The sequence below is a fragment of the Mammaliicoccus sp. Q-M61 genome (assembly GCF_022386055.1).
GTDB lineage: Bacteria > Bacillota > Bacilli > Staphylococcales > Staphylococcaceae > Mammaliicoccus > Mammaliicoccus sciuri_A.
In genome coordinates this window covers 1-461,373 of sequence record NZ_JAJNJL010000001.1, presented here as the reverse complement: position 1 = coordinate 461,373, position 461,373 = coordinate 1, and the positions used below count along the sequence as shown (strand labels likewise).

437 protein-coding genes, 1 tRNA gene, 3 pseudogenes and 3 riboswitches (1 of these 444 only partly in view) are annotated in these 461,373 nt (G+C 32.4%); of the genes and pseudogenes, 326 read left to right on the top strand and 115 right to left on the bottom strand.

Annotated features, from left to right (window positions below; genetic code table 11):
* The 8 genes from LQ677_RS02205 to LQ677_RS02170 form a co-directional block, all read left to right on the top strand.
* Positions 1-437 carry the end of a hypothetical protein gene (locus tag LQ677_RS02205; RefSeq protein WP_191836188.1) on the top strand. It extends 1,390 nt beyond the left edge of the window, so the window shows 437 of its 1,827 coding nt (coding positions 1,391-1,827); its start codon lies beyond the left edge, outside the window; it ends in the stop codon at positions 435-437.
* Between the two features lie 21 nt (positions 438-458).
* Positions 459-1,271, top strand: coding sequence for an ABC transporter permease (locus LQ677_RS02200; protein ID WP_191836189.1), 813 nt, complete (start codon positions 459-461; stop codon positions 1,269-1,271).
* A 12-nt stretch (positions 1,272-1,283) separates the two neighbouring features.
* On the top strand, positions 1,284-2,495 hold the full coding sequence (locus LQ677_RS02195; RefSeq protein ID WP_037588950.1) for a glycosyltransferase family 4 protein: 1,212 nt from the start codon (positions 1,284-1,286) through the stop codon (positions 2,493-2,495).
* Positions 2,496-2,553: 58 nt separating this feature from the next.
* Entirely contained in the window at positions 2,554-3,396 is an 843-nt protein-coding gene (locus LQ677_RS02190) for an ABC transporter ATP-binding protein (RefSeq protein ID WP_410250519.1), read from the top strand.
* 23 nt (positions 3,397-3,419) lie between these two features.
* Entirely contained in the window at positions 3,420-4,745 is a 1,326-nt protein-coding gene (locus LQ677_RS02185; RefSeq protein ID WP_191836190.1) for a glycosyltransferase, read from the top strand.
* A gap of 145 nt (positions 4,746-4,890) precedes the next feature.
* Positions 4,891-5,172 (top strand): hypothetical protein, encoded by a 282-nt coding sequence (locus tag LQ677_RS02180; protein ID WP_103361564.1) that lies wholly within the window; start codon positions 4,891-4,893, stop codon positions 5,170-5,172.
* Positions 5,173-5,228: 56 nt separating this feature from the next.
* Positions 5,229-5,999 (top strand): alpha/beta fold hydrolase, encoded by a 771-nt coding sequence (locus tag LQ677_RS02175; protein WP_239748060.1) that lies wholly within the window; start codon positions 5,229-5,231, stop codon positions 5,997-5,999.
* A gap of 4 nt (positions 6,000-6,003) precedes the next feature.
* Entirely contained in the window at positions 6,004-6,759 is a 756-nt protein-coding gene (locus LQ677_RS02170; RefSeq protein ID WP_126477812.1) for a nucleoside phosphorylase, read from the top strand.
* A gap of 788 nt (positions 6,760-7,547) precedes the next feature.
* Here LQ677_RS02170 and qoxD read toward each other — a convergent pair.
* From qoxD to LQ677_RS02135, 7 genes and pseudogenes are all read right to left on the bottom strand, one after another.
* Positions 7,548-7,841 carry a cytochrome aa3 quinol oxidase subunit IV gene (gene qoxD, locus LQ677_RS02165; RefSeq protein ID WP_025905215.1) on the bottom strand — a complete coding sequence of 98 codons (294 nt, stop codon included), beginning with the start codon at positions 7,839-7,841 and terminating at the stop codon, positions 7,548-7,550.
* Positions 7,838-8,446, bottom strand: coding sequence for a cytochrome aa3 quinol oxidase subunit III (qoxC, locus tag LQ677_RS02160; RefSeq protein WP_037587363.1), 609 nt, complete (start codon positions 8,444-8,446; stop codon positions 7,838-7,840). Before qoxC ends, qoxD begins: the two co-directional genes overlap by 4 nt.
* Positions 8,439-10,433 (bottom strand): cytochrome aa3 quinol oxidase subunit I, encoded by a 1,995-nt coding sequence (qoxB, locus tag LQ677_RS02155; protein WP_037587365.1) that lies wholly within the window; start codon positions 10,431-10,433, stop codon positions 8,439-8,441. The genes qoxC and qoxB overlap by 8 nt, the downstream gene beginning before the upstream one ends.
* Positions 10,433-11,536 (bottom strand): cytochrome aa3 quinol oxidase subunit II, encoded by a 1,104-nt coding sequence (gene qoxA / locus LQ677_RS02150; protein ID WP_159315184.1) that lies wholly within the window; start codon positions 11,534-11,536, stop codon positions 10,433-10,435. The genes qoxB and qoxA overlap by 1 nt, the downstream gene beginning before the upstream one ends.
* Positions 11,537-11,911: 375 nt before the next feature.
* Positions 11,912-12,337: pseudogene (locus LQ677_RS02145) on the bottom strand (immunoglobulin-like domain-containing protein); the annotation flags it as partial.
* Positions 12,338-12,502: 165 nt separating this feature from the next.
* Positions 12,503-12,814: pseudogene (locus LQ677_RS02140) on the bottom strand (immunoglobulin-like domain-containing protein); the annotation flags it as partial.
* Positions 12,815-12,945: 131 nt separating this feature from the next.
* Entirely contained in the window at positions 12,946-13,374 is a 429-nt protein-coding gene (locus LQ677_RS02135) for an RrF2 family transcriptional regulator (protein WP_037587372.1), read from the bottom strand.
* A 187-nt stretch (positions 13,375-13,561) separates the two neighbouring features.
* Between LQ677_RS02135 and LQ677_RS02130 the strand changes: the two genes are divergently transcribed.
* The gene (locus LQ677_RS02130; protein WP_204252838.1) at positions 13,562-14,719 is read left to right on the top strand and encodes a globin domain-containing protein; all 1,158 of its coding nucleotides are present in this window, start codon (positions 13,562-13,564) and stop codon (positions 14,717-14,719) included.
* Between the two features lie 681 nt (positions 14,720-15,400).
* On the opposite strand, the gene folD is transcribed toward LQ677_RS02130, so the two are convergent.
* Positions 15,401-16,258 carry a bifunctional methylenetetrahydrofolate dehydrogenase/methenyltetrahydrofolate cyclohydrolase FolD gene (folD, locus tag LQ677_RS02125; protein WP_239748059.1) on the bottom strand — a complete coding sequence of 286 codons (858 nt, stop codon included), beginning with the start codon at positions 16,256-16,258 and terminating at the stop codon, positions 15,401-15,403.
* Between the two features lie 207 nt (positions 16,259-16,465).
* On the opposite strand from folD, the gene purE reads away from it, so the two are divergent.
* Genes purE through purD form a run of 11 tightly spaced genes read left to right on the top strand, consistent with a single transcriptional unit; the run spans position 16,466 to position 27,693 of the window.
* The gene (gene purE / locus LQ677_RS02120) at positions 16,466-16,948 is read left to right on the top strand and encodes a 5-(carboxyamino)imidazole ribonucleotide mutase (RefSeq protein ID WP_025905207.1); all 483 of its coding nucleotides are present in this window, start codon (positions 16,466-16,468) and stop codon (positions 16,946-16,948) included.
* Complete coding sequence (gene purK / locus LQ677_RS02115) at positions 16,935-18,062, top strand: 5-(carboxyamino)imidazole ribonucleotide synthase (RefSeq protein ID WP_239748058.1); 1,128 nt, start codon at positions 16,935-16,937, stop codon at positions 18,060-18,062. The genes purE and purK overlap by 14 nt, the downstream gene beginning before the upstream one ends.
* 1 nt (position 18,063) lies before the next feature.
* Entirely contained in the window at positions 18,064-18,765 is a 702-nt protein-coding gene (gene purC / locus LQ677_RS02110; RefSeq protein ID WP_126476986.1) for a phosphoribosylaminoimidazolesuccinocarboxamide synthase, read from the top strand.
* 1 nt (position 18,766) lies between these two features.
* The gene (purS, locus tag LQ677_RS02105) at positions 18,767-19,027 is read left to right on the top strand and encodes a phosphoribosylformylglycinamidine synthase subunit PurS (protein ID WP_025905204.1); all 261 of its coding nucleotides are present in this window, start codon (positions 18,767-18,769) and stop codon (positions 19,025-19,027) included.
* The gene (gene purQ / locus LQ677_RS02100; protein ID WP_025905203.1) at positions 19,027-19,698 is read left to right on the top strand and encodes a phosphoribosylformylglycinamidine synthase subunit PurQ; all 672 of its coding nucleotides are present in this window, start codon (positions 19,027-19,029) and stop codon (positions 19,696-19,698) included. The genes purS and purQ overlap by 1 nt, the downstream gene beginning before the upstream one ends.
* Entirely contained in the window at positions 19,691-21,880 is a 2,190-nt protein-coding gene (gene purL, locus LQ677_RS02095) for a phosphoribosylformylglycinamidine synthase subunit PurL (protein WP_126476984.1), read from the top strand. The genes purQ and purL overlap by 8 nt, the downstream gene beginning before the upstream one ends.
* Entirely contained in the window at positions 21,859-23,355 is a 1,497-nt protein-coding gene (gene purF, locus LQ677_RS02090) for an amidophosphoribosyltransferase (RefSeq protein ID WP_126476982.1), read from the top strand. The genes purL and purF overlap by 22 nt, the downstream gene beginning before the upstream one ends.
* Positions 23,339-24,373, top strand: coding sequence for a phosphoribosylformylglycinamidine cyclo-ligase (gene purM / locus LQ677_RS02085; RefSeq protein ID WP_126476981.1), 1,035 nt, complete (start codon positions 23,339-23,341; stop codon positions 24,371-24,373). Before purF ends, purM begins: the two co-directional genes overlap by 17 nt.
* Positions 24,370-24,936, top strand: a complete 567-nt coding sequence (gene purN / locus LQ677_RS02080) for a phosphoribosylglycinamide formyltransferase (protein WP_126476979.1) — start codon at positions 24,370-24,372, stop codon at positions 24,934-24,936. Before purM ends, purN begins: the two co-directional genes overlap by 4 nt.
* Before the next feature lie 15 nt (positions 24,937-24,951).
* Entirely contained in the window at positions 24,952-26,430 is a 1,479-nt protein-coding gene (gene purH, locus LQ677_RS02075; protein ID WP_126476977.1) for a bifunctional phosphoribosylaminoimidazolecarboxamide formyltransferase/IMP cyclohydrolase, read from the top strand.
* Between the two features lie 9 nt (positions 26,431-26,439).
* On the top strand, positions 26,440-27,693 hold the full coding sequence (gene purD, locus LQ677_RS02070) for a phosphoribosylamine--glycine ligase (RefSeq protein WP_126476976.1): 1,254 nt from the start codon (positions 26,440-26,442) through the stop codon (positions 27,691-27,693).
* A gap of 93 nt (positions 27,694-27,786) precedes the next feature.
* Here purD and LQ677_RS02065 read toward each other — a convergent pair whose 3' ends face one another.
* From LQ677_RS02065 to LQ677_RS14670, 4 genes are all read right to left on the bottom strand, one after another.
* Complete coding sequence (locus LQ677_RS02065; protein WP_126476974.1) at positions 27,787-28,578, bottom strand: energy-coupling factor transporter transmembrane component T family protein; 792 nt, start codon at positions 28,576-28,578, stop codon at positions 27,787-27,789.
* On the bottom strand, positions 28,568-29,971 hold the full coding sequence (locus LQ677_RS02060) for an ABC transporter ATP-binding protein (RefSeq protein WP_126476972.1): 1,404 nt from the start codon (positions 29,969-29,971) through the stop codon (positions 28,568-28,570). Before LQ677_RS02060 ends, LQ677_RS02065 begins: the two co-directional genes overlap by 11 nt.
* A gap of 11 nt (positions 29,972-29,982) precedes the next feature.
* Positions 29,983-30,558 (bottom strand): ECF transporter S component, encoded by a 576-nt coding sequence (locus tag LQ677_RS02055; RefSeq protein ID WP_196307808.1) that lies wholly within the window; start codon positions 30,556-30,558, stop codon positions 29,983-29,985.
* 91 nt (positions 30,559-30,649) lie between these two features.
* Positions 30,650-30,754, bottom strand: a riboswitch (TPP riboswitch).
* Positions 30,755-30,938: 184 nt separating this feature from the next.
* Positions 30,939-31,064, bottom strand: coding sequence for a hypothetical protein (locus LQ677_RS14670; protein ID WP_257213171.1), 126 nt, complete (start codon positions 31,062-31,064; stop codon positions 30,939-30,941).
* 147 nt (positions 31,065-31,211) lie between these two features.
* Between LQ677_RS14670 and auxA the strand changes: the two genes are divergently transcribed.
* From auxA to ptsP, 7 genes are all read left to right on the top strand, one after another.
* Positions 31,212-32,510, top strand: coding sequence for a lipoteichoic acid stability factor AuxA (auxA, locus tag LQ677_RS02050; RefSeq protein ID WP_037587396.1), 1,299 nt, complete (start codon positions 31,212-31,214; stop codon positions 32,508-32,510).
* A gap of 347 nt (positions 32,511-32,857) precedes the next feature.
* The gene (locus LQ677_RS02045) at positions 32,858-34,030 is read left to right on the top strand and encodes a class I SAM-dependent rRNA methyltransferase (protein ID WP_126476970.1); all 1,173 of its coding nucleotides are present in this window, start codon (positions 32,858-32,860) and stop codon (positions 34,028-34,030) included.
* A 72-nt stretch (positions 34,031-34,102) separates the two neighbouring features.
* Positions 34,103-34,639 (top strand): hypothetical protein, encoded by a 537-nt coding sequence (locus tag LQ677_RS02040; protein WP_025905191.1) that lies wholly within the window; start codon positions 34,103-34,105, stop codon positions 34,637-34,639.
* 150 nt (positions 34,640-34,789) lie between these two features.
* Complete coding sequence (locus tag LQ677_RS02035) at positions 34,790-35,881, top strand: carbohydrate kinase (protein ID WP_151359407.1); 1,092 nt, start codon at positions 34,790-34,792, stop codon at positions 35,879-35,881.
* Positions 35,881-36,798 (top strand): pseudouridine-5'-phosphate glycosidase, encoded by a 918-nt coding sequence (locus LQ677_RS02030; protein ID WP_126476967.1) that lies wholly within the window; start codon positions 35,881-35,883, stop codon positions 36,796-36,798. Before LQ677_RS02035 ends, LQ677_RS02030 begins: the two co-directional genes overlap by 1 nt.
* 136 nt (positions 36,799-36,934) lie before the next feature.
* Complete coding sequence (locus LQ677_RS02025) at positions 36,935-37,201, top strand: phosphocarrier protein HPr (protein WP_016912884.1); 267 nt, start codon at positions 36,935-36,937, stop codon at positions 37,199-37,201.
* Positions 37,201-38,913: a phosphoenolpyruvate--protein phosphotransferase gene (gene ptsP / locus LQ677_RS02020; RefSeq protein ID WP_037587406.1), complete on the top strand. Its 1,713-nt coding sequence runs from the start codon at positions 37,201-37,203 to the stop codon at positions 38,911-38,913. The genes LQ677_RS02025 and ptsP overlap by 1 nt, the downstream gene beginning before the upstream one ends.
* An 80-nt stretch (positions 38,914-38,993) precedes the next feature.
* On the opposite strand, the gene LQ677_RS02015 is transcribed toward ptsP, so the two are convergent.
* Both LQ677_RS02015 and LQ677_RS02010 read right to left on the bottom strand, forming a co-directional pair.
* The gene (locus LQ677_RS02015) at positions 38,994-39,755 is read right to left on the bottom strand and encodes a metallophosphoesterase (protein WP_126476965.1); all 762 of its coding nucleotides are present in this window, start codon (positions 39,753-39,755) and stop codon (positions 38,994-38,996) included.
* Positions 39,755-39,985 (bottom strand): glutaredoxin family protein, encoded by a 231-nt coding sequence (locus LQ677_RS02010; RefSeq protein ID WP_204188701.1) that lies wholly within the window; start codon positions 39,983-39,985, stop codon positions 39,755-39,757. The genes LQ677_RS02015 and LQ677_RS02010 overlap by 1 nt, the downstream gene beginning before the upstream one ends.
* A 185-nt stretch (positions 39,986-40,170) precedes the next feature.
* Between LQ677_RS02010 and LQ677_RS02005 the strand changes: the two genes are divergently transcribed.
* From LQ677_RS02005 to LQ677_RS01995, 3 genes are read left to right on the top strand one after another with little or no spacing between them, the layout of a single operon-like run.
* Positions 40,171-41,517, top strand: coding sequence for a cytochrome ubiquinol oxidase subunit I (locus LQ677_RS02005; protein ID WP_196307811.1), 1,347 nt, complete (start codon positions 40,171-40,173; stop codon positions 41,515-41,517).
* Positions 41,517-42,533 (top strand): cytochrome d ubiquinol oxidase subunit II, encoded by a 1,017-nt coding sequence (locus LQ677_RS02000; protein WP_037587410.1) that lies wholly within the window; start codon positions 41,517-41,519, stop codon positions 42,531-42,533. Before LQ677_RS02005 ends, LQ677_RS02000 begins: the two co-directional genes overlap by 1 nt.
* A gap of 27 nt (positions 42,534-42,560) precedes the next feature.
* A complete protein-coding gene (locus LQ677_RS01995) occupies positions 42,561-43,223 on the top strand; it encodes a potassium channel family protein (RefSeq protein ID WP_025905183.1) in 663 nt (220 codons plus the stop codon).
* 43 nt (positions 43,224-43,266) lie between these two features.
* On the opposite strand, the gene rnjA is transcribed toward LQ677_RS01995, so the two are convergent.
* A complete protein-coding gene (gene rnjA, locus LQ677_RS01990; RefSeq protein WP_025905182.1) occupies positions 43,267-44,940 on the bottom strand; it encodes a ribonuclease J1 in 1,674 nt (557 codons plus the stop codon).
* Positions 44,941-45,153, bottom strand: coding sequence for a DNA-dependent RNA polymerase subunit epsilon (locus LQ677_RS01985; protein WP_025905181.1), 213 nt, complete (start codon positions 45,151-45,153; stop codon positions 44,941-44,943).
* A 236-nt stretch (positions 45,154-45,389) separates the two neighbouring features.
* Between LQ677_RS01985 and LQ677_RS01980 the strand changes: the two genes are divergently transcribed.
* Complete coding sequence (locus LQ677_RS01980) at positions 45,390-46,169, top strand: Cof-type HAD-IIB family hydrolase (RefSeq protein WP_191836196.1); 780 nt, start codon at positions 45,390-45,392, stop codon at positions 46,167-46,169.
* 12 nt (positions 46,170-46,181) lie between these two features.
* Positions 46,182-46,454, top strand: coding sequence for a hypothetical protein (locus LQ677_RS01975; RefSeq protein WP_025905179.1), 273 nt, complete (start codon positions 46,182-46,184; stop codon positions 46,452-46,454).
* Positions 46,455-46,946: 492 nt separating this feature from the next.
* Here the strand turns inward: LQ677_RS01975 and def (LQ677_RS01970) are convergent, their stop codons facing one another.
* A complete protein-coding gene (gene def / locus LQ677_RS01970) occupies positions 46,947-47,501 on the bottom strand; it encodes a peptide deformylase (protein WP_025905178.1) in 555 nt (184 codons plus the stop codon).
* Positions 47,502-47,622: 121 nt separating this feature from the next.
* On the opposite strand from def (LQ677_RS01970), the gene LQ677_RS01965 reads away from it, so the two are divergent.
* The 13 genes from LQ677_RS01965 to LQ677_RS01905 all read left to right on the top strand — a co-directional run bounded on the left by LQ677_RS01965 (position 47,623) and on the right by LQ677_RS01905 (position 59,669).
* Positions 47,623-48,255 (top strand): YkyA family protein, encoded by a 633-nt coding sequence (locus tag LQ677_RS01965; RefSeq protein WP_196308165.1) that lies wholly within the window; start codon positions 47,623-47,625, stop codon positions 48,253-48,255.
* A gap of 164 nt (positions 48,256-48,419) precedes the next feature.
* Positions 48,420-49,532, top strand: coding sequence for a pyruvate dehydrogenase (acetyl-transferring) E1 component subunit alpha (gene pdhA, locus LQ677_RS01960; RefSeq protein ID WP_025905176.1), 1,113 nt, complete (start codon positions 48,420-48,422; stop codon positions 49,530-49,532).
* Positions 49,533-49,535: 3 nt separating this feature from the next.
* Positions 49,536-50,513, top strand: coding sequence for an alpha-ketoacid dehydrogenase subunit beta (locus LQ677_RS01955; protein WP_025905175.1), 978 nt, complete (start codon positions 49,536-49,538; stop codon positions 50,511-50,513).
* Between the two features lie 42 nt (positions 50,514-50,555).
* Positions 50,556-51,842: a dihydrolipoamide acetyltransferase family protein gene (locus LQ677_RS01950; protein ID WP_037587422.1), complete on the top strand. Its 1,287-nt coding sequence runs from the start codon at positions 50,556-50,558 to the stop codon at positions 51,840-51,842.
* Between the two features lie 2 nt (positions 51,843-51,844).
* Positions 51,845-53,251 carry a dihydrolipoyl dehydrogenase gene (lpdA, locus tag LQ677_RS01945; RefSeq protein ID WP_126476961.1) on the top strand — a complete coding sequence of 469 codons (1,407 nt, stop codon included), beginning with the start codon at positions 51,845-51,847 and terminating at the stop codon, positions 53,249-53,251.
* Between the two features lie 64 nt (positions 53,252-53,315).
* Complete coding sequence (locus LQ677_RS01940; RefSeq protein ID WP_239748057.1) at positions 53,316-53,588, top strand: UPF0223 family protein; 273 nt, start codon at positions 53,316-53,318, stop codon at positions 53,586-53,588.
* Between the two features lie 113 nt (positions 53,589-53,701).
* Positions 53,702-54,244 carry a helix-turn-helix domain-containing protein gene (locus LQ677_RS01935; protein ID WP_239748056.1) on the top strand — a complete coding sequence of 181 codons (543 nt, stop codon included), beginning with the start codon at positions 53,702-53,704 and terminating at the stop codon, positions 54,242-54,244.
* Positions 54,245-54,254: 10 nt separating this feature from the next.
* Complete coding sequence (locus tag LQ677_RS01930) at positions 54,255-55,352, top strand: ABC transporter ATP-binding protein (protein ID WP_126476958.1); 1,098 nt, start codon at positions 54,255-54,257, stop codon at positions 55,350-55,352.
* The gene (locus tag LQ677_RS01925) at positions 55,345-56,148 is read left to right on the top strand and encodes an ABC transporter permease (RefSeq protein ID WP_126476956.1); all 804 of its coding nucleotides are present in this window, start codon (positions 55,345-55,347) and stop codon (positions 56,146-56,148) included. The genes LQ677_RS01930 and LQ677_RS01925 overlap by 8 nt, the downstream gene beginning before the upstream one ends.
* Before the next feature lies 1 nt (position 56,149).
* Positions 56,150-56,962, top strand: a complete 813-nt coding sequence (locus tag LQ677_RS01920) for an ABC transporter permease (protein WP_037587432.1) — start codon at positions 56,150-56,152, stop codon at positions 56,960-56,962.
* On the top strand, positions 56,959-58,032 hold the full coding sequence (locus LQ677_RS01915; RefSeq protein ID WP_103360512.1) for an ABC transporter substrate-binding protein: 1,074 nt from the start codon (positions 56,959-56,961) through the stop codon (positions 58,030-58,032). The genes LQ677_RS01920 and LQ677_RS01915 overlap by 4 nt, the downstream gene beginning before the upstream one ends.
* A gap of 78 nt (positions 58,033-58,110) precedes the next feature.
* Entirely contained in the window at positions 58,111-59,103 is a 993-nt protein-coding gene (locus tag LQ677_RS01910) for a DUF4064 domain-containing protein (RefSeq protein ID WP_204188699.1), read from the top strand.
* Positions 59,104-59,150: 47 nt separating this feature from the next.
* Positions 59,151-59,669 (top strand): DUF4064 domain-containing protein, encoded by a 519-nt coding sequence (locus tag LQ677_RS01905; RefSeq protein ID WP_051575370.1) that lies wholly within the window; start codon positions 59,151-59,153, stop codon positions 59,667-59,669.
* A gap of 60 nt (positions 59,670-59,729) precedes the next feature.
* Here the strand turns inward: LQ677_RS01905 and LQ677_RS01900 are convergent, their stop codons facing one another.
* Entirely contained in the window at positions 59,730-60,341 is a 612-nt protein-coding gene (locus LQ677_RS01900) for a YktB family protein (protein ID WP_204258374.1), read from the bottom strand.
* Positions 60,342-60,445: 104 nt separating this feature from the next.
* On the opposite strand from LQ677_RS01900, the gene LQ677_RS01895 reads away from it, so the two are divergent.
* Positions 60,446-61,267, top strand: a complete 822-nt coding sequence (locus LQ677_RS01895) for an inositol monophosphatase family protein (protein WP_239748055.1) — start codon at positions 60,446-60,448, stop codon at positions 61,265-61,267.
* A 686-nt stretch (positions 61,268-61,953) separates the two neighbouring features.
* Here the strand turns inward: LQ677_RS01895 and LQ677_RS01890 are convergent.
* Positions 61,954-62,139 (bottom strand): DUF5325 family protein, encoded by a 186-nt coding sequence (locus tag LQ677_RS01890; protein WP_037587440.1) that lies wholly within the window; start codon positions 62,137-62,139, stop codon positions 61,954-61,956.
* 220 nt (positions 62,140-62,359) lie between these two features.
* On the opposite strand from LQ677_RS01890, the gene typA reads away from it, so the two are divergent.
* Complete coding sequence (gene typA, locus LQ677_RS01885; RefSeq protein WP_037587443.1) at positions 62,360-64,207, top strand: translational GTPase TypA; 1,848 nt, start codon at positions 62,360-62,362, stop codon at positions 64,205-64,207.
* A 5-nt stretch (positions 64,208-64,212) separates the two neighbouring features.
* Positions 64,213-64,551 (top strand): YlaH-like family protein, encoded by a 339-nt coding sequence (locus LQ677_RS01880; RefSeq protein ID WP_037587446.1) that lies wholly within the window; start codon positions 64,213-64,215, stop codon positions 64,549-64,551.
* Between the two features lie 35 nt (positions 64,552-64,586).
* Here LQ677_RS01880 and LQ677_RS01875 read toward each other — a convergent pair whose 3' ends face one another.
* A complete protein-coding gene (locus LQ677_RS01875; protein WP_191836216.1) occupies positions 64,587-64,733 on the bottom strand; it encodes a DUF2197 domain-containing protein in 147 nt (48 codons plus the stop codon).
* 5 nt (positions 64,734-64,738) lie between these two features.
* Positions 64,739-65,221 (bottom strand): hypothetical protein, encoded by a 483-nt coding sequence (locus tag LQ677_RS01870; protein WP_025904661.1) that lies wholly within the window; start codon positions 65,219-65,221, stop codon positions 64,739-64,741.
* Between the two features lie 141 nt (positions 65,222-65,362).
* On the opposite strand from LQ677_RS01870, the gene LQ677_RS01865 reads away from it, so the two are divergent.
* From LQ677_RS01865 to LQ677_RS01855, 3 genes are all read left to right on the top strand, one after another.
* Positions 65,363-65,638, top strand: a complete 276-nt coding sequence (locus LQ677_RS01865; protein ID WP_025904660.1) for an Fpa/YlaN family protein — start codon at positions 65,363-65,365, stop codon at positions 65,636-65,638.
* 66 nt (positions 65,639-65,704) lie between these two features.
* A complete protein-coding gene (locus LQ677_RS01860) occupies positions 65,705-66,904 on the top strand; it encodes an FtsW/RodA/SpoVE family cell cycle protein (protein ID WP_191836199.1) in 1,200 nt (399 codons plus the stop codon).
* A 136-nt stretch (positions 66,905-67,040) separates the two neighbouring features.
* Positions 67,041-70,487 carry a pyruvate carboxylase gene (locus LQ677_RS01855; RefSeq protein WP_025904658.1) on the top strand — a complete coding sequence of 1,149 codons (3,447 nt, stop codon included), beginning with the start codon at positions 67,041-67,043 and terminating at the stop codon, positions 70,485-70,487.
* A 52-nt stretch (positions 70,488-70,539) separates the two neighbouring features.
* Here LQ677_RS01855 and LQ677_RS01850 read toward each other — a convergent pair whose 3' ends face one another.
* Positions 70,540-71,451, bottom strand: coding sequence for a COX15/CtaA family protein (locus LQ677_RS01850; protein WP_037587456.1), 912 nt, complete (start codon positions 71,449-71,451; stop codon positions 70,540-70,542).
* Positions 71,452-71,808: 357 nt separating this feature from the next.
* Here LQ677_RS01850 and cyoE point away from each other — a divergent pair, with 357 nt between their 5' ends.
* From cyoE to LQ677_RS01815, 7 genes are all read left to right on the top strand, one after another.
* Positions 71,809-72,714, top strand: a complete 906-nt coding sequence (gene cyoE / locus LQ677_RS01845) for a heme o synthase (protein ID WP_037588060.1) — start codon at positions 71,809-71,811, stop codon at positions 72,712-72,714.
* 38 nt (positions 72,715-72,752) lie between these two features.
* A complete protein-coding gene (coxB, locus tag LQ677_RS01840) occupies positions 72,753-73,820 on the top strand; it encodes a cytochrome c oxidase subunit II (protein WP_037587457.1) in 1,068 nt (355 codons plus the stop codon).
* A gap of 23 nt (positions 73,821-73,843) precedes the next feature.
* A complete protein-coding gene (gene ctaD / locus LQ677_RS01835) occupies positions 73,844-75,745 on the top strand; it encodes a cytochrome c oxidase subunit I (RefSeq protein ID WP_025904654.1) in 1,902 nt (633 codons plus the stop codon).
* Entirely contained in the window at positions 75,745-76,374 is a 630-nt protein-coding gene (locus LQ677_RS01830; RefSeq protein ID WP_191836200.1) for a cytochrome c oxidase subunit 3, read from the top strand. The genes ctaD and LQ677_RS01830 overlap by 1 nt, the downstream gene beginning before the upstream one ends.
* A gap of 1 nt (position 76,375) precedes the next feature.
* A complete protein-coding gene (locus tag LQ677_RS01825) occupies positions 76,376-76,729 on the top strand; it encodes a cytochrome C oxidase subunit IV family protein (RefSeq protein WP_025904652.1) in 354 nt (117 codons plus the stop codon).
* A gap of 150 nt (positions 76,730-76,879) precedes the next feature.
* Positions 76,880-77,833: a cytochrome c oxidase assembly factor CtaG gene (gene ctaG / locus LQ677_RS01820; protein ID WP_037587461.1), complete on the top strand. Its 954-nt coding sequence runs from the start codon at positions 76,880-76,882 to the stop codon at positions 77,831-77,833.
* Positions 77,834-77,844: 11 nt separating this feature from the next.
* Positions 77,845-78,306 carry a DUF420 domain-containing protein gene (locus tag LQ677_RS01815; RefSeq protein WP_037587463.1) on the top strand — a complete coding sequence of 154 codons (462 nt, stop codon included), beginning with the start codon at positions 77,845-77,847 and terminating at the stop codon, positions 78,304-78,306.
* 50 nt (positions 78,307-78,356) lie between these two features.
* On the opposite strand, the gene ytvI is transcribed toward LQ677_RS01815, so the two are convergent.
* A complete protein-coding gene (gene ytvI, locus LQ677_RS01810; protein WP_191836201.1) occupies positions 78,357-79,403 on the bottom strand; it encodes a sporulation integral membrane protein YtvI in 1,047 nt (348 codons plus the stop codon).
* An 80-nt stretch (positions 79,404-79,483) separates the two neighbouring features.
* Positions 79,484-79,855 (bottom strand): YugN family protein, encoded by a 372-nt coding sequence (locus LQ677_RS01805; protein ID WP_025904648.1) that lies wholly within the window; start codon positions 79,853-79,855, stop codon positions 79,484-79,486.
* A gap of 168 nt (positions 79,856-80,023) precedes the next feature.
* Here LQ677_RS01805 and LQ677_RS01800 point away from each other — a divergent pair, with 168 nt between their 5' ends.
* Positions 80,024-81,091, top strand: a complete 1,068-nt coding sequence (locus LQ677_RS01800) for a CAP-associated domain-containing protein (protein WP_191836202.1) — start codon at positions 80,024-80,026, stop codon at positions 81,089-81,091.
* Between the two features lie 14 nt (positions 81,092-81,105).
* Positions 81,106-81,546: a YlbF/YmcA family competence regulator gene (locus LQ677_RS01795; protein ID WP_037587470.1), complete on the top strand. Its 441-nt coding sequence runs from the start codon at positions 81,106-81,108 to the stop codon at positions 81,544-81,546.
* 51 nt (positions 81,547-81,597) lie between these two features.
* On the opposite strand, the gene LQ677_RS01790 is transcribed toward LQ677_RS01795, so the two are convergent.
* Positions 81,598-82,512, bottom strand: a complete 915-nt coding sequence (locus LQ677_RS01790; protein ID WP_037587473.1) for a glycerophosphodiester phosphodiesterase family protein — start codon at positions 82,510-82,512, stop codon at positions 81,598-81,600.
* Between the two features lie 158 nt (positions 82,513-82,670).
* Here LQ677_RS01790 and LQ677_RS01785 point away from each other — a divergent pair, with 158 nt between their 5' ends.
* Complete coding sequence (locus tag LQ677_RS01785; RefSeq protein ID WP_037587474.1) at positions 82,671-82,937, top strand: DUF2129 domain-containing protein; 267 nt, start codon at positions 82,671-82,673, stop codon at positions 82,935-82,937.
* Here LQ677_RS01785 and LQ677_RS01780 read toward each other — a convergent pair whose 3' ends face one another.
* A complete protein-coding gene (locus tag LQ677_RS01780) occupies positions 82,938-83,327 on the bottom strand; it encodes a DUF7147 family protein (RefSeq protein ID WP_025904643.1) in 390 nt (129 codons plus the stop codon).
* 81 nt (positions 83,328-83,408) lie between these two features.
* Between LQ677_RS01780 and rsmD the strand changes: the two genes are divergently transcribed.
* Positions 83,409-83,963, top strand: a complete 555-nt coding sequence (gene rsmD / locus LQ677_RS01775; RefSeq protein ID WP_239748054.1) for a 16S rRNA (guanine(966)-N(2))-methyltransferase RsmD — start codon at positions 83,409-83,411, stop codon at positions 83,961-83,963.
* Positions 83,956-84,450, top strand: coding sequence for a pantetheine-phosphate adenylyltransferase (gene coaD, locus LQ677_RS01770; protein ID WP_037587476.1), 495 nt, complete (start codon positions 83,956-83,958; stop codon positions 84,448-84,450). Before rsmD ends, coaD begins: the two co-directional genes overlap by 8 nt.
* A 19-nt stretch (positions 84,451-84,469) precedes the next feature.
* On the opposite strand, the gene LQ677_RS01765 is transcribed toward coaD, so the two are convergent.
* A complete protein-coding gene (locus tag LQ677_RS01765) occupies positions 84,470-85,615 on the bottom strand; it encodes a nucleotidyltransferase (RefSeq protein WP_204168375.1) in 1,146 nt (381 codons plus the stop codon).
* 125 nt (positions 85,616-85,740) lie between these two features.
* Here LQ677_RS01765 and LQ677_RS01760 point away from each other — a divergent pair, with 125 nt between their 5' ends.
* From LQ677_RS01760 to pheT, 5 genes are all read left to right on the top strand, one after another.
* Entirely contained in the window at positions 85,741-86,283 is a 543-nt protein-coding gene (locus LQ677_RS01760; protein ID WP_025904639.1) for a YceD family protein, read from the top strand.
* A gap of 38 nt (positions 86,284-86,321) precedes the next feature.
* Complete coding sequence (gene rpmF / locus LQ677_RS01755) at positions 86,322-86,495, top strand: 50S ribosomal protein L32 (protein WP_025904638.1); 174 nt, start codon at positions 86,322-86,324, stop codon at positions 86,493-86,495.
* A gap of 122 nt (positions 86,496-86,617) precedes the next feature.
* Positions 86,618-87,358, top strand: a complete 741-nt coding sequence (locus LQ677_RS01750) for a TrmH family RNA methyltransferase (protein ID WP_037587481.1) — start codon at positions 86,618-86,620, stop codon at positions 87,356-87,358.
* Positions 87,359-87,655: 297 nt separating this feature from the next.
* Positions 87,656-88,714 (top strand): phenylalanine--tRNA ligase subunit alpha, encoded by a 1,059-nt coding sequence (gene pheS, locus LQ677_RS01745; RefSeq protein WP_025904636.1) that lies wholly within the window; start codon positions 87,656-87,658, stop codon positions 88,712-88,714.
* Positions 88,714-91,119, top strand: coding sequence for a phenylalanine--tRNA ligase subunit beta (gene pheT / locus LQ677_RS01740; RefSeq protein ID WP_191836207.1), 2,406 nt, complete (start codon positions 88,714-88,716; stop codon positions 91,117-91,119). The genes pheS and pheT overlap by 1 nt, the downstream gene beginning before the upstream one ends.
* 175 nt (positions 91,120-91,294) lie before the next feature.
* On the opposite strand, the gene rnhC is transcribed toward pheT, so the two are convergent.
* Positions 91,295-92,221 (bottom strand): ribonuclease HIII, encoded by a 927-nt coding sequence (gene rnhC / locus LQ677_RS01735; protein WP_191836208.1) that lies wholly within the window; start codon positions 92,219-92,221, stop codon positions 91,295-91,297.
* Positions 92,222-92,398: 177 nt separating this feature from the next.
* Here rnhC and zapA point away from each other — a divergent pair, with 177 nt between their 5' ends.
* From zapA to LQ677_RS01655, 16 genes are all read left to right on the top strand, one after another.
* Positions 92,399-92,671 carry a cell division protein ZapA gene (gene zapA, locus LQ677_RS01730; protein WP_191836209.1) on the top strand — a complete coding sequence of 91 codons (273 nt, stop codon included), beginning with the start codon at positions 92,399-92,401 and terminating at the stop codon, positions 92,669-92,671.
* Positions 92,668-93,195 (top strand): CvpA family protein, encoded by a 528-nt coding sequence (locus LQ677_RS01725; protein ID WP_037587489.1) that lies wholly within the window; start codon positions 92,668-92,670, stop codon positions 93,193-93,195. The genes zapA and LQ677_RS01725 overlap by 4 nt, the downstream gene beginning before the upstream one ends.
* A gap of 61 nt (positions 93,196-93,256) precedes the next feature.
* Positions 93,257-94,960, top strand: coding sequence for a DNA polymerase/3'-5' exonuclease PolX (polX, locus tag LQ677_RS01720; RefSeq protein WP_204171178.1), 1,704 nt, complete (start codon positions 93,257-93,259; stop codon positions 94,958-94,960).
* A gap of 26 nt (positions 94,961-94,986) precedes the next feature.
* Complete coding sequence (locus LQ677_RS01715; protein ID WP_119475373.1) at positions 94,987-97,335, top strand: endonuclease MutS2; 2,349 nt, start codon at positions 94,987-94,989, stop codon at positions 97,333-97,335.
* Between the two features lie 120 nt (positions 97,336-97,455).
* The gene (locus LQ677_RS01710; protein WP_037587496.1) at positions 97,456-98,202 is read left to right on the top strand and encodes an enoyl-CoA hydratase-related protein; all 747 of its coding nucleotides are present in this window, start codon (positions 97,456-97,458) and stop codon (positions 98,200-98,202) included.
* Between the two features lie 111 nt (positions 98,203-98,313).
* The gene (gene trxA, locus LQ677_RS01705) at positions 98,314-98,628 is read left to right on the top strand and encodes a thioredoxin (protein WP_025904628.1); all 315 of its coding nucleotides are present in this window, start codon (positions 98,314-98,316) and stop codon (positions 98,626-98,628) included.
* 150 nt (positions 98,629-98,778) lie between these two features.
* Entirely contained in the window at positions 98,779-100,560 is a 1,782-nt protein-coding gene (gene uvrC / locus LQ677_RS01700; RefSeq protein ID WP_239748053.1) for an excinuclease ABC subunit UvrC, read from the top strand.
* 195 nt (positions 100,561-100,755) lie between these two features.
* Positions 100,756-101,367: a succinate dehydrogenase cytochrome b558 subunit gene (locus LQ677_RS01695; protein ID WP_025904626.1), complete on the top strand. Its 612-nt coding sequence runs from the start codon at positions 100,756-100,758 to the stop codon at positions 101,365-101,367.
* A gap of 32 nt (positions 101,368-101,399) precedes the next feature.
* Positions 101,400-103,163, top strand: coding sequence for a succinate dehydrogenase flavoprotein subunit (sdhA, locus tag LQ677_RS01690; RefSeq protein ID WP_037587500.1), 1,764 nt, complete (start codon positions 101,400-101,402; stop codon positions 103,161-103,163).
* Between the two features lie 2 nt (positions 103,164-103,165).
* A complete protein-coding gene (sdhB, locus tag LQ677_RS01685; RefSeq protein WP_037587502.1) occupies positions 103,166-103,975 on the top strand; it encodes a succinate dehydrogenase iron-sulfur subunit in 810 nt (269 codons plus the stop codon).
* 149 nt (positions 103,976-104,124) lie between these two features.
* Positions 104,125-104,559: a MarR family winged helix-turn-helix transcriptional regulator gene (locus tag LQ677_RS01680; RefSeq protein ID WP_025904623.1), complete on the top strand. Its 435-nt coding sequence runs from the start codon at positions 104,125-104,127 to the stop codon at positions 104,557-104,559.
* On the top strand, positions 104,556-105,353 hold the full coding sequence (racE, locus tag LQ677_RS01675) for a glutamate racemase (protein WP_025904622.1): 798 nt from the start codon (positions 104,556-104,558) through the stop codon (positions 105,351-105,353). Before LQ677_RS01680 ends, racE begins: the two co-directional genes overlap by 4 nt.
* Before the next feature lie 12 nt (positions 105,354-105,365).
* Positions 105,366-105,950: an XTP/dITP diphosphatase gene (locus LQ677_RS01670; RefSeq protein WP_239748052.1), complete on the top strand. Its 585-nt coding sequence runs from the start codon at positions 105,366-105,368 to the stop codon at positions 105,948-105,950.
* Positions 105,947-106,453 carry a metallophosphoesterase family protein gene (locus tag LQ677_RS01665; RefSeq protein WP_037587506.1) on the top strand — a complete coding sequence of 169 codons (507 nt, stop codon included), beginning with the start codon at positions 105,947-105,949 and terminating at the stop codon, positions 106,451-106,453. The genes LQ677_RS01670 and LQ677_RS01665 overlap by 4 nt, the downstream gene beginning before the upstream one ends.
* Positions 106,454-106,635: 182 nt before the next feature.
* On the top strand, positions 106,636-106,851 hold the full coding sequence (locus LQ677_RS01660; protein ID WP_037587508.1) for a hypothetical protein: 216 nt from the start codon (positions 106,636-106,638) through the stop codon (positions 106,849-106,851).
* 122 nt (positions 106,852-106,973) lie between these two features.
* Positions 106,974-107,047, top strand: a tRNA-Arg gene (locus LQ677_RS01655).
* Positions 107,048-107,309: 262 nt separating this feature from the next.
* Here the strand turns inward: LQ677_RS01655 and LQ677_RS01650 are convergent.
* Both LQ677_RS01650 and LQ677_RS01645 read right to left on the bottom strand, forming a co-directional pair.
* Positions 107,310-107,747, bottom strand: a complete 438-nt coding sequence (locus LQ677_RS01650) for a GNAT family N-acetyltransferase (protein ID WP_239748051.1) — start codon at positions 107,745-107,747, stop codon at positions 107,310-107,312.
* A gap of 91 nt (positions 107,748-107,838) precedes the next feature.
* The gene (locus LQ677_RS01645) at positions 107,839-108,318 is read right to left on the bottom strand and encodes a GrpB family protein (RefSeq protein ID WP_239748050.1); all 480 of its coding nucleotides are present in this window, start codon (positions 108,316-108,318) and stop codon (positions 107,839-107,841) included.
* A 193-nt stretch (positions 108,319-108,511) separates the two neighbouring features.
* Here LQ677_RS01645 and LQ677_RS01640 point away from each other — a divergent pair, with 193 nt between their 5' ends.
* A complete protein-coding gene (locus LQ677_RS01640) occupies positions 108,512-108,748 on the top strand; it encodes a hypothetical protein (RefSeq protein ID WP_037559882.1) in 237 nt (78 codons plus the stop codon).
* A gap of 168 nt (positions 108,749-108,916) precedes the next feature.
* Complete coding sequence (locus LQ677_RS01635) at positions 108,917-112,264, top strand: endo-alpha-N-acetylgalactosaminidase family protein (RefSeq protein ID WP_275583241.1); 3,348 nt, start codon at positions 108,917-108,919, stop codon at positions 112,262-112,264.
* A 624-nt stretch (positions 112,265-112,888) separates the two neighbouring features.
* Here LQ677_RS01635 and LQ677_RS01630 read toward each other — a convergent pair.
* Complete coding sequence (locus LQ677_RS01630) at positions 112,889-113,947, bottom strand: aminotransferase class IV (RefSeq protein WP_239748049.1); 1,059 nt, start codon at positions 113,945-113,947, stop codon at positions 112,889-112,891.
* A gap of 162 nt (positions 113,948-114,109) precedes the next feature.
* Here LQ677_RS01630 and LQ677_RS01625 point away from each other — a divergent pair, with 162 nt between their 5' ends.
* Positions 114,110-115,105: a YdcF family protein gene (locus LQ677_RS01625; protein ID WP_239748048.1), complete on the top strand. Its 996-nt coding sequence runs from the start codon at positions 114,110-114,112 to the stop codon at positions 115,103-115,105.
* A gap of 49 nt (positions 115,106-115,154) precedes the next feature.
* Here LQ677_RS01625 and LQ677_RS01620 read toward each other — a convergent pair whose 3' ends face one another.
* A complete protein-coding gene (locus LQ677_RS01620; protein ID WP_037587520.1) occupies positions 115,155-115,601 on the bottom strand; it encodes an N-acetyltransferase in 447 nt (148 codons plus the stop codon).
* Positions 115,602-115,735: 134 nt separating this feature from the next.
* On the opposite strand from LQ677_RS01620, the gene bshC reads away from it, so the two are divergent.
* The 34 genes from bshC (at position 115,736) to LQ677_RS01450 (ending at position 151,483) form a co-directional block, all read left to right on the top strand.
* Positions 115,736-117,352, top strand: coding sequence for a bacillithiol biosynthesis cysteine-adding enzyme BshC (bshC, locus tag LQ677_RS01615; protein ID WP_126476921.1), 1,617 nt, complete (start codon positions 115,736-115,738; stop codon positions 117,350-117,352).
* A gap of 145 nt (positions 117,353-117,497) precedes the next feature.
* Positions 117,498-117,929 carry a division/cell wall cluster transcriptional repressor MraZ gene (mraZ, locus tag LQ677_RS01610; protein WP_025904608.1) on the top strand — a complete coding sequence of 144 codons (432 nt, stop codon included), beginning with the start codon at positions 117,498-117,500 and terminating at the stop codon, positions 117,927-117,929.
* A gap of 11 nt (positions 117,930-117,940) precedes the next feature.
* Positions 117,941-118,876: a 16S rRNA (cytosine(1402)-N(4))-methyltransferase RsmH gene (gene rsmH / locus LQ677_RS01605; RefSeq protein WP_037587526.1), complete on the top strand. Its 936-nt coding sequence runs from the start codon at positions 117,941-117,943 to the stop codon at positions 118,874-118,876.
* A gap of 19 nt (positions 118,877-118,895) precedes the next feature.
* Positions 118,896-119,276: a cell division protein FtsL gene (ftsL, locus tag LQ677_RS01600; protein ID WP_037587528.1), complete on the top strand. Its 381-nt coding sequence runs from the start codon at positions 118,896-118,898 to the stop codon at positions 119,274-119,276.
* The gene (locus LQ677_RS01595) at positions 119,263-121,518 is read left to right on the top strand and encodes a penicillin-binding protein (protein ID WP_239748047.1); all 2,256 of its coding nucleotides are present in this window, start codon (positions 119,263-119,265) and stop codon (positions 121,516-121,518) included. Before ftsL ends, LQ677_RS01595 begins: the two co-directional genes overlap by 14 nt.
* A gap of 44 nt (positions 121,519-121,562) precedes the next feature.
* Positions 121,563-122,528: a phospho-N-acetylmuramoyl-pentapeptide-transferase gene (mraY, locus tag LQ677_RS01590; RefSeq protein WP_037587533.1), complete on the top strand. Its 966-nt coding sequence runs from the start codon at positions 121,563-121,565 to the stop codon at positions 122,526-122,528.
* A 1-nt stretch (position 122,529) separates the two neighbouring features.
* The gene (gene murD, locus LQ677_RS01585) at positions 122,530-123,879 is read left to right on the top strand and encodes a UDP-N-acetylmuramoyl-L-alanine--D-glutamate ligase (protein WP_239748046.1); all 1,350 of its coding nucleotides are present in this window, start codon (positions 122,530-122,532) and stop codon (positions 123,877-123,879) included.
* A 26-nt stretch (positions 123,880-123,905) separates the two neighbouring features.
* A complete protein-coding gene (locus LQ677_RS01580; RefSeq protein ID WP_239748045.1) occupies positions 123,906-124,850 on the top strand; it encodes a cell division protein FtsQ/DivIB in 945 nt (314 codons plus the stop codon).
* Between the two features lie 109 nt (positions 124,851-124,959).
* Positions 124,960-126,333 carry a cell division protein FtsA gene (gene ftsA, locus LQ677_RS01575; protein WP_126476918.1) on the top strand — a complete coding sequence of 458 codons (1,374 nt, stop codon included), beginning with the start codon at positions 124,960-124,962 and terminating at the stop codon, positions 126,331-126,333.
* Between the two features lie 28 nt (positions 126,334-126,361).
* On the top strand, positions 126,362-127,519 hold the full coding sequence (gene ftsZ / locus LQ677_RS01570; RefSeq protein WP_037587538.1) for a cell division protein FtsZ: 1,158 nt from the start codon (positions 126,362-126,364) through the stop codon (positions 127,517-127,519).
* 59 nt (positions 127,520-127,578) lie between these two features.
* Positions 127,579-128,370, top strand: a complete 792-nt coding sequence (gene pgeF, locus LQ677_RS01565; protein ID WP_126476916.1) for a peptidoglycan editing factor PgeF — start codon at positions 127,579-127,581, stop codon at positions 128,368-128,370.
* A gap of 8 nt (positions 128,371-128,378) precedes the next feature.
* Complete coding sequence (locus LQ677_RS01560; RefSeq protein ID WP_126476914.1) at positions 128,379-129,050, top strand: YggS family pyridoxal phosphate-dependent enzyme; 672 nt, start codon at positions 128,379-128,381, stop codon at positions 129,048-129,050.
* An 11-nt stretch (positions 129,051-129,061) separates the two neighbouring features.
* Complete coding sequence (locus LQ677_RS01555; RefSeq protein ID WP_107596659.1) at positions 129,062-129,637, top strand: cell division protein SepF; 576 nt, start codon at positions 129,062-129,064, stop codon at positions 129,635-129,637.
* 13 nt (positions 129,638-129,650) lie between these two features.
* A complete protein-coding gene (locus LQ677_RS01550; protein WP_037587547.1) occupies positions 129,651-129,947 on the top strand; it encodes a YggT family protein in 297 nt (98 codons plus the stop codon).
* A 71-nt stretch (positions 129,948-130,018) separates the two neighbouring features.
* Entirely contained in the window at positions 130,019-130,792 is a 774-nt protein-coding gene (locus LQ677_RS01545) for a YlmH family RNA-binding protein (RefSeq protein ID WP_239748044.1), read from the top strand.
* A gap of 18 nt (positions 130,793-130,810) precedes the next feature.
* Positions 130,811-131,395 (top strand): DivIVA domain-containing protein, encoded by a 585-nt coding sequence (locus LQ677_RS01540; RefSeq protein ID WP_025904594.1) that lies wholly within the window; start codon positions 130,811-130,813, stop codon positions 131,393-131,395.
* A gap of 201 nt (positions 131,396-131,596) precedes the next feature.
* Complete coding sequence (ileS, locus tag LQ677_RS01535; protein WP_126476913.1) at positions 131,597-134,347, top strand: isoleucine--tRNA ligase; 2,751 nt, start codon at positions 131,597-131,599, stop codon at positions 134,345-134,347.
* A gap of 288 nt (positions 134,348-134,635) precedes the next feature.
* Entirely contained in the window at positions 134,636-135,250 is a 615-nt protein-coding gene (locus LQ677_RS01530; protein ID WP_239748043.1) for a hypothetical protein, read from the top strand.
* Between the two features lie 120 nt (positions 135,251-135,370).
* The gene (locus LQ677_RS01525) at positions 135,371-135,562 is read left to right on the top strand and encodes an LPXTG cell wall anchor domain-containing protein (protein WP_239748042.1); all 192 of its coding nucleotides are present in this window, start codon (positions 135,371-135,373) and stop codon (positions 135,560-135,562) included.
* 187 nt (positions 135,563-135,749) lie between these two features.
* Positions 135,750-136,229, top strand: a complete 480-nt coding sequence (gene lspA, locus LQ677_RS01520) for a signal peptidase II (RefSeq protein WP_037587555.1) — start codon at positions 135,750-135,752, stop codon at positions 136,227-136,229.
* The gene (locus LQ677_RS01515) at positions 136,226-137,149 is read left to right on the top strand and encodes an RluA family pseudouridine synthase (protein WP_239748041.1); all 924 of its coding nucleotides are present in this window, start codon (positions 136,226-136,228) and stop codon (positions 137,147-137,149) included. Before lspA ends, LQ677_RS01515 begins: the two co-directional genes overlap by 4 nt.
* A gap of 215 nt (positions 137,150-137,364) precedes the next feature.
* The gene (pyrR, locus tag LQ677_RS01510; protein WP_025904587.1) at positions 137,365-137,892 is read left to right on the top strand and encodes a bifunctional pyr operon transcriptional regulator/uracil phosphoribosyltransferase PyrR; all 528 of its coding nucleotides are present in this window, start codon (positions 137,365-137,367) and stop codon (positions 137,890-137,892) included.
* 145 nt (positions 137,893-138,037) lie between these two features.
* Entirely contained in the window at positions 138,038-139,339 is a 1,302-nt protein-coding gene (locus LQ677_RS01505; protein WP_037587560.1) for a solute carrier family 23 protein, read from the top strand.
* A gap of 19 nt (positions 139,340-139,358) precedes the next feature.
* Entirely contained in the window at positions 139,359-140,261 is a 903-nt protein-coding gene (locus tag LQ677_RS01500; protein WP_037587561.1) for an aspartate carbamoyltransferase catalytic subunit, read from the top strand.
* Positions 140,249-141,523, top strand: coding sequence for a dihydroorotase (locus LQ677_RS01495; RefSeq protein ID WP_037587563.1), 1,275 nt, complete (start codon positions 140,249-140,251; stop codon positions 141,521-141,523). Before LQ677_RS01500 ends, LQ677_RS01495 begins: the two co-directional genes overlap by 13 nt.
* A 1-nt stretch (position 141,524) precedes the next feature.
* Positions 141,525-142,625, top strand: a complete 1,101-nt coding sequence (locus LQ677_RS01490; RefSeq protein WP_196307976.1) for a carbamoyl phosphate synthase small subunit — start codon at positions 141,525-141,527, stop codon at positions 142,623-142,625.
* Positions 142,618-145,791 (top strand): carbamoyl-phosphate synthase large subunit, encoded by a 3,174-nt coding sequence (carB, locus tag LQ677_RS01485; RefSeq protein ID WP_239748040.1) that lies wholly within the window; start codon positions 142,618-142,620, stop codon positions 145,789-145,791. Before LQ677_RS01490 ends, carB begins: the two co-directional genes overlap by 8 nt.
* A gap of 13 nt (positions 145,792-145,804) precedes the next feature.
* Positions 145,805-146,563 carry a dihydroorotate dehydrogenase electron transfer subunit gene (locus tag LQ677_RS01480; protein ID WP_107565511.1) on the top strand — a complete coding sequence of 253 codons (759 nt, stop codon included), beginning with the start codon at positions 145,805-145,807 and terminating at the stop codon, positions 146,561-146,563.
* Positions 146,560-147,486, top strand: a complete 927-nt coding sequence (locus tag LQ677_RS01475) for a dihydroorotate dehydrogenase (RefSeq protein WP_159315135.1) — start codon at positions 146,560-146,562, stop codon at positions 147,484-147,486. Before LQ677_RS01480 ends, LQ677_RS01475 begins: the two co-directional genes overlap by 4 nt.
* Before the next feature lies 1 nt (position 147,487).
* Positions 147,488-148,180, top strand: a complete 693-nt coding sequence (gene pyrF / locus LQ677_RS01470; protein ID WP_126476906.1) for an orotidine-5'-phosphate decarboxylase — start codon at positions 147,488-147,490, stop codon at positions 148,178-148,180.
* A 5-nt stretch (positions 148,181-148,185) separates the two neighbouring features.
* On the top strand, positions 148,186-148,794 hold the full coding sequence (gene pyrE, locus LQ677_RS01465) for an orotate phosphoribosyltransferase (protein WP_037587574.1): 609 nt from the start codon (positions 148,186-148,188) through the stop codon (positions 148,792-148,794).
* Positions 148,795-148,819: 25 nt separating this feature from the next.
* Positions 148,820-149,083, top strand: coding sequence for a hypothetical protein (locus LQ677_RS01460; RefSeq protein ID WP_025904577.1), 264 nt, complete (start codon positions 148,820-148,822; stop codon positions 149,081-149,083).
* A gap of 212 nt (positions 149,084-149,295) precedes the next feature.
* The gene (locus LQ677_RS01455; RefSeq protein WP_239748104.1) at positions 149,296-150,828 is read left to right on the top strand and encodes an SLC13 family permease; all 1,533 of its coding nucleotides are present in this window, start codon (positions 149,296-149,298) and stop codon (positions 150,826-150,828) included.
* A 244-nt stretch (positions 150,829-151,072) separates the two neighbouring features.
* Entirely contained in the window at positions 151,073-151,483 is a 411-nt protein-coding gene (locus LQ677_RS01450; RefSeq protein WP_048542477.1) for a VOC family protein, read from the top strand.
* Positions 151,484-151,565: 82 nt separating this feature from the next.
* Here LQ677_RS01450 and LQ677_RS01445 read toward each other — a convergent pair whose 3' ends face one another.
* On the bottom strand, positions 151,566-153,257 hold the full coding sequence (locus LQ677_RS01445; RefSeq protein WP_204188678.1) for an Rqc2 family fibronectin-binding protein: 1,692 nt from the start codon (positions 153,255-153,257) through the stop codon (positions 151,566-151,568).
* A 173-nt stretch (positions 153,258-153,430) separates the two neighbouring features.
* Between LQ677_RS01445 and gmk the strand changes: the two genes are divergently transcribed.
* From gmk to priA, 4 genes are all read left to right on the top strand, one after another.
* Complete coding sequence (gmk, locus tag LQ677_RS01440; RefSeq protein WP_025904573.1) at positions 153,431-154,054, top strand: guanylate kinase; 624 nt, start codon at positions 153,431-153,433, stop codon at positions 154,052-154,054.
* Positions 154,054-154,254 (top strand): DNA-directed RNA polymerase subunit omega, encoded by a 201-nt coding sequence (rpoZ, locus tag LQ677_RS01435; protein ID WP_016911048.1) that lies wholly within the window; start codon positions 154,054-154,056, stop codon positions 154,252-154,254. Before gmk ends, rpoZ begins: the two co-directional genes overlap by 1 nt.
* A gap of 165 nt (positions 154,255-154,419) precedes the next feature.
* Entirely contained in the window at positions 154,420-155,622 is a 1,203-nt protein-coding gene (gene coaBC, locus LQ677_RS01430; protein WP_239748039.1) for a bifunctional phosphopantothenoylcysteine decarboxylase/phosphopantothenate--cysteine ligase CoaBC, read from the top strand.
* Positions 155,619-158,027, top strand: coding sequence for a primosomal protein N' (gene priA / locus LQ677_RS01425; protein ID WP_239748038.1), 2,409 nt, complete (start codon positions 155,619-155,621; stop codon positions 158,025-158,027). The genes coaBC and priA overlap by 4 nt, the downstream gene beginning before the upstream one ends.
* A gap of 61 nt (positions 158,028-158,088) precedes the next feature.
* Here priA and LQ677_RS01420 read toward each other — a convergent pair whose 3' ends face one another.
* Both LQ677_RS01420 and LQ677_RS01415 read right to left on the bottom strand, forming a co-directional pair.
* Positions 158,089-158,352, bottom strand: a complete 264-nt coding sequence (locus LQ677_RS01420; protein ID WP_037587587.1) for a YrhK family protein — start codon at positions 158,350-158,352, stop codon at positions 158,089-158,091.
* A gap of 411 nt (positions 158,353-158,763) precedes the next feature.
* Complete coding sequence (locus tag LQ677_RS01415) at positions 158,764-159,651, bottom strand: nuclease-related domain-containing protein (protein ID WP_191836234.1); 888 nt, start codon at positions 159,649-159,651, stop codon at positions 158,764-158,766.
* Positions 159,652-159,814: 163 nt separating this feature from the next.
* On the opposite strand from LQ677_RS01415, the gene def (LQ677_RS01410) reads away from it, so the two are divergent.
* The 13 genes from def (LQ677_RS01410) (at position 159,815) to LQ677_RS01350 (ending at position 173,466) form a co-directional block, all read left to right on the top strand.
* Entirely contained in the window at positions 159,815-160,303 is a 489-nt protein-coding gene (gene def, locus LQ677_RS01410; RefSeq protein ID WP_107565732.1) for a peptide deformylase, read from the top strand.
* Positions 160,296-161,228, top strand: a complete 933-nt coding sequence (fmt, locus tag LQ677_RS01405; protein ID WP_037587594.1) for a methionyl-tRNA formyltransferase — start codon at positions 160,296-160,298, stop codon at positions 161,226-161,228. The genes def (LQ677_RS01410) and fmt overlap by 8 nt, the downstream gene beginning before the upstream one ends.
* A complete protein-coding gene (rsmB, locus tag LQ677_RS01400) occupies positions 161,225-162,535 on the top strand; it encodes a 16S rRNA (cytosine(967)-C(5))-methyltransferase RsmB (RefSeq protein ID WP_185805783.1) in 1,311 nt (436 codons plus the stop codon). Before fmt ends, rsmB begins: the two co-directional genes overlap by 4 nt.
* Position 162,536: 1 nt before the next feature.
* Positions 162,537-163,628 carry a dual-specificity RNA methyltransferase RlmN gene (gene rlmN / locus LQ677_RS01395; protein WP_025904564.1) on the top strand — a complete coding sequence of 364 codons (1,092 nt, stop codon included), beginning with the start codon at positions 162,537-162,539 and terminating at the stop codon, positions 163,626-163,628.
* Positions 163,629-163,631: 3 nt separating this feature from the next.
* On the top strand, positions 163,632-164,378 hold the full coding sequence (locus tag LQ677_RS01390) for a Stp1/IreP family PP2C-type Ser/Thr phosphatase (RefSeq protein ID WP_025904563.1): 747 nt from the start codon (positions 163,632-163,634) through the stop codon (positions 164,376-164,378).
* Complete coding sequence (pknB, locus tag LQ677_RS01385; protein ID WP_126476896.1) at positions 164,375-166,366, top strand: Stk1 family PASTA domain-containing Ser/Thr kinase; 1,992 nt, start codon at positions 164,375-164,377, stop codon at positions 166,364-166,366. The genes LQ677_RS01390 and pknB overlap by 4 nt, the downstream gene beginning before the upstream one ends.
* Positions 166,367-166,496: 130 nt before the next feature.
* A complete protein-coding gene (locus tag LQ677_RS01380) occupies positions 166,497-167,693 on the top strand; it encodes a hypothetical protein (protein WP_239748037.1) in 1,197 nt (398 codons plus the stop codon).
* A 75-nt stretch (positions 167,694-167,768) separates the two neighbouring features.
* Entirely contained in the window at positions 167,769-169,058 is a 1,290-nt protein-coding gene (locus LQ677_RS01375) for a cytochrome P450 (protein WP_025904560.1), read from the top strand.
* 124 nt (positions 169,059-169,182) lie between these two features.
* On the top strand, positions 169,183-169,863 hold the full coding sequence (locus tag LQ677_RS01370) for a response regulator transcription factor (protein WP_126476892.1): 681 nt from the start codon (positions 169,183-169,185) through the stop codon (positions 169,861-169,863).
* Complete coding sequence (locus LQ677_RS01365; RefSeq protein ID WP_126476891.1) at positions 169,853-171,238, top strand: sensor histidine kinase; 1,386 nt, start codon at positions 169,853-169,855, stop codon at positions 171,236-171,238. The genes LQ677_RS01370 and LQ677_RS01365 overlap by 11 nt, the downstream gene beginning before the upstream one ends.
* A 58-nt stretch (positions 171,239-171,296) precedes the next feature.
* Positions 171,297-172,172: a ribosome small subunit-dependent GTPase A gene (gene rsgA, locus LQ677_RS01360; protein WP_126476889.1), complete on the top strand. Its 876-nt coding sequence runs from the start codon at positions 171,297-171,299 to the stop codon at positions 172,170-172,172.
* Complete coding sequence (gene rpe, locus LQ677_RS01355) at positions 172,172-172,819, top strand: ribulose-phosphate 3-epimerase (protein ID WP_126476887.1); 648 nt, start codon at positions 172,172-172,174, stop codon at positions 172,817-172,819. Before rsgA ends, rpe begins: the two co-directional genes overlap by 1 nt.
* Before the next feature lie 2 nt (positions 172,820-172,821).
* Positions 172,822-173,466 (top strand): thiamine diphosphokinase, encoded by a 645-nt coding sequence (locus LQ677_RS01350; protein ID WP_126476885.1) that lies wholly within the window; start codon positions 172,822-172,824, stop codon positions 173,464-173,466.
* 55 nt (positions 173,467-173,521) lie between these two features.
* On the opposite strand, the gene rpmB is transcribed toward LQ677_RS01350, so the two are convergent.
* Positions 173,522-173,710, bottom strand: coding sequence for a 50S ribosomal protein L28 (rpmB, locus tag LQ677_RS01345; RefSeq protein ID WP_017000124.1), 189 nt, complete (start codon positions 173,708-173,710; stop codon positions 173,522-173,524).
* A gap of 312 nt (positions 173,711-174,022) precedes the next feature.
* On the opposite strand from rpmB, the gene LQ677_RS01340 reads away from it, so the two are divergent.
* From LQ677_RS01340 to rplS, 26 genes are all read left to right on the top strand, one after another.
* Complete coding sequence (locus tag LQ677_RS01340) at positions 174,023-174,397, top strand: Asp23/Gls24 family envelope stress response protein (protein WP_016911554.1); 375 nt, start codon at positions 174,023-174,025, stop codon at positions 174,395-174,397.
* Positions 174,398-174,412: 15 nt separating this feature from the next.
* On the top strand, positions 174,413-176,071 hold the full coding sequence (gene fakA / locus LQ677_RS01335; RefSeq protein ID WP_037587615.1) for a fatty acid kinase catalytic subunit FakA: 1,659 nt from the start codon (positions 174,413-174,415) through the stop codon (positions 176,069-176,071).
* Between the two features lie 127 nt (positions 176,072-176,198).
* Complete coding sequence (sdaAB, locus tag LQ677_RS01330) at positions 176,199-176,864, top strand: L-serine ammonia-lyase, iron-sulfur-dependent subunit beta (RefSeq protein ID WP_037587617.1); 666 nt, start codon at positions 176,199-176,201, stop codon at positions 176,862-176,864.
* A 13-nt stretch (positions 176,865-176,877) separates the two neighbouring features.
* Positions 176,878-177,747: an L-serine ammonia-lyase, iron-sulfur-dependent, subunit alpha gene (gene sdaAA / locus LQ677_RS01325; protein ID WP_239748036.1), complete on the top strand. Its 870-nt coding sequence runs from the start codon at positions 176,878-176,880 to the stop codon at positions 177,745-177,747.
* A gap of 144 nt (positions 177,748-177,891) precedes the next feature.
* The gene (gene recG / locus LQ677_RS01320) at positions 177,892-179,931 is read left to right on the top strand and encodes an ATP-dependent DNA helicase RecG (protein WP_204252923.1); all 2,040 of its coding nucleotides are present in this window, start codon (positions 177,892-177,894) and stop codon (positions 179,929-179,931) included.
* A 58-nt stretch (positions 179,932-179,989) separates the two neighbouring features.
* A complete protein-coding gene (locus LQ677_RS01315) occupies positions 179,990-180,610 on the top strand; it encodes a class A sortase (RefSeq protein WP_239748035.1) in 621 nt (206 codons plus the stop codon).
* Positions 180,611-181,571: 961 nt separating this feature from the next.
* Positions 181,572-182,141 (top strand): transcription factor FapR, encoded by a 570-nt coding sequence (fapR, locus tag LQ677_RS01310; RefSeq protein ID WP_025905295.1) that lies wholly within the window; start codon positions 181,572-181,574, stop codon positions 182,139-182,141.
* A complete protein-coding gene (gene plsX, locus LQ677_RS01305) occupies positions 182,134-183,120 on the top strand; it encodes a phosphate acyltransferase PlsX (protein ID WP_196307669.1) in 987 nt (328 codons plus the stop codon). Before fapR ends, plsX begins: the two co-directional genes overlap by 8 nt.
* A complete protein-coding gene (gene fabD / locus LQ677_RS01300; protein WP_239748034.1) occupies positions 183,113-184,033 on the top strand; it encodes an ACP S-malonyltransferase in 921 nt (306 codons plus the stop codon). The genes plsX and fabD overlap by 8 nt, the downstream gene beginning before the upstream one ends.
* Positions 184,033-184,770 (top strand): 3-oxoacyl-[acyl-carrier-protein] reductase, encoded by a 738-nt coding sequence (gene fabG, locus LQ677_RS01295; protein ID WP_239748033.1) that lies wholly within the window; start codon positions 184,033-184,035, stop codon positions 184,768-184,770. Before fabD ends, fabG begins: the two co-directional genes overlap by 1 nt.
* 87 nt (positions 184,771-184,857) lie before the next feature.
* On the top strand, positions 184,858-185,091 hold the full coding sequence (locus tag LQ677_RS01290) for an acyl carrier protein (RefSeq protein WP_017000113.1): 234 nt from the start codon (positions 184,858-184,860) through the stop codon (positions 185,089-185,091).
* Between the two features lie 323 nt (positions 185,092-185,414).
* The gene (locus LQ677_RS01285; protein ID WP_239748032.1) at positions 185,415-186,164 is read left to right on the top strand and encodes an SAR2788 family putative toxin; all 750 of its coding nucleotides are present in this window, start codon (positions 185,415-185,417) and stop codon (positions 186,162-186,164) included.
* Positions 186,165-186,177: 13 nt separating this feature from the next.
* A complete protein-coding gene (locus tag LQ677_RS01280; RefSeq protein ID WP_239748031.1) occupies positions 186,178-186,789 on the top strand; it encodes a DUF3885 domain-containing protein in 612 nt (203 codons plus the stop codon).
* A complete protein-coding gene (locus LQ677_RS01275) occupies positions 186,776-187,471 on the top strand; it encodes a S8 family serine peptidase (RefSeq protein ID WP_239748030.1) in 696 nt (231 codons plus the stop codon). Before LQ677_RS01280 ends, LQ677_RS01275 begins: the two co-directional genes overlap by 14 nt.
* A 684-nt stretch (positions 187,472-188,155) precedes the next feature.
* A complete protein-coding gene (locus LQ677_RS01270; RefSeq protein WP_239748029.1) occupies positions 188,156-190,315 on the top strand; it encodes a bifunctional glycosyltransferase/CDP-glycerol:glycerophosphate glycerophosphotransferase in 2,160 nt (719 codons plus the stop codon).
* Between the two features lie 203 nt (positions 190,316-190,518).
* On the top strand, positions 190,519-191,142 hold the full coding sequence (locus LQ677_RS01265) for a CHAP domain-containing protein (RefSeq protein ID WP_025905299.1): 624 nt from the start codon (positions 190,519-190,521) through the stop codon (positions 191,140-191,142).
* A 167-nt stretch (positions 191,143-191,309) separates the two neighbouring features.
* A complete protein-coding gene (rnc, locus tag LQ677_RS01260) occupies positions 191,310-192,029 on the top strand; it encodes a ribonuclease III (protein WP_037587752.1) in 720 nt (239 codons plus the stop codon).
* 10 nt (positions 192,030-192,039) lie between these two features.
* Complete coding sequence (gene smc, locus LQ677_RS01255; protein WP_239748028.1) at positions 192,040-195,606, top strand: chromosome segregation protein SMC; 3,567 nt, start codon at positions 192,040-192,042, stop codon at positions 195,604-195,606.
* Positions 195,603-196,775 (top strand): signal recognition particle-docking protein FtsY, encoded by a 1,173-nt coding sequence (gene ftsY / locus LQ677_RS01250; protein WP_204188665.1) that lies wholly within the window; start codon positions 195,603-195,605, stop codon positions 196,773-196,775. The genes smc and ftsY overlap by 4 nt, the downstream gene beginning before the upstream one ends.
* Positions 196,762-197,097 carry a putative DNA-binding protein gene (locus LQ677_RS01245; protein WP_025905303.1) on the top strand — a complete coding sequence of 112 codons (336 nt, stop codon included), beginning with the start codon at positions 196,762-196,764 and terminating at the stop codon, positions 197,095-197,097. Before ftsY ends, LQ677_RS01245 begins: the two co-directional genes overlap by 14 nt.
* A 12-nt stretch (positions 197,098-197,109) precedes the next feature.
* Positions 197,110-198,474, top strand: a complete 1,365-nt coding sequence (gene ffh, locus LQ677_RS01240; RefSeq protein ID WP_037587757.1) for a signal recognition particle protein — start codon at positions 197,110-197,112, stop codon at positions 198,472-198,474.
* A 192-nt stretch (positions 198,475-198,666) separates the two neighbouring features.
* Positions 198,667-198,942 (top strand): 30S ribosomal protein S16, encoded by a 276-nt coding sequence (gene rpsP / locus LQ677_RS01235; protein ID WP_016910739.1) that lies wholly within the window; start codon positions 198,667-198,669, stop codon positions 198,940-198,942.
* Between the two features lie 13 nt (positions 198,943-198,955).
* Entirely contained in the window at positions 198,956-199,183 is a 228-nt protein-coding gene (locus tag LQ677_RS01230; RefSeq protein WP_025905305.1) for a KH domain-containing protein, read from the top strand.
* Between the two features lie 65 nt (positions 199,184-199,248).
* Positions 199,249-199,749: a ribosome maturation factor RimM gene (gene rimM, locus LQ677_RS01225; RefSeq protein ID WP_204167744.1), complete on the top strand. Its 501-nt coding sequence runs from the start codon at positions 199,249-199,251 to the stop codon at positions 199,747-199,749.
* Entirely contained in the window at positions 199,749-200,471 is a 723-nt protein-coding gene (gene trmD, locus LQ677_RS01220; RefSeq protein WP_103361332.1) for a tRNA (guanosine(37)-N1)-methyltransferase TrmD, read from the top strand. The genes rimM and trmD overlap by 1 nt, the downstream gene beginning before the upstream one ends.
* Positions 200,472-200,599: 128 nt before the next feature.
* Positions 200,600-200,950: a 50S ribosomal protein L19 gene (gene rplS, locus LQ677_RS01215; RefSeq protein ID WP_025905308.1), complete on the top strand. Its 351-nt coding sequence runs from the start codon at positions 200,600-200,602 to the stop codon at positions 200,948-200,950.
* Positions 200,951-201,093: 143 nt separating this feature from the next.
* On the opposite strand, the gene LQ677_RS01210 is transcribed toward rplS, so the two are convergent.
* On the bottom strand, positions 201,094-203,694 hold the full coding sequence (locus tag LQ677_RS01210) for a YfhO family protein (RefSeq protein WP_239748027.1): 2,601 nt from the start codon (positions 203,692-203,694) through the stop codon (positions 201,094-201,096).
* An 18-nt stretch (positions 203,695-203,712) separates the two neighbouring features.
* The gene (locus LQ677_RS01205; RefSeq protein ID WP_239748026.1) at positions 203,713-204,642 is read right to left on the bottom strand and encodes a glycosyltransferase family 2 protein; all 930 of its coding nucleotides are present in this window, start codon (positions 204,640-204,642) and stop codon (positions 203,713-203,715) included.
* Positions 204,643-204,714: 72 nt separating this feature from the next.
* Here LQ677_RS01205 and ylqF point away from each other — a divergent pair, with 72 nt between their 5' ends.
* The 28 genes from ylqF to arsB all read left to right on the top strand — a co-directional run bounded on the left by ylqF (position 204,715) and on the right by arsB (position 237,692).
* The gene (gene ylqF / locus LQ677_RS01200) at positions 204,715-205,599 is read left to right on the top strand and encodes a ribosome biogenesis GTPase YlqF (RefSeq protein ID WP_239748025.1); all 885 of its coding nucleotides are present in this window, start codon (positions 204,715-204,717) and stop codon (positions 205,597-205,599) included.
* A complete protein-coding gene (locus LQ677_RS01195) occupies positions 205,580-206,356 on the top strand; it encodes a ribonuclease HII (RefSeq protein ID WP_159315114.1) in 777 nt (258 codons plus the stop codon). The genes ylqF and LQ677_RS01195 overlap by 20 nt, the downstream gene beginning before the upstream one ends.
* A gap of 104 nt (positions 206,357-206,460) precedes the next feature.
* Entirely contained in the window at positions 206,461-207,627 is a 1,167-nt protein-coding gene (gene sucC / locus LQ677_RS01190; RefSeq protein ID WP_025905313.1) for an ADP-forming succinate--CoA ligase subunit beta, read from the top strand.
* Between the two features lie 17 nt (positions 207,628-207,644).
* Positions 207,645-208,553: a succinate--CoA ligase subunit alpha gene (gene sucD / locus LQ677_RS01185; RefSeq protein ID WP_025905314.1), complete on the top strand. Its 909-nt coding sequence runs from the start codon at positions 207,645-207,647 to the stop codon at positions 208,551-208,553.
* Positions 208,554-208,729: 176 nt separating this feature from the next.
* Positions 208,730-209,629 (top strand): nuclease-related domain-containing protein, encoded by a 900-nt coding sequence (locus LQ677_RS01180; protein WP_239748024.1) that lies wholly within the window; start codon positions 208,730-208,732, stop codon positions 209,627-209,629.
* Between the two features lie 452 nt (positions 209,630-210,081).
* Entirely contained in the window at positions 210,082-210,972 is an 891-nt protein-coding gene (gene dprA, locus LQ677_RS01175) for a DNA-processing protein DprA (protein ID WP_204252935.1), read from the top strand.
* Positions 210,973-211,060: 88 nt separating this feature from the next.
* Positions 211,061-213,133, top strand: coding sequence for a type I DNA topoisomerase (gene topA, locus LQ677_RS01170; protein ID WP_126476481.1), 2,073 nt, complete (start codon positions 211,061-211,063; stop codon positions 213,131-213,133).
* Between the two features lie 185 nt (positions 213,134-213,318).
* Complete coding sequence (trmFO, locus tag LQ677_RS01165; protein ID WP_025905318.1) at positions 213,319-214,623, top strand: FADH(2)-oxidizing methylenetetrahydrofolate--tRNA-(uracil(54)-C(5))-methyltransferase TrmFO; 1,305 nt, start codon at positions 213,319-213,321, stop codon at positions 214,621-214,623.
* A gap of 62 nt (positions 214,624-214,685) precedes the next feature.
* On the top strand, positions 214,686-215,567 hold the full coding sequence (xerC, locus tag LQ677_RS01160; protein ID WP_204167735.1) for a tyrosine recombinase XerC: 882 nt from the start codon (positions 214,686-214,688) through the stop codon (positions 215,565-215,567).
* 13 nt (positions 215,568-215,580) lie between these two features.
* Positions 215,581-216,123 (top strand): ATP-dependent protease subunit HslV, encoded by a 543-nt coding sequence (hslV, locus tag LQ677_RS01155; RefSeq protein WP_037560086.1) that lies wholly within the window; start codon positions 215,581-215,583, stop codon positions 216,121-216,123.
* A 37-nt stretch (positions 216,124-216,160) separates the two neighbouring features.
* Positions 216,161-217,543, top strand: coding sequence for an ATP-dependent protease ATPase subunit HslU (hslU, locus tag LQ677_RS01150; RefSeq protein WP_048542780.1), 1,383 nt, complete (start codon positions 216,161-216,163; stop codon positions 217,541-217,543).
* A gap of 18 nt (positions 217,544-217,561) precedes the next feature.
* Positions 217,562-218,335 carry a GTP-sensing pleiotropic transcriptional regulator CodY gene (gene codY / locus LQ677_RS01145; protein WP_025905322.1) on the top strand — a complete coding sequence of 258 codons (774 nt, stop codon included), beginning with the start codon at positions 217,562-217,564 and terminating at the stop codon, positions 218,333-218,335.
* A gap of 157 nt (positions 218,336-218,492) precedes the next feature.
* Positions 218,493-219,269 (top strand): 30S ribosomal protein S2, encoded by a 777-nt coding sequence (rpsB, locus tag LQ677_RS01140; RefSeq protein WP_025905323.1) that lies wholly within the window; start codon positions 218,493-218,495, stop codon positions 219,267-219,269.
* Between the two features lie 93 nt (positions 219,270-219,362).
* Positions 219,363-220,250: a translation elongation factor Ts gene (tsf, locus tag LQ677_RS01135; RefSeq protein WP_239748103.1), complete on the top strand. Its 888-nt coding sequence runs from the start codon at positions 219,363-219,365 to the stop codon at positions 220,248-220,250.
* Positions 220,251-220,334: 84 nt separating this feature from the next.
* Complete coding sequence (gene pyrH / locus LQ677_RS01130; RefSeq protein WP_025905325.1) at positions 220,335-221,057, top strand: UMP kinase; 723 nt, start codon at positions 220,335-220,337, stop codon at positions 221,055-221,057.
* A gap of 17 nt (positions 221,058-221,074) precedes the next feature.
* Entirely contained in the window at positions 221,075-221,629 is a 555-nt protein-coding gene (frr, locus tag LQ677_RS01125) for a ribosome recycling factor (protein ID WP_037587780.1), read from the top strand.
* A gap of 140 nt (positions 221,630-221,769) precedes the next feature.
* Positions 221,770-222,522, top strand: coding sequence for an undecaprenyl pyrophosphate synthase (locus LQ677_RS01120; protein WP_025905327.1), 753 nt, complete (start codon positions 221,770-221,772; stop codon positions 222,520-222,522).
* 11 nt (positions 222,523-222,533) lie between these two features.
* Complete coding sequence (locus LQ677_RS01115) at positions 222,534-223,316, top strand: phosphatidate cytidylyltransferase (protein ID WP_037587782.1); 783 nt, start codon at positions 222,534-222,536, stop codon at positions 223,314-223,316.
* A 15-nt stretch (positions 223,317-223,331) separates the two neighbouring features.
* Complete coding sequence (locus tag LQ677_RS01110; protein ID WP_204255126.1) at positions 223,332-224,462, top strand: 1-deoxy-D-xylulose-5-phosphate reductoisomerase; 1,131 nt, start codon at positions 223,332-223,334, stop codon at positions 224,460-224,462.
* 2 nt (positions 224,463-224,464) lie between these two features.
* Positions 224,465-225,751: an RIP metalloprotease RseP gene (gene rseP / locus LQ677_RS01105; protein WP_037587784.1), complete on the top strand. Its 1,287-nt coding sequence runs from the start codon at positions 224,465-224,467 to the stop codon at positions 225,749-225,751.
* Between the two features lie 17 nt (positions 225,752-225,768).
* Positions 225,769-227,472: a proline--tRNA ligase gene (locus LQ677_RS01100; protein WP_037587786.1), complete on the top strand. Its 1,704-nt coding sequence runs from the start codon at positions 225,769-225,771 to the stop codon at positions 227,470-227,472.
* A gap of 97 nt (positions 227,473-227,569) precedes the next feature.
* Positions 227,570-231,889, top strand: coding sequence for a PolC-type DNA polymerase III (locus LQ677_RS01095; RefSeq protein ID WP_374199833.1), 4,320 nt, complete (start codon positions 227,570-227,572; stop codon positions 231,887-231,889).
* Between the two features lie 121 nt (positions 231,890-232,010).
* Positions 232,011-232,478 carry a ribosome maturation factor RimP gene (gene rimP / locus LQ677_RS01090; protein WP_037587791.1) on the top strand — a complete coding sequence of 156 codons (468 nt, stop codon included), beginning with the start codon at positions 232,011-232,013 and terminating at the stop codon, positions 232,476-232,478.
* Between the two features lie 18 nt (positions 232,479-232,496).
* Positions 232,497-233,564, top strand: a complete 1,068-nt coding sequence (gene nusA / locus LQ677_RS01085) for a transcription termination factor NusA (RefSeq protein ID WP_239748023.1) — start codon at positions 232,497-232,499, stop codon at positions 233,562-233,564.
* Positions 233,565-233,581: 17 nt separating this feature from the next.
* Entirely contained in the window at positions 233,582-233,866 is a 285-nt protein-coding gene (gene rnpM, locus LQ677_RS01080) for an RNase P modulator RnpM (protein WP_025905335.1), read from the top strand.
* Positions 233,863-234,189 (top strand): ribosomal L7Ae/L30e/S12e/Gadd45 family protein, encoded by a 327-nt coding sequence (locus LQ677_RS01075; RefSeq protein WP_025905336.1) that lies wholly within the window; start codon positions 233,863-233,865, stop codon positions 234,187-234,189. The genes rnpM and LQ677_RS01075 overlap by 4 nt, the downstream gene beginning before the upstream one ends.
* A 4-nt stretch (positions 234,190-234,193) precedes the next feature.
* Positions 234,194-236,293 (top strand): translation initiation factor IF-2, encoded by a 2,100-nt coding sequence (gene infB / locus LQ677_RS01070; protein ID WP_126476487.1) that lies wholly within the window; start codon positions 234,194-234,196, stop codon positions 236,291-236,293.
* A 109-nt stretch (positions 236,294-236,402) separates the two neighbouring features.
* Positions 236,403-237,692 carry an arsenite efflux transporter membrane subunit ArsB gene (gene arsB / locus LQ677_RS01065; protein ID WP_239748102.1) on the top strand — a complete coding sequence of 430 codons (1,290 nt, stop codon included), beginning with the start codon at positions 236,403-236,405 and terminating at the stop codon, positions 237,690-237,692.
* Between the two features lie 25 nt (positions 237,693-237,717).
* On the opposite strand, the gene LQ677_RS01060 is transcribed toward arsB, so the two are convergent.
* Complete coding sequence (locus LQ677_RS01060; protein ID WP_191835958.1) at positions 237,718-238,272, bottom strand: Ada metal-binding domain-containing protein; 555 nt, start codon at positions 238,270-238,272, stop codon at positions 237,718-237,720.
* Between the two features lie 126 nt (positions 238,273-238,398).
* Between LQ677_RS01060 and LQ677_RS01055 the strand changes: the two genes are divergently transcribed.
* From LQ677_RS01055 to LQ677_RS00940, 24 genes are all read left to right on the top strand, one after another.
* Positions 238,399-238,896, top strand: coding sequence for a methylated-DNA--[protein]-cysteine S-methyltransferase (locus LQ677_RS01055; protein ID WP_239748022.1), 498 nt, complete (start codon positions 238,399-238,401; stop codon positions 238,894-238,896).
* A 72-nt stretch (positions 238,897-238,968) separates the two neighbouring features.
* Positions 238,969-239,532: a dihydrofolate reductase family protein gene (locus LQ677_RS01050; protein ID WP_048542593.1), complete on the top strand. Its 564-nt coding sequence runs from the start codon at positions 238,969-238,971 to the stop codon at positions 239,530-239,532.
* Positions 239,533-239,544: 12 nt separating this feature from the next.
* Positions 239,545-239,961: a GNAT family N-acetyltransferase gene (locus LQ677_RS01045; RefSeq protein ID WP_191835960.1), complete on the top strand. Its 417-nt coding sequence runs from the start codon at positions 239,545-239,547 to the stop codon at positions 239,959-239,961.
* 11 nt (positions 239,962-239,972) lie between these two features.
* A complete protein-coding gene (locus LQ677_RS01040) occupies positions 239,973-240,824 on the top strand; it encodes an aminoglycoside 6-adenylyltransferase (protein WP_239748021.1) in 852 nt (283 codons plus the stop codon).
* A gap of 314 nt (positions 240,825-241,138) precedes the next feature.
* On the top strand, positions 241,139-241,582 hold the full coding sequence (locus LQ677_RS01035; protein ID WP_159315103.1) for a hypothetical protein: 444 nt from the start codon (positions 241,139-241,141) through the stop codon (positions 241,580-241,582).
* Positions 241,583-241,770: 188 nt separating this feature from the next.
* The gene (gene rbfA / locus LQ677_RS01030; protein ID WP_037587805.1) at positions 241,771-242,115 is read left to right on the top strand and encodes a 30S ribosome-binding factor RbfA; all 345 of its coding nucleotides are present in this window, start codon (positions 241,771-241,773) and stop codon (positions 242,113-242,115) included.
* 651 nt (positions 242,116-242,766) lie between these two features.
* Complete coding sequence (gene truB, locus LQ677_RS01025) at positions 242,767-243,678, top strand: tRNA pseudouridine(55) synthase TruB (protein ID WP_275583239.1); 912 nt, start codon at positions 242,767-242,769, stop codon at positions 243,676-243,678.
* A gap of 12 nt (positions 243,679-243,690) precedes the next feature.
* A complete protein-coding gene (gene ribF / locus LQ677_RS01020) occupies positions 243,691-244,647 on the top strand; it encodes a riboflavin biosynthesis protein RibF (RefSeq protein ID WP_025905353.1) in 957 nt (318 codons plus the stop codon).
* A 102-nt stretch (positions 244,648-244,749) separates the two neighbouring features.
* Complete coding sequence (gene rpsO, locus LQ677_RS01015) at positions 244,750-245,019, top strand: 30S ribosomal protein S15 (protein WP_025905354.1); 270 nt, start codon at positions 244,750-244,752, stop codon at positions 245,017-245,019.
* Positions 245,020-245,139: 120 nt separating this feature from the next.
* Complete coding sequence (pnp, locus tag LQ677_RS01010; RefSeq protein ID WP_025905355.1) at positions 245,140-247,254, top strand: polyribonucleotide nucleotidyltransferase; 2,115 nt, start codon at positions 245,140-245,142, stop codon at positions 247,252-247,254.
* Positions 247,255-247,706: 452 nt separating this feature from the next.
* A complete protein-coding gene (locus LQ677_RS01005; protein ID WP_191835964.1) occupies positions 247,707-248,927 on the top strand; it encodes a M16 family metallopeptidase in 1,221 nt (406 codons plus the stop codon).
* Between the two features lie 143 nt (positions 248,928-249,070).
* Positions 249,071-250,744: a ribonuclease J2 gene (rnjB, locus tag LQ677_RS01000; RefSeq protein WP_025905357.1), complete on the top strand. Its 1,674-nt coding sequence runs from the start codon at positions 249,071-249,073 to the stop codon at positions 250,742-250,744.
* Between the two features lie 209 nt (positions 250,745-250,953).
* The gene (locus LQ677_RS00995; protein WP_037587811.1) at positions 250,954-253,245 is read left to right on the top strand and encodes a DNA translocase FtsK; all 2,292 of its coding nucleotides are present in this window, start codon (positions 250,954-250,956) and stop codon (positions 253,243-253,245) included.
* Between the two features lie 9 nt (positions 253,246-253,254).
* The gene (locus tag LQ677_RS00990) at positions 253,255-253,968 is read left to right on the top strand and encodes a GntR family transcriptional regulator (RefSeq protein ID WP_037587813.1); all 714 of its coding nucleotides are present in this window, start codon (positions 253,255-253,257) and stop codon (positions 253,966-253,968) included.
* A 77-nt stretch (positions 253,969-254,045) separates the two neighbouring features.
* Positions 254,046-255,320 (top strand): EF-P 5-aminopentanol modification-associated protein YfmF, encoded by a 1,275-nt coding sequence (gene yfmF, locus LQ677_RS00985; protein ID WP_126476496.1) that lies wholly within the window; start codon positions 254,046-254,048, stop codon positions 255,318-255,320.
* Positions 255,313-256,602, top strand: a complete 1,290-nt coding sequence (gene yfmH, locus LQ677_RS00980) for an EF-P 5-aminopentanol modification-associated protein YfmH (RefSeq protein WP_037587815.1) — start codon at positions 255,313-255,315, stop codon at positions 256,600-256,602. The genes yfmF and yfmH overlap by 8 nt, the downstream gene beginning before the upstream one ends.
* Positions 256,595-257,299 carry an elongation factor P 5-aminopentanone reductase gene (gene ymfI, locus LQ677_RS00975; protein WP_239748020.1) on the top strand — a complete coding sequence of 235 codons (705 nt, stop codon included), beginning with the start codon at positions 256,595-256,597 and terminating at the stop codon, positions 257,297-257,299. The genes yfmH and ymfI overlap by 8 nt, the downstream gene beginning before the upstream one ends.
* 16 nt (positions 257,300-257,315) lie before the next feature.
* Complete coding sequence (locus tag LQ677_RS00970) at positions 257,316-258,131, top strand: YmfK family protein (protein ID WP_025905363.1); 816 nt, start codon at positions 257,316-257,318, stop codon at positions 258,129-258,131.
* A 20-nt stretch (positions 258,132-258,151) separates the two neighbouring features.
* Complete coding sequence (locus tag LQ677_RS00965; RefSeq protein ID WP_037587819.1) at positions 258,152-258,547, top strand: helix-turn-helix domain-containing protein; 396 nt, start codon at positions 258,152-258,154, stop codon at positions 258,545-258,547.
* Between the two features lie 64 nt (positions 258,548-258,611).
* On the top strand, positions 258,612-259,193 hold the full coding sequence (gene pgsA, locus LQ677_RS00960) for a CDP-diacylglycerol--glycerol-3-phosphate 3-phosphatidyltransferase (RefSeq protein WP_204167719.1): 582 nt from the start codon (positions 258,612-258,614) through the stop codon (positions 259,191-259,193).
* A gap of 57 nt (positions 259,194-259,250) precedes the next feature.
* Positions 259,251-260,399, top strand: a complete 1,149-nt coding sequence (locus LQ677_RS00955) for a CinA family nicotinamide mononucleotide deamidase-related protein (RefSeq protein WP_239748019.1) — start codon at positions 259,251-259,253, stop codon at positions 260,397-260,399.
* Between the two features lie 211 nt (positions 260,400-260,610).
* On the top strand, positions 260,611-261,624 hold the full coding sequence (recA, locus tag LQ677_RS00950) for a recombinase RecA (protein ID WP_049319417.1): 1,014 nt from the start codon (positions 260,611-260,613) through the stop codon (positions 261,622-261,624).
* A 217-nt stretch (positions 261,625-261,841) separates the two neighbouring features.
* Positions 261,842-263,401 (top strand): ribonuclease Y, encoded by a 1,560-nt coding sequence (rny, locus tag LQ677_RS00945; protein WP_037587823.1) that lies wholly within the window; start codon positions 261,842-261,844, stop codon positions 263,399-263,401.
* Between the two features lie 197 nt (positions 263,402-263,598).
* On the top strand, positions 263,599-263,898 hold the full coding sequence (locus tag LQ677_RS00940; protein WP_239748018.1) for a hypothetical protein: 300 nt from the start codon (positions 263,599-263,601) through the stop codon (positions 263,896-263,898).
* Between the two features lie 61 nt (positions 263,899-263,959).
* Here LQ677_RS00940 and LQ677_RS00935 read toward each other — a convergent pair whose 3' ends face one another.
* Positions 263,960-265,456, bottom strand: coding sequence for a glycosyltransferase family 2 protein (locus LQ677_RS00935; protein ID WP_239748017.1), 1,497 nt, complete (start codon positions 265,454-265,456; stop codon positions 263,960-263,962).
* 356 nt (positions 265,457-265,812) lie between these two features.
* Here LQ677_RS00935 and LQ677_RS00930 point away from each other — a divergent pair, with 356 nt between their 5' ends.
* Positions 265,813-268,122: a CDP-glycerol glycerophosphotransferase family protein gene (locus LQ677_RS00930; protein ID WP_239748016.1), complete on the top strand. Its 2,310-nt coding sequence runs from the start codon at positions 265,813-265,815 to the stop codon at positions 268,120-268,122.
* 288 nt (positions 268,123-268,410) lie between these two features.
* Here the strand turns inward: LQ677_RS00930 and LQ677_RS00925 are convergent, their stop codons facing one another.
* From LQ677_RS00925 to LQ677_RS00910, 4 genes are read right to left on the bottom strand one after another with little or no spacing between them, the layout of a single operon-like run.
* The gene (locus LQ677_RS00925; protein ID WP_239748015.1) at positions 268,411-269,244 is read right to left on the bottom strand and encodes an alpha/beta fold hydrolase; all 834 of its coding nucleotides are present in this window, start codon (positions 269,242-269,244) and stop codon (positions 268,411-268,413) included.
* Positions 269,245-269,260: 16 nt separating this feature from the next.
* Positions 269,261-270,262 (bottom strand): amidohydrolase family protein, encoded by a 1,002-nt coding sequence (locus LQ677_RS00920; RefSeq protein WP_239748014.1) that lies wholly within the window; start codon positions 270,260-270,262, stop codon positions 269,261-269,263.
* A gap of 49 nt (positions 270,263-270,311) precedes the next feature.
* Positions 270,312-271,013 carry an SDR family NAD(P)-dependent oxidoreductase gene (locus LQ677_RS00915; protein WP_126476506.1) on the bottom strand — a complete coding sequence of 234 codons (702 nt, stop codon included), beginning with the start codon at positions 271,011-271,013 and terminating at the stop codon, positions 270,312-270,314.
* Positions 271,010-271,576 (bottom strand): TetR/AcrR family transcriptional regulator, encoded by a 567-nt coding sequence (locus LQ677_RS00910; protein WP_204188648.1) that lies wholly within the window; start codon positions 271,574-271,576, stop codon positions 271,010-271,012. Before LQ677_RS00910 ends, LQ677_RS00915 begins: the two co-directional genes overlap by 4 nt.
* A 104-nt stretch (positions 271,577-271,680) precedes the next feature.
* On the opposite strand from LQ677_RS00910, the gene LQ677_RS00905 reads away from it, so the two are divergent.
* The 3 genes from LQ677_RS00905 to LQ677_RS00895 all read left to right on the top strand — a co-directional run bounded on the left by LQ677_RS00905 (position 271,681) and on the right by LQ677_RS00895 (position 273,417).
* The gene (locus tag LQ677_RS00905) at positions 271,681-271,995 is read left to right on the top strand and encodes a DUF2316 family protein (protein WP_239748013.1); all 315 of its coding nucleotides are present in this window, start codon (positions 271,681-271,683) and stop codon (positions 271,993-271,995) included.
* Positions 271,992-272,810, top strand: coding sequence for an NmrA/HSCARG family protein (locus LQ677_RS00900; protein WP_239748012.1), 819 nt, complete (start codon positions 271,992-271,994; stop codon positions 272,808-272,810). Before LQ677_RS00905 ends, LQ677_RS00900 begins: the two co-directional genes overlap by 4 nt.
* A 121-nt stretch (positions 272,811-272,931) precedes the next feature.
* The gene (locus tag LQ677_RS00895; RefSeq protein WP_037587840.1) at positions 272,932-273,417 is read left to right on the top strand and encodes a GNAT family N-acetyltransferase; all 486 of its coding nucleotides are present in this window, start codon (positions 272,932-272,934) and stop codon (positions 273,415-273,417) included.
* Positions 273,418-273,475: 58 nt separating this feature from the next.
* Here the strand turns inward: LQ677_RS00895 and LQ677_RS00890 are convergent, their stop codons facing one another.
* Positions 273,476-274,390 carry a DMT family transporter gene (locus tag LQ677_RS00890; RefSeq protein ID WP_204977507.1) on the bottom strand — a complete coding sequence of 305 codons (915 nt, stop codon included), beginning with the start codon at positions 274,388-274,390 and terminating at the stop codon, positions 273,476-273,478.
* Positions 274,391-274,496: 106 nt separating this feature from the next.
* Between LQ677_RS00890 and LQ677_RS00885 the strand changes: the two genes are divergently transcribed.
* A complete protein-coding gene (locus LQ677_RS00885; protein WP_037587843.1) occupies positions 274,497-275,375 on the top strand; it encodes an AraC family transcriptional regulator in 879 nt (292 codons plus the stop codon).
* Between the two features lie 75 nt (positions 275,376-275,450).
* The gene (locus tag LQ677_RS00880; RefSeq protein ID WP_239748011.1) at positions 275,451-276,248 is read left to right on the top strand and encodes a Cof-type HAD-IIB family hydrolase; all 798 of its coding nucleotides are present in this window, start codon (positions 275,451-275,453) and stop codon (positions 276,246-276,248) included.
* 104 nt (positions 276,249-276,352) lie between these two features.
* Here the strand turns inward: LQ677_RS00880 and LQ677_RS00875 are convergent, their stop codons facing one another.
* The 3 genes from LQ677_RS00875 to LQ677_RS00865 are packed head-to-tail and all read right to left on the bottom strand — an operon-like array spanning position 276,353 to position 277,660.
* Positions 276,353-276,880 (bottom strand): GNAT family N-acetyltransferase, encoded by a 528-nt coding sequence (locus LQ677_RS00875; protein ID WP_206167108.1) that lies wholly within the window; start codon positions 276,878-276,880, stop codon positions 276,353-276,355.
* Positions 276,881-276,936: 56 nt separating this feature from the next.
* Complete coding sequence (locus LQ677_RS00870; protein WP_103360546.1) at positions 276,937-277,347, bottom strand: YolD-like family protein; 411 nt, start codon at positions 277,345-277,347, stop codon at positions 276,937-276,939.
* Positions 277,334-277,660, bottom strand: coding sequence for a hypothetical protein (locus tag LQ677_RS00865; protein ID WP_025907213.1), 327 nt, complete (start codon positions 277,658-277,660; stop codon positions 277,334-277,336). The genes LQ677_RS00870 and LQ677_RS00865 overlap by 14 nt, the downstream gene beginning before the upstream one ends.
* 169 nt (positions 277,661-277,829) lie before the next feature.
* Between LQ677_RS00865 and LQ677_RS00860 the strand changes: the two genes are divergently transcribed.
* A complete protein-coding gene (locus LQ677_RS00860) occupies positions 277,830-278,333 on the top strand; it encodes a Rossmann-fold NAD(P)-binding domain-containing protein (RefSeq protein ID WP_239748010.1) in 504 nt (167 codons plus the stop codon).
* 207 nt (positions 278,334-278,540) lie between these two features.
* A complete protein-coding gene (locus LQ677_RS00855; protein WP_239748009.1) occupies positions 278,541-280,847 on the top strand; it encodes a CDP-glycerol glycerophosphotransferase family protein in 2,307 nt (768 codons plus the stop codon).
* A 484-nt stretch (positions 280,848-281,331) separates the two neighbouring features.
* Here the strand turns inward: LQ677_RS00855 and LQ677_RS00850 are convergent, their stop codons facing one another.
* Positions 281,332-281,550 (bottom strand): hypothetical protein, encoded by a 219-nt coding sequence (locus LQ677_RS00850; protein ID WP_025905597.1) that lies wholly within the window; start codon positions 281,548-281,550, stop codon positions 281,332-281,334.
* A 159-nt stretch (positions 281,551-281,709) separates the two neighbouring features.
* Here LQ677_RS00850 and LQ677_RS00845 point away from each other — a divergent pair, with 159 nt between their 5' ends.
* The 19 genes from LQ677_RS00845 to hfq all read left to right on the top strand — a co-directional run bounded on the left by LQ677_RS00845 (position 281,710) and on the right by hfq (position 304,263).
* A complete protein-coding gene (locus LQ677_RS00845) occupies positions 281,710-282,501 on the top strand; it encodes a TIGR00282 family metallophosphoesterase (RefSeq protein ID WP_037587854.1) in 792 nt (263 codons plus the stop codon).
* A gap of 105 nt (positions 282,502-282,606) precedes the next feature.
* Positions 282,607-284,364 carry a 2-oxoacid:acceptor oxidoreductase subunit alpha gene (locus LQ677_RS00840; RefSeq protein ID WP_159315075.1) on the top strand — a complete coding sequence of 586 codons (1,758 nt, stop codon included), beginning with the start codon at positions 282,607-282,609 and terminating at the stop codon, positions 284,362-284,364.
* Complete coding sequence (locus tag LQ677_RS00835; protein ID WP_025905600.1) at positions 284,365-285,231, top strand: 2-oxoacid:ferredoxin oxidoreductase subunit beta; 867 nt, start codon at positions 284,365-284,367, stop codon at positions 285,229-285,231. It begins immediately after the preceding gene.
* Between the two features lie 72 nt (positions 285,232-285,303).
* Entirely contained in the window at positions 285,304-285,594 is a 291-nt protein-coding gene (locus LQ677_RS00830) for a thiamine-binding protein (protein WP_025905601.1), read from the top strand.
* 67 nt (positions 285,595-285,661) lie between these two features.
* A complete protein-coding gene (locus LQ677_RS00825; protein WP_159315074.1) occupies positions 285,662-287,386 on the top strand; it encodes an ABC transporter ATP-binding protein in 1,725 nt (574 codons plus the stop codon).
* Entirely contained in the window at positions 287,383-289,227 is a 1,845-nt protein-coding gene (locus tag LQ677_RS00820) for an ABC transporter ATP-binding protein (RefSeq protein WP_037587859.1), read from the top strand. Before LQ677_RS00825 ends, LQ677_RS00820 begins: the two co-directional genes overlap by 4 nt.
* 14 nt (positions 289,228-289,241) lie before the next feature.
* A complete protein-coding gene (locus LQ677_RS00815; protein WP_239748008.1) occupies positions 289,242-289,751 on the top strand; it encodes a GNAT family N-acetyltransferase in 510 nt (169 codons plus the stop codon).
* Positions 289,752-289,868: 117 nt separating this feature from the next.
* Positions 289,869-291,404, top strand: coding sequence for a tRNA (N6-isopentenyl adenosine(37)-C2)-methylthiotransferase MiaB (gene miaB, locus LQ677_RS00810; protein WP_239748007.1), 1,536 nt, complete (start codon positions 289,869-289,871; stop codon positions 291,402-291,404).
* Positions 291,405-291,836, top strand: coding sequence for a YlbF/YmcA family competence regulator (locus LQ677_RS00805; RefSeq protein WP_025905606.1), 432 nt, complete (start codon positions 291,405-291,407; stop codon positions 291,834-291,836).
* A gap of 8 nt (positions 291,837-291,844) precedes the next feature.
* Positions 291,845-291,936: riboswitch (TPP riboswitch) on the top strand.
* A gap of 64 nt (positions 291,937-292,000) precedes the next feature.
* Entirely contained in the window at positions 292,001-292,501 is a 501-nt protein-coding gene (gene thiW, locus LQ677_RS00800; protein ID WP_239748006.1) for an energy coupling factor transporter S component ThiW, read from the top strand.
* A gap of 140 nt (positions 292,502-292,641) precedes the next feature.
* Complete coding sequence (gene mutS, locus LQ677_RS00795; RefSeq protein WP_239748005.1) at positions 292,642-295,167, top strand: DNA mismatch repair protein MutS; 2,526 nt, start codon at positions 292,642-292,644, stop codon at positions 295,165-295,167.
* 5 nt (positions 295,168-295,172) lie between these two features.
* Complete coding sequence (gene mutL, locus LQ677_RS00790; protein ID WP_374199832.1) at positions 295,173-297,152, top strand: DNA mismatch repair endonuclease MutL; 1,980 nt, start codon at positions 295,173-295,175, stop codon at positions 297,150-297,152.
* 9 nt (positions 297,153-297,161) lie between these two features.
* On the top strand, positions 297,162-297,695 hold the full coding sequence (locus tag LQ677_RS00785) for a glycerol-3-phosphate responsive antiterminator (protein WP_049319001.1): 534 nt from the start codon (positions 297,162-297,164) through the stop codon (positions 297,693-297,695).
* Positions 297,696-297,885: 190 nt separating this feature from the next.
* A complete protein-coding gene (locus LQ677_RS00780; RefSeq protein WP_191835518.1) occupies positions 297,886-298,704 on the top strand; it encodes an MIP/aquaporin family protein in 819 nt (272 codons plus the stop codon).
* A gap of 26 nt (positions 298,705-298,730) precedes the next feature.
* Positions 298,731-300,224, top strand: coding sequence for a glycerol kinase GlpK (gene glpK / locus LQ677_RS00775; protein WP_037587871.1), 1,494 nt, complete (start codon positions 298,731-298,733; stop codon positions 300,222-300,224).
* A gap of 114 nt (positions 300,225-300,338) precedes the next feature.
* Positions 300,339-302,015, top strand: a complete 1,677-nt coding sequence (locus tag LQ677_RS00770) for a glycerol-3-phosphate dehydrogenase/oxidase (RefSeq protein ID WP_206167097.1) — start codon at positions 300,339-300,341, stop codon at positions 302,013-302,015.
* A 134-nt stretch (positions 302,016-302,149) separates the two neighbouring features.
* The gene (locus LQ677_RS00765) at positions 302,150-303,097 is read left to right on the top strand and encodes an alpha/beta fold hydrolase (RefSeq protein ID WP_239748004.1); all 948 of its coding nucleotides are present in this window, start codon (positions 302,150-302,152) and stop codon (positions 303,095-303,097) included.
* Entirely contained in the window at positions 303,090-304,019 is a 930-nt protein-coding gene (gene miaA / locus LQ677_RS00760) for a tRNA (adenosine(37)-N6)-dimethylallyltransferase MiaA (RefSeq protein ID WP_126477433.1), read from the top strand. Before LQ677_RS00765 ends, miaA begins: the two co-directional genes overlap by 8 nt.
* Positions 304,020-304,032: 13 nt before the next feature.
* The gene (hfq, locus tag LQ677_RS00755; RefSeq protein WP_037587879.1) at positions 304,033-304,263 is read left to right on the top strand and encodes an RNA chaperone Hfq; all 231 of its coding nucleotides are present in this window, start codon (positions 304,033-304,035) and stop codon (positions 304,261-304,263) included.
* Between the two features lie 66 nt (positions 304,264-304,329).
* Here hfq and LQ677_RS00750 read toward each other — a convergent pair whose 3' ends face one another.
* The gene (locus LQ677_RS00750) at positions 304,330-304,803 is read right to left on the bottom strand and encodes a glutathione peroxidase (RefSeq protein ID WP_037587881.1); all 474 of its coding nucleotides are present in this window, start codon (positions 304,801-304,803) and stop codon (positions 304,330-304,332) included.
* Between the two features lie 109 nt (positions 304,804-304,912).
* On the opposite strand from LQ677_RS00750, the gene hflX reads away from it, so the two are divergent.
* The 5 genes and pseudogenes from hflX (at position 304,913) to LQ677_RS00725 (ending at position 310,336) form a co-directional block, all read left to right on the top strand.
* On the top strand, positions 304,913-306,151 hold the full coding sequence (gene hflX, locus LQ677_RS00745) for a GTPase HflX (RefSeq protein WP_239748003.1): 1,239 nt from the start codon (positions 304,913-304,915) through the stop codon (positions 306,149-306,151).
* A gap of 11 nt (positions 306,152-306,162) precedes the next feature.
* The gene (locus LQ677_RS00740) at positions 306,163-307,410 is read left to right on the top strand and encodes a methionine gamma-lyase family protein (protein WP_037587883.1); all 1,248 of its coding nucleotides are present in this window, start codon (positions 306,163-306,165) and stop codon (positions 307,408-307,410) included.
* 85 nt (positions 307,411-307,495) lie between these two features.
* Positions 307,496-307,733, top strand: a pseudogene (locus tag LQ677_RS00735) (MerR family transcriptional regulator); the annotation flags it as partial.
* A 137-nt stretch (positions 307,734-307,870) separates the two neighbouring features.
* Complete coding sequence (gene glnA, locus LQ677_RS00730) at positions 307,871-309,211, top strand: type I glutamate--ammonia ligase (protein ID WP_025905621.1); 1,341 nt, start codon at positions 307,871-307,873, stop codon at positions 309,209-309,211.
* 546 nt (positions 309,212-309,757) lie between these two features.
* Complete coding sequence (locus LQ677_RS00725) at positions 309,758-310,336, top strand: CCDC90 family protein (protein ID WP_239748002.1); 579 nt, start codon at positions 309,758-309,760, stop codon at positions 310,334-310,336.
* Between the two features lie 45 nt (positions 310,337-310,381).
* Here the strand turns inward: LQ677_RS00725 and LQ677_RS00720 are convergent, their stop codons facing one another.
* The 3 genes from LQ677_RS00720 to LQ677_RS00710 all read right to left on the bottom strand — a co-directional run bounded on the left by LQ677_RS00720 (position 310,382) and on the right by LQ677_RS00710 (position 312,530).
* Entirely contained in the window at positions 310,382-310,999 is a 618-nt protein-coding gene (locus tag LQ677_RS00720) for a DUF4352 domain-containing protein (protein ID WP_239748001.1), read from the bottom strand.
* 368 nt (positions 311,000-311,367) lie between these two features.
* The gene (locus LQ677_RS00715; RefSeq protein WP_239748000.1) at positions 311,368-312,006 is read right to left on the bottom strand and encodes a sugar O-acetyltransferase; all 639 of its coding nucleotides are present in this window, start codon (positions 312,004-312,006) and stop codon (positions 311,368-311,370) included.
* Between the two features lie 62 nt (positions 312,007-312,068).
* The gene (locus tag LQ677_RS00710) at positions 312,069-312,530 is read right to left on the bottom strand and encodes a MepB family protein (protein WP_204255085.1); all 462 of its coding nucleotides are present in this window, start codon (positions 312,528-312,530) and stop codon (positions 312,069-312,071) included.
* A 219-nt stretch (positions 312,531-312,749) separates the two neighbouring features.
* Between LQ677_RS00710 and LQ677_RS00705 the strand changes: the two genes are divergently transcribed.
* The 6 genes from LQ677_RS00705 (at position 312,750) to LQ677_RS00680 (ending at position 315,329) form a co-directional block, all read left to right on the top strand.
* A complete protein-coding gene (locus LQ677_RS00705) occupies positions 312,750-313,490 on the top strand; it encodes a sulfite exporter TauE/SafE family protein (protein ID WP_159315061.1) in 741 nt (246 codons plus the stop codon).
* A gap of 18 nt (positions 313,491-313,508) precedes the next feature.
* The gene (locus LQ677_RS00700; protein WP_159315060.1) at positions 313,509-313,982 is read left to right on the top strand and encodes a pyrimidine dimer DNA glycosylase/endonuclease V; all 474 of its coding nucleotides are present in this window, start codon (positions 313,509-313,511) and stop codon (positions 313,980-313,982) included.
* Between the two features lie 4 nt (positions 313,983-313,986).
* A complete protein-coding gene (locus tag LQ677_RS00695) occupies positions 313,987-314,355 on the top strand; it encodes a YbgA family protein (RefSeq protein WP_159315059.1) in 369 nt (122 codons plus the stop codon).
* An 88-nt stretch (positions 314,356-314,443) separates the two neighbouring features.
* On the top strand, positions 314,444-314,608 hold the full coding sequence (locus tag LQ677_RS00690) for a hypothetical protein (protein WP_162841924.1): 165 nt from the start codon (positions 314,444-314,446) through the stop codon (positions 314,606-314,608).
* A 154-nt stretch (positions 314,609-314,762) separates the two neighbouring features.
* Positions 314,763-314,972 carry a hypothetical protein gene (locus LQ677_RS00685; protein WP_037587900.1) on the top strand — a complete coding sequence of 70 codons (210 nt, stop codon included), beginning with the start codon at positions 314,763-314,765 and terminating at the stop codon, positions 314,970-314,972.
* Positions 314,973-315,125: 153 nt separating this feature from the next.
* The gene (locus LQ677_RS00680; protein ID WP_025905865.1) at positions 315,126-315,329 is read left to right on the top strand and encodes a TM2 domain-containing protein; all 204 of its coding nucleotides are present in this window, start codon (positions 315,126-315,128) and stop codon (positions 315,327-315,329) included.
* Positions 315,330-315,891: 562 nt separating this feature from the next.
* Here the strand turns inward: LQ677_RS00680 and LQ677_RS00675 are convergent.
* The gene (locus LQ677_RS00675) at positions 315,892-316,815 is read right to left on the bottom strand and encodes a diacylglycerol/lipid kinase family protein (RefSeq protein WP_159316249.1); all 924 of its coding nucleotides are present in this window, start codon (positions 316,813-316,815) and stop codon (positions 315,892-315,894) included.
* A gap of 158 nt (positions 316,816-316,973) precedes the next feature.
* Between LQ677_RS00675 and LQ677_RS00670 the strand changes: the two genes are divergently transcribed.
* Complete coding sequence (locus LQ677_RS00670; protein WP_224658719.1) at positions 316,974-317,480, top strand: N-acetylmuramoyl-L-alanine amidase; 507 nt, start codon at positions 316,974-316,976, stop codon at positions 317,478-317,480.
* 50 nt (positions 317,481-317,530) lie between these two features.
* On the opposite strand, the gene LQ677_RS00665 is transcribed toward LQ677_RS00670, so the two are convergent.
* A complete protein-coding gene (locus tag LQ677_RS00665; protein ID WP_204258454.1) occupies positions 317,531-318,331 on the bottom strand; it encodes a hypothetical protein in 801 nt (266 codons plus the stop codon).
* 255 nt (positions 318,332-318,586) lie between these two features.
* Here LQ677_RS00665 and LQ677_RS00660 point away from each other — a divergent pair, with 255 nt between their 5' ends.
* From LQ677_RS00660 to LQ677_RS00650, 3 genes are all read left to right on the top strand, one after another.
* Positions 318,587-319,471: an NAD(P)-dependent oxidoreductase gene (locus LQ677_RS00660; protein ID WP_159316251.1), complete on the top strand. Its 885-nt coding sequence runs from the start codon at positions 318,587-318,589 to the stop codon at positions 319,469-319,471.
* 4 nt (positions 319,472-319,475) lie between these two features.
* Complete coding sequence (locus tag LQ677_RS00655; protein WP_037587904.1) at positions 319,476-319,805, top strand: nucleoside triphosphate pyrophosphohydrolase family protein; 330 nt, start codon at positions 319,476-319,478, stop codon at positions 319,803-319,805.
* Positions 319,806-319,886: 81 nt separating this feature from the next.
* Positions 319,887-320,480 (top strand): hypothetical protein, encoded by a 594-nt coding sequence (locus LQ677_RS00650; protein WP_051575391.1) that lies wholly within the window; start codon positions 319,887-319,889, stop codon positions 320,478-320,480.
* A 48-nt stretch (positions 320,481-320,528) separates the two neighbouring features.
* Here LQ677_RS00650 and LQ677_RS00645 read toward each other — a convergent pair whose 3' ends face one another.
* Positions 320,529-321,902: an aspartate kinase gene (locus LQ677_RS00645; RefSeq protein ID WP_159316253.1), complete on the bottom strand. Its 1,374-nt coding sequence runs from the start codon at positions 321,900-321,902 to the stop codon at positions 320,529-320,531.
* Between the two features lie 197 nt (positions 321,903-322,099).
* Here LQ677_RS00645 and LQ677_RS00640 point away from each other — a divergent pair, with 197 nt between their 5' ends.
* From LQ677_RS00640 to LQ677_RS00625, 4 genes are all read left to right on the top strand, one after another.
* Positions 322,100-323,377, top strand: coding sequence for a homoserine dehydrogenase (locus tag LQ677_RS00640; RefSeq protein ID WP_159316254.1), 1,278 nt, complete (start codon positions 322,100-322,102; stop codon positions 323,375-323,377).
* Between the two features lies 1 nt (position 323,378).
* Positions 323,379-324,443 (top strand): threonine synthase, encoded by a 1,065-nt coding sequence (thrC, locus tag LQ677_RS00635; protein WP_025905878.1) that lies wholly within the window; start codon positions 323,379-323,381, stop codon positions 324,441-324,443.
* Entirely contained in the window at positions 324,440-325,351 is a 912-nt protein-coding gene (gene thrB, locus LQ677_RS00630) for a homoserine kinase (protein ID WP_126477417.1), read from the top strand. Before thrC ends, thrB begins: the two co-directional genes overlap by 4 nt.
* 68 nt (positions 325,352-325,419) lie before the next feature.
* Entirely contained in the window at positions 325,420-326,226 is an 807-nt protein-coding gene (locus LQ677_RS00625; RefSeq protein ID WP_159316255.1) for a Cof-type HAD-IIB family hydrolase, read from the top strand.
* A 48-nt stretch (positions 326,227-326,274) separates the two neighbouring features.
* Here LQ677_RS00625 and LQ677_RS00620 read toward each other — a convergent pair whose 3' ends face one another.
* The 4 genes from LQ677_RS00620 to rpmG form a co-directional block, all read right to left on the bottom strand.
* Positions 326,275-327,675, bottom strand: a complete 1,401-nt coding sequence (locus LQ677_RS00620; RefSeq protein WP_159316256.1) for a phosphoribosyltransferase domain-containing protein — start codon at positions 327,673-327,675, stop codon at positions 326,275-326,277.
* Positions 327,676-327,687: 12 nt separating this feature from the next.
* Positions 327,688-328,002: a hypothetical protein gene (locus LQ677_RS00615; protein WP_025905885.1), complete on the bottom strand. Its 315-nt coding sequence runs from the start codon at positions 328,000-328,002 to the stop codon at positions 327,688-327,690.
* 452 nt (positions 328,003-328,454) lie between these two features.
* Positions 328,455-329,897: an amino acid permease gene (locus tag LQ677_RS00610; RefSeq protein WP_239747998.1), complete on the bottom strand. Its 1,443-nt coding sequence runs from the start codon at positions 329,895-329,897 to the stop codon at positions 328,455-328,457.
* Between the two features lie 203 nt (positions 329,898-330,100).
* Entirely contained in the window at positions 330,101-330,250 is a 150-nt protein-coding gene (gene rpmG, locus LQ677_RS00605; RefSeq protein ID WP_049318964.1) for a 50S ribosomal protein L33, read from the bottom strand.
* Positions 330,251-330,410: 160 nt separating this feature from the next.
* Between rpmG and LQ677_RS00600 the strand changes: the two genes are divergently transcribed.
* The 3 genes from LQ677_RS00600 (at position 330,411) to LQ677_RS00590 (ending at position 333,465) form a co-directional block, all read left to right on the top strand.
* Positions 330,411-331,355: a metal ABC transporter solute-binding protein, Zn/Mn family gene (locus tag LQ677_RS00600; protein WP_239747997.1), complete on the top strand. Its 945-nt coding sequence runs from the start codon at positions 330,411-330,413 to the stop codon at positions 331,353-331,355.
* Between the two features lie 91 nt (positions 331,356-331,446).
* On the top strand, positions 331,447-332,430 hold the full coding sequence (gene guaC, locus LQ677_RS00595) for a GMP reductase (RefSeq protein WP_025905892.1): 984 nt from the start codon (positions 331,447-331,449) through the stop codon (positions 332,428-332,430).
* Between the two features lie 18 nt (positions 332,431-332,448).
* Positions 332,449-333,465 carry a CAP domain-containing protein gene (locus tag LQ677_RS00590; RefSeq protein ID WP_239747996.1) on the top strand — a complete coding sequence of 339 codons (1,017 nt, stop codon included), beginning with the start codon at positions 332,449-332,451 and terminating at the stop codon, positions 333,463-333,465.
* 305 nt (positions 333,466-333,770) lie between these two features.
* Here the strand turns inward: LQ677_RS00590 and lexA are convergent, their stop codons facing one another.
* Positions 333,771-334,391 (bottom strand): transcriptional repressor LexA, encoded by a 621-nt coding sequence (lexA, locus tag LQ677_RS00585; protein WP_025905896.1) that lies wholly within the window; start codon positions 334,389-334,391, stop codon positions 333,771-333,773.
* Positions 334,392-334,535: 144 nt separating this feature from the next.
* Between lexA and sosA the strand changes: the two genes are divergently transcribed.
* The 6 genes from sosA to LQ677_RS00555 all read left to right on the top strand — a co-directional run bounded on the left by sosA (position 334,536) and on the right by LQ677_RS00555 (position 338,875).
* On the top strand, positions 334,536-334,745 hold the full coding sequence (gene sosA, locus LQ677_RS00580; protein WP_025905898.1) for a DNA damage-induced cell division inhibitor SosA: 210 nt from the start codon (positions 334,536-334,538) through the stop codon (positions 334,743-334,745).
* 80 nt (positions 334,746-334,825) lie between these two features.
* The gene (locus LQ677_RS00575; protein ID WP_126477042.1) at positions 334,826-335,062 is read left to right on the top strand and encodes a DUF896 domain-containing protein; all 237 of its coding nucleotides are present in this window, start codon (positions 334,826-334,828) and stop codon (positions 335,060-335,062) included.
* 85 nt (positions 335,063-335,147) lie between these two features.
* Positions 335,148-337,136: a transketolase gene (tkt, locus tag LQ677_RS00570; protein WP_206167080.1), complete on the top strand. Its 1,989-nt coding sequence runs from the start codon at positions 335,148-335,150 to the stop codon at positions 337,134-337,136.
* A gap of 127 nt (positions 337,137-337,263) precedes the next feature.
* A complete protein-coding gene (locus LQ677_RS00565) occupies positions 337,264-337,494 on the top strand; it encodes a YneF family protein (RefSeq protein WP_025905903.1) in 231 nt (76 codons plus the stop codon).
* A 185-nt stretch (positions 337,495-337,679) separates the two neighbouring features.
* Positions 337,680-338,366 (top strand): cytochrome c biogenesis CcdA family protein, encoded by a 687-nt coding sequence (locus tag LQ677_RS00560; RefSeq protein ID WP_078104443.1) that lies wholly within the window; start codon positions 337,680-337,682, stop codon positions 338,364-338,366.
* Between the two features lie 38 nt (positions 338,367-338,404).
* The gene (locus LQ677_RS00555) at positions 338,405-338,875 is read left to right on the top strand and encodes a CcdC family protein (RefSeq protein WP_037587925.1); all 471 of its coding nucleotides are present in this window, start codon (positions 338,405-338,407) and stop codon (positions 338,873-338,875) included.
* 19 nt (positions 338,876-338,894) lie between these two features.
* On the opposite strand, the gene LQ677_RS00550 is transcribed toward LQ677_RS00555, so the two are convergent.
* Positions 338,895-339,401: a DUF2621 family protein gene (locus tag LQ677_RS00550; RefSeq protein WP_025905909.1), complete on the bottom strand. Its 507-nt coding sequence runs from the start codon at positions 339,399-339,401 to the stop codon at positions 338,895-338,897.
* A gap of 75 nt (positions 339,402-339,476) precedes the next feature.
* On the opposite strand from LQ677_RS00550, the gene sbcD reads away from it, so the two are divergent.
* The 3 genes from sbcD (at position 339,477) to LQ677_RS00535 (ending at position 344,345) form a co-directional block, all read left to right on the top strand.
* Positions 339,477-340,604: an exonuclease subunit SbcD gene (sbcD, locus tag LQ677_RS00545; protein ID WP_239747995.1), complete on the top strand. Its 1,128-nt coding sequence runs from the start codon at positions 339,477-339,479 to the stop codon at positions 340,602-340,604.
* 1 nt (position 340,605) lies between these two features.
* Entirely contained in the window at positions 340,606-343,629 is a 3,024-nt protein-coding gene (gene sbcC / locus LQ677_RS00540; RefSeq protein WP_239747994.1) for an exonuclease subunit SbcC, read from the top strand.
* 95 nt (positions 343,630-343,724) lie between these two features.
* On the top strand, positions 343,725-344,345 hold the full coding sequence (locus tag LQ677_RS00535; protein WP_191835537.1) for an SCO family protein: 621 nt from the start codon (positions 343,725-343,727) through the stop codon (positions 344,343-344,345).
* 67 nt (positions 344,346-344,412) lie between these two features.
* Here LQ677_RS00535 and mscL read toward each other — a convergent pair whose 3' ends face one another.
* The gene (gene mscL, locus LQ677_RS00530) at positions 344,413-344,772 is read right to left on the bottom strand and encodes a large conductance mechanosensitive channel protein MscL (protein WP_025905918.1); all 360 of its coding nucleotides are present in this window, start codon (positions 344,770-344,772) and stop codon (positions 344,413-344,415) included.
* A 200-nt stretch (positions 344,773-344,972) separates the two neighbouring features.
* Here mscL and LQ677_RS00525 point away from each other — a divergent pair, with 200 nt between their 5' ends.
* The 3 genes from LQ677_RS00525 (at position 344,973) to menI (ending at position 350,164) form a co-directional block, all read left to right on the top strand.
* Positions 344,973-346,598, top strand: a complete 1,626-nt coding sequence (locus LQ677_RS00525) for a glycine betaine uptake BCCT transporter (protein ID WP_037587932.1) — start codon at positions 344,973-344,975, stop codon at positions 346,596-346,598.
* A 247-nt stretch (positions 346,599-346,845) separates the two neighbouring features.
* Complete coding sequence (gene acnA / locus LQ677_RS00520; protein ID WP_239747993.1) at positions 346,846-349,554, top strand: aconitate hydratase AcnA; 2,709 nt, start codon at positions 346,846-346,848, stop codon at positions 349,552-349,554.
* A gap of 163 nt (positions 349,555-349,717) precedes the next feature.
* Positions 349,718-350,164 (top strand): 1,4-dihydroxy-2-naphthoyl-CoA hydrolase MenI, encoded by a 447-nt coding sequence (gene menI, locus LQ677_RS00515; protein ID WP_025905924.1) that lies wholly within the window; start codon positions 349,718-349,720, stop codon positions 350,162-350,164.
* 53 nt (positions 350,165-350,217) lie between these two features.
* Here the strand turns inward: menI and LQ677_RS00510 are convergent, their stop codons facing one another.
* Positions 350,218-350,517, bottom strand: coding sequence for a HesB/YadR/YfhF family protein (locus LQ677_RS00510; RefSeq protein ID WP_025905926.1), 300 nt, complete (start codon positions 350,515-350,517; stop codon positions 350,218-350,220).
* A gap of 13 nt (positions 350,518-350,530) precedes the next feature.
* Positions 350,531-351,112, bottom strand: a complete 582-nt coding sequence (plsY, locus tag LQ677_RS00505; protein WP_051575392.1) for a glycerol-3-phosphate 1-O-acyltransferase PlsY — start codon at positions 351,110-351,112, stop codon at positions 350,531-350,533.
* A gap of 201 nt (positions 351,113-351,313) precedes the next feature.
* On the opposite strand from plsY, the gene parE reads away from it, so the two are divergent.
* The 3 genes from parE to alsT all read left to right on the top strand — a co-directional run bounded on the left by parE (position 351,314) and on the right by alsT (position 357,378).
* Entirely contained in the window at positions 351,314-353,317 is a 2,004-nt protein-coding gene (gene parE / locus LQ677_RS00500) for a DNA topoisomerase IV subunit B (protein WP_037587937.1), read from the top strand.
* The gene (parC, locus tag LQ677_RS00495; protein WP_126477031.1) at positions 353,317-355,731 is read left to right on the top strand and encodes a DNA topoisomerase IV subunit A; all 2,415 of its coding nucleotides are present in this window, start codon (positions 353,317-353,319) and stop codon (positions 355,729-355,731) included. The genes parE and parC overlap by 1 nt, the downstream gene beginning before the upstream one ends.
* Positions 355,732-355,815: 84 nt before the next feature.
* Positions 355,816-357,378 carry a glutamine transporter AlsT gene (alsT, locus tag LQ677_RS00490; protein ID WP_126477029.1) on the top strand — a complete coding sequence of 521 codons (1,563 nt, stop codon included), beginning with the start codon at positions 355,816-355,818 and terminating at the stop codon, positions 357,376-357,378.
* A gap of 43 nt (positions 357,379-357,421) precedes the next feature.
* Here alsT and LQ677_RS00485 read toward each other — a convergent pair whose 3' ends face one another.
* A complete protein-coding gene (locus tag LQ677_RS00485) occupies positions 357,422-358,405 on the bottom strand; it encodes a DUF1002 domain-containing protein (RefSeq protein WP_191835541.1) in 984 nt (327 codons plus the stop codon).
* Positions 358,406-358,506: 101 nt separating this feature from the next.
* Between LQ677_RS00485 and glcT the strand changes: the two genes are divergently transcribed.
* The 4 genes from glcT to mprF all read left to right on the top strand — a co-directional run bounded on the left by glcT (position 358,507) and on the right by mprF (position 365,548).
* On the top strand, positions 358,507-359,343 hold the full coding sequence (gene glcT / locus LQ677_RS00480; protein ID WP_037587943.1) for a glucose PTS transporter transcription antiterminator GlcT: 837 nt from the start codon (positions 358,507-358,509) through the stop codon (positions 359,341-359,343).
* Positions 359,344-359,466: 123 nt separating this feature from the next.
* Positions 359,467-361,533 (top strand): glucose-specific PTS transporter subunit IIBC, encoded by a 2,067-nt coding sequence (gene ptsG, locus LQ677_RS00475; RefSeq protein WP_239747992.1) that lies wholly within the window; start codon positions 359,467-359,469, stop codon positions 361,531-361,533.
* Between the two features lie 213 nt (positions 361,534-361,746).
* A complete protein-coding gene (locus LQ677_RS00470; protein ID WP_078099920.1) occupies positions 361,747-362,901 on the top strand; it encodes an AI-2E family transporter in 1,155 nt (384 codons plus the stop codon).
* 121 nt (positions 362,902-363,022) lie between these two features.
* Complete coding sequence (mprF, locus tag LQ677_RS00465) at positions 363,023-365,548, top strand: bifunctional lysylphosphatidylglycerol flippase/synthetase MprF (RefSeq protein WP_239747991.1); 2,526 nt, start codon at positions 363,023-363,025, stop codon at positions 365,546-365,548.
* A 388-nt stretch (positions 365,549-365,936) separates the two neighbouring features.
* On the opposite strand, the gene LQ677_RS00460 is transcribed toward mprF, so the two are convergent.
* Positions 365,937-366,500, bottom strand: coding sequence for a LysE family translocator (locus LQ677_RS00460; RefSeq protein WP_204258466.1), 564 nt, complete (start codon positions 366,498-366,500; stop codon positions 365,937-365,939).
* A gap of 93 nt (positions 366,501-366,593) precedes the next feature.
* Between LQ677_RS00460 and LQ677_RS00455 the strand changes: the two genes are divergently transcribed.
* Positions 366,594-367,490, top strand: a complete 897-nt coding sequence (locus tag LQ677_RS00455) for a LysR family transcriptional regulator (protein ID WP_239747990.1) — start codon at positions 366,594-366,596, stop codon at positions 367,488-367,490.
* On the top strand, positions 367,490-367,873 hold the full coding sequence (locus LQ677_RS00450) for a VOC family protein (RefSeq protein WP_126476731.1): 384 nt from the start codon (positions 367,490-367,492) through the stop codon (positions 367,871-367,873). Before LQ677_RS00455 ends, LQ677_RS00450 begins: the two co-directional genes overlap by 1 nt.
* A gap of 78 nt (positions 367,874-367,951) precedes the next feature.
* On the opposite strand, the gene LQ677_RS00445 is transcribed toward LQ677_RS00450, so the two are convergent.
* Both LQ677_RS00445 and msrA (LQ677_RS00440) read right to left on the bottom strand, forming a co-directional pair.
* Positions 367,952-368,569 (bottom strand): DedA family protein, encoded by a 618-nt coding sequence (locus tag LQ677_RS00445; RefSeq protein WP_239747989.1) that lies wholly within the window; start codon positions 368,567-368,569, stop codon positions 367,952-367,954.
* 93 nt (positions 368,570-368,662) lie between these two features.
* Positions 368,663-369,163 carry a peptide-methionine (S)-S-oxide reductase MsrA gene (msrA, locus tag LQ677_RS00440; protein ID WP_037587960.1) on the bottom strand — a complete coding sequence of 167 codons (501 nt, stop codon included), beginning with the start codon at positions 369,161-369,163 and terminating at the stop codon, positions 368,663-368,665.
* A gap of 154 nt (positions 369,164-369,317) precedes the next feature.
* Between msrA (LQ677_RS00440) and LQ677_RS00435 the strand changes: the two genes are divergently transcribed.
* Positions 369,318-370,295 carry an LCP family protein gene (locus LQ677_RS00435; RefSeq protein ID WP_037587964.1) on the top strand — a complete coding sequence of 326 codons (978 nt, stop codon included), beginning with the start codon at positions 369,318-369,320 and terminating at the stop codon, positions 370,293-370,295.
* A 71-nt stretch (positions 370,296-370,366) separates the two neighbouring features.
* Here the strand turns inward: LQ677_RS00435 and LQ677_RS00430 are convergent, their stop codons facing one another.
* Together LQ677_RS00430 and LQ677_RS00425 are read right to left on the bottom strand one after the other, a co-directional pair.
* Complete coding sequence (locus LQ677_RS00430) at positions 370,367-370,552, bottom strand: 2-hydroxymuconate tautomerase (protein WP_037560206.1); 186 nt, start codon at positions 370,550-370,552, stop codon at positions 370,367-370,369.
* Positions 370,552-371,565 carry a cation diffusion facilitator family transporter gene (locus LQ677_RS00425; RefSeq protein WP_196307476.1) on the bottom strand — a complete coding sequence of 338 codons (1,014 nt, stop codon included), beginning with the start codon at positions 371,563-371,565 and terminating at the stop codon, positions 370,552-370,554. Before LQ677_RS00425 ends, LQ677_RS00430 begins: the two co-directional genes overlap by 1 nt.
* 394 nt (positions 371,566-371,959) lie before the next feature.
* Here LQ677_RS00425 and mqo point away from each other — a divergent pair, with 394 nt between their 5' ends.
* From mqo to LQ677_RS00405, 4 genes are all read left to right on the top strand, one after another.
* Entirely contained in the window at positions 371,960-373,444 is a 1,485-nt protein-coding gene (gene mqo / locus LQ677_RS00420) for a malate dehydrogenase (quinone) (RefSeq protein WP_037587966.1), read from the top strand.
* 128 nt (positions 373,445-373,572) lie between these two features.
* On the top strand, positions 373,573-373,977 hold the full coding sequence (locus tag LQ677_RS00415) for a sporulation protein (protein WP_025905962.1): 405 nt from the start codon (positions 373,573-373,575) through the stop codon (positions 373,975-373,977).
* Between the two features lie 141 nt (positions 373,978-374,118).
* A complete protein-coding gene (locus tag LQ677_RS00410) occupies positions 374,119-375,339 on the top strand; it encodes a Y-family DNA polymerase (protein WP_239747988.1) in 1,221 nt (406 codons plus the stop codon).
* A 113-nt stretch (positions 375,340-375,452) separates the two neighbouring features.
* A complete protein-coding gene (locus tag LQ677_RS00405) occupies positions 375,453-375,866 on the top strand; it encodes a VOC family protein (protein WP_239747987.1) in 414 nt (137 codons plus the stop codon).
* Between the two features lie 59 nt (positions 375,867-375,925).
* On the opposite strand, the gene LQ677_RS00400 is transcribed toward LQ677_RS00405, so the two are convergent.
* Together LQ677_RS00400 and LQ677_RS00395 are read right to left on the bottom strand one after the other, a co-directional pair.
* Positions 375,926-376,633, bottom strand: a complete 708-nt coding sequence (locus LQ677_RS00400) for a GntR family transcriptional regulator (RefSeq protein ID WP_239747986.1) — start codon at positions 376,631-376,633, stop codon at positions 375,926-375,928.
* A gap of 108 nt (positions 376,634-376,741) precedes the next feature.
* Positions 376,742-377,836, bottom strand: coding sequence for a tartrate dehydrogenase (locus LQ677_RS00395; protein ID WP_037587972.1), 1,095 nt, complete (start codon positions 377,834-377,836; stop codon positions 376,742-376,744).
* 176 nt (positions 377,837-378,012) lie between these two features.
* Between LQ677_RS00395 and LQ677_RS00390 the strand changes: the two genes are divergently transcribed.
* Together LQ677_RS00390 and LQ677_RS00385 are read left to right on the top strand one after the other, a co-directional pair.
* A complete protein-coding gene (locus LQ677_RS00390; protein WP_239747985.1) occupies positions 378,013-379,284 on the top strand; it encodes an SLC13 family permease in 1,272 nt (423 codons plus the stop codon).
* A 72-nt stretch (positions 379,285-379,356) separates the two neighbouring features.
* Positions 379,357-380,493, top strand: a complete 1,137-nt coding sequence (locus tag LQ677_RS00385) for a glycerate kinase (RefSeq protein ID WP_239747984.1) — start codon at positions 379,357-379,359, stop codon at positions 380,491-380,493.
* Positions 380,494-380,525: 32 nt separating this feature from the next.
* Here LQ677_RS00385 and LQ677_RS00380 read toward each other — a convergent pair whose 3' ends face one another.
* Entirely contained in the window at positions 380,526-382,040 is a 1,515-nt protein-coding gene (locus LQ677_RS00380) for a Na+/H+ antiporter NhaC family protein (RefSeq protein WP_206179479.1), read from the bottom strand.
* 206 nt (positions 382,041-382,246) lie between these two features.
* Between LQ677_RS00380 and LQ677_RS00375 the strand changes: the two genes are divergently transcribed.
* Positions 382,247-382,450, top strand: a complete 204-nt coding sequence (locus LQ677_RS00375) for a helix-turn-helix transcriptional regulator (RefSeq protein WP_025905978.1) — start codon at positions 382,247-382,249, stop codon at positions 382,448-382,450.
* Positions 382,447-383,172 carry a DUF3169 family protein gene (locus LQ677_RS00370; protein ID WP_126477882.1) on the top strand — a complete coding sequence of 242 codons (726 nt, stop codon included), beginning with the start codon at positions 382,447-382,449 and terminating at the stop codon, positions 383,170-383,172. The genes LQ677_RS00375 and LQ677_RS00370 overlap by 4 nt, the downstream gene beginning before the upstream one ends.
* Before the next feature lie 471 nt (positions 383,173-383,643).
* Here LQ677_RS00370 and LQ677_RS00365 read toward each other — a convergent pair whose 3' ends face one another.
* Entirely contained in the window at positions 383,644-384,735 is a 1,092-nt protein-coding gene (locus tag LQ677_RS00365) for a prephenate dehydrogenase (RefSeq protein ID WP_204170220.1), read from the bottom strand.
* A 113-nt stretch (positions 384,736-384,848) separates the two neighbouring features.
* Between LQ677_RS00365 and LQ677_RS00360 the strand changes: the two genes are divergently transcribed.
* From LQ677_RS00360 to LQ677_RS00310, 11 genes are all read left to right on the top strand, one after another.
* Positions 384,849-385,895: a M42 family metallopeptidase gene (locus LQ677_RS00360; RefSeq protein WP_239747983.1), complete on the top strand. Its 1,047-nt coding sequence runs from the start codon at positions 384,849-384,851 to the stop codon at positions 385,893-385,895.
* 506 nt (positions 385,896-386,401) lie between these two features.
* The gene (locus tag LQ677_RS00355; RefSeq protein WP_239747982.1) at positions 386,402-387,805 is read left to right on the top strand and encodes an anthranilate synthase component I; all 1,404 of its coding nucleotides are present in this window, start codon (positions 386,402-386,404) and stop codon (positions 387,803-387,805) included.
* Positions 387,802-388,398 (top strand): anthranilate synthase component II, encoded by a 597-nt coding sequence (locus tag LQ677_RS00350; RefSeq protein WP_025906078.1) that lies wholly within the window; start codon positions 387,802-387,804, stop codon positions 388,396-388,398. The genes LQ677_RS00355 and LQ677_RS00350 overlap by 4 nt, the downstream gene beginning before the upstream one ends.
* On the top strand, positions 388,364-389,380 hold the full coding sequence (gene trpD / locus LQ677_RS00345; RefSeq protein ID WP_037587985.1) for an anthranilate phosphoribosyltransferase: 1,017 nt from the start codon (positions 388,364-388,366) through the stop codon (positions 389,378-389,380). Before LQ677_RS00350 ends, trpD begins: the two co-directional genes overlap by 35 nt.
* Positions 389,364-390,158, top strand: coding sequence for an indole-3-glycerol phosphate synthase TrpC (gene trpC, locus LQ677_RS00340; RefSeq protein ID WP_037587988.1), 795 nt, complete (start codon positions 389,364-389,366; stop codon positions 390,156-390,158). The genes trpD and trpC overlap by 17 nt, the downstream gene beginning before the upstream one ends.
* Positions 390,148-390,765: a phosphoribosylanthranilate isomerase gene (locus LQ677_RS00335; protein WP_191836576.1), complete on the top strand. Its 618-nt coding sequence runs from the start codon at positions 390,148-390,150 to the stop codon at positions 390,763-390,765. Before trpC ends, LQ677_RS00335 begins: the two co-directional genes overlap by 11 nt.
* 5 nt (positions 390,766-390,770) lie before the next feature.
* Positions 390,771-391,988, top strand: coding sequence for a tryptophan synthase subunit beta (gene trpB / locus LQ677_RS00330; RefSeq protein ID WP_103361024.1), 1,218 nt, complete (start codon positions 390,771-390,773; stop codon positions 391,986-391,988).
* Positions 391,981-392,712 (top strand): tryptophan synthase subunit alpha, encoded by a 732-nt coding sequence (trpA, locus tag LQ677_RS00325; RefSeq protein ID WP_126477877.1) that lies wholly within the window; start codon positions 391,981-391,983, stop codon positions 392,710-392,712. The genes trpB and trpA overlap by 8 nt, the downstream gene beginning before the upstream one ends.
* Positions 392,713-392,792: 80 nt before the next feature.
* Positions 392,793-393,452: a type 1 glutamine amidotransferase domain-containing protein gene (locus LQ677_RS00320; RefSeq protein ID WP_037587994.1), complete on the top strand. Its 660-nt coding sequence runs from the start codon at positions 392,793-392,795 to the stop codon at positions 393,450-393,452.
* A gap of 145 nt (positions 393,453-393,597) precedes the next feature.
* Positions 393,598-394,851, top strand: coding sequence for an aminoacyltransferase (locus tag LQ677_RS00315; protein ID WP_037587997.1), 1,254 nt, complete (start codon positions 393,598-393,600; stop codon positions 394,849-394,851).
* Between the two features lie 32 nt (positions 394,852-394,883).
* Entirely contained in the window at positions 394,884-396,143 is a 1,260-nt protein-coding gene (locus tag LQ677_RS00310; protein WP_049318918.1) for an aminoacyltransferase, read from the top strand.
* A gap of 162 nt (positions 396,144-396,305) precedes the next feature.
* On the opposite strand, the gene LQ677_RS00305 is transcribed toward LQ677_RS00310, so the two are convergent.
* On the bottom strand, positions 396,306-396,824 hold the full coding sequence (locus LQ677_RS00305) for a histidine phosphatase family protein (protein ID WP_204252996.1): 519 nt from the start codon (positions 396,822-396,824) through the stop codon (positions 396,306-396,308).
* Between the two features lie 97 nt (positions 396,825-396,921).
* Complete coding sequence (locus tag LQ677_RS00300; protein ID WP_204252997.1) at positions 396,922-397,671, bottom strand: MerR family transcriptional regulator; 750 nt, start codon at positions 397,669-397,671, stop codon at positions 396,922-396,924.
* Positions 397,672-397,808: 137 nt separating this feature from the next.
* Between LQ677_RS00300 and LQ677_RS00295 the strand changes: the two genes are divergently transcribed.
* Positions 397,809-398,384 carry a GNAT family N-acetyltransferase gene (locus tag LQ677_RS00295; protein ID WP_239747981.1) on the top strand — a complete coding sequence of 192 codons (576 nt, stop codon included), beginning with the start codon at positions 397,809-397,811 and terminating at the stop codon, positions 398,382-398,384.
* A 420-nt stretch (positions 398,385-398,804) separates the two neighbouring features.
* On the opposite strand, the gene LQ677_RS00290 is transcribed toward LQ677_RS00295, so the two are convergent.
* Complete coding sequence (locus tag LQ677_RS00290) at positions 398,805-399,146, bottom strand: hypothetical protein (RefSeq protein WP_126477873.1); 342 nt, start codon at positions 399,144-399,146, stop codon at positions 398,805-398,807.
* 273 nt (positions 399,147-399,419) lie between these two features.
* On the opposite strand from LQ677_RS00290, the gene pepF reads away from it, so the two are divergent.
* The 6 genes from pepF (at position 399,420) to lacD (ending at position 405,146) form a co-directional block, all read left to right on the top strand.
* Entirely contained in the window at positions 399,420-401,216 is a 1,797-nt protein-coding gene (gene pepF / locus LQ677_RS00285; protein WP_239747980.1) for an oligoendopeptidase F, read from the top strand.
* A 184-nt stretch (positions 401,217-401,400) separates the two neighbouring features.
* Positions 401,401-402,147 (top strand): DeoR/GlpR family DNA-binding transcription regulator, encoded by a 747-nt coding sequence (locus tag LQ677_RS00280; protein ID WP_172965063.1) that lies wholly within the window; start codon positions 401,401-401,403, stop codon positions 402,145-402,147.
* A 141-nt stretch (positions 402,148-402,288) separates the two neighbouring features.
* Entirely contained in the window at positions 402,289-402,720 is a 432-nt protein-coding gene (locus tag LQ677_RS00275; protein ID WP_232174242.1) for an RpiB/LacA/LacB family sugar-phosphate isomerase, read from the top strand.
* A gap of 12 nt (positions 402,721-402,732) precedes the next feature.
* The gene (gene lacB, locus LQ677_RS00270; RefSeq protein ID WP_191836584.1) at positions 402,733-403,260 is read left to right on the top strand and encodes a galactose-6-phosphate isomerase subunit LacB; all 528 of its coding nucleotides are present in this window, start codon (positions 402,733-402,735) and stop codon (positions 403,258-403,260) included.
* Positions 403,257-404,207 carry a 1-phosphofructokinase family hexose kinase gene (locus tag LQ677_RS00265; protein WP_191836585.1) on the top strand — a complete coding sequence of 317 codons (951 nt, stop codon included), beginning with the start codon at positions 403,257-403,259 and terminating at the stop codon, positions 404,205-404,207. The genes lacB and LQ677_RS00265 overlap by 4 nt, the downstream gene beginning before the upstream one ends.
* Complete coding sequence (gene lacD, locus LQ677_RS00260; RefSeq protein WP_239704617.1) at positions 404,208-405,146, top strand: tagatose-bisphosphate aldolase; 939 nt, start codon at positions 404,208-404,210, stop codon at positions 405,144-405,146. It begins immediately after the preceding gene.
* 50 nt (positions 405,147-405,196) lie between these two features.
* Here lacD and lacG read toward each other — a convergent pair whose 3' ends face one another.
* The 5 genes from lacG to LQ677_RS00235 all read right to left on the bottom strand — a co-directional run bounded on the left by lacG (position 405,197) and on the right by LQ677_RS00235 (position 410,682).
* The gene (gene lacG / locus LQ677_RS00255; RefSeq protein ID WP_239747979.1) at positions 405,197-406,612 is read right to left on the bottom strand and encodes a 6-phospho-beta-galactosidase; all 1,416 of its coding nucleotides are present in this window, start codon (positions 406,610-406,612) and stop codon (positions 405,197-405,199) included.
* A 17-nt stretch (positions 406,613-406,629) separates the two neighbouring features.
* A complete protein-coding gene (locus tag LQ677_RS00250; protein ID WP_239747978.1) occupies positions 406,630-408,321 on the bottom strand; it encodes a lactose/cellobiose PTS transporter subunit IIB in 1,692 nt (563 codons plus the stop codon).
* A gap of 5 nt (positions 408,322-408,326) precedes the next feature.
* On the bottom strand, positions 408,327-408,659 hold the full coding sequence (locus tag LQ677_RS00245) for a PTS lactose/cellobiose transporter subunit IIA (RefSeq protein WP_037588016.1): 333 nt from the start codon (positions 408,657-408,659) through the stop codon (positions 408,327-408,329).
* Positions 408,652-409,521, bottom strand: coding sequence for a CAT RNA binding domain-containing protein (locus LQ677_RS00240; protein WP_191836588.1), 870 nt, complete (start codon positions 409,519-409,521; stop codon positions 408,652-408,654). Before LQ677_RS00240 ends, LQ677_RS00245 begins: the two co-directional genes overlap by 8 nt.
* Positions 409,522-409,779: 258 nt before the next feature.
* On the bottom strand, positions 409,780-410,682 hold the full coding sequence (locus tag LQ677_RS00235; RefSeq protein WP_037588020.1) for a CvfB family protein: 903 nt from the start codon (positions 410,680-410,682) through the stop codon (positions 409,780-409,782).
* 143 nt (positions 410,683-410,825) lie between these two features.
* Between LQ677_RS00235 and LQ677_RS00230 the strand changes: the two genes are divergently transcribed.
* From LQ677_RS00230 to lysA, 9 genes are all read left to right on the top strand, one after another.
* Entirely contained in the window at positions 410,826-412,427 is a 1,602-nt protein-coding gene (locus LQ677_RS00230; protein WP_049318900.1) for an ABC-F family ATP-binding cassette domain-containing protein, read from the top strand.
* A 935-nt stretch (positions 412,428-413,362) separates the two neighbouring features.
* A riboswitch (Lysine riboswitch) is annotated at positions 413,363-413,539 on the top strand.
* Positions 413,540-413,625: 86 nt separating this feature from the next.
* Complete coding sequence (locus LQ677_RS00225) at positions 413,626-414,828, top strand: aspartate kinase (RefSeq protein ID WP_126477862.1); 1,203 nt, start codon at positions 413,626-413,628, stop codon at positions 414,826-414,828.
* A 20-nt stretch (positions 414,829-414,848) separates the two neighbouring features.
* Positions 414,849-415,835, top strand: coding sequence for an aspartate-semialdehyde dehydrogenase (locus LQ677_RS00220; protein ID WP_239747977.1), 987 nt, complete (start codon positions 414,849-414,851; stop codon positions 415,833-415,835).
* 15 nt (positions 415,836-415,850) lie between these two features.
* A complete protein-coding gene (gene dapA / locus LQ677_RS00215; protein WP_239747976.1) occupies positions 415,851-416,741 on the top strand; it encodes a 4-hydroxy-tetrahydrodipicolinate synthase in 891 nt (296 codons plus the stop codon).
* On the top strand, positions 416,738-417,475 hold the full coding sequence (dapB, locus tag LQ677_RS00210) for a 4-hydroxy-tetrahydrodipicolinate reductase (RefSeq protein ID WP_037588027.1): 738 nt from the start codon (positions 416,738-416,740) through the stop codon (positions 417,473-417,475). Before dapA ends, dapB begins: the two co-directional genes overlap by 4 nt.
* A 1-nt stretch (position 417,476) precedes the next feature.
* Positions 417,477-418,196 (top strand): 2,3,4,5-tetrahydropyridine-2,6-dicarboxylate N-acetyltransferase, encoded by a 720-nt coding sequence (gene dapD, locus LQ677_RS00205; RefSeq protein ID WP_037588029.1) that lies wholly within the window; start codon positions 417,477-417,479, stop codon positions 418,194-418,196.
* Positions 418,197-418,294: 98 nt separating this feature from the next.
* Complete coding sequence (locus tag LQ677_RS00200; RefSeq protein ID WP_239747975.1) at positions 418,295-419,443, top strand: M20 metallopeptidase family protein; 1,149 nt, start codon at positions 418,295-418,297, stop codon at positions 419,441-419,443.
* Positions 419,443-420,513 carry an alanine racemase gene (gene alr, locus LQ677_RS00195; protein ID WP_239747974.1) on the top strand — a complete coding sequence of 357 codons (1,071 nt, stop codon included), beginning with the start codon at positions 419,443-419,445 and terminating at the stop codon, positions 420,511-420,513. The genes LQ677_RS00200 and alr overlap by 1 nt, the downstream gene beginning before the upstream one ends.
* Positions 420,513-421,778 (top strand): diaminopimelate decarboxylase, encoded by a 1,266-nt coding sequence (gene lysA / locus LQ677_RS00190; protein ID WP_239747973.1) that lies wholly within the window; start codon positions 420,513-420,515, stop codon positions 421,776-421,778. Before alr ends, lysA begins: the two co-directional genes overlap by 1 nt.
* 106 nt (positions 421,779-421,884) lie before the next feature.
* On the opposite strand, the gene cspA is transcribed toward lysA, so the two are convergent.
* Together cspA and LQ677_RS00180 are read right to left on the bottom strand one after the other, a co-directional pair.
* Complete coding sequence (cspA, locus tag LQ677_RS00185; RefSeq protein WP_016912585.1) at positions 421,885-422,085, bottom strand: cold shock protein CspA; 201 nt, start codon at positions 422,083-422,085, stop codon at positions 421,885-421,887.
* 168 nt (positions 422,086-422,253) lie between these two features.
* The gene (locus LQ677_RS00180; protein WP_126477663.1) at positions 422,254-422,556 is read right to left on the bottom strand and encodes a DUF1033 family protein; all 303 of its coding nucleotides are present in this window, start codon (positions 422,554-422,556) and stop codon (positions 422,254-422,256) included.
* Positions 422,557-422,703: 147 nt separating this feature from the next.
* Between LQ677_RS00180 and LQ677_RS00175 the strand changes: the two genes are divergently transcribed.
* Genes LQ677_RS00175 through LQ677_RS00165 form a run of 3 tightly spaced genes read left to right on the top strand, consistent with a single transcriptional unit; the run spans position 422,704 to position 424,897 of the window.
* A complete protein-coding gene (locus tag LQ677_RS00175; protein WP_037588038.1) occupies positions 422,704-422,973 on the top strand; it encodes an acylphosphatase in 270 nt (89 codons plus the stop codon).
* 15 nt (positions 422,974-422,988) lie between these two features.
* A complete protein-coding gene (locus LQ677_RS00170) occupies positions 422,989-423,702 on the top strand; it encodes a 5-bromo-4-chloroindolyl phosphate hydrolysis family protein (RefSeq protein ID WP_239747972.1) in 714 nt (237 codons plus the stop codon).
* Positions 423,695-424,897, top strand: a complete 1,203-nt coding sequence (locus LQ677_RS00165; RefSeq protein ID WP_037588041.1) for a toxic anion resistance protein — start codon at positions 423,695-423,697, stop codon at positions 424,895-424,897. Before LQ677_RS00170 ends, LQ677_RS00165 begins: the two co-directional genes overlap by 8 nt.
* 577 nt (positions 424,898-425,474) lie before the next feature.
* Here LQ677_RS00165 and LQ677_RS00160 read toward each other — a convergent pair.
* The 28 genes from LQ677_RS00160 to LQ677_RS00025 form a co-directional block, all read right to left on the bottom strand.
* On the bottom strand, positions 425,475-426,677 hold the full coding sequence (locus LQ677_RS00160; protein ID WP_239747971.1) for a DUF819 family protein: 1,203 nt from the start codon (positions 426,675-426,677) through the stop codon (positions 425,475-425,477).
* An 87-nt stretch (positions 426,678-426,764) separates the two neighbouring features.
* The gene (gene brnQ, locus LQ677_RS00155) at positions 426,765-428,102 is read right to left on the bottom strand and encodes a branched-chain amino acid transport system II carrier protein (protein WP_206167044.1); all 1,338 of its coding nucleotides are present in this window, start codon (positions 428,100-428,102) and stop codon (positions 426,765-426,767) included.
* Between the two features lie 115 nt (positions 428,103-428,217).
* Positions 428,218-430,104, bottom strand: a complete 1,887-nt coding sequence (locus LQ677_RS00150; RefSeq protein ID WP_239747970.1) for a vWA domain-containing protein — start codon at positions 430,102-430,104, stop codon at positions 428,218-428,220.
* Positions 430,105-430,114: 10 nt separating this feature from the next.
* Entirely contained in the window at positions 430,115-430,912 is a 798-nt protein-coding gene (locus tag LQ677_RS00145) for an ATP-binding protein (protein WP_191835557.1), read from the bottom strand.
* 78 nt (positions 430,913-430,990) lie between these two features.
* Positions 430,991-431,194, bottom strand: coding sequence for a DUF6501 family protein (locus LQ677_RS00140; protein WP_025905040.1), 204 nt, complete (start codon positions 431,192-431,194; stop codon positions 430,991-430,993).
* A 15-nt stretch (positions 431,195-431,209) separates the two neighbouring features.
* Positions 431,210-432,025, bottom strand: a complete 816-nt coding sequence (locus LQ677_RS00135; RefSeq protein ID WP_191835558.1) for a VOC family protein — start codon at positions 432,023-432,025, stop codon at positions 431,210-431,212.
* Positions 432,026-432,678: 653 nt separating this feature from the next.
* Entirely contained in the window at positions 432,679-432,861 is a 183-nt protein-coding gene (locus LQ677_RS00130; protein ID WP_191835559.1) for a hypothetical protein, read from the bottom strand.
* A 157-nt stretch (positions 432,862-433,018) separates the two neighbouring features.
* Positions 433,019-434,263: a 2-oxoglutarate dehydrogenase complex dihydrolipoyllysine-residue succinyltransferase gene (gene odhB, locus LQ677_RS00125; protein ID WP_037590502.1), complete on the bottom strand. Its 1,245-nt coding sequence runs from the start codon at positions 434,261-434,263 to the stop codon at positions 433,019-433,021.
* A gap of 13 nt (positions 434,264-434,276) precedes the next feature.
* Positions 434,277-437,063 (bottom strand): 2-oxoglutarate dehydrogenase E1 component, encoded by a 2,787-nt coding sequence (locus LQ677_RS00120; protein ID WP_191835561.1) that lies wholly within the window; start codon positions 437,061-437,063, stop codon positions 434,277-434,279.
* 91 nt (positions 437,064-437,154) lie between these two features.
* Complete coding sequence (locus LQ677_RS00115; RefSeq protein WP_191835562.1) at positions 437,155-438,531, bottom strand: HAMP domain-containing sensor histidine kinase; 1,377 nt, start codon at positions 438,529-438,531, stop codon at positions 437,155-437,157.
* Complete coding sequence (locus LQ677_RS00110) at positions 438,528-439,202, bottom strand: response regulator transcription factor (RefSeq protein WP_037590505.1); 675 nt, start codon at positions 439,200-439,202, stop codon at positions 438,528-438,530. Before LQ677_RS00110 ends, LQ677_RS00115 begins: the two co-directional genes overlap by 4 nt.
* 765 nt (positions 439,203-439,967) lie before the next feature.
* A complete protein-coding gene (locus tag LQ677_RS00105) occupies positions 439,968-440,576 on the bottom strand; it encodes a phosphatase PAP2 family protein (RefSeq protein WP_037590506.1) in 609 nt (202 codons plus the stop codon).
* Positions 440,577-440,589: 13 nt separating this feature from the next.
* Entirely contained in the window at positions 440,590-441,657 is a 1,068-nt protein-coding gene (locus LQ677_RS00100; protein ID WP_191835563.1) for an undecaprenyldiphospho-muramoylpentapeptide beta-N-acetylglucosaminyltransferase, read from the bottom strand.
* A 2-nt stretch (positions 441,658-441,659) separates the two neighbouring features.
* Entirely contained in the window at positions 441,660-442,190 is a 531-nt protein-coding gene (locus LQ677_RS00095) for a GNAT family N-acetyltransferase (RefSeq protein ID WP_191835564.1), read from the bottom strand.
* Positions 442,191-443,618: a S41 family peptidase gene (locus LQ677_RS00090; RefSeq protein WP_191835565.1), complete on the bottom strand. Its 1,428-nt coding sequence runs from the start codon at positions 443,616-443,618 to the stop codon at positions 442,191-442,193.
* A 441-nt stretch (positions 443,619-444,059) separates the two neighbouring features.
* Complete coding sequence (locus LQ677_RS00085; protein ID WP_025906287.1) at positions 444,060-444,281, bottom strand: YozE family protein; 222 nt, start codon at positions 444,279-444,281, stop codon at positions 444,060-444,062.
* Positions 444,278-444,784: a PTS sugar transporter subunit IIA gene (locus LQ677_RS00080; protein WP_239747969.1), complete on the bottom strand. Its 507-nt coding sequence runs from the start codon at positions 444,782-444,784 to the stop codon at positions 444,278-444,280. The genes LQ677_RS00085 and LQ677_RS00080 overlap by 4 nt, the downstream gene beginning before the upstream one ends.
* Before the next feature lie 14 nt (positions 444,785-444,798).
* Positions 444,799-445,227: a peptide-methionine (R)-S-oxide reductase MsrB gene (gene msrB / locus LQ677_RS00075; protein ID WP_025906285.1), complete on the bottom strand. Its 429-nt coding sequence runs from the start codon at positions 445,225-445,227 to the stop codon at positions 444,799-444,801.
* 1 nt (position 445,228) lies between these two features.
* The gene (gene msrA, locus LQ677_RS00070; RefSeq protein WP_037560246.1) at positions 445,229-445,747 is read right to left on the bottom strand and encodes a peptide-methionine (S)-S-oxide reductase MsrA; all 519 of its coding nucleotides are present in this window, start codon (positions 445,745-445,747) and stop codon (positions 445,229-445,231) included.
* A gap of 27 nt (positions 445,748-445,774) precedes the next feature.
* Positions 445,775-446,341: a DUF2140 family protein gene (locus LQ677_RS00065; RefSeq protein WP_239739351.1), complete on the bottom strand. Its 567-nt coding sequence runs from the start codon at positions 446,339-446,341 to the stop codon at positions 445,775-445,777.
* Positions 446,331-447,173, bottom strand: coding sequence for a DegV family protein (locus LQ677_RS00060; RefSeq protein ID WP_196308263.1), 843 nt, complete (start codon positions 447,171-447,173; stop codon positions 446,331-446,333). The genes LQ677_RS00065 and LQ677_RS00060 overlap by 11 nt, the downstream gene beginning before the upstream one ends.
* On the bottom strand, positions 447,160-447,909 hold the full coding sequence (locus LQ677_RS00055; RefSeq protein WP_196308262.1) for a lysophospholipid acyltransferase family protein: 750 nt from the start codon (positions 447,907-447,909) through the stop codon (positions 447,160-447,162). The genes LQ677_RS00060 and LQ677_RS00055 overlap by 14 nt, the downstream gene beginning before the upstream one ends.
* Position 447,910: 1 nt before the next feature.
* Positions 447,911-448,387: a dihydrofolate reductase gene (locus tag LQ677_RS00050; protein ID WP_196308261.1), complete on the bottom strand. Its 477-nt coding sequence runs from the start codon at positions 448,385-448,387 to the stop codon at positions 447,911-447,913.
* Positions 448,388-448,402: 15 nt separating this feature from the next.
* Positions 448,403-449,356, bottom strand: a complete 954-nt coding sequence (locus tag LQ677_RS00045; protein WP_196308260.1) for a thymidylate synthase — start codon at positions 449,354-449,356, stop codon at positions 448,403-448,405.
* A 299-nt stretch (positions 449,357-449,655) separates the two neighbouring features.
* Positions 449,656-450,456, bottom strand: a complete 801-nt coding sequence (locus LQ677_RS00040) for a class I SAM-dependent methyltransferase (protein ID WP_196308259.1) — start codon at positions 450,454-450,456, stop codon at positions 449,656-449,658.
* A complete protein-coding gene (locus tag LQ677_RS00035; RefSeq protein WP_025906276.1) occupies positions 450,440-450,877 on the bottom strand; it encodes a BrxA/BrxB family bacilliredoxin in 438 nt (145 codons plus the stop codon). The genes LQ677_RS00040 and LQ677_RS00035 overlap by 17 nt, the downstream gene beginning before the upstream one ends.
* 3 nt (positions 450,878-450,880) lie before the next feature.
* A complete protein-coding gene (locus LQ677_RS00030) occupies positions 450,881-452,005 on the bottom strand; it encodes a virulence factor (RefSeq protein WP_126477646.1) in 1,125 nt (374 codons plus the stop codon).
* 10 nt (positions 452,006-452,015) lie between these two features.
* Positions 452,016-452,210, bottom strand: coding sequence for a zinc-finger domain-containing protein (locus LQ677_RS00025; RefSeq protein WP_049318859.1), 195 nt, complete (start codon positions 452,208-452,210; stop codon positions 452,016-452,018).
* A gap of 151 nt (positions 452,211-452,361) precedes the next feature.
* Between LQ677_RS00025 and LQ677_RS00020 the strand changes: the two genes are divergently transcribed.
* Positions 452,362-453,051: a queuosine precursor transporter gene (locus tag LQ677_RS00020; RefSeq protein ID WP_239747968.1), complete on the top strand. Its 690-nt coding sequence runs from the start codon at positions 452,362-452,364 to the stop codon at positions 453,049-453,051.
* A gap of 61 nt (positions 453,052-453,112) precedes the next feature.
* On the opposite strand, the gene LQ677_RS00015 is transcribed toward LQ677_RS00020, so the two are convergent.
* Entirely contained in the window at positions 453,113-454,711 is a 1,599-nt protein-coding gene (locus LQ677_RS00015) for a poly(glycerol-phosphate) alpha-glucosyltransferase (RefSeq protein WP_239747967.1), read from the bottom strand.
* A 162-nt stretch (positions 454,712-454,873) separates the two neighbouring features.
* A partial coding sequence (locus LQ677_RS00005; RefSeq protein WP_275583238.1) for a Rib/alpha-like domain-containing protein occupies positions 454,874-461,373 on the bottom strand: 6,500 nt, incomplete at its 5' end.

Genomic DNA, 461,373 nt, shown 5'->3' with positions numbered 1-461,373 from the left:
TTCAAATCAATGACGTGAACACATTAGAGGATAGAATAATTCAATTAGAAGAAGACACAAATGAGCAAGTAGAAAGTTTGGCGAATATTATGATTCAAACTGAAGATTTCTATCAAGTGATACAAAATGAAAAAAAGTTATTTCGTGCATTAACACCTGAATTTAGTTATGACAATCAAAAGAAAATGATGTTAACGAATACGCAGGATAACACGATTACACTTGAATTAAGAACATTTTATCAAAATAAAAAAGGCAGAGATACGGTGTACTTTGATATAGAAAGTGAGTCAATCGACTTAGTAGATTTGAGTAAAAACAATTTAGAATTGACAATAAAACCACAATCATCTATTACAATATCTGTCTACGCAAGTAAGAGTTTTGAAAAAGAATCTTGGGTTAGCGCTTCACAATTTGAACTTATTGAAAAATAAAAATCAAGTAGGTCGTTATATATGAAGATAGTTATTGATATCTTAAATGAACAATTTAATAATTTACCTAAAATTTTTAAACTTGCAATTTATAATATGAAAAGTCAATATGCCAATCATTATCTTGGTGTATTTTGGAATATACTACAACCCATCTTACAAGTTGCTGTATATTATCTTGTGTTTGGTTTAGGGTTAAGAGGAGATGCGAGTGCTCAAGTAGTAGGCGTACCATTTTTAGTACATCTTATTTCAGGTTTGTTTCCTTGGTTATTTATATCACAAGGGATCAATACAGGTGCATCTGCTATTCAAGGCAATATTGGACTCTTATCAAAAATGAAATTCCCATCTTCAATATTTATTTCTATAGCTTTAACGAATAATATGATTAATTTAATGATCACATCAGCCATTTTATTTGTCGTATCTGTCATTAATGGATATGTACCTTGGTGGCATTACTTTTGGTTTATATACTTTTTAGTTGCATCTTATGCAATTATTTTTGGTATTTCATTAATTATGAGTACATTAATTATTGTTATTCGCGATACTAAAAATTTACTACAAAATGTTATAAGAATGCTATTCTTTATGACACCTATCTTTTGGGCGATGGAAGAAGCACATGGTATTTTACAAAGATTAGCAAGCTTAAATCCATTTGCATATTTAGTAGGTGTTTATCGTACGGCGTTTGTGCATGATAACGTTTCTGTGTACGGACAATGGCATGATCATTTATATTTTTGGCTTTTAACAATTATATTATTATTAATAGGTTCATTGGTTCATTCAAGGTTTAAACGGAAATTACTAGACTACTTATAGGGTGTTCATAATATGACAAAGAAATTATTAATGATTTCACAAAATTTTTATCCAGAACTTGGGTCTGCTGCAAATCGAATGAAAATGATGTTCAAAGCTTTTCGTTCAAGTGGTTCAGATCCGACAATGTTAACAACTGAGCCAACATATCCTAACCAAAGTTTATTTGAAGACCAATCTTATTTTACAGATGCATCTTTAAATAAATTAGAAAAGAAGAAAATTATTCGAATGAAAATGCATGGTAATAAGCAAAATAGTAATTTTATCATGAGGTTAGTCTATTATATAGAACAATACGTTAGATTAAGAGTCTTCTTGAAAATGCACAATGACGATTACGATATTGTGTATGTTTCTAGTCCAAATATATTTCTAGCATGGGCGACGTTATTTTTTAAAAGTGCGAAACATCCGACATATGTATTAGAAATTAGAGATTTATGGCCAGACAGTGTAAATGGATTAAAGCATATTAACATAAGTTTATTTATGCCACTATTAAAATATTTAGAGAAAAAAATGTATAATTCTGCTGATAAAATTGTCATTAATAATGAAGCATTTAGGTCACATATTCAGAAACGGTTACAGCGAAAAGTGCCTATATTTTATTTACCAAATGGCATTTCAAGAAATGAACTGATAACTGAAGAAAAATATAATGATTTTAGTGTTATTTATACAGGAAATATTGGATATGCCCAAGATGTAGATAAACTTATTTCAATATGCTTAGCTTTAAATGATAAACAAATCAATGTTACAGCGATTGTTTATGGTGTTCAAGCTGACAAGTTTAGAAAAGCTGTGAGAGATTGTAAATATATTCAAGTGAAAAAGCCAATGGATCGTACAGCTTGTTTAACTGAAATATCTAAACATCATATTTCACTTTCCATTTTAGAATCTTCAGATGTGTTTATGAATGTGATGCCTGGAAAAATTGTAGACGCTATTGGTGTCGGAACACCTCCTATATCTAATATTAGTGGTCCAACTGAAGCCATTATTCAAAAATATAATCTAGGATTTGCAAGAAGACAAGCTTCAATAGATACAATCGTTAACGAAATTGAATCATTAAAATATGATGAACAAGCTTTATCTATTAAAGCTAAGAATGCACGTGAATATCGTGATGAACACCTCATTTGGGAAGATAATATTGAAAAGCTTATGACATTTTTAAGAAAAGGTGATAGAGATGACAAATACTTATAAAATAAAATGTGAAAATGTCTCGAAAGTTTACGACTTAAATGTAAACAGAAAAGATAAGCTGCTATCTTTATTTACTTTTGGATTAAGTTATAAATCTAAACCTTATTATGCTTTACATGATATTTCATTTGAAGTAGAAGAAGGGACATCTGTAGGTATAATTGGATTAAATGGTTCAGGTAAATCAACTTTATCTAATATTCTAGGTGGTGTTGTTGAACCTTCGTCTGGTACAGTTTATACAAATGGTAAGCCGTCGCTAATTGCGATTGGCGCAGGGTTAAATCCTGAATTTACAGGTGAAGAAAATATTCATTATAAATGTTTAATGCACGGTATGTCGCAACGAGAAATAAATGAAAAATTTGATGATATTGTACAGTTTAGTGAACTTGATGAATTTATTTATCAACCTTTAAAATCATATTCTAGTGGTATGAAATCAAGATTAGGCTTTGCAATTGCGATTCATACAGATCCAGATATACTTATTGTTGATGAAGCATTGTCAGTAGGCGATGAAACTTTTTCGAATAAATGTATAGATAAAATGCATGATTTACAAGAACAAGGAAAAACAATATTTTTTGTATCACATTCAGCAGGACAAATCAAAAAAATGTGTAAAAAAGCGATTTGGATACATTACGGTGAGATGGTTGCATATGGTGAAGTCAATGATATCGTAACGAGGTACGTTAATCTCATTCAGAAAGTAAAAAAGAAATCGAAACAAGAACAATTAGAATATAAACGTATAAAAATCCAACAACAACGTAATAAAGAAGTTGATGATTCAGTCATACAAAAAGAAAAAAGACCAACAAGTTTAATAGCGATGATTGGGATCATGAGTGTGGCATGGATATATATACTACTATTCCAAGTAGGGATACTATAAATTGCATGGAATGAGGTTATCAAATGAAAAAGGTCACAATGTTTGTATGGAATCATTTTACGAATGATGCAAGAGTCAATAGAGAGTGTACAACTTTAGCGGATAATGGATATGACATAAATTTAATTGCGATAAATGATCCGAAAAATCCTGCTATTTCAGCTTATGAAGAAATATCTAATACATTTAAAGTTCATAGAGTGAAGAGATATCCATGGTTATTGCAAGCTTATCAAGATCATGGCAAGAAATTCTTATTAGTTGTAGCTGGTGTCCAAGTTGTTATTATACCAAGTCTTTTCTATATCAGTTTCACATTAATGGCAGCTTATTTGTTATCACTCGTGGTTGCTGCAGGTATGATAAAGTTTAAAAAAATAAGAAAATGGTTTATAAATGGTGCAATTATTACGAGAATGATTGTAAAAGGTTATATACAAAATGCTGATATTTATCATGCAAATGATTTAAACACATTGCCTCAAGCTATCGTATGTTCTAAATTACGCTTAAAACCGAAGCCATTAATTTATGATAGCCATGAAGTCCAATCTGACAGAACAGGTTATAATCCAAAAACAATTAAGTCTATTGAGTCGTTTATGTTAAAATTTGTAGATCAAATGATTGTAGAAAATCATACAAGAGCAAAATACAATGAAGATATTTATGGATTCTATCCTAAAACATTGTATAACTACTCAGAGAAATACAATATTGAAGAAAAGCCACAAATCAATTTACATAAGAAAATAGGCATCAATGAAGATGAGAACATTTTACTTTATCAAGGCGGACTCCAACAAGGAAGAGGGCTTGAATTGCTTATAGAGGCTATGGATGAAATTAAAGAAGGTCATTTACTATTTATCGGTGGTGGGAAGTTAACGCAACCTTTAAAAGAACAAGCCGAAGCTTCCAAACAAGCTGATAGAATTCATTTCTTAGATAAAGTGCCATTTCAAGAATTACCATCATATACGCGTGAAGCATATCTTGGATTCCAAGTGTTGCAGAACATTTGCTTCAATCACTATTCAGCAAGTTCAAATAAATTGTTTGAATATATGATGGCTCACGTACCAGTTATCAGTTGTGACTTCCCAGAAATTAAGAAAGTAGTCGAAGAAACTAATACCGGTTTAGTTGTGGATTCACATAATGCTTCAGAAATAGCTAATGCAGTGAATCAACTTGTAAAAGATACAAGCTTAAGAAATCAATTAAGTGAAAACACTAAACAAGCCAAAGAAATCTATAATTGGAATAATGAAAAATCAAAATTACTCGAAGTCTATAATCAATTTGTACCAATAGATCATCCAATAACTCAAGTTCATACAAAATGACAAAAGGTCTACCATGCCTCGGCATCGTAGACCTTTTTATGTTGTTTGAAGTCGTTACCGTTAATATTAACTAACTTGTGTTTTGTAAATATTGGGATTACAATTATATAATTAAGATAGTAACGGTAGAAGGAGTAATTGTAAGATGTATATTAAAAAGAGTATAGAACGCGTTAGCAATTTTATTGAAGTAGGTAATGAACGAGAAGCAATGATGTTACTAAGAGATCTAGAAGCAAATGTTGTAAGATATGATTTTGAAATAATGGGAGACGGGTTTAACAAATTTGCTGAAATATACGTATCACAAAAAAACAGAAAAAAAGCAATCGAAATGTATCAAAAAGCAATCCTATATTATAGAGAAGTCGGAAACCAAGAAAAAGTATCCCAAGTCAGTCGTAACTTTGAAAATCTGATTTTGTAGATTTGGTAGAGGTAAGTAAGTAAAAAACTACATTTATCTTTAATGAAGGAGCTTATATGGAAGAACAAATATTATTTCTTTCTGGTTTAGGCAGTCATAGATTATTTTTGGAAGATTTAAATAACCAATTGGATAATCTGAATTTAGTTCAAATTGATCTGCCAGGTCATGGTTTGAATTTAGATGTTATTGTTAATGATTTAAATGAATTAGTGGAGTGGTTTAAAACAGAGATAAAAATTTATGGTAATGAAGAACTGTCTATAATGGGACATTCTTTAGGAGCAGATTTATTATCTTATATAAGTATCAAGGTTCCACAAATTAAAAATATTATATTATTAGATGGTGGATTATTTAATCTTGAAGACCTAGAATACAGCAGTGAAGTTGAAATAAAAGATACTAAAAATCATTTAGAAAATTTTCAATTCAAGAACTTGGACGAATTTATAGAGACAGAAAAAGACGCATATAAAACATGGAATCAAAATTTATTAGAAGCATCAACTGCAAGGATGACTTTCAATTTAAATAAACATGTTTATGAACTTAATATTAATGAACTTTCTATTCTAAAATTATTGAAAATAAGAAGACAAATCAACTTACCTACCTTCAATCAATTAATAGACAGAAATATAATGGTCTTATTACCACAAGAACAGGACCAATTCATCTTAGACATGAAAATTAAAAATATACCTTCACATATTTCCTGTAAAACAATCCCTAACAGTGGCCACGATATTTATATAGATAACCCTGTAACAGTAGGGAAAGAAATAAAGAGTTGGTTAAGTACTATAAATGAACAAGGGAGGTAATTAAATGATAACCGATTCATTTGATATACAAGGAAAACCAATTGTAAATTTGAGTGACTTCTATGGTGAACAACAATTCAAAGTTGAAGTTTGTTTAATTACATATTCTAAAGAAATATACGATGGTATTCTAAGAGAAAATAAATGCGAAAAAATCGGTGAAATCAAAGCCTCTAACGGAGCATTTCCTATATATAAATTCATTTATAACGGTAAAGCTGTAGCATTTTATCTATCTGCAATTGGTTCAACGCTTGCTTCTCAATATTGCATGATATGTAATTGGATAACAGGTGCTACAAAATTTGTAATGTTTGGTTCAGCAGGAAGTCTTGATAGCGAAAGGACTTTTAATAAATTTATAATACCTACTCACAGCTATAGAGATGAAGGAATGTCATATCATTACGCCCCTCCATCAGACTATATTAAAGTAAAGAATGCTAATAAATTAGCTGAAGTATTTAATAAATTAGCGTTACCATTTATAGAAGGTAAAGTTTGGACAACTGATGCAGTACTAAGGGAAACAAACACGCAGTATAATAAAAGAAAAAAAGAAGGATGTATAGCAGTAGATATGGAGCTTGCTGGAGTACAAGCAGTTTGTGATTTTCACGGATTTGAAATATTTAACTTTCTTGTAACTGGTGATGTACTTTCTGAAGAAACATATAATGTAGATGGATTAAAAGAAGCGAATCATAATATAGACAAATTTCATGTAGCTTTGAATATTATAGAAGAACTTGACTTATAAATCATGGAAAAATACTAGTACAATTTAATCAGATACCCCTAACTTAAGTAAGTTAGGGGTATTCCATTTATCAAGACTGACCAAACAAGATAAAAAGGAGGTCTGAATTTATCAAGACAGGCCAAACAAGATAAATAGGAGGCATGTATTTATCAAGAATGGCGAAACAAGATAAATAAGTGCCTCGTATTTATCAAGACAGGTGAAACAAGATAAATAGAAGGTCTGTATTTATCAAGACTGATCAAACAAGATAAATAAGAGGTCTGAATATTGCAAGTGGGGCATGACTAGCAACATAGAAGCCTCGAATATTGCAAGACGACCCAAACAAGCAACATAGCGCCTCTCTATATTGCAAGACTGACCAAACAAGCAACATAGAGCCCCTGAATATTGCAAGACGACCACAACTAGCAACATAGCGCCTCTCTATATTGCAAGACGAGTCAAACAAGCAACATAGCACCCCCGTATGTTGCAAGACGACCCAAACAAGCAACATAGCACCTCTCTATGTTGCAAGACGACCCAAACAGGCAACATAGAGCCCCCGAATATTGCAAGACTGACCAAACAAGCAACATAGAGCCCCCGAATGTTGCAAGACGAGTCAAACTAGCAACATAGCAACCTCAATACAATCCAAAATCCCAAACCAACCACCCAATCCCAACACCCAATCCCAACACCCAACTCACTCTCCATACCATTAATTAATTCTATACAAAATAAAAAAGCTGTTAATAAAGTCTCTGACTTTATTAACAGCTTTAAATATATAGGTTTTACATATGGGCGCTGTGTCCGCCAACCATAACCCAATAAGTACCGATTATTACTAATAAAGTAATAATTACTGCGAAGAGTACTTTGAATGCAGTTGCGCGTCCATCTGGTCCTTCTGTTAAATGCATGAACATTAGTAATTGAACTAATGCTTGTAAGAAAGCAAATCCAATAATGATTGATGTTCTTACTTGTAGTGACATGCCAGTGTATAACATGACATAAACAGCTACTAATGTTAATACAATTGAGAATATTAAACCGACTGTATGTGTAACGACTGTTTTATTCATGATCCACTCACCATCCCTACAAGATAAACTAATGTAAAGATAAAGATCCATACAACATCAAGGAAATGCCAGTATAAACTTCCGATAAATACTTTTGGTGCATTGTGTTCATTTAATCCACGTGTAAGGATTTGGATTAGTACACCTGAAATCCAGAATATACCTAAAGTAACATGGAGACCATGTGTACCTAAAAGTATAAAGAATGCAGACCAGAATGATCCTAATTGAGGTGTAACACCTTCATGAACATAGTGAGTAAATTCGTAAATTTCAAATCCTACGAATCCTGCACCTAAGATAAGTGTGATAACCATCCATACCATCATCATTTTGACATTTTCTTTACGCATGTAGTAAACACCGATACCACAAGTGTAACTACTTACAAGTAATAGGAATGTCATGATCATAACTAATGGTAATTCAAATAATTCTGGTGTAGTGAAACCACCGTATGAACCACTTTTCTGTAGTACTAAGAATGTTGCAAATAATGTACCGAATAACGCAACCTCAGCAGTAAGAAAGACCCAAAATCCGAGTTTATTTAATTGTCCTGTTTCATTAACAGTATCAATTGTATTGTGGTGTTCATTACTCATCTTTATTGTCCTCCTTTTCCTGTAATTCTTGTTCACGTAATTCGCGTAATTTTGCTTCATTTTCTTCTAATTCTTCAGCATGAATATGGTAGCCGTAGTCTTTTTCGAAACTTCTCCAAACCATACATGCTAATACGCCAACACCAAAGATAATTGCTGGTATATATGTTTCGAATACTAGGAAGAATCCACCGAATAAGAAACATACTGCCATCCAGAATCCGATATGTGTATTGTTTGGCATATGAATATCTTTATAATCTCTATCGTCTAAATAGTGTTTACCATTTTGTTTCATTTCTACAAATGTTTCAGTATCATACCATTTTGGTGTAATAGCGAAGTTGTAGTGTGGTGGCATAGCTGAAGCAGTAGCCCATTCTAATGTTCTACCTAAACCATTCCAGTTGTCACCAGTTGCTTCACGTTTCGCTTTACCGAAGCTGTATACGACGTTCCATACTAGAGCTAAGAAACCAATACCCATCAAGAATGCACCAATTGTAGAGATGAAGTTTAATGAGAACCATCCATCTGCTTGAGTGTATTTATATAAACGACGTGGCATTCCATCTAAACCTAATAGGAATTGTGGTAAGAAACATAAGTTGAATCCTAAAGTAAATGTCCAGAATAACCATTGATTAATCTTTTCATTTAATTTGTGACCAAACATTTTTGGATACCAGAATATTAAACCTGCGAAACATGCGAATACAACACCAGCGATAATAACGTAGTGGAAGTGTGCCACTAAGAAATAAGTATTGTGATATTGATAGTCCGCTGCTGCCATAGCAAGCATAACACCTGTAACCCCACCTAATGTGAAGTTTGGAATAAAGGCTAATGCGAATAACATAGGTGATTCAAATGTAATTCGACCTTTATATAACGTTAATAGCCAGTTGAATATTTTAACACCTGTTGGTACGGCAATTAACATAGTAGTTATTGAGAAGAATGAGTTAACTAATGCACCACTACCCATAGTGAAGAAATGGTGAACCCAAACGATAAAGCTTAAGAACGCAATACCACCAGTTGCCCAGACCATACTTTGATGTCCGAATAATCTTTTTCTAGCAAAAGTAGGGATGATTTCTGAGTAAATACCGAATGCCGGTAATACTAGAATATAAACTTCAGGGTGACCCCATACCCAGAAGAAGTTAGCCCATAACATTGGCATACCACCATTAGCAACTTCAAAGAAGCTTGTTCCCATTAAACGGTCGAATGTCATTAAAGCAAGTGCGACAGTTAAAATAGGGAAGGCTAAGATAATTAATAATGATGTAATTAATGTTGTCATTGAGAACATTGGGATTTGCATAAATTTCATTGATTTAGTTCGTAATTTTAAGATCGTAACAAAGAAGTTAATACCTGTCATTAACGTACCAATACCAGCTATTTGAATTGCAATTAAATAATAGTTAATACCTGTACCTGGACTGAAGTCAGTTGCAAGTGGCGCATAGTTTGTCCAACCAGCAGCTGGCGAACCACCAATTACGAATGAAATATTAAATAATCCCATTCCGGCAGCAAATAACCAGAAACTTAAGTTATTTAACATAGGGAATGCAACATCTCGAGCACCTAATTGTAATGGTACAACAACGTTCATTAAACCAATTAAGAACGGCATTGCCATGAAGATAATCATGATTACACCATGTGTTGTAAAGATTTCATTATAGTGCTGAGATTCAAGTAATGTGTTATCTGGTGTCATTAATTGTAAACGGATAAGAAGTGCATCTACACCGCCACGGAAGAACATAATGATTGCAGATATAATATACATTACACCAATTTTTTTATGGTCAACTGAAGTTAACCATTCTGTATAAAGCCATTTCCATTTTTTATAATATGTTAGTCCACCAACAACACATATACCTGTTAATACAAGTAAAACTTGTGCCATTGTTATCATCCAGTCACTTTGAACGATAAATTCATTCCATGGAAAATTCATTACTTGTCACCTCCATGGTTCTTATCTGAAGATTTTTCATCATCAGATTTTGCATCTTCTTGCATTTTTTCCATTTCGTCCATATGATGTTTTTCTTCTTTTTTGAAGTCACTGTCATATTTTTCGTTATTTTTAAGAATCATAGGTTTCATTCCATGACGGTCATAGTTAGGGTTAGTAACAGTCACTTTACGTGCAGGTAATACTGGTTTTTCTGTTACGCCTTCACTTTCATCATAGAAGTTTGGATCTTTTGGTTCATAGCGGAAACGTTTATAAGCATGGAAAATGTATTCAGGATCCGCAGCAGGATCTACATATGCTAAGTGTGTTCCACTAAAAGTAAGTTCCTCATTCTTAGTTGTAGGTAAAAGTTGATGATCGAATGTATCTTGATCAATTGTTTTACGTTTTTGAGATTTAGAAACCCATTTATCATAATCTTCATTGCTTACAGCGTTAACATTAAATGTTTGTCTAGAGAACCCTTCACCATTAAAGTTAGAGTTTCTACCTTTAAATGTACCTGTTTCGTTAGCTTGCAATGTCCAGTCCATTGTCATGCTAGTCATCGCGTACTTCTGTCCACCTAATTGAGGTACCCAGAAACTTGTCATTGTATCCATAGATTGTAATTTAAATAGAACTGGTCGACCTTCTGGAATGGTTACATGATTGACAGTTTCTACTTTCTCATCTGGATAACTAAAGAACCACTTAAAGCCTGCACTTGTTGCATAAATAACAACTGGGTCTTCTTCTGACTTTGGTGCTTCTTCATAGAAATACAATGATTTAATTGTTGGTACAGCTAATACCACAAGTATGATTATTGGAATAATAAACCATACAGCCTCTAAAACGACGTTGTGATGCATCGTACCAGATGTTTCGTTTTTTGTTTTTCTATATTTAATAATAAATATTAAAAACAAAACGGAGACCACTATAACAATAAAGACCATCATTATAATTGAAAAGATAATTAAGAAATGTTGATCTTCAGCCATAGGGCCTTTGGGGTTTAATACTTCTAAATTTGAACAACCACTAAGTAAAATACCTAATGTTGACATGAGAAGTATTGACTTTAACTTTGCCACGTTTTTTACCTCCCAATTTTCTATATACCTATATATATGGCTAGACCTTAATTTTAAAGGATTTAAACATATTTACAAGGCTATAAAATAGGGTGTAAGCGTTATAATATAAAAATGTATTTAATTAACTTTGATATGACGCGTTTTTTCCTAATTGTTAAATTTTTGTGTACATTTTAAAAATATTTAAAAAAACGAAAAAACATCTTTAAATTGTTAAAAACATTGAGTTTTCAGCTTATTAAGAATAGTTTAAAATATTTTTAATGTTCTTTAATAAGTACTTAAATGAAACATAAATTTAAAAATTACACTTTTGATAAATATAAAAAAACAAACCAAATGAATGAAGTCATTTGGCTCGTTTATATATGATTATTTTACTGTAATTGTTCTACCTTCAGCTGAAATATGACCGTCAGCATCTGATACTGCGTAACCAACTTTGTATTTACCTGGTTTGCTAGTGTCTACTTCACCACTTGTAACAATGTCAGATGTTAAATCTTTTCCTGATTTATCTTTAGCTGTTATACCTTTTAATAAGTCAAAGTCTTGACCTTTTTTAATGGTAACGTCTTTAATTCCTGATAATTCAGGATTAGGTGCTAAATCTGCATCGTTTACGTAAACGCCTCTTTTGTATGTGTAGTAGTAGCCATCAGAGTCTTTTACGTGATAAGTGATATATTGTAAACCAGTTTTAGATGTGTCAATATCACCTTTAACAGTTACTTTATCAGTGATGTCTCCGTCTTTTTTGTCAGATGCTTTAACACCTTTCATCGGATCGAAGTGGTCACCTTGATAAACTAAATCTTTAGTTGGCACTGTTATAATTGGCATATTTTCATCTAAATCTTTAGTAGATGTCTTTTTGTTAGATGCTACTTCGGCTTTAGATTCGTCTTTATTCTTATCTTTAGTATCGTTATCTTTAGAACCATTTAATGAACCTTCTTTGACAACATATACATAATGCCATTTTGTTCTATATGCGCCATCAGAATCTGTGACTTTATATTGTACTTTGTATTTACCTAATTTAGAAGTATCAACGTCACCAGTTACTTTAATCTTATCTGTTAAGTCTCCATCTTCTTTATCATATGCTTTTATGCCTTTTAATGAATCGTAGTCAGCACCTTTTTCAACAACGTCACCCTCAACACCTTTAATTTGTGGAAGGCTGTTTCCAGTAGCACTCGCAGTTAATGAAGGTGTAACAAGTGAAGCAGAAACACCAAGTACTGTAAGTGATTGTAATATTTTATTCATCATTTTTTATGTACTCCTTTGTTGTAAGCTATAAGGAAAGAATAACATGTCTCGTTTTTCATTTCCTTACTAAATGATATATTATCGTAATATTTTCACATTTACATCGACCTTTAGACCGATTTCCTAACTTAAGTAGTGTAAACAGTGTCTTTTAGGGTGTTTTTAGGGATGATATCACTTAAATAATATTGATCAAGCGTACGTAAGTACTCCATTAAAGCATGATTGAGTGCACCTTTTAATCCACAATTTAATGCTATTGGACAAGTGTTTGTTTCCATATTAAAGCATTCAACTAATTCAAAATGATCTTCAGTTTGTCTAACAAGTTTACCTATATTAATGTCACTGGGGGACTGATTGAGGATTATGCCACCATTTCTTCCTCTTATAGATTTTAAGTATCCTAACTTAACAAGTTGATGTACGACTTTTGTTAAATGATTTTTTGATATGCCATAAAAGTTTGAAATCTCTTCTATTTGAGATTGTTTATTTTGTTGGGCTAAATACATGAGGACACGTAAAGAATAATCCGTGTATTGGGTGAGCTTCATAAAGTTCAACCTCCTTATAATATATTAATTATACTTAATATGAAGGTTAAAAAACAATCAATCAATATATGTATTTTTAAAAGAGTGACAACTTTGTAAACTTTTTGCAAACTGTATTGAAAAACATTGTGAAATTATTTACAATTAAACATGTATTTAAAATATATCTTTTAGAGGGGGACTTCTGATGTTATCAGAACAAACTAAAGAAATCGTAAAACAAACAGTACCAGTATTAGAACAATACGGAAATGAAATTACAAAAGTCTTTTATCAAAGAATGTTTGAAGCTCATCCAGAATTATTGAACATATTTAATAAATCTAATCAAAAACAAGGTAAACAACAGACAGCTTTAGCACAAACAGTTTTAGCAGCTGCTAAACATATCGATCATTTAGAAGCAATCGTTCCTAACGTAAATCAAATTGCACATAAACACCGTGCATTACAAGTTAAAGAGGAACATTATCCAATTGTTGGTGAATTCTTATTAAAAGCAATTAAAGAAGTTCTAGGCGATGCAGCTACAGATGATATTATGAATGCTTGGGAAGAAGCATATGGTGAAATCGCAGGCGTATTTATCCAAATGGAAAAAGCAATGTACGAAGCAGCAGCTTGGGACGACTTTAAATCATTTAAAATTACAAATATTGAAGATCAAGGTACTTCAATGAAATCATTCGAAGTTGAACCAGTAGATAACATTAAAATTCCTGAACTTGTTGCAGGCCAATATATCACTGTACGTATTAAACCAACAAACGATGATAATTTAGCATTAAGACATTACTCAATTTACTCTGTAAAAAATGACGGTAAATTAAGATTTGCTGTAAAACGTGAAGGAGAAGGCGAGAAAAAAGGTCTAGTATCTCATGATTTACATGATAAATATTCAGTTGGAGATACAATTGAACTTTCAGCTCCAGCAGGTGATTTCAAAGTAGAATCAGATAAAGATAAAAAATTATTACTATTATCTTCTGGTGCAGGTATTACACCAATGCTAGCAATGTTAGAAGATGAAGCATATAAAGGTAGAAATGTTCATTTCGTACATGTAAATGAAGCAGAAAAAGACGTACCATTTAAAGAAGAAGTAGACGCATTAAACGCAATGAACGAAAATGTAGAAGTTACTTATCATTTAAAAGAAAAAGACGGATATTTAACAAGCAATGAATTAAGCAATTGGATTAATGAAGACGTCGACATCTATTTATGTGGTGGTATCACATTTATGGATACAATATTTGATGAGCTAGAAAAATTAAATATTGGCCAAGCAGATGTTCACTTCGAACCATTTGGTCCAAAAATGAGTATTACAAACGTATAATATTAGTATTCGAAACACCATCCCATTATGAACAGCATAGTGGGGTGGTGTTTTTTTATATTGTTAGGAACAGAATTTGGAGAAGTGTCTCTAAGAGGTGTCGTTAGGGACAGAATTCTGAGAAATGTCCGTAAGAGGTGCTGTTAGGGACAGAATTCCGAGAAATGTCCGTAATGGGTGTCGTTAGGGACAGAATTCTGAGAAGTGTCCGTAAGAGGTGTCGTTAGGGACAGAATTCTGAGAAATGTCCGTAAGAGGTGCTGTTAGGGACAGAATTTGGAGAAATGTCCGTAAGAATGGCCCGCCTAATTACCACAATTCAGAATAATGGAAGTTAACGGATTCTAATTACCACAATTCGGAATAATGGAAGTTACAGCGTTCTAATTACCAGAATTCAGAATAATGGAAGTTAGCGGATTCTAATTACCAGAATTCAGAATAATGGAAGTTAGCGAGTCCTAATTACCACAATTCAGAATAATGGAAGTTAGCGGATTCTAATTACCAGAATTCAGAATAATGGAAGTTAGCGAGTTCTAATTACCACAATTCAGAATAATGGAAGTTAGCGGATTCTAATTACCACAATTCAGAATAATGAAAGTTAGCACATTCTATCTACCATAATAAACAAAAGCGGAACCGTCATCGGGTTCCGCTTTTTTCTATATTATAATTTTATTCAAGTCCGTTTTTCCATTTTTCAGCTAATAATGTATTGTTCAATACCATAGTGATTGTTAATGGACCGACGCCGCCTGGTACTGGTGTGATTGCACTAGCTACTTCTTTAACAGCTTCGTAATCGACGTCACCTTTTAATTTACCATTCTCATCTAGTGTGTTTCCGACATCGATAATAACTGCTCCTGGTTTTACTAAGTCTTTTGTAACGAGGTGTACGCGTCCGACTGCACTTACGATTACGTCTGCTTGCTTTAAGACTTCTTCTGTATTTGTTGATTTTGAATGTAATAACGTAACAGTTGCATCTTGATCTGTTAATAACTTACTAACTGGTTGACCAACAATATGACTTCTACCGATTACAGCTACGTTTTTTCCTTTTAAGTCAATATCTGCATGTTTGAGAATTTCCATTATACCTAGTGGGGTACATGGGATAAATGTTCTTTCTCCAGTATATAATCTACCAATATTTATAGGATTAAATCCATCTACATCTTTGTCAGGATTGATTGCTTCTAATACTTTTGCTTCAGAAACTTGTTTTGGAAGTGGAACTTGGACTAATATACCACTTACTGAATCGTCATTATTTAATCTATCGAGTTCAGATAATACTTCTTCTTCAGTAGATGATTCATCCATATGTACAATTTCAGAAATCATACCAATCTTTTCAGCTGCTTTTTTCTTAGAATTAACATAACTTTGACTCGCGCCATCATTACCAACGAGTATGACCGTTAATTTAGGTACGATGTTATGTTCTTTTAACTTTTCTACTTCTGCCTGAAGACCTGCTCTGTAAGTCTTCGCTATTTCTCTACCGTCTAATATCTTAGCTACCATGAAAATTGCCTCCTATTAATAATCGAACTATATTGATTGATACAATGAAAATTATGCCCTTAATACGAACATAAATCAAACTTTTTTGTAAAAAATATATAAAATGTTCGTTTTTTTCATTGAAAATAGCATGATCAATTGTTATGCTATATCTGTAATATACACAGAAAAGATTAAATATTTCAACTATTTGAAAGGGTGACCTACATGAAAGTGGCAGTTATAATGGGTAGTTCTTCAGATTGGCCAATCATGAAAGAAGCATGCGATATGCTTGAATATTTTAATATCCAATATGAGAAAAAGGTCGTATCTGCACATCGAACACCATTAGAAATGGTTGACTTTGCTAAAAATGCTACTGATCATAATATAGATATTATTATTGCTGGAGCAGGTGGGGCAGCACATTTACCAGGAATGGTAGCTTCATTAACAACAGTTCCAGTGATTGGTGTACCTATTGAATCAAAAAGCTTAAAAGGTATGGATTCATTGTTGTCGATTGTACAAATGCCTGGTGGGATACCGGTTGCGACAACTGCAATAGGAAAAGCCGGATCTAAAAATGCTGGTATTTTAGCCGCAAGAATGATCGGTATGACAGATGAAAATGTAAGAAAACAACTTGTTAATTATGAAAAAAGTTTAGTCGATAAAGTGGAGGAAATGCAAAATGACTTATTATAACCTAGAATCAGGTGACATGATAGGTATTGTCGGTGGAGGTCAATTAGGTAAAATGATGGCTCAATCTGCTCAAAGAATGGGATTTCAAGTTGCCGTTTTAGACCCTGACGAAGATTGCCCTGCAAGATTTGTAGCACACCAATTTATAAACGCTGAATTTTCGGATATAGATGCACTCAATCAGCTTGGTGACATCTCTAAAGTTGTAACTTATGAATTTGAAAATATAGATGCACAACAGTTAGAAAAACTTTCCAATCAATTTAATATTCCTCAAGGGAGCCAAACAGTTGCTTTATTACAAGATCGCTTAACTGAAAAACAAACATTAGAAAGCGCAAATGTTCAAATTGTACCGTTTATGGAAGTTAAGTCAACAGAAGACTTGAATGAAGCTATAGAAACAATTGGCTATCCATTTATTATAAAGACACGCTTTGGTGGATATGACGGTAAAGGTCAGCTTGTCATTCAATCTAAAGAAGATTTAGATGAAGCTAAGAAATTAATTACTGATACACCTTGCGTAGTTGAAAAATATCTCCCTCTATTTAAAGAAGTATCCATAACAGCTACACGTGATATATATGATCATACAGTTTATTTTCCATTACAGGAAAATGAACATAGAAACCAAATTTTATATAAGACAGTTGTTCCAGCTAGAGTAGATTTAGAAGAACAAGCTATTCAAGAAGTTCAAAAAATTATGACGAATCTACACTTTGTAGGAACGTTTACAATTGAATTTTTTGTAACGGAAGATCATCAACTTTATGTGAATGAAATTGCACCAAGACCACATAATTCAGGACATTACTCTATCGAAGCATGTGATTACTCACAATTTGATACACATATACTTGCTGTTGCAGGATGGCATTTACCGAAAAAGATTACTTTATTACAACCAGCAATCATGATGAATTTGCTAGGACAAGATGTGTTGAATTTACAAGAAGTTTTTAGTGAGCATCCTGAATGGCACGTTCATATTTACGGTAAAAAGGTCAATAAAGTAAATCGTAAAATGGGACATATTACAAAATTATCAACAGATTTAAATAAAGATGAAAACCAATTTAATCAATTATTTGAAGGGCGGAACGATTAATATGTCATTACTTTATGAAGGCAAAGCTAAAAGAGTTTTCAATACGGATCAAGATGGTATTTTGAGAATCGAATATAAAGATGAAGTGACTGCTGGAAATGGTGCTAAAAAAGATAAAATGCTTGGAAAAGGGCGTTTAAACAATTTAATTACATCAAAAATATTTGGAATATTGCGACAAAAAGGCGTTGAGAGCCACTTTGTAGAACAAATTTCTGAAACAGAACAACTTGTTAAAGCTGTTGAAATTTTCCCATTAGAAGTTGTCGTACGAAATGTTGCTGCAGGTTCAATTTGTAAACGATTAGGTTTTGAAAAGGGACATGAATTTAAAGAACCTTTATTAGAACTATTCTATAAGAAAGATGAGTTAAATGATCCACTTATCACGGATGATCACGTGTCATTATTGAATATTGCTTCATCAGAAGAATTATCAACTATTAAAAAAGAAGCATTAAAAGTAAATAAAGTATTAAGTGAAATTATGGATGACATGAATTTAATACTCGTAGATTACAAAATCGAATTTGGCATAACATCTGATGGTGAAATTTTATTAGCGGATGAAATTTCTCCAGATACATGCAGAATTTGGGACAAAGAAACGAAAGAAAACTTTGATAAAGATGTATATAGAGAAGATACAGGCTCATTAATTGATACTTATGAAACTTTCTACAAAAAATTGGAGGAACTATAAAATGAAAAAGATTGAATTGCATATTACGTTACAAGGTCAAGTATTAGATACACAAGGACAAGCTTTAAATAGAGCGGTACATGATTTAGGTTATGAACAAGTCAATGATATAAGAGTTGGTAAAGTGATTTACATGACTGTTGACGAAACAGATGAAAATTCAATCAAGAATATCGTTAATACTTTAAGTGAGAAGCTATTTGCCAATACGGTTATCGAAGAATATAGTTTTAAAATCTTAGAAGATAAGGAGAACGCATAATGAAATTAGCTGTATTAGTATTTCCAGGATCTAATTGCGATCGTGATATGTATAATGCTGCTAAACGTTCAGGTGTCGAAGCGGCATATGTAGATTATAGAGAAACTTCTCTTGAAGGTTTTGATGGTGTGTTAATACCTGGAGGCTTCTCATTTGGTGATTATTTAAGATCAGGTGCAATGGCACGCGTAGCACCAATTATTAGTGAAGTAAAAAGACTTGCAAGTGAAGGTAAACCAGTACTTGGCGTATGTAATGGGTTCCAAATCTTAACAGAGGTTGGTTTGTTACCAGGTGCACTGTTACATAACGACAGTCATTTATTTGTAAGTAGAAATGAATCGTTAACAATTGTAAATAACGAAACGAAATTCACACATCAGTATGATAAAGATGAAACTGTCATTTATCCTGTTGCGCATGGTGAAGGTCACTATTATTGTACAGATGAATTATATGAAGAACTTGTGAATCATAATCAAATTATTTTAACTTACAATGATAATCCTAATGGTTCATATAAAGATATAGCTGGTATTACGAATAAAGAAGGAAATGTTTGTGGGATGATGCCTCATCCAGAACGTGCCATGGAAACATTACTTGGTTCAGATAGTGGCGTTAAATTATTTCAATCTATGATCGAAAGTTGGAGGGAACAACATGTCTAAGTTTTTAGAACCTAGTATAGAAGAAATTGAAAAAGAATATTTATATAGAGATATGGGTTTAACGGACGAAGAATATCAAAAAGTCGTAAGCATTTTAGGACGCAAACCGAACTTTACTGAAATAGGTATATTCTCGGTAATGTGGAGTGAACATTGCTCATATAAACATTCTAAACCATTTTTAAAACAATTCCCTACTTCTGGAGAACATGTCTTAATGGGTCCAGGTGAAGGTGCTGGTGTTGTAGATATCGGTGATAACCAAGCAGTCGTGTTTAAAGTAGAATCTCATAACCATCCTTCAGCAATTGAACCTTATCAAGGTGCTGCTACAGGTGTTGGTGGTATTATCCGCGATATCGTATCAATCGGAGCAAGACCTATTTCTTTATTAAATAGTTTAAGATTTGGCGAGTTATCTAATAAGACAAACCGCAGATTGTTTAGTGGAGTCGTAAAAGGTATCGGTGGTTACGGAAACTGTATCGGTATACCGACAGTAGCAGGTGAGATTGAATTTGATGAAAGATATGATGGTAATCCACTTGTTAATGCGATGTGTGTTGGCATTATAGATCATGACAAAATTCAAAAAGGTACTGCTAAAGGTATCGGAAACCCAGTTATCTATGTTGGATTAAAAACAGGTAGAGACGGTATTCACGGTGCAACTTTTGCATCTGAAGAACTAAGTGAAGCATCTGAAAGTAAAAGACCATCAGTACAAATAGGAGATCCGTTTGTAGGTAAAAAATTAATGGAAGCAACATTAGAAGCAATTACTTATCCTGAATTAGTAGGTATTCAAGACATGGGCGCAGCAGGATTAACGTCATCTTCTTCTGAAATGGCAGCTAAAGGTGAAAGTGGTATCCATCTTCATTTAGAGAAAGTACCGACAAGAGAAGAAGGTATCTCACCATATGAAATGATGCTTTCAGAAACACAAGAACGTATGTTATTAGTAGTTGAAAAAGGTACAGAACAAAAATTCTTAGATTTATTTGATCATCATGAATTAGATTCTGCTGTTATAGGTGAAGTTACAGATACAAATAGATTTGTTTTATCTTATGAAGATGAAATATACGCTGATATTCCTGTAGAACCTTTAGCTGATGAAGCACCCGTATATATTCTAGAAGGTGAAGCAAAAGAATTTAAACACAATGATAATCAATATGATGAAATCAATGTAGAAGAAGTATTCCAAAAACTAATTAATCATCCAACAATTGCATCTAAACATTACGCATATGACCAATATGATCAACAAGTTGGTGCCAATACAATTATCAAGCCAGGTATTAGTGCTGGAGTAGTTAGAGTGGAAGGTACAAATAAAGCGATAGCTTCTACTATAGATGGAGAAGCGAGATATGTTTATAACAATCCATATGAAGGTGGAAAAATGGTTGTTGCAGAAGCGTATAGAAATTTAATTTCTGTAGGTGCTAAACCATTAGCAATGACAGATTGCTTAAATTATGGTTCTCCTGAGAAGAAAGATATATACCAACAACTTGCAGATTCTACTAAAGGAATGGCTGAAGCTTGTGAAGCTTTAAATACACCTGTCGTATCAGGGAATGTTTCTTTATACAATGAAACAAAAGGGACGTCAATTTTCCCTACACCTGTAGTCGGTATGGTTGGTTTAATTGAAGATGTGACGTATTTAAATGATTATCAACCAAAAGTAAATGATCGTGTATTCATAGTCGGAGAAACAAAAGATGACTTTGGTGGTAGTCAGATTGAAAAGTTATTATTTAAAGAAGTTAATCATGAACCAAGTTCAATTGATTTATCAGCAGAAATAAAACGTGGAGAACAAATTAAAAATGCTATACGTTCAGGCAAAATTTCACATACGCAAGCTGTTGGTAAAGGTGGTCTTGCTATTGGACTTGCAAAAATAGCTACACACTTTAACTTAGGATTAGATGTGACGTTACCAGTAACAAATGCTCAATTATTTAGTGAAACTCAAGGTAGATATATTGTCATCGTTAAAGAAGGACAATCTATAGATATTGACGATGCCGTTGAAATAGGTCGCGTTACTGATAATGCTCAATTTACGATTAAAAATGATGCTGCTCAAATTAAATACAATGTATCTGATTTGAATGAGCAATTGAAAGGGGCAATAGCTCAATGCATGAAATCAAGAGTTTAAATGAAGAATGCGGCGTATTTGGTATATGGAATCATCCAGAATCTGCACAACTCACATACATGGGGCTTCATAGTTTACAACATAGAGGTCAAGAAGGTGCAGGAATTGTAACTTCAAACGGTTTCGAGTTAAAAGGTGAAAGAGGATTAGGTTTATTATCTGATGCGATTACGGATGTACAATTAGAAGGTTTTAAAGGGAATCAACATGCGATAGGTCATGTAAGATATGCAACTTCTGGTAATAAAGGAATTGAAAATATTCAACCTTTTTTATATCACTTTTATGATATGAGTGTTGGTGTTTGTCACAATGGTAACTTAGTCAATGCACAAAGCTTAAGAAAAGAATTAGAACAAGAAGGCGCAATTTTCCATTCTTCTTCTGATACTGAAGTGATTATGCATCTTATAAGAAGAAGTAAAGCGCCTACTTTCGAAGAAGCATTGAAGGAAAGTTTGAATACAGTTAAAGGTGGATTCACATTTGCTTTATTAACAAAAGATGCACTATATGGCGCTGTTGACCCAAATGCAATAAGACCTTTAGCTGTTGGGAGAATGAAGACGGGTGCTTATATCATTGCTAGTGAGACATGTGCAATTGATGTACTCGGCGCAGAATTTGTGAGAGATATTCATGCAGGTGAGTATATCGTTATAAATGATGATGGTATAAGAGTTGAATCATACACAACGGAAACAACGACTGCAATTTCAGCGATGGAGTATATTTACTTTGCAAGACCCGATTCTACAATTGCAGGTAAGAATGTTCATGCAGTTCGTAAAGCATCTGGAAAAAAACTAGCTCAAGAAAGTCCAGCTTTAAATGCTGATATGGTAATCGGCGTACCAAACTCTTCACTTTCAGCAGCATCTGGTTATGCAGAAGAGAGTCATTTACCTTATGAAATGGGTCTTGTAAAAAATCAATATGTTGCTCGAACATTTATCCAACCGACACAAGAATTACGAGAACAAGGTGTACGTGTGAAATTATCAGCTGTAAAAGATATCGTACATGGTAAAAATATTGTGCTTGTTGATGATTCTATTGTGAGAGGGACAACAAGTAAACGTATCGTCAGAATGTTAAAAGACGCTGGAGCAAATGAAGTGCACGTACGTATCGCATCACCAGAATTCATGTTTCCAAGTTTCTATGGTATCGATGTGTCGACATCTGCTGAACTGATTTCTGCACATAAATCACCTGAAGAAATTAGAGATTATATCGGTGCAGATTCACTTGCATATTTATCAGTTGATGGCTTAATACGATCAATAGGGTTAGATAAAGACGTACCTTATCACGGATTATGTGTAGAAAGCTTTACTGGTGACTATCCAGCAGGTCTTTATGACTATGAAGAAAGATATTATCAAAACTTAAGTCCACGTCAAAAATCTTATTTAGCTAGTAATAAACAATACTTTGATAAAGAGGGTAATCTTAATGTCGAAAGCATATAAAGCATCTGGTGTAGATATTGAAGCTGGTTATGAAGCGGTCAATAGAATGAAGTCACATGTTCAAAGCACAATGAGAAAGGAAGTTCTAGGCGGTTTAGGTGGCTTTGGTGCTGCATTTGATCTGTCACAATTAAATATGAAGAAACCAGTACTTGTTTCTGGAACAGACGGTGTTGGTACAAAGCTTAAACTCGCAATTGATTATAACAAACATGACACAATCGGTATCGATGCAGTTGCGATGTGTGTGAATGATATTTTAACGACTGGCGCAGAACCTTTGTATTTCCTTGATTATATTGCGACGAATAAAGTAAATCCTGAGACAATTGAAGCGATTGTTTCAGGTGTATCTGTCGGTTGTAAAGAAACGAATTGTGCATTAATTGGCGGAGAAACTGCTGAAATGGGCGAAATGTACCATGAAGGAGAATATGATATTGCTGGATTTTGTGTTGGTGCTGTTGAAAAAGATGACTATATTGACGGCAGTGAAGTTAATGAAGGTGACGTCATAATTGGTATTACATCAAGCGGTATTCATTCAAACGGCTACAGTTTAGTTAGAAATTTAATTAAAGAAAGTCAAATTAACTTAAATGATGCATTTGATGAAGAAAGAACGTATTTAGAAACATTTCTTGAACCAACAAAACTATATGTTAAACCTGTTCTTGCCGTATTAGATAAAGTAAAAGTTAAAGGTATGTCTCATATTACTGGTGGAGGATTTATTGAAAATATTCCAAGAGCGATTCCAGAAAATAAAGATGCACATATCGATGTTCAATCTTATGAAGTACCAAAAATATTCCATTGGTTAAAAGAGCAAGGAAAGATTGAAGCAGAGGAAATGTATAATGTGTTTAATATGGGCATTGGCTTTGTACTTATCGTTAATAAAGAAGATGCTCAAGAAACATTAGATATTTTGAAAGCAAAAAATGAAGAAGCATATGTAATAGGTGAAATTTCAAACGGAACAGGTCAGGTCAAATTGACGGGGGTTCAATCATGATTAATATAGCAGTATTTGCATCAGGAAATGGATCGAATTTTGAGAAAATAATGGAAAATATCGAAGCAGGTTATTTAGACCATATAGAAGTAACAGCATTGTATACAGATAACCCTAATGCCTTTTGTATAGAAAGAGCAAGAAGATTTAATTTACCTGTTTATATCATAGATCCAAGAACTTACGATAGTAAAAAAGAATATGAAGAAGCTCTACTCACGAGATTATCTCAAGATCGTGTAAGTTGGGTTATTCTCGCAGGATATATGAAAATTGTTGGTCCTACATTATTAAAACAATATGAAGGTAAAATGTTGAATATACATCCATCTATATTACCAAGTTTTCCTGGTAAGGACGCTGTAGGGCAAGCATTAGATTACGGCGTACGTGTTACAGGAGCGACAGTTCATTACGTTGATAGTGGTATGGATACTGGCGAAATTATAGACCAATTAAGCTGTAAAGTATATCCAGATGATACGAGAGAAACATTACAATTAAGAATACAGAACTTAGAATACGAATTATATCCCCGTGTTATGAAAGAAATTATTCAATAAAGGAGTCTTTACAAAATGAAGAATGCAATATTAAGTGTGTCAGACAAAACAAATATAGAAGATTTCGCAAGCAAATTAATAGAAAATGATTATAAAATCTTTTCAACTGGTGGTACTAAAAAGGCACTTGAAAATGCTGGGATTGAAGTATATTCAGTTTCAGAATTAACAAACTTTCCAGAAATAATGGATGGAAGAGTCAAAACTTTACATCCAGGTGTACATGGAGGGATTCTTGCAAATCGTTCTATTCCTGAACATTTAACAGCATTAAAAGAACAAGACATCGACTTAATTGACTTAGTAGTCGTAAATTTATATCCATTTAAAGAGACTGTTAAGAAAGAAGATGTAACAGAAGATGAAGCAATTGAAAACATCGATATCGGTGGACCAACTATGTTACGAGCAGCAGCTAAGAACTTCAAATTTGTTACAACAGTCGTAGATCCTTCTGATTATAATGAAGTTATTGAACGTATTGCTTCTGACAAATTAGATGAAAATTATCGTAAATCACTAATGGTAAAAGTATTTAAACATACAAATGATTATGATAATGCGATTGTTGAATTCTTTGGAAATACATCAGAAACATTAAGATATGGAGAAAACCCTCAACAAAATGCTACTTTTGTAAAGACTTCTAACGAGCCGAATACATTAGCTGGCGCTAAACAATTACATGGTAAAGCTTTAAGCTTTAATAACATTAAAGATGCCGATGCAACGTTATCACTTATTAAAAAGTTTGAACAACCTGCAGCTGTTGCAGTAAAACATATGAACCCATGTGGAGTTGGTGTAGGCGCAACTATTGAAGAAGCATACGAATATGCATATGAAGCGGATTCTCAATCTATATTTGGTGGTATTGTCGCTTTAAATAGACCTGTTACAAAAGAATTAGCGGAGAAATTACATTCTATTTTCTTGGAAGTCATTATTGCACCAAGCTATGAAGCCGATGCGTTGGAAGTCCTAACAGCGAAGAAGAATATTAGATTACTAGAAATTGATATGACAGAAACGCAAGATGAACAAGAATTTGTATCAGTTTCAGGTGGATACTTAGTTCAAGATAAAGATAATGCAACATTAACGCGCGAAGAAATGAAAGTCGTTACAGATGTTGAACCAACTGAAGCACAATGGAAAGCTTTAGAACTAGGATGGAAAGTTGTCCGCTCAGTTAAAAGTAATGCCATTGTACTAGCGAACGATCACCAAACTGTTGGTGTTGGTGCTGGACAAATGAATAGAGTTGGTTCTGCAAAAATAGCAATTGAACGTGCTATTGAAATGAATGAAAATGTAGCCTTAGCTTCAGATGGATTTTTCCCAATGGGTGACACTGTAGAAACAGCTGCTAAAGCAGGTATTAAAACAATTATCCAACCAGGTGGATCTATTAAAGATCAAGATTCAATAGATATGGCAAATAAATATGGCATCAGTATGGTATTTACTGGTATGAGACACTTTAAACATTAGGAGGTCAATATGAAAGTACTTGTTATAGGATCAGGTGGAAGAGAACATGCGTTAGCTCAAAAATGTCAATCGTCTAAATTAGTAAATGAAGTCTTTGTCATTCCGGGTAATGATGCAATGGAAGAAGTTGCGACAATTGTATCGGATGTTCAAGAAAATGACCATTTAGCTATAAAATCTTTTGTAGAACAAAACAATATTGAATGGGTAATAATAGGACCGGAACAACCTTTAATAGATGGTTTAACAGATGCATTAGAGGAAACAAATGCTAAAGTCTTCGGACCAAATAAAGAAGCTGCACAATTAGAAGGTTCTAAAGAATTTGCGAAAAAAATTATGGAAAAGTATGATATTCCAACTGCAGAATATAAGACAATCACAACAAAAGAAGAAGCAATCAATTATGTTGAGCAATGTAAAATACCTATTGTACTTAAAAAAGATGGACTTGCAGCTGGAAAAGGTGTAATCGTTGCTTTAACACGTGAAGAAGCAAGAGAAGGCGTAGAAACTTTATATCAAACACCTCATGAGAAAGTCGTATTCGAAGAGTTTCTTGATGGAGAAGAATATTCAGTTATGACATTTGTAAATCAATCATATGCAGTTCCATTTGATTGTATCGCCCAAGATCATAAACGTGCATTCGATGGTGATAAAGGGCCGAATACTGGTGGTATGGGTGCATACTGTCCAGTACCTCATATTACGGACGATGTATTGGAAGAAACGAATCAAAAAATCGCACAACCTATTGCGGATGCTTTAGTGAGTGAAGGCATTAACTATTTTGGTTTGATTTATATTGGCGCAATTTTAACAAAAGAAGGACCAAAAGTAATTGAATTTAATGCAAGATTCGGTGATCCAGAGGCGCAAGTATTATTGACTAAATTAGATTCTGATTTTATTGAAATATTAAACAAGGTGTACCATAAAGAACCTTTAACATTAGAATGGAAAGATGAAAGCGTTGTTGGTGTCGTATTAGCATCTAAAGGATATCCAGGTAGCTATGATAAAGGATATTCAGTTGAAGGTTTAGAGCATGTAGATCAATATTTTGTGAGTGCTTTGAAGAAAAATTCAGAAGGCAAGTATGAAAATAATGGTGGACGTGTCATGATCGTTATCGGTACAGGTGACAATATTGAAGCGGCTCAAAAAAATGCATATGAACAAGTCAAACATATTAAAAGTGAACGACTATTCTATAGAAATGATATTGGACATAAAGCATTAAAAGCATATAAATCATAAATTAAAGGCTGAGACAACAAAGTTTGTCTCAGCCTTTTCATTGCGCTATATTTCATTCTTTTAGGGAAAGGTATGGTCAAATATAACGCAATGTTATCGAATATCTGAAATGTTTGTTATAGGTAAATAAATATTTAATAAATATGCGATAGCAACAAGTGCAATCGTCAATAAGATGAAATATAAATCTTTTTTAGTGAAAGGTACTTTATAATAGAACGTTCTTTTGCCGTTTGTGAATCCTTTTGCTTCCATCGCAACAGCTAACCTATGAGACTTTCTTATACTTTGACTTAGCGTTGGAATGAGTAAATGGTGAATCCATTTTAAGCCTTTACGATTACTTTTATCTATAACTGCATATCGCATCTTTAAAGCTTGTCTTAACTGCATAAAAGAACTAAACATAAGCGGTATCATGCGTATAGAAGCCATGAAAGCATATGCGATTTTAGGTTTTACTTTTAAATGTTGCATGAAACTATAAAACACATAAATGATTTGCGAAGTAAATGGTATAACCATGCCGTAAAATGAAATGACTAGTGTACGCATGGTTACGTGAATACCTCTCAAAAAGCTTTCTTCAGTAATATGAATAATACCAAACTTGAAAATTGTTTCATTTCCTTCACCATAAAAAATCATAAATAGGGAAGAAGTGAGTCCGAAAAATAAAGTGATAGCAATGACGATTAATAGTGGTAACCATCTCACGCCACTCATGATGATTAGATAAAGGAACATAATAATTGTTAAATAAAGCATGAAATCAAATTGATGAATAAATATCGCATAGAAAAATAGAGTGATACCTAATATAAGTTTCGTTAGAATATTCACATCATCAATAAAAGTACGGTATTTCTTCCAATTAGTTAACATGAGATTCACCACCGCTTACATGTAATTGCTCGTCTTTGATCGTCAATCTTCTAGTAGCATAACGATTAATAATCTCATTTTCGTGCGTAATCATTAAGATAGTTTGACCATGTTGAACGCGTTCATGAAATAATTTGATGAGTTCAAAGGTATTGTGACTGTCTAAACCAAATGTTGGCTCATCAAGTAAAATAATTTCAGAATTTGTACTTAATGCAGTTGCGACACTTAATCTTTTTTTCTGTCCTATTGATAATTCGAAAGGGTGTTGGTCTTTCACATGATTGAGTTTTAATAACGTCAACATGTCTTGGGTCTTGTCATGAGCTGTTTGTTTATCTTGATATGCATAATTGATAAATATTTCATTGTATACGGATGTTTCTATGAATTGTAATTCTGGATTTTGATATACGAAATACATATGTTGAGAAGCATCTTTTACTTTTTTGATCTGTTTATTTTTGTAAAATATTTGGCCATTATATTTAATGAGCTGCATCATCGTTTCTAAAAATGTTGTCTTACCTGTTCCATTTGGTCCAGTTATTGTAAGCCATTCGCCACTTGAAATCGTTAATTCATCTATACTAAATAGTTTTTTGGAGCCACGCAGTACATCTAATTGCTCTATATTTAACAACGGATTGTGCTCAGCAGTCTGGTTAGACAATTTTGGGGCATATTGCCATGATTTAGGGTGCCAAACACCGTATTCATTTAAAATGTCTGTATGATGATCTAATATATCTTGAGGTGTACTATCATGTGTGATTTCACCATTTTCATTCATTACAATAACTCTATCAACATAATTCCAAATATAATCAACTTTATGTTCTACGATTACAACAGTTTGATTATCCCAATGCTCCATAATCAAATCCCATAGTTGTGTCGTTGATTGATGATCAAGCATTGCTGTCGGTTCATCAAGAAATAACGTATTTGTATCTTGTAATAATATAGAAGCAATCGCTAATTTTTGTTTCATACCACCACTTAAACGATTGATTTTAAGTGAAGGGTCAGCATTTAAATTTACCTGTTTCATGGCATTTTTTATAAATCCGTCCATTTTATCAGGTTCGATGTTCATATTCTCAAGCACAAATGCTAATTCTTCTTTAATCTCAGGCATACAAAATTGCGTATCTGGGTCTTGGAAAATAACACCCGGAAGAGAATCGATATCGATTGAATCTACTTTCATCGGTATGTCCATCGATCTCGGTATAATACCGCTTAATACATTTAATAATGTACTTTTACCAGATCCACTTGGACCTAGTAACAGTACTTTTTCTTTATCATTAATATTGATGTTTAAATTTTTAAATATAATGCGTTCATCATCAGGATACTTTAGTCTTAAATTTTTTAGTGATAACAATTGAATAACTCCTATAATAAGTCATAATCTTTTTTAGATGCTGGTCTGAACAATTTCGTAACACCAGTTTGGTCGAGTGCTTTTACAATTGCATAGCCTAATGCACCAGCAACGATTGCACCACTTAAAATTCTAATCGTAAACATTAAAATAACATTCCATAAAGCAACGTCACCTAAGTAATTATAGAACCAATCAATTGGTAACGTAATAATACCTGCAGCCATACCAGCTATAACAGCAACTGATAATTTTCTAGATTGATATCGAACTGCTAAGAAGATGATTTCACAAGCTAAACCTTGTAATAATGCGTATACAAATGTTGGAATATCAAATTGTCCCATTACAATCGTTTCGCCAGCACCGGCAGCAAATTCAGCAAGAATTGCAACACCAGGCTTTTGAATAATTAAATAAGTGACAATCGCTGCAATAAACCATACACCGTATACAGATTGTTCTAAGTGTAGACCGAGTGGTTTTAAAATTTCATAAGGTATCCATAAGAACTTATAAATGATTGCAAACAAAGCACCAATTAATACAGTTACTAAAACATCTGATAACGTTAATCTTTTTGACATGTTAAATTCTCCTTTTAAATAAAAAAATGTGCACTCCTATATCTAAATAGAAGCGCACAAAAATATTGTTATCATTTAAAAATGAATATTATATGATTTACGAACACTTTCCTACGCTAGTATCATCTAGATCAGGTACAAAGGGTTCAGACCTTTTCATGTCTGTCTCAGTTTCAAAACACCCCTAGTGCATTTATTAATTTGTTATCCATACGATAAGTCTTATTAATCTATTTGTCAATAGTAAATCATAAAAATGAAATTAATTTCTTAAATAAATGATTTATAAGTTATTAAAATAAATTCGAAATAAAATCAGGAGCGAAATCGCAATATATCTAAATTTGCGATTTCGCTCCCGAATAGGTAATGAAATTCATTTATTCAAATGTGTCTTGTATATTTTCTTTTGTTTCATCCTGACCTTTGTTGTTGTCTTGCTTATTTTCTTGTTCTTTCTTTTTAGCTTTTTCTGCTTCTTCTTTATGCTTTTCATTATGAGTCATAATAACACTCCTTTAAAATGTATGATATTATTATATACCCAACTACATATAAGTATTAAACTTCTTGCTAGTACTTGGGACTGATTTTCAATATAATTAAAGACAATTGAAAATGAAACAATTATAATGTTCAATGAGGTGAAGAACATGGCTATAAAGAAAAAAAGCTGGGAAGTTCATTTTAGTCGAATTATAGGTATATTTCTTTTGATTACTGGATTACTTATACTTTTTAATGCGCCGCGTATTAAAGACTATAATATCAAGGATTCAAGTAATATCCATATCAATAACATTTGGGACTTTTTTGTAGCTTTTTTTGATGAATTAGTAAGAATATTGCACCATTATATTGGTAACTTTCCAGTTATCGCAGCAATTATCGTATTGCTATTTGGTGTGTTTGTATTATTAGTAGGACGTACTTTAAGAAGAACAACGCATTACGATTATGATATTTCTGTATTTTATATCGGACTGACAATTATTTTAATGATTGTTATTATGATGACCATGTTCCAAGTATATAGTTTTGCATCTTTCTTATTTATTATTCCATTTGCAATTCATGTGGGATATGTCGTTTATAAAAATGAGCTAAATCCAATGCATCGAAAGAAACATTATTTATGGATTATCATTTCATATGGATTATGTTATTTCATTTCACAATTTGCAATGAACCATAATATCGATGCTCAAAATGTAAAGCCTATAGACGTTATGAGTGTTAACTTATTCTTCATTCTATTATGGTGTCTAAGCCAAATGTCAGTTTGGATTAGTTTATATTTAAGAAGATCTTTACCTGTAAGTGATGAAGACATTGAACAATTTCATGAAGAAAGATATTCAAGAGTTAAAAATAACCGCTTAACAAGAAAAATATATACTTTAGCAGAAGGTTTTTACCAAAAATTACAGAATTTCAAACAAGCGACTTTAGAAAAATTCAATTCTGAAGAGGCGATCGCTAAAAGAAAACGCCGTAATGAAAAATGGAAAGAAATTATTAAAATTGAAGAAGACGATATTCCAAGATGGATGAGAAGACCGAAATGGTTAAAGAAAAGCTATATAGAATGGATAAGTACAGTTGTTCTATTCTTATTTACATTTATAGAGTTTAATAACCGTAATGGTTTATTCTTATCAGGTGAATGGAAATTATCTCAAATTCAATATGTTTTTGAATGGCTAACATTATTTATTATGATGTTATTGATTATTTTATATGCATACTTTAATTACACAACAAATTATAAGAATAAAAATAATTTTGGTAAGTTGTTTGTCATTTCAGCATTATTCTTTGAAATTGCAACGACATTCTTTGTTTCAGCAATTCAAACGTCACAATTTTCCGTGTTTATCACACCAATTTCATTTTTACTATTATTATTTGTAACACCTGCATTTATCATTCACTTGAAAAAATCATTTTAATATCTTACACGATATAATTAGACACTTTATTGAGCGCTATGCGCTCAATAAAGTGTCTTTTATTTTATAATTTGCACGAGCAATTGCTGTATTTAAAAGTTTGAATATGTAATAAGTAAACTATTTTAATGAATTTATTCAAAAAATGTATTGCGTGGAATAATCTTATCCTTTATACTAACTTTAGTAAGCGTTTACATATAAGGGGATCAAAACTTTCTGGGGGAAATTTTGATTAATAAAATTCGGTTAACAGAGTATTCTAAAGGGGAATACTCTGTTTTTTGGTGTTTTGAATAATATACGTTATAATATGTGAGACATTTCGAAAGGATGGCTAATATATAATGAAACAATTAATGCTCAAAAAAGGAAAAGAAGATAAATATTTAAGAGGGTATCCTCTAGTTGAAAAAGACGACGTTTTTGATATGCCTAAAATGGATGAAGGCGAATTAGTTGCGCTTGTTGATGCAGGAAAAAGATTCATTGCAACTGCATATTATGGTGAACAAAATAAAGGTATAGGCTGGGTATTATCATTAGACTCAACTGAAAAGATTGATCATAACTTTTTTGTAAAGTTATTTGAAGAAGCTAAAAATGATAGAGCATATTATGAAAATGTAGATGGAATCAATGCATATAGATTATTTAATGCTGAAGGCGATGGAATTGGTGGACTGACAATCGATCATTATGATGGTCATTTATTAGTTCAGTGGTACTCAGTAGGGATATATCGATTGAAAGATAGAATATTACCTGCAATTAAAGAAGTCTTTGAATATAAATCAATTTTTGAGAAAAGAAGATTTAAAGGAATGGAAACAGCGTCAGACTTCGTAACGGGTGAAGCACCAGAATTTCCATATGTCATAGAAGAAAACCATATGTTCTATAATATTAACCTTGATGATGGACCTATGACAGGTATTTTCTTAGATCAAAAAGATGTTAGAAAAAAATTAAGAGACCACTATAGTCAAGATAAAGATATATTGAATTTATTTAGTTATACGGGTGCATTTTCAGTTGCAGCAAGTGAAAATGCTCGATCTACTACAAGTGTGGATTTAGCTAATAGAGCTAGACCATTAACTGAAGCAAACTTTGGTTTAAATACTATGGATCTTAATCAGAACCATATATTTATAATGGATGTATTTGATTATTTCAAATATGCTTTAAGACATGGTTTAAGTTATGACGTTGTCGTTATTGATCCACCAAGCTTTGCACGTAATAAGAAAAAGACTTTTAGTGTTCAGAAAAACTATCCTGAATTAATTGAAGGTGCATTAGAATTATTAAACGAGAATGGTAACTTAGTGTTAAGTACAAATTCAAGTGCTTTTCCACAAAAAGCATTCAAAAAAATGATTAATCAAACATTAGATCAATTAGGTGTAGATTATACAATCTCTGATGTAATGGGATTACCTAAAGACTTCAAGAGTCATCCACACTATAAACCAAGTAAATACTTGAAAGTCGTATTCGTACAAATAAATGGTTAAAATTTCCTAGTTCGGGTATATATTATTATAATAATGTTTGAATATAATCGAACTGTGAGGAGAATGGAAACAATGGGAATTTTCGATAAAATTACGACAAAAGCAGGTAATAAAGCATTTGGTATACAAGAAATAAAGAAACGTTCTGAATTACCAACTTCACAAGAAGAATTGTTAGAACGTAGAAAAAAAGCTAAAGAACTTATTCATAAGAAGTCATTAATGTCTTCAGCTGCAAATGTAGTACCAATCCCAGGACTTGGTGTTGGTATGGATATTAAATTAATGGGCGATATCATTGAAGATATTAATAAAATTTATGGATTAAGCCATAAACAAGTTAATAAAATGCAAGATGATTTAAAACAAAAAGTTTTAACATCAGCTGCAATGAGAGGTAGCCAGTTTATTGGTCAAAAAGTAACGAATGCAATGGTAAAAGTTATATTTAGATCAGTTGTAAAAAGAGAAGCGGCAAAACAATCAAGATGGGTACCATTAGTTGGACAAGCAGTTGCTGGTTCAATTAGTTATTATTTAATGAAAAAAATGGGTGAAGATCACATTAAAAAATGTGAAACAGTCATTCAAGACTTTATAGGTGAATAAAATATTGAAATAAGCTAAGGCATTTTGTAATGTCTTAGCTTATTTTTGTGTAATTTTTTATTTTATATTTGCAATTATTCTGAAAACGCTTTATAATCAAAATGTAAACTAAAGTTTGAAATATAAACAAATGTTTGTGAGGTGAAATTAATGAATGAAAATGAAAAATTAATTCTTAACTTAATTAAAGAGAATCCTTTTATATCACAACAAGAGTTATCGGATAAAGTTGGTTTGTCTAGACCTGCAGTTGCAAATATTATTTCAGGTTTAGTTAAGAAAGAATATGTTCAAGGGAAAGCATATGTGTTAAACGAGCAAAATCCAATTGTTTGTATAGGTGGGGCTAACATAGATAGGAAATTTCATATTACAGACGAATTAGTGCAGGGTACTTCAAATCCAGTAACTTCTGAAACTTCTATTGGTGGCGTTGCTAGAAACGTTGCTGAGAATTTAGGACGCATCGGTGAAGATGTTCTGTTATTAACGACTTCAGGTAATGATGCAGAGTGGCAACATATTTCTGATTTATCATCACCATTTATGAATGTGGATTATGTTGAGAAGATTTCTAGTGAATCAACGGGAAGTTATACGGCATTGTTAGATCAACATGGTAGTATGACGATGGGGTTTGCGGACATGTCAGTATATGACAAAATTACGCCAGAATTTATGATTAAAAACACATATTTACTCAATAAATCAAAATGTATTATTGCAGATTTAAACTGTCCTAAAGAGACGATAGAGTTTTTATGTTCATATGCAGAGAAGAAAAAGATTAAATTAGTATTGATTGCAGTTTCGGGACCTAAAATGAATCGTCTACCTCATAATTTACATGCGGTTGATTGGCTCATATTAAATAAAGATGAAGTTGAATCATTCGTAGGTAAAGATGCACAAACAGAAGCAGAATTAATTCAATACATTGGTGAAATTAGATCACTAGGTGTGAAGAACTTAGTTGTGACATCAGGTAAAGATAATATTATTTATGATGGTGAGGAAGGTCAACGACAATTTGAAGTTAAAAAAGTGGATAATGTCGTTGATGTAACAGGTGCCGGTGATGCATTTACATCAGGTTTAATTTATGGATGGTTGAAATCATATGAAATCGACAAAATTATTGATTTAGCAAAAGCAAATGCATCTAAAACAATTCAAACAGCTTATACAGTAAGACAAGATTTAGATAAAAAACAATTAATTAAGGACATGGAGGCTTTATAATGGAAAACTATATTCAATTTTCAGCAGAGGTAGAAAAAGCAAAAGAGGAAGGTAAAGCAATTGTTGCTTTAGAATCTACAATTATTTCACATGGTATGCCTTATCCTCAAAACGTAGAAATGGCACAAAAAGTAGAACAAATTGTAAGAGATAATGGTGGGGTACCTGCAACAATCGCAATTATTGATGGAAAAATTAAAATTGGATTGAGCGAAGATGAATTACAATTATTAGCAAGTGCAGAAAATGTAGCAAAAGTTTCTAGAAGAGATATCGCTGAAATATTAGCAACTAAAAAAATTGGTGCAACAACAGTGGCTTCAACAATGATTTGTGCTCAATTAGCAGATATTAAATTCTTTGTTACTGGTGGTATCGGTGGTGTTCATAAAGGTGCAGAACACACAATGGATATTTCTGCAGACTTAGATGAACTTTCAAAAACGAAAGTAGCTGTTATTTGTGCAGGTGCTAAATCAATTTTAGACTTAGACAAAACATTAGAATACTTAGAAACAAAAGGTGTACCGGTAGTTGGATACCAAACTGACGAACTTCCAGCATTCTTTACTAGAGAAAGTGGCCTTAAATTAAACACAAGAATTGATGAAGTAAGTACAATCGCGAAACTTGCAGAAGTACAATGGGACTTAGGTTTAGAAACAGGTATTGTTGTCGCTAACCCGGTACCAGAAGAGGATCAATTAGAGCCAAGTTTCATCAATGGTATTATTGACAAAGCAGTTGCTAAAGCTGAAGAAGAAGGTATTCACGGCAAAGATTCTACACCATTCCTATTAGGTGAAATCGTTAAGCAATCTGAAGGTAAATCATTAGAAACAAATATTAAACTTGTTGAACATAACGCTAAAATTGGTACACAAATAGCAGTTGAATACACGAACCTTCAAAAATAAAGAATAATCAGCTCAAATAATTGCATACTTATGTAATATGATTGAATTGTAAGTGGTTTTTTGATATTCTTTAATCGTATAGATAAAATTTGATTTTATACAAATTTAATATAGGTATCAGAAGGAGACAATAAAAATGGAACAAAATTCATACGTAATTATTGACGAAACGGGTATTCACGCTAGACCAGCAACAATGTTAGTTCAAACTGCATCTAAATTTGATTCAGATGTACAATTAGAATATAACGCTAAAAAAGTTAACTTAAAATCAATTATGGGTGTAATGAGCCTAGGTGTTGGTAAAGATGCTGAAATTACTATCTACGCTGAGGGTAGTGATGAGAAAGAAGCTATCGAAGCAATTACTGAAGTATTATCTAAAGAAGGATTAACTAAATAATGTCTGAATTATTAAAAGGTATAGCTGCATCTGATGGTGTGGCTATTAGTAAAGCATATTTATTAGTTGAACCTGACTTATCGTTTTCAAGCGAAAATATCAGCGATGTAGACGGCGAAGTTGAAAAGTTTAAAGCGGCTGTTAATCAATCAAAAGTTGAATTAACTCAAATTCGTAATAATGCTGAAAAACAACTTGGTGCAGATAAAGCTGCGATTTTTGATGCGCATTTATTAGTGTTAGAAGATCCAGAATTATTAAATCCAATTGAAGAAAATATTCGCAATAACAAAGTAAATGCACCTACTGCATTAAATGAAGTATCAACAAACTTCATTACAATCTTCGAAAATATGGATAATGAATACATGAAAGAACGTGCGGCAGATATTCGTGACGTTTCTAAACGTGTTTTGGCACATATTTTAGGTGTAGAATTACCAAATCCTAGTATGATCAATGAAAGCGTTATTATTGTAGGTGAAGATTTAACACCATCTGACACTGCGCAACTTAACAAAGAGTTTGTTAAAGGTTTTGCGACAAATATCGGTGGAAGAACTTCACACTCAGCAATAATGAGTCGTTCATTAGAAATTCCAGCTGTTGTAGGTACTAAAGATATTACTGATCGCGTTAACCATGGTGATAGTTTAATCATTGATGGTTTATCTGGTGATGTAATCATTAACCCAACAGATGACGAAGTTCAAGCATACGAACAAAAACAGAAAAACTTCTTAGCTGAAAAAGAAGAATTAGCTAAATTAGTTAATGATGAATCTGTTTCTAAAGATGGTGTTCATGTAGAATTAGCTGCGAATATTGGTACACCTAATGACTTAGAAGGTGTTAAAAATAACGGCGCAGAAGGTATCGGTTTATACCGTACTGAATTCTTATACATGGGTAGAGACAATATGCCTTCAGAAGAAGAACAATTTGAAGCATATAGCAAAGTCTTAAAAGAAATGGACGGCAAACGTGTTGTCGTTCGTACTTTAGACATAGGTGGAGATAAAGAATTATCTTACCTAAACTTACCTAAAGAAATGAACCCATTCTTAGGATATAGAGCGATTCGTTTATGTTTAGATCAAACTGATATCTTTAGAACACAATTAAGAGCTTTATTACGTGCTTCTGAATTTGGTAAGTTAAATATCATGTTCCCAATGATTGCAACTATTAAAGAATTTAGAGACGCTAAAGCAATCTTACTTGAAGAAAAAGAAAAATTAGTTTCTGAAGGTGTTAACGTTGCGGATGATATCGAAATCGGTATTATGGTAGAAATTCCATCTACTGCAGCACTTGCAGACATCTTCGCTAAAGAAGTTGATTTCTTCAGTATTGGTACGAATGATTTAATCCAATATACAATGGCTGCTGACCGTATGTCTGAGCGTGTTTCTTACTTATACCAACCATATAACCCTGCAATTCTTCGCTTAGTTAAGCAAGTAATTGAAGCTTCTCATAAAGAAGGTAAATGGACTGGTATGTGTGGAGAAATGGCTGGAGACAATACAGCAATTCCATTATTACTTGGATTAGGTTTAGATGAATTCTCTATGAGTGCGACAAGTATTCTAAAAGCTAGAAAGCAAATCAAACAATTAGATCAAAAAGAAATGCAAGAATTAGCGAACAAAGCAATTAACTGTGCAACAGAAGAAGAAGTTGTAGAACTCGTTAATCAAATTCTTTAAAATTAAAAAACAGAGCAGTTATCTCTTAACATTAAGTAGATAACTGCTCTGTTTTTATATGTGAATGATCTTTTCAGATTTTAATGAGCGTTCAAGTTGAATATCGCAATTTCAGGTGAACAAAATATTCTAATAGGTAGTCTTGTCATACCTATGCCTTGATTAACATAGAGGTATTGTCCAGTTCTAATTTGATACAAACCTTGTTTATATATTTTTCCATAAGTTGGAGTATAAATAGCGCCAATCTTAGGAAGTCGAACTTGACCACCATGTGTATGTCCAGAAAGTACTAAATGGATGTTTGGATCTAATAATTTAACTTTATCAGGTTCATGTACGAGTCCAATTCGAAAGTCTATACGACAATTAGTTACTTGGAATGAACTGCTAAAATTAGGCTGACCAAAACATAAATCGTCAATACCGTTAATCTGAATATTACCATCAGGTGTGTTGACGACGTAAGAATTGTTTAACAAGACTTCAAAACCCGATTTATTCATGATATCTAATACCGTATGAATGCCGTTTGAACCGTAATCGTGGTTGCCTGGAACAAAAAACTTTCCATATTTTGATTGAACTGTACGAAATAAAGGTATAACTAGATAAGGGTCAAATGAAATTTGAGCAATATCATCAAAACAATCACCTGTGAAACAAACAATATCTGCTTCTTGCTCATTGATAAGACGTACAAGTTGATATAAATTTTCTAAATTAGAATAATAACCTAAATGCAAATCTGTTATATGAATGAGTTTTAGATTTGATTTTAAGTTTGTATCAATAGAATGTGTGGTGACTTTAATTTTAGAACTTGGAAATTGAATCTTCATTAATGAATGCCTAATGCTTTATTAAAAGATTCTATATCAACTTGATAAAAAACTTCATCATTAATGAGAACAGTAGGTGTTGAAAAACTGTCTAGATCGATAAGTTCGTTTTTAAATTGTTTGTTTTTTATATTTTTTTCTGTAAACGGAATTTCTTTTTCATTAAAATATTGTTTTACAAATTGGCAAGGGGGACACTGGTCTTGTGTATAAATTGTAACTTCACTCATAGCTTTCACCTCAACTTTATATAGACATATTATAAATGATTTTTTAAAGCGTTCAACGATTATGTCCTATTTTGCCATTAATTTGTCATTACTTTGTAAATGTTAAACATTTCACAAATGATTAAAGTGTTGTATAATAAGATTAAATTGTGATGTATATCACAAACGTTGAATGGAGGAATATTATGGATGCAGTAGTTATAAGTCGTTTACTAACTGCTATGACATTGGGATTCCATATCATTTTTGCAACAATTGGTGTGGGAATCCCATTAATGTTTGCAATTGCTGAATTCATAGGTATTAAGAACAATAATCCTATGTATATAGCAATGGCAAAACGTTGGTCTAAAGGGTATACGATTACTGTAGCGGTCGGAGTAGTTACGGGAACAATTATTGGTCTACAATTATCGTTATTGTGGCCAGCATTTATGCAATTAGGTGGGCAAGTTATTGCGCTACCATTATTTATGGAAACATTCGCCTTTTTCTTTGAGGCTATTTTCTTAAGTATTTATTTATATACGTGGGATAGATTCAAAGGTAAATGGACGCACTTTTTAATTACGTTACCAGTAATTATTGGTGGTACATTCTCAGCGTTCTTTATTACATCTGTGAATTCTTTCATGAATACGCCAAATGGATTCGATTTTATCAATGGAAAATTGATGAACATTGATCCAATCGCTGCGATGTTTAATGCATCATTCGGTATTAGAGCATTTCACGTTATAGCGACTGCGTTTATGACAGCTGCATTTATTTTAGCAAGTATAGCAGCATATCGTTTAATTAAGAATAAATTTATAGACGATAAAGAATATCATAAAAAAGCTCTTAAACTTACAATGATAGTTGGTTTAATTGCGAGTTTACTTGCAATGTTAGCAGGAGATTTATCAGCTAAGTTCTTACATCAAGAACAACCTGAAAAATTAGCAGCTATGGAGTGGCATTTTGAAAGTGAATCAAAAGCAGACCTAGTATTATTTGGGGTAGTTGATGAAGATAAACAAGAAGTTAAAGGTGCTATTAAAATTCCTGGCGCTTTAAGTTTCTTATCAGATAGTAATTTTAATACTGAAGTTAAAGGATTAAACGAATTTAAGAGTGATGAAACACCACCACTTATCATTCACTATTTCTTTGATTTGATGGTATTCTTTGGTGTGTATTGTTTTGTCGTTTCAGCTTTATTTGTCGTATTAAAATGGGTGAAAAAATGGTCGCAATATAGTAAGCCAATCTTATATTTAGCGGTATTAACGGGACCACTTGCAATGCTTGCAATTGAATTTGGTTGGTTCTTAGCTGAGATGGGTAGACAACCTTGGATATTAAGAGGTTACTTAAAAGTTGCACAAGCTGCAACAAATGCTGATGGACTTGCACTTGTATTCATTGCATTCGCAATACTTTATTTAGTTCTTGGTATTTCATCAAGTTATGTACTTATTAGAATGTTTAGTCACAGTAAAGCGACTGATGATGTGAACAAAATAATAGACAGAAAGGGTGAAGTATAATGGATTATCAACATATAGGTATTACAGTGCTTTGGCTCTTTCTGTTTGGTTACATTATTATTGGTGCGATTGATTTTGGTGCAGGTTTCTTCGCATTTCACGCTAAATTAACGAAGCAAGATCATATTATCAATAACTTGATTTCTAGATATTTAAACCCTGTGTGGGAAGTAACAAATGTGTTCTTCGTATTCTTCTTTGTAGGAATAGTTGGATTCTTCCCAGACTCTGCATATTATTTCGGGTCAACATTATTAATACCTGGTAGTATTGCATTAATTTTACTAACCATTCGTGGTAGCTTTTACGCATTTGAAAACTATGGACAAGATAGTAAATTATCATGGTTATTCTTATATGGTGGAACAGGTTTATTGATTCCAGCATCATTATCAACCATTTTAACAATTGCTGAAGGTGGCTATATTAAAGAAACAAGTGATGGCGTTCACCTACAGTGGGTTGATTTATTATTAAGTCCATATGCATGGGCAGTTGTATTTTTAGCAATTATCTCAGTGTTATATATTTCATCAGGATTTTTAACATTTTATGCGAATAAAGCTAAAGATTCTGAAGCATATCATTTATTGAGACAGTGGTTCCTTATATGGGCAATTCCAATGATCATCATTTGTCAGTTCGTTTTCTTATCATTAAGACAACATAATGAAACGCATTTTAATAATGCAGTCGGCAGTTATTGGTGGTTATTCGGATTAAGTATTATATTCTTTATCATTGCTGTTGGATTAATATACTTTAAAAAAGCACATGGTGTTGCATTTATCATGATATTATTACAATTCGGTACAGCATTCTTTGGATATGGTGTAAGTAAATTGCCGTATATTTTAGATCCATTTATCAATATTGATAAAGCAGTTGTGAACGATCAAATGGCATTAATGCTTGTAATCGTATTTATTTTAGGTTTACTTTTACTCGTGCCATCGCTTATATTATTATTAAGATTATTTATCTTTGATGCAGATTACGTTAAAGGTAAAAAATAATATTATTATAAAGTATGGAGGCATATCATGAGTAGGGAGTATGTAGTTATAGGTTTAGGCCGATTTGGCGGAAGTATTGTAAGAGAGCTCAATGCTTTAGATATGGATGTAATGGCCATTGATGCAGATGAAGCAAGAGTGAATGAGTTCAGTGATATCGCCACACATGCGGTGATTGCAGATACAACAGATGAAGCGGTCATGAAAAGTTTAGGTATACGCAATTTCGATCATGTCATTGTTGCGATAGGTGAGAATATACAAGCGAGTACGTTAACAACATTAATTCTTAAAGAATTAGGTGTTAAAAAAGTTACAGCTAAAGCTCAGAACGATTATCACGCTAAAATTCTGAATAAAATAGGTGCGGATACTGTTGTCCATCCAGAAAGAGATATGGGTCGTCGTATCGCACATAATGTTGCTAGTGCATCTGTACTAGACTACTTAGAACTCTCTGATGAGTATTCAATTGTAGAAATTAAAGCAGGGGAAAGACTTGCTGGTAGTTCTATACTAGAATTGGATGTACGTGCAAATTACGGTATAAATATCATTGCAGTTAAAAGAGGTAAAGATATCATCGTAGCACCAGATCCAAATGAAAATATTGAATTTCATGATATATTAATCGTGATAGGTCATGACAATGATTTAAATAGATTTGAGAAAAAATTAGTAAACGAATAAAAGAACACCCGTAATTTTTAGAAATTACGGGTGTTTTAATGTTTTATTTAATTTTCATGATAATTGGTAAAATCATTGGTTTACGAGCTGTTTTTTCGTATAAATAAGGTTGTAAAGCTTCAGTAATTGTAGATTTAACGTGATGCCATTCTACTTTATCATTATTGTTTAGCTTCTCAATAACAGCTTTCTTGATTAATCGTTGTGCATCGTAAATTAAATGACCTGATTCTCTCATATATACAAATCCTCTAGAGATGATATCTGGACCTGAAAGCAGTTGTTTCGTTTTGAAATCTATACTTACAACAACTATTACAAGACCTTCTTCAGAAAGGACTTTACGGTCTTTAATTACGACATTACCGATATCTCCAATTCCGCTACCATCAACAAATACATTTCCTGATGGAATACGACCAGCATATCTTGCAGAATCTTTTGTAAGTGCAAGGACATCGCCAATTTCATATACGAATATATTATCTGGATCTACACCACAGTTCACACCAGTTTCACTATGTTTCTTAAGCATTCTATATTCACCGTGAATCGGCATAAAATATTTAGGCTTAATTAAACGTAACATTAATTTTTGTTCATCTTGTGAACCGTGACCTGAAGTATGAATGTTAGACAATTTACCGTGAATAACATCAGCACCAGCTTTGTATAATGCATTGATTGTTCTATTTACACTCTTCGTGTTACCTGGAATAGGTGATGAACTGAATACAACTGTATCATCTGGAATAATGCTGATTTGTCTATGTGTACCATTAGCAATTCTTGATAGTGCTGCCATTGGTTCACCTTGAGAACCTGTACATAAAATAAGAATTTCATGTTTAGGAACGGTATTAATTTTGTTAGGTTCAATAAATGTTTCAGGTGGTACTTTGATATAACCTAATTCTGTACCAATTTTAATATTATTCTCCATTGAACGACCGAAGACAACGATCTTACGATTGTATTTAACGGCTGCTTCAACAGCTTGTTGAACTCTATAAATATTAGAAGCAAATGTCGCAAAAATAATTCTACCTGAACATTTACGGAAAATCTCATCTACGTTTTGTCCAACTTCCTTTTCACTTAATGTAAAGTTAGGAACTTCAGAATTTGTAGAGTCTGATAACAAACATAATACGCCTTCTTCACCAAGTTGAGCCATTTTAGCAATATTTGCAGGTTTACCAACAGGTGTGAAATCAAATTTGAAGTCACCTGTATGAACGATTTTACCTTCTGGTGTATCTGCAATAATCCCGTATGCTTCTGGAATACTATGAGTTGTTAAATAAAATGAAATCTTGAAATGTTTAAATTCAAATACTGAATCTTCATCAATTTCATTTAATTGAGCTGTCTTCAATAAATTATGTTCTTCCAATTTATTTCTAATAAGACCTAAAGCAAGTGGTCCACTATAAATCGGAACATTCATTTGTTTTAATAAAAATGGGACACCACCAATATGGTCTTCGTGTCCATGAGTGATAAATAAAGCTTTCACTTTATGTTTATTTTGAATTAAGTACGTATAATCTGGTATCACGTAATCGATACCAAGAAGATCGTCATCAGGGAATTTAATACCTGCATCGATGACTATGATTTCATCTTGATATTCGAGGGCGTACGTGTTTTTACCAATTTCACCGAGACCACCCAGTGCGTATACGCCTACTTCATTTTTTTGTAAAGGCTTCATTTAGATTGTCTCCACATTAAAGTGATCTGATTTCTTTTCATATTCTAAATGAGCGCCCTCTAATTTTTGGACAAATTCGATATTGTAATTACGGTCAGATAAATATCTTCTAACTTGTTCTTCAGTTTGTCCTTCGAAATATTTTGTTTGTGTACTTTCACGTACGATTACTTCACTTTTGTCTTCTTGATAAAATACTTTAAATACTGCCATATATATAAATCCTCCTAGGTTAATTAACATAAATAAAGCCCTAGTTTTTAAGTCTAGGGTTTGTCAATTTCGAAATTTGATTCCCGTACATTTTTAAAAGTAATTATATGAAAATATATAAATACCTTTTTAATAAGTTCATTTTACATGATAATTAGAGATAAATAAAGATATTTAACTAAATCTTTCATATATATTGATTATCAACTAGAATAGAGACAAGGAGGCGATGAAAGTTGAATAAGAAATTAATATTTTTCGATATAGATGGTACAATCTATGATGAAAACAAAGAAATTCCAGAATCAACTATTGATGCGATAAAAAATTTAAAAGAAGCTGGCCATATCGTCGCAATTGCAACAGGTAGAGCACCATATATGTTTAAAGAAGTTATTAAAGAAACAGGTATTGATACTTTTGTTTCGCTAAACGGACAAATTGTTGTATATAATGGAGAAATTATAAGTAAATATCCATTAAATAAAGAGGAACTTACGAGCATAGTAGACAAAGCACATGCAAATAACCATCCTCTAGTATTCTTCGGTGAAACTGCAGTATATGCAAATGTAGAAAGTGATAACGACATTTCTGAAAGTCTTGGAACATTAAAGATGGATTATCCAGAATATCACAATACATATTATCTTGATCACCCAGTCTATCAAGCGCTTATTTTCCATGCTGACGATGAAGATGACAAGTACGATAATCAATTCAATGCATTGAAATTCTATAGATGGCATCCACTAAGTAGAGATGTAGTGCCGAATGATCGTTCTAAAGCAGAAGGCATAAAAGAACTCAGTGATAAATTAGGATTCCCATTAAGCGAAGTAGTTGCATTCGGTGATGGACCAAATGATGTAGAAATGATTACTGAAGTAGGGTGTGGTGTAGCAATGGGAAATGCCGTTGACGCACTAAAAGAAGTTTGTGATTTTGAAACGAAACATGTAAGTGAAAATGGTATATACTATGCTTGTAAAGAATTAGGATTGATAGATGAATAGGATGTGAATTTTATGGATAAGGTCGAACGCATCATCAAAACAATCGATGCAGAAAAAAACAGATCTGACAAACAATTTAAAGGAATAGAATTTAATATTCGAAAAAATGAAGTTGTGATGATCTATAACTATGATGAAATGATTAATAACGTTAAACAAGATCCACATTACATTCGACATAACAAAGATCCAGAATGGTTAAGTTTGGACGAATTAACCGCTATTCAAAAAGCACTAAAAGAAAAAAACATTCATTTCATCGAACGAAGAGATGAATTTATGTAATGAACAAAATTATGAAACAGAAAAACAGTAATCTACAATTGGAAGATTGAGATTACTGTTTTTTGATAGGAGAGAAGTTATAGTGGTGTGGTAGTTAGGGACAGAATTCCGAGAAGTGTCCGTAAATGAGCGCTCATCTAAATACCACAATTCAGAATAATGGAAGTTAGCGGATTCTAATTACCACAATTCAGAATAATGGAAGTTACAGCGTTCTAATTACCACAATTCAGAATAATGGAAGTTACAGCGTTCTAACTACCACAATTCAGAATAATGGAAGTTAGCGGATTCTAATTACCAGAATTCAGAATAATGATAGTTACAGCATTCTAATTACCAGAATTCGAAATAATGGAAGTTACAGCGTTCTAATTACCAGAATTCGAAATAATGATAGTTACAGTGTTCTAATTACCACAATTCGGAATAATGACATTAAAAAGAGCGAATACCGACTGAATGGTATTCGCTCTTTTATCATCATACTTATTAATTAATTTCTACTGCATCATCGAGTGGTTTGAATGGATCTTCTTCATTAATATAGTCATAGAACATGATGCCATTTAAATGATCGATTTCGTGTTGCAATACGATTGCTGGATATCCTTTGAATCTTTTCTTAAATGGATTTCCTTCTATATCGTATGCTTGAATTGTTATTTTATAATTACGATGAACGAGTCCTGGTTTAGCTTCGTCTACACTTAAACATCCTTCTCCGCCATTTAAATATGCTTTTTGTACACTGTGGCTTACGATTTTAGGATTGATAAGTTGAAGTTCTATTTGGTTTCCTTTTCCGTCATCTTGTATATATACAGCTAACATTTTTTTAGAAACATTGATTTGTGGAGCGGCTAGTCCTACGCCAGAACGTAATTTGTATTTTTTAGCAAGATCTTCATCTTGAGAGTTCTTTAGGAATTCCATCATTTCATTTAATGTTTCTTTATCTTCAGTCGATACTGGTAATTCTACTTCTTCGGCTTTCTTTCTAAGTGTTTCGTGGCCGTCACGAATAATATTTTCCATCGTTATCATTTACATGCACCTTCCTCATATAAAATATTATCAAAAACTGGTCATTTTTACATCTATTATTAATTGTATAAATAAAAAAAACAGAGTAACATATTGATAGGATTAAAAGGAGGAATTACCAATGATTGGCAAGAAATTTGTAACATTAACATTAGCGACTTCAATAATTTTAACAGCGTGTGGTCAATCTAAAGAATCACTTGAATCTTTTTATAACAAAGTTGAAAAAGCAAATAAAGAAGAAAAAGTTATAGTTGATTTAAATGAGAAAATGACTAAGGCAGAAAAAGATAAAGTTAAAAAAATCGAAGCATTAAATAAAGCTAAAAATGATGATTTTAAAGAAAAAGCGAAAGAATTAACGGACGGCGTTAAAGATAGGGAAGAAATTGTAAAAGATGAAAAAGCTGCAATGAAGAAATCTAAGGACATTTATGAATCATCTAAAAAAGATTATAAAAATATAGAAGATGAAGAACAATTAAAAGAAGCTAAAGATTTAAAGAACGCTCTAGATGAAAAGTATAAGCTACATAATGATGTAATGAATGCTTATCAAGAAGTATTAAAAACTGAAAAAGATTTATTTAGTTATCTATCAAAAGACAATGCAACGCAAAAAGGTGCAAATGATCGTTCTTCTAAGTTAACTGATGTTAATAAAAAGACTGAAAAAGTTGTAACAGATTATCAAAACACTTTAAGAAAAGTCCAACAAGAAAAGAAAGATGTTTCAGCTATTTTAGATAAATAATTTGTATTAGTACAGCTAATATTATGTTTTAGTACAGTTACATAAAAACCTTTGATTTGTTGGGTTTTTAAGATGTTAGTATTTTTTATTTAACAGTAAAACAGTTTTGTGTTAGAATGATTAAGAAATGATTATTTAATATAGGGAAAGGTATGGTGAATTGAATGGCTCCGAGAAAAAAAGCCCAATTCGATGCAGTAGCGACTTTAAATGAAATAGAGTCTAAGTTTGAAATGGTTCAAGTTTTAGATGAAGAAGGAAATGTCGTAAATAGTGACTTGTTACCGGACTTATCTGACGAAGAACTTGTTGAATTAATGGAAAGAATGGTTTGGACTCGTGTTCTAGATCAACGTTCTATTTCATTAAATAGACAAGGACGTTTAGGTTTCTATGCACCAACAGCTGGACAAGAAGCTTCACAATTAGCTTCACATTATGCGTTAGAGAAAGAAGACTATGTATTACCTGGTTACCGTGATGTGCCACAATTAATTTGGCATGGTTTACCATTAACTAAAGCTTTCTTATTCTCACGTGGACACTTTATTGGAAACCAATTCCCAGAAGGTGTTAATGCTTTAAGTCCACAAATTATTATCGGTGCACAGTTTATCCAAACAGCTGGTGTAGCACTAGGTCTTAAAAAACGTGGTAAGAAAAATGTTGCAATTACTTACACTGGTGATGGCGGTTCTTCACAAGGTGACTTCTATGAAGGTATCAACTTTGCTTCTGCTTACAAAGCACCTGCAATTTTCGTTATCCAAAATAACAACTATGCGATTTCAACACCTCGTGACAAACAAACAGCTGCTAAAACATTAGCTCAAAAATCAGTAGCAGTTGGTATTCCAGGTGTATTAGTAGATGGAATGGATGCATTAGCAGTATATGCAGTAACTAAACAAGCGCGTGAACGTGCAGTAAATGGTGAAGGTCCATCATTAATCGAAACATTAACTTACCGTTACGGTCCACATACAATGGCTGGTGACGATCCAACTCGTTACAGAACTTCTGATGAAGATTCTGATTGGGAAAAGAAAGATCCATTAGTACGTTTCAGAAAATATCTTGAAGCGAAAAACTTATGGTCTGAAGAAAAAGAAAACGAAGTAATGGAAAAAGCTAAAGAAGAAATTAAAACAGCTATTAAAGAGGCAGATAATACGCCTAAACAAAAAGTTACAGACTTAATGGAAAACATGTATGAAGAAATGCCTTACAATTTAGCTGAACAATATGAAATTTACAAAGAGAAGGAGTCGAAATAAGTCATGGCACAAATGACAATGATTCAAGCGATTAACAATGCGCTTCAAAACGAATTAAAAAGAGACGAAGATGTTCTATTATTCGGTGAAGACGTTGGTGTAAACGGCGGTGTATTCCGTGCAACAGAAGGTTTACAAAAAGAATTCGGTGAAGATCGTGTATTTGATACACCTCTAGCTGAATCAGGTATTGGTGGTCTAGCTTTAGGTTTAACGCTTGAAGGTTACCGTCCTGTCATGGAAATCCAATTCTTTGGTTTCGTATTTGAAGTTATGGACTCAATTGCTGGTCAAATAGCTCGTCACCGTTTCCGTTCAGGTAACTCTAAAGTGGCTCCAATCACAATCCGTGCGCCATTTGGTGGTGGTGTTCATACACCAGAATTACACGCAGACAACTTAGAAGGTTTAGTAGCTCAATCTCCAGGTTTGAAAGTTGTTATTCCTTCAAACCCTTACGATGCTAAAGGATTATTAATTTCTGCAATCCGCAGTAATGACCCAGTTGTTTATTTAGAACACATGAAGTTATACCGTTCATTCCGTGAAGAAGTACCTGAAGAAGAGTACGAAGTAGAAATCGGTAAAGCTAAAGTTAAACGTGAAGGTACAGATTTAACAATCATCACTTATGGTGCAATGGTTCAAGAATCATTAAAAGCAGCTGAAGATTTAGAAAAAGATGGTTATTCAGTTGAAGTTATTGACTTAATCACTGTTCAACCATTAGATATTGAAACAATTGTTAAATCAGTAGAAAAAACAAACCGTGTAATTGTAGTTCAAGAAGCTCAAAAACAAGCAGGCGTTGGCGCAAATGTTGTAGCTGAAATCTCTGAAAGAGCTGTTCTTTCATTAGAAGCTCCTATTGCACGTGTGGCAGCTGCTGACACTATTTATCCATTCACACAAGCTGAAGGTGTTTGGTTACCAAACAAAAAAGATATCGTAGCGCAAGCTAAAGAAACATTAGAGTTTTAATGCGCATTAAAATACGGATTTAATATTTAGGAGGAAAAAATCGTGTCATTCGAATTTAAATTACCAGATATCGGTGAAGGTATCCACGAAGGTGAAATTGTAAAATGGTTTGTTAAAGCAGGAGACGAAATTCAAGAAGACGATGTATTATGTGAAGTTCAAAATGATAAATCTGTCGTTGAAATTCCATCACCTGTTGCAGGTAAAATTGAAGAAGTTATGGTTGAAGAAGGTACAGTATCTGTTGTTGGTGATACAATTGTTAAAATTGATGCACCTGATGCAGAAGGTTTACAATTCAAAGGTCATGACGACGATGAAGAAGAAACTAAAGAAGAAGCACCAGCTGAAGAAGCAAAAGAAGAAGCAACTACTGCAACTCAATCAGAAAATGTTGATGAGTCTAAACGTGTAATTGCTATGCCTTCAGTTCGTAAATTTGCTCGTGATAACGATGTAAATATTAAAGCTGTTTCAGGTTCAGGTAAAAATGGCCGTATCTTAAAAGAAGACGTTGAAGCTTACTTAAATGGTGGCGCTACTACAGAGCAACCAGCTAAAGAAGAAGCTCAAACTTCATCTGAAGATACACAAACAGTACAATCTCCACAAGTACCAGAAGGAGAATTCCCTGAAACTCGTGAGAAAATACCAGCTATGCGTAAAGCAATTGCTAAAGCAATGGTTAACTCTAAGCATACTGCACCTCACGTAACATTAATGGATGAAATTGATGTTCAAGAATTATGGGATCACCGTAAAAAATTCAAAGAAGTTGCTGCTGAGCAAGGTACTAAATTAACATTCTTACCATATGTTGTTAAAGCATTAGTATCTGCACTTAAGAAATACCCAGCATTAAATACTGAATTTGATGAAGAAAATGGTGAAATTGTTCATAAACATTACTATAATATAGGTATAGCTGCGGATACTGATCGTGGTTTATTAGTACCAGTAGTTAAAAATGCTGATCACAAATCAATGTTCGAAATTTCTGATGAAATTAACGAATTAGCTGTTAAAGCACGTGACGGTAAACTACAAGCTAACGAAATGAAAGGCGCAACATGTACGATAAGTAATATCGGTTCAGCAGGTGGACAATGGTTTACACCAGTAATCAACCATCCTGAAGTAGCTATTTTAGGTATCGGTCGTATTGCTCAAAAACCTATCGTTAAAGATGGAGAAATTATTGCTGCACCTGTATTATCACTATCATTAAGTTTCGACCACAGACAAATTGATGGTGCTACTGGACAAAATGCAATGAACCATATTAAGAGATTATTAAATAATCCAGAATTATTATTAATGGAGGGGTAAAAATGGTAGTTGGAGATTTTCCTATTGAAACAGATACTATTGTAATTGGAGCAGGTCCTGGTGGATATGTTGCAGCAATTCGTGCAGCACAATTAGGACAAAAAGTAACAATCGTTGAAAAAGGCGAATTAGGTGGCGTATGTTTAAACGTTGGTTGTATCCCATCTAAAGCTTTATTATCAGCATCACACCGTTTCCACAACGCTCAACATTCAGAAGATATGGGTGTTGTAGCTGAGAAAGTAGCATTAAACTTCGAAAAAGTTCAAGAATTCAAAAATGGCGTAGTTAAAAAATTAACAGGCGGCGTAGCTGGATTAATGAAAGGTAACAAAATCGATGTTGTTAACGGAGAAGCATATTTTGTAGATGAAAATAACTTAAAAGTTATGACTGAAAAAGCATCTCAAACTTATACTTTCAAAAATGCTATTATCGCAACTGGTTCACGTCCAATCGAAATTCCTAATTTCAAATTTGGTAAACGTGTAATCGATTCTACAGGTGCATTATCACTTCAAGAAGTACCTAAAAAATTAGTAGTAGTAGGTGGCGGATACATTGGATCTGAGCTAGGTACTGCATATGCTAACTTTGGTTCTGAAGTAACAATCCTTGAAGGTGCTAAAGATATTTTAGGCGGATTTGAAAAGCAAATGACTCAAATCGTTAAAAAAGGTCTTAAAGCTAAAGGTGTAGAAATCGTAACAGAAGCGATGGCTAAATCAGCTGAAGAAACTGATAACGGCGTTAAAGTTACTTACGAAGCTGGCGGAGAAACAAAAGAAATCGATGCTGACTATGTATTAGTTACAGTAGGACGTCGACCAAATACTGATGAATTAGGTCTTGAAGAATTAGGTCTAAAAATGTCAGATCGTGGTTTAGTTGAAGTTGACGAACAAAGCCGTACTTCAATTAGCAATATTTATGCAATCGGTGATATCGTTGCTGGACCTCCACTTGCTCATAAAGCAAGTTATGAAGCTAAAGTTGCTGCTGAAGCAATTGCTGGTGAAAAATCAGCTGTAGATTACTTAGGTATTCCTGCAGTATGTTTCACTGAGCCAGAATTAGCTACAGTAGGTTATACAGAAGCTAGCGCTAAAGAAGAAGGATTAGAAATTAAAGCTGCTAAGTTCCCATTTGCTGCAAATGGTCGTGCATTAGCATTAAATGAAACTGCTGGTTTCGTTAAACTTATCACTTTAAAAGAAAATGGTCTTCTAATTGGTGCACAAGTTGCTGGTACAGGCGCTTCAGATATCATTGCTGAATTAGGTTTAGCAATTGAAACAGGTATGACTGCTGAAGACGTATCATTAACAATTCATGCTCACCCAACATTAGGTGAAATTTCTATGGAAGCTGCAGAAGTAGCATTAGGAACACCTATCCATACAATGTAATCATAAAAATATAAGGCTGAGACATATTTATGTCCCAGCCTTTTTTTGTAAAGGAGTAGAAAACATGGAGTATAGTTATCCAATAGTTGTGGATTGGTCGCAAGATGAGATTCTCGAAGTGATGGTATTTTATAACCTTATAGAAGATGCATATGAAAGTGAAGCAAATAGAGAACAATTAGACAAAGCATATAAAAACTTCAAAAAAATTATTCCTGGTAAAGCTGATGAGAATAATTTTTATAAAGCTTTCAAAGAAGAAAGTGGTTATGATGGCTATAAAGTTGTTAAAGCTTTAAAAGAGAATAAAGAAGCGACAACGATTTCAGTTAAATAATATTATAAAATCCCCCAAAAAGTGTTGAACTATAAAATGATTTCTGTTATTTTATTAAAGGTACTAAACTTAATGTTTAGTAAAAGTAAACATTACACTTTCTTGGGGGATTTATGAATATAGGAGAAAAACTTAAAAATTTAAGGTATCAAAAGAACCTAACACAAGAAGAACTTGGAGAGCGTACAGATTTATCTAAAGGTTATATTTCTCAATTAGAAAGAAATTTATCTTCACCATCTATGGAAACTTTTTTGAATATTTTAGATGTATTAGGGGTTGAACCGAGTGAGTTTTTTAATGAGAAATTGTATCAAGCTCGTATACATTATACTGAACAAGAACACACAATATATGATGAATATGATTTAGGTTACAAAATAAAATGGCTCGTTCCAGATTCAAATGAATTTGAAATGGAACCTGTAATTATCACTTTAAAAAGTGGATCTAAATATAAAGCATTTAGCCCATCAAATTCTGAAACATTTGCATATGTAAAAAAAGGATTCATAACTTTGAATATAGGGAATCAAACATATACTGCTAAAAGTGGAGAATGTTTTTATTTTAAAGCGCATGAAACGCATCAGTTTTTAAATCAATCTAGCAAAGATGCTGAAGTATTGATTGTAGCTACAGAATCGTATTTATAGGAGGTAAGGCATGAAACAACCAATCATAAAGTTCGAAGGCATTTCAAAGAACTTTAACAACACGCAAGTATTAGATGATGTCAGTTTTGAAATTGAAGAAGGTAAATTTTATACATTATTAGGTCCATCAGGTTGTGGTAAAACAACTATTTTAAAATTGATAGCAGGATTTGAAACACCAACTAAAGGTAATATTTTGTTTAATAATAAAATTATTAATAAAGTGCCAGCAAATAATAGGAAAGTTAATACTGTGTTCCAAGATTACGCATTATTTCCTCATTTAAATGTATACGACAATGTAGCATTTGGACTAAAAATAAAAAAGTTAAATAAAAAAGATATTCAAACTAAAGTAAAAGAAGCATTAAAATTAGTGAAACTTGAAGGATATGAACAACGTAAAATCACTGAAATGAGTGGTGGTCAAAAGCAACGTGTTGCGATTGCTAGAGCAATTGCGAATGAACCTGAAATTATCTTACTTGATGAGCCATTATCAGCTTTAGACTTAAAGTTAAGAACGGAAATGCAATATGAACTACGTGAATTGCAACAACGATTAGGTATTACGTTTATTTTTGTTACACATGACCAAGAAGAAGCATTAGCAATGAGTGATTACATATTTGTTATGAAAGACGGTAAAATTCAACAAAGTGGTACGCCTGTCGACATATATGACGAACCTATTAATAAATTCGTTGCAGATTTCATTGGTGAATCTAATATCGTTACAGGTGTCATGAAACGTGATTATGTTGTTGAAATGTACGGTATTCCTTATGAATGTGTAGATGCTGGATTTGAAAAAGATGCTAAAGTTGACGTCGTGATTCGTCCAGAAGATATCACGATTAAATCAGAGAATGAAGGTCGTATCTCTGCAGTAGTTGATTCTCAATTATTTAGAGGTGTTCATTATGAAATTTGTTGCTATGATGCGCAAGGAAATGAATGGATTATCCAAACGACGAAAAAAGCAACAATCGGTGAAACAGTAGGACTTGATTTTGATTCAGAAGCGATTCATATTATGTTGCCAGGTGAAACTGAAGAAGAATTTGATCGTCGAATTGAAAGCTATGAGGATGAGGAACATGCATAAAATAAAATCACTATTACTCGTACCTTACATGATATGGATAGTATTATTTATTATCGTTCCGATTGCTATGATTTTCTATGCATCATTACTTGATATTCATGGACACTTTTCATTCGAGAATTACAAAAACTTTTTTACAAGTAGTTATTTAGAAATGACTTTAAGTTCAGCTTGGTATGCATTAATTATTACTTTCTTTTGTTTATTGATCAGTTATCCTTTAGCGTTAACACTTAGAAATGCGAAACATAAAGATATATTATTATTACTTATTATATTACCAACTTGGATTAACTTGTTACTTAAAACGTATGCTTTTATCGGCATTCTTAGTCATGATGGTTTATTAAATAAAATCTTAAGTGTATTTCATGTACCATCAACAGAATTATTATTTACAAGTACAGCGTTTATCATTGTTTCGGTTTATATTTATATTCCATTTATGCTGTTACCAATCTTTAATTCAATGGATGAAATACCAGAGAATTTATTACAAGCATCAAGAGATTTAGGTGCAAATAGTTTTACAACATTTAAAAATGTCATCGTGCCTTTAACATTAGAAGGTGTGAAAACGGGTATCCAAATTACATTTATACCGGCATTATCATTATTTATGATTACACGCTTAATCGCAGGTAATAAAGTTGTTAACTTAGGTACAGCAATTCAAGAACAGTTTTTAGTTACACAAAATTATGGTATGGGTTCTACGATAGCTGTGTTCTTAATATTAGCTATGGCACTGATACTAATTATTACGAAATCTAAATCAGAGAATAAGGAGGTATAGTATGAAATTAACAGGAAAAATTTATTTTACAATCATACTTATATTTCTATACTTGCCTATCTTTTTCTTAATATTTTATTCATTTAACGGTGCAGGTAATATGACGCACTTTAAAGGCTTTACATTTGATCATTACACATCAGTGTTTCAAAATAAACGATTGTTAGTGATTATCGTGAATACCATTGCGATTGCATTGTTGGCCGCGAGTATTTCTACTTTAATCGGAATATGTGGCGCTATAGGTATTTACTACTTAAGAAATAAAAAATTAAAAGTCGGATTATTAACATTGAATAATATCTTAATGGTAAGTTCTGATGTTGTAATCGGATCATCATTTTTACTATTATTTACTGTTATTGGTCACTATACAGGTATGGGGCTTGGTTTCTGGTCAGTTTTAATATCTCATATAGCATTTTGTGTACCAATAGTCGTGCTTTTAGTACTTCCTAAACTATATGATATGAATACATCTATGATCGATGCTGCTAAAGATTTAGGTGCAACTTCATGGCAAACACTTATTAAAGTTGTGATACCTCATATTCTACCTGGTGCAATTGGTGGATTCTTTATGGCACTTACGTACTCATTAGATGACTTTACAGTGAGCTTTTTTGTGACAGGTAGTGGCTTTAGCGTATTATCTGTTGAAGTATATTCAATGGCTAGAAAAGGTATTACGATGGAAATCAATGCGATTTCTACATTACTATTTGCGTTAGTTATGATACTGATTTTAGGATATTATTTCATAAAAAGAAGCCAACAAAAAAGACTTGAAAAAAGAGGGGGCATTATAAGATGAAACAATTAATGCAGTTAGTCGGCATCTCAATTGTTGTAGGTGCATTGTTAATGTTATCTACTAAATTAATTGATCCGCCTCCTTCTAAAGGGAAAAAGAATGTCATTTATGTATATAACTGGGGAGAATATATTGACCCAGATTTGACGAAAAAATTTGAAAAACAAACAGGTATTAAAGTTGTATACGAAACGTTTGATTCAAATGAAGCGATGATGGCTAAAATTAAAAACGGTGGTACAGCATATGATGTTGCAGTGCCAAGTGAGTATACTGTTGAAAAAATGAAAAAAGAAAAATTATTAATACCGATTGATCATAAAAAAGTACCGAATTTAAAAAATATTGATAAAGATTTTATGAATTTACCATTTGATCCAGGGAATAAATATTCCGTACCTTATTTCTGGGGAACAGTAGGCATTTTGTATAATCCAGAAACAACGAAAGGGATCAACTTTAATACATGGAATAGTCTATGGGATAAACGCCTTAAAGATGATGTATTAATCGTTGATGGATCAAGAGAAGGTATAGGATTTGCATTAAATAGTATGAATGAAAGTTTAAATGAAACGAATAAACAAAAACTGAAAAAAGCACAAGATAAATTAATTAAGTTATCACCTAATGTTCGAGGTGTTGTTGGTGATGAAATTAATACAATGATGGTTCAGAATGAATCGGATGTAGCCGTTGTATGGAGTGGTATGGCAGCTGATATCATGACTGAAAATGATAAATTGGATTTCGTCGTACCTAAAGAAGGATCAAACTTATGGTTTGATAATATCGTTATACCTAAGACAGCACAGAATGTTGATGGAGCACATAAATTTATTAACTTCTTATTAGAAGAAAAGAATGGAAAGCAAAATGCAGAATGGGTTGGATATGCAACGCCAAACAAAGCTTCTTATAATCTTTTAGATAAGAGTGTTAGAGAAGATGAGCGTTTCTATCCTGATTCTTCAGTAAGAAATAAACTTGAAGTTTATGAAGATTTGGGAAAAGAAAATATAGCAGCGTATAATGAAGCCTTTTTAAAATTTAAAATGTCGCTTAATTAGTCATTATAAAGGGTCTTTGTGAGAAACAAAGCCCTTTTTTTGTTATAATTAAAACCAATTCATTATTAGGAGGTAAACATGATGAATTCATATGTAGAACATGTGAGACAGCCAGTTGGTAGAGGTGTAGAAAAATTTCTCGGCTGGTTTGCTTGGATTATATTATTGGGCATAACAGCTTTATCTTTATTTGCTGCACTTGTCGTATTAAATAATCCAGAAAATATAACTAGGCTAGAAACGTTAATTAATAGACTAAATATTAATATTACGACTAATGGACAATTAATGTCTGCTAGTGAAGTAGCACTCAATATTCAAAATGGTATTTGGTTATTTATAATTTACTTGATTATTGTTTTAATATTTTCATTTATTGGTTTAGTTTTAATGAGATGGAGAATATTTTCTGCTTTTGTATTTTTACTTTTAGCAATTATTACAATTCCATTATTTATTGTGCTTGTACCATTATTCTTCTTTATTGTATGTATTTTATTATTCGTAAGAAAAGATAAAATATTACCAGTTCAAGGTATGGCACCACAACAACCTTATTATGAAAATCAACGCGAAAATATTCAACCACAGCCAAGAGAACGTCAGCAAGTTGAACCTAAACAGCAATATCGAGAAGAACATGTAGAAGAACCATTACAAGAGAAAGAACGTTCAGCACAAGTTGACCAAGTAGAACAAACTGAAACGACGCATAGTGAGGAAGTACTTTCTCGTAGTAAAAAGCATCAAAATAAAAAACAAAGAAATCAACAAGAAGAGACAAATGTTGAAGACTTAGATGATGCAGCTCAGTCAGATATTGATCAACAAGAGAATATTGGTCAAAGACATGAAGATCCATACAATTATGAAACAACTCAATCAGATGAGTATCAAGTTCAACCTGATAAACTGAAAAAAGAAAAGAAACCTAAAAAAGTAAAACCTAATGCAACAATTGAAAGAAGAAAGAATTACGAAAAAAGAATGCAACAACAGAAAAAATATTTCGAAGAAAAAAATAAAGATGAACAAAATATAGAAAAAAACGATAATAAACTTGATAAATAAAATTCAGATTGAGATAATAGTAATTGACAAATTTTAGGAGGGTTTACATGAAAAGAACAACAGAATATATATTACTCGTTGTTGGTGCCGTATTCTCATTAATTGGAATTGTATTGGCATTTATAACTAAATCTTTTTCAAATACTGCTGAATTTAAAATGGAATTTGAGCGACAAGTGCAAAATAATCCAGATTTGCAAAATGAAATATCTTCGGATCAATTATCAACTATTATGAGTAGCTTTACGAATTATGCGCTTGTTATTCTCATCATCAGTATTGTATTAGCAATAGTGGCATTAGTATTTGTAAAAAAACAAAGAATTTTATCTGGTATATCAGCTATACTTGGTGGTCTTGTTTCAATACTCATCTTTAACGTTATTTCATTCCTTGTATTAATTATTGCAGGTATTATGTTATTAGTGAGAAAAGATAAAAATCATCAATTTGAAGATGTGAATTTCCAAAATGACCATAATCATTTAGATGGTAACAATCATCAACAAAATCAGTTTAATTCAGAAGATAAAAAGAAAAAAGATGACGATCCATATATTTATTAATCGATATATAATAAAACAACAGCCCTTCAGTATCGAACTGAAGGGCTGTTGTATTAAGTATTAACTATAAAATTTAATTAATTCATCAAATGTTTCATCTAAAAATGTAGTAAATGATTTATCTGTTTTTAATACATCTGATTTAGGATCTAAAGTACGTGCTACGAAGAACTCAGCTTTTTTAATATCTTTAAGTCTCTTAATATGATGTTTCAAATCTTCTGTAGATAACGAATCAATAGGAGACTTATCAATATTATAATGATCAAAACATAATGAATAATCACTTGGTAAATCTTCTAATAAGTTAAAGTTTTTATTTAAAAAGTCAGCCATTTGACCTTTATTTTTATTTTCATGCATAACACCAAACATTATAAATAATTGTGATTCAAATAAACCAATTTGAAAATGTGGTAACATTTTATATCCACGTTGATTAGTCGCAAATGCAACCCAAGTATCTTTAGGGGGATTAACAGTTCTTCTCGCATGTTTTGCAACATGGTAATGGAATGTATCTCCAGTTTGTTCAGTTAAATATTTTGTATATCTTTCACCTAAAGCATGTAATTGTGGTCTTACTTGTTCGTCTAGTGCTTGCATCCTATTTTCTAAACCTTCAACACTAAAAACTTTAAAATCTTTTTGTTTAAACGTATACTTAGTCATAGTTGTCCTCCTTATAACTGTGGTACATAACAATATTTTATCATAAATTTTTTTGAATATATAAAGAACAATGCTAATATAAAAATAACATAGGAGGTTTTGTCATGGAAATATACAAATTTGCTTATCAAATAATACTAGAAGCGGGTCAAATTATTCGTGATTCAATAGATGACGATATTCAAATAGAAACAAAGTCAAATCCTAATGATTTAGTGACAAATATAGATAAAGAAACAGAAGAAAGATTATTTAATCAAATTAAATCTACATATCCAGAACATCGTATTTTAGGAGAAGAAGGTCACGGTACAGATATTGATAATACAGAGGGCGTCCTATGGATTGTTGACCCAATAGATGGCACGCTAAACTTTGTACATCAACAAGAAAATTTTGCCATTTCAATCGGTATTTTTATTGATGGCGAAAAATATGCAGGATTTGTATATGATGTCATGAACGATAAAATGTATCACGCCATAGCTGGTAAAGGGGCATGGTTAAATAATGAACAACTTAAACCATTAGAAGATACTGATTTGAAGACCAGTTTAATTTCAACAAATCCATTATGGTTAACAAAAGAAAAATTAGCTAAAATCTATATGCCGATTGTTGATCAAGCAAGAAGTACAAGAGCATACGGATCAGCAGCATTAGACTTTGCTAACGTTGCAAAAGGCAATACAAGTGCGTATTTAACAATGCGATTACATCCATGGGACTTTGCAGGAGGCTTAATAATTGCAGAAGAAGTAGGAGCAGTTGTAACAAACCAATTAGGAGAACACTTAAATATATTAGAAGCCAATTCAATTTTAATAGGCAATAAAAAAATTCACCAAGAACTATTGAATGAATACTTCTTACCATATAAGACAATGTTAGAACAAATTCATACAGAAAGATTTAAAGGAAAATAGGAAGTAGGCTTAAACAATTATTGTTTAAGCCTCTTTTTTTAGGGACAGAATTCCGAGAAATGTCCGTAAGAAGTGCTGTTAGGGACAGAATTCTGAGAAATGTCCGTAAGAGGGGATGTTAGGGACAGAATTCTGAGAAATGTCCGAAAGAGGCGTTGTTAGGGACAGAATTCCGAGAAATGTCCATAAGAGGTGCTGTTAGGGACAGAATTCCGAGAAATGTCCGTAAGAAGTGCTGTTAGGGACAGAATTCTGAGAAATGTCCGTAAGAGGCGTTGTTAGGGACAGAATTCTGAGAAGTGTCTCTAAGATGCGTTGTTAGGGACAGAATTCTGAGAAATGTCTCTAAGGAGTGCCCATCTAATTACCAGAATTCAGAAAAATGGAAGTTAGCGGATTCTAACTACCAGAATTCGAAATAATGGAAGTTACAGCATTCTAACTACCACAATTCGGAATAATGGAAGTTACAGCATTCTAACTACCACAATTCAGAATAGTGGAAGTTACAGCATTCTAATTACCACAATTCGGAATAATGAAATCAAGATCCTAACAATATCTATCAACTAACTATCAATACCATCTCCGTTAAACACCTTACAACTAAATTTAACACATCAAAAAAGCATATCACTTTAACGTTTTGTTAAGCGATATGCTTTTCATTTGATGTCGTATGTTGTTTATAGCCAACCGTTTTCGCGGTATTTCTTTTTAAGTGTAAAACCAAATCCCATTGTTGCTACGATTAACAATACTGCTAATAACATAAACAACATAGAACCTTCTGCTAATGCAAAGCTAAACACTAAAAGGAGAAATGTTACAATTAAAGCAAGTAGTACGAATATTGCTTTAGATTTCTTCATTTATATCCATCCTTTAACCGTTTTCATTATTTTATTATGCTTCACATTTAAAGAAAAATCAACCTGTTGATTAAAACGGTACCAAATAAAAAATATGGAAATTTGAGTAAATCTGTTCAATAATAGTTATTTTTCAAACGATTTATGTTATAATTATCAAGTTATAAATTTAAGTCGAATAAATGTCGATTAATTTAAATCGGAGAGGAAAATTTTTTGCATGACTAATTTAAGAGAAAATGTACGTAACATTGCGATTATTGCCCACGTTGACCACGGAAAAACAACTTTAGTAGATGAATTATTAAAGCAATCTGGTATTTTTCGTGAAAATGAACATATAGCAGAACGTGCGATGGATTCAAACGACCTTGAAAAAGAACGCGGTATTACGATATTAGCTAAAAATACGGCAATTGACTATAAAGATCACCGTATCAATATACTAGATACACCTGGACATGCTGACTTCGGAGGAGAAGTTGAGCGTATTATGAAAATGGTTGATGGTGTTGTATTAGTAGTAGATGCTTATGAAGGAACGATGCCACAAACACGTTTCGTGCTTAAAAAAGCATTAGAACAAAATTTAAAACCAGTTGTAGTTGTTAATAAAATAGATAAACCTTCTGCAAGACCAGAACAAGTAGTAGATGAAGTATTAGACTTATTTATTGAATTAGATGCCAATGATGAGCAACTTGAATTCCCAGTTGTATATGCATCTGCATTAAGTGGTACTGCTAGTTTAGAGTCTGATAAACAAGACGATAACATGCAATGTCTATATGAAACAATTTTAGAATATGTACCAGCACCTGTTGATAATAGAGATGAGCCATTACAATTCCAAGTTGCATTATTAGATTATAATGACTATGTTGGACGTATTGGTGTAGGACGTGTATTCAGAGGTACAATTAAAGTTGGACAACAAGTATCATTAGTTAAGATTGATGGTAGCGTTAAAAACTTCAGAGTTACAAAAATCTTTGGTTTCTTTGGTTTAAACCGTATAGAAATTGATGAAGCATACGCTGGTGACCTAATCGCTATTAGTGGTATGGAAGATATTAACGTAGGTGAAACAATTACACCTCAAGATCATGTTGAAGCTTTACCAATTTTAAGAATTGATGAGCCAACATTAGAAATGACATTCTCAGTTAATAATTCTCCATTCGCTGGTAAAGAAGGTACTTACGTTACAGCTCGTAAGATTGAAGAAAGATTAGAAACACAATTAGAAACAGATGTATCTTTACGTGTAACACCTACAGATTCACCTGATGCATGGGTTGTAGCAGGTCGTGGGGAATTACATTTATCTATCTTAATTGAAAATATGAGACGTGAAGGTTATGAATTACAAGTTTCTAAACCTCAAGTTATTGTTAAAGAAATAGATGGCGTTAAATCTGAGCCTTATGAACGTGTTCAAATTGATGTTCCTGATGAATATACAGGTGCAATTATTGAATCTTTAGGGTCACGTAAAGGTGAAATGGTTGATATGCAATCTAACGAAAATGGACAAACTAAATTAATCTTTATCGTTCCAGCTCGTGGATTAATTGGTTACACTACTGAATTCATGTCAATGACTCGTGGTTATGGTATCATTAACCATACATTCGATTCTTACCGTCCAAGAATTAAAGGACGTATTGGTGGAAGAAGAAATGGTGTACTTGTATCAATCGATAAAGGTGTAGCAAGTACTTATGCTATCTTGAACTTAGAAGATAGAGGTGTAAACTTCATGGAGCCAGGTACTGAAGTTTATGAAGGTATGATTGTTGGTGAAAATACTCGTGAAAACGATCTAACAGTTAACATTACAAAAGTTAAAGCAGCTAACAACATCCGTTCAGCTACTAAAGAACAAACAACAACAATGAAAAAACCTAGAATTTTAACACTTGAAGAAGCGTTAGAATACTTAAATGATGACGAATTAGTTGAAGTAACACCTGAATCAATTCGTTTAAGAAAGAAAATTTTAGATAAAGCAGAAAGAGAAAGAGCTCAGAAGAGACAAAAAATGGCTGAACAAGAAGAGGAGTGATATAGATGCTCTTAGTTGCTAAAAATGTAAGTGTTAATCCAACAGAAAGGCTTTCATTTTTTGGTAAGTTATTTAGAGTAGATGAGAACCCAGAGCTTGGTATGTGGCTTTTATTATTAACGATTTTTGTATTAAGTGCGATTGTTTATAATTTAGGGTTTGCAAGAAAACTAAAGTTTTGGCAAAACATTATTATCTATATATTACTGTTTTTAGGTTGTTTATTATTAACATTTCTAGCGGTATTCTTGCCTGTAGGAGAAAGTTTAATAATAGCAGCAATTGTTTTAGGTCTATATCGTTACAGACTTCATAAAGAACGAAGTAGCGGTAAACAACAATAAAAAAAGGCGGCTCGTAAGAGCTGCCTTTTTTATTTTTATTCTGATTTAGGTTTATCAAGTCTTGCTTTACAATCATCGCACATAAATGTACGGATTGGGTGATTTCTTAATCTTTTTGCTTCTTTAGATTTAGAATCTAAATTAACGATAGAATCACAAATAATACATTTTACTTTCATAATCATGGTTAAACAACCTCTATGTCTGAAACATAACTGAATTTATTTTGGTAACCATTTTCTTGATCATAAGTAAAAGCGTCGATTTTTCCATCTTTATATATCATTTTACCTTCTTTAGAGAATTGGAAAAATAAATATGGCCATTGTTCAATTGGAATATCAATTGAATCTTGATCATTCTTTAAGACTACTTTTGTAGCGCTTTCATTTGGTTCTGCATTTTTGATGAAAGGCATCGCATTTATAACATAAGTATCTTTTAAAAATGAACGTCTTTTATAAGTTGTTTCACTATTTAATGTTGGAGGATTTGTAGCACCTTCAAGGATTGCACGGTTCCATGCAACATTATTTTCAAATTCAATTGGCTTTTCACCATTAAAGATACCTTGCTCTAAATCTTCAATTTTTACTTTGCGATCATCAAAAATCCATGTTGTTGCATCTAACGTAATATTAAACTTCGTATTTCCTTTAATTTGTATCAATTTTTTCACTCCTATCAATCTCACAATTCAATTTTAACATATTTGTAATTAATAACCTTCTGTTTTCGCTTGCAATTTTCAGATTTGTAGGCTAAAATTTTATAAGTATAGAAACTTAAAAAGATTAAGGGGGAGTATGTCATGCATTACGATTCAGAAATTTGTCAAAGGGCATATGACCAATTATATAACGATTCTGAAAAAATCCTTCAGTTAATAAAGGTACAAATGGACAACTTAACTATGCCACAATGTCCTTTATATGAGGAAGTTTTAGATACGCAAATGTTTGGTCTTCAAAAGGAAGTAGATTTTGCAGTACAAATTGGACTTGTTGATAGAGAAAAGGGTCAGACACTTATGGCAAGTTTAGAAAAGGAACTATCTAAATTGCATGATGCTTTCACAAATGCTTAAATTATACAAAGTCTAGAGAGGAGAAATCTTTCTTTAGACTTATTTTTTTAGAATTGGAATGAGTCGATGGAATATATTAAGAGGTTTTTCCAGTACATTAAGAATTACTCAAAATACATAGATTTCACATTGTTAATTACTTATATCATTTTATCATTCATTGGCTTAGTGATGGTATACAGCGCAAGTATGGTAGCTGCTACAAAAGGTACTTTAACAGGTGGTATCCCAGTATCGGGTACGTACTTTTTTATAAGGCAGTTATTATATTGTATAGTTGGATTTTTTATTGTATTTTTTATGTCGTATTTTATGCATATTAACATTTTAAAGAATAAAAGAGTACAACAAATTGTCATATTCACGATATTTGGTTTGCTCGTGTTAACTTTACTTGTTGGTACGACAATTAACGGTGCAAAAAGTTGGATTAACTTAGGATTTATGAACTTACAAGCATCTGAAATATTGAAAGTTGCAATGATATTATACTTATCATTCATTATCGATAAAAGACGAAATCGACTTAAACAGTTTAAACTTGCACTGATGATGCCTTTATTCTTAATTGGTACTTGTATTGGATTAGTCTTATTACAAAACGATACAGGTCAAGCATTGATACTATGTATGATCGTATTATGTATCTTCGCATATTCAGGTATAGGTATTAAAGCAATTTTAAAATGGTCTGGACCAATATTTGCTGGTGTGGTATTACTGGTTATCTTTAGTATAGTGTTTAAAGGTGGCATTTTGTCACAACACCAAGCTGACCGATTTCATGTACTTGAGAATCCTTTCAACTATGAAAGTGGTATCGGATATCACTTAGCTAATTCATTATTAGCAATCGGTAACGGAGGCCTCTTTGGTAAAGGACTAGGTAACGGTATTATGAAATTAGGTTATTTACCTGAACCGCATACAGACTTTATCTTTGCAGTTATCGCTGAAGAATTAGGCTTAGTTGGCGTGTTATTCATAATAGGTTTACTTGGGTTCATTGTATATAAAGGTTTCTTATATGCAGCACTTACGGATTCATATTTCTTTAAATTAGTATGTGTTGGTATTTCAAGCTATATTGGTATTCAAACTTTTGTAAACTTAGCTGGTATATCAGGAACAATTCCTTTAACAGGTGTTCCATTGCCATTTATGACATTTGGTGGATCTTCTATGTTAAGCTTAAGTATCGCGACAGGTATACTATTATTAACGGCTAAACAAATAAGAATTGAGAGTCGTCAAAGAGCGAGATAAATGCATAATTAATCAAACAAATTAATAAATTATATAAAAATTGCGGATTATAGTAGAATATAATTCGCAATTTTTATATAATGGACTAATATATTGTTTTTAGAAAATTCAAATACATTGAGGGGAGCCTCCAAATATGAGCAAAATAAATAAATTATTAGTAGCCAATCGAGGCGAAATTGCAATCAGAATTTTTAGAGCAGCAACAGAGCTAGATATTGAAACAGTAGCGATTTATTCTAATGAAGACTTAGGGGCATTGCATAGATATAAAGCAGATGAGTCTTATTTAGTAGATGAAAACTTAGGACCTACAGAAAGTTATTTGAATATAGAGGCAATTATTAAAGTTGCTAAAAAAGCAGGCGTCGATGCAATACATCCGGGATATGGCTTTTTAAGTGAAAATGAAACATTCGCAAAGAGATGTGCTGAAGAAGGTATTAAATTTATCGGACCAGAACTTAAACATTTAGACATGTTTGGAGATAAGGTAAAAGCAAGAGCGACAGCTATAGCTGCAGATGTTCCAGTTATTCCAGGAACTGATGGTGCGGTTGAATCATTTGAGGAAGTAGAAGCATTTACTAAAGAACACGGTTTCCCAGTTATCATCAAAGCCATTTCTGGTGGTGGTGGTAAAGGTATGCGTATCGTCAATAATGCGAGTGAATTAGAAGATGCATACCAAAGAGCTAAATCAGAAGCTGGAAAATCTTTCGGAAATAGCGAAGTTTATGTCGAAAAATACATAGATCAACCAAAACATATTGAAGTTCAAATCATAGGTGACGAACACGGAAACTTAGTTCATTTATATGAAAGAGATTGTTCAGTACAACGTAGACATCAAAAAGTTGTAGAAGTTGCACCATCTGTTTCATTAGGAGATGAATTGAGACATCGTATTTGTAATGTTGCATTAGACTTAATGAAGAAAATTGGATATGTCAATGCAGGTACGGTTGAGTTCTTAGTTTCAGGAGATGAATTCTACTTCATTGAAGTTAATCCACGTGTACAAGTTGAACATACTATTACTGAAATGGTAACAGGTATCGATATTGTTAAGACGCAAATACTAGTTGCTGAAGGCGAATCATTATTTGGTGACAAAATTGAAATGCCACAACAAGAAGACATTACTACTTTAGGTTTCGCAATTCAAAGTCGTATCACAACTGAAGATCCTTTAAATGACTTCATGCCAGATACAGGTAAAATTATTGCTTACCGTTCAAGTGGTGGCTTCGGTGTAAGACTAGATGCTGGTGATGGATTTGAAGGTGCAGAAATTTCACCTTATTACGATTCATTATTAGTGAAAGTTTCAACACATGCTATGTCATTAAGACAAGCGACTGAAAAAATGCTACGTTCTCTTAAAGAAATGAGAATAAGAGGTATTAAAACAAATATTCCATTCTTATATAATGTGGTAAATCACGAGAAGTTTGCGAAGGGGACATATACAACTAAATTCTTAGAAAACAACCCAGAGCTATTTGATATTACACCGACAAGAGATAGAGGTACAAAGACGCTACAATATATCGGGAACATTTCGGTAAATGGATTCCCTGGTGTTGAAAAACGAGAAAAACCACACTTTGAAAAGTTCAAATTAGAAGAAGTATCTAATGAAGAAATTGCATCATTATCAGGTACGAAACAAATTCTAGAACAACATGGACCTGAAGGCGTAAGTAAATGGTTAAAAGAACAAGAAGAAGTACTATTGACGGATACGACGTTTAGAGATGCACATCAATCATTATTAGCAACACGTATGAGAACGTACGACATGTTACAAATTGCACCTGAAACAGCTAAATATTTAAATGACGCATTTTCATTAGAAATGTGGGGCGGTGCAACATTTGATGTGGCATACAACTTCTTAAAAGAGAATCCATGGGAACGTTTAACACGCTTACGTAAAAAAATTCCAAATGTGTTATTCCAAATGTTATTAAGAGCATCAAACGCAGTTGGATATAAAAACTATCCTGATAATGTGATTGAAAAATTTGTTAAAGAAAGTGCTGAAGCTGGAATCGATGTATTTAGAATATTCGATTCATTAAATTGGTTAGATCAAATGAAAGTCGCAAATGAAGCGGTACAAAAATCAGGTAAAATTTCTGAAGGTGCAATTTGCTACACAGGAGATATCTTAAATCCAGAAAGATCTAACGTATATACTTTAGAGTATTACATTAATCTAGCTAAAGAATTACAACGTGAAGGTGTACATATCCTTGGTATTAAAGATATGGCTGGATTGTTAAAACCTAAAGCAGCTTATGAATTAATTAGCGAATTGAAGACACAAATTGATATTCCAATCCATTTACATACTCATGATACCAGTGGTAACGGATTACTTGTTTATCAAAGTGCGATTAGAGCAGGTGTCGATGTAATCGATACTGCAGTAGCAAGTATGAGTGGTACAACATCACAACCTTCAGCTAACTCTTTATACTATGCATTAAGTGGTAATGAAAGAGATGTTAGAACAAATATTGATGGTCTAGAAAGATTATCTCAATATTGGGATACAGTTAGAAACTATTATTCTGATTTTGAAAGTGATATTCGTTCTCCACATACTGAAATTTATCAACATGAGATGCCAGGTGGACAGTATTCTAACCTTGGTCAACAAGCTAAGAGTTTAGGATTAGGTGAAAGATTTAATGAAGTTAAAGACATGTATAAACGTGTTAACTTATTATTTGGTGATATCGTAAAAGTAACACCTTCTTCTAAAGTAGTTGGGGACATGGCATTATACATGGTTCAAAATGATTTAGATGAAGAAAGTGTCATTAAACGTGGCCGTTCACTAGATTTCCCTGAATCAGTTGTCTCATTCTTTAAAGGAGAAATTGGTCAACCGGTAAATGGCTTTAATAAAGAATTACAAAAAGTCATCTTAAAAGGGCAACAACCAATTGAAAAACGACCAGGAGAATTGTTAGAGCCTGTTGATTTTGATGCATTGCGTGAAGAACTACAAGCTAAACAACAAGAGGAAGTAACGGAACAAGATTTAATCAGTTATGCCATTTATCCTAAAGTATACGAACAATATATTAAGACATATGAAAGTTTCGGAAACTTATCATTGTTAGATACACCTACATTCTTATTCGGTATGAAGAAAAATGAAACGGTAGAAATAACAATTGATAAAGGTAAGATCTTAATCGTTAAATTACTTTCTATCGGTCATGTATACGAAGATGGTCATCGTTGGGTATACTATGAGTTGAATGGTCAGCCAAGAAAAGTATACGTTAAAGATGAACATGTTAAAGTATCTGAGGCAGTATTACAAAAAGCAGACTTAAGTAATGAATCTCATATCGGAGCTCAAATGCCAGGTACAATTTCAGAAGTGAAAGTAAAACAAGGTGATGAAGTGAAACAAGGTGACGCACTTATCATTACTGAAGCAATGAAAATGGAAACAACAATACAAGCGCCATTTGATGGAACGGTAAGCAATATTTACGTTTCAGCTGGTGACAGTATTCAAACACAAGATTTGATTATTACAATCGATAAAGCATAATAAATTAAAAGCCGCTTAAATCATCAAATGATTTAAGCGGCTTTTTTGTATATTAACTTCGACGTTTAGAACGTGATATTAGCATGATGAAGTAACATAATAATCCAAATAACATTGTAATAAATAATGCGTGGAAGAGTGCGATAAATAAATTAACACGTGTGATAACTGATAAAGCACCTGTTGTTACTTGTAAACAAACCAGTATAAAAGCTAATGTCCAACCGTATTTAATAACGCGGTATTGTGTATAATTTTTGAAAGCATGAATGAATATATATAATATCCAAATAAATATGATGAAAGCTAAAGTTCTATGTGACATTTGAACCCATTCATAAAAGTTTTGAGGTAGTCCGACTTCACCGTTTCTACATAATGGCCAACTTAAACATGCTAAACTTGCATCTGCATGTCTTACAAGTGCGCCTGAATAAATCACAAAATATATAAATAATGTAACAGCATAAGTGTGGAACTTTAAGTGTTTATCTATTATTAAGCTTGTAGCTTCGAATTTTTGATCAACTTCATAAATAATTAATGTTAATAATAAAACTGAAGCGAAGCTAATTAGTGATATGCCGAAATGTAGAGATAAAATAAAATCATTTTGTTGCCATATTACAGCTGCTGCGCCAATTAAAGCTTGGGCAAAGATAAATGCAATGCTCGTAATACAAAGTGGTTTAACTTCTCTAATATGACCAAGTTTGACCCAACTTATATAAGTAAGTAGACAAACAAGAATAAGTGCTAATCCAGATACGCCTCTATGTGCTAATTCTATAATCGTTTCAACTGGCCAATCTGCAGGTATAACAGAGCCATGACATAATGGCCAAGAGTTTCCGCAACCATCAGCGGAACCAGTCTTAGTAACTAATGCACCACCTAATTGGACAAAGAGCATCACAATTGTCGCTATAGTAGATAGCCATTTTAAAAATTTATCACTAAACAATTCGAACACCTCAAGTAAAATTAAAATTGATATTTATAGTACTATAAAATGAGTTTTATTCTAAAATAAACCTTATTTATATGTCAAAATATGATAGAATTTAAGAGAACAACGTATTAACAATTATTCTTACTTTAATACGATTCTAATTTAAACACTAATATCTATAGTATAACAATGAATGTGCATTGTAAATGTTACACAATAATGACTTTTTATGCGAACAAAGGATAAGTAATAAAATGTCAAAATTTTGTTTCAAAAATGTATAGATTATGTGACAATTTTCATATATCATTGAGTTATATGTGAAAGATAATGGAAGGAGGGACAAAATTGCAACAAAATCAATATAGTGTGACTTCTGAGAAAGAAATAGAAACTGGTCGTCTCACTTTGTATGAAATTAAAGCCATCATTAAAATGGGTCTTGTTCAAGGAAATCTGATCCCAACATTTGCAGGTGCGTGGCTTGCAATAGTATTTGGTGGATTTAACTTCTTCCACAGTTTACCGGTTGTTCTATTAATGATGGTAGGATCAACCTTAATTATGGGCGGAGCATGTGCTATAAACAATTATTACGATCAAGATATCGATTCTATCATGCCTTCAAAACAAAAGAGACCTACAGTAAATGGACGTATTAGTAATCGCCACTTAATTCAATTAAGTTTCGGATTAATGATTGTGGGTGAAATTTTATTATTCATGATAAATATTCCAACTGGCATAATTGGATTACTTGGTATATTTGGATATGTTGTACTGTACTCAATATGGTCAAAAAGACATACCGTTTGGAATACAGTTGTAGGAAGTTTTCCAGGTGCAATACCGCCGTTAATCGGTTGGGCGAGTATTGATCCATCATTAAGCCCATTAGCATGGACACTATTCTTAGTGTTATTTGCATGGCAACCTGCTCATTTTTATGCTTTAGCTTATCGTCGTAAAGATGAATATGCCTTAGCTAATATACCAATGTTACCGTCAGTTAAAAGCTTCAATAGAACGCGTTTAAGTATGTTGTTTTGGGTAGTTCTATTATTACCGATACCGTTCTTAATGACGCAACTTGGTACAGTGTTTATCGTTATTGCAACACTGCTCAACTTAGCATGGATGTTATTAGCTTTATATGGATTTAAAAAAGAAATAAACAAATCAAAATGGGCTACGAGTATGTTTGTTTTTTCTTTAAATTATCTTGTTATTTTCTTTGTCATGACAGTTATCGTAACTGTTATACAATTAATATAATTAATTATGAATGAATGCATGAAAGAGGGGTTAAACGAATGAAGACACGTTTAAAAAACACGAAAATGTTCGGTTTGCTTGCTACTTTGCTGTTTGTATTAGCAGGTTGTGGACAAAAACATTTATCAGTACTTCACCCAGCTGGTGAAGTGGCTGATAAACAATTCTTTTTACTAATGCTTTCAATAGGCATTATGTTGCTAGTTATTGTTGTAGTTGTTGTTATATTCTTATTTGCAATGATTAAATTCCGTCGTAAAAAATTAGGTGAAGATTATGTACCTAAAGACGTTGAAGGAAATCATAAATTAGAATTGGTTTGGACAATCATCCCAATCATTTTACTTATTATTCTAGCAATTCCTACTGTTATGCTAACGTTCTCACTTGGAGATACGAAAGCAATCGATAAAGTAGATGAAAAAGGTAAAAGTAAAGAACTTGTTATTGATGTAACTGCTAACCTTTATTGGTGGGAGTTTAGTTATCCAAATGAAAAAATTGTTACCAGCCAAGAACTGGTTGTACCAACTGATAAGAAAGTTTACTTTAGATTACATTCAGCTGATGTTAAACACTCATTCTGGGTACCAGCAGTTGGAGGAAAATTGGATACTAACGTAGAAGGTATTAATAAATTCTACTTAAAATTCGATGATAAAAGAGCTAAAGAAGTCAAAAATCTATTCTATGGTAAGTGTGCTGAATTATGTGGACCATCACATGCTTTAATGGACTTTAAAGTGAAAGCCCTACCACAAGATGATTTTGATAAATGGGTTAAAGATATGAAAGACGTTAAAAAACCTGTAGCCGCTACTTCTAGCCAAGCTAAAGAGGGTGAAAAGGTATTTAACAAATCATGTGCAGGATGTCACGCTGTTACACCAACTGGAGATGGCGCTAAAGGCCCTAACTTAACTAACTTTGGTGATCGTGATTTAATTGCAGGTTACTTAAAACATGATGAAGAAAATCTTAAAAAATGGATTAAAGACCCAGAAAGCGTTAAACCTGGTAATAAGATGACTGGTCAATATAAAGTTTCTGATGAAGACATTGACGCTTTATCTGCCTACTTAATGGAAAGAAAAGTTGATAAGTAAGAATTGAAAGGGAGGTTACTCTAGTGTCTACTCAAAGTAAAAAGGGGTTTGGATCGACTATTTGGGACTATTTAACAACAGTCGACCACAAAAAAATTGCTATTTTGTATTTAATTGCTGGGGGATTATTCTTTGCTATCGGTGGTATCGAAGCAATGTTAATTCGTATCCAGTTAGCAGTTCCAGAAAACGACTTTGTTACAGCTGGACTGTTTAATGAAATTATCACAATGCATGGTACAACAATGATATTCTTAGCCGCAATGCCTTTGTTATTCGGTTATATGAACGCAGTTGTCCCATTACAAATTGGTGCACGAGATGTTGCATTTCCATTCTTAAATGCATTAGGTTTCTGGTTATTCTTCTTCGGTGGAATATTCTTAAACTTATCTTGGATTTTAGGTGGAGCGCCTAACGCAGGTTGGACATCTTATGCAAGTTTATCTTTAGAATCGGCAGGGCATGGTATTAACTTCTATGCTCTAGGGTTACAAATCTCTGGTGCTGGTACATTAATTGCTGGTATTAACTTTGTAGCTACAATCGTTAACATGAGAGCACCTGGTATGACGTATATGCGTATGCCATTAATGACTTGGACAACATTTGTTGCTTCTACATTAATCGTATTTGCATTCCCACCATTAACTATCGGTATTTTCTTATTAATTTTCGATAGAATGTTTGGTACATCATTCTTTGTTGCTTCTCAAGGTGGTAACACAATTATTTGGGAACATTTATTCTGGATCTTTGGACACCCAGAAGTTTACATTTTAGTATTACCAGCGTTCGGTATATTCTCTGAAATTATACCTGTATTCGCTAGAAAACGTTTATTCGGTTATTCAGCGATGGTATTCGCTACAGTATTAATCGGTTTCTTAGGATTCATGGTTTGGGCTCACCACATGTTCACTGTAGGTTTAGGTCCAGTAGCTAACGCTATATTCGCTGTTGCAACAATGGCAATTGCTGTTCCAACAGGTGTGAAAATATTCAACTGGTTACTGACTGTATGGGGCGGTAGCGTTGAATTCACTACACCAATGTTATATGCGTTATTCTTTATTCCATCATTCGTTATGGGTGGGGTAACAGGTGTCATGCAAGCATCAGCACCAGCTGACTATCAATTACATGACTCATACTTTATCGTTGCTCACTTCCACTACGTAATTGTTGGTGGTGTTGTATTCGCATTATTAGCTGGTTTACATTATTGGTTCCCGCTAATAGCTGGTAAAATGTTAAGTGAAAAATTAGGTAAAGTAACATTCTGGTTATTCTTTATTGGTTTCCATTTAACATTCTTAATTCAACATTTCTTAGGACTATGGGGTATGCCACGTCGAGTATTTACATACTTACCTGGTCAAGGGTATGACATACCAAACTTAGTATCAACAATTGGTGCGCTATTCATGGCAGTAGCTGTTATTACTGAAGTTATCAATGTAATCATGACATTAGCTAAAGGTGAAAAAGTTGGAAAAGATGCTTGGGGAGACGGCCGTACTTTAGAATGGGCGTTACCAGTACCAACACCTCATTACAACTTTGCACAAACACCATTAGTTCGTGGATTAGATGCATTATGGATTGAAAAAACTCAAGGTGACGGAAAAATTCTTCCAGCTGAATCTTTAGATGAGATTCATATGCCTAATAATTCATTTATTCCATTTATGCAAGCATTCGGTTTATTCGTAGCTGCATTCGGTGCTTTATACTTTGCAGATGGTAAAGAATGGGCTTTAGATGCAGTTAAAGATTTACATGAAAAACCATGGGCAGTATACGTATTGATTCTTGGTTTAGGTATTACTGCAGGAAGTATGATTGTAAGATCACTTAAAGATGATCACGGTCATCATATTTCTAAAGAAGAGTTATTAGAGTATGAAAGGGGTGAGCGTTAATGTCACATGAAGAAGCAAAATTTACAGCTGACAATTGGCCAAACCATCCTGAAACAGCATCTATGGAAGGTAAGAACAAACTCGTAGGATTTTGGGTGTTCTTAGGCGGAGAGGTTGCATTATTCGCATCACTATTCGCTACTTACTTAGCACTAAAAGATGCTGTACCAAGTGAAGATCATTTATTAGCTAAAGATTTATTCCATTTACCATTAGCGTTCGTAATGACGATGTTATTATTAACATCATCTCTAACAAGTGTGTATGCTTTATATCATATGCGTAATTTCAATGCTAAAGGATTATTCATTTGGATTGGTATTACAATATTGTTAGGATTAGGATTCTTAGGATTAGAAATTTATGAATTCGTTGAGTATGTACATCAAGGTCATACATTCCGTTCAAGTGCATTCGGTAGTGCCTTCTACTTCTTAGTAGGAACACACGGATTCCACGTACTTATAGGTTTAGTATGGTTAACATTACTCATCTTCCGTAATAGAGCTAGAGGATTAAGTATTTATAATGCACATAAATTTAATACTGCTGCTTTATATTGGCACTTCATTGACGTTGTATGGGTGTTTATCTTTACAGTAGTATACTTGATGGGAGCGTTAGGATAATATGAGTCAACAATTAAATCATGACGCACAAGCACTTAGAGATTATAAGAAGCGTAAAAGTACAAAAGAAATGCGTATGCAAGTTACAAACTTCGCTATTATGATTTTTGTTACTTTTATTGCTTTCGCATTAGTTGCTGCAGAACTTCCTAAAGAATTCGTTATACCAGTTATTTTAGGATTAGCAGTACTACAAGTTGTATTACAATTCTATTATTTCATGCATATGAAAGCTGAAAAACATGGTATATCAAAATTATTTATGATTACGGGTGTATTCTTCGGATTATCGTTCGTTGTAACATTTATTTACATCGTATGGTTAGGCGATCCGTTATTCGTAAAAACAAAATAATTTATAAAAGACTCGAGAACTTTGTTATATAAGTTCTCGAGTCTTTTTATTTGGTCATATCATTGTCATAACTATTTACATTGTTGGGTTGTTTAACGATGGATTAAATTTTATAATAAAAGTAATGACTAAGTGGGGAAGTGTAAAGAGATGGGTAACTTAACCTCAATATCTATATTCGGTTTTTGGGCAAACTGGACGCCATTCTTCTTTGTAGGCGTATTGTGTGTAATTATTTTATACTTTTTAATTTGTGGAAAATGGTACAAAGATATACCAGGTGGAAGACCTTTAAGAAAAGGTGAAGCGACACTTTTCGTTATCTTAATGTTAACGATATACTTATTAGAAGGTGGACCTATTGATCTGCTTTCACATATCATTTTTAGTTTCCATATGTTGCAAATGGCTTTATTATTTTTAATTGTAGTTCCATTGCTATATTTTGCTATCCCAGAATACATCATCAAATATGTGGAAGAACTACCCGTGATCAACAAGATTGTTCAATTATTTACAAAGCCGATATTAGCAATTTTTCTTTTTAACGGTTTATTCTCTGTATATCATATACCACTTGTGTTAGATACATTAAAACAAGATCTTGTTTTGCATGAGTTATATACGATTATTTTATTCATAAGTGCATGGTTTATGTGGCATCCAATATTTAACAAACATATTCCTGAAGAACTGCACATGAGTAACATTAAGAAAATCTTATATATCTTCTTTATCGGTGTGTTGTTAACACCTTCATGTGGACTTATCATATTTAGCGGTTCTGCAATGTATGAAACATACACGTCAGGTAAAGCATGGCTAGGTGCGATGACTTTATGTGTACCAGCTGATACGTTAAATTCAGTCGTTCAAGGAACAGGTTTATCTGGTCCAGAATACTTTACGAATTTTACACCTTTAGAAGATCAGCAAACAGGTGGTGTCATCATGAAAGTTATGCAAGAAATCGTGTTTGGTATTTATTTATATATCATTTTCATGAGATGGTTTAGATATGAGAGAAAAAATGAAAAGCAAATCACTGAAGATAGCTTGAGAAAATTACAAGAGCAAAAAGCATTATATAATCAATTTAGATAGGATGTATGAAAATGAATTTACCAATTTTACCGACAATAAGTACAACTTTCATCGTATTAAGCGCTATTTTAGTTGCTATCGGATGGTATTTTATTGCACAACGAAAAATTGAAACACACAAAAAGTTTATGATATCTGCAGCAGTTGCGGCAGTCGTATTCTTTACCATTTATGCTAGTAGAACAGTATTTATTGGAAATACTTCATTTGGTGGACCGGATAATATCAAAATTTATTATACAATTTTCTTGATTTTCCATATAACACTAGCGACTGTCGGGGCAGTGATGGGGATCTATACGATTTATTTAGGTTGGACGAACAAACTGGATAGACACCGTAAATTTGGGCCAGTAACATCTATTATTTGGTTCTGTACAGCTATTACAGGTGTTGCCGTTTATTTATTATTATATGTGTTCTATCACGGTGGAGATACAACATCTATGATAAAAGCAATTTTAGGACATTAAATTAAAACCTCTCAATCCGTATATAATGGATTGAGAGGTTTTTGCATATATTATATTTTAAAGTCTGTTTTTATAAGACCAGATTCTAGTATCGTTTTGATAACGATTAAGAATAATGGTCCGATAAAGAATCCGATAAAGCCTAGTAATTTTAAACCGATAAACATGGATATTAAAGTAGGTAGTGGAGATAAACCAACACCTGTACCGAATATTTTAGGTTCTAATATTTTTCTTTGAACGAGTAATATAACAGATAGTATAATCAGTTGAATACCGAGCGTCGGGTCTCCAACTATGTAAGCATAGATTGCCCACGGAATTGTAAAACCTGTTGCACCAACAATCGGTAAGATATCTATAAACCATATAAATAAACTGATGATAAACGCTGAATCTACACCAATGATCAGTAGACCAACGTATGTAAATAACCAAGTTATAAAGCTTAATACGATGGTAGCAGATATCATTCCAATAATAGAATGGCCAATTTTATTGTATATTTTATAAATTTCATGATAAGTCGACGGATATAGATGTTGTTTAATAAATTTATGAATATTTGGTATTTCTAACATAAATAAGAACAATGCTACAAGAAACACTACAAGACTTATTATAAAACCGGGTAAAGAAGATACAACTTCTGTTATATTTTCAACGCTTAAATAATTTGCGATTGAATCTCTTAAAGATGCAACAAAGTTCTGCAGTTCCTTGTTGATTGTAACTGCCATTTCATCTGGTAAAATAGCTTTCATTTTGTCGTTATATTGTTCAATGACAGTGATGAGTATATTAATTTTATTAGGTAAATCTTTAATAAATAGTACGATCTGGTCTATTAATTTAGTTAAAAATAAAAATATAACAAATCCTGTTATCGTAAGGAGTAACGTATAAATAATCGTTACGCTCCATTTACGGCTTTTAATTTTATTAGCTAATTTATTAACGAGCGGATTGAGTGCTAATGCGATAACAAGTGCTGTTATTAAAGGTATTGATATCGGTAAAATGAAATAAATAAATAGAATAGATAAAACTATAATGATAAATATGCTTATGTTTCGTTTGTTTATCCATTTTTTCATAATGATGACCTCTTTGCTCATTTATATATAAATAAAGAGACGTGAAATATCACGTCTCTACTCTGTTAGTAATATTTTAATTAATGCGCACCTAATGTATTTAATGCATTAATATCTGATGTGATACGTTCAATTAATAAGTTACAATGTGCAACTAAATTATCTGGGTAAACTTCATCATCTCCGTATTCTACACCTGTTGGATAGTAGTGTTTACCGAGATATGGATCCATTAATTGAATTGTTGCGTTATTGGCACCGATATCCCCTTTAAGTGCATAACCTGGAATTCTTAAGTAATAGACGCCTTCACTTATTTCATATTTAAAATCATAAGTAATACGCTCATAATCCCAATGTCCTCCAGCAATAAAACCATGTTTATTCATAACATCTTTTAATAGCTCTTGTTCAATGATAACCTTCTCAAGACCTGTATTATCAAATACCATGTATTTTTCCTCCCTCTAAGTACCTTTAAGTTTATTTTATGATAAAAGCGCCAATGTTGCAATGTACATTTATATTTAACAAATATGACAACATTTCGATTGATTTAGGTAAATGTTTTCCTGTAAAATGATATAATTGAATATAGGAATAAATGAGGAGGTAAATAGTTGAAAAATATTATCATAAAAGTTGTAGCAATAACTATTTTAATCATTGTACTCTTTTATTTATTCTATTCACCTAAATTAGAATTTGATGTTTTAAAGAATCCAAACTACTCTCATGATAAAGCAAATGAGAATTATTATGAGCAACAAGCTGAAAAATCAACTGGCAATGCAAAGTTGAAAGAAGGCGTAGGTACATATGTCTATAAAAATATTAAAGAAGTTATAAATGATTTAGGACAACCAGATAGGGTATATAAGGCAGAGCACGGTAGAAAGAATTATGTCTTTAAAAATAAAGAGCACTATTATTTAATATCTACTAAAAATGATAAAGTCTCTTCAGTATTTGCTACAGGAAATAAAGTGAATGTTTCACCAATTAAAATGAAACAAGATGCAACAAAGATTTTTAATGGTACAAATATAGATATGGAACCAGTTGTTGAAAGTGCATATGGAAAATATCAATTAGAATTATCTGAACGTGATATCAAGACACAATTACTGATTAAATACGGGAATGTTTATGCGCAAGTCTTAATTGATAGTGAAACAAATGAAGTGATGGGCGTACAATTTATGGATTCAGATGCTGTTATTGAGCATGCACCATTTTCAATGACTAAGATAAATAATGACAAAGGTCAAGATTTAAAGAGAACAGACAAACAAGACTTCCAAGCTCATATAAATAAAGATTTATCACTTCTTGAAATCGTAAATGAAATTAGAGAAATGAAAGATGTCAAACCATTACAGATTAATGATCAACTTACGTATATAACACAAATGGAAGCAGATTTAATTGAAGATGATATCGATGAGGAAGAGGCAGTTAAATCTCTAGAAGATGGCATCACAAAACATATCAATAATCAAAAGATTGAATATGAGTCCATTAACCAAAATTTAGCATACAATTTCTATGATGTACCAACACTTATCAATAGCTGGTTAAACAACAACACGTATCGAGAAAAGTTATTAGGTAGTCAATATGATGAATTTGGTGCTGGTAATTCTCGCGAATACTATTCACTTGTTTTCAAAGAAAATAAAGAATAAGGGGGAATCATATTATGTTTACTGCAGAAACAGTTGATATACTTGATCAATCAGACGAACTAAGTGCATGTATTAAAGATTCATATATTTATCAAGAATACATCGAAGCAAAACATCAACTTGAAACAAATTTTGAAGTTAAAATATTAAGACAAAAATTTGATCAAATAAAATCACATTATGATGATTGTTTAAGATTTGGCAGATATCATCCTGATTACAGCAGAGTTATGAAAGAAACAAGACAACAAAAGAGAGCATATGAAATGCATCCAGTTGTTTCTGAATTTAAGACTAAAGAAACTGCTTTACAAGATTTATTAGATGAAGTGATTAGCATTGTTTCTTATTCAGTTTCAAGCAATGTTAAAGTGGATACAGGTAATCCATTCTTTAGTAGTGAGTCACATGGTGGTGGTTGTTCTACTGGTGGTTCTTGTGGATGTTCAACATAACATAAAAAAAGCTTTCCATTTGTCATTTGACAGATGGAAAGCTTTTTAAAATTAGTATTGTTTTTTTATTAAGAAGTGTGCAGTATCTGGGCGATCAGTTACAATCGTATGTGCACCTTTTTGAATTAAATCATCCATTGTATCGATTTGATTTACAACCCAATAAGCAACAGATATATTAAGTGATGTTAAAAATTGAATGAAACCTTCTGAGTCTAAAGGAAGCCCTTTAGCTTGTATTGGAATTTGGAATGTATCGGATTTAGGTTGATACGTATGACCATATCCTGATTGATAAGCTATGAAAGCTTTAGCTACTTCGCTTTGACCTGTACCTAATGCAATTGAATCTTGAGCATATAAATTAAAGCGATCAATTTGTTCATCATAGAAACTTGTAATATTAACACGATCCTCAGCTTTAAGTTCTGTAATTAAACGATATAAGTGTGATGGTGCTAAACTACCACTATATGATTCAGGATGGTCTTTAATATCTATATTTACTAAGACATCTGGATATTCAGTTAATAACTCTTTTAAAGTGACGATTTTAGCTTTGGCATCTCCTCTATAAGGATGCTCGTTATTAATATCTTTGAAGTGGTATCCGAAATCTAATTGGCGTAGTTCTTCTAATGTATGATCACCTACATACCCTGAACCGTTACTTGTACGATCGACTGTGTTGTCATGTGTTACAACAAGTACTTCATCTTTAGTAAGTCGAACATCTACTTCAAATCCAGTTACTTCGTATTTTAATGCATGATCAAAAGCTAAGCGTGTATGTTCTGGTCTTAACGCCATGCCTCCACGATGAGCGAATACATAAGGAGCTGGTTGTGTAAAGAATGGTTTAATCGTACGTGGTTTAACGTTTGATGTTGCTTTTGTCACAATCCAAGAACCCGCAACAATGCCTCCGATAAGACCTGTTGTTTTTAATAAATTAATTTTTGACATGTTATCCTATCCTTTCGAAATGCAAATAAAGACTTATATATATTCTATCAAATTGATTTAAGATAAGAAAGCAAGTCACATGTGCTTGGAGTTATCTTCTTTCATCATTTTATAGAAAGTGCTAATATAAAAATAAAAAGCGTTAGGAGGTTATTTTGATGGAATTAGTAGAACGAATCAGTATTGTCGTATATTTAAAGAATATGAAACACGAACGACAATTACGCAAGTTTGGTAATATATACTTTGCACATAGAAAAGAACAATACGTCATGTTATATACAAATGAAGATAAAATAGACGATACTGTTCAACATTTAATGAAACTAAAATATGTTAAAGATGTAAAAGTTTCACCATTTAAATATGTTAAAAGAGATTACTCTAATTCAAATACGGACAAAAAAGAGTATTTAAACTTTTAACTATTGAAGCGGAGGCAAGTATCTTTCAAGTCTTAATACACCTTTTAAATAGGCGAAGTAAAGTTCATCTTCAGCGAAATCAGCACGTGATTTAACATCAAGACCTTTAACTTGTATGTGATATGCATTAGCCCATTCATTGATTAAATCGAATTTTTTATTTGAGTCAGGGTAAGGATATTTAATACCTTCCATTATCATGTAAATCGCTTGAAAATGTTGACCTTTAGTAGGCTTCATAATGATACAAGCTGAAGATAGTTTCTCCTTAGATAATGGTGTATGTAACATAATAATGTCAGAAATACGTTCATGGTTATATTCGATTAACGTTTGAAATTCAAATAAATCAGTTAGGCCATGACCGATGACGATAAATGATTGTTTCATTTTTATAAACCTCGTTTTCGTTTAAATACTATATGGATAAGTATAAATAATAATTAATAATAAAGAAAGTGATGATTAACATTGAGAGTAATAGGTGGAAAATACAAGAGACTTCATATAAAAACAATAGATGGTCAATCAACGAGACCGACTACAGATAAAGTGAAAGAAAATATCTTTAATGGCCTTCAAGAATTAGAAGGTATCGGGTTAGATTTGTTTGCTGGTAGTGGTGGACTTGGTATCGAAGGATTGTCTAGAGGTTTAGATAAAGTGATTTTTGTGGACGGTAATTTCAAAGCAACTAAAATGATAAAAGAAAATTTAAATACATTACATATACCTGAAACTCAATACGAAGTTTATAAAAATGATGCAATTAGAGCGTTAAAAGCTTTAAATAAACGCAATATTAAGTTTGATTATATATTTCTAGATCCACCTTATAGAAAATCGCTCATAGATCAATCATTAGAAAAAATTCAAGCGTTTGACTTATTAAATGTAAATGGTACAATAATTTGCGAATTTGATAAAAGTGAAGACATAGATACGGGTGCGTTCAAAGTTCTTAAAAAGTATGAATATGGACTGACGCATGTTATGTTGCTAACAAAAGGAGAAGACAATGACTAAGAGAATAGCAGTTGTTCCAGGTAGCTTTGATCCAATAACATTAGGACATATTGATATTATTAAGCGTAGTGCAAAAATATTTGATGAGATTCATGTTTCTGTATTGAAAAATGGTTCTAAAAAAGGCTTATTTAGTACAGAAGAGCGTGTTGAATTAATTAAAGAAGCGGTACAAGATGTACCAAATATAGTGGTGCATTCATTTCATGGGTTACTTGTAGACTTTTGCAAAGAAATAAATGCTAACACGATTGTAAGAGGATTAAGAGCTGTTAGCGACTTTGAGTATGAAATGCAATTGACATCTATGAATAAAAAACTAGATGACGACATTGAAACATTATATATGATGACAAATAATCATTATTCATTTATAAGCTCAAGTGTTGTGAAAGAAGTTGCTCAATTTGACGGCGATATTTCGGAATTTGTTCCTGAAAATGTGAATAAAGCATTGAAAGAAAAAATAAAAAATAAAGAATCATAATAAAAAACGCATGCATATGTCATGCGTTTTTTATTATGACTGGTTTATTAAAATCAGTATCAGAATCACCTGAAATATATTGATATAAATCTGTTGCTTTAATTTCATTAGTGAAGTGAGCAGCTGTTTGTTTATTTACATTTGTAACGATAGGTAACGGACATGATTCTTTAATAGATTTTAAATATGCTTGTCCTTTTTTAGACATTGCAAGTACACGTATGGCAGTTGGATTATATTCAGAAACTTGTTCATTCGTAACGTTTAACAAAATTGCGGTTAACAAGCGTTGTATTCTTGTCCACGTGTATCGCTTAGATTTGAGCTTTTGGACAAACATTTCAAAGTTCGTACTTTCTTTAATTTCTTTTTTAACTTTATATTCTAATCCTTCAGTCATCATATATATGTCTCGCAATTCTTCATGGGTAGCTCTTAATATTGTCCATTTTAATAATGGGAAAAAGTGATCCCAGTTAACTGCATGAGCGTGCTTTAATATATTTGAACTTGTTATCGGTAAACTTAATTGATATGTATCGTCCTGTCTAAAATAGGCGTTACGTATAGAAGTTGCACTTGAAATGTGTGTTGTTTCGTTTAAATGAGCATCTAAATACATGTTATCTTTTCTTTGAATCGTTGTTGGTTCTATTGCTAAGTTATGCTGCATAATATGTTTCACATATTCAATTGCGAGTAAATTATTTGAACCTTTAAGCATTTGATTATGAGGTATTAATTCTGAAATGATTCTCGGGTGTGATTTTCCTTCTTTCAACATTTGAATATATTTTTCACTTTTAGATACTTGTTCTATTTCTTTAATGACATGTTTAATATCGTCAATATTTCCGGATTCGCTTCCGAATGATAATGTATCACATCCAAGTTGTTCTGCTATTTGAACGCTGCCTTTAGCAAATAAATCACCAGATGATATGGCATATACAAGGGGTAATTCAATGACTAAATCTACATATTGAATCGCCATTTCGGCACGCTTAAACTTACTTAAAATAGCTGGTTCTCCACGCATTGTAAAAGAACCACTCATAATAGAAATAGCAACATCACTTTTTGTTAATTTTCTAGAAGATTCTACGTGATATACATGCCCATTATGAAATGGATTATATTCTGTTACTAAAGCAACACTTTTCATTTGCATTTCCTCCCATTTCACTTCATCATAAGTATTGTATCAGATAATGAATGTTAAGAAAAAATCTTGACAAACATTGTCGTTAAGGTTACAATAATTTTTGTGTTTGTAAGAGGTGAACCCAGATGAAGTGGTCAATAACACAACTTAAAAAATACCAAAACGAACCATTTACTTTTGATAAAGAAATCGATATGAAATACCTTATTGATAGGGTAGATGAACTTATCGATATATCTCCAATAAAAGTAACAGGAGACGTTCAAGTGCGAATGCATGAGATAATTGTCAATCTTGACATTAATGGTGTATTGACGTTACCATGTGCCCGTACTTTAAAGCCAGTAGAGCTACCATTTGATACTACATCAGTAGAAATATTTGAGCTAGATGAATTTAGTGAAAGTAATAATGATGATGACGAATTGAGACATAAACTCGAAGGCGGCATGATTAATTTATTACCAATCATTGAAGAACTTGTTATTTTAGAGAAACCGTTACAAGTATTCTCTGAAGGTAGCGAAGATATTTCAATGGCAGGCGATGGTTGGGAAGTTATTGGCGAAGATCAAATTGAGTCAACCGAAGATTCAGAACAAGAAACTGAAAAGAAAGTTGATCCAAGACTTCAAAAATTACAACAATTCTTCGATGACGAAAAATAATCGGAAAAGTGTTTATAAAATTTAAGGAGGAATAAGACATGGCAGTTCCAGCTAGAAGAACTTCAAAAACAGCTAAAAGAAAACGTCGTACGCATTTCAAAATCTCAGTACCAGGTATGGTAGAATGTTCAAACTGTGGAGAAATGAAATTATCTCACCGTGTATGTAAAGCATGTGGATCATACAAAGGTAAAGAAGTCGTTTCTAAATAATAATTAATATTTAAACACCTAAACTAAGGTGCTTAAGACTGTCATCAATGTCTTTGACTTTGTTGGCAGTCTTTTTTCGTATATAATATTTTTATATCATAATGAGAAGATGAGGCGTTACTATGGAAGAAATTACTTCAGTTCAAAATAATAAAATTAAACAAATGAATAAATTAAAAAAGAAAAAAGAACGAGTTAAACAAGGACAATTTCTAATTGAAGGATTTCATTTAATCGAAGAAGCTTATCATAGTCAACTGAATATCATTACATTATTAGCAGTAGATTATGGAAGAGTTGATGAGAAAATTGTTGAATATGCAAAGGAAGCATATGTCATTAATTTTAAAGTGGCAGAATCATTATCTGACACAACGACACCTCAAGGTATATTTGCGGTTGTTGAAATGCCTACATACGAAACGAGTAATTTTAAACAAGTCCTTGTATTAGATAGAGTACAAGATCCAGGTAATATGGGTGCATTGATTCGTAATGCTGACGCTGCAGGCATGGACGCTGTTATTTATTCAAAAGGTAGTGCAGACCCGTACCAAGATAAAGTATTACGTGCTTCACAAGGTAGTGTCTTTCATTTACCAGTTGTTGAGCAAGATATATTTGAATTTATGGAACAATTTGATGGCGAAACTTACGGAACAAGTCTTCAAAATGCAGTTGAATATCGAGAAGTCAAAAGCCATTCAAACTTTGCGTTAATTATGGGGAATGAAGGTGCAGGTGTTGATCCAGCGATACTTGAACAAACGACTAAAAATCTTCATATACCGCTATATGGCAAAGCTGAAAGTTTAAATGTAGCTGTATCTTGTGGTATCTTGCTTTATCATTTGAAAGGTTGACCAATTATATAATATTTAATATAATGATTTCATAATCAATATGAGCTTACAAAAGGACGTAAATTAATGTTTACACATGACAAGGGAATGGATTCGAGACTGAAAAATCCTATGTTGTAACTTAATTTTTTTCATCTTTTTAGCTACTTAAAGAAATTTAAGTCGGAATGTAGATCCGTTATCAACATATAAGTGTATGCATAACTATGTATAAATTTGGGTGGTACCACGGAAGACTTCGTCCCTCTATATTTGAGGAGGCGGAGTCTTTTTTTCGACCAAAATAGGAGGATATATATGTCATTACGAGAAAAATTATCTGAATTAAGACAAGATGCGCTTGTAAGAATTAATGAAGCAAAAGCAGAAAGATCATTACAAGACGTGAAAGTAAATTATTTAGGTAAAAAAGGCGTTATTACAGGCCTTATGAAAGAAATGAAAGAATTACCTAAAGAAGAAAGACCAGAATTCGGTCAACTTGTGAACGAAGTACGTAAAGCTGTTGAGAAAGAAATCGAAGCTAAACAAGTACTTTTAGAAGAGGAAGCATTAAACCAACAATTAGAGAATGAAACAATCGATGTAACGTTACCTGGTAGAAAAGTAAGTTTAGGTGCGAAACATCCACTAACTAAAATCAATGAAGATTTAGAAGATTTATTTATTGGTTTAGGTTATGAAATTGTTGAAGGTTATGAAGTAGAGTCTGACTATTATAACTTTGAAGCACTTAATTTACCAAAGTCTCATCCAGCACGTGATATGCAAGATACTTTTTATATTTCAGAAGAAATCTTAATGCGTACTCATACATCTCCTGTACAAGCGAGAACTTTAGAAAAACGTAATGGTGTTGGACCCGTTAAGATCATCTGTCCAGGTAAAGTTTACCGTAGAGACTCTGATGATGCGACGCACAGTCATCAATTTACGCAAATTGAAGGTTTAGTCGTAGCTGAAAATATCAAGATGAGTGACTTAAAAGGAACATTAGAATTATTAGCACGTAAATTATTTGGTAAAGATCGTGAAATTAGATTAAGACCAAGTTTCTTCCCATTCACTGAACCATCAGTTGAAGTAGATGTGTCATGTTTCAAATGTAAAGGTAAAGGATGTAACGTTTGTAAACAAACAGGTTGGATAGAAGTTCTTGGTTCAGGAATGGTACATCCAAATGTATTAGAAATGGCAGGCTTTGATTCAAATAAATATTCTGGATTTGCTTTTGGTTTAGGACCAGACAGAATGGCAATGTTGAAATATGGAATTGAAGATATTAGACATTTCTATACAAATGACGTGAGATTTTTAGAACAATTTAAGCCTGTAGAAGATGGTGGTGAAGCATAATGTTAGTAAGTAAAGAGTGGTTAAGTGAATATATAAATATAGATGCTAATACTCAAGATTTAGCTGAGAAAATTACAAGAAGCGGTATTGAAGTTGATAGTGTTACACATTATGGAGACGATATTAAAAAATTAGTCGTTGGACATGTGCTTTCTAAAGAGAAACATCCAGAGGCAGATAAACTGAATATTTGTAAAGTGGATGTTGGTGAAGAAGAACCCGTACAAATCGTTTGTGGTGCACCAAATGTAGATAAAGATCAATATGTCATCGTTGTAAGAGTAGGTGGTCGTTTACCTGGTGGCGTTAAAATTAAAAGAGCTAAATTACGTGGTGAAGTATCAGAAGGTATGATTTGTTCGTTACAAGAAATAGGTATTGATCCAAATGTGATGCCTAAAAAATATGCAGATGGCATTTACGTCTTCTCAAGCGAACCAACGCCTGGTAGTGATGCACTAGAAGCATTATTATTAAATGACGATGTATTAGACTTTGATTTGACACCAAATAGAGCAGACTGTTTAAGTATGCTAGGTGCTGCACATGAAGTGAGTGCATTATATGGCAATGACATACAATACCCAAATACTTCTTTAGATGAATCTGAAGAGAAAGCTAGTCAATCATTATCAGTGACTGTTCAAGATCAAGAAGGTGTTCCATTCTATGCAGCTAGAGTTGTTAAAAATGTAACAATTGCACCATCTCCATCATGGATGCAGTCTAGATTAATGAAAGCTGGCATCCGTCCAATTAACAACGTGGTAGATGTTTCGAACTACGTACTTTTAGAGTATGGTCAACCGTTACACATGTTTGATCAAGATCAAATTGGGTCAGATCAAATTGTTGCACGTTATGCACGTGAAAATGAAAAAATCACGACATTAGATAATGTTGAGAGAGAACTACTTACTTCAGACCTTGTTATTACAAATGGTGAAGAACCAATTGCAATCGCTGGTGTCATGGGTGGCGATTTCTCAGAAGTTACAGAAAACACTCAAAATGTCGTAATCGAAAGTGCATTATTTAATGCTACAAATGTTAGACAAACATCAAGACGATTAGGCTTAAGAAGTGAAGCTTCAAGCAGATTCGAAAAAGGTATTGCGAGTGAAAGAGTACTTGATGCTTTAGATAGAGCAGCAAAATTATTACAAGATATTGCTGGTGGAACTGTGTTAAGTGAAGTTGTATCAGACGGTAATTTACCAGAATTGTCTCGTACGATAGACATTACAACACAAGATGTTAACCAATTAATCGGTTTCGATCTTTCTACAGATGAAATTAATACAATATTTAATCGTTTAGGATTTGAAACGATTGTTTCTGGAGATGCCTTTAAAGTAGAAGTGCCATCAAGAAGAAATGATATTTCAATTAAAGCGGACTTAATCGAAGAGGTTGCGCGTATTTATGGATACGACCAATTACCTTCAACATTACCAAACTTTGATAATGCAACTGCTGGCTATTTAACAGATAACCAATTGAAGACACGAAAAGTTAAAGAAATTCTTGAAGGTGCTGGTTTAGATCAAGCGATTACGTATTCATTAGTTCGTAAAGATGTCGCTCAAAACTATACTTTAGAACAACAAGAAGTTGTAGAGCTTATGATGCCTATGAGTGAAGATCAAGCTGTATTACGTCAAAGTTTATTACCTAGACTTGTTGACGCTACACGTTATAACGTTGCGCGTAAGAATAAAAACGTTGCTTTATATGAACTTGGTAAAGTGTTCTATAGTAACGGAAAAGATCAATTACCAACAGAAGTTGAATTTTTAAGTGGTATTTTAACAGGACAATATACAGGTAATAAATGGCAACAAAAAGATGAACCTGTTGATTTCTTCTTAGTGAAAGGTATAGTAGAACGTCTTGCAGAACAATTAAACTTAACGTTCACATATGAAGCGACTACAGTAGACTTATTACATCCAGGTAGAACAGCGTACGTTAAATTAAATGATGAAGTTGTTGGTTTAATAGCAGAATTACATCCGAAAGTTGAAAAAGAAAATGACTTAGACCGCACTTATGTGTTTGAGTTAAACTTCACAAAAATCTTAGGACAACCTGTTGGCAAAATTGAATACGAAGCTATTCCGAAATTCCCAGGAGTTTCAAGAGATATTGCACTTGTCGTTAACACAGAAGTTACGGCAGCTACACTTATTCATACAATCAATGAAAATGGTGCAGATATATTAAATAACGCAGAAGTATTTGACGTTTACGAAGGCGAACATATGGAACCAGGTAAGAAATCGGTCGCAATTCGCTTAGATTATTTAGACGTTAATGAAACATTGACAGAAGATAAAGTTTCAGCAGTACACGAGCAAATCTTAACAGCATTAGAACAAAATGGTGCGACATTAAGAGCATAAGATATACAAATAAAAAACACAGCAATCTGATATGAATCTTCAGATTGCTGTGTTTTTATATTATTTTTTTCGTTTGTTTGTGGAATTTGTAAGTTGTTTACCGATAAACCAAATTAAATAGCAAATAATGATTAGGGCAAGAATTACTTGCCAACTGAATGTGATAAGTAACATATTAATTTCTCCTTTTTCGATTAATAAGGTCTAATACTTTATCTCTATTTTTAAAATGTGTTTTCGTTATGTTATCTAACTGCTGCATGTCATATTTTTGGACGATTTTTGCTGCTTCTAGATCTACTTTATTACTTGCGCCTTTAGGAATAATGACATTTAAAGATTTTGCTAATTGATCCATGTGTGTAACAAATGCATATCTTGCGATAATACTAGCAGCAGCAATTGCGATTGATTTTGATTCACCTTTTGTTTCAAAGTGCGTAATGTCTTTACGTGGCATTTGACCAATAATGTATCGTTCATAAGTGCTTGCTTGTACAAACTGGTCAATCACAATTTGTTCTAATTCTTGTTCGTCGATTCGTGAGATGACATTTTTAATCGCTTGATTGTGAAGGACTGCTTTCATCTTAACTTGACTCCAACCTTCTGCTTGCTTTGTATTGTAGTTGGGATTATCAAGTACAATTAGAGAATGAGGGCATATTTGTATAATTTGTTCAGCTAGTTCTACAATTTTAGGATCAGTTAAAGACTTGGAGTCCATTACACCAATTTCTTTTAATATTTTAGCGTTATGTTTAGATACGTATGCTGCACATACTGTGAGTGGGCCAAAATAATCGCCACTGCCTGCTTCATCACTACCAATTGTATTATGTATATCAAATTCATATTTTTTTGTAGCTGGTGTTGCTTTAGATGGTGATGACGTTATGTTTTGATTAAGTACTTCACTTGCTACTTGTTCTGCATCTTTACCTTGAAACATTATTTTTTTTGAACGGTATATTTGGACTTGTGTACTTTTTATTTTCTTGCGGGCTAAAGTGCCAGTTGGTAAGTTCTTTGTTTCCATATTATATTGTTTTATAAGTTGATTGATTGTATTGGAGTCAATTGTTTTTACGATGTTTGCCACTTTTAAGTCCTGCCTTTTTAATTTTTTCTATAAATAGAGTAGCATAAATTTATGATATAAACGAATTTTCTCAAATCAAGTTGGTGGATATTCATACACAAATGAACTTATGTCATGTATAATATAGTATGATTACATATATAGAAATCCATTTATAATTTGAACAGGGGTAGTATAATGAGTGAAAAAAAAAATAGAGTGACAGTGGTTATAAATGATCAACATTATACAATTATTGGTGAAGACGATCCATCACATATTCGATATGTAGCTGGTAGAGTGGATGAAAAGTTGCAAGCGCTCGGGCAATTAAATGCAGGCTTGGATACAACGCGTAAATCTGTTCTTACAGCTGTTAATGTTATGCATGAATATGTTAAATTAGAAGAAGAAAATGAAAAGTTAAGAGAAGAAATCAAACAATTAAAAAATAAAGGACATTTAGAATGATAACATTACTTATATTTTTATGTTTAATTATAGGTGTCATCATTGGATATAGACGTAGTTTAGTATTACAATCATTACATTCTATCGGCACGATTAGTTCATTGGTGATTGCCAGCATTTGTTACGCACCATTTAGCAAGCAATTGCATTTAATATTACCTTATCCGAGTGCGTCTACAGAAGGTAAGAATGCAATATTTAACAGTATTAATAATGAGAATGCATTTTATAATATTATGGCGATTCTCATTTTATTTGTTTTTACTAAAATAATTTTACAAATTGTAGCAACAGTATTTGATTTTTATCATCAAATGGAATTTGGCGGTAAATATGCAAGGTATTATGGTATCGTACTTGGATTTATAGAAGCGTATTTAGTTGTAATTATCATACTAGCAGCAGTTGCGGTAATTCCCGTAGCACCTTTTATTGATGCATTACAACAGTCTTCTATTGGAAATGCAGTATTAACAAAGACACCATTCTTATCTGATCAATTAGTAAAATGGCTTTCAAATTAAATGAATTCATATTGAAAAAAGTCATGGGAGAACCTATGACTTTTTTTACGGAGGAATAGATATGTTAACAAAAAAAGATATCGTAAAAATGTTAGAAACAATTGCAATATACATGGAAATTAAAGGTGAGAATCCATTTAAAGTATCAGCATACAGAAAAGCAAGTCAATCATTAGAAACAGATGAAAGAACGTTAAACGAAATTGAAGATGTGACATCATTAAAAGGCATTGGTAAAGGTGTAGGCGATGTCATAAATGAATATATAGATAATGGGACACAAAGTTATTTAGATGAGTTAAAACAAGAAATTCCAGAAGGACTTATTCCATTATTAAAAATACCTGGATTAGGTAGTAAAAAAATTGCGAAATTATATAAAGAATTAGATATAAAAAATAAAGAAGACTTAATCAAAGCGTGTGAAAATAATCAAGTGTCTGAATTACCAGGCTTTGCGAAAAAGACAGAACAAAAACTTCTTGAAGAAACGAAAGTGTTAGGGCAACGACCTGAAAAATATCCAATCAATACTATGATTAAAGCACATGAAGTGATTAATCAATTTTTAGATAATATTGAAGACATTATTCAATATCAAGTTGCAGGTAGTTTCAGAAGAATGAAAGAAATGAGCAAAGATTTAGATTATATTATTTCGACTGAAGAACCTACAAAAGTACAACAAGCACTACTTGATTTTCCAGATATTAAAGAACAAATTGCTGTTGGCCAAACGAAAGTTTCTTTAGATTTACAAATTGAAGAAGATGTTATTGGTGTTGATTTTAGACTGATTCAACCAGAAGCTTTCTATCATACATTGCAACATTTTACAGGTTCTAAAGATCATAATATAAAAATTAGACAACTTGCTAAACAAAAAAATGAAAAAGTAAGTGAATATGGTATAGAAGAAGCAAATGGTAACATCATTACTTATCAAAGTGAAAAGGAAATTTATGATCATTTTAACGTGCCATATATACCACCAACAATGCGTGAGGATGGTACAGAATTTGATAAAGATATTCAAGATATCATACAGTTAGAAGATATTAATGGTGATATTCATATGCATACAACTTATAGTGATGGTGCATTTAAACTTGAAGAAATGATTGAAGCGGCAATTGAACATCAATATCAATTTATTTGTATTACAGACCATTCTAGAAGTTTAGCAGTAGCAAATGGATTATCTATTGAACGTTTATTGGAACAAAACGAAAAAATTAAAAAACTAAATGAATCATATAAAGAAATTGATATTTATAGTGGTACAGAAATGGATATTAAACCAGATGGTAGTTTAGATTATCCAGATGACGTATTGAAAGAATTAGATTATGTGATTGCAGCAATTCATCAAAGTTTCAATCAATCTGAAGAAGAGATTATGAATAGACTTAGAACTGCATGTGAAAATCAATATGTCAGACATATTGCACATCCGACAGGAAGAATTATTGGTAGAAGAGATGGATACCGTCCGAATATTGATGAACTTATTAAAATGGCAAGAGAAACTAATACAGTATTAGAACTGAATGCTAATCCACAACGATTAGATTTAAACGCTGACGTATTAAAAAATAATCCTGACCTAATGATTACAATCAATACAGATGCCCATCATATTGATCATTTTGATTTCATGAAATATGGTGTTGGAACGGCTCAAAAAGGTTGGGTGAAAAAATCACAAGTTATTAATGCTAAATCACGTGAAGCATTTAAAAAATGGATCCAATCAACAAAATAAAGTATTAAAAGAAGAGGGAAGATAATATGAATGAGAAAACATTAAAAGTTCTTGAATATCCCTTAATTATTCAACAATTGTCTACTCATGCGACAAGTGATATTGCTGAACGCCTTATTAACGAACTTAAACCAAGTGATGAACTTGAAACGGTTCAGCAAAGTATAAATGAAACAGACGAAATGACTCAAATTTATAATAAACATAGAGTACCTGGGTATTCAGGGCTAAAAGATATTAAATCCTATGTAAGACGTGCAGAAATTGGCAGTTTGTTAAACGTTGAAGAATTAAACCAAATTAAACGTAATATTCAAGTTCAAAATAGATTTAAAACATTTTACGCAAGTATCGTTGATGAAGATGAGGCAATACTTTATCCAAATATCGATGGTTATGTTGCACAATTGCCAGTTTTAAGTGACTTGCTGAATCAAATAAGTGAACAGTGTGATGAACACGATTTGTTTGATACGGCAAGTCCGAAATTAGCTGAATTGAGACATCAAATTAAAAAAACGAACGATCGCATTAAATCAAGATTAGAGCAAATGGTTAGATCTTCAGCTAATCAGAAGAAATTATCGGACTCTATTGTAACGGTTAGAAATGATAGACATGTACTTCCGGTTAAAGCAGAATATCGTCAAGATTTTAATGGTATCGTGCATGATCAATCTGCATCTGGCCAAACATTATATATTGAACCAAGTGCAATTGTTGAAATGCATAATCAAATTGCTCAAGTTAAAGCTAAAGAAAAAGAAGAAAAAGATAGATTGTTATATATACTGACAGAACAAGTAAGCGAAGTAGGCTATGAATTACTTTCAAGTACAGAAGTTATGGGGCATTTAGACTTTGTGACAGCAAAAGCTAAATTTGGTGCAACTATTAAAGCTACTAAACCAATCATATCTGAAGATAGAGCAATATATTTACCGAAAGCAAGACATCCATTAATTAATCAATCAGAAGTTGTCAGCAATACGATTGAATTTAAAGAAGACATTAATGCTGTTATTATTACAGGTCCTAATACTGGTGGTAAGACCGTTACCTTAAAAACAGTTGGTTTAATCACGTTAATGGCACAATCTGGTTTGTTAATTCCGACATTAGATGGCGCCATTATAACGATATTTAAGAAAGTATTTTGTGACATTGGTGACGAACAATCTATTGAACAATCGTTATCGACTTTTTCATCACATATGAAAAATATCGTCAATATTATTGATCAAGCGGATAAAGACTCATTAATTTTATTTGATGAATTAGGCGCAGGAACTGATCCGAGTGAAGGTGCAGCATTAGCAATGAGTATTTTAGATTATACGATTGAAAGAGATGCTTTAATCATGGCTACAACACATTACCCTGAACTTAAAGCATATAGCTATAATCGAGAGAAAGTGATGAATGCGAGTGTTGAATTTGACGTTGAAACATTAAGACCAACTTATAAATTATTGATGGGCATACCAGGACGTTCAAACGCATTTGAAATCTCTAAAAAATTAGGGCTAAAAAATGAACTCATCAATCATGCGAAATCACTGATTGGTCAAGATGAAAAAGAAATCAATGTCATGATAGAATCACTTGAGAAAAATGCTAAATCTGTCGAAAATGATCGTATTGAAGTTGAAAAATTAAAACAAGAATCTATAGACTTGCATCAATCATTAACGCAAGAATTACAACGCTTTGAAAACTTCAAAACACAACTGATGGATGAAGCGAGAAATAAAGCGAATCAAGAAGTTAAACAGAAGACTGAAGAAGCGGAAACAATCCTTCAAGAACTAAGAGATATGCGAGATAATTCAGCTGCAAATGTAAAAGAGCATGAACTCATTGAGCGAAAGAAACGACTTGATAATCAATATACATCGCAATCTCTGAAACAAAATGTTAAGAAAGAACGTCACGATAAGATTGAAAAAGGTGATGACGTTAAAGTATTATCATACGGTCAAAAAGGTGAAGTTATCGATGTGATCAGCGATGAAGAAGTTGTTGTTCAGATGGGTATACTCAAAATGAAAATAGAAGTAAAAGATTTAGAAAAACTAGATAAAAAGAAACAACAACCAAGTAAAGTTGTTCCTAGAACGAATCGATCTACTATAAAAATGGATTTAGATTTACGTGGTTACCGATATGAAGATGCTATGTTAGAATTAGACCAATATATCGATCAAGCAGTACTTTCTAATTACGGTACAGTGAATATTATTCATGGTAAAGGTACAGGTGCATTACAAAAAGGTGTAGCTGACCATCTTAAAAAACATCGTTCTGTAGAATCATATCGTACAGGTATGCCTTCAGAAGGTGGATTTGGTGTTACTGTTGTAACATTGAAATAAGGAGGAAACATATTGGATAATTTTGATATGTATAAACTAGCTAAAGTATTACTCGTTATTTCTGCTTTAACATTTATAGCAGGTATTGCATACTTAATATTTTTATAAGGAGGAATTTTCTTGATAAATACAAATGTCGAAAACCACGTTCTTTATATACAATTAAATCATGGTCCGGTAAATGCTTTAAATGAGGCAGTATTAAATAGCATTATTGAAGCAATTGAAACAGAAGGATTCAATGAAGATGTGAAAGTCATCGTTATAAAAGGTAATGAAAAATGTTTCTCTGCGGGTGCAGATATTAAATCATTCCCAGAACTAACTAAACATGAAAGATTAGATTTAGCTTCTACAAGTGCTAAATTATTTAGATTGATTAAGACATGTCATAAGCCAGTTATCAGTTCAATTCATGGTGTTTGTTTAGGCGGTGGCTTTGAACTTGCTTTAGCATGTGATATGAGATTAATCACGAAAGATACAAAAGTAGGATTACCTGAAATTAACTTAGGTATATTCCCAGGCTTTGGTGGTGTCAGACGATTATCTGCTATGGTAGGTCAACATAAAGCATTACAAGCTGCGTTAACTGGTGAGAATATCAATTTAGAAGAAGTGAAACATTTATTTAATGTAATAGTTGAAGATAAAGAAGCATTAGAACAAGCTACTGAAAAATTAGCTACTACAATCGCTTCTAAATCTTTAGACTCTATTAAAGTCATCAAGCAAATGTCTAATTTAGATTTATCATTAGAAAGTGATCAAATTGAAGAAAGACATTTCGTTGATATTATTGAAAGCGACAATGCAAAAGAAGGTATTGATGCATTTATAAACAAAAGAAAACCTGAATTTAAGTGATTGCTAATATAGTTCATATCAAGTACAATACACTTTGAGCAAACAACATGCATTGCAAAATAAAGCGTGCTATACTCTCATTATCATAAGTTAACAAGGAGGATTTTTCCAATGGCATTATTAAAAGCAACAGATGCAAATTTCGATGAACAAATCAAAGAAGGCGTTAGTTTAGTGGACTTCTGGGCACCATGGTGTGGACCTTGTAAAATGATCGCGCCAGTATTAGAAGATTTAGCTAAAGACGTTGAAGGTAAAGCTAACATCGTTAAATTAGACGTAGATGAAAACCAAGCAACAGCAGCTAAATACGAAGTTATGAGTATCCCAACTTTAATCGTATTTAAAGATGGCGAAGCTGTAGATAAAGTAGTAGGTTTCCAACCTAAAGAACAACTAGAACAAGTATTATCTAAACATTATTAATCGTTATAACCTATGATTAATCCAAACTGTCTACAAAGCATATGACTTTGTAGGCAGTTTTTGTGTGATGATAGATATTTATATAGAACGTATGTTTTGGTCAATGCAAATTTTATTGATATAATGAATTTAAAAAGGTAGGTGATAAAGGTGGAAGACTACCAAAAGAAAATTAAGCAAAAACTTGAAGTTTTACCAACAGAACCTGGATGTTACATCATGAAAGATAGACAACAAACAGTCATATATGTTGGAAAAGCTAAACGATTAAGAAACAGAGTTCGCAGCTATTTCACAGGTGCACATGATGAAAAGACAACTCGACTCGTAGGGGAGATTAGAGATTTTGAATTTATCGTGACTTCAAGTGAAATAGAATCTTTATTACTTGAACTTAACTTAATTAAAAAACATCAACCACGTTATAATATATTATTAAAAGATGACAAAAGTTATCCATTTATAAAAATTACAAAAGAAAAACATCCTAGACTCATCGTGACGAGAACTGTAAAAAAAGATTCGGGTAAATACTTCGGACCATATCCTAATGCTTATGCCGCACATGAAACGAAAAAATTACTAGATAGAATTTATCCGTTAAGAAAATGTGTCACAATGCCAAATAAAGTATGCCTTTATTATCATATTGGCCAATGTTTAGGACCTTGCGTTTATCCAGTCGAACAAAGCGAGTATCAAACGATGGTTAAAGAAATTACTGATTTTCTAAATGGTGATGACAAAACAATCGTCAATGACTTAAACGAGAAGATGAATCAAGCGAGTGAAGCTTTGAAGTTTGAAGAAGCGAAAGAATACCGTGACTTAATACAACATATTGAAATGTTAAATTATAAACAGAATATGATGTCAGCAGACATGACAATGAGGGATATATTTGGTTATTCTGTTGATAAAGGGTGGATGTGTATTCAAGTATTCTTTATTAGACAAGGTAAATTAATTGAAAGACAAGCATCTATGATACCTATTATTCAAACTGCTGAAGAAGAATTCTATACATTTATTGGACAATTCTATTCTTTAAATCAACATTTAACGCCTAAGGAAATTCATATTCCGAAAAATTTAGACATTAAAACAGTTGAGTCAGTCGTTGATTCAAAAGTGGTTCAGCCTAAAAGAGGTCAGAAAAAAGAAATGGTGGATCTTGCGATAAAAAATGCGAGTATTTCACTTAAAAATAAATTTGAATTAATTGCGAAAGATGAATCTAGAACGATCAAAGCTATTGAGAACTTAGGAGAGGCTATGGGTATTCAAACACCGATTAGAATTGAAGCATTTGATAATTCTAATATTCAAGGTGTAGATCCAGTGTCTGTTATGATAGCTTTTGTGGATGGTAAGCCAAGTAAAAAGGATTATCGCAAATATAAAATTAAATCTGTAAAAGGTCCAGATGATTACAAGTCGATGCAAGAAGCGGTTCGAAGAAGATACACAAGAGTATTAAAAGAAGGACTTCCAATTCCTGATTTGATTATTGTCGATGGTGGTAAAGGACATATGTCTTCAGTGAGTGATGTATTAGAAAATGAACTAGGACTTGATATACCAATTGCAGGTCTAAGTAAAAATGACAAACACCAAACTTCAGAATTATTGTACGGATCACAAGCAGAAATTATACCACTAAAGAAAAATTCTCAAGAATTTTATTTACTTCAACGCATTCAAGATGAAGTGCACCGATTTGCAATTAGTTTCCATAGATCAACACGACAAAAAACATCACTTAAGTCAGCTTTAGATGAAATAGAAGGTATTGGACCAAAACGTAAACAAACATTATTAAAACATTTTGGCTCTATTAAAAAAATGAGAGAATCGAATTTAGAGGATTTTGTTAAAATTGGTGTTCCGAAAAAGGTTGCTCAAAACTTAGTAGATAAGCTTAGTAAATAAATGGTAAAATTACAACAAAAAATCTATATATTTGGGTATGAGAATAATTCTCATGCCCAAATTCATACTTAATGATGTTACAATATACATGTAAATGCTCATCGAATTTTTTTTGGGATGTATGTAATCGTTTTCAGATTATTATATTCTTAATATAACGATAGAGCCATAGATTAAAGTTAGGGGGGACTTCTTTTGGCGTCAAGCGAAAAACAGTTTATTTTACGTCGTATTCATTCATTATTAGGTGTAATTCCTATAGGAATATTCTTAATTCAGCATTTGGTTATTAACCATTTTGCAACGATAAGTCCAGAAGCTTTTAATAAAGCATCAGATTTTATGTGGAATTTACCATTTAAAATTGTATTAGAAGTTGTAGTTATTTATATTCCTATACTATTCCACGCTATTTATGGATTATACATAGCGTTTACAGCTAAAGAAAACGTAGGAAGGCATTCACTATTTAGAAACTGGATGTTCTTATTACAACGTTTAACTGGTATCATATCATTTATTTTCATAGCTGTTCATGTTTACCAAACGCGTATTCAAGCTGCATTAGGACATCACGTTGACTTTGATATGGTTTCAGATATTTTATCTAATCCAATTTCTGTAACGCTATATGTTATTGGTGTATTAAGTGTTATATTCCATTTCTCAAATGGTTTATGGTCATTCTTCATTACTTGGGGAATTACACAATCACCAAAATCACAACGTTTTATGACTTATGTAACTTTATTTGTATTTATCGTAATTAGTATTATTGGCTTAAGAGCTATTTTTGCATTCGTATAGGATTTATACTTTTTAGGGGAGTGACAATTTTTATGGCAAACAACAAAATCATTGTTGTCGGTGGTGGTTTAGCAGGACTAATGGCAACTATTAAAGCTGCTGAACAAGGTGCGCATGTTGATTTATTCTCATTAGTACCTGTTAAACGTTCACACTCTGTTTGTGCTCAAGGTGGTATTAACGGAGCTGTCAATACTAAAGGTGAAGGCGACTCTGTTGACATTCACTTTGATGACACAGTGTATGGTGGAGATTTCCTCGCTAACCAAACACCTGTAAAAAATATGACTGCAGCAGCACCAAGTATCATACATTTATTAGACAGAATGGGTGTAATGTTTAACCGTACACCAGAAGGACTTTTAGATTTCCGTCGATTTGGTGGTACTTTGCATCATAGAACTGCATATGCAGGTGCAACAACTGGACAACAATTACTATATGCATTAGACGAACAAGTTAGAAGTTATGAAGTTAAAGGTTTAGTTACAAAATATGAAGGTTGGGAATTTTTAGGTATTGTTAAAGATGAGGAAGATGCTGCACGTGGTATCATCGCCCAAAACTTAACAGACTCTAAAATCGAATCATTTGGATCAGATGCTGTAATTATGGCAACTGGTGGACCAGGTATCATATTTGGTAAATCTACTAACTCAATGATTAATACAGGTTCAGCAGCTTCTGTTGTTTATCAACAAGGTGCTAAATATGCAAATGGTGAGTTTATTCAAATTCATCCAACTGCAATTCCTGGTGATGATAAATTAAGATTAATGAGTGAATCAGCTCGTGGTGAAGGTGGACGTATTTGGACGTATAAAGACGGTAAACCTTGGTATTTCTTAGAAGAAAAATATCCTGATTACGGTAACTTAGTACCTCGTGATATTGCGACTCGTGAAATATTCGATGTTTGTGTGAACCAAAAACTTGGTATTAACGGTGAAAACATGGTATACCTTGATTTATCACACAAAGATGCACATGAGTTAGATGTTAAGCTTGGTGGTATAATAGAAATATATGAAAAATTCACTGGTGACGACCCTCGTAAAGTCCCAATGAAAATTTTCCCAGCAGTTCATTATTCAATGGGCGGTATCTGGGTAGACTTTGATCAAATGACAAATATTAAAGGTTTATTCGCTGCTGGTGAATGTGACTACTCACAACATGGTGGTAATAGATTAGGTGCAAACTCTTTATTATCTGCTATTTATGGTGGTATGGTTGCAGGACCAAATGCAGTTAAATATGCTAATAATATTGAAAAATCATATACAGAATTAGATGAAGAAATTTTCCAAAAACGTATAAATGAAGAACAAGAAAAATTCGATCATTTATTACAACTTAAAGGTACAGAAAATGCTTATAAGTTACACAAAGAATTAGGAGAAATTATGACAGCCAATGTTACAGTTGTTCGTCATAATGATAAACTTCTAGAAACAGATAAGAAAATTGTTGAGTTGATGGAAAGATATCAAAATATTGATATGGAAGATACATCTACTTGGAGTAACCAAGCTGTATTCTTTACGCGTCAATTATGGAATATGTTAGTGTTAGCAAGAGTTATTACGATTGGTGCATATAATCGTAACGAATCACGTGGTGCACATTACAAACCAGAATTCCCAGACCGTAATGATGAAGAGTGGTTAAAAACAACGATTGCTCAATTTAGAGGACCTAAAGAAGCACCAGAATTTTCATATGAAGAAGTGGATATTAGTCACATTAAACCTCGTAAACGTGATTACTCTAAGAAATCTGAAGGAGGTAAATAATTATGGCAGACACTCAAACAGTTGAAAACAATGCACAAGGTCAAAACCAAGAAAACAAAACGATTTCAATCATTATCAAACGTCAAGAAAATGATAAATCTCAACCTTATGAAGAAAAATTTGAGATTCCTTATAGACCAAATATGAACGTTATTGCAGCTTTAATGGAAATTCAAAGAAATCCGATTAAGTCAAATGGTGAAAAGACGACACCAGTAACTTGGGATATGAACTGTCTTGAAGAAGTTTGTGGTGCATGTTCTATGGTTATTAACGGTAAAGCGCGTCAATCATGTTCAGCTATTATTGATCAATTGGAACAACCAATTAAACTTGAACCAATGAAGACATTCCCAGTTATTCGTGATTTACAAGTTGACCGTTCTCGTATGTTCGATAACTTGAAAAAAGTTAAAGCATGGGTACCAATTGACGGTACGTATGACTTAGGACCAGGACCACGTATGCCTGAGAAGAAACGTCAAACAGCATATGAACTTTCTAAATGTATGACATGTGGTGTATGTTTAGAAGTTTGTCCGAACGTAAACGTGAATAATAATTTCATGGGTGCTCAAGCAATTTCTCAAGTTCGTTTATTCAACTTGCATCCAACTGGAAGCATGACTAAAGATGAACGTATTAAAGCACTTATGTCTGATGGTGGTATACAAGAGTGTGGTAGTTCTCAAAACTGTGTAAATGCTTGTCCAAAAGGTATTCCTTTAACAACATCAATCGCAGCAATGAACAGAGAAGCTACTTTCCAAATGTTCAAATCATTCTTCGGTTCAGATCACGAAGTAAACTAATAAAGATATGAGAGGCTGGGACATAATTTTATGTCTTGGCCTCTTATTTGTTTATTTATATAACATAAAGACCAATTCATTAACTGCATATAAGGGTATGTGTTATTATTATTAATATAAGTTTGATGAGAAAAGAGGTACAAACAACTATGGAAGAAATTACAAAACAGATTGAATATTCGTTAAGACATATAGTAGAAAGAACGAAATTAAAATCAAGAGGTCAGTTAAAGGTTTATGATATAACACCGCCTCAATTTATTGCTTTACAATGGCTCAATGAGCATGATCAAATTACAATTGGTGAGTTATCTAAACGTTTATTTTTAGCATATTCTACAACAACAGATATAGTAGATAAACTTGAGAAAAAAGAACTCGTTCAAAGAATTCAATCTGAGAAAGATAAAAGAGTATTCCACGTCAAGTTATTAGAAAAAGGCACGGCACTTATTGACGAAGTTGTTCAAGCGAGACAAATTTATACTGAAGATCTTCTATCTATTATGGAAGATGAAGATAAAATAAAGTTTAATGAAGCGTTAGAAATTATGTTGAAAAGAATGCGAAGTGAAGATGAATGAATAAACCAATTGGCGTAATCGACTCAGGAATTGGTGGTTTAACAGTTGCTAAAGAAATCATGCGACAATTGCCAAATGAGACGATATTTTATTTAGGTGATATAGGAAGGTGTCCTTATGGCCCGAGAACAAGAGAAGAAGTTAAATCATTTACCATTCAATTAGCTAACTTTTTAGTTGAAAAAGATATTAAAATGCTAGTTATCGCATGTAACACAGCTACTGCGGTTGCTTTGAAACCTTTACAAGAAATGTTATCAATACCCGTTATTGGAGTTATTGATCCAGGTTCAAGAACAGCAATTATGACGACTAAAAATAATCGTGTACTTGTTCTTGGTACTGAAGGGACAATTAAATCTGAAGCATATAGAAGAAGTATTAAATCTATTAATCCTCAAGTAGAAGTTAAAGGCGTCGCTTGTCCAGGATTCGTTCCTTTAGTTGAACAAATGAGATATAAAGATCCGACGATTACGAGTATTGTTATCCATCAAACGCTTAAACAGTGGCGATATGATGATTCAGATACAGTTATATTAGGATGTACGCACTATCCATTATTATATGATGCGATTCATCAGTATTTTGATGACGGAAAGACAATTATATCTTCAGGTTTAGAAACAGCAAGAGAAGTAAGTGCATTATTGACTTTTAGTAATGAGCATTCATATTATACACCAAATCCGAAACATCAATTTTTTGCAAATGGTGATGTTGAACATATTACGAGAACGATTAAAGAGTGGCTACATATAGAAGATGCTCACGTTGAACGAATAACATTGTAAGGAGAGATAAATATGAAAGATATTATTATTGCATCAAATAACCAAGGAAAGATAAATGACTTTAAAACCATTTTTCCAAAAGCAAATGTTATAGGTATTTCTGAAATTGCACCTGATTTTGATGTAGAAGAAACGGGTACAACATTTGAAGAGAATGCGATTTTGAAAGCAGAAGCGGCTTCAAAGCAATTAAATAAAATCGTTATTGCTGATGATAGCGGATTATCTGTAAAAGCTTTAAACGGTGAACCAGGTATTTATTCAGCAAGATATGCAGGCTCACAAAAAAATGATCAAGATAATATAGAAAAATTATTAACAAACTTAAAGTGTATAGAAGAAAGAGCAGCAGAATTTGTTTGTGCCATTGCTGTAAGTGAGCCTGGTAAAGAAACTGTTACATATGTAGGTAAAGCACCTGGTGAAATTATAGACGAACCACGAGGGGAAAATGGATTTGGCTATGACCCAATTTTCTTTGTACCATCACAAGACAGAACGATGGCAGAATTAACTGCTGCAGAAAAAAGTGCAATCAGTCACCGTGGTAATGCAATTAAATTAATGAATGAAGACATAGGGGAGCGATTCCAATGAAATGGGTAATTGTTAGCGATAATCATGGCGAACAAGGCATACTTCATGAAATATACGAAAAAAATAAAGACGCAGATTTATTTTTACATTTAGGTGATTCTGAATTCGACTATAACGATACAGAACTAAGTTTGTATCAAAGAGTTAAAGGAAATTGTGATTTCGATCCACAATTTCCAATAGAAGAACAAGGTGAAATAGAAGGTATTGGTTATTTCTATACACATGGTCATAGATATGATATTAAAGCATCTAGAGAAGTATTAAGTGCCCATGCTAAAAATAACCATGCTAAATTTGCATTTTATGGACATAGTCATATAGCTTTATGTGAGTCAATAGATGGCGTTTATTGTATCAATCCAGGAAGCATCTCTCAAACAAGAGGACAGTGGGAAGAAACATATGCCATCATCGAATTCGACGAAGCATTAAATAATGCAACTTTAACATATTTAAATAGAAATAATGAAGAAATAGAAAAATTATCATTAGCACTTTAAATATATATTTTGCAAAACAAAAATGGCAAATAGATTTTATTTATTGAGATATTCTTACGAATATCTCAATTTTATTAAAAATTTAGAATAAACTTTCAATTAAACAAAAATTGTTTTATAATTATGAATGTCGTTAATTTTATGTAAAAACTAATAAGCTATGATACGTAGGAGGGGTAGAAATGGGCAGAACACACGTTACATCAGTTATCAATGATGATGAGTTTTGTATAAATAAAAACGAATATAACGACTTACATAAGAACGAAAACATATATGTATTAACAGCAAATGGACTAGTACATGCGAGTGTTATAGAAATATTTGAAGATAAATCTTTGTGTAAAGCCGAAAAAGCCAATACAGTTAAAGTTAATGACATTGTTATCACCGAATAAAAGTAAAATAAAATAACTAAACGTGTAATAATACTTCGAAAGCGATTTAATAAACCTTTTTCTTTTTAAAAAGTATTGATAAATCAGTATCTATTCGATATAATTATTCTTGTGTTGAAAATGTCCTGGTAGCTCAGCTGGATAGAGCAACGGCCTTCTAAGCCGTCGGTCGGGGGTTCGAATCCCTCCCAGGACGTAAATTACCAATATCCCGTTGTATCTCGTTACTAGTAACGTAGATATGACGGGATTTTTTTGTATATATAAAAGGTTTGTTAAATAGCGTAACTACGCCAACATAACGCCAACGTTATAAAAATTGTAATAACTACAAAGGATATTCTATAGAAGGTTAATAAAAGTAAAGCAGAATGCAGGTGTCAAATATGTGTCAAAAGTATAATAATCTACAACATGGATCATCAAGTATTTATGTTGTAGATTATTTTTGTAATTTACTATTTGATATCTTTCTCTAAAATAATCGCTAAGTCATTTTTATCTGGATAACAATTTTTTATTTGAAAGTCATTTATTATATTTAAAATGAGCATGCTTTTCCATTTATTAAAAGTTTTAGTTTGAATTTTTTCATACCTTTTACTTTTTAATATGCTTATTTGTTTATCCATAAGCATTTGCGCAATTCCATGATTTCGATTATTTTTTTCAACGCCACCTAACCAACTGTAAAATGTAGAACAATCAATTTCATATCCAATTTTATATCCAACAATTGTCTTTTCTTTATAGGCGACTAAAATTATAACTTTATTTTTACTTAAGAATTTGTCGTTTAAATTTTCATTTGTATCGAAGATTTCATTATGTATTTTAGACAGTTCTTTATTCTCCAACTCTGGTAATGAATTATAAAATTCTTTTATATGTATCATTGTTATCACCTATATTTTATTTTTGATAAGAATTATAGTCGGTAATCTTTTTTTTGTAAATACCAATTTATAGCAAGTTTTTCAGTCATTTTTACAAATTCATTTTTCCATTTACATATTGCTCTTTGTCTCCACAATACTTATTAATGAGCATCATTTTTAAATCCTCATATTCTTTTGCTACTTTTGGAAACTCAATTAAGAAGTCTCTAAAAGCGAGATGGCGAATAATGTTTTTATCATCTTTACGATCATAAATATGAACATGGTAAAGTTTTTTATTTGTTTCTTTATCAAATTTAGTAAAGTATCTTCTATTAACGATTCCATATTCGCCATGCACATCATAATCAAACTCTTCAAAAGCAAGATTATATTTATCCACATTGTCAATATTATTAACGATAGGCATAATATCTATAATTGGCTTTGCAGATATATGTGGAATCGATGTACTACCGATATGATGAATTGAATGTAATTCATCACCAAGTATTCTTTTTATATTGTTTGATTCTTTTGCAAAAAGATTTACCCAATAAGGATTATATTTTTCGATATTAACCTTCATTATCTTTATCAGTCCTTTTGAATATGTCATAAATTCATAATATGCCTCATCATTCTAGATAGTAAATTAAGTTTAACTTATTTGAGTAATTTAAAACAAATTATGTTCTTAATATTTTTTATAATCCACTAAAAAACAATTGATATTAATTGATATATTTGGTATATTCTGTAAATGGAATGGAGGGTTGCTTATGACATATATAAATTTTTGGAAGCAAACATTCGATTACAAGAATAAATCAAGTTTTCGTGATTTGTTAGTATGCATGTTTGTTAACATTATCATTTTAGTGCTTATTATGGCACTTGGTGTGATTGTGCCAATTACTTGGGAAAATAGTATTGTTAATTTATATTATATTGTTCTTGTCTTAATGATTTTTCCCATGATTGCACTGATAGTCAGAGTAATTAAAAATTATAAATAAATAGTATGAATTGTGAACGGAATGATGAATCTCATCATTTCGTTCTTTTTGTTTATATGAACAAAATAGAAAGTTAAATCAAACATTATAGAACAAAAACGCTAGACTATAATGATATAAAAGTATACAATAAATGTAAGTTTTCAAATTTAAAAAGGGGTGTTTAATTTGAATTTTAGTAATAAAACATTTGTATGGAGGAAAAAACTGTTTGTCGTATCAATTGTTTCTGTTATGTTGTTCAGCTTATTAACGCTGACGAATCATCATGTAGAAGCAAAAGACAAAGGGGACGTATTAAAGGGCAATAAGATGAAAGTGATGGTTGATAAGTCATTTCCAAGGGCTATTGAATATACTTTGAAAAATGGTAAGAAGATGGATGGCCAAGTTAAAGAAATTAAGACGATTAAAGTGAATGGTAAATCGGTTCAACCGAAAGTTAAGTATAAAAAACTTAATGCACATGCAGCTCAATATCAATTAATTGCTTCTAATAAAGATAAAAAAATAGATGCTGAATTTACAATTGAGATGAAGGTTAAAGATAACCAATTACATTTTGATATGAAGGATTATAAAAATAAGTTAGATGGTAAAAGTGATGATACTATAATAAAAGATTTTGAAATACCTAATCATTCATTAGTTTCTGTGAATTCTAAACAGAAAAATGCTAACTTACAAACGACACGTATGTCTACAAATACGATGAAAAGTGGCGACAAAAACTTTAAAGTCAATAAAGATATTGAAGATGATTTTAATTATCCAATGATGTATGGTTTTGTTTCAAATGATAAGACGAGTGCAGGTGTTTGGAGTAATTCACAACATTCTGAAGGGACAGGAGAGTTAGATTATACGAGAATAAATGCGACTTCGGAACAAGTAGATAAAGATAAATATGTCGGTTTATCCAGTTCTAAATGGATATTGCAGCCTGGTCAAGGTTATGAAAATGCTAAAGAACAACATTTAATGCCGAAAACAAAAGTTGTTATAACGGATGATGAAAATGGTGATGGAAAAACAGACTGGCAAGATGGTGCTATTGCATATAGAGCTATCATGAATCATCCGACAGGTTCAGAGTCTGTACCTGATTTAGTTGCACACCGTATCGCAATGAATTTCGGTTCACAAGCACAAAATCCATTTTTAAAATCACTTGATGGTGTTAAAAAAGTTAATTTAAATACAGATGGATTAGGTCAGTCAATTATTTTAAAAGGATATGGTAGTGAGGGTCACGATTCTGGTCATCTTGATTATGATAATATTGGACAACGTATCGGTGGCACAGAAGATATGAAGAAACTACTTAAGAACGGTAAGCAATATGGTGCAAAGTTTGGGGTACATATTAATGCGAGTGAAACATATCCAGAGTCTAAAGCATTTAATCCTGATCGTTTAAGAAAAAATGAAGACGGTACGTATAATTATGGTTGGAATTGGTTAGATCAAGGTATTAATATTGATGCAAAATATGACATGTTGCATGGTAGGAAAGACCGATTAAAAGCTTTTAAAGATAAAGTAGGTAAAGATTTAGACTTTATTTATGTAGATGTATGGGGCAATGGTCAATCAGGTGATAACCAAGCTTGGATGTCTCATCAATTAGCAAAAGAAATACAAGATTTAGGTTGGAGAGTAGCTGTTGAATGGGGTCACGGTATGGAATATGATTCAACATTCCAACATTGGGCTGCAGATTTAACTTATGGTGGTTATGAAAACAAAGGGATTAATTCAAAAGTCGCAAGATTTATTCGAAACCACGAGAAAGACTCTTGGGTAGGTAATTACCAAACTTATTCAGGCGCAGCTGATTATCCATTACTAGGTGGATATGATATGAAAGACTTTGAAGGTTGGCAAGGTAGAAACAACTTTGATGAATACATTAATAATATTTTTAAAACAAATTTATCTACTAAATACTTACAGCACTTTGAAGTTACGAAGTGGGTAGATGGCAAGCCAGTCAAAATGACAGCAAATGACCAAACAGTTGAATGGACACCTGAAATGGAAATCCAATTAAAAAATGGTAAAGATAAAGTAGTTATTAAACGTAAATCTAATGATTATGAAAATGATAAAGAAAATTATAGATCTAGAACGATAACGTTAAATGGTCAGAAGATATTAGATGGCAATAAATATTTAATTCCGTGGAACTGGGATGAAAATGGTAAGCAATTAAACAGTAAGAAACAAAAGCTCTATCATTATAATGAAGATGGTGGAGAATCAACTTGGGAATTACCAAAAGGTTGGAACAGTAAGCATTTAAAATTATACCAACTAACAGAGCATGGTCGTCAATATGTTGATAATGTGCGCGTTAAAGATGGAAAAGTTACCTTAACCAATGTTAAAGCAAATACACCATATGTATTGTATAAATCAAAACAACGTAATGAGAAAGTAAAATACGGAGAAGATATGCATATTAAAGATCCAGGATTTAATGCAGAAAATCTTAAAGATTGGAAAATTAAAGGATCTAAAAAAGACGTTTTTATTACGAAATCAAACAGTAGCGACAATATGTTAACGATTAATAATCCGAAGAAAAATGTTGAATTGAAACAAAAATTAACAGATTTGAAACCTGGTAAACAATATGCAGTTTATGTTGGTGTGGATAATCGAAGTGATCAAAAAGCAAGTATTAGTGTAGATGCAGATGGTACGACACATCAAAATTATACAACTAAATCCATCGCTAAAAATTATGTTAAAGCTAACGCTCATAATACAACTAAAGAATCTGCAACGAAAGGTAACGACAGTTATTTTCAAAATATGTATGTGCACTTTAAAGCACCTAAAAATGGTAAAGCAACTTTAATGCTTTCTAGAGATAAAGGTGAAGGTGTCACATATTTTGATGACATTCGAATTTTTGAAAATGATCAACAATTATATTCACAAGATAAAGTGTTTAAACAAAATTTTGAAAAAGTACCTCAAGGCATCTTCCCGTTTGTCGTATCTGATATTGAAGGCGTAGAAGATAACAGAACACACTTATCTGAAAAACATGCACCATATACACAACGTGGGTGGAACAATAAACGTATAAGTGATGTCATCGATGGTACATGGTCATTAAAAATTAATGGTCAAGTAGAAAAGAATAAACTTGCTTATCAAACGATACCTCAAAACTTTAGATTTGAACCAAATAAGACATATGAAGTTTCATTTGATTATGAAGCAGGATCTGATGACACATATGCTTTTGCTACAGGTAACGACAGTATTGATAATCAAAAATATAAAGAAACACCATTGAAAGGTACTGTAGATAATAAAAAACATCGTCAATTCAAAACGACAATTAAAGGTCATAAAAATGGTCAAACATGGATTGGCATAGCATCAACAGATAAAAAGGCAGACAATAAAGGTGTTAAAAATGAAGGTCAAGTGAACTTTGAAGGGACTAAAGATTTCGTATTAGATAATTTAGTCATTAAAGAAGTGAAAGATAAATAAAGTTCATAAGGAGTCTGGGACAGAAATGTTCTAGACTCCTTTTCATATTTTTAGAAATAGAGGTCTGAATATTGCAAGTGAGGTGTGACAAGCAATGTTGGATGTCTGAATATTGAAAGTGAGGCGTGACAACCAATGTTGAGGACCTCCTATTTATCAAGACTGACTAAACAAGATAAATAGACGCTTTGTATTTATCAAGACTGTCCAAACAAGATAAATAGGAGCTTCGTATTTATCAAGACTGGTGAAACAAGATAAATAAGTGCCTCGTATTTATCAAGACTGACCAAACAAGATAAATAAGTGCCTGGTATTTATCAAGACTGACCAAACAAGATAAATAGCCGCCTCGAATTTATCAAGACTAGCCAAACAAGATAAATAAGTGCCTCGTATGTTGCAAGACATACCAAACAAGCAACATAGAAGCCTCCTATATTGCAAGACTGACCAAACAAGCAACATAGCAGCTCCGTATGTTGCAAGACTCCCCAAACAAGCAACATAGAAGCTCTGTATGTTGCAAGACTCCCCAAACAAGCAACATAGAAGCTCCCACTTACTTTGATTTTTCCAAATAAAAAAGACTGGCAAATTTTTGTGCCAGTCTTTTTACAGATACTACATTTCGATCGATTCTCGTTCTATTGTATAGTTCCATTGATGCAAGTCTGGAAGCTTACCTTGCTGAATAAATGTATATGTTGTATATAAATGTTGTGTAATTGGTCCGATTTTATTGTTATGAATGGTTAAAACATTGTCTTTATATTTAATTTCACAGACAGGGGTGATAGCATTCAAAGTACTTGTACTAAATACTTCTGTTAATAATCCATCTTTATATGATTGAAGGACTTCGTCAATACTAATTTGTCTTTCTTCTATTTGATAGCCTAATTCTTTTGCTAATTCAATAATTGATTGTCGTGTTACACCTGGTACTGTAATACCGTCTAATGCTGGCGTAATCAGTGTATGATTGATAACAAAGAAAATGTTCATATTATTTAATTCTTCTATATAAGTTCTCTCTGTACCATCTAGCCAAATTACATGGTCGTATCCGAATTGAGCTGCTTTTGATTTTGCAGCGTATGAAGCGGCGTAGTTACCACCAAATTGTGTAAAACCAGCACCGCCTGTAACAGATTTAACATATTCATCTTCTACATGTGCTTTTATAAGTTCTGGTGTTTGGCAATTCAGCTTTTTAGGTAGTGGAGATAGGAATGTAATGAGTTCATATGTATCAGATTTACTAACACCTAATTTATTCTCTGATGCAAACATAACTGTTCTAATGTTAACAGGTTGATGTTCATGTAAATCGAATAGTTGACGTTCTTGATTAATAAGGTGTTCGATACCTAAAAGTAGTTCGCTTTTATTTATAGCTGGCATTTCGATTCGGTTCAGTGATTGATTGAACTTTTCAAAGTGTTCGAAAGGTTTAAAGATATGAATATCGTCATTGATATGATAGGCGACCATATCTTCAAAAACGGTTTGACCATAATGAAGACATTGTGCACTTGGAGAAATTGTGATAGGTGCATAATCTTTAATGATAGGAGAAGACCATCCTTTTGATGATTGATACGACATAGTTAACATTTTGTTACCAAAGGTGGATCCACATTCGTCCTTTATTTGACTACTTGATGATTGATATTCCATATAAATTGCCTCCTATATTTAAGTAAGTAATGTGAAATAGTATATCAGCTATATTGACCTAATTCAATATTTATTTTGAAAATTCTGAAAATAATTTTATGTGTATCTTGTTGGTTATGATGATATACTTTGATTGTGAAAATAATAGGCTAGGAGGTGACGATGATGTTTGTTACGTTAGCATTTTTAATTTTATTTATAATCAGTTATTTAGTGGATTTTAGACAATATAAAAATGTCTTCTTATTAGGATTGTTTATCATCAGTTTAATGAGTACGATATTGATTGAAATCATTGTGCCAACATTAGATTTAAATCTAAATATTAATTACATTATCATAGCGAATATCATTTACTGTTTAATTGTAATTGTGGTTATGCTCTTAGCTTTATTAAATACTAAAAAGCGAATAGCAAATGAAGGTAAAATTGTAACAAACATGATTGTCATTGGTTACGGATCTTTCATCTTAATTAACTTTTTAATCATTGTTTTTAAACCGTATCTGTTAGTAGAATTATGGAACGGATTGATATTAATTGCTATTTCTAGCTTGTTTTACTATTTGAATTTAATATTTATATTGCATAATTTATACGCTTGGATTGTGAGTGGCATTTCTAAAAGAAAAAAACAAGATTTTATAATCGTACTGGGTGCAGGTATTATAGGAGAAAAGGTAACACCACTTTTGAAAGCGAGATTAGATAAAGCGATTAAATTAAAACGAAAAAGTTTAGATACGAAATTGATTGTAAGTGGTGGTCAAGGTTCGGATGAAGCAATCAGTGAAGCTGAAGCGATGAGACGATATTTAGTGGAACAAGGCATACGTAATGAAGAAATTATAATGGAAGACAAATCAACTAATACAGAAGAAAATTTAGTGTTCTCTATGAAGATAATGAACACTTATAAACAACATGCAATTGCTACGATTGTTTCTAATCATTTTCATATTTTAAGAGCAGCATTTTTATCTAAGAAAATTAAAATGAACGCAACTGTTACGGGCGGATCATCGAAATCATACTTCTATCCAAATGCATATATTAGAGAATATTTAGCAATCATTTATATGTTTAAAAAGACACATGCACTGGTGATGATTATCTTATTGGCAGCAGTTGCTTGCTACACATTATGGGGAATATAAACGAAAAGAAGGTCCCGTAGAGCACTCACTCTACGGGACCTTTAGTATATTATTTATCTGGTGTCCATATCACAATATCTTCACCGGATTGGTTTTGTTGCTCGATATCTTGGAAACCATGATTTAAGAAGAAATCTTTAGATTGATTACGTGCGATACATTTGATTGGTAAATCGAAGCTCTTAGCGTAATCTAATAACTGTTTGCCGTATCCTCTATCTTGATAGTCTCTTAATACTTCTAGTTTCCATAAAATGAGGTAATCATTAAATGCTGGGAAGTAAGTTTTTTCTACTTCATCTTGCTTAAATAAACACATTCTTGCTACTAACTTGTCGCCAACATAAATACCGTAAAATGGTGAATCTGAACTAGCATCGATCATTTTTCCTTTTAATTCTTCAACCATATATAAACCTTCGTTTCCGAAGTTACGAAATTGTTCGAATGCTTCTTCAGTTTTGTAATTAATTTGTAAATGTTCTACTTTAGCCATGATAATCCCCCTTGTTCTTTCCTTAATTATACTTCATTTGAATAAAATTTTAAATTATAAGCCGTTAGATTGTTTTATTTAACTACAATCTTTATACTATTGATAGTAATTAATTTCGAAGGAGAAAGACTCGTATGGACTGTAAGAAGACTGTAATTGATCAACAAAATAGTTTTATAGAGAGATATACAAATCATAATACTGAAATTATAAACTTTTATGGATATAAACCAGGGGACCAATCTGAATTCGAAAGACGCTCGAATTTATCAGCTAATGGTAGAGAAGAAGCTCTTTCAAAAGTCATATACAATTATATGTCTCAATTGGATTTAACAGATAAACAACTTGAAAACATTGAAAATTTAAAACGTGGTCACAAAGTCATTATTGGTGGTCAACAAGCTGGACTCTTTACCGGTCCTTTATATACATTCCATAAAATCATTTCAATTATCGTTTTAGCTAACGAACAAAGTGAAAAATTAAATACGCCAATTATTCCTGTATTTTGGATAGCAGGTGAAGATCATGATTTTGATGAAGTGAATCATACATATGCGTATGATCGTATTTCAAGACAGTTAAATAAGGTGAAATATAGTACGTTAGAACCACCAGAAAAGAGTGTTTCTCATTATCATTTTGATAAAACACTAATCAAAGATGCTTTAAATGACATGTTCAGTTCTATCGGAGAAACTGTTCACTCTAAAGATATTCAATCATTGATTCATAAAGCAATCGAGTCTTCTGAATCATGGAGTGAAATTTTTAAAGTCATCACACATGAAGTGTTTAAAGAATATGGGTTGTTATTAATTGATGCGAATGATCCAGAACTAAGATCTTTAGAAGTACCATTTTTCAAGGAAATCATTGAAAAACATGAAGAAGTAGATTCAGCATTTAGAAATACACAAGACCAATTTGCTGAAGTTATTAAAAAGCGCATGATTTTAACGGATGGTAATGTTCACTTATTCTATGAGCATGACGACAAAAGGCAGCTCATTATGTACGAAGATGAAAAATTCTATTTAAATAAAGATACAGATGTAACCTTTACTAAAGATGAATTACTCAGTCTTGTAGAAGAACATCCTGAACGATTTTCTAATAATGTTGTAACTAGACCTTTAATGGAAGAATATTTATTTAATACTTTAAGTTTCATTGGTGGGCCAAGTGAAATTATTTATTGGGGTGAATTAAAAGGTGTATTCAATTTATTTAATATTGAAATGCCTATAGTTACACCGCGTATGCGTATTAGTTATTTAACGCAAGAAGCGAAAAAATGTATCGATAACTATAACTTAGATCTAGATACTGTTTTAGTAGATGGTATTCAAAACGATAAAGAAAAATTTATTAGAGCAAAAGCTTCTGATGAAGTCTTAAGAGAAATTGAAGAAATGAAAGAAAGCCAATCTCAATTTCATCAAAAACTGATTAAAGAAATTGGTGACGATTATCAAAACAGAAAATTAGTCGAAAAAAATAATCAAATACATCAGCACCAATATCAATATTTAATAGATAGATATTTATTAAATGTTGAAAGAGAAAATGAAATCAGTATGAGACATTTCGAAATAGTAGAGCATACATTACATCCTCACCACGGATTACAAGAAAGAGTGTGGAATCCTATCCAAGTAATGAATCAATTTGGGATTACTATGTTCAGTCCCTCCACCTATCCACCACTTCGTTACACTTTTAAACATATAACGCTTGAACTATAGTCATAACAAGGATTAACACCCAATTTACGAAATCGTAAATTGGGTGTTTTTTTTACTATTTACACAAATTTTAAGAAATCTTGTATAAATAGTGGAGGATTGTGGGGGAATGTGGTAAATTATAAATAAGGTGAGGTGAGATAAAATGTTCATGGGTGAATACCAACATCAATTGGATACTAAAGGGCGTATGATTGTGCCTTCTAAATTCAGATATGATTTGAACGAACGTTTTATTATCACTAGAGGCCTAGATAAATGTTTGTTTGGCTACACACTTGAAGAGTGGGCGCGCATCGAAGAAAAACTCAAAACCTTACCTATTACAAAAAAAGATGCCCGTAAATTCATGAGAATGTTCTTCTCAGGTGCGATTGAAGTAGAACTAGACAAACAAGGACGTATTAACATCCCTCAAAATTTAAGAAGTTACGCTAATTTAAGTAAAGAATGTACTGTTATTGGTGTTTCTAACCGAATTGAAATATGGGATCGTTCTACGTGGAATGATTTTTATGATGAATCTGAAGACAATTTTGAGGACATTGCTGAAGATCTCATTGACTTTGATTTTTAGGAGTGAATTAAATGTTTCATCACGTATCCGTACTATTGAAAGAAACAGTAGATAAATTAGACATAAAACCAGATGGTACTTACGTTGATTGTACATTAGGTGGAGCTGGTCATAGTTTGTACCTAGTTGAACAATTGAATGACCAAGGCCGACTTATAGCAATCGATCAAGATGAAACAGCAATTGAACATGCTAAAGGTATCTTAAAGGACCATATGCATAAAGTGATTTTTGTACAAAACAACTTTAGAAATTTAGAACATATATTAGAAGAACTACATATTAGTAAAGTAGATGGTGTACTTTATGACCTTGGTGTATCTAGTCCACAGCTCGACACGCCAGAACGAGGATTTAGTTACCATTATGATGCTAAATTAGACATGAGAATGGATCAATCACAATCTTTATCAGCTTATGAAGTGGTAAATGAATGGTCATATGAACAACTTGTCAAAATCTTTTTTAGATATGGTGAAGAGAAATTTTCAAAACAAATAGCTAGAAAGATTGAAGCAAGAAGAGAACAAGCACCTATAGAAACGACTTTCGAACTAGTGGATTTAATTAAAGAAGGTATTCCAGCAGCTAAACGTAGAAAGGGTGGACACCCTGCTAAACGTGTCTTCCAAGCGATTAGAATAGCAGTTAATGATGAATTAGGTGCATTTGAAACATCTATTGAAGCGGCAATACAACACGTTAAAGTTGGTGGAAGAATTTCAGTTATTACATTCCATTCTTTAGAAGATCGTTTGTGTAAACAAGTCTTTCAAGAATATGAAAAAGGCCCAGATGTACCAAGGGGATTGCCGGTTATACCGGAAGCGTACAAGCCGAAACTAAAAAGAGTAAACAAAAAACCAATTATTTCTGATGAACAAGAACTTGAGCATAACAATAGAGCGAGAAGTGCAAAGTTAAGAGTTGCGGAAATTTTGAAGTAAACAGAGGAGTGGCAATTGAATGGCAGTAGAAAGAGTATATCCGAATTATAGACCTGATGAGTGGCAAGAGCCACAACTCGAACCACAGAAGAAAAAAGTAAAAAAGACCAAGGTAGTAGGAATATCGAGGATCGAAAAAGTCGTATACATATCATTAATAACTATGATTGCGTTGATAAGTATTTATATGCTATCTTTAAAAATGGATGCGTATAATAACAAGACACAAATCGCAGAATTAGACAGTAAAATTGAACAACAACAAACAACAAACAGTGATTTGAAGACGGAATCAATGAAACAATCGTCATACGAACGCATCTACGAAAAAGCTGAAGACTACGGTCTAAAGTTGAATAATGACAATGTAAAGGTAGTGCGTAGTGATGCCCAAAATTAAAATAAAGAAAAATAAAATAGGAGCAGTCCTCTTAGTAAGTTTTTTCGGACTGCTCTTTTTTATATTGGCCGTAAGATATTCGTATTTAATGATCAGTGGTCACTCAGCTGGTGAAGATTTAGCGTACAGGGCAAGTGAGAAATATTTAAGACAAACAGTCGCTGAACCTGAACGTGGAAAAATTTATGATCGTAATGGTAAAGTGCTTGCCGAAGATACAGATAGTTATAAATTAGTGGCAATATTAGATAAAAAAATGAGCGAAGCTAGCGATAAACCTCGACACGTAAAAGACAAGAAGAAAACAGCTAAAGCATTAGCTAAAATTCTTGATATGGATGAAGATGATATTTTAGATAAACTTAAAACTAAAAATGCCTTTCAAGTTGAGTTTGGTCAAAAAGGTAAAGATTTAACTTATAAACAAAAAACACAAATTGAAAAGCTTAAATTACCAGGATTGACGTTTGAAACGGAGAAAAAAAGATTTTATCCTAATGGTAATTTCGCGTCTCATCTAATAGGTTTAGCAGATAAAGACCCAGATACGAATAAATTAAAAGGTGTATCAGGTGCTGAAAAAGTATTTGATAGCTATTTAAAAGGAAAAACGGGTAAAAACTCTTATAAGCAAGATATATGGGGTATGCTCGTACCGAACAGTGAAGATAGTATTAAAGCGCAAAATGGTGATGATGTACATCTTACACTAGACTCTAATATTCAAGTCTTTGTTGAAAATGCACTCGACGAAATGGTAGATCGCTATGAACCTAAAGATTTATTTGCGGTTGTCATGGATGCGAAAACTGGTGAAATTCTAGGTTACAGTCAGAGACCTACGTTTAATCCTGATACGAAAAAAGACTTCGGGAAAAAATGGGCGAATGATTTATATCAAAATACTTACGAACCAGGTTCAACATTCAAAACATATGGTCTAGCTGCAGCAATTGAAGAAGGTAAATTCGAACCAAACAAGAAATTTAAATCAGGTCATAGAGAAATAGATGGATTTAAAATTTATGATTGGAACGATGATGGTTGGGGAAATATCCCTATGACAACTGGATTTACATATTCAGCGAATACATTAATGATGAAACTTCAAGACTTAGTCGGTGCTGATAAAGCAAAGGCATATTATGAGAAATTTGGTTTCGGTAAAAAGACAGGTGGCTTATTTGATAGTGAAGCGCCAGGGAATATTGCATTTGATAACGAACTTCAAAGAAAGACATCTTCATTTGGTCAGTCTACTACAGTAACGCCAATCCAAATGTTACAAGCTGAAACTGCTATTATAAATCAAGGTAATATGCTTGAACCTTATTATGTAAAATCGATTCAAAACAAAGAAAGTAACGAAACGATTAAAAAAGGCGAGAAAAAAGTAGTTGGTAATCCAATATCTAAAGATACAGCCAAGAAGACAATGACAGAATTAGATAAAGTAGTAAATAGTAAAGAAAGTCATGCTACAAACTATAAGATAGATGGTTACCGAGTTGCAGGTAAAACAGGTACAGCTCAAGTGCCAGATACTAAAAACGGTGGTTATGTTGATGGTGCAAATCCTTATTTCGTAAGCTTTATGGGCTATGCGCCTGCTAAAGATCCTGAAGTGGTTGTTTATGCTGGTATGTCACTTGCACAAAAACGTGACCTAGAGGCGTATGAGTATGGTGTATCAAGAGGTTTCAATCCAATTATGGAAAATACATTGAAATATTTAGATGTAGAAGAAACTGAAGGTAAAGCTAAGACAAATGAATCAGATGTACCAGATGTTGTTAATATGAGTACACAAAAAGCAACAGATGCAATAAAAGGTAAAAAACTTGAGCCAATTGTAATTGGTAAAGGTGATAAAATTAAAAAACAAATACCGCTTAAAGGTAAAAATGTCCAAGATAAAGAAAGAATTTTACTTGTTACTGACGGTGAAATGACGATGCCTGATACTGAAAATTGGACTAAACGAGACTTATTAAAATTACAAGAAGCGACAGGTATTGAAGTAGAATCAGAAGGTTCTGGTTATGTTTCTGAGCAATCTGTCAGTCAGAACCAAACAATTAAATCTGGTACTAAAGTTAAGTTTACACTTTCTAACAATCATCCGAATGGTGATGATTCAATAGGACAAGTTCCAGATGATGAAGAAACATCTAAAGATGAAAGCAAAAATAAAGATGATCAAAAAGATAGTAAAGAAGAAAAAACATCTAGTGAATCATAAATCACGGGATGATAGATAATATACAAAAGAAAAGGTGAACAATTATGAATTTTACGCTACCTGTCATTGCGTTTTTATTGACTTTGATACTTGTACCCGTTTTAATTCCAACACTTAAAAAATTAAAATTTGGGCAAAGTATTCGAGAAGAAGGACCTAAGAGTCATATGAAGAAAACAGGAACACCAACTATGGGTGGATTAACGTTCTTATTATCAACAATCGTTGTAACAATCATTGCGTTATTCTATGTTGAGCAAGTAGGTCCGCTCATCCTGTTATTATTTGTAACACTAGGTTTTGGACTTATTGGTTTTATAGACGATTATATTATTGTCGTTAAGAAAAATAACCAAGGTTTAACAAGTAAACAAAAATTCTTAGCTCAAATTGCGATAGCCGTTATATTCTATATCGTAAGTGTTATATTACCAAACTATGAATTTGAAACAGCTATCAACATTCCGTTTACAGATTGGTCATTACCATTGTCTGTTTTCTACATTATATTCATAGTATTTTGGCAAGTTGGATTCAGTAATGCTGTTAACTTAACAGATGGATTAGATGGTCTATCAACTGGTTTATCCATCATTGCATTTGGTTTTTACGCGGCACTATCATTTATTCTTGATAAACCAGAAATTGGGTTATTCTGTTTAGTGATGCTTGCAAGTTTATTTGGATTTTTAATTTACAACAAGTACCCAGCAAAAGTGTTCATGGGAGATACTGGAAGCCTAGCGCTTGGTGGTATTTTCGCAACGATTTCAATCATGCTTAACCAAGAAATAACATTATTATTAATCGGTTTAGTATTTGTAATTGAAACATTATCAGTTATGTTACAAGTAACGTCATTCAAGCTTACAGGAAAAAGAATATTTAAAATGAGCCCATTGCATCACCATTTCGAATTAGTTGGTTGGAGTGAATGGAAAATAGTATTAGTATTCTGGGCTACAGGTATCGTTACTGGTGCAATTGGTTTATGGATAGGGGTAATGTAATATGAAAGCATATGATGCATTAAAAGAGAAACCTGTTCTTATTTTAGGTTTAGCAAAAAGTGGATATGAAAGTGCAAAGTTATGCCATAAATTAGGTGCTGAGGTAACAGTTAATGATGGTAAAGAATTATCCTCTGATCCGCATGCACTTGAATTAGAGCAACAAGGGATACGTGTAATTAGTGGTGAACATCCATTGTCATTACTCGATAATAAACCGTTAATAGTAAAAAACCCTGGTATACCTTACAATATTCCACTATTGCAAGAAGCGATGAATCAAGGATTGGATATCATAACAGAAGTTGAATTAAGTTATTACATTTCAGAAGCACCTATTATCGGTATTACCGGTACAAATGGTAAAACTACGGTGACTTCTTTAATAGGTGATATGTTTGGTAATAGTAAAGTGAATGGTCAAGTTTCCGGTAATATTGGTGTAGTTGCATCAAAAGTTGCTCAAGAAGTTACGAAAGACGATTATCTTATTACTGAACTATCTTCATTCCAACTTTTAGGAACAATCCATTATCGTCCGCATATCGCGATTGTTACAAATATTTATTCTGCACATTTGGATTATCACGGTAGTTTAGAAGAATACCAGAATGCTAAGAAAAATATTTTTAAGAATCAAACCGAAGACGATTATTTAATTTTTAACTATGAACAAAGACATTTAATCAATACAGATGATATTAAATCTAAAATATTATATTTCTCAACTAATCAAAAAGTAAATGGCATTTATATTGAAGATGATTATGTTGTATATAATGGTATAAGAATTATCAATACGCAAGATATTGTATTACCTGGTAAACATAATTTAGAAAATGTACTTGTAGCTGTATTAGCTTCATTATTATCTGGTGTTGACGTGAAGTCGGTTGTGCATACTTTAACAACATTCTCAGGTATTAAACATAGACTTCAATATGTTGGGAATAATAGAGGTAATAAGTATTACAATGACTCTAAAGCGACGAATACTTTAGCGACACGATTTGCTTTAAGTTCATTTAATTCGCCAATCATTTGGTTATGTGGTGGATTAGATAGAGGAAATGACTTTGATGATTTAATACCATATATGGATAATGTCCGTTTGATGGTTACATTTGGCGAAACAAAAGATAAATTAAAAACATTGGGTGCGAGTCAAGGTAAAGAAGTTTTGCAAGCAAATGACGTTAAAGATGCCGTCAATTTGATTCAAGATTATATACAATCTAATGATGTTGTCTTATTATCACCAGCGTGTGCAAGCTGGGATCAATATGATACATTTGAAGCGCGTGGCGACGAATTTATTGAAAGTTTCCAAAAACATTTACCAACATTTTAGAAATTGTAAAATAAGGAGTGACAACCGTGAATAAAAGTTCTGATAACAATGATGATATATTGCAATTTGAAACGACTACGGAAGATGAACGATTAGAAATTTTAAAGAAGAAAAGAAAACGTAGACGTCAAATTCAATTAGGTGTATTCATAGGTGTTATACTCCTTGTTATCTTGATTTTACTGTTCATGTTTACAGACATCAGTAAAGTTGATCAAGTGGACATTAAAGGTGAAGAAATCGTATCTAAAAAGGATATCGAAAAAGCTTTAGACATTAAAAAAGATTCTCGAATATACAATATTCCTGTAAGTGATATGAAATCGAAAATCGAAGAAATTGAAGGCGTTAAAAGTGTTGAAATTAAACGTCATTTTCCAAATGATTTAACGGTAAATGTAAATGAATATGAAACGATTGGCTTAGTTAAAGAGAAAAAACGTTACGTACCGTTATTAGAAAATGGAAAAACAATTAAAAACTTATCAACAGATTTACCAATTGATGTTCCGATTTTGAATGATTTCAGTTCTAAAAAGTTAAATAAATTGATTCCTGAATTGAAAAAGGTGAAACCTAAAGTTAAATCAATGATATCGGAAATTAATTATAAGCCAGGTGAGAACAATCAGAATAGAATCCAACTATTTATGACAGATAATGTAGAAGTTGTTGGAGATATTCAAACTTTTGCGAATAAAATCAACTATTATCCGAGTATTTCTGATAAATTAGAGAGAGACAATTCTGGAGCGCTCAAAACACCTGGATTTTTAGATTTACAAGTCGGTGTAACATTCTTACCGTATGAAACAGAAGAACAGCAAAAAGAACGTTCAGAAAAAGAAACAAAACAAGATGAAAACAATAAAACTGAACAGAAAAAATTAGACCAAGCATTACAAGATTTATCTAAAGAATTGGATAAATCTGGAGAAGAACCAAAATCAACTGAGAAATCAGAAGAATAAGTAAAAAATTCAATAAATAAACCTATAATTAGTTCACATTAAATCAAGTATCATGTAAACTAATAATAGTTTAAATTTGATTATCATGTGTTAGAGGAGGTGCCTATCGATGGAGGAACATTATTATATTAGTTTAGATATAGGTTCATCGAGTGTAAAAGTAATAGTAGGAGAAAAATTTCATAATGGCATTAACGTGATAGGTACAGGGCAAACTTATACGAATGGTATAAGAAATGGTTGTATAGATGATTTTGATATCGCTAAACAAGCTATTAAAGATACAATCAAAAAAGCAGCAATTGCTTCTGGAATAGATATTAAAGAAGTATTCTTAAAAATGCCTATCGTGAATACAGAGATTTACGACGAAAAATTTGAAATACCTTTTGATGGTACAGAAACTGAAATAAATGGCAGTCATATAGAATCAGTATTAGAGGGCATTAGAGAATTGAATGATGTACCTGAAACTGAAGTCATTGGTGTATTCCCAATGAAATTTATTGTAGATGACTTACATGAGGTTTCTGATCCTAAAGAGATGGTTGCAACGCAATCATTAAAAGTAGAAGCAGGCGTTATCGCAACATCAAAATCATTATTAATCAACATCATTAAATGTGTTGAATCTTGTGGAGTAGATGTATTAGAAGTATTTTCTGATGCTTATAACTATCAATCTATATTATCTCCAACAGAAGTTGAACTTGGTGCTTGCGTCATTGATATTGGTGAAGATTTAACGCAAGTAGGCTTTTATGAAAGAGGCAATTTAGTTGATGCTGATACGATTGAAATGGCAGGTAGAAGCATAACAACAGATATTGCGAAATCATTAAATACTACATATGACAATGCCGAGAAGATTAAACAACAATATGGACATGCATTCTACGATTCTGCATCAGATCAAGATGTCTTTAGTGTTGAACAAATTAACGAAGATGGTCACGCACAATTCACTCAAAAAGAATTAAGTGAAATTATTGAATCAAGAGTAGAAGAAATTTTCTTTGAAATATTTGATTTATTACAAGATATGGGTATTACAAATGTTAACGGTGGATTCATCGTAACAGGTGGTACTTCAAACCTACTTGGTATTAAAGAATTATTACAAGATATGGTTAATGAAAAAGTACGTGTACATACACCGTCTCAAATGGGTATACGTAAACCTGAGTTTACTTCTAGTATATCTACTATATCTAGTGGAATTAACTTTGATGAGCTACTAGATTATGTTACAATGAATAATTATGACGCTGATAATGTCGAAGAAGAAACATACGAAGAAGAAACTCAAGAAACTAAAGCTAAACCATATGAACAATGGTTTAAAAAGAAATCAAACAAAAACAATGACGCAAAAGCTTCAAATTCTGATCATGACAGAGTCTCCGAAACAGAATATGATTCGGAAAGTCAAGAAGAGAAGCCAAGTGTATTAAAAAAATTAATGAAATCGTTATTTGATTGATGGGTCATAAAGATTAGGAGGATAATAAATGTTAGAATTTGAGCAAGGGTTTAATCATTTAGCTACTTTAAAAGTAATTGGTGTTGGTGGTGGCGGTAATAACGCTGTTAACCGTATGATAGATCATGGAATGAACAATGTAGAATTTATTTCTATTAATACAGATGGTCAAGCTTTAAACTTATCTAAAGCTTCATCTAAAATTCAAATTGGTGAAAAATTAACACGTGGTTTAGGTGCAGGTGCAAACCCAGAAATCGGTAAAAAAGCTGCTGAAGAATCACGTGAACAAATAGAAGATGCTATTCAAGGCGCTGACATGGTATTCGTTACTGCTGGTATGGGTGGCGGAACTGGTACAGGTGCTGCACCAGTTGTTGCTAAAATCGCAAAAGAGATGGGTGCATTAACTGTTGGTGTTGTTACACGTCCATTTAGCTTTGAAGGACGTAAACGTCAAACTCAAGCTGCTGCTGGTGTAGAATCTATGAAAGCTGCAGTAGATACATTAATCGTTATTCCTAATGATCGTCTTTTAGATATCGTTGATAAATCAACACCTATGATGGAAGCATTCAAAGAAGCAGATAACGTATTACGTCAAGGTGTACAAGGTATCTCTGACTTAATCGCTGTATCAGGTGAAGTTAACTTAGACTTTGCTGACGTTAAGACTATTATGTCTAACCAAGGTTCAGCATTAATGGGTATCGGTGTATCTTCAGGTGAAAATAGAGCAATCGAAGCTGCTAAAAAAGCCATTTCTTCACCATTATTAGAAACATCAATCGTAGGCGCACAAGGTGTCTTAATGAACATTACAGGTGGAGAGTCACTTTCACTATTTGAAGCTCAAGAAGCGGCAGATATTGTTCAAGATGCAGCAGACGAAGATGTTAATATGATCTTCGGTACAGTTATTAACCCAGAATTACAAGACGAATTAGTCGTTACAGTAATTGCTACTGGATTTAATGACAAACCTTCTAATGCTCGTAAACCACAAGGTGGCGGAGCATTTGGTGGAACTACAGAAGAACCTGCTTCTAAAAGAGAAGAAGGAGAATCACTAGGTAGAAAAGCTTCATTTGAAAATAAATCAGCAAATGAATCAACTGATGATAGTGATATTCCAAGTTTCATTCGAAATAGAGAAGATAGACGTTCTAGACGCTCTAGACGATAAATGAACTTAAAAAGTCATCAGGCTAAGTCCTGATGACTTTTTTTGTTAGGAGAGATGAAATGAAAGAGATTTTTAATCAACATAATCATTATTTATCATATGAAGCCGATGATAGAAATGATTTAACGATAGGTATTACAACTCGTCAAGGTGGTTATAGTCCATATCCGGAGAATGCATTTAATATGGCGCGATATATCAATGACGATCCAGATAATATTTCAAAGCATCAGCAAATATTAGCCAATGAAATTAATTTTAGTTGTGACAATTGGGTATTTCCAATTCAAACACATGAGAATAAAGTTCGAGAAGTATCTTCAAAGGATAAAGGTACAAATATCAATGCATTAACTGAAGAACTTCATGGAATAGATGGACTTTATACTTATGAGTCTGACCTATTATTAACGATGTGCTTTGCAGATTGTGTACCAATCTATTTATATGATACGCAAAATGGTTATATTGGTCTTTGTCATGCCGGATGGAGAGGTACGCATTCCCAAATTATTAAAGAGATGATTGAACAATATAACGGAGACGTTTCAAATTTGAGAGTTGTTATAGGACCATCCACATCTGACAGTTACGAAATTAACGAAGACATTTATCAAAAGTTTAAAACATTACCAATAGACTCTGAAGCGTACATTGTACAAAGAGGACAAGATAGATACGGCATAGATTTAAAACAAGCAAATGAACTACTTGCCATACATTATGGTGTTAATCCTGAACATATCGTTAAGACGAATCATTGTACGGCTAGTGAAACGGATTTATTCTTCTCATATAGAGTAGAAAAAGGGCAAACTGGTAGAATGCTTGCATTTATAGGTAGAAAGTAGGTATAGATTTGAAATCAGTAAAAGAAAATTTAGTAGAAATCAATTCACAAATTTGTAACAGTAGTGAAGAATCAGAATTTAATACGTCGCCTCAAGTGATTGTTGTGACAAAATATGTTACAATAGACCGAGCTAAAGAAGCTTATGAAGCAGGCTTGAAAAACTTTGGAGAAAATCGTATTGAAGGATTTTTGGAAAAGAAAAAGCATCTTCCAGATGATGCTATCATGCATTTTATTGGATCATTACAAACAAGAAAAGTAAAAGACATCATTAATGAAATTGATTATTTACATGCATTAGATAGATTAAAATTAGCTAAAGAAATTGAAAAACGTGCTGAACATGTTGTAAAATGCTTTGTTCAAGTGAATGTTTCGGGAGAAGAATCAAAACATGGCATGTCGCCTGATGAAGTTATCCCATTTATTCGAGAGCTTAAGGATTTTAAACATATTGAAATAGTTGGTTTAATGACTATGGCACCATTAACTGAAGACAAAATAAAATTAAGACAATATTTTAACCAACTAAGATTATTGAAAGAGAAAGTACAATCCTTAAACTTATCATATGCACCTTGCACTGAATTATCTATGGGCATGAGCAATGATTTCAATGAAGCAATATTAGAAGGTGCTTCTTATGTAAGAATTGGTACAAAATTAGTTGGCGAATAGGAGTGTAAATTATGGCAATTAAAGATGTATTTAAAGGCTTTTTCGTAGTCGATGAAGAAGAAGAAGTATACGAAGAGCCACAAAGAGAACAAACAAAATCACCACAACAAGAATCATCTATACAAGAACAAAAACCAAAACAACAATCTTTAAAAAGTGTACCAACACAAAAATCAAATACAACTAGATACCAATCACAACGTTCTCGTGATTTTAAAAAACCTGAAAGGAAAGAGGCCATGACTGAGAAACGTACAAATTCATCTCAAACGAATGTCGTTAGTATGAGCGGGAATATGGATTTTGCGCAAAGTTCAAAAATGTGCTTATTTGAACCAAGAGTATTTTCAGATACGCAGGATATCGCCGATGAACTTAAAAATAGACGTACAACATTAGTGAATTTACAACGCATTGATAAAGTATCAGCTAAAAGAATTATAGACTTCTTGAGTGGTACTGTTTATGCGATTGGTGGAGATATAAGACGTGTAGGAACAGACATCTTCTTATGTACACCTGATAATGTTGAAGTAGCTGGATCAATTACTGAGCAACTAGAACAAGTTGAACCTTATCAAGAATAGAGGAATTTAAGATATGGATAGTGGATTATTAAGTACGATATTAGGCTTTGTATTATTCGTCGTTAAAATTTATCAATATGGTATGATCGTTTATTTCCTTACATCATGGTTACCAGGCGTTAGGGAAGGCGCATTTGGACAATTTTTAGGGAAAATATATGAACCATTTTTAGAACCATTTAGAAAAATCATCCCACCTTTAGGTATGTTAGACATATCTTCATTAGTGGCGTTTATAACGTTAAGTTTATTCTATGTTGGTTTAGTTAATATATTTAATATGATTGTACCTGTAATGCCAATATTATAATTAAACGATAAATGACAGTAGGGTGAGACGCAATGTCACATCCTATTTTTTATTGAATTAGAGGTGTCAAAATGGATATATATCAACACTTTAGAAAAGAAGAAAAAGAGATTATTGATTTATTTTTAAATAGGTGTGAAGTTGCTGAACGAAATTATCAACCAGTGCTTACAGAATTTCTGGACCCTAGAGAACAATTTATATTACAAACAATCGTGGGTGGCTTCGATGATTTAAATGTACATTACTTTGGTGGGAATGAAGAATCAGAAAGAAAACGTGCAATCGTCGCACCTGATTATTTTGAACCGACTGAAGCGGATTTTGAGATGGTTCTTATTGAGCTTACTTATCCTTCAAAATTTGTTAAATTGACGCATCGTAATGTATTAGGTACGATCATGTCGCTTGGGATTGATAGAAATCAACTAGGGGATATTATTGTTAATGACCGTATACAGTTTGTTTTGACAAAGAGATTTGAATCGTATATTATGATGGAATTAACAAAGATTAAAGGTGCTGGAATCAAATTGAGTTCTATTCCATTCCAAAATATGATACAATCAAGTGAGAATTGGCAGACACATGACGCAACTGTAAGTGCATTGAGATTGGATGTAATCATTAAACACCTTACAAATACGAGTAGAACAATTAGTAAGAAATTGATTGAAAGTAAACGCGTTAAAGTCAATCATAGAGAAATCGAACAAGTAGACTTTATAGTCGAAGAAAATGATTTGATCTCTATTAAAGGATATGGACGTGCGAAGATCATTCAAAATAATGGAACTTCAAAAAAAGGCAAGATAAGAATAGCTTATCGAACATTGTTTAAATAGTGCTGAGGAGGAAAACTTATGGCATTTACCCCAGAGGAAATCAAACAAAAAGAATTTAGTAGAGTTCATAAAGGATTAGATGAAACTGAAGTACGTGGATATCTACAAACTTTAAGTGATGAAATTGAAAAATTAAAATCAGATAAAGCGCATTTACAAAGTATTATAGATGATAAAGAAGAGAATATTAGTCGATTCAAAGCAGTCGAAAATACAATCTCTGACGTATTATTACAAGCGCAAAAAACAAGTGAAGAAACGAAACATACTGCTGTATTAAAAGCAGATGCTATTATTAAAGAAGCAGAGGGACGTTCTGATCAAATCGTTAATGATGCACTTCAAAAAGCGCGTCATATCAGTTTCCAAACTGAAGATATGAAACGTCAATCAAAAGTTTTTCGTTCACGTTTCCGCATGTTAGTTGAAGCGCAATTAGATTTATTGAAAAATGAAGATTGGGATTATTTACTGAACTATGATGTCGATCAACAAAAAGTTACTGAAGAAAATATTGACATTTTGAACAAAGAAGAAGAAAATAATCAAGAACAGATAAATAATCAAGCAGTTAAAAGTGAAGAGGACAAGTCTGAAGAATAAACGAATTGAGAAGCGAGTTAGGGATAGTGAGAGCCTAATAAATTCATTTCTTTAGGTATCACCTGTTTGCGAATATGGTATATGTTTAATGAGTGAACTCTAAGTTGAGTTAATAAGGGTGGTACCGCGATGTATGTCGTCCCTATTATTTCAGCTTAGAGTTTTTTTATATTATTTTTATTAAGAAGGAGATTAAGACTTATGGATTACAAAGATACGTTACTTATGCCTAAAACAAGTTTTCCAATGAGAGGTGGTTTACCAAATAAAGAACCACAAATTCAAGAAGAGTGGAAAGAGAAAGATTTATACAATAAAATTTTAGAAAAAAATAAAGGTAATACACCATTTATTCTTCATGATGGTCCTCCATATGCTAATGGTAATTTACACATGGGTCACGCTTTAAATAAAATTTTAAAAGATATCATCGTTAGACAAAAAGCAATGTCTGGATATTATGCACCTTACGTGCCAGGTTGGGATACACATGGTTTACCAATCGAGCAAGCTTTAACAAACAAAGGTGTTAAAAGAAAAGAAATGTCAGTTGCTGAATTCAGAGAAAAATGTAAAGAATTTGCATTAGAACAAATTGAATTACAAAAAGCTGATTTCAGACGTTTAGGTGTAAACGGTGATTGGGATAATCCATATATTACGTTAAAACCTGAGTTTGAAGCGGCACAAATTAGAGTATTCGGTGAAATGGCTGCTAAAGGTTTAATCTATAAAGGTAAAAAACCAGTTTACTGGTCTCCTTCAAGTGAATCTTCATTAGCTGAAGCTGAAATTGAATACCAAGATAAAAAATCACCTTCAATCTATGTAGCATTTAATGTAGTAGATGGTAAAGGTGTTGTAGATGAAGATGCAGCATTTATTATTTGGACAACAACTCCATGGACAATTCCATCAAACTTAGCAATTGCTGTTAATCCTAAATTGAACTACGTACAAGTAAATGTAGAAGGCAAAAAATACGTTGTTGCCCAAGCACTTCTTGATTCAGTTTGTGAAGCATTAGACTGGAATAAAGAAACAATTACAATTGATAAAGAATTCAGTGGAGCTGAATTAGAATATGCAACAGCACAACATCCATTTATCGATCGTACTTCATTATTAATTTTAGGTGATCACGTTACAACTGATGCAGGTACAGGTTGTGTTCATACAGCACCAGGTCACGGTGAAGATGACTATATCGTTGGTCAAAAATATGGTCTAGGCGTGCTTAGTCCAATTAATGATAAAGGTGTATTCACTGAAGAAGCTGGAGAATTTGAAGGTCTATTCTATGATAAAGCTAATAAAAATATCACAGAAAAATTAGACGAAGTTGGCGCATTATTAAAACTTACATTCTTCAAACACTCATATCCACATGACTGGAGAACTAAAAAACCAGTTATTTTCAGAGCTACTGAACAATGGTTCGCATCAATCAGTAAAGTAAGACAAGATATTTTAGATGCAATTGATGATACGAAGTTTAAAATCGATTGGGGTAAAACACGTCTTTACAATATGATCAGAGATAGAGGAGAATGGGTTATCTCTCGTCAAAGAGTTTGGGGTGTACCTCTACCAGTCTTCTACGCTGAAAATGGCGATATTATCATGACTGAAGAAACAATTAATCATGTTGCCAATCTATTTGAACAACACGGTTCAAATATTTGGTTTGAAAGAGAAGCGAAAGACTTATTACCAGAAGGCTTTACGCATGAAGGTAGCCCAAATGGTGAATTCACTAAAGAAACAGATATTATGGACGTATGGTTCGATTCAGGTTCAACTCATAGAGGTGTGTTAGAAACACGTCCAGAATTATCATACCCAGCTGATATTTATTTAGAAGGTAGTGACCAATACAGAGGTTGGTTTAACTCTTCAATTACTACATCAGTAGCAACTAAAGGTATCTCACCATACAAAATGTTACTTTCTCACGGTTTCGTAATGGACGGAGAAGGTAAGAAAATGAGTAAATCATTAGGTAACGTTATCGTTCCTGATAAAATTGTGAAACAAATGGGTGCAGATATCGCAAGATTATGGGTAAGTAGTGTAGACTACTTAGCAGACGTACGTATCTCAAACGATATCTTAAAACAAACTTCAGATGTATATCGTAAAATTAGAAATACATTCCGTTTCTTATTAGGTAATGTGAATGATTTCAATCCAGCAACAGATAGTGTGAAATACGAAGATATGCTTGAAATCGATCAATATATGCACAATAGATTAAATCAATTTATTGGCCGTACATTATCTCACTATGAAGCATTCGACTATCTAGATATTTATCAAGATATTCAAAACTTCATTAACGTAGAATTAAGTAACTTCTACTTAGACTACGGTAAAGATATCCTTTATATCGAACAAGTAGATTCATTAAAACGTCGTAGTATGCAAACAGTGCTTTATGAAACATTAGTTAAATTAACTAAAATTTTAGCACCAATCATTCCACATACAGCTGATGAAATTTGGGGACATATTCCACATGTTGAAGAAGAAAGTGTTCATTTAACAAATATGCCAGACCCACATGAAGTTGATACAGAATTAGTGGAAAAATGGTCTAAACTGATGAAATTAAGAGACGATGTTAACAGAGCATTAGAAGTTGCACGTAATGAAAAAGTAATCGGTAAATCATTAGAAGCACACATCACATTATCAAACTCAGAAGACTTTGATACAGTTGAATTCTTAAGTCAATTCCAAGACTTACAACAACTCTTCATTGTATCTAAAGTAGATGTCGTTGATGAATTAACAGACGGCGAAGCATATGAATATGTGAAAGTTAAAGTGAAACACGCTGACGGAGAAAAATGTCAACGCTGTTGGAACTACTCAGATGAGCTAGGCTCAGTAGGCGAATTAGATAACCTATGCCCACGCTGTCAAACAGTTGTAAAAACATTAGTATAAATTTAATAATCATAAACGAACTCACGAGATATAAATCTCGTGAGTTTTTTTGTAGAAAAAATTATGTCTAACAATTTTTATATGAGGCATAATTTAATATGATAAATGTAAAAAAATATATTGAATGGTAAAAATTTACATTGTATAATATCCTTAATTAATCTGAGGTATAAATTTCTTCAATATAGATAAAGTATAGGCGATAAAAATATAAACCGAAATATAAGAAAGTTATATGAAGGTTAAAATTTAAAATACTATATTTGTATTCAAAAAGGGGAGAAGTTTATGTTAATGAAAATACTTTTATCAACATTGTTATGTACAACACTAACTACACCTTTAATAGGTAAAGTTAATGCAGAAGAAGTGAAACAAGATAAACCTGTTAAATATGTGTTTCATAATGGAGGAAATTCTGAAGTAATTATTAATTTAGATGGTTCAATGACAATACCTGACCCTAACGGAGACCATTGGGATGTTGTAGGTATGCCAGTCGACCTTTATGTGAAGAAAAATGGTGTAGATACTGATGAACTCACACCAAAGTATAAACACATATGGGATCAATGGGCGTACTATGATTTTTATGCATCAAAAGGTCGAACTGCTGATTTATTCGTTGGAGAACATCCTAGACCATTAGATGGGGAAATATTTGTACCTAAATATGATAATACTTCAGATAACACAAAAGTTGATGATAAAATAGATAATCAAAATAATGTAAATGATAAGAATAATGACAAAAAAGATGAACCTAAAAATGATCAAACAGAACCTAATAAAAACACTACTGACAATCAGTCTATGACAGAACAACCAAAACAAAATGTTCCTGCTAAAGTAGAACAACCGGCTAAAGATAATGCGAAAGTTGATAAAAAATCAGATAGTTAAAGTAATGTAGTTGATAAGAAAGATACTGCTGATCAAAATAAGGTCTTTTCAGATAATAAAGCTGCAGCTGATAATCAAAAGTCTGAGCCTCAATCTTCTGATACTTTTAAAAAAGTTGATGTGAAAAAAGAAGATAATAATAAAGATGTTAAGGCTAAGGCTACTGACAATAAAGCTAAATCTGATAAACAACAAAAAGAATTACCTAAAACGGGTGAGAGTGATAGTACGTGGTTACGTAATGGTTTAGTTATTTTATCTGCTTTTATTGTTCTTGGTATTTATAGATTGTCACGTAAGTATGAAGTGTAATTTAATGAATGAAAGAGATTAAGCAATTGTGGTTGCTTTATCTCTTTTTATTTTGTTTATTAATTTCTTGTTTATGCGAGAAAAAATATGTGATGTGGTGTTTGAATTAGATGTGTAATTTAAAAGATCATATTAACAATTAGGTCGTGTTATGTGGTAAAATAATCAAGATTGGAGTGGAAAGTAGATGCGTAAAGGTTACAATGTACCAATTTGGAGTACTTTTATTATTATATTAATCGCGCTTGATCAACTTACTAAATTTTTAATTGTTAAATCTTTAGAAGTGGGTGAGTCTATAAAGGTTATCAGTAATTTTTTATATATTACATCTCATAGAAACCAAGGTGCTGCTTGGGGGATTTTACAAGGGAAAATGTGGTTATTTTATATCGTAACAATTGTCGTGCTCGTTATTTTATTTATGTTCTTTAAGAACGAAGGATATGGACGACCTGATGTTCAACTTGGACTAAGTTTATTAATTGCAGGGTCAATTGGTAACTTTATAGATCGTTTGTTTAGAGGAGAAGTTGTTGATTTTGTTGATACATATATTTTCAGCTATAATTTCCCGATATTTAATGTAGCAGATGCTGCTTTAACGATAGGTGTCATTGTATTGATAATTGTGATTTTATTTGAGGGCAAGGAGGAAAAAGCTTGAATACATTTGAATTTAAGATAGAGACAGAAAATGAAATTGGTGTAAGAATTGATAAATTATTACCTGATTTGAATCCAGATTGGTCAAGAAATCAAATTCAAGATTGGATTAAATTAGGTTTAGTTGAAGTAAATGGTAAAGTCATTAAAGCAAATTATAAGACGAAGCTTAATGATGTGATTGTTGTGACTGAGAAATTAATCGAAGAGGTCGATATTGTCGCAGAAGATTTAGGTATTGAGGTTTATTATGAAGACAAAGATGTTGCGGTCGTTTATAAACCTAAAGGTATGGTTGTGCATCCAGCACCTGGCCATTATACAGGTACGTTAGTAAACGGATTGATGTATGTGATTAAAGATTTATCAGGTATTAATGGTGAAATTAGACCTGGTATTGTACATCGTATAGATAAAGATACATCAGGTTTATTGATGATTGCTAAGAACGATATTGCACATAGAGGATTAGTTGAACAGTTAGTTGATAAAACTGTGACAAGAGAATATACAGCACTTGTACATGGTAATATACCTCACGAATTTGGAACAATTGAAGCACCAATTGGTAGAAATCCTAAAGAACGTCAAGAAATGGCGATTGTGGATGATGGTAAAGAAGCTGTGACGCACTTTAATGTAATTGAAAAGTTCGAAAAATATACATTGGTTAAATGTCAATTAGAAACGGGTCGTACGCACCAAATCAGAGTGCATATGAAACATATTGGTTTTCCTTTAGTAGGCGATCCTAAATATGGACCGAAGAAGACATTGAACATTGGTGGACAAGCTTTACATGCTGGATTATTAGGATTTGAACATCCAGTTACTGGTGAATATATTGAAAAAGAAGCGCCTCTACCAGAGTATTTTGAAACATTATTAGAGAAATTAAGAAATCACGAAGATAAAAAATAAGTACAACGTGTAATAATACTTATTTAATTTTATTTAAACTTTGACATCATATGAAAAAAACGATATTATTGTTTTAACAATTAAAGCGTCTTTAACAGACAGTCCAGAGAGGCTGAGAAGACATAATATGAGCGTGTAGACCATATTTGTATGGTACTAGTGTATACTCATGTCTTCTAAAGACGTGAGTATTTTTTTGTGGAAGGAGATTGAATATGGCTGAGAGGTTAATCATGGATGCTGCTGCTGTAAACAGAGCATTAACAAGAATGTCACATGAAATACTTGAAAAGAACAAAGGTACTAAAGATATTGTCTTGTTAGGCGTAAAGACAAGAGGTGTATTTCTTGCGAACAGAATTGAGCAGAAAATCCAAGACATCGAACAAGTTCAAGTACCAACTGGAGAAATTGATGTGACACATTATCGTGACGACGTTCAGAATCAGCAAGGTACGATTAAAGTGAAATCATTTAATATCGATGTAGATATTAACGATAAGCATGTCATTATTGTAGATGATGTCCTTTATACAGGTAGAACTGTTAGAGCTTCATTAGATGCTATATTAGATCACGCAAGACCACGAAAAATAAGTTTAGCAACTTTAGTCGACAGAGGTCATAGAGAGCTTCCGATTAGAGCAGATTATGTAGGTAAGAACGTTCCAACATCATCTAATGAATCAGTTGTCGTTGAACTAGAAGAGTTTGACCAACAAACAGCAGTAAAATTAAATTAAATAAATCCTTTTAAATCAGTACGAGAGACTGGCAAAGGAGCTTATATGGTTACAGGAGATAACTATACCTTTATAGGTATCACTGTATACATAGATCCCTTTGCATATCTTGTAAAGGGATCTTTTTTTGAATAGGAGAATGGAAATGTCACATAATGAAGAAATGTTTAAACGAACAGTAGAACCCATATTAGATGTTAATGATAAACCTAAAGCATCACAATGGTTCTTCTTAAGCTCACAGCATTTATTTGCAATGTTCGGAGCAACGGTACTTGTACCATTTCTAACAGGTTTACCTGTTTCAGCAGCACTCATTGCATCAGGCTTAGGAACGCTACTTTATATACTGATAACGAAAGGAAAGATACCAGCTTATCTCGGTTCGAGCTTTGCATTCATAACACCGATTATTGTCGGACTCAAGACACATGACCTTGGTGAAATGCTTGTCGCATTATTTATGAGTGGTGTCCTTTACGTCATTATCGGATTGATTATAAAGGTTACAGGCACGAATTGGTTGCTTAATCTGTTACCACCAGTTGTAGTAGGACCGGTCATCATGGTTATCGGACTTGGACTAGCGCCGGTAGCCGTTAACATGGCGATGTACACAGATTCAAATGCAATGAAAGGCTATAGTGGCATTTACATTACAGTCGCACTCATCACATTAATTACAACAATTATCGTTTCAGTATTTTTCAAAGGATTCTTATCAATCATTCCTGTACTTATCGGAATTATTGTTGGATATATATCTTCATTATTATTTGGAATTGTGGACTTAGCGCCGATTTCAAAAGCAAAATGGATTCAAATGCCTGATATTTACTTACCGTTTCATGATTACACACCATCGCTACAATGGGGACTTATCTTAATCATGCTGCCAATCGTTTTTGTAACGGTTAGTGAGCATATCGGTCATCAAATCGTCATCAATAAAATTGTCGGTAAGAACTTCTTCAAAGATCCAGGTTTACACCGCTCATTAATCGGTGACGGGGTATCAACGATGATGGCTTCAATTATTGGTGGGCCACCAAGTACGACATACGGTGAAAACATTGGCGTACTTGCCATTACAAGAATTTATAGTATATGGGTAATCGGTGGTGCAGCAGTACTTGCTCTAATCTTAGGATTTGTTGGTAAATTCACAGCGATGATTTCAACAATACCAACACCAGTTATGGGTGGTGTTTCCATACTATTATTCGGAATCATTGCTTCAAGTGGTTTGAGAATGTTGGTGGAGAACAATATCGACTTCGGTGACAACCGTAACTTGATCATTGCTTCTGTCATTCTCGTATTAGGAATCGGTAAAGCACATTTAGACTTCACAGGTATTGGCATACATTTGAATATTGAAGGTATGGCTTTAGCAGCAACAGTAGGTATCTTGCTTAATCTTATATTGCCAAAGAAAATAAAATAATTCTCAGGAGGCGTGTCATATGAAAAATTTATTAACAATGACTGATTTAACTAAAGACGACATCATGAAAATTATAACGAAAGCACAAGACATTAAAGAAAATGGTGCAGAAACTTTTGGTAAAGGCATGACGGTCGCAAACTTATTCTTTGAAAATTCAACACGAACAAAATGTAGTTTTGAAATGGCTGAAAGAAAATTAGGTTTGGAAGTCATTCCTTTTGAAATAAGTACTTCATCTGTTCAAAAAGGTGAATCTTTATATGATACTTGCAAAACTTTAGAATCTATTGGTGTAGACGCATTAGTCATTAGACATAGTGAAAATGCATATTATGACACATTACAAGGGCTTAATATTCCAGTATTAAATGGTGGAGATGGAAGTGGCCACCACCCGACACAAAGTCTTCTAGATATTATGACAATATATGAGGAATACGGTTACTTCGAAGGATTAAAAATTTTAATCTCAGGTGATATAAAAAATTCAAGAGTAGCAAGAAGTAATGCAGATGCTTTAACGAAACTTGGTGCGGAAGTGATGTTCTCAGCACCGGAACAATGGAAATGTAACTTTTCAGATGTACCATATGTAGAAATTGATGATGTGATAGAAGAAGTAGACGTTTGTATGTTGTTAAGAGTACAAAATGAAAGACATGATTCAGGTACGACGTTTAGTAAAGAAGACTATCACAATGCATACGGACTGACGATAGATAGATATAACAAACTTCATGACAATGCAATCGTCATGCATCCAGCACCAGTCAACCGAGGTGTTGAAATAGATACTTCACTTGTAGAAAGTTCGAAATCAAGAATTTTTAAACAAATGGAGAACGGCGTGTTCATTAGAATGGCATGTATACATGATGTACTTAATCACAAGGAGGAAAAAGTAAAATGTCACTTATAATCAAAAATGGAAAAATCTTATTAGAAGGTCAATTAGTTAACAAGGAAATTGAAATTGAAGATGGCAAAATTAAAAAAATAGATGATTATATAGAAGTAGAGAATCAAGAAGTTATTGATGCGAAAGGACATTTTATTTCAGCAGGATTTGTTGATGTACATGTACATTTAAGAGAACCTGGTGGCGAACATAAAGAAACAATTGAAACAGGTACAAAAGCAGCAGCAAGAGGCGGATTTACAACAGTATGTCCAATGCCTAATACAAAGCCTGTCCCAGATTCAGTTGAACATTTAGATCGTCTTCACAAAATCATTGATGAGCATGCAGTGGTAAGAGTATTACCTTATGCATCCATTACAGTAAGACAAGCTGGTAAAGAGCATGTTGATTTCAAAGCATTAAAAGATAGAGGGATGTTCCAATTTACTGATGATGGTGTAGGTGTACAAACAGCTTCAATGATGTATGAAGCGATGCAAGAAGCGGCTAAAATCGATAAAGCAATCGTAGCACACTGCGAAGATAATTCATTAATTTATGGTGGTGCAATGCATGAAGGTAAACGAAGTGAAGAACTTGGCATTCCAGGTATTCCTTCAATTTGCGAAGCGGTACAAATTGCTAGAGACGTGTTGTTAGCTGAAGCAGCAAATTGTCATTACCATGTGTGTCACGTGTCTACTAAAGAAAGTGTACGTGTCATTAGAGATGCTAAAAAAGCAGGTATTAAAGTAACTGCAGAAGTTACACCTCATCACTTATTACTTACAGAAGATGACGTACCAGGTGACGATGCGATTTACAAAATGAATCCACCTTTAAGAGCGAAAGAAGATAGAGATGCTTTAATCGAAGGATTATTAGATGGAACAATTGACTGTATCGCAACAGATCATGCACCACATGCTAAAGAAGAAAAAGAAGTGTCAATGGTTGATGCACCTTTCGGAATTGTAGGCAGTGAAACAGCATTCCAATTATTATACACACACTTTGTGAAAACAGGTAAATTCACATTAGAACAACTTGTTGCATTTTTAACAACGAAACCAAGTGAAACATTTAACTTACCTTATGGTCGATTAGAAGAAGGAAGCTACGCTGACTTAACTATCATAGACTTGGAAACAGAAAGACCGATACGAGCAGAAGAATTTGCTTCTAAGAGTACAAATACACCATTTATAGGAGAAGTCGTTTCAGGATATCCAATTTTAACAATTTGTGATGGAGAAATCGTCTTCAAGGAGGAAGTATAAGATGAAAAATAAAAGATACTTAGTATTAGAAGATGGTACAACATATAAAGGTTATGCATTAGGTTCAGATGATTTAACAGTTGGTGAAATTGTTTTTAATACAGCAATGACAGGTTATCAAGAAACAATTTCCGATCCATCATATACTGGACAAATTATTACATTTACTTACCCGCTTATTGGTAACTACGGGATAAACAGAGATGACTTTGAATCATTAACACCAACTTTAAATGGTGTTGTTGTGAGAGAAGCGTGTGATTACCCAAGTAACTTTAGATCAAGTAAGTCTTTAGATGAAACGTTAAAATTCTATCATATACCAGGTATTTCAGGTGTTGATACAAGAAGTTTAACACGTAAAATTAGAAAATTCGGTGTCCTTAAAGCTGGATTTACTGATAATGCCGATGAAATAGAAAGTCTTGTTCAGCGCTTAAATACTGAATCGTTAAGAACGGACGAAGTTGAACAAGTTTCATCAGTTAGACCATACATTTCAACAGGTGATGGCTATAAAGTTGTATTAATTGATTACGGTAAAAAAGAAAATATCGTGAGAGAACTTAATAGAAGAGGCTGTGATGTAACAGTCGTACCATATCAAACATCATATGAAGAAATACTAAATATCTCACCAGATGGCATAATGGTTTCAAATGGACCAGGGGATCCTGAAAGTGTACAAGAAACCATTCAAACAATTAAACAATTAGTCGGCAAAATACCATTCTTCGGCATTTGTTTAGGACATCAATTGTTTGCATTATCTCAAGGTGCAACGTCTTATAAGATGAAATTTGGTCATAGAGGTGCCAATCATCCAGTACAAAATTTACAAACTGGAAAAGTAGATTTAACAAGTCAAAACCATGGTTATGCAATTGATGAAGCGTCTATTGCACAAACTGATTTAGAAGTGACGCATATCGCATTAAATGATAAATCAATTGAAGGATTAAGACATAAAAAATATCCAGCATTTTCAGTACAATATCATCCAGAAGCATCACCTGGACCGCACGACTCAAACTATTTATTCGATGAATTTATTGAAATGATTAAATTACATAAAGCGAAGGAGCGTACAATCAATGCCTAAACAAACTGATATAAAATCCATCTTAGTAATTGGTTCTGGCCCAATCATTATAGGTCAAGCTGCAGAATTTGATTATGCAGGCACTCAAGCATGCTTAGCACTAAAAGAAGAAGGTTACCGCGTAATACTTGTAAACTCTAATCCAGCAACAATTATGACGGACACTGAAATAGCAGATACAGTATATATTGAACCTTTAACTTTAGACTTTGTGAGTCGCATTATTCGTAAAGAACAACCAGACGCATTGTTACCAACTTTAGGTGGACAAACTGGTTTGAACATGGCAATTGAATTACACGAAAATGGTGTATTAGAAGAAAATAACGTACGTTTATTAGGTACACAACTATCTTCAATCGAACAAGCTGAAGATAGAGATTTATTCCGTACACTTATGAATGAATTAAATGAACCAGTACCTGAAAGTGATATCGTGAATGATATTGAAGGTGCTTTAAATTTTGCGAACGAAATTGGCTACCCGCTAATCGTGCGACCTGCGTTTACAATGGGTGGTACTGGTGGCGGAATTTGTCACGATGAAAAAGAACTAATAGAAGTTGTTCAAAATGGCTTGAAATACAGCCCGGTTACACAATGTTTATTAGAAAAATCTATCGCTGGATATAAAGAAATAGAATACGAAGTGATGAGAGATAAAAATGATAATGCCATCGTAGTATGTAACATGGAGAACATAGATCCAGTTGGTATTCATACAGGTGACTCGATTGTTGTTGCACCAAGTCAAACATTATCAGATGTTGAATATCAAATGTTAAGAGATGTATCTCTAAAAATTATTCGTGCATTAAAAATTGAAGGCGGATGTAACGTACAATTAGCACTTGATCCAAAATCACTAGATTACTACATAATAGAAGTTAATCCACGTGTATCAAGATCGTCAGCATTAGCTTCCAAAGCAACGGGTTATCCAATTGCGAAGTTAGCTGCCAAAATAGCAATCGGTATGACTTTAGATGAAATGTTAAACCCTGTAACTGGCACATCTTATGCAGCATTTGAACCAGCACTAGACTATGTTGTTTCTAAAATACCGAGATTTCCTTTTGATAAATTCGAAAAAGGCGAACGTCATCTAGGAACACAAATGAAAGCAACTGGGGAAGTCATGGCAATTGGTAGAACATATGAAGAATCATTATTAAAAGCGATTCGTTCGTTAGAATATGGCGTTCATCATTTAGGTTTACCAAATGGCGACGAATTTGAACTAGATTTCATTGAAGAGAGAATTAAAGCACAAGATGATGAAAGATTATTCTTTATTGGTGAAGCTATTAGACGTGGTACATCACTTGAAAGAATACATGAATTAACACAAATTGATTACTTCTTCTTGAATAAATTCAAACACATCATCGATATTGAGCACGATTTAAAAGAGAAAAAAGGCGATTTAGACGCATTATTATGGGCGAAACAATACGGCTTTAGTGATAAAGTCATTGCACATAGATGGGAACAATCAGAACGAGACATATATGATTTAAGACAAGAACATGGTATTAACCCAGTTTACAAAACAGTAGATACATGTGCTGCAGAATTCGAATCAGAAACTCCATATTTCTATGGTACTTATGAAGAAGAAAATGAATCTATAGTCACTGAAAAAGAAAAAATCATAGTACTCGGATCAGGTCCAATCAGAATTGGACAAGGTGTGGAATTTGATTATGCTACTGTACATGCTGTATGGGCTATTCAAGAAGCGGGTTATGAAGCAATTATTATTAACAACAACCCTGAAACAGTTTCAACAGACTTCTCAATATCTGACAAGTTATACTTTGAGCCACTGACTGAAGAAGATGTGATGAGTATCATTAATCACGAACAACCTAAAGGCGTAGTCGTTCAATTTGGTGGACAAACAGCAATCAATTTAGCAGATAAAATTTCACAAAAAGGCATTCAAATATTAGGTACGACGCTTGAAGATCTTAACAGAGCTGAAGATAGAAAAGAATTTGAAGCTTTATTACAAAAAATTGATGTACCACAACCATTAGGTAAAACAGCCACTTCAGTACAAGAAGCGATAGATAACGCAAATGAAATTGGTTATCCAGTAGTTGTGAGACCTTCATACGTACTTGGTGGAAGAGCGATGGAAATTGTATATGCTGAACCTGAATTGAGAAATTATATGGAACAAGCAGTTAAAGCAAGCCCAGAGCATCCAGTACTAATTGACCGTTATTTAACAGGTAAAGAAATTGAAGTAGATGCAATTTCAGATGGTGAAACGGTTGTCATTCCAGGTATTATGGAACACATTGAAAGAGCGGGTGTCCATTCAGGTGATTCAATTGCGGTATATCCACCTCAAACTTTAACGGATGAAGAAATTAATTTATTAGTCGATTACACAACGAAATTGGCAAAAGGCTTAAACATAGTTGGACTTATCAATATTCAGTTTGTGCTTTCTAAAGGAGAAGTATTTGTACTTGAAGTTAACCCAAGAGCAAGTCGTACTGTACCATTTTTAAGTAAAATTTCTGAAATTCCAATGGCGAAGATTGCTACTAAAGCAATTGCAGGCATCACTTTGAAAGAACAAGGATATGAAAGTGGTTTAGCGCCATATAAAGAAGGTGTATATGTTAAAGCACCAGTATTCAGTTTTAATAAACTTAAAAATGTTGATATCACATTAGGACCTGAAATGAAATCGACAGGTGAAGTAATGGGTAAAGATAGTACTTTAGAAAAAGCATTGTATAAAGGTTTAACAGCAAGTGGTTTAAAAGTACAAGATCAAGGTACAGCATTATTCACTGTAAGTGATAAAGATAAAGGTGAAGCATTAACAATCGCTAAGAGATTTCATGAGATTGGTTATAGAATTTTTGCAACAGAAGGTACGGCACAATACTTTAACGAACATGACATCCCAGTGTATACGGTTGGTAAAATAGGTGGCGAACATGATCTTCTATCAGTAATACAAAAAGGTGAAGTACAACTTGTGGTCAACACAATGACAAAAGGTAAAGTATATGAAAGAGATGGATTCCAAATTAGACGTGAATCTGTAGAAAATGGTATACCATGTTTAACATCACTTGATACGGCAAATGCTTTAGCAGATGTAGTGGAAAGTATGACATTTAGAACTGAACAAATGTAGTGGGGGGATTATAATGTCCGAGATAATGACAGTTGTATCAAATAATCAAATAGCAGACGCAATTTTTGAATTAAAAGTACGTGGAAATCTTACGAAAAATATGAAAAAACCTGGACAGTTTGTTCATATTAAAGCTGGTACAGGAACTGAACATATGTTGAGAAGACCAATTTCAATTTGTGAAGTGAACCGTGAAGAAGACACATTTACTATGCTTTTTAGAAGAGAAGGACACGGTACAGAATTGATTTCACAATTAAAACAAGGTGATCCAATAGATGTGATTGCACCTTTAGGAAATGGATTCCCAGTTGATGAAGCGCAAAATACTGCCTTATTAGTCGGAGGTGGTATTGGCGTGCCACCTATGTACGAATTGTCGAAACAACTCAATGCTAGAGGAATCAAGACGATTCACGTATTAGGTTTTCAAAGTGCTAAAGATGCATTTTATATAGACGAATTTAGTGCGCTAGGTGATACGTATGTTGCAACTGCAGATGGAACGCTTGGTACTAAAGGATTTGTTACAACTGTTATTGAAAATTTAGACACACCCTTCGATATTTTTTACAGCTGTGGACCAAAAGCAATGTTAAAAGCTTTAACACTTCAATTAAGTGATGTGAAAGGATATATTTCACTCGAAGAACGTATGGGTTGTGGCATCGGTGCTTGCTATGCATGTGTTTGCCATACGGATAATGAAGCGGGTTATGTCAAAGTTTGTACAGATGGTCCCGTATTTGAAAAAGGAGCTGTCATCATATGAGTCGATTAAATGTATCGTTACCAGGATTAAATTTGAAAAATCCAATCATGCCAGCAAGTGGATGCTTTGCTTTCGGAAAAGAATTCAGTCAGTTTTATGATTTATCAGAACTTGGCGCAATCATGATTAAAGCAGCAACTCAATTTGCAAGATACGGTAATGAAGCACCACGTGTCGCTGAAACGGCAAGCGGTATGATTAATGCGATTGGTCTTCAAAATCCAGGTGTTCACCATATTATGGAACATGAATTGAAATACCTTGAACAATATGATGTACCCATTATTGCTAATGTTGCAGGTTCGACTGAAGAAGAATATGTTTACGTCGCAAAACATATTTCACAAGCATCAAATGTTCATGCACTAGAATTGAATATTTCTTGTCCAAATGTTAAAGAAGGTGGGATTCAATTCGGTACAGTACCTGAAGTGGCTAAAGAACTGACGAGAAAAGTAAAAGCTGTTTCAGAAGTGCCAGTGTATGTAAAGTTATCTCCTAATGTAACAAACATTGTAGAAATGGCGAAAGCTATTGCAGAATACGCAGACGGTATAACGATGATCAACACTTTAGTAGGATTAAGAATTGATGCGAAGACTGGAAAACCAATCATAAGCAATGTTATAGGCGGACTAAGTGGTCCAGCAATCAAGCCAGTTGCATTAAGAATGGTATATGAAGTCAGTCAACATGTTGATATTCCAATTATCGCAATGGGTGGCGTGAGAACGGCTCAAGATGTCATTGATTTCATTTCAGTTGGTGCTGATGCAGTAGCAGTTGGAACAGCAAACTTTGAAAATCCAACAGTTTGTAAAGATATTATTGATGAATTACCTACATTACTCGACAAATTAGGTGTCGAACATATTACAGAACTTAAAGGTAGAACTTATAACCAACAAGGAGTTGTCAAATAACATGAAGAATACACCAATAATTGCATTAGACTTTGCAACTCTAGAGGAAGTTGATCAATTTTTAGATTTATTTAATGAACCCCTATTTGTAAAAGTAGGTATGGAACTTTATTTGCAAAATGGTCCTGAAACGATCAACCGAATTAAAGAAAGAGGTCATGATATCTTTTTAGATTTAAAGTTACATGACATTCCAAACACGGTTAAAGGCGCATTAAAAGGATTAGGTAAACTCAATATCGACTTAATCAATGTGCATGCAGCAGGTGGTAAAAACATGATGGCTGCTGGACTTGAAGGCTTACGTGAGACAAATCCTAATGCTAAGTTAATAGCTGTAACTCAGTTAACTTCTACTACAGAACAACAAATGAAAGATGAACAAAATATTCAATCATCGATCAATGAATCAGTCGTGCACTATGCAAAAATGGCACATGAAGCAGGACTTGATGGTGTTGTTTGTTCACCATTAGAATCTACTTTAATTCAAGACCATATCGGTGAAACATTCTTAAAAGTAACACCGGGTATACGTTTAGAATCTGATAAGACACATGATCAACAACGTGTGACAACGCCAGAAGATGCTAAAAAATTAGGCTCAACACATATAGTAGTGGGTCGTTCAATTACGCAACATGAAGATCCAGTAGCAAGATATCACGAAATATTACAAAGATGGGAAGGATAATTCATATGACTCAAAATATCGCACAATCATTATTAGAAATTAAAGCTGTAACACTTTCACCTGACGATCCATATACATGGAGTTCAGGCATAAAATCACCGATTTATTGTGATAATAGAGTGACATTAGCATATCCTGAAATTAGAGAAAATATTTATCAAGGTTTAATTGAATTGATCAAAGAACACGCTCAAGATGCTGAAATTATTTCTGGTACGGCAACAGCAGGTATTCCACATGCAGCATTTGTTGCTGATCAATTAAAATTACCGATGAGCTATGTGAGATCTAAAAGCAAAGGTCATGGTAAAGGGAATCAAATCGAAGGTGCTTTAAGCAAAGGGAAAAAAGTAGTTGTAATTGAAGATTTAATATCAACAGGTGGTTCATCAATTAATGCTGTTGAAGCTTTAATTGAAGATGGCGCGGAAGTATTAGGGGTATTTGCAATCTTTACATATGGTATTGACAAAGCAGAAGAAGCTTTCAAAGCAATCGATGTTCCATTCTATACTTTGTCTAATTACGATGAACTGATTTCAGTAGCTGAAAAAGAAGGTTATATCGAAAATAAAGATATAAAAACTTTAAAAGCTTGGAAAGATACTTTATAATAAAGTCAAGATAAGGGGGGTCTTTATGGAAAGCCAACATAAATTATCTGCTGCAGAAGAACAAGAGCAGATAAAAAAATGGGGACATATTAATGATTTTCTTAAAAAAGATTCTAATGCGAAACCTGACTTTAATCACTATGAAGTAAGAGACGAAAATATGTACGAACGTACAGGTTATTCGAATAACACAAACGTGAATAGACAGAGAAGATATGATTTAGGCGACAAAAATATATTCAAAAGTATCAAAAAAGAATTAGAAGCAAAAGGATTCTTTGATGATTAATAAGACATTAAGAAAAAACTACTATAAAAATTGGTATCAATTTTTTAGTAGTTTTTATTTTTCAAGCATGAATATTCAGAAAATTGTATGAATTAAGAATGACGTTTGTTAAAATGTAAACGTATACACTTTTAAAGGGGGCGAAATGTATGAATAAACGTGATAATAAGTTTACGAATCAACTATGGAAAGAAAGTGGACGTACGAAAGAAATGTTAAAGTTCTTTTCAACGGATGCATTAAAAAATCAAAATAAACCAGATCCTGAATTGAAAGCTTACAATACCGCACAACTTATCGGGTTAATATTAGGTCCATTACTATTTTTAGTTGTGTTATTATTTTTCAAAGCAGATGGACTGAGTCAAAATGGTGTCTACGTTATGGCTGCTACTTTATGGATTGCCGTATGGTGGATTACTGAAGCTATACCAATTCCAGCAACAAGTTTAATGCCTTTATTCCTTTTCCCGTTAGGCGGAATTATGGATAGCGCGACAGTTTCAAGTGCATATGGAGATGATATTGTATTCCTATTCTTAGGTGGTTTCATTATTGCAGTTGCGATGGAAAGATGGAATTTACATACAAGAATTGCACTCGTCATTATTAAAAGTATTGGTACGAGTACAGGTAGAATTTTATTAGGATTTATGATTGCAACGGGTGCTTTATCGATGTTTGTTTCAAACACAGCAGCCGTAATGATCATGATTCCAATCGGTATGGCAATTATTAAAGAAGCGAATGAATTAACAGCTGAAGGCAATGACCATCACAACTTATCGCAATTTGAAAAATCACTCGTACTTGGTATCGGTTATGCAGGTACAATCGGAGGATTGGGAACTTTAATTGGGACACCGCCTCTTATTATTTTGAAAGGTCAATACGAGAAGATTTTCGGAGAAGAAATTGGATTCGGTCAATGGATGGTTATGGGTGTACCTACAGTCATTATCATACTCGCGATAACTTGGGCATATTTAAATTTTGTAGTATTTAAACATGACATGAAAGAACTTCCAGGTGGGAAAGAAATTATTACAAGAGAGTTAAAGTCTTTAGGTAAGACGACTTATGAAGAAAAAGTTGTATTCACACTATTCTGTTTAGCTGCATTTTTATGGGTATCTAGAGAATTCTTATTAGCACAATTACCTTTTACAGAATTAGTTAAAGATGGCACAATTTCAATGTTTATCGCTGTTATACTTTTCTTAATTCCAGCAAGACGCAAATTTGCTAGAATTCTTGATTGGTCAATTGCTAAAGATTTACCGTGGGGTATTTTATTGCTATTTGGTGGTGGTTTAGCAGTAGCTTCTGCCATTACAGAAAGTGGATTAGATAAATGGATGGGTAAACAAATTTCAGGATTAGATGGCGTCAATATCATCTTAATTATAGGAATTGTTACGCTGTTTGTATTATTCTTAACAGAAATTACATCTAATACTGCAACAGCTACAATGATCTTACCAATTTTAGCTACAATAGCAGTTGGTATTCATGTACATCCACTAGCATTAATGATTCCAGCAGCAATGGCTGCAAACTGTGCATTTATGTTACCAGTCGGAACACCACCAAATGCGATTGTATTTGGTACAGACAAAGTAACGATCCGAGAAATGGCGACAGCCGGATTTTGGTTAAACTTAATCAGCTGTGTGATTATCGTCGGATTTGTATGGTTCATGGTTCCATGGTTATTTGGCATAGATTTAGTAGCAACTAAATAATTGAAATAAAATTAAAAAAGCAATGCTTGGATGTTGATCCAAGCATTGCTTTATGTTGTATTTTAATCCATAAATAGTTTAATAAATATATATCCGACAATGATAATGGCTAACATAATGACAATCGGTAACAATAATGAAAGTGACATAAAATCTCTCCTTTGTCTTTAACGCTTAATAAGATTATACTAAATTATATACGATTTAAAAAATGATTAAAATCTGTTGATGGAGTGTTTATTTAATGATACCAAAAATTACGACATTTTTAATGTTTAACGGTGAAGCTGAAGAAGCGATTAATTTTTATACGTCTATTTTTAAAGATAGTGAAATTTTAACAATGGTTAAATACGGTGAAGAGGGACCTGGTGAACCTGGGACTGTTCAACATTCTATATTTAAAATAAATGGACAAATATTTATGGGAATCGATCAAACGAATGGTGTTGAAATTGAGATGAATCCTGCAATGTCATTATATGTAACGTGTGAATCAGCAATGGAAATGGAACATTTATATTCTAAGCTTAAATCGGGTGGCGCGATTCTCATGCCGAAAACAGAATTACCACCAACATTTAGAGAGTTTGCGTGGGTTCAAGATAAATTTGGCGTGAACTTCCAACTTGCTTTACCTGAACAACAGTCATAAATGTAATATATAAAAGAAAAACTTTCATAACTGAAAAGCCTTTAAAAATGATTTCTGGCCAATCGAGTTATGAAAGTTTTTGTTATTTTTTAAGTAATTTTTTAATATCGTCATAATCAGTTGTGACATAAAGTGTTGTTTGACTGTCGTAAGTGACAAATCCTGGTTTAGCACCACTCGGTTTGTGGACATTCTTTATAGCAGTGTAGTCAACTGGGATTTGACCTGATTGACTTGCTTTAGAATAATACCCAGCAATCATTGCCGCTTCTTCGATTGTTTTTTGCGTTGGTTCGTCTTCTTGTATGACAACATGTGAACCTGGAATATCTTTCGTATGGAACCATAATTGATTTTTTCTTGCGACACGATGCGTTAAGTAATCGTTTTGTTTATTATTTTTACCTAATAAAATCGTTTGACCATCTGTAGAAATAAATGTCGTTAACGTAATTTTGTTAGCATTTTTCTTTTTCTTATTTTTACGTTTCTTCACAAAACCTTGATCTTCTAATTCTTCTCTAATGTCATCAATATCATCAACAGAAATATGGGCAAGTTGTTGTTCTAATGATTCGAAATATAAGATATTAGATTGTGTCAATTTGATTTGTTTATCTAATTCTATTTCACGTGTCTTAAGTCTGTTATATTGTTTGTAATAATATTGTGCATTCATTGAAGGTGATTTTGTTGGATTTAAAGGTATTGTAACAGGCTCATTGTTATAATAATTAATAGTTTCTAACGATTTGTCACCTTGTTTAATTTGATACATATTCGCCGTTATTAATTCTCCAAATAATTGTTGCTCATCTTTATTACGAGCCGCTTCTCGCTCATTAATTAATTTCTCTAGTTTATGGCGATTTTTTTGAAGATGTTGGTCGACAATTTTAACTAAATCTAATGCACGTTGCTTAACGCGCTCTCTTTCACCACGTGATTCATAAAATCTATCTAAACATTCGTGTAAATTATCAAAGGACATATAGTCATTTCCGTAAGAATGTAACGGCATAAAGTAGAAAATTTCTTTCCCAGTCGAATCATCACTGTAAATAACAGGATTAGGTGATTGTTGAACTTCATCCATTACTTCATTAAAAGCTTCCACTAAAGTTTCTTGGTTCATAAATGGTCGTCTAGATGTAATCTCTTTCGTTATAAGTGGACTAAAACCTTCAAATTGTTGAAGGAGCTGTCGGTCAATTTTACCCGAATTAAAATCAATATATTTATTAATATCATCCACTTCGAAAGGATTTAATTTCTTAACAGTAGGTGGGTATTCATATTTGAAACCTGGCATAATTGTACGAGCAGTATTAGTATTAGGTGTATGGTGTTTAAAGCCGTCGATAATTTTACGGTCGCCATCAATTAAAATGATATTACTATGTCTACCCATAATTTCTAATACGATTGTTCGTTTTCTTAAATCACCAATTTCATCTCTAGAATGAACATCGATCTCTACTAATCGGTCATTACCAATTTGAGTAATACTTTGAATAATACCGCCATCTAAATGTTTACGTAGTACTCTAAGAAACATTGGTGGGTCGAAAGGATTATCAAATTTTTCAGCAGTTAAGTGAAAACGACTGAAATTTGCATGTGTTGATAATAGTAATTGTTTATTTTTTCGTTCACTTCGAATTGTTAATATAATTGTGTCATTACTAGGTTCAGTAATTTTATGAATTCGCCCAGTTACGAGCGATTGTATATCTTCAACGATCTTTCTAGTAAATAAGCCATCAAAAGCCATTTGCATTCACACCTTTATCAAAAGTCAATTTATTGTAACATGTAAGGGATTAAATGAGTATAATTCTGTTTAATCTTTAAACGTCTCTAGCCATATAGAATTGAAATATGGTAAGATATAAAAAAACAAAATGATAATAAATCGTTAGTATTCATTAGGAAAGGTCGTTTGACATGAACATAGAAAAAGGGTTACTGATAGTGCTCTCTGGCCCATCTGGAGTTGGTAAAGGAACAGTACGTAAATCAATATTTGATGATCCGAGTACGGATTTTAAATATTCTATCTCTATGACTACTCGAAACATGCGTGAAGGCGAAACGGATGGCGTAGATTATTTCTTTAAATCAAGAGAAGAATTTGAAGCTTTAATTGCTGATGACCAATTTATAGAGTATGCTGAGTATGTTGGTAATTACTATGGTACGCCAGTACAATACGTAAGAGATACGATGGATAACGGTTATGATGTATTTTTAGAAATAGAAGTAGAAGGTGCGAAACAGGTTAGAAAGAAATTCCCTGAAGCATTATTTATTTTCTTAGCACCACCGAGTCTTGAACATTTGAAAGAAAGACTTGTCGGTCGCGGAACTGAATCAGATGAAATCATCCAGAACCGAATTCTTGAAGCGCGTAAAGAAGTTGAAATGATGAACCTTTACGATTATGTTGTTGTAAACGATGAAGTTGAATTAGCGAAAGAGCGTATTCAAGCCATCGTAGAAGCTGAACACTTAAAAAGAGAACGTGTTGAAGCACGTTACAGAAAAATGATATTGGAGGCAAAAAAATAATGTTATACCCACCACAAAACGAATTAAAAGACAGCATCAATTCTAAATATTTAGTTGTAACAACTGCAGCTAAGAGAGCACGTGAACTACAAGAACACCCTGACAGTTTATTATTAGATGAATATCGTTCACTAAAAAATGTAGGTCAAGCACTAGAAGAAATAGCAGCTCATAAAGTATATGCTAAATTAGAAGACTAATCATTTGAATTAACGAAAGACCTTTTATGTTTGGACGACCAATCCATACATGAAAGGTCTTTTTATTGAATATGGATATTGTAATTTAGATTCATGACAGTCTTTTTTAAAGAATGTATAATAAGTATAAAGTTTAAGAATCGAATTAATCGGAGGAGTACACAAATGAAGAATATACTTCTAGCTGTAACTGGGGGAATAGCTGCCTATAAAGCTATAGATTTAACGAGCAAATTAACACAAAGCGGCTATCAAGTGCGCGTCATGTTAACTGAGAATGCGAAACAGTTTGTGACACCATTGGCATTTCAAGCTATCAGTCGCAATCACGTTTATACAGATACTTTTGACGAAAAAGATGTCAGTGAAATTCAACATATTACGTTAGCTGACTGGGCTGATGCAGTCATTGTTGCGCCTGCAACAGCTAATACAATTAGTAAATTAGCGAATGGCTTAGCAGATAACATGGTGACTTCTACATTGCTTGCTACGACTGCTCCTGTTTTTATCGCACCAGCAATGAATGTTCATATGCTTGAACATCCTTCTACCGTTGAAAATATGTCTCGTTTAAGAAATTATGGTTATAAATTCATTGCGCCAGGGGAAGGTTATTTAGCTTGTGGTTATGTTGCAAGAGGTAGAATGGAAGAACCGATTACCATTTTGACAATTATTGATGATTATTTTAAAGAACAAGCACAACCACAAACATTTGCTTTAAAAGGTAAAAACGTACTTGTAACTGCTGGACCAACAGTTGAAAAAGTAGATGCTGTACGCTATTTTACAAATCGTTCAAGTGGAAAAATGGGTTATGCATTAGCTGAAGCTGCAAGAGATTTAGGGGCGAACGTTACGTTAGTAAGTGGAGAGACAAATTTAACGCAACCTGTTGGCGTAGAATTTGTTCAAGTAACAAGTGCTGAAGATATGTTCCAAGCTGTTAAATCACGTATGAATGATATGGACATGATTATTAAGGCAGCAGCAGTCGCTGATTACACACCAGTTGAAACTTCTGAACATAAAATGAAAAAGAAAGATGGCGACTTACAGCTTACATTTAAAAGAACGACAGACATCCTTAAATATTTAGGGGAACATAAAGATAAGCAATATTTAGTTGGATTTGCTGCTGAAACAGATAATGTCGAAGAATATGCAATGGGTAAATTGAAAAAGAAAAATGCAGACGTCATTGTTGCCAATCACGTTGCGAATGAGACAATTGGTTTTAGATCTTCAGATAATGAAGTAGTTATGTATTTTGCAAATGGTGATAAAGTACCAATTGCTAAAGCTTCTAAACAACAAGTGGCCATCAAAATTTTAAATGAAATTACTAGTAGGTGGGAAGATTGATTGCAAATGTAGTCGTAGATATTCCAGCTAAAAATGTCGACAAAATATTTGATTATTTAATTCCGCAAGATATTGAAGATATCGTCAAAGTCGGTGTTAGAGTTGAAGTGCCTTTTGGTCCACGTAAAATTCAAGGATTTGTCATAGGCATAAGTGAAGAATTAACAAGTGAAATTGATCAGTCAAAATTAAAATCAATCATTCGTGTTAAAGATTTTAAACCAGAGTTAACAGCGGAACTCATTGAACTGAGTGAATGGATGTCTAACTTTCATTTAGTTAAGCGTATTTCAGCTTTAGAAATTATGTTACCGAGTGCTGTCAAAGCTAAATATCAAAAAGTATATTGTGTTGCTGATCCAGAAGGGATTCCTGCACAATATTTAAATCATTTTAATAAAGAAGGTATTTTAACATTTGAACAAGCGCAACAACTTCAAATTGTTTCTATTTTAGAAGACTTTGTAGAAAATGAGGCAATTATAAAAGACACAATTGTAGGTCAACAACTCACAAGAAAATATGTAACTTGCGTAAGAATCGTCCCTACAGATCGATTAGATGAGATTTTGATGTCATTGAGTAAAAAAGAAAAACAACTCGATGTCATGAACTATTTAATTGAACATAGACGAGATGATGTCATGCTCAGAACATTAAAAGAAGAAGGGTTCTCAGAATCGAGTATCAATACGCTTGTTAAAAATCAAATATTAGAAAAATACGATGGCATTATGAATAGAGATCCGTATGAGCATCGCATTTTTGAAAAAGAACATAATAAAGCATTGACTGAGGCGCAACATGAAGCTTTTACACAGATTGATGAAGCGGTTCGAAATAATGAATCGAAGACGTTTCTTTTACATGGTGTGACGGGTTCAGGAAAAACAGAAGTATATTTACAAACTATTGAGAATGTACTCAAAAAAGGCGAACAGGCAATTATGCTTGTGCCTGAAATTGCATTAACACCGCAAATGGTTAACCGATTTAAAGCGCGCTTTGGTGATGAAGTAGCTGTATTACATTCCGGTTTATCTAAAGGTGAAAAATACGATGAATGGCAAAAAATAAGAGATGGTAAAGCAAGTGTTTCAGTCGGTGCAAGATCAAGTGTCTTTGCACCATTTGAAAAATTAGGTCTTATTATCATTGACGAAGAGCATGAAGCAACTTATAAGCAAGAAGATTATCCGAGATATCATGCAAGAGAAATCGCGATATGGAGAAGTGAATATCACAAATGCCCAGTCGTATTAGGATCTGCTACACCAAGTCTAGAAACTTTTGCACGTGCAGAGAAAAATGTTTATCAATATTTAGGATTACCAGATCGTGTAAATCAACAGAAAATGCCTGAAATTGAACTTATTGATATGAGGGAAGAACTTCAAGAAGGTAATCGTTCGATGTTCTCTAATGACCTTACAAAAGCCATTCAAGATCGCATTGATAAAGGTGAACAAATTGTATTGTTCTTAAATAGAAGAGGACATTCATCATTTGTATTATGTAGAGATTGCGGGCATGTGCCACAATGTCCAAATTGTGATATCTCGCTTACATATCACAAAACACATGATGATTTAAAATGTCATTATTGTGGATACAGTGAACCTATGCCTCAAAGATGTCCAAGTTGTGAAAGTGAACATATACGACAAATGGGTGTTGGCACGCAGAAAGTAGAAGAAATTATATACGACACATTCGACCGCGCTAAAGTCATTAGAATGGATGTCGATACCACTTCGAAAAAAGGTGCTCACGAAAAATTATTAACAGCTTTCGGAAACCAAGAAGCTAATATTTTGTTAGGGACCCAGATGATTGCTAAAGGACTGGACTTTGAAAATATTACATTAGTAGGCGTACTTAATGCAGATACGATGCTAAACTTGCCAGATTTCAGATCGAGCGAAAAGACATTCCAATTACTGACTCAAGTTGCAGGTAGAGCAGGTCGACATGAGAAACAAGGCGAAGTTATGATTCAAACATATAACCCGGATCATTACGCTATCTTAGATGTTACAAGCAATGACTATATGTCCTTTTATCAAAAAGAAATGAAATTTAGACAGATTGGTAAGTACCCACCATATTATTATCTTGTGAATTTGACTATTAGTCATAACGATATTAAAAAAGTATTAAAAGCATCAAAGCATATACATGGTATATTGTTGCAACACGTCACAACACAATCCTTTGTATTAGGACCATCACCAAGCCCGTTATCACGAATTAATAATAGACATCGATTCCAAATATTAATTAAATTTAAGAACGAACCAGATTTATTAACAGCCTTACAATATTTAGATGATTATTATCACGAGCAATACTTAAAAGATAAACTATCACTAGAAATAGATATTAACCCTCAGATGATGATGTAAATAGAAAGAAACCCGTGAAATGTGATGATTTCACGGGTTTTTCATATGAAGAGAGTGAATTCTAGTTCTCTTTTCTAATTTTGCTGATATGAATATCTCTTGAAATTGCAATCAACGGACGAATAAGCATTTGGAAACTCCCAATTACAAATAGAACAGTTCCTGCAAAAGTAGTCGATTCATTAAAAAATAGAAAACTACCCGTTATAAATATCATCGCAAGAATGATATCGTTAATTTGATATAGAAATTTATAAAAAGTAACAACCTTAACATCAATATTGAATATGGTGAATTCCAATTCATTTTTATTTTTAGTGTGCATAATCCTCACCTCAAGTTGATAATATCAATAAATAGATTAAATTCAAGAGATTGATGTATGTGGGGGGAGAAGTACTGACCCCGTTATTAGCAGTTTTGGTCAAAGGTGCAAATACTGATGCCGTTATTAGCAGTTCTGGCCAAAGGTGCAAATACTGACCTCGTTATTAGCAGTTTTGGCCAAAGGTGCAAATACTGACCCCGTTATTAGCAGTTTTGGCCAAAGGTGCAAATACTGACCCCGTTATTAGCAGTTCTTGCTAAAGGTGCAAATACTGACCCCGTTATTAGCAGTTCTGGCCAAAGATGCAAATACTGACCCTGTTATTAGCAGTTTTGGCTAAAAGTGCAAATACTGACCCTGTTATTAGCAGTTCTGGCTAAAAGTGCAAATAACAAACGCCACACTAGTTTATTTAGGGAAAAATTTTCTATTTCTTTTCTTCTCTGATTTGAAATACTTGTTACAAACACGGCCAATTGTATATTGCTTCACCGGATAACACCACTGGATGGCTTCATCAAATGTGAAGCCGTCTCTTTTTAAATAATAGAGTTCTTTCAAATTGTACAGGACGATTTCTTCGGATTTGATCTTAGAGTAACAGTATGTGCAGTTATAGTAGATTTTACTTTCTACTATATTGATAGTGTGCATTTTTCTACAGCTCGGGCATTTTATACCTGCTAAACTGATGTCGAAGTAAGGTGTGATTTCTTTTTGATAATAAGTGGAGTGAATTTTCTTGTGTTGTAATAAAAAGTTTAAAAGTGCGGGGTTAAACTTTGATGTATGAGATTGTAAAATTTCTTTGATTTGATTTAACTGATTGAAGTAGATGATATTCTGATCATGTGGCCAGTTTCCAACTGGTATAAAATGAGGGTTCGTAAAAATGATATAAGGCTGAATATCTATATGTATACCATTTTGATACAGTAATTTTTCTAATTCAGATTTCATAAATTGAGTTTGTTTAATGGGGGATTTCGTAGTGATTCCGTAACTATTTTTTAAGTAATCTTGTTCGAAGTACCACTCGTCTCTATAATGTTTAATTTCAAATAAGAAAAGTGTATTGTCTGTTGCGACTAAAAAATCAATTTGGACATGATGTTGATGACCGAATTCGAAGTCATAAATATAGCTGATGTTTGGTACCGTATTTAAAAATGATTTGAAATAGCGTTCTCCTTCTTTACCGTTGTAATAAGTGAGAAGATTATTCCTCTCATCTTTCGATAAAATCTTCCGTGATTCAAGTGCGAGTAAATATTGATAGTAATCGGATGCGTTCATATAGGACTCCTTTCTGTTATTTATTGGTAATTCAATTTTACTTCGTTTACTCAAAAATTTCTATCAAATCAATATAAGCGATTGTAGATGAATTTTCTCTGTCGCTTTTTATATTGATTTACGTTATAATTATACGATGAGTTTTTAAAAAGGAGCGATAGATATGGCTGTAAAACCACTTGTTACGGTACCAAATCCAATATTAAATAGAGAAGTTAAAGATGTTGTGACTTTTGATGAGTCTTTAAAAACATTAATTGCTGATTTAGAGGATACAATGTTTGAAAATGATGGGGTGGGTATAGCTGCACCTCAAATTGGCGTTGATCTTAAAGTTGCGATTGTTGATATGGAGCAAGAAGGTATTTTGCAGCTGATCAATCCAACGATTGTTTCTCAATCTGAAGAAACTGAAGCTGATGTAGAAGGTTGTCTCAGCGTACCTGGTGTCTTTGGGGAAGTGAACAGAAGTAAAATGATTGTTGTGAAAAGTAATGATTTAAATGGTAATGAAGTTGAACTAACTGCGTATGATGATATTGCGCGTATTATTTTACATGAAGTAGATCATTTATATGGTGAGTTATTCACGGATAAGATGACAAGAGAAATTAGCGAAGAAGAACTAGAGGAGATGTATAAGGATGAGTAAAATTGTATTTATGGGTACACCAGATTTTTCTACAGGCATTCTTGAAATGTTAATCGAAGAACATGAAGTGATTGCAGTTGTTACTCAACCGGATCGTCCAGTAGGTAGAAAAAAAGTACTGACACCACCTCCTGTTAAAAAAGTAGCAGTCGAACACAACATTCCAGTATATCAACCTGAAAAATTAAATCATTCACCAGAATTAGAAGAGATTATTAATTTACAACCTGATTTGATCGTAACTGCTGCATTTGGACAGCTATTACCAAAATCATTATTAGATGCGCCAAAATATAAAGCAGTCAATGTACATGCTTCATTGCTACCTAAATATCGCGGTGGTGCACCGATTCATTATGCAGTTATGAATGGTGAGAAGAAGACTGGCGTAACAATTATGTATATGGCAGAAAAATTAGATGCAGGTAATATTATTAGCCAAGATGAAATCGACATTAAAGAGAACGACACAGTAGGAGATGTTCATGATCAACTAGCAGTACTCGGTACAGCATTATTGAAACGAACTTTACCTACTATTTTTAATGGAACAAATGATAGCATTCCTCAAGATGAATCTCTAGTAAGTTTCGCTTCTAATATTTCAAGAGAAGATGAAAGAATTGACTGGACACAAGATGCTGAATCAATTCATAACCATATTAGAGGGTTATCACCTTGGCCAGTTGCATATACAACGATGAATGATAAAAATATGAAATTGTGGCGCAGTGAAATAGTAAGAAATGTTAAAGGTAATCCAGGAGAAATTGTTGAAACAACTAAATCAGCTATTATAGTAGCAACAGGCAGTGAAGATGGTGTTGCTTTAACTGAAATACAATTAGCAGGTAAAAAACGAGTGCAAGCACGAGATTATTTAAGCGGATTACAATCAAAAATTGATGGGACTAAATTAATATGATGAAAAATAATGTAAGAAACGTTGCATTAACGATTTTAGATGATGTACTGACAGGTGAAGCATATAGTAATCTACAACTTAATGAAGCGATAAAAAATGAAGCCGTATCTAAAAAAGATGTTGGATTATTAACGGAACTTGTATATGGTACTTTACAAAGAAAAATCACTTTAGAATATTTAATTGAGCCTTTTATTAAGACGAAGTTAAAAGGTTGGATGAAACGTCTATTAATCATGAGTGCATATCAATATGTATATTTAGATAAAGTCCCAAATCATGCGATTATCAATGAAGCTGTCAATATTGCTAAAGTACGCGGTGATTTACACAATAGTAAAGCAATTAATGCAATTCTTAGAAATTTCATGTCTACACCATTAAGAACATTAGATGAAATCAAACATGATGATAAGAAGCTTTCAATAGAAGGTAGTGTGCCTTTATGGTTAACGAAACATTGGATTACACATTTTGGATATGAAAAGACAAGAGAAATGTGTTTACTAAGTTTAACACCGCCAGATACAACAGTAAGAGTGAATACAACACGTATATCTGTTGAAGATGCAGTTGAAAGATTACAAAGTAATGGTTATACTGTCGAAATAGATAAAGACATAGAAAGATGTTTACATGTTAAAGGTGAAGCTATTGTAAATGATAGATTATTTAAAGATGGTTTATTATCTGTACAAGATAAGAGTTCAATGTTTGTAGCAGAAATTTTGAATCCAAAACCGAATAGTACAGTATTAGATACATGTAGTGCACCAGGTGGTAAGACTTGTCATATCGCTGAAATCATGAATCAAACAGGTCATGTTGATGCGTTTGACATTCACCCACATAAAATAGATTTAATTGATTTTAATATCAAAAAATTAAGACTTAAAAATGTAACAGCAGCTGTACACGATGCAACTCAGCCTTTTGATCAAACATATGATTACATCCTTGTAGATGCACCTTGTAGTGGATTTGGTGTCATGAGAAGAAAGCCTGAAATTAAATATGATAAGACGTCAAAAGATGTTGAATCATTATGGCACTTGCAATTAGAAATCCTTGAAAATGCGAGTAAATCTCTCGCACCTAATGGAGAATTAGTGTACTCAACTTGTACAATTGAACAAATGGAAAATGAAAATGTTGTATATTCATTCTTAAAAGCAAATCCAGAATTTGAATTCGCATCATTTATAGATCCAAGAACAAATCAAGAAACTAAAACATTACAGCTACTACCTCAAGATTATAATTCAGATGGTTTCTTTATTACTAAAATTAAGAGAAAGGAAAGTTAATATGCCAGCGATACAGAAAAAACGCAATAAATTTATGCCAAACTTCGAAAGACCTTCAATATATTCATTACAATTAGGAGAATTAGAAGATTGGTTGATCGATCAATCAGAACCAAAGTTTAGAGCTAAACAAATTTTTGATTGGTTATATGTTAAAAGAGTAGATGCTTTTAGCGAAATGACAAATCTATCAAAAGAATTGAGAGAAAAGCTTGTTCAATCATTTGAAATTACAACGTTAGAAGTAGCTGTTAAACAAGAAAGTAAAGATGGAACAATCAAGTTTCTTTTTGAATTACAAGATGGATACACGATTGAAACAGTATTAATGAGACATGAATATGGGAATTCAGTTTGTGTGACAACTCAAGTAGGTTGTCGTATAGGTTGTACGTTCTGTGCCTCATCAATCGGTGGTTTGAAACGTAACCTTGAAGCGGGTGAAATTGTTGCGCAAGTATTAACAGTTCAAAAAGCTTTAGATGCTACGGATGAGCGTGTCAGTCAAGTCGTTATTATGGGTATTGGTGAACCATTTGAGAACTATGATGAAATGATGGGATTCTTAAAAATCATTAATCATGATAAAGGTTTAAACATCGGAGCACGTCATATTACAGTGTCTACATCAGGAATTGTCCCTAAAATTTATGATTTTGCTGATGAGTCACTACAAATAAACTTCGCATTAAGTTTACACGCTGCTGATAATGAAACACGTTCTAGATTGATGCCTATTAACAGAGCTTATGATTTAGATAAATTAATGGAAGCTATTGAATACTATGTCAATAAAACGAATAGAAGAATCACATTTGAATATGGTTTATTCGGAGGCGTGAATGACCAAGTTCATCATGCAAAAGCATTGGCAAAATTAATTAAACATTTAAACTGTCACGTGAACTTAATTCCAGTTAACCACGTACCAGAACGCGATTATGTAAAAACATCAAAAGAAGATATCTTTAAATTCGAAAAAGAATTAAAAAGAAACGGGATAAATGCTACAATAAGACGTAATCAAGGTGCAGATATTGATGCTGCATGTGGACAACTAAGAGCAAAAGAGCGAAAAGAAGAAACGAGGTAACAAATCATGGAAGCACGGTTTTTTACAGATGTCGGTCAATTTCGAGAACAAAATGAAGATGCAGGTGGAATCTATACAAATCAAACAGGTCAAGTTTTATTAGTGATTTGTGATGGTATGGGTGGACATGCTGCTGGTGAAGTTGCAAGTCAATTTGTGAATGATTCACTTAAAGCTAGATTCGAAGATGAAAATTATATTGAATATGATCATGCTGAAGATTGGTTGCAATCTAACTTAGCTGATATAAACAGACAATTATATAACGAGTCAATGAACAATGAGATGTATAGAGGCATGGGTACAACTTGTGTTTGTGCTCTAGTCTATGAAAAAGACATCGTTGTAGCTAATATAGGTGATTCACGTGCTTATTTGATGAATAGTCGTGAAATGATGCAATTAACAAATGATCATACATTTGTTAATCATCTTGTTACGATTGGGGAAATTACGAAAGAAGAAGCTTTCACGCATCCTCAAAGAAATATTATTACAAAAGTTATGGGAACAGATAAACGTGTTAACCCAGATATTTTTTACTACAATACAAAATTTTATGATTATTTACTTTTAAATTCAGATGGCTTAACAGATTACTTACATGAAGATGACGTTCAACAAATTGTGATGTCTCATAAAGGTACAGTTGATGATATTGGTGAAACGCTTATCGAAGAAACAATCGAAGTCGAAGGTAAAGATAATATCTCGTTAATATTATATCCATTTGAAGGTGGAAAAATATGATAGGTCGCATAATCGCCGGTCGCTATGAATTTGTGAAGTATCTTGGTGGCGGTGGTATGAGTAACGTCTATTTAGCGAAAGATAAGATCTTGAACCGTGATGTAGCAGTGAAAGTAATCAACATACCGCCTTATGAAAAAGAAAAAGCCGTTGAACGTTTCGAAAGAGAAGTTCAAAATACGACGATTTTAAGTCATAGTAACGTTGTGAATGTACTGGATGTAGAAGAAGATGATAATTGTTATTACCTTGTTATGGAATACATAGAAGGACCAACATTAAAGGAATATCTATGTAAAGAAGGTAAGTTATCTGCAGATGAAGCGGTTGAAATGACCCTTCAAATCTTAAAAGGTATCGCACATGCACACCATCATCGAATTATTCATCGAGATATTAAACCGCAAAACATTCTCATGACTAAAAATGGGACGTTAAAAATATTAGACTTTGGTATCGCAAGGGCATTAAGTGAAACAGCTCTAACTGAAACGAATCATGTTATGGGTTCTGTTCAATATTTATCGCCTGAACAAGCTAAAGGTCAATCAACAGATGAATCATCAGATATTTATTCTATTGGTATTGTATTGTATGAATTATTAACAGGACACCCGCCATTTAATGGGGAAACGCCTGTAAGTGTTGCCATTAAACATATTCAAGAAGAGTTGCCATCTATTAGAAAAGAACGACCATCTATACCTCAAAGTATAGAAAATGTCATTATGAAAGCAACGCGTAAAGAAAAGTCACTCAGGTACCGTGATACAAATGAAATGTATTATGACCTTTTAACAGCATTGGATGATGAACGTAAAGATGAACTACCTAGGTATGATTCTAATTCAGATACTAAAACAATGCCCGTTATAAAAGCAGATGAAGAAGAAAGTGATACAAAGACTGTTCCAATTGCAACGACTCAACAAAATGCTAATGCACAACAACAAAATACGGAAACAAATAAGCCTAAACGTAAACGAAATAAATGGTTAATCGTTTTTGTACCTATTTTACTATTATGTATGTTAGTAGGTGCAATCGGTTTTGCCTTAACAGCACCTAAATATGTAGATGTGCCTAACTTATTAGGAAAATCACGTGGTGAAGCCTTAGCTTTAATTGATGAAAAAGGTTTAAGTAAAGGTAAAATAACAGAAGCCTATAGTAATAGCTTTAAAGAAGGCGAAGTTATGAAAGTAACACCTAAAGTTGGCAGTAAAGTTAAAGAAATGACTAAAGTTGATTTAGTGATATCTCAAGGTGTTAAGACGTTTACCGTAGAAGATTATGTTGGAAAATCAGCAGACAAAACGAAAAAGCAATTAGAAAAACAAGGCTTTGAATCTGTCCGTATAAAAGAACAATACGATAAAGCGGCGAATGGTACAGTAATTAATCAAAATATCGAACCAGGTTCTAAAGTCGTACCTAAAGATACGATGATTATTTTGACTAAATCAATTGGCGTGAAACAAGAATACGTTAAAGATTATACGGGTGAAGAAATCAGTAAAGCAACATCTGAACTTGAAGCGCTTGGATTTCAAGTAGAACAATCTGAAGTTGAAAGTGATGAACCAGCAGATACAATCGTCAAACAATCATTTAAAGATGGCCAATTGCCAGTCGAATCAACGATTTACTTTGATGTATCTAAAGGTGAAGATAAAGACTCTGACTCAGATAAATCAGATGACAAAGATAAAAAAGATGACAACAATGATAATGCAAGAGATAAAACATATACACAATCCGTTTATATACCATTTACAGGATCTGATAGTAAAAAAGGTCAAAAAGTAGAAATCTTTGTTAAAGATAAATCAAATGATATTAAAAAAGTTGCAGATTCCTTTACGATTAAAAAAGATACAACAAGAAGCATAAATTTCACGATTCCAAAAGGCGAATCAGCTGAATATCGCGTTGAAGTAGATGGTAAAGAAATTGAAAGTAACACAATTGATTACGATGATTTCTAAATATATGAAAAGTATATAGCTATTTGTGAGACTGAAACATTAACCAGTGTTTCAGTCTCTATTTTTATACACTATTGATTTAATGCTTAGTTCTTAGTAAAATTTAGAAAATGAGTCTGGGGTGAAAAATATGCTTCCTTATGTGTCTTTATATGAATATGTATATCGTCAAACAGAACATGCTATTGTAGATGCTGATCAAAAGCACGCTATTTATGAAGAGTATAAAAATATTGTGACCTCATCTCATCTAACTGATCAAGTCTTTATAGAAGTTATGAATAATTTCTTCTATGATATAGGCTTGTTGAGTACGTCTATTAAGGCATTGAAAGTTCCTGACAAGCAAGTGGGAATTAAGGTAAGAGCTACTAAAGATGCTTTAGTTGTTACGGAAGTGCTGGATGATATACGTTTTGTTGTTGGTGATGAAATTACAAAGTTATCAGGAGATTCTATTGAATATTGTAGAATGAGATATCATCGTTTATTAAAAGATGAACCATACCATAGGGAAGAATGGGGACATATATTAACTTTCCAAAATGAAGTAGAAGTAAAAAGAGCGAATCAAACTTATCGCTTTGAATTGAGACACTATCCCGTCGATACAGAACATACGATTGATGTGACGGTTAAGGATGATGTACTAATATTAGAATTTAACGGTGATATTCGTTTTGAACAAGCTGTTGACGCGTTATATAAATTATCCAAAATTCAAGAATCATCTAAAAAAGTCGTGTTTGATTTTAGGAACGCACAATTTAAAAATTTAAGTATCGCAGAGTTTCTTATACCTTATTTTTATGAGATTGGAAATCAAGAAACGATATTAACGAGAGACACACACGTAAAGGTTGAGCGAGAGCGTCATAAGACGTTATTTAAGCAAAAATTAGAACGTTTGTATAAAGCGTGCAGTGAAATGAATGAACAAGCTTTTTATCAAAATATTTTAGATCAACCTGTTGGTGATTGGAAACTCTTTGATGATGATAAAATTGATTTTATCGGATTAAGTCGATTTGAAGAAATTGTGGTATTAATTGATAAAGATACATCTTATGCAGCTGAATGGCTCGTTTATAAAATAGCAAAATCGGGAATAGTCAATCTTGTCGGAAGACCAACGAGTGGAAATCTAGCATTTTTTAATATTGTTGAGGAAATTATTGATCAACGATTTATACTCAGTTTTCCAGTTGAAAATCTAAGTCAATCGATTCAACATGATGTCGTTTATCCAGATACGCTAATTGAGTGGTCAAAAAGGCATGCATTAGTTGACAAAGATATAAAATTTTCAATTGATAATAGTAGTTGATTGATTATTTTCACAGAAAATGAAATAATATGTAAGTATATGAAATTTACAAAAATTCTAGGGGGCATTAACTTTATGGGTAAGCAAATACCAAAAGATAGAGGGCTAGACAGTACATTAAAAGTCTTAAAAGAAGGCTATAAATATGTACCAAATAGACTTGAGAAATTTGATACAAATATTTTTGAATTAAGAGCATTAGGTGGAAGAAGAACAGTTGTATTTAGCGGTAAAGAAGCTGCAGAGATTTTTTATAACAATGAATTAATCGAAAGACAAGGTACATTACCTAAACGTGTTGTTAATACTTTATTCGGTAAAGGCGCTATACATACTACTGGTGGTAAAAAACACATAGACCGTAAAGCTCTATTTATGTCATTAATGACTGAAGAAAACTTAGAATATTTGAGAGAACTTACACGTAGTACTTGGTTTATGAATACTGAACGTATGGAAAGAATGGACGAAGTTAACGTTTATAAAGAATCTATCATTCTATTAACTAAAGTTGGATTTAGATGGGCAGGCATTATCGCTTCTCCTGAAGAAATCGAAAGCTGTGCTAAAGATATGGATACTATGATCGATTCATTCAAAAATATCGGTACTGCATTCAAAGGATATAGAGAAGCTAAAAAAGCAAGAGATAGAGTAGAAACATTCCTAGAAAATCAAATTATTGCAGTACGTGAAGGTAAATTAACACCTCCACAAGGTACAGCATTACATGAATTTAGTCATTGGGAAGATTTTGAAGGTAATTTAATGGATTCTAGATTGTGTGCGATCGATTTAATGAACGTTGTGCGTCCTCTAGTCGCAATTAACCGTTTTGTTAGTTTCGGTGTGAAAGCATTACATGATTATCCAGGAGAAGCAGAAAAAGTCTTCAATAATGAAAATGACTATGCTTATAAATTTGTACAAGAAGTTAGAAGATTCTATCCTTTCGTACCATTTTTACCAGGTAAAGCAGCAGTAGATATCGAATTTGATGGCTATACTATTGAGAAAGATACGTTCTTAGTATTAGATATTTACGGAACATTGCATAGAGAAGGCTTATGGGAGAATCCAGAAAGATTCTATCCAAACCGCTTCAGCGATTGGGACGGAAGCCCATTTGATTTAATCCCTCAAGGTGGTGGCGATTATTATACAAACCACCGTTGTGCGGGTGAATGGATGACAATTATCATCATGGAAGAATCAATGAAATACTTCGCTAGAAACATTTCATATGATATGAAAAAAGACCAAGACCTATCTGTTAATTTAAATAAATTACCAGGTCGTGTTGTAAGTGGTACAATCATTGAAAATGTTAATGCATTAGTAAATCGTAACGTAGAATCAGTTTAATCATGAATTGATTCATTATAATAATATTAATCAGGCTGAAATTTCTAATGAAATTTCAGCCTGAATTCATGTATATATGAAAATTTTCAAAGATATTTGGTATCATAGGTAAAGAGGTGATGACATGGTAACTTGTTTAGTTGTAGATGATGATAAATTTATCTTAAATGATTTGAAGCGAGAAATTGAACGTGAACATATAAATGTTATAACAAGTCTCAGTGGTGAGGAAGCTTTAGAAGTTGTAGAGCATAAATATATTGATATTGCTGTTGTAGATATTATGATGCCAGGTATGGACGGCTTTGAATTGTGTCAAATACTTAAAGATAGTTTTGATATTCCAGTTATCATGTTAACGGCAAGAGATGAGTTGAGTGATAAAGAAAATGCATTTCTTGCTGGAACAGATGATTATGTAACGAAACCATTTGAAATTAAAGAGTTAATTTTTAGAATAAAAGCTGTACTACGCAGATTTAAAATTAATTCATCCAATGAACTTCAAATAGGTAACACATTTATTAATAGTGTTGATATGGAAATAACGATTAATCAGAAAACAATGCTTTTACCAAAGAAAGAATTTGCATTACTAGATTATTTAATGCGTAACAAAGATAAAGTATTACAACGAGACAAAATCATTGAAGTTGTATGGGGCATTGATTTCGAAGGAGACGAGCGAACGCTTGATGTACATATTAAACGTATTAGAAAGCGATTAGAAAAGTTAGAGAGCGATGTCTTGATTAAAACCGTGAGAGGCGTTGGTTACAAGGCGGTGCTTGCTCATGAGGTTTAAGTCTTTAGCGCAACGTATAACGATCTATACAATAGTTGTGATGCTCGTAAGTGCTATTTTAGGATTTATTCTTACAAATATTTATTATCATATAGATTTAAAAGAAAAAAATGATCACAAAGTATTTAATACTTTAAAAGATGTTCAAGATTATATTGATCATGACAATGAAATGTCGCTGGATAATTATTTAAATCACTTAAGCGAACTTCATTATCAGGCTGTATTATATAACGATAAGTTGAAACCGACTTATTATGGTGATCACTTCAGAAAATATAATTTAGATAAACAAGCTGTTGAAGATGTTTTAGACGGTAAGACGTATCATGGTATTAAAAATAGACCGTTTAATATTTTTATTACAGGATTCTTTGATAATGAAACGAGAAACACTGTCGGTATTAAGATTCAACATCAAGGTAGTGAATATGCCTTATTTTTAAGACCTAGTGTCGGTTCTATGTTAGGCGAATTTAGAATATTTTTAGCGATATTACTTGTATTACTTGTCGTTATTTCATTAGTACTCGTGCTCTTTTCAAGTTATTCATTGGCAAACCCAATTAGAAGACTTATGAAGACAACGGAATCATTACGTAAAGGTGATTTTGATGTCGATATCAAAGTAACACGTGACGATGAAATAGGTATATTACAACATCGATTTATTAAGATGAGAGATGAACTTAAACAACTAGAAATGATGAGACAATCCTTTGTTCAAAATGTCTCTCATGAAATTAAATCTCCGCTTCAATCTATTTTAAGTTTATTAAGAGAACTTGAACATGAACAAGATGAAAATAACAGAATACAAATTATAGAAGATATATATGCAAGAGCATACCGTTTGAGTAATTTAACGAAACAATTATTGTTGTTATCGGAATTAGATAATAGTGAACATTTGTCATTTAATGAAACAGTACATGTTCAAAAAGTCGTTAAAGAAGTCGTGCAAAGCCTGAATTTCTTATTAGAAGACAATGAAATCTCAGTTCTATTTGATATGGACGATTTAACTATTAAAGGTAATCATAAGTTACTTTATCAAGCACTCTATAATATATTAAATAATGCTATTAAATATTCACCTAAGTATAGTATGATACAAATTGATCTTAAAGAACAAAATGAATTTGTAAAAGTTTCTATTATTGATGAAGGTTATGGCATGACTGAGAAACAATTGAAACATATTAAAGATCGATTTTATAAAGGTGATCAATCTCATAATATTCATGTTGATAGTAACGGTCTTGGTTTATCAATTGTTGATTCAATTATTGAACATCATGATGCTCAAATCTTCTTCGAAAGTGAAGTCGATAAAGGGACAGAAGTAACGATTTTGTTTAAGCAACATAAATAATTGATTATTTAAGCAGTATGATTTGGTATAATAAAAATAAAATGAGGTAGGTGTTATATTGAAAACGGGTCGTATTATTAAATCAATAAGTGGAGATTATTCAGTACAAGCTGACGATGGTATATATATTACGAGAGCTCGAGGGTTATTCAGAAAGAAGAAGACATCTCCTGTTGTAGGAGATATCGTTGATTTTCAAGTTGAAAATGAAACGGGTGGGTATATTCAACATATTCATGAACGTGAGAATATATTATTAAGACCACCAGTCTCAAATATTCATAAAGTTATTGTCGTGATGAGCGCATCGGAACCAGCGTTTAGTCAACAATTATTAGATAGATTTCTCGTAGTCGTTCATTCATACAATATTACACCGATAATATGTGTAACTAAAAAAGATCTCGCCACTGATGACGAAATTCAAAAAATTCAAGATAAATTAGCGCAATATCAATCAATTGGATATGAAACATTATTTATAGGTGAAGATGATGATGTATCAAATGCGATTAAACCTTTAATTGACGGTATCATCGTGTTAAGCGGCCAATCTGGTGTTGGTAAATCCACGATTATGAATAGATTGTTCGAGGATTTGAATTTAGAAACGAACAAAATCTCAAAAGCGCTTAATCGTGGTAAACATACGACAAGGCATGTTGAGTTGTATGAGTTAGATGGTGGTTATTTAGCGGACACACCTGGATTTAGTGCATTAGACTTTTCTCACATTGAAAAGGAAGAACTTGCAGATTTATTCCCAGAATTTGAAGCCATTAAATCACAGTGTAAATTTAGAAATTGTACGCACATTAATGAACCTAAATGTGCAGTAAAAGAACGCATACGAGACAATCATTTTTATCAGTTAAGATATAAGCACTATTTGACATTATTCGAAGAAATTCAAAATAGAAAGGTAAGATATTAATGGTAAAAATAGCACCTTCACTTTTAGCTTGTGATTTTGCAGAATTAAAACAAGAAGTAACACGCGTTAAAGAATCTGGCGCAGACATTTTACATTTTGATGTAATGGATGGTCAGTTTGTACCGAATATATCAATTGGTTTACCTATTTTAGAATCATTAAGAAAAGTAACAGATATGACGATTGATACACATTTAATGATTGAGAACCCAGAACAAATGATAGACGCGTTTTGTGAAGCGGGTAGTGACATGGTATCTGTTCACTTTGAGGCGACACCGCACATTCATAGAGCGATACAACAAATCAAAGCGCATCATAAATTAGCAGGTGTTGTGATCAATCCTGGAACGCCTGTAGAATCATTGTCGCAAATTTTAGGTGACGTGGACTTTGTTTTAATTATGACTGTGAATCCTGGATTTGGTGGTCAAAGCTTTATAGAATCTACGTTAAGTAAAATTACTTGGTTAGACGAATATAGAAATGAACATGACTTAAACTTTGAAATTGAAGTTGATGGTGGTGTTAATGAAGAAACTGGTGCGTTATGTAAAGCACAAGGAGCAGACATATTAGTTGCAGGATCTTATTACTTCAAACATGAAGACTACAAAGAACCTGTACACAAATTAAAGGGTGATTAATCATGAAAGTAAATCTATTATGTAGTATGCGTCATATCAATGAACATATACTTCAAGATGAAAAGCACATTGATTGGATAGGTGTAGATAGAGGCACAATTGAATTAATTAAACGTGACATTAAGCCTGTTGCTGCTATAGGAGATTTTGATTCGGTATCAGATGAAGAGTATCAACAAATTATTAAACATATCGATATTGATCCAGTAAAAAAAGAAAAGGATGATACTGATCTTGCATTAGCAGTTAACTTAGCAGTTGAACTCGGATACGAAGAAATAAGAATATATGGTGCGACAGGTGGCAGATTAGATCATTTTATGGGTGCTGTTCAAATATTAACGAAACCAGAATTTCTGGAAGATAATATTCAAATTACGCTTGTAGATGAGCAAAATGAAATTACAGTATTAAAAGCAGGAAATCATCGAATTTCACAAGTAGAAGGCATGAAATATGTATCGTTTATTCCGCTAAGTACGAATATTAGAATAAAATTAGAAGAATTTAAATATGATTTGCCATTTACAACTTTGGCTCAAGGCTCAACGTTAACAATTAGTAATGAGTTTAAAGCGGGTCATGAACACCCATTAGTAACAGTTGAACTTGGTAATATATTGATGGTACAAAGTAAAGATAAATAAAAAAAAGAGAACCTTCCACACAAAGGTTCTCTTTATTATATGTGACTTATATTCATTAAACGCGTGTAACTTTACCTGATTTAAGCGCACGAGCTGAAACCCATACACGTTTAGGTTTACCGTCAACTAAGATTCTAACTTTTTGTAAATTAGCGTTCCAACGACGTTTGTTAGCATTTAATGCGTGAGAACGGTGGTTACCAGTTCTAGCTTTACGACCTGTTACGAAACATTCTTTAGCCATAAATATCCTCCTTTAATGAAATATAAATACACATTTATTTACGTTTACACACCTTAATAATATAACACGCACTTGTCATTTATTCAACGCCTTTTTTGTAAATTAGCGAAAAAATAATAACAAATTTCGCAAAAAGTATTTTAAAGTTCAATTTATTTGTTATAATAATATCTTGTGAAAACGTTGTATAAAAAACGTGATTAAAATGATGAATTCTTGCGATGTGAATGTGATATTAAGTATAATTAAACAGAACATATATAAAGTAGTTTATAAAACGAAAAAATTTAAATGTGTAGGAGGGACGTAATCATGACTTTAGAAATTACAAATGAGTATGGAAGTATCGATATTTCAAATGACGTTATTGCAACGCTTGCTGGCGGTGCTGCCGTAGAATGTTATGGTATCGTTGGTATGGCAAGTAAACATCAAGTTAGAGATGGCATTGCAGAAATTCTTGGGCGTGATAATTATGCCAAAGGTGTTATTGTATCTCAAAACGAAGGTGTTCTTGATGTAGATATGTATATAATTGTGAGTTATGGTACGAAAATCTCAGAAATAGCAAACAATGTCCAATCTGCTGTTAAATATACTTTAGAACAATCATTAAATTTAAAAGTCAACGCAGTCAACATATATATCCAAGGTGTTAGAGTTATTAATGATGATGAGGAAGCATAGGGAGGCAAATACAGTATGAATAAGATTGACGGCAAATTGTTTGCTGATATGATCGTTCAAGGATCAGATAGTTTATCAAACAATGCAGATTTTGTAGATTCTTTAAATGTGTTTCCTGTACCAGATGGAGATACAGGAACAAATATGAATTTATCAATGTCATCAGGTGCAGCAGAGGTTAAAGCTCATAGTAATGTACATATCGGTGAGGTTGGTAAAATATTTTCTAAAGGATTGTTAATGGGCGCAAGAGGTAACTCAGGTGTTATCTTATCTCAATTATTTAGAGGATTCTCAAAATCGATTGAGAATGAACAAGAAATTGATGCTCAACAATTCGCTAAAGCATTCCAATCAGGTGTGAATACAGCATATAAAGCTGTAATGAAACCAGTTGAAGGAACGATTTTAACAGTTGCGAGAGTAGCTGGAGAAGCAGCTGTTAAAGCAGCTGAATCAACAGAAGATGTTATAACAGTTATGGAAGCAGTCATTAAAGAAGGTCAAACAGCATTAGAAAACACACCAAACCAACTACCTGTACTTAAAGAAGTAGGTGTTGTGGATAGTGGTGGACAAGGTTTAATGTTTGTTTATGAAGGCTTCTTAGCAACATTAAAAGGCGAAAAAATTCAACCTGCTAAAGAAAAAGTAGATACAGACGAATTTATTAATGATGACCATGATTTCGGTGGCGTCATGAATACTGAAGATATCGTCTACGGCTACTGTACTGAAATTATGGTTCGCTTTGGAAAAGATAAAAAAGCTTTCGATGAAGAACAATTTAGAGAAGATATGAGTCAATTCGGTGATTCATTACTCGTAATCTCTGATGATGAAATCGTAAAAGTACATGTTCATTCTGAAACACCAGGTGAAGTATTATCTTACGGTAGCCAATACGGTGAACTCATTAAAATTAAAATCGAAAACATGCGCGAACAACATAGAGAAGTACTTCGTAAAAGCGCAGATAAAAAGATCAAACAAGAACAACAACAAGAGCAAGAAGAGATTGAAACAGCAGTTATTACAATTTCAATGGGTGAAGGAATCACAACATTATTTAAATCACTTGGTGCAACACATGTCATCAGCGGTGGCCAAACTATGAATCCTTCAACAGAAGATATTGTAAAAGTTGTAAAACAATCAGGTTGTAAAAATGCAATCATCTTACCAAATAATAAAAATATTATTATGGCAGCTGAGCAAGTTGAACATTTAGTTGATATACCTGTAGCTGTTGTAGCATCAAAAACAGTATCTCAAGGTCTTTCAGCAATGTTAAATCTTAACTTAGAGCAATCAATCGAAGAGAATAAAGCGCATATGGAAGATGCAATGCGTTTTGTAAAATCAGGTTCTGTAACATATGCCGTTAGAGACACAAATATAGATGGTATTACAATTAAAAAAGGTGAGTTCATGGGTATCCATGAAAGCAGTATTAAAGTAAGTGATGCTGACCACCTAACAGCTAGTAAAAAGCTTATCGATGAAATGATTGATGAAGACAGTGAAATTTTAACAATTATTAAAGGTGAAGACGCTACTGATGAAGAAGTCGATCAATTAGTATCATATGTTGAAGAAAACTATGAAGAAGTTGAAGTAGAAGTACATCAAGGTGACCAACCAATTTACTCATTCTTATTCTCAGTAGAATAATCTCAAGATAAAAGACAACAATGTTAAACAAAAGCGTTGTTGTCTTTTGTGTTGTAAAACGCTTACAAAACGAGCGAAAGTTGTTATAATGGTATGGTGAAATTAAAAGAGAAACGAGTGATTATTGATGAAATATAGAAGTGTCTTTGACATTATTGGTCCAGTAATGGTTGGACCATCTTCATCACATACTGCTGGTGCAGTAAGAATTGGATTAATAGCTAGAGGGTTATTTGATGGTAAACCTGAACATATTGATATATATTTATATGGGTCTTTCATGGAAACTTATAAAGGACATGGTACTGACGTTGCGTTAGTCGGCGGTATTCTAGGCTATGATACAGACGATGACCGAATCAAAACAAGTCTTCAAGATGCTGAGCAACAACAGATTGATGTCAACTTTATCGAAATGTATGAAGAACGATCACATCCGAATACAGCAATTATCAACATGAGAAATAAAGAAATGGAAATCTCAGTAGAAGGTATTTCAATTGGTGGTGGTAAAGTTGAAATCGTTGCGATAAACGGATTCCAAATTGCCATTAGTGGGAATTATCCTGCTTTACTTGTTTTTCATAAGGATACATTTGGCACAATCGGGAAAGTGACCAATGTCTTTGGTGATTATCGTATTAATGTTGGTAGTATGCAAGTGGCGCGTAAAGAGAAAGGTGAACTTGCATTAATGACGTGTGAATTAGATGATGATATTCCACAAGAAGTCTTAAATAAAATTAAAGAAATTGATGGTGTACAGACAGTCACATTAATGGGGGAATCATAAAAGGAGGGTTATCATGTTTCAAAGTGTAAAAGAACTTATTGAAATTTGTGAAAGAGAAAATAAAAAAATTTATGAAGTCATGATTGAACAAGAAATGCGTGTGTCTAAACTCTCTAAAGAAGAAGTTTATCAAAATATGGAACGCAATTTAGATACAATGGAAAAAGCCATTGAACGTGGTATAAATGGTGTAACGTCAACAACAGGTTTAACTGGAATGGATGCTGTACTTTTACAAGATTATTTAGAAAGTGGACAATCACTTTCAGGTGATTTAATGATTGATGCAGTAAGTAAAGCTGTTGCGACGAACGAAGTAAATGCAGCAATGGGTAAAATATGTGCAACACCAACTGCCGGTTCTGCAGGGGTTGCGCCTGGTGTATTATTTGCACTGAAAAAAAGACTAAACCCTTCTAGAGAAGATATGTTACATTTCTTATTTACAACAGGTGCATTTGGATTTGTTGTTGCGAATAACGCATCTATATCAGGTGCGGCTGGTGGTTGCCAAGCTGAAGTTGGTTCAGCAGCCGCGATGTGTGCTGCTGCAACAGTAGAAATGGCTGGCGGTACACCTCAACAATCTGCAGAAGCATTTGCGATTAGCTTAAAAAATATGTTAGGACTTGTTTGTGATCCAGTTGCGGGATTAGTAGAAGTACCTTGTGTTAAGAGAAACGCTGCAGGTGCTTCAAATGCAATTATTTCAGCTGATATGGCTTTAGCAGGTGTGAAATCAAGAATTCCTACTGATGAAGTTATAGAAGCTATGTATAAGATTGGCCAAACAATGCCTTCAGCACTACGTGAAACAGGTCGTGGTGGTTTAGCAGGTACGCCAACAGGAGAAAGGTTAAAACAAGAGATATTTGGAAATTAACCAAAACATTAATTTATAAGGCTGGGACATGATTCATTGTCCTAGTCTTTATTTGTTTGTATAAAGCTCATTTTGGTGAAATCGATTGGTTTATATTATGTATTTGTTCTATAATTAGAGTATTAATAAATATAGGTGATAAAAATGAATAAGCAACATCTAATATATACAGACCGAACTTTGCAAGAACTTAAAGGTGTTGGACCAAAAAGTTTACAGTTATTAAATGAATTAAATATCTATACATTAGAAGATTTAGTGTTGTATTTACCAACACGTTACGAAGATGAATCTGTCATAAATTTAAACGAAGCAACTGATGGTGATGTTGTCACTGTTACTGGAGAAGTGTACTCTAGTCCGACTGTCGCATTTTTTGGTAGAAATAAATCTAAATTAACGTGCCATATGCTGATTGATCAAATTGCCGTTAAAGTCACATTCTTTAATCAACCTTATTTGAAAAAAAGACTCATTATGGGTGAAACAGTTACGATCAAAGGTAAATGGGATCAAAAGAAACAAATTATTGCTGGTCAAAAAGTAATGGCTGAAAAAGAGGACGGTGGAAATGCGTTAACACCTATTTATCGATTAAAAGAAGGTTTAAAACAAAAGCAGCTTAATAAATACATTGAACAAGCATTACAACTTGTTGAAATTGATGAATGGTTATCTCCAAATTTAATGGATAAGTACAAATTAATGCCATTAAAAGATGTCATTCCAATTTTACATAAACCACTTCAATTTAATCACCTCAAATTAGCACGTCGAACATTTTCATTTAATGAATTATTCTTATTTCAGTTAAAGATGAAATGGTTAAGCAAATTAGAAAAAGAATCTAATAAAATAGAAGGTTTAAATTATGATGTTAATGCGGTGAAATCTTTTATCGAAACATTACCATTTGAATTAACAGATGCTCAGAAAAATAGTGTGAATGAAATTTTTAGAGATTTAAAAGCGCCTATTAAAATGCATCGATTATTACAAGGTGATGTAGGTTCGGGTAAAACGGTTGTTGCAGCTATTGCGATTTATGCAATGTTTAATGCAGGTAAGCAAAGTGCGCTTATGGTCCCAACAGCTATATTAGCTGAACAACATGCAATCAGTTTAGATGAGTTGTTTGGTGGGCAATTGAATGTCGCTTTATTAACAAGTTCGGTTAAAGGTAAAAAAAGAAAATTATTACTTGAACAGTTAGAAGCAGGAGAAGTTGACGTCATTGTAGGTACGCATGCACTTATACAAGATGATGTAGCGTTTAATGATATTGGATTAGTTATTATTGATGAACAGCATCGATTTGGTGTAAATCAACGTAAGAAGCTGCGTGAAAAAGGTGCAGATACAAATGTCTTATTTATGACAGCAACACCAATTCCGCGAACATTGTCTATCTCTGCGTTCGGGGAAATGGATGTAACTTCGATTAAACAAATGCCTAAAGGTAGAAAAGAAATTTTGACATCGTGGGCTAAACATGAAGAAATTGATCATGTATTAAATCAGCTAAATGGTGAAATATTAAAAGGCCGACAAGCGTATGTTATTTGTCCATTAATAGAAGAAAGTGAAGCATTGGATGTTCAAAATGTGGTCGCAATTTATGAGCAATTACAGTTGCGTTTCGGTGCGGATAAAGTCGGTCTTGTACATGGTAAAATGCATGCAGATGAAAAAGACGAAATCATGAATAAATTTAGTAATAATGAAATCGCGATATTAGTTTCTACAACTGTTGTTGAAGTTGGTGTAAACGTCCCTAATGCAACATTTATGATTATCTATGATGCTGACCGATTTGGTTTATCTACGTTACACCAATTAAGAGGACGTGTTGGTAGAAGTCATCACCAAAGTTACTGTACGTTAGTAGCATCACCTAAAACTGAGAGTGGTGTAGAACGAATGCACATTATGACTGAATCTACTGACGGTTTTTATTTATCAGAACGAGATTTGGAAATGAGAGGACCAGGTGACTTCTTTGGCGTTAAACAAAGTGGTTTGCCTGATTTCAGAGTTGCAAATATTGTAGAAGATTATAGGATGTTAGAAGTCGCAAGAGACGAAGCGAGTGAATTAGTGCAATCAGGTGAATTTTTCAAACCTGAATATGATAAATTGAGATTATTAGTACAAGAATCTATGTCAGAACAAAATTTTGATTGACATTGGATCACGTATTGTATAAATTTGAATTACCATATTTTGAGAGTAGGTTAGAAACATGAGATGGTTATATAAAATTATAGGTATCTTATTAATTATAACGGCAATATCTATTTTCTTCTGGAATGATATTAGAACGTATTTTACAGACCGTGTTAATGATAAAGTCATCGAGTCGTATGAAAATCATGATGACAGCGTTAAAATAAATCCGATAGAATCATGGATTACAAAAACAGAAACAGATAACTTAAAAGTAAATGAACATATGGTTGGTTATTTAAAAGTACCAGCAGCAGATATATCAGAGCCTATATTTAAAGGGCCAGCAACAGAACAAAATTTAAAAAACGGATTGTCATTAGTAGATGAGAACGAAAAATTAAGTGAGCAAAATGTCGCAATCGCAGGCCATCGTGTAGAAGGTGCGGGAATAAGATTTAACTATCTCGATCGCGCAAAAGTTGGCGATAAAGTAGAACTCATCACATTAAAAGGTAAAAAAACATATATAATTAAAAACATTAAAAATGTGAAGCCAAATCAAGTAGAAGTATTAGATGAACATAAAGGTAAACCGAATCAATTAACATTAATAACATGTGATAATTATAATCCAGATACATTATTGTTCGAAGAGCGTATGATATTTACAGCAGTAGAAGAAAATGCAGCATAACTTTGATAGAGGAGAGCAAAATTTCAAATTTTGCTCTTTTTTTGTTGGGAGAAAGAATATGGAGTGCCTGGATTCGAGATATAGTTGTATGGGTTTATGGAGTAGGTAGGAAGAATGTGAGATATTCGAGAAGATGTGAGTTAAAGAGGTAGTAAACTCACGAGATTGTGAAAGATGTGAGTTAAAGCGGTAGTAAACTCACATCTTTTTAAAAATTAAATGATTATTTAGAAATGAACATTTTTGATTACATAAAAAATCGCCCAAGTCGTAGCTTAATGCCTACATTAAGCCAAGAGATTGCCTAAGTCTTAGCTTAACTACTACATTAAGCGAAGAGATCGCCCAAGTCGTAGCTTAATGCCTACATTAAGCCAAGAGATCACTCAAGTCGTAGCTTAAGTCCTGAATAAAGCCAAGAGATCGCTCAAGTCGTAGCTTAAGTCCTGAATAAAGCCAAGAGATCGTCCAAGTCATGGCTTAAGTCCTAAATAAAGCCAAGAGATTGTCCAAGTCATGGCTTAAGTCCCAAATAAAGCCAAGAGATGGCTCAAGTCTTAGCTTAAGTCCTAACTTAAGCCAAGAGATCGTCCAAGCCTTAGCTTAAGTCCTACATTAAGCCAAGAGATCGCCCAAGTCGTAGCTTAACTTCGTAATTAAGCCAAGAGATTGCTTAAGTCTCAACTCCCAACATCAATTCCCACCCCCAACACCTAACCTCGCACCCAAAATAACCCGACCTTCCTCCTCAAATCCATAATCAACCCCCAAAATTCACTCATTCCACCTTGTCTTCACATCTTATTATTTAAGTCTTATGACCAAATTTTTAAATTTCGCTCTTTTTTATTGTATAATTTGTTGAGTATATTGTTATACCCATGTTAGTATAAGTAAGGTAGGTCATGATAGCAGGTGCTAATTTTAGCTATAAGTACATAATAGAATGGATTTGGATGAAATGAAATTATCAAAAGCAGATCGCCAGAGGGAATTAACAAATCGTTTGAAAGCTGAACCTTTCATAACTGACGAAACTTTAAGTGAATATTTTAAAGTAAGCATCCAAACTATTAGACTAGATAGAATGGAGCTAGGTATTCCAGAATTAAGACGCCGCATCAAAGATGTAGCAACACAAAATCATGATGAAATTAAATCATTACCCATTGAAGATGTCATTGGGGAAATTATAGATATTGAATTAGATAAATCAGCAATTTCTATTATAGATATTAAGGAAGAACATGTTTTTACACGTAATGGTATTGCTAGAGGACACTATTTATTTGCCCAAGCTAACTCATTATGTGTAGCATTGATTAATGATGAATTAGCATTAACAACTAAGAGTAATGTTCAATTCAAAAAATCAGTAAAACTAAATGAAAGAGTCATTGCTAAAGCTACTGTGATTCATAAATCGAAACATATAGCTAAAGTAGATGTCACTAGCACTGTTCATGGAGAAACTGTTTTCCAAGGACAATTTGAAATGTATTATTCGAGCGAGGGTGAAAATAATGGTTAAGATTGCGATAGATATGATGGGCGGAGATGACGCGCCAGGTATCGTAATAGAAGCGGTTAAACAAGCAGTTAATGATTTTCCAGATTTAGAGATTTTGTTATATGGTGATGAAAAACAATTTGATTACAAACATGATCGTATCACTTTTTATCATACTGATGAAAAGATAACAATGGATGACGAACCTGTTAGATCAATTAAGAAAAAGAAAAATGCTTCAATGGTTTTAATGGCGAATGCTGTTAAAGAAGGTAAAGCTGAAGCATGTGTATCAGCTGGTAATACTGGCGCACTTATGAGTAGTGGATTATTTATTGTCGGCAGAATAAAAGGTATTGAAAGACCTGCATTAGTTGCGACTTTCCCAACTGTGACAGGTAAAGGATTTGTATTTTTAGATATTGGTGCAAACTCAGATGCTAAACCTGAACATCTTGTGCAATATGCTAAAATGGGTGAAATTTATGCCAAACAAATTAGAAGTATTGAAAATCCTTCATTAGCACTTTTAAATATTGGTACTGAAGAAACAAAAGGTAATGCTTTAATGAAAAAGACTTATCAATTACTTAAAGAAGAACAATTTGATAACTTTATTGGAAATGTTGAAGCAAAATCTTTATTGTTAGATGCATGTGATGTTGTTGTATCAGATGGTTATAACGGTAACATGGTGTTAAAAACAATCGAAGGTACAGCAACAGGTATATTTAAAATGTTAAAAGAAGCGATGACTGCTTCAACTAAAAATAAACTTGCTGCACTTACTTTGAAAAAAGATATTAAAAAAATCAGCAATAAAATGGACTATGCAGAATACGGTGGTTCAGTACTATTAGGATTAAATGGTGTTGTTGTTAAAGCACACGGATCATCAGATCAACGTGCATTCTATAATGCAATTAAACAAGCTAAGCTAGCTGCAGATACTAAAATAGTAGATAAAATGAAGAAAGCAGTAGGTGAAATAAATGGGTAAAGTTGCAATCATGTTCCCTGGTCAAGGGTCACAAAAAGTAGGAATGGCAGAAGATTTATATCAAGAAGAAATTAATGCAACATCAATTTTAGAAAGAGCAAATGAATCATTATCATTTGATTTACTTGAAATTATGTTTAAAGATCCAGAAGAAATTCTTGGATTAACTGAATATACACAACCAGCATTGTTAACGCATAGTTCAGCTTTAATGAATGCTTTAAAAGATTTAAATTATGACTACGCATTAGGACATAGTTTAGGTGAATATTCAGCATTAGTATCAGAAGGTGTATTAAAGTTTGAAGATGCCGTTCAAATCGTACATAAACGTGGTACATTAATGTCTGAAGCTTTTCCACAAGGTGTAGGTTCTATGGCAGCGGTACTAGGTTTAGATATTGAAAAAGTGCGAGAAATCTGTGAACAATTATCAACAGAGGACAAACTTATTGAACCAGCAAACATCAATTGCCCAGGTCAAATCGTTGTATCTGGTCATGCAGAACTCATTGATAAACTTGCAGCAGAAGGTAAATCACTAGGTGCTAAACGTGTTATGCCTTTAAAAGTTTCAGGTCCATTTCATTCTTCAATGATGAAAACTATAGCAGATGATTTTGAAAACTACATTAATCAATTTGAGTGGAATGATGCAGAACACCCGATTGTACAAAATGTATATGCTAAACCTGAAACAGATCATGAAGTAATTAAAGCGAACATGGTTAAACAATTATTCTCACCAGTTGAATTCAGTCAATCTGTTGAGTATTTAATTGGTCAAGGTGTAGATCACTTTATCGAAGTCGGTCCTAACAAAGTATTATCTGGCTTAGTTAAGAAAATTAGTCGTGATGTTAAAATAACATCAATTCAAACAATTGATGATATTAAAGGATGGAATGAATAATGACAAAAACAGCTATCGTTACAGGTGCTTCTAGAGGTATTGGTCGTAAAATTGCATTAGAATTTGGTAAAGAAGGTTACAATGTAGTTGTGAACTATGCAGGAAATAAAGAAAAAGCAGAAGAAGTCGTTTCTGAAATTAAATCATTTGGTGTAGAAGCATTTGCATTTCAAGCAAACGTAAGTGAGCAAGATGAAGTAAAAGCTATGATTAAAGAAACAACATCTCAATTTGGTACTATCGATGTATTAGTTAATAATGCAGGTATTACAAGAGACAATTTATTGATGCGTATGAAACAAGACGAATGGGATGACGTAATCAATACAAACTTAAAAGGTGTATTTAACTGTGTTCAAGCAGTAACTAGACCAATGTTAAAACAAAAATCTGGTCGCATCATTAACTTATCAAGTGTTGTAGGATCATTAGGAAACGCAGGACAAGTGAACTATGTAGCAACTAAATCAGGTGTTGAAGGTATGACAAGAACATTTGCTAGAGAATTAGCATCTAGAGGTATTACTTGTAATGCAGTTGCACCAGGATTTATCGTATCAGATATGACAGATCAATTATCTGATGAATTAAAAGAACAAATGAAATCACAAATTCCACTTGCACGATTTGGTGAAGATAGTGATATTGCACATACAGTAGCATTTCTTGCAAGTGATAAAGCAAGCTATATTACTGGCCAAACAATTCACGTTAATGGCGGAATGTATATGCAATAATAACTACTTTTATAGTAGAATAGGATAGTAAGAGAAATTGAATTTCTTATTATATAAGATTTAAATCATTTAAAGGAGGTGAATGGAATGGCAAGTTTCGACAAAGTTAAAGACATTATTGTAGATCGTCTTGGTGTAGACGCTGAAAAAGTAACGCCTGAAGCTTCATTTAAAGATGATTTAGGTGCTGATTCTTTAGATATCGCAGAATTAGTAATGGAATTAGAAGATGAATTTGATATGGAAATTCCTGATGAGGAAGCAGAAAAAATCAACACAGTTGGTGACGCTGTAAAATATATTGAATCATTAGAAAAATAATTCTAATAATGAAAGTCCGTATGCCATTGGCTACGGGCTTTTTATTATGTTTTTTATGAAAAGGGTAAAAATCTAAAAATTAGTTTAACTGCTAAATTAATTTGCTTAAAATTCTAAACGTATTTTTCCTCTTCAAAAGTAACGTCCATTGTTTCATCACCATACGTTTCAGGAAAGATAAAATCTAGCCATTCTAGATCATCAGAAAAATAATTTTAACCCACCTTAATTGGTGGGCTATTTTATATATTAAAATTATTTATTTTTAACTATATACATATTCTAGAAAATTGGTATATAATGTAAAAAAAGGAGGATTTTTGATGAATTTTAAAATTTTTAAACCGTTTGTATGTTTAATTGCATTTGCTGTCTTATTTTCTGGATTTGGAAATATACAAGCACAAGAAGACAATACCTTGATCAAAGAGAATAATGAAGTTACTAATTCTTTATCTCATGCTGATATAACCGAAAGTAAGACTGGAGAAATATCCAAAGTCAATACATCTATTGATGAGGAAGAGGTGTCATTAGATACAACCCTTTCAAATAATTTTGAAACAGGCGAGATTAGTTTAAGTGGTAAAATATCTAATAATGAAGTAGAAGAACACATAGATTATTCTATAGACTTAACTTATGCAGATGAAAATGATATTGCCGGATATTTAATAGATAATAAAACAGGAGAAGAACATCAGTTTGATACACGTTTATCTGAAGCTTCAGCAGTACCTTTAGTTGTAGTAGCTGTTATGGCTGCTCGATTTGGTATTAAATGGGCTATTAAAAAATATGGTAAAAAAGCTGTCAACAAAGCTGTCAAATCTAATACACACAAGATTGCTAAAAGTATTAATAAAAGTTTACTTAATGATAAAGGTGTAAATATAGGTAAATTTACTCAAAAAGTTAAAGGGAGTAATCCTACATGGAGAGACCCGAAAACTAAATGGACTATCTCTAAAAATAAAGGAGAACCACATGGTGGATCTTATTGGAAGTTAAAAAATAACAAGGGAGAAAGAAAGGCCTCTTTGACTAAGGATGGAAAAATTTTAAGGAAATAAGGTGCTACATATTATGTATTTTGATATAAATAATTTGAATATTAAAAAAATAAATTTTGGGATAATGAAAAATTCAATTCATTTAAATTTAAGTGATGATAAGTATCAGTTCTTAGAAGATGGTGACACTATCAATAATGATTATTTTTTAACTGTATATAAAAATGCAATACACATTTTTGAAGATTTATTTTCGCTTTCAGACTCTATAAATTTGGTTCATGTTGTATATTCTTATACTAGACCATATAGAAAAACGAATTTTATAAAAAAATTCACATCATTAACTAAAGATGAATTATCTTATTTTAAAGAATATGTAAAATCGAATGATGATGATGAAGTTTTGTGCGAGGAGTTTTCATACAATTGTTCCATTAAAGAATTAAAATATAAAAAATTATTAAAAGCTATATCCAATCAAGATTTTAAAGGATTAGTTCCAAATATTAATCAGAATTATAATTATTCTGAAATATATATAATTAATAATACCAAAAATTTAATATACCATTTATATGATGATAGGGGCCTATGGTTAGCTTTTAATAAAAATGAAGATTATGCAAGATATTCTAAAAAGTATAGTGATTTAATATTGGATCTTGATAATGAAGAGGTTTAAACTATACATATGCATAGCGATTATCTTTTTTATTATTTTAAGCTTAATTTTTTATTTGAACAATCTAAAACTATTAAAAGTAGCTATTCTAGATACCGGTGTTAATAGTACTTCTGTTGAAAGCAAAGTAATCTCAAAAGAATTTGTTAAAGATAGTAAAAAAGTGAATAAACATGGTGATGATATTGCAAAAATAGTAGAATCTCAAAATAATATTGTGATTTATGATGCAAAAGTATTGAATAGCGATGGTCTTGGAACTGTTAAAGATACCATAGCAGGTATAGATTGGGCAATTAAAAACAAAGTAAATGTGATAAATATGAGCTATGGTTTTACTCATGATTACGAAAGCCTTCACAACAAAATAAAAGAGGCAAATAGTAAAGGAATTATTGTTTTGGCTGCAAATGGTAATGATATATTTGGTCAAAAAGAGTACCCTGCATCTTATCATGAGGTAATTTCTATAGGTGTATTGAAAAATAAATATAATAAATCTATCTACAATTCAAATGATAATGCAGATTTATATATTTCTTTAAGTAATAAATCTAAGGGAAGTGTCAATAATACTTCAGAAGCAACCGCATTAGCTACTAATCGTTTAATTAAAAATCATAATGGTGACCTTCATAATTTAGATAAAAAAGAATTAATTTCGGTATTAAAAAAAGAATAAGTACAAAAGAGAGATAAAGATAATAAACGTTCAAAAATTTAAATTTTAGCAAATATCTCTTATATAATTAGTAGTTTTATTGTAAGAACGACCGTTCTATTTTGTAAAGCAATGTTGATAATATAAACGTAGGGGTAAAAAGGGGGCAAATAGTTTGTTTTCATATGAACTAGTATGAAATAAACATTGCATAAAGTCTGTGAGATAGTGCGTTAATTAATGCACTTGAACAATCATAAACTCATGCGAAAATCACATGTATTTCATCATTAGAAAAATAATTCTAATAATGAAAGTCCGTATGCCATTGGCTACGGGCTTTTTATTATGTTTTTTTATAAAAGGTGCAAAATCTGTATGTTTATTATTTTAATAATTTTGGAAAATTTAACAATAATTCAAATAAGTAAATGGATAATTAATTCAGTTTAAGGTTTTTGTTTATTAATATTGCCAAATAGTATTAAGGAGCTATAATAATATAATGTAAAATTAATATTTAAAACTCAATATTAGCCATTCTCCTAATAATACATTGATTTATTCTTTAGATATTGAAATAAATGCCTTAGGTAGTACTTTTATTTGAGTACTAAAAAAGAATGACTAAAGTCGTCATAAAAAATTTGAGTACGCATTATATTTTTATATTAATTATATTAAAAAACTTTAAGGAGAAATATCATGAATGAATTAACAATTATCATTACTTATTATAATAAAGAAGATTATATACTTGATTGTATTGGTAGTATTATAAACCAAAGAAATCAAAACTTTGATTTAATCATAGTTAATGATGGATCAACAGACTCTTCTAATAGATTAGTTAATGAAGCGATAAATAATTATGATAAAAATGTAAATCACATTAATTTAGATAGAAATTATGGGCACGCCTATGCTAGAAATATTGCTTTAGAAAATGTTGAAACAAAATATTTTATGTTTTTAGATGCTGATGACCAACTTGCAAGCTATTCAGTTGAGTATTACTTATCTAAAATCAATGGATTAGACGGCTTAATTGGGCCAATAAATAAATTCTCATTAAAAAAACCTCAATATGTAAATAAAGATAAAATTAGAATTGACTACTTAACTAAAGGTAATAATCCTAATTCCTTTTTAAGAAAAAATACAGTTTGTAATATTTTATTTAAAACATCTATTGTCAAAGCGCACAACATTAGATTTAATGAAGATTTAAAAATATATATCGATACTTCATTTACACTTGAATATATTAAATACGTAGAGAGGTTTGTAAGGTTACGTAATTTTCCTTTCTATTTTAGAGGTGAAATTTATGATCCATTTGAAGGTAATACTTTAAGTGATCAAGATTTCATTTTTACATTCGAAGATTACGTTAATAGTTATCTTGATTCCATTAAAAGAACGGATAATAAAGATATTCTTAACTTTTTATCTCAAAAAATGAAACTTGAAATTAAAAAAGGGTTCGACCCATCTTTGAGAGATATAAATATAAGATATAGTGTTCTTGAGAAACCTTTAATTAATATTGTTAAAACACTAAAGTGGAACATTATAAAAGATGGAAAAATACTCTACAAATTAGAATTATTGTTTTTATCTATGGACGACATTGAAAATGCTAAATATATAAATAATATTAGAAGTGTAAGTAGACATGTAAAAAATATAGTTCAGAATAATAAAATGAAGAATAGATCAAAATATCAACTATTAGATAAAGAAGAAGCTGTTAATAATGAAACTATCGTTTTTGAGTCTTTCGGTGGTAAAAATTATAGTGATAGTCCTAAATATATTTATGAATATATGCAAAAACATTATCCTAAATTAAACTATATATGGGTGTTTAAAAATCCTAATCAAAATGTCATAACTGGTAATGCAGTAAAGGTTAAAAAAGGATCTAAAGAATATTATGATGCATACTCAAAAGCTAAATTCTGGGTTACGAATGCAAGGTTACCACTGTATTTAAATAAAAAAGATAACCAAATTTACATTCAAACATGGCACGGAACACCATTAAAGCGTTTGGCTAATGATATGAAGATAGTAAGAATGCCAGGGACAACTACACCTAAATATAAAAAGAATTTCTACGCTGAAACATCACGATGGGATTATTTAATTTCTCCTAATAGGTACTCAACGAACATTTTTAAAACGGCATTTTGGATGGATGAGAATAGAACTTTAGAAATAGGATATCCTCGGAATGATATATTAGTTAATAGAAGTAATGATCAAGTATATATAGAAAAACTGAAAAAAGAATTAAACATACCAAAAGGTAAGAAAATTATTATGTACGCTCCGACATGGAGAGATGATGAATTTGTTAAAAAAGGTAAATATTTATTCGATTTAAAAATAAATTTAGAAAACCTACAAAAAGAATTAGGTGATGAATTTGTCATTTTACTAAGAATGCATTATTTAATTTCAAATGCACTAGATTTAAGTGGATATGAAGATTTTGCAATCGACGTATCTAATTATAATGATATATCCGAATTATATTTAATATCTGATGCACTTATTACAGATTATTCTTCAGTCATGTTTGACTTTGGTATTCTAAAAAGACCACAATATTTCTTTGCTTATGATATTGAGAAATATGATAAAGGTTTGAGAGGATTTTATATGGATTATAAGAATGATTTACCTGGAGAAATTATTACAGATGAGTTTAAATTAGCTGAGGAATTAAAAGATATTGATAAACATAAAGAAAAATATAAAGATAAAATAGAAAAGTTTTACGATAAATTCTGTTCTATAGAAAAAGGTCAATCTTCTAAAATTATTGGAGATTTTATATATGATAAGACAAAGTAAAAATATCCCCGCCTTAATTGGTGGGGCATTTTTATGTCGCAACAAGTGTTATCATGAATTTTAATAAAATAGAGAGGGAGATTAGTGGTCTTTTTGTAATCAATACTTAATCTTTATAACCTATCCAGTATACTTTATATATGATAAAATGTTTTAATATATTATTTAAGAATATATATAATACATATTTTTTAGGGGGATGTATGAAGATTAAAAGCAAATTATTGTTAGCTATTGCATTTACGAGCTTGACTGCATTGAATTTGAATTTGCATGCTGACGCTAAGGATGGCGGCGGTAGTGATACATCTAAAGATAAGACACCTAAGATACAGAACGTAGAGGTTGAACATAGAGATTACGATAAGAAATCGAGCAAGGTCCAAAAAGAAGTTGCAAAATCTTCAACGGCTGCCATGAATTATGTTTATTCATTGGAAGGCAAGGGTTGGGATTTTGATGGCTACTACGGTTGGCAATGTTTTGATTTAGTGAATTATTATTGGAATTATTTATATGGTCACGGTTTACATGGTGACTATGCAAAAGATATTCCAACTGCTAATAATTTTAGTGGTGAAGCAACAGTGTACAAAAACACACCATCATTTGTAGCACAGCCTGGAGATGTTGTTGTATTTAATGAAGATTTCGGATCAGGTGCTGGACATACAGCAATTGTGTTAAACGGTAATGCAGATGGTAACGTCATGCAATTTACAAGTTTAGATCAAAATTGGTATGGTGGCGGCGCTGACAAGACAGAAGTTGCACAACGTATCACGCATGATTATGAAACTGAAATGTGGTTTATAAGACCAAATTAAGCAATCCATGATGATTACATAAGATAATATAAACGTCTGAACAAAGCAATTTGTTCAGGCGTTTTATATATTGTGTCAATGGATATTGTCGTTTATGATAATATTCTTTTTTTTTTATGAAATATAACGTAAAATAGATAGGAAACATAATATTAGGGAGGACAGGCATGGTTAAAAATAAAGCACAAATCATAGCACAATTTAAAGCTCAATTCGATGTGTTTATGAAAGACATAAATATCGAATTTGAACAATATGATATTTATGTTCAAGCATTCTCGCATTCAAGTTTTATTAATGACTTTAAATTAGATAAATTAAGTCATAATGAACGTTTAGAGTTCTTAGGAGACGCGGTGTTAGAATTGACGGTGTCACAGTTTTTATTTAAGAAATTTCCATTACTTCCAGAAGGTAAGCTCACTAAACTGCGCGCATCAATTGTATGTGAACCATCACTTGTAACATTTGCAATGAGTTTAAATATGAACGAATTACTTTTACTTGGTAAAGGTGAAGAAAAAACAGGCGGTCGTGAACGTCCATCATTAATCGCCGATGCATTCGAATCATTTATTGGTGCATTGTATTTAGATAAAGGACTTGAAATTGTAGAGCAATTTTTAGAAAAAGTCGTATTTCCACATGTCGTTGATGAAAATTATACTGCGAATCGTGATTATAAAACAGAATTGCAGGAATTTATGCATCGTCATAATAAAGGCAATATTACGTATCATTTATTAGATGAAAGTGGTCCAGCACATCACAAGATGTTTACTTCTGAAGTACTATTAAATGGCAAACCTTTAGAAACAGGAAAAGGTAGAACGAAAAAAGAATCAGAACAAAATGCTGCTAAAAAAGCGTTGAATAATGGTCAATAAGGGGTAGTTTATGGTTTATTTAAAATCAATAGATGCATATGGATTTAAATCTTTTGCTGAACATACACATGTAGACTTTGATAATGGTGTAACAGCTATTGTAGGCCCAAATGGTAGTGGTAAAAGTAATATTACGGATGCTATAAAATGGGTGCTCGGTGAGCAATCAGCAAAAAGTTTACGTGGATCTAAGATGGAAGATGTCATCTTTAACGGGTCGAAAGAACGTAAAAAGTGCCAATATGCAGAAGTAAAATTAACATTGGATAATCATTCAAGAAAATTGAATATAGATGAAGATACAATAACAGTTGAACGCCGCTTATATAGAAATGGTGACAGTGAATATTATTTAAATAAAGAACGAACACGCTTAAAATCAGTTCTTGATCTATTTTTAGATTCAGGTCTTGGTAAAGAAGCTTTTAGTATTATATCTCAAGGTAAAGTTGATGAAGTCTTAAATGCTAAACCTAGTGATAGAAGATATCTCATAGAAGAAGCAGCTGGCGTATTAAAATATAAAAAACGTAAAAAAGAAGCGACGCAAAAATTAGACGAAACAGAACAAAATTTAAATCGTGTTGAAGACATTGTATTCGATTTAGAAGCTAGAGTTGAGCCTCTAAGAGAAGAAGCTGCCATTGCTGAAGAGTATATTGCTTTAAAAGAAGAAATGAAAAAGAGTGATATTACTGTAACGGTATATGATATTGAAAGTTTAAATAAAGATTTTAAAAAGCTTGAACAAGAGATTGAGCATTTTCAATATCAAAAAGAACAAAAAACAAATGAATTAGACGCTATGACTTTTGAATTAAATGAAAAGAAAAAATCGAGAGATCATATTTCAAATCAAATTCAAAATGATAACAAGGCATTAGTTGAAGCGACTGAATCATTAGAAAGATTTACTGGTCAATTAGAAGTCTTAAAAGAACGTCAAAAAAATAGTGATGCGACAAATGAAAGACTAGAAGAAGAAAAGCAAGCTTCTCAAACGAGAATTAACAAAATTACTGAACAAATTAAAGAAATTGATGTGGAATTGAAAGAATTTAAAGATAGATATCAAGCATTAGTGCAAGAAATTAATGGACTTGAAGGTCAATTATCGAATCAAGAAGGTACATTTGAAGAGAAAATTGAACAACTGAAAGATCGTTATTATCAACTAATGACAGAGCAATCAGACATTAATAATGATATTAGATTTTTAGAAGACAAATTAGCAACACATCAAGAAAAACAATCAAGATTAGATGGCAGACAAAAAGAAGTATACGAAGAACTTCAACGCGTTTGGGAAGATAAATCTTCATATACAGAAAAGCTACAATCTGTTGAAAAAGAACTTCAAGAAACAACTGAACAATATAAAGCTGACCATAAGTTGTTAAAAAGTAAAGAGCAAGCATATAAAGATACGGAGTCAAAACTGTATCAAGCGTACCGTTATACAGAACAAATGAAGACGCGTATTAATACGTTAAAGAGTATGCAAGATGAATACTCTGGATTTTATTCTGGTGTTAAACATGTGCTGAAAGAAAAGTCACTCAATGGTATAGAAGGTGCAGTTGCTGAAATTATCGATACACCTTCGAAATTGACAACAGCTATTGAAATAGCGCTAGGTGCTTCTTTGCAACACATTATTGTACGAGAAGAGAAAGATGCACGATTAGCAATTAAATATTTAAAAGATAAAAAGCTAGGCCGTGCTACATTCTTACCAATGAATGTGGTTAAAAAACGATTTATACCACAATCTGTTATCGAGCAAATTAATGATCAACAAGGCTTCATTACAGTAGCTTCTGAAGGTGTTAAATATGATGAGAAATATCGAAATATTGTAGAGCATTTGTTAGGTAGTACAATTATTGCTAAAGATTTAGAAACTGCCAATCAGCTTGCGAGGTTAATTCAGTTCAAGCATAGAATCGTAACACTTGAAGGCGATGTGATTACGCCAGGCGGTGCTATGACTGGTGGTGGCAAAGAGAAGAAAGCAAGTTTGTTATCACAAAAAGATGAACTGAAAACGACTGAAGATAAGTATCAGAACTTTATGCAACAAACAACTCAAATTGAGGAGAATGTTAAAGCATTAAAACAAGAAGTTCAAAATATCGAACAGTCCTTAACTGAAACACAAGAAAAAGGTACTGAATTACGAGCTAAAGAGCATGAGGTAACATTACAATTAGATGCAGTATTAGCTAAAGAAAAACGATTAAAAGACGAAAATGAAACGTTTGAATTTGAAAAAAATGATGGCTATAACTTTGTGAAAGGTCAAGAAACATTACAAGAAAAGCAAAATAAACTTGTAACGATTAAACAAGATATAGAGAAAATTGATAACGAAATCAATCAATTAAATGCATCTCTTTCACACAGTAAAGATAGCGAAAAAACAATTCAAAATACATTAAATGAAAAACGTTCAAATCTTGCAGTTGAAAAAGAACGAAATCGTTTGAAAGAACAAGACAAGAAACGACTTAAAGAAGATTTAAACGAATATGAACATACGTTAACTAAGATTAATGATCAAATTGAATTAATCAATTCTGATGATTATATGGGTAGTGGTCAATTTGAAAAAGTCGAAAGTCAAATTCAACTATTTACAGCTAAAAAGCAAGAAATAGAAACGAAAATGATGGATGATCAAGATAAATATAAATCTATTCAAGAAGAAATCGAGCAAATAGAGCGCGATACGCAATCTATGCATCAAAGTATTTCTGGATTAGAAACAGGATTACAAGATATGGTGAGTAAGCACTCGAAAATAGATATTATGATTGAGCATCAATTGACACATTTAAATGAAACGTATCAATTAACTTTTGAAAAAGCGCAATCATTGTATGAAATGCCAGAAGATATTTCAGAAGCAAGAAAAACTGTTAAATTAACGAAAATGTCTATAGATGAACTTGGACATGTAAATTTAAATGCCATTGAACAATTTAAAGAAGTTAATGAAAGATATACTTTCTTAAGTGATCAAAGAACAGATTTATTAGAAGCAAAAGAAACATTAGAACAAGTCATATTAGAAATGGATAGCGAAGTATCGACTAGATTTAAAGAAACATTTGATGAAGTGAATCATCATTTTGGAAATGTGTTTAAATCACTCTTCAATGGTGGACGTGCTGAGTTACAACTTACAGACAAAGATATTTTAGATGCGGGTGTTGAAATTGTCGTACAACCTCCAGGGAAGAACAGACAATACTTATCACTACTTAGTGGTGGGGAACGTGCGTTATCTGCCATTAGTTTACTCTTTGCGATATTAAAAGCACGTACAGCGCCTTTTGTAATTCTAGATGAAGTTGAAGCTGCATTAGATGAACAAAATGTCATAAGATATGCAGAATATTTAGATCAGCTCAAATCAGAAACTCAATTTATCGTTATTACACATAGAAAAGGTACAATGTCATACGCGGATAGCTTATATGGTGTTACAATGCAAGAAGCGGGCATTTCTAAACTTGTGAGTGTTAACTTAAAATCAATTAAAGAAGAAGAATTGGAGGCATTACAATCATGAGTTTTTTTAAACGATTAAAGGATAGATTCTCTCCTAGTGAAGAAAAAAACAAAGAGATTGAAAACCAAGAAGAACTACCAGTCCAAGACTTAGAACCTGAGTCTAATGAAAAGGAAAATCCTGAAGCGGTTCAGTTTGATGATGGATTAATGTCATTAGATGAGTTCGAAGAATGGGAATCAGAACAACTTGGTGCTAAGTTCAAACAAGGATTAGAAAAATCTAGAGAGAACTTCCAAAATAAATTAAATGATTTATTAGCAGTGTATCGTAAAGTTGACGAAGATTTCTTTGAAGCATTAGAAGAAATGTTAATTCAAGCAGATGTTGGATTTAACACAGTTATGGAACTTGTTGATGAATTACGTATGGAAGCTAAACGCCAAAATATTAGTGAAACATCTGAATTAAGAGAAGTCATCGTTGAAAAAATAGTCGAAATTTATGTACAAGATGATGAAGATATTGATCGAATGAATATTGAAAATGACCGATTAAATGTTATATTAATGGTTGGTGTTAATGGTGTTGGTAAAACGACGACTATTGGTAAATTAGCACACCGTTATAAACAAGAAGGTAAAAAAGTTATGTTAGCAGCTGGAGATACTTTCCGTGCAGGTGCTATTGAGCAATTGAAAGTTTGGGGAGAACGTGTTGGTGTAGAAGTAATTAGTCAAAAAGAAGGTTCTGACCCAGCAGCAGTTATGTATGATGCAGTAAATGCTGCTAAAAATAGAGGTGCTGATATTTTAATTTGTGATACGGCAGGACGATTACAAAATAAAGCCAACTTAATGAATGAATTACAAAAAGTTAGAAAAGTTATTGATCGTAACGTACCTGGCGCACCTCACGAAGTGTTATTAGCATTAGATGCGACAACTGGACAAAATGCATTATCACAAGCTAAGTCATTTAAAGAAGTGACACAAGTTACAGGTATCGTATTAACGAAACTTGACGGAACAGCAAAAGGTGGTATCGTGTTAGCGATACGTAATGAATTACAAATTCCAGTTAAATTTGTAGGACTCGGTGAAAAACTTGATGACTTACAACCATTTGATGCAGAAAGCTATGTTTATGGATTATTTGCAGACATGATAGATGCAAATGAGTCTGTTGAAAATACTACTGAAGAAGCTGATCAAAATGACGGAAAATAATGAACTTATAAAAACAATGAGAATGAATTACTTATTTGATTTTTATCAAGGTTTATTAACTGAAAAACAACGCAATTATTTAGAGTTATATTATTTACAAGATTATGCACTAAGTGAAATTGCAGAGACATTTCATGTGAGTCGACAAGCAGTATATGATAATATAAAACGAACAGATGAATTATTAGAAGAGTATGAAACGAAATTACAACTCTTTAAAAAATTTAAAGAAAGACAATCTATTATTGATGAATTAAAAAGATTGTCAGGAGATAATCAAGAACTTAATCAGGCGATAGAACGCTTAGAAATTCTTGAATAGGAGGAGAAATTTATGGCATTTGAAGGGTTATCCGAAAGACTTCAAGCCACGATGCAACGCATCAAAGGTAAGGGTAAAGTTACAGAGTCAGATATTAAAGCAATGATGCGTGAAGTACGATTAGCATTATTAGAAGCAGACGTTAACTTTAAAGTTGTTAAATCTTTTGTAAACACAGTATCTGAACGCGCATTAGGTGCAGATGTTATGCAATCTTTAACACCTGGACAACAAGTCATCAAGATTGTTCAAGATGAATTAACAACTTTAATGGGTGGAGAAAATAGTAAAATTAACATGAGCAGTAAACCGCCTACTGTTGTGATGATGGTTGGTTTACAAGGTGCAGGTAAAACAACAACTGCAGGTAAATTAGCATTATTAATGAGAAAAAAATACAACAAAAAGCCATTACTTGTTGCATGTGATATTTATAGACCAGCTGCGATTCAACAATTACAAACAGTTGGTAAACAAATCGATATACCAGTATATACAGAAGGCGATCAAGTAAGTCCGAAACAAATTACTGAGAACGCGTTGAAATATGCACGTGAAGAACATTTAGACTTTGTTATTATCGATACAGCAGGTCGTCTGCATATTGATGAAGCATTAATGAATGAACTTGTAGACGTTAAAGAAGTATCTAAACCAGATGAAATCATGCTTGTTGTAGACTCTATGACAGGTCAAGATGCTGTAAATGTTGCAGAATCATTTGATAATACATTAGATGTAACAGGTGTTACGTTGACTAAATTAGATGGTGATACACGTGGTGGTGCAGCACTTTCAATCCGTTCTGTTACTGAAAAGCCAATTAAATTTATTGGTATGAGTGAAAAGCTAGATGGACTTGAGTTGTTCCATCCAGAACGTATGGCATCTAGAATTTTAGGTATGGGTGACGTATTAAGTTTAATTGAAAAAGCCCAACAAGGTGTCGATGAAGAAAAAGCTAAAGAATTAGAAAAGAAAATGAGAACATCTTCATTTACGTTTGATGATTTCTTAGAACAATTAGAACAAGTTAAAGGTTTAGGTTCGTTAGATGATCTGATGAATATGATTCCAGGTGCAAACAAAATGAAAGGCATGAAAAATGCTAACATGGATCCTAAACAAATCGATAATGTTCAAGCGATTATCCGTTCTATGACTTTAGAAGAAAGAAATAATCCTGACATTTTAAATGTTTCTAGAAAACGTCGTATTGCTAAAGGTTCAGGTCGTTCTTTACAAGAAGTAAATAGATTGATCAAACAATTTGGCGACATGAAGAAAATGATGAAACAATTTACAGGAAGCAATAAAAAAGGTAAAAAAGGTAAACGTGGCGGAAATCCATTCCAAGGCATGAACTTACCATTCTAATAGTAGCGTGACGCATCTATAATATAGAGCAAAGTTATGGCAGCTATCTTTAAGTGATCATGCCACCTTTGCTCTCTTATTTTGCATGAAATTTAAATTGGTAAAGAGAAAACACTTTACAAACAATTTATATCCTGTTATAGTATTTACTTGTAGAAAAGAAATTATAAATGAGTAAGGAGTTTTTTAAACATGGCAGTTAAAATTCGTTTAACACGTAAAGGGTCAAAAAGAAACCCATTTTATCGTATAGTAGTAGCAGATGCACGTTCTCCACGTGATGGTCGTATTATCGAACCAATCGGTACTTACAATCCAGTTGCTAAACCAGAAGCAGAAATCAAAGTTGACGAAGAGTTAGCTTTAAAATGGTTAGCTGATGGTGCAAAACCTACTGATACAGTTCGTGATATCTTATCAACTCAAGGTATCATGGAGAAATTCCATAATTCTAAACTTTCTAAGTAAAGCGTAGATTATATTGGAAAAATTAATACAAACAATTATAGTACCGCTCGTAGATTATCCGGAGAACATCAATATATCTAAAGATGAACAAGATTCTAGCATTACGTTCAATATAGACGTTCATGAAGAAGACATTGGCAGAATTATTGGTAAGAAGGGCAGAATGATTAAAGCAATTCGTACAATTGTGTCTGGTTCAATGAACGAGCAAGGCAAGAAAGTGTTTGTAGAAGTTAATTAAGAGTACCTAATTGGTGCTCTTTTTTATGTTAATAATGAAAGAAACAGTTGAGGAGGCACAGCTCAATGAATGTTGAAATAGGCAAAATTGTTAATACACATGGTATTAAAGGTGAAGTGAAAGTATTATCAGATTCTGACTTTACCGATGAACGATTTCAAAAAGGTCAACTTATTACAGTTAAGAAAAAAAATGAATCATTTTCATTTACTATAGCATCACATAGAATTCATAAGAATTTTCATCTATTAACGTTTGAAGGTATTTATAACATTAATGATATCGAACATTTAAAAGGTTCTAAAATTTATCAAGAACAATCAAATGAAGCGATTGAACTTGAAGAGAATGAATACTATTATTCAGATATTATTGGTTGTACAGTATTTGTTGAAGAAGAAGCGTTAGGTAGAGTAATTGAAATTATGGAAACAGGTGCGAACGATGTATGGGTCGTTAAGGGAGATAAAGAATATTTAATTCCTTATATTGAAGATGTTGTTAAACATGTTGATGTTGATCTGAAGACTATTAAAATTGAACCATTAGAAGGTTTATTAGACTGATGAAGATTGATTACTTAACACTGTTTCCAGAAATGTATGAAGGTGTACTCAATCATTCCATAATGAAACGAGCACAAGATAAAGAAATTGTTCAATTTAATACAGTGAATTTTAGAGATTTTGCGAATAATAAACATTCACAAGTTGATGATTATCCTTATGGTGGCGGACAAGGTATGGTCCTTAAACCAGAACCTGTATTCAATGCGCTTCAATCATTAGATAAAGATGAAAATACGCGCGTGATTTTAATGTGTCCACAAGGTGAGCCATTCACACAAGCAAAAGCGGAGTCATTATCAGAAAGTGATCATATTATTTTTATTTGTGGTCATTATGAAGGCTATGATGAGCGTATTAGAGAACATTGTGTAACGGATGAAATTTCAATTGGGGACTTTGTATTAACAGGTGGAGAACTTGCGAGCATGACAATGACAGATGCAATCGTAAGACTAATACCAGGTGTTCTCGGTAATCAAGTATCACATGAAGATGATTCATTTTCATCTGGATTACTTGAACATCCTCAGTACACAAGACCAGCAGATTATGAAGGCTTAAAAGTACCAGATGTATTATTATCTGGGAATCATGCCAACATTGAAAAATGGAGACATGAACAATCATTGTTAAGAACACAACAGAGAAGACCAGATTTGTTAGATAGTTATCCATTAACAGAAGCGGATAAACGTTTCTTAAATGATAATAAAAAATAGATTGAATCAACTTGTGCAATGTGATATATTAATATAAGTGTGTGAGCACAAATTCACTATGATCCGCTGCTAGCATTTATATGAAACAATTACATTGGGCAAGAACATAGTCAGAAGGAGAGAATATAATGAGTAATAATAAGTTAATCGAAGCAGTAACAAAAGACCAATTACGTACGGATATTCCAACATTCCGTGCTGGTGACACTTTAACTGTACACGTACGTATCGTTGAAGGTAGCCGCGAACGTATCCAAGTGTTCGAAGGTGTAGTTATTAAACGTCGTGGTGGCGGAATTTCTGAAACGTTTACAGTTCGTAAAATTTCTTACGGTGTTGGTGTTGAGCGTACATTCCCTGTACACACTCCAAAAATCGAGAAAATCGAAGTTAAACGTCGCGGTAAAGTACGTCGTGCGAAACTTTACTACTTACGTAGCCTACGTGGTAAAGCTGCTCGTATTAAAGAAATTAGATAATATAAACCTTGGCATTGCTTGCTAAGCGTTTAAGTGATTGGGACATATATCCTGACACAAAATAAATAAGCATATCACTGAACTGATTACTCAGTTGCTGGTGATATGCTTATTTTTTATTTACTAAAATGAGTCGAGTATATTTAAGTTTGCTGCTTCGAATTCACTTTTCTTGTGAAGACAATACTTAAAATAATTGAAACAATTGAAACCAAGATCATCGTTTTAAAATAGGGTGGTTGATATGTGATTTCTATATCTTTGTCTTGTTGATCTACATTTATACCTGTCATAATGTGATTGACTTTATGAATGGCTTTGTCTTTACCGTCTACTTTAGCTTTTAAGCCTTCTCTATACGGTATATTGATGACTGCAGTTCCTTTTTTATGTTCTTTTAAAGATATATTAATTTTCCCATTTGTTTCATGGTAAGTATAACGTTTCTCTTTATGAGCTTGCTTTAATGTTTGATAATTTTCACCATATAAACCTTGTAACTCTAATTTATATTTTCCATTCGTCAATGAGATGAATATTTTACCATCTTTAGGTACTGGAACACGATAAAGTAAATCATCTTGATTCATGCGATATTTTGAATCTTGGAAGAGACGATTATTTGGATAATCATTTACTTGAATCGTAAAGTTTGATTGCGGTAATTCACGTTCTAAATGTAACATCAAATATAAATCTTGATATTGATTCGTTAACTTTTTAGGTAGTTGAATCGTTAAACCATCTCCATTTCGAGGCACGGTCAACATGTCATCTTTATAATCGGCATCACGCGTTGTAATGGTCGTTTGATTTAATAGATTCGGTGCTTTGTTTATTTCTGTATTAACTTTATCTTTATCTGTTGTAACAACACCTTTAATCATGGCGTGTTCAAGATCTAATGGATTATCAATATCATGGGCATCATAATATTGATCGGTTACTTTAACTGCAGGTAATGGTTGCTCGTTTTCTAATATTTGATATTTGCCATCGTCTTGAATTAATTTAAAGTTTGCTGGCGATGATTTCTGATACGATTTCTTCATTATATATTTTGTTGACCAAAGGCTGTATAAGTTTGATCGATTTTGCATATCGCTATAACGACTTAACGATTCATTCTGTAGATTAACTTTTGCATCTTCAAACAGATATTGATTTAAACCGCCATCAAAAATACTCGAGTATAAACTAAGACCTTTAAAATGTTGATACATAGGTGTGTTGTCTTGTGTTAATACACGCCATCCTAATCTTTCATCAGGATTCAATTGTTGATTTAAATGTGATACATGACTTCGTTGTAAGCCACTATCAAACGTACTTGCTTGAATAAAGAATTTATTCGCACGTCTTTCATGATCATCGTGATAGATTTGGTTCTTACTATGATCTTTTGAGACTACGAAAGAAGTTAACAATATCAAAGCCGCAAATACAAGTGTTAATAAACGTGTAAAACGCTTTATGGTTAATACGAGTAATCCTATTATAAATAGAATAGGTACCATCCATATCCAACTGACATAATCTTTAGTTATATAATAACTTGAAAAGATAACAACAAAACCAGGTATGGCCGTGATGATATATTGCTTGATACTGATCGATTTAAAGTAATATACGTAACTTGCAATTAAACCACTAGAAAAGAATGTTAATAAATAATGCCATCTTTTTTGTGGTGCAGAAAAGCCGTTAAAAATACTATCTACATAAGGTAAGAAACTCGCAATCATTAAAATAATCGTGAAAATACTAAATAATCTATAATAATAATGTTTGTAAAGCTTTATTGTTAAAAGCGCCTGAATGGCTATAAAAAGTACAACAATTAAATAATTGTCATAGAATATATTGTCATGTTTATTGAAGTTAGACAGTAATGGAATCGTTCCATTATAAATTGCACGATTATTCCCAATGAAACTATGAGCAGAGTGGAAGAAAATAAATAAACTACTTCCAAGTCCAAGTATACTTGCTACTACAAGTAGTTTAAGTTGTTGCATTCTTGGTACAATATCAGCCTTATGTTGAAAAATAAATCGATAGAAAAAGTAAATGAGTCCTGTTAAAAATTGATAGTATGCAAAATAAAAGTTATTGATAAACGTTAAGGCAACGATTAAGATAAACATGCCTATTTTTTTATCTTTTAAAAATCTTTCAATACTGAATAATAATAATGGTAATAGCATAAAGACATCACTAAAGAATGGCCAATATACAGTAAACCTAAAATAAATAGGAGAAACTGCAAATAGAAAAGTAGCAACTATTGAAGCAGTTCGATTTAAGCCAATCTTCTTAACATATAAATAGGTAAAACTCATAATTAAAAATGATTTTACGATTGATATGACAATGGCATTCTGAGCCCAAAATAACATATGGTCCGTATTAAAATGAAAGATAAATGAGCCTAACCAAACAAAAATAACATTTATGATGAACAAAATATTCGTAGAGAAGTAATAGGACAAATCCATAAACATATCTCCACCAAGACCGAAATCAGTTGAATAGAAAAATGTTCCATGTGTCCAATGTTCATATAAATACATTTGAATTGGTAACATTTGTTCGATACCATCATTTGGACCAGTAAAAATAATACCATCTTTAAAATAGCGATATAGTATATAACTATGCCCTAAAATGGCTAAGACACCGAAAAGTAAAATGTATTTGAAAATAGCGTTGTTATTCAAAAATGTTTTTAATTTATTTATCATTTGATTCACCTATATGTGTTATTCGTGAGATTTAAGGTTTGTTTGTTGAATAATATATTTTGGTCTATCTTTTGTTTCATAATAAATACGACCAATGTATTCACCTATAACACCTAAACTAAATAATTGAAGACCACCTAAGAATAAAATGGCAGAAATAATTGTGAAATAACCAGGTTCTTCGATGCCATGTATCATAATATTTATAAATGTGATTAAAATATATAGAAGACAGATAAACATTGTAATACCACCAAAATAAAAGCATAGTCGAAGCGGTTTATTATTAAAACTAACGATACCATCAATTGCGTAATCGATTAATTTAAAGTTGGAATATTTAGAACGTCCTTGATTTCTATCTAGATGATCATATGTAATAGTTGTCTTATTAAAACCAACCCATTCAAATATACCTTTAGAGAAGCGATTGTACTCTGTCATTTTAATGATAGACTCAACAACTTCTTTAGATATTAAGCGAAAGTCACCTTCACCGCTTTTTAATTTAACATCAATCATATTTCTAGATAATTTGTAGAAAATTTTAGCTGGAATTCTTTTTAAAAATGACTCTTTGTCGCGGTTGCGTAATGCGACGACTTGTTGATAGCCTTCAAGGTGTAATTCGATCATTTGTGGGATTATCTCAGGTGGGTGTTGAAGGTCTGAATCCATAATAATAACAGCATCTCCTATACTGTGCTCAAGTCCACAATACATAGCAGATTCTTTGCCGAAATTTTTAGAGAAAGATATGTATTTAACATGTTCGTCTTTTTCTGATAGTGATTGAATTAAATTGAGTGAAGCATCTGTAGAACCATCATCAACAAAAATGATTACAAATTGATGTGGCAAATTTAAAAAGACGTTTGATACTTTTTCATGTAAAATAGAGATGTTAGTTTCCTCATTATAAAGAGGAACTATAATTGAAATAAACATAACAAACCTCCTATATAGATATGGTTAATATATCATATTTCGATAGTTTAAGATAAGAAAGGATAAATATAAATGACAATTCAATGGTTTCCAGGTCATATGGCCAAAGCGAGACGCGAAGTAACAGAACAATTAAAAATGGTAGATGTGGTATTCGAATTAGTCGATGCACGTATTCCGCTATCTTCAAGAAATCCAATGATTGATGACATTGTTAAACAAAAACCTCGTGTTGTAATACTTAATAAAAAAGACATGTCAAAACAAAGTGAGACAGATAAATGGACGCAATATTTTAAAAATCAAGGCTTTTTCCCAGTTCAAATTGATTCGAAACATGGTAAGCATTTAGGTGAGCTTATGAAAGCTGCACAAGCTGCCACTAAAGAAAAATTTGATAGAGAAAAACGTAAAGGTCTTCGTCCGAGAGCAATCAGAGCTATGATAGTTGGTATTCCGAATGTAGGTAAATCCACACTTATCAATAAATTAGCCAAAAAATCAATTGCTAAAACAGGTAATACACCGGGTGTGACGAAAAAACAACAATGGATTAAAGTAGGAAAAGAATTAGAATTGTTAGATACACCAGGGATTTTATGGCCGAAATTTGAAGACCAAACGATTGGTAAAAAGTTGAGTTTAACAGGGGCAATTAAAGATAGTATTGTACATTTAGATGAAGTTGCGATATATGGATTAAACTTTTTAATTTATCATGATCCAGAAAAATTAAAGCAATTCTATCAAATTGAATTACCTGAAGATGGTGACGTCATTGGTTTGTTCGATCAAATAGGTAAAAGAAGAGGCATGTTAAAACGTGGTAATGAAGTAGATTATGAGTCTGTTACTGAGTTGATTATTAGAGATTTACGTAATGCTAAAATTGGTCATTACTGCTTCGATATATATGAAGAAATGAAGGATGGCATGCATGAAACAGAAGAGCATTAAAGAAATTGTTGAAGAGATTAATCAATATTTAACGATTCAAGAAGTTAAAGCATCGCCTTATAATGAAGATGAACGTAAAGGTGTCCAAAGTGCTTTAAGTAAGCGAATCAAGCAGTTAGAAAAAATAGAACAACTTCACCATAAATATATTCAAATGAATCAATATGAAAAACAAGTATTAGACTCAAACAAAGATGCTGTTATTTGTGGAATTGATGAAGTAGGGAGAGGTCCACTTGCAGGCCCAGTCGTAGCAAGTGCGGTCATTCTTGAACAAGACCATCAATATTTAGGCATTACAGATTCGAAAGCTTTATCGCAAGCTAAACGTTCTTATTTCGAACAAGAAATATATAATCGTGCACGTGCAGTAGGTATTGGCATTGCAACTGTTGAAGAAATTGATGAACTCAATATATATGAAGCAACAAAGGTAGCGATGCAACGAGCGATAGATCAATTGTCAGTTAAACCAGACCACTTATTAATAGATGCGATGAAGCTAGATAATGGCATTCCACAAACATCTATTATAAAGGGAGACTTAAATAGTGTTTCTATAGCAGCAGCAAGTGTAATTGCTAAAGAATATCGTGATAAGTTAATGTCTCAATATCATACAGAGTATCCTGGATATGATTTTGATAAAAACAAAGGTTACGGCACAAAAACACATTTAGAAGGGCTCGAAAATTATGGTATTACACCTATACACCGTAAAACTTTCGAACCTATCAAATCAAAAGTGAAATATTAGTCTAACAATTCGTAAAATTGGACTCTCCTTGTTTACAATAACGCTTACATTTTCTATAATTGAGAAGTAAGCAAACATTATTGTATGTATTAGGAGGATGGAGAATGAATATCCATGAGTATCAAGGTAAAGAGATTTTTCGCTCTATGGGCGTAGCTGTACCTAATGGTTCAGTGGCTTTTTCACCTGCTGAAGCAGTAGAAAAAGCGAAAGAATTAGATTCAAATGTATATGTTGTTAAAGCGCAAATCCATGCTGGTGGACGTGGTAAAGCTGGTGGCGTTAAAATTGCTAAATCAATTGATGAAGTACGTGAATATGCTAAAGAATTATTAGGCAAAGTACTTGTTACACATCAAACTGGCCCTGAAGGTAAAGAAGTAAAACGTCTTCTTATCGAAGAAGGATGCGATATTCAAAAAGAATATTACATTGGGTTCGTTATCGATAGAGCTACAGACAGAATTACTTTAATGGCTTCAGAAGAAGGCGGAACTGAAATTGAAGAAGTTGCAGCAGCAACACCTGAAAAAATCTTCAAAGAAGTGATTGATCCTGTTACTGGATTAATGCCTTACCAAGCTAGAAGAATAGCATTTAATATTAACATCCCTAAAGAATCAGTTAACAAAGCTGTTAAATTAATGATGTCTTTATATAATGTGTTTGTAGAAAAAGACTGCTCAATTGTTGAAATTAACCCACTTGTTACAACAGGTAGTGGTGAAGTATTAGCACTTGATGCAAAAGTAAACTTCGATGATAATGCGTTATTTAGACATAAAGATATCGTTGAAATGCGTGATTTAGAAGAAGAAGATGAAAAAGAAATCGAAGCTTCTAAATACGACTTATCTTATATCGCACTAGATGGAAACATTGGTTGTATGGTAAACGGAGCTGGCTTAGCTATGGCTACGATGGATACAATTAATCACTTTGGCGGTAATCCGGCTAACTTCCTTGACGTTGGGGGCGGCGCAACAAAAGAAAAAGTTACTGAAGCATTCAAAATCATCTTAGGTGATTCACAAGTTGAAGGTATCTTTGTAAATATCTTTGGTGGAATCATGAAATGTGATGTCATTGCTGAAGGTATCGTAGCTGCTGCTAAAGAAGTTGAATTAGATATGCCTTTAGTTGTAAGACTTGAAGGTACTAATGTTGAACAAGGTAAACAAATCTTAAAAGAATCTGGTTTAGCAATCGAGCCAGCATCTATCATGGCTGATGGTGCTCAAAAAATTGTTAAATTAGTTCAAGAACGATAAGAAAGGCGGAGAGTTACGTGAGTGTATACATCGATAAAAATACAAAAGTATTAGTTCAAGGTATTACGGGTGCAACAGCACTTTTCCATACTAAACAAATGCTAGAATATGGTACTCAAATCGTTGCTGGGGTAACACCTGGTAAAGGTGGGCAAGTGGTTGAAGGTGTACCAGTATTTAACACTATAGAAGAAGCAGTCGCTGAAACTGGTGCAACTGTTTCAGTAATATATGTACCAGCTCCATTTGCGGCTGATGCAATTATTGAAAGTGCAGATGCTGAATTAGACTTAGCTATTTGTATCACAGAACATATTCCTGTTATTGATATGATTAAAGTTAAGAGATACTTAGAAGGTAAGAAGACACGCTTAGTAGGACCAAACTGTCCTGGTGTGATCACTGCAGATGAATGTAAAATTGGTATTATGCCTGGTTACATCCATAAAAAAGGTCACGTAGGTGTAGTTTCACGTTCAGGTACATTAACATATGAAGCGGTTCATCAATTAACTCAAGCTGGTATCGGTCAAACGACAGCTGTTGGTATTGGTGGAGACCCAGTTAATGGTACAGACTTCATTGATGTATTAAAAGCATTTAATGAAGACGACGAAACATATGCAGTTGTTATGATTGGTGAAATCGGTGGTACTGCTGAAGAAGAAGCAGCTGAATGGATTAAAGCTAACATGACAAAACCAGTAGTTGGATTCATTGGTGGTCAAACAGCACCTCCAGGAAAACGTATGGGTCACGCTGGTGCAATTATTTCAGGCGGTAAAGGTACTGCATCTGAAAAAATCAAAACTTTAAATGACTGTGGTATTGATACAGCAGATACACCATCTGTTATCGCTGAAACACTTATAAACCGTATTAAAAAAGAAGACGGTTTATACGAAAAATGTCTAACAGTTAAATAATAACCATATATAAGTACAGTGTCTTTCTACAATAGAAAAGCACTGTGCTTATTTGGTGTTTTAATTTATATATCCCACTAATGAACTGAATTTTAGTTTGTTAGTGGTTTTTTTGTAGACAATATTAAATGCATAAACTATAATATATGTAAAATATTAACAAACAGGAGTGAGGCATGAATCACAACTATGAAACAGCATATGTAAATGCACTAACATCAAGATTAAATGAAGACAGTCATGATTTTGAAATCATGAATAAATTTAAAGGTTATGAAGGCGAACAACTAGTAGAAAATCTACTAAAGCGACAACATCAAATTGTGTTTAGCCATAATCTTGAATTTGTATCTTCAAATGCAGTACAAATAGATTTTTTAATCATACATAACAATCAAATAAGTATATTAGAAGTTAAACACTACTATGGTGATTTCGAAATCTATGACAGCTATATAAAGAGTTCTTATAATAAACGTTACACATCACCATTTGTACAATTATACAAAGCTAAAAATACCCTCCAATCAATACTTCAAGAAATCAATCTAAACCTACCAATAAATCACTTTTTAGTATTTTCAAATCCCACATTTACACTAAGAAACCACATACCAAACCGCTCGCAAGTACTATTGCGCTCTGAATTTTATAAATTTCCAAAACTATTTCAATCTCAACAAATTGAAAAAGATAGACAAATACTTCAGCGAATTATAGCTAAGCAGCAAATATTTTCTCATAGATTTAAACCAGTCGAAAGAGTCGCTTTTAATAAGATAACTAAAGGTATAAAATGTCCAGAATGTAAAAAGTTACATACTATTATAATTGAAGAAAAGAAGAAGATTATACCTTGTAAAAAATGTTTGAAAAATTTTAGAAGAGTGGAAATTTACTATATCAACATAATGGAACTAGGCATAATAAAAGGAAAAGAAGGATTTACAATACCAGAAGCAGTTGAATGGTGTGAGGCGAATAATGTTCAAACTGTAAAAAGAATATGCAATCAACATTTTAAGAGTAAAGGTCAAAGGTATAAGACGTATTATTTAGAAGAATTTAGTAGGTGATGCGGCGCTAACGATCAAGACTGAAAAACAAGATCGTTAGAAATTCTAACGCTCAAGAAAGTAAAACAAGATCATTAGCCGTTAAAAAAATTAAAAAAAGAGGAGTGAGCCCCGCGCTAACGATCAAGACTAAAAAACAAGATCGTTAGAAATTCTAACGCTCAAGAAAGTAAAACAAGATCGTTAGCCGTTAAAAAAATTAAAAAAAGAGGAGTAACCCCCGCGCTAACGATCAAGACTGAGAAACAAGATCGTTAGAAATTCTAACGTTCAAGAAAGCAAAACAAGATCGTTAGCCGTTAAAAAATTTAAAAAAAGAGGGTTAACCCCTGCGCTAACGATCAAGACTGAGAAACAAGATCGTTAGAAATTCTAACGTCCAAGAAACCAAAACAAGATCGTTAGCCATCCACCCAAAACAAAAAAATCTACATTATAAGAGGTGTACATTTATGAATGATTATCAAGAAACAATTTTGAAATTAATTTACAGTGGTTTTACGACTAATCAAATTCACAAGATGATTCGTTATGATCCTGAGTTAAATTTTCTTTCATATAGAACTGCGTTTATTGATTTTGTATATAAAAGTGGTTTTAAAGAGAGAACAATATTAACGATGTATCACAAATATAATGATAGTCATATAGATAAAATACGTTCTTCATTAAAGAAAAGAAATATTCAAATGGTGTTTTCTGATGAGGATTGTTATCCAACTTTATTGAAGGAAATTTATGATTATCCGCTTGTACTTTTTGGAATGGGTAATATGTCGTTATTGCAAAATAAACAAAAATTGGCTATAGTCGGTTCAAGGAAGGCTACTCAATATTCAGAACAAATTTGTGATGCTATCGTGCCAGGACTGGTTAAGTCGCATATTACAATTGTTTCTGGAATGGCCATGGGAGCAGATTATTTTGCACATTTAAAAGCGATAGAGTATAGTGGTCAAACTATAGGTGTTGCTGCATTTGGTTTAGATTACCATTATCCTAAAGCGACACAATATATAAGTGAACTGATGCGTAAAGATCATCTTGTTATATCTGAGTATTATCCAACAACGAAAGTTCAAAAATGGCGTTTCCCAGAAAGAAATCGTATTATTAGTGGATTGTCACAAGGTGTATTAGTAACTGAAGCAAATGAACGTAGTGGTTCTTTAATCACGATAGACTTGGCATTGGAACAAAATAGAAATGTATATTGTTGCCCAGGCACGATTTTTCAATCTTTAAGTAAAGGTGGCAATAATAGAATAAAAGAAGGTGCCAAGCTCGTACAAAATGCTCAAGATATCATTGAGGATTATTGTATATTTACTGAACAAAAATAAATTTTATAAAATGTTTTAATTGACAAAGCTGAATTTATCAGTTTATCATTTACATTTGTAATCAATAGAATAGCAAGGGGGACTTACTTTGGCAGAAAATCTTGTCATCGTTGAATCGCCCGCAAAAGCAAAAACCATTGAAAAATATTTAGGAAAAAAATATAAAGTCGTTGCATCTATGGGGCATGTTAGAGATTTACCTCGTAGTCAAATGGGCGTAGATGTTGAAAATAATTATGAACCTAGATATATTACGATTCGCGGCAAAGGGCCAGTTGTAAAAGATTTAAAACGCTATGCAAAAAAAGCAAAAAACGTTTATCTCGCAAGTGACCCCGATCGTGAAGGTGAAGCAATTGCGTGGCATTTAGCACATATATTAGATATAGATGAAAATAAAAAATCAAGAGTCGTATTTAACGAAATTACAAAAGATGCAGTAAAAGATAGTTTTAAGCATCCTAGAGAAATTGAACATGAGTTAGTTGATGCACAACAAGCAAGACGTGTACTAGATAGACTTGTTGGGTATAACATTTCTCCAGTGTTATGGAAAAAAGTTAAAAAAGGTTTGTCAGCAGGTCGAGTACAATCTGTTGCATTAAGACTCGTTATAGATCGTGAAAACGAAATTAATAATTTTAATCCAGAAGAATACTGGACTATTGAAGGTTTATTTAAACATAAAACTAAAACATTTAGTGCGAAGTTTTTACATGAGAAAAGTAAACCCGTTAAATTAAAAAATGAAAAAGACGTACAAAAAATTACAACACAATTAGATGGGGATAAATTTGAAGTTACGCAAGTTACTAAGAAAGAAAAATTAAGATATCCTGCGAAATCATTTACAACTTCATCTTTACAACAAGAAGCATCTCGTAAGTTGAATTTTAAAGCTAGAAAAACAATGATGTTAGCACAACAATTATACGAAGGTATAGATTTGAAAAAACAAGGTACTGTTGGTTTGATTACGTATATGAGAACGGACTCAACACGTATAGCTGATAGTGCTCAAGCTGAAGCAGCATCATTTATTGAAAAAGAGTACGGTAAAGAGTATTTATCTAAAACAAAAGCAGCAAAAGGTAAACAAGGCGCACAAGATGCCCATGAAGCAGTTAGACCGACAAGTGTGGAACGTACACCAGATCAGATGAAAACATTCTTATCTAGAGATCAATATCGATTATATAAATTGATTTGGGAACGTTTTATGGCAAGTCAAATGGCACCTGCTATTGCTGATACAGTTGCAGCAGATATTACTCAAGGCGATTTGAAATTCAGAGCAAATGGTCAAACAATCAAATTTAAAGGTTTCATGAAAGTATACGTTGAAGCTAAAGATGATACTGATGAAGAAAAAGAAGGTAAATTACCACCGTTAGAAAAAGGTGATATCGTTACGGCTGAGAAAATCGATCCAAAACAACATTTCACTCAACCACCACCACGATACACTGAAGCACGATTGGTTAAAACTTTAGAAGAATTAAAAATCGGTAGACCTTCAACTTATGCACCTACAATCGATACGATTCAAAAAAGAAACTACGTAAAATTAGACCAGAAAAGATTTGTGCCTACAGAGTTAGGAGAAATCGTACATGAGTCAGTTAAAGAATACTTCCCTGAAATTATCGATGTTGACTTTACAGTTAATATGGAAACATTGCTAGATAAAGTAGCAGATGGTGAAATTGAGTGGAAGAAAGTCATAGATATGTTCTATGAAAACTTTAAAATCGATGTAGCAAGAGCAGAAGAAGAAATGGAGAAAATTGAAATCAAAGATGAACCAGCTGGTGAGGATTGCGAATTATGTGGTTCACCAATGGTTTATAAAATGGGCCGATACGGTAAGTTTATGGCTTGTTCAAATTTCCCAGATTGTAGAAATACGAAAGCAATCATTAAAACGATTGGCGTTAAATGTCCTAAATGTAAAGAGGGCGAAGTTGTCGAACGTAAATCTAAAAAGAATAGAGTATTCTATGGTTGTTCAAGATACCCAGAATGTGATTATACATCATGGGATAAACCTTTAGATCGTTCATGTCCTAAATGTGAAACAGTACTTGTTGAACGTAAAAAAGGAAAATCAGCTCAAGTTATATGTCCAAACTGTGATTATAAAGAGCAAGAACAAAAATAGTTATAATACAGTGCAAAAAGTTATTTTAATGATAACTTTTTGCACTTGTTTTTTGATTTAATGTTTTAATAGTAAAACGTCACTAATTTTTAAAATTTATCATCACTTTATCATTTGATTAAATTCAGATTTGTTATACAATTCAATATGGAATAAAAAATTCGAAAATCAAGGAGGCATAAATAATGACTTCAATAAATGTTATCGGTGCTGGATTAGCAGGTTCAGAAGCGGCATATCAAATTGCCAAGAGAGGATTCAATGTTAATCTATATGAAATGAGACCGGTAAAACAAACACCAGCGCATCATACAGATAAATTTGCAGAACTTGTATGTTCTAATTCTTTAAGAGGTAATCAGTTAACAAATGCTGTCGGTGTCTTAAAAGAAGAAATGAGACAATTAGATTCATTAATTATAAAAGCAGCAGATAATGCGCGTGTACCAGCGGGAGGTGCACTTGCTGTCGATCGACATGATTTTGCGGGATACATTACAGATACGCTTAAGAATCATCCGAATATTACTGTAAAAAATGAAGAAATAACTGAGATTCCTGATGGACCAACAATTATTGCAACAGGTCCTTTAACGACAGAAAGTTTAACGAAACAAATTATGAATATTACAGGTGAAGAACAACTGTACTTCTATGATGCAGCTGCACCAATTATTGAAAAAGAGTCTATTAACATGGATAAAGTATATTTGAAATCACGCTATGACAAAGGTGATGCAGCATACTTGAATTGTCCAATGACTGAAGAAGAATTCAATACTTTTTATGATGCACTTATAAATGCTGAAGTTGTACCTTTAAAAGAATTCGAAAAAGAAATTTATTTTGAAGGTTGTATGCCATTTGAAGTAATGGCTGAACGTGGTAAGAAAACTTTATTATTTGGTCCTATGAAGCCTGTAGGTTTAGAAGATCCTAAAACTGGTAAAAGACCATATGCAGTTGTTCAATTACGACAAGATGACGCAGCTGGAACGTTATATAATATTGTAGGTTTCCAAACACATCTAAAATGGGGCGCGCAAAAAGAAGTTATTTCGCTAATTCCTGGATTAGAAAATGTCGATATCGTACGTTACGGCGTGATGCATCGAAATACATTTATTAATTCACCAAACGCGCTTAAAGAAACGTATCAATTAAAATCAAGAGAAGATTTATTCTTTGCTGGTCAAATGACTGGTGTAGAAGGATATGTTGAAAGTGCAGCGAGTGGACTGATTGCAGGAATTAATGCGAGTAAACTCGTTTCAGGACTTGACCCAATCGTTTTCCCTCGAGAAACAGTAATCGGAAGTATGGCTTATTACATTACACATGCGAATAATAATAAGAACTTCCAACCGATGAATGCGAACTTTGGTTTATTACCTACATTAGAAAAACGTATTAAAGATAAGAAAGAAAGATATGAAACACTTGCAAATCGTGCATTAAAACATTTAGATTCATTTAAAGTAATGCTTTAGTAAATTATTTTAAGATTTTTTAGAATTGTGATACAATTCAGATAAAATGGGAGGAATGAGTTATGGTACATACAATTGAACAACAGTTTGTTGATATGTTAACTTATGAAAAACATTTTTCCACCCATACTTTAAATGCATATCAACTTGATTTGAATGAATTTAATGATTTTTTACAGTCAGAACATTTATCTTTAGAATCATTTGAATATAAAGATGCAAGGAGATACCTTGCGTTTTTGTATGATAAAGGACATAAAAGGACGAGTGTTTCGCGTAAAATTTCTACATTAAGATCTTTATATCAATATTGGATGAGTGTTGATAGCGAAATTCAGAATCCATTTATTCAACTTGTACATCCAAAAAAAGAACATCATTTACCAAGCTTTTTCTATGAAGAAGAAATGGAAAAGCTATTTAAAACACTTGATGATGGTAAAAAAACGAATATAAGAGATCGCGTCATTCTTGAGTTGCTTTATGCGACAGGTATTCGAGTGTCAGAATTAGTTCATATTCAAATGAGTGATATTGATTTGAATTATGCATTTGTCAAAGTGCTAGGTAAAGGGAATAAAGAACGTATCGTTCCATTTGGAGAGTATTGTCAAAGTGCAATCGTTGACTATATTGAACAATTTAGAAGTCAGATGCATTTAGATCATGATTTATTGATAGTAAACATGAGAGGTAAACCTATAACTGAACGTGGTGTAAGATATGCACTCAACGAAATCGTAAAGAGAACGCAAGGTGTGTATCATATTCATCCTCATAAATTAAGGCATACTTTTGCAACACATTTGCTAAATCAAGGAGCCGATATGAGAAGTGTTCAAAGTTTACTGGGACATGAAAGTTTATCAACGACAAGTCAATATACACATGTTACAAAAGATCAATTAAGAAAAGTATACTTATCAGCACATCCACGTGCGTAAAGGAGATTTGATAATGAGTTCTTCATTACATGCTACAACTATATTTGCAATAAGACATAATGGTCATTCTGCAATGGCAGGTGACGGTCAAGTTACATTAGGTGAGCAAGTCATCATGAAACAAACAGCAAGAAAAGTTAGAAGATTATATCATGATAAAGTTGTTGCTGGTTTCGCTGGCAGCGTTGCAGACGCATTTACTTTATTCGAAAAATTTGAAGTTAAATTACAAGAATATAGCGGTAATTTAACGCGAGCTGCAGTTGAGCTTGCTCAAGAATGGCGTGGAGATAAAATGTTACGTCAACTTGAAGCGATGCTCATTGTTATGAATGAGACGGATTTATTAGTCGTAAGTGGTACTGGAGAAGTGATTGAGCCAGATGATGGTATCATTGCTATTGGTTCTGGTGGTAATTACGCTTTAAGTGCTGGTAGAGCGCTTAAGTCATATGCACCTCATTTATCGGCTAAAGAAATTGCAGAAGCTTCACTTAATACGGCTGCAGATATTTGTGTGTTTACAAACCATGAAATAAAAGTTGAAGAAATATAATTGGAGGGGTTTAAGGTTGTCACAAAATCAATTAAAAATGACACCGCATGATATCGTTGATCGATTAAATGATCATATCATTGGTCAACAAGATGCTAAACGTAAAGTAGCAATTGCTCTAAGAAATCGCTATAGACGAAGTTTATTAGATGAACAACTTAGAAACGAAATCATACCTAAAAACATTCTCATGATAGGTCCTACAGGTGTAGGTAAGACTGAAATAGCTAGAAGAATGGCTAGATTAGTAGGTGCACCATTTGTAAAAGTAGAAGCTACTAAATTTACTGAAGTAGGTTATGTAGGTAGAGATGTTGAAAGTATGATACGTGACCTTGTTGAAGTGGGTCGTCGACTTGTTAAAGAAGAAAAGAAAAAAGGCGTACTTGATGAGGCAACTCAAAAAGCTAATGAAAAATTAGTGAAATTGCTTGTGCCAAGCATGAAGAAAAAAGCACAAAGTAATAGTAATAATCCGTTAGAGTCATTGTTTGGTGGACAATTCCCGAACTTCAATCAACAAGAAGAAGTCGAAGAAACACCAACTGAAGAGATAAAAACAAAACGTGAAGATATTAAAAAACAATTATTAAACGGTGAACTTGAAGAAGAAATCGTTAAAATAAAAGTAGAACAAGAACAACAAACACTTGGCATGATGGGTATGGAAAATAACCCTCAAATGCAAGATATGCTTAGCCAAATGATGCCTAAGAAAAAAGTTGAAAGAAACTTGCCAGTTAAATCAGCACGAAAAATTTTAACAGATGAGATTGCGAATGAATTGATTGATCAAGAGTCAGTTAACGAAGAAGCAATTCAATTAACTGAACAAATGGGCATGGTATTCATCGATGAAATCGATAAAATTGCTGTGAGCAACAGTAACGGTGGACAAGATGTATCTCGACAAGGTGTACAAAGAGATATATTACCAATTGTTGAAGGTAGTGTCGTTCAAACGAAATATGGTTCAATTAATACTGAGCACATTTTATTTATTGGTGCAGGTGCATTCCATATGTCTAAACCAAGTGATTTAATACCTGAGTTACAAGGTAGATTTCCAATTCGTGTTGAATTAGATAGTTTAACTACTGAAGATTTCGTTAAAATATTAAAAGAACCGAAACAATCGCTTCTTGATCAATACAAAGCATTGTTGGAAACTGAGATGGTGACAATCAACTTTACAGATGAAGCCATTAATCGTTTAGCTGAAATTGCTTTTCAAGTTAACCAAGAGACAGATAATATCGGTGCAAGAAGACTGCATACTATACTTGAAAAAATGCTAGAAGATCTTTCTTTCGAAGCTTCAAATATGCCAAATGCAGTTGTAGATATAACACCTGAATATGTTAATCAAAAATTAGAATCTATTGCGACAAATAAAGATTTAAGCGCGTTTATTCTATAAAAAAGGAGAAAAAATTAAATGAGTTTATTATCAAAGACAAGAGAATTAAATACGTTATTACAAAAGCATAAAGGTATTGCTGTAGACTTTAAAGATATGGCTAAAACTATCAGTGATGTAACAGTGACAAACGTATTCATCGTATCAAGAAGAGGTAAAATTTTAGGTTCAAGTTTAAATGAATTATTAAGCAATGAACGTATTATCAAAATGTTAGAAGACAGACATATTCCTAAAGAATATACTGATCAATTAATGCATGTAGAACAAACGAAATCAAATATCGGTATTGAAGAAGTATTAACTGTATTCCCACCAGAAAATAAAGAATTATTCGTTGATAGTCAAACAACAATTTTCCCAATCCTTGGTGGTGGTGAACGTTTAGGTACATTAGTAGTTGGACGTGTATCTCAAGATTTCAATGACAACGATTTAGTACTTGGTGAATATGCAGCTACTGTTATTGGTATGGAAATATTAAGAGAAAAACATAATGAAATTGAACAAGAAGCTAGAGATAAAGCAGCAATCAATATGGCAATTAATTCACTTTCATATTCAGAAAGAGAAGCGATTGAACATATCTTTGAAGAACTTGGTGCACCTGAAGGTTTATTAGTTGCTTCTAAAGTTGCTGATAGAGTAGGTATTACAAGATCAGTTATCGTCAATGCATTAAGAAAATTAGAAAGTGCTGGCGTAATTGAATCTCGTTCTTTAGGTATGAAGGGTACATTCATTAGAATTAAAAAAGAAAAATTCTTAGATGAGTTAGGATTATCTAAATAAAATACTTGATGAACAGAATAAGATATGATATATTTGAAAACGGCTATAAAAGCCAAATTCACACATAATCACAAAAATTATGGATTGGTGCAACTTAACTAAGTTGTTTCTATAATAAGTGTTTATGGCGGAATAAAACCAATTAGGAGGAATTATCATGGCAGTTATCTCAATGAAACAATTGCTTGAAGCAGGTGTTCACTTCGGTCACCAAACACGCCGTTGGAACCCAAAAATGAAAAAATACATTTTCACAGAAAGAAACGGTATCTACATTATCGATTTACAAAAAACAGTTAAAAAAGTTGACGAAGCATACAACTTTATTAAATCTGTTTCTGAAGAAGGCGGTAAAGTATTATTCGTAGGTACTAAAAAACAAGCACAAGAGTCAGTTAAAGAAGAAGCTGAACGTGCTGGACACTACTACATTAACCAAAGATGGTTAGGTGGTATCTTAACTAACTATAAAACAATCTCTAAACGTGTAAAACGTATTTCTGAAATTGAAAAAATGGAAGAAGACGGTACGTTTGATGTATTACCTAAAAAAGAAGTTGTAGAACTTAAAAAAGAATATAACCGTTTAATCAAATTCTTAGGCGGTATTCGTGATATGAAATCAATGCCTCAAGCATTATTCGTAGTAGACCCTCGTAAAGAGCGTAATGCGATTGCTGAAGCACGTAAATTAAACATTCCAATCGTTGGTATTGTTGATACAAACTGTGACCCAGATGAAATCGACTATGTTATCCCTGCGAACGATGATGCTATTCGTGCTGTTAAATTGTTAACTGGTAAAATGGCTGATGCTATTTTAGAAGGTCAACAAGGCGTTTCAAATGAAGATGTTGCTGAAGAGCAAAACATCGACTTAAACGAAACAGAACAAGCACCTGAAGAAGAATCAACTGAAACTACTGAAGCATAATTTCAAAAAGGTGATAAGGTTCTATAACTTATCACCTTTTTTTAGAAAGATTTAAGATAAACAATATATTATTTAAATAAATGGAGGAATTAGATTATGGCTATTTCAGCTAAACTTGTTAAAGAACTACGTGAAAAAACTGGCGCAGGTATGATGGACTGTAAAAAAGCTTTAACAGAAACTGATGGTGACATCGATAAAGCGGTAGATTACTTACGTGAAAAAGGTATCGCTAAAGCTGCTAAGAAAGCAGACCGTATTGCTGCAGAAGGTACTACTTTTGTTGCATCTAAAGGTAACGATGCAGTAATTCTTGAATTAAACTCAGAAACTGACTTCGTTGCTCGTAACGATGGTTTCCAAAACTTAGTTAAAGAAATGGCTGATCATATTCTTGATGTTAAACCAGCTGACGTTGATGCATTAAACGCTTCAAAATTAGCTAGTGGTCAAACTGTTGAAGAAAAAATGAACGAAGCTATCTCTACTATTGGTGAAAAATTAACTTTACGTAGATTTACATTAAAAACAAAAACTGATAACGATTCATTCGGTGAGTACTTACACATGGGTGGACGTATTGGTGTATTAACTGTTGTTGAAGGTTCAACAAATGAAGAAGCAGCTAAAGACGTTGCTATGCACATCGCTGCATTAAACCCTAAATTTGTTTCTCGTGACCAAGTATCTGAAGAAGAATTAGCTCACGAAAAAGAAATTTTAAAACAACAAGCTTTAAATGAAGGTAAACCTGAAAATATCGTTGAAAAAATGGTTGAAGGTAGAATGCGTAAATATTTAGAAGAAATCTGTGCTGTTGACCAAGCATTCGTTAAAAATCCAGACCAAACTGTTGCTGAATTCTTAAAAACAGACGGTGGCGTGCTTGTAGATTTCGTTCGTTACGAAGTTGGGGAAGGTATCGAGAAACGTTCTGATAACTTTGCTGATGAAGTAAAAGGACAAATGAAAGGCAACTAAGATTGCTTTTTAGGAAGAAGACACGCTTTGTGTCTTCTTTCGTTATATATAAAGACCTAATTATAAGCATAGAGAGGGATCAAGATGACTAAGAATTCTAAATATAAACGCGTCGTATTAAAACTAAGTGGTGAAGCTTTAGCAGGAGATTCAGGCTTTGGCATTAACCCAGTCGTAATTAAAAGTATCGCTCAACAAGTGTCAGAAGTTGCTCAAATGGATTGCGAAGTTGCTGTAATCGTTGGTGGCGGAAACATTTGGAGAGGTAAAACTGGAAGCGATTTAGGTATGGATCGTGGAACAGCTGATTATATGGGCATGTTAGCCACTGTTATGAATGCTTTAGCATTACAAGATAGTTTAGAACAATTAGATTGTGATACTCGTGTATTAACTTCAATCGAAATGAAACAAGTTGCTGAACCATATATTAGAAGACGTGCGATTCGTCACTTAGAGAAAAAGAGAGTCGTTATATTTGCAGCGGGAATAGGGAATCCTTACTTCTCTACAGATACGACTGCAGCTTTAAGAGCAGCTGAAGTTGAGGCTGATGTTATCTTAATGGGTAAAAACAATGTTGATGGTGTTTATTCTGCTGACCCTAAAGTAGATCCTAAAGCAGAAAAATACGAAAGATTAACATATATTCAAATGTTACAAGAAGGATTACAAGTTATGGATTCAACTGCTTCATCATTCTGTATGGACAATGATATCCCACTTGTTGTATTCTCAATTATGGAAGAAGGAAATATTAAACGTGCTGTTCAAGGTGAAGAAATCGGTACGATTATTACAAAATAAACTTGAGGTGTAATTCCATGGCAGATGTTATTCAAGAAACGAAGTCAAAAATGAACAAAACTATTGAAAGTTTCAATAGAGATTTAGCTGGTATTAGAACTGGACATGCAAATGCGAATCTTTTAGAAAGAGTAAATGTTGAGTATTACGGTGTTCCAACACCTATTCAACAATTAGCAGGTATCTCAGTACCTGAAGCGCGTTTGTTAGTTGTTCAACCATATGACAAATCATCAGTTGATGATGTACTTAAAGCAATAAATGCTGCTAACTTAGGTGTTAATCCAACAAGTGATGGTACAGTTATTAGAATTTCAGTACCAGCATTAACTGAAGAACGCAGAAAAGAATTAGTAAAAGAAGCTAAAAAAGAAGCTGAAAATGCTAAAGTTGCAATTCGTAATGTTCGTCGTGATTCAAATGAAGATTTGAAGAAACAAGAAAAAAATGGCGAAATTACAGAAGATGATTTAAGAAATCAAACTGAAGAAGTTCAAAACATTACAAATGATTTCATCAAACAAATAGATGATTTAACGACTCAAAAAGAAAATGACATTTTGGAAGTTTAAAGATAAGAGCTGTACCAAATCAGACTTTGGTACGGTTTTTTCTTTATATATAACAGAATCACTCTTTTTGTGATAAAATGTATTACGATATGTTTAATTAATTTTACATATAAATTCGCGTTTGTTTGATGGAGGACGCTATGATAAAAAAGTTTATAAAGCAAAAACAACAAATAAATAATCAAGACAATGAATTATCGATACCTGAACATATAGCAATTATTATGGACGGAAATGGTAGATGGGCTAAAAATAGAAAAATGCCTCGTATAAAAGGACATTATGAAGGTATGCAAACGGTTAAGAAAATAACACGTAAAGCAAGTGATTTAGGTGTGAAATATTTGACTTTATATGCTTTTTCTACGGAAAATTGGTCGAGACCAGAAGATGAAGTGAAATATTTAATGAAATTACCGGTTGATTTTTTAAAGACTTTTCTACCTGAATTGATCGAAAAAAATGTTAAAGTCACAACGATTGGTTTTACCGAAGCTTTGCCTAAGCATACTAAAAATGCAATTGAAGAAGCTATCGAAAAAACGAAACATAATACAGGGCTAAATCTTGTGTTTGCGTTGAACTATGGTGGTAGAGCAGAAATTCTTAATGCTGTTAAAGAACTTTACCATGAAGTTGAAGAAGGCAATTTAACAATTGATGATCTATGTGAAGATAATATAAAGAAATATTTATTCACTTCAGATATTCCAGATCCAGAGTTGCTCATTCGTACATCAGGTGAAGAAAGATTAAGTAATTTTTTAATATGGCAATCATCTTATAGTGAATTTATATTTACTAAGACACTGTGGCCAGATTTTGATGAACAATCACTCATAGACTGTTTAAAAATTTATCAGTCGAGACAACGAAGATTTGGTGGGCTGTAAAGGAGATAAAAATGAAGACAAGAACAATATCGGCAATTGTTGCTATGGCTGTATTTCTTCCAGTCGTAATATATGGTGGATTACCCGTAATAGCGTTAGCGTATTTATTAGCGATTATTGCTTTAAAAGAAATTTTAAATATGAATAATTTATCAATTATTTCTATACCAGGTTTTTTGTCCACTGTTTCGCTATGTATAATATTATTGCCTCAAGAACTCATTAATAACGATATAAGTGTTCAACTTAGACTTCTAATCGTTATGAGTTTCTTAATGTTGAGTTATACAGTGATGTCTAAAAATAGATTTAATTTTATGGATGCCTCTTTCTGTGTCATGTCCGTTACATATATCGGAATAGGCTTTATGTATTTCTATGAGACAAGAGAACATGGCTTACAATTTATCTTATTCGCATTATTATTAGTGTGGTTAACTGATACAGGTGCATATATATTTGGTAGATTATTTGGTAAACATAAACTTTGGCCATTAATTAGTCCGAACAAAACGATTGAAGGATTTATTGGCGGCATTTTCTCAAGTTTAATCGTTGCAGTTATTTTTGGACAATATTTTGATATGGATGTATCATTATGGTTATTAATTCCATTAACGATGTTATTAAGTATGTTTGGACAATTAGGTGACTTAGTAGAATCAGGGCTTAAAAGACATTTCGGTGTGAAAGATTCAGGGAATATTATGCCAGGACATGGTGGTATATTAGATAGATTTGATAGCTTTATCTTTGTATTACCACTGTTAAATCTATTCCTATTTCAATTGTAAATTGGGGTGAAGTCTTTGAAAAATATAGCTATTTTAGGAGCTAGTGGTTCTGTTGGACAGCAAGCATTAGATGTTATAAGAGAACATGCATCACAATTTAATTTAGTTGCATTTTCAGTCGGTAAAAATATTGCTTATGCACAGAATATAATTGAAGAATTTCATCCAGAACTCATATCTGTTCAAAATGAAGAAGATATAGATAAACTTAAACATTTAAATATTGAAATTGTACATGGGGACGCAGGTTTATTAGCAGTTGCAACATACCATAATACCGATATTTTATTAAATTCAATTGTCGGTAGTATAGGTTTAAGACCTACTATCGCAGCTATAGAGGCTGGTATAGATATAGGACTAGCGAATAAAGAAACTTTAGTTGCAGCGGGTGAACTTGTGATGTCAAAAGCTAGAGAACATAATGTTAACATTCTACCTGTAGATTCAGAACACTCAGCGATATTTCAATGTTTAAATGGTGAGAAGAAAGAACAGGTTAATAAATTAATCATAACTGCGAGTGGTGGATCATTTCGTGATTTAACACGAGCAGAATTAAAGTCTGTAACACGTGATGAAGCGCTCAACCATCCTAACTGGTCTATGGGGCAAAAGATTACGATAGATTCTGCGACAATGATGAATAAAGGTTTAGAAGTCATTGAAGCAAAATGGTTATTTGATTTAGATATTGATCAAATTGAAACTGTCTTACATAAAGAGAGTATTATTCATTCTATGGTTGAATTTAAGGATACGAGTGTGATTGCACAATTGGGTACACCAGATATGAGAACACCCATTCAATATGCATTTACATATCCAGAAAGATATACAAGAGATGCAGAAAAATTAAATTTAGCTCAAATTGGACAGTTGAATTTTAAAGAAATGGATTTCGATCGCTTTAAATGTATACAGTATGCTTATGAAGCCATTAAAATAGGTGGTACAATGCCCGTTGTTTTAAATGCTGTAAATGAAGTAGCTGTAAATAAGTTCTTAAACAATGAAATAACATTTTTGGAAATTGAAGACATGATTGGGGAAGCAATGAAAAACCATGAAGTTATTGAGCATCCAGATTTAGAAACGATTCTAAAAATTGATGCTACATATAAATCTAAGGATTACGGGGTGTAGGCGTGATTTATACAATATTAGCATTTATTTTTGTATTTGGACTATTAGTGACAGTACATGAATATGGACATATGTTCTTTGCGAAACGTGCAGGTATCATGTGCCCAGAGTTTGCCATAGGTATGGGACCTAAAATATATTCATATAAGAAAAATGAAACACTTTATACAATTAGACTACTTCCAGTAGGTGGTTATGTCAGAATGGCTGGAGATGGATTAGAACAAAATCCATTAACACCAGGTATGCATATCGCAATTAAATTAAACGATCAAAACGAAATAACACATGTTATTATGGATGATCAACATAAATTCCAACAAATTGAACATATTGAAATTAAAGATAGTGATTTCGAAAATGATATTTTCATTGAAGGTATTACAGCAAGCGATGAAGAAAGACATCATTTTAAAATAGCGAGAGAAGCTTACTTTGTTCAAGGTGGAGATTTAATACAAATTGCACCTAAAGATAGACAATTAATGTCTAAAAAGCCTTATCAAAGATTCTTAACTTTATTTGCAGGTCCGTTATTTAATTTTATTCTTGCTTTTGTTATTTTTATTGGGCTTGCTTATTGGAATGGTGTGCCAACGAATGAACCAGTATTTGGAGATTTAGAAGACGGTGCTCCTGCACAAACTGCAGGTATTAAAAAAGGTGACGAAATTCTATCAGTAGATGGACAAAAAATTCAAAAGTTTACAGATTTACAACCTATTTTTAAAGAGAAGAAAACTGAACCTGTAGAAATCAAAGTTAATCGTGATGGTCAAGAAAAGACTTTCAAAGTAGCAGCTAAAAAAGATAAACTAGAAGTTAGTAAAGGTAAATATGAAACACGATACATTATTGGAGTTGCACAACCGACAGAACACACAGTGTTTGGTCCATTAATTGCAGGTATTGAAAAAACAATAGTGGCAGGTCAATTAATATTCCAAGCAGTTCTTGGCTTGATTACGAGCATATTCACGGGTGGATTCTCCTTTGATATGTTAAATGGACCTGTTGGTATATATAGCAATGTAGATTCTATTGTGAAGCAAGGATTTATTACATTAATGGGTTACACAGCGTTATTAAGTGTTAACTTAGGTATTATGAATTTATTACCTATTCCAGCTTTAGATGGCGGAAGATTATTATTTGTTATTTATGAAATGATTTTCAGAAGACCGATTAATAAAAAAGCAGAAATGGTTATGCTTTCAATTGGTGCTGTATTTTTAATATTTGTAATGATTATGGTTACATGGAATGATATTCAAAGGTACTTCATGTAGCTTATAGGAGGAAACTTATGAAACAGTCGAAAATATTTATACCAACATTAAGAGAAGTTCCTGCAGAAGCGGAAGCAATTAGTCATAAACTTTTATTAAAGTCAGGTATGATTAAACAAAATGCAAGAGGTATATATAGCTATTTACCAACTGCAAAACGTGTACTCAACAAAATTGAGCAAATTGTACGTGAAGAAATGGAAAAAATTGATGGCGTAGAAGTGCTTATGCCTGTGTTACAACAAGCTGAACTTTGGAAAGAATCAGGTAGATGGGATGCGTATGGTCCAGAGTTAATGAGATTGCACGATCGTAATAAACGTGAATTTAGTTTAGGACCTACACATGAAGAAGTTGTGACTTCTCTTGTAAGAGATGAATTGAAATCTTATAAACGTTTACCAATCACTTTATTCCAAATTCAAACTAAATTTAGAGACGAACAACGTCCAAGATTTGGATTATTACGTGGCCGTGAATTTATTATGAAAGATGCTTATTCTTTCCATGCTAATGAAGATTCATTAGATGATACTTACCAAGATATGTATCATGCTTATCATAATATCTTTACAAGAGTAGGTTTAAACTTTAGACCAGTACTTGCTGACTCTGGTGCTATCGGTGGAGACCACACGCATGAGTTTATGGCATTAGCTGATATTGGTGAAGATACAATTGTTTATAGTGAAACAAGTGACTATGCTGCAAATATTGAAAAAGCTGAAGTAGCTTACACACCTAATCATGAACATACACCATTAAAAGATATAGAAAAAGTGGAAACGCCTAATGTGACGACAGCACAAGCATTAGCAGACTTTTTAAATGTGACTTTAGATAAAATTATTAAATCAATGATTCTTAAAGTTGATGATGAATATGTCATGATATTAATTAGAGGTCATCATGAAGTAAATGATGTTAAATTAAAATCATATTTCAAAACAGATAATATCGAAATGGCAACTGAGTCTGAAATAGTGAATATTTTAGGTGCTAAACCTGGAAGTCTAGGACCAGTTAACGTAGACCAAATCAAAATTTATGCAGACAATTTCGTTCAAGATATTAATAATTTAGCTGTTGGAGCAAATGAAACAGGTTATCATTTTATTAATGCGAACGTAGATAGAGACTTTAAGATTGAAGCATATGGAGACTTCAGATTTATTCTTGAAGGAGAAGCATTACCAGGTGATTTAGGTACTGCGAAATTCGCTGAAGGTATTGAAGTTGGTCAAGTCTTCAAACTTGGAACGAAGTACTCTGAAAGTATGAATGCGACATTCTTAGATGAACAAGGTAAAGCACAACCACTTATTATGGGTTGTTATGGTATTGGTATCTCTAGAACATTATCAGCAGCAATTGAACAACATCATGATGATAAAGGGATTATTTGGCCAAAAGCTATTGCACCTTATGAAGTACATTTAATTGCGATTAATCCTAAAAAAGAAGAGCAACAAGCATTAGCAGATCAACTTTATGGACAATTGCAAAATAAATATGATGTCTTATATGATGATCGTAAAGAAAGTGCTGGGGTTAAATTTAATGATGCAGATTTAATAGGTTTACCAGTACGTGTTATGGTTGGTAAGAAAGCTTCAGAAGGTATCGTAGAAGTAAAACGTCGTGATAATTCAGAAAGTAAAGAAGTCCATATTGATGAATTAGATGAAGTACTTGCTACTTTCTATGATGCAGTAAAATAGACTGATAAAAACAACTAAATCTGATATAATATAAGATATTTAAAGAGGCTATTTAATGATTAGCCTCTTTTTCATTTTGATGAAGGTGGTCGTATAAGTGTCAATGACAGGGCAAGAGAAATTCCAAACGCTTCTCACGCAAATGAACATAACAGATGAACTTGATAAAGATGTCGTAGAACAAGGTGAACTTACAAGAATTGATGTGTCCCAATCAAAAAGATTGTGGCATTTCTACATAAAGTTGCCATATTATTTATCAAGTGAAATGTATCTTGTTTTTACAAATCAACTGAAAAATACTTTTAGTAGTATTGCGCAAGTTGATTGGACAATTGAAGTGACAACTAAAGAACAAATAGATGAACATATATTGAAATACATTCCACATTGTATTGATGGTACTGAATTAAGTGATAAAGTGAAACATCAACTTAAACAAAAGCCTATTATCTTTGCTGATGATATCGTGAAAGTTCAAGTGAACAATGATATTGAACGCGATTATTTCGATAAGCGTGTCAATGGTTCATTAGTAAAAGCGCTCCAGAAATGTGGCTTTCAAATAAGTCGTGTTATATTCGAAACGATGGATAATGAAGAACAAATGAGAAGAGAACTTGAATCATTTGAAGCGCACATCCAACAAGAAGATGAAGAAGCTGCACGAATTGCATCAGAAAAAATGGAACGTATGAAGAAAGAAAAAGCAGAATCTAGTGATAATGAAAATGCTGTATCACGATGTCAAATAGGTAAAGACATTCCAGTAGATTCTATTCGCAAAATAGAAGATATTATCGAAGAAGAATTCAAAGTAGCACTTGAAGGTGTTATTTTTGATATCGAAATGAAAGAACTTAAAAGTGGTAGACATATTGTCACATTAAAAATTACGGACTATACCGATTCACTTATACTTAAAATGTTTACGAGAAAAGGTAAAGATGACCTTGAACATTTTAAAGCTTTAAAAGTAGGTACATGGGTTAGAGCACAAGGTAGAATTGAACAAGATCAATTTATACGTGATTTAGTGATGATGATGACGGATATCCATGAAATTAAGAAGTCTCCTAAACTTGATAAAGCAGATGAAAAAAGAGTTGAATTTCACTTACATACATCTATGAGTCAAATGGATGGCATTACACATATCGGTAAGTATGTTGAACAAGCTGCTAAATGGGGACATAAAGCAATCGCGATAACAGACCATAATGGTGTTCAAGGATATCCAGATGCGCATGCAGCTGCCATGAAAAATGGTATTAAAATGATTTATGGTATGGAAGGTATGCTTGTAGATGATGGTGTGCCGATTGCGTACAAGTCACAAGATATTCCGCTTAAGACTGCAACGTATATTGTATTTGACGTTGAAACAACAGGACTTTCAAGTCAATATGATCAAATTATAGAATTAGCGGCTGTTAAGGTTAAAGATGGCGAAGTAATTGATACCTTTGAACGTTTTTCTGACCCAGGAGAACGTCTATCAGAAACAATTAAAAATTTAACTGGTATTACAGACGAAATGTTACGTGGACAACCTGATATTGAAACAGTTCTAAAAGATTTCCATGAATGGGTTGGAGACGCAATTTATATTGCGCATAACGCATCATTTGATATGGGCTTTATAGATACAGGATTTGAACGTATCGGACTTGGTGCTACGACAAATGGTGTTATCGATACGCTTGAATTATCACGTACAGTGAATACTGAATATGGTAAACATGGTTTGAATTTCTTAGCTAAAAAATATGGTGTAGAACTTACACAACACCATAGAGCGATTTATGATGCGGAAACAACAGCACATATCTTTATTAAGATGTTAAAACAGTTAGAAGAACTCAATGTTCATAATCATAATCAAATAAACGAGAAGCTATCAAATGATGAAGCATATAAACGTGCAAGACCTTCACATGTAACGCTAATCGTACAAAACCAAGTCGGACTTAAAAATTTATTCAAAATTGTCAGTGCCTCATTAGTAGATTACTTTTATCGTACACCACGTATACCACGCTCGTTATTAAACAAATATAGAGAAGGTATTCTAGTAGGTAGTGCATGTGATGAAGGTGAAGTATTTACAACGGTTATGCAAAAAGACCAAGATGAAGTTGAAAAAGTTGCGAAATATTATGACTATATAGAAGTTCAACCTAAAGGCTTATATCAAGATTTAATTGATAGAGAATTAATCAAAGATAATGAAACGATGGAAGAAATATATACTCGTATATTAAGCGTTGGTGAGAAACTTGATATTCCAGTCATTGCAACAGGAAATGCCCATTATTTATACGAACATGATGCTGTTGCACGAAAAATATTAATCGCCTCTCAACCAGGTAATCCATTGAATAGACAAACATTACCTGAAGCACACTTTAGAACAACTGATGAAATGTTAGACGAATTCCACTTCTTAGGTGAAGAAAAAGCATATGAAATTGTTGTTAAAAATACGAACGACTTAGCAGATAGACTCGAAACCGTGATACCTATTAGGGATGAATTATATACACCTAATATGGAAGGTGCGAATGAAGAAATTCGTGAAATGAGTTATGAGAATGCTAGAAAATTATATGGTGAAGACTTACCACAAATCGTAATTGATCGACTTGAAAAAGAATTAGAAAGTATTATCGGAAATGGTTTTGCGGTTATTTACTTAATCTCACAAAGGTTAGTTAAGAAATCCTTGAATGATGGTTATTTAGTTGGTTCGCGTGGTTCTGTCGGATCTAGTTTTGTTGCGACAATGACTGAAATAACTGAAGTGAATCCATTGCCGCCACATTATATTTGCCCATCTTGTAAAGAAAGTCATTTCTTTGATGATGGTTCAGTCGGATCTGGTTTCGACTTACCAGATAAACAATGTGAAAAATGTCATGTTGATATGATTAAAGAAGGACAAGATATACCGTTTGAAACATTCTTAGGTTTCAAAGGAGATAAAGTACCGGATATTGACTTGAACTTTAGTGGTGAATATCAACCAGTAGCCCATAATTATACGAAAGTACTGTTCGGTGAAGACAAAGTATTCAGAGCAGGTACAATCGGTACTGTTGCTGAAAAAACAGCTTTTGGTTATGTTAAAGGATATTTAAATGATCAAGGTATTCATAAACGTGCAGCTGAAGTTGATAGACTTGTTAAAGGATGTACCGGTGTTAAAAGAACAACTGGGCAACATCCAGGTGGTATCATTGTTGTACCAGATTATATGGATATTTATGATTTTACACCAATCCAATACCCTGCCGACGATCAGAAATCACCATGGAAAACAACGCATTTCGACTTCCATTCTATCCATGATAATATTTTGAAACTGGATATATTAGGACACGATGATCCAACAATGATTAGAATGTTACAAGATTTATCAGGCATTGATCCTAAGACAATACCAGTAGACGATAAAGAAACAATGAAAATCTTTAGTACACCTGAATCATTAGGTGTAACAGAAGAAGATATTCTTTGTAAGACTGGAACATTTGGTGTGCCAGAATTCGGTACAGGATTCGTTAGACAAATGCTTGAAGATACGAAACCAACTACTTTTTCAGAGCTCGTACAAATATCTGGGTTATCACACGGTACAGACGTTTGGTTAGGAAACGCACAAGAGTTAATCAAATCAGGTACATGTGATTTATCAAGTGTTATCGGTTGTCGTGATGATATCATGGTTTACTTAATGTATAACGGCTTAGAACCATCACTTGCCTTTAAAATTATGGAAGCAGTTCGTAAAGGTAAAGGTTTAACAGATGAATTCGAAGAAGCTATGAAAGAAAATAATGTACCAGATTGGTATTTAGATTCATGTAAAAAAATTAAATACATGTTCCCTAAAGCCCACGCTGCTGCATACGTTCTAATGGCATTAAGAATTGCATACTTTAAAGTTCATCATCCGTTGTTCTATTATGCAAGTTACTTTACAGTACGTGCGACAGACTTTGATTTAAAAACAATGACAAAAGATAAAGAGTCTATTAAAGCAACGGTGAAAGAATATTATAGCCGATTCCATGAATTAGCTAAAAAAGAAAAAGATGTATTAACAGTTTTAGAAATAACAAATGAAATGGCACATAGAGGATACAAAATCCAACCAGTCAGCTTAGAGAAAAGTGATTCGTTTGAATTCAAAATTGAAGGTGATTCACTTATTCCACCATTTATCGCAGTTCCTGGACTAGGTGAAAACGTTGCGAAACGTATCGTTGAAGCAAGAGAAGAAGGTCCATTCTTAGCTAAAGAAGACCTTAATAAAAAAGCAGGTGTATCACAAAAAATCATCGAATATCTCGATGAACTTGGATCATTACCAAATATGCCTGATAAAGCTCAGCTTTCAATATTTGATTTATAATGCATGTTCTTGAGCATAGCGCCATTATGTGATATACTGTTATTGCTTAAAATAATACTCTGACGTTTAAAGAGTGGGACATTTCCCGCTCTTTTCTGTTTGTATTAAGAGGGAGGTCATTATGAGTAAAGTTGCAGCACACGTTGAGGAAATTATTCAACCAATACTTGAAGATTTAAATTATGAACTTGTAGATGTCGAATATGTCAAAGAGGGATCAGACTATTATCTACGTATTGCAATTGATAAAGACGGTGGCGTTGATTTGAACGACTGCACAATTGCCTCTGAAAAGATTAGTGAAGTTATGGACAAAGAAGATCCTATTAAAGAACCTTATTTCATGGATGTATCTTCACCTGGTGCAGAACGCCCATTGAAAAAAGAAAAAGACTATCAAAATGCAATTGAACAACCTGTATTTATCTCGTTATACGAACCTGTTGAAGGAGATAAAGAATGGTTAGGCGTTTTAAAAGAAGTTACTGAAACATCTATAACGCTAGAAGTGAAAATTAAAACAAGAACTAAAAATGTCACGTTGCCACGCAAGAAAATCGCTAAAGCACGTCGATCAGTAATGTTATAATATAAAGGAGGATACATTGTGAAAGGTAATGAATTATTACTTGCAATTGAATACCTTGAAAAGGAAAAAAGAATACCTCGTGAGGTACTTATTGATGCAATAGAAGCGGCTTTAATCACAGCTTACAAAAAGAACTATGACAGTGCCAAAAATGTTAGAATCGAATTGAATCTTGATGAAGGTACTTATAGAGTTATTTCAAGAAAAGACGTTGTAGAAGATGTTGAAGATTATAGAGATCAAGTAGCAATAGATACAGCGTTAGTTACAAACCCAGCATACGAAATTGGAGATGTCTTTGAAGAAGACGTTACACCTAAAGACTTCGGTCGTGTTGGTGCTCAAGCAGCTAAACAAGCAGTTATGCAACGTTTAAGAGATGCTGAAAGAGGCATTCTTTATGATGAGTTTATTGATAAAGAAGATGACATTGTAACAGGTGTTATCGATAGAGTCGACCATCGTTATGTATATGTTAATTTAGGCCGTACTGAAGCTGTACTTTCTGAAGCTGAGAGAAGTCCAAATGAACAATATTTACCAAATGAACGTATTAAAGTATATGTGAATAAAGTTGAACAAACGACTAAAGGTCCTCAAATCTTTGTATCACGTACACATCCTGGTTTATTAAAGCGTTTATTCGAGCAAGAAGTTCCTGAAATTTATGATGGTACTGTAATTGTTAAATCTGTAGCACGTGAAGCTGGAGACCGTTCTAAAATTAGTGTCACTTCAGAAAATGGCGATATCGATGCTGTAGGTGCATGTGTTGGTGCTAAAGGTGTTCGTGTTGAAGCAGTCGTTAATGAATTAGGTGGCGAAAAAATCGACATCGTTGAGTGGGACGAAGATCCAAAAGTATTCGTAAGAAATGCTTTAAGTCCTTCACAAGTTGTAGAAGTTATTGTAGACGAAGAAAATCAATCGACTACAGTTGTCGTACCAGATTATCAATTATCATTAGCAATCGGTAAACGTGGACAAAATGCACGACTTGCTGCGAAATTAACAGGTTGGAAGATTGATATTAAATCAGAAACTGATGCAAGAGAAGCAGGCATTATTTCAACTGAAGAATCATAAAGTGAGGTGCTTTTATCATGAAAAAGAAAAAGATACCAATGCGTAAATGTATACTTTCAAATGAAATGAAACCTAAAAATGATATGATTCGTGTCGTTAAAAATAAAGAAGGCGAAATAACAGCAGATGCGACAGGTAAAGCACCAGGTCGCGGTGCATATGTTTCTAAAGATCTAGAAGTTATTGAAAATGCACAGAAACAAGGAAAGTTAGAACGTTATTTTGACAGTAATAAAGAAACACTTGAACCTGTCTATAAAGAAATCATTCGTTTAATTTACCGTGAGCGTATACCTAAATGAGTATAGAAAAGAAAGATCAAATTTTAAATCTTCTTGGTCTGGCAACAAGAGCTAGAAAGATTAAGACTGGCGAAGAAATTGTCATAAGTGAGTTAAGAAAAGGCAATGTTAAACTTGTCATACTTTCAGAAGATGCTGCAGCAAATGTTACAAAAACAATAAAAAATAAATGTGCAACTTATCATGTAACACTTTTAACTTTTGCTACACGCTATGAATTAGGCTACGCAATTGGAAAAGAAAGCAGAGTGGTGTTGGGCATAACTGACATTGGATTTAGCAAAAAGCTAAAAACGATGATTCATGATTTTCATGAGGAGTGAGTATATGAGTAAAAAGAGAATATATGAGTATGCAAAAGAAATCGATGTAAAGAGTAAAGCAATCATAGACGAATTAAAAAAGAATAACATAGAAGTATCAAATCACATGCAAGCATTAGAGGAGAATGACATTAAAATTTTAGATAAAGCATTTAAAAAGCAGGATTCTGCTAAAAAAGACCAAACAACTACTCACGCAAATACAAATAAATCAAGTAACAACAAACAGAATAACAAACAAAACAATAAACCTAATCATCAACAAAAGAATCAAAAGAATAAAAAGCAAAATAACAAAAAACAACATAATCAACAACAGCAACAACCTAAACCGGAAGTTAAAGAAACACCATCTTTAATTACGTATGAAGAAGGTATTACAGTTGGTGAATTAGCTGATAAAATCAACAAAGATGCTTCTGAAATTATCAAGAAGTTATTCTTACTTGGTGTTGTAGCTAATATTAACCAAGCATTAGATACTGAAACTGTTGAATTAATTTGTGCAGATTATGATATTGAAGCTGAGTTAGAAGTACATGTAGATGCTACTGACTTAGAAAATTACTTTGAAGTTGATGAAAATGATGCAGACTTAATCGAAAGACCTGCAGTTGTTACAATCATGGGACACGTTGACCATGGTAAAACAACACTTCTAGATTCAATCCGTAATACACGTGTTACAGCTGGTGAAGCGGGTGGTATTACACAACATATTGGTGCATACCAAATTGTTAACAATAACAAGAAAATTACATTCCTTGATACACCAGGACATGCTGCTTTCACAACAATGAGAGCGCGTGGTGCTCAAGTAACAGATATCACAATTTTAGTTGTTGCAGCTGATGATGGTGTAATGCCTCAAACAATTGAAGCAATCAACCATGCTAAAGCAGCAGAAGTACCAATTATTGTTGCGGTAAACAAAGTTGATAAACCAACAGCAAACCCTGATCGCGTTATGCAAGAATTAGGTGAATATGGTCTTTATCCTGAAGACTGGGGTGGAGATACAATCTTCGTTCAACTTTCAGCAATCCAAGGTGACGGAATCGATGATTTATTAGAAATGATTGGTTTAGTTTCTGAAGTTGAAGAATTAAAAGCTAACCCTGACCGTGCTGCAGTAGGTACTGTAATCGAAGCAGAGCTTGATAAATCACGTGGACCTGCAGCTTCTCTATTAGTACAAAACGGTACTTTAGAAGTTGGTGACTCATTAGTAGTGGGTAACACATACGGTAGAGTACGTGCGATGGTTAACGATTTAGGTAAAAGAATCAAAACAGCTGGACCATCAACACCTGTTGAAATTACTGGTTTACATGATGTACCACAAGCTGGTGATCGCTTTGTTGTATTCAAAAATGAAAAACAAGCTCGTCAAATCGGTGAAAAACGTCAACAAGAAAATATCTTAAAACAACGTCAAGATAGTAAGAGCGTTTCATTAGATAACTTGTTTGAACAAATGAAACAAGGTGAAATGAAAGATTTAAATATCATCATTAAAGGTGATGTTCAAGGTTCAGTAGAAGCTTTAGCAGCATCATTAATGAAAATAGATGTTGAAGGTGTTAATGTACGTATTATTCATACAGCAGTTGGTGCGATTAATGCATCAGACGTTACATTAGCAGCAGCATCAAACGGTATTATTATCGGATTTAACGTAAGACCAGATGCAGGTGCTAAACGTGCTGCAGAAGAAGAAAATGTTGATATGAGATTACACCGTATTATTTATAAAGTAATCGAAGAAATCGAATCAGCTATGAAAGGTCTATTAGACCCTGAATTTGAAGAGCAAGTTATTGGTCAAGCTGAAGTACGTCAAACATTTAAAGTATCTAAAGTTGGTACAATCGCTGGTAGTTACGTAACAGACGGTAAGATTACAAGAGATGCAAGTGTACGTATTATTCGTGACGGCATTGTGATCTTTGAAGGTGAATTAGATACACTTAAACGTTTCAAAGATGATGCTAAAGAAGTAGCAGCTGGATATGAATGTGGTATCACAATTGAAAAATTCAACGACATTAAAGAAGGCGACATCTTCGAAGCTTTCAAAATGGTTGAAATTGAAAGAAAATAAAGTGAATACTTTAATATAAATCTTAAGAGACTGGGACATTATTTATTGTCTCAGTCTTTTTTGATATAGCTTATAATTTGGGGGTTTTCATGAAAGGAGGAAAGCGATGATGACCATACTTGCAATCATTATTTTTGTATTGACACTGACTTTCGTTATTTGGCAACCGAAAGGACTAGATATCGGTTTAACAGCTTTTATTGGTGCATTAATTGCCATAATAACTGGTGTTGTACAAATACAAGATATATTTGAAGTGACTAGCATTGTTTGGAATGCAACATTGACATTCATAGCAATTATTATCATTTCGCTTATTCTTGATGAAATTGGTTTCTTTGAATGGTCTGCGATTCATATGGTTAAAGCCTCTCATGGAAATGGTATAAAGATGTTCATTTATATCATGATATTAGGTGCAATTGTTGCGGCATTTTTTGCGAATGATGGCGCGGCTTTGATACTTACGCCTATAGTATTGGCAATGGTACGTCATCTAGGATTTAATAAGAAAATCATTTTTCCTTTTGTGATAGCAAGTGGATTTATAGCAGATACAACTTCGGTACCATTTACAGTGAGTAATTTAGTGAATATTGTTTCTGCAGACTATTTTAATATTGGCTTTGTTGAATATTTCTTACATATGTTCATACCGAATATATTCTCGTTATTGGCCAGTATTGCTGTATTGTGGTTATTCTTTAAATCGTCAATACCACGTACATTTGATGATCGTCATTTAAAACAACCAAAAGAAGCAATTAAAGATTTGAAACTGTTTCATATGTCATGGGCTATACTATCCATTTTACTCATCGGATATTTTATCAGTGAGTTTGTACACATACCGGTATCAATTATTGCAGGTATAGTAGCCATTATATTTGTATGGTTTGCTAGAAAATCTCCTGCAGTTCATACTAAAAAAGTACTTAAAGGTGCACCATGGAATATAGTCGTATTCTCAATTGGTATGTATCTAGTTGTCTTTGGGCTTAAAAATGTTGGTATCCTAACAATTTTAAGTCATATACTAACAGACGTTTCTCAACATGGATTATTTGCTAGTATTATGGGAATGGGATTTATAGCAGCATTTTTATCATCGATTATGAATAACTTACCAACCGTTCTTATAGATGCGCTCGCTATCCATCAATCAGATGTTATTGGTCCCCTTAAAGAAGGCATGATTTATGCAAATGTCATTGGTTCAGACCTCGGTCCGAAAATTACTCCTATCGGTTCATTAGCAACATTATTATGGCTACATGTATTGTCTCAAAAAGGTGTTAAAATACCTTGGGGCACATACTTTAAAACAGGTATTATCATAACGATACCCGTATTATTTATTACATTAGTAGGTTTGTATGTAACATTGTTAATCTTTTAAAAAACAGTTAAGATAGGAAGCTATCTTAGCTGTTTTTCTGTTTGCGATATTGTAAAGGTGTCATAAAATAGAATTGCTTAAATACTTTGATATAATGTGATGTTGTTTTATAACCAACTTTTCTACCAATGTCTTCAACTGTCATTATATTCTCATTAAGCAATGCGATACTTTTTTCAATTCTTATTTCATGTAAATATTGCATAATGGTTTGATGAGTAACTTGTTTGAATAATCTTGATAAATGAAATTTTGAACCGTGACATTGGTTACAAATTTCATCTAATGTAAGATTTAAATGATAATATCGATGAATGAAATTTTTTATTTGTAATGCCCATTCTTCATCTTCTAATAATTGACCTGTTGGATTACACTTTTTACAAGGACGATAACCATTTTCTATAGCTTCGTGATAGTCTCGATATATTGAAACATTTTCTTTATTAGGTAATTTAGCATTGCATGAAGGTTTACAGAATATCATTGTCGTCTTAACTGCATATACAAAATCATCATTTGCTAATTTATTGTTTGTTTGAATGTCTTGCCATCTTTTCTCAGTTAAATACATTGTCATATCTATCACCTCAAAAATATCATAACATATAAAAATATCCTTATATTGCTATCTAATTATGATAACGACTATTTATATTGAGTTTACAAATAAATTCATTTAAACTTTCATCAAAGGAGGTAGTCGATGAAAATAATTTATCATGGTATTCTTAAGCATCTTAATAAACATCTCGATATTTATGCAAGTGATGAGGGTCTCATATTTGTAGGCTCATTTGATAAAGAAAATGAAATACATCAGTTTATTTCAAATATAGAAATTAAAGAAAATCAAGACAAAGTAAAACCATATATCGACCAATTGAATGAATACTTTAATGGCACAAGAAACACTTTTGACTTAAAAATAGATATAAATTCCACACCTTTTAACGAAACTGTGTGGCAAGCATTGACCAAAATACCATATGGAGAAACAACAACTTATTCAGATTTAGCCAATAAAATTGATAAACCAAATGCAGTTAGAGCCGTTGCATCAGCAGTCGGTAAAAATCCATTAAACATTGTGATACCTTGCCATCGTGTTATAGGCAAAGACGGACAACTAAGAGGCTATAGAGGCGGACTTGAAATGAAGCAATCATTATTAGAATTAGAATCAAGACACACCCATTTATGATAAATAATGTGGTGTGTTTTCTATTATCATTTCGTGTATGATAATAGAAAGAGATGATTGGGGGTTCAATATATGAGTAGTGATGATAATAGTAGGAAAGTCATTTTAGATTTAGCTGTTACGTTAGATGGGCTTATCGAAGGTGAAAATGGCGAGATTGACTGGTGTATTATGGATCCTGAAATGAATTTTGATGACTTTTTAAATCAAGTCGATACAATTTTTTATGGAAGAAAAAGTTATGAAGCATGGGGAGATTTTCAGCCTAGTTTAGAAGATTCAGAAGATGATAAATTAATGTGGAAAAACATTCATGCCAAAGAAAAATATGTCTTTTCAAAGAAATTTAAGTTTGAAGATAAACATGTCAATGTTATTAAAGATAATATCGTTGAACATGTAAATGAAATAAAAAGCAAGCCAGGTAAAGATATATGGTTATATGGTGGATCTAGCTTAATTACGACATTTGTAAATTATGGATTAGTAGATGAATATAGACTATCCATACATCCTATAGTTTTAGGAAAAGGAAAACCACTATTTATAGATATAGAAGATAGACAACAACTTAAACTAGTACATTCAAGAAAATTTAAATCAGGTGTTATACAATTAATTTATCATAATGAGTAGTAGGTGATGTTTATGTACACTTTTGAACGTGAATTTAAAAGCGAAAATATTGATAGTATAAAAGAAGTATATGAATCCGTTGGTTGGTTAGGTCATGATAACGAAAAAATAGAAAAAATATTTCTCAATAGTTCACATGTTGTAATAGTTAAAAATTACGATGAAGTTATTGCAGTAGCTAGGGCATTATCAGATGGAGTGTTTAATGCTGCTATATATGATGTAGTTGTAAAGAAAACATATCAACAAAAAGGTATTTCAAGAAAAATGATTGAAATTTTATTAGAAGATTTAAAACAAATATCATGTATTCATTTAATATCTACGACTGGTAATGAAGAGTTATATAGAAAGCTCGGATTTAAAAAATTAAAAACTGGAATGGCAATATATAAATCTATAAAATTAGATAATGAGTATACTGAATAGCAGGTGATATCATGAAAACAGAACGTGAGGTATTGGAAGAAATTTTTAATATTGCTTCGATTGAGGATGATATTAGAGCAGTTTGCATGAATGGGTCTAGGGTTAATAAATTTATTGAACCGGATGAATATCAAGATTTTGATATTGCATTTATCGTAAAGAATTATGAGTCGTTTATTCAACATTTATCATTTATTAAAAATTTTGGAGAGCCTATTATTTCTCAGTGTAATAGAGAGCGTTCTGATAGTGGTATAAAGGATCAATTATTTTATATGGTGTTGTTTGAAAAACACATGCGAGTAGATTTCAGATTTATACCAATTGAATGTATAGAAGCATATAGACATGAAGATTATTTACTGAAGGTATTAATTGATAAGGATCATTATTTTAGTGATCAAAGTGAACCAAGTGATAAAAAATATCATATTAAGAAACCTAAACAGAAGCGGTTTGATTTTGTTTGTAATGAATTTTGGTGGTTATCAACATATGTTGTTAAAGGCATTAAAAGAGAAGAAATTTTTTATGCTATTGATCATTTAAATATGATGCGTGATTTACTTTTGACTATGTATGACTGGAAAGTCGGTAATAAATTTGAATGGCAAATCTCAACTGGAAAAAACCATAAATTATTAAAAAAATACATTTCTAAGTCTGAATGGAATAAATTGTTGGCATCATATCCACACGGTGAAGTTGATGATATAACAAATTCATTATTAAGTATTACAGAACAATTTTATATTTTATCAGTTGAAGTAGCCAAAGATTTAAATATGGAACTCGAAACTGCGGAAGCAAATAAGGTTATTAAATATAATCATAATCAAATAACTGGATTTACTGACATGTAAATGGGAAGTATACCTTAGCTGGAGATATACTTCCCATTTTTGGAAGATAAGCACTTTTATTGTTGAGTCGAGAATACGGATTCTCTTCAAGTATATAAATATACTTGATATATATAGCATAACGGTTTATTTAGAAAAGTGAAATTTGTGTTATAGATGATGACTTGTTATGTGACAGTTGATGACATTCATTAAAGTATGAATCGTTATTTTTAATGTATATTTACACTGCAATAAGGGAATAGGTAAGTAAATAGATTGGATGCAGTAAAGTTAAACATGAACTACAAATATGACGTATTGGAGTGGTTCTTATGCAAACAATGATCGTTTATTTTGTTGGCTGCTTTATTGGATTTATTGTACATCGTATATTTCAAACTGAAAGTATGTGGATGAATGTCGCTCAATTTTCAATATTTTTCGCATTTATGTATACATTTATTGGTAGATTTATGCCTTCTATTCGAAATTCACTTATTAAAATGGTTCCGAGTAGTATTCCAAATCCGAAAATGATTGTGTATGTAACGGGATGGTTAGAATTTGTCATAGCGATAAGTGTGTTTATTCCTAAAGTTAATTTTGTATTCAGTGTGATTGGTATTATTTTATGTTTTGTATTGTTCCCTGGTTATATGAAAGCACATGCTAAAAATATTACCATAGGTGGAAAAGTACCAATGAACATATATTTAAGAGCACTGTTGCAAATATTATTTATTATTTCATTTATTATCATCTTTAAGCATGCCTAAGATGGGATATGAAGTATTGATGGATAGTTTATGAATTTTTTTAACTTATTTTTCGATAATCTTTCATTTATTTTTCTAATGTAATTTAAACAAATAATTAATGGAATGATTATCTTTTTAAGCATTCAAGCATGTGCTATAATGTACTAATGTATATAGAGAGATGAGAATGTTAAGAGGTGAAAGATATGAGTATTCGTTCTGAACGAGTAGGCGAACAAATGAAAAAAGAATTAATGGATATCATCAACAATAAACTTAAAGATCCAAGAGTTGGATTTTTAACAATTACAGATGTAGAACTTCCAGGAGACTTATCACACGCTACAGTTTATTTAACTGTATTAGGTACTGATAAAGAAAAAGAAGATACATTTAAAGGTTTAGAAAAAGCAAAAGGCTTTATTAAATCAGAATTAGGTAATCGTATGAAATTACGTATTTTACCAGAATTGCATTTTGAATATGATGAATCAATCGATTACGGTAATAAAATTGAACGCATGATTCAAGATTTAAATCGTAATGATTAATCCAAATTTAGGCTAAGACACTATAAGATGTCTTAGTCTTTTTTTGTTGGTGAGAAGACCTAGAAGTAGGAGTAAGAACGCTGTAACCACCATAATTCCGAATTGTGGTAATAAGAATGCTGTAACTACCATAATTCTGAATTGTGGTAATAAGAATGCTGTAACTACCATTATTCCGAATTCTGGTAATTAGAATGTGCTAACTACCATAATTTCGAATTGTGGTAATAAGAATGCGCTAACTACCATTATTCTGAATTGTGGTAATAAGAACGCACTAACTACCATAATTTCGAATTCTGGTAATAAGAGCGACGCATCTGTTAGGGACATTTCTTGGAATTCTGTCTCTAAGCACCTCTGTTAGGGACATTTCTCAGAATTCTGTCCGTAAGCACCCTCGTTAGGGACATTTCTCGGAATTTTGTCTCTAAGCACCTTCGTTAGGGACATTATTCGGAATTCTGTCCGTAAGCACCTTCGTTAGGGACATTTCTCGGAATTCTGTCCGTAAGCGTCCTCGTTAGGGACATTACTCAGAATTCTGTCCCCAACACAATCGCATTTTTTATGAAATTGAGTTATTTCTTCTTTTTATGAATATTTTCATGTAAAATTAAAAAGAATAGAAACATTATGGAGGTCGTAAATTTGGATGGCATTCTAGCAATTCATAAGGAAGTTGGTATGACAAGTCATGACGTCGTATTTAAACTTCGTAAAATTTTAAAAACAAAAAAAGTTGGCCATACTGGAACTTTGGATCCTGAGGTAAGTGGTGTACTACCGATTTGTGTTGGGAAAGCGACGCGTGTGAGTGATTATGTGATGGAAAGTGGCAAATCTTACAGAGCTGAAGTAACGATTGGTGTTAGTACAACGACTGAAGACCAAACTGGTGAGATTGTAGAACAGAAGCGTGTTGATCAAAATTTATGGGACAAAGATGAAATGATTGCGACTTTAAAACAATTAGAAGGTGACATAGAACAAATTCCACCTATGTATTCTGCTGTTAAAGTTAATGGTAAGAAATTATATGAATATGCTAGACAAAATATTGAAGTTGAACGTCCTGTTAGAAGGGTGCATATTAACAGTATTGATTTAATTTCTGATATTATTTATGAGAATGATACTTGTAAATTTGAAATTGAAGTTGAATGTGGCAAAGGGACATATATTAGAACGTTAGCAACTCAAATTGGTGCGTTACTAAATTATCCTGCACATATGTCTCATTTAATTAGATTGAAAAGTGGCGGTTTTACTTTAAATCAGGCTATTAAATTAGATGACTTAAGAGAAATTGTTGAGCAAGATAAGTTACAAGATGTGATTCTTCCATTAGAATATGGATTGAATGGTTTAACGAAAATTACCGTATATGATAAAAATATCGTAACGCGTATTCAGAACGGACAAAAAATAGAAAAATCTTTAATAGATGAAAGTAAACATGATGGCGAATTTGTTGTTTGGTATGAAGACAAAGCGATTGCTATTATGGATACTTATGATAAAAATGAAACACTTTATAAACCGAAAAAAGTTTTTCTTTAAAGGAGTATATTGATGGAAGTTATAGAAATTACGCACCCAATTAAATCTAAACAATTTGTAAATGAAAATATTGCTTTAGCAATCGGTTTTTTTGATGGCATACATTTAGGTCATCAACAAGTTCTTAAGAAAATGATTAAAGTAGCTAAAGATAAACATTTAAAAAAAGCTGTTATGACATTTGATCCACACCCTTCAGTTGTCTTAAATCCTGAAAAGAAAAGAACAACGTATTTAACACCTATTGCGGATAAAATTGAAGCAATTGAAAAGTTAGGCGTAGATTACTGTTTCGTCGTTAACTTTTCTTCGACATTTGCAGATGTGTCTGCAGATGATTTTATTGACCAATATTTTATTCAAAATCATGTAAAAGCTGTTATTGCTGGCTATGATTTTAGTTTTGGTAAATATGGAAAAGGAAATATGGCATCATTACAAGAGAATGATTATCCATTTGATGTATTTGTCGTTTCTAAGCAAACATTACATGAGGATGAAAAAATCTCAACTACGAATATTAGAACATCACTTGAATTAGGTGAAATAGAAGCTTGTAATTTAGCTTTAGGACGCCCATATGTTATTAAAGGTATGGTTGTTCAAGGTGAAAAAAGAGGACGTACGATTGGTTTTCCTACAGCTAATGTTGAACCTAGCGATGACTATGTGTTACCGAGAAAAGGTGTTTACGCCGTAACATTATTAATTAAGTCAAGAGATAAGTCATATAAAGGTGTGTGTAACGTTGGTGTGAAACCAACATTCCATGATCCATCTGTTTCTCAAATAAGTATTGAAGTTAATATCTTTGATTTTGAAGAAAGTATATATGGTGAGCGTGTAGAAGTATATTGGCACCATTTTATTAGACCAGAACAAAAATTTGATGGCATAGATGCACTTGTTAATCAAATTAAGCAAGATAAAGAAGAAGCAAAAGCGTTATTATCACTTGAAAGAACATAAAGAGTTATGTATAATGATTTGAGTGCCTAATCCTTGGCTTATCGACACTCCGACGATCAGCTCAGGTTTACGGTGAATACAATTATAGGAGGGAAATTGACAATGGCAATTTCACAAGAAAGAAAAAACGAACTAATCGAACAATACCGCGTACATGAAACTGATACTGGTTCTCCAGAAGTACAAATCGCAGTTTTAACAGCAGAAATCACTGCTTTAAACGAACATTTACGTACTCACAAGAAAGACCATCATTCACGTCGTGGATTATTAAAAATGGTTGGTCGTCGTAAACATTTATTAACATATTTACGTGAAAATGATGTTCAACGTTACCGTGATTTAATTAAATCATTAGGATTACGTCGCTAATCGTAATTTCAATCGAAGGAAATCAACCAGATTTCTTTCGATTTTTTTATAAATAAATATAAAAAATATGTGTATAATGGTATGATATAAGAGATTAAGTGTATGAGAGGAGATTCATAAATGTCTCAAGAGAAGAAAGTCTTTAAGACAGAATGGGCAGGAAGTCCATTAATAATTGAAACAGGCCAATTAGCAAAACAAGCTAATGGTGCAGTATTAGTAAGATATGGGGATACAGTTGTATTATCAACAGCAACTGCATCAAAAGAACCTAGAAATGTAGACTTTTTCCCATTAATGGTTAACTATGAAGAAAAAATGTATGCTGCAGGAAAAATTCCTGGCGGCTTTAATAAACGCGAAGGTAGACCTGGTGAAGATGCTACTTTAACAAGTAGATTAATTGATAGACCAATTCGTCCATTATTCCCTAAAGGATACAGACATGATGTTCAAGTTATTTCTATCGTAATGAGTGTTGATCCAAACTGTTCACCAGAAATGGCAGCTATGATCGGTTCTTCAATGGCATTATCTGTATCAGATATTCCATTTGAAAGACCAATTGCAGGTGTAAACGTAGGATTAGTAGACGGCGAATTTGTTATCAATCCAGATGTTGAACAAAGAGAAGTCTCTTTATTGGATTTACAAGTAGCGGGTCATAAAGATGCGATTAACATGGTTGAAGCGGGTGCTAAAGAAGTAACTGAAGAAACAATGTTAAATGCTATTTTATTTGGTCATAAAGAAATTCAAAGATTAGTTGAATTCCAAGAAGCTATCATTGAAGATATTCAACCTGAAAAAGCTGAATTTATACCTGTTGAAATTGAAGCTTCATTTGAAGAAACTGTTCGTGCTAAAGCAGAAGCTTTAGATATTATTTCAGCAATCAGAACTGAAGAAAAACAACAAAGAGATATTAATATTTCTGCAGTTAAAGAAGAAGTTCTAAATGACTTTACTAACGAAGAAGATCCAGATAACGAAGAAGTTCTTAAAGATGTAAGTAAAGTATTAGATGCACTTGTAAAAGAAGAAGTGCGTCGTTTAATTACTGAAGATAAAGTGAGACCAGATGGACGTAATCCTGAAGAAATCAGACCATTGTCTTCTGAAGTTGGATTATTACCTAGAGCTCATGGTTCAGGTTTATTTACACGTGGACAAACTCAAGCATTTTCAGTTGCGACTTTAGGTGCATTAGGTGAACATCAAATCATTGATGGTCTAGGTACAGAAGAACAAAAACGTTACATGCATCACTATAATTTCCCTAACTTCTCAGTTGGTGAAACAGGACCAGTGAGAGCACCAGGACGTCGTGAAATTGGTCACGGTGCATTAGGTGAACGTGCATTACTACAAGTTATTCCTGATGAAAAAGAATTCCCTTATACAATAAGAGTTGTTTCAGAAGTACTTGAATCAAATGGTTCATCATCACAAGCTTCAATTTGTGGTTCAACTTTAGCTTTAATGGATGCAGGTGTGCCAATTAAAGCACCAGTTGCAGGTATCGCAATGGGCTTGATTACTAAAGATGATAACTACACAATTTTATCTGATATTCAAGGTATGGAAGATGCACTAGGTGATATGGACTTTAAAGTTGCAGGTACAGAAAAAGGTATCACTGCTATTCAAATGGACATCAAAATCGATGGTTTAAGTGAACAAATCTTAAAAGAAGCTCTTGAGCAAGCAAGGATTGGTAGATTATATATCTTAAATCATATGCTTGAAACATTAAGAGAACCTAGAGAAGAACTTAGCCAATATGCACCTAAAATTGAAATTATGCATATTAAACCAGATAAAATTAGAGATGTTATTGGACCTGGTGGTAAGAAAATCAATGAAATCATTGATGAAACAGGTGTTAAATTAGATATCGAACAAGACGGTACAGTATTTATCGGATCTAAAGATAAAGAAATGATCGACCGTGCTAGACAAATTATTGAAGATATTACAAGAGAAGCTGAAGTCGGTGCAATTTATATGGCAACAGTTAAACGTATCGAAAAATTCGGTGCATTTGTTGAAATCTTCCCAGGTAAAGATGCCCTTGTTCATATTTCTCAATTCTCTAACGAAAGAGTTAACAAAGTTGAAGATGTAGCTAAAATTGGCGACCAATTCTTAGTAAAAGTAACTGAAATTGACCGTCAAGGACGCGTAAACGCATCACGCAAAGTGTTGTTAAACGAAGAAAAAGAACAAAAATAATAAAAGAAAAGATTCAGATAGGGACATTGACAATCATTAAAATCTGAAATTTAAAGTGTCAACAAAGTCATAGATTTTGTTGGCATTTTTTATGAGTAAGTAGAACAAGAAGTTACATGACATATGTTAGTAGTGGTATGTATAAGGGTGTCGTTATTAGCAGTTCTGGCAAAAGGTGCAAATACTGATACCGTTATTAGCAGTTTTGGCTAAAAATGCAAATACTGCGATTATACATGTACATAATACTTCTCAATACTTATAACACAAAAGGTTTTAAATTAATGATTGCTTCATATAAAATACTTTTATAACCGATACGCCTGAGGGAATCGTACAAGTCGAAGACTACAGGCTGAGACTGTACCCTAGGCAAGAGAGGTTATGAAAGTATGTATGTCTACTAATAGAGGGACATTGACGTGTCCCTATTTATTTTGAGGTGAATAAATATGGCTGATTTACAACGACTGAATAATGGAACGACTGTGATTTTTGAAGAAGTTCCTAACAGTGAAACAATTAGTGTAGGTGTTTATGTCAATACTGGAACGGGTGATGAAGGTGATTATCCAGAAGGTATTGCTCATTTTATGGAACATATGTTGTTTAAAGGTAGTGAACACTATACGAGACAGCAATTATCAAATGAATTTGATAAAATTGGTGGCTATAACAATGCATATACGACAAAAATGTACACTTGTTATTTCTGTAAAACATTAAAAAGATTTGAACATAAAGCAATTGATTTACTTATAGATATGGTTAAAAATCCACTGTTTCTTGAAGAAGAAATTGTTCGTGAGAAAAAAGTCATTTTAGAAGAAATTAAAATGATTGAAGATACACCAGAAGAATGGTTAATGGATAAATTAGAACATGAAATTTATAAAGACCAACCATTAGGACGAATGATCCTTGGTACGCCTGATAGTGTCAATCGAATAGATAGAGATACATTAGTTGATTTCCATAAAAAATATTATCAAAGTAATCGATTAATTGTTTCAGTTGCAGGTGCCTATAGCAAGTCTATGAAAGAAACGTTGCTTAAGCAATTATCTGATGGCATAGAAATACCGCTTGATCAACAAGAACAAAACATGACTTTTATTGAGAAGAAAGAAACTTACTATAAAAATGAGCTAGAGCAAACGCATTTTATGAGAAGTTATGATGCACCAAGTTATAATGATGAACACTACTATGCAACGAATATATTGAACACGATTTTAGGCGAAACAATGAGCTCTAAATTGTTCCAAGTTCTAAGAGAAGAACATGGATTATGTTATAATGTTTACTCAGATTTCCAAAGTTTTCACAATGATGGCTTGCTGACAATTTATGTAGCAACTGATAAAGAAAATGTTGATGCATCAAGTGAACTTATTACTGAAGTGCTTGAGTCATTATTAAGTGATGGTATTACACAGAATGAATTAGATGATGCTAAAAGTCATATCATCACAAGCTTTTTAATGGCATCTGAATCTAACCAAAATAAAATGACGAGAAATGCACGTTCAATCATGTTTCATAATGAATTAGTTACGAATGAGCAGTTCGAGCACGAGATTAATCAAATACAGTTAGCAGATATTAAATTAGCTACGAAAAGATTATTGGATGCACCTTATTCTGAGTTTATTTTGACAGAGAAATCATAAAGTTATGACCTGATATAACAATTATTGTCTTCCTTAATTTAAAATATGTATAAGACTGTTGTATGTGCTTGTATAATCGATTATATAAATGGTATGATTAAATAAATATATTATGGACGGGACTACATTTAGGAGGAACAATTTTGAGTTTAATAAAAAAGAAAAATGATAAAATTCGTATCATACCACTCGGTGGTGTAGGAGAAATTGCAAAAAACATGTATATCGTTGAAGTGGACGAAGAAATGTTCATGTTAGACGCTGGTTTAATGTTTCCAGAAGATGAAATGTTAGGTGTAGACGTTGTTATACCAGACATACAATATGTTATTGAGAATAAAGATAAACTTAAGGGTATCTTTTTATCACACGGACATGAAGATTCTATCGGTGCTGTAAGTTATATACTTGAAAAGCTTGATGCGCCAGTATACGGATCAAGATTGACGATCGCATTAGTTAAAGATCATATGAAAGCAAGAAAAATCAATAAAAAAGTACGTTATTATACAGTAAATAAAGATTCTGTCATGAGATTTAAAAATGTTAACGTGACATTCTTTAATACAACGCATTCTATCCCAGATAGTTTAGGTGTATGTATCCATACATCTTATGGTGCAATCGTTTATACTGGAGAATTTAAATTCGACCAAAGTTTACAAGGTGCCTATGCACCTGATATTGCTAAGATGACTGAAATTGGTCAAAATGGCGTATTTGCGTTGATTAGTGATTCAACAGAAGCGGAAAAGCCAGGCTATAACGTTCCTGAAAATGTAATCGAAAGTCATATGGTTGATGAATTTGCAAAAGCAAGCGGACGCATTATCGTGTCTTGTTATGCATCTAACTTTATTCGTATTCAACAAGTGTTGAATGCGGCTAGTAAATTAAACCGTAAAGTTTCATTCTTAGGACGTTCTTTAGAAAGTTCTTTCAATGTTGCACGTAAATTAGGTTACTTTAATATTCCAGAAAATCTTTTAGTACCTGTGCATGACATTAGTAAATATCCTAAAAATGAATTAATTATTATTGCTACAGGTATGCAAGGTGAACCAATTGAAGCATTAGGCCAAATGGCTCAACAAAGACATCCTATTTTAAACATTTTAGAAGGCGATAATGTTTATATTTCTACAACAGCTTCTGCTAATATGGAAGTAATTATTGGTCAAACTTTAAATGAATTAGTTAAAGCTGGCGCACACATTATGCCTAATAACAAAAAAACACATGCATCTAGTCATGGTTGTATGGAAGAACTTAAAATGATGCTTAATTTAATGAAACCTGAATACTTTATTCCAGTACAAGGTGAATTTAAAATGCAAATCGCACACGCGAAATTAGCAGCTGAAACAGGCGTAGATCCTGAGAAAATTTTCTTACTAGAAAAAGGTGACGTTGTTAACTTTGATGGCGAAAAAATGATTGCTAATGAAAAAGTTACAGCTGGTAACGTATTAATTGACGGTATCGGTGTTGGAGACGTCGGTAATATTGTTTTGAGAGACAGACACTTATTAGCTGAAGATGGTATATTTATTGCTGTTGTAACTTTAGATCCTAAAAATAGAAAAATCGTTGGTGGACCTGAAATTCAATCACGTGGATTCGTTTATGTTAGAGAAAGTGAAGAATTATTAAACGACGCTTCAGAAAAAGTCCGTGAAATTGTTGAAGAAGGTTTACTTCAAAAGAAAATTGAATGGTCTGAAATGAAACAAAATATGCGTGATAAACTCGGTAAGTATCTTTATGAACAAACGAAACGTCGCCCGATGATTATTCCAATTATTTCAGAAATCTAATGAATTGTTTTATGGATGATTTTTAACAGTCAAGAGATGAGACTAAATTCTATATCAATATAATGGATTTTTCCATCTCGGCAAAGGTGAACAAATAATGTGTCTTACACGCTATCTGTTCATTAACTGCCTACATACTATATGAGGCTGAGACATCTATTTATGTCCCAGCCTCTTTTTGCATTATAGATAAGGAGGCTATTTCAAAAATGGTACAAAAGAAGAAGCCAGCAACACGTAAAAGAAAAACAACACGTGGCAAGAAAAAGCAAAAAGATAATACATTAAAATATGTCATACAGATGATTGTGTTGTTTTTACTCGTGTTAGGTATTTTTCAATTAGGATTTATAGGTTTAATGATTGATAGCTTCTTTCATTTCTTATTTGGATTCTCAAAATACTTCACCTATATACTGATAGCGATTATTTCACTATTAATAACAGTGAATGGTAAATTAAAATTCACAAGAAGAGTAAACGGATTGCTCGTCTTTCAAGTAGCATTGCTGTTTATTATGCAGTTAGTATTATATTTCAAAGATCCATCGTTTAATACGTTTAAGACAACCTTGAGTGAAACATATTCAAGTTTAGAACGAAATGCATTTTACTTTAACGGTGGTGGTTATATTGGTTATTATGCGTTTAATGTCATAAGCAAGCTTATTTCTGTCTTTGGATATAGTTTATTAACGATACTCGTTTTACTATCTAGTGTTATTTTAATCATGAAGAAAAGACATCGTGATATTACGAAATCAGCATTTGATATGGCGCAAAGTAAAACTAAATCAAAAATGACAAACCTTGAACAAAAAAGAGAAGAAAAAGCGAAAGCTAAACAACTAGAAAAAGAAAAGCGTCAAAAAGAGCAGCCTAAAGACGTTTCACATTTAGAAGAAGTCGAACCAGTTCAAGAAATTTCTAAAAATGACCAACTACAGACTAATGAAGAAATTCCAATCTTTGAATCACAAGAAAAGTTAGCTGCTAAAAGAGCGCAACAACCTAAACAAACGGTTCAAAAAGAGCATGAAAATCATGAACCTGAAATGAACGAGTCAACAATAGATGAGACTGAGAATTTAAATTATAAATTACCACCGATTACGATTTTAAATGATCCACCTAAATCACAATCTGTGTCTAAAAAGACCGTTCAAGAAAAAGGTAAACTACTCGAAGCTACATTAAGAAACTTTAATGTTGATGCGAAAGTAACTCAAATAAGAATTGGACCAGCTGTTACGCAATACGAAGTACAGCCAGCTCAAGGTGTGAAAGTAAATAAAATTGTTAATTTGAGTAATGATATTGCACTGAATTTAGCAGCAAAAGATATTAGAATTGAAGCGCCTATTCCAGGTAAGTCTGCAGTTGGGATTGAAGTACCTAATGAACATATTTCAATGGTAACGTTGAAAGAAGTACTGAATGAGGCAAAACCAACGTCTAATAAACTTGAAGTTGCTTTAGGAAGAGATATTTCAGGAGAACCGATTACTGCAGAATTAAACAAATTACCTCACTTACTTGTAGCAGGTGCTACAGGTAGTGGTAAATCAGTTTGTATTAATGGTATTATCACAAGTATATTAATGAATGCTAAGCCACATGAAGTAAAATTAATGCTTATTGATCCAAAGATGGTTGAATTAAATGTATATAATGGGATACCACATTTATTAACACCAGTTGTTACGAATCCTCAAAAGGCAAATCAAGCATTACAAAAAATTGTATCCGAAATGGAAAAAAGATATGACTTGTTCCAACACGTTGGTGCAAGAAATATTGAAGGATATAATCAATTTATTGAACGTACGAATCAAGAAATGGAAGAAAAACAAGCGCAATTACCTTATATAGTCGTCATTGTTGATGAACTTGCTGACTTAATGATGGTTGCTGGTAAAGATGTTGAATCATCCATTATGAGAATCGCACAACTTGCGCGTGCAGCAGGTATTCACTTAATTATTGCAACACAAAGACCATCTGTTGATGTTATCACAGGTAGTATTAAAGCTAATATACCTTCTAGAATTGCATTTGCAGTAAGTTCTGCAACAGATTCTAGAACAATTTTAGATAGTGGTGGTGCTGAAAAATTACTAGGTAGAGGTGATATGCTATTCTTATCTAGAGATTCTTCAAAACCAACAAGAATACAAGGTGCATTTCTTTCTGATGGTGAAGTTGAATCAGTTGTTCAACACGTTGTTGGAGAACAAACAGCGAACTATGTTAAAGAGATGGAACCTGACGAACCAACTGAAACAAATGAAATGGAAAGTGAAGATGCTTTATACAAAGAAGCATATTTATTTGTTGTAGAAGAACAAAAAGCAAGTGCGAGTTTATTACAAAGAAGATTTAGAATAGGTTATAATAGGGCATCTAGGTTAATGGATGATTTGGAAAATAATGGTGTTATTGGTCCTCAATCAGGTAGTAAACCTAGACAAGTATTGGTTGATATTTATCAAGACGAATAGGGGGATATTATGTCTACAAATGCAAGTACAAATTTCGTTAAAAATTGGATATTAGAAAAAATTCAAACAGCTGAACTTAAACCGGGAGATGCTATTCCGAATGAGTTTGAAATTAAAAAGTTGTTAAATATAAATTATGATGAAATCGAAAAAGCCATACATGAACTTGTCACAGAACAAATTTTATCTCAAAAAACAGGCGACGTAACAGTAGTTAAACCTACACAACCATATTATTATCCATTAGACGAATTAGTCAGTATTACAAAAATGATTGAAAAGAATGGTGAAGTTGCAGGAACTGAATTTATTAGTTTAGATGAAGAAGTCGCGACTTTAAAAGATATAGAAGTATTAAACTTAGAAAAAGATGCATATATTTCAGTTATTGAAAGAGTACGTACAGCTAATGGTGAGCCAGTCGTTTATTGTTTAGATAAAATTGCTACTGATTTATTCGCGTGCAGTGACTACCGATCTAACTCATCTATTTTATCTGCAATTGAAAGTAAAGTAGAATTTAAAATAACACATGCTAATACATCTATTGAATCTATTAGTTATGAACCATATATTAGTGAAATATTGAATTCTGAACCAGATGATGCAATGATGTTATTAACACAAATTCATTATAATGAACATGGTACACCTGTTCTTTATTCACTAAATTATTTTAAAAGCAGTCTTGTAAAGTTTCGAATTACAAGAAATAGGATATAATAAATATATTGAGAGAAACAAAGTAACAATTGTTGCTTTGTTTCTCTATATACATACATATAAGAGAGGTATCTATTATGATAACAACAGAACATATACAATTATCTTCAAATGACGTTTATGTGATACCAACTGAAAAATTTAAAACAACGACTATCGTTTTTAAATTTGTAGCACCATTAAACAGTGAGACGATTACATCTAGGTCAATTTTAAGTAAATTAATTACACGTGTTACAAAACAATACCAAACTGATAAAGAAATGAATAATTTGCTTGCGGACTTATATGGTGCGCATTTATTTAGCTATGTCAATAAACAAGCTAATAATCATATCATGACAATTGGTATTGAAATCGTAAATGAAAAATATTTAAATAGTGAAATTCCACTGTTTGAGCAAGCCGTTAAATTATTGCACGAAGTGATTTTTAACCCACTTATTGAAAATGGAAAATTTAACGAAAAATATACGAAGCAAGAAAAATCTTTATTACATAAAAAATTAACTGCAATTGAAGACAATAAATCTCAACGCGCATTTATTCAATTTATGAATCATATGTTTGAAGATGAGCCTTATAAATATTTAGCTTCAGGTCGACTAGAAGACATTGATAATGTAACGCCTGAATCTTTAGTCAATACATACCATGATTTGTTACATGAGAATGCGATATCTACATATATTATTGGAAATGTTGAATTAGATGAAGTTAAATCATTGTGTCATGAATATTTTAATTTCGATCATAATAGTCAATTAGAAATCGAAACGACATTATTAAAAGATATTAAAGAAGTAAAAGAAATAGTTGATTATACAAAGATTGATCAAGCAAAATTAAATATGGGATATAGGTTCCCAATAACATTCCATTCTAAAGAATATTATTCGTTCTTAGTGTTAAATATGTTACTTGGTGGAGATGCTTCTTCAATTTTATTTAGTGAAGTACGTGAAAAACAAAGTTTAGCATATTCAATACATTCTCAAATCGATGCAAGAAATGGGTTCTTATATATAGTTGGTGGCATCTCTAAAGATAAAGTACATGTCGCTAAAGAAACAATTTTAAATATTTTTAAAGATATTCAACAAGGTGAAATTGAAACAGAGAGACTGACTTTAGCGAAGAAAGTCTTAATCTCACATGCACGAGAAATGTTTGATAAGCAACGACAAATGATCGACTTATTGCATACACATGCGAGATATCAATCCGTTTATAACTATGATGAGTGGATTAAAGAAATTGAATCTATCACTATTGAAGATATTAAAAAGATCGCACAACTTGGACAATTAGATACAATATATATACTGACTGAAGGTGATAACAATGCGTAATCAATATTATAAACAGATTGATGAAACTGTATTTGAAGAGACTTTAGAGAATGGTTTAAAAGTAGTTGTCATTCCAAAAGCAGGTTTTTCAAAGACTTTTGTGACATATACAACACATTTCGGTTCACTTGATCACACATTTAAGCCACATGGCAAAGATGATTTTGTAACTGTTCCGGATGGCGTAGCACATTTCTTAGAACATAAATTGTTTGAAAAAGAAGACGGCGATGTCTTTACAAGTTTCGCTGAAAATGATGCACAAGTTAATGCATTTACAACATTTGATAGAACAAGTTATTTATTTAGTGCGACAGGAAATGTACACGATAATATTATTCGTTTATTAAAGATGATTGAAAGTCCGTATTTTACTGAGAAGACAGTAGAAAAAGAAAAAGGGATTATCGCTGAAGAAATTAAGATGTACCAAGAACAGCCGAATTATAAATTAATGTTCCAAACTTTAGGTGCACTTTATCATAATCATCCTGTACAAGTGGATATAGCAGGTTCTGTAGAAAGTATTTATGACATTACGGCAGAAGATTTATATTTATCATATGAAACGTTTTATCATCCAGCAAATATGGTGTTAATCATTGTTGGCGATGTCAATCCTGACGAGACTATACAATTAGTGCGTGAACATGAAGATAAAAGAAATATGCATGAAATGCCACCTATTACGAGAAAAGCAATAGACGAACCGACATCTGTACATACACCATATGTCGAAACGAAAATGGATATCGTCCAAGAAAAATCAATGTTGGCATATAAGTTCAAGCCTAATACTATTTCTGATAAAGTACGCGTAAAAAATGATATGGAAATGATGATTGCTTTAGATTTAATGTTTGGTGAACAAACTGAATTTTATCAATCAAATTTAGAAAAAGAAGTGATTGATGATACGTTTGGTTATCAATTTGCTAACGAAATGACATATAGTTATTTAATTCTAGCTGTGACAACTGATTATCATCATGAATTTAAAGAAGCGGTTAAAGCAGAACTTAAGAAATATATAGAAAATGGATTTGTTCCAGAAGAGTTAGAAAGAGTGAGAAAACAAACTTTAGGGGAAATTGTATCGAGCTTAAACTCTCCAGAATATATTGCGAATCAATATACTAAATTCTATTTCGAAGGTGTAGAACTATTTGAACTTGTAAACATTTTAGAATCTATAACAGTAGAAAGTGTACAAGAAACATTGGCTTCATTAATAGACTTTGATCATGTTGTAGAAAGTCGTTTGGTGAAACAAAATGGCTAGAACATTTATTGTTGGTGGTAGTGGTGACATTGGCTTATCGATTGTTGATGAATGTTTATCACTAGGGCATGAAGTGATACTGCATTATAATCGATCTAATATTAATGAACTCAAACAAATGCATGCCGGACAACCTGTTACTTTTCTACATTTCGATTTAACAAACAAAGATAATCTACAGTCTTTAACTTCAATTGGACATATTGATCAATTAATATATGCAGCTGGGCAATCGTCATTTGGTGCGATTCAAGATTTTACAGATGTTGATATTGATGTTCAATATAATTTGAATGTATATGCGCTCATAAAAATTGTTCAATTATTTGTTGATGATATTAGAAAAAGTGAAAATGGCAGAATAATCGTTATATCATCTATTTGGGGTGAGACTGGTGCAAGTTACGAAACAATCTATTCAACAATGAAAGCAGCTCAACTTGGCTTTGTTAAATCTTTAGCAAAAGAACTTGCTTTAACATCTATTACAGTAAATGCTATATGTCCAGGGGTCGTTCATGGTAAAATGACAGATGAACTTGATGAAATTACACAAACACAATTAAAAGATGAAATACCACAAGGTCGGTTTGTTCAAACTAAAGAAGTTGCGGCAACGGTGGGATATTTATTAAATCCGTTATCTCAAAGTGTGACCGGTCAAGTACTTCGTGTAAACGGAGGATGGTATATTTAATATTGGGGTGGATATTATGGAAGAAGTCATTAAAAAAGAATGGTATTTAGAATACGATATACAAGTAAATAGAGCAGGTTTATTAGGGGATATCTCTAGTTTGCTTGGTATTTTAGGTATTAATATCATTACGATAAATGGTGTCGATCAAGGCCGCAGAGGTCTACTCATTAAGACAGATGATATGAATAAAGTTAAACGCTTTGAAAATATTGTTAAAGAAATTGATGATATCACAATTAAAAAACTACGTACACCTGGCTTAAGAGATCGATTAGCGGTAAGACACGGTAGATATATTAAACGAGATGTTGATGACAAAAAGACTTTTAGATTCGAAAGAAAAGACTTAGGTTTGTTAGTCGATTTTATGGCAGAACTGTTTAAAGAAAACCGTCATAAACTTATTGGTGTAAGAGGTATGCCAAGAGTAGGTAAAACAGAATCTGTTGTTGCTGCAAGTGTGTGTGCCCATAAAAAATGGCTGTTTATTAGTTCGACGCTTATTAAGCAAACTGTAAGAAGCTCTTTATTAAAAGGTGAATATAGTGATGAAAATGTTTATATTATTGATGGGGCTGTAACGTCTAAACAAACCGACGAAAAGCATAAACAACTCGTTAGAGAAGTTATGAGTTTACCAACAATTAAAGTAGTAGAACATCCTGATTTATTTGTACAGCGCTCTGAATATAGCCTTGAAGATTTTGATTATATTATTGAACTAAGAGAAACAGAAGACCAAGAAATTACATATGAGCAATTAAATAAAAATGATTTATTTACAAATGACAATATGGCATTTGGAGATGGATTTGGATTTTTTGAATAAATTGTTTGAGGTGAATATATTTGAAATATATTGGAGAAACGTTAAGAAGTAAAAGAGAACAATTAGGGATGACTTTAGTTGAACTTGAAGAAAAAACAAAGATACAACGACCATTTTTAATGATGATTGAAAAGAATGAATTTGAAAATCTACCAAATCCCGATTATACAAGAGGTTTCATAACGAAATATGCTTCGGCAATCAATATGAGTGCACCAGAATTAATTGATAAACATCAAAGTGAGTTGCCTAAAACAGCACCTTCTGCTAAAGAAGCTTTTAGACAGCTTACGCAAGAAAAAAGAAGCCAAACTGAAATATCAGAGAATAAAATGGTAGCTAAACTCATAACACAAATGGTTACCTTCTTTGGTATATGTTTAATTGGATGGATATTATTAATAATTATCATTTAATTATATATAGTATTGATTTATAATAGTATTATTATGCAGTTGTAAGAAAAGAAGGAGAACGAATATGAATATTCCTAATCAATTAACAGTATTACGTGTTATTTTAATACCTGTATTTGTTTTATTTTTACTTGTAGATTTTAATATGGGTGACATTCATTTCTTATTTGGACAAGAAATGAGAATAGAACAATTTATAGCTGGTATTATATTTATTTTAGCTTCTGTTACAGATTGGTTTGATGGCTATTTAGCGAGAAAATGGGAACTTGTTACAAACATGGGGAAATTTTTAGACCCTCTAGCTGATAAATTATTAGTTGCGAGTGCATTAATTGCATTAGTAGAACTTGATAAAGTATCATCAGTTATTGCTATTATCATCATTGCTAGAGAATTCGCTGTAACAGGTCTAAGATTACTTCAAATTGAACAAGGCTTTGTAAGTGCGGCTGGTCAATTAGGTAAAATTAAAACGGCTGTAACGATGGTTGCAATCGTATTTATCCTATTACAAGAACCATTCTCTACTTTATGGCAAATTAATCTTGGGCAATGGCTCATGTATATTGCTACTTTCTTTACAATTCTATCTGGTATAGAGTATTTTTATCATGGTAGAGATGTATTTAAAGGATCAAAATAATAACAACATTTAACCTACAACATTTCGTTTGTAGGTTTTTCTGTAGGAGGCAAAAGTATGAAAGTTAGTATTTTAAGCGTAGGTACTGAAATTTTATTAGGACAAATTGCAAATACAAATGCACAGTTTATATCAAAAGTACTTAATGAACTCGGTGCAAGTGTGATGAGACATGTTGCTGTAGGTGATAATCCTGGAAGGTTAGAACGTACTTTTAAAGAAGAATTAGCGCATCATGACGTTGTAATTTTAACAGGTGGTTTAGGACCAACGAAAGATGATTTAACAAAACAAACTGTTGGTAAAGTATTAGGTAAATCGCTAGAAACAAATAAACAAGCTATGGATCAGATTGAACAATATTTCAAAAATGAAAACCGTACGATGACACCTAATAACAGACAACAAGCACTTGTTATTGAAGGTAGTGAAGTACTGAAGAATGACTTTGGTATGGCACCAGGCATGTATTTAGAAGTGGATGACAAAAAAGTCGTATTATTACCAGGTCCGCCGAAAGAACTTCAACCAATGGTCAATCAATATCTTGTACCTTTCTTCTTAAATGAAGAACGTGTCATCTTTTCAGAGTCGTTGAAATTCATGGGTATTGGTGAATCTAGTTTGGAAACAGAGTTGATTGACTTAATAGATAATCAATCCAATCCTACAATTGCACCACTTGCTGGTCAACATGAAGTATCACTCCGCATTACGGCTAATGCGAATACTAAACAACAAGCGATAGATTTAATCCAGCCTGTTAAAACAGAAATATTAAATAGAATCGGCGAATTTTATTATGGTAGTGATGATTTAACAGTTGAAGATGCTGTATTTAATGAATTAGACCAACCACTTGTTATCTATGATGGCATTACAGACGGTGTATTAAATGCTCGACTTAAACTATCTAAAGACAGCAAGCAATATTTAAAATCATATCTCTTACAAAATTCATGGACTGATGAAATGTTGAATATTAGTCAAGATGATTCAATTGAACAAATTGCAAATAAATTAAAATCAACATTTAACGTAGAAAGTGTTATCGTGTTAAAACAAGCTCATAAAGAATCAACAGTATATATTTCACATATGCAAAAAACGGAAAAATTTATTTCGTCATTAAGTCAATCATATGCTGGAAGACGTGATAGAATAAGCAATATAGCACTTATAAAGTTTTTGAACCAATTAAGGTAACTTGCAATAATTCATAAAATCGGTACTTATGTTCGCTTAATTTTAAAAAATGCGTACAAAAACACGAACAAATATTCGCTTTATGCTTGCAATTTAGAACAAAAGCATTTATAGTAATAATAGCTAATTAAACAAGTAAATTCATTTTATATATATAGGAGGTTATCGCGTGAACGAACGTCAAAAAGCACTCGATACAGTAATTAAGAATATGGAAAAATCCTTTGGTAAAGGGGCAGTAATGAAGCTAGGGGATAATACAAGCAGAGAAGTATCAGCAGTTTCTAGTGGCTCAATCACACTTGATAAAGCATTAGGTGTGGGTGGTTACCCTAAAGGACGTATCATTGAAATATATGGTCCAGAAAGTTCTGGTAAAACAACAGTAGCTTTACACGCTATCGCTGAAGCACAAAGACAAGGTGGCGTAGCTGCTTTTATTGATGCTGAGCACGCACTAGATCCTGTTTATGCTAAAAACTTAGGCGTAGATATTGATAACCTATATTTATCACAACCAGACCACGGTGAACAAGGTTTAGAGATTGCAGAAGCATTTGTTCGTAGTGGTGCAGTTGATATTGTTATTGTCGACTCAGTAGCTGCATTAACACCTAAAGCTGAAATTGAAGGTGAAATGGGAGATACACACGTTGGTTTACAAGCAAGATTAATGAGTCAAGCTTTACGTAAATTATCAGGTGCTATTTCTAAATCAAATACAACAGCTATCTTTATCAACCAAATTCGTGAAAAAGTTGGCGTTATGTTCGGTAATCCTGAAGTTACACCAGGTGGACGTGCGTTGAAATTCTATAGTTCTGTTCGTTTAGAAGTACGTCGTGCTGAACAATTGAAACAAGGTCAAGAAGTAGTGGGTAACCGTACTAAAATTAAAGTTGTTAAAAACAAAGTTGCGCCTCCATTCAGAGTAGCAGAAGTTGATATTATGTACGGTGAAGGTATTTCACGTGAAGGTGAATTAATCGACTTAGCAGTTGAATTTGATATTGTAGATAAATCAGGTGCTTGGTATTCATATAATGGAGAACGTATGGGTCAAGGTAAAGAAAACGTTAAGACTTACTTAAAAGAAAATCCAGCTATTATCGAAGAAATTGATGGAATCTTAAGAGATCAATTAGGCTTTAACGGTAAGAAGAAAGAAGAAGCTAAAAAAGAAGAAAAACCTAATGAGCCTGAACAAGAGACTTTATTAGACTAAATAGTATTTTGTCATTAAATTAAACATTCTATAGATTACGTTTCATTGTGTAATCTATAGAATGTTTTTTTATAAAAATAGAATTAAAAATTAAAGTCCATGTCCTTGACACTTGTACAAATTTAAACGTACAATTGAGTTGTATGATTCCATAGTTTCATTTAATCATATTTTTGTATATATAAGACGTAGAACCTAGATAGAAGGAGGTGTTTATGTGGACTTATTAACCCTCTTACTCATTTTGCTAGGAGTTATTCTAGGTGTTGTTGTAGGATACTTTTTCGCACATAATAGCTTAACGAAAAAGCAAGATCAAGCTCGTCAGTCTGCTCACTATATTATAAGTGAAGCGAATAAAGAAGCTGAGAGTCTTAAGAAAGAAAAGTTGATTGAAGCTAAAGAAGAAAATCAACAAATTAGAGATCATCTTGATAGTGAAATTAGAGAGAGAAGAAGTGACCTACAAAAGCAAGAAGCAAGATTACTTCAAAAAGAAGAAAATTTAGAGCGCAAATCTGATCTTTTAGACAAAAAAGATGAAATTCTAGAAAACAAAGAAGCTAAAATTGAAGAGCGACAACAACAGGTAGATGCAAAAGAGAGTAATGTTCAAGAAATAATAATGAAACATGAACAAGAACTAGAACGCATCTCCGGACTCACACGTGAAGAAGCTCGTAAAGAGCAATTCTCACAAGTAGAAGAAGAACTGTCACATGATATTGCTGTACTTGTAAAAGAAAAAGAAAGAGAACTAAAAGCAAATGTCGATAAAAAAGCTAAAGAACTGTTGTCTATTACTGTACAAAGATTAGCAGCAGATCATACTTCAGAATCGACTGTATCCGTAGTAAATTTACCAAATGATGAGATGAAAGGACGTATTATCGGTCGTGAAGGTCGTAATATTCGTACTTTAGAAACATTAACAGGTGTAGATTTAATTATAGACGATACACCAGAAGCGGTTATATTATCTGGATTTGATCCAATTCGAAGAGAAATCGCTAAGACAGCCTTAACTAATTTAGTATCTGATGGACGTATCCATCCAGGTAGAATTGAAGATATGGTTGAAAAAGCGAGAAGAGAAGTGGATGACCTAATGAGAGAATCAGGTGAACAAGCGACATTTGAATTAGGTATTCATAACTTACACCCAGAATTGGTTAAAATTTTAGGACGTATGAAATATCGTACAAGTTATGGCCAAAGTGTACTGAAACACTCAGTAGAAGTTGCACAACTTTCAGGAATGTTAGCAGCTGAACTAGGTGAAGATGTTACTTTAGCAAAACGTGCAGGTTTATTACATGATATTGGTAAAGCTATTGATCACGAAGTTGAAGGTAGCCATGTTGAAATAGGGGTAGAACTTGCAAAGAAATATCATGAACATGATACAGTCATAAATGCAATACACTCACATCATGGGGATGTAGAACCAACATCAGTTATTTCTATACTGGTAGCAGCAGCAGATGCGTTAAGTGCTGCAAGACCTGGAGCTAGACGAGAAACTTTAGAAAATTATGTGAAACGTTTAGAAAGATTAGAAGAAATATCAGAAGGTTATCAAGGTGTTGAAAAAGCATTCGCAATACAAGCAGGTAGAGAAATTAGAGTAATCGTTTCTCCTGAAGATATTGACGACTTGAAAGCACATAGAATAGCTAGAGATATTAAAGATCAAATAGAAGGCGAATTACAATATCCAGGGCATATTAAGGTGACAGTTGTCCGGGAAATGAGAGCTACTGAATACGCTAAGTAGAAGAGTTCTCAAATTTTAAAAACCCTAACCAAATGAGGTTAGGGTTTTTTATGTTGTTATCAAAAATATTTTTGCACAATACAAAATTATAGTATAATATATATGTATAATATGGAAGCAAAAAAATATTTAATGTAATTTAAACTGAAAATGACAATACCATTCATAGTAGATTTATATAAAGTGAGGTGTGATATATGAATAATGACTACGTAACAAGAGCAGAATTTCAAATGCTAGAAATACATATGAACACAAGATTTGATCTAATAGAAAGCTCTTTAAGAGAAGTGAAAAACGAATTGAAGAATGATATAAAGAGTGAAAGTTATCAAAGAATGAGAGAATCTGAATCATTAAAAGAAGATATTATCAATTTAGTAGATCAAAAAATTATCGTCAACATTAGTAATATGAAAGACGCTCAAAATAAATGGTTTATAGCAACCATACTCGTCCTACTCGGATTAGCAGGAAGAATATTTGGTGTTTATTGAGGTATTAGTAATTAAAAAATCCCTTATGATTAATGTTTCAATTAGTCATAAGGGATTTTATTTATTTATGTTGCTCTACAATATGATTACTTGTATTTAAACCAACTTCTGGTACTTGTATTGCAGGTTGGTTATCGTGTTCATAAATACCTGGTGTTTGGTAAGCTTCTTCACTTGTTTCTATACTAACTTTAGAGTGGGGTGTTCTAATCCAAGTTTGTTGATTTGGCCATGTAAATAAACCGAATAATTGTACGATAAAATCAGTTATCATAAACCATTGTAAAGATAAAACAATTTTAATTGGATTAATATTTCTAAGTTTTGCATAAACACTATACATAGGTAAAATGACGAAACTATAAATAATAAGTAATGCGTTTATTCCTGTAATATAAAACATGTAATCATTCAATAAATGCAATGCACCTAAAATATTCAAAGCTGCTAATGTTGATACCAACATGTGATGATAGGTTAATAATATAATATTAATGATGAGTACCATAAATATTAAGAGTATATGAAATGCTTTACCCATACTCATTAAGAAGAATATTTTGTCTAAGTATTTAATATTTAAAGTCATAATAAATTTCTTAGTTAATGGCAAAATTTGTTTAAAAGCAACGTACCAATGACCTTTTATCCATCTATGTCTTTGTACCATACTTACTTTTGTCTTTTCTGGCTTTTCATCATAAATAGACGCATGGTCATTCCATAATATACGTCCGCCATCATTGATAATCTCAATTTCCATTTCTAAATCTTCTGTAAGTGAATCAAACTTGAAGCCACCTTTATCAATTAGCCAATCTGTTTTCACAAAAAATCCTGTACCACCAATAGAATTAGGTAAGTTTAATTTATATTTTGCTAATTGCATAAATCGATTATTTGTCCAAAATACAACTGAGTAGGCTAAACTCATAAATTTAGAGTAGTTTTTACTATCAAGATAAGTTTGAATTGCTGTTGGTCTACCTTTAGTAATAAATTGTGAATTGACTTCTTTTAAAATATTTTTACTAACAAAATTATCAGCATCTAAAACCATAATCATGTCATATTGACGTTTAACATTTTCAAAACCTAATTTTCTAAGTGCGTATTGAATACCTGCAGGTTTACCAACACCTTCTCGTTCAAATTCATTTTTAATAGTATCTACAACAAGTACATTTTCATTTAAAGCAATTTGTGTTGTAAGATCAGTGGAGTTATCACTAACGATGCATATATCATATAAATTTTTATCGTAATTAATTTGTTTAAGATTTCTAATTGTTTCCCGAATCACACTTTCTTCATTATGAGCTGCAACTAAAATTAAAAACTTTGTTCTATCTTGTTTAATAAGGTAATCTCTTTTTATGTTTTTAAATCCAAAAAATGAAACAATCATATTATATGAATATACAATTGTGAAATAGAATGATAGAAGCATTAATCCCGTAAATATAATAACTAATAAACCTTGCCCTCCCCAAAGCATTGGTATAATCGTTATCAAAGCTAAAAAACACAACCAAAATAGATAATTTAATTTTTTCATAATTTGTCTCCTTAAAATAATAACTTTTGTAGTATACATTTGGGGATATGTTCTAGGCAAGATAAATAAATTAATAAATTGTGGTTTATTGAATATATGCTCACATTAAAATTTCATAAATATTATAAAGTCACTTAATGATGAATAAATAAACATGTATTTATTGCAAATACAAGAGAGGGAGCTTGAAAAATGAATTTATATTCGTTGTGTCTAAAATGTGACATTTTAAAAAGTGAAATTTTTAGAAGAAGGTAAAATTCATAAGTTATAAAGTTAAAATTGTATGTATGTTAATATAATGATTAAGTTGGAATTAAAATTAATACAAGTCAAAATAATGGGGAAGGTATGTAATGAATATAAAAAAGATTTTTAATGAAGTTTGTTTAATAGAAAAATATACTAATGAATTTTTAAAAATTAAAATGTTTGATAGCGATGAATTTTTCTATATCACTCCAAAATATTTAGATTTACGAGAACATGCCATTAAAAAGACTAATTTTGAAGATAACATTTTAATGATATTAGAAATCGATCAAATGATTTTATATGTTCATATTAAAAATGGCATGATTTATATTTCACCTTATTTAAATGGTAATACAGAAAAAAGTTTAGATATTAGCATTGAATCATATTATGACAAATTTAAAATTCAAAAGACTAAATACGCTTATGAAGTATTAGATGAGAACAATAATAAATATGAAATAAATGAATCAATTTTTTTGAAGGGATACTCAAAAATCGATTCATTAGAAAGAATTCATTCTAATGAACCTTATATTTATTTAAAGATTAGATATCATCACATAGTGGGTTTTTTAGAGTATACGATTTCTAAAAAGGAATTTTCGTTAAAAACGTCATATGTTCAGATGATAGATTTGGAAGAGCGCTCAGGTTTTAATTTGATATCTAATAACACTTTTGAACTTTCTAATTTATCAAATGAAGTCATAAAGATAAGCGAACTTATTAAAGAAAAACATTTAAAAATAAAATCAAAAATTGCTTTGCAAAATTTTAATCCTGTTATTGTTAAATTAAATAATAGACTATTTACTATTTCGTACAATAGTCCAGATTTAATAAATATAGAACAAGATCTTGTTGAAAAGCCGACTTTCAATGTTTCACATATTAATTCGAGTAATACAAGGCATGGAATTAAATTTAGTGGGCATATAGATTATAAGTATCATTTTCATAATCTTTTTAATAATGTTGTGACACGTGATGGACTTATCTTAGCCAAAATTCAATGGGAAGATAACGGGGATTTTGAATTTGAAGTTTCCAAAAATAAACTAAAGGAATTAAAAGAAGTTCATAATAATTTATACTTTGCATATAACGAAATCATCATACATCCGCTAATAGTAGAAAATCCAGATAATCTAAAGAATACAGTATTATGTACAAATAATCATAAAAAAACATCATATATTTCAAGAATAAGTGCAGTTGATAAAGCAGTTATTACGGCAATACCTAAATTACCTATTTATAATCAATTCAATCAATTTAAAATTCGTTTATCGAAAATGATTGCTGATTCTGTTTTGAAATTTAAAAAGAAAAGTGTAAATTTGTATTTTGAAAAAGATGCTTCAAGTGCATCTGAATCAGGGTTTGTAATGTTTGAAGCAATTAAAAAATTAGAACATTTAAACTCAGTGAATAAATTTATTATCGATAAGAGATCTAGTAGTTATGAAATTTTACGAAAGCAATATAAACACGATATTTTAAAACGTTTTTCATTCAAACATTATTATTATGTGTTTATGGCTGATCATTTTATTTCAAGTGAACTAAGTAATCATGTCATAGCAACCAAAACTTTTGATAATCTACTTTCTAATAAAATAAAAAAGACACCATTGTACTTTTTACAACATGGTATTATGTTTGCCAAACCTGTAGAAAATCCACAAGGTAGGAGTTTTTATAAAGAAAATCAAAATAATAATTTAGTAAAGAGTGTTATTAGTTCAGAACTAGAAGCTTTAGAATTTTATAAAATGGGATATGATAAACAGGATCTTATGAAAACAGGATTGCCTAAATTAGATCATGCATATCTTAATAAAAATGCAAATAAAATAGCATTTATGCCAACTTGGAGATATTGGGAAGAGATGTATGTTGTAAATAATGAGATAGAAAAAACTTCATACTATCAATCAATTATTGAAGTAATCGATGCATTTGAAAAAGCAGGTTTACTCGATAGATTATTGATCGTACCTCATAATAAATTTGCCCAGTACTTTAAAGAAAACTTTAAAAAGTATGCTCATATTATTGATACTAATCCAACAGAAGCATTAAAAAATTCTATTATTTTTATTACAGATTATTCGTCTATTATATATGATGCTATTTATAGAGGTGCATATCCAATATTTTATTGGAAAGAAAAAGATTACTTAATCAAAAATTATAAAGCAACACCACCCCTAAATGAATCAAATGCACCAGGACCAATTGCTTACGATGAAGCGGAATTAATTGACGAGATAAACAAAGCAATTGATGGAAATTATATTCTAAATGAAGAATATAATCATAAGTATGAAGAAATTAACGAATTTAAAGATAATCAAAATACTAAAAGAGTTATTGAAAAGTTGATTGAAGATAAAGTTTTATAGTATTAGATAGGGTATAGTAATTATATAATATTTTTTATTTAGTGGAATATAGGAGGGAGATATAATGGTTGATCTGTTAAAACAGTTGATATCTTTTCTTATGGATACTTTCTCTGTATGGAGTGGTACACCTAAACTAAATATTAATTTTACTAAAAGAAAAAAAGTAAAGAAATAGCTTATGCTTAAGTATTTTCATGAGTAAATAAATATATAAACTCAATCACATTTTGTACAAAAAACATCGCATGCCATTCGTTTATGAGTGACATGCGATGTTTTATGATATTATAACCACATTTTTGTTAAAGTTTCTGCAAATCCTTCTGGTTTTTGAACATAACCTAAGTGTCCACCTGGTATGTCAACGATTTTAATACCTGTTTGTTCTTCTATATAGAAGTTAACGTCTTGTGGGAATGAACCTACTGAATCTGTACCGTTTAATAATGTGACAATATCTTTATGTTTTGATAAATCTCCTAATGTAATATCTGAATGTGTATATTGTCTGATTTCATAATTTGCCCAGAAAATCATACGTTCGTATTGTGCTTTTTGTGCTTCGTCGTCTTCTGAAACTGGTTTAGACATGTCTTTAGCATCAATTGCTGAGATGTTTAATGTTTCTCCGAATGTTTGCATGCCTTTTTGTAATCCTTCAGATGCAATTTGTTCTACGATTTGATCATTTTTTTCTTTCCAATATTGACTATCTGGAAGGAAAGTATTGATTGGAGGTTCATGGAATGCAATTTGTTTAACGACTTCTGGATAATCTTTTAATACGTGCATCGTAACGATTGATCCTGAGCTTGAACCTAATATATATACTGGCTCATCACTTAAATGTTTCGCAAGTTCTGCAACATCTTGTGCGTCTCGTTTAACACGATAGTCATCGTCTGGATTTTGTGCACGTTCTGGAAGCGGCTCTGTTAATTCACTATGTCCGTAATCTCTTCTATCTATAGCAACAACTGTAAAACGATCTTTCAATTGTTCGGCTAAAGGTAAGAATATATCTCCAGTACCGTTAGCGCCTGGAACAAGTATTAAGACAGGTCCTTCTCCAACTTTATAATAATTTAAGTTTGCGCCTTGCAATTTTAATGTATTCATTATATTGCCTCCATTTTTAAAGTTTTAATAATTTTTGTGCATTTTTAAAACTAATCTTTTCTTTTTCTTCAGTTGTTAAGTCTAATTCATCTAAGAATGTACCTAATTCTTCAGGTTGAATATAAGGATAATCTGCAGAATATAATATGTGATCAACACCGACAGCATTTTTAACCATTTCAAATTGAGGTTTAGTTAACATACCACTTGGTGTAATAAAGAAATTATTTTTGAAGTAGTGACTTGGTTTATGTTTTAAGTTTGGTGCATAAATTGTTTCATCCATTCTTTCATAGAAGAAAGGCGTAAACTCTCCCCAATGTCCAATAATCATTTTTAAGTTTGGATATTTGTCCATAATACCACTTAAAATAATACGCATTGCATGTACACCGACATCAACATGCCAACCATAACCAAAGCAAGCAAATGATCCAGCAGTTGCATCTGAATATTGATCACTTTGATAATAAGCTTGATATGCTTCGTCACTTATTGGCGCTGGATGTAAATAAATAGGTACATCTAAAGCTTCTGCAGTTTCAAAAATAGTATGAAATTCAGGACTATCTAAAAACTTACCATTTGGACGACCAAAGATGAGCGCACCTTTAAAGTTGAGTTCATTCACACATCTTTTAAATTCTTCAGCAGCTGCTTTTGGTTCGTTAATAGGTAATGTAGCAAATCCAAGAAAACGATCAGGATATTGATCAATATATTTTTTTAACGTGTCATTTGTATTTCGGCATAATTCGATTGCTTTATCACCAGTAAGAAGGGAAGGTGAGCCATTACCATAAGACAACACTTGCATTTGAACATTTTGTTCGTCCATAAACTTAATGCGTTGCTCATGTTGATTAATTTCATCTTCATTCGTAAAACCAGTTTGATGTTCCAGTGCTTCTAACATCGCTTTTAATGGCACACCGTTTTCTGATGGTTGAATAATTTTACTCATTTGTTCTTGAACTTCTTTTAATACAAAATGTTCTTCGAAATTAATACTTTTCATTGTTAGAACTCCTTTTAAAATTCATTAAATGCATTATAATTTTTTAATATTACCAAGGCATTGTTCCATTAGCATCTATAAATGTACCTGTAGGACCGTTTTGATCTATTGTCGCAAGTTCAATAATTGCTTTAGCGCCTTCAGATACTGGTTTCGATTGGTTACTTGCATCTCCAACTAAGTCTGTATTTGTTGAACCTGGGTCTGCTGCATTTATTTGAATATGTGGTAATCCTTTTGCATATTGTACCGTTAACATTGTGACAGCTGATTTTGAAGAACAATAAGCAAGTGAGTTAACTTTGGATTCCATCGTTTCTTCATTTGTAACCATTCCAAATGAGCCTAATCCACTGCTAACATTCACAATGACAGGTTGCTCAGATTTCTCTAATAATGGAATGAATTGATTTGTCACACGTACGATACCAAATACATTTGTTTGATATACGTTTTCCATATCTTCAGGTTTAATATCTCTAACTTTAGTGAAACCACCAGAGATACCTGCATTATTAATGAGAATATCTAAATGTCCTTCTTGATTAAGAATTGTTTCTGCAGCAGATTTAACTGATTGATCGTCTGTTACATCTAATTGAACATAATCAACATCAATATCCTCAGCTGCTTTTTTACCACGTGATTCATCGCGAGAACCGATATATACTTTATAACCTTGTTCTTTCAATACACGCGCTGTTTCAAATCCTAAACCTTTGTTTCCACCTGTAATCAGTACATTTCTCATTGTTCATCGTCTCCTTGATAATCGTTATAAAATAATTGGACAAGTGCATTACGAAGTTCTTCATTAGACATTTCCCTATTTTCTGTTAAAAACTCATAATTTTTAGTCGTAAGTGCATTTAATAGGATATCTACTTTGAATGTAATAAAGTGTTTATTTTCTTCATAATTAAATAGGTTTGAATAATAGTCATGTAACAGTTGATAGAATTCAGTTTGTTTGAAATCCTTTTTACTTGTACTATTTTCAACACACTTCAGTAATGCTTGATGTTCCATTTTGAACTGTAAAAATCGATCGATTGACTGTATAAAAATCATTTTGTTTGAATGCTCTTTTTGTGAAATTGTGTTTAGATCCGACATGAACATTTCAAAATCATTTGAGATTAATTTGTAGCAAAGGGCACTTTTATCTTCAAAATGTCTATAAAGTGTTCCCATGCCTATATTGAGTTCATTAGAAATTCGTTTCATGCTGATATTTTCAACACCAAATTCATTAAAAAGTGCTTTAGCTTTAGTTTCTATACGATTTTTATTTTCTTCGGCATCTTTCCTCATGTTGACGCCTCCTTGCTTATAAATTGACAATCGGATACCTGTCCGTTTATTATATGAAATATAAAGTTAAAGTTCAAAGAATTTGAATTGAAAGAAGGAATATCATGTCTTTAAACAAAGAACAAAGAAAAGTTACGAGTAAAGAATTAATTGAGCATTTTAAAGCATCTCATTTAACAGAGGAAGAAACTGCTGAGGGATTGAATGTAACACCTAAAGATATTCATAAAGCATTGCATATGGAAGCACCAAATGGATTAATGAGAAATAGATTAATGGATTTTATTCATTTAGTATGGGATGTTCGAGATTATATAAATAAAGAAATTAAAGCACAAGGAAATGAACCGATTGAGTATACGTATTTAAAAGGTAATAAAGAGGATTATAGTTTCTTACAAGGGAGAGGAAATAGATGACTCAAAGTATTTTAGTAATAGGATCTACAGGTAAGCAAGGTAATGCGGTCGTTCGAGAATTACTAAGTGATGGATGGAAAGTTCGTGCATTTACGCGTAACAAACATAATGAAAAATTAACAAATATTAATGATGACAATTTAGAAATATTTGAAGGTGATTTAAGTAATCAAAGTGATTTAGAACAAGCTATGAACGAACAATATGGTGTATATTGTGTTCAGCCAATTATACCGAATGATGTGGAACAAGAATTACAACAAGGTAAAGCTATAATCAATACAGCAGTGATACAAAATATTTCTTATGTCGTATATAGTACTGCAGGAGGCGTTAATAGAAATCGTACAGGTCCACACTTCGAAGCGTTAGCTAAAATTGAAGACATGCTTAGTGAATCCCCTTTAAATTATACAATTATTAAACCATCATTTTTCATGGATAATTTTCTGCGCATTGTAAAAGTAGAAGCGGATAACATATATATTCCAGAATTTATTTCACCAGATATAAAATTTGCGATGATTCCTTCTGAAGATATTGCTAAAATAACTGCTCAAATATTTAAAAATGTAGATGAATATAATCATCAATCTATTGAAATTGCTTCTGATGAATTAACATTAAACGAAGTCGTTGATACGTTTACAAATGTAACAGGCATAAAAACTGAAATAAAAGGTCAATTTACTAGTCAAACTGCTGAAAAAAGTTGGCTAGAAGAAAAAGGATATGTTGTAGATTTTGAACAAATGGATAAAATAAATTCAAATAGATTACGTTTAAATAAATGGATAGAAAAACATTTCAAATAATAATATTATGTTAACAAATGTATGTTGTTGAATAATTGTACGGGCATGTCAGTTATATTTACATAAATTTGTATAGTTATATTCTTTATGTATACTAAATATAAATAAGGAGGATGGAAAGATGATTAGATTAGCAAAAGAAGAAGATTTAAAAGATATCCTATATATTTATAATGATGCAATTAAGAATACGACAGCTGTATACACATATGATGAAACAACATTAGAAGAACGTCATAAATGGTTTAATACGAAAGTAGAAAATAACCAACCTGTTATTGTGTATGAAGTGGATGGTCAAGTTGCTGGTTTTGCAACATACGGATCTTTCAGAGATTGGCCAGCATATCAATATACAATTGAACATTCTATTTATGTAAATCCAGATTTCAGAAGACAAGGTATTGCTTCAAAGTTATTATTAGAAATTATTGATTTAGCTAAGAAAAATGGCTATAAAACGATTGTTGCAGGAATTGATGGTGATAATCAAGGCAGTATTGATTTACATAAAAAATTAGGATTTAAATATAGTGGAAAAATTGAAAAAGTAGGATATAAATTTGATAAGTGGTTAGATTTAGACTTTTATCAAATATTTTTATAAATGATTTACAACCATACTGAGACAATAATATTTGTTTTAGTATGGTTGTTTTTAATTTTTAAACTTCGGAAGTATTTCCTTTTTTTAATGATATTGTGAGTATTAATACTAATATTAACAATATCCCTAATATTTGAAATGGTAAAAACGCGACATTTAACCAAATTGCACTGCTTAATATTGCAATTACAGGTTCAATTGTTCCAAAAAATGCGGTTTCTTTAGCACTTAAATAATTCAAACTAGAAATAAAGAAAAAGAACGCAATCGTTGTACCTGCAATAATCCCAAATAAGAGATAGAAAATAGTTTGGCCATTTAATAGTTGAATATCAATATCCCAAATAGGCGCTTTAAAATTGATAAATATACCAGATATGAGCATTGACCATCCAACAACGAGAACTGACGGATATTTTTTTAATAAATTACCAACATAAATCGTATAAAAAGCTAATGATAAACCAGATATAATTCCCCAAATAATACTACTTTTAGCAACCATTAAGTTGTGGATACTCCCATTTGTTAATAATAAAAAAGAACCAGCGATAGTTAAAATAATGGCTATTAAATCAAATGCTTTAAAAGTGTCTTTCTTTCTTAAGACATACCAAATAATGATATAGACTGGCGCGATATATTGTAAAAGTGTTGCTACTGCTGCATTACCGTAATTGATGGATGCCATATATGAGTATTGAACGAGAAACATCCCAAAAATTGAAAATAGCAACAACTGAATGATACTGGCCTTATCTTTAAATATACTAAACAAGCTATGTTGTTTATGCGTTAATTTAAACAAGCATAATAGTAATACACCACTTATAAGCAGTCTTGCTGTGACATACCAATTCATATCAATATGTTGATGTTGAAATAAATAATCAGAAACTGTACCACCAAGTCCCCAAAAGCTAGCACCAACTATTGCTAAAGTTATACCTTTAATGCGATTATACTTGTCCATATGTTTCACCTTCATTTTATAATTATATATTGATTATAGTGATTTAAAACATGATATAATACATAAATATTGTGTAATAATATCAAAATATTGAGGTGATTGTTGATTGTATACTGAAATTATTGTTGAAGAAACAAGAGAAGAATTAATTCAATATCCTTATAAAAATTGGCATCATATTATTTTACATACTGTTTTAAACAAAACGTTATACGGATATATCCCCATTCATTGGCACAGTGCTTTGCAATATGTTTATGTCATTAATGGTGAACTTAAAGTTGGGATAGGTGAAGAGTTGATATATATTCCAAAAGGGCACGGGTTATTTATCAATTCTCAAGTTGTTCATGAAATAAATGAAAGTATGTCTGATACAGAATATTTTTGTTGGAATATTGATCTTGCTGATATGCATAAACAGATTGAGATGGAATATTTAACGCAAGTATTAGAATTAGCACATAAAATACCTTATATATATTTGTCACCGAATCTCTCTGAACATCAAATGTTGATTAATATTATTAAAGAAGCGGGTGATAAATTTGATAAAAAAGAACAACATTTTAAACTAGATATTTCAATTTGCTATTATGAGTCATTGAAATATTTGATAAATATCATGTCGCAAATTGAAACAGACGCACATTACTATTTTGATCAACGTATCAAAACATTGATTAAGTATATACAAGATCATTATCAATCTAAAATAACTTTGAATGATTTAAGTGACAATATCCATATGAGTAAATCTGAGACTGTTCGACTGTTTAGTAAATATGTTCATCAAACGCCATTTCAATATATCTTAAACTATAGATTAGAAAAAAGTGTCAGTATGTTAAATAAACATACAGATAAGTCGATTACAGATATTTCATACGCGTGTGGCTTTTCAACAACGAGTTATTTTATACAAAAGTTTAAAGAAAGGTATGGCCAAACACCGAGACAATTTCTTAAACAAATAAAAAAGTAAACGCTTTCTATTGAAAAACTATAATTATACCGATACAATATGATTAAATAGTTACAAAGTAAAGGGGATAATAAGATGGATATAAAATTAGTTGTTACAGATATGGATGGTACTTTTTTAGATGAGAATAGTGAGTTTGATAGAGAAGCGTTTGGTATATTAAAAGAAAATCTAGATTCACGTAATATTAGATTTGTGTTCTGTACAGGAAAACAATGTGAAAGAGTTGAAAATATTGTAGGAGATTTGACGAAAGATACATTTATCATTGGAGATAGTGCAACACGTATAAAATATAACGGTGAATTTCTTTACACAGCAACGATACAAAATGAATTAGGATTAAATATTATTGATGCTTTAACAAAAATAGATCCAGAGCAAACAATTATTGCATGTACGGAAGATGTAGCATATGTTCTAGATACTGTTTCTGATGAAGAGAGAAAAGCTGTACATGGGTCATATCAAAATGTTACATACATTAAAGAATTCACAGAAATTAAAAGTGATTTTTTGAAAATTACGGTTCATGACGCTTCAGGTAAATGTAAACAAACAGCACAACAAATTGATTACTTTAACAACGAAGTGTATATTATTGCATCTGAAGATTACTGGATTGATATTACGAAGTTAGGTGTGAATAAAGGAACGACTATTCATAAAATACAAAGCATATTAAACATTGATCCAGCTGAAACAATTGCTTTTGGAGACGGACTTAATGATATAGATTTATTCAAATCAGCTAAATATAAAGTAGCAATGGATAACGCCTATCCAGAATTGAAAAAAGAGGCAAACCTCATCGCTATCAATCATAACGATAGCGGGGTTATTAAAACATTAAATTTATTGCTTTCATTCTGATATCATGTTTTAAAGCGAAGAAAATAAACTAAATGTAATATAGTGAAAATGAGAGTGGGATAGAAATCTAATTTATGTAAAAAGATTTCCGTCCCGCTTTTTAGTTATGAATCAAAATCCAAATAATAATAAATATCAAATTTACCTTTTTGTTGTGTGAATTGATATGATTTGGTATTTAATCCACCAATTTCAAAGCCATATTTTAAATAAAAGCGATTAGCATTTAAATTATTGTCTTGAGCTATCGTATAAATCCCTTTCATTCCTTCATCTTTTGCGAATTCTATCGCTGCATTTAACAATGTTGATGCAACATTTTGACCGCGGTAAGAAGAAGAGACTTTTAAATCACTTAAATACAAATATTTATTCCAATCCTTTTCAAAAACACCTAAACCAATACATTTGTTATCATCAAATGCTCCTATTGCAAAACCTTTCTGATCAATTGAATCAAGCTGATAATCTTCATCAGGGAAAATCATCGTATCAGAACCAGTTAACTCTTCATGATATTGCCATGTATCAGCAGTTCTCGTAACGACAAGTTTACCGAACAATTCAAATGGTTCATTAGGTAATTTAAGTGCATGCTCATTATTTTTAGTAATACGTTCAATCGTTATCATAAATGATGCCACCCCCAGTTACATATCATAGCATAAGCGAAGAAAATGGTTTTACACTATTCAATACTAACAATACAATCCATGCTCAATCGTACTTTCTTATCCTCTGCAATGACTTCTAATTTTTTATGCTCACTATCAAATTTATGAATTTCACATGCTATTTCTTTAAAATAACCATCTTCCCAATATTTAATAAGTGCTTGTGGATTATAAAATATTTTCTCTGCTAATACGTTATTCAAATCATTTAATGCAGTTTCTTCTAATATAGGTTTCTCTACTTTTGTTTGATCGGCTATAAATTGTTTAATCATTTCATATTGTTGAGGCATTGTTGCAAATGGTGCCCATTTAATCATGCCTCTTCCTTTAGGAATATTACGTTGTAGATAATGATTAGGAATTTTGCGATAATCTGTCTCATATTTATAAGGTTCTGGTAAGTCAGGATTAATGATTTTCATATACAAGCTCCTTATTCATTTTATTTAAGCAATGAATCGCGTTATTCAAAGAAACGATCATCGTATTACGTTGTGTTGAAGATGTATAAACATCACGATAAATGACGCGTAAAATCTTTAAATATCCCGTAAATAAAATGAACTTCTCAGTTCGATAATCAAATGATTGAAGGTAGCGTTCAACTTTGTCTATTTCTTTATAAATGACCTCACCATTTAAAAATATCGCCGTATCATTAGTTGGTTCAACGCTATCTAACATGTAAATGTAAGTTTCAAATTTATGAATCATTAAGTTAATATACTTATTCATCACAAACACCTCCCGTAGAATCTTTTCTTTTATTATACGAACAAGTGTTCGTGTTTGTAAAGTGAAATGTGAGAGATAAATTTGACTTAATAAATGAAAATCTATTGAAAGCTTGTGTTATATTAAGCATACTTAAGAAAAAATTTTAAAATTAAAGTAGGTGAATAAAGTGACAATTGTGATTGCTGGTGGATCTGGTATGTTGAGGGATGCAACGAAATGGATTAAAGAACATTTTGATGATGATATTTGGCTACTTTCTAGAAATCAAAATAAATACTCAGAAGACTTACTTCATTCAAAAAATATACATTTTAAACAATATGATTATGAAAATGATAATGTGTTAGGTGATGAGCTTATACGAGATGTCAATATTATGGTGAGTTGGGTGCATAGTAATGGTTATTTCAATCATCTTAAGTTCATTGAGAAAAATATAAGTATGGATAAGCATGCTGAACCAATTTATGTTCACGTCGTCGGTACAAATAAATTTGATGATGCTGAGTTTATTAATAAGCTTAAGAATAAAGGCTTTAATGTATTCACGGTAAAATTGGGTCATCGAGTAAATGATGATGGAACTAAACGTTGGCTGAATCATGAAGAAATTTCAAAGGGTGTTATTCAAGCTATACAATTAAAAAGAGATATACTAGTAAGTGATTGATGAGAAAAAGAAATTGAATTTAATATAAAAATAGAAGATAATCTTATATTAGATTGTCTTCTATTTTTATATTCAATAGAATTAATTATTTCTAACAAATAATTCTGTGTAAAATAATTAAAAATTGTGGAATAAGTGTATAAGGAGTGTTAGTATGAATGAAAATTTAATTATAAGATAAAAACAATTACAAAGGGGCGAGATTGAATGAAAATTAAAATTTTAGGGTTCAATCTTTTTGCTAAAGGTGGAACATCAAGAAGTAATATCAATTTAATTAAATCGTTTATTAAAGCTAATCATGAAGTTGTTTATTATAATTTTAAAACTTTTGATAAGACAGCGAAATTTAATACAATGATTAATGAACAATTATTTGATAAGCATTTAAGTTTCGAAGAATTTAAAACAAGTGAAGATTTTGTAAATGTAGATCTCGTTATACTAACGAGAGAAACTTTCTTTTATTTAGCAAGAGAAATAAAATCCATCAATCCAAATGCAATGGTCGTAGGGGAGATACATGGGCCATTAGCATATATTGATGATAACCAAGATTTAGCTTTTGATGCAATTGATGCGTATAGAGTGAGTTCTATTGATATTAAGCATGATTTCATCGAACGTTATGGAAAAGAGAATGTCTTTAATCAATATGTTGATGCGTCACATATTATTGTGAATGAAGAACCTAGTGTGACACGAAGAAATTTATTAATTAAAGCGAGATTTGAAGATAATATAAAGGATATTTCATATGTTATAAAAATGATGAATCGTATCATTAATGTTAAGGGGTATGATGATATACATTTATATATCAAGGGGTATGGACCATCTGAAATTTTATATAAGAATTTAATTCATTATTATCAACTAGAGGAACATGTTCATATGAATGAACGTGAACCTAAAAACTATATTTATATATCATCTTCTCCGTATGAAACATTAGGTTATTCTATATTAGAATCTATAGCAGAAGGAAATAAAGCATTTATTTACGCTGGAGAAGATGGTGTGCTTAAACGTATATATGAACCGTATCATGCCGTTCAATTTTTGGAGAAAGATATTCAAGAAGATAGTGAGCGCTTAATTGAGTTTATTGATAATAAATATACAAAGGAAGAACGAGGTGAAGATGTAGCGTTATTGAATGCAACATTTATTGATAGAGACTATGCTTCTGATTTTATTGAAGCATCTAAAGCATGTATGGATGGTTTAAAAGTAGGATCAGGAAGTAAGTCACAAGTTACACAAAAAGTCCGTAAAAAATCAAAGCTTGAATATGGTAGAGATTTGTATGAACAATATAAGACTAAACCAGTTATTAGAAGAGTGTTAAATAATGAGAAAGTCTTTAATTTTGCTAAAAAGAAATACGAAAAAAGAAAAATGGATAAGCTTAAACAGCAATACGATGCTATTACACCGTCAGAAAACAAAGTGTTCATTGAGTCATTTCATGGGAATAACTTTAGCGGAGATCCGAAATATATCGCATTATATATTAAAGAACATTTTCCTGAAAAAGAAGTATATGTAAGTTCTAGAAATGCGTTAGTAGATATGGAAATTAGAAATCATAATTTAATACCTATAAGGTTTGGTAGTACCATTTATAATCAAACATTTAGGTCATGCAAATATGTCGTGGTGAATGGCAATACTTTAGATAGTGTGTTTAAACATAAAGATCAAATATTTGTACAAACATGGCATGGCTTTCCACTTAAAAGAATGTTGAATGATTTAGAAGATAAAACTGAAAGAAACGCTCAAGTCGCAGCATTTAAACCAAGAATGAAGAAGTGGGATTACTTATTAACCTCTTCAGCAGTAAACACAATGTTACTAGAGTCATCATTTAACATTCAACCAGAGCAGAACTTACAAATCCTTCAACTCGGTGCACCGAGAAATGAATATTTAATGAAGCATGACGAAACAGAGAAAGAACGCGTGCTTACGAAATATTTCTTTACTAAAAGTAATGATAAAAAATATATTTTGTTCTGTCCGACATGGAGAAAAGAAAAAAGAGCATTATTGTCAAAAATCAATTTAAATATCTTATTAGAACAATTGCCTGAAGAATATGAAATTATTGTTAAATTACATCCTAACGAATCACATTTGAGAGTAACATATAGTGAATTAAGTGATCGAATTCATTGTTTTTATAATGAACTTGTAGACATTCAAGAACTATATTTAATTTCAGATGCCATGATTACAGATTATTCATCTACGATATTTGATTATGCACATTTAAATAAACCCATTTTCTTATTGCAAGAAGATACAGAAGTTTACTCAGAACAAATAGGTTTTTACTTTGATATATTCGAACTTGTCACGATAGAAATAGCAAGTAATGATGAGCGCATACTAGCTAGGCAATTACTAGAAAATAAACAACCAGATTATCAAAATATAACAGACCAACTATTACAAGATGACAAAATAGGTACCACTGAAAATATTGTGAATTATATATTTAAGTAAGTATTATACAAAGTGTTGATTTTAAATAGTTATCTTAGAACTCGTGAGTTAACGAAGACATTAACCCACAAGATTGGAGAACTCGTGAGTTAATGAGGACATTAACCCACAAGATTAGGAAAGTCGTGAGTTAATGAGGACATTAACACGCAAGATTAGAAAACTCGTGAGTTAACGAGGACATTAACCCACAAGATTAGAGAACTCGTGAGTTAACGAGGACATTAATCCACAAGATTAGAAAACTCGTGAGTTAATGAGGACATTAACCCACAAGATTAGAAAACTCGTGAGTTAATGAGGACATTAACCCACAAGATTAGGGAACTCGTGAGTTAACGAAGACATTAACCCACAAGATTAGGAAACTCGTGAGTTTATTCATCTTTTAACTCACGTCTATTCAAACATTTTTATTATACGAACCAAAAACCATCGCTACAGTCTATAGCGATGGTTTTTGATATTAGTATTTATAATAAATTTAACGTGTTAAGTTCAGTTCTAAATCTAATGCTTCTTTTAAAACGTTGGACGTTTCTTGTGAATTTACGCCACAACTACCATATTTTTCAGCGAGTTTGAATGCTGTAACGTATAGTTCTAAACTGTCTTTCGCGATATCTTCTGCATTTTCTTCTACGGATGGATTTGCTCTAACCACTAATTCTGCAAATTTTTCTGGTTGGATTTCAATTCCCATGTTTAAATAAACACTCCTATTAGATTTTGTAACGTTACTAAACAAATGTGTTTGAATAACGCTCGTATTATGTATACCCTAATAAAAAATTAATAATCATCTCTTTTAAAATTTTTTATTTTGAATTAGAATATAGAGTGAATAGAGAGGATGTCAATATTGAGAATTTTATTTATAGGTGATATTGTAGGCAAACTAGGAAGAGAACAGTTAGAAACATATTTACCAAAAATTAAAGCAAGTTACAAACCAACGTTTACGATTGTGAATGCAGAGAACGCTGCACATGGTAAAGGTTTAACAGAGAAAATTTATAAAGATATTTTAAGAATGGGTGCCGACTTTTTAACGATGGGTAATCATACTTATGGTCAAAGAGAAATATATGACTTTATCGGACAAGCAAATAGAATGGTTCGTCCAGCGAATTTCCCTGAAGAAGCGCCTGGTCTTGGCATGAGAATTATTAGAGTTAATGATAAAGATATCGCAATCATTAACTTACAAGGTCGTTCATTTATGCCAGCAATTGACTGCCCATTCAAAAAAGCAGATGAACTTATAGAACAAGCTTCAAAAATAACACCGTATATATTTGTCGATTTTCATGCTGAAACAACTTCAGAGAAAAACGCAATGGGATGGTATTTGAATGGTAGAGTAAGTGCAATGGTTGGTACACATACGCATATTCAAACATCTGATGAGCGCGTGTTAAATGAAGGTACTGCTTATATTACTGACGTAGGTATGACTGGTTATTATGACGGCATATTAGGTATTAATAAAGATGAAGTTATAGAAAGATTTATAACAAGTTTACCGCAACGTCATAATTTACCTGATGAAGGTAGAAAAGTATTGTCAGGTGTTATTATTGACCTTGATAGTGCGGGTAAAGCTAAAAAAATACAACGTATATTAATTAATGACGATCATCCATTTGAATAGTATCGTCCATTAGACTGATTTTTATTAAAACCCTTTAATTTCATAGGATTAAAAGGGTTTTTTTGTTATGATATAACATGAGATATTACATGGGGAGGCCATAAAATGAAATCACAAATTTCATGGAAAGTGGGCGGACAGCAAGGCGAAGGAATTGAATCAACAGGTGAAATTTTTGCAACTGCTATGAACCGTCAAGGATATTATTTATACGGATATCGCCATTTTTCAAGTAGAATTAAAGGTGGGCATACAAATAATAAAATTAGAGTATCGTCAAAACCAGTAAGAGCTATTAGTGACGATTTAGATATATTAATTGCATTTGATCAAGAGACGATAGAAGTTAACTATCATGAAATGCTTGAAGGCAGCATTATTATTGCAGATGAAAAAGCGAAACCGCAAAATCCAGAAGATAGTAAAGCACAATTGGTTAGTTTACCATTCACAGGTGTAGCAAAAGAATTGGGCACTGCACTTATGAAAAATATGGTCGCAGTTGGTGCAACTTGTGCCGTAATGAATTTAGATACGACAGTATTTGAATCATTAATAAAAGATCTATTCGGTAAAAAAGGTGAGAGTGTTGTAGATTTAAACATTCAAGCTTTAAATGAAGGATTTCGCTTAATGTCTGAACAAATGGACGATTTACAAAGTGAACATACATTAGAACCAACTGACTCAGAAGGTCATTTATTTATGATAGGAAATGATGCAATTGGTTTAGGTGCTGTTGCAGCAGGTGTTAGATTTATGGCAGCATACCCAATCACACCAGCATCAGAAATTATGGAATATATGATTGATCGTTTACCAGCATTAGGTGGAACGGTTATTCAAACAGAAGATGAAATTGCAGCATGTACAATGGCTATAGGTTCAAACTATGCAGGTGTACGTTCATTCACATCTTCGGCAGGTCCAGGTTTATCATTAATGATGGAATCAATAGGTTTATCAGGTATGACTGAAACGCCACTTGTGATTGTCAATACGCAACGTGGAGGTCCTTCTACTGGTCTGCCAACGAAACAAGAACAATCAGATTTAATGCAAATGATTTATGGTACACACGGTGACATTCCTAAAATCGTATTAGCACCAACTAGTGCAAGTGATGCGTTCTACTTAACTGTAGAAGCGTTTAACTTAGCTGAAGAATATCAATGTCCAGTTATTTTATTATCAGATTTACAATTATCATTAGGTAAACAAACTGTCGAATCATTAGATTATAGCAAAGTTGAAATTCGTAGAGGTGCATTGGTTGAAGGTGATTTAGAAAAACAAGAAGATAAAGCGTACTTTAAACGTTATGCTTTAACAGATTCAGGTATTTCACCACGTATCTTACCAGGTACAAAAGGCGGTATCCACCACGTAACAGGTGTTGAACATGATGAAGAAGGAAAACCTTCTGAAAGTGCTGAAAACAGACAAAAACAAATGGATAAACGTATGCGCAAGACAGCTCAATTATTGATAGATGAGCCAGTAGAATCTAATGAAAAATATGAAGAAGCGGATATATTATATGTTGGCTTTATCTCAACAGCTGGTGCAATCGAAGAAGCTATTTCAAGATTGGATCAACAAAACGTGAAAGTCAATCACATTCAAATAAGACAACTTCATCCGTTCCCTTCAGATGTTGTGCAAGAAGCATTTAACAAAGCTAAAAAAGTTGTTGTAGCTGAGCATAACTATCAAGGACAATTATCTAATATTATTAAGATGAACATTAATCATCAAAATAAAATTATTAACCAAACTAAATATGACGGTACGCCGTTCTTACCACATGAAATAGAAGATAAAGCTTTAGAAATCGTAAGTAATATGAAGGAGTTGATTTAATTGGCAACATTTAAAGATTTTAGAAATAATGTTAAACCAAACTGGTGTCCAGGTTGTGGAGATTTCTCAGTGCAAGCTGCGATTCAAAAAGCTGCAGCTAATGTTGGACTAGAGCCAGAAGAAGTTGCCATTATTACAGGGATTGGATGTTCAGGCCGTTTAAGTGGTTATGTGAATTCATACGGCGTTCATTCTATACATGGCCGTTCTTTACCATTAGCTCAAGGCGTTAAAATGGCAAATAAAGATTTAACTGTTATCGCTTCAGGTGGTGACGGTGATGGATTTGCGATTGGTATGGGTCATACTGTTCATGCATTAAGAAGAAATATGGATATGACTTATATCGTTATGGATAACCAAATTTATGGTTTAACTAAAGGACAAACATCACCAAGTTCTGCTAAAGGATTTGTAACGAAATCAACTCCAAAAGGTAACATCGAACAAAATATTGCACCTTTAGAATTGGCGATATCATCTGGTGCAACATTTGTCGCTCAAAGTTTCTCTAGTGATATTAAAGAATTAACAAGTATTATTGAAGAAGCGATTAATCATAAAGGATTTTCATTTGTAAATGTATTTTCACCATGTGTAACGTATAATAAAATTAATACGTACGACTGGTTTAAAGAAAATTTAACAAAACTTGCAGATATTGAAGGTTATGATAATACGAATAAATCTCAAGCAATGCAAACTGTATTAGATACTGAATCTATGATTACAGGTATTATTTATCAAGATAAAGATACTCCATCATATGAATCACAAATTGAACAGTTTGATGAGCAACCGCTTGTTAAAAAATCACTTAAACTAGAACAAAATCAATTTGATGAACTTGTTTCTCAGTTTAAATAATTATATAATTATACCACTTTAAGCTCATAGATTTATCTATGAGCTTTTATACATAGAAAAGGGGGATTCGAAATGACAAATACATTAATGAGTATTCAAATTATTCCAGAACATCAACAAACAGGTGTTATTCCATTAGTTGATGAGGCAATCAGTATCATCGATCAATCGGGTCTTAAATATGAAGTGCATCCTTTGGAAACAACGATAGAAGGAGATTTAAATGCATGTCTTATTCTTATTGAACAAATAAATGAACGTATGGTTGAACTTGAATGTGACAGTATTATTTCTCAGATTAAGTTCTATCATGTGCCTGAAGGTATAACAATGGATACATTAACGGATAAGTATAAATCATAATTTCAAAATAATGAGTTAGAAGAAAAGGAGAATGTTATAGGAAAATATATTAAAGGGGATATGTAAATTGAAAACGGTACTTAAATTTATTAGACCGTATAAATGGCTGTTTATACTCGGTTTAATATTAATGTTAGTAGAATTAGCGGTTGAACTCATTCAACCCATTTTTATATCAGAAATTATTGATAACGGCATTTTAAAGAATGATTTGAACCACGTATATTTATATTTAGTGATTATGCTTGTAACAGGATTAGTAGCCCTTATATCTGGGATATGGAATAGTTTTGTTGCGGGTCATGTATCACAAGCATTTGCTTATGATTTAAGAACTGAACAATTTAAGAAAATCCAATCTTTTTCTTTAGCAACATTAGAGAGGTTTAAGACTTCAAGTTTAATTACGAGGTTAACAAGTGATGTAACCAATTGTGATCAAGCAGTATATATGTCAATTAGAATTATGTTACGAGCGCCTTTAATGATTATTGGGAGTATTATATTAAGTTTTGCAGTCGAACCGAAATTAGCAATTTATTTAGTAATAGGTTCACCGGTTATTTTTATTATTATATTTGTAATTGCGCGAAAAGGATCTAAACTATTCACAAAAATACAAAGAAAATTTGATGAAATGAATAGATTTTTCCAACAGAATTTAGAAGCGGTTAGATTAATTAAAGCAAGCCAAACGAGCAAACAAGAAATCAATCAATTTAATGAAAAAATCAAAGATATTAGAAGCAATTATACATACGCGCTACGCCTCATGGAATTTATCAATCCTTCATTATTATTGATTATAAATGGCAGTATATTAGCTGTTGTATGGTTTGGTTCAGATATGGTCGATCATTCTACTTTAGAAGTTGGTAAATTAGTTGCTATATTAAATTATGGTATGAGAATGCAAGGTGGATTTGGGATGCTTGCTTTCTTAATCATGACACTTAGCAGAATGAAAGCATCAAGTGAACGAATTGAAGAAGTATTAATTACGCCATCAGATGAAAAAGTGTTCAATAATGAAATCGAACATAAGCCAAATTATGCATATCCTATTCAATTTAAAGATGTTTCTTTCACGTATCCAAATAGTCATAAGCCTGTTTTAGAACATATATCATTTGAAGTGAAACCGAGAGAAACTTTTGCCATTATGGGATCTACTGGTTCTGGTAAATCAACTTTACTCAGTTTGATACCTAAAATGTATAAAGTGACATCTGGAGAAATATTGCTTAACAATAAAAACGTAAACGATTGGGAAATTGAATCTTTAAGAGATGCAATTGGATACGTACCTCAAAAAGCATTGTTATTCTCAGGAACAATTTATGAGAATTTACAATTTGGAGATCCATCAGCCGAAAGTGAAATGTTAGAATTATCTTCAGAAAAAGCCCAAATACATCAATCTATCGAACGTTTTGATCATCAATATGATACGATGATTGGCCAACAAGGTGTGACGTTATCAGGTGGTCAAAAGCAAAGACTATCTATTGCTAGAGCACTTGTTAGGAAACCAGGTTTATTAATTTTAGATGATTCAACATCAGCATTAGATATTAAGACGGAATCTGCTTTATGGGATGCTTTGGAAGATGAAGAAACGACTAAATTAATTGTGACACAAAAAATTTCAACTGCTCAAACAGCAGATCGAATTATGTTACTAGTCGATGGACGTATTGAAGCGATTGGGACACATGAAACACTATTAGAAACATCACCATTGTATAAAGAAATTGCAAGTAGTCAAGAAAGTGCGGTGAGTTCATCATGAGTCTAAGAAACCCTTATGGTCATAAATCAGTATTTGAAGATAAAAATCGTACTCAAAATCCAACTAAAAAGAAAAAAAGAGCAAGAGATACGAAAGGTACATTATTAAATATATGGAAATTAATAGATGAAAAGCGAATACAATTGATTGTCGTAATTCTAATGATTATTTGTTCATCCATATTAAGTTTAGTTGGACCGTTTTTAATCGGACATATCATTGATACGAAAATTATACCGAAAGAATTAAATGGGCTGCCACAATATATCATACTGCTTGCTATTGTATATATAATGCTGTCAGTTACATCATATATAGGCTCATTTATGATGGTCAGTATTGCCCAGCGCACGGTATATTTATTAAGAAATCAACTCTTTAAACATTTTCAAACTTTGCCTGTCGCTTATTATGATCAAAAGCAACACGGTGAACTGATGAGTCGAATGCAAAATGATATTGAAAATGTATCACAAGTATTAAATTCATCATTTATACAGTTTACTTCTAGTGTCGTGACACTCATTGGTACACTTTCAATTATGCTTTATTTAAGTCCTTTACTCACACTATTGACGGTCATTATTATTCCAATCATGTTTATAAGTTTAAGATGGATTACAGCACGTACAAGTGTGTTATATGCTTTACGCCAAAAACAATTTGGTATTATGAATGGATATATCGAAGAAATTGTAAATGGACAAACAGTAGTTAAAGCTTTTTCTCAAGAAAAGTATGTTATAGATACATTTAATGAAAAAGCGAAAGACGTGAGAGAATATAGTTTTTGGTCAATCACATTTGGTGGTTTAATACCAAAAGTAATGAACTATTTAAATAATTTAAGCTTTGCCATTGTAGCTGGTATTGGTGGTATATTAGCTCTTAATCAAACTGCTGGTGTTACAGTTGGGGTAATCGTGATTTTCGCTGAATATGCGAGACAGTTTACAAGACCGTTATCTGATTTAGCAAACCAATTTAATACAGTATTATCTGCAATAGCAGGTGCCGAACGTGTCTTTGATATTATGGATGAACCAAGTGAGAAAGATGATAAAGAGGCGCAAGATTATCAAAATATTAATGGAGAAATTGAATTCGAACATGTTGAATTCAAATATGATCCTAACCAAAAAGTACCGACTATAAAAGATTTATCCTTTAAAATTAATAACGGTGAATCTGTTGCATTAGTCGGCGCAACTGGTGCAGGTAAAACGACAATCGTGCAACTTATTCTACATTATTATGAAGTGAATAAAGGACGCATTCTTATTGATGGCATTCCAATTAATAAAATAACACGTGAATCTTTGAGAAGTTCTATAGGTGTCGTGTTACAAGATTCCTATTTATTTGATGGAACGATTAAAGACAATATTATGTATGGAACGCCAAATGCTACATATGAAGAAGTTGTAGAAGCTGCCAAAAAAGCAAATGCACATGACTTTATAGAAGCTTTAGAAAATGGTTATGATACAGTATTGAAAGGTGAATCTGGTTCATTATCTCAAGGTGAGAAACAGCTTATTTCTATCGCAAGATGTTTACTTCAAGATCCTAAAATACTTTTATTGGATGAAGCAACAAGTAGTATCGATACAGTTACTGAAATTAAAATTCAAGAAGCGTTAGATACATTAATGCAAGGTAGAACGAGTGTTATTATTGCGCACCGTTTAAATACAGTTAAAAAAGCAGACTTAGTCTTTGTATTATCACACGGTGAATTGATTGAATCTGGCTCTCAAGATGCATTAATCGAACAACAAGGCATTTATTATCATATGTTAAATACAAATGATGATGAACAAATAAAAGAATTAAATTAAAAGGGGATGCATTTATGGAATTCAGAGAAATAGATAAAGATATTGAATCGTTATTCACAGAATATATAAATGAATGGTATGAAAACGAAGAACACGTTGTTCCATGGGCGACTGACGTCCGTCAACACGGTGGTTTTGATAAGATGTTAATCATGTTAGAAGAAGCAATTGACCCAGTTGACGCAAACTTTGTAAAAGCAAAAACGTATGTACTTATTGATGATGATAAAATTGTTGGCGCTGTAAATATTAGATATGCCTTAAATGACTATTTAAATAAAAAAGGTGGACATGTCGGTTACGGTGTTAGAAAAAGCGAACGAGGAAAAGGTTATGCGACTAAGTTGTTAAATTATGCAGTTAAGAATTTAAATAATGAAGGTGTTCATTCTGTTCTTGTAACTTGTGATGAATCAAATGATGCAAGTGCGAAAGTCATTATAAATAATAATGGTGTAGAAGTTGAACCTTATAAATCAGATGAAGAAGAAAATACGAGAAGATTTTGGATTAAGCATCTTTAAAATTAAATAATAAGTACATGAAATGAAAGTGCAAAAATGTCGGAACATTTTTGCACTTTATGTTGAACTCTAATATAATATATAGGTATAAATATATGGGCAGAAAGGGTTTTGAAATTGAATGAAGAGCAAAGAAAACATGGGGCCAAAGCGAAGACAGAACCTAATTTAGAGAAGGATTATAGCAAGTACTTCGAACATGTTTATCAACCTCCAAATTTAAAGGACGCTAAACAAAGAGGGAAATCACAAGTTGAATATCATGATGATTTTAAAATAGACGAACGACATAGAGGTATGGGGAAAGGTCGTAAATTCTATATTAGAACATATGGTTGTCAAATGAATGAACATGATACGGAAGTAATGGCTGGTATTTTGCAGGCGTTAGGTTTTGGACCGACGAATTCAGTAGAAGATGCAGATGTGATATTACTTAATACGTGTGCGATAAGAGAGAATGCTGAAAATAAAGTGTTCAGTGAAATTGGGAATTTAAAGCATCTTAAACAAGAGCGACCAGATTGTTTAATAGGTGTATGTGGATGTATGTCACAAGAAGAATCTGTCGTTAATAAGATTCTTAAATCATACCAGAATGTTGATATGATTTTCGGTACACACAACATCCATAGATTGCCTGAAATTTTAGAAGAAGCATATATGTCTAAAGCGATGGTTGTTGAAGTATGGTCTAAAGAAGGCGACGTTATCGAAAATTTACCTAAAGTAAGAAATGGTAGAATTAAAGCATGGGTAAATATTATGTACGGTTGTGACAAATTCTGTACCTATTGTATTGTACCGTTTACACGTGGTAAAGAGAGAAGTCGTATGCCTGAAGAAATTATTGCTGAAGTAAGAGATTTAGCTAGACAAGGTTACCAAGAAATATGTTTATTAGGTCAAAATGTAAATGCATACGGTAAAGATATCAAAGGTTTAAATTATGGATTAGGTGATTTGTTAAATGACATCACTAAAATCGATATACCGCGCGTACGTTTTACGACGAGTCATCCTTGGGACTTTGATGATCGTTTAATTGAAGTAATTGCTAATGGTGGAAATATCGTACCTCATATACATTTACCAGTACAATCTGGTAATAACCAAGTGTTAAAAATTATGGGTAGAAAATATACACGTGAAAGTTATTTGGAATTAGTTCATAAAATAAAAGCAGCAATTCCAGATGTAGCATTGACAACGGATATCATTGTTGGCTATCCTAATGAAACAGAAGAACAATTTTTAGAAACAATAAAGTTGTATCATGAAGTTGGTTTCGAACATGCATACACATATGTATATTCTCCGAGAGAAGGTACGCCAGCAGCTAAGATGAAAGATAATGTGCCTGATAAAGAGAAAAAAGAAAGACTTCAAAGATTAAATAAAGTAGTTGGTGAATATGCTGCGGAATCATTGAAACCATATGAAGGACAAGAAGTGTTTGTTCTATGTGAAGGTTCAAGTAAGAGAGATGAAGCGGTATTAGCAGGCTATACTGAAAAGAATAAATTAGTTAATTTTAAAGCACCAAAAGATGTAATTGGCAAAATCGTAAAAGTAAAAATTACTGAAGCAAAACAATATTCATTAAATGGTGAATTTATAGATGTTGTATCTAAAGAAAAGGTGGTACATTAAATGTATACAAAAGATGATATTTTAGAACAAGCACGTAAACTAGGGAAAATGATGTCAGAAACAGAAGAAGTAGATTTCTTTAAACGTGCAGAAGCGCAAATTCATGAGAATCAAACAGTCAGAGAAAAAATGGCGAGTTTGAAATCTTTACAAAAACAAGCGGTTAATTTCCAAAACTATGGTAAAGATAAAGCTTTAGCTATGGTTGAAGAAAAAATAAAAAACATTGAAAAAGAATTAGATGAAATGCCAATTGTAAGTGAATTTAAAGAAGCGCAAGTTGAAGTTAATGAACTTTTACAAATGGTATCTCATTCAATTAGCCACACAGTTACAAATGAAATTATTGAATCAACAGGTGGTAATCAACTTACTGGTGAAACTGGTGCAGCAGTTAGAAATGCTCCAAATACAAGTAGCTGTTCAAATTAATATTTAAAATATTGCACACACGGTGCCTAACAAGGCTGAGAATATACGTGTAGATTTGATCCAGGTAATACTGGCGTAGAGATTGTGCAACTAAAGATTATATATGCTCATAATCATTAGTCTGCCAATACGTAGACTAATGATTTTTTTATGGAGGAAATATAATGAAGAAGACAAAATTAATGACTTTAACCGCAATATTAACAACAATAAATGTTGTCTTTAGTACATTTATCACGATACCAATAGGTCCAATAAAAGCATTGCCAATGCAACATTTCATTAATGTTATATCAGCCGTATTTCTTGGACCATGGTATGGCTTAGCGCAAGCTTTGTTATCTTCGTTTATTAGAAACTTACTAGGTTTAGGCACGATTTTTGCTTTTCCAGGCAGTATGATAGGCGTATTATTAGCAAGTTTACTTTATAAATATCGCAAACAATTATCGATTGCATCTTTAGGAGAAGTCCTAGGTACAGGTGTGATAGGTAGCTTCGTTTGTATTCCGATAAGTTGGTTACTAGGACTAGGAAAAATTGCATTTTGGCCATTATTTTTATCATTTTTCTTTAGTAGTCTAATAGGCGCTATCGCGAGTTATATATTATTAAAAGCTTTTGAAAAAAGAGGTATATTAAAGAAATTAAAAAATGATACTTAAAGATACATCATGAATTAAAGGGCGTGAAGCATAAATTGCTTTATTACGCTCTTTTTTTAATAAATAAACATACTCGTTTAATAGTAGAAATTTTGATAAAATAGATAAATCGAAAGTTAAAAAAAGGAACGTGAATAAAGATGTCTAAACCAACGCCGATGATGGCTCAATATTTAAAGATAAAATCTCAATATCAAGATACATTATTATTTTTCAGATTAGGTGATTTTTATGAAATGTTCTATGATGATGCAATTGAAGCATCGAGAGTATTAGAAATAACATTAACAAGAAGAGATGCTAAGAAAGATCCAATTCCAATGTGCGGGGTACCGTATCATTCTGCTTCTGGATATATCGAAAAACTTATTTCAAAAGGTTATAAAGTCGCGATTTGTGAACAAATGGAAGATCCGACACAAACTAAAGGAATGGTTCGTAGAGAAGTTGTGCAAGTCATAACGCCAGGTACGGTTATGGATCAAAAGGGTATGGATGAAAAAGTAAATAATTATATATTAGGATTTATAAAAGAAGACGGAGAGTTTCATTTAAGTTACTGTGATGTCACAACAGGAGAATTAAAAGTAACATCATTTGTTGATGAAACAACTTTAATTAATGAAATTACAACGATTCACCCTAATGAAATTATTGTTAATAAAGTGTTACCAGATAATTTATATAAACAAATCCAGCTTATAACTGAAACAATTACCGTTATTGATAGCTATGAAGAACGAGACTATGAAGTTGTCACAGGCACATCTCACGCTCAAAAAAGATCATTAAATTATTTATTAAATTATATTCATGATAATGGTAAACGCGATATGCCACACTTAGAAGAAGTCGTCGTATATAGAGCTTTAGATTATATGAAAATGGACTTTTATGCGAAGCGAAACCTTGAATTAACAGAAAGTATCAGACTTAAATCTAAAAAAGGTACATTATTATGGTTGATGGATGATACGAAGACACCAATGGGCGCAAGAAGATTAAAGCAATGGATAGATCGACCACTTATAAACCAAAGAGATATCGAGCAAAGATTAGATGCTGTTGAACAATTAGTGAATGGGTTTATTGAACGTGATGAACTTAGAAGTTATTTAAATATGGTTTATGATATTGAAAGATTAGTCGGAAGAGTTAGCTACGGCAATGTGAATGCTAAAGATTTAGTACAGTTGAATTATTCAATAAAGCAAATTCCATATGTTAAAGAAATTATTGAAAGATTAGACTCAAAGTCTATAGATCGATTTAAAGATCTTGAACCATTAAATGATTTAGAACGATTATTAGATGAAAGTTTAGTAGAAGATCCACCGATATCTGTTAAAGAAGGTGGCATATTTAAAAAAGGCTATAACGAAACACTAGATCAATATAAAGAAGCTTCAACAAATGGTAAGCAATGGATTGCAGAATTACAATTAAAAGAACGTGAACGAACGGGTGTAAAATCATTAAAAGTAAGCTTTAACAAAGTTTTTGGGTATTATATTGAAATTACGAAAGCTAATTTAAATCATATTGATACAGATGCTTTAGGATACCAACGTAAGCAAACATTATCAAATGCTGAACGTTTTATAACTGAAGAATTAAAAGAAAAAGAATCTATCATTTTAGGTGCAGAAGATAAAGCAATCGAACTAGAATATCAACTATTCCTGGAATTAAGACAAGAAGTGAAAGCTTATACTGAAAAATTACAAGCACAAGCTAAATTACTATCAGAAATAGACTGTTTACAAAGCTTTGCTGAAATTGCGCAAAAATATCATTATACTCGCCCAATCTTTAGTGAAGATAAAACATTATCACTTAAATCATCGAGACACCCAGTTGTTGAACGCGTAATGGATCATAATGACTATGTTCCAAATGACTGTTATTTAGATAAAGAAGGCTTTATCTATTTAATAACAGGACCAAATATGTCTGGTAAGAGTACGTATATGCGTCAAATAGCTATTATTAGTATTATGGCTCAAATGGGGGCATACGTGCCTGCAGATTATGCGCAATTGCCAATATTTGATCAAATCTTTACGAGAATTGGTGCTGCAGATGATTTAGTATCAGGGAAAAGTACATTTATGGTCGAAATGTTAGAAGCTGAAAAAGCTATGGTTGGTGCAACTGAAGATAGCTTAATTATATTTGATGAAATTGGAAGAGGTACATCTACATTTGATGGTCTAGCGCTTGCACAGTCTATGATTGAATATGTACATCATCATACAAAAGCAAAGACGTTATTCTCTACACATTATCATGAGTTAACACATTTAGATGAAACGTTATCTGGACTTAAAAATATTCACGTAGCTGCACAAGAATATCAAGGAGAATTGATTTTCTTGCATAAAGTAAAAGAAGGCGCAGTTGATCAAAGTTATGGTATTCATGTAGCGAAGTTAACGGATTTACCTGATGAAATTATTGAAAGAGCAAATACTATTTTACAAGAACTTGAATCTCATACAAAAGTAGAGAAAGAAGCAGATAAGTATGAACAACCGTCATTCCAATTATTTGAAGAACAAGGGCAATCTGAAATTGAAAAGAAACTTAAATCAATTGATTTAATGAACATAACACCTATTGAAGCATTATCAAAACTGCATGAATTACAAAAACAACTTAAATAGAAAGTGTGAGTGCATTGGGAAAAATTAAAGAACTTGAATTATCTTTAGCCAACAAAATAGCTGCAGGTGAAGTGGTAGAAAGACCAGCTTCTGTCGTAAAAGAATTGTTGGAAAATGCAATTGATGCTCAAGCAACTCAAATTGATATTACGATTAAAGAATCAGGTATTCAATCTATTAGAGTCGTAGATAATGGAACAGGCATTGAAGAAGAAGATATTGCCAAAGCATTTGGTAGACATGCGACAAGTAAAATCAATAACGATTATGATTTGTTTCATATTCGTACACTTGGTTTTAGAGGTGAAGCTTTAGCGAGTATTTCATCAGTTAGTAGAGTGACGATGAAGACTTGTACGGATGGTATGCTTGGACATGAAGTGCGCGTTGAAAATGGTGAAATTACGAAAAAACAACCTGCTAAAGCTAAAAAAGGTACAGATATTCTTGTTGAAGATTTATTCTATAATACGCCAGCAAGATTAAAATATGTTAAAAGTTTGTATACTGAACTGGGTAAAATTACGGATATAGTTAATAGAATGGCAATGAGTCATCCGAATATCGCATTTAATCTCGTATCAGATGATAAAACAGTTATTTCAACAAATGGCTCAGGTAGAACAAATGAAGTAATGGCTGAAATTTATGGTATGAAAATTGCAAAAGATCTTGTACCAATTAATGGAGAAACAGATGATTACGTTGTAAACGGATTTATTTGTAAACCTGAGCACACGAGAAGCAATCGTCATTATATTTCTATATTTATCAACGGGCGATATATTAAGAACTTTGTACTTAACAAAGCGATTATAGAAGGTTATCATACACTCTTACCAATCGGTAGATATCCAATCGTTTATTTAAATATTGAAATGGATCCGATTTTAGTAGATGTTAACGTACATCCAACTAAACTAGAAGTAAGGCTTTCTAAAGAACAACTACTTTATGATTTGATTAATCAAAAAATTAAAGAAGCATTTAGAGGTATGTCATTAATTCCAGACACATCTTTAGAAAAGCAAAAACCTAAAAAATCACAAAAAGAAATTTTTGAACAACAAAAAATAGATTTTGAAGCTAAAAGAAATCAAAATACAACTCAACATCAGCAAATATCTCATAATACTAAAAGTGTTGAAGAAATTGAAAAAACAAATGACATTACAAGTAGAGAACCTTCATCTTCTTGGCAATTTAAAGATAAAACAGAACATCATTCGGTTATACAAGAAGATACAATCGGTCAAGAAGCTAATAGAGATATAGATGTTCAACATGATGAACCAGAGCATATTGAAAATAATGAAGAAACTTATGAAGTTCAAAATACAGTAGAGCATGTCGATACACCATATCAAGCGCCAATTGAAGAAGAGCAAGTATCTGAAGCGCCACGTGTACCGTATATGGAAGTTGTAGGTCAAGTTCACGGAACATATATTGTGGCACAAAATGATACGGGCATGTTTATGATTGATCAACATGCAGCGCAAGAACGAATTAAATATGAATTTTTCAAAGAAAAAATTGGTGAAGTCACAAACGAAACACAAAGTTTGTTGTTGCCACTAACATTTAATTTTTCTAAAGATGAACACATGATTATTGAAAAGTATTTACAATCACTTGCTGAAGCGGGCGTATTTTTAGAACCAATTGGTCATCATGACTATATGGTGAGCGAATACCCAGTTTGGTTGCCAAATGTTGAGGCTGAAGAAATTATTAAAGATATGATCGATTACGTGTTAAATCATGAAAAAGTTGATATTAAAAAATTAAGAGAAGATGCAGCAATTATGATGAGTTGTAAGAAATCTATTAAAGCTAATCATTATTTAAGAAATCATGAAATGAGTCATTTAATTGATGAATTAAGAGAAACAACTGACCCATTTACTTGTCCGCACGGAAGACCAATTATTATTGAATTAACGACGTATGAATTAGAAAAATTATTTAAACGCGTTATGTAGGAGGATAAAATGAATAAGCATATATTACCGGCTATTCGCTCTATGAAAGATATGGAAAAGTTTTTAAAAATGGATTATGAAAGATGCGTTTTATTAGATACACATATCGGTCATTTGCAAGGCATTTTAGAGCAAATGAAAAAGCATCAAAAAGAAGTGATGCTACACATTGATTTAATTAAAGGTTTATCAAATGATGAAGCGGCTGTTGAATATGTTATACAACAATATAAACCACATGGCATTATATCAACGAAATCAAAAATTATTAAACGTGCCAAAAAATTAAATACGTTAACGATATTACGTGTGTTCATTCTTGATAGCACAGCGTTAAGTAGAAGTATTGAACTGATTAAACAATCAGACCCTGATTTAGTAGAAGTACTGCCAGGAGTTGCTACTAAAGTGATCAAGGAAATTAGTGATAAAACAGGTAAGCGAATTATTGCAGGTGGATTAATTAATACGAAAGAAGAAATTGATTTAGCAATTGAAAGCGGTGCACAATATGTTACATCTAGCGATATTACAATTTGGTAAATTTATTTGACAACGTTTTCATAAAGTATTATACTTCTAATTAAGTTAATATATGAGATGAGTAAATGAGACCCTCTACGAAAAGAAACTATGCGTTAAATTTGTATAAATTACTATATGAATATGATGTGTAGTTCAACGTAGGGGGCTTTTTATGTATTAGCATATTATATTTAGGAGGGTGTTTAATATGAGTGAATTTTTAGGCGAATTAATTGGTACAGCCATCTTAATATTATTTGGTGGCGGTGTATGTGCTAACGTCAATCTAAAAGGGGCACTTGGTAAAGGTGCAGACTGGATTGTTATTTCATTAGGTTGGGGGCTAGCTGTTATGCTTGGTGTTTATGCAGTTGGTAATGTTTCCGGGGCACATTTAAACCCAGCTGTTACGCTTGGCTTTGCAATTGACGGATCATTCCCATGGTCTAAAGTTGTTCCATTTATTGTGGCTCAAATGCTTGGTGCTATGATTGGTGCATTTTTAGTATGGGCTACTTATTTACCACATTGGAAAAAAACTGAAGATCAAGGTGCTAAGTTAGGTGTATTCTCAACTGGTCCAGCTTATCCAAACTATGTAGCAAACTTCTTAAGTGAGATTATTGGAACTATGATCTTAGTTATGGGATTATTATTTATAGGAACTAATAAATTTACTGATGGCTTAAATCCTTTAATTGTTGGTTTATTAATCGTAGCAATTGGTTTAAGTTTAGGTGGTGCGACAGGTTATGCGATTAACCCAGCTCGTGATATCGGACCACGTATCATGCATATGCTATTACCAATTCCGGGTAAAGGAAGTTCAAATTGGAAATATGCAATTGTGCCAATTTTAGGACCGATTTCAGGCGGTATGTTAGGTGCAGCATTATTTAATATTTTATTTAACGGGGTTGTAAACGGTTTTGTTATATTCTCAATCATCTTTACAGTGATTGTCGTATTGTCTGGTATTTTCTTAAATAAATCAATACTTAAAGACGAAGTTTCAGAAATTCTGTAATATACAAATTTATAGGAGTGTTTAATATGGAAAAATACATTTTATCAATTGACCAAGGTACAACAAGTTCTAGAGCAATACTTTTTGATAAAGAAGGTACTATCAAATTTGTGAGTCAAAGAGAATTTAAGCAATACTTCCCTAAAGGTGGTTGGGTTGAGCATGATGCGAATGAAATTTGGACTTCAGTATTAGCAGTTATTTCAAGTGTACTTAATGAAAATAACATTAGTCCAAAACAAATCGAAGGTATTGGTATCACAAACCAAAGGGAAACTGCTGTCGTATGGGATAAAAATACGGGACGCCCAGTTTATCATGCAATTGTTTGGCAATCTCGACAAACTCAAGACATTTGTACAGAATTAAAATCTAAAGATTTAGAACCAATTTTTAAAGAAAAAACTGGTCTATTATTAGATCCATATTTCTCAGGTACAAAAGTTAAATGGATTCTTGATAATGTTGAAGGTGCTAGAGAAAAAGCTGAAAACGGCGATTTATTATTCGGAACAATTGATACATGGTTAATCTGGAAATTTACAGGTGACGTTCATGTAACAGATTATTCAAACGCAAGTAGAACATTAATGTATAACATTTATGACTTGAAATGGGACGAAGAATTATTAGAATATCTTGATGTACCAGCTTCTATGTTGCCAGAAGTTAAACCTTCAAGTGAAGTATATGGTTATACTCAACAACATCACTTCTTCGGTGAAAAAATTGCAATCGCTGGTGTAGCAGGTGACCAACAAGCTGCATTATTCGGACAAGCTTGCTTCGAAAGTGGAGAAGTTAAGAACACATACGGTACTGGTGGATTTATGTTAATGAACACTGGTGAAAAAGCTGTAAAATCTGAAAGTGGTTTATTAACAACATTAGCTTATGGTCTAGATGGTAAAGTAAACTACGCACTTGAAGGTAGTATTTTCGTATCAGGATCTGCTATTCAATGGTTAAGAGATGGTTTAAGAATGATTAAATCAGCACCAGCATCAGAAGATTATGCAAATCGTGTTAAATCTACAGAAGGCGTATACGTCGTACCAGCGTTTGTTGGTTTAGGTACACCTTATTGGGATGCAGATGCTAGAGGTGCAATCTTCGGCTTAACACGTGGTACTGAAAAAGAACATTTCATTAGAGCAACTTTAGAATCATTATGTTACCAAACTAGAGATGTGTTAGAAGCAATGGAAAAAGATTCTGGCATTAATGTTGAAACATTAAGAGTTGATGGCGGTGCTGTTAAGAATAATTTCTTAATGCAATTCCAAGCTGATATTGTAAATACGCCAGTAGAAAGACCAGAAGTAAATGAAACAACTGCATTAGGTGCAGCATACTTAGCTGGATTAGCAGTAGGTTTCTGGAAATCTAAAGATGAGATAAAACAACGTTGGAAATTAGAAACAGAATTCAAACCTGAACTTGAAGAAGAAGAACGTGAAAAACTTTATAAAGGTTGGAAAACTGCAGTAAAAGCCACTCAAGCTTTTAAATTAGATTAAGTTGTGTTATCATATAGTTAAGTTAATATTTCGTAGAGACATGAGAGGCTTTGTTCGTACATTTTTGTAGGGATAAGTCTCTCATTTTTTTACATTTTATAGGAGGAAATGGTTATGCAACAATTATCAGCATTAAATCGTAATCAAGTTAAAGATCAACTTAAAAATACTGAATATGACGTAGTTGTTATCGGTGGAGGAATCACTGGTGCAGGTATTGCTTTAGATGCAGCGCAACGTGGTATGAAAGTAGCATTAGTTGAAATGCAAGACTTTGCACAAGGTACAAGTTCTAGAAGTACGAAATTAGTTCATGGTGGATTACGTTACTTAAAACAATTCCAAGTTGGCGTAGTTGCTGAAACTGGTAAAGAAAGAGCGATCGTTTATGAAAATGGTCCTCACGTAACAACACCAGAATGGATGTTATTACCTTTACACAAAGGCGGTAGCATGGGTCCATTTACAACATCAATCGGCTTGAAAGTTTATGATTTCTTAGCAGGTGTTAAAAAAGCTGAACGTCGTACAATGTTAAACAGAGAAGAAACAATTAAGAAAGAACCACTTGTAAAACAAGACGGTTTAAAAGCTGGTGGTTACTATGTTGAGTACCGTACAGATGATGCTCGTTTAACAATTGAAGTTATGAAACGCGCACGTGAATTTGGTGCAGATATCATTAACTATGCTAAATCAAATAAATTCTTATACAACAAAAAGAAAAAAGTATCAGGTATCGAAGTAACTGATTTATTGCAAAATGAAATTTTCGAAATTAAAGGTAAAAGAGTTATCAACGCGGCAGGTCCATGGGTTGATGAAGTACGTGGTAAAGACTATTCAACAAACAATAAACAACTTAGATTAACTAAAGGTGTTCATATTGTAATAGACCAAAGCATATTCCCATTAGGTCAAGCTGTATACTTTGATACAGAAAATGATGGCAGAATGATTTTCGCAATTCCTAGAGATGGAAAAGCATACGTTGGTACTACTGATACAATTTATGATAATGATAAATCTTCTCCTAAAGTTACAGAAGAAGATCGTCAATATTTATTAGATGCTATTCACTATATGTTCCCAACTGTAAAAGTTGAAGATAAAGATATCGAATCAACTTGGGCTGGTGTTAGACCATTAATCTTTGAAAAAGGTAAAGATCCATCAGAAATTTCTCGTAAAGACGAAATTTGGGAAGGCGATTCAGGCTTACTTACAATCGCTGGTGGTAAATTAACAGGTTACCGTCATATGGCTCAAGATATTGTTGATTTATTAAGTAAACGTCTTAAAGAAGAATATAAATTATCGTTCAAACCTTGTCGTACAAAAGAAACTTACATTTCTGGCGGTAACGTTGGTGGTAGTAAAAATTATGAATCATTCGTTGAAAGTAAAGTTAAAGAAGCTAAAAACTATAACTTATCAGAAGATGCAGCACGTTATTTAGCTAGAAAATACGGATCTAATGTAGATGAAGTATTTGCTATTGCTCATGCTACACAAGTTGCAGATGTTAATCTTCCAATCGAAGTATATGCTGAAGTTATTTACAGCATTCAAAAAGAAATGGTTCATAAACCAACTGACTTCTTAGTACGTCGTTCAGGTCGTTTATACTTTGATATTCAATATGTATTAGATCATAAAGATGCGATAGTTGAAGTAATGGCTCAAGTATTAAATTATGATAATGATACTAAACGCGTTTATAAAGATGAATTAGAACAAGCTATTAAAGAAGCGGTTAATCCAAATGATCAACCAGCTATTATTAAATAATTTATAAACCAACTATTTAAACCTGCTGACAATTTTTGTCGGCAGGTTTTTTATATATTATGTGATTGATTTGTGAATATATTTTTAAGCACTATAGATTTTGCTATAATGTTTTATAAGGGAGGCGCATGTCTTTGAGACGATTTAATCATAGAATTACATTATCTACAGAACAAACTTTAGAAGTTACAATTGATAAAACGGATGAAAAACCGTTTGGAATTATACATATACTGCATGGTGTGGCTGAACATAAAGATAGATATGATGCAGTAGCAGAATATTTATGTAAAAGAGGTTTTCATGTTATCCGTCATAACCACAGAGGTCACGGTATGAACATAGAAGCTTCTTCAAGAGGTCATTTTAATGCATTACAAGAATTAGTCGATGATGTTAAAGAAGTAAGTGATACGTTTAAAAATGAACTTAATCCAAAATTGCCATTTATAATGCTAGGACACTCTATGGGTTCGCTAGTTGCGAGACAATTTGTTCACGATTATCCTAATGATGTAGATGCGTTGATACTTTCAGGGACGGTTGTTTACCCTAAAATTCAAGGCAAGTTAAATTTATATGCATTAAAGTTTGTGAATTTATTTTTAGGTAGTCGCACGAAATCAAAATTTATCAATAATATTGCTTTTAAGACAATGAATCGACAACATAAAGATTTAAATAAAGATAATAAATGGTTAAGTCAAAGTGATGAAAATCGCGAGCAATATGAAAAAGATGTTTATTCAGGATTTCCAATTTCACATAAAGTACTTTTAGAAACAGTAAAGGCAGCTGTCCAAACGAAGAAAATCAATTATATTAAAAAACAAAATTTAAATATGCCGATTTTACTAGTATCAGGTAAAGAAGATCACTTTGGTGGATTCGGTAACGGTATTAAACAGTTAGCTTCTATTTATAAACGTTCAGGCGTTAAGCATGTCACAGTACAATTATATAAGAATAAGCGTCACGAAGTTTTATTTGAGACGAACCGTTATGCAGTGTATGAACATTTATATAATTGGTTGAAGGTACAAATTAAACAATTAGAAAAAGAGGAAATATCAAATGAATGAAAAACCATTAATTGCAATAGTAGGCCCTACTGCAGTAGGTAAAACAGAATTAAGCATTAAATTAGCAAAATCTTTAAACGGTGAAGTCATTAATGGTGATGCCTTTCAAATTTATAAAGGTCTAGATATTGGTACAGCAAAAGTGACAGAAGAAGAAAAAGAAGGCGTTGTTCATCATTTAATAGATGTATATGAACCGGATGAACCATATTCAGTTTATCGATTTAAACAAGACTTTGAAAGAATTGTAAAGGATATTCATGCTAGAGGTAAATTGCCGATACTTGTCGGTGGAACAGGTTTATATGTACAGTCAGTTTTATATGATTATAACCTTGAAGAAGAAAAAATCAGTTCTGAAAAAATGGAAATTACAAAAAATAAATTAAATAAATTATCTAAATGCTCAAATATTGAATTGCACAATTATTTATATGAGATCGACCCAGAAACTGCGTCATCAGTGCATCCGAACAATCGTAAAAGAGTAGAACGAGCAATTGAATATTACTTAAATACAAAAAAAACTTTAAGTGAAAGAAAGAAAAGCCAGACATTTTCTGGAAAATATAGTACAATATTAATTGGGATAGAAATGTCGCGCGAAACATTATATCAAAGAATTAATATGCGCGTTGACATGATGTTGCAGCGAGGATTATTAAGAGAAGTGTCTAATCTTGTTGAGAAAGGGTATGAAGATTCACAAAGTATGCAAGCAATTGGATACAAAGAATTGATACCAGTAGTAAAAGGAGAAATAGACATAGAAACTTCTACAGAACAAATCAAGCAAAATTCAAGAAGATATGCCAAACGTCAAATGACATGGTTTAAAAATAAAATGAATGTGACTTGGTTTCAACGGGATAAACAGTCTTTAACAGAAATCGCAGACAACGTAATCCAATTATCCAAGTGAAGGGGAAAGTCATATGGCAGAGAAAGAAAATATTCAAGAAGTTTTACTTAAGAAATTCAAATCAGAAGGAACTGAACTTACAGTATTCTTACTAAATGGATTTCAAATGAAAGGGAAAATTGTCGACTTTGACGACAAAGTTGTATTATTAGATATTCTAGGGAAAGAACATCTAATTTACAAACATGCTATCTCAACTTTCGTAGATGCTCAAGATGATGAAAATCAAGATAGCGAACAATAATCGTGTATGAAAAAATAAGCGGCTAGGACATTTTATTGTCTTAGCCGCTTATTTATGTGTAATCAATTATAATACTGCTTCTATTGAACTTCTCAATTGTTCAGGACTTTTTTGTGGAGAAAATCGATTCACAACTTCTCCGTCTTTATTTACTAAGAACTTAGTAAAGTTCCATTTAATTGATCCATTTAAAATACCTTTTTTAGCAGAAGTAAGATATTCATAAAGTGGATGTTGTTCTGAACCTTTAACTTTTATTTTTTCATGCATTGGGAAAGTTACACCATAATTTAATTTACAATTTTGGTATGCTTCATAAGAGTCACCAGGTTCTTGATTACCAAATTGATTACATGGGAATCCTAACACCACGAAATCTTGATCTTTATAATCTTGGTATAAAGCTTCTAACCCTTCAAATTGAGGTGTGAAACCACATTCACTTGCTGTATTAACAATTAAAATTGCTTTTCCTTTATACTCAGATAATGAATATTCTTCACCGTTCGTTTTTGCAACAACGAAGTCATAAATTGACATTGCCATCACTCCTTTTCTTAATTCTATTATAATCAAAAATTTATCAAAGTCATATCAATTTGCATGCATGTTTATATGTTAAAATATATTTAAAGTGAGCGTGATAAAAATGAAAAATGATATGAAGTCGACAAAACATGAAACAGAAAAAGTAATCCTGTTAGCAATTCATGATAAAAAAGATGATGAAGCAACATTTAAATCAACAGTTCAAGAATTGGAATCTCTTGCTGTTACAAGCCAACTAGAAGTCATGGAAGTCTTCACTCAAAAAAGAGAGCGACCTGATCAACAATATTATTTTGGTAAAGGTAAAATAGAAGAAGTCATTGAATATATCGAATTGAATGATATTAAAGTGAATGCAGTCATCGCAAATGATGAATTGACAACTGCGCAATCGAAACATTTAGATGAGTTATTTAACACAAAAATTATAGACCGCACTCAATTGATTTTAGAAATTTTTGCGCAAAGAGCTTCAAGTAGAGAAGGTCAATTGCAAGTTGAATTAGCACAGTTAGATTATTTATTGCCGAGATTATCTGGACACGGCAAAAGCTTATCTCGTTTAGGTGGCGGAATTGGTACGAGAGGTCCAGGTGAAACGAAATTAGAAACAGATAGAAGGCATATTCGTACTCGAATGAATGAAATAAAGCATCAACTAGAAACAATCGTTTCTCATCGATCACGATATAGAGAACGACGTCAACATAATCAAGCATACCAAGTTGCATTAATTGGCTATACAAATGCCGGTAAATCTTCGTGGTTTAATCAGTTATCAAATGATGAAACATTTGAACAAGATTTATTATTTGCGACTTTAGATCCTAAATCTCGCGCCATTACAATAAATGACGGGTTTAACGTCATACTTTCTGATACAGTTGGGTTTATTCAGAAGTTGCCTACAACATTGATTGCGGCATTTAAGTCTACTTTAGAAGAAGCGAAATATGCGCAATTACTCGTTCATGTTGTAGATGCAAGTCATCCACACTATATGGAACAGTATGAAACGGTTATGACTTTAGTTAATCAATTAGATATGGGCCATATTCCGATGTTAGTCGTATTTAATAAAAAAGATTTAGCGCCTTCTAATCATTCAGCAATATCAGGACAATCTATATTTGTTTCAGCTAAAGATTCTAATGATAAAGCTATATTTAAAGAAAAATTAGTCGATATGATTAAAGAGACAATGGATTACTATGAAATGGATATTCCATCAAGTGATGCTGACAAATTATATTGGCAAAAAACCCATACTTTAGTTGAAAAAATGGATTTTGATGAAGAAACAGAAACATATCACATAAAAGGTTATAAACAGAAATAAGAGGTAAACAAATGGAACAGAAATTAAAAGAATTAATTATTGATGTAGAAAAAGAATTAAGACCATATTTTGATCAAATCGAACATAATGCATTAATTGCGCAAGAACATGTACTTGATGCATTTCATGAAGTAAAAATCACTGAATCAGACTTAATCGGTACAACTGGATATGGATACGATGATGTAGGTCGAGATCATTTAGAAGATGTTTATAGTAAAGTATTTAAAGCTGAAGACAGTTTAGTAAGACCTCAAATTATTTCAGGTACGCACGCTATAACATTAGCGCTTAACAGCCAACTGAAATATGGAGACGAATTATTATATATTACAGGAACACCTTATGATACGTTATTAGAAGTAATCGGTATAAATGGTAATGGTATAGGAAGTTTTATCGAACAAGGTATCACATACCGAGAAGTACCATTGAAACAAAATGAAATAGATATAAACTCAGTGTTAGAAAATATTAATGAAAATACTAAAGTCATTGCGATACAAAGATCTAAAGGTTATAGTTCGCGACCTTCATTAACAATTGCACAAATTGAACAAGCAATCAAAGCGATTAAAGAAACATATCCAGATAAAATTGTCTTTGTAGATAATTGTTATGGAGAATTTGTTGAAGATAAAGAACCCATTGAAATTGGTGCAGATTTAATAGCAGGTTCTTTAATTAAAAATCCAGGAGGTGGTTTAGCTAAAATTGGCGGTTATATTTCAGGAAAAGCTGACCTGATAGAACGTTGTGCATACAGATTAACAGCACCAGGAATTGGTAAAGAAGCGGGCGCATCTTTAGGAAGTTTACCAGAAATGTATCAAGGGTTCTTCTTAGCGCCACATGTTGTCAGTCAAAGTTTGAAAGGTGCATTATTTACTTCTCGCTTGTTAGAAAAATTAAATATGACAACGACACCGCATTACCAAGATAAACGCACAGATATTATTCAATCTGTTACTTTTGAAACAAAAGAACAAATGATTGCATTTTGTCAGTCAATACAACACGCATCTCCAATTAATGCGCATTTTAGTCCGATGCCTAGCTATATGCCAGGTTATGAAGATGATGTTATTATGGCTGCAGGTACATTTATTCAAGGATCTTCAATTGAATTAACGGCAGATGGTCCAATTAGACCACCATATGAAGCATACATTCAAGGTGGATTAACTTATGAACATGTTAAAATTGCGATAACGCGTGCTGTAGAGCATTTAATCAAGCAAAATCTTGTTGAATTATAAAAGATGTAAGGTTTCCTGACATTCATTTGTTTTCTGAAAATTTATGTGCTAAATTTATAACAAGTTCTTACAAAAGGAGGCGGTCGTGCTGTCAAGAGACATAATCAGAAGAAACATGGCCGTGTTCCCGATTGGTGTCGTAATCAAGTTAACAGAGCTAACAGCCAGACAAATCAGATACTACGAAAGCAATGAGCTCGTTTCGCCCAAAAGGACTGAAGGTAATCAACGGTTATTTTCTTTAAATGACCTTGAACGATTACTGGAAATTAAAAATCTTATCGAAAAGGGATTTAATATGAAAGGGATCAAACAAATTCTTTTAGAAGAAGAAAATGACCTTTCTGATGAAGAACTGAAGATGAGAGAGCGGGTAATTAGAGGAACTTCTAAAACAGAGGGACCACTTAACCGTGGAGATTTATCAAGATTTTTTAATTAAAAACTGGAGGATAATCACATGGCTAAACAAACTTTTACAAAAGAAGATATTTTTCGTTTTGCTGACGAAGAAAACGTACGTTATTTAAGATTACAATTTACTGATATTTTAGGAACAATTAAAAATGTTGAAGTACCAATTGCACAATTAGAAAAAGTATTAAACAATGAAATGATGTTTGACGGTTCTTCAATTGAAGGATTCGTGCGAATTGAAGAATCGGATATGTATTTATGTCCTGACTTAGACACTTGGGTAATTTTCCCTTGGACTGCAGGAAAAGGCAAAGTAGCACGATTAATTTGTGACATTTACAATCCAGATGGCAAACCATTCCCTGGTGATCCACGTACAAATTTAAAACGTGTATTAAAAGAGATGGAAGAGTTAGGATTTACAGATTTCAACTTAGGACCTGAACCAGAATTCTTCTTATTCAAATTAGATGAAAAAGGAGAACCAACATTAGAATTAAATGATAATGGTGGATACTTCGACTTAGCACCTACAGATTTAGGTGAAAACTGTCGTCGTGATATCGTTCTAGAATTAGAAGATATGGGCTTTGATATTGAAGCAAGTCACCATGAAGTAGCACCTGGTCAACATGAAATCGACTTTAAATATGCTGATGCTATAACAGCATGTGATAACATTCAAACATTCAAACTAGTTGTAAAAACAATTGCGCGTAAACATAACTTGCATGCGACATTCATGCCAAAACCATTATTTGGTGTAAACGGAAGCGGAATGCACTTTAACGTTTCATTATTCAAAGGTAAAGAAAATGCGTTCTTCGATCCAAATGGAGAAATGCAATTAACTGATGATGCATATCACTTTATTGCTGGTATCTTGAAAAATGCACGTGGATTTACAGCAGTATGTAACCCATTAGTAAATTCATACAAACGTTTAGTGCCTGGTTATGAAGCACCATGTTATATCGCATGGAGTGGTCAAAACCGTTCACCATTAGTAAGAATACCTGTATCTCGCGGATTATCAACACGTGTTGAAATTCGTTCAGTAGACCCAGCAGCTAATCCTTACTTAGCATTAGCTACTATCCTAGAAGCTGGATTAGATGGTATTAAAAATAAATTAACACCACCAGAATCAGTAGATCAAAACATCTATGAAATGGATAGAGAAGAACGTGAAGCGGTAGGCGTACAAGACTTACCATCAACACTTTATACAGCTGTTAAAGCAATGAAAGAAAATAAAGTTGTTAAACAAGCATTAGGTAATCATATCTATCGCCAATTCATACAATCTAAATCATTAGAGTGGGATTATTACAGAACACAAGTATCAGAATGGGAAAGAGATCAATATATGAAGCAATACTAATTGCTATTAACCCTCAAAGCATAAGCTTTGAGGGTTTTTTGTGTGGATTTTTGGGGGAGTATGTGATGGTGATTGAGAAGATAAAGTAATGGGTTGGTGGCAGTATGAATAGGCTGGCTATAGAAACAAAAGTCGTGGGAAGTGTAAATAAGGGAGGCTATAGTAACAAAAGTTGTTCGAAATGTAACTAAGGGTGTCTATAGTAACAAAAGTCCGTGGAATTGTAACTAAGGGCGTCTATAGTAACAAAAGTCGTAGGAATTGTAACTAAGAGCGGCCATAGTAACAAAAGTCGAAGGAAATGTAACTAAGGGCGGCCATAATAACAAAAGTCCGTGGAAGTGTAACTAAGGCGGTCTATAGTATCAAAAGTTAGAGGGATTGTAACTAACTAGAGTAGAAAGCATATAATAGGCGTAGTAAAACTTGATTTAAAAATAAGTATATTTTATAATAATATAAAATATATAGAATAAAATAGACTGAGATATCGTTAATTATCTCACACCATACTAAAATAATAATAACAACTAAGAGGTGATAAACATGGATTTTGTAACAAGACCTGAATTTGAAGAACATAAAAATCATATGGACTCACGCTTTAATACACTTGAAGATAATATCAAGGAAGTAAAGCAAGAATTGACTACAACAAGATTAGAATTAAAAACAGATATAAATAATTTAGGAACAGAGTTTAAAGAAGATATGAATAGCTTGAGATCAGAGTTTAAAGAAGATATAAGTAATTTAAGAACAGAGCTTAAAGAAGATATGAGTAATTTAAGAACAGAGCTCAAAGAAGATATGAATAGCATGAGAACAGAGCTCAAAGAAGATATGAATAGCATGAGAACAGAGCTCAAAGAAGATATGAATAGCATGAGAACAGAGCTTAAAGGCGATATTCATAGTATGAGAATAGATCTTAAAACAGATATGAATATCATAAGAACAGATCTTAAAACTGATATAAAAGATTTAAAAGATGATCTCGTATCTTTATTTGATGAAAAAGGAAAAGCAAAAACGGAAGAGATGAAACATACTCAAATAAAATGGTATATTGCCACAACTCTTATTATAATAGGATTTGTAGGGAGAATATTAGGATTTTATTAAATCAAAAAAAGACCACCTACATAGAGGTGATCTTTAAGTTTGAAGTTAATTTAAATTAATTTCTGATTTAGAAGTTCCTAATAAATTATTTTGTACTTGCAATATTTTATTATCTTTATTTATTAAATCCTCAGATACATCAAATGCTATTTTACCTGTCATTTCGCTGTCAGGATTTAATTTTTCGAAAATAAAATCATTTTTGATGCTGCCATCTTCCCCTTGATTTGCTGATAAAGAACCTTCTGAATCTGGTTCAAGTGTCTTGTCGCCAATTTTTAATTTAAACATATTACTGTCTAAAGTAACAGGATCATTACCATTGTTTTTAACAGTAATATCAACAATAAGATATGTACCTTTAGCGTCATGAGGGGCAAAGCTATTTCCAACAGTTTTGGAGTTATTTACAGACTTAACTGTATAATCTAATTCATCAGTTTTTACTTTATCTCCGATTTTAAATGTCTTTTCATCTTTTTGATTTTTCTCCGACGAATTTTTATCTTTGGAACTTGTTGAACTTGAAGATTGATTAGAATTACTACCTCCAATCATAACAGTACATGCTCCTAATAAAACTCCTAAAATAACAATAACTCCTAGACAGCCGAAGCATCCCCAGAGTAACCTCTTTTTATTATTAGGTTTACTATCTTGCATATAAATTACTCCTTTCAAAAGTTATTATATTAATACATATTGATGTATTTAATATCATATATAAATTTTATTTTGTTATTTTTTTCCAATATTGGATAAAAAAATAACGCTTAAACATATCAATAATTCAAGTTAATCATGTTTTGAATTATTGAAGTGTATATAAGCGTTGAAGAAGTTTCTCTATATAAGTTTCAACAGTAGTTTAAAGGAAGTTAAAATTAAATCAGAAATAGTGCAAGATTTAATTATTGATAATTTAATAAATCTAATATACTATATTTATTAAATTATATCAATACCAGAATTAAGATATTTGAGATCTAAATCAAAAAAAGACCACCTACAGAGAGGTGATCTTTTAAAGACTACCATTTTTCTACTGATTGTCTTTTTTTCTCGTAATATTCTAATTTCATTCGATGCCATTTGTCATAATCAGAACTTGTGATTTGCTTAATGACTTTTGCTGGATTTCCACCTACAACTGTATTGGGTGGCACGTCTTTTGTTACGACTGCTCCTGATGCGATTACAGAGTTTTCTCCTACCGACACGCCTGGTAATACGACTGCATTTCCACCAATCCATACATTATTCCCAATATTAATTTCATGACCAAATTCTAATTGTTCATTTCGAATTGTTGGATCTATTGGATGACCTGCTGTATATAAACTCACTCTTGGACCAAACATAACATTATCACCAATATTGATATAATTAACATCTAGAAATATACAATCCATATTAGCATAGAAATTCTCACCAATATTGATATGTCTACCGTAATCAACATAGAGTGGTGGATGTAAGTATATATTTTCTCCTGTTTTACCAAAAAGTTCTTTTTCTAATTTAATAATTTCATCACTATTTTCAATAGGTGTATGATTAATTTTATCTGCTAACATTTTTCCTTTTTTTGAACCATTAGATTCATGAATATCCTGTGCTATGTATAGTTCACCTTTAAGCATTTGCATATAATCAAAATCATTCTGCATAACATAATTCCCCTTTATTTGTATATGAACATATTATATCTTGTTGAACTTGTATATACAAGTTAAGAGGGAATAAATGATATATTAGATAAATCTATGAAAAATTCTTTTTGCCAATTTTGAGTTTGACTAGCAGTCTTATTTAAATGATTTTCCCATGGTGGGTAAACTCTCATTGCCATTTTTCCATTTACGTCGTGATTACTTATGATTTTCTGCTTAAGTAGAATATCTTTAGGAAAAATAAACAGCCCTTTTTTATTATTATCTAGTATAGCTATGATGAGTTTTTCTGGTGTTTCTGAATATGTATAAGGTCTGTTTTGATCATTTTGATCTTTAACCCAAAATACGACAAAATAGCCTTTTTTATTAGATGTCTTTTTAGCACATCTACTTCTATAAGTAATATTGTGAATTTGAAAACTACAAGCTTCATACTTAATATTAAGTTCTTCAAGTTTGTAGTCTTCAATTGGTTCATTATTAAAATAGCTTTTTATTAATTCAATTGACTCAAACAATTTCAAACCTCCTTATATGACTTTTCATAATTGATTATAACAAAGGTTGAACTATTAAATACGCTAGTAAAATATTCTAGTATTCCCTTGTTTTTATACTCTTTTCATATTTTTTAGTTCTTAAAAAAGGTATAATGGAAGTAGAATATTAATGAAATTTTGACACTTTCTAATGTTTAGAAGGTGTTTTTATTTTATAAACATATAAAAGGGGATTCTATGGATATTACTATTTGGACACTCGTTATTTTTTCAATTCTACTGGGGGCTATGGTACGAATTGTGTTTGGGTTTGGTGAGGCTTTGGTTACGATGCCATTACTCGCTTTATTAAATTTAGATTTTAAATTGTCTATTTCTGTAGTGGCAATTGTTGGATTATTAGTGGCTTTACCTGTGTTTATTAGAAGCCGTGGCAATCTAGATTGGTCTATTATTAAACGTTTGTTAATTGGTTCTATTATTGGGACGCCTATTGGTATTGTAATTGTTAAATGGGCGAATGAAGATGTGATTATTAAGTTTTTAGGGGTATTTATATTATTGTACGGTGCTATTAATCTTATTAATTATTATAAGAATATATACCAAGTTAAATTGAATATTCCAAAGTTTTATGACTATATTGCAGGTGTTGTTTCAGGTGTTTTAGGTAGTGCATATAATAGTCACGGTGTACCGATTATTATATATGGAACTTTGAAAAAATGGCATGTTACAGATTTGAAAAACATTTCACAAGTACACTTTTTTATTACAGGTTGTTTTATTGTCTTTAGTCACGGTGTTTCAGGATTTTGGTCAATCTCACTTTGGTATTTATTATTGGCCATTTTACCGCTTCTCATCCTAACATTATGGTTGGGACATATTATCAATAATAAAATTGATCAACGTGCTTTAATTAAATATATTTATATGTTGTTGATTTGTTTCGGAATCATCATGATTGTTAAATAATGAGAGAGGAATTACGCAATGCAAATTTTTAGAGTTCACAAGAATCATGAAATAAGCGCAAAATTTTTAGATAACCGTCGTCTTTCTAAGCAAGTATTAGAACTTTATCAAATTATTAATGTTTGTCTGGCTAAGCTTGAATATATTGATGGCAATACACGTTATTTAAGTCATCCTATTGTGAAGCATGTTTATAATGATGGCTATCCTTATTTAGCTGACACTTATGAATTATTGTTAGAAATGGATAAAGAACATAGAAGAAGAGGCGGGAAAAGGTCTAAAGACTTTGAGCATCAAATTTCAAATATGGGTAATGTGATTGATACTGGCATTAAAGATGGTGTATTTTCTACTGAAAAGTTACCACCTATATTTGTTTATGGTGAAACGAAATTAATGAGTGACGAAGCTTATTTAGAATATGAAAAATTATTATTTATGAAATGGACAGCAGATAAAATTGCACCTCGGTGTAATATAAGTAGGTGATAACATGAGTAAGAGAGCAGATATTGAAAAGTTATGGAGACATGAAAAATATAATGTCATGATGCATAGTCAAAAGTCATATTTGGATATAAGAGAAGCTTTAAAGGGAGATATCACATGTGACGATTTACAAAGTAAAATTGATGATGCTAAAGCCATAGTTCCGACTAAAGGTTCAATCATCAATACTTATGATCATATGTGGGGGTATTTTAAGAAAATTGCTACTGAAGAAGAACGTAACCAATACTTGAAGTATAAATCACAATATCAAGAAAATGAAATTCAATACCAATGTTTAATCACATTTATATACAAGCTTGCTGTGAAATATAATCAAAAGTATTTATTAGAATCTACTATTTTACATTGATTTACCAATCAAAGTTTAATGATGATTGTGTAACCATGAAAAGGGTAAATACTATATAGAAAGTAGATTTTCAAGGAGGCTGAATATAATGGAAGAACGTGTATATCAAAAAATGTGGGACACTTTAAAGAAAGAAGTGCAATTCAATATAGTGGAACTCGAACAAATGGAAGAAGAAAACGAATCTCCAGGATTAAAAAAAGCCCAGAACATGATGGATCATCTAGAAAAAGAGTTTATCAAAAATTCATAATCAATCATAATCATTTAAAAACATTTAAATTTGTTCTGTAAATCTATAAAATATATGTAATTATACATTATTAATAAGTATTTACATCAATTTCCTCTAGATTCGCTTAATATAGTTTTGTAGTATTTATATATTAAGTTTTTTGGAGGCAGTTATGTTTTTTGATAAAAAGATTATCGTATTTGAGAATTTAGAGAATAAATACAATCAAGAAGAAGCAAAAAATATATTTTTGAGACATTCCATTGATTATGACTTTATTACAATAAGTAGCCAATCTATTATTTTAGGTGGATTACAATATCCTTCAGCACAGAACAAAGAACAATTTATTGCTGATTTTAATGACTATTTAGGGAACTAATGCATTTAGCTGTCATCAAGTTTAAAACTTGAGACAGCTTTTTTTATTGATAAGTGACAAAATTGTCATACTATCGCTGATTTTGTTCGTTTATATTTGGGTAATATATCTATATAGAGACTATAATGAATTTATAGTTGAAGGAGGGATATTATGCTCGTAAATAAATGGATTTATATCGCATTAGCTGTGTTATTAGGAAACTTTGGCGTTCATAAATTTTATGCACAAAAACCAGTTGTTGGACTATTACACTTAGCATTCTGTTGGACAGGGATTCCACATGTTATCGCATTCTTCAGTGCTATATTTGCATTGTTTAGACCATCTGATGAACATGGTAATATTCAAGCATAGTATGTTGTGAGGTGCTTATATTAAATTTTGTTAAACCCTAGATATATTTATAAATAATTTTTCGAAAAAAGAGTCTCGGACAGAAATGTTCTAGACTCTTTTCATATTTTTAGAAATAGGAAGGGCTGAATATTGCTAGAGGGGTACGACAAGCAATATTCTGGACCTTGTATTTATCAAGACTAGTGAAACAAGATAAATAGCGGCCTTGTATGTATCAAGATTGACCAAACAAGATAAATAGCGGCCTCGTATTTATCAAGACAGGCGAAACAAGATAAATAGGCGCTTCGTATTTATCAAGACTGCCCAAACAAGATAAATAGACGCTTCGTATTTATCAAGACAGGCGAAACAAGCAACATAAGAGCTCCGTATATTGCAAGACTGCCCAAACAAGCAACATAGAGCCTCCGTATGTTGTAAGACTACCTAAACAAGCAACATAGAACGCCTGTATGTTGCAAGACTCCCCAAACAAGCAACATAGAACCTCACGTTTACATTGATTATTCCAAATAAAAGAGACTGGCATATAATGTAATGTCTCAGTCTCTCTAAATTATTCATTATTCAAATCTACATATAACAATTTAACTTGGTCACGTAATATTTTTATTTCAACAGGTGTTTCGAATAGAATTTCACCGTCTATATCTAATTTGGCTGATGGATCAGTAGATAACGTAGCTGATTCACATGATATATGTTGTATGCTATCACTAATCTCGTTCCAATTCATGCTATCTTTTACTTTAAAGAAGTCATTGATAATACTGAAATTTTGTTTGTCGAAAATAAATATATTCATTTTCCCGTCATTAGGTGATAAGTCTTCTAAAGGAATTCTACTACCACCTACGTGTTGACCATTCGCAATCAAAATCATTGAAGTTTCTCCTGAATATGTTTCGTTATCAGCTGTTAATTTATATTGATAAATTTCTGGGTTAGCTACCGTTTTAATTGTAGAAAAAATATAACTGAATTTACCTAATAATTCTTTTTGATTGGATTCAACATTTTCAGCGTTTTGTACCATCAATCCAATACCCGCAAAGTTAAGGGCATAAGTACCATTGACATCTAATACATCAAATGACTTAATTTGACTCGCTAATAAATCTTGAGAAGCTTGCATTGGTTTTTGAGATATATTTAAAGTCTTCGTGAAATCATTGAAAGTTCCACCAGGTAAGACACCTATTGGTATTTGGAGATTGTTTTCTACGACACCATTTATTAATTCGTTTAATGTTCCATCGCCGCCTAGTATAAAAATAACATCATAAGCTTGTTCGTTTGTATCGGCAGCTAATGTTTTACAATAAGAACGAATTTGTCCTTCTTCTTTACTTAATTTTATTGTTAATTCATCACAAAGCTGTGTTAAATTTTCTGTAACTTGTCCCAGTTCTTTATATATATTACCTTGGCCAGCCGCCTCGTGGTAAAATAAAATTCCTCTATGAAAATGTTGTGTCATAATCATGATACCTCCTGTATTGTACCTTTTATTACAATACCATGTATGACGATTGATAAACAATTTTAAATAAAATATTTTAATGTGTTAAAATAAATAAAAGCATTGAAAAGGGGAGGATTATTATCGCTTCACAAAATGATTATATCCATTATGAAATGGAAAAAAGAAAGCAACCTTTACTAGGTGTTGTAATCCATAACGATGCAAGTGAATTAAATGCTAATGAATGGCGTGAAGTATTAATAAACGCACCTGAAGAAAGATATGTTCAAGGTATTGCGCATTATTACATCGATAGAAATCAACAATGGCAAGCAATTGATACTGAGCGTATTGCCTGGCATACTGCTAATCCAATAGGTAATGAACAATATTTAGGGTATGAAGTATTAGAATCTCTCTCGAGTACAGATGAAGAATTTTTATTAAATGAGCAAGAAACGTTAAGAGCAATCGCTTCAGATATGATTGATTATAATTTAACACCTAATCGAGATACGGTTCGATTACATTTGGAGTTTAGTGAAACAGAATGTCCACATCGTTCATTAGAAATTCATACGAATTGGAAGACGACAATAGATGGCATGCCGGATGAGTGGATTATTAATGAAATGAAAGATTATTTTATAGAACAAATTAAACAATATATGTTGAATTAAAAAAAGCGTGTGGATATGAAATCATTTGATTTCAATCCCACGCTTTTTAATTATTGTGCATATTGTTGTTGTATTTGAACTAATGCATTATAGAATAGTTCAGGTTGTTCAGGACCATTGTATGTTCCTTTTTCTAATGCAGTTAATGAAGCTTTTTCAGGATTTGTTAATCCGCCTTCATATTTTTGTCTCCAGTCTGCATTGATAGAATTTAAGTAAGGATTTTGTCCCGTTTCATTGTAAATTTGTTGAGCTTGTTCTGCACCAAGTGCTGAATTCGACTGACTATTACTTGCAGCATTGTTAGCATCATTGCTAGCTGCGTTATTAGCATCATTAGCTGCTGAATTATCAGCATTTGAAGCGCCATTACTGTTTTGGTCAGCGTTGCTATTAGCACCATTGTTTGATCCATCAGAATTAGCTGAATTATTGTTATTTGCGTTATCGTCACTATTAGCATTTGAATTGCTTGAGTCAGAGTTAGAAGCACTATTACCGTCTGTGCCACTACTATCATCTGAGCCATTAGTGCCATTTGAATTAGAGTCACTAGACCCGTTATCATCGGAGTTATTACCATCTGAATTTGAACTAGCAGAATCGCCTGAAGCGACATCATCAGAACTACTATCAGAGTCCTTACTGCTGTCTGATTTACTGTCTGATTTATCATCAGATTTTTTATCTGAATCTTTATCAGACTTACTATCTTTTGATTTAGATGCATCATCAGATTTCGAAGAATCTTTATTTGCAGATGAATCATCTTTGCTGCCGTTACTATCATCGTTACCGCATGCTGCTAAGAATAAAAATGAAGATAGTAACAAGATTAAAAATTTCTTCATATATAAACCCCATTTCTTTTTTTGTTTGACACTTATGTATCAACAATAATTCAATACCACTAAATATTAATCTCAAACAAAATTTATTATTATTTTTTTAAACTTTTTATACCGTTTTAATAATAGTATTAAAAATCGTACAAATGTCCTTTTTATAATCATTAAGTGAATTTAAAAGACTAAGTGAGTTTGTTTAGATTTTTCTGATAAATCTGTATAATGTTTATATGATTAGAATATGTAGGAGGAATTGAAATGACTAAAAAAACAATCGGCTTTGTAGGTACAGGTGTTATGGGTAAATCTATGGCAACCCACTTAATTAATGAAGGTTATGAAGTAAATGTTTATAATAGAACAAAATCTAAAGCAGATGAATTGGTAGAAATAGGCGCGATTTGGTGTGACACGATTGCAGATTTATCTAAGACTAGTGATGTGATTATATCTATCGTTGGTTATCCTAAAGATGTTGAATCTATTTATTTAGATGAAAGTGGCATTATAAACCATGCTAAAGAAGGCACAACTATTATAGATATGACAACTTCAAGCCCTGCTCTTGCAGAGAGCATTTACAACGAAGCAAAAACAAAAAATATTAACAGTTTAGATGCACCTGTATCTGGTGGCGACGTTGGTGCGAAAAATGCTACATTAACGATTATGGTCGGTGGAGACGAAGAAGTATTTAATCAAGTTGAAGATATTTTCAATGTTATTGGACAAAATGTTGTCTATCAAGGTAAAAGTGGTAATGGACAACATACGAAACTTGCGAATCAAATCGCTATCGCAGCAGGTATGTTAGGTGTAGCAGAATCCATTATATATGCTGAAGAAGCGGGATTAGATATTGATAAAGTATTCAGTTCTATTGAACATGGTGCAGCGGGTAGTTGGTCATTATCCAATTTAGGACCAAGAATGGTCAAAGGAGACTATGCTCCAGGATTTTATGTTAAACATTTCATTAAAGATATGAGAATTGCGATAGAAGAAAGTGAAAAAAGAGGCTTATATATGCCTGGATTATTAAAAGCAAAAGAAGTATATGATGCATTAAGTGAAGCAGGTTTTGAAGATAATGGTACTCAATCTGTTATTCAATTATTAAAAGATCATATTAAAAAGGGGTAAAACAATGGATTTAAATGAATATCAAAATCTTGCATTAAGAACTATGTCTGATGTTAAAAGAGATCCAGATAAAAGCTTAATTAATGGAGCATTAGGTTTAACAGGAGAATCTGGTGAAGTTGCAGATATTGTTAAGAAATACGTATTTCATGGTCATGACCTAGATAAAGAAGCATTAAAGAAAGAACTAGGGGATGTACTTTGGTATATCGCATGTTGCGCTTCTGCTCTTGATGTAGATCTGGATGAAATTGGTCAGCTAAATATTGAAAAACTTAAAAATAGATATCCAAATGGATTTTCAAAAGAAGATTCACTAAATCGTAAAGAATAATCAACAATTATCTATTGGATAATAATGACAAAACTGTTAGAATGAAAAGGAGTGAAAACGCTTACGTAGGAGGTAGCTATATTGGAAGGAAACGAACAATATTTATCTATAGATGAACTAAAACAGTTAATGTCTGACTACCCATTTCAATATATTGTTTGTGGACAAAGTGCGATTGATTTATTTTTGAACGAATATACGCACACTAAAGAAATCATGAGCATAACAGTAAGCAGAGAAGAAGAGCTTGCTTTAGCAAACTACTTTTTAGAACGCCATTATCAAATAGTAGTTGAGACACCATTGAATGAACTAAAAGAAATTACTGTTGAAGAACTTAGAGATTATAAGAAATATTATATTTATAATAAGAAGAGCGAATGTAAAATTCTTAAAGTTTATATATATGAAACGAAAGATGAGAAATGGCAATTTAGTCATGATCACAATATAGAAGTGGAAGATTACAAAATATACTTTCATAGCTTAGAACATGATGTGAAGTATTTGCGACCAGAAATCCAAATGATGTATAAGCTATATCATGAGCTGAGACAAGATGATATTTATAAATATCAAAAGTTAATTCAACATTTAAGTTATTATCAATTTTTTATGCTTAGAAAAGTAATAGGTAAAGATAAACTCAATCAGATTATTTTATCAGATACATAAAAGAAGCCGACGATTAAATCGTTGGCTTCTTTTAGTTACTAATAGTTACTATGCGAGTTGTGTTGTTTTATTTGCGAAGTATTCGTCATAAATCGCTTGAACGGCTATATCAGAATATTGCTCATCAATACCAAACATCATAGAAATTTCAGATGATCCTTGGTTAATCATATTTAAGTTAACATTTCTCTTACTAAGTGCTGCAGTTGCTCCAGCTGCTGTTCCAACTGCTTTATTCATTCCTTCTCCGACAATCATTAAAATAGCTAAATCATAGTCAATTGTTAACTCGTCTACAGGAATATTTTCTCGAATTTTATTTAAAACTCTTTCTTCTTTTCCTTTAATTTGAGTCGATCTCATAATAATACTAATGCTATCAATACCAGATGGGATATGTTCGATTGAAATGTTTTCTTCTTCTAAGATACTAAGTACTTTACGTGTAAATCCAACTTCTCTATTCATTAAGTACTTTTTGATGTTGATAATTGTAAAACCTTTATCACAGCTTACGCCAGAAACGATATGAGATAAGTTAGAAATGTTACGTTCACTTACAATGTATGTTCCTTTATCAGTTGGTCTATTTGTATTCTTGATCACAACTGGAATGCGATCTTTATAAAGTGGCTCTAGTGCCTCATCATGAAATACGCCAAATCCGGCATATGATAATTCACGCATTTCTCTATATGTGATTTCTGGAATTACTTCTGGTTGAGATACGACTGTTGGGTTTGCTCTAAAGATACCTGATACATCCGTAAAGTTCTCGTACAAGCTTGCTTTAATACCTCTTGCTAAAATAGCCCCTGTAATGTCAGATCCACCTCTAGGGAAAGTCACGATATCACCATTTTCAGAATAACCAAAGAATCCAGGAATGATTAATTTCTCATCATATTCACGTAATTTATAAATCTTCTCATACGACGATTCTAATATCATTGCGTTTCCTGGTTCATCTGTGACGATGATGCCTGCATCTTTAGGCGATAAGTAACGTGTAGGGAAACCTAACTGACTATTATATTGTGCGATAAGTTGCGCATTGAAATCTTCTCCACAACTTTTTAAACCATCTAGTAAGCGTTCAGGTTTATCATGATACACGTTTATCAAATTTAATAAGTGGTTTTTAATTTCATCTAAAATAGAACGATCCATGTTCAATTCAGTCACAATTTCTTCATAGCGACCAACAATTTGGCTGAGTTTGTTTGAATAATCTAATTGATTAACAACTTTTTCATATAAGCGTATGAGCAAATCCGTTGTTTTAATGTCTTCTTTAAATCTTTTTCCAGGTGCAGATACGACTACAATTTTTCTTTCATCATCAGCGTTAATGATGTTAACGACTTTTTTAATTTGCTCACTGTTAGCGACGGAACTTCCGCCAAATTTTGAAACTTTCATTTTATCAGTCCTTTTACTGGGGGTAATGTAATTGTAGCTCTTTACAAAGCGAGAAATAATGATAATATTACTATTAATTCTAATTATTCAAACTTTACAAAAAACTTTAATGAATTTATACTATAATAAACTTAAGTCTATTTCAAGTAGACATTTGTATTTTTAACAAGAACAATATATTTAAGGTGAGTGAGGAAATGAAAGTATTAAATGTAGCAGTATTAGGTCTTGGCACTGTTGGAACAGGTGTCGTAAAGATTGTTGAAGAAAATAAAAAGCAAATAGAAGACACGATTGGGAAATCTATACATATTAAACATATTCTTGTGAGTTCTATTAACAAGAAACGTGCAATTAATACTTCTAGCTATCATTTAACTGAAAATATTAACGAAATTTTAGAAGACGATGAATTGGATATCGTTGTTGAAGTAATGGGTGGTATCGAACCAACAGTAGAATGGTTGAAAGCATTTCTTTCTAAAGGTATACACGTCATTACTGCAAATAAAGATTTATTAGCCGTACATTTAAGAGATTTAGAAGATTTAGCTGAGAAAAATAAAGTTGCGCTTAAATATGAAGCGAGTGTAGCAGGTGGTATTCCGATTGTGAATGCGATTAATAATGGATTAAATGCCAATAATATTAATCAATTTATGGGTATCTTTAATGGCACATCTAACTTTATTCTTAGTCAAATGACGCGCGAAGGAAAATCATATGATGAAGCATTACAGCTTGCAACAGATTTAGGTTATGCAGAAGCGGATCCAACTGACGATGTTGAAGGAATTGACGCAGCTCGTAAAGTCGTAATTACGAGCTATTTATCATTTAATAGGGTGATTTCGTTAAATGATGTTGAAAGAGTAGGTATTTCTGATGTTGAAATAGAAGACATTAAAGTTGCAGAAAAATTAGGCTATAAAATTAAATTAATTGGTCAAGGTAAATATGAGAATGGCCGAGTTATATCAAGTGTTAAACCAACATTATTACCAAACAGTCATCAAATGGCGCATGTTGAAGATGAATATAATGCTATATATGTTATTGGTGATGCTGTTGGAGATACAATGTTTTATGGTAAAGGAGCAGGTAGTTTAGCTACTGGTAGTGCTGTTGTATCTGATTTATTAAACGTTTCATTACAATTTGAATCAGATTTACATACGTTACCACCACACTTTGAACTTAAAACTGAACGTACGAAAGAAATTGTTGAAGATGAAGTGGTTAAATTTCCACTGAAAAATAGTCATTTTATCATTGTTGAAAGTGACAAAGATGAAGATGTCTTAAGAGATGACATTAAAGCGACAATCGAATTTCATAGAAGTGTTAAAGCAGAACAACGAACTGAAAATACGTATGGTATTGTCATCAGAGGTATTGATGAATTACCAGTTGATCAATTAAAAGAAAATGGCATTAATATTTTGAAATATTATCCAATTGAAGGAGATAAGTAATATGGGCAGATGGCAAGGATTAATTCATAATTATAAAGAATATTTACCAGTAAACGAAGGAACACCTCAACTGACATTAAATGAAGGTAATACACCATTAATTCATTTACCTTATTTATCAGATAAATTGAATATTAATTTATTTGCTAAATTTGAAGGTCTTAACCCTACAGGTTCTTTTAAAGATAGAGGTATGGTAATGGCAGTCGCAAAAGCGAAAGAAGAAGGTAAAAAGATTGTAATATGTGCTTCTACTGGTAATACATCAGCTTCAGCTGCCGCTTATGCTGCAAGAGCAGGCTTAAAAGCAATTGTTGTTATTCCTGAAGGTAAAATAGCACTTGGTAAATTAGCACAAGCAGTTATGTACGGTGCTGAAATTGTATCAATTAAAGGGAATTTTGATGAAGCATTAAATATCGTTAAAAAAGTAGCAGAAAAAGGTGAAATAGCACTTGTAAACTCTGTAAATCCTTATAGAATTGAAGGTCAGAAGACTGGTGCTTTTGAAATTGTTGAACAATTAGATGGTAAAGCGCCAGACTTATTTGCGATACCAGTAGGAAATGCTGGAAATATCACAGCATATTGGAAAGGTTTCAAAGAATATCATCAATTAAATCAATCAGGTTTACCTGTTATGTGTGGTTTCCAAGCTGAAGGTGCGTCTCCAATCGTACAAGGTAAAGTTGTCACAAATCCAGAGACAGTAGCGACTGCTATTAGAATCGGAAATCCAGCAAGTTGGAAATTAGCTGAGGCAGCACGTGATGAGTCAAATGGACTAATTGATAGTGTGACAGATGAAGAAATCCTTAAAGCGTACAAACTTATGACAAGTAAAGAGGGTGTCTTCAGTGAACCAGCTAGTAACGCTTCAATTGCAGGTTTGTTGAAATTGCATGAGCAAGGTAAATTAGAGCCAAATCAAACTGTTGTCGCAATTTTAACAGGTAATGGATTGAAAGATCCTGATACTGCAATCGATTTACTTGATTCGCCAATTACACCTTTAGAAAATGACGAACAAGCAATTATTGATTATATTGAGCGTGCATTACAATGAAGAAATTAAAGCTTAAAGTACCAGCCTCAACTGCTAACCTTGGGGTTGGTTTCGACTCAATCGGAATGGCTCTAGATAAATATTTAGAAGTAGAAGCACATCTTTCCGAAGATGGAAAATGGCATTTTGAGCATATTGGACCTCATCTTCAAGGTTTACCTGATAATGAAGACCATTATATTACTAAAATTGCACAAACTGCTACAAAGAAATTTTCTAAAGAAATGCCTGCATTAAATTTAAAAATGTATAGTGATATTCCACTTGCAAGAGGGTTAGGTAGTTCAGCATCTGCGCTCGTAACAGGTTTATTTCTTGCTAATTATTTTGCAAATTTAAAGTTATCTAAATATGAGTTGCTACAACTTGCAACTGAAATTGAAGGGCATCCAGATAATGTTGCACCAACAATTTATGGTGGTTTAGTCTTAGGTGTATATGATCCAGAAGCTAAACATACGGATGTCTCATATATTGATATACCAAAAGTCGATGTTATTGCTACAATACCAGCGTATGAGTTATCAACAGAGAAAGCACGTAAAGTATTACCAGAAACATTATCTTTAAAAGATGCCGTTAAATATAGTGCGATTAGCAATACGATGATCAGTGCGTTAATTCAACATAATTATGAATTAGCTGGAAAGATGATGATGAAAGATGGTTTTCATGAACCTTATCGTCAACATTTGATCCCTGATTTTGAACATATTAAAGCATTAGCTTTAGAACATGGTGCGTATGCGACAGTCATTAGTGGTGCTGGTCCAACTGTACTAACGCTCGTAAAAAAAGAATTGAGTGGTAAGCTTGTGAGAGCATTGCAGGACGAATTTGAAGATTGCGAATCTGAATTGGTAACCATTAATCGATATGGCATTAGCCAAAAAATTATAAACTTATAATTAAAAATGAGATGCTTATATTCTATGTATGATAGAATATAAGCATTATTATATTTAAGGAGATAAACATGACATATAAATACATCGTAATGGATATGGATGATACACTTTTAACTTCAAAGAATGAAATAAGTGAAGTGACATATCAATACTTAATGGAGAAACAAAAACAAGGCATGAAGTTAATACTCGCATCAGGGCGCCCAACTGCAGGTATGGTTAAGCATGCAGAAGCACTTGATTTAAAGAGTTATGGAGGCTATATCGTAAGTTATAATGGTGCATTTGTCATCAAGGCAGAAGATCAAAGTATCGTATTTAATCAAACAATTAGTCAAAAAGATGCACACGATATTATTGATTATTGTAGAAGTCATCATTTCTTTTATTTAACGTATTTAAATGACCAAATTATTCATGATACAACACATGATTATATGAACATTGAAAGTGAATTAACAGGTCTTCCAATGAATAAAGTTAATGATATTAAAGAAGCTATAACAGGTGACGTTCCAAAAATAATGGGTGTTGATTTCGAGGAAAACATTGCAAGTGCAAATCAAGAGCTGAATGGCAAATTTAATGAACAAGTATCATCAACAATAAGTAAGCCGTACTTTTTAGAATTCATGAATAGTGAAGTATCTAAAGGGAAATCATTACAAAGATTGTTTGATCAAATTGGAGCGGATTTCTCAGAAGTGATCGCTTTTGGTGATAGTTTAAATGATTCTGATATGTTAGAAAGAGCAGCAGTTGGTGTTGCTATGGGAAATGCGAACGATACGATTAAAGGTATTGCAGATGTCGTTACAGACGACCATGACCATGATGGTATCGTAACAGCGCTAGAAAAAATATTAAAAGCATAAAAATAAAGCAGTTCAAACCTTAAAATTTAAGATTTGAACTGCTTTTTATTATTCGTGACGATCTTCATTAAACGCAATTGAAGTCATTTCAATTACGAGAATTGATTTTGCCCCAAGTATTTTTAATTGTTGTACAATATCATCAATTTCAGTTTTATGTCTTAGTCTTTCAACAAATACGATGATTTGTTCGTATTGATCAATCTCTAAATTATATAAATAATGAGTGATTGTTCTTTCTAAAGGCGACATAAAACTAATCTTTTTATTAGAATGTCTTAATGTACTAGAATCGAAATTAAAGCGTGTTGTACCTTGTACACGTATTTCTTTACCAGGTAAATAACGAGCAATTTGAAGTGGAACGTACATGAATTCTCCTATACCAATGACGAATTTAGGTGAATCATCTAAAAAGTCATTCAATAATTCTCCCATACGTTGAAACAGGTCTTCAGAAACTTGTTGTTCTTTACCATTTAAAGTAAATCTTCCTGTTGAAATAAAGTATGGATTATCGTGAATCGTACCATCACGTAGCATGTTTTGAGCTTTTACAATGAAATGATCATTGATGACATTTCTTAAAGAGTAATATTGAACTTTCGTCTCATGTTTTTGATTATCTAGTAGTTCATTTTGAATTAAATCTTTCGTTTCATGCTCAATAGCTGTGATTTCTACATCAAATGACATGAGTGAAATGATGTTGATTTTAATATTTAAAGATTTTTCCAAACTTGAAAATGCCTCTTTAACACTTTGAGATCTTAAATCAATAGGTGTTAAAACTGTAAACGTTTCTCTTTCAGGACATTTATCATAAATCTTTTTAATGAGATTTAGTACAGAATTACCATTTAATAAATGATTATCAATAATTGCGACACGTTCATCATTATCAAAGAAGTCTTTATCTTTCGTATAGAAAAATAAGCGTTCTTGAGGGTCAACAATATCGCTATGGTCTAATAATGGTGGATGAGAAATAATCTTATCTCGTGTAGAAGCTAAGAACATGACATCATCATCAAATAAACTAAAAATCGATTGTCCTAAATTGACAGCACGTTCACTTAAACCTAGAAATCTCGTTGGTGGATAGTGACCAAGTTTATTTGATTCAACCATATTTAAAGCTTGAATCATTTTACTGCGATTTTTACTATTAATAGCTTTAGCAATCGTTTGAATGCGTTCATCCGTTTCGCCTGTTAAAGACTCATGGTATAAGAATCCTAACAATAAACCAACGAGTAAAGGGTGCTCTGGATATAACCCTCTAGAATATCCTAAACAAGGAGATACAGGTATAAATGGAAATTCTGAATGTTCTTCTTGTGTAATTGCGAGCATTTCATCTATTTCAAAATCAAATCTATTTTCTTTAACTTTCACTTCAACTTGCTGTTCATTATCTAAAGGAAAAACTTTACTTACTTGGGACATGTGATTACTCCTTTATTTACTTGTGTGCGTCCATTCATGGCTGAATTTCTTTCTCTTAATATGCGCATAAATTTGGTCCGCTGCATAGTCTTGGTTCGTATAAACAGTAATATCAAAAAATGCTTGATTCTCTTCAAATGGTTCATTTAAATATAAATCTTTAAGATGATCAAATAATGATTGCATCTGTTCCCGAGTTAAACTTGTATATTCTCTAAGTGTTTTCTTAACGAGTTGAGCATGTGTGTCATAAATGCTTTGAACAACAATGACAAAACGTTCATCTTGTTCCATAACATCATCAAATAAATTTGTTTGACCTGTCATATTTACACCTTCTTTATTCTAAAATTATCATTAATATTTATTATACTATATATATTGCAATATGAAAAAGTAGATTATAGTTAGCAAATTTTTAGAAACGTTTTGAATGAAGTAGTTCAGGATTAGGGGAATGATATTTTGTATAGAGTATATCGTTACAAAAGTAGGTGGAATTGTAACTAAGGGGTGCCATAGTAACAAAAGTGGGCGGAATTGTAACTAAGAGGAGCCATAGTAACAAAAGTCGGCAGAATTGTAACTAAGGGACGCCATAGTAACAAAAGTAGCTGGAAGTGTAACTAAGGGGCGCCATAGTAACAAAAGTCGTGGGAATTGTAACTAAGGAAGCCGTTAGTAACAAAACTAGGCAAAAGTGTAAATAAGACAAGCGTATACAAAAAAACAAAATAAAAATAACGCCACTCAATCAACTTGAGTGGCGCTTTTAAAAATTATTTCTTATATTGGTGTTTTGTTAAATCGATGTCTTCTAGTTTGATAATTTTAGATTTCGTTGTGAATTTATGAATAAAGTATACTACGAAACCTAATATAATCGGTAAGAATGATTCGATTAATACTGGGTAGTTCAATGTCATAATGCTATCAAATGATTGACCGATTAATAAGAATGCTATTACAGCGATTACGATGATTGGTCCTAATGGATATAAAGGTGCTTTATATTCAAGTGTATCTGTCGCTGATTTGCCTTGTTTCTTAATGGCCATCCTTAATCGAATATGACTGATAATACTCATAAGCCAAACTAAAGTAACAAGTGCGCCTAACATATTCAATAATCTATAATAACCATCAGCGTTAATCGTTGCATATACGATTGATGCGAATATTAATACGATTGTGACACATAATGAAACGAATGGCATATTATTTCTATTTAAGTTATTGATAAACTTAGGTGCTTGCTTATGTTGAGCAAGTGAGTAAAGTAATCTACTTGTAGCATATAAGCCTGAGTTACCAGCTGAAATGAGTGCTGTTAAAATAACTGCATTAATAATTGAAGCGGCGAATGCTATACCAACTCTATCAAATACGATTGTAAACGGACTTTGTGTTACAGTGTTTGATTTATTTAATAACAATGGATCAGTATATGGAATAATTGCTGCAATCACAGCGATTGCTAAAATATAAAATAATAAAATTCTCCAGAATACTTGTCTAATTGCTTTTGGCATGGATTCTTTAGGATTTTCTGATTCACCAGCTGTTACGGCTACTACTTCTGTACCACCGAAGCTAAATCCAGCTACAAGTAGTACGCCTAAGAAACCAGAAATACCATTTACGAATGGTGCTTCTTTATAAGTGAAGTTTGATAATCCTAATGGTTCATTACCACCTAAAATTCCAAATATCACAAGTACACCAACTATTAAGAAGATTATAATAGTCGCGACTTTAATAAAACTTAACCAATATTCAGCTTCACCAAATGCTTTAACAGTAAATGCATTGAGTAAGAATAGAATAACTAAGAAAATAATGCTCCATACAAACGGGTTAATACTTTGGAATATATCCCAGTATGTAATAATTTTTGCTGCAGTTAATATATCGACGCTTGTTACAAGAGCCCAAATTACCCAATAAAGCCAACCAACAGTAAATCCTGCTGATGGATCAATAAATCTACTTGAGTATGCACTAAATGACCCAGAAACTGGATAAAAAGTTGCAAGTTCTCCTATAGCTGTCATTAAAAAGTAGAGCATAACACCAATAATAGAATAAGCTATAAGTGCACCACCAGGTCCTGCTTGAGTAATGACTGCACCACTGGCCATAAATAAACCAGTACCAATTGAACCACCAATAGCGATCATTGATATGTGCCTAGTCTTTAATCCTCGTTTCATTTCTTCCATATAATTCACCTTGCTTTCTAATAGTACAATTTATCTGTAAATAAAATATACATATTATTTTATTAGTATTTCAGTAAATAAGCAACAAAAATTTTTAACGCATAAATGCTTTAAAGTCATAAAGTAATAGTATATAAAAATAGAAGTCATTTCAAATGTATGAATTGACTTCTTTGTCGTATATTTTCTTATAAAATAAGAAATTATTTAGTTTCGCGGTGTAAAGTGTGACGACCTAATCTTGGACAGTATTTTTTCATTTCAATACGTTCAGGATTTGTACGTTTGTTTTTAGTTGTAATATAATTTCTGTCGCCACATTCAGTACATGCTAACGTGATATTGACACGCATGTTCATCAGCCTTTCTATTCAGTAATCGTTACGTTTTATAATTTTAGCATAATACAAATGAGTTTTCAATGCAAAAATATGTGTATTATATAATTGCGACATGATGTGTAAAAGCGTATATTGTTATAATTAAAACAAATAATCATGTAGGAGTTAAAATATGAAAAAAATATATATTATGGTTGGTGCTTTATTAACGATGGCACTCATACTTTCAGGTTGTAACACCCAAACATCTAAAGACGACAAAATTAAAATTTATGCAACAAACTTTCCATATGAAAGCTTTGCAAAACAAATTGGTGGAAAATATGTAGATGCAAATTCTATTTACCCAAGTGGTACGGATTTACATAATTATGAGCCAACACAAAAAGAAATGCTTAATATTGCTAAAAGTGATCTGTTTATTTATTCTTCAAATGAATTAGATCCAGTAGCTAAAAAAATTAGTTCTACTATTAAAAGCGATGATCATAAATTAGAAGCGGTAGCTAATTTGAAAGAAAGTCATATTTTAGAACATCATCATGAACACGGTGAAGAAGAGCATGAACATGAGCACGAAGATGAAGAAAGTGCTAACGATCCACATATTTGGTTAGATCCAATTGTCAATAAAGAAGCGGCGAAATCTATTAAAGATAAACTCATTAAAAAGGATCCAGAGCATAAAGATTATTATCAAAAAAATTATCAAAACCTCATTAAAGATATAAACGAAATTGATGAAAGTTTACAAAACGTAACGAAAGATACAAAAAGAGATACTGTATTTATTTCTCATGATTCTCTAGGGTATTTAGCTAACAGATATCACTTTAAACAAAAGGGTGTCACAGGCATGAATAATGAAGAACCAACACAAAAAGAAATTCTAGAAATCATTAAAGATATTAACAACTCGAAATCACCATATATTTTATATGAACAAAATGTTAGTTCAAAAATGACAGATATTATAAAGAAAGATACGAACAGTAAACCATTAAAATTCCATAATTTAGAAGTATTAACTAAAGATGAAGCCAAACAAAAAAATATTTCATATCAGTCTTTAATGGAAGAAAATATCAAAACTCTTGATAAAGCTCTAAATAAATAACATTTATAGTATTATTTCGTTTACTTTTACTACTTAACCATGTATAGTAACTAATGGATTATTATTAATAGTTGTGAAAGAGGTTATTGATATGAAAATTTTTGATTATGAAGATGTACAGTTAATACCAAATAAATGTATAGTAGAAAGCCGTTCTGAATGTGATACTACTGTGAAATTTGGTCCAAAGACATTTAAATTACCAGTAGTACCTGCAAATATGCAAACAGTCATGAATGAAGAGCTAGCTGAATGGTTTGCTAGTAATGATTATTTTTATATCATGCATCGTTTTGATGAAGAAGGACGTATTCCATTTATCAAAAAAATGCAAAGCCAAAACTTATTCGCCTCAATTTCTGTAGGTGTTAAAGACAATGAATATACTTTTATAGAACAACTTTCTAATGAAGGGCTTGTTCCTGAATATATAACAATAGATATTGCACACGGTCATTCTGAGCAAGTTATTAGAATGATTAAACATATTAAACAACATATTCCTGAATCATTTGTAATTGCAGGTAATGTTGGTACGCCTGAGGGTGTTCGTGAACTTGAAAATGCGGGTGCTGACGCAACTAAAGTTGGTATCGGACCAGGTAGAGTATGTATTACAAAAATTAAAACTGGATTTGGTACTGGTGGATGGCAATTAGCTGCAATTAACGCTTGTAGCAAAGCTGCTAGAAAACCAATGATCGCTGATGGTGGTATTAGAACGAACGGTGATATTGCTAAATCTATTAGATTCGGTGCAAGTATGGTAATGGTTGGTTCATTATTTGCTGCGCACGAAGAATCTCCAGGTGAAACAGTTGAATTAGAAGGTAAACTATATAAAGAGTATTTCGGTAGTGCATCTGAATTTCAAAAAGGTGAACGTAAAAATGTAGAGGGTAAAAAGATGTTTGTTGAACATAAAGGCTCTCTAAAAGATACGTTAATTGAAATCGAACAAGATTTACAAAGTTCTATTTCTTATGCAGGTGGAAAAGATCTACATTCTATTACAAAAGTAGACTATGTAATTGTTCGTAATTCAATATTTAATGGTGACAGTGATCGCGGCTAAAACAAGTGAGGTGACGACTTGAGAAAAGTATTCTTTTTATTTATGTTGCTATTATGCTTAACACTTATCAAGCCAGTCCCAGAATCAGATTTGTCTAGACAAATTGGGCAAAAAGTATTGAACGTTCAACAAGGATTACAACACGAAGAAACAGCTAAGAAAGTTGAACTGAAGACACCAGATGACCAAGAATTTGCGATTAATAATATTCAAATCAATCAAACAAAGAATGAAGTAGAAAAGAAACTTGGTAAACCTAAGCGTATAACTGCTAATGAATATAACGAGAAATGGCATGTGTATCATAACGACTATAATGAATTTGTGATGGTAAGTTATGATCATGACAAAGTAACTGGTTTATATACAAACCAAGACCTTATAACTTCTAAAAAAGGTATCACAAGTAAAATGAACAAAGATAAAGTTCGTTCTATACTTGGAGAACCTGAAAAAGCAATAGAAAAAGACAAAGTGAAACTCATACAAAATGATGAAGATTATGATGTTTTCAAATTTGATAACATCTATACAACCGTGTTTTATGATAAACATGAAAATAATCAAATTAAAGGTATCATGCAGATTGCATCATCAACTGAAGATAAACGAACGAATCAGTATCATGCAGCTTCTGATGAATACAAAAAAGCTTTAGAATTACAAAACTTTGATCTTGTAAATGCTGAACGCGTACAGTTTGGACTACCTACATTAGCTTATAATGAGCGTGTTAGTGAAACTGCAAGAAAGCATAGTCAAGACATGGTGAATAATGATTATTTTGATCATAATAACAAACAAGGTATGTCTCCATTTGATAGATTAGATCGAGATGGTTTTAATTATGTTACTGCTGGGGAAAACTTGGCTTATGGTCAAATCAGTAGTATATATGCACATCATGGTCTTATGAATTCACTTGGACATAGAAAAAACATTTTAAATAAAGATTATAAAGAATTAGGTGTAGGTGTCGATATTGGTGAAGAATTACAGCCATATTGGACGGAGAACTACATCACGCAACAATAGAAAAGAGATAAATGATATTATCTTATCAACGTTGATATAATTAAATCGAGAAAAGTCAATATTTCATATTTCCTTAAATGTTTAACACATGTTGTTTCTAGTAATTTTGATTGGTGAAATAACATATAAAGGGGTAGTTTTACATGGAAAATAAAGAAATAAAACGAAAAGATTTAGATGTCTTAGAACGTATTAAAGAATTATTAAATAAAAAAGATGTATCATAAATATATGACAAGTAAAGTAAGAACTCGATAAAGGGAATATGAAAAAAGGAGATGCAATCGCATCTCCTTTTTGTTATGTTACATTTCTCTAAATAATCCAACAACTTTACCTAATACTGTAACGTTATCTAAATAAATAGGTTCCATTGTACTGTTCTCTGGTTGAAGTCTATATCGCGTTTCTTCTTTGTAAAAACGTTTAACTGTAGCTTCATCATCTTCTGTCATTGCAACTATGATATCACCATTCTCAGCGATTGATTGACTACGTACGATTACTTTATCGCCGTCTAGTATACCAGCTTCGATCATGCTATCACCGACAACATCTAATATAAAGATATTGCTATTATGTGTTGATGTGAAATGTGCTGGTAATGGGAAGTATTCCTCTACATTCTCTACAGCTGTAATAGGTATACCTGCTGTAACTTTACCGATAACTGGAACGTGAATGGTGTTCTCTTGGTTAATGTTCTCTCCAACTGTTTCTGTAATTTCTATTGCTCGAGGTTTAGTTGGATCACGTTTAATGTAGCCCTTTTCTTCTAGTCTTGATAAATGACCATGTACTGTAGAGCTTGACGCTAAGCCGACTGCTAAACCAATTTCACGTACGCTAGGCGGATAGCCTTTCGTTTGTACTATATGTTTGATGAATTGATATATTTCAGATTGACGTTTAGTTAATTCTTTCATAGTCGCACGCTCCCAATTAATTATTTAAATTTATTATAGCACATACGTTTCCTTTGAACAAACATTTGTTCGTATTTTTATTGACTACGAACAGTTGTTCTGTTATTATGATAATACAAACAAACGTTCTAGGAGGAATTGAGTATGACAATTACAATTAAGAAGACAGTATTAGTGTATATAGCAGTATTCTTAATGACTCTATTAATTGGATATTTATATTTAGCTCAGTCTAATGATCTTTATAATACAGAACAAACGTACGAAATGACCGATCATCAAATTAAACAACAAAGCGATAAACAACATAACCATATATCTGATTCCAATACATTAGTAGGGTCAATAGATTGAATTTAAACACGAGTAAATCCATTTGGATTTACTCGTGTTTTTTGGTATCTTTTATGTATAAAGAAAGTGGGGATAATATTATGCTAGAAAAAGCAAAAATAGAAAGAATCAATGAATTAGCGAACAAAAAGAAATCTGAAGGTTTAACAGATAGTGAAGCTAAAGAACAATCAAAATTACGTGCTGAGTATTTACAAGCTTTCCGCGGTAATTTTAAAAATACAATCGAAAATACTAAAATCATAGATCCAGAAGGTAATGATGTAACTCCTGATAAGGTAAAAGAAATTCAAAAAAATAATAATATAAGAAAGTAAGTATAAATTAAGTAATAATAATTAATTTTTGAAAAAATTTCATGTATAATGAAAAGGGATTACAAGAATAAAGGAGACTACATTTATGTTTAACGAAAAAGATCAACTTGCAGTAGATTCAATCCGTGCTTTAAGTATAGATGCTATTGAAGCAGCTAACTCAGGACATCCTGGTTTACCAATGGGTGCTGCGCCTATGGCATATGCATTATGGACTAAGCATTTAAATTTCAATCCTCAATCTAAGAACTATTTTAATAGAGACCGTTTTGTATTATCTGCTGGTCATGGTTCTGCATTACTATATAGTTTATTACACGTTTCAGGTAGTTTAGAACTTGAAGAAGTGAAGAACTTCAGACAATGGGATTCTAAAACGCCTGGACATCCTGAATTTAGACATACTGATGGTGTAGAAGTTACAACAGGACCTTTAGGACAAGGTTTTGCAATGAGTGTTGGTATGGCAATGGCTGAAAAACACTTAGCAGGTAAATTTAATAAAGATAAATACGATGTAGTAGATCATTACACATATGTTTTAGCAAGTGATGGTGACTTAATGGAAGGTATTTCTCATGAAGCAGCTTCATTAGCAGGTCACTTAAACCTTGATAAATTGATCACATTATATGATTCTAATGATATTTCATTAGATGGTGAATTAAATAAAGCATTCTCTGAAAATGTTAAAGAAAGATTCACATCATATGGTTGGAGCTATATCTTAGTTGAAGACGGTAATGACTTAGAAGCTATTGATAAAGCGATTACTGAAGCGAAAACGTTAGAAGGTCCAACATTAATCGAAGTTAAAACAGTTATCGGTTATGGTTCACCTAATAAAGCGGGTACTAATGGCGTGCATGGTGCTCCATTAGGTGAAGAAGAACGTGAATTAGCATTAAAAGCATACGGTTTAGATCCTTCTAAACGCTTTAATGTACCTCAAGAAGTATATGACATCTTCAGTGAAACAATGCTTAAACGTGCTAACGAAGACGAAGCAGCTTGGGAAAAATTAGTTGAAGCTTACTCAAATGAATATCCTGAATTAGGTCAAGCATTTAAACAAGCTATTTCTAATGAATTACCAGTTGATTACGATAAAGAATTACCAGTTTATGAAGCTGGAAATAGCAGTGCAACACGTGCAGATTCAGGTGAAGTTATTCAAGCATTAAGTAAATCAGTACCTGCATTCTTTGGTGGTTCAGCTGACTTAGCATCTTCAAACAAATCAAATGTTAAAGGTGAAGCTGACTTTAGTAGCGAAACTCCAGAAGGACGTAACGTTTGGTTTGGTGTTCGTGAATTCGGTATGGCTGCTGCAGTTAATGGTATGGCAGTTCACGGTGGTGTTAAACCATATGGTGCAACATTCTTCGTATTCAGTGACTACTTGAAACCAGCTGTAAGACTTTCAGCAATCATGGGTGTACCTTCAACATTTGTATTCACACATGATTCAATTGCTGTTGGTGAAGATGGTCCAACACATGAACCAGTTGAACAATTAGCTGGATTAAGAGCGATTCCTAACTTAAACGTTATTCGCCCTGCAGATGGTAATGAAACAAGAGTAGCATGGAAAGTAGCTTTAGAATCTGAAACAACACCAACAGCTTTAGTGTTAACAAGACAAAACTTAACAGCTTTAGATGTTGAAGAATCAGTATTAGAAGAAGGCGTTCGTAAAGGCGGATATGTCGTATATCGTTCTGAAATCGAACCTGAATACTTATTAATCGCATCTGGTTCTGAAGTTTCATTAGCTGTAAATGCAGCTAAAGATATCGAAGCACAAGGTAAAGGTGTACAAGTTGTATCATTACCTAACTGGCATGCATTTGATCAACAAGATGCTGAATATAAAGCATCAGTATTACCAGCATCAATCACAAAACGTGTAGCTATCGAAATGGCATCTTCTCTAGGTTGGCATAAATATGTTGGCCTTGAAGGTAAAGTCATTACAATTGATACATTCGGTGCAAGTGCGCCTGGCGACTTAGTAGTTGAAAAATACGGATTTACAAAAGAAAATGTATTAAACCAAGTATTAAGCTTCTAAAGAATGTTAAAAAAGCCTCATCCAAGAAACTTGGCTGAGGCTTTTTCATTTTAAACATTAAGTTTCATCTTGATAAAATGTAATGAATTTAGTAAACTTTTATAGGATACAGAAAGTGGGTGAAATAATGGCAACGTGGTTAGCAATATTATTAATCGTCGTGGCATTAATCGGTGGGCTAGCACTTGGATTCTTCCTTGCACGTAAATATATGATGGATTACTTGAAAAAGAATCCACCAATTAACGAAGAAATGTTACGTATGATGATGATGCAAATGGGTCAAAAACCATCTCAAAAGAAAATTAATCAAATGATGACAATGATGAATAAGAATATGGATCAAAAAATTAAATAATCTTATATTAATCATAAGTAAAAATAAAACGTATAACCGTGATATTTTTAAACGAGTCTCAGACGTATACAATAGTCTAAGGCTCGTTTCTTATTTTGTTTAAGTTTTCACTTATTGTTCAAATAAAGGTGTTTTAACTTAATTGTTATTTGATAAAATAGAATATGAGTGAGAGGGGGATCATTGTGGAAATCACAGTATTTGTAGCTTTTGGTGCAGGCATATTAAGTTTCGTATCTCCTTGCGTATTACCTATTTATCCAGCGTTTATTTCTTATATAACAGGCATGAGTTATGACGACATCAAAACTAAAGGACTTAGTCGTAATGCAATTTTACATACGATTATCTTTTTGCTTGGATTTAGTGTTATATATATGATACTTGGAATGGGTATAGGATATATTTCTGGTATGTTGATTAATTACCAAACGTTAATCAGGCAATTAGGTGCCATTATTATTATAGTATTTGGTCTCATTATATTAGGTGTATTCCAACCTCAATTTTTAATGAAAGACCGTAAAATAAATTTCAAGACGAAACCCACAGGTTATATAGGTACTTTTCTTATAGGTATGGCATTTGCTGCAGGATGGACACCTTGTAATGGTCCGATTATTGCAGCGATTGGTACGTTGGCTGCTACTAATTCATCACAAGCATTACTTTATATGTTGTTATATGTATTAGGATTCAGCATTCCATTTTTCGTACTGACATTCTTTATAACTAAATTACAAATTATTAAAAAGTACAATGTTGCTATCATGAAGTTTGGTGGTATAATTATGATAATTATGGGAATATTATTGTTCTTTGATTTATTAACGGAGATCACGATATTCTTCCAATCATTAGGTTTAAATTAAATATTATTGATATTTCGTACTTATAAGGGGTTTTAGATATGTATTTCCTTTTTTCATTTGTAATAGCAGCTTTAATGGGATTGGCAGTTATTGTTGTTAGAATGAAAGCACAAAATTATCCAACGAATGCTAAAAAGATTGTATTACCGCCATTTTTTATGGCTACAGGTGCATTGATGTATGTTGTTCCGTACTTTAGATTAAATGGCAGTGAAATTATAGAAGCAATTTTAGTTGGATTGTTCTTTTCTCTATTTCTTATCTTTACTTCTAACTTTGAAGTTAAAGGAACAGAAATTTATATGAAACGTTCTAAATTATTTCCGGTTATTTTAATATCGTTATTAATCATTAGATCAGTCGGTAAATTTTTCTTAAGTGATTCAATCGATCCGGGTCAATTAGCAGGTATGTTTTTCTTACTTGCATTTAGTATGATTGTACCTTGGAGAATTGCTATGTATGTTAAATATAAAAAATTAAAAGACCGTATGCCAATTGTAAATTAAAAAACAACGCACATCTCAATTATTGAGTGTGCGTTGTTTTTGCATTTGAAATTTCTTCTCTATGATCAAAGATAGAAAATTTATTCTTCTCATCATCAGCTAATTCGAACAATTTTAAATATGGTGTATAATCTATATTAAGTTCGGTTAGCTTTTTCTTCATGAATTTGTGATCTCTTTTTGGTGTTGCTACGATATATCCTCTCATGATATGGTCAAGTTCGATTGTTGTGGCATGTTCTTCTAATGCAATTTTAGAGACACGACCACCTATCTTTTCTTTCGCAACATCCCTAAATAATTCTGGAACAGGTGAAACGAGTTCGTTTAATAAACTACGAGCTTCATCATTCCATAATGGTAAAGCTTTATTAATGTAGTAGTCTTGCCAATCAAGTTCACTCATACCATTATCTTTAGGCATACGTTTTAGAAATTTACGAAACATAAAGAATCCACCGATTGCAAGTAACGAAATAAATACGATGCACCATAAAATAATAAAAAATATAAATGCGTTACTCAATGAAATCACTCCTTAGATTTAGTATAAATGAAGCGTTTCGACCTGTCTAATAAATATTATAAAAGGAGCTATAAAATGAAAATTTTACATACTGCTGATTGGCACATTGGTAAAACCATTAATGGTCAATCCTTAATAGAAGATCAAAAGTTTATACTTTCAAAATTATTCGATGCAATTGAAGAACATCAACCAGATATTGTTGTGATTAGCGGTGATTTATACGACTTACACTATCCTAATAAAGAGGCAATGGTTGTACTTGAAGATGCCCTTTCAACAATCAATTTAGAAATTAACACGCCAGTAATAGCCATAAGTGGTAATCATGATGGTAAAGAACGTTTAAACTACGGAGAAAGATGGTTCGAAAAAACAGGCTTAAAAATTATAACAGGGTATGATCAGTTGCTTGAACCAATTAAAGTCAATGATGTCAATATATACGTGATGCCTTACTTTACACCTGCTGATATTAGACATGTATTTGAAGTAAAAGATATTCATACACATCAAGAAGCGACTGAATTTATAGTTAATAAAATGAAAGAAGTTATAAAAGAAGATGAAACGAATATTTTAATAGGACATTTATTCGTTGCTGGTGGTGAATCGACAGACTCTGAAAGACCATTATCTATTGGGACTATAGAAACAGTTAGTGCTCAAACCTTTGATATATTCGATGCTGTATTATTAGGGCATTTACATCACCCGTTTGCAATTCAGTCCGATTACATATTTTACTCTGGAACGCCAATGCAATATTCATTTTCAGAGGCAAACCAAGCTAAAGGATATAGATTATTTGATTTTGGTCATAAATCATTTAAACAGTCATTTATACCAATAGAACCTAGAAGAGCATTTCAAGTGATACAAGCAAGCTATGAAGATGTCATACATGAAAAATTAGACATAAAAAATCGTGAAGACTATTTTCACTTTAAATTATCTGATATGGACCATGTGACAGATCCACTTATGAAGATAAGAAGTATATATCCGAATACACTTCAAATATCTAGACAAGATTATGAAGTTGCAAATGATGAAATAGATGTAGATGTTCATACTTTGACGGATTTAGAGATTATTGAATCTTTTTACGATCATGTAACGGGTGAACCGTTAGAAGGTATAAAAAAAGAGAAAATTATCGCATTGTTAGAAAATGATTTAAATAAGGGGGCACAAGAATAAGATGAGACCTTTATTATTAAAGATGCAATATTTTGGACCATTTATAAATGAAGAAGTGGATTTTACACATTTATCTAAATCACAATTGTTTTTAATATGTGGTAAGACGGGGTCAGGAAAGACGATGATCTTTGATGCGATGGTTTATGCTTTGTTTGGTAAGACATCGACAGAATCTCGTGAAGAAGTTGATTTACGAAGCCATTTTGCAGATCCTAAGTTACCTACTAAAGTAGAATTTGAATTCGAAATTAAAAATGAACAATATAGTGTCGTAAGAACTGTGAAATATATTAAAGAAGGTAATAAAAATCCAACGAATGCGACTGTTGAAGTATATAAAAAAGTAAATGATAAGTGGTCATTAGAAACGAAAAGCATTAATACAAGTAATGATTATTTAAAAGCATTATTACATATGAATGTTAAACAGTTTAGACAAATATTGATTCTTCCACAAGGTGAATTCAAACAGTTTCTCGTATCGAACAGCACAGATAAAAGAAGTATATTAAGAACACTATTCGATAGTAATCGTTTTGAGAAGTTACAAGAAAAATTAGAACTAGAAATGAAGAAAGAAATCGCATTAATCGAAAGTCACTATCAAAAAATCACACAGTATATAAATGATATGCATGATTTTGATGATGAAACGTTACAAGAACATAAACAAGTTGAAGGCTATCGTTATGAAGTGATTAAAGAGGCATTATCGTCATATGAAGCGGTAGGACAAGAAAAGTTAAAAGAACTAACAGATTTGAAATCTAAACAACAGCAACAAGTTAGTGAACTTGAAAGTGCCTTTGAACGAGAGAAAGCATTAAAAGATAACTTTGAAACGTTAAAAGTTAAAGAAGCAGAATTAAATCAGTTGAAAAGTGAAGAAAAAGAAATCAATGATTTAAAGAAACAAGTCAAATACTTAAAAAGTGTACAGTCTTTAACTTATCAATATCATCAACTTAAAGATAAGGAAATCAACCATACAAACGAATTACAAAATGAAGAAGTACTTCAAAAACAAATAAGTGACAATGCGCAAAAATTAGAAACTATCGTACAACAAATAAATGATCTGCATAAAGAACATGAACAAATTGAAGAATATAGAGCATTTGTTCAAAATACGAAGCATATAAAAGTAAATATTGAAAAATATATAGAAGCAGAACAAGACATAATGAAACAACAAGAAAAACAAGAAACTTTAAAAAAAGCAATTGAACAAAATAAGCAAGAAACAGATGAACTTCATACTAAACTTGGGCAAATAACTTATGATGAACTAGATGAGCAAACACAATTAAAAGAACAAGAAACAATGAAGTTAACATTACAAGGTCTAGAAACAACACAAAAGCTGTATGCAGATAAACAAGCATTAGAAGAGAAAATACAAGCATATAATCGTCAATTAGTAGAATATGAAAATGAAAAAACATCACTCGAACAACATAAAGATGCCGAAAAGACATTTGATATTTTGAATGTGGAAGATGAAATATTAAAAATTCAAAAGCATGTTCATAAAGGTGAAGATTGTCCTATATGTGGATCGATTATAGAAACAATTAATGGAGATGTTGATTTTGAAAGCTTAAAACAAGAAAAAGAGAAGCAATTAGAAGTGGAACAGCAGTTACAAGAAGTGAATCAACACATTACGACTTATCAAGAAAGAATTAATTTAACGAATGAACAATTAAACAAGTTAAGTGATGTTAAAGATGTACAAAAGGATATAGCATCATTGAATGAAAGACTTGAACAAGTAGTGAGTACTTTAAAAACATATCAAGAGAATCGTCAGCATATTCAACATCTAAAAAAAGAAATAAGCGATGCAGAAAAGCAAATGACAGAACACACATTACAATTAAATGATTTAAATCATAAAGTATCGACATATGAAAATGATTTAGCGTACTTTAATAAAGAGACGGGATATAATGAAGTATCATCATTTGTTGAACGAGTGAATACGTTAGAACAAACATTATCTAAATTTGATCAAAGTATAAAACAATTGAACGAACAACAAGAACAATATCAAAAAGATAAGCAAACATTACAAATGCAACATGCTACGGTTAAAGAACGTTTATCTATGATTGAAGAACAAATTAAATCTACAAAAGACTATTTAAGTGCTGAAATGAGCAAACATGACATTTCATCTTATGCTCAGTTAGATGAATTGTTGTTAAAAGTAGAGGATATTGATCGATTAGAAGAAAGTGCTCAGCAATATGACAAAAAGTATATAGAAGTTGAAGCGGTCGTTAAAGAGCTTAGTAAAAAGGTAAAAGATCAAGAAATGCCTGATATCGCTAATACAGAAGAACAATTAGTAAGTGCTAAAGATTCTCTAAACAATTTAGTTAAACAATTGAATCAACTTCAATTGAAGGTTGAACAAAATGATCAAAAATCTAAAGCGATTCTTAATGTGATAGATAAGATTAATCAAGACCTTAAAGAACAAGAAGAATTGATTGATTTATCGAGAACGATGAATGGGAAGAATAGCCAGAAATTATCATTGGAGAACTATGTGCTGATTTATTATTTAAACCATATATTAGATAATGCAAATAGACATTTTCTTAAAATGACAAATAATCGTTATCAACTCGTGCGTAGAAACGAGAAATCACAAGGATTAAGTGGTTTGGAAATTGAAGTATTTGATAGATTTTCAAATAGAACGAGACATATTACGTCATTATCAGGAGGAGAAACATTCCAAGCGTCGTTGTCATTAGCGATAGGATTGTCGAATGTTGTGCAGCAAGAAGCGGGTGCTATCCATTTAGAATCGATGTTTATTGATGAAGGATTTGGTACGTTAGATGCTGAAACTTTAGAAACTGCGCTCGATACACTCGTTAATATACAAATGTCCGGTCGTTTAGTAGGTATTATTTCTCACGTATCTGAATTAAAGACAAGAATTCCTACCATTTTAAATGTAAACAAGAATGGATTTTTAAGTACAACAGCATTCTCAAATAATTGAATGACACATCAAAGACATAAATAGATTAAATTGTGTATTTAAGTTGTGATTTTTATTTGATATATTTTAACTAACAGAGTTATGGGAGTGTTAGGATGAAAAAGGGAATATTTCTAATATTGGTTGCAAGTATGATGATGATAATGAGTGCATGTAGTAATAATGCGATTGAACCGGACAGTCAATTTGGCAATAAAATGCAGTCATTCAATGTAACTGATCAAGATGGTCATAAATTTTCACAAAAAGATATGAAAGGTAAAGTGTATATAGCTGATTTTATCTTTACGAATTGTGAAACAGTTTGTCCACCAATGACATATAATATGAGTACTGTTATTGATCAACTTGAAAAAGATGGCGTTAAAAATTATGGGGTATTAAGTTTTAGTGTAGATCCAGAAAATGATACACCGAAAAAACTTAAAGATTACGTTAAACAATATAATGTACCAGATAACAAATGGACGTTATTAACAAATTATGATTTTAAATTTATTAAACAATACGCACAAGATAACTTTAAATCAATAGTGGCGCCACCACCAAAAGGTAGTACACAAGTTACACATGGTACAAGTTTCTATTTAATAGATCAGAATGGAAAAATCATTAAATCATATAGCGGACAGGATGCTGGGGATAAAAAATTCCCTAAATCAGAAATTGTAGCTGATGTTAAAACATTAGTAGAAGAAGGTCCAGTTGAAGATTAATAAAGATATAAAAAAACCATCGATTATTGAACAATCAATAATCGATGGTTTTTTAAATATGTAAAACTTACTTTTCGCGTAAAGCGTCGCGGATTTCTGTAAGTAATACAGTTTGTTCGTCAACTTCTTCTTCTTCTTCGCCTTTTTTCATAACAGTATTTGCAATTTTGATGAATACAAATAGTGCGAATGCGACGATTAAGAAGTCAATGATAGATTGGATGAATAGACCGTACTTGATACCCATTAATGACCATTTTTCAGCGAAGTCTACTTCTCCAAAAATTAATCCAATAAGTGGCATTATGACGTTCTCAACTAAAGATGTAACAATTTTGTTAAAGGCAGCACCAATAACAACGGCGATTGCTAAATCTAAAACGTTACCTTGCAAAGCAAAGTCTTTAAATTCTTTTAATAATGACATATTAAACACCTCCTTATCGAATTTTATCATACATGAATATGGCATAAAAAGAAATAGTCAATTTGATTTTAGGTGTAATATTTGTTAAAGTGTTGAATGTTGCTGTTTTCATATATCACTTATTTGAAAATATCACGAATAAAATAAGTTAAAACGGGAATACATAATTTAAAGTTTGTTATTTTGAAAGGAGAATTATAATGGCCAATATTCCAACGTATCCAAATGGAAGAAAAGTTTCAAATGTTTTTACAATTAGTGCCATAGTTGTTGCAATCATTGTTGCACTTGGTGTTATTTTTCCAACTCAGTTTGGTGAGATAACTGGTAATATCAGTGCATGGATTTCAAAATACTTTGGTTGGTATTACATGATTATTACAATTGGTATGGTATTTTTCTGTGTTTTCATTATATTTAGCCCAATTGGAAAGTTAAAATTAGGTAGACCACATGATAAACCAGAATTTAATACAATTTCTTGGTTTGCAATGTTATTCAGTGCTGGTATGGGTATCGGACTTGTATTCTACGGTGCAGCTGAACCAATGTCTCACTTTGTTTCACCACCGAATGCAGATCCAGAGACGAAAGCAGCGATGACTGAATCAATGCGTTCTACATTCTTACATTGGGGTTTCCATGCTTGGGCAATTTACGGAGTAGTTGCTTTAGCGTTAGCATATTCTCAATTTAGAAAAGGTGAACCTGGTTTATTATCTAAAACATTAAGACCAATTTTAGGTGATAGAGTTGATGGTCCTATAGGTATCATTATTGATGTGTTATCAGTATTCGCAACTGTTGTAGGGGTTGCCGTATCATTAGGTATGGGTGCTTTACAGATCAATGGTGGATTAGAATATTTATTTGGAATCCCAAATAATATCGTTATACAAGGTATCATCATCGTTATTGTAACGATTTTATTCTTAATGAGTGCATGGAGTGGACTAAGTAAAGGTATCCAATATTTAAGTAACTTAAATATTGTTTTAGCTTCACTATTACTTATCGTCACTTTAATTATCGGTCCAACAATTTTAATTGCAAATATGTTTACATCATCAACAGGTGCGCTATTCGATTCATTCTTATTCAATAGTTTTGATGTAGCACCATTAAATCCTCAAAAGAGTGAATGGTTAAATTCATGGACACTTTATTATTGGGGTTGGTGGATGAGTTGGAGTCCATTCGTAGGTATATTCATTGCCCGCGTTTCTAGAGGACGTTCAATTCGTGAGTTTATTTTAGGTGTTATGCTTGTACCAACAATCATTAGCTTTATTTGGTTCAGCGTATTTGGCGTAACAGGTATTGAAGTAGGTAAGAAGACACCAGAAGTCTTCAAAATGACTACTGAAACTCAATTATTTGGTGTATTTAATGAATTACCAATGGGTGCGATTCTATCAATTATTGCATTAGCATTAATATGTACATTCTTTATAACTTCTGCAGACTCTGCTACATTCGTTCTAGGTATGCAGACAACTTATGGATCATTAGAACCATCAGGTAGAGTGAAGATTGTATGGGGTGTTGCACAATCACTTATTGCATTCGTGCTATTATTATCTGGTGGAGATACTGGATTAAATGCATTACAATCAGCAGCAATCATTTCAGCATTCCCGTTTAGTTTCATTATCATTATGATGATTGTCGCTTTCTATAAAGATGCAAACCAAGAAAGAAAATATCTTGGATTATCGATTACACCGAATAAGCATCGTATGAAAGAATATGTAGAAAAATCTAAACGAGAATATGAACAAGAATTAAAAGAACAACGTCGTTTAGCAAGAGAAATGGAAGATTAATAAGTTAAAGACTGAGACAAATTGATGTCTCAGTCTTTTTTTAAAATTATAGTTGATAATCATTATCAATTAATAACTAAAAATTATGTATATTTGAAAATACATAAGAAAAACTTATAGTATCCTATTATAAACTTGAATGGTAAATATATTCATTTTTAAGCGCAATGTATTGTTTTACTAAAGTATTGATTATACAATTGTATATGAAGCATTAACTTGCACAATTTTAAAGGGGGAACTAATAATGAGCTCAAGTTTAAAAGAACAATCTAAAAAATCTTTTGAATTGAACGGCAAAACATACACGTTTTATAGCTTAAAAACATTAGACGAATTAGGTTTATCTAATGTTGATAAACTACCTTATTCTATTCGTGTATTATTAGAATCAGTATTAAGACAATTTGACGGACGTGTCATAAAAGAAGAACATATTATGAATTTAGCAAAATGGGGTAAATCTAACGATGCTAATGCAGAAGTACCATTTAAACCATCACGTGTTATTCTACAAGACTTCACAGGTGTACCTGCAGTTGTAGACTTAGCTTCTTTACGTAAAGCGATGGATGATGTTGGTGGAGATGTTTCTAAAATCAACCCTGAAGTACCTGTTGATTTAGTTATTGACCACTCTGTACAAGTAGATAGCTATGCATTACCAAATTCATTAGAAATGAATATGAAATTAGAATTTGAACGTAATATCGAGCGTTACCAATTCTTAAACTGGGCAACAAAATCATTTGATAACTATCGTGCTGTACCACCAGCTACTGGTATTGTTCACCAAGTTAACTTGGAATACTTAGCAAGTGTTGTACACATTAGAGAGGAAGAAAATGAACTTGTAACTTACCCAGATACTTTAGTAGGTACTGACTCACATACAACAATGATCAACGGTATTGGTGTATTAGGTTGGGGTGTAGGTGGTATTGAAGCCGAAGCAGGTATGCTTGGTCAACCTTCATACTTCCCAGTTCCTGAAGTTATCGGTGTTAAATTAACAAACGAATTACCACAAGGTACAACAGCTACTGACTTAGCTTTACGTGTAACTGAAGAGTTACGTAAAAAAGGTGTTGTAGGTAAATTTGTTGAATTCTTTGGTCCTGGTGTAGAAAAATTACCATTAGCAGACAGAGCAACAATTGCTAACATGGCGCCTGAATATGGTGCTACATGTGGTTTCTTCCCAGTAGATGATGAATCATTAAGTTACTTACGTTTAACTGGACGTTCTGAAGAACACGTTAATGTTGTAGAGAAATACTTAAAAGAAAACAACATGTTCTTCAATGCTGAAAATGTAGAACCAACATATACAGATGTTGTAAATCTAGATTTATCAACAGTTGAAGCATCTTTATCTGGTCCTAAACGTCCACAAGATTTAATCAAATTAAGCGACATGAAAAAATCATTTGTTGAATCAGTGACTGCACCAGCAGGTAACCAAGGTCATGGTTTCGATAAATCAGAATTTGATAAATCTGTAGATATTGAATTACAAGATGGTACGAAGACTTCAATGAAGACTGGTGACATCGCAATTGCAGCCATTACTTCATGTACAAACACTTCTAACCCATATGTAATGTTAGGTGCAGGTTTAGTTGCGAAAAAAGCAATCGAAAAAGGCTTAAAAGTACCAGATTACGTTAAGACTTCATTAGCACCTGGTTCAAAAGTTGTTACAGGCTATTTACGTGACGCTGGATTACAAGAGTATTTAGATGATCTTGGATTCAACTTAGTTGGTTATGGTTGTACAACTTGTATCGGTAACTCAGGTCCATTATTACCTGAAATTGAAAAAGCGATTGCTGACGAAGATTTACTTGTTACTTCAGTATTATCTGGTAACCGTAACTTCGAAGGTCGTATTCATCCATTAGTTAAAGCGAACTACTTAGCATCACCACAATTAGTTGTTGCTTATGCATTAGCTGGTACTGTTGATATCGACTTACAAAATGATCCAATCGGTAAAGGTTCAAATGGAGAAGATGTATTCTTAAAAGACATCTGGCCATCAATTGAAGAAGTTAGAGATACTGTATTATCAGTTGTTACACCTGAATTATTCAGAGAAGAATACAAAACAGTATTTGAATCTAATGAAGTTTGGAATCAAATTGAAACAACAGATCAACCATTATATGACTTTGATCCTAGTTCAACATATATCCAAAACCCTACATTCTTCCAAGGTTTATCTAAAGAACCACAAGATATTCAACCTTTAAGTGATTTAAGAGTAATGGGTAAATTTGGTGACTCAGTTACAACTGACCATATTTCTCCTGCAGGTGCAATCGGTAAAGATACACCAGCTGGTAAATACTTGCAAGACCATGATGTAGCAATTAGAGACTTTAACTCATACGGTTCTCGTCGTGGTAACCATGAAGTTATGATGAGAGGTACTTTTGCGAACATTCGTATTAAGAACCAATTAGCACCTGGAACTGAAGGTGGATTCACAACTTACTGGCCAACAGAAGAAGTAATGCCTATCTTTGATGCTTCAATGAAATATCAAGAAAATGGTATTGGTTTATGTGTACTTGCTGGTAATGACTACGGAATGGGTTCTTCTCGTGACTGGGCAGCTAAAGGTACAAATCTTTTAGGTGTTAAAACAGTTATTGCTCAAAGTTACGAACGTATTCACCGTTCTAACCTAGTTATGATGGGTGTATTACCTTTACAATTCAAAAAAGGTGAATCAGCAGATAGCTTAGGTTTAACTGGTAGAGAAGCCATTTCAGTAGATATTCATGAAGGTGTTAAACCACGTGATATTCTTAAAGTAACTGCTACTAGCGAAGATGGTAAAGTTACAGAATTTGAAGCTTTAGCTAGATTCGACTCAGAAGTAGAAATTGACTACTACAGACACGGTGGTATTCTACAAATGGTATTAAGAAACAAATTAGCACAATAATATAAAGCTAATTCATATACGAGCAGTAGATATTCTTTGTAAATTGAATGTCTACTGCTTTTTATATGAAAATTAAATATATGTATTTAAAAGAATATAATCACAGGCGTAATTATATTTATGTTATGATTAGGTTAAGGAATTTAGAAAGAGGGATTGAATCATGATTTATAGTGAAACACCAATAGATGTTAGATATGCAGAGACGGATAAAATGGGCGTTGTTTATCACGCAAATTATGCGATTTGGTTCGAAGTAGCGAGAACAGATTACATTTATAAAGCGGGATTTAGTTACGCAGATATGGAGAATGCGGGGATTATATCTCCTGTAGTTGATTTGAATATTACTTATAAAAAGTCTATAACATACCCTGAAAAAGTTATCATTAAAACGTGGATTTCTCATTATTCACCTATAAGATCAATTTATTCTTATGAGATATTAAATGAACAACGAGAAGTTGTATCAACAGGATCAACAACGCATGTATGCTTGAAAAAAGGTTCAAACAGACCAATTAGATTAGATAAGAGTTTCCCTGAATGGCATAAAGCATATTTAAAAATTCATGAAGAAACTGAACAAGGTGTAGATCGTAAACTATAATAAATAAGCAGATGTGTTTCGCTAAATACACGAAATACATCTGCTTTTATAGTTTATCTTGAAGCTTTGACTTCATATTTAATTTCTCCATTATCATTTAAATCAATTACTAAGTCATTATCATCAAAGTACCATAAATCTTTTTCATCAATAAAAAATGGAATATCGTTTTTCTCGTCTTTAAAACCAACTTCAGAAGAACTTAATTCTTCTACAGTAAATGCGGGTGAGAAGCCTTGTTTTAACTGAAATTCACCGCCATAACGAACGAAAAATCGTAAGGCTTGATCATCATTGAATTCTAATTCATCTTTAAACCATTCGATAGCTTTTTCAGTAATTTCTAGATTCATAGTGCATTCTCCTTTACATCCATTTGATTTTTGGTTCTTGTCCTTTGAATATTCTTACGATATTTGATTGGTGTCTGACGAGCAGTATAACCAATATTACAATAGATACGATTAAGAATGGTATATCACCAATGATAATTGCACCTATAAAACAACTTATACCCGCTACAATACTAGATAATGATACATATTTAGTTAAATATAGAATTACAAAGAATATAATAGCTAGTATAATTAATAGTATCGGATGTACACCTAGAACAGCACCTGCACTTGTTGCAACGGCTTTTCCACCTTTGAATTTCAAAAATATTGGAAATACATGTCCGACTACTGCACAAATACCTACAAATATGCTAGGAATATCTACATTAAACCATATTGGGAAGAAAACTACAATAAAACCTTTGAAGATATCTAAAAACATCACGATAAATCCAGCTTTTTTTCCTAATACTCTAAATGTATTTGTAGCACCTAGGTTGCCACTTCCAAATTGTCGAATATCTTTTTTATAAAATAACTTACCTAACACAAGGCCACTTGGGAAACATCCAACTAAGTAGCTAAGTATAATAACAACAAATGTCATTATTGAAACACTCCTTTGATAGCAGGTACTAATAGTTTACCATAACTGTATATCGGTTACTATTTAAAAATATGATATTGTCTGTACAATGTAAAGGGAAATTGTACCACAATTAGGGATAGGGCTTGCATTTTCTAGGGATTTATAACAAAATAACTATTGTAAAGTAAAAGAAACGAACGTACGTTTGTAGGAGGAGAAATATTGAATAAACAAGCAAAAGTTCAATATGGTGAAGATTCAATACAAGTACTCGAAGGTTTAGAAGCAGTTAGAAAAAGACCTGGTATGTACATTGGATCAACAGATGTCCGCGGACTTCACCATTTAGTATATGAAATAGTAGATAACTCTGTTGATGAAATTTTAAATGGCTTCGGTACAGAAATCGAAGTAACCATTCATAAAGATAATAGTATTTCTGTTCATGATAACGGTAGGGGGATGCCTACAGGATTACATAAGACTGGTAAACCGACACCTGAAGTTATATTTACTGTCCTTCATGCCGGCGGTAAATTCGGTCAAGGTGGCTATAAAACATCTGGAGGACTACACGGTGTAGGTGCTTCGGTTGTTAATGCTTTGAGTGAATGGTTAGAAGTAACAATTTATAGAGAAGGTCATATTTATAAACAAAAATTCAAAAATGGTGGCGTACCTGTTACAACATTAGAGAAAAAGGGGAAAACACGTAAAACGGGTACAACGGTTCATTTCAAACCAGATTCAAAAATATTTAAAGCTTCAACACATTTTAACTTTGAAACGTTATGTGAAAGACTTCAAGAATCAGCATTTTTACTGAAAGCACTAAAAATAAAAGTAACGGATTTAAGGGGAGAAGAACCTAGAGAAGTATTTTATCATTATGAAGATGGTATTAAAGAATTTGTTAATTATTTAAATGAAGGCAAAGACGTGTTGCATGACGTTGCTATGTTTAGTGGCGAATCAAATGGAATTGAAGTAGATATTAGTTTTCAATTTAATGACCAATATTCTGAAACGATTCTAAGTTTCGTAAATAACGTCCGTACTAAAGACGGAGGTACACATGAAACAGCCTTAAAGACAGCATTTACTCGTGTATTCAATGAATATGCACGAAAAATCGGTGAACTTAAACAAAAAGATAAAAACCTTGATGGTAGTGACATTCGTGAAGGTTTGACAGCTATAATTTCTGTAAGAATTCCAGAAGATTTATTACAGTTTGAAGGACAAACTAAGTCTAAATTAGGTACAACAGAAGCACGTGCAGCTGTTGATTCCGTTATGTCAGATCAACTGCCTTTCTACTTAGAAGAGAAAGGTCAATTATCAAAGGCATTACTTAAAAAAGCGATTAAAGCATCTCAAGCACGTGAAGCAGCAAGAAAAGCGCGTGAAGAAGCTAGAAATGGTAAGAAAAACAAACGTAAAGAAACTTTATTATCTGGTAAATTAACGCCAGCACAAAGTAAAAATACAGAGAAAAACGAACTTTATTTAGTCGAAGGGGATTCTGCCGGAGGATCAGCTAAATTAGGGCGTGATCGTAAATTCCAAGCAATTTTACCGTTAAGAGGTAAAGTTATTAATACAGAAAAAGCTAAACTTGAAGATATCTTTAAAAATGAAGAAATCAATACGATTATTCATACAATAGGTGCAGGTGTTGGTGCAGACTTTAATATTGAAGATAGTAATTACAACAAAGTGATTATTATGACAGATGCCGATACTGATGGTGCACATATTCAAGTATTATTATTAACTTTCTTCTTCAAATATATGAGACCGCTATTAGAAGCAGGTAGAGTATATATTGCATTACCACCTTTATATAAATTAGAAAAAGGTAAAGGTAAGTCAAAACAAGTTGAATATGCATGGACTGATGAAGATTTAGAAGTATTAATGAAGAAAATTGGTAAAGGTTTCACACTTCAACGTTATAAAGGTTTAGGTGAAATGAATGCCGATCAACTATGGGAAACAACAATGGATCCTGAAACAAGAACGTTAATTCGCGTAAGTATTGATGATGAAGTACGTTCACAACGAAGAGTGACTACATTGATGGGTGACAAAGTTGAACCACGTAGAGAATGGATTGAAAGACACGTTCAATTTGGTATGCAAGAAGATCAAAGTATACTTGAAAGTGATGACATTCAAGTACTTGATGATGAAGTAGAATCATTAGAGGAGGAAGTTAAATAATGGTTGAACAAATTCAAAACCTTCCTTTAGAAGATGTAATTGGAGATAGATTCGGTAGATATAGTAAATATATCATTCAAGATCGTGCACTGCCTGATGTACGAGATGGATTAAAACCTGTACAACGTAGAATATTATTTGCGATGTATAAAGATGGTAATACGTATGATAGAAACTTTAGAAAAAGTGCTAAAACGGTTGGTAACGTAATCGGTAATTATCATCCACATGGTGATTCTTCTGTGTACGATGCAATGGTTCGTATGAGTCAAGATTGGAAATTGAGACACGTACTAATAGAAATGCATGGTAATAACGGTAGTATTGATAATGACCCTCCTGCAGCGATGCGTTATACTGAGGCTAAATTAAGTAAATTAGCTGAAGTGTTATTACAAGATATTGATAAAGAAACAGTTGAACATGTACAAAACTTTGATGATACAGCGATGGAGCCTATGGTATTACCAGCTAGGTATCCTAACTTATTAGTCAACGGATCTACAGGTATTTCTGCTGGTTATGCAACTGATATTCCACCGCATAATCTAGGAGAAGTCATTGATGCGACATTAAAGCTTATCGATAAGCCAAGTACAACTGTAGATGAATTAATTGAACATATAAAAGGACCGGATTTCCCAACAGGTGGTATTATTCAAGGGTTAGATGGTATTAAGAAAGCCTATAAAACAGGTAAAGGTAAAATCGTTGTTAGAAGTAAAGTAGAAATAGAAAAAATTAGAGGCGGAAGAGAACAAATCGTCGTAACTGAAGTACCATTTGAAGTTAACAAAGGTACGCTAGTTAAGAAAATTGATGAACTTAGAGCTGATAAGAAAATTGAAGGTATTGTAGAAGTTCGAGATGAAACAGATAGAGAAGGTTTACGAATTGCGATTGAACTTAAGAAAGATATTAATAGTGAAGGTGTTCTGAATTACCTTTATAAGAATACAGACTTACAAGTGCTTTATCATTTTAATATGGTAGCAATAAATAATAGAAGACCTGAATTATTAGGCCTTAAATCAATTCTTGAAAGTTATATTGAACATCAAAAAGAAGTCGTAACAAGACGTTCTCAATATGAATTATCTCAAGCACAAAAACGTATGCACATCGTTGAAGGTTTAATTAAAGCATTGTCTATTTTAGACGAAGTTATTGAAACAATTAGAGCTTCTAAAAACAAACGTGATGCGAAAGAAAATTTAATTGCGAAATTTGAATTTACTGAAGAACAAGCTGAAGCAATCGTAATGTTACAGCTTTATAGATTAACAAATACAGATATTGTTTCATTAGAAAATGAATTTGATGAACTTAAACAAACTATCGAACGCTTAAAAGATATTTTACAAAATGAAAAATCATTATTTAAAGTGATTAAAAATGAGCTTAGAGCAGTTCGAAAAGAATTTGCAGATGAACGTTTAACTGAAATCGAAGAAAAAATTGAAGAAATAAAAATTGAAAAAGAAATTTTAGTTCCAAGTGAAGAAACTATCGTTTCTGTTACGCATGATGGATACATTAAACGTACTTCTAATAGAAGTTATATCGCAAGTGGTGTTGAAGAAGTAGGACTTAAAGACGGTGACTACTTATTAATGCACGAAAAAATGAATACGCAAGATACTTTAATTGTATTCACAAATAAAGGTAATTACTTATTTATACCTGTACATGAAATTGTGGACTTAAAGTGGAAAGATCTTGGTAAACATATTTCACAAATGATTCCAATTGATGATGACGAACGTGTCATTTCTGTAAATAAAGAAACTGATTTCAAGCCATCATCTAATTATATTATCGCGACGAAAAACGGCATGATCAAAAAGTCTACAAATGATAAATTTAAAGCGAGCAGAATTACAAAACCACTCGTTGCCATTAAACTTAAAGGTGACGATGAAGTTGTGTCCGTACTGAAAATAGTAAATGATGAACTTATAACAGTGATTACTGAAAAAGGTATGAGCTTAACTTACGATACGGATGAATTATCCGACATTGGTTTGAAAGCGGCTGGCGTTAAATCTATCAACTTAAAAGATAATGATAGAGTTGTAATGACAGATAAATTACCAAATGATCAATCTGTCTTTATTGTGACGGATCGTGGTTCAGTTAAAAGAATGAAAGCAGAACAATTTGTACCTGCTAAAAGATCTCAACGCGGCTTAATGATTTTGAAAGAACTAAAATCAAAAGCGCATAGAATTGTATTTGCTAGAACCGTTTCAGAAGATGAAACATGCGTTATCATTTCAGAAAAAGATCAAGTCAAAGTGAATACTAAAGACTTTAACTTTAGTGAACGATACACAAATGGTCGATTTGTTGTTGACGAGAATGACTTTGGTCAAGTTATCGATGCATATTTTGAAGAAAAAGCTATAGATTAAAAAAATATAGTCATAATGAATGGCACATGGTAAAATCATGATAGCAATTTATTATGACTATATTATTAGAATTGAGGGATTTCTTTGAAAGATTTTGATAGTTATATCCCAGATTGGTTTCATAATTTTGTCCAATGGGGTAATGATTTAATTTGGACTCAAAACTTAATTTTCCTATTACTACTAGCTGGTGTATTCTTTACAATAAGTTCTAGAGTAGTACAACTTAGATGGCTACCAGAAATGTTTAGAGTCATTTTCGAAAAACCTGAAACGTTAGAAGATGGAAGAAAAGGTATATCTTCTTTCCAAGCATTTGCTATAAGTGCTGCTTCTCGTGTTGGTACTGGTAATATCGCAGGTGTTGCAACAGCGATTGTACTAGGTGGCCCAGGTGCAGTATTTTGGATGTGGGTTATTGCATTCATTGGTGCAGCAAGTGCATTCTTTGAAGCAACATTAGCACAAGTATATAAAGTTAAAGATAAAGAAGGTGGGTTCCGTGGTGGACCAGCTTATTACATAGAACGTGGTTTAGGTCAGAAATGGCTTGGTGTTGTGTTTGCAATACTTATAACAGTAACGTTTGCATTTGTATTTAACACAGTTCAATCTAATACGATTGCAGCTTCTTTAAATGAACAATATGAATTTTCAAATGTGATAACTGGAGTTATCTTGGCTATTATTACAGCATTAGTTATTTTTGGTGGTGTAAGAAGTATCGCAACAGTATCTTCATTTATCGTGCCAATTATGGCAGTTGGATATATTGGTTTAGTTGGTTATATCTTATTTATGAATGCTGATCAAATTTGGCCAATGATTCAAAATATCGTAAGAAGTGCATTTGGTTTACATCCTGCATTTGGTGGGGCAATGGGATTTGCAATTATGCAAGGTATTAAACGTGGCTTATTCTCTAACGAAGCTGGTATGGGTTCTGCAGCAAACGCAGCAGCAACAGCAGCCGTAAGTCACCCAGTTAAACAAGGTTTAATCCAAGCGTTAGGTGTATTCTTTGATACTATGATTATCTGTTCAGCAACAGCAATCATGTTATTACTTTATACTGATTTACAATTTGGAGCAGATGCGCCTCAAGGTGTGGCTGTAACGCAACAAGCACTTACAACACATGTAGGTGAATTCGGTGGTATATTCTTAACATTAGCTGTATTTATGTTCGCATTCTCTTCAATTATTGGTAACTATTACTACGGTCAATCAAATATTGAATACTTAACAAAAAATAAAATCGTAATGTTTATCTTTAGAGCATTAGTAGTAGCTATGGTCTTTGTAGGATCAGTTGTACAAGTACAAACAGTATGGGATACAGCAGACTTATTTATGGGATTAATGGCAATCATCAATATCGTAGCACTATTCGGACTTGCAACAGTTGTATTTGAAGTTGCTAAAGATTATCGTGCACAAAGAAAGCGTAAGTTAAACCCAGTATTTAAAATTGAAAACTTAAAAGTTAACTATAATAATATCGAAGCATGGGGCGATAACCCTTATACAACATTAAACAAAAAAGAAACAACAGAACAATCATCTGAAGCAAATACAAAGTATGAAGAACCTAAACAAGATACTTTTGACATTATTAAAGATGATGATAAAGACGAAGATAAATAATATAAGAAAAACGCCATGGGCTCGTGCCCATGGCGTTTTCAATTTATTTAAATAAGTTTGCAATTGAATTGAAGATATCTTTGATGGCAGCTACGATTTTATCCCAGAAACCTTCGTCTTGAAGTTTGTCTTTAATATCGTTACCTAAGTCTTCTGCTTTTTTCTTTGCATCTTTAAATTCATCTGATTTAACTAAATCATTAACATAATCTTTTGAGTTATTAATAAAGTCTTTTGCATTTTCACCGCTAAAGACACCGTCTTTTTGTGCTTTATCAATAACATTAACAATCATATTAATTTGGTTATCATTAATAACATTTGTTAAACCATTGTCTTCAATCTTCTGATTGACGATATTTGTGATTTCATTGATTGTTACATTACCAGATTTTTCAGCTACAGCTTGTTTAGATTCTGCAATTGTTTTGTTTAATTGTGATTGAGAAAAACCTTCTTGACCTTTATTTTCTTCAGTAATTTGATTAATTGTAGATAATTCTTCTTGAGCGACTTGTGTTCTGCTTGAATCTACTTCTTCACCTTGTTCTTCAAATGCTTTGTATACACCAGCTAAGGCACTTTCGCCAGTTACATCTTCACTTGATGCAATTGTAACATCTGCATCTTGAATACCTGCTGTCATTAAAGCATTTTTATATGTGTCTTTAGTTACTTTTGTAATTTGACCTTGGTCTTGATTGATCGTTAAGTTAAGACCACTGCCTTTAGAAGTCTTTGTAATACGGATACTTGATTTTAAGACATCATTTGATGATTGCATATTTAAGTATTTATTTAAGTCATCAGCCGTAACGTAAGTTGTCTTGTCACTGTTTTTAGTGCCTAATAAGTTAGAAGTTGTATCTTTAGCACTTGAATTGTTTTGTAATGCTGCACCATAAACAGTAACGGCATTATCCCAAGCCTCTTCAGTTACCGCATGGGCTTGATGTTTCGGATATAAAATTGTAGATAATAATAAAACAGCAAGAACACTTATTATATATAGTTTCGTCTTTTTCATATGTTTGCACATCCTCGTATTTATTGATATAAAATATATCTATCATTATATTATCATCAAATGTATAATATGTAATAGGTCTTCAGAATGAGGTTTTAGATATGGGAAAATACATTATCGAAAAAGCATTAAACAATAATGTGTTAGTTGCTAATTATTATGATAAAGAAGTTATATTAGTTGGTAAGGGGATTGGTTTCGGAAAAAAACAAGGTGAAGAAATTAATACAGATTTAATCGAAAAGGTATATTTATTAGAATCTGAAAATGATAAAAATAAATATAAGCAATTATTAGATGGTACTAATGATGAAGTGTTTAATATCGTATTAGAAGTTGTAAATGGTATCGATAAACAGTTAGGTGGAAGTGTTAGTGAAAAGACATTAATATCTTTAACAGACCATATGTTATTTGCGATCAAGCGTATTAAAGAAGGTATACATGTTCATAATCCTTTTTTAAAAGAGACTGAACTGCTTTATCCGAGAGAATATCAAATAGCAGAAAAAGCTGTTAAAGCATTAAATGAAAAATTAAACTTACAGTTTATTGAATCAGAAGCTGGATTTATTGCATTACATATCCACTCTGCTGAAGTAAACCATTCAATTCATGATATACACAATATAAAAGCGATTATTCAAAAAGCAATCATTATAATAGAAGAAGGCCTAGAAGTTGATATTAACAAAAATAGTATTAATTATAGTCGTTTTGTTCGGCACCTTCACTTTGCGATTCAAAGAGTATTGGCAGATGAACGAATTCCAGATGCAACTAATATCGAAACACTATTGAAAGCGCAATATCCATTGTGCTATAATATTTCTGTAAAGATAGTGAAGATGATGCAAACACAGTTGAAGAAGCCGGTATATCAATCTGAATTGGCATATTTAACGATGCATATTCAACACTTTAATAATAACTTATAAATTGCGTGTTACTGATACGATCAGGCATGAGCAAATAGACTTTACCGTAATGGTAAGTTTCTTTGCTCATGCCTTTTTTCATGCCGTGATTTATAAAGTTAAACAATTAGGAGGGTATTAATTATGTTTAAAAAGTTCTTTGGACAATTGCAACGTATTGGTAAAGCATTAATGTTACCAGTTGCGATTTTACCAGCAGCGGGTATTTTACTTGCGTTTGGTAATGCAATGCAAAACGATCAATTCGTTGAAATTGCACCTTGGTTAAAATCTGATGTTATTGTCATGATAGCTTCAGTAATGGAATCATCAGGTCAAATTATCTTTGATAATTTACCATTACTTTTCGCACTCGGGACAGCATTAGGTTTAGCTGGAGGAGATGGTGTTGCAGCATTAGCAGCATTAGTTGGTTACCTTATTATGAATACAACAATGGGTGTTGTTAAAGGTATTTCAATTGATGATATTTATAGCTACGCTGAAGGCGCTAAAACTTTAGGACAAACTGCTAAAGATCCAGCAAACGCATTAGTTCTTGGTATTCCAACACTTCAAACAGGGGTGTTTGGTGGTATTATAATGGGTGCTCTTGCAGCATGGTGTTACAACAAATATTATAATATCAACTTACCACCATTCTTAGGATTCTTTGCTGGTAAAAGATTTGTACCAATTATCACATCTGTAGTTGCAATTATTGCAGGTATTATTCTTTCATTTGCATGGCCACCAATTCAAGATGGCTTAAATAACTTATCTACATTCTTATTAGATAAGAACTTAGCTTTAACGACATTTATATTTGGTATTATTGAACGTGCTTTAATTCCATTTGGATTGCATCACATTTTCTACTCACCATTCTGGTTCGAATTTGGTAACTATGTAAATTCTGCTGGTGAATTAGTTCGTGGTGACCAAAGAATATTCATGGCACAAGTTAAAGACGGTGTACCATTTACAGCTGGTGCATTCACAACTGGTAAATATCCATTTATGATGTTTGGTTTACCAGCTGCAGCATATGCAATCTATCGTCAAGCTCGTCCAGAGCGTAAAAAAGTTGTCGGTGGTTTAATGTTATCTGCAGGTTTAACATCATTCCTAACAGGTATTACTGAACCATTAGAATTCTCATTCTTATTCGTAGCACCAATATTATACGGTATTCATGTTATTTTAGCAGGTACATCATTCTTAGTGATGCATCTTCTACATATCCAAATCGGTATGACATTCTCTGGAGGATTTATCGATTACGTTTTATACGGATTATTAAACTGGGATCGTACTAATGCACTACTTGTTATTCCAGTAGGTATTATTTATGCGTTAGTTTATTACTTCTTATTCACATTTGCGATTAAGAAATTTAACTTAAAAACACCTGGTCGTGAAGATAAAGAATCTGAAACACGCAACAGTTCAGTAGCTGAACTTCCATTCGATGTATTAGATGCAATGGGTGGTAAAGAAAACATCAAACATTTAGATGCATGTATTACGCGTTTACGTGTTGAAGTATTAAATAAATCTGAAGTAAACAAAGATGAACTGAAAAGTTTAGGTGCTTCAGGTGTACTTGAAGTTGGTAACAATATTCAAGCTATTTTCGGACCTAAATCAGATCAAATTAAACACGATATGGCACGTATCATTTCAGGAGAAATTACGAAACCTGATGAAACAACTGTTACTGAAGAAGGCGATCAAGAAAGTGCTGCTATTTTAGCTGAAGGTGGCGCAACAATTTATGCTCCTATTAAAGGTGAAGTTGTTAATATTTCTGAAGTACCAGATAAAGTATTCTCTGAAAAAATGATGGGTGATGGCGTTGCAATTATTCCTGAAACTGGTGAAGTAGTTGCACCATTTGATGGTAAATTGAAAATGACATTCCCAACAAAACATGCAATCGGTTTAGAATCTAATGACGGTGTTGAATTATTAATCCACTTCGGTTTAGAAACAGTTAAATTAGAAGGTAAAGGATTTGAAATTTTAGCGGAAGCTGATACAGATATTGTTAAAGGTCAACCGTTAATGAAAGTAGATTTAGACTTCATTAAAGAAAATGCTGATAGTACTGTTACACCAATTGTTGTTACTAATCTTGGTGATGCTTCATTAGAAGTACTAACAACAACTTCAGTAGAACAAGGCGATAAAATTTTAGTCGTTAAATAAGACTTTTATAGATGAGAAGATACATCTTCATGGTGTATCTTCTTTTTATATATTAAAAAACAATTATAATATTATTATGTAAACTATAATTGTAAATTTTTGTTTTTAAAGTGATACGATTAGGGTATAATAGATTATAAATCTTTAAGAGGAGGGCTTATTTTGGAAAAAGAAAAGCATTCCAATAATTCTTTGAATAAAACAACACGTTTTATGCAGTTTTTCGGTGGACGTGATATTTATTTCATTTTAGGATTATTGATTTTGATAGGGTTAACAATATTTATTTTCCAACATGTTTCATTTATTTTTGAACCTATCGTTACGATCACGACAACTTTAATTGGCCCAATTATTGTTGCGTTTGTTGCATTCTATTTGTTTAATCCTTTAATTAATTTTATGGAAAGGTTTAACATCTCTAGATTATGGGGGATTATCATATTATTATGTGTAATTATCGCAGCATTTACACTAATTGTGACGTTATTAATACCTGTTGTGCAACATCAAGTTGAGAGTTTATCTAAAAATTTACCTACATATTTCGATGAATTTAGTGATAAATTAAAAGAGCTTTCTCAAAATTCATTTGTAGCGGATTACTATACACAAGCTCAAAATTGGTTCCAACAAAACTTTAGTGATATTCCAAAGAAAATATCTAATTCAGTAGGGGATTTCAGTAATAAGTTCCAATCATTTGTATCTACAATTACACATGTTGTTGTGATCATTATTACATTCCCATTTGTATTATTCTTCTTACTTAAAGATGGTGCAAAGTTTAGAAATTACTTTATTAGATTAATGCCACCAAAATTCAGAAAAGATACACACGATTTAATTGATAAAATGAACGTTCAAGTTGGTTCTTATATTCAAGGTCAAATGATTGTTGCTTTCTGTATTGGTGTATTACTATTTATTGGTTATTCAATCATTGGATTAGACTATGCACTAACTTTAGCAAGTATTGCTGCTGTGACAAGTGTTGTACCATATTTAGGACCAATAATTGCGATTTCACCAGCAATTATTTTAGCGGCAATTGATTCACCAATTATGTTATTGAAACTTGCAATCGTTTGGGCTGCAGTTCAATTTTTAGAAGGACATTTTATTTCGCCAAATATTATGGGGAAAACAATGCAAATTCATCCTTTAACAATTATCTTTGTATTGTTATGTGCAGGTAATTTAGCAGGTATACTTGGTGTTATTTTAGGTATTCCAGCATACGCTATTATTAAAGTAGCTGTGACACATCTCTTCACATTATTTAAACGTCGTTATAATAAATATTATCAAGATGACTCAGGTCCATACGAGTTTAAAGATGAAGAAGTTGTATACGAAAAAGAATAAACTATAAATATAGACTGCCTTTAACTTTTGAAGCTTAATGGCAGTCTTTTATTAAACATTTTAATTTATATATTTATATGGTATTATTTGGGAGTATTACAAAATTAAAGAAGGTTGGAATATGAGACTATTAAATCGAAAGAAAATTTTGCCAGTATTAAAGGCTTTATTTATATGTATCGTATTATGCATCGTTGTATTTGTATTGCATAATGAATTAGGGAAAATCGACTTTAAAAAGACAATCGTTCTTTTTAGAGAAATGAATACTTTTTATTTTGTAGGCATCATTATATTAGGTGTACTTTCCGTATCTGTTTTATCATTATATGACATGATGTTAAAGCAATCTTTAAAAATCAGTTTACCGATACACAAAGTACAATCTATTAGTTATATTATCAATACATTTAACAGTATTTTAGGCTTTGGTGGTTTAATAGGTGCTGGTTTAAGAATTTATTCTTATAGAAATGACGTTGAAGATAAGAAAGATTTAGTTAAAAGTGTTTCATTATTATTGTTATCCATGTTAAGTGGTTTAAGTTTATTATGTGCACTTATTGTATTTCGTGTTTTTAATGCGGATGCATTACTAGCTGATATTTCATGGGCTAAAATTGTCATATATATTGGCAGTTTGTTTCTTCCATTATTTATAGTTGTGTCGTATTTAAAACCTTCTATAAGTCGAGATAGATTGCTTGGATTTAAATTTACTATTGTATCTGCACTCGAATGGATCGCGGCGAGTTACTTGTTATTTGTCATTTTAAAAGCATTACATATTCACGTAGACTTCGCACACTTAGTCGGTATATTTGTCGTTGCAGCCTTATCAGGATTAATTAGTATGATACCTGGGGGCTTTGGTGCGTTTGACTTAGTGATTTTATTAGGTATTAAGTCACTTGGCGTACCTGAAGAAAAAGTACTATTAGCATTGTTACTTTATAGAGTTGCTTATTATTTCTTCCCATTTATAATCGCACTTGGTTTATCTACATTTGAATTTGGTAGTATTGCTAAAAAATACATCGAAGAAAGTAAATTCTATACACCAGCAGTTGATACAACATCGTTTATCAAGGCTGTTCAAAGTGACTTTATGAATAAAGTACCAACATTAGCGCTAGGGCTATTATCTGGTATTACAGGTTTTGTCCTTTATTTTAATCACATATTAATCTTATATGATGCTATTTACTCACATCATTATACTTTTTATTCAATCTTATTAGCATTACATACAGCATCTACACTTATGTTACTGATTTGTGCGAAAGGTGTTATGTCTGGTACGATGCGTTCTATACTCATGAGCATTATTTCTGTCATCGTAATGTTAGTCGTATCCATATTAACGAATAGCACGATCATTGCATTTTTATGGTTAGCGATACTTTTAGTATTGTTATTTATCGGCTACAAAAATGCGCTCGTTGTTAAAAAGATTGTGACACCTATGAAAATAGTTTTAAGTGGTGTATTAATATTAACAATGTTTATTTTCAATAGAATTGTCACTAAAAATTATTTAAATTTATATCCACATGAAGTTACGAAATTTGATAAATATGCTGTATTTACAATGTTCTTAATTGCACTCGCGATATTATGTTTAATCGGTATGTGCATCACATATATTCTTTCAAAAAGATTCCAAAAAAGTTTATATACAAATGCAACATATGAAACGATACAGTCCATTATCGATCAAAATCAAGGTTCATATGTGAGTCACTTAGCATTTACAGGAGATAAATCATTTTATGTTAATAAAGATGAAGATGTCTTTATTATGTATCGACATAAGATGAATGCAGTTATCGTGTTAGGTGATCCAGTCGGTAACTCGGATAAATATCATGAAGTATTAAAAGAATTTTATGATCAAATGCATTTTTTAGGCCATGATATTATTTTCTATCAAGTACAAAGTAAATTACTATCTTTATATCATGATTATGGAAATGTCTTTTTCAAATTAGGAGAAGAAGCGCTCATAGACCTCGAAACATTTAGTTTATCTGGTAAGAAAAAGCGTGGTATGCGTGCAACACATAATAAAATGGCGTCAGAAGGCTATCAATTTGAAATTATAGAAGCGCCATATGCACAAGATGACATCGATATGTTGAAATCTATTAGTGACGGCTGGTTAGGTGACAAAAGAGAAATGAGTTTCTCAGTTGGATCATTTGATGAAGATTATTTAAATAAAGCACCAATCGCAGTTATAAGAAATGATAATAAAGAAAAAGTAGGTTTCTGTTCATTAATGTATACGAATTATAATGAATCCATATCTGTAGATCTAATTAGATGGAACAAAGAAGTAGAACTACCGATGATGGATGCTTTATATATCCATATGTTATTATGGGCACAAGAACAAGGCTATAAACAATTTAATATGGGAATGGCTACGTTATCCAATGTAGGGCATAATCAATATGCATATTTAAGAGAAAAATTTGCAGCAAAAGTATTTGAAAATATGAATGGATTATATAGCTTCCAAGGATTACGGAATTATAAACAAAAATTTTATCCAGAATGGGAACCAAGATATTTAGTATATCGAAAATATAGTTCGCTATTATGGAATTTAATAAGAGTATCATTAACAATTAATCATAAATAAAAAAGTCTGGGAGATAATTCCTAACTCAAATTATTAACACCTCATTCTACTGATTTATTCAGTATAAAATGAGGTGTTATTTTTTATAATCTACGATTTTGTTCGTGCATGCTTGCCTAGGGTATGGTTCGAGCCTGTAGTCTCTCACACATACTATTCCCTCAGGCGTCAGCACAGCACAAAATCGTTACAAATTTCCAATTTTATACAAAAAAATAAAGCACTCTCGTATAATTTAATTAATCATGACAAAAACCAAATCAACGAGGTGCCTTATGTATAAAGTGTATAACATGTCTCAAATAACTCTACCATTAAATATTGAAGTATTGATTCCAGAAAATGATATTGCACATTATGTTTTTTAGTTAAATCTCACTTTTATTCATTAATAAAAAATGCTTAATGCGGAGTATAGGATTAATAATGACATAACAGTATTGAATATATAATGATATTTATTGAGATATCTTTTTAAATAGTGTCCTAATACGCCCCATATAATAAGACAAGCCCAACCAATAATAATTGTTAGTACCATATAAACTAATGGTTTGTTATTGGAATTAGGGATAATAAAAACACCTAGTAACGTGATATAAAATAATAATGTTTTCATATTTAAAATTTGTAATAAAAATCCTGCTTTAAAAGTAGAATATACATCACCAGTTTCATCGTTTTTACTAGCAGTAAACGTTTTATAGGATAGATACAGTAAATATACAAATCCAAATATTTTCAGTGTTTGTTCAACTGCTTCAATATATTCTTCAAATAAGTATAAACAAATAGAAGCTAAAATAGCTAAAAATAAAAAACCTGCTAATATACCAAGTATAAATTTTTTTGCACCTAATAAACCATGTTTTTTTGTAGAATTCATAATAAAAATATTACTTGGACCTGGCGTAATAGATGTTACAAAAACATAAATTAAAAACGCAGACATGTTCTTCACCTCTATATAAATTTTAATGTCTTTTTGGTTATAAGTGAAATTAATGTTATTATTAATACATTAATAAAATTAATAGGTGATTGAATGAATATAAAGCAGTTAAAAATTTTAAAGACACTTATAGAAACGAAGAGTTATACAAGAACAGCGGAATTACTAAACTATACGCAATCAAATGTATCTCAACAAATTAATCAGTTAGAAGCAGAATTGAAAAATGAATTATTTATATACTCAAACAAAAAATTGATTGAAAGTGAGTTTCTTTTAAAAATATTACCTTTAGTTAATGATTATATTTCAACACACGATCAAATTATTAAATTATCGAACGAGGACATGACTCATAAATTAAAAATAGCAGCACCCGAATCACTAGTTACAACAGGATTAAGTGAAGTTATAAAAATATTTTTAGAAAAATTTCCAAATACAGAATTTGATTTGCTTAATAATACTTGTAGTAAAAATCAAGCATTACTTATGAATGGTGAAGTAGATATAGCTTTTGTGATCAATACTGGAATCCAAAATAATGCAATAAAAAAACATAAATTAAGTGATGATGAAATTGTTATTGTGGCACATCATTCTGCTCCAGATACATTAGATGAGTTGTTAAGTAGTAAACGGTATAATCATTTTGTAATAAATGAAAAAGACAGTACTTATCGCACGATGTTTGAAGATTTTTTAAGTAGTAACTTAAAGGAAGTTTCTAAAACAACAGAATTATGGAGTATAGATGCAATTAAGACATTTTTAATAGATGATATGGGATTTAGTGTATTGCCATATAGAACTGTAGAGAAAGAAATAAATTCAAATAAGTTAAAAATCATAGAGGGAAATGAGCAATTTCCTACTTTTTATTCATTCGCTTTAACAAAGAAGAAAAATTGGGATAACAATCTCATTGATTTTTTTATTCAAGAAGCAAAAATATATATGGGAAGAAATATGAAAAAGGAGGAAAAATAATGAAAATAGAAGGAATCGATCATATTGTTTTGACTGTTTCTAATATTGAAAAGACATTGGATTTTTATAGCAACATATTAGGAATGGAAATTATTGAATTTGGGGAAAATAGAAAAGCTTTAAAGTTTGGGAATCAAAAAATTAACTTGCATAGCGAACATAATATCATTAAACCTAGCGCTCATAACCCAATGGCAGGTTCAGCTGATATATGTTTAATAACTAAAACTAGTATTGAAGAAGTTGTATCTCATTTAAATAATCATAACGTTAACATTGAGGTAGGGCCAATCGATAAAGTTGGTGCACTTGGTGAAATCAATTCTGTTTATTTAAGAGATCCCGATAATAATTTAATCGAAATTTCAAACTATAAAAACTAAAAACACTTATTTATAGAATACAAAAAACTTTCATAACCAATCCTTAGAAAAAGGGGTTATGAAAGTTTTGTTTTTTATTTAATTAACACGTGTTTCTTTAATGCGTTTATACCATAAGTATAGTACATAAAGTACTGCTATCGCGATAATCGCGATAAACACTTTAGAATACATACCTACATATACGAGAATTTGATGCCAGTGATTGCCTAGCATTTTACCTAGCATAATTAGAAATATATTCCACATACCTGTACCGATTGCTGTTAAAAGTATAAATACGGGTAAGTTCATTTTAGTTATACCGGCTGGTAATGAAATGAGCGTTCTGACAATTGGGATAAAGCGTCCTAAAAAGATAGCCCAATGTCCATATTTATCTAACCATTGAATGGTCTTATCTAAGTCTTGTGTTTTGATACCTATATATTTGCCACGTTTATGTATAAATTTATATAAACGTTCTTCTCCTATAAATGCACCAATACTGTATAATACAAGTGCTCCGAGTACGGCTCCTAAAATTGTAAGTAAACATACAATTATGATATTCAACTCTGACTGTGAAGTCATAAAGCCTGCGAATGTTAATATGATTTCAGAAGGGAAGAGGTGTATAACATATTCTAAAAATACGAGTATGAAGACACCGATATATCCATAATGCGTCATAAAATCAGTAATCCATTGTTCCATAATGTTCTCCTTTTATATCTTAAATACTGATAGATGTTATATAAAAATAACAGTATAGCATAATTGTATACGATACTGTTATGCTATACTTGTTTATTTTAAACTTTGTCTAATTGTTTGTTCTTCTTGATATCTTTCAGGATTCTTCTTATAGAAATCTTGATGATAATCTTCAGCTTTATAAAAAGGCTTATATGGTAATAGTTTTGTAACGACTGATTTTCCCTCTGGTAATTCTTTATTGAGTTGTTCGATATATTGTTCAGCAAGTTTCTTCTGATCATCATTTGTATAGAAAATAGCTGTTTCGTATTGCGTACCTCTGTCTTGGAATTGTCCATGAGCATCAGTAGGGTCAATAATTGCAAAATATATTTCTAGCAGTCTATTATATGAGAATAAAGCTACATCATATTGGATTTCGACAACTTCATAATGTCCGGTATCACCCTTTTTTACTTCTTCGTATGTTGGATTTTCAGTTGTTCCACCCATATAACCTGAAGTCACTTTATCTATTCCTTCATATTGGTCAAATGGCTTAACCATACACCAAAAGCATCCTCCTGCAAAATACGCTTTATTCATATTCATGATATTTTTACCATCCTTTATTCAGTCTCAAGTCTTATTTTTAAGTTAGCTTTGCAATTTTTCTTGATTTTTAGTATATAAATTGGTTAACTTAATGTATGAGTCTCATTATAATATAATTAGACTCAATTTTGAAGATAAAAGGTTGGTAACAATGACTTCGCATAATCAATCAGAAACTGAAGATAATCGTCAAACGAATATACCTACAAGAAGAAAAAAGCGTAGAATTAAAAAAAGACCTTTTATTTTCTTAGGTATCATCTTACTTTTAATTGGACTTGGATTTTACATTAATGCTTCTTATAAATCTGGTTTGAAAGTTTCATCAGATAACGGTAAAAAGCAACAATTACATAAATTCAATAGTACAACGCGGAATGATGGTAAAGTAAATGTGCTCGTATTAGGTGAGGACCGCAAAGTAGATAATTCACAACCTAGAACAGACTCAATTATGATTGTTCAATACGATTACTTGAAAAAAGATCTCAAAATTGTATCTGTCATGAGAGATATTTATTCAGAAATCCCAGGTGGCTATCGTAATTATAAGATTAATACTGCATATTCATTAGGCGGACCTGAATTATTACGTAAGACATTGAAGAAGAACCTTGATATTGATCCGGAATACTATGCAATTATCGATTTTGATGGATTTGAAGAAATGGTCGATGAAATTGCACCTAAAGGCGTTCCAATCGATGTTGAAAAAGATATGTCTGCAAAAATTGGTGTTTCTTTAAAACAAGGGCAACATAATTTAAACGGGAAAGAATTATTAGGTTATGCGCGCTTTAGACACGATGAAGAAGGTGACTTTGGTCGTGTTAGAAGACAACAACAAGTTATGACTGCACTAAAATCAGAATTGATGAGTGTAGATTCAGTTGTTAAAGCACCGAAATTAGCTGGTATTGCTAGAGGTTATGTTAATACCAATTTAGATGACCAAACAATTTACAAAACGGGAGCTAGCTTCTTAGCTAGAGGCGATAAAGATATTAAGACGTTAACAGTCCCTGTTAAAGGTTCTTATACAAATGAGAATGATATTGAAAATGGGGCAGTATTAAAAATCGACAAAGAAAAAAATAAAGAAGCAATTAAGAAATTTCTTAACGATTAATCATTAAGGAAACTAAAAAAGCAATAAATGGTCACTTTGACCATTTATTGCTTTTTATATTGATATAGTTCTTATGAATCAGATTTACGAGTACCAGCAACACCGTAGTGTTCAGGTTTCATTTCTTCAATAATGACATGAATATTTTCTTTTGGTGCTTTTGCATTTTGATGAACAGCTTCTGTAACATCTTTTACAAGACCTTTCAATTGTTCATCAGATCTACCTTCAATTAATTTAATGTTTACGATTGGCATTATAAACGCTCCTTATTATATTGAATATTTGCTGAAGGACCACTATCTCCATTCCAGTCTGTTTGACCGTCATCTTCTATGAATTCAATGTTCACATCTTCAACATGAGATAAGTCTAACAATTTTAATATAATCCGTTTTCTGATATCTGACAACTCTTTAAGTGTATAATTGTGATTAACTTCTAATAAACATTCTATATGAAGTGCTTCTCCTTCTTTAATAACAGCGAGTCTTTTAATATCACTAATTGCTTTATCATCTAATATGACACGTGAAGCATGTATTTCAGATTCATGATCTGCAATACCAAGAACGCCTTGTGCATTTTCAATGAAGATAATACCCACAACGATAAACATCATCACACCAATAATGACTGAAGCAATACCTTCTAACATACCCAATCCTGTTAATCTTGCGATAATGATTGAAAGAACGGCAATAATACCACCACCAGTTGCAACAGTATCTTCCATGAATACTAATTTTGTTGCAGGTTTTGCTTTACCAATCAGTAAATAACTTTTAGTAAATGGTGTCAATAATCCTTTACTGCTTTCACCAGCTTCTTCCAAGATTTCTTTACCAGCTTTTCTTAAAACACTACCTTCTAAAATAATACCGATAGCTAGAACAGCGATATTAATCCAGAAGAATAATATTGGTCCACCAGTTTCATTTGGATGAACAATATGGTGAAAACCTTCTTTAACAGTCTCATAAGATAAAATACCTACAATAATGACAGCTATTAAACAGACGAGGTTAATTAATCTTCCATATCCAAGAGGAAACTTCTCATTAGGACTTCTTTTAGAAAATGCTGATCCTAAAAATACGAAAAGTTGGTTTGCTGCATCACCGAAAGAGTGCATCATTTCAGCAAACATCGCAATGTTTCCTGTAAAGATAAAAGCGAATAACTTTAAACAACCTAGAATAAAGTTAACAATTGCAGCAGAAAGCGAAGATTTGCTTCCTTTTTTAAGTAAATTAATGAAAGCTTTCATAAAAAACTCCTTTAAAATATTTTTGTTTTGATTATACCACTATAATACCCAAATTTATTATAATATAAGTATTTTTATGTAAATATCATAATAATATTATGTAAACTATAAATGTTAAATGAAATTTTTTAGACCATCATTTAGGGAATGTGTTATACTATTTATACAGATATATTAATTAAGTTATACTAATTCTCGACTATTTTAATGTAACTTAATAATAAAATTAACTTATTACACATTGTGCACTTGTTGTCACTTTTTAAATGAAAGTATAAGGTTTATAATAGTAGTAATACATAGATTAATTCATACAAATTATTCATTTGTATATTTTTTATGGACATATATTTAGTCGAAATGGTTAATATTGAAAGGGGCTCTGTAGTTAATTATGAATGCTTTACATAAGAAAACAGATGTAATATTAATTGGTGGAGGCATTATGAGTGCTACTTTAGGTACAATGCTTAAAGAATTATCACCAAACTTAGAAATTAAATTATTTGAAAAATTATCAAAACCAGCTGAAGAAAGTTCTAACGAATGGAATAACGCCGGAACTGGTCATTCAGCATTATGTGAATTGAATTATACTAAAGAAGAGGCGGATGGTTCAGTAAATATTGATAAAGCAATTCAAATAAATGAACAATTTCAATTATCAAAGCAATTTTGGACATATTTAGTAAACAAAGGTAGTTTAACAGATCCACAATCATTTATTCGTCCTGTACCACATATGAGTTTTGTGTATGGAGACAAAAATGTACAATTTTTGAAAAATAGATGTGATGCATTATCAAAAAATCCATTATTCAATGGCATGACGTTTACAGATAATTTTGAAACGTTAAAGCATTGGATGCCACTTATGATGGAAGGGCGTTCTCAAGATGAAAGAATTGCCGCAACTAAAATTGAATCTGGTACAGATGTAAACTTTGGGAATTTAACACGCTCACTATTAAGTGACTTAAAAGACCAAGGCGTAGAGTTAAATTATAATCATTCTGTTCAGAATATTCGAAGAAATGAAGACAATTCATGGCAATTAAAGATCTATAATGCCGAAACTAAGAAGGTCGAATATCACAATACTCAATTTGTGTTTATCGGTGCTGGTGGTGGTAGCTTACCATTATTACAAAAAACAGGCATAAAAGAAGCTTCTAATATTGGAGGTTTTCCAGTTAGTGGTTTATTTATGGTATGTAATAATGAAGAAATTATTGCTAAACACGATGCTAAAGTATACGGTAAAGCAAAAGTTGGCGCGCCACCTATGTCTGTACCGCATTTAGATACTAGATATATTGAAGGTAAACGTTCATTATTATTTGGACCATTTGCTGGATTCTCACCTAAATTCTTGAAAACTGGTTCAAACTTAGATTTATTTGGCTCAGTGAAACCGAATAATATCTTTACGATGTTATCAGCTGGTTTAAAAGAAATGGGATTAACGAAATATTTAGTAGAACAAGTCTTATTGTCAGATGAAAAGCGTTTAGAAGAACTAAAAGAATTTATACCGACTGCTAAGTTAGAAGATTGGGATATCGTAATTGCTGGTCAACGTGTACAAGTCATTAAAGATACAAAAGAAGGCGGAAAGGGTACATTACAATTTGGTACTGAACTTGTAACAAGTGAAGATGGCTCTATTTCTGCATTATTAGGTGCCTCTCCAGGTGCTTCTACTGCTGTACATGTTATGTTGCAGTTACTTGAAAAATGTTTCCCTAATGAATTTGTAAACTGGGAAGATAAAATTAAACAAATGATTCCTTCATTTAGAACAAATTTATCTGATAATCCAGATTTATTTAATGAAATTAATACATCTACATCGAAAGCTTTAGGATTATACAAGTAAGTTTATGTTGAAAATTGACGTTTGTTAAAAAATATCAATTATAATTAAAAAAATCCTCTTTAATCACTTTAAATTTTAGTTTAATCGAGTTAAACTATCTTTAATGAAGATTAAGGGGGATTTGTATTATGTTTGAAAAGTTACTTACCTCTATAGGTGTCGGTAATCTAACAATCGATACGCGTTTAGAAAAAATGACTTTTAATGAAGAAGAGCCCATAAAAGGTAAAGTAATATTTAAAGGCGGTTCATGTGATTTAGAAGTTAAATATATTGAATTGTCACTTATTGAACGCGTCAATAATCAAAATGAGGATAGTGATTTTTCGGAATTTGATTATGAATTGCATAAGCATAAAGTTAATCAATCCTTCTTGATTAAGAAGAAAGACCATCAAGAATACGAATTTGAATTTAAATTAGAACAAATTGAATTCAAAGGCGAGCCAGAAGAAATATTTTTAAAGACACATGTTCATATTGATCAGTCAATTGGCGCTGACGACGAAGAAAAATTAAGTATAGTACGATAATTTATATTGCAGTCCTATAAAGTTGACCTATAAGAGGTTAATCTTTGTAGGACTTTTTTATTTAGATAAATAAATCTCTTGAAATAGAACATGTGTTCGTATATAATGATAATACAAACAAATGTTCTGGGAGGTGATGTGATGTACAATTACAGTGATTTCCAAGAGAGATATATTTTATGTTTAAGTCATCATAATTTTTTTGCAAATGTGTCGTCTGTTTCAAAAGGTATTAACCCCAATGAATATAAATTAGCTGTTATTTCTGATACGAAAAGGCAAGGTGCCATAGTTATTTCAGCTACTGAGCCATTACAAGAATTAGGAATCAAGACCGGTTCACGTCTATTTGAAATACCACACAGAAATGATATCTTTATCATTAATCCAAATATGAAACAATATATAAACTATGCAAATGCTATTTATAAAGTATTGCTTAATTATGTACATGCAGTTGATATCCAACAACATCGTGTAGACGAAATTTTCATTGATGTGACAGATTATTATAAACAGTATTGTGATAGTCCAAGTGAATTTGCTGCTATTATCCGAGCTGAAATTGAACAAGAAACACAATTGAATTGTCATATAGGTATTGGACCGAATATGTTGCTGAGCAAGTTGGCTTTAGATAACGAGTCTTACCAACATGATCAATCAATTGGAGTATTAAATTATAGCGATATAAGAGATAGAGTGTGGTCGATACATCCATTGCATAAAGTGTGGGGGATAAATGATCGATTAGAAAAGGAATTAAATGAGCTTGGTTTATATACTGTTGGAGATTTAGCACGCTATCCAGTTAATAAATTAACACAATTATATGGAACGATGGGTAAGGAATTGAATTTAATCAGCAATGGAATAGATACTAATACTGTACGAGAAGCGCATAGTATTTATAATCCGGACATTAAATGTGAAGTCGCGCTTGAGAAACAATACCAATATTATGAGATGAAAGAAATCATTCTTCAACAAGTGGAACGTTTAACAAAGCAATTAAGATCTAGAAATTTATTAGTTAAGACAATTGCTTTTTCACTGAAAAGTAATGCCAATACAATCTCTAAGTCTTATACTTTAAAAGACGGCACGAATATTACGATGGATATATTTAGAGTAATCTGGAGTTTTACAGAACAATTATGTGATAAACAGGAGAAGTATTCAGCATTAAATATTTCACTTACGCAACTCGTTCCAGAACGAGCTCGTGAACTGAATTTATTTATAGATACATTTGAGCGAGAACGTGATGAAGCATTAGCATTGCTTACAAATGAAATGAGTGTAAATCACTCAAATAGAAGACAAGAAGAAAGTATTCATAATCTAGTCAATCATAGATGAAATACAGAAAATAATCACTATGTGTTTAAAATGTAAAATTTATTAACATTTGACAAAATCTTTGCACATTTATATACTTATTTTGATTAACAATCAAATATGGGGAGTGGTGCATGGTGATTAAACAAGTTACACCTTATCTTTACTTTAACGGAACTTGCGAAGAAGCGTTAGCGTTTTATAGTGAAGCCTTAGATGGAAGCGTAAGAGAATCACAAACTTATGGTGACGCAGGTGTAGATGCCTCCGAAGATCCTAATAGAATTATACATGCACAATTAGAAGTTAATGGTCATTTATTTATGTTTTCTGATATCCCAAATGACGATGATTCACTTCATAAGAATCACAATATATATATTGTTTTAGAATTTGAAACAGAAGAACAAATTAATGAAGTTTATAATATCTTTAAAGAAGGTGGACAAGTTCAAATGGAACTTGGACAAACTTTCTGGGGTCAGGCATATGCAAAAGTAATAGATAAATTTGGTATAGGTTGGGATTTAACCTATACTCATCAATAAAATAAAGTATAAAGAAAAACCATAAACATTTTTTTAATTAAAGTTTATGGTTTTTTAATCTAGTCATTTAATGAATGAACAATTTCTCCCCACGATCTTTTTCTGTGAGATTGCATAGCTAATCGTGCTGCATGCTTATCCTTAGCTTCTATGCATGCAATAATCGCTTTATGTTCAATGATAGATTGATATGGAACAGGACGATCATTGATTGTGAATAATCTAGCTCTAAATAATTGGTCTGCATGAATATTAATAACGCTACTTAAGCGTGTATTATTTGCAAAACTAATTAAATCTGCATGGAATTGATCATCTAATATCGACCATTCGTATAAATTATTTTGTTCAAGTTGTTCTTGTTGTAATTCTATTAAATGCTTTAAATGTGCTATATTTTCTTCTGTCACTTTAGTTGTCGCTAATTCTACTGCCAAACCATCTAATGTTTCAGTAATTTCATAGATTTCCTTCAAATCATGCTTTCTTATCGGATTGATATGAAAGCCACGCCTTGGAATTAAAGTCAGTAATCCTTCAGTTTGTAGTCTCACTAACGCCTCTCTAACAGGTGTACGACTCATTTCTAAAGCTTCAGCAATTTCTCTTTCTAAAATTGTTTGACCTGGCTCAAGTATTAAATTTTTAATCGCAATACGTAATATATGATAAGCACGAATAGGTAATCGCTGTTCATCTAACTGTTTAGCGATGTCTAGAAGTTTTCCTTTTAAAGAATCATACTCAATTTGATGCTCTTCTGACATGTCGTATCCTCCTCATTCAAATAATAAAAAATACACGTCTTTCTTAAAATGAGTTTCTCTCATTATAACAGAAAGACGTGCGGTTATATAAAATGATTACGAATAAAATTATTGCTTCACATTTGAATGTAAGTTCTCAATAATTGAATCTGCCATTTCTTTAGTTGTTGTATTGCCACCAATGTCTATTGTAAGTGCGCCAGAACCAGTCGCTTTCTTAATAGCTTCATTGACTTGATTTGCTTCTTCTTTTAATCCTAAATGATCTAACATTAATGCCGCACTACCAATAGCTCCAATAGGGTTTGCGATACCTTTGCCAGCAATATCTGGTGCAGAACCATGAACTGATTCAAACATACTTGGATAACGACGATCTGGATTTAAGTTTGCACTTGCTGCAATACCTAAACTACCTGCTAATGCACTACCTAAGTCAGATAAAATATCTGCTAATAAGTTAGATGCAACTACGACTTCTAAATCTTCTGGATGTAACACAAAGTGTGCCGCCATAGCATCAACTAACCATTGATCAGTTTCCACATCAGGATATTCTTTGCTCACGCGCTTAAATACATCATCCCATAATACCATCCCATATTGTTGCGCATTACTTTTAGTAACACTTGTTACTTTTTTACGTTTACGTTTTCTTGCAGTTTCAAAAGCATATCTAATAACACGTTCACAGCCTTTTTCTGTAAATAGAGATGACTGAACAGCTACTTCATTTCCTTCACCTCTACCAGTAAAGTTACGACCACCAACACCTGAATATTCACCTTCAGAATTTTCACGGATGAGTACCCAATTTAAAGATTCAACATCAGGATGATTTAATTTACTTTCAACACCTGGTAAAAATTCAACTGGACGAATATTAGCCCACTGGTCAAATCCTTGGCATATTGCAATTCTCAATCCCCATAAGCTAATGTGATCGGGAACATTTGGGAACCCAACAGCACCAAAGTATATAGCATCATAGTCTTTTAATGTTTCTAGTCCATCTTCAGCCATCATGCGACCATTTTCTAAATAATACTCACAACCCCAAGGGAAGTAATCAAAATCAAATGAAAATTGATTATTGGATTGCTCTGCTAAATGATCTAATACACGAACCCCTTCGTTAATAACTTCTTTACCAATACCATCACCTGGAATGACAGCAATTTTAAATGTTTTTTGTTGTGACATGATAAATAACCTCCTGTTTCTTTGTGATACATCCATTATTAAATAATGTATACGTTAATGTCAACATATAACTTAAAAAGAAAAATATTTCACTAAATTATTGACTTAATGTATACGTTAATGTACGATGATTGAAATGAAAACGCTATCAAATTTTGGAATAAGGGGTGTTTAGTATGGATAGTTCAATAATTACTTTAATATTTTTAGTATTTGCAATAGTTATGTTCGCTTGGGAAAAGATACCGTTAGCAGTAACTGCGATGATCGTCGCAATTGGATTAGTCATTACAGGCGTACTTAAACCTGAAGAAGCTTTTGCAGGATTCGTTGATAGTAACGTACTATTATTTATGGCTATGTTTATTGTTGGTGGCGCGTTTTTCGAGACAGGAATGGCTCAAAAAATAGGGGGAATCGTCACAAAATTTGCTAAAACTGAAAGACAATTAATTATTTCTGTAATGTTAATAACTGGTTTAATGTCAGGGGTACTTTCTAATACAGGTACTGCAGCAGTTTTAATACCAGTTGTAATTGGTATTGCAGCAAAATCCGGTTTTTCAAGATCTACTTTACTATTACCATTAGTTTTTGCAGCTGCAATGGGTGGTAACTTAAGTTTAATTGGTGCACCTGGTAACATGATTGCACAATCAGCGCTTAAACAAATAGGTGATGGATTTGGATTTTTTGAATATGCAAAAGTAGGATTACCAATTCTGATTATCGGTATATTATATTTCACTTTAATTGGACATAAATTATTACCTAAAAGAGAAGAAGTCAATCTTGAAGAAGATTCAATATATGCACAGGAAGTTGATTATTCAAAGGTTCCAAAATGGAAACAAGTTATGTCTTTAGGCGTATTGATTTTAACCGTTATTGCAATGATTTTTGAACAGCAAATAGGTATTGCGTTACATGTTTCTGCATGGATCGGTGCTTTAGTATTAATAGCGACGAGAGTTATTCCTGAGAAAAAGGCAATGAGATCAATTGATATGAATACGATACTATTATTTGTAGGTTCACTTGCTTTAGCAAATGCTATTCAAGTATCTGGTGCAGGAAAGGTGATAGCCAGTTCATTAATGAGTACATTAGGTAAAGACCCATCACCGTATGTATTATTATTTGTTATACTCGTGTTATCTGCTACTATGACGAATTTTATGTCTAACACAGCAACAACTGCATTATTAGTTCCGATTAGTATTTCTATAGCAAATGGTATGGGAGCTGATCCTAGCGCTGTATTAATGGCGACTGTAATCGGTGGTTCACTAGCATTTGCAACACCAATTGGTATGCCTGCCAATACAATGGTTTATGGTCTTGGTGGATTTAAGTTTAAAGACTATGCTATAGCGGGTATCCCACTAATTATTTTATCTATCATTGTTTCAATGATTCTGTTACCAATATTCTTCCCATTTTATTAATTAAATCTGTTAATTTTATATTTTTTCTGTAACATATAATTAGAACGAAATCATAAGAAGGTGGCGTTATTCATGAAAGTTTTAATTGCACCAGATTCCTTTAAAGGTAGTATTGATGCACTTAGTGCTGCACAAGCGATAGAACGAGGCATTTTAACAGTAGATCCTGAAACTAAAACGTTTCTTCTTCCAATGGCAGATGGTGGAGAAGGTACGATGATTAATTTAGTGCAAGCAACTAAAGGAACAGTAATTGAAGTTAATAGTATAGATCCATTATCAAGACCAATACAATCAAGTTATGGTATAACTGGCGATGGAAAAACAGCAATTATCGAACTAGCAACAAGTTCAGGGATTGATTTACTTAAACGAGAAGAACTTAATCCATTACATACGACCACTTATGGTACAGGATTACTTATTAAAGATGCCATTGAAAAAGGCATTAAACATTTTATTGTATGCTTAGGTGGGAGTGCTACAAATGATGCGGGAATTGGTTTGTTACAAGCATTAGGTTATCAATTTTTAGATAAAAATGGTGTAGATATACCATTAGGTGCAGAACATATTCATAACATTGAATCGATAGACGAATCAAATGTGATGCCACAAATACATGATGTGAAATTTGAAATTGCTTGCGATGTGACGAATCCATTTGTTGGTAAACAAGGTGCAAGTTATATATTTGGTCCTCAAAAGGGGGCAACTCCAGAAATCGTTGAGAAGCTAGATCAATCATTTATACATTTTGCAGATGTTATTAGGTCATTTAACCGCAAAGAAATATGCGATATAGAAGGTGCTGGCGCTGCAGGTGGAACAGCAGGTGGCATGTTAGCATTCTTGAATGCAGAATTAAAAAGAGGTATTGAACTTGTAGTAGATTTTGTGAATTTTAAAGATATTATTAAGGAAAATGAAATAGACTTGATTATTACTGGTGAAGGTAAAATTGATGGTCAAACTTCTGGTGGTAAAGTCATATCAGGAATTGCACAAATTGCAAAATCTTATCAAATACCTGTTATCGCTATTGGTGGTACGGTAGAGATGCCATTGTCAGCACTTCATGAACAAGGTTTAACTGCGGCATTTAGTATTGCTAATGGTCCTATGTCTTTAGAAGATGCTATGAATAATGGTGATAAACTCATTGAACAACAAACTGAACAAATTTTTAGAGCGCTTAAATGGAAATAATGAAAAGAGGTGGGAAAAATCCCACCTCTTTTTTAATGATTATACCGATATTTTTGAACTTGATTAATAATAAAGACGCCACATATCATGAATAAGATAGCTAAAATAAGTGTGAATTTAAAATCAATCATACTTGTAATAAGTAACGCAATCGTTGTTACAACGCCATTAAATATAGCAATCGGTACTTGGGTCTTATTGTGATCTTTATGGTCAGCACCAGCACCTGTTGATGATAATATGGTTGTATCTGATATTGGAGAACTATGATCGCCAAAGATACCTCCAGAAATAACGGCTCCTATACAAACTGCTAACGAAATGTCTAAATGATATCCTAATGGAATTGCGAGTGGCAACATAATAGCAAATGTTCCCCAAGAAGTTCCGTTTGCAAAAGACATACAAGCACCGACTAGGAATATTAAAGCAGGTACTATAGCAGGTGGTATCGTGCCATCGATGACTTGAACGATGTAGTTAGCCGTTCCTAATTTGTCTAATACACCGCCTAATGACCATGCTAATACTAAAATAACTAAAATATCTGTCATGTTTTTCATACCAGAAGTATAAATATTTAATGATTGGCTAATTGTTTTTACTTTATAAAATAACATTAATAAGATAATAGAAATAGCTGCAAAGAAATAAGATAAACTTAGAGCTATTCTGAAATCTTTTCCTTCCACACTTTGGAATGGAAAGCCTTTTGGTGCTAATAATGTAAACAATGAAACAATTAAGATGACGATAGGTAACCAAATTAAAATAGGTTTACTTTTATTTTCAACATCTTTATCGACTTCCACACTTTCTCTTAATGGTTTCGCATTGTCCCAATAAATTTGTCCAGTATTCATTATTCGATCCTCAGCTGCTTTCATAGGTCCGAAATCTAATTTTAATAAAACAATAAGAGGGACGATTAATACTGCAAGGACTGGATAAATAAAGTATGGTAATGAAACCATAAAGGCATCCCATGAGGACATATCTATACTTAATCGTTTAAATTCTGTATCAATTAACCCCATAATATAAACGCCCCAACCAATAAACGGTACCATTACAGAAACTGGCGATGCTGTTGAATCAATAATCCAAGCTAATTTTTCTCGAGATATCTTCGCTTTATCAAATAAACTTTCATAAATTGGTCCAACAATTAAAGGTGTGCCCATTTCTGAAAAGAATATTATAATACCACTAAACCAAGCAGCAAGTTGGATTTTGATACGACTTTTCGCACCAGATATAAACCGATTCGCAAATGCTTTTGCACCACCTGAATTTTCAAGCAACGCAACAAATCCACCGATAAACACTAACAAAATGAGTATTCCAGCATTATATTCATCTGCAACTGTGCTATACAAATAATCTCCAAGTAACTTTTTTAAAGAAGATATCGGATGAAAACTCGTTAACAAGAGTATGCCTGAAAATAATCCTAAAAATAATGAAACAATAACACTTCTCGTAAGTAATACCATAATGATGGCTATAATTGGAGGAATAATCGACCAAAAGCCAAAATGATCCATAAAAATACCCCCTTCAAAATATTCTGAAATATGTAATTATTTAATCTTCACATATAATTACAAATAAGTAAATATGATTTTAATAAATTAACAAAGATATGCATTCTTATACATAGTAGTTGTGACAATTATATATATCAAAATGACAAGTATAGTTGTCATTTTGACTATAATCATGTATATTGATAAATGTAGGTGGTGGTCAAATGAGAAATAGGGTAAAAGAGTTAAGAGCTCGGGAAGGATTTAACCAAACTGAATTGGCTAAAAGAGCAGGTATTTCAAGACAAACAGTTTCTTTGATAGAACGGAATAACTTTATGCCATCTGTATTGACTGCTGTTAGAATAGCAAGAATACTCAAAGAAAATGTTGAAGATGTTTTCATATTCGAGGAGGATGAATTATGAAAAAGAATAAAATTATGTTAATAGGTAACTTAATATTATATATGTTGATCGGTGGTCTAGTAGGAGGATTACTAACAAGTATTTTTAAAAAAGGACATGACTTTTTAGAAATTGAACTTACGACCGTGCAAACTGATATTACAGCCATTATTCTAGCAATCGCATTAATCATTTTATTTATCATTTTATTAAACGTTTATAAAAAAGCTGAAAAATATAGAAAATATGAAACAAATCCAGAAAATGAGGATGAAATAGAAATACAGTTAGAAAAAACATTAATTTATCCACCCATATTGCTTGGTATTATTATGACAATAGCATTAACAATACTAAATATCGTCATTAATTTAACAAAAGAACCAAGTATGCTATCATTGTTAATTGCGATGATTTCATTAATAGCAACAGCACCAATATCATATATGCATTTATCTAAATTGAGAAAATTATACCCAGAGCGAAACTATCCTAAAGCAGGAGATAAAAAATTAAATGAAAAAATGATTGATATGATGGATAGTGGAGAACAATATATTACATTAATTGCACTACAAAAAACTTATACACTGAACCAACAATTAATAATTGGATGTATAGCACTAGCATCAATATTCTCGGTTTCTTCAGATAATAATCAATTCTTTAGTGTGTCATTATTAATCATTTTATATTTAGTCAACACAATGTATTTCTCTAAAAAAGTATCAGAATCAATATAAAAAAACTGCCTATTATGGGCAGTTTTTTGTTTGAATATAGGGGGGATGTACAATAGAAGGAATCCAAGTCATAGCTTAACGACTGAGTAAAGCCAAGAGATAGCCTAAGTCATGGCTTAACGTCCTAATTAAGCCAAGAGAACGTCCAAGTCATGGCTTAACGTCCTAATTAAGCCAAGAGATCGTCCAAGTCATGGCTTAACGTCCTAATTAAGCCAAGAGATAGCCTAAGTCATGGCTTAACGTCCTAATTAAGCCAAGAGAACGTCCAAGTCATGGCTTAATGCCTAACTTAAGCCAAGAGATCGTCCAAGTCATGGCTTAATGCCTAACTTAAGCCAAGAGATAGCCCAAGTCATGGCTTAATGCCTAACTTAAGCCAAGAGATCACCCACAATCATTTCCTCAAATCAAAACAATGCCAAGAGACCTTAATTCTCTTGGCTTTTTCCCATTTCTCAATATTCAATATTACAATGTATACGTATCAAATGATTGTAAGGCTTCTATTGCGCGATCTCTGTCTGTGCTTGATTTGAAGCTTAATCTTAATGCACCCATAATATCTTCTCTTACTTCTAATATTCGGATGTTTGTAATAGAGATGTGATTTTGTCCGAGTATTCTAGTTACTTCACTGATCATACCTGGTTTATCTGGGATATCAACATATAAATCGAATGTTGAAGTTAAGGCACCTTGTTCTTTAATAGGGAGTTGGTCTCTATATGTTTTGGCTGATTGATAAAAATCATGAATTAATGCTGGATTTCCTTCTTCAATCATTTCTTTCGTATGTGTCATTTGTTCGATCCAATTTTCCATAAGTGTGACAAGATGTTCTTTATTTTCTAATGTGATGTCACGCCACATATCTGCATTACTACTCGCGATTCGTGTGATGTCACGGAAACCGCCTGCTGCTAGTGTTCTGACATATTCGGATATTTGTGTATTTTCTTCGTTCATATGAATTAAACTTGATGCGATGACATGTGGAAAATGACTGACGACGCCTGTTACATAGTCATGTTCTTTTGCTGACATTTTGATGAATTTTGCTTTAGTAGGTTCTAGCAAATGTTTAACTTCACTATAAGCCGCTTCATTTTCCACTTGATCATATATTAATACATAATAAGCATTCTCGAATAAATGTTTTTTAGAATTTGTGACGCCTGATTTATGACTACCTGCCATTGGATGTCCGCCGATTAAATGAATATCCTGTTCTAACAATTGTGATTCAAGTGAACTTAATCCTAATTTCGTACTACCTGTATCGGTAACGATTAATCCTGGTTTAGTATCAATTTCTAATAAGCGCTTACCGTACTCGATAGATTGTTGTACGGGTGTGGCTAATATAATTAAATCTGCTTGACGAGCACTAGAATCAAAGTCTGTTGCGATTTCATCTATAATTTTCATAGATAATGCGATTTCTGAATGTTTTTCAAAATAATCGTAACCTGTTATATGTAAATTGGGATGATAAAATTTAATATTTTGTATTAAACTCCCACCAATTAATCCTAGTCCAACTATAAATACGCGTTGCATAAAATCCCTCCAATACTTTAATAGTTTAAAGTAAGTTAGTGTGTGAAAGCAAGTGTTATTGATTTATTTTTTTAAAAGTATAGAATGATAATAAATGTATAAGGAGTGGTAATATGACAATTAACGTAAAAGAAACGATCGATACAATTAAAGAACTTGTTTACATTAATAGTCCGTCTGGGTTTGCTGATCCAGCAGTTGAATATTGTAGAAAAGTTGCTGAGTCATTAAATTATGATACGAGTGTAACACACAAAGGTGGATTATTTATCAACGTACCAGGAAAAAATGATGATGCACAACGACTGATTACAGCACACGTAGATACATTAGGAGCAATTGTTAAAGATATTAAAGAAGATGGAAGATTGCAACTAGATTTAATAGGGGGGTTTAGTTGGAATGCGATTGAAGGGGAATATTGTACCATCACAACTCAAAGTGGAAATGAAATAACAGGTACCATTTGTTTACATGAAACAAGTGTCCATGTATATAAAAATAATACTGAAATTCCACGAAATGCCGAACATATGGAAGTCAGATTAGATGAAAAAACATTTAATCCAGAAGATACAAGAGCATTAGGCATTGAAATTGGAGATGCTGTGAGCTTTGATCCAAGATTTGTACATACAGAATCAGGATTTGTTAAATCTCGTCACCTTGATGATAAAGCAAGTGTTGCGATGATTTTACAATTTTTGAAATACCTTAAAGAAGAAAATGTTGAACTTCCACATACGACACAATTTTATATTTCAAACAATGAAGAAATTGGATATGGTGCAAATTCAAGTATTTCAGATAAAGTTGTAGAATTTATCGCATTTGATATGGGTGCATTAGGAGATGGACAAGCTTCTGATGAATACACAGTATCTATTTGTGTAAAAGATGCTTCAGGACCATATCATGTAGGTTTGAGAAATCATTTAGTCAATTTATGTAAAGAAAATGATATTCAATATAAATTAGATATATATCCTTATTATGGTTCTGATGCTTCTGCTGCTTTACATGCTGGTGCTGATATTAGACATGGATTATTCGGTGCAGGTATTGAATCTTCACATGCTTTAGAACGCACACATGAAGATTCTATTCTTGAAAGTGAAAAGTTATTAAGAGCTTATTGTTTATCAGAAATTAAAAACTAATCAGAATTTAAGGGTTGACATTTAAAATTTATTCTCGTATAGTGATATTTAATTAATCCGAAGAAATCATTCGGAATTTGAAAGATGAGTATCTCGTGTTGATAGTAGCAAATAGAAAGCTAATGGTTGATGTAAATTAGCACTACACACAAAGAGAGAATTGGGCTTTCAAATTATCAATTAAATGAAATTTAGAGTGAACATGAAATTCAATGTTAACTAAGGTGGCACCACGGTAACGCGTCCTTACAGATAGCGTATACTGTGGTGTCTTTTTGTATACCTAAATCAGTGGTCATAAGTATAAATTAAATCCTGTAGCAAACAGAAAGTTAGTGGTTGATGTAAACTAACACAGTTTAATTTAGAAATGGGGATCATGTAGTAATAATTAAATATTTAATGAGTGAATAAGTTTTATACTTATTAATGAAGGTGGTACCGCGCATAAGCGTCCTGTTTGATTAGGATGTTTATGCGCGGTTTTTTTATTAAGGAGGATTAAGATGATTATTAAATTTAAAAAGTTAAATGCTGATATTACACCAGAGACTTTAGGACAAATAAATCGTAAGAAAATGATTTTAGAAAGTGCCAGTACAGATCAAATGAAAGGTAGATTTTCGATTGTAGCTTTCGATGCAGTTGGAAAAGTGAACTTATATGATGATTATTTACAAATATTCATAAATGAAGATGAACAACTTGTACATGAACGCCCATATGAATCACTTGAGGATTTCATCAATAATATGAAAGTTGATGAAGTTCCAGAAGCCTTAACACATTTACCATTTATATCTGGCATGATCGGGTATTGTAGTTTCGATTTAATTAGATATCAAAATAAATTACTTAAACAAATTGAATTGCAATCAGATATCCCAGACGCTTCATTTAATCTCGTTGAATCAGTATATGTATTTGATCATTTTAAAGAAGAATTGTTTGTTATCGCATCAAACTTGTTTAGTCAGAATACGGAAACACAAGTTGAGCAAGAACTTAATAATATGATTGAAACATTAAAAGATATTTCACTATTTCAAAATAAAATTGATCACACATTAAGAGGTGAACTTGAAACAAATATAAGTGAAGAAGATTTCATGCAAGAAGTCGAATATTATAAATCACTGATTAGTAAAGGTGATATGTTCCAAGTCGTACCTTCAAGAATTTATAAATATAAACATTACTTTAACGAACAACATAAAGATACATTGAAACTTCAAATTTATAAAAACTTAAAAAGACAAAATCCAAGTCCATATATGTATTACATTGACGATGAAGAAAGAAGCATCATTGGATCTTCGCCAGAAAGTTTCATTAAAAAACAAGGTGACATCATTACAACGAACCCAATAGCAGGTACAAACAAACGAGGTCAATCAGAAGAAGAAGATAAACAAAATGAAATTGAACTCATTACAGATGAAAAAGAATTAGCTGAACATCGTATGCTTGTCGATCTTGGAAGAAATGATTTAAATATGATTGCTCAAACAGGTTCAGTTTATATGCCTAAGTTAATGACTGTTGAAAGATTTGAACATGTTATGCATATCGTCTCAATCGTCGAAGGTAAAATTAGACCAGACATTACACCGCTTCAAATGATTACAGCACTATTACCAGCAGGAACAGTATCAGGTGCACCTAAGACGAGAGCAATCACAAGAATTTATGAAAGCAGAAAAAGAAAACGCGGTATATATGCTGGTGGTGTTGGTTATATCAATTGCAACCATGATTTAGATTTTGCTTTAACAATTAGAACGATGGTTGTAGATAACGAATATGTAAATGTAGAAGCTGGCTGTGGTGTTGTATATGATTCAAACCCGCAAAAAGAATTAAAAGAAACGATGATCAAAGCAAAAAGTTTATTGGAGGTTACACCATGATATTAGTAATTGATAATTATGATTCATTCACATATAACTTAGTAGATTTAATTAAGCAACATGATGATGTCGTGATCTATCATCCGGATGAGGCACCATTCAATTTAAATATTGATGGATTGGTTATATCTCCAGGACCTGGTCATCCTGATGATACGGAAGACTTAAAAAATTTAATAGAAGCATATAAAGATAAACCGATATTAGGTATTTGTTTAGGTGCTCAAGCATTAACGACATATTACGGTGGAGAAGTTGTCGTCGGGAAAGAAGTTAAACACGGTAAAGTAGATCAAATTGATATTATCGAAACTTCAAAATTGTATCAAGAATGCGAGCAGCATTTTAATATTATGAGATATCACTCATTAATTAGTGATGAAAAAACATTTCCTAACACTTTGAAAATTACAGGTAGAACGAAAGATTCCATACAATCATTTGAACATAAAATAAAACCCCATTTCGGAATACAATTTCATCCTGAATCATTTGCTTCAGATCATGGAAATGAAATTATAAAAGCTTTTATCGACATAACAAAGGAAGGTGCAAATTATGAACACATTAAAACAACTCATTCAGTATCATGATTTATCGCAACAAGAAATGAAATCATTTGTAGATTTAATGATGGATGAACAAGCAGATGTATCATTAAAGGTTGCACACTTAGTGGCATTAAGTATGAAAGGTGAAACATCAGATGAATTATCGAACTTAAGTCAAAGTTTAATCGAAACAACATATAAAGAAAGACCTTATTTAGAAGATAGTATTTGTGTTTGTGGCACAGGTGGTGACCATTCTGGCAGCTTTAATATTTCAACAACCGCTTCATTTGTTGTTGCGGCAGCTGGCTTAAAAGTTTTGAAACATGGTAATAAAAGTATTACATCTAAAACAGGTAGCATTGATATCTTATCTGCTTTAAATATTCAAACAACACCTATTAAAGATGCGACAGAAAAAGTAAACGAAACAAATTTAGCATTTTTAAGTGCAACTGAAACATATCCGATTATGAAAACTGTACAACCTGTTCGTAAATCAATACCAACACCGACAACATTTAATTTACTTGGACCAATGATTCATCCATATCATTTAGATTATCAAGTGATGGGCGTTTATGATGAAACGAAACTTAAAATTATTGCTGAAGCAATTTATAAATTAGGTAGAAAACGTGCCATTATCGTGCACGGTGCAGGTGGCATGGACGAAGCTACTTTATCTGGTGACAACATTATATATGAAGTGTCTCAAGATGAAGGCATTAAACATTATACTGTAAATGCTGAAGACTACGGATTACAATCAGCGCCAAACGAATCATTAAAAGGTGGAACACCTGAAGAAAATAAAGTTATTACTTTAGATATTTTAACAGGACAAGATCATGGTCCTAAAAGAGATGTCGTTGTATTAAATGCTGCTTTAGCGTTATATGCTGGTCAAAAAGTAGACTCTATCAAAGAGGGAATTACGTTAGCAGAGTCTTTAATAGATGAGAAACATGCATTAAATATATTAGAAGCTGTAGGAGGCAAAGTTTATGACAATATTGGATGAAATCGTAGAATATAAAAAAACATTACTAAATAATCAATATTATGAACAAAAATTAAATACATTGGAAAAAGTGGATGTACAACATAAAACTTCTTTCTTAAGTCGTACACAGCAAGATAATAAGTTAAATATTATTGCTGAATTAAAAGCAAAAAGCCCTACAGTATCAGATATTCCGAAACGAGATATGGCTACTCAAATAAAACTATATGAACAATACGGTGCATCTGCTATATCTATATTAACGGATGAAAAATATTTCGACGGTAGTTACGAAAGGTTACAAAGTTTAACGACAAAGACGACATTACCTGTATTATGTAAAGATTTTATTATTGATAAAAGACAAATTGACTTAGCACATCATGTTGGTGCCTCTATCGTATTATTAATCGTGAATATTTTGTCAAAAGAAGAACTCGAAACATTATACGCATATGCGACAGAAAAAGGTTTAGAAGTACTTGTAGAAGTACATGATAAAGAAGAACTCGATATTGCACATGAAATTGGTGCACAATTAATTGGCGTTAATAATCGTGATTTAAAAAGATTTGTCACAGACGTTAAACATACGAATGAGATTTTAACACAAATTAAACCAGGTGTGACATACATTTCTGAAAGTGGTATTCGTACTTTAGATGATGTGAAAAGTATTATCGGTAGTGGTATAGATGGCGCATTAATTGGGGAGTCGCTAATGAAACATCCACACTTAGATGAATTTCTACCAAGTTTACGACTAGAAAAACAAGGTGAGCAACATGTTTATTAAATGTTGTGGCTTTCAAGATAAAGAGGCTATCGAAACAGCTGTCTTAAATCATGTCGATGCAATTGGATTTATCACGTATCCCAAAAGTAAACGATATGTATCTGTTGAAGAAATAAAGTCATTAAGTAAAGAAATTCCCCAAACGATTGATATCGTAGCTGTTGTTGTGAATTTAACAATGGTAGAAATTGATCAACTTATTCAAGAAACTTCTATTAATACACTTCAATTTCATGGTGATGAATCTGTATCATTTATACAAGAGGTTAAAGAAAAATATCCGCATATTAAGATTTATAAAGCTTTACCCGCTAATGATCAATTACTTGCTAATATAGAAGCTTTTAAAAATGATGTAGATTTATTTTTAATTGATACGCCTTCAAAAGATTATGGTGGTACAGGGGTATCTTATGACTGGTCCATATTAAATGAATTATCCAATATTCCGTATTTAATTGCCGGTGGTATTAATATAGATAAAATTAAACAAATCGAATCATTAAACTTTAATCATAATGGTTATGACATATCAAGTGGAATTGAAACGAACGGTCAAAAAGATAAAGAGAAAATTAAAGCATTACTAACATATGTAAAGGAATGATTGAATTGAATAAAAATATACAATTAGAAGCAGATGAATTAGGATTTTTCGGTGAATTTGGTGGCCAATATGTACCAGAAACATTAATGCCAGCTATACAAGAATTAAACGATACGTATCAACAATTAAAAAATGATCCGGAATTTCATAAAACATTAAATGCTTATTTAAAAGATTATGTAGGTAGAGAGACACCTTTAACATATGCTGAGCGTTATACAGAAGCACTTGGCGGCGCAAAAATATACTTAAAAAGAGAAGATTTAAATCATACTGGTGCTCACAAAATTAATAACGCATTGGGACAAGCACTAATTGCAAAGAAAATGGGTAAAAGGAAGCTCGTTGCTGAAACTGGTGCTGGTCAACATGGTGTAGCGAGTGCAACAATTGCAGCGTTGTTTGATATGGAACTTATAGTATTTATGGGTGAAGAAGATATTGAAAGACAAGCATTAAATGTGTTCAGAATGGAATTGTTAGGCGCTAAAGTTGTACCTGTAACAGACGGACAAGGTACATTATCAGATGCCGTAAATAAAGCATTACAATATTGGGTTTCACATGTTGAAGATACACATTATTTACTTGGATCAGCGCTAGGTCCTCATCCATTCCCAACTATCGTAAGAGATTTACAAAGTGTGATTGGTAAAGAAATTAAGAAACAAATATTAGAAAAAGAATCCCGATTACCAGATGCAGTTGTTGCATGTATAGGTGGCGGTTCAAACGCAATTGGTACATTCTATCCGTTTGTAAATGATGAATCTGTTAAATTATACGGCGTTGAAGCTGCAGGTGAAGGTGTAGATACTACTAAACATGCTTTAGCTATAGAAAAAGGGAAACCTGGCGTGTTGCATGGTTCTAGAATGTATTTAATTCAAGATGAAAATGGACAAGTCGAACTTGCGCACTCAATTTCAGCAGGATTAGATTATCCAGGTGTAGGTCCGGAACATAGTTATTATAACAATATAGGTCGTGTTCAATATCCGAATGCAAGTGATACTGAAGCGATGGATGCGCTTATTAAATTTACACAATTAGAAGGTATTATTCCAGCTATAGAAAGCGCGCATGCATTGAGTTACGTCGAGAAACTAGCGCCAACAATGGATAAAGACGAAATTATTGTTGTGACGGTTTCTGGTAGAGGAGATAAAGACATGGAAACAATTAGAAAGTATATGCAAGAGAAGGGGGATCATCATGCGTAAATTATTTATACCATATGTCATGGGAAACAAAGATTTTATAGATTCAGTCAAACTTATGGACGAAAATGGTGCAGATTATATTGAAATTGGCTTACCTTTCTCAGATCCTGTAGCTGATGGTCCAACGATTATGGCAGCCGGTCAAGAAGCGATTAAGCAAGGTATGTCTGTTAATAAAATCATTGATCAACTAATCGAACATAAAGATGAAATCAATACACCTTACTTATTTATGACTTATTATAATTTAATTGATGCATACGGTGTCGACGCTTTTATAGAACGAATTGCTGAAGCGAATGTTTATGGGTTAATCATTCCAGATTTACCATTTGAACTTGGACAAAGATTTAAAAAACATTTACAGCCTAAAAACATTAAATTAATTTCTTTAATTGCGATGACTTCTAGTGATGAACGAATTAAGCAAATAGCTGAGCACGCGGAAGGATTCATTTACACAGTGACAATGAATGCGACGACTGGTGATGGCAGAGGTTTCCATGAATCTTTAAAAGATAAAATTAAATTTATACAACAACACGCTAATGTACCTGTTGTTTGTGGATTTGGTATTAGAACTGAAGAACATGCTAAAGAAATAAAGTCATTTAGTGACGGCATTGTGATTGGTAGTGAAATTGTTAAAAGATTAAAAAATGATTCAATAGAACAAACTCAAGCATATTTGCAAAGTATTAGAAAAGCTTTAGATGAAGATTAAAAAAGCATAACCCTTAATAGAAGAAAAAGAAACACACTTCATGTATAATCGACATTAACAAATGAAAAGGAGTGTTTCTAATGAGCAAAAAAGTTCTCATAGTTGTTACAAATGCATCTCAATTTAAAGATGGAAAACCAACTGGGTTATGGCTAGAAGAAGCAGCAATTCCTTATAAAGTATTTATTAAAAATGGATTAGAAGTGGATATTGCATCTGTAAAAGGTGGTAGTGTTCCGATAGATCCAAATTCAACTCAAAATGACGAAGCTAAAGAATATCATGACGTATTAGAAAAGTTACAACAAACATATAGTATTAGAGACATCGTGTTTGAGAGTTATGATGGCATATTCTTACCTGGTGGTCACGGAACAGTATTCGACTTCCCAAATAATGAAGACTTGGAAGATATGCTAGCATATTATAGAAATAACGATAAGGTGATTGGTGCAGTTTGCCACGGTCCAAGTGCATTTGTTGGCGCTAAGCTTCCAAATGGGAACTATTTAGTGGATGGTGTTAAATTAACTGCTTTTACTGATAGTGAAGAAAAAGCAATGAATTTAGAGAATGATGTACCATTCTTGCTACAAACACAACTTGAAAAGCAAGGTGCTCGATTCGTTAAAGGTGCTGACTTTGAATCGCATACAGTTGCAGACGGTAAATTTGTCACAGGACAAAATCCAAATTCTAGTGAAGAGGTTGCCGAAAAATTTGTAAATGTATTAAAATAGTTTAGCAATATAAATAAAAACCTGCCATTTGGTAGGTTTTTATTTATGAAATAATGGTATAGTAATGAGTATTATTTTAGAATAAAGACAAAATATTGTATAATTGTAACAAATACATAAAAATGAGATTGGGAGTATTGTATAAATGAAATTTACAAATTTAACAACTGGTGAATTTGAAGCTTTTACAAATAAAATGCCGTACGCGCATTTTACACAAGCAGTAGGTAATTATGAATTAAAAACTTCTGAAGGCACTTCAACACATTTAGTAGGGGTCAAAGATAATCAAGGTGAAGTATTAGCTGCATGCTTGTTAACAAGTGTACCAGTTATGAAGAAGTTTAATTACTTTTACTCAAATAGAGGACCAGTAATGGATTATGACAACAAAGAACTTGTTGACTTTTTCTTTAAAGAAATCGTGAGCTATTTAAAAAGTTATAAAGGATTATTCTTTAGAATCGATCCTTACTTGCCATATCAACTAAGAGATCATGATGGCAATATTAAAAAATCATTCAACCGTGATGGTTTAATTAAACAATTTGAATCATTAGGCTATGAACACCAAGGCTTCACAACTGGTTTCCACCCAATACATCAAATTAGATGGCATTCTGTACTTGATTTAGAAGGTATGGACGAAAAGACACTCATCAAGAACATGGATAGTTTGAGAAAAAGAAATACTAAAAAAGTTCAAAAAAATGGTGTTAAAGTACGTTACTTATCTAAAGATGAAATGCCGATATTCCGTCAATTTATGGAAGATACAACAGAGAAGAAAGATTTCAACGATCGCGGCGATGACTTCTATTACAACAGATTAAAATACTTTGAAAATGTAAAGATTCCTTTAGCTTATATAGACTTTGAAACTTACATTCCACAATTAGAAAAAGACCATGAACAATACAACAAAGATATTGCGAAAGCTGAAAAAGATTTAGAAAAGAAACCAGATAATCAAAAAACGATTAATAAAATAGACAATTTAAAACAGCAAAGAGAAGCAAATGAAGCTAAATTAGAAGAAGCACGTCAATTACAACAAGAACATGGTGATACATTACCAATTGCAGCAGGTTTCTTCATTATTAATCCATTTGAAGTTGTATATTATGCAGGTGGTTCATCTAATGAATATCGTCACTTTGCAGGTAGTTATGCAATTCAGTGGGAAATGATTAAATACGCGTTAGATCACAATATTGACCGTTATAACTTCTATGGAATCAGCGGAGACTTCTCAGAAGATGCACCTGATGTTGGCGTTATTAAATTTAAAAAAGGTTACAATGCAGATGTTTATGAATATATTGGTGATTTCGTTAAACCAATTAATAAACCAGCGTACAAAGCATATACAACACTAAAAAAAGTATTAAAAAAATAAATGATTTTCAGTAAGAGAGGAATTTAGATAATATGAAATTTACAGAATTAACGGTTACTGAATATGATGAGTTCGTATCTGATAGTCGATATGAAAGTCACTACTTTCAAGTAAAAGAAAACATCAAGACGAGGGAAAATGATGGTTTTCAAGTTGTATTATTAGGTGTTAAAGATGAGAATAATCAAGTCGTTGCAGCAAGTCTATTCTCTAAAATACCAACATTAGGTAGTTATGTGTATTATTCAAATCGTGGTCCGGTAATGGATTATAGCAATCTAGATTTAGTGACATATTACTTCAAAGCACTTGAAAAGTACTTAAAACAGCATCAATGTCTATATGTTAAAGTCGATCCATACTGGATTTACAATATATACGATAAAGATATTAAACAAATTAAAGAAGATGGCGCTAATGACCAAATCGTTGATCTGATTAAATCACTAGGCTATGACCATCACGGCTTTACGACTAAATATGATCCATCAAGCCAAGTAAGATGGATGGGTGTCTTGAACTTAAAAGATAAAACATTAGCAGAAGTTAAAAAAGGATTCGACAGCCAAAGAAAACGTAACGTCAATAAAGCGCATAATTACGGTGTTAAAGTACGTTTCTTAGAACGCGATGAATTAGATATATTCTTTAAATTATATAGAGAAACAGAAGAAAGAGCTGGCTTTATTTCTAAGACAGATGAATATTTCTTAAACTTTATCGATACATATGGTTCTAAAGCATTAGTACCATTAGCATATATCGATTTAAATGAATATATTCAATCAACACAAGAGAATTTAAATGAATTAGAAACAAAACGCGATCAAATGATGGCGAAAGAAAACAAATCTGAAAAACAATTAAAGAAAATTGCTGAAACAGATCGTTTAATCGACCATGCACAGAAAGAATTATTAGAAACTAGCGAACTTATTAAAACAGATGGTGAAATCTTAAACTTAGCTTCAGGTGTATTCTTTGAAAATGCATATGAAATCAATTATTTCTCAGGTGGCTCAAGTGAAAAATACAATCACTTTATGGGACCATATATGATGCACTGGCATATGATTAATTATTGTTTCGAAAATGGATTCGATAGATACAATTTCTATGGATTATCAGGAGATTTCACTGAAGATAGCGAAGATTACGGTGTATATCGATTTAAACGAGGATTTAACGTTCAAATCGAAGAATTAATCGGAGATTTCTATAAACCAATCAATAAGAAAAAATATTTCTTACACAATGTAATTCAAAAAGTACGATCTAAAATTAAAAAGTAATCAAAAAAAGCTGAAATTCATATTTCAGCTTTTTTTGTGTTAAATATGGGGTTAATAGCATATATCATATTTATTCGATTAATTAGTTTACATAATATATATTATAGGAAGTTAAGTATATTGACTTAGGGGACGCCTATTCTACATATATATCTAACTATTTTATATTGTTACATGTTTAACTTGTAACGCTTCATCAATTGCATATAGATCTGGATTCTTTAAAGCTTTCCATTCATCAAAGCCAAATTGTTTGTCGAAATGATTTAGTAATAATGACATGATGTTACCATGTGTAACAATTAATGCTTGTTCATTTACTGGTATCGACTTAAATACTTCTAAAATTCGCTGTTGAGCTTCTAAACTTGATTCGCCATTATGTATACGATAATTAAAGTCACTGAAAGTCATTTTAAGCTCAGTTAGCCAATTATCTATTGGTAAGTCACTTAAAATGCGCTCATTTAAACGGCTATCATAAGTTAACGGTGTTTGGTATTTTGTTATATATGGTTTGATTGATTCATAAGTACGATTCATTTCACTGACATATATATGGTCAATATTGAGTTTAGCTAATACAGGTACTAATTGTTGTGCTGACTTAATGCCATCTGTCGTTAAAGCAGCATCAAAGTCTTGTCCAGTAGCTTTGCAATGTCTTAATACATAAATCATTAAATCACTCCAAATAGATTTTAAAAAAGCATATCATACATTATGATAAATAAAAACTACTATAAATCGAAATAAATACGATTTATAGTAGTTTATGCTATTGATTCATTTTGACATAACTTGCAATTGCTTTACTAGCAAATTGTGCGGTACCGTCACCAAATTTATTGATATTTTTAGTAAATCTTTCATCACTTACATACATATCACCAATACTACCAAACATTTCTAAACTATACTCGCAATCAATATTAGAATTTAAATACGTGTACCATCTTTGTACAATTGATTGAGCAATTTCTGAGTCTGGAGATTCATTTCTGTTTGCTGCAAATGCTCTAAAGATATCATTCATTTCTTCTTCTTTTGAAGCTTTTTCTTCTTTAGACCAACTATTAATGCGATTGTTCGCTTTATCTACAGTCTTATTCCCCCACTTTTCACGTGCTTCAGCTTCATATTCATTCTGATTAAACTCAAAACCTATAAATTTATCTTCATTCGTCATGTTAATTTCTCCTTTCATATGTTTCGTCGTTTGATCTATCGTTTGAATCATTTGATCAATTCTTGTTCTTTTATTGATGAGCATCTTTTTATGCATATTTAATGCTTCTTCTTTATCAAACGAAGGATCATCAAGAATTTCTTTTATCTTTTTTAGAGGAAAATCAAGCTCTTTAAAAAATAAAATTTGCTGTAATCTGTCTACATTCTCGTCTGAATACAATCGATAACCAGAAGATGATACATTAGACGGATTCAGTAAATTAATTTCATCATAATGGTGAAGCGTGCGCACACTTATACCGACTAATTGAGCAATTTCTTTAACAGTCATTTCCATTTACTTAACCTCCTCATAACCCTACTATAAAGTCTTACGTTACGTTAGAGTCAACAATATAATCAAAAAAATAAATAAAGTCAATTTCGTACATGTTATAATACATTTAGAATAACACGTAAGTCAGGAGTTTTATAATGAATAAAGAGATACAACTTGAATTAAAATTAGAAACATCTCGTTTAATACTACTAGCTGGAGAACAAGTTTTTTCATACAAAGAAACAATAAAGGACGAAATGCTGAACTCAGTAGATACGTTAAAAGATTGGGTAGCATTCTTCAACTATCAATTTGACGAATATAAAGTGACTGATTTTCTTAATAAATCAACTGACACACAGTATAACAAAGAATATTTTAGATACTTTATCTTTGAAAAAGATACGATGCAATTTGTAGGATCAGTTGTTCTTCAAGATATCGATTTAAGATTACCATCATGTGAAATTGGTTATTGGGCAGTCAATTCAGGATTAGGCAAAGGTTATATAACAGAAGCCATTCAATATATTACACAACATGTTATAGAAAACCACGGCTTTGTAAGAGTAGAAGCATACATAGATGTTAAAAATACAAGAAGTATTAACACCATTGAAAGATGTGGGTATGAACGAGAAGGAACATTAAAGAACTCAGATCTAAGCGCAGACCAACAAAGTATTATTAACGAAGCACTCTATGCAATCACGACACCTGTATATTTTTAAATAAAGAAAGAAAAAGCGACTGATATATATAGAAATATCTCAGTCGTTATTAGCAAGTTTGGCAAGAAGTGCAAATACTGAGGTCGTTATTAGCAGTTTTGGGTGAAGGTGCAAATAACGAGTGTGTTAGTAACAGTTCAGCCGAGTTTTGTAAATAACGCCGTCGTTACGAACAAGTTTGGCGAGAAGTGTTCACAAGACCGTCGTTACGAACAAGTTTGGTCAGAAGTGTTCCTAACGCCCGACCATTCAATCAAAAAAGTCTGAGACATAATGTAATGTCTCAGACTCTTCTAGTATCTTGGCAGTAGATGTCTGAATTGAAAATGCGCTTGTACCAAGCTTTTTTCAACTCTAGTCATCCTTGCCGGGGCGGGACTACGAAATCTTTTTATCTAAATTAGATTTCTGTCCCGCTCCCTATTTATTACGTCTTTTTAATTCATTAAATTGACGTTCATCTTCTATTGTTTCATCTTGACTATGTTTTTCAGCTAATCTTTTTTGATTCTTTCTCATTAAGTACCATGTTAATAAGCATACAAATAAACTTACGATTGCCATAAATGCGGCATAGCCTAATAATGGTTCGTATGTAATATCATAAAAATTAGGTAATATAAATGCGATCATACCTAATACGACAAATGTCAAAATTGCACTGATGACGTGTTTTTTAAGTATTAATGATGATAATACAGAAAAAACAATAACGACGACAAATGAAATCCATAAGTAGTTTGGGAAATCAAAAATGTTCAAGATGCACGCCTCCTTTATCTAGTTGTACTGGTCTATACCCCTTTTATTTATGTTTAATTACGATATAGATAGAAATTTGATTTATTTATATAAATTTAAATGTACATTTGCAATTTTGTTTAAATTTTACGGACATAAGCGCACAAATGTGACCATGATGCGCCAGATAAATTGTTCGAATAGTGCGTTGTATCATATGACGTAGAAGATGTTTATATGTATAATATGTACATAAGTACATAAATAAGTAAATTTTAAAAAAAGGGTGATTTGATGGGACAATTATTAAGAAGCGAAGTTCCTGTTCAAGAAACATGGGATCTTTCAAGTTTGTATCAAGACAATGATGCATTTTACAGTGCATTAAAAGAATTAGTTGAGAATGTGACAGCATTTAATGAAAAATATGTAAATCAGTTAAATGAAATATCAACGATTGAATCTGCTTTACGCGAACAAGCTGATCTTATTGTAAGTATTATTCACTTAAGTACATATGCAGAATTACTTTATTCGACTGATACGACAGATGAACAAAGTCAAAAAGTAGCTGCACAATTTTCTACTACATATGGAAAAGTTGCTGGTTTATTATCATTTGTAGAGTCAGAAATTTTGCAATTAGATGATGAAGCATTCGATGCTTTAATTAAACAATCTGAGTATCCTAAATATTTAACATTGTTAAAACGTCAAAAAGAACATACATTACATCCTGAAGTAGAAAAAGCGTTAGCAACCTTCTCACCTACTTTTGGTGCGCCGTATGAATTATATGGTATTACGAAGATGTTAGATATTGAGTTTGGTACTTTTGAAGCGAATGGAGAAGAAATACCTTTAGATTATGTATCATTTGAAGGTGATTATGAAGTAGACTCTAATACAGAAGTTAGACGCAATGCATTTAAGAAATTTAGCGATGCGTTACGACGTTATGAGAATACAACTGCAGCAACATATAACGCTCACGTTCAAAAAGAAAAAATTGAATCTGAATTACGTGGTTACGATTCTGTTATTGATTTCTTATTAGAATCACAAGATGTAACGAGAGAAATGTACGATCGTCAAATAGATGTTATTTCAGAAGAATTAGCACCACATATGAGAAGATATGCGCAATTACTTAAACGTACAAATAATCTAGATAAATTGAAATTTGAAGATTTACGTATATCATTAGACCCTACTTATGAACCAGATGTATCAATTGAAGGTTCTAAAGAATATATTAAAGAAGCATTAAGTGTACTTGGTGAAGATTATATGCAAATGGTCAATGATAGTTATGATAAACGCTGGATTGACTTCCCTCAAAATAAAGGGAAACAAACAGGTGCTTATTGTGCAAGTCCATACGGTGTTAACCCATTCATATTTATTTCATGGACAAGTAAGATGACTGAAGTATTTGTATTAGCACATGAACTAGGTCATGCAGGACACTTTAATTTAGCAAATGCACATCAAAATGTATATCAAGCTGATTGTTCAATGTACTTTGTTGAAGCACCATCAACAATGAACGAAATGTTAATGGCTAATAGTTTATTGAAAAAATCAGATGATCCGAAATTTAAACGTTGGGTTATTAGTTCAATTATTTCAAGAACGTATTATCATAATATGGTGACACATTTATTAGAAGCTAAATATCAAAGAGAAGTTTATAGACACGTTGATAAAGGTGAAGCACTCACTGCCCCACTTTTAAATAGTATTAAGAAACAAGTTATTTCTGATTTCTGGGGAGACGAAGTTGAAATAACTGAAGGTGCAGAATTAACATGGATGCGCCAACCGCATTATTATATGGGCTTATATCCTTATACGTATTCAGCAGGTTTAACGATCGGAACTGCTATGAGTCAAAGAATTGAAAAAGAAGGACAACCTGCTGTTGAAGATTGGTTAAATGTCTTAAAAGCTGGTGGTTCTAAATCTCCTGTTGAACTTGCTCAAATGGCAGGAATTGATATTACGACAGATAAACCACTTAAAGAAACAATCGCGTATATCGGTCACTTAATTGACGAGTTAGAATCACTCACAAACGAAATTGAATAATATCTTTTCTATTATTAATGTAGAGACTGGTACATCTTATGGTGTGTGAGTCTCTATATTTTTATATAAACATACCTTATTAAATAACCGCATTATATATTATTCTAATTTTAATATTATTTGTGTTACAATATAATCAAACAAATTCGAACTTATTAAAAAGTTATATATAGGAGGATCACAAGTGAAATTAAAAGTTGATAGGCACCGTTTTATAATGGATGAACTTAAAAATAATATGTCTGTGAAAGTATCTTCCCTTTCAGAGAAGATGAACGTTGCTGAAATGACAATTAGAAGAGATTTACAAGAACTAGAAAACAATGGTTTGTTAAATAGAATTCATGGTGGCGCTAAATTAATTGAAGATAATTTATATAATGAAAAGTCACATAAAGAAAAGCAAACTATTAATGTATCTAATAAAATGAAAATTGCTCAAAAGTGTGGCGAACTCATTCATAATGAAGATATTATATTTATCGGTTCAGGTTCTACAAATGAACTTATATTTGATTTTATAAAAGACAAGAACTTAAGCATATTTACGAATTCGCTTGATATATTCTTACAATATAAAGATTTATCAAACATTGATGTATTACTCGTAGGTGGTCGATTCAGATCTAAAACGGGTACATTTATCGGACACTTTGCGAATAAAATGATGGAAGACTTTCATGTAGCAAAAGCATTTGTCGGAGTTAACGGTATATATGGTCAAAAATTAACAACTGCTAATGAAGAAGAAGGTAAAGGTATTCATATCATTTTAGAAAATGCAAAGCTTAAATACATCACAGCAGACAGTACAAAATTCGGTGTTCAAGCATTATATAACTTCTATAATATTAACGATGTCGATGCTGTTATATCAGATGATGATGTAAGTGAAGAAATATTAAACACATATCCAAACAAGATTAAATAGTTATCAAAATGAATATTAAAAGAAACGCAATATAGAATAGCATATCGCTATTTTATATTGCTTTTTTTATTGACAGAAAACATGTTTGATTTTATATTATAATTAACAAAAACGAACAATTACAAACATAGGAGGATGTATATGAAAGTTTTTATTAATTGTATTCGTAAATCCAGCCCTTTAAAAGACAAGATTATTCAGGAACTATCTCATTCTAACATTGAATGGATCGATTTGTATGATGAAACACTTGAAGATGATGTGTTTGCTGTAACTGTAAATACAATAGAAGCAGTTAAAAATAATGAAGATGCTAAGGCATTAATCATTGATGATTATGGTATTGCACCATTCATTATCGCGAACAAACATAAAAATATAATCGCTGCTTCAGTTTCAGATGACCGTTCTGCTTATATGACAGCACGTCACAACAATACAAAAATTATGATTCTTGCTTCTGAAATTGTTGGCCCTACTCTAGCGGTTAACTGTGCTAAAGCATTTGGAGAATCATCTTATGATGCTGGCCGACATCAAATCAGAATAGATATGTTAAATAGTTTGTGTTAAGGAGGAAGTTAAATGAAGATAGCTATTGGATGCGATCATATCGTTACGGATGAAAAAATCAAAGTATCAGATTTTATTAAAAGTATTGGTCATGAAGTGATAGATGTTGGAACTTATGATCATCAAAGAACACACTACCCTATTTATGGTGTAAATGTCGCAAAAGCTGTTACAGAAGGAAAAGCTGCCTTAGGTGTTGTACTTTGTGGTACAGGTGTAGGTATTAGTGTTTCAGCAAATAAAGTGCCTAATGCGAGAGTTGCACTCGTACGAGACATTACAAGTGCTCGTTTAGCGAAAGAGAAATATAATTGCAATATTATTGGTGTTGGTGGAACAATTTCAGGCATTGATTTAATAACTGATATCGTTGAAACCTTTATAAATGCTGAGTATATCCAAACAACGGAATCAGATCAATTAATAGAACGCATGAATCAATTGTTAACAGACGACCAAGCTCATTATGATTCCAATCAGTTTAACAAATATATTGATAAATGGAATAAAGGAGAATATGTGGATGAGGTGAAACATTGAAATTATTAACAATTACATTAAATACTTCAGTGGATATCGCCTATCAACTAGATTATTTTGAATTGAACCAAACGAACCGGGTTAAAAATGTTATTAAAACAGCTGGTGGCAAAGGATTGAATGTTACGAGAGTGGCAAACATTTTAGGTATTGATCATTTAGCTACTGGCATTATCGGCGGAACTACGGGCACTTTTATTAAGCGTGATTTAGATAAAGATCATATTAAACATGATTTTTATGAAACAAATATTGAATCGAGACAGTGTATAGCGATTTTAAATGGAGCACATCAAACAGAATTACTTGAACCAGGAGATCCAATTACGCAAGAAGATATTCAGGCATTTATTCAACATGTGACTGAACTTATTCAAGCGCACGACATTATTGCGATATCAGGTAGTGCTTTACCAGGCATGAATGTTGAAACTTATCAAATGCTTATTGATATTGCTGCTAGATACGGTAAGAAAGTATTGTTGGATGTTAATGGTCATACTTTAAAAGATTTACTAAATCATGAAGGTCAAAGCTTACCTTATTTAATTAAACCTAATATCGAGGAACTAAATCAGCTATTTAATGTGAAAGATCATGATAATCATCAAGAGATTATCGAAGCATTGAAATCCCCTCTTTTAAGCCAAATTCCATGTGTGATGATTTCACTTGGTTCTAATGGTGCACTTTATAAATATCAGCATCAAATTTATAAAGTAAATATTCCTAAAATTAAAGCTGTTAACGCAGTTGGTTCTGGTGATAGTTCTATAGCAGGCTTTAGTTATGGACTCATACATAAACAAGATGTTCACTATGCTGTTAAATCAGCCATGGCTGCTGGAATTGCGAATGCTTTAGAACAGAAAACAGGATTCTTAACGAAAGAGAATTTTGAGTATTATTTATCAAAAATAAAAATTGAACAATTGGAGTGTTTTTAAATGGTTAAAAATTTATCAAAGCTCACAAACGATTTAGGACAAATTGCTGCACTTGCCATTGATCAACGCGGTGCATTAAAGAAAATGCTTGGTGAAAATGTAGCATCAGAAACGATAGAAGATTTTAAAGTCCAAATTTCTAAGACATTAACGAAATTTTCTTCAAGTATATTATTAGATCCTGAGTATGGATTACCCGCTTCAAAAGAAAGACATCCTAACTGCGGTTTAATCTTAGCTTACGAAAAGACAGGCTATGATAAAGCAACACCAGGTCGATTACCTGATTTATTAAATACATGGTCTGTACACGCACTGAAAGAACAAGGTGCAGACGCCATTAAATTACTCGTATATTTTGATATTGATGAATCACAAGAAATCAATTCACAAAAAGAAGCCTTTGTAGAAAGAGTCGGTGCTGAGTGTGTCGCATTGGATATTCCATTTTTCTTAGAAATCGTGTCATATGACGCAACAAATGATGATAATTTAAGCGAAGCATACGCAAAAGTTAAACCTCATAAAGTTATTGAAGCGATGAAATTATTCTCAGAAGATCGATTTAAAGTAGATGTATTAAAAGTGGAAGTGCCAGTTAATATGAATTTTGTAGAAGGATTTGGCGATCATCCAGTATATACGAAAGCACAAGCTAGGCAGTTTTTCTTAGAACAATCAGATGCAACACATTTACCATTTATCTTTTTAAGTGCAGGCGTATCACCTACTTTATTCCAAGAAACGTTGAAATTTGCTTATGAATCAGAATCTAAATTTAACGGTGTATTATGTGGAAGAGCAACATGGGCAGGCGCTACTCAAGCATTTGTTAAAGATGGCGAACAAGGATGCAAAGCTTGGTTAAATGATGAAGGTATTAGTAATATACAAAATTTAAATAAAGTGATTGAACAATATGCAACAGCTATAAATTAATTATAAATACCCCGCTTCTATATATTCTAGAAGCGGGGTTTAGTTTGCTTTTATTCTGCTTTATTCTCTAATGAATCAGATAGTGCTTTATACCATAGTGCACTTTTCTTGATATACCTTTTCTGAGTTTCAAAGTCGATATAGAATAATCCGTATCGCTTATTATAACCATTAGACCAACTAAACATATCTTGCAATGACCAAACAAAATAACCTGTTACATTAGCACCATCTTTAATCGCATCACTAATGCTTTCTAAATGTGTAGCTATATAGTCTATACGTGGTTGATCATCGATGATTGTTTGTTCATCTATAAATTGATCTTTATACCCTAGTCCATTCTCAGTGATTAGCAGCTTTTTATAATTTGAATAGTCTGCTTTAATACGCATAATCATATCATATAAACCTTTAGGATAAATATACCAATCCCAGTCAGTCGTTGGAACGTCATGGTTTTTAACAATTTCAGCTATTTGTTTAAGTCTAAAAATCGAACTACCTTTGTCCCCTGTACCATTATGATGTATTAAGCTATCCGCTTCGTTTGCTTTCACCCAATTACTTTGATAATAATTGATGCCTAAGAAATCTTGTAATTGACTAGCTTCTTTAATGATTGCCATTTCCTCTTCCGGCATATCTAATGAACCATCATATTTATTAAGTAAATGATTAATTACATCCATTTTCTCACTAGAATATGCTCCTAAAAATGTACCATCTAATAAAAATCCGTTGATAAATGTATCTTGTACTTTAGCAGCGTTCACATTTTCAGGTTGTTGATCAATTGGATAAATTTGAGTTAAAGCATGTATAATACCGATTTCTCCGTCATAACCTTTCTCTTTATAGAGTTTAACTACTTTACTATGCGCAACAATAAGATTATGTTGAGCTTGGAGACATTTGACGACTTGATATTGTTCACCAGGTGGAAACGCACCTGTTACATATTGACCTAAAGTATATGCGATAGGTTCATTAATCGTCATCCAATATTGAACATCATCTTTAAATGTCTCAAAGCAATATGCTGCATAGTTCACAAAATGCGTGATGTTCTCCTTACATAACCAATCCCCTTGTTTGAATAGTTCTTCAGGCGTATCAAAATGATGTAATGTCACATATGGTTCAATATTATATTTTCGACACGTCGCAAATACATTTTTATAATATGTTACCCCTTTTTGATTAACATCCCCATACCCTTTTGGAAATATGCGAGACCAAGTAATAGAAATTCTTAACGCTTTAATACCATGTTCTGAAGCTAATTTAATATCTTCTTCATATCGATTGTAAAAATCGCTTGCTGGATCTGGGCTGAATCTTCCTTGTTTCTCTAAAAATTCATCCCAAAGCACACGTCCCTTTCCATCTACTTTGCTTGACCCTTCTACTTGATATGCTGCAGTTGCAGCGCCTAGTACAAAAGTTTTTGGTAATTCTAACATGCCTATACTCCTTTAGTTTATTTTTCTTCTGATAGTAGTTTGTATATCTTCTCTATTGCCGCTTCTCCATCTCTTGTAAGTGCAATATATTCTTTACCTGTTGTTGTCATAAGAAGAGCATTATGTTGGTCAGTATATTTCTTCATTTCGTTTTTCATTGAATCCATTTGAGGGGCTAATATAACAATGTTCATATCTTTAATTAAATCCATATCTTGACCATATGCTCTCGCAGTAGCATTTAAATGAATGTTTTGTTCTTTAGCAGCTTTGTTTAACGAATTAGCGAGTATACCACTTGTACCACCACCAGCACATACGACTAATACATTGACGTGATCCTTAATGTCATATTGAACTTTAGTATCAGTAGTTTCTACCTGACTATTTTCGTTTGACTCTACGTTTGATTGAGGCTGTACAATATTTTGACTTTCAATCGTACCGCGTTCTTCACTCACTTTAATGCGATCATATGCTTTAATAAATGGCATCCAAATCACAAAGTCGAGTATCATGATAACGGCAATTAATAATAATGATAATGGCGCGAAGTTAGATGCCATATAAATACCTATAGGTCCTGGTGTCGGCCACGGTAAGAAGTGCATGAAACCATTCATGCCTAAATTCTCTACGAAGAATTTCAATACCCATGAATTAAGAATTGGTGTAACAATAAACGGTATCATGAATACTGGATTTAAAATAATTGGTGCACCAAATAGTAAAGGTTCATTTACAGCAAACGTTGTAGGAATAAATGATGCTTTACCAACAGCTTTTAGTTCTTTAGACTTACACAAGAATATAAATATATATGGAACTAAGAATGTGGCACCAGTACCTCCAATCAGTGCTACAAAGTCTTGCGTACTTTGTGTTAATGCAATATGTGCATGTTGACCTTCTCTAAATAATCTTAAGTTTTCAACTTGGTTGTTATACATAATCGCAATAACAGCAGGACCTACTACAGATGGTCCATGTACACCTATAAACCAGAAGAATGCAATAAATCCGAATATAATCGCAAACCCTAAGTAACCATTTGCAGCAGTAAATAGTGGTGACAGTAGAATTGTTGCCAATTCTGCTAAGTTACCATTAGCAATATGACGAATCACGATATCGATAATCCAGAATAAACCGACAGAAACGGCAAACGGGATCATATCTTTAAACGCTTGTGCGATATTACCTGGTACTTGAGGTGGCATTTTGATTGTGATATTTCGACCTATAAAGAATTTATAAATATTTGGTATTACAAATGCCACGATAAATGATGCGATAAGTCCTTTAGTACCAAGCATATCAATGTTTATCCCGTCTTTAACGGGGTTCATCGCTACAATTAGTAATGAAGATTCAGCAGCTACGAATGTTGAAATGACATTGATTTGGTTCGTTTTAGGTAATTTTAAGTTTTTATTGTCAGTTAATGATTTCGTAACGGTTCCTGCCATATAAAGTGCTAACATACCCATCGTGAATTGATAAACTTTCATAATGGTTGTTTCGATATTTTTAGGCCAATGGAATCCCCACACGTTCGGTACGTAAGCAACTAAAATAAATAATGATGAAAATAAAATAACTGGCATTAATGCAACGAAGCCATCTCTAATTGCTGTTAAGTATGGATTAGAAGCCACTTTTTCAAAAAATGGTTTCATCTTTTCAATAAATTTAATTATCTTATTCACATGTATCACCCATTTTGTTTTAAAGTTTGAAGTTGTTCATAAATATCAATGATGTAATTTACAGAATCACGTAGTGCCATCGTTGTCATTAAGTGATCTTGACCGTGTACCATAATAAAACTTAATTCAGATGATTCACCACTTGCTTCTTGAGCTAAACATTGGGTTTGTTCTTTATGTGCTTCCGTTATATATGTATTTGCACTTTCAATATGACTACGCGCTTCTTCGAATAGTCCATTTTTAGCTTTTTCCATAGCCGCCATAACTTCTCTTCTTGCATCCCCAGCTATCGCAACAATAGTGAAACCTACCATCATATTTTCTTCTCTACTCATCTCTTGTTGTGCCTCCTTTTTGTGATGATAATATGCGTTCTATATGCAATTGAAAATAGAACAAGTGATGTTGATTAATAACAATATTGAACTTTCTTGATATGGCATGATATAAGTCTTTTGCGTACAAATAAGAATTTGGATAGTGTGTTTTTAAATGCTGTTGGAATGATATATCAACTTGTTGAGATAAGTCTTCAGAATAATCAAGAATGTGTTCTGTTAAATACTTTAAGTGCTGGATGAATCTATCATAATAATATTCATTGGACTTATTCCGAGTGATACCTATTTGATTTAAGCAATTGATTAAATCGTTCAGTTGAATATTTTTATTCTTATAAGCCGTTTGATTTTCGATACCCTCAGGCTGCTCAGCATTGATAAAGTGTAATGCTAGATTATTTGCTTCATATGCTGGGAAAGAAATATTTAAATTTCGTTTAATAATCGTCAATGCGTATAAACTAGATTCAAATGCACGAGGATGAATGCTTTTAACATCAATAGAAAATGTCTGTATCTTTTGATTGTTTTGATGAATGTTGACAGCGTGATGTAAATGGTGTGTTAACGTGACATAAATATAATCTTGAAACGTAAAATCAAATTTATGATGAACATCATTTATGATTTCACAACATGTCGTAATAATAGGTACGGGTACATCATTAACTAAAGACTGTAAATGAAATCTCACTTCTTGATTATCGAGTCTAAAGATTTTCTCGGGTGTTTGATGAGATAAGAAATCACCTTTCTTTTTTGAGAACACAATTCCTTTCCCCATAGCGATAACTTCTTCACCATTTTCAGTGATGGCAATAGCAACATTATTGTTAAGGACTTGTTTGATTATCATAGGCAGCAATACCTCCAATCATTTGAAATAAAAAATACCACAAGACTTAGAGGTGATTGATGCACCTCAAGAATTGTGGTTTTCGCCTAATTGAATAGTCACGATCCAAATATTTAATTGTTTATTAATGTTCGATATTGTTACATTTATAATTTACAACGCTTTTTAAATTATGTCAATATTGTAATTAAATGGAATATAATCGTAATAAAAAAACCAAACTTAACTTCATTTAGAAGTGTCAGTTTGGTATTATAATTAGTCTTCTTTTTTAACTTGAGCCCAACCTTTTTTAGTGATGGTAATTTTACCAGTCTCGATTGTGATCAATTTTTGTTTATATAATCTACCGATAGCACGTTTGAAACTTGCTTTACTCATATTAAAGACTTCTTTAATCGCTTCTGGGTTTGATTTATCCCAGAATGGTAATTCTCCGTCATATTCTACAAGTAAATCAAATATTACTTGACCATCTTCATCAAGTCTTTCATGTGCCAATGGTAAGAATGACCCATTTAATTCACCGTTTTCTTTTACGCCGATGATTCTAACGTCCATTTCTTCACCTAGTCTTGGTTCATGTTTACGTTCTGATTCGTGTACAAATATTTTATAACCTTCTTCAGATAATAGGAAAGTACCTACTCTTAATAAGCGATATGGTCTTGCTGTTACATGTTGATGTAATAAAGATTCTTCAGCAGTTTTGTACATTGTGTCGACGATTGTTTCTGTTGCTAATCTCGCAAACATTTGACTATTACTATCTATTCTAAGTGTACAGAATATCATGTCACCGTTTTGTGGCCATAGTTCTTTAACTTTAGGTAGATCTTCCCATGGAATGAGTACTTCTCTAGGTAATCCTACATCAACTGCAGCACCATCACGGTCTACTCTCAATACTTTTACCCAATCATAACGGTCTTTTGTAATAGTTGGCATGTTTTGTGTAGCAAATAATTCTCCAGATCGGCTTGGATATACAAAGAAACTATAATCTTCACCGATTTCTAATTGATCGTCATCTTCGACTTCTGAAGCATTCATTTTAATAGGTTCGCTATTTGGTCCAAGTAAATGATAAGTTGAACCTTCCAATCTATCCACTTTTAAAAAGTCTATGCGACCTACAAGCGTATCTTTTTCGTGTGCCATGTCATTCTCCATTCATATGTTTTTCGTTTATTCATTATAACATGCATTTTGCTTCGTGTAACGACTGTTCAAACTCTTGCCCATTTTTGTTTTATTTATGATATAATTCATCGGTAGAAGTATTAATGAAAAGGAGTCATTTAATGTTACAAGTTACGAATGTAAGTTTACGTTTCGGTGATCGTAAGCTTTTTGAAGATGTAAATATTAAGTTCACACCAGGTAACTGTTACGGACTTATCGGTGCTAATGGAGCTGGGAAATCAACGTTCTTAAAAGTATTATCAGGCGAATTAGATTCTCAATCAGGTCACGTTTCACTTGGTAAAGATGAACGTTTAGCAGTATTAAAACAGGATCACTTTGCGCACGAAGATGAAAAAGTGATTGATGTTGTATTAAAAGGTCATGAAAAATTATGGCAAGTTATGACTGAGAAAAACGAAATTTATATGAAACCAGATTTCTCAGATGAAGATGGTATGCGTGCAGCAGAACTTGAAGGTGAGTTTGCTGAAATGAACGGATGGAATGCAGAAGCGGATGCATCTGTATTACTTTCAGGTTTAGGTATTAAAGACGAATTACATGACAAAATGATGTCCGAATTAGAAAACAACCAAAAAGTAAAAGTACTTCTTGCTCAAAGTTTATTTGGTGAGCCAGATGTTCTATTACTCGATGAGCCTACAAACGGTTTAGATATTAAAGCGATTGCTTGGTTAGAAGATTTCTTAATTAATTTTGAGAATACAGTTATCGTCGTATCACATGATAGACATTTCTTAAACAATGTCTGTACACATATAGCTGACTTAGACTACGGTAAAATTAAACTATTTGTCGGAAACTATGACTTCTGGTACCAATCAAGTCAACTTGCTACTCAAATGGCTCAAGATCAAAACAAGAAAAAAGAAGAACGTATTAAAGAATTACAAGACTTTATCGCAAGATTTAGTGCGAACGCTTCTAAATCTAAACAAGCAACAAGCCGTAAGAAAATGCTTGAAAAAATTGAACTCGATGACATTCAACCATCATCAAGACGTTATCCATTCGTTAATTTCACGATTGAACGAGAAATCGGTAACGACTTATTACAAGTTCAAGGTGTTTCAAAAACAATTGACGGTCAAAAAGTATTAAATAACGTTTCATTTACAATGAATCCAAATGATAAAGCTGTATTAATCGGAGAAAGTGAGATTGCAAAAACTACCCTACTTCGTATTTTAGCTGGTGAACTTGAACCAGATGAAGGAACAGTTAAATGGGGCGTTACAACAACACAATCATACTTGCCAAAAGATAACTCAGATTATTTTGAAGGTATTGAAATGAACTTAGTTGACTGGTTAAGACAGTATGCACCACCAGAAGAACAAACAGAAACATTCTTAAGAGGATTCCTTGGACGTATGTTATTTAGTGGTGAAGAAGTTAAGAAAAAAGCAAGCGTCCTTTCAGGTGGAGAGAAAGTAAGATGTATGTTAAGTAAAATGATGTTATCAAACTCTAACGTATTATTACTAGATGAACCAACAAACCACTTAGACTTAGAAAGTATCACTGCAGTCAATGATGGATTGAAGAATTTCAAAGGATCATTAATCTTTACTTCATATGACTTTGAATTTATCAATACAATCGCTAACCGCGTAATTGAAATTAAAGAAGACGGCGCAATTTCTAAAGAAATCAGTTATGAAGAATACTTGAGAGATCAAGGTGTTTATAACTAATTAGCATATATGGAACTGAGACATGAGGACATGTCTCAGTTTTTTTGTTTTTGTGGAAAATGAGGGGGTGATGAGTTGTTTTTGGTGTTCAATGTTGCAAGTGAGGGTCGACTAGCAATGTTCAGGCGTTCAATATTGCAAGTGAGCGTCGACTAGCAATGTTCAGCCGTTCAATATTGCAAGTGAGAGTAAACAAGCAACATTGAGTCGTTGGATATTGCAAGACAGGGCAAACAAGCAACATAGAGCCGTTGTATGTTGCAAGTGAGAGTAAACAAGCAACATAGAGTCGTTGTATATTGCAAGACAGAGTAAACAAGATAAATCCAGCCCCTCTATTTATCAAGACTGACCAAACAAGATAAATACAGCCCCTCTAATTATCAAGACTGACTAAACAAGATAAATACAGTCCCTCTATTTATCAAGACTAACCAAACAAGATAAATACAGCCCTTCTATTTATCAAGACAGCCCAAACAAGATAAATCCAGCCGTTCTATTTATCAAGACAGCCCAAACAAGATAAATACAGCCCCTCTATTTATCAAGACATGCCAAACAAGATAAATCCAGCCTTTCTATTTATCAAGACATGCGAAACAAGATAAATACACCCCCTCTATTTATCAAGACATGCCAAACAAGATAAATACAGCCCCTCTATTTATCAAGACAGCCCAAACAAGATAAATACATCTCCACTTTTTATAAATACACCACCCATTTCTTACTAACATTGCCCCCTTTTCTTACCAACCTCCCCCATTCCTAAAAACGCCCTCCATCTCCTCCACACTCATCTAAAATGAATATGAATGAATAATAATATTCTAAAATGATCATCCAAATAGTAAGAACTTTTTGAAATTATCGGTTTTCTCTCTTTACATCAATATTCTTTGTATGTATAATGAATGCATACCAATTGAATATGTTTTTGATGAGGCGCATCAATCATTAGTAACTCCCCCTATTGGACTGCAATCTTAAAGGAGTGAAAGGGTGCGATGCCGAAACATTATATTTTTGCAGAAATATGGTGTTGGACATTTAGGTTAAGAGCTAGTTGTCTGTCATTATCTTAAGAATAATGGAGTGCATCACTTGTATATATAAATTAAAACAAGTTCGAATGCCGAACTTGTTTTTTTATTTATATTACAGCGTTCGTCTCCGATTTATAGGAGGAATTATTTTGAGTCAGAGTGTTTTAAAATTTGGCGGTACGTCCGTCGGTGATTTTGACAAAATTAAAAATATCGCACATATGTTGAAATCACGTGTTGATAATGGAGAACAATTAGTAGTGGTTGTAAGTGCTATGGGTAAGACGACAGATTCTTTACTTGAAAATATTAGCTCACTTACGACGCAACCTAAAGATGAGCATTTAGCGATGCTTTTAACGACGGGTGAACAACAAACCATTTCATACTTATCAATGGTATTGAATGATATTGGTGTTCAAACGAAAGCAATGACAGGTTATCAAGCTGGTATCAAGACGATTGGTCATCATCTGAAAAGTAAAATTGCAGAAATTGATGCACTACGTTTTGAAGAAGCTTTTGAAACAAATGACATTCTTGTCGTTGCAGGATTTCAAGGTGTAAATGATCATCTAGAAATTACAACTTTAGGACGCGGCGGTTCTGATACAACTGCAGTAGCTATTGCAGCAAGTATAGATACATCTTGTGAAATATATACAGATGTTGATGGTGTATATGGAACAGACCCTAGAATTTATAAAGAAGCAAAGTTACTCAATGAAGTTTCATATGAAGAAATGATGGAAATGAGTGCTTTAGGTGCTGGCGTATTAGAATCTAGAAGTGTCGAAATTGCAAAAAATTATAACATACCATTATATCTTGGTAGAACATTATCAAACGTGAAAGGAACATGGATTATGCCACAAACAGAGATATTAGAGAAAAAAGCAGTTACAGGAGTCGCACTTGATACACATATGATTCATGTTACTTTAACTTATCCGATGCAAAATTTTGCATTATTACAGAAATTATTTGATTCATTAGAAGAACAATCAATGAATGTTGATATGATATCTCAAATTGAAAATCAACAAGGATTACAGCTTTCGTTTACGATTAAAGATTCAGACGTATATCAAATCGAACAAATCATTGAACAACTTACTGAGGAATACCCTCACTTACGTTACAAAATGAGAGATAACTACGCTAAACTTTCAGTAATTGGAACAGGCATGAGAGATATGTCAGGAATAGCTTCAAAAGCATTCCGCACTTTAATTAGTCATGACATTAACTTCTATCAAACAACAACTTCTGAGATTAGTATTTCTTACGTTGTTGATCGTGAATTAGGAGAAACTGCCGTTCGAACTTTAAGTGAAGCATTTAATATATAATGAATGATGGAGTGAACAAAATGACAAAATTAGCAGTTGTAGGCGCAACAGGTTTAGTAGGAGAAAAAGTATTAGAAGTATTAGATAGAAGAAATGTACCATTTGATGAACTTGTATTATTTTCATCACCTAGATCAGCAGGTAAACAAATCGAATTCCAAGGGAAAACTTATACTGTTGAAGCATTGACAGAAGAGAAAACAGATGGCAAATTCGATTACGTTATTATGAGTGCTGGTGGTGGTACAAGTGAGAAATTCGCCCCACTATTTGAAAAACATGGTGCAATTGTAATCGATAATTCAAGTCAATGGCGTATGCATGAAGATATTGATTTAATCGTTCCGGAAGTGAATGTACCTAAATTAAATCGTAAAATTATTGCAAACCCTAACTGTTCAACAATTCAATCAGTTGTACCTTTAAAACCTTTATTAGATCAATTCGGATTGAAACGTGTTGCTTATACAACATATCAAGCTGTATCAGGATCTGGTTTAGCTGGTCGTGAAGATTTAGCTAATGGTGAAAAAGGAGAAGCACCAAAGAACTACCCTCACCCAATTTATAATAATGTGTTACCACATATAGATGTATTTTTAGAAGATGGATATACAAAAGAAGAACAAAAAATGATCGACGAAACTAGAAAAATCTTAGATCAACCTTCTTTAAATGTAACAGCAACTTGTGTACGTGTACCTGTTCAAGACAGCCACAGTGTGCATATAAACGTAACTTTAGATAAAGAAGCGACTGTTGAAGATATTCGTAACTTATTTAATGAAGATGACCGTGTTGTCTTAGTAGATAACGTAGAAAATAATGAATATCCATTAGCGATTCATTCTACTGGTAAAGATGAAGTATTCGTTGGAAGAATTCGTAAAGATGATTCTTTAGACAATACATTCCACATCTGGTGTACTTCAGATAATTTATTAAAAGGTGCAAGTTTAAATGCCGTTCAAGTGCTAGAACAAGTATTAGAATTAAATAAAAAATAACGAGGAGTGTTCAGTATGTCACATATTTTTAACGGTGTGGGCGTTGCCCTTACGACACCATTCACAAATGAGGATGTAGACTACGAAGCCTTTGAAAATCATATAGAATTTTTAATAGATAATGGTGTTAAAAGTATTATTATTAACGGAACAACAGCAGAGAATCCTACTCTTACAACAGAAGAAAGAAATACATTATTAGAATGTGGGATTAAAAAAGTAAATGGTCGTGTTCCAGTTATAGCAGGTACAGGTACAAACAATACACAAGCTTCTATCGATGCTTCCATAAAAGCTAAAGAATTAGGTGCTGATGCAATTATGTTAATCACACCTTATTACAACAAGACGAGTCAACGTGGATTAATCGCGCATTTTACAAAAATTGCGGATGAAGTTGCATTACCTGTTGTACTTTATAATGTCCCATCAAGAACAAATATGACGATAGATATTGAAACGGTGCTTAAACTAAGTGAAAATCCATACATCGTAGCTTTAAAAGATGCGACTGGAGATTTAGAATATGCAAAAACTTTAAGACAACAATTACCAAGTGACTTTGCATTATATAGTGGTAATGATGACAATATGTTAGATTACTATCAACTAGGCGGAGCGGGATTAATTTCAGTTGTAGCAAATGCTATACCACAAGAAACACAACAATTATATGATTATGTCGTTAATGATCAATTAGAACAAGCAAACACTTTAAATCGTGATATTACAGAATTACTTGATCACTTAAGTGTAGATGTTAATCCAGTGCCGATTAAGTTATTAACGTCTGAATTAGGTTTCGGTCGTTATGAAGTAAGATTACCGCTTGTTACATTAGAAGAACAAGAAAGAAACGTTTTAAGTGAAGCATTTACTAAGTTTAAAGATGGTGTAAAACAATGAAGATATTATTAATCGGATATGGCGCAATGAATGAACGCGTCGCAAGATTAGCAGAAGAAAGAGACAATGAAATTGTTGGTGTTGTCGTAAAGGATTCAACGAAATCTTATCCCTACCCTGCTTTTGAATCTATTTCAGAAGCACCAGAAGCGGATGTGGCAATAGACTTTTCAAATCCTGAATTATTATTGCCTTTATTAGAAGAAGACTTCACATTACCTTTAGTTATCGCAACGACTGGTGAAAAAGAACAAATCATAGAAAAGTTAAAAGAAAAATCTCAGAACATGCCTGTATTTTTCAGCGCAAATATGAGCTATGGCGTGCATATACTCAAAGAAATTATTCAATATGCAGTACCATTATTGGAAGACTTTGATATTGAAATGTTAGAAAAGCATCATAATAAGAAAGTCGATGCACCAAGTGGTACACTCGTTCAACTATATGACGCGATTAAAGAAAAAAGAGCACAATCTGTACCAGTTTATGACAGACATGAATCAACTACTAAACGTGAACCTGCAGAAATTGGCATTAGTTCACAACGTGGTGGTACAATTGTTGGAGAACATCAAGTACTATTTGCTGGTCATGACGAAACGATTGAAATTACACATCGTGCGCAGTCTAAAGATATCTTCGCTAATGGCGCAATTAATGTAGCAGATGTTCTAGTCAATAAAGAAAACGGATATTACACATACAATAATTTAAATGAGGAGAGAATTTAACATGGTTAAAGATTTTACGGCAGAAGAAATTATTCAATATATTAGTGAGGCAGAGAAAGTAACGCCTTTAAAGGTTTATGTAAACGGCACATTTGAAAATGTTGAATTCCCAGAGTCATTTAAAGTATTTGGTTCTGAAACATCTAAAACAATTTTCTGTGATGCTAAAGATTGGAAGAGTTTTTATGAAGCGAATCAATCAGCTATTACGGATTTAGAAATTGAACATGATCGTCGTAATTCAGCAATTCCATTAAAAGACTTAACAAATACAAATGCAAGAATCGAACCAGGTGCTTTCATTAGAGAACATGCAGTTATTGAAGACGGTGCGGTTGTGATGATGGGTGCTACAATCAATATCGGTGCTGTTGTTGGTGAAGGTACAATGGTAGATATGAATGCTACTTTAGGTGGACGTGCAACAACTGGTAAAAATGTACACGTTGGTGCTGGATCAGTATTAGCGGGTGTGATCGAACCACCAAGTGCATCACCTGTTGTGATTGAAGATGACGTATTAATCGGTGCAAATGCTGTTATCCTTGAAGGCGTTAGAGTCGGCAAAGGTGCAATCGTTGCAGCTGGCGCTATCGTAACTAAAGATGTACCAGCTGGTGCAGTAGTAGCGGGTACACCTGCTAAAGTTATTAAACAATCAGCAGATGTTCAAGATGGTAAAAAAGAAATTGTATCTGCATTACGTAATTTAAATCAATAATATCATTTTAGTCGGGGCGGGACTGCGATATCATTTTCCTTAAATGAAATTTCTATCCCGCTCCCTCTTTCTATACATAATACAAAGGACTGAGTTAAATGTCTGAATTAGAATTTGTGAAAAATACAAGAAGATACTTACATCAACACCCAGAGTTAAGTATGCAAGAATATGAAACAACTACATATATTGAAGACTTCTTAAAACAATTAAATATTCCATACGAACGCCCTATTCAAACGGGTGTCATTGGTTATTTAGAAGGCAATTCGAATCATACAATTGCGTATCGAGCAGATATCGATGCCTTACCTATTCAAGAAGTAAACGATGTACCTTATAAAAGTACGGTTGATCAAGTTATGCATGCATGCGGTCATGATGGTCATACGACAGCGTTAATGCTTTTTACACAACGTTGTAAAGCTTTATATGATAAAGGTGAATTACCGCATAATGTCGTGTTTATATTCCAACCTTCAGAAGAAACTGAAGCTGGTGCGAATCAATTAATCCAATCAAACGTGTTTGATAAATATAACATCGAGAAAATTTATGGCGTACATATTATGCCATTTGAAGATGTCGGCACAGTAGCCTTTAAAAATGATGAAATTACAGCTAGTGCAACAGAGTATCGATTTTACTTAAAAGGAAGTTCAAGTCATGTTGCCAGCAAAGAAGATGGTAAAGCAGCATCAGAAGCGATGATACATGTACTATCTCAAGTTACACAAATTCAGCAATTTCATTTAAATGGTTTAAATCGCAATATTGTTCATGTTGGACAATTCAATGTTGGTGAAGCCATTAATACCGTGCCAGAGAATGGATACTTAGAAGGTACGATTCGCACATATGATACAAATGATCTTGAAATTGTTAAAAATCAAATGCAAAAAATCGCAGAAAGTGTTGAATTGTTATTTGGTGTTACATGTACAGTTGATTTTGCAGAAGGATATCCACCTACTACAAATGATGCACAATTATATGATGGCGTTAAAGAAGCTTTAACAAGCCTCGACTTAACATTACATGAACTTGAAAAGCCTTATTTATTTGGTGAAGACTTTAGTTTCTATCGTCAATTAGCACCAAGTTATTTTGTCTTTTTTGGAACACGCAATGTTGAAAAAGATTATATTTATGGTCTACATACAAATAGACTCAATTTCGATGAAGAAGTATTGATCAGTGTCGCTGATTACTATACAGCACTATTAAATCAAGGAGCGGACAAATAATGGTAGCACGTATTACGATTGATGAACAAAATTTTATAAAAAATGCTAAGAATGTTATTAAAGATAACAAAGTTATGGCTGTCGTGAAAAACGATGCTTATCATTTTGGATTAGAATTCGCAGTTAAATCCTTTATTCAAGCAGGTATTCAAACATTCAGTACAACATCACTTCATGAAGCGGTAAGAATTCGTGAAATAGATAAACAAGTAAATATCTTTTTGATGAATCCTTCTATCGAATTTGAAACATTAAAGGCACATAACATTGCGATGACGTTACCTTCATTGACGTTCTATCATAAACATTTAGAAGATTTAGCAGGCGTTAAATTACATTTAGAACTTGAAAATCTACTACACCGTTCTGGTTTGAAAGATCAAGATGAAATGTTGCAAGTACTTAAACATAATGAAAACTTACCTATTGCAGAGCAAGCGATTATCGAAGGTATTTGGACACATTTTGGATATGCAGATGAATTTGGTGGCGATGAATATGAAACAGAAAGACAAGCTTGGATTGATTGCTTATCATTTATATTAGACCAAGGTTATGCCTTCAAATTTATTCACGCACAAAATAGTGCAAGTTATGTAAGAGAAGATGGATTGTTCAATCAACATACGCATGCGCGTCTTGGTATTATACTTTATGGTTCAAGACCTTATAGTACGCTCCCTACTACACTTACTGAACAAAACTTTACAGTCACAGCTAATGTGATCCAAGTTCGCCCTATTAAAAAAGGAGAAACTTGTGGTTATAGTTTCCAATATACGGCTGATAAAGATTGTAACATTGCTGTAGTTGATATTGGTTATGGAGACGGTATACTTAAGACAAGAGCGAAACATGATGCACTTATTAATCAGCAACGCTATCCAATTAGAGGATTGATGATGAGTCACATGTTCGTTGAAGTAGATGATACAATCCAAAGTGGTGATCAAGTCGTGATGTATAGTAACGATATAAGGATTGATGAATTTACATTTAAAGGTGTTGGTGCAAATTCTGAGCAAATCAGTGCATTAAACCATCATTCATTAATAAAGGAGATTAGATAATGACAGTTAAATATAATGACCAAGGTGTTCTTACAATGGGCAATGTATCATTACAAACGATAGCTGCAAGTTTTGGTACCCCTACTATCGTATATGATGAGGAACAAATTAGAACACAATGTAGAAGATTCCATGAAGCATTTAAAGAAAGTGGTTTATCATATAATATTTCGTATGCTTCTAAAGCATTTAGTAGTATTCAATTGTTTAAATTGATGGCAGAAGAAGAAATGGGTCTAGATGTCGTATCTGAAGGTGAATTATATACAGCTTTAGCAAGTGGATTTGATCCAAGTAAAATTCATTTTCACGGTAACAATAAGACGAATGAAGAAATTGAATATGCGATTGAAAGCGGCGTTGAATATTTCGTCATTGATTCATTAGATGAAATCACACGTATTAATCGATTAGCTTCTAAGCCTATTAAAGCTGTATTAAGAGTGAATCCTGGTGTTGAAGCACATACACATGAATTTATCCAAACAGGTCAAGAAGATAGTAAATTCGGCTTATCTATTAAACATGGTACTGCACTTGAAGGTGTTCGTACTTTACAAGCATCAGATAAAATTGACTTTAAAGGTATCCACTTCCATATTGGATCACAAATTTTTGAAGCTGATGGTACAATTAACACAATCCAAATTGTATTTGAATGGTTAAAAGAACATGATATTGAGATTGATATTTTAAATTTAGGTGGCGGTTTTAGTATTAAATATACTGAAGCGGATAAAAGTTACCCTATTGAAGATGGTATTAAATTGATTACAGATGCGATCAAAGAAAATAGTCAAAAATATGATATGGCTATTCCAGAGATTTCTATAGAGCCAGGACGTTCAATTGTTGGTGAAGCGGGTGTTACGTTGTATCAAGTAGGAACAATTAAAGAGATTCCTAATGTTAATACGTATGTGTCAATTGATGGCGGTATGAGTGATCATATTAGAACGGCACTTTATGATGCACAATATGAAGCGTTGTTAGTGAATAGAAATGATGAAGACACACATGAAGTCACAATTGCTGGTAAGTTATGTGAATCAGGTGATTTAATTGGTAGAGATATGAAACTACCTAAATCTACAAAAATCGGTGATTATATTGCTGTATTATCTACAGGTGCTTACCACTACTCTATGAGTTCAAATTATAATCAAATGCTTAAACCTTCAGTTCTATTTGTTAAAGATGGAAAAGCGAGAGAAGTTATAAAAAGACAAACTTTAAAACAATTGATTATGAATGACGTAAAATAATAAGCTGAAATTATGAAATTTATTATTAAATAATAACAATATGATAACGCAAAAAGAAACCCTAACATCGTTAGGGTTTCTTTTTAGTCGTTCAAATTCATATATATTATAGTTTTACAACGTTTGCAGCTTGTGGGCCACGGTCGCCTTCAACTACTTCGAATTCTACTGCTTGACCTTCTTCTAAAGATTTGTAACCTTCTTGGTTAATTGCTGAGAAATGTACGAATACGTCATTTTCTCCTTCAATTTCGATGAAGCCAAATCCTTTTTCTGCGTTAAACCATTTAACTGTACCTTGTTTCATAATTGTGAAACCTCCAAGACTAAAATTCAATATGCGATATTCGCATATTACAAAAAACACAATTAATTAATAATGTTATTTGCAATATGGAATAACGATATTGCTATTTCTTATTATACGTCACAGAATATTCAAATGCAATACCATTTAAGATATTTTCAGAATTTATTATTTTGGTAATGGCGTATAAATTGAATTGTCATTTAATATAAGAATACTATAAAATATTTGCATATCTTCTTCGCAGTCTTCGCAATACGAAAGATCACAATTATTATAGAAAGCATGTATATTATGTTTACCTACAAGTTCATTCGTAAACTTCGTTTGATATTGATTAAGTAAATTCTGATATTGAGTGACCATTTCATCATAGTCCTGACATTCAATTTCTTTAATGATATAGTCTTTCCAATCGTCAAACAGCCACCATCCCTCATAATCTGTTCGGATTGTTACGATTTTATACATCTTAAAATCTCCCCTATTTAGAAAATTGCCCTAGAGTTAATTTAAATCTTATTGAATATTAAATCAAGAAAATAGCTTGTGGATTTGTTTCTAATTATTAGTTTTTTTACACTGAACCCTTTATAATAAAGATATGAGGTGATAAATATGAACGGAAAACATATTAAAGTTTTTGGACGCGTACAAGGTGTTGGGTTTCGATTTTTCACTGCTCAACTCGCTAAGAAACATAAAATAGTTGGTACCGTTGAAAATGTCAGCGATTATGTAGAAATATACGCAAGTGGTGAAGAAGATCAATTAGAACAATTTATTAATGGTGTTATCCAGGGAGTAGCACCAGCTTCAGTTGTAGAAAATTATACAATCGAAGATACCACTTTAGACGAAAAAACAAAGCATTTCAAAACGTTATAAATTAGGAAGATGACAATGAAATATAATTTATCATATGTATTAGGTGCGTTATTAGCAGTACCTATATCATTTATTGCTTTTTTATTTAGTGTTTTTCAACTAGATTTAAATTTTCTTATAGATATGGCTGTATTTGCAGGCACTTACGTTATTAGCTTTTTACCCATACAATGGTATAGTTCACGACGTTATTTACAAGAAATGGGTTTAACGCGTCGAGAATTCCATTTTATTAGAAAACAATTAAACGAAGCGCAGCCTAAATTGAAAAGACTTTATAAAAATTATATGCGAATAAGATCATATAAAGAATTCAAGAACTTAAACGAAGTCGCTAAATTGGCACGTACAATTTATAACACAGTTAAACAGTCACCTGAGAAATTTTATAAAGTAGAAAGCTTCTTCTACTCTCACTTAGATAATACTGTGAATTTAATTGATAATTACACGCTATTACAACGTATGCCAAATAAATCTAAAGAAGAAAAAGCTAAACTTAAACAAACAAAGCTCACGATTGATGAAAATAAACGAACACTCGTTGCCGATTTAAAAGAGTTAAATGAATCAAGTTATCATCAATTAGATATTGAAATGGAACTTGCTGATATTGCTAAACAAAGAAATAGCTATAGAAAAGGCATTCCAGAATCAACGAAAGAAAAAGTAAATTTAACAAAAACTCATAAAAAATATGAATATGAAATGGAGCGTAACAATGACTGAAACGAATAAGAACTTATTTGACGACCTTATTGATGACCCATTTAAAGATTCATCAGAAGCGTTAACACCACAAACTTCAGAAATTACAGAACAGCAAACCCCTTCTGATGTCACATCAACTTACGAAAAGACATTCTCAGATGAAGATCAAAGAAGAATTGACGAAATTGCTAAGCAGATTAAACCATTAGATAATGATGGTCTTCTACTCTATGGTCAACAAGCTCAAAATAAATTATCACAGTTCTCACATCAAATGCTTACACAAGTGCAATCTAAAGATGTAGGACCTATTGGTAATTCATTAAGAAATTTAATGAATAAATTAAAAGAAGTAAATCCAGATGAATTACAAAAACAAAATCAATCTAGATTGAAACGTATTTTTAGAAGAGCTGAACGTTCTGTAAATGAAATGTTTAGTAAATATCAATCAGTTGGTGCACAAGTCGATCGTATATCTGTAGAATTGCAGAAATCACAAAATATGCTGATGAAAGATGTTGGTTTATTAGATCAATTATATGAAGAAAATAAAGCTTACTTTGATGCATTAAATATTTATATCGCCGCTGCAGAAAAGAAACGCGACGAGTTGAAGCAACATAATCTTGTAGAATTAGAACAAAAAGTTAAAGCATCTAATAACCAAATGGATGTACAAGAATTGGCAGATTTACAACAATATATTAATAGACTAGAAAAAAGAATTTATGACTTACAACTTTCTAGACAAATCACATTACAATCTGCCCCACAAATCAGAATGATACAAAATATTAATCAAACTTTAGCAGAAAAAATTCAAAGTTCTATTTTAACGAGTATCCCATTATGGAAAAACCAAATGGCAATCGCGTTAACACTTTTAAGACAACAAGGTGCTTCAGAAGCTCAGAAAAAAGTAACAGATACAACTAATGAATTATTGCTGAAGAACTCTGAAATGTTGAAACAGAATGCGATTAGAACAGCTGAAGAAAATGAACGAGGCATCGTTGATATTGAAACATTGAAGACGACTCAAACTAATATAGTAGATACAATTCAAGAAACATTGCGCATACAAGAAGATGGCACACGCAAACGTCAGCAAGCAGAACAAGAATTACAAAGCTTAGAACAAGACTTAAAAACAAAGTTATTACAACTCAAAGACGAACAGCAGCAATTGAGAAACACATTTAAATCATAAATAATAGACCCACCAACAAACGTTGCATTTGTTGGTGGGATTTTTGTTGTGTGGTTTTGTGGATGTGAGGATGTGAGTTGTGGTTGAGTGAATGGATTACTGAAGTCTTGGCTTAAGTATTGAATAAAGCCAAGAGATTATCCAAGTCATGGCTTAAGTGCTGAATAAAGCCAAGAGATTGCTTATGTCTTGACTTAAGTCCTCAATAAAGCCAAGAGATTGTCCAAGTTATGGCTTAAGTGTTGAATAAAGCCAAGAGATTGCTTATGTCATGGCTTAAGTGTTGAATAAAGCCAAGAAATGAGCGAAGTCATGGCTTAAGTACTGAATAAAGCCAAGAGATGGACCAAGTCATGGCTTAAGTATTGAATAAAGCCAAGAGATGGACCAAGTCATGGCTTAAGTATTGAATAAAGCCAAGAGATGGACCAAGTTATAGCTTAAGTGTTGAATAAAGCCAAGAGATGGCTCAAGTCATGGCTTAAGTACTGAATAAAGCCATGACTTGGTTATACATCTGAGTTCCTCCCAAACAAACTCACATCTCCTAGACCCCCTACTCATTCATACACTCCTCTTACATAAATTGGCCTAAGAAATACCCCATTAATGTTCCGACGTAATTTCCGATTACATAACCTAAAGTACCGATGATTAAAATGGGTCCGACTAATCCTTGCCAACCTTTAGATATTGCTAACGCTGCTGCTGTTGTTGGTCCTCCGGCATTAGCGTTACTAGCTAGTAACATTTCCTCTATATTGAATTTGAACAATTTTCCGAAGAATAGTGTTATAGATAAATTGAAAATCAAAATAACGGCAACGAAAATAAATAATAATGGTGCTGTTTTGATTATGATTGGTATAGATGCTGGTACACCTATTACCACAAAGAAAATATATATTAAAAATGTACCGAGTTCATCAGAAGCGTTTAAATTCTCAAAGAATTTACTAAACATAGCTACTGTAACAAGTGTTAATGTTGTTAATAATAAAAATTGGTCACCTATAATACTCACTAATATTTCCATAAAGTGATTGTTTTTAGGAATGTATTCATTAACGAGTTCTGAAATTTTAAAACTTATCGCAACTAACGCAAATGCTATAGAAATCGAATAAGCAATATCTTTTAAGCTTATTTCATTTCGTTTCCAATATGCTTCTGCTTGATTACCGTTTCCATCATCACTTGACGTATAAAGTCTTTTAAAATATTTTTTTACAAATTTCATATTTGGAAGTGTAATCAGTACAATGAAGTAGAACGCCATTACGCTATTATCGGCTACAACTGTTGCGGAAACTAATTCTCCTGGTGTTTGGAATTTCGTGCTAAGTGCTGCAAAATTTACACCACCACCTATGTAACTACCAGTCATCATAGCACCTATTTTATCTAGTTCAGGTATAAATTGGTGAAGTAATAAAAATCCTACTGCAACACCTACTACAGTACCTACTGAACTGATTAGGAATATAAATAAAAGTCTTCTACTTTCTTTCCAGATTTTAAATATGTTTGATCTAAATAAAAGTAAAGGAATTGCTAACGGAATAACATATTCCCATACTTGATCATAAACTGGCGATTCAATCGGAATGATATTGAGATTGGATAATATCATCGCACCAATTAATGCAATGATAGCGCCTGTTAGTTTTGCTGCAAATTGATACCTTTGTTCTAAAAAGATACTTAGCGCTGCAATACCTACTAGAATTGCCCATAATAACCATGTTTCATCTTTGTTTATAAATGCATTTAAAATCATGAAAACCAACCCCTTTTTATCTTGTTATCAATATGATGACATAAAAAATAAGAATCTTCAAAATAATTTTGAAGATTCTTATACAACTTACGAATATGTGATTGGTGCTTGATTCTTAACTTTACCAATTATAAATCCAATAATGAATCCAACGATTGCAAATGGAATCCATTCCATTTGGTAAGTTGATAATGGTAATTGTTGAATAAATCCAATTTTAGCCCAACCCATTTGGTTTACAACTGATATTAATGAAATAATTGTTACAAGTGCTACTGATAATTGCTGTGCGATTGGTGGTGTACCAACATACTTAGCAAGAACAATTAATAATACAGCTGTAATTGCGATTGGATATAACACTAATAATACTGGTAGTGAACCTTTAATTACTGTAGTTAAACCTTGGTTTGAAAGGATGAAACTAACTAATGTAAAGATTGTTACAAACCATTTGTAAGAAATTTTAGGTATAATCTCGTGGAAGAATTCACTCACTGATACGATTAAACCTGTAGCTGTTGTTAAACAAGCTAATGCAACGATAATACCGATTAAATATTTACCAAACTCACCGAATGCTAATTGAGCGGCTGTTGTTAAGAGATAAGTACCGATATTTTGACCGTTATCGTTTAATTCTTTAAGTGTCTCAGCTGAAACGTTCATGTGATTTCCGATCCAACCTAATGAGATGTAAATAAATCCAAGTGCAAGTGCTGCAATAACACCTGCATAAATTGTTTGTTTGAATAATCCTGTTTCTCTCGTTACACCTTTACTCTTAATTGCTGTAATAACAATTAGTGAGAAAGCAATAGCTGCGATAGCATCCATTGTTAAGTAACCTTCAACGAAACCTTTACCAAAGCTTGTTCCAGCACTACTATATACAGCAGTATCACCTGCAACAGGTGCTTCTCCACCTAATGAGAAGAATGCTTTAATAATTAATGCTGTAATTGAAATTAATAGTAATGGTGTTAAAATCGCACCGACTTTATCGACCATCTTACTTGAGTTGAAACTTAAGTAAAAGACAATGACAAAGTAAATCAGTGAGAAAATAAATAAAGCCATTGAACTATTTGTATCAAAAATTGGTGTAATACCCATCTCGAAAGATGTTGCTGCTGTACGTGGTATTGCGAATAATGGTCCTATTGTTAAAGAAATTGCAACTAATAATACAATTGCAAAGACTGGATGAATTTTGCTTAATGAAACTCTGTATCCCTTGTCCTCAATTGAACCTGCGATTACACCAATAAGTGGCAAACCGATTCCCGTAATGACAAAACCAAATATAGCTGGCCAGAAGAAATGACCGCTCGATAATCCTAATGCTGGTGGGAATATTAGGTTCCCGGCACCAAAGAATATCGCGAATAACATAAACCCTACTACAAAAATATTCTTGTTCATATATTTTACTCCTTTTGCGTCTAACAATAATTTATATTTTATCATTGGAGTTTGTTTTCGTCTATATGAAATTTCTGAAAATTTAAAAAAGAATGTTATTATTTAGGTTTGTTAATTATATAGATTGCAACAGTAATTTTTTCAATAACGGTGCCAACTGGTATGGTAAATTTTCAACACCTTCTACAAATAAACTTTGTTTACCATAGATGTTATGAACAGTCTTTTTCGTGGCTTCATCAATTACATCTTGATTAAGGAATACATTAAAGACATAAATCCCTTGTTTATCTGCTTCTATCACTGCTTCATGAGTATCTATAATGCCATCTTCTGCATAATCAAAAGCTGAAGGTTCCCCGTCAGAAAATACAATTAAGAATTTTTGAGACTCAGATCTTTGAAGTAAATGTTGAGTTGCAACTCTTAAAGCGACACCATCTCTATTATCATCTTGAGGTTCTAGCGTCATAATTCTTGCATCGTTCTGTTTAAGTGTTGATTCATTATATAAGATAAGTTCTTCAATAGTATTAGGTTGATTTAATTTATCAGCTTCAAAAGCATCCTCACTAAAACCAAGAATTTCATGTTTTATATCTAAATTTTTCAGTGTTTCATGGAATAGGACGACACCTTTTTTAGTTTCTTCCATTTTGTCGTGCATACTTGCTGATGCATCAACTAATAATGTGAATGTTGCATCTAATTTTCTACTAAATGCGTCTTTTTTGAAGAATAGTTTATATTGATCATCGATAAACCAATTTAGAAGATTTTTTTGTAAGCGACCTTTAGTTAAGTTTTCTCTTATATCACTATATTGATGATTCATAGATTTTTGGATTATGCTTGTTAAATCTTTTATTTCAAACTGAACACTATCGACAGCTTCTTTATATGCTTCCATATGTGTTGGTAAAATATCTGGTCGATTGAAAGTAAGAGAAACATTTTGGTTAATACCTTTAAGTTGATATTGCTGATTAAGACCTTGTGCGCCGCCCTCTTCATCATCTAAAGTATTGTTAGAGCCCTTACCTTTTTTCTCCATCATATCCGTCATATCATCGCCAGCGTCACCTTCTCTATCATTATCTGTCAAAATGTCGCTATTTTCACCTTCGTGAAGTTCCATTTCTAAATAAGATTTGCTGTCAGTTTGACTATCGTTCGTCTTTGTTTCAGCATCTGCAGATTCAATGTCGTCTGGATCATGATCTTGTTCATGACTTTGATCAGTGTTAGCCGCATCTTGACGTTTTAAATCTTCTAAAGTCCACTCTTCTTCATAAGAACGATAAATACGCTCTGGAATATGATAATACTGGTTAAGCATATCTTCTTTTAATAAATAATCTACTAAAATCATAATACTTACAGCTAAATCATAACTGTCTTCTGATGATTGCAAGTTGAATATTTGCGTTAATCGATTAAACACTTGTACGAGTGCATCATCAAAATCATCATTTATTGAAATATTGTTGATGAAATTTTCATTTAAAATAGCATGTTCTATTGCTAAAAATAATAAGTCTGTATAAGTTGTCTTCGTTTGATAAACATGAATTTGACTATTATTTTGTTTGATTTTGACGTTCAATCTATGCTTAAACAACTTTTTAGTGACTGGACGTTTAGACATAATCAAATTTGAAAGACGGTATTCTTCAATAAGCATAAATAATTGTTTGAAAAAGCTCATATGATCAAATGACTCATCTAATACTTCTTTATATATAGCTGGATCTGTATGTTTAAATCCTAAAGTATCTAACATGATGTCGGATTTTAACCCTGCATTTATAATGTGTTCAGGTCGATGTAACCATGTGAAACTTACATTACATGTATTGTTGATAGGATCATAGTGTTGGAATTTTTGGAAAGAAACTTTAACGTTTGGATCTTCAAGTAATAATTTTGCTAAATCAGTTAACATCATTATTTGTTGTGCATCGATTTGTTCGTCATTAAATAATATAAAACGATCACTCATGATATTCTCCTTACTCGAAAATTAATTCAATTGCATTTTGTATAGCTTGTTGTTCTCTTTCGTCGTCTATTTTGTCTATAATAGCGCGTTTAATTGCACGTCTTACTGGAATGACAGTTGCTAAATCAGCTAAGTCAATCAATGCTCTTATACTCGCTGACTCTTCTGAAATTTGACCTTGGCTCGACATAATGCGTAAATCCTTATTAAATTGAACGATTGAATCGATGATTTCATCATCTTGTAATGCACTTTGTTCTTTAATAATCATTTTTAATGTTTCGCCATCTATATAATCAATATCCAAGACAACGAATCTGTTTTTTAATGCTTCGTTCATTGGTAATGTTCCGATATAGCCTACATTGATTGCGGCAATAACTGAAAATCCTTCTTTAGCTTGTACGACTTCACCAGTAAATGGATTCGTTAATGCTCTTCTAAAGTCTAATACACCATTTAAAATAGGTAACGTTTCTGGTTTCGCCATATTGATTTCATCGATATATAAAATGTCGCCATTCTTCATCGCTTTAATAACAGGTCCATCGATAAATACGATTTGTTGATGACCTTGTTCGTTTGTTTCAATTGTTTTGAAACCTAATAAACTTTCGGCATCTAAATCTACAGAACAGTTTACAGAATGCATCGGTTTGTTTAAATCTCTCGCAAGTGTTTCAGCAAGTTTCGTTTTTCCTGAACCAGTCGGTCCTTTTAAAAGTATATTCTTATTAAGCTTTATCATAGACAAAGCGTCATCATATATTGTTTCATCGTTGTTTAAATATTTATTAAAATTAGCCATTGTGTTCTCCTTTAGTACATTTTATAAACTTAAAAAAGAGTCCGGAACATATAGATGTATCAGACTCTTATCGTATATTTATACTTCTTTAAAGTATGTTTTGTAGTAGCCGCCAACATGACCAGAATTATCAATGATTTGATAATATTCTTCTGTTTCATTAACGACATCATATGTTTTACCTACTGTTAACATATCAGATACTTTAAATTTTTGTGCATCTGTATGTGTAACTTCTACTTGTTTAATAACGTGATTTTCTTTCCAAGTTTCATGTAACATAAATAAACCGCTCCTTTAATTCACTGTGTCATATGTAATTGTAATGATGATGCCAGTTAAGTCACGCACATATAACGAAATTAAGCCGGCTTCATGTTGAATAATATGATGTTCCATTTCAATTCCTTTAACGTGATTAACAATTTTTTCAAAATGATCGATATCATCAATGGAGATTGCTACTCTTTCGATAGGTGGATTCAATGACTCAATCGCATCTGGATAATCAATCAAATGTAACTCTCCGCCATTTCCACCAGCACCGACTTTAAATACGATAGCTGACTCATCATCTATTGTCTTGTATTCAGCAAACAATTGCAACTCAAAAATATTATTTAATAATGAGCCAGTTGCTTGAGTCTCAGGTGATTTAACCATGACCGGCCCTATTCCTTGAATTTGATGAATAGGACTAATTGGACCACCATCATATGCAGTTCCAAGTGGTACACCAGAATTTTGTTCATCAGAAATTAGATGTAACGCATGTCCATTATTATCATAAAATTTAAATAGATGCTTGCCATTTAATTGTTGTACAGACTCATATTTAACTTGATGATCATCAAATTGTTGTTTATATTCATATAATGCGTAATCAGTCGGTACACGTAAAGCAATCCCGTGAAAATGCGTATCTAGTTCTTCTGAATCACCAGAATATTGCTTGAAAATCAGTCTCGTACCAGGAGCAAGATTTGCATCACCAATATGTAAGATATTCTTTTCATGGTTCATCAAGGTATTAAGCCCTAAAATATCTTTATAAAATGACTCTGTTTCTTTAATATCAAAAGTCCATAATGTAACACTTCTTAGTCCATTCATGAATATCTCTCCTATATATGAATTCCTATAAATTATATCAAATAAATTCAAAGTATGACAAATCAATCAAATTGAGAATAATGAAAAATATATTTTTGGGTTGTATGGGTGTCGTTACGAACAAGTTTGGCTGAAAGTGTTCATAAGATCCGCGTTACGAACAAGTTTAGTCGAAAGTGTTCATAAGAGCCCTAGTATTTACACTTCTTACGAGTTTTGTAAATAAAGACCCCGTTATTAGCAGTTCTGGCCCAAAGTGCAAATACTGATACTGTTATTAGCAGTTCTGGCCCAAAGTGCAAATACTGATACTGTTATTAGCAGTTCTGGCTCAAAGTGCAAATACTGATACCGTTATTAGCAGTTCTAGCTCAAAGTGCAAATACTAGTATCGTTATTAGCAGTTCTGGCCCAAGGTGCAAATACTGCCCCCATTATTAGCAGTTCTAGCCCAAGGTGCAAATACTGATGTCGTTATTAGCAGTTCTGGCCCAAGGTGCAAATACTGCCCCATTATTAGCAGTTCTAGCTCAAAGTGTAAATACTGCCCGCGTTATTAGCAGTTCTGGCTAAAAGTGCAAATAACCTCAATCCATATTAACTTTTATATAATAAAAGCCACCAATCCCCCATGAAATTGGTGGCAAAATCCTTTATCTATTTTTCTTACTCAATCGTTCTTCCATTTGTTTAATTTTATCCTGATTGACTTTCAAGTTTGCTTTGATTTGTTCCATTTTCTTCTTTGCTCGTTCCCTGCTGCCCTCATCTTCTGCAGCACGTTTTTCATAGTAATACGCGTCTTCTTTCCAACGTTCATGTATCGATTTACCCATATTATCCCCCATTTAAAATTATTGTTTTAATTAAATACTTTCTTTATAGTAAGCCATTTTTAACTAAAAATAAAACCCCAACTCAGAATTGAGATGATTCATAAAACGAAAAAATACAACGACGATTTCCGTCGTTGTATTTTCCCTTAATCCGATATTAAGATTCCAATAATAAATCTTCTGGATTTTCAATTAAATCTTTAATTGTTTTTAAGAATCCTACTGCTTGTTTTCCATCAATAATTCTGTGGTCATAGCTTAACGCGATGTACATCATCGGTCTATTTTCCATACGATCTTTATCAATTGCAATTGGTCTTGTAACAATTGAGTGCATACCTAAAATAGCAGCTTGTGTACCATTGATAATTGGTGTAGACATTAATGAACCAAATACACCACCATTAGTTATAGTGAATGATCCACCCATCATGTCATCTAAGCCTAATTTTTTGTCTTTAGCTTTAACAGCTAAGTCTACGATATCTTGTTCGATTTCAGCGAAGTTTTTCTTGTCACAATCTTTAACGATTGGTACTACTAAACCTTCTTCTGTAGAAACGGCAATACCGATATCATAGAATTGTTTAAGTACTAAATCAGTACCATCAATTTCAGCATTTACATCAGGATATTTCTTCAATGCTGCTACTGCTGCTTTAGTGAAGAATGACATGAATCCTAAACGTGTACCGTTATGGTCTTCTTGGAATTTTTCTTTCTTACGTTTACGTAATTCCATTACGTTAGTCATATCAACTTCATTAAATGTTGTTAACATAGCTGTATTATTAGATACTTCTAATAATTTCTTAGCTATTGTTTGACGTCTACGTGATAATTTCTCACGAACAACAGGTTTAGAAGGATTGTCATTAGATTTAGCTTGTGCTGGTTGGCTTTTCTCAGCTGGTTTAGCTTGTGGTTGAGGTTTAGCTGCACTTTCAACGTCTTCTGGACGAATAACGTCGCCTGCTTGTGTCTTAACCTTGCTTAAGTCGATACCTTTTTCACGTGCTAAACGACGTGCTGATGGTGTTGCTTGAATTCTTTCATTTGAAGATGCTGTTTCTTCTTTAGTTTCTGTAGCTTCTGGTTTACCTGCATCTTCTTTAGATGGTTCTTCTTGCTTTTCAGGTTTAGCATCGTTTGAAGCTGGTTGTGCTTCTCCATCTGAAACAACTGCAATGACTGAACCTACTTCAACAGTATCGCCTTCTTCAGCTTTGATTTCAGTTAGAACACCTGCAACTTCTGAAATGACTTCAACATTTACTTTGTCAGTTTCAAGTTCGACGATATTTTCGCCTTTTTCAACTTGGTCACCAACTGATTTGAGCCATTCTGAAATTGTTCCTTCTGTAATTGATTCTGCTAATTCTGGTACTTTTACCTCTGACATGATTCTTTTCCCCCTAATTATGTTTTAAAGCTTCTTGGATTACTTTACTTTGTATAAGTTTGTATATTTCGCCGTCGCCTTCTGCAGTTGAAGAACGTACTTTACGACCGTGATATTCAAGCTCTACTTTGCGATCTTCTAGAATGTCTTGAAGTTTTAAGCTAACGAATGACCAAGCACCTTGGTTTTTCGCTTCTTCTTGAACCCAGCGAACTGTTTCTAGATTTCTGAATTCAGAAAGAACGTTCTTTATCTCTTCTTTAGGGAATGGATAAAGTTGTTCAAGTGCAATTAGACAAAGTTCATCGTTAGGATTTTTTTGTAATTCAGTTTTTAAGTCAATAAACATTTTTCCTGATGAAATAATAACTTTCTTAACTTTAGTCTTCTTATATGGTTCAACTAAAATTGGTTCAAATTGTCCTTTAGTGAATTCTTCAATTGGACGAGAAACAATTTTATTTCTTAATAAGCTTTTTGGTGACATTAAGACTAATGGTCTCATTTTATCTGTGTTAAGATATTTTGCATGTCTTCTTAATAAGTGATAATAGTTAGAAGCACTTGTTAAGTTAGCGATTGTCATGTTGTTTTCGCCAGCTAATTGTAAAAATCTTTCCAATCTTGCTGATGAATGTTCAGGACCTTGTCCTTCATTACTATGTGGTAAGAATAAAGCTAAACCACTCTTTTCTCCCCATTTAGCATTGCTGTTAGATAAGAAGTTATCGAATATCATTTGTGCCATATTTGCAAAGTCACCGTATTGCGCTTCCCAAATATTAAATGATTGTGGATGATCAACATTATAACCATATTCAAAACCAACTACTGCAGCTTCAGATAATGGTGAGTTATGAATATCGAATGATGCTTTACCATTCGGTACGTGATGTAATGGAATAAATAACTTACCATCTTTCTCATCATGTAACACAGCATGTCTATGCGCGAATGTTCCACGTTCTGAATCTTGTCCAGTTAATCGAATTGGTGTACCATTTTGTAAAATTGTCGCAAATGCAAGTTGTTCAGCATGTGCCCAGTCTACAAGACCGTCTTTTTCAAATGGTTCACGACGTCTATCTAATACTTTGTTTAACTTCTTGAAGACTGTGAAATCTTCTGGATAATCAAACATTGCATCATTGATCGCTTTTAATTCTTCATAAGTAGCGTTTGCTAACTCATAATCTTGTCCTTCACTGATGTTATCAGGTAAAGTCATTTCTGGATTATCCATTTCAGCATCTTTATCAATCTTGTCATGAGCAGCTCTTAGGCGTTTCGTTACATCTTCAAAAATTTCATTCATTTCAGCTTTTGTAATAATGCCTTCTTCGACAAGCTTTTTACCATAAATATGTTCAATAGATGGATGTTCTTTAATCGCTTTATACATCATTGGATTTGTAATAGATGGTTCGTCCATTTCGTTATGTCCATAACGTCTATAACCAACTAAATCGATGACGAAATCTTTATTGAATTTCTCTCTGAAGTCCATTGCCATTTCAATTGCTTTAACAGTAGCTTCAACATCATCTGCATTTACATGGATAATTGGTAAGTCATAACCTTTTGCAACATCAGTTGAGTATGTTGTTGAGCGTCCATCTTCTGCTTCAGTAGTGAAACCAATTCTGTTATTCGTAATAATGTGTAATGAACCACCAGTTGTGTAACCATCTAAGTTACTCAAGTTCATAGATTCAAAGTTAATACCTTGTCCAGGGAATGCAGCATCACCATGAATTAAGACTGCAAGTGATTTATTAACATCTTGACTTGGTCTTCCAGTATCAATTGTTGTATCTTGATTAGCTCTCGCTTTACCAAGAACGACTGGAGAAACGATTTCTAGGTGACTTGGGTTGTTTGCTAAAGTAATCGATTGTTCGATACCGTATTTACTTGTTGTCTTCGTACCACCTAAGTGATATTTAACATCGCCTGTCCAACCAGCTGTGATTTCTAAAGAACCATCTTTCGGTAAGAAAATAAGTGGGTTCTTATGCATAAATTCAGAAATCATCATTTCATATGGCTTTTCTAATACATGAGTTAAAACGTTTAATCTACCCCTATGCGCCATACCAATTTGGATGTTTGGTATATTTGCAGCATTCGTACGTTTTAAGACTCTTTGTAACATTGGTACTAAACTATCTACACCCTCGATTGAGAAGCGTTTAGCACCTACGAAATTCTTATGGATATATTTTTCAAAGCCTTCTACTTCAGCTAAACTTTTTAATAATTCGATTTTTTCTTCTTTAGAAATTTCAATTGTATGTGTTGATTCGATATATCTCTTCAACCATACGCGTTCTTCATTATTATTAATATGCGTGTACTCAAAAGCGATAGGACCTTGGTAACAAGAAGTCATATATTCTATTGCTTCATATGCATTGTTAAATTCTCCATCAAAGTGATCTGATACGATAACTGCTGGAAGTTTTTCCAAAGTTTCTTTTGAAAGTCCAAAGTCTTGATGTGTTAATTTTGGTACGTTTTTTCTTTCTGGACGGTACACTGGATAAATATCTGCAGTTAAATGTCCATACTGTCTGATATTATCAATTAAACGCATTACACGTTTTACACTTGAGTTGTCCACCCCAGTACTTGATTGTAGGCCAGCGCCTGTGTTGTTACTTGTTAATTCATCGAATAACACTTGCAAGTCTTCCGGTACTGACTCTGGATCATTAACGTAATTATCATACATTTCTAACATTAACCCTAAGTTAGTTCCAAATCTTACAGGTGCTTCGACATGATTATCATTCTTCATGTTCCACCCTCCAAGAAAATTATAAACCGTTTACATTTCCATTTTAGCACTTAACAGTATTGAGTTAAAGGCTAATTTGACAATATTGAACTTATTTGTTTATAAAAGATTCTTTGAATACAACTGATATTTTTGTGTACTCATTCACAACACTTTCAACTTTTACAATTCCATCATAAGAATTAACTAATTTCTTAGCAATTGAAAGGCCGAGTCCATTGCCGCCTTCTTTTCTAGAACGTGATTTATCAACTCTATAAAAGCGGTCAAATATGAATTCTAAGTCTTTTTGAGGTATGCCCACACCATGGTCAATAATATCAATTGTAATATTTCTATTTTTTAAATTCGTCACAATTTCAATGTTTTTATTTTTCTTATCATATTTCATAGCGTTATCAATAAAGATTAATAACATTTGTTCAAAATGAAATCGATTGATATTCATTCTAATAGCGTTGTAATTTGATTCGAAATTGAATGTATAATCTGGATGTAATTTCTTTAATGATTTAATTCTAGAATTTATTTCATAGTTGATATCGACAATATCAATCTCATCACCTGTACTAGATCGAGCGTCTTTTGATAATAATAGAAGTTCTTCGACGAGTTTCGTAATGCGTGTCATTTCTTCTATAGAAATATCTAGAGATTCTTCTAATACTTCTGGATTGTTTTTACCCCATCTTTGAATGAGGTTTAAATGCCCTTGTATAATTTGCAGCGGTGTTCTCAATTCATGTGAAGCATCTTCGACGAATTGTTTCTGTTGGTCGAAAGAACTTTCCAATTGTTCCATCATTCTATTAAATGTTTGGATCATATCGTCTGTTTCTTCATAGTTTGTGGGTACTTCAAGCTTTTCTTGGAAACCGTCTCTACGAATTTGTTTCATTTTATCGGATAATATCGTAATAGGTTTTGTGATTTGTGACGAGAATACATAACTGATTAATGCAATTAAGAACAATGCCGTTAATCCAAATACAGTTGCTAGTATAATCATAAATTTAATAATGGCATCATAATTTGCTAGTGGATGGACAACAGCTTCATAACCACTGAAATAACTTGTGTTTACAGGTGTATAAACGACAATATATGATTTATTATTTTGTTTCGTTTCATAAACTTTAAGTTGACTCACACGTTCAAATTTAGGCGTATAATCTAAATCATTATTATGTGTTTCTTCAAAAATTGGTTTACCAAATCTATCATATAGCACAAGCTTTTGATTATCCGTTATCGTCGCATTAATATCAGTTGAAGTAATTTGACCAAGTGTCTTCGTCTTCAATAAATTAATAGTGTCGTATGTACTTCTTGTTGCTGTGCTTGTTTCTTGGTCTTTCAAATATAAACTAATGAAATAAATGATAAACATACTGAACAAAGCAAATATAATAAACGTAATCGTCGTAGTGAGCATCATCCATTTAGTCTTTAATGATTGTTGTTTCATGATCTAATCACGTATCCCACTCCTCTAACAGTTTCGATAATATTCTCTTTCTTGAATGGTTTTAGTTTGTTACGTAAATAACGAATATATACGTCCACAACATTTGTCTCAACTTCTGACTCATAACCCCATACATGATTTAAAATCTGCTCTCTTTGTAAGACGAAATTTTGATTTTCAGCCAATAATAATAACAATTCGTATTCAGTCTTCGTTAAATCAACAGATTCACCATGGATAGATACAGAAAAAGCATTTTTATCAATTGTTAAATCATTAACAGTAATTGTGTGACTTACTGGTTCAACTGTTACATTTCTTCTAATAATAACGCGAATTCTCGCTAATAATTCTTCAATATCAAATGGTTTAACGATATAATCATCTGCGCCATAATCAAGACCAATAACTTTATCATATGTATCGCCCTTAGCCGTTATCATAATAATCGGCGTATCTTTCTCACGACGAACACGTCTACATACTTCAAGACCATTCATTTTTGGTAACATGAGATCTAATAATATACAATTGTAATCTTCAGCTAGAGCTTGGTTTAATCCACTCTCACCATCATTACATATTTCCACTTCATAGTCCTCATGCTTAAGTTCTAATTCTATAAATCTTGCTAAATTTTGTTCATCTTCTATGATGAGTATCTTTTTCATAGTGCCACCTCGTAATAAAATTATAAAAGTTTTCAATTTTTAATTGACAATGATTCTCAGTTAGTTATAATAGTAATTGAAAATGATTATCAATGAAAGAGTTCCCCCTCTAGTAAAAGATAACATTTTCGAGTTTAACATGTTCATTATATATGAGCATTACTATTTTATCATTTAAAATAGTAAAAAATTTAAATAACTAATTGACATTCATTCTCAATTGGTTATAATAGTAATTGAAAATGATTATCAATCAAATAAAAGAGTTCCCCCTCTAAGTATGGATTGAACATTTTCTATAACCCCCTTTTATGCCCATAAAAGTAAAACAGCCGCAGTGATTCTGTCCAAATCACTGTGGCTGTTTTTTGTTTGGATTTAATAGAGGAATAGAAGCGTTATGAGCAGTTCTGGTGAGAACTGCAAATAACGGTATCAGTATTAGCACTTTTGGCGAGAACTGCAAATAACGGTATCAGTATTAGCACTTTTGGCCAGAACTGCAAATAACGGTACCAGTATTAGCACTTTTGGTAAGAACTGCAAATAACGCGGTTCTTATGAACACTTCTGGCCAAACTTGTTCGTAACGAGTGCCTTATGAACACTTTCGGCCAAACTTGTTCATAACGGGTGTCTTATGAACACTTCTGGACAAACTTGTTCGTAACGACGCTACTATATTCACCTCGCCCGAAATAACATCCGCACATCCCCTATTTAATCCAAAAAAAGTATGGAACAGCTCACCTGTTCCATACTCATCTATAATTTCTTTCGTAACATACTTTGAGTTAGCATTATGCAAATGACGCCACCGATTATACCAGCAATGATATCAGTTGGATAATGTACGCCTAAATATACGCGTGATGATGATATCATTGCGATACAAATGACACATAACCCCATCAAATAAGGTCGAATAGATTTGTTCGCCACTCTAAATATAATGAATATTAGTGATCCGAAAAATGCCGTGGATCCCATTGCATGTCCGCTTGGAAAACTAAATCCAGATATATCTATCAGTCTAAGTAAAGTTGGTCTTTCTCTGTCGAATATATTTTTAAGAAGTGGATTTAATGTACCTGATAAAATCATCGTAACTGCAAAAAATAATGTTTCAATGTTATATTTTTTAAGTTTTAAGTAACAAATCACAATGAGTGATAAGGCAATCATTGCCCAAACTTCTCCTAGTTTTGTGAAACCAAGCATTATAGAAGTCGTTATAAAGCTTTCAGTTGAATATATAAAGTTATAAACTTCATTATCAATCCATTTACCGAGTCTTGATTCATGGAAAAATGCAATGACTCCAAATATCAAACTAAATATTAGTATGAGTAAAGTACGGTTTGCTTGGCTCATTCGATTGCCCCCTTTACTTTATGTCTGATTCGATTTTGTTAAATAGTGTTTCTTTAGTATAACTTTCTTTGAAATGTGACATTTTGTCAATAATAGCTTCACGTTCGTTTTCTAATTTATCAAGTTGACTGATCAGATTAGATTGGTCGACATCTTTTTCTTGTAATACTTTAGCATATCCATTTTTCTCGAAAATTTTAGCGTTATCAATTTGGTCTCCTCTAGATTGATCTAAACCAAGTGGGATTAATAACATAGGTAATTTCAATGTCGCAAATTCATATATAGCGTTAGCCCCTGCTCTACTGATGACAGTGTCTGTAATCGCATAGAAGTGCATTAATTCATTTGAAACAAACTCATATTGGACATAGTTGTCGTTTTTAATACTATGATCTACATGACCTTTACCAGTTAAATGAATAATTTGATATTTCTTTGTTAAATAGTCTAAGTTATCTCTAATCGCTTTATTTAAAGCTTTAGAACCTAAGCTACCACCCATTACGAGTAATACAGGTAATTGATCATTAAAGCCCGTTAATTGATAACCTTCTTCTTTAGAGCCATCTCTTAAATCTTCTCTAATAATCGCACCAATATAATCTGATTTTTCTTTAGGTACATATTTTAAAGTTTCTTCAAAAGTTGTATACATTTTATTAGCAAATTTCATTGATATTTTATTTGCTAAACCAGGTGTAACATCTGATTCATGTACAATTGATGGAATTTTTAATGATTTGGCAGCGATAATAACTGGAACACTGACAAATCCACCTTTAGAAAAGACTAAATCTGGTTTTTCTTTTTTTAATACTTTTCTAGCGTCTAATACACCTTTTAATACTTTAAAGACATCTTTTAAATTCTCAAAAGATAAATATCGACGTAACTTACCACTTGATATCGGAATATATTTCGTATCTTTGGCAGAGTCAGTAATCATTTCTTTTTCTATACCGTTTTTAGATCCAATATATATTGTTTCGATATCACGTTTTTGTGCTTCAGGAATCAGTGCTAAATTTACTGCAACATGTCCTATCGTACCGCCACCGGTAAATGCTATCTTCTTCATGTTTATTTCTCCTCGTTCTCTATCAATTTATAATATGCATAAAATGGTGCGTTCTTATCAAATGGAAACTCATCTGTTTCATATTCACCTATTTTAATAAAATCAAATTTTTCAAAAAGTCTTTGTGCACGTTTATTGAGTGAAAATGTATCCGTTATGATAATAGGCGTGCCTGCTTCAGTAGCAATATCAATAGCAAATTGCATCATCTTCATTGCGATACCTTTATATTCAGGATTTGTAGCCATTCTATGAATGACATATGCGCCGTTAGTATTAGCTGGCCAGTCGAATTGTTTATACCATTCAGCTTGTACTTGATTGACACATATATAACCTGCAATGTCATTGTTTTCTTCATATAGATATAAGTCTCCGTTATCTATATCTTCGTAGAAATGCTTCTCTAAAGGATAACGATGATCCCATTGAGGATTCTGGTCGTTCTCCATAATCGATTTAGCCATTTCTGTTAATTGATTAATATGTTGAATATCTGATCTTGTTGCTTTTCTCAAACTAGTTTCCCCCATTTACTTATGCATATATTGTATTGCTTCATCAAGTTGTTTATCTTCACTGCGGATTTTCTTGCGTAAAAGTTCAATAAATTTCTTAGTTGTATCATCTGTGAAAATACCATTTGCTGTTAAATCATGGTCACTTTGGAATGATTTAACTTGTGATGTCAGTTGGGCATCAAATTTGTCATTTTCATTGTTAATATTATACCCTAAAGCGTTCAAACCAATCTTAATTGATTTAATTTCTTTAGATTGATCGCCTTCTTGGTAAGTTTTACTTGGATCGATTATTTCAATTTCTTCATATTTAGGTGCTTTAATGGTTTTATCTGGTTGAATACCTTTTTTATGAATATAAGATTTATTAGGTGTTAACCATCTCATGTTTGTATATTTTAAAATACTAGAATCGCTAAATTCTTTATGAACTTGACCGATACCTTTACCAAAAGTCGTTGTTCCTAGTACGTCTGCAATTTTATAATCTTGTAAAGCACCAGCGAATATTTCGGCAGCACTTGCAGAACCTTTATTAACGAGTACCGTATAGTCCATATCGTCAATACCAGACATTTTGTCGTTTTCAGTTTCAACTGCTTGTGGCTTATCACCTTTCGTTTCTAGATATATAACAGGTTTATTTTTATCAACAAACAAGTTAACGCTTGTCACAACTTCATCTAATAGGCCACCTGGATTGTTTCTTAAATCTAAAACGACATGTTTCACTTTGTCTTTTTTAGCTTGTTTCAATGCAGATTGTAATTCTTTTGTTGTTTTATTTTGGAACTTAGAAATTGCAATGACGCCAGTGTCATTTTTCTTCGTATAATCGACACTTGTAAGATGGATTTTGTCACGTTTAATTTTCACATCGAAAGGTTCTTTACCTTCTCGTTTAATTGTTAACGTAACAGTAGTACCTTTTTTACCTCTTACTTTTTTGACGATTTCATTTAAAGATTTATTTTTAATCGATTCATCGTCAACTTTCGTAATAACGTCTAAAGATTTCACGCCAGCTTTTTCAGCAGGAGAATCTTTCATAGGACTCGTAATTCTAACGTAGCCATCGTGCATTTCCATTTCTGCACCAATTCCAACAAAATCACCAGAAATTTCTTCGTTATAGCTTGTTGTATCTTTAGCGGATATGTATTCACTATAAGGGTCATCTAAAGATTTGATCATACCATCAATAGCGCCTTGCGTTAATTTGTCGTCATCAACATCTTTGTAATAGTCGTTATTAATTTGTTTATAAGCCTCTTCAATTTTGTTAAGTTCTTTTTGTTGGTCATTGCCAAAGTATAAACCGAATTTATACGAAGCAAACGATACAACAGCCGTTAATAAGACCGTAACAAATAATATAATGAATAACTTATATAAAGGAAGCGTTATTTGCCGACTTTGTTTCTTTTTAAAAGGTTTCATTTACTCACAACTTTCTTGTCAAATATAATTTATTTTAACAGTTAAATCATATAAATAAAAACACTTTGGTGTGGGAAACAGCAAAGTGAACGAATTAATAAGGAAAAATGTTCATATCGTGAGTGTAACGGGTGTCGTTAGGGACAGAATTCCGAGAAATGTCCGTAAGAATGGCCCGTCTAATTACCAGAATTTGAAATAATGATAGTTAGCGCATTCTAATTACCAGAATTCGAAATAATGATAGTTAGCGCGTTCTAACAACCACAATTCAGAATAATGGAAGTTACAGCATTCTAATTACCAGAATTCAGAATAATGGAATTTAGCGGTCTCTAATTACCACAATCCCGAATTGTGGTAATTAGCCCCCCATCATCTAACTCTACAAATGAAAAAAACACCTCATTTCCGCTTGAAAATGAGGTGTTTTACCTTACCTTAGAATTTCAACCACTCTTCGTATGATTCGAATAAGTCATCGAAGACGCTCATTGGTTGTGTGAACATGGCTTCTGTTTCTAAGTAATCTGAAAGTGTGTGGTAATCGTTTGTGAATTTAGGGAATGATAAGTCTTGGAAGATTAAATCTGCCAACTTACCTACTTCGCTTTTTTCACTTCGCTTTGTTAGTGCGTACTGATAGAAAGAATATTGTTTCATTTATTCATTTTCACATCAATAGCCTTAGTTTCACCTTTAACTAGACTTTCTAATTTTTCGATATTAATTTCTTCAGCGTCATCTGTGTTTGTAATAATTACAGGGCTGATTACTGATTTTACTTTTGATTCGATTGTTTCGATGTCGAATTTTAATAACTCATCGCCTTGTTTTACTGTATCACCAGTGTTAACAAGTGCTTCGAAGCCTTCTCCACCTAATTGAACAGTTTCTAAACCTACGTGTACCAATACTTCTAATCCGTTAGCTGCTTTAATACCTACAGCGTGATTTGAAGGTTTGAATACATTCACAACTTCTCCATCAAATGGTGCTACTACAACACCTTCTGTTGGTTTAATACCGAATCCTTCACCCATCATTTTTTGAGCAAATACTGGATCTGGAATATCTTCAATTGCTACATATTCACCTGAAATTGGTGCAAATACTTCAACATTTGTATCTTTTGATTTGTTACCGCCAAATAATTTTTTAAACATTACAATCGACTCCTCTAATTTTTAAAATGATTTACTAATTCTCCATACCCTAAATCTTCTAATTTATCATATGGAATAAATTGTACAGCAGCTGAATTAATACAATATCTTAAGCCACCAGATTCTTTAGGACCGTCATTAAAGACATGACCTAAATGACTATCTGAATCTTCAGAGCGTACTTCAGTTCTAATCATACCATGTGTTTTATCAACAAGTTCGATGATTTCTTCATCATCTAATGCTTTTGAAAAACTTGGCCAACCACAATCAGACTCAAATTTTTCTTCTGAAGTGAATAAAGGTTTACCAGATAATTTATCTACATAAATCCCTTTTTCAAAGTGATTCCAATATTCATTTTGAAAAGGTGGTTCTGTACCATTTTGTTGTGTTACGAGATATTCCATTTCATTTAATTCATCTTTACTTTTTTTAAGCATCTTAACGCCCCCAATACTTTTCTATAAATGCTTTACGTCCAGAACCTTGTTGATACCCTTGATAATGTGCGGGATTCTTCAAGTAATAATCTTGATGATATTCTTCCGCAGGGTAAAAGTTCTTGTACGGTTTAACTGGCGTAATGACTGGTTTATCAAAAATATTTTGTTCATTTAATTGATTGATTTTGTTATGCGCTATTTCTTCTTGTTCTTTGTCGTGGTAGAAAATAACTGGTTCGTAACTTTCGCCTCTATCAAAGAACTGACCTTTGTTATCTGTTGGATCAAAAGTCTTAAAGTATATATCTAAAATAGCTTCAAAGTCTGTTTCATCTTCATTGTATTCAATTTGAACAGCTTCAACATGACCAGTTTGATTTGTACAAACTTCTTCATAAGTTGGATTTTCAACATGACCACCACTATATCCGGAAGTCACTTCAATAATACCAGGGAATTCATTGAAAGGTTTAACTAAACACCAAAAACATCCCCCAGCTAACGTTGCATATGCCATAGTTGTACCTCCTTTAATGATGTTAAGTTACTTTAACTTAATATCAAAGTACCATTTTTTGTCTGAAATATCTAATGTTTGAATTTGTATAGACTCAACATTATCAATCTCCAACTGATTTAAAGATAAATTGAAGGATTCATCTTTAGGATTTACATGAATATATGGTGGAAGTTCACTATATTTTTTGATTTGAGATAGAATAAATGGATTTGAAATATTTAATTTACCAATATCTATCGATTGAATTTTGAAATAGATTGTATCGTTATTTAACTTTTTAGGTTTCGTTTGAAGTGTTATATCAATATCTTTGCCTAAAATTTTAGTACGAGTATCAAATGACAATGATTTCTTAGTGATGCGTGATTGAATATCATAATCTTTCATAGAAGCATTCATTAACGATTCTAATTGTGCATTATCAAAAGAAATGGTGAAATCTTTCTTAGTTTGTTCTGTATTTATGGTTGGATGGTTTGTACCGTCTGAAATTTGAGACCATACATAAGCTAGAGCACCAAGTATTAGAATAATTAATATAATAAAAGCATAAAACCAAGCTCTATGATTCATCCAATGTTTATTTTCCATAGAAGAACACGCCAATAGCACCTTCACCAGTATGTGTTGAAACGACTGGTGTCGTTACTGCAGTATCAAACAAGTGGAAATTTTTCTTTTCTTTAATTGTATTTATCAATTTCGTCATCAATTGTTCTGCATTCGCATCTGCAATACCAATTTTAATAAGTTCTTTCTTCTCTAAGAAGACATCTAATTCTTTCATTAAATATTTAACGATAGCATTTTGCGTTCTTGCGTTATGCATCATTTCGATTTTTCCGTTAATCAATTCGCCAATTGGTTTAATATTCATCAATGAACCAAGTAAGCCTTTCGCTTTACCGATTCTACCACCTTTAATTAAGTTGTCGATATTACCAATGACAACAAATAGTCTTAAATTATTTTTAATCACTTCAATTTCTTCAACGATTTCTTCAACAGTCTTACCTGCGTTGATCATCTTCACGACTTCTTCAATTTGGAATCCATATGCTAATGAAATGAATTGACTATCCACAACTGTAACTTTACTTTCTGTCATTTGTGCTGCTTGTTGCGCTGCACTAAATGTACCAGATAACTCAGAAGTCATATGAATACTAATAATTTCAGAACCATCTGCTCCTAATGCGTCATATGTTTCAACAATTTTACCAATTGGTGGCTGACTTGTTTTAGGTAGTTCTTTAGCGTCTTTCATTTTTTCTAGAAATTCTGTTGAGCTAATATCCTCTTGGTCTACGTACGTAACACCATCGATTAGTATATTTAGGGGTACGACAGTAATGTTATTTTCTTCTAAAAAGTCTGCTGATAAATCTGTCGTCGAATCAACAACTATTTTAATTTTTGACATAATGATTCTCCTTTAATGATTGAACAGTATTACTAATTTTTCCTTGTACAAATTGACTTACTTCTTGCATGGTCTTATCTTCAAAAATAGAAGGCTCAATTGGGTCTAGAATGTGTACATAAACATCACCAGGGACCATTTTTTTAGAATCTTGAGCTTCCATGATTTTAGATGTCCCATAAATCGCAATAGGTACAATTTTAACTTTAGCTGATTTAGCTAATTTAAAAGAACCTGCTTTAAATTCTTTCATTTCTCCGCCTTTACTTCTACTACCTTCAGGAAAAATTAATAAAGAATGCTGTTCTTTTAATTTGTTAATACCATCTTTTATCATTTGTAAACTTGCGCGTCTATTTGAACGATCTAAATATATACAATTCATTTCTTCCATCCATGGACTTAAAAACGGAATTTTTTGAACTTCAGTCTTTGAAATAAATCCAAATGGTTGTGGTAAATGATTAATTAATACAGGAATATCAAAATTACCTTCATGATTTGAAATGTATAATACAGGCTCATCAAATGGTTCTGTATTGCCAGACAAGTGTGTTGTAACACCAGCTGAATCTAGAATGCGTGAAGCCCATCTTTTTGCATATAAAAAGATCATTTCATCTTGTTTACGGACATCATTAATCAATGTCTTCTTATGCTTAACTTTGTTTAATTGTGAAGACACAAGTGCTGCATAACCTATAATATAACCGATTGTTTTCGTCGTTCTTAACATACTATTTTTTCCTTTCCAAATGCATATAAGTGTGTGGTAAAGTGTTTTTATCATCGAGTTCGCCTGATTCAGATGAAAGAACCGTCCAATCTTTGAAGTCGTATGGAGGGAAAAAGGCATCGCCTTGAAACTTATCTTCTATTACTGTTACATACATATCGTCAACGCGGTCCATCATTTGTTCATAAAGTCCTTGACCACCAAAGATAAAGATATGTCCATCAAGTTGATCGATTTCATCTAAAGAATGAATCACATCGACACCTTCATGTTCAAAAGATGGATTTGTCGTTAATACAACATTACGTCTATTCGGTAATGGCTTTCCTAAAGAATCAAATGTTTTTCTTCCCATAACGATCGTATTTCCAGTCGTCAATGCTTTAACTCTTTTTAAGTCATTTGGTAAATGCCATGGCATCTTGTTGTCTAAGCCAATTACGCGATTTTGATCATGACAAACTATTATTGATTTCATTTAAATTACTCCTTTTTAAACTGCAATAGGTGCTTTAATACTTGGATGTGATTCGTAACCGTCAATTTCTAAATCTTCGTATTCAATATCAAATAATGATTTATCTGTGTTGATATTAAGTTTAGGTGCATCGTAAGAATCTCTTGAAAGTTGTTCATTTATTGCGTCTATATGGTTTTTATAAATATGCGCGTCTCCAAACGTATGGACAAACTCGCCTACTTCTAATCCACATTCTTTCGCAATTAAATGTGTTAATAAACTATAACTTGCAATATTAAAAGGCACACCTAAGAATATATCCGCACTTCGCTGATATAATTGACAGCTTAATTTTCCGTCTTTCACATAAAATTGGAATAATGTATGACAAGGTGGTAATGCCATTGTATCTATTTCAGTTGGATTCCAAGCAGAAATAATATGGCGTCTTGAATTAGGATTGTGTTTAATGTTTTCAATTAAAGTCTTAAGTTGGTCAAATCGTTTACCATCTTGATCTTTCCAATCTCTCCATTGTTTACCATAAACATTGCCTAAGTCACCGTATTTTATCATAAAATCATCATCATTTAGAATCTTATCTTTGAATATCGCAAGTTGTGCTTTATATTGTTCATTAAATTCATCATCTACTAACGAACGACGACCAAAGTCTGTCATATCAGGACCATCATAGTCATTACTTTCAACCCATTTCTTGAAAGCCCACTCGTTCCAAATGTTATTCTTATATTGTAATAAATATCTTATATTTGTATCGCCTTTAATAAACCATAAAAGCTCAGTTGCAATTAATTTAAAAGAAACCTTTTTAGTTGTTAATAACGGAAAACCTTCAGATAAATCAAATCTCATTTGGTGACCAAATATAGAAATCGTACCCGTACCCGTTCTATCGTCCTTATTCTCGCCTTCTTCTAATACCCTTTTACATAAATCGTGATACGCTTTATCAAAGTTATTCATTTGAGCACCTCTTTTTCATATTCTCCTGTTACTATATTAACGAAATTATCGGTAATTTACTACTGATATAATATAGAAAATTTCCAGATTATTAGGTATAATGGATATAAATTAACAAAGTGCTAACAAAACGAAGGAGGCTATTTCAATGAATGAAATTTTTGCTACTTTAGGGTTCTTCTTATTATTATGCTATATGATTAGTATGTGCATTACAGAATAGTATCAATAAGGGTTAATATACAAAAACTGGGACAAGAGATTGTCCCAGTTTTTGTATTTTTAAATGATTACGTCCATCACTCAAATTTATAACCCTGATTTATTCTCAGTCCATAATGTGTTTTAGTGCTTTTCCTTATACATTGTATTGTATTAAACTTTTTGAAAATCTCGCTTTTATAATGTGCTTTTACGATTAAATATTCGAAATGAGATACACTTTTGATTTCTGAAGGTATTTCAATATTACGTGAAAGTTCCCCCATTCTATCGTCTTCATCAAGTGTCTGTTCAAACATATGATCTAAATATAAGATATCGACCAATTCTGGATGTTGTTCTATCCAATGGTGATAATCATCGTTTATATAATGAATTCGTCTCAATTCTTCTTCTGTTAAATAGCGTTTCATGCCTTCAGAAATAACATAATAGATAAGTGGATTTTGTTCTATTGCATACACATGTGCTTTCTGATAATGCTTTAATATTAAATAAGTATCTCGCCCAAAGCCCATCGTGCCATCTATAAAATTAAATGTTGTAAAATCTGTTGTTATTTCATCTAACATTTCAATTAGTACAGGCATCTTATGTTGTTTCATCATGTGCAATTTAACTTTGACAGTATCTAAATGAAAATATATCGGTGTATCTGGCGTGAAATAGAGTTTTGGTCCACTACTTTCAAACACAATTAATGGTGCCGGATCTCGTTGAAATAATTGATTAATCGTTAATTTTCTTCGTTTAATGATTTGAACATTCTGAATGGATTCTAATTGAGATAACATAGAAAATGCATCTTCTACTTGTTTGTAGAGAGATGCATTTGATTTAACGGCAGTTGTGATACGAATATTAGTCACAGTATTCATCAAAAGCGTCTTTAATATCCAAACAGATTTCTTGGATATCTCTTCCTTCAATATGTTCACGTGGCATAAAGTATTTAAGCTCATTACCTTTAAATAATGCCATTGATGGACTTGATGGTACTTGTGCGATATATTCTCTCATTGTTTCAGTTGCTTCTTTATCTTGTCCAGCAAATACTGTAGCGATTCTAGAAGGTTTTTTATCATTTTGTTGAGCTACTGTAACAGCTGCAGGACGTGCTAAACCAGCTGCACATCCACATACAGAGTTTACGACGATAAATGTTGTTTCATTCGGTTGTGCGTTCTCCATATATTCTTTAACTGACTCTGCTGATTCTAAACTTTCAAAGCCTTGTCCAGTTAATTCACTTCTCATTGGTTGAGCAAGTTCTTTCATATATTGTTCATATGCATTCATATTTTATCCCTCTTTCTTTCTATTAGCCATTTGTTTCCAAACAGAACCTAATGCTTCTTCACCATTTTCAATTCTTTCAATTGCCATTTGTACTTGTAATTTAACATCGAAAGCTGGGTCGTCTTGTCTTTTTTTCAATGCTTCTAAAGCAGTTTCATCACCTTCATCGAATATAAACATAGCTGCACGCCATCTTACAATTTTCTGAGGGTCTTCTAATGCTTCTATCATCACTGGTAACGCTTCTTTAAATCCTAAATCACTTAAACAGTCACCAGCTGTTCTTCTTACAGAAACAACTTTATCTTTCATACCTTTGTATAAATAAGGTAATGTTTCTTTTGATTCGATCATACCTAATAGTACGATTGCCATTCTGCGTACTTGTGGCTTTTCATCATTTAACGCTACATCTAACAATGGATAATCGTCTTCTGTTGGTGTTGGAAAGTCATTTAACATTCTTAATTTTACTTTCCAATCCTCTTCTTGTTCAAAAGTTTCTTTATCAACATGTACAAATTGCTTTTCAGGAATGGTAATGTCACTTGTTAAAGCTTCTTCAACTAAAGCCTCTAATTTCTCTTTAGGGTACAATGCTAATATTTCTTCTTGAACGGTTGCTAATACTTCCTCTACTTCGCCGTAACGTACACCTAAATCTTCCCATTTTCTTAAAAAGACAACGTTATCTGAGTCTTTCGTTGCTTTTAGCATACTATCAATATAAATTTCAGGAAGTTGTTTACGTTTCTCTTCATCTTGTGTTGTTAATTTAATTTGATAAGGTATACCTTTAAACTTTAAGACTTCAGCTTTTACTTCACCGAAATGTTCATTTACTTGATTTTCAGCAAAGTCCCCTTCTTGATCTGAACCTGAGATGGCTGCTGTAACGTCTTTAAGTAAAGTATCCCAGTTTTCTTTTGGGCGTTTATCTACAGCGATAAAGTCCATAACATGGAATACAGATTTAATACCATCTAATTGAAGAATACGGTTAATGAATTCTGGATTATGATCATTCACTTCAGTATAAGTATTTGAAGACCTATCTTCTTTCTTAAATGATAAAACGATTTTCATCGTATTTGGGCTTGGTGTCGGTTCAACTCTAACAATTTCCATAATATCCTCCTTATTGCAACTTGTTACCTAATTGTTTAATGCGTATACCGATAGAACATTCCGATATACAATACTGATGTGCTTGGTGTTTACCCTTTGTTTCTCTATAGTGTGTCTTTAATAAACACCCTTTACAGTATGTTTCCATCAATTGATCTATTTGTTTAATTGCTTGTTTCTCTTCTTGAGCTAAAATGAGTGTCACTCCCTTACTAGACCGTTATTATAACATTCATCATACAAATTGTTTACGATAAAGCTTATTGATTTTTATAACTTTGAGCCGTATAATAGATAAGTTCGATTATCGCGGTTTCTAAACACCCGCTATATCAAAATTTAGGAGGAACAAAGTTATGTATAATGAATTAATAGGTATTGGAACTTTCTTCGTTACGTTTATATTGATGCTCGTTCTATACCGATTTTTTGGAAAAACAGGCCTGTTCGTTTGGGTTGCTATAGGTACTATTATAGCAAATATACAGGTTATTAAAACAGTAGAACTCTTTTCAGTTAGTGCAACACTTGGAAATGTTATGTTCGCATCAATATATCTTGCAACAGATATATTAAACGATATCTATGGTAGAAAACAAGCACGAAAAGCAGTTTGGCTTGGATTTTCTTCAGTAATCGTCATGGTTATATTATTACAGTGCTCTCTAGCGTTTATTCCTGCACAGGAAGATATCTCTCAAGAAGCACTTGAAACAATCTTTAATATTGTACCAAGAATTGCACTTGGATCCATCATTGCATATATCATTGGTCAACATTTAGATGTATTATTATTCACATTAATTAAGAAGAAATTCTCTTCAGATAGAACTTTTTATATAAGAGCTTACGGAAGTACAGTTGTCAGTTCAATAGTTGATACTGCGATCTTTGTATTGATTGCGTTCTATGGTAACTTGCCAAACAATGTTGTATTTGAAATATTCTTTACGACATACTTCTTAAAACTGCTCACAACATTATCTAACGTACCATTTGGTTACATTGCTAAATCAATGTATAGAAATGGTAAGATTAGCGAATAATTTCATACAAATTCAATAAAAATCCTACCTACTCCATTTCAATGGAAAAGGTAGGATTTTCTTATTGATTGAATACTTTCAAATACTCTACATAACTTGTTAAGTAATGTTCGATATCATCTATCTCTACACGATAACCTTCATGTTTAATATAGAATGCCTCTAATATGCGCTCTGGATTTTGGAAATACATTGCAACTTCAGGATAAAAATAACCTGATCTCATATAATCAGCTCTTCTATGAATCGTATCAACTAATAAATCAACGTCAAAATATTGTTTAATCAACTCAGATTGGTCATGTTGTTTCGCACTTTCTACTATATTATATGTAGCCATTAACATGCCTAGTAATAATGGATCTGTTGATTGACGATTTTGTACGTTATTCAAATGTTCTCCTAAATTTTGAAAAGCAAATTGATAATATTTTTCTGCTGGTTCTATTTGAATCAATACTTCTGTACTATAACTTAACCAATAGTCATGGTGTTTCCAATATGATTTTTGAATAAATTTTTCATAAAGTAATTTTGCAGTATTCAACCATTCTTCATTTTGATCCAGTTGATATAATTTTAATAACGCTAAAGCTGCTTGACCTTCATAATAAATGACTCTAAATGAATCTTTAACTGTTAAATCTGGATAATTCAACACATGTGTTGTTTCTCCGTTCTCATCAATCATGTTTAATAAGCCTTTCGCAACACTTTGAGCTGCTTTTAAATACTTCTTATTCGAACGACCGTATTGTATATAACCACATACAGCTAGTATAAATGCAGCATTCTGACCTAATTTAATTTCATTAATATAGTGTGTATCGTCAAATACATATGTTGCACCGTCGTGTTTATATAAATAATGATTGATAATGTAATCTATCGGTTTCTTAGCAATACTCACATTCTTTTTCAAATATGATAATGACTTGATAAATGCATAAGTTGTTGAACTATGACATAAATTGTTATAAGCATTGATATTGATATCAAAGTGTGGAAAATAACCATAATGATACTTACCATTATCTTGTATAAGATTCATCAAATAATCTGTATTCGTTTGAATCATACAATCAATTTCAACTGGAAGATTATCTACTGGTCTTAACCTTTTCATATAGCCTTCTTGTTCTAAATTGATAACCTGTTCATCTTCAATAAAATAACTTTTCGTATAGAATCTCTGAACTACTTTGCCTTCATAATCTTTGTGTAAATATAAATTGTAATTCTTCTTATACTTTCTTAAATAATGATTGATATTTTTCTCAGAAAGTATGAATATCCCTTTCTCGTTTGTTGGTCTAATAAAAGCATTGCTGTTTATTTCTTCTAGTAAAAATGCTAGGTGCCAATTGGAATCTAATACAAAACCATACTCAACATGATTTCTAGTTGTATGAACTAAGTCTTCTTTTAAATCATCAAATGGGATATCTTCAACAGATGTCACAATATCAATTTTAATCCATTTAGCTGCTTTACCACTCTTCTTACGATATGTTTCGACAAATTTAATCATTTGATTACTGTTCGATAATTTAAAGCTTTTAACAACGGCTTTAACTTTAGGATGTCCAATACTTATAAACAACCTTTCACAATCAGAATGTTCATTTATAATACTTTTAATTTGCTGTTTAGCATTCACGCTCTTTCAGTCCTTTCAATTTCAATATATGTATATAAAACTTTTTTAATCTGAATTCAAATATGTATAGACAAAAATGAAAATAATCATTTTATTTTAAATAAAATTAAAAATGAAGAGTCTGGAACATTAATGTTCCAGACCCTCATTACTCATTATATTTTATTGTTCTTCTTCTTCTTTTTTACGACGACCGAATAAGAATAATGAGCCAAGTCCTGCGAATAAGCTTCCGAATAAAGTAGCATTTTCAGCAGGTGTTTCACCAGTGTCTGGTAATACTTTTGCTTGTTCTTTGTTATCTTTATTCATCATGTTATCTTTAGAACTTTCCATACCATTAGTGCTTTGTTGTTGTTCATTTTGTGCCATATGTCCAGCATGATCAGCAGCTTTGCTATCCATACCATTCATATTGCTAGAACCAGCATCTGTGTTATCAGAAGCTTTTTCAACTACAACACCAACAGTTACAGTTTGTTTAGAACCATCAGGGTAAGTAACGGTTACTGGAATATCAACTTTTGTACCAGGTGTTACATCCTTAGGTGGAACAACTGTAATGTCACCAGTGTTAGGATCTACAGTTACAGTCCATCCACTTGGAACTTTGTCTGAAGGAACGTCAAACTTTGTACCAGGTGGTAACTCTTTATCGCCAGTTTGTGGGATATGAGTTGATGTACCAGGTTTAACTGGAGTTGGACCTTGATCTTTAGAACCATATCCAGGTGTATTGTCATCAGCTTGAGTCTTACCAGCAGGTTTGTCAGCAGGTTTTTCGACTACAACTTTAACAGGAACGATTTCAGTAGAACCGTCTGGGTAAGTAACCGTAACTGGTATATCAACCATAGTACCAGGTGTTACATCCTTAGGTGGAACAACTGTAACGTCACCAGTATTAGGATCAACAGTTACTGTCCATCCACTTGGAACTTTGTCCGCAGGAACATCAAACTTCGTACCAGGTGGTAATTCTTTATCACCAGTTTGTGGCACTTTAGTTTCAGAACCAGGTTTAACTGGTGTAGGACCTTGATCTTTAGAACCATAACCAGGTGTATTGTCGTCAGCATGTGATTTATCAGTAGCTTTTTCAACGACAACTTTAACCGGAAGTTCTTCAGTAGAACCGTCTGGGTAAGTCACTGTAACTGGAATTTCAACTTCAGTACCAGGTGTAACATCTTTCGGTGGAACGATTGTTAAGTCACCAGTGTTAGGGTCAACTTCTACAGTCCAACCACTTGGAACTTTGTCCGCAGGAACGTCAAACTTCGTACCAGGTGGTAACTCTTTATCACCAGTTTGTGGCACTTTAGTTTCAGAACCAGGTTTAACCGGTGTAGGACCTTGATCTTTAGAACCATAACCAGGTGAATTGTCGTCAGCGTTAGACTTATCAGCTGGTTGATCAGTTGATTTTTCAACGATAACTTTAACCGGAAGTTCTTCAGTAGAACCATCTGGGTAAGTAACCGTAACTGGGATATCAACTTCAGTACCAGGTGTAACATCTTTCGGTGGAACGATTGTTAAATCACCAGTGTTAGGATCAACTTCTACAGTCCAACCACTTGGAACTTTGTCCGCTGGAACATCAAACTTCGTACCAGGTGGTAACTCTTTATCACCAGTTTGTGGAACTTTAGTTTCAGAACCAGGTTTAACTGGAGTTGGAGCTTGGTCTTTAGAATCATATCCAGGTGTATTGTCATCAGCATGTGATTTTTCAGTAGCTTTTTCAACGACAACTTTAACCGGAAGTTCTTCAGTAGAACCGTCTGGGTAAGTCACTGTAACTGGAATATCAACTTCAGTACCAGGTGTAACATCCTTCGGTGGAACGATTGTTAAATCACCAGTGTTAGGATCAACTTCTACAGTCCATCCACTTGGAACTTTGTCCGCAGGAACGTCAAACTTCGTACCAGGTGGTAATTCTTTATCACCAGTTTGTGGAACTTTAGTTTCAGAACCAGGTTTAACCTGTGTAGGACCTTGATCTTTAGAACCATATCCAGGTGTATTGTCGTCAGCGTTAGACTTATCAGCTGGTTTGTCAGTTGATTTTTCAACAACAACTTTAACAGGAAGTTCTTCAGTAGAACCGTCTGGGTAAGTCACTGTAACTGGAATATCAACTTCAGTACCAGGTGTAACATCTTTCGGTGGAACGATTGTTAAATCACCAGTGTTAGGATCAACTTCTACAGTCCAACCACTTGGAACTTTGTCCGCTGGAACATCAAACTTCGTACCAGGTGGTAACTCTTTATCACCAGTTTGTGGAACTTTAGTTTCAGAACCAGGTTTAACTGGAGTTGGAGCTTGGTCTTTAGAATCATATCCAGGTGTATTGTCATCAGCATGTGATTTTTCAGTAGCTTTTTCAACGACAACTTTAACCGGAAGTTCTTCAGTAGAACCGTCTGGGTAAGTCACTGTAACTGGAATATCAACTTCAGTACCAGGTGTAACATCCTTCGGTGGAACGATTGTTAAATCACCAGTGTTAGGATCAACTTCTACAGTCCATCCACTTGGAACTTTGTCAGCTGGAACGTCAAACTTCGTACCAGGTGGTAATTCTTTATCACCAGTTTGTGGAACTTTAGTTTCAGAACCAGGTTTAACTGGAGTTGGAGCTTGGTCTTTAGAATCATATCCAGGTGTATTCGATGCAGATTGACTAGGTGTAGTAATATCAGGTTTACCATCACCGTCTTTATCTGTTGGTGAATCAGATTTAGGATCAGATTCATCTTTGTTTGGAATACCATCTTTATCGTGGTCTTCGTCACCATCAGGAATGCCATTACCATCAGTATCAGCTTTAGTTGGGTCAGTACCAATAAGTTCTTCGTCTTTATTGCTTACACCATCACCATCGATGTCGTTGTCATCTTTGTCAGGTGTACCATCGCCATCAGTATCCTTCGGAGTTGAGATGTCAGGTTTACCGTCGCCATCTTTATCAGTTGGCGTATCTGATTTAGGATCAGATTCATCTTTGTTTGGAATACCATCTTTGTCGTGGTCTTCGTCACCATCAGGAATGCCATTACCATCAGTATCAGCTTTAGTTGGGTCAGTACCAATCAATTCTTCGTCTTTATTGCTTACACCATCACCATCGATGTCATTGTCATCTTTGTCAGGTGTTCCATCACCGTCAGTATCCTTCGGAGTTGAGATGTCAGGTTTACCGTCGCCGTCTTTATCTGTTACATCAAATGAATTTGGATTAGATTCGTCTTTATTTGGAATACCATCACCGTCGTAATCCTCGTCACCGTCATTGATACCATTACCATTAGTGTCTGGATTTAATGGATCAGTGCCAATTTCAATCTCATCATAGTCGTTGATACCATCACCATCAACATCAGTATCATCTTTGTCGATAATACCATCGCCATCAGTATCAGCTGGAGTCGTGATATCAGGTTTGCCGTCACCATCTTTGTCCGTTGGTTTATCGGATTTACGATTAGATTCAGTTTTATTTGAGTAACCGTCACCATCGTAATCTTCATCACCATCATCGATACCATTACCGTCAGTATCAACTTTAGTTGGATCAGTACCAATTAGTTTTTCATCTTCGTTATTAACACCATCGCCATCAATATCATTGTCATCTTTATCAGGGATGCCATCGCCATCAGTATCCTTCGGAGTTGAGATGTCAGGTTTACCGTCGCCATCTTTATCAGTGACATCAAATGAGTTTGGATCAGATTCATCTTTATTTGGAATACCATCGCCATCGTGATCTTCGTCACCATCAGGGATACCATTACCATTAGTATCAGGATTTAATGGATCAGTACCAATTTCTATCTCATCGTAATCATTGATACCATCACCATCGATATCAGGATCATCTAAGTCAATAATACCATCTCCATCTGTATCAGTAGGTGTTGAGATGTCAGGCTTACCATCACCATCTTTATCAGTTGGTTTGTCAGATTTAGGATTAGATTCGTGTTTGTTTGAGTAACCATCATTATCGTAATCCTCATCACCATCATTCACACCATTACCGTCAGTATCAGGATTTAATGGATCAGTACCAATAAGTTTTTCATCTTCATTGTTGATACCGTCACCATCGATGTCATTATCATTTCTGTCAGGTTTACCGTCGCCGTCAGTATCTTTATTAGAATCAGTTGGCGTAGATACATCTGGTTTTCCATCATAATCTTTATCAGTTGGTTTATCTGAATTTGGATTAGATTCATCTTTATTTGGAATACCATCGCCATCATGGTCTTCATCGCCATCTGGGATACCATCATGGTCAGTGTCTGGATTATTAGGATTAGTACCAATTAATTTTTCATCTTCATTGTTGATACCATCACCGTCGATGTCAGTATCATCTTTATCAGGGATACCGTCACCATCAGTATCTTGTGGAGTCGTGATATCCGGTTTACCATTACCATCTTTATCAGTTACTTTATCTTTATTTGGATTAGATTCGTCTTTGTTTGGTATACCATCACTATCATAATCCTCATCTCCATCACTTACACCATTACCGTCAGTGTCAGGGTTAGTTGGGTCAGTACCGATAAGTTTTTCATCTTCATTGTTAACACCGTCACCATCGATGTCTTCATCATCAATATCAGGGATTCCATCACTATCAGTATCATGAGGAGTCGTGATATCAGGTTTACCATCACCATCTTTATCAGTTGGTTTATCTGAAGATGGATCAGATTCATCTTTATTAGGTATACCGTCACCATCATGATCTTCGTCTCCATCATTTACGCCATCACCATTAGTATCTGGATCTAACGGATCTGTGCCAATAAGGATTTCATCTTCATCGTTAATGCCGTCGCCATCCTTATCAGTGTCATCTTTGTCAAGAATGCCATCACCATCAGTATCATCTGGAGTAGTAATATCAGGTTTACCGTCACCATTTTCATCTGTTGGTTTATTAGATTCAGGATCAGATTCATTTTGGTTTGTTACGCCATCATTATCAAAGTCTTCCTCTCCATCATTCTTACCATTACCGTCAGTGTCAGGATTTGTAGGATCAGTGCCGATAAGTTTTTCATCCTCATTGTTTACACCATCGCCATCGATGTCAGTGTCATCTTTATCTGGTATGCCATCACCATCAGTATCTTTCGGTGTTTCAATGTCAGGTTTACCGTCACCATCTTTATCCGTTGGTTTATCAGAATTTGGATCAGATTCTTCTTTGTTCGGAATACCATCACCATCATGATCTTCATCACCATCAGAAATACCATCGTGATCAGTATCAGGATTTGTAGGATCAGTACCGATAAGTTTTTCATCTTCGTTACTTATACCGTCACCATCGATGTCAGTGTCATCTTTATCTGTGATGCCATCGCCATCAGTATCCTTCGGAGTTGAGATATCAGGTTTACCGTCACCGTCTTTATCCGTTGGTGTATCAGATTTAGGATCAGATTCATCTTTGTTCAGAACACCATCGCTATCGTAGTCTTCGTCACCGTCACTTACACCATTACCGTCAGTATCAGGATTTGTAGGATCAGTACCGATAAGTTTTTCATCTTCGTTGCTTACACCATCACCGTCGATGTCATTGTCATCTTTGTCAGGTGTACCATCTCCGTCAGTATCTTTGTCTGAATCAGAATCAGAGCCAGAATTTGAAGTACTGTTAGAGTCAGAACTACTATCAGTGTTGCTATCTGATGTTGAGTTCGAATTACTGTCACTATCAGAACTGCTATCTGTATTAGAACCGCTATTAGAGTTCAAATCTGAATCAGAAGAACTGTCAGTAGCTGAATTGCTATCTGTAGCAGAATCAGAACCACTGTTCGCATTAGAGTCAGAGCTACTGTCATTAGCAGAGTTAGAATCTTTATCAGATTGACTATCAGAACTGCTATCAGTGTTAGAACCTGAGTTGTTGTTTGAGTCAGAGTTCATGTCAGATCCACTATTTGAGTTAGAGTCTGAATCAGATGTGTTGTTAGCATCTGAAGTTGAGTTACTATCAGAACCACTATTTGAGTTAGAGTCTGAATCAGATGTGTTGTTAGCATCTGAAGTTGAGTTACTATCAGAACTACTATCAGTGGTAGAACCAGAATCATTGTTAGAATCAGAACTGCTGTCTGTATTAGAACCTGAGTTATTGTTAGAATCAGAGTTCATGTTAGATCCACTGTTTGAGTTAGAATCTGAGTTGCTGTCATTAGCAGAGTTAGAATCTTTATCAGATTGACTATCAGAGCTGCTGTCTGTATTAGAATCTGAGTTATTGTTAGAATCAGAGTTCATATCAGAACCATTATCCTTCGGAGTTGTGATATCAGGTTTACCGTCACCATCATTGTCCGTTGGTTGATCTGAAGATGGATCAGACTCATCTTTATTAGGAATACCATCGCTATCGTGATCTTCGTCACCATCGCTCACACCATTACCGTCAGTATCAGGGTTGTTTGGATCCGTACCAATCAGTTTTTCATCTTCATTACTTACACCATCGCCGTCGATGTCTTTGTCATCTTTATCAGGTGTACCATCGCCATCAGTATCCTTCGGAGTTTCAATATCAGGTTTACCATCACCATCTTTGTCCGTTGGTTGATCTGAAGATGGATCAGACTCAT

Coding starts and splice junctions, on each gene's coding strand:
- LQ677_RS01715 (WP_119475373.1), top strand. CDS start 94,987: ATGAATGAGAAAACATTAAAAGTTCTTGAATATCCCTTAATTATTCAA.
- pyrE (WP_037587574.1), top strand. CDS start 148,186: ATGACTCAAAATATCGCACAATCATTATTAGAAATTAAAGCTGTAACA.
- LQ677_RS00090 (WP_191835565.1), bottom strand. CDS start 443,618: ATGAAACCTTTTAAAAAGAAACAAAGTCGGCAAATAACGCTTCCTTTA.
- purC (WP_126476986.1), top strand. CDS start 18,064: ATGTCATTACTTTATGAAGGCAAAGCTAAAAGAGTTTTCAATACGGAT.
- pyrH (WP_025905325.1), top strand. CDS start 220,335: ATGACTAAGAATTCTAAATATAAACGCGTCGTATTAAAACTAAGTGGT.
- LQ677_RS01445 (WP_204188678.1), bottom strand. CDS start 153,257: ATGGCTTTTGATGGCTTATTTACTAGAAAGATCGTTGAAGATATACAA.
- LQ677_RS02195 (WP_037588950.1), top strand. CDS start 1,284: ATGACAAAGAAATTATTAATGATTTCACAAAATTTTTATCCAGAACTT.
- pepF (WP_239747980.1), top strand. CDS start 399,420: ATGGGACAATTATTAAGAAGCGAAGTTCCTGTTCAAGAAACATGGGAT.
- LQ677_RS00140 (WP_025905040.1), bottom strand. CDS start 431,194: ATGTTACATGAAACTTGGAAAGAAAATCACGTTATTAAACAAGTAGAA.
- thrB (WP_126477417.1), top strand. CDS start 324,440: ATGAAGAAATTAAAGCTTAAAGTACCAGCCTCAACTGCTAACCTTGGG.
- rsmB (WP_185805783.1), top strand. CDS start 161,225: ATGATGAAAAATAATGTAAGAAACGTTGCATTAACGATTTTAGATGAT.
- pknB (WP_126476896.1), top strand. CDS start 164,375: ATGATAGGTCGCATAATCGCCGGTCGCTATGAATTTGTGAAGTATCTT.
- LQ677_RS01665 (WP_037587506.1), top strand. CDS start 105,947: ATGAAATGGGTAATTGTTAGCGATAATCATGGCGAACAAGGCATACTT.
- LQ677_RS00245 (WP_037588016.1), bottom strand. CDS start 408,659: ATGAGTAGAGAAGAAAATATGATGGTAGGTTTCACTATTGTTGCGATA.
- LQ677_RS01340 (WP_016911554.1), top strand. CDS start 174,023: ATGACTTTAGAAATTACAAATGAGTATGGAAGTATCGATATTTCAAAT.
- auxA (WP_037587396.1), top strand. CDS start 31,212: ATGGCTATAAAGAAAAAAAGCTGGGAAGTTCATTTTAGTCGAATTATA.
- LQ677_RS00785 (WP_049319001.1), top strand. CDS start 297,162: ATGAATAAGCATATATTACCGGCTATTCGCTCTATGAAAGATATGGAA.
- LQ677_RS02035 (WP_151359407.1), top strand. CDS start 34,790: ATGAATGAAAATGAAAAATTAATTCTTAACTTAATTAAAGAGAATCCT.
- LQ677_RS02015 (WP_126476965.1), bottom strand. CDS start 39,755: ATGAAGATTCAATTTCCAAGTTCTAAAATTAAAGTCACCACACATTCT.
- LQ677_RS02130 (WP_204252838.1), top strand. CDS start 13,562: ATGTTATCAGAACAAACTAAAGAAATCGTAAAACAAACAGTACCAGTA.
- LQ677_RS01100 (WP_037587786.1), top strand. CDS start 225,769: ATGAAACAGTCGAAAATATTTATACCAACATTAAGAGAAGTTCCTGCA.
- LQ677_RS02175 (WP_239748060.1), top strand. CDS start 5,229: ATGGAAGAACAAATATTATTTCTTTCTGGTTTAGGCAGTCATAGATTA.
- LQ677_RS01530 (WP_239748043.1), top strand. CDS start 134,636: ATGTTAATGAAAATACTTTTATCAACATTGTTATGTACAACACTAACT.
- LQ677_RS01540 (WP_025904594.1), top strand. CDS start 130,811: ATGGCATTTACCCCAGAGGAAATCAAACAAAAAGAATTTAGTAGAGTT.
- LQ677_RS01925 (WP_126476956.1), top strand. CDS start 55,345: ATGCATAAAATAAAATCACTATTACTCGTACCTTACATGATATGGATA.
- ftsA (WP_126476918.1), top strand. CDS start 124,960: ATGGAGGAACATTATTATATTAGTTTAGATATAGGTTCATCGAGTGTA.
- LQ677_RS00220 (WP_239747977.1), top strand. CDS start 414,849: ATGACAAAATTAGCAGTTGTAGGCGCAACAGGTTTAGTAGGAGAAAAA.
- LQ677_RS00970 (WP_025905363.1), top strand. CDS start 257,316: ATGGAAGAAGTCATTAAAAAAGAATGGTATTTAGAATACGATATACAA.
- mraY (WP_037587533.1), top strand. CDS start 121,563: ATGAATTTTACGCTACCTGTCATTGCGTTTTTATTGACTTTGATACTT.
- coaD (WP_037587476.1), top strand. CDS start 83,956: ATGACTAAGAGAATAGCAGTTGTTCCAGGTAGCTTTGATCCAATAACA.
- LQ677_RS01620 (WP_037587520.1), bottom strand. CDS start 115,601: ATGGCTAAAGTAGAACATTTACAAATTAATTACAAAACTGAAGAAGCA.
- coaBC (WP_239748039.1), top strand. CDS start 154,420: ATGAAGAATATACTTCTAGCTGTAACTGGGGGAATAGCTGCCTATAAA.
- LQ677_RS00625 (WP_159316255.1), top strand. CDS start 325,420: ATGACATATAAATACATCGTAATGGATATGGATGATACACTTTTAACT.
- hslV (WP_037560086.1), top strand. CDS start 215,581: ATGAGTTCTTCATTACATGCTACAACTATATTTGCAATAAGACATAAT.
- LQ677_RS00855 (WP_239748009.1), top strand. CDS start 278,541: ATGAAAATTAAAATTTTAGGGTTCAATCTTTTTGCTAAAGGTGGAACA.
- rpmB (WP_017000124.1), bottom strand. CDS start 173,710: ATGGCTAAAGAATGTTTCGTAACAGGTCGTAAAGCTAGAACTGGTAAC.
- LQ677_RS01495 (WP_037587563.1), top strand. CDS start 140,249: ATGTCACTTATAATCAAAAATGGAAAAATCTTATTAGAAGGTCAATTA.
- LQ677_RS00640 (WP_159316254.1), top strand. CDS start 322,100: ATGAAAGTATTAAATGTAGCAGTATTAGGTCTTGGCACTGTTGGAACA.
- LQ677_RS00805 (WP_025905606.1), top strand. CDS start 291,405: ATGTATACAAAAGATGATATTTTAGAACAAGCACGTAAACTAGGGAAA.
- ffh (WP_037587757.1), top strand. CDS start 197,110: ATGGCATTTGAAGGGTTATCCGAAAGACTTCAAGCCACGATGCAACGC.
- LQ677_RS01350 (WP_126476885.1), top strand. CDS start 172,822: ATGAAAGTAAATCTATTATGTAGTATGCGTCATATCAATGAACATATA.
- LQ677_RS00020 (WP_239747968.1), top strand. CDS start 452,362: ATGTATAATGAATTAATAGGTATTGGAACTTTCTTCGTTACGTTTATA.
- LQ677_RS00880 (WP_239748011.1), top strand. CDS start 275,451: ATGGATATAAAATTAGTTGTTACAGATATGGATGGTACTTTTTTAGAT.
- LQ677_RS00900 (WP_239748012.1), top strand. CDS start 271,992: ATGACTCAAAGTATTTTAGTAATAGGATCTACAGGTAAGCAAGGTAAT.
- LQ677_RS00750 (WP_037587881.1), bottom strand. CDS start 304,803: ATGTCAATTTATGACTTCGTTGTTGCAAAAACGAACGGTGAAGAATAT.
- LQ677_RS00660 (WP_159316251.1), top strand. CDS start 318,587: ATGACTAAAAAAACAATCGGCTTTGTAGGTACAGGTGTTATGGGTAAA.
- ctaG (WP_037587461.1), top strand. CDS start 76,880: ATGGGTAACTTAACCTCAATATCTATATTCGGTTTTTGGGCAAACTGG.
- LQ677_RS01785 (WP_037587474.1), top strand. CDS start 82,671: ATGGAATTAGTAGAACGAATCAGTATTGTCGTATATTTAAAGAATATG.
- sdhA (WP_037587500.1), top strand. CDS start 101,400: ATGGCAAACAACAAAATCATTGTTGTCGGTGGTGGTTTAGCAGGACTA.
- LQ677_RS00925 (WP_239748015.1), bottom strand. CDS start 269,244: ATGAATACATTAAAATTGCAAGGCGCAAACTTAAATTATTATAAAGTT.
- LQ677_RS01545 (WP_239748044.1), top strand. CDS start 130,019: ATGGATATATATCAACACTTTAGAAAAGAAGAAAAAGAGATTATTGAT.
- LQ677_RS00335 (WP_191836576.1), top strand. CDS start 390,148: ATGTTTATTAAATGTTGTGGCTTTCAAGATAAAGAGGCTATCGAAACA.
- dprA (WP_204252935.1), top strand. CDS start 210,082: ATGAATGATTATCAAGAAACAATTTTGAAATTAATTTACAGTGGTTTT.
- LQ677_RS00120 (WP_191835561.1), bottom strand. CDS start 437,063: ATGAAGAATGATAATCATGTCGAAGCACCTGTAAGATTTGGAACTAAC.
- ymfI (WP_239748020.1), top strand. CDS start 256,595: ATGGCTAGAACATTTATTGTTGGTGGTAGTGGTGACATTGGCTTATCG.
- lysA (WP_239747973.1), top strand. CDS start 420,513: ATGACAGTTAAATATAATGACCAAGGTGTTCTTACAATGGGCAATGTA.
- carB (WP_239748040.1), top strand. CDS start 142,618: ATGCCTAAACAAACTGATATAAAATCCATCTTAGTAATTGGTTCTGGC.
- LQ677_RS00910 (WP_204188648.1), bottom strand. CDS start 271,576: ATGAGGAAAGATGCCGAAGAAAATAAAAATCGTATAGAAACTAAAGCT.
- rpmG (WP_049318964.1), bottom strand. CDS start 330,250: ATGCGTGTCAATATCACGTTAGCATGTACTGAATGTGGCGACAGAAAT.
- LQ677_RS00920 (WP_239748014.1), bottom strand. CDS start 270,262: ATGAAAAGTATTAATTTCGAAGAACATTTTGTATTAAAAGAAGTTCAA.
- purD (WP_126476976.1), top strand. CDS start 26,440: ATGAAAGTACTTGTTATAGGATCAGGTGGAAGAGAACATGCGTTAGCT.
- LQ677_RS01915 (WP_103360512.1), top strand. CDS start 56,959: ATGAAACAATTAATGCAGTTAGTCGGCATCTCAATTGTTGTAGGTGCA.
- LQ677_RS01075 (WP_025905336.1), top strand. CDS start 233,863: ATGAGTATAGAAAAGAAAGATCAAATTTTAAATCTTCTTGGTCTGGCA.
- LQ677_RS00455 (WP_239747990.1), top strand. CDS start 366,594: ATGAATATAAAGCAGTTAAAAATTTTAAAGACACTTATAGAAACGAAG.
- LQ677_RS01005 (WP_191835964.1), top strand. CDS start 247,707: ATGGCTGATTTACAACGACTGAATAATGGAACGACTGTGATTTTTGAA.
- LQ677_RS02005 (WP_196307811.1), top strand. CDS start 40,171: ATGGATGCAGTAGTTATAAGTCGTTTACTAACTGCTATGACATTGGGA.
- LQ677_RS02170 (WP_126477812.1), top strand. CDS start 6,004: ATGATAACCGATTCATTTGATATACAAGGAAAACCAATTGTAAATTTG.
- LQ677_RS01290 (WP_017000113.1), top strand. CDS start 184,858: ATGGCAAGTTTCGACAAAGTTAAAGACATTATTGTAGATCGTCTTGGT.
- mprF (WP_239747991.1), top strand. CDS start 363,023: ATGAGACTATTAAATCGAAAGAAAATTTTGCCAGTATTAAAGGCTTTA.
- LQ677_RS01765 (WP_204168375.1), bottom strand. CDS start 85,615: ATGAAAAGTGTTGCTTTAGTAACAGAATATAATCCATTTCATAATGGG.
- arsB (WP_239748102.1), top strand. CDS start 236,403: ATGACCATACTTGCAATCATTATTTTTGTATTGACACTGACTTTCGTT.
- LQ677_RS00850 (WP_025905597.1), bottom strand. CDS start 281,550: ATGGGAATTGAAATCCAACCAGAAAAATTTGCAGAATTAGTGGTTAGA.
- trpD (WP_037587985.1), top strand. CDS start 388,364: ATGAACACATTAAAACAACTCATTCAGTATCATGATTTATCGCAACAA.
- LQ677_RS00905 (WP_239748013.1), top strand. CDS start 271,681: ATGTCTTTAAACAAAGAACAAAGAAAAGTTACGAGTAAAGAATTAATT.
- LQ677_RS14670 (WP_257213171.1), bottom strand. CDS start 31,064: ATGACTCATAATGAAAAGCATAAAGAAGAAGCAGAAAAAGCTAAAAAG.
- LQ677_RS00385 (WP_239747984.1), top strand. CDS start 379,357: ATGAAAGTTTTAATTGCACCAGATTCCTTTAAAGGTAGTATTGATGCA.
- LQ677_RS00600 (WP_239747997.1), top strand. CDS start 330,411: ATGAAAAAAATATATATTATGGTTGGTGCTTTATTAACGATGGCACTC.
- LQ677_RS01380 (WP_239748037.1), top strand. CDS start 166,497: ATGCTTCCTTATGTGTCTTTATATGAATATGTATATCGTCAAACAGAA.
- LQ677_RS01115 (WP_037587782.1), top strand. CDS start 222,534: ATGAAGACAAGAACAATATCGGCAATTGTTGCTATGGCTGTATTTCTT.
- LQ677_RS01490 (WP_196307976.1), top strand. CDS start 141,525: ATGAAAAATAAAAGATACTTAGTATTAGAAGATGGTACAACATATAAA.
- LQ677_RS01790 (WP_037587473.1), bottom strand. CDS start 82,512: ATGTCAAAAATTAATTTATTAAAAACAACAGGTCTTATCGGAGGCATT.
- lacB (WP_191836584.1), top strand. CDS start 402,733: ATGAAGATAGCTATTGGATGCGATCATATCGTTACGGATGAAAAAATC.
- LQ677_RS01795 (WP_037587470.1), top strand. CDS start 81,106: ATGTTTACTGCAGAAACAGTTGATATACTTGATCAATCAGACGAACTA.
- rnc (WP_037587752.1), top strand. CDS start 191,310: ATGGTTAAAAATAAAGCACAAATCATAGCACAATTTAAAGCTCAATTC.
- msrB (WP_025906285.1), bottom strand. CDS start 445,227: ATGCTTAAAAAAAGTAAAGATGAATTAAATGAAATGGAATATCTCGTA.
- LQ677_RS00470 (WP_078099920.1), top strand. CDS start 361,747: ATGCAGTTTTTCGGTGGACGTGATATTTATTTCATTTTAGGATTATTG.
- plsX (WP_196307669.1), top strand. CDS start 182,134: ATGGTTAAGATTGCGATAGATATGATGGGCGGAGATGACGCGCCAGGT.
- LQ677_RS02135 (WP_037587372.1), bottom strand. CDS start 13,374: ATGAAGCTCACCCAATACACGGATTATTCTTTACGTGTCCTCATGTAT.
- fmt (WP_037587594.1), top strand. CDS start 160,296: ATGAGTAAAATTGTATTTATGGGTACACCAGATTTTTCTACAGGCATT.
- glcT (WP_037587943.1), top strand. CDS start 358,507: ATGGGAAAATACATTATCGAAAAAGCATTAAACAATAATGTGTTAGTT.
- LQ677_RS01760 (WP_025904639.1), top strand. CDS start 85,741: ATGAAGTGGTCAATAACACAACTTAAAAAATACCAAAACGAACCATTT.
- cspA (WP_016912585.1), bottom strand. CDS start 422,085: ATGAAACAAGGTACAGTTAAATGGTTTAACGCAGAAAAAGGATTTGGC.
- LQ677_RS01245 (WP_025905303.1), top strand. CDS start 196,762: ATGACGGAAAATAATGAACTTATAAAAACAATGAGAATGAATTACTTA.
- glnA (WP_025905621.1), top strand. CDS start 307,871: ATGGCTAAACAAACTTTTACAAAAGAAGATATTTTTCGTTTTGCTGAC.
- msrA (WP_037560246.1), bottom strand. CDS start 445,747: ATGGCATATGCAACGTTAGCTGGGGGATGTTTTTGGTGTTTAGTTAAA.
- LQ677_RS00830 (WP_025905601.1), top strand. CDS start 285,304: ATGACAAATACATTAATGAGTATTCAAATTATTCCAGAACATCAACAA.
- LQ677_RS00160 (WP_239747971.1), bottom strand. CDS start 426,677: ATGATTTTAAATGCATTTATAAACAAAGATGAAACATGGTTATTATGG.
- def (WP_107565732.1), top strand. CDS start 159,815: ATGGCTGTAAAACCACTTGTTACGGTACCAAATCCAATATTAAATAGA.
- menI (WP_025905924.1), top strand. CDS start 349,718: ATGATTTATAGTGAAACACCAATAGATGTTAGATATGCAGAGACGGAT.
- gmk (WP_025904573.1), top strand. CDS start 153,431: ATGAACATAGAAAAAGGGTTACTGATAGTGCTCTCTGGCCCATCTGGA.
- LQ677_RS00485 (WP_191835541.1), bottom strand. CDS start 358,405: ATGAAAAAGACGAAACTATATATAATAAGTGTTCTTGCTGTTTTATTA.
- LQ677_RS02065 (WP_126476974.1), bottom strand. CDS start 28,578: ATGTTAACTAATTGGAAGAAATACCGTACTTTTATTGATGATGTGAAT.
- LQ677_RS00670 (WP_224658719.1), top strand. CDS start 316,974: ATGGAAAAAAGAAAGCAACCTTTACTAGGTGTTGTAATCCATAACGAT.
- LQ677_RS00615 (WP_025905885.1), bottom strand. CDS start 328,002: ATGACAGGTCAAACAAATTTATTTGATGATGTTATGGAACAAGATGAA.
- LQ677_RS01955 (WP_025905175.1), top strand. CDS start 49,536: ATGGCACAAATGACAATGATTCAAGCGATTAACAATGCGCTTCAAAAC.
- ribF (WP_025905353.1), top strand. CDS start 243,691: ATGGAAGTTATAGAAATTACGCACCCAATTAAATCTAAACAATTTGTA.
- rlmN (WP_025904564.1), top strand. CDS start 162,537: ATGCCAGCGATACAGAAAAAACGCAATAAATTTATGCCAAACTTCGAA.
- rpsP (WP_016910739.1), top strand. CDS start 198,667: ATGGCAGTTAAAATTCGTTTAACACGTAAAGGGTCAAAAAGAAACCCA.
- LQ677_RS00055 (WP_196308262.1), bottom strand. CDS start 447,909: ATGTTAAGAACGACGAAAACAATCGGTTATATTATAGGTTATGCAGCA.
- LQ677_RS00105 (WP_037590506.1), bottom strand. CDS start 440,576: ATGAGCCAAGCAAACCGTACTTTACTCATACTAATATTTAGTTTGATA.
- LQ677_RS02040 (WP_025905191.1), top strand. CDS start 34,103: ATGGGAATTTTCGATAAAATTACGACAAAAGCAGGTAATAAAGCATTT.
- LQ677_RS01280 (WP_239748031.1), top strand. CDS start 186,178: ATGTATTTTGATATAAATAATTTGAATATTAAAAAAATAAATTTTGGG.
- ftsL (WP_037587528.1), top strand. CDS start 118,896: ATGGCAGTAGAAAGAGTATATCCGAATTATAGACCTGATGAGTGGCAA.
- lpdA (WP_126476961.1), top strand. CDS start 51,845: ATGGTAGTTGGAGATTTTCCTATTGAAACAGATACTATTGTAATTGGA.
- ytvI (WP_191836201.1), bottom strand. CDS start 79,403: ATGAAAAAATGGATAAACAAACGAAACATAAGCATATTTATCATTATA.
- LQ677_RS00115 (WP_191835562.1), bottom strand. CDS start 438,531: ATGAAACAACAATCATTAAAGACTAAATGGATGATGCTCACTACGACG.
- LQ677_RS00700 (WP_159315060.1), top strand. CDS start 313,509: ATGCAAATTTTTAGAGTTCACAAGAATCATGAAATAAGCGCAAAATTT.
- LQ677_RS01890 (WP_037587440.1), bottom strand. CDS start 62,139: ATGAAGAAATCTAAAGCAATATTCGTACTACTTGCTTTAATTGTAACA.
- pgeF (WP_126476916.1), top strand. CDS start 127,579: ATGAAAGAGATTTTTAATCAACATAATCATTATTTATCATATGAAGCC.
- parC (WP_126477031.1), top strand. CDS start 353,317: ATGGTTGAACAAATTCAAAACCTTCCTTTAGAAGATGTAATTGGAGAT.
- thrC (WP_025905878.1), top strand. CDS start 323,379: ATGGGCAGATGGCAAGGATTAATTCATAATTATAAAGAATATTTACCA.
- codY (WP_025905322.1), top strand. CDS start 217,562: ATGAGTTTATTATCAAAGACAAGAGAATTAAATACGTTATTACAAAAG.
- LQ677_RS02180 (WP_103361564.1), top strand. CDS start 4,891: ATGTATATTAAAAAGAGTATAGAACGCGTTAGCAATTTTATTGAAGTA.
- LQ677_RS00095 (WP_191835564.1), bottom strand. CDS start 442,190: ATGGGGGAAACTAGTTTGAGAAAAGCAACAAGATCAGATATTCAACAT.
- LQ677_RS00405 (WP_239747987.1), top strand. CDS start 375,453: ATGGTGATTAAACAAGTTACACCTTATCTTTACTTTAACGGAACTTGC.
- mutS (WP_239748005.1), top strand. CDS start 292,642: ATGTCTAAACCAACGCCGATGATGGCTCAATATTTAAAGATAAAATCT.
- LQ677_RS02045 (WP_126476970.1), top strand. CDS start 32,858: ATGAAACAATTAATGCTCAAAAAAGGAAAAGAAGATAAATATTTAAGA.
- LQ677_RS00510 (WP_025905926.1), bottom strand. CDS start 350,517: ATGAATCTAGAAATTACTGAAAAAGCTATCGAATGGTTTAAAGATGAA.
- LQ677_RS00050 (WP_196308261.1), bottom strand. CDS start 448,387: ATGAAATCAATAATAGTTTGTCATGATCAAAATCGCGTAATTGGCTTA.
- LQ677_RS01865 (WP_025904660.1), top strand. CDS start 65,363: ATGCATTACGATTCAGAAATTTGTCAAAGGGCATATGACCAATTATAT.
- LQ677_RS00365 (WP_204170220.1), bottom strand. CDS start 384,735: ATGCAACGCGTATTTATAGTTGGACTAGGATTAATTGGTGGGAGTTTA.
- msrA (WP_037587960.1), bottom strand. CDS start 369,163: ATGAATATGAATAAAGCGTATTTTGCAGGAGGATGCTTTTGGTGTATG.
- mscL (WP_025905918.1), bottom strand. CDS start 344,772: ATGTCATTATTAAAAGAATTTAAAGACTTTGCTTTGCAAGGTAACGTT.
- LQ677_RS00230 (WP_049318900.1), top strand. CDS start 410,826: ATGTTACAAGTTACGAATGTAAGTTTACGTTTCGGTGATCGTAAGCTT.
- recA (WP_049319417.1), top strand. CDS start 260,611: ATGGAAAAATCCTTTGGTAAAGGGGCAGTAATGAAGCTAGGGGATAAT.
- LQ677_RS00390 (WP_239747985.1), top strand. CDS start 378,013: ATGGATAGTTCAATAATTACTTTAATATTTTTAGTATTTGCAATAGTT.
- purM (WP_126476981.1), top strand. CDS start 23,339: ATGTCGAAAGCATATAAAGCATCTGGTGTAGATATTGAAGCTGGTTAT.
- LQ677_RS00370 (WP_126477882.1), top strand. CDS start 382,447: ATGAAAAAGAATAAAATTATGTTAATAGGTAACTTAATATTATATATG.
- LQ677_RS00200 (WP_239747975.1), top strand. CDS start 418,295: ATGTCTGAATTAGAATTTGTGAAAAATACAAGAAGATACTTACATCAA.
- rimP (WP_037587791.1), top strand. CDS start 232,011: ATGAGTAAAGTTGCAGCACACGTTGAGGAAATTATTCAACCAATACTT.
- LQ677_RS00235 (WP_037588020.1), bottom strand. CDS start 410,682: ATGGCACACGAAAAAGATACGCTTGTAGGTCGCATAGACTTTTTAAAA.
- dapA (WP_239747976.1), top strand. CDS start 415,851: ATGTCACATATTTTTAACGGTGTGGGCGTTGCCCTTACGACACCATTC.
- LQ677_RS01630 (WP_239748049.1), bottom strand. CDS start 113,947: ATGGAATATCAATCATCAAGTAGTCAAATAAAGGACGAATGTGGATCC.
- LQ677_RS00565 (WP_025905903.1), top strand. CDS start 337,264: ATGGCAACGTGGTTAGCAATATTATTAATCGTCGTGGCATTAATCGGT.
- LQ677_RS00610 (WP_239747998.1), bottom strand. CDS start 329,897: ATGGAAGAAATGAAACGAGGATTAAAGACTAGGCACATATCAATGATC.
- LQ677_RS00355 (WP_239747982.1), top strand. CDS start 386,402: ATGATTATTAAATTTAAAAAGTTAAATGCTGATATTACACCAGAGACT.
- LQ677_RS00840 (WP_159315075.1), top strand. CDS start 282,607: ATGAAATCACAAATTTCATGGAAAGTGGGCGGACAGCAAGGCGAAGGA.
- ptsG (WP_239747992.1), top strand. CDS start 359,467: ATGTTTAAAAAGTTCTTTGGACAATTGCAACGTATTGGTAAAGCATTA.
- def (WP_025905178.1), bottom strand. CDS start 47,501: ATGATAACGATGGAAAATATTATTCGTGACGGCCACGAAACACTTAGA.
- ftsY (WP_204188665.1), top strand. CDS start 195,603: ATGAGTTTTTTTAAACGATTAAAGGATAGATTCTCTCCTAGTGAAGAA.
- LQ677_RS01475 (WP_159315135.1), top strand. CDS start 146,560: ATGAGTCGATTAAATGTATCGTTACCAGGATTAAATTTGAAAAATCCA.
- pheS (WP_025904636.1), top strand. CDS start 87,656: ATGTCATTACGAGAAAAATTATCTGAATTAAGACAAGATGCGCTTGTA.
- acnA (WP_239747993.1), top strand. CDS start 346,846: ATGAGCTCAAGTTTAAAAGAACAATCTAAAAAATCTTTTGAATTGAAC.
- LQ677_RS00915 (WP_126476506.1), bottom strand. CDS start 271,013: ATGAGAAATGTACTGATTACAGGTGGAAACAAAGGTTTAGGATTTGAA.
- LQ677_RS00045 (WP_196308260.1), bottom strand. CDS start 449,356: ATGAATAACTTTGATAAAGCGTATCACGATTTATGTAAAAGGGTATTA.
- LQ677_RS00695 (WP_159315059.1), top strand. CDS start 313,987: ATGAGTAAGAGAGCAGATATTGAAAAGTTATGGAGACATGAAAAATAT.
- LQ677_RS01650 (WP_239748051.1), bottom strand. CDS start 107,747: ATGATACATATAAAAGAATTTTATAATTCATTACCAGAGTTGGAGAAT.
- LQ677_RS00395 (WP_037587972.1), bottom strand. CDS start 377,836: ATGTCACAACAAAAAACATTTAAAATTGCTGTCATTCCAGGTGATGGT.
- LQ677_RS01035 (WP_159315103.1), top strand. CDS start 241,139: ATGCAAACAATGATCGTTTATTTTGTTGGCTGCTTTATTGGATTTATT.
- LQ677_RS00060 (WP_196308263.1), bottom strand. CDS start 447,173: ATGTCAAAAATTAAAATAGTTGTTGATTCGACGACAGATTTATCAGCA.
- LQ677_RS01195 (WP_159315114.1), top strand. CDS start 205,580: ATGAAACAGAAGAGCATTAAAGAAATTGTTGAAGAGATTAATCAATAT.
- xerC (WP_204167735.1), top strand. CDS start 214,686: ATGGTACATACAATTGAACAACAGTTTGTTGATATGTTAACTTATGAA.
- LQ677_RS00130 (WP_191835559.1), bottom strand. CDS start 432,861: ATGGGTAAATCGATACATGAACGTTGGAAAGAAGACGCGTATTACTAT.
- LQ677_RS00685 (WP_037587900.1), top strand. CDS start 314,763: ATGTTTTTTGATAAAAAGATTATCGTATTTGAGAATTTAGAGAATAAA.
- LQ677_RS00935 (WP_239748017.1), bottom strand. CDS start 265,456: ATGAAAAAATTAAATTATCTATTTTGGTTGTGTTTTTTAGCTTTGATA.
- fabG (WP_239748033.1), top strand. CDS start 184,033: ATGACAAAAACAGCTATCGTTACAGGTGCTTCTAGAGGTATTGGTCGT.
- LQ677_RS00715 (WP_239748000.1), bottom strand. CDS start 312,006: ATGCAGAATGATTTTGATTATATGCAAATGCTTAAAGGTGAACTATAC.
- ileS (WP_126476913.1), top strand. CDS start 131,597: ATGGATTACAAAGATACGTTACTTATGCCTAAAACAAGTTTTCCAATG.
- LQ677_RS01550 (WP_037587547.1), top strand. CDS start 129,651: ATGGATAGTGGATTATTAAGTACGATATTAGGCTTTGTATTATTCGTC.
- rbfA (WP_037587805.1), top strand. CDS start 241,771: ATGAGTATTCGTTCTGAACGAGTAGGCGAACAAATGAAAAAAGAATTA.
- LQ677_RS00170 (WP_239747972.1), top strand. CDS start 422,989: ATGAAATATAATTTATCATATGTATTAGGTGCGTTATTAGCAGTACCT.
- LQ677_RS01120 (WP_025905327.1), top strand. CDS start 221,770: ATGATAAAAAAGTTTATAAAGCAAAAACAACAAATAAATAATCAAGAC.
- LQ677_RS00320 (WP_037587994.1), top strand. CDS start 392,793: ATGAGCAAAAAAGTTCTCATAGTTGTTACAAATGCATCTCAATTTAAA.
- LQ677_RS01985 (WP_025905181.1), bottom strand. CDS start 45,153: ATGGCAGTATTTAAAGTATTTTATCAAGAAGACAAAAGTGAAGTAATC.
- LQ677_RS00240 (WP_191836588.1), bottom strand. CDS start 409,521: ATGATAATCAAACAAGTCCTTAACAATAATGTTGCTATTGCCATCACT.
- LQ677_RS00310 (WP_049318918.1), top strand. CDS start 394,884: ATGAAATTTACAGAATTAACGGTTACTGAATATGATGAGTTCGTATCT.
- fabD (WP_239748034.1), top strand. CDS start 183,113: ATGGGTAAAGTTGCAATCATGTTCCCTGGTCAAGGGTCACAAAAAGTA.
- LQ677_RS00675 (WP_159316249.1), bottom strand. CDS start 316,815: ATGACACAACATTTTCATAGAGGAATTTTATTTTACCACGAGGCGGCT.
- LQ677_RS00535 (WP_191835537.1), top strand. CDS start 343,725: ATGAAAAAGGGAATATTTCTAATATTGGTTGCAAGTATGATGATGATA.
- LQ677_RS01455 (WP_239748104.1), top strand. CDS start 149,296: ATGTTAAAGTTCTTTTCAACGGATGCATTAAAAAATCAAAATAAACCA.
- LQ677_RS00820 (WP_037587859.1), top strand. CDS start 287,383: ATGAGTCTAAGAAACCCTTATGGTCATAAATCAGTATTTGAAGATAAA.
- LQ677_RS01060 (WP_191835958.1), bottom strand. CDS start 238,272: ATGACAATGTATTTAACTGAGAAAAGATGGCAAGACATTCAAACAAAC.
- alr (WP_239747974.1), top strand. CDS start 419,443: ATGGTAGCACGTATTACGATTGATGAACAAAATTTTATAAAAAATGCT.
- LQ677_RS00415 (WP_025905962.1), top strand. CDS start 373,573: ATGTTTGAAAAGTTACTTACCTCTATAGGTGTCGGTAATCTAACAATC.
- LQ677_RS00655 (WP_037587904.1), top strand. CDS start 319,476: ATGGATTTAAATGAATATCAAAATCTTGCATTAAGAACTATGTCTGAT.
- LQ677_RS00435 (WP_037587964.1), top strand. CDS start 369,318: ATGACTTCGCATAATCAATCAGAAACTGAAGATAATCGTCAAACGAAT.
- LQ677_RS01265 (WP_025905299.1), top strand. CDS start 190,519: ATGAAGATTAAAAGCAAATTATTGTTAGCTATTGCATTTACGAGCTTG.
- yfmH (WP_037587815.1), top strand. CDS start 255,313: ATGCGTAATCAATATTATAAACAGATTGATGAAACTGTATTTGAAGAG.
- LQ677_RS00815 (WP_239748008.1), top strand. CDS start 289,242: ATGGAATTCAGAGAAATAGATAAAGATATTGAATCGTTATTCACAGAA.
- LQ677_RS00645 (WP_159316253.1), bottom strand. CDS start 321,902: ATGAAAGTTTCAAAATTTGGCGGAAGTTCCGTCGCTAACAGTGAGCAA.
- purK (WP_239748058.1), top strand. CDS start 16,935: ATGACTTATTATAACCTAGAATCAGGTGACATGATAGGTATTGTCGGT.
- LQ677_RS00875 (WP_206167108.1), bottom strand. CDS start 276,880: ATGATAACGATTGAACGTATTACTAAAAATAATGAGCATGCACTTAAA.
- odhB (WP_037590502.1), bottom strand. CDS start 434,263: ATGTCAGAGGTAAAAGTACCAGAATTAGCAGAATCAATTACAGAAGGA.
- LQ677_RS01930 (WP_126476958.1), top strand. CDS start 54,255: ATGAAACAACCAATCATAAAGTTCGAAGGCATTTCAAAGAACTTTAAC.
- rnjA (WP_025905182.1), bottom strand. CDS start 44,940: ATGAAGCCTTTACAAAAAAATGAAGTAGGCGTATACGCACTGGGTGGT.
- LQ677_RS01040 (WP_239748021.1), top strand. CDS start 239,973: ATGAAAACAGAACGTGAGGTATTGGAAGAAATTTTTAATATTGCTTCG.
- LQ677_RS01750 (WP_037587481.1), top strand. CDS start 86,618: ATGGAAGAAATTACTTCAGTTCAAAATAATAAAATTAAACAAATGAAT.
- LQ677_RS01045 (WP_191835960.1), top strand. CDS start 239,545: ATGTACACTTTTGAACGTGAATTTAAAAGCGAAAATATTGATAGTATA.
- LQ677_RS01555 (WP_107596659.1), top strand. CDS start 129,062: ATGGCAATTAAAGATGTATTTAAAGGCTTTTTCGTAGTCGATGAAGAA.
- LQ677_RS01815 (WP_037587463.1), top strand. CDS start 77,845: ATGAATTTACCAATTTTACCGACAATAAGTACAACTTTCATCGTATTA.
- LQ677_RS00720 (WP_239748001.1), bottom strand. CDS start 310,999: ATGCAAGATAGTAAACCTAATAATAAAAAGAGGTTACTCTGGGGATGC.
- hslU (WP_048542780.1), top strand. CDS start 216,161: ATGACACCGCATGATATCGTTGATCGATTAAATGATCATATCATTGGT.
- thiW (WP_239748006.1), top strand. CDS start 292,001: ATGAAGAAGACAAAATTAATGACTTTAACCGCAATATTAACAACAATA.
- LQ677_RS01940 (WP_239748057.1), top strand. CDS start 53,316: ATGGAGTATAGTTATCCAATAGTTGTGGATTGGTCGCAAGATGAGATT.
- LQ677_RS00100 (WP_191835563.1), bottom strand. CDS start 441,657: ATGAAGAAGATAGCATTTACCGGTGGCGGTACGATAGGACATGTTGCA.
- pheT (WP_191836207.1), top strand. CDS start 88,714: ATGTTAGTAAGTAAAGAGTGGTTAAGTGAATATATAAATATAGATGCT.
- LQ677_RS02025 (WP_016912884.1), top strand. CDS start 36,935: ATGGAACAAAATTCATACGTAATTATTGACGAAACGGGTATTCACGCT.
- LQ677_RS01500 (WP_037587561.1), top strand. CDS start 139,359: ATGAAAAATTTATTAACAATGACTGATTTAACTAAAGACGACATCATG.
- LQ677_RS00870 (WP_103360546.1), bottom strand. CDS start 277,347: ATGAAAATCATTAATCCTGACTTACCAGAACCTTATAAATATGAGACA.
- LQ677_RS01460 (WP_025904577.1), top strand. CDS start 148,820: ATGGAAAGCCAACATAAATTATCTGCTGCAGAAGAACAAGAGCAGATA.
- LQ677_RS00740 (WP_037587883.1), top strand. CDS start 306,163: ATGGAACAGAAATTAAAAGAATTAATTATTGATGTAGAAAAAGAATTA.
- ylqF (WP_239748025.1), top strand. CDS start 204,715: ATGACAATTCAATGGTTTCCAGGTCATATGGCCAAAGCGAGACGCGAA.
- sdaAB (WP_037587617.1), top strand. CDS start 176,199: ATGAAATATAGAAGTGTCTTTGACATTATTGGTCCAGTAATGGTTGGA.
- LQ677_RS00780 (WP_191835518.1), top strand. CDS start 297,886: ATGAGTGAATTTTTAGGCGAATTAATTGGTACAGCCATCTTAATATTA.
- miaA (WP_126477433.1), top strand. CDS start 303,090: ATGAATGAAAAACCATTAATTGCAATAGTAGGCCCTACTGCAGTAGGT.
- brnQ (WP_206167044.1), bottom strand. CDS start 428,102: ATGAACAAGAATATTTTTGTAGTAGGGTTTATGTTATTCGCGATATTC.
- LQ677_RS01725 (WP_037587489.1), top strand. CDS start 92,668: ATGATAACATTACTTATATTTTTATGTTTAATTATAGGTGTCATCATT.
- trxA (WP_025904628.1), top strand. CDS start 98,314: ATGGCATTATTAAAAGCAACAGATGCAAATTTCGATGAACAAATCAAA.
- LQ677_RS00085 (WP_025906287.1), bottom strand. CDS start 444,281: ATGAAACAATATTCTTTCTATCAGTACGCACTAACAAAGCGAAGTGAA.
- LQ677_RS00525 (WP_037587932.1), top strand. CDS start 344,973: ATGGCCAATATTCCAACGTATCCAAATGGAAGAAAAGTTTCAAATGTT.
- LQ677_RS00305 (WP_204252996.1), bottom strand. CDS start 396,824: ATGATTTATGTATTAAGACATTGCAAAGCTACTGGACAAGACTTTGAT.
- rpmF (WP_025904638.1), top strand. CDS start 86,322: ATGGCAGTTCCAGCTAGAAGAACTTCAAAAACAGCTAAAAGAAAACGT.
- infB (WP_126476487.1), top strand. CDS start 234,194: ATGAGTAAAAAGAGAATATATGAGTATGCAAAAGAAATCGATGTAAAG.
- lexA (WP_025905896.1), bottom strand. CDS start 334,391: ATGAAAGAATTAACTAAACGTCAATCTGAAATATATCAATTCATCAAA.
- trpC (WP_037587988.1), top strand. CDS start 389,364: ATGACAATATTGGATGAAATCGTAGAATATAAAAAAACATTACTAAAT.
- LQ677_RS01900 (WP_204258374.1), bottom strand. CDS start 60,341: ATGACTAAGTATACGTTTAAACAAAAAGATTTTAAAGTTTTTAGTGTT.
- LQ677_RS00990 (WP_037587813.1), top strand. CDS start 253,255: ATGTCTACAAATGCAAGTACAAATTTCGTTAAAAATTGGATATTAGAA.
- LQ677_RS01275 (WP_239748030.1), top strand. CDS start 186,776: ATGAAGAGGTTTAAACTATACATATGCATAGCGATTATCTTTTTTATT.
- LQ677_RS01050 (WP_048542593.1), top strand. CDS start 238,969: ATGAGTAGTGATGATAATAGTAGGAAAGTCATTTTAGATTTAGCTGTT.
- mqo (WP_037587966.1), top strand. CDS start 371,960: ATGAATGCTTTACATAAGAAAACAGATGTAATATTAATTGGTGGAGGC.
- LQ677_RS02000 (WP_037587410.1), top strand. CDS start 41,517: ATGGATTATCAACATATAGGTATTACAGTGCTTTGGCTCTTTCTGTTT.
- LQ677_RS00145 (WP_191835557.1), bottom strand. CDS start 430,912: ATGGCTAATTTTAATAAATATTTAAACAACGATGAAACAATATATGAT.
- sosA (WP_025905898.1), top strand. CDS start 334,536: ATGACAATTACAATTAAGAAGACAGTATTAGTGTATATAGCAGTATTC.
- LQ677_RS00450 (WP_126476731.1), top strand. CDS start 367,490: ATGAAAATAGAAGGAATCGATCATATTGTTTTGACTGTTTCTAATATT.
- pdhA (WP_025905176.1), top strand. CDS start 48,420: ATGGCTCCGAGAAAAAAAGCCCAATTCGATGCAGTAGCGACTTTAAAT.
- LQ677_RS01965 (WP_196308165.1), top strand. CDS start 47,623: ATGATTGGCAAGAAATTTGTAACATTAACATTAGCGACTTCAATAATT.
- glpK (WP_037587871.1), top strand. CDS start 298,731: ATGGAAAAATACATTTTATCAATTGACCAAGGTACAACAAGTTCTAGA.
- LQ677_RS00080 (WP_239747969.1), bottom strand. CDS start 444,784: ATGTTTAAAAAATTATTTGGCGGTAACAAATCAAAAGATACAAATGTT.
- trmD (WP_103361332.1), top strand. CDS start 199,749: ATGAAGATTGATTACTTAACACTGTTTCCAGAAATGTATGAAGGTGTA.
- recG (WP_204252923.1), top strand. CDS start 177,892: ATGAATAAGCAACATCTAATATATACAGACCGAACTTTGCAAGAACTT.
- LQ677_RS00620 (WP_159316256.1), bottom strand. CDS start 327,675: ATGTCCCAAGTAAGTAAAGTTTTTCCTTTAGATAATGAACAGCAAGTT.
- LQ677_RS01205 (WP_239748026.1), bottom strand. CDS start 204,642: ATGTTTATTTCAATTATAGTTCCTCTTTATAATGAGGAAACTAACATC.
- coxB (WP_037587457.1), top strand. CDS start 72,753: ATGAAGACACGTTTAAAAAACACGAAAATGTTCGGTTTGCTTGCTACT.
- LQ677_RS00375 (WP_025905978.1), top strand. CDS start 382,247: ATGAGAAATAGGGTAAAAGAGTTAAGAGCTCGGGAAGGATTTAACCAA.
- LQ677_RS01830 (WP_191836200.1), top strand. CDS start 75,745: ATGTCACATGAAGAAGCAAAATTTACAGCTGACAATTGGCCAAACCAT.
- LQ677_RS01860 (WP_191836199.1), top strand. CDS start 65,705: ATGGAATATATTAAGAGGTTTTTCCAGTACATTAAGAATTACTCAAAA.
- LQ677_RS00460 (WP_204258466.1), bottom strand. CDS start 366,500: ATGTCTGCGTTTTTAATTTATGTTTTTGTAACATCTATTACGCCAGGT.
- LQ677_RS00065 (WP_239739351.1), bottom strand. CDS start 446,341: ATGGAAAATAAACATTGGATGAATCATAGAGCTTGGTTTTATGCTTTT.
- LQ677_RS01450 (WP_048542477.1), top strand. CDS start 151,073: ATGATACCAAAAATTACGACATTTTTAATGTTTAACGGTGAAGCTGAA.
- LQ677_RS01780 (WP_025904643.1), bottom strand. CDS start 83,327: ATGAAACAATCATTTATCGTCATCGGTCATGGCCTAACTGATTTATTT.
- LQ677_RS00555 (WP_037587925.1), top strand. CDS start 338,405: ATGTATTTCCTTTTTTCATTTGTAATAGCAGCTTTAATGGGATTGGCA.
- LQ677_RS01270 (WP_239748029.1), top strand. CDS start 188,156: ATGAATGAATTAACAATTATCATTACTTATTATAATAAAGAAGATTAT.
- racE (WP_025904622.1), top strand. CDS start 104,556: ATGAATAAACCAATTGGCGTAATCGACTCAGGAATTGGTGGTTTAACA.
- lspA (WP_037587555.1), top strand. CDS start 135,750: ATGCGTAAAGGTTACAATGTACCAATTTGGAGTACTTTTATTATTATA.
- qoxC (WP_037587363.1), bottom strand. CDS start 8,446: ATGAGTAATGAACACCACAATACAATTGATACTGTTAATGAAACAGGA.
- LQ677_RS00445 (WP_239747989.1), bottom strand. CDS start 368,569: ATGGAACAATGGATTACTGATTTTATGACGCATTATGGATATATCGGT.
- LQ677_RS01505 (WP_037587560.1), top strand. CDS start 138,038: ATGTCACATAATGAAGAAATGTTTAAACGAACAGTAGAACCCATATTA.
- LQ677_RS00705 (WP_159315061.1), top strand. CDS start 312,750: ATGGATATTACTATTTGGACACTCGTTATTTTTTCAATTCTACTGGGG.
- LQ677_RS01880 (WP_037587446.1), top strand. CDS start 64,213: ATGCTCTTAGTTGCTAAAAATGTAAGTGTTAATCCAACAGAAAGGCTT.
- LQ677_RS00040 (WP_196308259.1), bottom strand. CDS start 450,456: ATGAATACTGTGACTAATATTCGTATCACAACTGCCGTTAAATCAAAT.
- LQ677_RS00575 (WP_126477042.1), top strand. CDS start 334,826: ATGCTAGAAAAAGCAAAAATAGAAAGAATCAATGAATTAGCGAACAAA.
- LQ677_RS00410 (WP_239747988.1), top strand. CDS start 374,119: ATGTACAATTACAGTGATTTCCAAGAGAGATATATTTTATGTTTAAGT.
- LQ677_RS01640 (WP_037559882.1), top strand. CDS start 108,512: ATGACATATATAAATTTTTGGAAGCAAACATTCGATTACAAGAATAAA.
- LQ677_RS00995 (WP_037587811.1), top strand. CDS start 250,954: ATGGTACAAAAGAAGAAGCCAGCAACACGTAAAAGAAAAACAACACGT.
- polX (WP_204171178.1), top strand. CDS start 93,257: ATGTTAACAAAAAAAGATATCGTAAAAATGTTAGAAACAATTGCAATA.
- zapA (WP_191836209.1), top strand. CDS start 92,399: ATGAGTGAAAAAAAAAATAGAGTGACAGTGGTTATAAATGATCAACAT.
- LQ677_RS01670 (WP_239748052.1), top strand. CDS start 105,366: ATGAAAGATATTATTATTGCATCAAATAACCAAGGAAAGATAAATGAC.
- rpsO (WP_025905354.1), top strand. CDS start 244,750: ATGGCAATTTCACAAGAAAGAAAAAACGAACTAATCGAACAATACCGC.
- sbcD (WP_239747995.1), top strand. CDS start 339,477: ATGAAAATTTTACATACTGCTGATTGGCACATTGGTAAAACCATTAAT.
- rimM (WP_204167744.1), top strand. CDS start 199,249: ATGAATGTTGAAATAGGCAAAATTGTTAATACACATGGTATTAAAGGT.
- LQ677_RS01180 (WP_239748024.1), top strand. CDS start 208,730: ATGAATCACAACTATGAAACAGCATATGTAAATGCACTAACATCAAGA.
- trmFO (WP_025905318.1), top strand. CDS start 213,319: ATGACTTCAATAAATGTTATCGGTGCTGGATTAGCAGGTTCAGAAGCG.
- LQ677_RS01805 (WP_025904648.1), bottom strand. CDS start 79,855: ATGGTATTTGATAATACAGGTCTTGAGAAGGTTATCATTGAACAAGAG.
- typA (WP_037587443.1), top strand. CDS start 62,360: ATGACTAATTTAAGAGAAAATGTACGTAACATTGCGATTATTGCCCAC.
- purF (WP_126476982.1), top strand. CDS start 21,859: ATGCATGAAATCAAGAGTTTAAATGAAGAATGCGGCGTATTTGGTATA.
- LQ677_RS00150 (WP_239747970.1), bottom strand. CDS start 430,104: ATGAGTGATCGTTTTATATTATTTAATGACGAACAAATCGATGCACAA.
- folD (WP_239748059.1), bottom strand. CDS start 16,258: ATGGTAGCTAAGATATTAGACGGTAGAGAAATAGCGAAGACTTACAGA.
- pyrR (WP_025904587.1), top strand. CDS start 137,365: ATGGCTGAGAGGTTAATCATGGATGCTGCTGCTGTAAACAGAGCATTA.
- LQ677_RS00895 (WP_037587840.1), top strand. CDS start 272,932: ATGATTAGATTAGCAAAAGAAGAAGATTTAAAAGATATCCTATATATT.
- LQ677_RS00360 (WP_239747983.1), top strand. CDS start 384,849: ATGACAATTAACGTAAAAGAAACGATCGATACAATTAAAGAACTTGTT.
- bshC (WP_126476921.1), top strand. CDS start 115,736: ATGGACTGTAAGAAGACTGTAATTGATCAACAAAATAGTTTTATAGAG.
- LQ677_RS00300 (WP_204252997.1), bottom strand. CDS start 397,671: ATGGAAATGACTGTTAAAGAAATTGCTCAATTAGTCGGTATAAGTGTG.
- trpA (WP_126477877.1), top strand. CDS start 391,981: ATGCGTAAATTATTTATACCATATGTCATGGGAAACAAAGATTTTATA.
- LQ677_RS01995 (WP_025905183.1), top strand. CDS start 42,561: ATGAGTAGGGAGTATGTAGTTATAGGTTTAGGCCGATTTGGCGGAAGT.
- LQ677_RS01645 (WP_239748050.1), bottom strand. CDS start 108,318: ATGAAGGTTAATATCGAAAAATATAATCCTTATTGGGTAAATCTTTTT.
- LQ677_RS02030 (WP_126476967.1), top strand. CDS start 35,881: ATGGAAAACTATATTCAATTTTCAGCAGAGGTAGAAAAAGCAAAAGAG.
- purS (WP_025905204.1), top strand. CDS start 18,767: ATGAAAAAGATTGAATTGCATATTACGTTACAAGGTCAAGTATTAGAT.
- LQ677_RS00180 (WP_126477663.1), bottom strand. CDS start 422,556: ATGTATAAAATCGTAACAATCCGAACAGATTATGAGGGATGGTGGCTG.
- pyrF (WP_126476906.1), top strand. CDS start 147,488: ATGAAGAATACACCAATAATTGCATTAGACTTTGCAACTCTAGAGGAA.
- rplS (WP_025905308.1), top strand. CDS start 200,600: ATGAGTAATAATAAGTTAATCGAAGCAGTAACAAAAGACCAATTACGT.
- lacD (WP_239704617.1), top strand. CDS start 404,208: ATGGTTAAAAATTTATCAAAGCTCACAAACGATTTAGGACAAATTGCT.
- LQ677_RS00350 (WP_025906078.1), top strand. CDS start 387,802: ATGATATTAGTAATTGATAATTATGATTCATTCACATATAACTTAGTA.
- sbcC (WP_239747994.1), top strand. CDS start 340,606: ATGAGACCTTTATTATTAAAGATGCAATATTTTGGACCATTTATAAAT.
- LQ677_RS01370 (WP_126476892.1), top strand. CDS start 169,183: ATGGTAACTTGTTTAGTTGTAGATGATGATAAATTTATCTTAAATGAT.
- lacG (WP_239747979.1), bottom strand. CDS start 406,612: ATGTTAGAATTACCAAAAACTTTTGTACTAGGCGCTGCAACTGCAGCA.
- LQ677_RS00400 (WP_239747986.1), bottom strand. CDS start 376,633: ATGTCAGAAGAGCATCAAATTGAGTATGATTCTTTAAAAGGAAAACTT.
- LQ677_RS01285 (WP_239748032.1), top strand. CDS start 185,415: ATGAATTTTAAAATTTTTAAACCGTTTGTATGTTTAATTGCATTTGCT.
- purQ (WP_025905203.1), top strand. CDS start 19,027: ATGAAATTAGCTGTATTAGTATTTCCAGGATCTAATTGCGATCGTGAT.
- LQ677_RS01920 (WP_037587432.1), top strand. CDS start 56,150: ATGAAATTAACAGGAAAAATTTATTTTACAATCATACTTATATTTCTA.
- LQ677_RS00930 (WP_239748016.1), top strand. CDS start 265,813: ATGAATATAAAAAAGATTTTTAATGAAGTTTGTTTAATAGAAAAATAT.
- LQ677_RS02010 (WP_204188701.1), bottom strand. CDS start 39,985: ATGAGTGAAGTTACAATTTATACACAAGACCAGTGTCCCCCTTGCCAA.
- ftsZ (WP_037587538.1), top strand. CDS start 126,362: ATGTTAGAATTTGAGCAAGGGTTTAATCATTTAGCTACTTTAAAAGTA.
- LQ677_RS00135 (WP_191835558.1), bottom strand. CDS start 432,025: ATGAATGGACTAAGAAGTGTTACATTATGGACTTTTGATATTAAAGAA.
- purN (WP_126476979.1), top strand. CDS start 24,370: ATGATTAATATAGCAGTATTTGCATCAGGAAATGGATCGAATTTTGAG.
- LQ677_RS01975 (WP_025905179.1), top strand. CDS start 46,182: ATGGATAAGGTCGAACGCATCATCAAAACAATCGATGCAGAAAAAAAC.
- rpsB (WP_025905323.1), top strand. CDS start 218,493: ATGGCAGTTATCTCAATGAAACAATTGCTTGAAGCAGGTGTTCACTTC.
- sucC (WP_025905313.1), top strand. CDS start 206,461: ATGAATATCCATGAGTATCAAGGTAAAGAGATTTTTCGCTCTATGGGC.
- LQ677_RS00425 (WP_196307476.1), bottom strand. CDS start 371,565: ATGAAAGCTTTCATTAATTTACTTAAAAAAGGAAGCAAATCTTCGCTT.
- LQ677_RS01660 (WP_037587508.1), top strand. CDS start 106,636: ATGGGCAGAACACACGTTACATCAGTTATCAATGATGATGAGTTTTGT.
- LQ677_RS01825 (WP_025904652.1), top strand. CDS start 76,376: ATGAGTCAACAATTAAATCATGACGCACAAGCACTTAGAGATTATAAG.
- LQ677_RS01595 (WP_239748047.1), top strand. CDS start 119,263: ATGCCCAAAATTAAAATAAAGAAAAATAAAATAGGAGCAGTCCTCTTA.
- fapR (WP_025905295.1), top strand. CDS start 181,572: ATGAAATTATCAAAAGCAGATCGCCAGAGGGAATTAACAAATCGTTTG.
- LQ677_RS00770 (WP_206167097.1), top strand. CDS start 300,339: ATGCAACAATTATCAGCATTAAATCGTAATCAAGTTAAAGATCAACTT.
- qoxD (WP_025905215.1), bottom strand. CDS start 7,841: ATGAATAAAACAGTCGTTACACATACAGTCGGTTTAATATTCTCAATT.
- tkt (WP_206167080.1), top strand. CDS start 335,148: ATGTTTAACGAAAAAGATCAACTTGCAGTAGATTCAATCCGTGCTTTA.
- sdhB (WP_037587502.1), top strand. CDS start 103,166: ATGGCAGACACTCAAACAGTTGAAAACAATGCACAAGGTCAAAACCAA.
- LQ677_RS00275 (WP_232174242.1), top strand. CDS start 402,289: ATGAAAGTTTTTATTAATTGTATTCGTAAATCCAGCCCTTTAAAAGAC.
- pgsA (WP_204167719.1), top strand. CDS start 258,612: ATGAATATTCCTAATCAATTAACAGTATTACGTGTTATTTTAATACCT.
- LQ677_RS00725 (WP_239748002.1), top strand. CDS start 309,758: ATGGATTTTGTAACAAGACCTGAATTTGAAGAACATAAAAATCATATG.
- LQ677_RS01905 (WP_051575370.1), top strand. CDS start 59,151: ATGAAAAGAACAACAGAATATATATTACTCGTTGTTGGTGCCGTATTC.
- LQ677_RS00380 (WP_206179479.1), bottom strand. CDS start 382,040: ATGGATCATTTTGGCTTTTGGTCGATTATTCCTCCAATTATAGCCATC.
- LQ677_RS00030 (WP_126477646.1), bottom strand. CDS start 452,005: ATGGAAATTGTTAGAGTTGAACCGACACCAAGCCCAAATACGATGAAA.
- LQ677_RS00295 (WP_239747981.1), top strand. CDS start 397,809: ATGAATAAAGAGATACAACTTGAATTAAAATTAGAAACATCTCGTTTA.
- LQ677_RS01210 (WP_239748027.1), bottom strand. CDS start 203,694: ATGATAAATAAATTAAAAACATTTTTGAATAACAACGCTATTTTCAAA.
- rnpM (WP_025905335.1), top strand. CDS start 233,582: ATGAAAAAGAAAAAGATACCAATGCGTAAATGTATACTTTCAAATGAA.
- LQ677_RS01480 (WP_107565511.1), top strand. CDS start 145,805: ATGTCCGAGATAATGACAGTTGTATCAAATAATCAAATAGCAGACGCA.
- LQ677_RS01895 (WP_239748055.1), top strand. CDS start 60,446: ATGGAAATATACAAATTTGCTTATCAAATAATACTAGAAGCGGGTCAA.
- qoxB (WP_037587365.1), bottom strand. CDS start 10,433: ATGAATTTTCCATGGAATGAATTTATCGTTCAAAGTGACTGGATGATA.
- rsmH (WP_037587526.1), top strand. CDS start 117,941: ATGTTTCATCACGTATCCGTACTATTGAAAGAAACAGTAGATAAATTA.
- LQ677_RS00690 (WP_162841924.1), top strand. CDS start 314,444: ATGGAAGAACGTGTATATCAAAAAATGTGGGACACTTTAAAGAAAGAA.
- fakA (WP_037587615.1), top strand. CDS start 174,413: ATGAATAAGATTGACGGCAAATTGTTTGCTGATATGATCGTTCAAGGA.
- LQ677_RS01365 (WP_126476891.1), top strand. CDS start 169,853: ATGAGGTTTAAGTCTTTAGCGCAACGTATAACGATCTATACAATAGTT.
- frr (WP_037587780.1), top strand. CDS start 221,075: ATGGCAGATGTTATTCAAGAAACGAAGTCAAAAATGAACAAAACTATT.
- LQ677_RS00890 (WP_204977507.1), bottom strand. CDS start 274,390: ATGGACAAGTATAATCGCATTAAAGGTATAACTTTAGCAATAGTTGGT.
- LQ677_RS01375 (WP_025904560.1), top strand. CDS start 167,769: ATGGGTAAGCAAATACCAAAAGATAGAGGGCTAGACAGTACATTAAAA.
- LQ677_RS02200 (WP_191836189.1), top strand. CDS start 459: ATGAAGATAGTTATTGATATCTTAAATGAACAATTTAATAATTTACCT.
- LQ677_RS01625 (WP_239748048.1), top strand. CDS start 114,110: ATGATGTTTGTTACGTTAGCATTTTTAATTTTATTTATAATCAGTTAT.
- dapB (WP_037588027.1), top strand. CDS start 416,738: ATGAAGATATTATTAATCGGATATGGCGCAATGAATGAACGCGTCGCA.
- LQ677_RS01415 (WP_191836234.1), bottom strand. CDS start 159,651: ATGAACGCATCCGATTACTATCAATATTTACTCGCACTTGAATCACGG.
- LQ677_RS02185 (WP_191836190.1), top strand. CDS start 3,420: ATGAAAAAGGTCACAATGTTTGTATGGAATCATTTTACGAATGATGCA.
- LQ677_RS01055 (WP_239748022.1), top strand. CDS start 238,399: ATGAAAATAATTTATCATGGTATTCTTAAGCATCTTAATAAACATCTC.
- sdaAA (WP_239748036.1), top strand. CDS start 176,878: ATGTTTCAAAGTGTAAAAGAACTTATTGAAATTTGTGAAAGAGAAAAT.
- hflX (WP_239748003.1), top strand. CDS start 304,913: ATGAAAAATGATATGAAGTCGACAAAACATGAAACAGAAAAAGTAATC.
- LQ677_RS01935 (WP_239748056.1), top strand. CDS start 53,702: ATGAATATAGGAGAAAAACTTAAAAATTTAAGGTATCAAAAGAACCTA.
- LQ677_RS00175 (WP_037588038.1), top strand. CDS start 422,704: ATGAACGGAAAACATATTAAAGTTTTTGGACGCGTACAAGGTGTTGGG.
- hfq (WP_037587879.1), top strand. CDS start 304,033: ATGGCAGAGAAAGAAAATATTCAAGAAGTTTTACTTAAGAAATTCAAA.
- LQ677_RS01420 (WP_037587587.1), bottom strand. CDS start 158,352: ATGCACACTAAAAATAAAAATGAATTGGAATTCACCATATTCAATATT.
- LQ677_RS02055 (WP_196307808.1), bottom strand. CDS start 30,558: ATGTCAAAAAGATTAACGTTATCAGATGTTTTAGTAACTGTATTAATT.
- LQ677_RS01855 (WP_025904658.1), top strand. CDS start 67,041: ATGAGCAAAATAAATAAATTATTAGTAGCCAATCGAGGCGAAATTGCA.
- LQ677_RS00315 (WP_037587997.1), top strand. CDS start 393,598: ATGAAATTTACAAATTTAACAACTGGTGAATTTGAAGCTTTTACAAAT.
- purE (WP_025905207.1), top strand. CDS start 16,466: ATGAAAGTGGCAGTTATAATGGGTAGTTCTTCAGATTGGCCAATCATG.
- LQ677_RS00165 (WP_037588041.1), top strand. CDS start 423,695: ATGACTGAAACGAATAAGAACTTATTTGACGACCTTATTGATGACCCA.
- LQ677_RS01680 (WP_025904623.1), top strand. CDS start 104,125: ATGGAAGAAATTACAAAACAGATTGAATATTCGTTAAGACATATAGTA.
- LQ677_RS01315 (WP_239748035.1), top strand. CDS start 179,990: ATGAGATGGTTATATAAAATTATAGGTATCTTATTAATTATAACGGCA.
- mraZ (WP_025904608.1), top strand. CDS start 117,498: ATGTTCATGGGTGAATACCAACATCAATTGGATACTAAAGGGCGTATG.
- LQ677_RS00430 (WP_037560206.1), bottom strand. CDS start 370,552: ATGCCAATCGTAAACATTAAATTAATTGAAGGTAGATCTGATGAACAA.
- ptsP (WP_037587406.1), top strand. CDS start 37,201: ATGTCTGAATTATTAAAAGGTATAGCTGCATCTGATGGTGTGGCTATT.
- pnp (WP_025905355.1), top strand. CDS start 245,140: ATGTCTCAAGAGAAGAAAGTCTTTAAGACAGAATGGGCAGGAAGTCCA.
- LQ677_RS00110 (WP_037590505.1), bottom strand. CDS start 439,202: ATGAAAAAGATACTCATCATAGAAGATGAACAAAATTTAGCAAGATTT.
- LQ677_RS00940 (WP_239748018.1), top strand. CDS start 263,599: ATGAATAATGACTACGTAACAAGAGCAGAATTTCAAATGCTAGAAATA.
- LQ677_RS01910 (WP_204188699.1), top strand. CDS start 58,111: ATGATGAATTCATATGTAGAACATGTGAGACAGCCAGTTGGTAGAGGT.
- guaC (WP_025905892.1), top strand. CDS start 331,447: ATGAAAATTTTTGATTATGAAGATGTACAGTTAATACCAAATAAATGT.
- rpe (WP_126476887.1), top strand. CDS start 172,172: ATGGTAAAAATAGCACCTTCACTTTTAGCTTGTGATTTTGCAGAATTA.
- LQ677_RS00035 (WP_025906276.1), bottom strand. CDS start 450,877: ATGAATGCATATGAACAATATATGAAAGAACTTGCTCAACCAATGAGA.
- yfmF (WP_126476496.1), top strand. CDS start 254,046: ATGATAACAACAGAACATATACAATTATCTTCAAATGACGTTTATGTG.
- LQ677_RS00865 (WP_025907213.1), bottom strand. CDS start 277,660: ATGAATAAGTATATTAACTTAATGATTCATAAATTTGAAACTTACATT.
- rpoZ (WP_016911048.1), top strand. CDS start 154,054: ATGTTATACCCACCACAAAACGAATTAAAAGACAGCATCAATTCTAAA.
- purH (WP_126476977.1), top strand. CDS start 24,952: ATGAAGAATGCAATATTAAGTGTGTCAGACAAAACAAATATAGAAGAT.
- purL (WP_126476984.1), top strand. CDS start 19,691: ATGTCTAAGTTTTTAGAACCTAGTATAGAAGAAATTGAAAAAGAATAT.
- murD (WP_239748046.1), top strand. CDS start 122,530: ATGAAAGCATATGATGCATTAAAAGAGAAACCTGTTCTTATTTTAGGT.
- LQ677_RS00680 (WP_025905865.1), top strand. CDS start 315,126: ATGCTCGTAAATAAATGGATTTATATCGCATTAGCTGTGTTATTAGGA.
- LQ677_RS00665 (WP_204258454.1), bottom strand. CDS start 318,331: ATGAAGAAATTTTTAATCTTGTTACTATCTTCATTTTTATTCTTAGCA.
- smc (WP_239748028.1), top strand. CDS start 192,040: ATGGTTTATTTAAAATCAATAGATGCATATGGATTTAAATCTTTTGCT.
- dapD (WP_037588029.1), top strand. CDS start 417,477: ATGGTTAAAGATTTTACGGCAGAAGAAATTATTCAATATATTAGTGAG.
- LQ677_RS00955 (WP_239748019.1), top strand. CDS start 259,251: ATGAAAGTTAGTATTTTAAGCGTAGGTACTGAAATTTTATTAGGACAA.